Source organism: Shinella sp. GW821-FHT10F02 (assembly GCF_058809275.1).
Genome location: NZ_JBXASL010000002.1, coordinates 285,697 through 742,902, shown reverse-complemented (window position 1 = coordinate 742,902; position 457,206 = coordinate 285,697). Strand labels below are relative to the sequence as shown.

Here is a 457,206-nt window from a genome sequence, read left to right as displayed (position 1 = left end):
CGAGGATGTCGAGGAGACCGGCCTCGTCTGGTCGGATGGTGATGCCGACCGCCGCGCCTGGCCGGTCGCCGGCTCGCTCGTGCCACTTCCCTGGACCTCGCCGCCGCGCGGCGAACTGCGCCTGGCACTCTTCGAACTCCACGGGGCGCCGATGGCCTGCGACCCGCGCCATGCGCTCGCGCGCCAGGTCAATCTGCTTGAAGCCGATGGTTTCCATCCCGTTCTTGCCTACGAGCTGGAATTCTATCTGCTCGATCGCGAGCGTACCGCCGAGGGCCAATTCCAGCCGCTGCGCCTGCCGCTTTCCGGCGAGCGGCCGGATGGTATCCAGGTCTATGGCGTGACGGAACTCGACCGGCTGGAGCCCTTCATCGACGCCGTCTATCGCGGTGCCGAGGCACAGGGCCTGCCCGTCGAGACGATGATTTCCGAATATGCCCAGGGCCAGTTCGAGCTGACGCTGCGCCACGGCAATGCGCTGCGCGCCGCAGACGATATCGTCATGCTCAAGCGCCTGATCCGCGCCCTTGCCGTGCGACACGGCATGATGGCCTGCTTCATGGCAAAACCCTTCGCCGGCCGCGCCGGTTCCGGCATGCATGTGCATGCGAGCCTCGCCGATGCCGAGGGCACGAACCGCTTCGCCGACCAGGGCGAGGCGCTCTCGCCCCTGTTGAAACACGCCGTCGCCGGCCTGCTGGAGACGATGCAGGAATCCATGCTGGTCTTCGCCCCGCATTTCAATTCCTGGCGCCGCTTCGCGGCCCAAAGCTACGCGCCGACGACGCCCACCTGGGGCACCAACAACCGCAGCGTCGCCGTACGCATTCCCGCCGGCTCTCCCGCCGGCCGCCACCTCGAACAGCGCGCCGCCGGCATCGATTCCAACCCCTATCTGGTCGGCGCAACGGTGCTCGCCGGCATGCGCAAGGGCATTCTCGCAAAGTCCGATCCCGGCCCCGAGACGACCGCCTATGCCGAAACCGCCGGCGACGACCTGCCGCCGGACTGGCGCAGCGCCATCGAGACGGCGACCCGCTCCGTCTTCCTGAAGGAGGCGCTGGGCGAGCGCCTGCACCACGTCCTCCTCGCCCTCAAGCGCGCCGAATACCGCCGCTTCGCTGCGGAAGTGACGGCGCTCGAACGCACGCTCTATGGTGAAGTCATCTGATGAAAACCTTCTATACGGCAGACCATCACCTGCATCACAGCGGCATGGAGCTTTCCTTCGGCCGCATCGTCGAAACCTTCGAAAAGCCGGTGCGCGCCGAAATCGTGCTGCGGCGCGTAAACGAGGTCGGACTCGGCCCGGTCATCGAGCCGCCGTCCTACGAGCGTGCGGTGATCGAGCGCATCCACACGCTCGACTATCTCGATTTCCTCGAAACCGTCTTTGCCGAATGGCGCGCTGCCGGCCGGGACGGCGAGGTCTGGCCCTATAGCTGGCGCCATCGTTCCATGCCGATGATCGACGCCCCGCCCTCCGGCCTCGATGCCCGCCTCTCCTACTATTCCTTCGACATGGCCGGCTCGATCACCGAAACGACCTGGCAGGCCGCGAAACGGGCCGCGGATGCGGCGCTCGCCGGTGCTGACGCCGTGCTTTCCGGCGACCGCGCCGCCTTCTCGCTCTGCCGCCCGCCGGGCCACCATGCCGGCCGTGATTTCTTCGGCGGCTACTGCTACCTCAACAACGCCGCCATCGCCGCCCAGCATTTCCTCGACAACGGCCACGCCCGCGTCGCGATCTTCGATGTCGACTACCACCACGGCAACGGCACGCAGGAAATCTTCTACGACCGCGACGATGTGCTGCTCGCCAGCCTGCACGGCGACCCGGATTTCGAATTCCCCTTCCACCTCGGCTACGCCCGGGAACGCGGCGCCGGCAAAGGCGAAGGTTTCAACCTCAACTATCCCCTGCCCGCCGGCACCGCCTGGCCCGAATGGCAAGCAGCCTTCGAAGACGCCCACGAAAAGATCCGCGCCTACGCCCCAACCGTCCTCGTCATCTCGCTCGGCGTCGACACGTTCAAGGACGACCCGATCTCGAAGTTCAAGCTGGAAACCGCGCACTTCTCCACCATCGGCCGCCGCATCGCCGATTTCGCCTTGCCGACCCTCTTCGTCATGGAAGGCGGCTACGCCGTCGATGCGCTGGGCGTCAATGCGGTGAATGTGTTGCAGGGGTTCGAAGGCGGCTGAGGCTCAGAACGTTTCTAGCCATTCCCGCGCGCCGTGCTGCACAAAGAGCACTTCGACGCGGGTTTCGAGCACGCGATAGCCGACGATATAGGGTGTTCCGGGCACGACGAACTCTCGCGGGCCTTCGATTTCCCCGACTTGGCCGATGAAGGGGTTGTCGGATAACAGGCGCTGGGTGCGTGTATGGATGGTGGTCACGACCCTGACCGCCGCGGCGGGATTGCGCTCCGCGATATAGTCGCCAATGGCTTCAAGCTTGCGGAGATAGCGCCGGGTCCAGACGACCGCAGTCATCTGCGTTTATCGCGTCGCGTGTTTGTTGAGGACGAGCGCAATCTCGTCTTCGGTAGCGAAATTGCCGCGCTCCGCATCGTCCAGCCCGGCCTGGACACCCTCGACCCACTTTTCCTGCCAGGCAAGCGAGCGGCCATGCGCGAGCGCGTCCTCGATTATCTGGCTGCGGGTCAGCGAGGACCGGTTCGCCAAGGCATCGATGCGACGATCGAGATCTTTCGAGATGTCGTTACGCTTGTCCATGATCCCATTATCGCATGAACCACGCCGGCTCACAAATCCTTGTGCAGGTTGTTGCGCGACAGGTTCTTCACGTCCCGCTCGCCGCAGAGCGCCATGGTCACGTCGAGTTCCTTGCGGATGATTTCGAGCGTGCGGCGGACGCCGGCCTTGCCGCCGGCGCCGAGGCCGTAGAGGAAGGGGCGGCCGATATAGGTGCCTTTGGCGCCGTAGCAGAGCGCCTTCAAAACATCCTGGCCGGAGCGGATGCCGCCGTCGAGATGGACTTCCATCTTGTCGCCGACGGCGTCGACGATGCGCGGCAGCATGCTGATCGAGGAGGCGGCGCCATCGAGCTGGCGGCCGCCGTGGTTGGAGACGATGATGGCGTCAGCACCGCTGTCCAGCGACATACGGGCATCCTCCTCGTCCAGAATGCCCTTGAGAATCAGCTTGCCGCCCCAGCGGTCGCGGATCCACTCGATATCCTTCCAGGAGAGCTGCGGGTCGAACTGTTCCGAGGTCCAGGAGGACAGCGAAGAGAGGTCGCCGACACCCTTGGCGTGGCCGACGATATTGCCGAAGGTGTGGCGCTTGGTGCCGAGCATGTCGAGGCACCAGAAAGGCCGGGTCACCATCTGCCAGAGATGTTTCGGCGTGAAGCGCGGGGGCGCGGAGAGGCCGTTGCGCAGGTCCTTGTGGCGCTGGCCGAGGATTTGCAGGTCGAGCGTCAGCACCAGCGCCGAGCAGCCGGCCGCCTTGGCGCGGTCGATGAGGTTGAGGACGAAATCCCGGTCCTGCATGACGTAGAGCTGGAACCAGAAGGGCTTTGACGTGACGGACCGCACATCCTCGATCGAGCAGATGCTCATCGTCGACAGCGTGAAGGGCACGCCGAATTCTTCCGCGGCCTGCGCGGCGAGCATTTCGCCATCGGCGTGCTGCATGCCTGTGAAGCCGGTCGGTGCCAGCGCCACGGGCATGGAGACCTTCTCACCGATCATCTCGCTTGTCAGCGACCGGTTGGTCATGTCGACAAGCACGCGCTGGCGCAGCTTGATCTTGTGGAAGTCGTCCTCGTTGGCGCGGTAGGTGCCCTCGGTCCAGGCGCCGGAATCCGCATATTCGAAGAACATTTTTGGCACGCGGCGGCGCGCCTGGTTCTTGAGGTCTGCGATCGTCAGGGCCTGGTTCACGCTCATGCTGTCCGTCCTCGCACCGTCCGGCTGTTCCGGGATCACATCCTTTTACGAGGCGGCACACCTGCTCGCAACGGAAACGTTAGAGCGAAGTCGCACTCATATGAATGAGGTATTCACGCATAAATGATAGGGAAGTGCTGTCAATGCGGATTCAGCGCGATGGCGGCCGTCTGCCAGGAAAATCGCCCTCCCGATGGTGCGGGAGGGCGAAGGTCTTATGCCGTGGCGTAGAATTTCGCCATGTCGGGCAGACGCTTGACGCGGATGCTGGAGGCCTTGCCGGCGGTGCGGAAGGCTTCGAAACGCTCGCGGCAGACTTCCGTCATGCGGGCGGTCGCCGGCTTCAGGTAGGTGCGCGGGTCGAAATTGTCCGGCTTTTCCTTAAAATTCTTGCGGATCGTGCCGGTCATGGCGAGGCGAAGGTCGGTGTCGATATTGACCTTGCGCACGCCGAGCGGGATCGCCTTCTGGATTTCGGCAACGGGCACGCCCCAGGTCTGCTTCATCTCGCCGCCATAGGTGGTGAAGAGGTCCTGCAGGTCCTGCGGCACCGAGGAGGAGCCGTGCATGACGAGGTGCGTGTTCGGCAGCTTCCTGTTGATGTTGGCGATCGTCTCGATCGACAGGATGTCGCCGTCCGGTGCGCGGGTGAACTTGTAGGCGCCGTGGCTGGTGCCGATTGCGACCGCAAGCGCGTCGACGCCGGTTTTCGAGACGAAGTCGAGCGCCTGGTCCGGGTCGGTCAGCAGTTCCTCGCGGGTCAGCTTGCCCTCGAAGCCGTGGCCGTCTTCCTTCTCGCCGGCACCCGTTTCCAGGTTGCCGAGACAGCCGAGTTCGCCTTCGACCGAAACGCCGGCCGCATGCGCGATCTTCACCACTTCCGCCGTGACGTCGACATTGTATTCGTAGCTGGCGATCGACTTGCCATCGGCGAGCAGCGAACCGTCCATCATGACGGAGGTGAAGCCGTTGGTGATGGCCGAGATGCAGGTGGAGGGCTGGTCGCCGTGGTCGAGATGCAGGCAAACCGGGATATGCGGATATTCTTCGGCCGCACCGAGAATGAGGTGGCGCAGGAAGGCGTCGCCGGCATAGGCACGCGCACCGCGGCTCGCCTGCAGGATCACCGGGGAATCCGTCGCATCCGCCGCGCGCATGACTGCCTGGATATATTCCAGGTTGTTAACGTTGAATGCGGGCAGTGCGTAGTCGTTTTCCGCTGCGTGATCGAGCAATTGCCGCATGGTGATCAATGCCATTCCTGTCCTCCTTGGATGCAGTCTTCACGGGTCGGCGGCACTATTCACACATCGTCCACCATATGCAACAGGCCTCAAAGACGGCACTGTAAGCCAAATCGATTAAATGGCGCGCGTGGAATAAATTTCCCGTGGACATGGCAAAAATCCGACCCGCGGGTGCGGGCCGGATCCGGAAAATCCATCGGATTCAAATAAGTAGGACAATTGCCCGGCCGCTGGGCACATGCGGCCGGGAAAATCTCATTCCGCGTCGTCGGCTTCCGGCGGTGCCTGGAAGCTGCCCCGCTCGCCGCTGATGATCTCGCGCTTGCCGACATGGTTGGCGGGGCCGACAAGGCCTTCCTTCTCCATGCGCTCGACGAGGGAGGCGGCACGATTGTAGCCGACGGCGAGACGGCGCTGGATATAGGAGGTCGAGCACTTGCGGTCGCGCATGACGACCTTGATGGCCTTTTCGTAAAGGTCGTCGCCGTCTTCGGCACCCATGTCACTCTTGTCGAAGACCGCGCCGCCGTTGGCGGGCTTTTCGTCCTCGTCGTCCTCTTCCTCGGCGGTCACCGTTTCCAGATATTCCGGACGGCCCTGCGCCTTCAGGTGCAGCACGACCTTTTCGACTTCCTCGTCGGAGACGAAGGGGCCGTGCACGCGCGAAATACGCCCGCCGCCGGCCATATGCAGCATGTCGCCCTGGCCGAGCAGCTGTTCGGCACCCTGCTCGCCCAGAATGGTGCGGCTGTCGATCTTCGAGGTGACCTGGAAAGAGATGCGGGTCGGGAAGTTGGCCTTGATCGTGCCGGTGATGACGTCGACCGAAGGGCGCTGCGTCGCCATGATCAGGTGGATGCCGGCAGCACGCGCCATCTGGGCAAGCCGCTGGATTGCGCCTTCGATCTCCTTGCCGGCCACCATCATCAGGTCGGCCATCTCGTCGACGATAACGACGATATAGGGCATCGGATCGAGGGCGAGTTCCTGCTCCTCGTTGATCGCCTCGCCGGTGCCCTTGTCGAAGCCGGTCTGCACGCTGATGGTAATCGTCTCGCCCTTGTCGCGCGCGCCGGCCACACGGTTGTTGTAGCCGTCGATATTGCGCACGCCGAGGCGCGACATCTTGCGGTAGCGGTCCTCCATCTCGCGCACCGCCCATTTCAGCGCCATGACGGCCTTCTTGGGATCGGTAACGACGGGGGTCAAGAGATGCGGGATGCCGTCATAGATCGACAGTTCCAGCATCTTGGGATCGACCATGATCAGGCGGCACTCTTCCGGGCGGAACCGGTAGAGCAGCGACAGGATCATCGTGTTGATGGCGACGGACTTGCCCGAACCGGTGGTGCCGGCGACGAGCAGGTGCGGCATCTTGGCGAGTTCGGCGACCACCGGCTCGCCGCCGATCGTCTTGCCGAGGCAGATCGGCAGCTTGTAGCCGGATTTGGCAAAATCGGCCGAGTCGATCATCTCGCGGAAATAGACCGTCTCGCGGGTCTGGTTCGGCAGTTCGATGCCGATGACATTGCGGCCGGGCACCACGGCGACACGGGCCGACAGCGCCGACATGGAGCGGGCGATATCGTCAGCCAAGCCGATGACGCGGGAGGATTTCACGCCCGGCGCCGGCTCGAATTCATAGAGCGTGACGACGGGGCCGGGGCGGACATGGATGATCTCGCCGCGAACGCCGAAATCTTCCAGCACGCTTTCGAGAAGGCCGGCATTCTGCTCCAGCTGTTCCTGCGTCAGAACGAAACCGACGGTGCGCGGCGGCTCCTGCAGCAGTTCGCGCGGCGGGTATTCGTAGGCGTCGCCGGCCGGCGCCGCCAGGGTGACCTGGAACGGCTTGGCGCGCGAGAGCACCGACGACGGCATTTCGCGCACGGGCTCAACGACGGCGGCCGGGGTGATGACGACCGATGCGGGCTTGATCTCGGCTGCGGCCGGGACGATTTCCGCCACGGCTTCGATGACGGGCGTTTTGACCGGCTCGGCCTTCACCTCGGGAACGGCGACGACAACGGTCTCTGCGACCGGCTGTCGGGCTACGGCCGGGCGGCATTCGACGACCCGGAAGAGCGCGGTGATGGAATTCGGCTCATCCCGCTTTTTCGCCGGCACGGCCACAGGCACGGGCATGGCGACGGCGACTGGCGGCGCGGGTGTCGGCGCCGGCATGCGCACGACGGTGGCAGCCTTCCTTGCCGGCATTTCGGCCGCGTCCTCGTCGGGAACCAGCGTTTCCCAGAAAGCGTGGTCGGAGAGATGCGCGAACCGGCTGATCGCGGCGCGCACATCCGCCTTGGCGACCGGTTTTGCGACCGCGACGGGTGCCGGCAATGGGCTGGCGGGCTTGTAGACAACAGCGGCATCGGTGGGCGTGCCTGTGGTGCCGGCGGCAACGACGGCCTGGACCAGCGGCGGTACGGGCTCGGCCGGAGCGGCTGCCTGCTGTTCCTCGAAACGGCGGCGGCGATCGTCGAGCGCTTCGCGCAAACGCTGGAGCAGTTCCGATTGGGAGAGCTGCGCCGCTTCGGAAAGTTTCGTGGCCGGCGCGGCCTGTTCGACGACCGGCTCGGCCTGCTGCACCTCTTCGGCGGCCGCCTCTTCGATCTTGGCGGCTACCTTGTCCGGGGTGCGCGTGAAGCGGACATTCGGGGCCATGTAGAAGTGGCTTTCCCAACTTCCGTCGGCATATTGGCCGGGGTCGTAGCTTCTCAGCGCCGGCGAGCGGAATCGCGGGCGATAGTCCTCATCGTTGGCAACCGGCTCGTCTGCCGCATGCCACTCCTCAGCCTCCGGCACAAATTCCGGCAAGGCATTGTTTTCATGGGTGTAATACGGCGCTTGCGCGTCGCTTTCCCCTTCGGTCTCTAGGATGGGATAGAAGTTTGTTCTGGAAATACGCATGAACCTGCAAACTCGACGATCATTGCCGATAGGGATGCGTAGATGGTTAGGAAATGAAGGTTAACATTGTCTTTGGAACGGACGGAAATCGTCTTCACGATCTCGTTTCAATCCACTCGTGTGCCCTCCGCGCCGAAGAGGTGAAGCTTGTCCTGCGGCAGGCCGACGCGGACATTCGGCCCGGGATTGAGCATCGCCCGGTCGAGCGTAAAAATTTTCATCGGAATATCGTGGATGGTGACGTGCATGATGATGCCAAAGCCCGTCGGCTCGATGAGATCGACCTTCGCCTCCAGCGCACCGCCATCGGCGATCACTACATGTTCCGGGCGGATGCCGAGCGTCGCCACCGAGCCTGATTCGATGCCGGCCCGTTTTCCGAGCGGCAGCGTCGCGCCATTCGCCAGTTGCAACTCCGCGCCCTCGCCCGAAGTGACGTAGCGCCCCTCGAAAAAGTTCATGCCCGGCGAGCCGATGAAGCCGGCGACGAAGAGATTGGCCGGCCGGTCGTAGAGGTCGAGCGGCGTGCCGACCTGCTGAACCACGCCGGCATGCATGGCGACAATGCGGTCGGCGAGCGTCATCGCCTCGATCTGGTCGTGGGTGACGTAGATGGAGGTCGCGCGAAGGTCGCCGTGCAACTTCTTGATTTCCGCGCGCATCTGCTCGCGCAGGCGCGCATCGAGGTTGGACAGCGGTTCGTCGAAGAGAAAGGCCTTCGGCTGGCGCACGATGGCGCGGCCCATGGCGACGCGCTGGCGCTGGCCCCCGGAAAGCGCGCGCGGGCGGCGCTCCAGGAGCGGGTCGAGGCCGAGCTTCGACGCGGCATTGCCGACGGCACTTGCGATCTTCTCCTTGGTGGAGCGGCGCAGCCGCAGGCTGTAGCTCATGTTGTCGGCGACGCTCATATGCGGGTAGAGCGCGTAGGACTGGAACACCATGGCGATGTCGCGGTCCTTCGGCGCGAGGTCGTTCACCCGCTTGCCGTCGATGCGGATTTCGCCGGCAGTGACGTCCTCCAGGCCGGCGATCATGCGCAGGAGCGTCGATTTCCCGCAGCCGGAGGGGCCGACCAGCACGATGAATTCGCCGTCGCGAATGGTGAGGTCGACGCCGTGCAGGACGGGAAAGGTGCCGAAGCTCTTGCGGATGCCGTGGATGTCGATGGAAGCCATGAAAGACCCTTTCAGCCTTTGACCGCGCCGGCCGTCAGGCCCTGCACGAGGTAGCGCTGGATGAGGAGGAAGAAGAGGCAGGCCGGGATGAGCGCGAGAATGCCCGCCGCCATCATCTGCCCGAAATCGACGGAGAATTTCGAGACGAAGGTGAGCAATCCGACCGGGAAGGTCGCCGCGTCGTTGCCGGAGATCAGCATCAGCGCGAAGAGCAGCTCGCTCCAGGCGGCGGTGAAGACGAAGCCGAGTGTGGCGGCGATGCCGGGGAGCGTCAGCGGCAGGATGATCTGGCGGAAGGCGACGAACTGCGTCGCCCCGTCGATCATCGCCGCCTCCTCGAGGTCCTTCGGAATGCCGTCGAAGAAGGACTGCATGAGGAAGGTGGCGAAGGGCACGTTGAAGGCGGTGTAGACGATGACGAGGCCGGTCAGGCTGTTGGTGAGGCCGAGTGGCGAGAGCATCTTGAAGATCGGCGCGACCAGCATGACGAGCGGGAACATCTGCGTGATCAGCATCAGCGCGACGATCCAGTATTTTGCCCGGAAATTGAAGCGTGACAGGGCGTAGCCCGCAAGCGAGGCGAGGATGGTCACGGCGATAGCTGTGGAGCCCGCGACGATCAGGCTGTTTTTGAAGAAGGTCGGGAAGGCGCTGTGCGCGATGACGAATTCGTAATGCTCGAAGGTCGCGCGCGACGGCCACATGCGCACGCCCTCGCTGTAAAGCAGGTCGTTCGGCGTCACCGAGACCTTCAGCAGCCAGAACAGCGGGAAGAGCGCCACGACGATATAGGCGAGGATGGCGAGGCGATGCGCGACGGTGAGGAGAAGCTTGCTGGTGCGCATGGTGTCAGCCCTTGTTCAGCAGCGTCTGGCGCAGCAGCACGATCAGCATCGAATAGGCGAGCAGCAGCACGAGCAGCACCAGGGCTACGGCCGAGGCGTAACCGAAATCGAGCCGCTTGAAGGCCTGGGTGAAGATGTAGCTCGCGACGATCTGCGTGCGGTCCGCCGGCCCGCCGTTCGTCATGACGACGATGAGGTCGGCGAAATTGGAGATCCAGACGGTGCGCAGCAGGATGGTGATGGCGATGGTCGGCGCGAGGAACGGCAGCGTGATCGAGAGGAAACGCTGCACCGGCCCTGCCCCGTCGATGCTGGCGGCCTCATAGAGATCGCGCGGGATCGCCTGAAGTGCCGCGAGCAAGGTGATGGCGAAGAACGGAATGCCCCACCAGACATTGGCGACGATCGGCCCCCACATGGCGAGATGCGGATCGGACAGGATGTTGTTCGGCGCATCCATGATGCCGAGCGCATACATCCAGTGCGGCAGCGGCCCGATGACCGGGTTGAACAGCCAGGCCCAGTTGAGGCCGGCGAGAAAGCTCGGCACCGCCCAGGGCAGGAAGACCAGCGCCTGCGCAATCCCACGACCGGCAAAGGGCTTGTCGAGCAGCAGCGCGAGGATGAGGCCGAAGAGGAATTGCAGGAAAACCGAGGCGCCCGTCCACCACAGCGTGTTGCGCAGCGCGCGGAAAAAGGCCTGGTCCTCGCTCAACGCGCGAAAATGATCGAGCCCGATGAACCCGCCGGAAAGCGGGTTTAAAAGCTGGATATCGCGAAACGCGTAGGAAATGCCGAGCGCCAGCGGCACCAGCATGACGGTGATGATGAGGATCAGCGCAGGCGCACTGTAGAGATAGGGCTCCGACGCGTCGGCGATCCGCTTTTTAAGCGGTCGCACGGCTTGCGGATGGGCAGCAATGGTCATCGTCTCGCTTCCGTTCTCGGGTTGCGCGGCGTCTCATAAAGATGGTTCCAGGCGGAGCCTCGTATCTCCGCCCGGAGGTTCCCCGGCCTATTTCTTGGCGAGGAACTTCTGCTGTGCCTTGGTCAGGTAGTCCGCCCACTGGTTGGCGAGGTCTTCCGGCGTGATGTCGCCGAGAAGGGCTTCCTGCGAGGTTTTGATGACCAGCGAATCCTTGAAGAAGGCGAATTCTTCGAGATGCGTCGGCATCACGGTCGGTACGGCGTCCTTGTCCTCAAGCTCGGCGAACCAGCCCTTGAACTGCTCGCTCGCATAGAACGGGTCCTTTTCCGCCGAGGTGTGCACCGGCAGCGCGCCCGTGCGCTTGTTCCACTCGATATTGCCTTCCGGCCCTTCGAGCGTCTCGATCAGCTTCCAGGAGAGATCCTTGTTGGCGCTGGAGGAGAACATCGACCAGCCGGCGAAACCGATCGTCGGGAAGGTCTTGCCGTCCGGTCCCTTCGGCATGGTCATGATGCCGTAGTCTTCCGCCTTCATGCGTTCGGCAATAGCGATCAGCGCATCCGGGTCCTGGTCGAGGAAGGCGCAAGTGCCGGAATAGAAACCGGCGACGATCTCGTTAAAACCCCAGTTGACGCTGTCCTTCGGGGCGTAGCCGTTCTTGTAGAGGTCGACCACCCAGGTGAGGCCCTTGACCCAGCCTTCGCTGTTGAAGGTGGAGGTGCCGTCCTCGTTGAAGAACTTGTTGTCGCCGGCCATGGAGGCGCCGAACATCACCCAGCCGTTGAGGCCGCCGGGGCCGCCGCGCAGGCAATAGCCGTATTTGCCGGGCAGCGCCGACACCTTCTTCGAGGCTTCCGCGAATTCGTCCATCGTCTTCGGCGGTTCGGAGACGCCGGCCTCGGCGAGCAGCTTCTTGTTGTAGAACATGGCGCGTAGATAGAAGCCGTAGGGCAGCATATAGGCCGTGTCCTTGATGTCGCGGCCGAGTTCCAGCGCGCGGGGCGTCAGGCCGGCAGTGTGTTCCCACTTCGCGAGATAGGGCTCCAGGCTTTCAAGCATGCCGTTATTGGCATAGAGCGACAGCCAGGTGTCCGGCATTTCCATGACATCAGGCACTTCGCCGGCCGAGACCATGGTGGCGAATTTCTGGAAGGCCTCGCCCCAGGGCAGCGAGATGATCTCGACCTTGGTGCCGGGGTTCGTGGCCTCGAACTTTCGGACGATGGATTTCAGCGTTTCGGTACGCTCGGGGCTGGTGATCACCTCGACGAGCTTCAGCGTGGTATCGGCCAATGCGCTCGATGCCATCAGCGTTGTGATGAGAGCGGCAGTCAAAAGTCTCTTCATGGTCGTTCCCTCTTTTCTGGTTTGCTTCTGATGTTTGACGTCAGTTTGCGGATGCGGCTGTTATCGCCGCTTCCAGATCCCTCCACAGGGCCTCGGTTCCCTCCAGGCCGACATGGAGACGCACGGACCGCGCATCGATGCCGAAGGCATGCGCGGAATTCGGTTGGGCCTTCTGCTGCAACACCACCTCGCCCGGCACGATCAGGCTCTCATGACCGCCCCAGGAGACGCCGAGCTTGAAAAGCTGGAGGTGATCGGCAAAGGCGCGGATATCGATCCCTTCGCGGAAGGTGAACGAGAACAGGCCGGATGTGCCGGTGAGCCCCGGCGGCAGGCGGTTGGCGAGCGCCGGATGAAACACCTTGTCGACGATATCGAGCGCTTGCAGCCGGTTGGCGATGTCGAGCGCGGAGGCCTCGTGCGCCTTCATGCGGATCGGCAATGTGCGCAACCCGCGCACCAACAGCCAGGCATCGAAGGGCGAGAGTTTTCCGCCGAGATAGGGGTAGGCCTCCGAGCGGATACGGCCGATCAGCTCCTTGGAGCCTGCAACAATACCGGCGACGACATCGCTGTGCCCGCCGAGATATTTCGAGGCCGAATGCAGCACGAGATCGACGCCGAGCGTCAGCGGGCGCTGGAAGATCGGGCTCGCCCAGCTGTTGTCGATGACGCTGACGACACCGTGGCGCTTGGCGAGGGCTGCAAGCGCGCCGACATCATGCGCCTCCATCACCCAGCTCGTCGGGCTTTCGAGATAGAGCAGTTTTGCACCCGGCAAGGCCTTGGCAACCGCCTCCTCGTCGCGCCCGTCGACATAGGTCACCTCGACCTTCATGCGCTTCAGATGCGTGCCGAACAGGCGGAAGGCATCCGGGTAGCAATGGCGCACCGCGACGATGCGGTCGCCGGGCTCGACGAAGGTAAGCACGGTGGACGAAATCGACGCCATGCCGCTTGCAAAACCCAGCGCATCCTCGGCGCCTTCGAGCTTCGCCAGCATCTCCTCGAAGGCCCGCACCGTCGGGTTCAGGCCGCGCGTATAGATCGGGCGCACGATCTCGCCGCGATAGGCGGCCACCATCTCGTCATAACTTCCGAAGGTGAAGAGCGAGGTCTGCACGATCGGCGGCACCACGGCCTCGAAGGCGTTCGCCTCGTCATGGGCGACGATAAGAGAGGCAAAGTCGAACGGATCGGCTCCGTTGATCATCGGGACATGTCCTTGATGTCTTCCTCGACCACGGCGAGGATTTTCAGGGTTTCCGCCCGCGCAGCCTCGGGGTCTTCGGCGGCGATGGCGTTGAAGAGCGTGCGGTGGAAAGGAAAGGAGCGGCGGGCGAAATCCGGCCGGTTGAACGGCTTTTCCCAGAACCGCTCGAAGGCGCCGCGCATCTGTTCGAGAAGCTGCTTGAACAGCGGATTATGCGTGGCGTCGTAGATCGCGAGGTGGAAGGCCAAGTCTTCCGGACCGGACGTGCCCTTGGCGAGATGCACGCGCTCCATCTCGTCGAGTTTCTCCTCGATATTGACGAGATCCTCCGCCGTGCGCCGCCGTGCGGCGACCATGCCGGCCTCGCATTCGATGCCGCGGCGTACCTCCAGCGTCTGGAGCAGCACGTCGCGCAAGTGGATTGCATCGAAGGAAAGCGGCATATGCACGGTGGCGCTCGTCACCGGCTTCAAGAGATAGGTGCCGCTGCCCTTGCGGCTTTCCATCACGCCGAGCGCCTGAAAATGCCGGATCGCCTCGCGGATCGTCGAGCGGCCCACGGCAAGCGCGGCCATCAGCTCGCGCTCTGCCGGCAGCCGGTCGCCGGCCTGCAGGTTCGCGCGGTCGATATAGGACGCCACGGCCTCGGTCACCTGTCGCGCCCGGTCGATGGGCGGCAACGGCTCGATCTGCGGCCTGTCGCTCGGCTCGGTTGGCATGATGCCAATTCCCCTGTTCGTGTCAGCTTCTCAAATTGGTCTGACATCTTAGCATTATGCGGCGCGCTTGCTCTGTCAAGCGGCAATCAAGGGGATTAATTCGCGGGTCGCATGGGAACGACGGAGCGGCACCAGTCCTCCAGCACGCGTCGCATCGCCACCTCGAAGGGCTCGGCCTGCGTGAACGCCCACCAGGTATGGGCGCCCTGCCAGATGCAGGCCATCTGCCAGCCAAGGCGCTCCGCCTCCTGCGGCTCCGCGGAAAGGCGCCGCCCGAGCGCCTCGACGATCTGCCGCGCCCACCGTGCACCCCGCGCCCGCAGCACGGGATCGCGCACGTCCTCCCGAAGCAGCAGGAGCCCGTCGCTGGCGTTCTGGTCCGCAAGCTCCGGCGGCATCAGCCGCATCAGCAGATCGACGGCGCCGGCGACGGTCACGGGTAGCTCGGCATCCGCCGCGGTTGTATCCGCATCGAGGCGATCCCAGCTGCGCAGCAGGATCGACCGGACCAGGCTCTGCCGGTCGCCGTAGCGTTGCACCAAAGTCGCGGCCGCAAGCCCGCAGGCTCCGGCCGCCTTGGCGAAGGTCAGGTTGTCCGGGCCGATGGTGAGGATGAGCGACAGCAGCGCATCGAGCACCGCCTCGTCGGAAATGGTCTTGTTTCTTGTCATGATTCTTTTTATAAACGTATGTTCATTTATGTAAAGGAGGAGCGTTCGATGGCGAGAATTCTGGGTTACATTGCGGCAAGTCTCGACGGCTACATCGCGACGGAGGATGACGGGCTCGACTGGCTGTTCAAATATGACAGCGACAACCTCGGCGAACACGATTACCGCCTCTTCATCAAGCGCATCCGCACCGTCGTCATGGGCCGCGGCACCTATGATTTCATTGCGAAAGAATCCTCGCCCTGGGCCTATGCCGACCAGCGCGTCATCGTGGTCACGTCCAATCCTATCCCCGATCCCAAGGGCGCTCTGGAGGTCAGAGACGACGTTGACGCCCTCGTCGCCGAGCTTCGCGCGCTCGATGACGGCGACGTCTGGATGCTCGGCGGCGGGAAGTTGCAGATGGCGTTCCTGGAACGCGATGCGCTGGACGAAATCGAGATCTACATCATCCCGGAAATGCTGGGCGGCGGACGCCCGCTCTTTCCCGCCACGGGCTTTCGTTCCACCCCGACGCTGCTCAGCGCGAAGGCGCTGGGCCAGGGCGTGCGCCTGCACTACAAATGGCGGTGAGGCGACCCGGGCCGCGGTAACCCTCCAGGGTTATTGGCTTTGCCGCCGGTTTCCCCGACCCTTCGGGCCTGTCTTTTGAGGAGGGGAACATGACGCATACCATCAAGCTGGACCGCACCCTTGGCCTGTGGTCCGTGGTGCTGTTCGGTCTCGCCTATATGACGCCGATGATCGTCTTCGGGACGTTCGGGGCTCTCGCCTCGGCGAGCCAGGGCACCACGGCGATGGCTTATTTCATCGCCGCGCTGGCAATTTTCCTGACGGCGGCGAGCTACGGCATCATGGCGAAGGTCTATCCGGTCGCCGGATCCGCCTATACCTATGCCCGCAAGTCGCTGAATTCCGGGGCCGGCTTTCTCGTCGGCTGGGCCGTGCTGCTCGATTATTTCTTCCTGCCGATGGTCATCTGGCTGATCGGTGCGGCCTATCTGAGCTCGGCCTTTCCGGCGGTTCCGGCCTGGCTGTGGATCGTCGGCTTCATCGTGCTGACGACCGCCGTCAACGTCATCGGCATCGCCTTTGCCAACCGGGTGAACGTCGTGCTCATGCTGGTGCAGCTTGCGGTTCTGGTTGCCTTCGTGGCGCTCGCCGCCCGCTATGTCGCCGCCCTCAACGGCGCTTCCGGCCTCGTCTCGGTCCGGCCGTTCTTCGAGGCCGGCGTGCCGTTCAGCGCTTCCGTCGCGGGGGCCGCGATCGCGGCCTATTCGTTCCTCGGCTTCGATGCCGTCTCCACGCTGACGGAAGAGACCCGAGACCCGACCCGCACCATGCCGAAGGCGATCATGATCATCGCTGTCATCGGCGGCATCATCTTCACCGGTTCGGCCTATATCACCCAGCTCGCCCATCCCGGCGGCGAATTCGCCTCGGTCGATTCCGCCGCGTCGGAAATCGCCCTGATGATCGGCGGCGACCTGTTCGTCACGGTGTTCCTCGCCACGCTTGTGGTCGCACAGTTCACCTCCGGCCTGGCCGCGCAGGCGAGCGTCGGCCGCCTGCTCTTCGCCATGGGGCGCGACGGCGTGCTGCCGGCCAGCATCTTCGGCAAGCTGCATGAAAAATGGCGCACGCCCGTGTTGAACCTCGTCGTCGTCGGCATCGTCGGCCTGCTTGCGCTGACGCTCGACATCACCACCTCGACGTCCTTCATCAACTTCGGTGCCTTCCTCGCCTTCACCGCCGTCAACGTCTCGGTGATCGCGCTCTACCTGAAGGAAAATCCGATCGTCCGGCCGCTCGGCCCGCTTCTCGGGCTTGCCGTGCCCGCCGTTGGCGCGGTCTGCGACCTGTTCCTGCTGTGGAACCTCGATGGACACGCCAAGCTCCTGGGCGTCATCTGGCTGGCGATCGGCGTCTGCTACCTCGCCTATCTCACCCGGTTCTTCCAGGCCGCACCGCCCGAGGTGGAGTTCGTCGAATAGTCAGCGACGGCTCAAGAAGAGATGGAAGAGTTCCGCCTGGCTGGAAATGGTGAGTTTTGCATAGACCTGCCGGCGGTGCACTTTCACCGTATTGGGCGAAAGCCCGAGCGTCGCGGCGATGGAATAGGTCGAGTGACCCTTGAGGATGAGGGTCACGATCTCCAGCTCCCGTTTCGAAAGCAACGGATGGCTGATCGTCGCCGCGGCATTCGCCTCCCCGGCCTGCGGCTGGAACTGGGCATGCCAGTGTTTTTCGGCGAGCGCCCGAACCAAGGGCGCCGCACTCTCCAGCCGCGCGATGTCCCGCTTGGAAAAGAATGGCACCTTGCCCATGCGCGAGAGCGACAGCACCGCATCGACATGCTGAAGCTTCAGGATGAACCCGATCTCGTCGACGATCCCCGTCGCCTGGTAGTGGAACCGGTAATATTCCGTCTCGGTAAAACGGTCCGGCGCCAGCCGCCGCATCACCAGCACGGCCGGCTGCGGCGAATTGCGGACGGCATCGTAGAACGGGTCGAGAATATAGGCGCCGGCGAGGTAGTGCTCGACGATGGTGGTGCGGTCGCCGACGATGCGATCGTTATCGAGATCGAAGGCCTTGCCGTTCGCCGCATAGGCAAAGCCGTTCATCATCTCGAAGGACACGAAATGGCGCAGCGCGCGCTCCAGCGCCTCGGGGAAACCCGGCTCGCCGAGCGCCGATACCGCCTCGGCGATCCCCGCGTTCCACAGGTCGGCATGGTTTCCCGTCAGGCCCGCTTTCTTTACCAAGTCCAACCCCCGTTTGTCGAAACCAAGACCTAGCACGGAGTCCGCCGCCATGCAGACTGTTTCTCGCACCGCCTCGCAGGCCCATCCGCTCGATCTTCCGGCGACGGAAATCGCGGCCGGTATTCGCGCCGGTGCTTTTTCGGCGGAGGCCGTGGTGGCCGAATCCCTGCGGCGCGCGAAGATCGTCGATCAGTCGCTGAACGCCTTCACGCTCATTCGGGAAGAGGCCGCGCTGGCCTCGGCACGGGAGGCCGACCGGCAGGTCGCGTCCGGCGCCACGACGCCCGCCCTCATCGGCGTTCCCTTCGCCGCCAAGGATCTCACGCCCACCCGCGGCGACCTCACGACACTCGGATCGTGGACGCAGGAGGATTGGGTTCCCTCCGAGACAGCGCTGTGCATCGCCCGGCTCGAAGCCGCCGGCGCCATCCTCATCGGCAAGACGACGACACCAGAATTCGCCCATTCCAGTTTCACCGCCAGCCCGCGCTGGGGCATCACGCGCAATCCGTGGAATGCTTCGCGGACCTGCGGCGGCTCGTCGGGCGGCTCGGCGGTGGCGGTGGCGACGGGCGTAGTGCCCTTTGCCGAAGGCACCGACATGGGCGGCTCCGTGCGTATCCCCGCTGCCTTCTCCGGCATCGTGGGCTTCAAGCCGAGCCTCGGGCGCATCCCCATGACGATCCTGCCCAGCGTCTTCGACAATATCTCGCATTTCGGCCCGCTGGCGCGCACCATCGAGGATGCCGTCGCCTTCATGGCAGCCGCGTCCGGCCCCGACGACGCGGACATCGCCTCGCTGCCCCTGCCCTTCTCGCCGGAAAAGGCGCGCCGTGGTCATCTCGCAGGCCGCCGCTTCGCGCTGTCCCTCGACTTCGGCTATTACAGCGTGGAGGCACCGGTGCGGTCCGCCATTCTCGCGGCGGTCGATGAGATCCGCGACGCCGGCGCCATCGTCGAAACCGTGGATCTCGGTTGGTCGCGGGCCGTCAATGACGGCTGGTACGATCTGTGGTGCGTTTTCATGTCGGCGTTTTTCGCCGATACGCTCGAAGTATACCGCGAGCGCATGGACCCGCTCGTCGTCGAGCTGATCGAGCGTGGCCACACCATGGGCGCCACGCAATACAAGCGCGTGGAACTGCTGCGCACCGCGATGTGGAAGGACCTTTCCGCCATCCTCGCCCGCTACGACGCCTTGCTCTGCCCCACCTGTGCCGTGACCGCGCCCTGTGCCGAGGCGAACGACAACGACTATGTCGCCGATCTGCCGGACGGTCGCTTCCAGGGGCTGGATATGACCTGTCCGTTCAATCTCCTCCCGCAATGCCCTGCTTTGTCTGTACCGGTGGGCTTGGCCGAGGACGGCCTACCCGTCGGCCTCCAGATCGTCGGCCGGCGTTACGCCGACGAGGACGTCCTGTCGATCGGCGGCGCCATCGAGGGCACGCTTCGCGCAATCGGCCGTTCGGACGGCTGGCGCTGGTAGATTGCTGTCAAACGAAATGCAATCTATAGGCGATTTTCGGTTGTATGGCGGCGGTTGGCGTGTGAGTAACCGGGTAGCATTCCACTCGACCTATGCGCGAGTTGGCTCAACCTTTGTTCTGGGTGTGCTTTAATCGCGCTATAGATGTATCTTGTTCCCAGACGTTTGCAGTTTCTGAAAATATATCATATTTATCAGCGCCTTGTATCTGAATTCTTTAGTAAGTTTTGCAATCTCAGATTTTATAAAACTTAATTTAATATTTACCAATTAACCAAATATTTACGATCCGCTTAAATCTCATAGTAGCATGGTGTAAATCACTTCAACCGGAGGTGATGGTCCATGACAGATATCGACAAGAGTTTCCGCAATGGCCTTAATGTAGAAAATACACCTATTGGTAGAGTTGGGATGGAGCTTCCTTCTCTGCTGCCGTCCGGTGAATTCACTTCGGTCTTGCGGCCGAACCAGGTCGCTGCAGAGCCCTGGGAATCCTTGCCGGCCAACCCCAGCGCGCTGCTGGGAGGCCTCGTCATCGCGGCGATCGATCGCGCCCGCGCTGCCGACATGATGATCGCGGCGACGCGCCGCCGCCGTGGCGGCCGGCCCTTCTACTTCACTTCCGCGAATGGCGAAGTCATCGCCCGCACCTACAGGGACCGGAACATCGCCCTCCTCTTCCACACGGCGGACCAGATCCTCGCCGACGGCCAGCCCCTCGTCTTCGCCTCGCGATGGTTGTGCAAACACCCGCTGCCGGAGCGCGTGGCCACGACAGATCTCTTTCACGACGTGGCAATGCGCGCCGAAGCGGAGGGCGTGACGTTCTATCTGCTGGGCGCGACCGAGGAGGAGAATGGCAAGGCTGTCGCGGCGGCGCGCAAGCGCTATCCCGCGCTGCGCATCGTCGGCCATTGCCATGGTTATCTCACAGGTGCTGCGCTCGACAGCAAGATCGACGAAATCAACGCACTGGCGCCGGATATTCTCTGGATCGCCCTCGGCGTGCCCCGCGAGCAGATCGCGGTGCGGGATTTCGCCGCGCGGCTCGGCAATGTCGGCGTTATCAAGACCTCCGGCGGCCTGTTCGATCATCTCGCGGGAAAGACGATGCGGGCGCCGCTCTGGATGCAGAAGGCCGGTCTGGAATGGTGCTGGCGCATGCTGATGGAGCCGCGCCGCCTCTTCTGGCGCTACCTGACGACCAATCCGCAGGCCTTCTACGTGATCCTGAGATATTCCCGATAAGCGCTTTCGCGCAGATGCGTGCCGAAGGAAACACCGACGAGCAGCAGGCAGAAGCCGAGGGCGAGCGGCGAGAAGAAGGCTTCCTCCTGCAGCACGGCATTGGCCGAGATCGTGACGACCGCAACGAAGGCGAAGAGGAAATCCGGCTTGCCGGTGTCGAGAAGCCGCCGGCCGGCAGTGATGGCGAGCGCGGCGAGGAAGCCGAAGAAGACGAAGCTGCCGATCCCCATCTGGTAGAGCATCACGCCGACGGCGCTTTCGACGGGCACCGCCGCCGCACCCTCGCCCTGCGCGCGGTCCCAGTCGAGATTGACGCTGGTGCTCGACAGGTTGCCGCCGATGCCGAGCCCCTGCCCAAGCGGATTTGCCAGAAAATCCCGCACGCCGGCAATGAGCCCGAGCACATGGTAATCGCCGTGCCGGGCACCATAAGCTGTGGCGGCGGCCGTCCACACGGTTGCCAGCAGGACGACGACGGCAAGCGTCAGCCGGGCGCGCGACGGGCGGTAGAACAGCCGGCTCATGAGCGCTACGCAGAGCAGGAAGGCCGCTCCCTTCGAGCCGATGACGAGGAGGATCGGAAAAGCTGCCAGCGGCAGCAGCCAGCGCCCACGAAAAAGCAGCCAGGACGACAGCAGGCTCAGCGCATAGGCATAGCTGATCGGGTGGAAATTCGGCCCGCCATTGCGGAAGATGCGCGGCAGGGCGTCGCCGAAGAAGGCGGTGTTGAAGAAGGTTGCGGTCATCGTGTCTTCCAGCCCCCGCAGCACGAAGCCGGTTTCCCGCAGCGCCTTTTCCCACACGCCCGCCTCGATCTGCTCCTTCAGGCCGCGCTGGATATAGAGATCGCCGTGGAACAGGCCGAGGAAATCCATACGGAAGACCTGCTCCAGATAGCCATAGGCGACGGCGACGGTGCAGAGCCAGACCATCGGTATGCGCAGATCGACCCGGTAGAGGCTCGCGGCAAGAAGCGCGATGTGGAAACAGGCAAGCGGCGTGATGGTGTTGCGGAAATAGATCACCGCATCCTTCGGCCCGCCGCGCGCCGCACCCAGCACCAGATAGAAGCAGATGACGCCCGAAAGCGCGAAGCCGAACAACAGCCACGGCCGCAGCGTTGGAAGCCGGCGCACCCTCTGCTGGAACGCCGCCAGCACGAAAAGGCCGAACGCCGTCATTAGGATGACGAAATTAGCGCCGCGCAGCGCATCGAACGTGTTGTCATCCGGCACGAAGGGTGTGAACCAGGCGACGACGAGGTTTTGGAAAAGGAAGGCGCAGAGGATGACCGTTGGCATGCCGGCCGGGACGGTGATCGAGAGGATCGCCGTCAGAACGAAGGTCGCGGCAAAGCCGAACGGCGTCCATACGGCAAAGGCCCCAACCGCCACGACAATGGTGAGGAAGGCGAGGGAGAGGTGGAACAGGGCATCGTTTTCCCGCGCGGGAGGGATGGAGAAGGATGCGCCCGTCGCCTGCGCCATCCCCTCAGCCTCCCGCCCCGAACAGCGCATCGAGCATCGAACCGTCAAAGCCCTCGGTGCTCGCCCGGCTGTCGATGAAGCCAAAACCCTGGTCGAGCTCCCAATAGGCCCAGCCGATGCCGCTCGTTTCTGCCGCTCGGCGCACCGCGCGCACCCAGGCGATGCGGCTTGCGGCATCGACGCAGAAATCGAGCACGCCGAATTCGTTCAGCATCATCGGGCAGCGGGTCGCGGTGGACCAGCGTGCGGCCTTTTCGAATTCCGCGCCAATCGCCGCCGACGTCCAGTCCGTCGTCAATTGCTCTTCGACGAGACGCGCCGCCTCCTCATCGCCGGCAGCGCGGAGTTCCACGATCCGCGCCGCGACATGAGGCATGTCCCGCGTCGCCGGGAACGGCAGGCCGCGGATGCGCGCAAGCGGTGAGGCGCCCCAGCTCTGGCATTGATGGGTAAAGGCCATCGGCGCGTAGAAATGCACCGCCGCGATCTGCCGGTCGTCGGACAGCGGCGGCGTGCCGTCGAGTTGCCAGATGCCCTGGTCGGGTGCCGGACCCCAGACAATGGTGTGGTGCGGGCAGGCGGCGCGGACGATCCCGGCAAGCCGGTCGCGAAGGGAGAGCCATGCTGCGGACGCCATTGGCGGCTCGTTCAGAAGTTCGGGATAGACCCTATCGGCGGGCAAGTCGGCGATGACACTGCGCAAGGCCACCCACGCCTCCGACACCCGCACGCCGCCCGCTGCCGGATCGGTGCGCAGCGCGGCATGCAGGCCGGCGGACGGATGCAAATCGACAAGCACCGCAAATCCCGCGGCGAGAAGCGTCGTGATGCCCTGCGCGATGTGGCGCAGCGCCGTTGCGCCCGAGAGAGCGACGTCGCCATCGATCGGCAGACGGATGGTCTCGAAGCCGCTGCCGCGGAGTTTCTCCATCACCGCTTGTGCCGGAGCGAGCCCGTCCTCGCGGTCGAACCAGCCCGGCAGATTGACTCCGCGGCTGGGAACGGACCGCTCGTTAGCTACGGAAAATGACGAAAGACCAGTGGCAAGAAGCGATGCGCCGGCCAGCGACAACACGCGGCGACGCGACAGCCCGGGCGATCTCACTGCGCCGCCCCTTGCAGCGGCGCGGCGGCGTCGGCCGTCTCGGCCTCTTCGGCAGCGATGACCAGCGTGACGCTCCGGGCGATGCCATCGGCGGCAAAGCGCTGCCGCAACAGGCCAGCCGCTTCAGTCGCGTTCTCGTCGGCGGCGAGCGTGAAAAGCATCAGGTCCACCTGGGAGAAGAGCGCGGCGTCAAAATCCCGGTCGGCAAGCGGCGGGCCGAGCAGAAGAACGAAATCGAAGTCGCCGGCGAGATCCGCGTCGAGTGCGAAGGGGCCGGCGTCGCCCGCAAGCGCCTGCACGATGGTCGGCAGGCCGCTGGCGCCGTTGATGAACACGCCGGCATTCAACTCGCCGGCGCGCGGCTGGCCGTTGAATTCGACGACGAGCACGTTCTGGCCGGCCTGTTGCAGGCCGATGCCGATCATCGCGCCCGCAAGTTTTGCTTCAGGCGCGTTGCGCACGGTGGAGACCAGCAGGGTGTAGGGTGCAGGATGTTCGGTCAGCCGCGCGATGATGCGTCGCACGAGCTTCAGCGTGTTCTGCGAAAAAGCCTCGCCGCCACGCTGGAGAAAACGCCGGCGCATCGCGCGTATGCGCGCCGCAGCACCCGCCCCCGGCAGGCCGGGCAAAGCGTAGCGCCCGAGGCTCGCCGGCATCGCCTCGACACGGGGCGGGACCGTGCGGACAATCTCGTCGCTTTCCGCAGGTGCGGCATTGCCCGGCTGCGGGTCGGTCGAACCGCCCATCACCGCCAGGGCGCAGCCGGCAAGAAGCCCGAGCGCGGCGCTCACCGGCAGGAGCAGCAGCGGCGTCGGCCAGGTCGGCTGCACGGGGGGTGCCGCGACGCCGATCACCTTGGCCTCGGAAAGCTGGAGGCCGCGCATCTGCGCCGTCTCCTCCGCCCGTTTCAGGACGTCGTCGAGCACGGTGCGGGCGGCTTCTGCCCGTGCCTTCAACCGCCGTAGCTCGACTTCGGCCGAATCCGCCGCCTGCGATTTGCCGCGCAGCGCCGCAAGCTTGGCCTCCAGCGTGGCGACGGTTTCGGTGGAAAGCTGGTATTTCGCCTTCAGCTCGCGCGTGATGCGCTCCGCCTCCGTCGCCATCAGCGCGCTGGTGCGCGCGAGTTCGGAGCGCAGCCGGCGGATCGTTGGATGGCGCGACTGGTAGATCGCCTCGGCATTGGCAAGCTCCGCCGCGCGCTGGTTGTAGTCGGTACGCAGCCTGTCGATCGTGGTGGAGGAGACGATTTCCGGGCGCATCGCGAGGCCGGCGGCGGAGGCACCTGCCGCGGTCGCCTGGTCGTATTTTCCCTTCGCCTGGTCGGCGGTGGCGCGGGCGTCGATCACCTGCGTGGTGAGCTGGTCGATCTGCGATTGCAGCGTGCCGCCGGCCGCGGGATCGAGGATTTCGTGCCGCACCTTGAAATCGCCGACGGCGCGGTCCGCCGCGGAAACATTTGCCTGAAGCGCGGCGATCCTCCCGGCCAGCCGGGCGTTGACGTCGCTGTTGGCGTCCTCCCGGTCGCCGGCAAGGCCCGTCCGGTAACGCTCGACGATGGCATTGGCGATACGGGCCGCCTTCTCGGCCGCCTCGGATTTGAAGCTGACTTCGATGACATAGGTGAGCCCCGCCCGCTCCACCGAGACGCGCCGCTCGAACCGCCGGAAGATGACGTCCTTCTCAATTCCGCTCGCGCCCGTCAGGAAGGATAATAGACCGCCATTGGCAAATTCCGGGTCGCGCTCGATGCCCTCCTTTTCGAAGACGGCCATCAGCAGGTCGCGCGATTCGATCACGAAGACCTGGCTTGCCACCGCCGCGCTGTCCGCACCGATACCCGGCAGCACGGTCTCGAACTGGGTGGAGCGCGCGTCGCGCGGATCGATCAGCAGCGAGGCGGTCGCGGTATAGGTGGGCTTTGTCACGGCGAGATAGAGGAGCGCCAGCGCCAGTGCCGCGCCGATGCAGGCCAGCACCGTCAGCCGGCCGCGCCACAATCTCGCCCAGACGGCGCCGACGTCGAACAGCGGTGGAAAGGTGTTTTCGGTCGAATCCAGCGCTGCCATGCCTGCAGTCTCAGCCTCTTGCGCGTGCCCGATCAGGGCGTGTCGTCGGCGAAACTTCTAGCATAAGTGTTATTAACAATTATAAAAGTAACCATTGCGAGTGTTTTCGGTGGCGCCCCGCGGGGATTTCCGTTTATGTCGGGCAAATTCTCTCATTGGTAGCGGTATCTGGCAATGGTTCTCTTTCTGGTGGCGTCGTGAGCCTGGGCAGAAGACAGTCGATCGGCACGCTCGCCCGCAATGGCGCGGCGGCCGGCATCATCAAGCTTGCGAGCGCCGGCCTCACCTTCCTGCTCTTCATGGCGGCGGCGATGGTGACCGACGAGCGGCAGTTCGGCCTGTTCAGCACCGCCTATGCGAGCGCCAGCCTCGTCTCCTTCTTCTCGCTGGTCGGCCAGCACGCCGCCGTCATGCGCTTCTGGCCGCAATATGCCGGCAGCGGGGATCTTTCGTCGGCGAACGGGCTGATGGTCCAGGCCATCCTCGTCGCAGCGGCGGGGCTCGTCGCGGCAAGCCTCCTGATGCTCGCAGCCGCTTTCCTGCCTTTTGCGACCGTGCCGGAATGGCGGGAGCTGTGCCTAGCGACCACCGTGCTCGCCCTCGCGCTCGGCTGGTCGGAATTCACCTCCTGCGCCTTCCGGGCCAAGAACGCCCTCTTCAGCGGCCTGTTGCCCCGCGACATCTTCTGGCGGGTCGCGACCATTGCGGGCTTTGCTGCCGCAAGCCTTTTCTCGCCGGGTATCAGTGCCGTCGCGGCGACGAGCCTTGCCGCCGGACTGCTCCTTCTCTGCGTACTGCCGCAGACCGTCGTGCTCCTGCGCGACACGCTGCACGCACCACGCGGCGCCTTGAACGAAGCCCAGAAGATAGAGTTCAAGGCAGTAACACTCGGTCTCTGGGGCGTCACTGCCCTGCCGCCGGCGCTTGGCCAAGCCAGCACGCTGCTCGTCGCCGCGATTCTCGGGCCGGAGGCGGCGGGCGCGATCTTCGTCGCCGACCGCGTCATGCGGCTAGCGGTGCTGGCGCTCAACGGCATCAACCAGGCGCTCGCGCCGCAGATCTCCAGCGCCTTCCACGGCCATGACCGGCCGCATGTGCAGCGCATTGCCGGCCTTGCCGCGATCGGCGGTTTCGGCATCGCCCTCGCCATGCTTGCGGTCTTCGTGCTCTTCGGCAAGCCCATCCTCGCCGTCTTCGACCCCGCCTATGCGAGCGACACCATGCATGCCGCCCTTATCATCCTGGGTCTCGGCGCGCTCGTCGGCACGGCCTGCGGCCCGACGGAACTCGTCATGCAGCTGACCGGGCTGCAACGGGAACTGTTCCGCACCCTGGTCCTCGTCAACATGCTCGGCCTCAGTGCGACGGCCGGCCTGACCGTCGTTCTCGGGCCGATAGGCGCAGCACTCGGCATCGCGGGCACGATGACGGTCTGGTGCGTAACGGGTGCCACGACTACCCGCCGGCGGATCGGCATCGACCCGTCGATCCTCGGTTTCTTCGCGGGGCAGGATGCGACCGCGTTGCGCACCCTCCTGAGAGGCCGGCCATGAAGATCGTCCAGGTCCAGACACAGGCGGAGGCCGGCGGCGCGCAACGCATCTCCGACATGGTGGGCGAAGGGCTGCGCGCCCGCGGCCACGAGGTGCGCACCGTCTTCCTCTACCGCAAGACCGATGTCTACGACCGCAATCCGCACGCGGATTTCATCCTGGCCCGGCCGCCGAGAGGGCTGCTGGGACAGGTCCGCGCGGTGCTCGGGCTGTTCCGCTATCTGCGCCGGTTGCGGCCGGAGGCGGTGCTCTCCTACCAGCATTACGGCAATATTGCAGGAACGCTCGCGGCGCGGCTTTGCGGCGCGCGGGTGATCGTCGCCAACCAGAGCGGCGCGCCGCAGAAGCGCGGCGTGCGCGGTTTCCTGACCGGCATCGACAGGCTGATGGGCATGGTCGGCCTCTACCAGCTCAACGTCGTCAATTCGGCCTGGACGGAAGCGCAGTTCGACGGCTTTCCGCTGTCCTACCGCAAGCGTCTGCGGCGGATCGACCATGGCGTTCCCGCACCCGCGACGGTTTTCGACAAGGCGCAGGCGCGCGCCGCCTTCGGCCTGCCGGCGGAGGCCTTGATCGTGCTTTCCTCCGGAAGGCTTTCTCCCTCGAAGAATCAGGTCTCGCTCGTTCGCGCGCTGGCGCTCGTGCCGAACGTCCATCTCGCCATCGCCGGCACGGGGCCGGAGCGCGGGACCCTCGTCGCGCTGGCGGAAAACCTGCATGTGCGCGACCGCTTGCATCTTGTCGGCGAAGTGCCGCCGGGGCGCATCTACGAATTCCTCGCGGCCGGCGATGCCTATGCGTTTTCTTCGCTGACGGAAACGTTCGGGCTCGCCGCCGTCGAGGCCGCCATAGCGGGGCTGCCGATCGTTGCCAGCGACCTCGATGTGCTGCGAGAGGTGCTGACCACGCACGACGGCGCGGCCGCCGCATTGTTCGTCCAGCCGGATGCGGACGGCATTGCCGGGGGTATATCGGAACTCCTCGCTAAGTCGGCGCTTGCCGAAAGTCTCGCTACGGCCGGCCGAAAGCTCGGGGAGCAATATGCGCCGGTGACGATGTGTGCCGGCTACGAGGCGCTGCTCCTGCCCGATCGTTTTGGCACGGCTGCGATGCCATCGATCACCTCTAGCGGCCCCGAGCGGTTGAGCGTGTGAATGCGCGGATAGGGCCAGTCGCCCTCGGCAATTAGGGGCCGCGGTTCGCCGAGCCGGACCGTCTCGCCGTCGAGCGCCAGCAGTTCCGACAGTCCGAGCCCGCCGCCATAACCGAGCGTGCCGTCCTGAACCGGAAGTAGGAGGTGCCCTGCGGCGTCGCGATGGAAAGCGCCGCCCGGCCGTGCGCGGCGACGGTCGATCAGAATCGGGTTCAACGCATGCGGGCGCCAGGGGCCGAGCAGCGTCGGGGCCTGGAAGACGGCGAGCGTATCGGAGGTGCTGCCAAAGCCGTCGCGGCTGGTGGCGAAGAGCCACAAGGCCCCGTCGTGTTCCAGCAGGGTCGCATCGGAAATCTCGCCTTCCAGCAACACGGCCTCGGCGTGCCATCGGTCGGGAAAGTCGATGGCGCGGTAGATCGTCAGCCTGCCACTGGCGCTCGCCTCCGGCAGCATCCAGATCGCGCCGTCGCGTTCGAAGACCTGCGGATAGGAGAGATGGTGAGGCTCTTCCAGGACTACCCGCGGTGTTTGCGCGATGCCGTCATCGTCGAACGGCACGACGGAAATCACCGCCTTGCGGGCCGCCTGCACATAATCCTCGACGAAGAGATACGGCCTTCCTTGCCAATGGAAGGCGAAGGGGTCGGCGTAGAACCGGCCGGCGCTGTCGGGCAGGATTTTCCAGCCGGTGCCGAGCTTCCCATTTTCCGCCACGCCCGGTCCGTGGTGAAAGCGGTAGCCGACGCGCCAGTGGGCGTGGTGGAAGCGCATCCGCCGCAGGGCTTCCCGGCCGAGGCGCGGCAGGGCACGCGATAGATAGGGGGTGAGAAAGTGGGGCTCCTCTTCGTCAGAAGCACCGGCCTCTGCCAGAGGCGCAAGCCGGTCCGCGGCAAAGGCGCGCACGAGGGAAAGAAACAGCGTTACGGCGCGGGCCAGCACATCCTCGATGCCGAGCGATGTTGCCTCCCGGCGGTCAATCATCGGCAGGGCGCGGCCCACGACGGTGTGCCCGTCGAGCATCGCCTCGATAACCGGCAGTTCACCCGCCGCCACTTCTTGTGCCATCTTGAGGTCGAACGGCGATTGCCCGAACCGGATTGAAAGGGTTGGCACTGTCGATGAGGCGTCGTTGCCTGTGAGGTCGAGCCGCAAGGCGGGGCTTCTTTGACGGGCGCGAACCGGGATCGGTTCCGATGGCGCGGCAAGGCTTGTCCCCCGCCTGCGGAACAGCGCTCGCTCCAACGTGAGGATGGTGTTGACGGTGCGGGGCCACGCGCCCGTTGCCCGATCGTGCAAGATGGCGACGTCATGGCCGTCCGTTTCCAGCCGCTGGATCAGGATTTTCTGCCAGCCGCGCGGCGCGCGTGCAGGGATGACCACGTCGATGCTGAGCCGGGGTGCTGTCATGGACGTCACGAATTGAAGATGACGAATTCCGTAAAGGCCAGGTCCCCGGGAAAAGGCGGGTTCGGGCCTTTGTAATATTTCGGCCCGACCTCCGAAAAGTAACGCCCGACGAGCCCCGGCACGGGCGCATTGGCATCGACGATACAGAACAGCTGGCCCTTGCGCAGCAGATGGCGGCCGAGCGCGCCGGCGCATTGGCCAAGCGCCTCCGGCGAGCGGCAATAGATGACCTGGCTACAGGGAACGACGCCGCGCAGGACACGTCGCGACTTGAAGACGAACGGATAGGCCGTGCCGCCCAGCACGCAGATCAGCGCATCGCAGCCGAAATCCGCATGGTCCAGCAGGATGGTGCGCTCGCCCTCCGGCAGGAGGTCGAGTTCCAGGGTGTCGGGCCTTGCCACCACGACCCGCGCCGGCGCCTTTATCCGGCTCAGCACGGGCACGAAGGCCTGCTGGCCGTTGGCGAAGCGCTGGAACCGCAGCCCTTCCGTCACCTTCAGCGTCACCGGCGCGGGGGTGATGCTGAGAAAGGTCACCTCGCGGCGGCGCAGCGCTGACATGACCAGCTTGCCGGCATAGGCGCGAAAATCCTCGTCGACCGTCCAGCTCGACAGGTTGCAGCGGACGGCCTCGACGCCCGGATGGTGGAAGTAAAGCGTGAGCATGACGCCGACCACCCGCCCTTCGCTCACCAGCGCATAGCCGTAGCGCGGAAAATCGCCGACGGCGGGCCGCCGCGCCATGCGGGCAAGGGCCTCCTCCCAATGCTGCCGTGCACGTTCGGGAAACCCCCGGCCAAGGCAATCGATGACGCCGGGCCAGTCGGCCTCCTCAATCGGGCGGCAGACGAGACCTTCTGGCAGAGCACCCAGGACACCCATTTCGGCTCCAGTTCTAAATCTATGAGTGTGAATCAGTCATTATACACTTAAAGATAGAGAGCATGGATTGGCAATCCACTTTTGCGATCAGCGGAATAAGAACGATCGGCGCAATCTCGGTTTAGGCAGCCGCCAGGGCGGCTGCGACGGCTGCGGAATCGTAGGGTTTTTGCAGGAGGATCGCCGGGCGGTCGCCGGGAATGCTCGGCAGGCTGTTATGGCCGGTCGCGAAGACGACGCCGATGGCGGGATTTTCTTCGCGCGCAAGGACCGCCAGCTCCGTTCCGGGCATGGCCGGCAGGCCGATATCCGTCAGCAGGATATCGAAGGCGTGGGCCTTCAGCAGCGGCAGCGCCTCTTCCGCGGTCGTCGCCTCGACGATGTCGTGGCCGAGTTCCTGCAGCAGATCGGCGGCATTGAGCCGGATCAGGAAATCGTCCTCGACCAGCAGGATTTTCAGCGTCCTGGCCTTCATCGCCCCTTCCCCGGATTGGCCCTCCCCGGCCGAGCTTTCGGCATCCGCCTTCTTGCGGCCCGTCAGCGTCGCGCGCACCTTCCGCGCTAGCGCCTCCCGGCTATAGGGTTTCGACAAGAGTTCGACGCCAGCATCGAGCCGGCCTTCGTGCACGATCGAATTTTCCGTGTATCCGGAGGTGAAGAGCACCGCGAGGTTCGGCAGGCGTTCGCGCGCCTTGCGGGCGAGATCGGGGCTGCGCAGCGGCCCCGGCATGACGACATCGGTAAACAGCAAATCGATCGACACGCCGCTTTCGATGACCGTCAGGGCACTCGCCGCATCGCGCGCCTTCAGCACCGAATAGCCGAGGTCGCCCAGCATTTCGACGACGGTGGCGCGCACCTCGTCGTCATCCTCGGCGACAAGGATCGTCTCCGTGCCGCCGGTGACCGGGCCGTAGTCGATATCGGTGAGCCGGTCTTCCTCTTCCTTCGAGCGCGGCAGGTAGATGCGCACCGTCGTGCCCTCACCCGGCTCGCTGTAGATTTTCACATGCCCGCCCGACTGCTTGACGAAACCATAGACCATCGAAAGCCCGAGCCCGCTGCCCTTGCCGACCGGCTTGGTGGAAAAGAACGGCTCGAAGGCGCGTTCCAGCACCTCGGCGGTCATGCCCTCGCCGGTATCGGTGACGGCGAGCAGCACATATTGCCCGGGTTTGATATCCGGATGATGGCGGGCATAGGTGTCGTCGATATAGGCATTGCCCACCTCCACCGTCAGCTTGCCGATGCCGTTCATGGCGTCGCGCGCATTGATGGCGAGGTTGAGCACGGCGTTCTCGATCTGCGATGGATCGATATAGGTGTTCCACAGGCCGCTGGAGCGGATCGTCTCGACTTCGATCGCCTCGCCGATCGTGCGGCGCAGCAGGTCCTCCAGCGCGGAGATGAAACGGCCGATATTGATGACCTTCGGCTCCAGCGCCTGCCGGCGGCCGAAGGCGAGGAGCTGGTTGGCGAGCTTGGAACCGCGGCCGACGCCGGCGACGGCATTGGCGACGCGCTGTTCCGCCCTCGCATTGCCGGCAATGTCCTTGCTCAGCAGTTGAAGATTTCCCGATATGACCTGCAAAAGATTGTTGAAATCATGCGCGACGCCGCCGGTGAGCTGGCCGATCGCCTCCATCTTCTGCGCCTGGCGCAGCTGCTCCGAGGCGTCGGCCAGCGCGCGGGCCTGCTCCCGTTCCGCCGTCACGTCGCGCCCATAGGCAAAGGTCAGCCCCTCCTCGACGAAGATGCGCCAGGAGATCCAGCGCGCCGACCCGTCGAGATGGCGGAAGCGCACGTCGAGGTCCGGCGTGCGTCGGTCGCCCGTCAGGAACATTGCCGCATCGTCCGGCCAGACGAAGGTGCCGAGGCGCCGGCCGACGCTTTCGCGCGCCGGGAAACCCAGCACCGCCGACCAGGCCGGGTTCACCGAGCGGATCGTTCCGTCCTCTCCGGTCACCACCAGCAGGTCGCGCGCGTTGCGCCAGAGGCGGTTGACCTCTGCGGTGCGCTCGCCGACCTGGCGCTCCAGCGAGTTTGCCAATTGTTCGAGCTTCTGCTCGGCGCGGCGCCGTTCCACGGCGACGCGGGTTCGCGCGGCGACGTCGCGCACGAAATCCAGGTCGCCCGGCGCCCATTCGCGCGCTTCCTCATGGTTCAGGTAGAGCAGCGCGACGAGGCCGGAGGCCTCGGTGATCGGCATGTTGATGAAGGCCCGCGCCTTGATTGCCTTCAGGGCGTCTGCGGTCGTCTTCGTGCGGGGATCCGTCTCGGCATCCGTGACGACGACCGTTTCGCCGCGACGGAGGTCTTCGATATAGCTGCCATAGTCGCGGAATTTCAGCACGCCGGCGATCGTGTCGACGCCGGGCGCGTTCCAGTCGCGCTCAATGGTGATGGTTTCGCCGACGAGATCGATGGTGCCGTAGCCGGCGCGGCTGACATTGTGCACCTTCGCCAGCGTCTCGGCCGCCGCAAAGGCGATGTCGGCGGGCTCGGTCAATTCGCTGAACCGGTCGGCAAGCTCGATCAGCGCATTGCGCCGCATTTCCTCCGCGCGCACCTCGGTGACGTCGACATTGACGCCGATCATGCCCATGAATTCGCCGCCCGCGCCGAAACGCGGCTGGGCCTCCGTGTGCAGCAGCCGGTAACAGCCGAGCTTGCGGCGATAGCGCGCCTCCACGGAAAACGGCATCTGCCGCCGCATGGCGTCGCCCACCGTTTCCACGAGCGTTGGAAGGTCGTCGGGATGCACGGTTTCGTTCCAATCGAAGCCGGCGACATCTTCCGGTGCGACGCCCCAGAATTCCCGTTTCGCCGCATTTAAATAGAGGCATCTGCCGTTTTCGTCGCCCATCCACAGCATGACGGGCGCATTGTCCGCCGCCAGCCGGAACCGCGCCTCGCTCTCCCGCAACGCATCCTCGGCGCCCCGCTGCTCTGTGACGTCGTGGCCCTGCACGAAGACGCCGGTCGCCCGGCCGGCCTCGTCGAAGACCGGCTGGTAGATGAAATCGAGGTAGCGCTCGTCGGGCGCGCTGTCGTGGCGGCGGCGCAGCAGCACGCGCGAGCCCCTGCCGACATAGGGACGACGGGTGGAGAGCACCCGGTCGAGCAGGGCGACGAAACCCTGTTCCACGACCTCCGGCAGCGCCTCGCGGATGGGTTTTCCGAGGATGTCGCGGTGGTCGACGAGCTGGAGATAGGCATTGTTGGCGATCTCAAAGATGTGGTCCGGCCCGGCGAGCGTCGCCACGAAGCCGGGCGCCTGCTCGAACATCTGGCGCAGCCGCTCGCCCTCCGATTTCAGCCGCTCCTCCGCCTTCACCTTGGCGGTGGTCTCGACCACGATTGCGATGACGCCGGCTGGGCGGCCGTCCTCGCCGAGCACCGGCGAATAGTCGAGGTTCATCCACACCTGCTCCGGCTCGCCCCGGTGCCGGTAGAGCGTCAGGTCCTGGTCCTTGTAGGCGAGCGTGCCACCGGCAAGGCCTACCTTCATGACATTGTCGTTGAAGTCGGCAACCTCCGGCCAGCCTTCCCGCACTTTGCTGCCGAAGAGTTCCGGGTGCCGCCCGCCGGCAAACACCGAATAACCCTCGTTGTAAATCATGATGCCGTCTTCGCCCCACAGCAGCACCATGGGCACCGGCGAGCGCAGCATCAGGCTCACCGTCGTCTTGAGGCTCTGCGGCCATCCGCCGATGGGGCCGAGCGGCGTTGCGGACCAGTCGAAGGCGACGATCAGGCTTGCGGCATCGCCGCCTCCGCTCAGGAACGGATGCTGCCCATCATGTTGCGACGCCATTCATACCTCTTTCCCGATCGCCAGGTGGCAATCCTATTAGCGCAGCTTTCCCGCGAAAACCGCAATCGATCCCGTCCATCCAAACTTGTCCGGCCAAACATGTCCGGCTTGTCGATCGCGCCCGGGACCGCGACCAGAAATAGGGCGCCGCGGCACCACGTCAAATGCCGGCATCGGGCAAGTGCGCGCAATTTTGCGGCATGCGCGGAACATCGCGCGGACAAGCCGGTTGTTGTCCGGTCCGGCGCTCGCCGGAGCCCAATCAAGGAGAACATCGAAATGGCTGAGAAGACACTCAACGATCTGTTCTACGATACGCTGAAGGACATCTATTACGCCGAGCGGCAAATCGTGAAGGCGCTGCCGAAGATGGCCCGTGCCGCCCAGGCGCCGGCGCTGAAGAAGGCCTTCGAAAAGCACAAGGAAGAAACCGAAGGCCATATCGAGCGCCTGCAGCAGGTGTTCGAGGCGATCGGCAAGCGCGCGCAGGGCAAGACCTGCGAGGCGATCCAGGGCATCCTTTCCGAGGGTGAGGAAATCATCGAGGACTTCAAGGGCACGGCCGCCCTCGATGCCGGCCTGATTTCCTCCGCGCAGGCGGTCGAGCACTATGAGATCACCCGCTATGGCACGCTGAAGGCCTGGGCCGAACAGCTCGGCCACCGTGACGCGGCAAAACTGCTCGATGCGACGCTGAAGGAAGAATCGAAGACCGATGAAGCCTTGACAACGCTTGCAGAAAGCGCCGTCAACGCCGCCGCGCAGAAGAAGGTGGCATGATATGTGAATGGCCGGGCGCGGTTTCGCGCCCGACCTACCAGCCTCATACAAGCTTGCTGCGTAATGCTTTCTCCGGGAGAGATTCCGGAGATACAGGACATGGAGCAAGCGCGGTTCAGGATTGTCGGCGGAACGGATATGAACCCGCCCGATCGAACATTACCAACGGCCGAGGATGTGCTGCGGGAAGCGCGCCGTCGGCTTGCCGCCGGCGATAACGATCCTCACCGCCTGCGCGCGCTCGCAACGGGTCGCCCGGTTCCGAATACCACGCGCTACCGCATGATGCAGATTGAATTCGTCGCCAGCACACTTTCCGCGCTCCGGCCCATTCCGGCAGACTTCGCCGACGACCGCTACTGGCCCGGTGGCTAACGCAGCCAGATCGCGAGGTCGGAAGCCTTGCTTGCCCGGCGGCTCTTCAGCCCGAGTTTCTCCCAGGCGAATTTCTGGGCTGCGGCCTGCGCAGCTTCCTTGCTCGGATAGGTATCCGGCAGCACATAATCCTTGCCTTCGCAGGACAGCAGCGCTCTGCAACTCAAGACATCGAAATGCAACTGGATATTCGCGTGTTGTTCCATCTTGCCCTCCCTTTAAGACAAGGGGTGAAATGGCCTTGGCGTGCGGAAGTTCCCGACTACGCGCAATTGCTTCCTTGTTTTCGGCGTCTACAAGAATGGCAAGCTCGAACCGGCCGCCCGCTGACGGCGGATGAGGCGCGTCAGGCGCGATATGTGCGGCCGGAACTGGTGGCGGAGGTAGAATTTCGCGCCTGGACGGCTGACGGTCATCTGCGGCATGCTTCCTTCCGCGGTTTGAGGGAAGACAAGCCCGCAACGGAGGTCGTCGCCGAAGTGCCTAGATCGAAAACCACCCCGAAAGACGAAAAGCCACCGCGCCGCACCGTGCGCCTCACCCATCCGGACCGGGTCTACTGGCCCGACGAGGGCGTCACCAAGGAGGGGCTTGCGGATTATTACACCGAGGTCTGGCGCTATATCGCCCCGCATATCGTCGGCCGGCCGCTTGCGCTGCTGCGCGCGCCGAGCGGCATCGACGGCCAGACCTTCTTCCAGAAACACGCCTGGAAGGGCATCAACGCCAATATCGTCGAGGTGCAGGACCCGGCGGAGAAGGATGACGAGCCCTATGTCGCGATCAACGATCTCGACGGGCTGCTGGGCCTCGTGCAGTCGGCGACGCTGGAAATCCACCCCTGGGGCTCGACGCTTGCCGACTGGGAACGGCCGGACCGCATCATCATGGACCTCGACCCCGGCGACGGCGTCGACTGGCCCGCAATCATCGAGGCGGCCGAGGAGACCCGCAAGCGGCTGGAAGCGGCGGGGCTCAATGCCTTCGTCAAGACCTCCGGCGGCAAGGGCCTGCATGTCGTCGCGCCGCTGAAACCCTCCGCGCAATGGCCGGCGGTCAAGGCCTTCTGCAAGGGCATAGCCGATGCCATGGCGAAGGACAGCCCGGACAAATATGTCTCGACCATCACCAAGTCGAAGCGCAGCGGCAAGATCCTCATCGATTACCTGCGCAACCAGCGCGGCATGACGGCGGTCGCACCCTATTCCACCCGTGCCCGTCCCGGTGCCGCCGTGTCGATGCCACTCGCCTGGAACGAACTCAGCCCGGATATCGGCCCCGCCTATTTCACCGTCGAAAACACGCCGACGCGGCTGCAGGCGCTGGATGCTGATCCCTGGACGGAGTTCAAGGCGGCGGCAGAGCCGCTGAAGGCCGCAAAGGGCAAGGCGAAGGGCTGAGGGCTACTTGCCCTTGCCCTTCGCGGGCCTTGCGGTCGTTCTTCTTCGTGGCAATGGTGTCGAGGAGGTGGTCCTGCAACGGGTCGTCCGCCATTTTTGGGTATCAGGGCCTCGTGCGCTTTTTGATGAGCGTCTTGACCAGGGCCAGCGCCAGGATCAGGCGGTCCTTGTTGTCCATGGCGAGTGTCTCCGTTTGAACCCCTAATGCGGCATGGCGCCGTCGGTTCCCGGAACATTCGGTCGCGTGGGCAGTTTGGCGGTATAAAGACGCCGGAACACGGCGAATGAGGTCGAGATGACGAACCCGGAGATATATTTCTTTCCCGCCAGCGAGTGGGTGCCGAACCATCCATTCCTCCCGGTCTTGGTCTACAGGCAGGTTTTTACTGCCGCGGAGAGGGATCGCGCGCATGGCTTCGAACGCCGTTTTTCGGATGCCGGCTGGCAGGGTCTCTGGCGAAACGGCGTCTTCTCCTACCAACACTATCATGTCGGGGCGCATGAGGTGCTCGGCATCGCCGAAGGCAAGGCGGAACTGTTGATCGGCGGGCCTGACGGCGCGACGCTGGAGGTGCGCGCGGGCGATTGCCTGGTGCTTCCGGCCGGCACCGGTCACATGCGGATTTCCGCCAGCGACGATTTCCTCGTGGTCGGCGGCTATCCGCCGGGCCAGCACGCCGATATCGAGACGGAGGCGGCGACGCCGGGAGAGTTGAAGATCATCGCCACCCTGCCTGTTCCCTACAGCGATCCGCTCTATGGCGCCGCCGGGCCGCTCGTTTCCCTCTGGAAAGAGGCCTCGGGCAACCCGGACTAACCGAGGTCGATGAGGGCGATGCCGAGATCGGCGCGGTGTTTGCGCCGGAGATCGGCCGGCGTTTCCCGCAGCACGACTTCCAGCGTCGGTCGCACGTAGCCTTCCAGGAAATGACCGCCCTTCGTGCTGCCGTCGGAAAGGCCCAGCACGACATGCAGATGCGGGCTCGCCTTGCCGTCGTCGTCGATCGCGATATCGCCGAGCATGCTCAGCACCTCCGACTGAACCGCGACGGGGATCTTCTCGTAGCTCTTCGTCTCGAAATCGAAGAAGGCGATCGTCGCCGAACGGAAAGCGCCGATCGCGGTGATCGAAGCGGACGTGACGCCCTCTCTTTCTGCGAAGTCGACGATGCAGCGAAAGGCCTCGTCTCCCTCGTCGAGAACAAGAATGAAGGTGCGTTCGCCCGCGTCGCTGGCCAGAAGTTTGTGTTTCATCTTGATCTCCCTTTGCCGAAGGGGAAAGGCGCAAAGGGCCGCTTGTGTTCCGGATGATCAGGAGGCGGATGCCGCCCTCTGCTCGTGCGCGGTGGCGATGGTGGCGAGCGCGGAGCGGATGGCCGAGGGCGACGAGGCCTTGGCGAGCGCGCAGGTGGCCGTGGAAAGCGAACCGACGCGGATCGACTGCCCGCCACGCGCATTTGCCAGTGCGAACATGGATTCGTCCGTCAGGTCGTCGCCTATCGTGATGGGCAGGCGGCCGGCAAAGGCGGGCTCTTCGAGATAGGAGGCGACTGCGTCGCCCTTGTCGGCGCGGGCGGGACGGATTTCGAAGACCATCTTGCCCGGCTGCAGTACCCAGTCTGGCCCCGCCTCGTCCGCAAGGTGGCGCATCATCGTTTCGAGCGCGGTATCATAGGCGGGCGCTAGCCGGTAATGCGCTGCGACGGCTGCACCCTTGTCCTCGATCAGCACGCCCTCCATCCAGGTCGTCTGTTCGATGAGGCGCTGTTTCAGCGCGGTGAAGGCCGGGGTTTGCGTGACGATCGAGGTCTCGCCGTCAGCGGCCCGGAATTCCGCGCCGTGCAGGCCGGCGATGGGGAAGCGGAAGGGCGCAAAGAGCCCGTCCGCATAGGGCAGGCTGCGGCCCGTCACGAGCGCCAGCGCGCCGCGCAACCGGGCGGAAACGGCATCCAGGGTGCCGGGCAGCGACAGCGGCACCTGAATGGCATCCGGCGTCGTCGCGAGATCGATGAGGGTGCCGTCGATGTCGAGGAAGAGTGCCCAGCGGTCGGGCTCCTCGACCAGACGGCGGATGAGATGGCGGGTTGCGGCATCGGACGGCCGCAATTTTTCCTGTTCGCTCATCGACCAGCAAGTAGATCGCGATTGCCTCCCGGCAAGGGGACATGTTCTCGGTCCCGGCAGGAACAAGTTTTTCCCGGGCGCATTGTGGTCTCGCATCGAACAAAGGAACGGACATGGCCAAACAGAAATCGCGACCGGTCGAGGAGAACGAGGCGCCCGTCACCCATGGGGCGGAAGAGCTGCCGACGGTCACCGTCGCAAGCTACAATCTCGAACGGCGTGACAAGGACGGCTTCATCGGCGACCGGGCCAACAAGGGCGCCTTCCGCGACGCGATCAACGACTGGCGCAGGCGGGTTCGCGAAGGCGGCGACGATCCGCTCGGTGGCGTTCCGACCGACGATCTCTCGAAGAAGGAGGTCGATGCGCTGCTGAAGGATCCGGAATCGGAGGCGGCGGCCCTCGTGATGGCGGCGATCGGCGACTTTGCGAAGACGCTCGCGGACGTGCTTGCCCGTTACCTGAAGGAAGATTCCTGGAAGGACACTGAAACGATCGCCGTGGGTGGCGGTTTTCGTGACAGCAAGGTCGGCATGATGGCGATTGCCCGCGCCCAGATCCTGCTCAAGGCGGAAGGCCTGAAGGTGGCGCTCAAGCCCATCGCCCACCATCCGGACGAGGCCGGGCTCATCGGCGCGGTGCACCTCATTCCCTCCTGGATGCTGAAGGGACACGACGCGATCCTCGCCGTCGATATCGGCGGCACGAACATCCGCGCCGGCGTCGTCAAGCTCAACCTCGGCGAAAAGGCGGATTTCTCCAAGGCCAAGGTCTGGAAATCCGAGCTCTGGCGCCATGCCGACGATGAGCCCCGCCGCACCGCGACCATCGAATATCTCGTGCGGATGATCGAGGCGCTGATCGCCAAGGCCGAGAAGGCCAAGCTGGCGCTGGCGCCCGTCATCGGCATCGGCTGCCCCGGCATCATCGCGGCGGATGGATCGATTGCCCGCGGCGGGCAGAACCTGCCGGGCGGCAATTGGGAAAGCACGCATTTCAACCTGCCCGAGGCGCTGCGCACCGCCATTCCGCGCATCACCGACCAGCCGACCTTCGTCATCATGCACAATGATGCCGTCGTCCAGGGTCTTTCCGAGGTGCCGCGCATGAAGGACGTGAAAAGCTGGGCCGCGGTGACGATCGGCACCGGGCTTGGCAATGCCAGCTTCGTCAACAAGAAAAGCTAGCGCGCGAAGGCGAGCGGGCGGCCGGAGGATTGCTGGCGCACGACATCCATCGCGACGCCGAAGATGCGATCGAGTTCCGCCGGCGTCATGATGCTTTCCGGCGTGCCGATCGAGACCACCTCGCCGCCGCGTAAGGCGACGATGTCGTCGCAGTAGCGCGCGGCCATGTTGACGTCGTGCAGTACGGTGACGATGGTGACGTTCTTCTGCGTCGTCAGGTCGCGCACCAGCGAGAGGACCTCGATCTGGTGGGCGATGTCGAGAGCGGAAATCGGTTCGTCGAGCAGCATGCAGCGGGCGTCCTGCGCCACCAGCATGGCGATCCAGGCGCGTTGGCGCTCGCCACCGGAGAGGCTGTCGACCAGGCGGTCGGCGAGCGGGCTGAGATGGGTCAGTTCGATCGCCTCTTCTACCTTGCGGCGGTCCTCGGCAGAAAACCGGCCGAGCGCGCCGTGCCAGGGATAACGGCCGAGCGCCACCAGTTCCTTCACCAGCATGCCCGGCGCCAGCGGCAGGGACTGCGGCAGGTGGGCAAGACGGCGCGCCAGCGGGCGGCGGTCCCAGTTTTCGAGCGGCTGGCCCTCGAAGCGGATGCGGCCGGATGTCGGCGTGGCAAGCCGACCGAGAAGTTTCAGCAGTGTCGACTTGCCAGATCCGTTATGGCCGATCAGCGCGACCGAGCGGCCTTCGACGATTTCCAGCGAGATCGAGCTCAGCAGCGCCCGCCCCTCCAGTTCCATGCCGACATCGTGCAGAGAGAACACTGAGGCCGGAGCGGTGGAAGGTCTGGTTGCGTGTGCCGCCGATGCGCTCATGGAAAGCAGGTCCTCGCAAAATATGATTTCCGCTTTCATATTTTCGCGCGCGCGGCTCGGCAAGCGCCAAGTTGCGGGAAATGTCATGCGGCGCGCTGCTTGCGGACGAGATAGATGCCCGCGACGCTCATCACGGCCAGCGCATACCAGGTGAGCGCGTAGACGAGATGGCTATTGCGAAAGGCGACGACGGTGAGCCCGCCGACCGGCAGGCCGCCCGGATTGGGTGTCGCGTCTGCATCGATGAAGTAGGGCGCCACATTGCTCAGGCCTTTGGCGGCGGCGATGGCGGCGATATCGCGGGAGAACCACCGTTCGTTTGCCGGATCGTTGGCGCGCAGGAAACCGCCGCCGGGTTCGCTGAGGCGCAGCAGACCGGTCACCGTGACGGGGCCGGCGGCAAGCTCGCTTGCGACGCGCGCCGCGGGATCGCGCTTGTCGGCGGGCACGAAGCCGCGGTTGATGACGACGGTCGATTCATCCGGCAGGAGGAGCGGCGTCAGCACCCAGAAACCGGCGCCGCGCTCCGTCACGGCCTGCACCAGCACCGTCTTGTCGTGCTGGAAAAGGCCGGTGGCGGTAACGTGGCGGTACTCGTCCTTCTCCGGGTTGATCGCCGGCCATTCCGCCCCGGCCGGCGCCGGCACCGGGTCGGCGTGGACGCGGCTGTCGACGCGCGCGATGAGGTCGAGCTTCCAGAACAGCCGCTGCACCTGCCAGGTGCCGAGCGCCAGGAAGACGGCGACGAGGAGGAGCAGGAAGCCCGTGAGAAGCCATTTCGCGCGAGAGGAGGAGGCGCCCTCCCCTGCGGCTTGCGGGTCAGCGGTCATGGCGCCCTCGTCAGGGCATGTTCTTCATCATCTCGTGGGTCATCGGCATCATGTTCTGGTTGAGGTGATGCATGACCCAGAGGGAGCCGGCCAGCGCGATGCCGACGATGATCAGCGTGAAGATCAGCGCCATCATGGTCCAGCCGCCTTCCGAGCGCGGGTTCATGTGCAGGAAATAGACCATGTGCACGACGATCTGCACCACGCCGATGCCCATGACGATGACGGCGGTGAGCAGCTTGCTGTCCAGCACGCCGGCCATGACGAGCCAGAAGGGAATGGCCGTCAGGATCACCGACAGGATGAAGCCCGTCATGTAGCCCTTGAACGAGCCGTGGCCGGCATCGTGGCCATGGCTATGGGCGTGGTGGGTGTCAGCAGCGCTTTCGTGGTTCGGGCTCATCCGATCACTCCCAGGAGATAGACGAAGGAGAAGACGCCGATCCAGATGACGTCGAGGAAGTGCCAGAACATCGACAGGCACATCAGGCGGCGGCGGTTTTCCGGGATCAGCCCGTGCCTGCCGACCTGCACCATCAGCGTGATCAGCCAGATGATGCCGAAGGTGACATGCAGGCCGTGCGTTCCGACCAGCGTGAAGAAGGACGAGAGGAAGGCCGAGCGCGTCGGGCCGGCGCCCTCGTGGATCAGGTGGTAGAACTCGTAGAGTTCCAGCGCCAGGAAGATCGCGCCGAACACGCCGGTGATGCCGAGCCAGACCAGCGTCTCCATCTTGGCGTTGCGCTCCATCTGGAGCATGGCGAAGCCATAGGTGATGGACGAGAGCAGCAGCATCGCCGTGTTGATCGCGACGATGTTGAGGTCGAAGAGATCGGCCGGCGACGGGCCTGCCGCATAGTTGCGGCCGAGCACGCCGTGGGTGGCGAAGAGGACGGCGAAGATCAGGCAATCGCTCATCAGGTAGAGCCAGAAACCCAGCATGGTGCTGTTTTCCGGATGGTGGTCTTCCGTCAGGTAGAACTGCGGCTTTTCGTCGGTTTGCTGGACTTGGGTCGCGCTCATGGCTCAGGTCCGTTCTTGAAGCAGCTTGGAACGCGCGTCTTCGGTCGCCGCAACGGTTTCGGCGGGGATTAAGAAATCGCGATTGTAGTTGAACGTATGGGCGATCGACACCGCTATGATGCCGATAAAGGACAGCGCGACCAGCCACCACATGTACCAGATCATCGCGAAGGCGAGCACGACGCTGATGCCGGCGAGGATCACGCCCGTGCCGGTGTTCTTCGGCATGTGGATCGGCTTGAAGCCTTCGAGCGGACGCTCGTAGCCACGGCTCTTCATGTCGTACCAGCTGTCATGGTCGTGCACGACGGGCGTGAAGGCGAAGTTGTAGTCTGGCGGCGGCGAGGACGTCGACCATTCGAGCGTGCGGCCGTCCCACGGATCGCCAGAGATCACGCGCAGCTCGTCGCGCCGGAGGTAGCTCACCACCAGCTGGACGATAAAGGAGCCGATGCCGAGCGCGATCAGGCCGGCGCCGAAGGCGGCGATGATGAACCAGATCTGCAGCGACGGGTCCTCGAACTGGCTGACGCGGCGGGTAACGCCCATCAGGCCGAGCACGTAGAGCGGCATGAAGGCGAAGAAGAAGCCGATCTGCCAGAACCAGAAGGTCATCTTGCCCCAGAACGGATCGAGCTTGTAGCCGAAGGCCTTCGGCCACCAATAGACGAGGCCCGCCATCAGCCCGAACAAAACCCCGCCGATGATGACGTTGTGGAAGTGGGCGATCAGGAACAGCGAATTGTGCAGCACGAAATCGGCCGGCGGGATCGCCAGCATGACGCCGGTCATGCCGCCGATGACGAAGGTGATCATGAAGCCGACCGTCCACAGCATCGGCACCTCGTAGCGGATGCGGCCGCGATACATGGTGAAGAGCCAGTTGAACATCTTCGCTCCCGTCGGGATCGAGATGATCATCGTGGTGATACCGAAGAAGGCGTTGACCGAGGCGCCCGAGCCCATCGTGAAGAAGTGGTGCAGCCAGACGATGTAGGAGAGGATCATGATCACGCAGGTGGCGTAGACCATGGAGGCATAGCCGAACAGGCGCTTGCCGCAGAAGGTGGCGACCACCTCGGAGAAGATGCCGAAGGCCGGCAGCACGAGGATGTAGACCTCTGGATGGCCCCAGATCCAGATGAGGTTGATGTACATCATCGGATTGCCGCCGAGGTCGTTGGTGAAGAAGTTCGTGCCAACGTAACGGTCGAGCGACAGCAGGGCGAGCGTCGCGGTCAGGATCGGGAAGGTCGCGACGATCAGGATGTTGGTGCAGAGCGAGGTCCAGGTGAAGACCGGCATCTTCATGAAGGTCATGCCGGGGGCGCGCATCTTCACGATGGTCGCTATCAGGTTGATGCCAGAGAGCGTCGTCCCCACGCCCGCCACCTGCAAGCCCCAGATATAATAATCCACGCCGACGCCGGGACTGTAGTCCACGCCGGAGAGCGGCGGATAGGCGAGCCAGCCAGTGCGCGCGAATTCACCCACGAAGAGCGACATCATGACGATGATCGCGCCGCCGGTCGTCATCCAGAAGGAGAAGTTGTTGAGGAAGGGGAAGGAGACGTCGCGGGCGCCGATCTGGAGCGGCACGACATAGTTCATGAAGCCGGTGACGAAGGGCATCGCCACGAAGAAGATCATGATCACGCCATGCGCGGTGAAGATCTGGTCGTAGTGGTGCGGGTTGAGGTAACCCTCGTTGCCGTTGAAGGCGATCGCCTGCTGGATGCGCATCATGATCGCATCGGCAAAGCCGCGCAGAAGCATGACGATCGCCAGGATGATGTACATGATGCCGATCTTCTTGTGATCGACGCTGGTGAACCACTCGTGCCAGAGATAGCCCCAGAGCTTGAACTTCGTGATGAGGCCGAGGAGCGCGATGCCGCCGAGCGCCACGACCGCGAAGGTCACGACGAGGATGGGCTCGTGATAGGGGATCGCCTCCCAGGTAAGCCGTCCGAAGATGAATTGCGTGAGGCTGATGTCACCGAACATGGGTTGTCCAATATCTTTCGAATGCGAGCCCCAGGGCTCGTGAGGGCCGCTCGTGAGGTCTCTCAGCGCCCGCCGGAACCGGCGAGCGCGGTGAGGTCCCGTTACATCTTGTGCATGTCGTGGTTCATCGTGGCCGGCTCCTCCTGCCGCTCCTCGACGCCTTCTGCCGGCTCTTCGCTGCGCGCGGGATTGCCGGTTTCCGGGAAGGTGGCGCCGGGCGTCTCCTCTGACGCGTGGCGATTGTCGTGCTCCAGCTTCGCCCGGTTCTCATGGCTCTCGACGCCGGCGCCGCCCATCATGTCGATATGCATCATGTCCTTCATGCACATCTGGCCGGGGCGTGCGCACATGTTGAGCACGGCCTCGTAAAGCCCGTCCTCGACGTTGGCGTAGTAGCGGACCGGTTCCTTGATGCTCGGCTTTTCGAGCTTCAGGTAGGCGTCGCGGTTGAGCATCGTGCCGTTCTGCTTCACCCGGGCGACCCAGGCGTCGAAGCCCGCCTGGTCGACGCCATGGAACTTAAAGCGCATGTGCGAAAAACCGTCGCCGCTGTAGTTGGACGACAGGCCTTCATATTCGCCGGGCTTGTTGATGACGGCGTGCAGCCGGGTTTGCATGCCCGGCATGGTGTAGATCATGCCGGCGAGTGCCGGCACATAGAACGAGTTCATCACCGACGAGGCGGTGAGCTTGAAATTGATCGGCACGTCGACCGGGGCCGCCATCTCGTTGACCGTGGCGATGCCGTAGTCCGGGTAGAAGAACAGCCATTTCCAGTCGAGCGCCACGACCTCGACATTGATCGGCTTCACCTCTTCGGTTACGGGCCGCGCCGCATCGATCCGGTCGAGCGGGCGGTAGGGGTCGAGCTTGTGGGTGCTGACCCAGGTGATGGCGCCGAGCGCGATGATGATGGCGAGCGGCGCCGACCAGATGATGACTTCGAGGCCAGTCGAGTGGTGCCATTCCGGATCGTACTTGGCCGCCGTGTTCGACTGGCGGTAATGCCAGGCGAAATAGAGCGTCAGGCAGATGACGGGAATGATGATGATCAGCATCAGGAAGGTCGAGATGACGATCAGGTCCCGCTGCTGCGCCGCGATATCGCCGGAGGGCGACATGACGACCATGTTGCACCCCGAAAGCGTCGCGAGCATCAGCGTGAATAGGAGCGATCGTCTGGCTAAACTGAATGGCTTCGGCATTTCGGCCTCAACTTGTGTTCTGTCTAGTCGGCAATAGGCGGGTGCGGCCACGCTTGAAAATGAGGTCGTTCGTCGCAGCGCAGCATTCTGTCGCAGTAGGCTAGTGAAGTTGGGGCTTTCTGTCGATGCGCGTTTGTACTAGCCCAATAGAAATGTTTGTTGTCAATTGAGGCCGGCTCGCGGGCTTTCTTCGTCTTGTCCTTGATATCGGGCGCCGATTGGTCAACATTCTAACGACATGACGCAAATCCCCGTGGAGAAGTTCATGAGCTCGGCCAGCAACCCCACATCGTCCGGTCTCGAGCGAGACGCCCGCCGCATGCACGACGACGACAAGCCGCTGTCGCCGGGCAGCGTCGCCATCGGCGTGGTGATCGGCCGGACCTCGGAATTCTTCGACTTCTTCGTCTACGGCCTCGGCTCCATCCTCGTCTTCCCGAAGCTCATCTTCCCCTTCGCGCCCAATCCGGTCGCCGCGACCCTGATGTCCTTCGCGCTGTTTCCGCTGGCCTTTCTCTCGCGCCCGGTCGGCTCCTTCGTCTTCATGTGGATCGACCGCAATTATGGCCGCGGCACCAAGCTGACGGTCGCGCTGGTCATCCTCGGCGGCTCGACCGCGTCGATCGCCTTCCTGCCCGGCTACGAGACGCTCGGATATTGGGCCGTGGCGCTGCTGGCGCTGTTCCGCCTGGGCCAGGGTTTTGCGCTCGGGGGCGCGTGGGATGGCCTCGCTTCGCTGTTGAACCTCAGCGCGCCGCCGAATCGCCGCGGCTGGTATGCGATGATCCCGCAGCTCGGCGCGCCGATCGGCTTTGCGCTGGCGAGCATCCTCTTCGGCTACATGGTCTCCAGCCTCTCCGAGGCCGATTTCCTCGCCTGGGGCTGGCGTTATCCCTTCTTCGTCGCCTTCGCGATCAACGTCGTGGCGCTCTTCGCGCGTCTGCGCATCGTTGCCAGCAAGGAATTCGGCGCGGCGATGGAAGCGCAGGAACTGCAGGCCCGGCCGATCTTCGAGATGCTCAGCAAACACAGCATGGACGTGGTGCTCGGCGCCTTCGTGCCGCTCGCGAGCTTTGCGATGTTTCACCTCGTCACAATCTTCCCCCTGAGCTGGATCACGCTTTTCGGCGGTCAGTCGGCGGCGCAGTTCCTGTGGGTGCAGGTCGCGGGTGCGGCACTCGGCGCCGTCGGCATCGTGCTGTCCGGCTTCATCGCCGACCGCATCGGCCGGCGCAACGAGCTGATGCTCGGCGCCATCCTGATCGCGATCTTCAGCTTTTCCGCGCCGTTCCTGCTGGATGCCGGCGGCAAGGGCCAGGATGCCTATATCCTGATCGGCTTCTTCATCCTCGGCCTCACCTTCGGCCAGTCCTCCGGCGCCGTCTCCTCGCGCTTCACGCAATATTACCGTTACACCGGTGCGGCCCTCACGTCCGACCTCGCCTGGCTTCTCGGCGCCGGCTTCGCGCCGCTCGTGGCGCTCGGCCTCGCCAGCAGCTTCGGCATCATCTTCATCGGCGGCTACCTGATCTCCGGCGCGATCTGCACGATCGCGGCGCTCACGCTGACACGGGCACTCGACCAGCACTGAGGGGCTTGAGGGCTTCCGGCTGCTACTCGGCCGGTGCGGGCTGGTCGGCTTCGCTGGCGGGCTCGACCGGCGCTTCGGCCGGCACCTCCGGATTGCCCTCCGCCCGGTCGCGGTGGAGCGCCGCGCGAGCGAGCAGCATCAGCGTCACCGGCGTGGTGACCGTCACGAAGATGCCGATCAGGATTTCATGCACGACGAGCCGCGTGGAAAGCACGGTGAAGAAGATCATCGAGGCCATGACGATGCCGCCGGTGCCCCAACTCGTGCCGAGTGTGGGCGCATGGATGCGCTCGTAGAAGGTCGGCAGGCGGGTGAAGCCGATGGTGCCGATCAGCGTCAGGCCTGCGCCCACCACGAGGAAGAAGGAGACGGCGAGTGCGGCCCAGGCCGGCAGGTCGCCCGCATGTTCGATCGTGCTCATTCGACCACCTCCCCGCGCATCAGGAATTTGGCGAGCGCCACCGTGGCGACGAAGCCGAGCATGCCGATGACGAGCGACGCCTCGAAATAGATGACCTTGCCGGTGCGGATGCCGAAGACCATCAGCAGCAGCATCGAGTTGACATAAAGCGTGTCGAGCGCCAGCACGCGATCCTGCGCGCGCGGCCCCCGCGACATGCGGATCGCCGCGAGCGCCATGGCGAGCGCCAGCATGATTTGCGCGATGGTGACGGACCAGGCGAGGATCATGTGGCTCATTCGAAAATCTCCATCAGCAGCGCCTCGTAGCGCGTCTTGATCAGCACCCGCCATTCCTCCTCGTCGACGAGGTCTAGTACGTGGATCAGCACGGTCCTGTTCAAGGAATTGTATTCGAGCCAGGCCGTGCCCGGCGTGCTCGTCACCACCACGGCGAGCACGGCGAGCGCGGTCGGGTTCTCCAGGTCGAGCGGCACGGTCATGAAGCCGGACTTGTGGCTGCGCTTGCCGCCCGTCAGCAGGATGGAGGCGACGGCGATGTTCGAGCGCAGGATATCGTAGAGCACGATGCCGACGAGTTTGGGCAGCAGATACCATTTGTTCAGGCGCGGTTTAGCGGGCCGGAGCGATGCCATGCCCCAGGAGGCGAGCACGGCGACAATGCAGCCGAGGATGAAATGGCCGATCGTGAAGCCGTTGAGGGCCAGCCACATGAGGACGAGCGAGGCGCTGAGGAGCGGATAGGGCAGCATGTCAGAGCCCTCCCCCGCCATCCGGCCCGCTCGCCTCCGCCACCCCGGCGCGGCGCGCGTTGATGACGGCGTCGATATAGGTGGCCGGCTGCTGCAGGTTGCGCACCGTCTCCTCCATATAGGTCATCGCCGGGCCGGCCTTGATCGTCAGCGTCAGCGTCAGCGCGATGAGCAGCATGACCGGCGCCATTTCCATGACGAGCACGCGGGGCACGGTGCCTTCCATCGAGGCCCAGAAGGTGCGGATGCCGGCGCGGGTCATCGAAATGAGCGCCGCCAGCCCCGACAGGATCAGCAGGCCGACGATCCACCAGACGGAGGCAGAGATCGGCCCTTCCTGCGCGTTCATGCCGATCATGCCGGTGAGCATGGCGAATTTCGCGACGAAGCCGGAGAGCGGCGGCAGGCCGGACAGCAGGATGCCGCAGGCGGCAAAGCAGATGCCGAGCACGGCGATCGTTCCCGGCATGGTGATGCCGACCTCGACCTCCCGCTCCTCCTCGTCCGCGTCGCCATAGGCCTCCATGGTGACGGCGAGAACCGAGGCGCCGGCATCCTGCCCGCGTTCCACCAGTTCGATCAGCATGAAGAAAGCGCAGATCGTCATGGTCGAACTGACCATGTAGAACAGCGCGCCCGCCGTGACCTGCCCGTTGCTGAGGCCGAGCACCGCGAGCAGCGTGCCGGAGGAAACGAGCACGGAGTAACTCGCGAGCCGCCCGAGTGCCTGTGAGGCGAGCACGCCGATCGTGCCGAAGGCGATGGTCGCCATGCCGCCATAGAGCAGCACGTTGAGGCCGAGGCCGGCGGATTCGCCCTGCCCGAAGACCAGCAGCGACAGGCGCAGGATGACGTAGATGCCGACCTTGCTCATGATGGCGAAGATGCCGGCGACGGGCGCGGTCGCGGCGCTGTAGGCGCCGGGTAGCCAGAAGTTCAGCGGCCACATGCCGGCCTTGATGAGGAAGACGATGCCGAGGATGCCGGCACCCGCCTCCAGCAGCATGCGCCGCTCGCCCTCGATCTCGCCGATGCGCACCGCGAGATCCGCCATGTTGAGCGTGCCGGCCGAACCATAGATGGCGCTGACGCCGATCAGGAAGCAGAGCGCGGCCGCAAGATTGACCGCGATGTAGTGCATGCCAGCCTTGACGCGCATGGAACCGGAGCCGTGCATCAAGAGGCCGTAGGAGGCGGCGAGCATCACCTCGAAGAAGACGAAAAGATTGAACAGGTCGCCGGTGAGGAACGCGCCGTTGAGGCCCATCAGCAGGAGCTGGAACAGCGTGTGGAAATGCGCGCCGGCCGCATGCCAGCGGGCGAGGGCGAAAACCAGCGCCGGAATGGCGAGGATGGAGGTTAGCACCAGCATCAGCGCCGAGAGGCGATCGACCACCAGCACGATGCCGAAGGGGGCCGGCCAGTTGCCGAGCAGGTAGACGCCCTCGAAGCTGCCTTCGCCGTCGCCATTATTCGCCAGCCGGAACAGCGTGATGGCGACGGCGGCGAGCGCCAGGCACGAGACGACGCTGATCATCGCTTTGACGACACGCTCGCGCTCGTCAAAGAACAGGAGGGCCGCGCCCGCGATCAGCGGAATGAGGATCGGCGCGATGATGAGGTGTTGCTGCCAGCCGCTCATTTCGGCTGCTCCCTGCCGTCGACATGGTCGGTGCCAGTGAGGCCGCGGGCGGCGAGCAGGACGACGAGGAAGAGCGCCGTCGTGGCAAAGCCGATGACGATGGCGGTCAGCACCAGGGCGTGCGGCACCGGATCGGTAAGCGTAGAGATGTCGACGCCCTCGCCGAGCAGCGGCGCGGCATTGGACTTCACCCCGCCGACCCCGAAGATGAAGAGGTTGACGGCATAGGAAAGCAGCGACAGGCCGATGATGACCTGGTAGGTGCGGGGGCGCAGGATGAGCCAGACGCCCGAGCCGGTCATGACGCCGATGCCGATTGCGAGAACGAGTTCCATCAGGCTTCCTCCGCCTTTGAGGCGTCGAGATTGCGGACCCGATGCGTGCGTATGGATTGGTGGGCGAGCGCGATGAGGATGAGCACCGTCGCGCCGACGACGAGCGAGAAGACGCCGAGATCGAACAGCAGGGCGGTCGCCGCCGGCACCTTTCCGATGAACGCCACCTCGATATATTGCGAATGGGATGTCAGGAACGGATAGCCCAGGAACCAGGCGCCAATGCCGGTCGCGGCCGCCAGCAGCAGGCCGAAGCCCATCCAGCGCAGCGGCAGGATGCGCAGCCGGTCTTCCGCCCAGCGCACGCCGCCCGCCAGATATTGCAGCAGGAAGGCGATCGCCATGGTGATGCCGGCGGCAAAACCGCCGCCCGGCAGGTCATGGCCGCGCAGGAAGAGATAGACCGAGAAGGTGATGACGACCGGGAACATCCACTGCATGATGACCGAGGGCACGAGCAGGTAGTCACGCACCGTGTCGCCGGCCGAGCGCTCGGGCCGTTCCGCGTCATAGGCGTTCTGGATGCGCTGCTGCTCCGGCTTTTCGATGCTGTCGGCCGCCGGACGGAAACGACGTAAGAGCGCGAAGACCGTCAGCGCCACGATGGCGAGCACCGCGATCTCGCCCATCGTGTCGAAGCCGCGGAAATCGACGAGGATGACGTTGACCACGTTGCGCCCGCCGCCTTCCGTATAGGCCTTTTCGAGGAAATAGCTGGCGATCGCGTCCGGCACCGGCTGTTTCATGATGGCGTAGGAGAAGATGAACATGCCGAAGCCGCAGGAGATCGCCAGCAGAAAATCGCGGAAGCGGCGGCTGCGCGCGGCAAGCGACACGGAATTGTCGACCTTTTCCGAGCGCTTGGGCAGCCAGCGCAGGCCGAGCAGCAGCAGGACCGTCGTGACGATTTCGACGAGAAGCTGGGTGATGGCGAGGTCGGGCGCCGACAGCCAGACGAAGGTGATGCAGGTGGTGATCCCGGCGCCGCCGAGCAGGACGAGGGCCGCAAGCCGGTGATACTTCGCCTGGTAGGCGGCGGCGAGCGCGCAGAAGGCGCCGACGCACCAGACGGCGGCGAAGATCGGGTCGACATCGCCGAATTCCGGCGGTTTTGGCGTGAAGCCGGCGAGATAGAGCGGCACCACGCCGGCAAGCAGGCCGGCGGCCGCGACGAGGCGCAGCTGCGGCTGGAGATTGCGCGTGCCGAGGTGGCTTTCCAGCCAGCGCGCCCATTTCCACGACACCGTCACCAGCACGCGCTCGAAGATGCGCTGGCCGCCGAGATGGCGGAACAGCGGCGGACCGTCATCGCATTTGGCGAGATAGTCCTTCAGCACCGCATAGAGCGCGGCGCCGCCGATGAGCGCGATCATGCTCATGATCAGGGGCGTGTTGATGCCGTGCCAGACGGCGAGGCTGTAGTCCGGCGTGCGCTCGCCCAGCACGGAGACGACGGCGGAATGCAGGAACGGGCCGATCGACAGGCTCGGGATGATGCCGACGACGAGGCAGGCGAGCACCAAGAACTCGATCGGGAAGCGCATCCAGTGCGGCGGCTCGTGCGGCTTGGGCTTCGGCAGGTCGACGGGCGGCGGGCCGAAGAACACCATGTGGATGAAGCGCAGCGAATAGGCGACGGAGAAGGCGCCGGCCAACGTCGCGACATAGGGCAGGATGCGGTCGAGCACGGAATCGGCATGGGTTTCAACGGCTTCCGCGAAGAACATTTCCTTGGAGATGAAGCCGTTGAGGAGCGGCACGCCGGCCATCGCCGCACTCGCCACCATGGCGAGCGTGCCGGTGATCGGCAGGTATTTGAAGAGCCCGCTTAATCGCCTCATGTCGCGCGTGCCGGTCTCGTGGTCGATGATGCCGGCGGCCATGAAGAGCGAGGCCTTGAAGGTGGCATGGTTGACCATGTGGAAGATCGCGGCGACGGCGGCAAGCGGACTGCCGAGACTGAGCAGCGTCGTGATGAGGCCGAGATGGCTGATCGTCGAATAGGCGAGCAGGCCCTTCAGGTCCTGCTGGAACATGGCGAAATAGGCGCCGAGGATCAGCGTGCTGATGCCGGCGATGCCGAGCAGCATGAACCATTCATAGGTGCCCGACAGCGGCGGCCAGAAGCGCACCAGAAGGAAGACGCCCGCCTTCACCATGGTCGCGGAATGCAGGTACGCCGAGACCGGCGTCGGTGCGGCCATGGCATTCGGCAGCCAGAAATGGAACGGCACCTGCGCGCTCTTGGTCAGGGCGCCGATAAGGATCAGCACCAGCGCCGTCAGGTAGAGCGGATGCGCCTTGATCTTGTCGCCGGCGGCCAGCACCACGTCGAGATCGTAGCTTCCGGCGATATGGCCGAGCACGATGAGGCCGGCGAGCAGGCAGAAGCCGCCGATACCGGTGATCGTCAGCGCCATGCGCGCGCCGTCACGCGCGGCGGCATTGTGATGCCAGTAGCTGATCAGGAGGAAGGAGAAGATGCTGGTGAGCTCCCAGAACACCGAGAGCAGGATGATGTTGCCCGAGAGCACAATGCCGAGCATCGAGCCCATGAAGGCGAGCAGGAACGAGAAGAAGCGCGGGACCGGGTCCTCTTCCGACATGTAATACCGCGCATAGAGCACGACGAGGCAGCCGATGCCGGTGACGAGCATGGCGAAGAGCCAGGCGAAACCGTCCATGCGCAGCGTGACGTTCAGGCCGAGCTGCGGCAGCCATTGCAGATCGACGCGGACCTTGCCGCCGTCGCGCACCGCGGGGTAGAGCACGGCGGTCATGACGAAGCCGGCAAAGGCGACGACGCCCGCCATGCGCGCCGCCAGCACCCGCGAATCCGTCCGCAGCAGAATGGTCGCGGCGAGGCTTCCCGCGAAGGGAAGGCAGACCAGCAGGACCAGAATCATTTCACCTGTCATCGTTTTAAATCGATCGCTTTACGTCAGAGCTTCTCACGCCGGCATGCCGGCGACATCGGGAAGACCGCGCGCGATCGACGGGACGATCGAAGCGGTCGTCAGGCGAAATGGAACGGAGGGGCACGGGCCCCGCGCGTTTCGATGCGACCGCTGCCGCAGCGGCACTGAGGAACGATGGCGACAGCGACATCCGCGTCCGCCAGGCGCAAAACGCCTTGCGCCGGCGGACAGCCAATGCCGTCGCCGCCATCAAGCGGCGTGACCTTGCCGGCGACGGGGCGCTTGCGGCACTCCAGGTCGGCAAGTGCAGATGGATGACCAAAAGTCTTCTGCGTGCCGTAACGAAGCAGTTTCGAGCTGGCGCTGACGGCAGAAGGTGCGGACAGCGTGGATATCAACAGCAAAAGACAGGTGAACGTGGCGCAGAAAAGGCGGAAAGCCCGACGAACCGGTCGATGCTGTTGCCCTGTTGCTGCCAAACGCCCTGCCTCTCGATTTCGTCGTCCGCGTTGAATATTCTCTCATCCGGACAATACGTTGGCGGGATCGACACTGTCCACCCGCCAGCATGAAACTTTTCCAAAATTACGCCGATTTGCCGCAACCCGGGGCATGATTTTCCTTACTATGCGGGCTCAAGGCCAGGATGCCGCGGCCGGCTCGGCTTGATGCCCTGTCGCTTTCGGCGCATTCTAGCCTTGCGAATCGCATGAAGCAGACCTGCTCCAAGAAGGGCCTTACCCCGGAGCGTATGGTGCGCCGAATATCTGGACCTGCCGGTCGAATGCTCCCGGCCCTCCAGCGAGTTCCGTGTCCCGGCCCTGCCTGCACATCCTGCGCGGCACATCGGCGACATGGCGTCAGTCAACCCTTGAACGGGCAACTCTTGAACGGGGATTAGCGATGTCGGATGTGCGTTTGGAATGGATCAGCAAGCGAGCCTATGCGATCTGGGAAGAGGCTGGCCGGCCGCATGGCCAGGACGCCGAACATTGGGAGCAGGCCGCGCGCGAGCGCGACGAGTTCGAGCGCGTGGCGCTCGCCGAGGATCCCAAGCCGGCCAGTGCGAAAAAGCCGCTGATCGAGATCTCCAAAAAGGCGCAGACGAAAAAGTCCGAGGCCAAGCCGAAGAAGAAGGCGGATGCCGGCGCCGAAAAGCCGGTCGCCGCCAAGGCCGTCGCAAAAGCGAAATCGGCCAAGGGCGCGGCGAACAGCAAGCCGATCTGACTGGCTTCAGAGTGTCGCAAGGGTTCGGTTGGTGATGGCGCCCGCATAGGCGTCGCGCTGCGCGACCTTCTGCTCCAGCGCGGCGATGATGCTGTCGGCAAAATCGATGTCGTATAGATCGAACATCACGTTGAGGCCGCCCGGCGTGAAGACGTTGATCTCCAGAATCTTGTCGCCAACGATATCGAGGCCGACGAGGAACATGCCGTCCTCGACGAGTTTCGGCCGCACCATGTCCGCAATCGCAAGGATTTCCGGCGTGATCTCGACGGAGACCGCGGTGCCGGCCGCGTGGATGTTCGAGCGCACCTCGCCCTTCGCCGGCACCCGGCGGATCGCGGCATATTTGCCGTCCCGCTCCAATGGCCGGCCGTTCATCAGGAAGAGCCGGATGTCGCCTTCGGTCGCGGCGGGCAGGTAGTTCTGCGCGATGAGATAACCCTCGCCGCTGACGGCCTCAAAGATCTGGTTGAGGTTCGCCTCGTCGGGCGAGCCGATCTTGAAGACGTTCTTGCCGCCGGAGCCCTGGAGCGGCTTCATGATGACGCCCTCCTTGTGGCCGTCGATGAAGGCGCGGATTTCGTCGATGCTCTTGGAGATCAGCGTTTCTGGCCGCACGGCGCGCGGAAAACCCTGGAAATAGAGCTTGTTCTGCGCCAGCGACAGGCCGTCCGGATCGTTGACGACGATGGTGCCGCGCGCCGCCGCAAGCCGGCCGAACATCGCGCCGACATGGGCCGCCCAGGGCCGGTCATCGGCATCGAGCGACGGGTCGTTGCGCAGGAACAGCACGTCGACATCGCTTGTGTCCATCGTCTCGATGGTGGCGTCCTCGCCCTGAAGAGCCGCGTGAAAACTCTCCGCCTTCTTGTAGCGTTTTCCCGGCAGCACGCGGCCGCGCACCGACAGGCTGTCATCGGCCCTGAGCACGAAATCGCCCGGCGTCACGTAGCAGATCTCATGCCCGCGTCCGAGGGCGGCCATGGCGAGGCCGGTGGTGGTATAGGTCGGGGTTTCCCCCTCGATCGAATTGACGAAAAAGGCGATACGCATGGTTGCTCTCCTCAAGCTTCGAGCATTGTCAGGGGTGTCAGTCCGGCACGGGCGCGCTCCAGCCTTGCGCGCCCACGGTCGGTTTCGAGACAGAGTGGTCGCAGGATCGGCGCCTTCAGCAGGCCGCGGGCGCCAAGTTCCTCCATCACGCTGAAATGGCCTGCCGAAATCTTGCCCATCCAGAACGGATCGAGCGCGCCGCCGCCCTTCAGGTGGCTCAGCAGTGAGAGCAGCCCGCGCAGATAGATGGCGTCCTTGGCGAGCCCGCCGCCGCGGAAGACGCGCAGCAGCAGGCCAAAGGCGGTCTCGGCGTCGAAATCGTAATCCTGCGTCAGCGTGCGAAAGCTCTCGACGAAGGAGGCACCGACGAGCATCAGGTCACAACCGACGACGCGGGCGGCGAGCAGCCGCAGGCGCTCCGGCGTGAAGCCGCCGGCGAGGAATTCGGCGAAGACCGCCAGCCCCTCCTGCATGCCCTCGTAGCCCGAAAGGCCGGTGCGGAAGACGCGCAGGCCCTGCGCCGAGCCGTTGAAATAGGTGAGCAGGTGCACGCCGACCTCGTGGCTCAGCAGCGCATCGACGCGATGGCGCATCATGCGCGTGCGCCGGGAAATCAGCAGGCGGCGGCCGGAGACGAGCAGGCCGGCCGGCACGTCGTCGCGTAGTTCGATCGCCGCGTCGAAACCGTCATAATGCTGGTGATAGTGCATCATCATGGAGCGCGCCTTGCGCTCGACATAGAAGCAATCCACCACCTCGTCGTCATCGGCGAGCGCCGGCATGCGCTTGGCATGCCCCGTGCCGTCGAGAACCTCGGCAGCGGCCTTGCGTAGCGAGGGCTCGACGGGGCCGTAGAGCGCGCGGCCGAACTCGACGAAACGTGCCTTCTCCCGCTCGCCGATCAGCGTCAGTTGCAGGTCGAGTTCCTGCTGTTTTTCCCGGTAGATCTGGTGCAGGACGGGGTCTTCGAGCCGGTCGAGCGAAATGGAATAGAGGCGGCGCTTCTGCCCCTCCACCAGGAGGGGCAGCGGACGGTAGAGGAAACGCGGCGGCCTGTCGTAGTGGTTCGCCTTGAATTCCTGCCAGGCGGCGTTTGCGTTGATCGGCGTCACGGCAAGCAGGAAATCGAAGCTGGAGGCGACCTCGTCCATGCCGCGATCGGCCCTCTCGACCGCATCGATGAAGGCCTTGCGGCCGAAGGCCCGGTAGGTGGCGGGTTTCGGAAAACCGTCCGCCTCCAGAAAGGCCGCGAAGGCGCGCAGGCCCGCGTCGAGGAAATTGTCGACCAGGCGTTCGCGCAGGTCCGGATAGGTGGCGTCGGACCCCGTCACGCGGTAGATCGGCGCGAAGCGCAGGGTCAGAAGCGGCAGCTTGAGGTTCAGAAGCTCCGGCCGGGCGCAGGGATCGTCCTCCGCCGCGCAAAGCTCGACATGCGGCGTGCGGAAACGGGCCTCGAACGCCTCCACCGCCGTTTCGAATGCCTCCATCGCCCGCTTGGCCGCGGGTTGGCGCGTCGCCGAGAGCATGACCTCGAAGGGCTGGAGGAACGGCGCATCGTCGGACAGCAACCGGTCGCGCTGCAACTCGTCCACGTCGAGCAGCACGAAGGTGCCGAATTTCTTGCGCAGCGCCGCGGCAATCGGCGCAATGAGTTCTACAGCATCCTCGATGCGCGGTGTGACGAGGTAGGAGGCGTTCGCGGCGGCGATCTCGCGCGCCACGACATGCGTGTCCGGCTCGCCGACATGCAGGCAGATAAACGGCAGCGGCCGGTCGATATGCAGGCGCCCGCCTTCGAGGTCGCGGCGCACCGGCTTGCCGGCTTCCAGCGCTTCGATCACGTCCTGAACAAGCGTCTTTTCCTGCTTCTGGCGCGGCTTGCGCGCCGCCTTCGCTGGGCTCATGCGACCTCCCGCAGCGCCCGTTCGAGCACCGGCGCCGCCCCCGCGACGAGCGCTTGAAGGGATGCGAGCGCCTGCCAGTCCGGCGCGCCCGTCCACTCGTCCATGAAGACCTTTTTGAATTCGACGGCGATTGCGCAGCCGTTTTGCCGGAAACGCTCGTGGATGAAGCGCGTCTGTTCGCCACGCCCCTCGAAGGCGATGTTCTCGCGCACGTCCAGCCGGCGGCCGAGAAAATCGAAATCGGCGGCGAAGTTCATGAAGGCATCGACCACCGGCGCCCACCGGGACCGATCCATCGAGGAGGTGCCGATATTGATTTCCGGCGCATCGCTCGCTTCGGTCGGTGGCGCCGAAGGGCCGGCGCGGCGGTGGTTGTAGCTGTGCATGTCCAGCACGACGAAGCTGCCATGCTGCGCCTCCACGCCGCGAAGATAGTTTTCCAGCATGCCGTAATAGGCGTCATGCACGGCGAGGCTTTCTGCAAGCTCGGCCTCGGAAGGGGTCGTGCGCCACACCTTCAGGCCCCAAGCCTGTTCCGGCCGCAGGTAGATAGCGCCGTCGCGGGCGCGGTTGAGGTCGATCTCGAAGCGGGAGCGGTGGAAGACGATGCGATTGGCGAGGCCGCGGATGGTTTCGGCCGTGAACGGGTCTTCCTCGCGCAACCGCTCGTCGTCGTCGAGCGCCATATTCATGAGGAGGTTCTGGCGGACGGCGTGGCCATTGTGGATGGCGGTGCCGACGATCGGCGAAGCGCCGCGCTGCGTCGTCCACCAGGCATGCTCGTCTCCGCGGTCGATATCGTCCAACATTCGCCTCGCCCTACCCTGTTTCCGTCCGCAAGGAATGCCCGAGGAAGATGTTCGTTCCACCCGTTGCGGTACGATGGCCCCTTGGAGGCGGGCGCAAAGCACTCTATCTGAACGGCGACGCGTTTTTTTGAACGAGGATCCCTGTGCGCTCGCTCTACATGCTGGCCGGCCTGCTGATGACGGCGCTCGGCATTATCGGCGCTTTCCTGCCCCTGCTCCCGACGACACCCTTCCTGCTCGTCGCCGTCTGGTGTTTTTCGCGCTCCTCGCCGCGTCTGGAACAGTGGCTGCTGAACCACCGCACGCTCGGCCCGCCGCTCCAGAACTGGCGGCGCGAGGGCGCCATCTCCGCGCGTGCCAAAATCGTCTCCGTCTGCCTCATCATCGCGAGCTACGGCTTCTTCTACTACCGCACGCAGCCCTCGATGCTTCTCGCCGGAACGGTCGCGCTCATCCTGTCGGGAAGCGTGCTGTTCATCCTCACCCGTCCCCTGCCGAAAAGGAGCTGAAGAGATGGCTGCGAGCGAAAATCCGGTCATCGTCTGGTTCCGCAAGGATCTGCGCGTCGACGACAACGCCGCGCTGGCCGCCGCCGTGGAGACGGGGCGCCCCGTCGTCACCCTCTATATCCGCGAGCCGGAGAAAGCCGGAACAGGACCGCTCGGGGGGGCGCAGGAATGGTGGCTGCATCATTCGCTGGCCTCGCTCGGCAAGACGCTTCAGAAGCTCGGCTCACCGCTGGTGCTGCGCAGCGGTGCGGCGGATGCGGTGCTTGCCGAGCTGATCGAGGAGACCGGCGCCGACGCCGTCCACTGGAACCGCCGGCACGATCCCGCGGGCATCGCGATCGACACGGACATCAAGGCGGCGCTGAAAGGGCGTGGCATTGCCGCCAAAAGCTTCGCCGGACAATTGCTGCACGACCCGACGCGCCTGATGACCGGGGAGAAAAGGCCGTACCGCGTCTATACGCCATTCTGGAAGGCGCTGGAGCGAGAGGGGGAGCCGCACGAGCCGATCGACGCGCCGGAAAAACTGGCTTCTCTCCGCAAGACCCCTGCATCCGAGACGTTCGATGACTGGGACCTGCTGCCGAAGAAGCCGGATTGGGCGGCCGCATTCTCCGATGTCTGGACGCCGGGGGAAGAGGCGGCGCGCGAACGGCTGGAAAGCTTCGTCGACGGCGCGATCGACGGTTACAAGCAGGACCGCGACCATCCCGCCATCGACGCGACCTCGATGCTTTCGCCGCATCTGGCGCTGGGCGAAATCTCGCCCGCCCGGATCTGGCATGCCACGCGCGGCCTGAAGGCGCCGGCGGAGGATGTCGTGCATTTCCGCAAAGAACTCGCCTGGCGGGAATTCTGCTACCACCTGCATTTCCATTTCCCGCAGCTTGCGGAAAAAAACTGGAACGACCGTTTCGACGCCTTTCCCTGGGAAGCGGTCGGCAAGAACTTCAAGCTCTGGACCCGTGGCCAGACGGGTTATCCCATCGTCGATGCCGGCATGCGGCAGCTCTGGAAACATGGCTGGATGCACAACCGCGTGCGCATGATCACCGCTTCCTTCCTGATCAAACACCTGATGATCGACTGGCGGCGCGGGGAAGAATGGTTTCGCGATACGCTGGTGGATGCCGATGCAGCCTCGAATGCGGCGAACTGGCAATGGGTGGCGGGCTCGGGCGCGGATGCCTCGCCCTTCTTCCGCATCTTCAACCCGATCCTGCAAGGCGAGAAATTCGATGCGGACGGCAGCTATGTCCGCACCTTCGTGCCGGAACTGGAGAAGCTCGATGCGGCCTGGATACACAAGCCCTTCGATGCGCCGGAAAGTGCGCTGAAGAAGGCCGGCGTCGAGCTTGGGAAAACCTATCCGAAGCCGATCGTCGATCACGGCAAGGCGCGCGAACGCGCACTAGCCGCCTATAAAGCGCTGAAGGGCGACTGAATCAGTCTTCGCGCGCGAGTGCGGAGACCAGCAACGAGACGAAGGCCTCGCCCGCCTCTTCCAGCGCGCCGCTATTGTCGATGACGACGGTATCGGCGGCGACGACGATTTCCGGCACGGCACGGTCGAGCCGCTTTGCAATGCCCTCCACACTTTCCCGGCCACGCGCGGCAAGGCGGGCGGCGAGAATGTCCGGCCGCGCGGTGATCACCACGACCTTCAGCCGCGCGTAAGTATCAGCGAAAGCGGGCAAGGCCGAACGGCTGCCATTGGCGACGAGCGTGACACCGGTCGCCAGTGCATCGAGTGTTTCGCGGGGGATGCCGTAGGACAGGCCGTGCGCCTCCCAGGAGACGGCGAAGCCGCCTTCGGCCGCGCGTGTGCGAAACCCTTCCGCATCGATTGCCTCATGCGCCTCCCCGCCGGCGTCCGCCGGGCGGGTGATGACGCGGCGAACGAAGCGTACGCGGGCTTCATCGGCAAAATGCCGCGCGGCATAGGACATCACGCTGTCCTTGCCGGCACCGCTCGGGCCGACGACGACGACCATCGTGCCGGCCGCAACGGCTAATGGCTGGTGGACGGCGGCTTCGGCGTCGAGGCTCATGCCACGCGCCTGCCTTGGCGCCAGACGGAGCGCACGACCGGAACGCCGGAGGGACGGCGCACGCGCACGAGATCGGCGCGCAGGCCCTTGGCAATGGCGCCTCGATCATCGAGCCCGACGGTGCGGGCGGGCGTCGTCGAGACCATGTTGATGGCCTTCGGCAGGTCCATGCCCTCATCGGCGAGGATGAAGGGCGCGTGCATCAGGCTGAAGGGCACATAGTCGGAAGACAGCACGTCGAGCACGCCCATGTTTGCGAGGTCGCGGGCGGCGATGTTGCCGGAATGCGACTTGCCGCGCACGATGTTCGGCGCGCCCATCAGCACGCTCATGCCCGCGCCATGCGAGGCCTTCGCGGCTTCGACGCTGGTCGGGAATTCGGCAAGCCGGATGCCGTAGCCAATCGCCTCCTCGACATGCTCCAGTGTCGCATCGTCGTGGCTCGCGACCGAGATATTGCGGGCGGCGCAGGAGGCGGCGATCGCATCGCGGTGCGGCTTGGCATAGCGGGCGGAAAGGTCCTGCTGGCGCTTGCAGAAGGCGTCAAACTCGTCGTCCGTCAGGCCGCGCTTCTTCTTGTAGTAGAGGATATATTGCTCCAGCGTCTGGAACTGGCGCTGGCCGGGCGCGTGGTCCATCAGCGAGACGAGGCGGACGAGCGGATCGTCCTCGAATTCCTCGTAGTGTTCCAGCACATTGTCGGTCGAGACTTCGCAGCGCAGGTGAATGAGGTGTTCCGCCCGCAGGCGGTCCTCGTTCTGCGCCTCTGCGATGGCGTTGGCCATGGCACGCATCTCGCCCTTCTCGAAGCCGCCGTCCTCGTCCGAGCCCATGCGCAGGCAGTCGAAGACGGTGGTGATGCCGGAGGTCACGACCTGGGCGTCGTGCGACTGGATGGCGGCCGTCAGGCCCCAGCGCACGCCGGGGCGCGGCGAATAGTGGGCTTCCAGATGGTCGGTGTGCAGTTCGACGAGGCCGGGGATGAGGAAGTCGCCTTCCATGTCCTCGCTCTCAGTGGAGGAGCCTTCGGAGATGTCGGCGATCAGGCCATCGCGCAACACCAGCGTGCCGTCGAGGATCTTGTCCTCAAGCACGATACGGGCATTGGAGAGAACGGTTTCGCGGGTCATGTCAGGCGGTCTTTCTGTTGGCTGCGGCTGCGAGCGGGAAGAGCGAATGGACGGTGAAATCGGCGCCGCGCGACGGCTCCCGGAAGAGCGCCAGGCCGGCGATCGTCAGCGGGCGGCCGTGGAAATCGGCGAACTGATCGAGAAGCACGCTTTCGACGGCATCGCGGCGCTCGACTGGCACACGCCCCGTCAGCGTCATGTGGAAACGGAACTCGTCGAACACGTAGGGATATCCCCACTGCACGAGGTTCTGGCGTTCGGCGGCGGTGAGTTCGTCGGGCTTGCGGCGGGAAATATCCGCCGAGGTCAGCGGTGCGCGAAAACGCTCGAAACGGCGCACGACTTCGCCGGCAAAACTCTGCAACGCGTCGCACTGGTCGCCCGGCACGAGCGCGAAGAACGAGCCGAGCCGGCCGACGACGAGCTCCGGAATGTCGAACGGCTCGGTTTCTGAGACGAACCGGCCGATTTCGGCAATAAGCTCCGCTTCGCTGCGGCCCTCGGCAAGCGCAAAGGGCGCCTTCATCGTGGCGTGGAAACCATAGCGGCGCGGGTCTGCCGTGAGGCCCGAAAGCGTTGCCGCGTCGAACCCGCCCACGGCCGGCTGCTCCAGGGCTGCACCCGTGAACGCATTGCGTCCCAGCCAGCGCTGGGCGGAAAGGGTCAGCGGATCGCTTGCAGGCGGGGTGAAATAGAGGGCGTAACGCAAGGGCTCATTCCTATAAAATTCAAGTCATGCCGCCGGATCGGCGGCATCGGATCTTGTAGGGATTCGTGTGGCAGCATCATGCCGCCACGCCGATCAATGCGTGGGCTTGCCCATCAGGCGGGAACGCAGCGCATTCGATATGCCGTCGAAGACGAAAACCACCATGAGGATCAGCAGTACCATGTAGGCGACGTTCTCCCAGTCGGAATTCGTGCGCATCGCTTCCCAGAGCTTCAGGCCGATACCGCCGGCGCCGACGGCACCGATGATCGTGGCGGAACGGGTGTTCGATTCCCAGAAGTACAGCGCCTGCGAGGCGAAGAGCGGCATGACCTGCGGCAGCACGCCGAAGCGCTGCACGGCGACCGGTGCCGCGCCCACAGACTTCACGCCTTCGCGCTGCTTGTCGTCGATGTTTTCCAGCGCTTCGGAATAGAGTTTGCCGAGCGTGCCGGTGTCGGTGAAGAAGATCGCCGACATGCCGGCGAGCGGCCCGGGACCGAAGGCGCGGGTGAAGAACAGCGCCCAGATCAGCATGTCGACCGAGCGCAGGAAGTCGAACAGGCGCTTGGTGATCTGGTTGGAGAACCAGTTGCGCGTGATGTTGCGCGCCGCCAGGAACGCCAGCGGGAAGGCGAGCAGCATCGCAAACAGCGTGCCGACGAAGGCCATGACGATCGTCTGGAGCAGTTTTGTCCACACGTCGAGATGCTGCCATTCGGAATTGTAGAGGATATTGTCCCAGGCAAGCGACAGGTTCGACTGTTTCGGATCGATGCGCTCGCCCGAGGTGATCAGCGACGCCACGTCAGACGTCGACTTGCCGTGGAAGGGTGAGTTTGTGTCGAACAGGAAGTTCGCCCAGCCGAGGAAGCGCTTACGGATCGAGACATCGTCCGCCTCGATCTCCCCCCAGCCGGCAAAGCCGAAGGCCAATGTGATCTTCTGGCCGGGTGTCTTCTGCGTCGCCCAGGCCGGCAGCGTGCCTTCGGGCTTCACATCGGAACCGTCCACATCCACCACCAGCGTCTCGCCGGCATGCTGGACGGTCACGCGCTCCGGCACCACCTCGACGCTCGTCGTGGAATTGAGCGTGATCTTCGCGCGCTTGACCACTTCTTCCTCGCGCGTCGTCGCCGTTGCGAGGCCTTCGGCTGCGGCCGCCGCACCGCCGATGACGGCGCCCTCGCCCATGAAGCCCATGGAGGCGGGCTTCTTTTCCGTCGTGGTCGTGGCACCGGCAGCCGGCGTGGTGCGGGTCATTGTGCCAAGTTCGATTTCGACCCAGTCGGGCTTGGCATTCGGGCCGAGCGGCGAGAAGCGCGGATAGGTGAGCTTCATCGCGCCATCGGGATCGATCGCCACTTCCGGGCGCACCTCGTAGGAGACCCAGTCGGCGAGATAGGTGCCGGCAATGTTCCAGTTCGCGGTGCCGAGCACATGGCCGATCGCGAAGAACCACCAGCAATAGAGCGCGTAGAGCACGAAGCCGCCGGTGATGATGGCGATACGGAAACGCTGCCAGAACGAGCGGTGAAAGACGGCCGGGTGGCGTGCCGCGATCTCATCCATCTGTGCGGAATTGAGGGTCGTCATGGCGCACTCCTATTGAGCCAGCCGGAAGGCATGATCGCCGACCAGCTTGCGGCGCAGCCAGGCAGAAAACTGGTCGACGGCGATGATGGTGATGAGGAGAAGCAGCACGATGGCGAGCGTCTTCGCCTGATGGTTCTGGCCGATCGACAGGCGCAGCAGCTCGCCGATGCCGCCGCCGCCGACGGCGCCGATGATCGTCGAGGCGCGCACGTTGATCTCCAGGCGCAGCAGGAAGTAGCTCACGAAGTTCGGCAGCACCTGCGGCACGATGCCGAACCAGACACGCTCCACCCAGCTCGCACCCACGGCGCGAAGCCCCTCCTCCGCCTTCATGTCGGCATTCTCGACGACCTCGAAGAACAGCTTTCCGAGGGCACCGACCGTGTGGATCGACACGGCGATGACGGCGGGAAGCGGCCCGAGCGACAGGATGGCGAGGAAGAAGCCGGCGAGCACGACTTCCGGGAAGGCGCGCAGGATTTCCATGAAGCGGCGCACGAAACCACGCAGCAGGCGGTTGGCAACCAGATTCTTGGCGGCGAGGAAACAGAGCAGGAAGCCGAAGAACATGCCGATGATGGTGGAGAACAGCGCGATGTTCAGCGTTTCCAGCATCTTGTGGAAATATTCCGGCACATAGAGGCTCTCGGTGATGTAGAGCCGGCCTTCCGGATAATTGTACTTGAAGCTGCCATCGTCATAAGGCGACGGCAGGTCGAACAGCGCGCGGAAGACCTCAAAGCCATCGCGTGGAACCATGTCGCCGACGAAGTCGAAGAGATAGGGCAGCCGGTCGAAGAACTTGCCGGCATTCGTCTCGTTGGCGAACCACAGCGAGCCGGAGAGTGCCACCGCGAGGATGGCGAGGCCCAGCCAGGTATAGAGGCGGCGGCGCGCGTTCAGCTCCTGCCAGTGTCGCTCGATCAGAGCGCCCTTCTCGCTGAAGCCGTCGTGGAGCGTGTTCGTGGCCATGGTCTATCCCGGCTTGTTCAAAAACAGAGGCGCCGGCCGGGGTGCGGCCGGCGCCGATGTCAGTATGGCGATCAGCCGCCGATCGTTGCCTTGCGGGCGTCGATGATCGGCTTGTAGAAGTCGACGTTGACTTCCGTGAACGAGGTGAAGTCACCGCCCATGACGGCGGAGAAGCAGGCTGCGTCCTTCTTCGGCAGGTCGAGCATGAACTGCTTGAACTTCGCCTTGGTCTCGTCGGCCATCGCGCTGCGAACGACGATCGGGCCGTTCGGGATCAGCGGCGACTTCCAGATTTCGACTAGATCGTTCATGTCGAGAATGCCCTTCTCGACCATCTTGTAGAGGTTGCCGGAGGTGTAGCCGTCCTTGAACTCGCCAACGCCCGAACCGAAGGTCGTGCCGGCATCGAAGGTGCCCTTCAGCACTTCGAGGACGAGGTTTTCGTGACCGCCGCCGAAGCCGGTTTCAGCGAAATATTCCTTGACCGGGCCGCCGATGGCTTCCGGCAGCGTGACGAGCGGGATCAGGTAGCCGGAGGTGGAGTCCGGGTCGGCGAAGCCGAGCTTCTTGCCCTTCAGGTCTTCGAGCTTGGTGATGCCGGAATCCTTGCGGGCGACCATGATCGAGTGGTAGCCGGTCGAGCCGTCGGTCTGGACGGTCGTCAGGATCGGCTCGACAGCCTTCGGGTCGGCAAGGTAGATCTTGGCATAGCCGGAAGCGCCGAGTTCGGCGTAGTCGAGCGTGCCGCCGAGCAGGCCCTGGATGACGCCGTCATAGTCGGCAGCCGGGAAGAACGAGACCTTCTCGAAGCCGAGGTCGGCCTTCAGGTGATCGCCGAGGCACTGATAGTTGCGCAGGCGATCCGCTTCGTTCTCGCCGCCGATGATGCCGACGCGGAATTCCTTGAGGTCTTCAGCCTGTACGTGGCCGGCGAGCGCGATGAGCGCGACGGCGCCGAGAAGAACTTTCTTCAGCATGGTCTCTCTCCTGTTTGACCGGCTTTGCCGGCTGGAAGTTTATGACCCTTCACGCGGGTCCTTCGATCCTGGCGGGGAGCTTAAAGCCCGGCCAGTGCCAGCGGTGTCGGGCTGGCGGATTCCTTGATGTTGTCCTGTTTGGCGGGGTTGCGGATCGCCGTGGAGGTCATGCTCTCGTCGATTTCCGCGCCATCGGCGCCGGTGCCGTAGATCGTGCGCACTGCTTCACTGTCGAGCTCGCGCGCCGAGCCGTCGAAGACGACGCGGCCATGCGCCATGCCGATGATGCGCTCGCAATAGGCGCGCGCCGTGTCCAGCGTATGCAGGTTGGTGATGACCGTGATGCCCTCGCGCTCGTTGATGTCGCGCAGCGCGTCCATGACGATCTTGGCGTTGAGCGGATCGAGCGAGGCGATCGGCTCGTCGGCGAGCAGCATCTTCGGGTTCTGCATCAGCGCACGCGCAATCGCCACGCGCTGCTGCTGGCCGCCGGAGAGCGTGCCGGCCGGCTGGAGCGCCGTCTGCTCGATGCCGAGGCGTTCGAGCGCCGCAATCGCCATGATGCGCTCTTCACGGGTGAAGAGGTTGAGGATGCTGAGCGTGGTCGAGCGGTGGTTGAGGCGGCCGAGCAGCACATTGGTCAGCACGTCGAGACGCGGCACCAGGTTGAACTGCTGGAAGATCATCGCGCAGTCGCGCTGCCAGTTGCGCAGGCCGGAGCCGCGCAGCGACGAGACCTCGATATCGTTGAAATGGATCGAACCTTCGCTCGGATCGGCGAGGCGGTTGATCATGCGCAGCATGGTGGACTTGCCGGCGCCCGAGCGGCCGATGACGCCGACCATCTGGCCCTGCGGGATGTCGAAGGTCACATCGTCGACCGCAACGCGCTCGCCAAAACGGCGGGTGACATTCTTCAGTCGGAACATGGCGGATCCCTCTTTTTTCAGGCTAAGCCCAAAGTCGGGCAGTGTCGTTTTCGGGACTGGCTCTAAACGCTGTTGATGAAGCGGCGATGTCAGTTTCATGTCGGAAAAATTACAGTCCACAGGCCTGAAATTCCGGCTTCTGGCGCGCCGTCTCACCCGTCGTGACGGGTAAGAAACGCCTCTGCGTCAAGTTTGCGAAAATCGTCCAAAGCAGTGCGCAACCGGGCATGATCCCAGTCCCACCAGGCGAGTTTTTCCATGCGTTCGGCGATGCTTCGGGAGAAGCGTTCGCGGATCGGTTTCGCCGCCACGCCCCCGACGATCGTGTAGGGTTCGACGTCCTTTGTGACAACGGCGCCCGATCCTATGACAGCGCCGTTGCCGATTGTGACACCGGGCAGGACCGTCGATCCGTGGCCGATCCACACGTCATGGCCGATGGTGACGCGGTGTTCGCGCCGCCAGGCGAAAAAGTCCGGTTCGGGCTCGGCATCGGGCCAATAGTCGTTGGCCCGATAGGTGAAGTGGTGCAGCGTCGCGCGCCACATCGGGTGGTTCGTGGCGTTGATGCGCACCGACGAGGCGATGTTGGCGAACTTTCCGATTGTCGCGCACCAGACCGAACCGCCGTCCATGATGTAGGAATAGTCGCCGATTTCGGCCTCGCTGATGCGGCAGTTCTCGGCGATCTCCGTGTAGCGGCCGAGCGAGCTGTCGGAGACGGTAGCCGTCGGATGGATCAGCGGCGTTTCGGAAAGCTTCGTCATGCCGCAGCCTTTCGTGGCGAAAAAGCGGAGACGTCGACGATGCGGTCGGCGACTTTTTCGCGCACGTCCTCATCGTGGAAGATGCCAAGGAGCGCCACGCCGGCCGCCTTCTTCTCCTCGATCATGCCGACGACGACGGCGCGGTTCTTCGCGTCGAGCGAGGCGGTCGGCTCATCGAGCAGCAGGATACGATGATCGGTGATGAAGCCGCGCGCGATGTTGACGCGCTGCTGCTCGCCGCCGGAGAAGGTGGCGGGCGGCAACTGCCAGAGTTCGCGCGGCAGGTTGAGCCGCGCCAGCATCGCTTCCGCGGTGGCCTTTGCCTCGGCCGCATCGACACCGCGGGCGGTGAGCGGTTCGGCGACGACATCGACGGCGGCAACACGCGGCACGGTGCGCAGGAACTGGCTCACATAACCGAGTGTGGCGCGGCGAACCGACAGGATGGTGCGCGGATCGGCGGTCGCAAGATCGAGCAGGCGACCGCCGTGCTCGATCAGGATCTGGCCGCTATCGACGGCATAATTGCCATAGACCATCTTGAGCAGCGAGCTCTTGCCGATGCCGGACGGGCCGCCCAGCACGACGCATTCGCCTGATTTCACCGAGAAGTCGACATTCGACATGACAGGCAGGCGAAGACCATCGCGAAGATGCATGGTGAAGCTCTTCGCCACTTCTGAAACAACGAGGGGTGTGGGCATGGTTACACCTGAAGGATCGAGGAGACGAGGAGCTGGGTATAGGCTTCGCGCGGATCGTCGAGCACGCGGTCGGTCAGCCCCTGCTCGATGACGACGCCGTCCTTCATCACCATCATGCGGTGCGAGAGGAGGCGCGCCACGGCAAGGTCGTGCGTGACGATGATCGCTGACAAGCCCAGGTCCTGCACGAGGCCGCGCAGCAGGTCGAGCAGGCGTGCCTGCACCGAGACGTCGAGGCCGCCGGTCGGCTCGTCCATGAAGATGAGACGCGGCGAGGTGACGAGATTGCGGGCGATCTGCAGGCGCTGGCGCATGCCGCCGGAAAAGTCGCGCGGCTGGTCGTCGATGCGGTCGACACTGATCTCGACGCGGCCGAGCCAGTTGCCCGCCGTCTCGCGGATACTGCCATAGTGCCGCTCGCCGACGGCCATCAGCCGCTCGCCGACATTGGCGCCGGCCGAGACCGCCATGCGCAGGCCATCGGCCGGGTTCTGGTGCACGAAACCCCAGTCGGTGCGCATCAGGAAGCGGCGCTCCGCCTCGCTCATGCGGGAAAGTTCGCGCATTTCGCCATCGCGCATGCGGTACTCGACGGCGCCGGAGCTCGGCATCAGCCGGGTCGCGAGGCAATTGAGCAGCGTCGTCTTGCCGGAGCCGGATTCGCCGACCACCGCCAGCACTTCGCCGGGCCAGAGATCGAAGGAGACATTCTTGCAGCCGATGCGGGCACCGTAGAACTTTGAAATGTCACGGACTTTGAGCAGAGGGGCGTCAGTCATTCGGCGGCCTCCTTGTTATAGGCGAGATGGCCGCGGTGGCCATTGGCGCAACGTTCCTCGCAATGGTCGGTGTCGGAGCAGACGAACATGCGCCCGCCCTTGTCGTCGAGCACCACTTCGTCGAGGTAGACGTTCTCCGCGCCGCACAGCGCGCAGGGCTTGTCGAAGGTCTGGATCTCGAAGGGATGATCCTCGAAATCGAGGCTGACGACTTCGGTATAGGGCGGCACGGCGTAGATGCGCTTCTCGCGGCCGGCGCCAAAAAGCTGGAGCGCTTCCGAGCGGTGCATCTTCGGATTGTCGAATTTTGGCGTGGGCGACGGGTCCATCACGTAGCGCCCCTCGACCTTCACCGGATAGGCATAGGTCGTGGCGATATGGCCGTTCTTGGCGATGTCCTCGTAGAGCTTCACATGCATCAGCCCGTATTCTTCCAGCGCATGCATCTTGCGCGTCTCGGTCTCGCGCGGTTCGAGGAAGCGCAAGGGTTCCGGGATCGGCACTTGGTAGACCAGCGTCTGCCCTGCGGTGAGCTTCTCTTCCGGAATGCGGTGGCGCGTCTGGATGATCGTCGCCTCGCGGGTCTTCGTCGTCACCGCGACATTCGCCACCTTCTGGAAGAAGGCGCGGATGGAGACCGCGTTGGTCGTGTCGTCGGCGCCCTGGTCGATGACTTTCAGCACGTCCTTCGGCCCGAGGATCGCCGCCGTCACCTGCACGCCGCCGGTGCCCCACCCATAGGGCATTGGCATTTCGCGCGATGCGAAGGGCACCTGATAGCCGGGAATGGCGATCGCTTTGAGGATCGCGCGGCGGATCATGCGTTTCGTCTGTTCGTCGAGATAGGCGAAATTGTAGGTCGCAAGCGGGTTCATCTTGACGTATCCTTGCGATTGTCCGAGCAAAAAGAAGATTGGAGGGAAACGATGGTGACAGCCTTGCTGGCTTTGTTTGCCCTTGTTGCCATCATGGTCTGCGCAATAATCCTTCCGCTGTTTCGGAGGGAGCCATCAAGGCACGCCTCTGCCGAGAGCGGCGAAGGTGCCCTGCTCGGATCGGACGCGTTTGGGGGCATGGACCATTCGAACGGCCACGCAAGCGACGGGGGCGGCTCCCATTGAGGGGCCTGTGAAATACCCTTTCGGTTGTCGCTGATCATTCTGCGGCTTCCCTTATGACGGCGTCGGACTGCTCCTCGTATTCCCGCCGCATGCGGCGCACGAGATCGAGTTCCGCCTGGAAATCCACGTAATGCGGCAGCTTCAGGTGCTCGACGAAACCGGTCGCCTGCACGTTGTCCGAGTGCGAGATGACGAATTCCTCATCCTGCGCCGGTGCCATGATGTCCTCGCCGAATTCCTCCGCGCGAAGAGCCCGATCGACCAGCGACATGGCCATGGCCTTGCGCTCGCTTTGGCCGAAGACGAGGCCATAACCGCGGGTGAACTGCGGCGGGTTCTTTGCCGAGCCCTTGAACTGGTTGACCATCTGGCATTCGGTGACCTGGATGCGGCCGAGCGAGACGGAAAAGCCGAGCTCCGGCATGTCCAGCTCCACCTCGACCTCGCCGATGCGCACTTCCCCGACGAAGGGATGGGTGCGGGCATAACCGCGCTGGGTGGAATAACCGAGCGCCAGTAGAAAGCCCTCGTCACCACGGGCGAGCGCCTGCAAGCGCAGGTCGCGCGCCATCGGGAATTCCAGCGGCTCGCGCGTGAGATCCCCCGTGACGTGGCCCTCCGGCAGGTTGCCGTCGTCCTCGACGAGGCCTTCGCCGGCCAGAATGTCGGAGACGCGCATCACCGGCTCGCCGGGCTCGTCGCGTTCAAGGGCCGTATCGACCGGTTCGTCGCCGAGCAGCGACGGGTCGAGCAGGCGGTGCGTGTAGTCGAAGGTCGGCCCCAGAAGCTGGCCGCCCGGCAGGTCCTTGTAGGTCGCCGAAACGCGGCGCTCGACGAGCATCACGCCCGTCTCGACCGGCTTCGAATAGCCGAAGCGCGGCAGCGTCGTGCGATAGGCGCGCAGGATGAAGATCGCCTCGATCATGTCGCCTCGGGCCTGCCGGACGGCAAGGGCGGCCAGCGCACGGTCGTAGAGCGAGGCTTCCGCCATCACGCGATCGACGGCGAGGCCGAGCTGGGCGACGATCTGCTCGATGCCGATCGCCGGCAGCGAACGGTCACCGCGGCGGCGGTCGGCGAGAAGGCGGTGGGCGTTGGAGATGGCGGCTTCGCCACCCTTGACGGCAACATACATGGCTCAGGCCTCCTTCACGCGAAGAACGGTGGTGCGCGGCAGGCAGAGGATGCGGTCGCCGGCCACGAGGATCAGGTCCACGCCGCGCGGGAAATTCTGCCGGTTCTCCGACCAGAAATGCGGGAACATGTCCGGCAGACCGAGCGGTGCGATCTCCTGTTCCATGCGGATGCCAGGGCCGGTCAGCACCAGCGGACGGCCACCTTCGAAAGCTTCGATCTCGACGACGAGCGTCGTGGAGCGATCCGGATATTCCTGCGTGCCCTGCGCGAAGAGGCAGAGATTGGGCAGCATCGCGCCCTTTTCCACGAAGGCGAAGCGGGCGTTCTGGCGCTCTTCCGTCAGCGTCGCGCCGGCATTGAAGGCGAGCCAGCCGGGCAATGCCGAGGCGCTGAGCTTCGGCGTCAGCCAGACGGTGGTGTCGTGATCGCAGAGGGTGAGCGCGACGGCGCCGGCGGCGGCATTGAGCGGTGCCGGCGGCGTGACGGTCGCGGCAATATGGCCGATCGTGCCCGGGCGGGCCATGCAGTCCATCAGCGTGCGGAAGACGGCCTGCGCCTCGAACACCGGCTGCGCAAAACCGCCGGCAAAGGCGAGCGTATCGAGTGACATCAGTCCTCTCCCCGAACCATGGTGAAGAAATCGACGCGGGTGGCGGCCGTCTGGCGCGCCTTTTCGGCGTCCTCGTCGGCAATGCGCACCGCGATGGCATCGAGCAGCGTCTCGACATCCGCCTTGCGGGCCGGCTGCTGGAAGAGCGCATCGAAGGTGGCGGCAAGCCGCGCCTTGACGGGATCCGTACCGAGCGACTGGCCGTGGCCGACCGTGCCGTCTTCCAGCCGGATGCTGGCGCGGGTGACCGTCGCCTCGCCGAGATTGAACGGCGCGCCGCCACCGCCGATGCGGCCGCGCACCATGACGAGGCCGGTTTCCGGTCCGCGCACGGGCTGGGCCGCCGGCTTGTCGTCAATAGCGTCCCAGGCCGCCTGCAATTCCGCCCGGCTCGACTTCGCCAGCAGGCCCATCGCCCTCTGCCGCTCGCCGGCTGCGCCTTTCGCGACGCTTTCGGCAGATTTCTGTGTTGATGTCATTGTCATCTCTCCAAATGTCTATTAATCTAGACAACCGAACATCTAAGTCTTGTCTTATTGGGCGGGAATGACAAGGGTGTGACAGAGGGCATTCGCGGGGTCGAAAATGGTGGAACGACAATCGGGCGTGGCGCTTTGGCGCCAGATCGCGGATCGCATGCGGCTTGCGATCAACAATGGCGATTTCGACGAGACCGGCATGATGCCGCCGGAAGTGGTGCTGGCCGGCCGCTTCGGCGTGAACCGGCATACGGTGCGCAGCGCCATGGCAGCACTTGCGGAAGAAGGCATCGTGCGGCCGATCCAGGGCATCGGCACCCGCATCGAGCGGCGCGACCGCCTGCGTTTCCCGATTTCGCGGCGCACGCGGTTTTCGCAGGGCCTTGGCAACCAGGCGCGCGATCTCGAAGGCAAATTGCTGGATGCCGCGACGGAAGCGGCACCGGCCATCGTTACGGAAGCCCTGGGGCTGGCGGCGGGTTCACGCTGCGTGCGGCTGGAAATCGTAAGCAGTGCGGACAAGCGGCCGATCTCGCGCTCGACAAGCTATTTCCCGGCTGACCGCTTTGCCGGCATGGCGGAGGCCTATGAGAAGACCCGGTCGATCACCGCATCCTTCCGCGAACTCGGCCTTCCCGACTATGTGCGCCGCTCCACCGAAATATCCGCCATCCATGCCGAGGGCGACGACATGCGGCAGCTGAAACTGTCGCCCGGCGCCATCATCCTCGTGGCGGTGGCCACCAATACGGACCTCGACGGCACGCCCATCCAGTTTTCCCGCACGCGTTTTGCCGCCGACCGCGTTAAGCTGACGGTGGAGCCGGAACCCGAGGTCATTTCCGGCAGCAGAGGATGAAGCGGCGGTAAAGCAGCGTGCGCAGCTTGTTGCGCAGATCCGCGGTGCGGCGCTGCGCGGCCGCGATCGGCGCATGCGAGCCGACCGTCATGTCGCGAAAACCCGCCGCTTCCAGCATTGGCAGCACGCGGTCGACGCTGAGGCCGTCTCCAAAGGGAAGCCGTTCCATGATGCTGGCATGCCGGTCGCTCATCGCGCCGTCATAGTGGGGATCGGCGCCGGCAAACCTGTCGATGACCGCGATGGCGCGGCTTGCCAGCCGGCCGAGCCGGGTGGGGGCTGCCCAGTCGCCATCGAAGAACAGCAGCGTACCGCCGGGCTTCAGCATGCGGTGCCATTCGGCAAAGGCCTGTTGCGGCGTCGTCAGCGTCCAGACCAAGTGGCGGCAGACGATCGCGTCATAGCTTTCGTCCGGCTCCATCGGGTTTTCCGCATCGGCGAGCAGGAAACGCAGCTCCTTCGCGCCAGCGTGTTTGCGGCGTGCGACCTCCAGCATTGCTTCGGAAAAATCGAGCGCCGTCACCTCGTGGCCGAGCGACAGCAGCAGGCGCGTCACCTCCCCGGTGCCACAGGCCAGCTCCAGCACGCGGCGCGGCTGCGGGCCGAGCCGTTCGCGGATCGCTGCCGCCCAGGCGTCGAATTCCGGGCCTTCAGGAATGCGATGGCCGAAGGCGAGGTCGAAGGTCTCCGAGCGGCGCGACCAGTAGTCGCGAATGTCTTCCTTGAGGTGGCTGTTGGGGTAGGCTCCGTGCATCAATTCCCCTCGCCTGCGACGAGTTTCAGGCGCGGCGGCCGCGGATCGGGCCGGCGATAGCGGATGAAGCAGCCGCCGGCGCCGTCGCGCTCGACATCGACGGTCACGCCGAAGACGTCGTGCAGGCGCTGCGGCTCCAGCACCTTGGCGGGCGTGCCGAGGGCCACGATCCGGCCGCCCTGCATGACGGCGATGCGGTCGCAGAACATGGCGGCGTGGTTGAGGTCGTGCAGCGCCGCGACCACGGTGAGGTCCTGCTCGCGCACGAGCTGGAGCAGGCCGATCTGGTGGCCGATGTCGAGATGGTTGGTCGGCTCGTCGAGCAGCAGGATCGGCGATTGCTGGGCGAGTGCGCGGGCGATGTGCAGCCGCTGGCGCTCGCCGCCGGAGAGCGTGTGCCAGAGCCGCCCGGCGAAATGCGCCATGTCGACCTCCTCCAGCGCCCGATCGACGATCGCATCGTCGGCCTTCGACCATGGCGTCAGCGCACCGAGATGCGGCGTGCGGCCGAGCTCGACGGCCTGGCGCGCGGTGATGCGCTCGGTCGTCTCCGCCTGCTGTTCCACGAAGGCAATGCGCTGGGCGATCTCGCGCCGGCCATGCGCCTGCAAGGACCTGCCGCCCAGCAGGACCTCGCCGCGCTGCGGCTTGCGGATGCCGGCGATCAGCGCCATCAGGCTGGTCTTGCCGGAGCCGTTCGGGCCGATGATGCCTAAAAATTCGCCGGGGCGCACGTCGAGCGAGACATCCGACAGGATGGTCGTGCCGCCGGCCGACCAGAAGAGACCATTCGCCGAGAGCGTCATAGCGCCGATCTCCGCTGGCTGAGGATGAGGGCGAAGGCCGGTGCGCCGAACAGCGCCGTGATGACACCGATGGGGAGCACCTGGCCGGGAATGATGACGCGCGACAGCACGTCCGCCGCGATCATGAAGATGGCGCCGATCAGCGCGGAAGCCGGCAGCAGCAAGCCGTGGCGCACGCCAACGACCATGCGCGCGGCATGCGGAATGACGAGGCCGACGAAGCCGATCGAGCCGACGATGGAAACCATGGTCGCCGTCATCAGGGCGGAGATGGCGATCAGCACGATATAGACGCGGCGCACCGGGATGCCGAGCGAGGCGGCCGATTCCGTGCCGAAGGTGAAGGCATCGAGCGCACGGGCATGCCACAGGCAGACGAGGAGGCCCAGGATCGCCACCGGCAGCGCCAGCCAGACATCCGGCCAGCGCACGCCCGAGAGATTGCCGAGCAGCCAGAACATGATGCCGCGCGCTTGTTCGGCGCTTGCGGCCTTGGTGACGATGAAGGAGGTAAGCGCATTGAAGAGCTGCGAGCCGGCGATGCCGGCAAGGATGATCGCGCCGGTGCCCCGCCCTGCCCGCACGGCAAGCGCGCTGACAAGGCCGAAGGCGACGAGTGCGCCGAGGAATGCGCCGGCCGGCAGCGTCAACGCGCCGGCGCCGATGCCGAGGATAGCGACGGAGACCGCGCCGGTGGACGCCCCCGCCGAAATGCCGAGGATATAGGGATCGGCGAGCGCATTGCGCAGCAGCGATTGCAGGATGACGCCGCAGAGCGCCAGCGCCGAGCCGCAGCAGGCGGCGACCATCGCCCGGCTCAGCCGGTAGTTCCAGATGATGCCCTCGTCGATCGGCTCGATCGCATGCCCCGCCTGCCAGAGACGGTTCGCCACCGTCTTCGCGACGATATCGAGCGGTATCGCCGTCTCGCCGACAGCGGCGCCGACGCCGAGCGCGACGACCAGCAGAACGAGCGCCGCGAAAGCGGCGCCCGTGCGGAACAAGAGGGGGCGTTCCGCTATCACTTCGCCAGACCAGCCTTTTCAATAGCGTCGGCAAGCTGTTCGATGCCTTCGATCGTGCGGATCGTGGGGTTCATCGCCTGCGCGTCCATATCGAAGACATGGTTGTTCTTGACTGCCGGCATCAGGCTTGCCACCGGGTCCGTCTTCAGGAAGTCAAGCTTTGCCTCGAGGCTGTCGAGAGGATAGCGGCGGCGCTCCATCGAGCCGGCCACGATGATCGTCGGACCCGACTTGGCGATCGTTTCCCAGCCCACCATCGGCCACTCGTCATCGGTCTTGATGATGTTGTCGATGCCCAGTGCCGACATGATGTAGCCGGGTGCACCGTTCTTGCCGGCGACATAGGGATCGGAATCAGCCGCGCTTGAGAACCAGAACACGGCCGACAACTTGCCATCCGCAGCCGCGACCTTGGCGCGGGCGGCGTCCTCGCGCGCCTTCAGTTCGGCAACGACCTCTTCGCCCTTGTCCTGCACGTTGTAGATCTGTGCCAGTTCGCGCACTTCCTGATAGACGAGGTCCATCGTGAAGACCTGATGGCGCACGCCGTCGCTTGCGGCGCTGTTCTCCTTGCCGACGCAGTCGGACGGGGACGTGTAGACCGGAATGCCGAGCTCCTCGAACTGTTCGGGCTTGGCGACCACGCCTTCCGGGCCGATCTGCCATTGGAACTGGACCGTGACGATATCCGGCTTTTTGCCGAGCACGCTCTCGAAGCTCGGGTCATTGTCCGCAAGGCGGTCGATCTTGGCGTTGACCTCTTCATAGCCCTTCAGAACGGGGCCGACCCAGAGCGCGGTGCCGACCACGCGGTCGGCGAGACCGAGCATGTAGAGAATTTCGGTCGAGCTCTGGCCGACAGAAACGGTTTGCGTCGGCGCCTTCTGGAAGGTGACCGGACGGCCGCAATTCTGCAGCGTCAGCGGATACTGCGTCTCGGCAGCCGCGGCGGTGTAGGCTGAAAGTAGAAGCGCCGTAGAGCCGGCGACGAGCGAGAGCAGCGATGCGGACCGCGCGGCCGCAGAAAACAGGGTCATGTATTTCTCCCGGATGAATGAAAGCGTGCGGCCTCAGCCGACGCGCCGAAGGGGGCGGATCGATCGCGGGCGGGAGAAAACGAGGGAAGGTCTGCCGGGTGCGGCAGGCAGATTCGTCATGGCGTCTCCGTTCCGGGCATCCCCGCCCGTGACTTGGATTGTTGCTATGACGGCAGGTCTCCTGGCTCACGGATATCTGCTGCCTGTCTGCCTTCCCGCGGAAAACCGCAGTGGCATGACGCGAAAACGCGTCCGAGGACAGGCGGCAATCCGCCTACAGTTGCGGGGGCAGCCACGGAATGGGTCCCTGTTGGGTCGTCCGTACCGTGTTCCCTATTAATCCCCTGGGAGTCATCCTTCAGGGAACCGTCATCCCATCCTTAGTCCCCGGCAGTCGGCAGCGTCAAGGCGCTCAGCTCTCGAAATCCCCGAAGACGTCCTGAAGCCGGGTCAGCGTATCGACGCGCTCGCTTACCGCCTCGCCCATCACGACGATGATGTTGGAGAGCATCAGGTCCATGACGGCGGTCATGGTGGCCGCGCCATCCCAGAGCGGCCCGTGCGAGCCCGGCACGATGAGGCAGATGTCCGAGACCTCCGGCCCCCAGGGGCAGAATTCGTCGGTGAGCAGCACGACCTTGACGCCGGCGCGCCGTGCCTCCAGTGCCAGAGGCCGCGCCTTGGCGGCGAAACGGCGCACGTCGTGCAGGAAGAGTAGGCGGCCTTCGACGGAGCCGTCGAGCAGTTCGGAATAGGTGCCGTTCAGCCCGTCGACGAACTGCACGCGCGGCCGGGTATAGGAAAGCTGGCTTGCAAAATACTGCGCGATACCGCGCACGTTCTGGTAGGCGGCGACATAGATCTCGGTCGCGCCGACCAGCGCATCGATCGTCTGCTGCCATTCCGGCGCATTGGTGATCTCGTAGATCTGGCCGAGATTGTCGATCTGCTGCTGGATGAGGCCGGCGAGAAGTTTTCCTTCCTTGCGGTCCTGCTCCAGCCGGTCGACCTGGCCCTTGACCTGCCAGGCTGGGTTGGAGCTGCCGCGGCGCAATTCGCCCTTCAACTCGTCGAGTCCGTCGAAACCCATGCGGCGGAGATAGCGCCCGACGGTCATCGGCGAGAGTTCCAGCCGCTGGGCGATGGAGCGCGCCGTCTCGAAGGGCAGATCGGCGATGTTGCGCTCGATATAGTTGGCGATCAGCTTGTCGGATTTGGACCGCCGAAGGTCGTCGGACTGAACGAGCTTCAAAATGCGTTTCGACACGTCGCCCTCCCCCAAAAGACCGCCCGTCCGGAGACGGGCGGGATAGTCATGCCGTTACTGCGCCGTCTTGACCCGCGTCCAGACGCGGTCGAGCTGGCGAAGCGCCGGGCCGAGATCCTCGAAAATCTGGAGACGCGCCATGGTCTCGGCCGGCGGATTGATCTCCTTGCTATTCTTGATCTTTTCCGGGGTCAATTCCCGCGCCGGCACGTTGGCCGTGCCGTTGGTCTGCTGCGAGACGTTGAGCGCCGCGATCTCCGGCCGCGTGTAGAACTGGAGAAACTTGACGGCGTTCTCCTTGTTCGGCGCGCTCTTCAGCACGCAAACATCCTCCTGGTACATGGTCCCGCCTTCTTCCGGGATCACGTAGCCGAGATCCTTCTCGTCGGCAAAGACATCGACCATGGCGCCGACGAAGAAATGGCCGGCCGCGACATCGCCGGATTGCACCATGGGCCGCGTGTCGTAGGTGAAAGCGGCGACATAGGGTTTCATCTCGATGATCGTCTCCGCCGCCTGCTGCAATTCGGCCGGATCGGTCGAGTTGATCTTGTGGCCGTTCAGCATGAGGCCGACGGCGAGCACCTCGCGCATGTCGTCGAGCAGAGTGAATTTCAGGCCCTTGGCCTTCACCGTCTCGATGAGGTCCTTCCAGCCTGTGATGTCCTTGCCGAGGATCGTGCGGTTATAAAAAATCCCGACCGAACCCCAGGCATAGGGCAGGCAATATTCACCCTTAGGGTCGCTTTTCGCGCGCAGGAAGGCGGGGTCGATGTTCTTGAACCCCTCATAGGTGTTGATGTCGGTCTTTTCGAGCAGGTCCAGCTTGGCCATGATGTCGTGCATGTGCACGGACGGGAAGACGATGTCGTAGCCCGTCGCGCCGCCCTGGATTTTTGCCAGCATTTCCTCGTTGGAGGAGTAGGTCGAGAGGTTGACCTTGATCTGGGTCTCCTCCTCGAACTTCTTCAGAACCTCCGGATTGATGTATTCGCCCCAGTTGTAGATGTTGAGCTCAGTGGCATTCGCCACGCCCGCCATGGCCACGAGGGCGGCAAGCGAGAGAGCGGTCTGGCGCGTCCATGCGCGAAGGCCGGATGCGCCGGCATTGGAAATTTTGATCATCGATAGTCTCCTCTGGTGGTTGGCCCGTCGTGGCCCCGGCGCTTTCCTTTGCGCCGCCTGTTCCTGTCCCGGCTTCTTTCGGCCGTTGACTTGGATGAACAAATGGTATCCAGATATCGAAATCGCACAAGCGTTATTTTTATAACATAATGGGGAACGACGATGCGAGATTCCATAGTCCGCCTGGAGAAGGCGGCGAAGGCCTTTGCCACGCCCGAAGGCCAGACAGTGACGGCGCTGGATGCGATCGACCTCGATGTCAGCCGCAACGAATTCCTGACGCTGCTCGGCCCCTCCGGCTGCGGCAAGACCACGCTGCTGCAGGCGATCAGCGGTTTCGTCGAGCTTGATGCCGGGCGCATCCTGATCGACGGCGAGGACATGACGGACCGCCCGCCCTATCGCCGCCCGGTCAATACGGTGTTCCAAAATTACGCTCTCTTCCCGCATATGACCGTCGGCGAAAACACCGGCTATGCGCTGGAAGTCGCCGGTGTTGCGAAGGCGGAGCGGGCAAAACGCGTGGCTGATGCGCTGCGCATGGTCGGGCTCGAAGGCATGGAAGGCCGCAAGCCGCGCCAGCTTTCCGGCGGCCAGCAGCAGCGCGTGGCGCTCGCCCGCGCCATCATCGCCCGCCCGAAGCTGCTGCTGCTCGACGAACCGCTCTCCGCGCTCGACAAGAACCTGCGCCAGGCCATGCAAATCGAGCTGAAGACGCTCCAGCACGAACTCGGCATCTCCTTCATCTTCGTGACGCACGACCAGCAGGAGGCGCTGACCATGTCGGACCGGGTGGCTGTGCTGTCCGGCGGCCGCATCCAGCAGCTCGACTCACCGCGCGCTATCTACGACCAGCCGAAAAACAGTTTTGTCGCCACCTTCGTCGGCGCCAGTAACCTGTTCGAGGGCGAGGCCGTTGGCGGACATCTCCTGACGACGGACGGCCTCTCCCTTTCGCATGCCAAGGCGGAAACGACAGGTACGGCGACCGCCCTTATCCGCCCGGAACAATTCTTCCTCGCACAGCAGGGCGACAGCGCCCCAAGCCTCGACGTCGACCTCGAACAGATCGTCTTCGTCGGTTCCACCTTCGAACTGTTCGGCCGCACGGCGACCGGCCGGCGCGTCATCGCCGAAATCCCGGCGACACGCCGCAACCTCGTCGGCGAGATCGAGCAGTCGCGCCGCGCGCGCCTCGCCTATGATCCGGCCGCCGTGCACCTCATCCCGGCGGAGGCCGCCTGACATGTCGTCGATCGCCTTTCGTCGCCGCGCCCAGCTCGGCCTGCTTCTTGGCCCGGTCTCGCTGTTCCTTGCCGTCTTCTTCCTCGGCCCGCTCGCCATCATGATCGTGACGAGCTTTCTGGCGCCCGGCCTTTATGGCGGGGTGGAATGGACCTGGTATCCGCACAATTACGGCCGCATCCTCGGTTTCGCCGACCCGATGTTCGAGGATTTCGATCCCGTCTATATCGCGATCTTTTTGCGCTCACTGAAGATCGCCGCGCTCACCGTCGTCGCCACGCTCGTCGTCTGTTACCCGGCCGCCTTCTGCATCAGCCGGCTTTCCGAGCGCTGGAAGAACTTTTGCCTGTTCCTCATTACCCTGCCCTTCTTCACCAGCCTGATCGTGCGGCTATTCATCTGGGTGCTGATTCTGCGCCAGACCGGCCTCGTCAATGCGTTGCTGCTCAACACCGGCGTCATCGCCCGGCCGCTGGAGCTGATCTATACGGATGGCGCGATCATCCTCGGCATGGTCTATATCTTCATCCCCTTCATGTTCATGCCGGTCTATGCCAGCGTCGAAAAGCTCGACTGGACGCTGGTGCGCGCCTCGCTGGATCTCGGCGCCGGGCCGATCCGCACCTTCCTGCGCATCATCCTGCCGCTGACGGCGCCCGGCATTGCCGGCGGGGCGGTGATCGTCTTCATTCCGGCGCTCGGCAATTTCGTCGTGCCGGCCATTCTCGGCGGCGCCAAGGTGATGATGCTCGGCAATCTCATCGAGCAGCAGTTCCTCGCCGCGCGCAACTGGCCCTTCGGCTCGGCGCTCGCCATGATGGTGATGTGCGTGATGCTGGTGCTGCTCTTCGCCTATGTCATCGTTTCCGGCCGTCGCGGCATCGATGCCGCGACCGGGCGTTGAGGAGGCGACCATGAAGATCATCGCCTCCCTCGCCCGCGGCAGCCTCATCGGCTACACCGCACTTTTCTTCGCCTTCATCTACATCCCGCTGGTGCTGATCGCGGTCTATTCGTTCAATTCCAACCCGGTCAACATGATGACCTGGACCGGCTTCACCACCGAATGGTACGCCCAGGTCCTCGGCTTCAAGACGGCGGTTTCGGAAAGCGCGCTCTATATTGAATCGACCGACCAGCTCGTGCAGGCCGTCTGGAACAGCCTGATGATCGCCGCCTCCACCACGACCATCGCCACCGTGCTCGGCACGGCGATCGCCATCGCGCTCTACCGCTTCGATTTCTTCGGACGGCGCTTCTACCGCGTCGTCATGTTCATGCCGATGCTGATGCCGGATATCGTGCTCGGCATCGCGCTCCTGATCTTCTTCGTCAATGCCGGCGTCAACCTCGGCCTCACGACGATCGTCATCGGCCAGTGCACCTTCCTGATCTCCTACGTCTTCATCGTCGTCTCCGCCCGGCTGGCCGGCATGGACCGCACGCTGGAACATGCCTCCGCCGATCTCGGCGCGAACGAATGGACGACGTTTCGCAGGGTGGTGTTCCCGCAGCTCCTGCCCGGCATCGTCGGCGGGGCGTTGCTCGCCTTCATCATCTCGATGGACGACCTGGTCATCACCTATTTCATCGCCGGCGTCGACGTGACGACGCTGCCGATGTTCATCTTCGCCATGCTTCGGCGCGGCATCAAGCCGGAGATCAACGCCATCGCCGTGATGATGCTGACCTTCTCCTTCGTCGTCGCCTCGCTCGGCCTCTACCTTCGCTCCCGGCAGAAATGACCATGACCCAGACAAAACCCCGCGCCCGTGATCTCGGCCTGCCCTTTACCGGCCGCACCGGCCCCCTCAACGCCATTACGGATGTTGAGGGCATCGCCGTCGGCTTCCGCACCATTGTCGAGGAGACCCCGCGCCCCGGCCGCAAGCTCCCGGTGCGCACCGGCGTCACCGCCATCCTGCCGCATGCCGACAGCGAAACGCCGGTCCCCGTCTATGCCGGCGTGCACCGCTTCAACGGCAATGGCGAGATGACCGGCACGCACTGGATCGAGGACGGCGGCACCTTCTTGGGGCCGGTGATGATCACCAACACCCACGGCGTCGGCATCGCCCATCACGCGACCACCCGCTGGATGCTGGAGCGCTACGCCTCGACCTACGAGGTGGGCGATTTCCTCTGGCTGATGCCCGTCATTGCCGAAACCTATGACGGCGTACTCAGCGACATCAACGGCATGCCAGTGACGGAAGCGGACGTGCGTGCGGCGCTTGATGATTTGTCCCGCGGCCCCGTTTCGGAGGGCAATTGCGGCGGCGGCACAGGCATGATTACCTACGGCTTCAAGGGCGGCACGGGCACCGCGTCCCGCATCGTCACCGTCGGTGATCGGGATTACACGATCGGCACGCTGGTGCAGGCGAACCACGGCCAGCGCGACTGGTTGACGATCTGCGGCGTCCCCGTCGGTAAACACCTGCAGGACAACACGCCGCAAAGCCAGCTCAAGGAGCGCGGCTCCATCATCGTCGTCATCGCCACGGACCTACCCATGGCGCCGCACCAGTTGAAGCGCCTCGCCCGCCGCGCCGCGATCGGCATCGGCCGCAACGGCACGCCCGGCGGCAACAATTCCGGCGATATCTTCCTCGCCTTCTCGACCGCCAATCCACAGCAAATGGCACACAAGGCACCGGCGATGCTCAACCTCGACATGATCAACGACGAGCATCTCGACCTGGTCTATCTGGCGGCGGTGGAGAGTGTGGAAGAGGCGGTGGTCAACGCGATGCTGGCGGCGGAAGACAGCGGCGGCACGCCGCATGATCGTTTCCGCATCGACGCAATCAAGCATGACCAGCTCATCGCCGTCATGCGCCAAAACGGCCGGAACCTTTAGGCACCGGCCGCATCGCTATCAGTTGGCCGTCCCGTCCGGCGTAACGCTCTGGCTGTCACCGCCGGTGCCGGATTGTGAGATCGGGTCGCGTTCCGTCGGAACCGTCTCGCCACCCCCGGGAACGGTATTGTCGATCGTATCCTGCGTCGTCGTGCCGTTCGAGGTGGAGGATGTCTGTTCGGTGTCGACCGTCGGATCGACCCGCTCACCCCAGATCTCGACGCCGCCCCACACGAGGACGGCAAGCGCAAGGCTGATGCCGAGCACCTTCAGCATCGGCTTGCCGAGGCGGCCCTGGCGGGCTTCCTGCGCCGCATAGTTCTTGCGGGCGGGATCGTGGGTGCGGGTCAGCGGATCGCCGCGTTCGTCTTGCTGATGGGTCATGGCAGCACTCCCTGATTTTCGTGTCAGGGAAGGAACTTGCGGTGAAGACGAAAGTTCCCGCCGCCTCTATGCCTCCGCAGGGCCATCCAGCCCCAGCGCTTCAAGGAGCAGGCGCTGGCGCAGCAGCAGATGGGTCAGCGCGATCACGTCGCCCTTTGCCGGTTGGTGCGTCATGCCCTCGTCCACTGCCTCCACGATCGCCTCCAGCGTATCGGCGATTTCGCGCGATACGCCGTGCAGCTCGGCGAAACGCCGATCGGCGACGGCGGCTGCCAGCGTCAAGGTATTCACGCGCCCGATGCCGCGCGGCACCTTCGCGCCGGCATCGACATAGCCATCCGGCAAGCCGCCCTTGAGATTGCTGATCCGGCGGTAACGGATGGCATCGATGATCTGGTCGACCGCCTGGCAGGCGCCTGCGACACGGGAGGGATGGTCCGTATCGGCAGCCGCATGCGGCAGAAGTTCGAGTTTGCCGGGGTGGCGGCCGGCCAGCGTAAGATAGGGCAGCATCGGCCCGCTGAGCGCCCCGCTTTCCGCATCCTTGAAGAGATCGGCGTCGATCGCCGCATGGCGCACCTGCCCCGCCGCCAGCGCGCGGTCGAGCGCTCCGGCATCTACGACCTCGCCGCGATCGTAGTTGACGACCACCGCCCCGCGGTTCATCGCCGACAGCACGGCCTCGCTGACGATCCCGGCATTGGCATAGGCGCGCGTCACCGCATCGAGCCGGCCAAGGCCGACATGGACGGAGAGCACATCCGCCCCCTGCGCCGCCGCGGCCGGTGTCTCCGCGTGCTCGAAACCTTCCGCCTCGATCCATTGCCGATGTTTCGCCCGCGCATGCACGACGACATGCATGCCAAACGCGCGCGCGAGTTTGGCGACCTCGCGGCCGATATTGCCATAGCCGAGCACCGCCATCCGGCGGCCTTCCAGCTTGCCTGTTGGATAGGATTTGAGGTCGCGGCCGGTATCGAAATCACCGGCGACGACCCGTTGATGCAAGAGGTCGACCGGCAGGTCCGGCGTGACCTTGAGCACCGCTTTCATCACCATCTGCGCCGTTGCGCGGCTGTTGATGCCGGGCGTGTTCATCAGCGGTGCGACGCCGCCCTCGCCATCGCCGCCGCCCCAGGAGGCAGAGCCCATATTGCCGGTGCCGGCACCGATGCGCACGCCGCCGAGCGGGAACAGGGCCTGCATCGGAATGAAGGTCGCCGCGGCGATCAGCGCGTCATATTGGCCATGGGCGGTCTGCGCGAGGATGTCGTCCTTGGTGCTCAGGTCCGGCTGGTAGAAGAAATGGATGCCGGGCGGCAGGGCCCCGCCCGCATAGGGGCCATCATGGAACGTGCCGCCCTGCGCCTCGATATGGGCCTGCACTTCGCCGTGATCCGGCCGGCCGTTCGCATCGAAGCGAAGGCCGATCAGGTCGGCGACCAGGATTCGATAGGCGCGCTCGGGGTCGTCCAGCCGCGTCCGGTCTCCAAAAGCCGCGTGTCGATCCTGCATGGCGCCCCTCCCTGCTTGTCCCCCATTTTTCGTAGGCGAGTTTTCCCGGGTCGGCAAGCGCCAAGACAAAAGCGACATGCAAGGTCAAAACAACCATATTGCCCGCCCCGCGTGCCCCCGCCATAAAGAGGCGCACGAGAGGATTTCCCATGACAGACCGCGCCTTCACCGTCATCGAAAACCAGTGGATCACGCTTGCCGACGGCACGAGGCTCGCCGCTCGCATCTGGATGCCGGAGGGTGCGGAACAACATCCCGTGCCTGCCGTCTTCGAATTCCTGCCTTACAGGAAGCGCGATGGAACGAGCCCGCGCGATGAATCGACCTACCCGGTCTTCGCCGCCGCCGGCATTGCGGGCGTGCGGGTCGATATCCGCGGCTCGGGCGAATCCGACGGCGTCATCGATGGCGAATACACGCCGCTGGAATTGGCGAATGCCTGCGAACTCATCGCCTGGATCGCCGCGCAGCACTGGTCGAACGGCGCGGTCGGCATGATGGGCATCTCCTGGGGTGGCTTCAACTGCCTGCAAGTCGCGGCACTCAAGCCCCCGGCACTGAAGGCCGTCATTTCCATCGCCTCCACCGTCGACCGCTATAACGACGACATCCATTACAAGAACGGCACGCACCTTTCCGCCCAGCTCTCCTGGGCCGCCACCATGCTCGCCTACCAGTCGCGTTCGCCCGATCCGGAACTCGTCGGCGATCGCTGGAAGGCCATGTGGCTGGAGCGGCTGGAAAACGAGCCTTTCTTCCTGGAGGAATGGCTGCAACACCAGCGCCGCGATGCCTTCTGGAAACACGGCTCGATCGCAGAGGATTTTGCCGGCTTCCCCGTGCCCGCCCTCGTCATCGCCGGCTGGGCGGATGGCTATCGCAGCACGCCGCTGAAGGCCGTCGAAGGTCTTGGCGACAAGGCGAAGGCGCTCGTCGGCCCATGGGTGCACAAATATCCGCATTTCGCCTGGCCGAAGCCCCGCATGGATTTCCACGCCGAGGCGATCGCCTGGTGGAACCGCTGGCTGCGCGGCGAGGAGAACGGCGCGGAAAACACTCCGCAGGTGCGCGCCTATATCCAGGACGCCGCCCGCCCGTCGCTCCGCCGCGAAAACGACCCCGGTTTCTGGATCGCCAAGGATAGCTGGCAGACGCCGGACATGGCGACCTTCTACGTGGAGCAATACGGCACGCTTGCGCCCGGCATGCCGATTGCCGGCGCCGTCGGCCATGACCGCTTTCTGAAATCGCCGCTCGACACCGGTATCATGGCCGGCGAGTGGTTCACGCTGAAGCCGGATGCGGAAATGGCGCTCGACCAGCGTCTCGACGATGCCGGTTCGCTCGTCATCGAGACACCGCCGCTTGCGGAGCCCCAGGATTTCCTCGGCCAGCCGGTGCTGGAGCTCGACATCGCGACGGAGGCCGACATCGCCAATCTCTGCGCCCGCCTCGTCGATGTGCATCCGGACGGCACGGCGACGCGCGTCACCTTCGGCGTCGTGAACCTCGCGCATCGCGGCGGCAATGCCGCACCGGAGGCCATGCCACGCGGCGAAAAAACCCGCATCCGCCTCGTGCTCGATGCGATGGGCTATCGTTTCCGCGCCGGCCATCGCATCCGCCTGTCGCTCTCGACCGCCTACTGGCCGATGGTGCTGCCGCCGCCGACGGATGCCGGCGTCACGATCGACCTCGCCTCGCTTGGCCTTGCCCTGCCAAAGCTCGGCCCGCATCAAGTCATCACGCTTCCCGAGCCGGAAAATCCTGATCCGTTGCCGAAATATACCGAGCGTGCGCCCGGCGAAACGGCGCGCGGCGTGGAGCGCGACCTGACGAATGGCCTCACCGAATATTCGATCTACGAGGACACCGGCCTCTATGAGCATCCCGGCACGGGGCTTGCCACGCGGCAGGTGCGCGATGAACTCTGGTCGATCGCCGAAAACGATCCGCTCTCGATGACCGGCACGGCGGTCTGGACCTGTGACATGCAGCGCCCCGGCTGGTTCGTGCGAACGGTCTCGACCGCGACCATCGCCTGCACCGCGACGGACTGGCTGATCTCGGCAAGCGTGCGCGCCTTCGAGGGCGAGGCACAGGTTTTCGAGAAGACCTTCGAAAAGGCGATCCCGCGCGACTTCATGTGAACCGGTCAGTGAAAATCGCGGGATTTGACGCGGATTTCATCGATATGGCCGTAGCCGTCGACGAGATTTCGCGGTTTTACAAGTTTTGGCGCGCCACGCGGATCGTGTGGCGGGCTGCCGTGGTGGAATTCGTCGCCGCGTCCGTGCGGCAGCGGAAACGGCCCGTCGCGATGGCCGACGCTGGCGAGCATGCCGGAAAGGTCCGTCAGGTGCTGCGCGACGACATGCACCACCTCCCCTTCGCGCTGGATATAGCCCTTCACGCCGAGCATGGAGGCGCCCATCACGATCTTGCGATAAGCGATAAAAACCTTTCTCCAGACGACGAGGTTGGCAATGCCCGTCTCGTCTTCGAGCGTCACGAAGATGACGCCCTTGGCTGAACCCGGCCGTTGGCGCACGAGGATCACGCCGGCCGTCTCGACCCGGGTCCGGTCGCGCAGGTTCGTCGCGACATGGCAGGAGAGGATTTTCTGCCGTTGCAGATCTTCCCGCAGGAAGCTGACGGGATGGGCCCGCAGCGTCAGCCCGACATGACCATAGTCCTCGACGACCTCGTTGCCCGCCGTCATGGGACGAAGCGCAACGGCCGGCTCGTCCAGTTCCGCGATCACCGCCGCCTCCCGTTCAGCCGCCGCGACGAAGAGTGGAAGCGGTTCGTCGCGCAACGCACGGATGGCCCAGAGTGCCTCGCGCCGGGCTAGCCTCAGCGACGGCCGAAAGGCATCCGCCTCAGCCAGTTCGACCAACGTCGCCACCGGCAATTCGGCGCGCCGCCAAAGATCGTCTACCGAGACGAACGGCTCTTGCGATCGCTCGCCGAAGAAGCGGTCCAGCTTCTTGTCGTTCAACCCCTTGATCAACCTGAGGCCAAGCCGCACCGCAAAGCGGTCCTTGTCCTCCGTCGGCTCCAGCGTGCAATCCCATCGGCTCTCATTGACGCAGACCGGTCGCACTTCCACCCCGTGCTCCTGCGCATCGCGCACGATCTGCGCCGGCGCGTAGAAGCCCATGGGTTGCGAGTTGAGCAGCGCTGCGCAGAAAATGTCCGGGTGATGGCACTTCATCCACGCGGAGGCGTAGGCGATGATGGCGAAGCTGTAGGCGTGGCTTTCCGGAAAACCGTAGGAGCCAAAGCCTTCAAGCTGGCGGCACATGCGTTCGGCGAATTCCAGCGGATATTTATTCTTCGTCATGCCAGCGATCAGTTCCTGCCGAAACTTATCAACGCCACCGGTCTGTTTGAAAGTCGCCATTGCGCGACGCAACTGATCGGCACGGCCGGGCGAAAAGCCCGCGCCGACGATGGCGACTTGCATAGCCTGCTCTTGAAACAGCGGTACGCCGAGGGTCTTTTCGAGTACCTTTCTGAAGGCATCGTCCGGGTATTCAACCTTTTCCAACTTTTGCCGTCGCCGGAGATAAGGATGTACCATGTCACCTTGGATGGGACCGGGCCGTACAATCGCAACTTGAATTACAATGTCATAAAAGGTTTCTGGCTTTAGTCGCGGCAGCATCGACATCTGCGCACGACTTTCGATCTGGAAAGTGCCGAGCGTGTCCGCCTTAGAAATCATCGTATAGGTTTCCGCATCTTCTTGCGGAATGTTGGCGAGGGTATAGTGCTTTCGCTTATGTTCCTTCAGAAAGTCGAAAGCGCGCCGCATGCAAGTCAGCATACCGAGCGCCAGCACGTCGACTTTCATGAACTTTAGATATTCGATGTCGTCCTTGTCCCATTCGACAACCTGTCGGTCGTCCATGCTTGCCGGCTCGATCGGCACGAGGTCGTCCAGCCGGTCGCGAGTCAGCACAAACCCGCCGGGGTGTTGGGAAAGGTGACGAGGCATTCCGATGAGCTGTCGGGAAAGCTCCAGCAATAAGCGGAGACGCCGATCATCTATGTTCAAGCCGATCCCTTCGGCTTGTGATTTCGGTATATCGTTTGACCAGCCCCATGTCTGAGAGGACAGCGCTTTCAGTACGTCCTCCGGCATGCCCAATGCTCGTCCGACATCGCGCATCGCCGCACGGGAGCGGTATCGGATGACGGTCGCACAGAGGGCGGCGCGTTCCCGGGTATAGGCTTTATAAATCCACTGTATGACCTCTTCTCGACGCTCGTGTTCGAAGTCGACGTCGATATCGGGGGGCTCTCCCCGCTGCTCCGAAACGAAGCGTTCGAAAAGAAGCCCATTGCCCAATGGGTTCACGGCTGTGATCCCCAACACGTAGCAAACGGCACTGTTCGCTGCAGATCCCCTGCCTTGGCAAAGGATCGGTATCGGCAACGAGCGGGCATGACGGACAATGGCATTTACGGTTAGAAAATAAGGAGCGTACTCCATCTTCGCGATAAGGCGCAGTTCATGAAGGATTTTTTCCTTTACCTCTTCGGGTAGCCCTTCCGGATATTTTTCAACCGCTCCCTCCCACGTATATTTCTCCAACGCCTCTTGCGGTGTGAGATGGGCATATTCTTTCTCGTCGGGGTACTGATACTGCAACTCGTCCAGCGAGAAGGCGCACTTCTTGACGATCTCCAACGTCCGCTGAAGTGCCTCCGGGTAGCGGGGGAAGAGCCGGTGCATTTCTTCCGGGGGTTTCAGGTAGCGGTCGGCGTGGCGTTCGCGGAGGAAGCCGGCATTGTCGATGACGACGTTGTGGCGGATGCAGGTGACGATGTCCTGCAACATGCGCCGGCCGGGCTCGTGGTAAAGCACGTCATTGGTGACAACGGTGGGGACGCGGTGTTGCGTGGCGAGATTGGAGAGGTCGAAGAGCCGCAACTGGTCGTTCGGGCGGCGGCGGAGGGTCAGGGCCATGTAGCAGCGGTTGCCAAAAGCTTCGCGCAGGCGGCGGAGGTGGAAGGTGGTGGTCTCGTCGGCTTCGTCGGGTATCAGCACGGCGAGCAGGCCTTCGTTCCAGTCGACGACATCCGACCAGTCGAGATGACATTTTCCCTTGCCGGCCTTCTTCTTGCCGATGGTGAGCATGCGGCAGAGGCGGCCATAGGCGTCGCGGTCGGTCGGGTAGACGATGAGCGACATGCCGTCGACGAGGTCCAGCCTGCAACCGACGACGAGGCGCACGCCCGTCTCCTTTGCCGCCCGGTGCGCCTGCACGATGCCGGCGAGACTGTTGCGGTCGACGACAGCGAGGGCGTCGATACCGAGCGCCCGGGCGGTCAGGAAGAGTTCGTCGCTGCTGCTGGCCCCTCTCAGGAACGAGAAGTGCGACGTGACCTGGAGCTCTGCGTAGCGCGGCTTCATGCGAAAATTCCGTGCAGGAACCAGCGGCCGAGGCCGGCTGTCACCTGCTGTTCATCGCCCGAGCGGAAGAGCCAGAAGCGTTCGCCGGCGGCGTCCTCGACCTGGAAATAGTCGCGCACGGCGGCAAGTTCGGCGTCGCGTTTCCACCATTCGCCGAAGATGCGTTCGGGACCGTCGGCGCGTTTCACCAGCCGGCGCTTTCCGCGCCAGGTGAAGGAGGCGGGCGGGTGGTCGGGCAGGAGCGCCATGACTTCGATCGGCTCGGGCCGGGCCAGCAGGCGCGCCGGGCGCGGCCAGCGGTTCTGCCAGGTCGTGCCGACATCGGGTGAGAGCGGCGGAATGCGGCGGAAGGAGCGTTCCGGCACGTCGCTTTCGACGGGGGCGATGCGGTAGAGGCGGGCGGCCCCGATGCGGTTGGCGATCACGTCGACGAGACCGGCAATGTCGGCCTGCTCCTCCTCGATCAGCGAGGAGACCGCCTGTTGCAGGACGAGCGGTTCGGCAAGCGTGGCGGTCAGGTCCATGATCTCGATGCCGAAACCCGGATCGATCGTCTCGATGCGGTCCGAGAGGAGTCGGGTGAGACGCTCTTCATCGCGAACGGCGCGTGCCGTGCCGACGCGGATCGCCTGGAGCGAACTGTCGACGCGGTGGAAGAGGAGATCGAGCCGGCGGGCGCCGAGGCCGCGTTTTTCCAGCGCCTGGCAGAGATCGTGCACGAGGCCCTTCGTGTAGCGCGCGATGGTTTCGGGCGCGCCAATCGGCTCGCCGAACACTTTGCGGACCGTCACGACATCGGGATCGCGCAGCGGATCGACGGGCTCCGAAATCGTGCCTTGGATCTGATCGAGCCGGCGGCCAAGGAGCGGGCCGAAGCGCAGCACCAGCGGCGCGCGCGGCACGGCCAGCACATCGCCGATAGTGGCGAAGCCGAGCACGCGCAGGCCTGTCACGGTTTCCGGCGGTATCCGGAGCCCCAGGATCGGCAGCGGCGCCACGGTTTCGCCCACCGTGCCCGGCGCAATGACGCGCACGGGATCGGCAAGGAAACGGGCGGCGGCATGCGCGGCACCCCAGCTATCCGCCACCGCCGCGCGCGCAAAAATGCCGGAGGCCGCGAGGCGGTTGACGAGACCGGTCAGCATGCGCTCCTCGCCGCCATGCAGATGGTCGGCGCCGGTCGTGTCGATGACCAGGCCATCCGGCGGATCGGGCGCGACGATGGGCGCATAGTGCTGCAAGGCCCAGAGCGACAGGCGCTCCAGTGCCGCCGCATCCGCCGCGGGATCGGCCGGCATGGTCACGACCTCGGGCACCAGCGCATGGGCCTTGGTGAGCGGCATGCCGACGCGCAGGCCCGCCTGTTCGGCAGGCTTGCTCACGGCGGTCAGGATGCGGCGCGAGCCCTCCCGGCCGACGAGCACGAGCCGCTTGTCAGGCGGAGGTGCCGAGGCGCCAAGCGCCCGCCTCAGACGATCGATCGGCCAGCCGGGAAGAAAAAGCGATACGACCCTCGGCATCGGGTGCCTCCACGTCAAAGTCTGCCGCCTCGCCGGCCCGGCAGCGCACGAGTTGCAAAAGCCACTGCGCCCGGCCGATGCCGGGCACGGGAAGGGCGACGGACGGCCGGACGGCAACCCGCCAGCGCGTCACGGCGGCAGAGGGCTGCCCAAAGGCACTCTCCTCCGACCGGTGCTTGAAACGGCGCAGCGCAATGCCGAGCGTGCCGCCCGCCTCTGCCGCCAGTTGCAGGCGTCGCGAGGCGGTCAGAGACAGCCGCGCCACCTCCGCCACCACCGCACCCAGCCCGCCATGGCGCAGGCCCTCCTCGAAACAGAGGAGCAGGCTTTTTTCATCGCCCGCCTCCACATAAATCACGCGGCCGGGGGCGAGCCCCGCCTGGGCGAGCGCCGGCGCGAAGAGATCGGGCCGCGTCAGGACCCAGAGCACCTGCCCTTTCGTGCGCGCCGCGATGCCGGCGGCAAAGAGCATGGCGGCCGCGCCCTCGACCGCATCGTTCCCGCCGCCGCAGACTTCGTGCAGGCTGGCGAGCGCCAGCCCGCCGCCGGGCAACCGGTCGTCTATGTCAGGCACGCCGAAGGGCAGCACCGCCCGGTCGCGCGCGGCACGGCCATCGAACTGCCGGATGCGGTCGCGCAGATCGGCGACAACGGCATGGGCGGCGGAGGCGGACATCGGCGTTGCGGCTCCCGGGTTCGAGAAGGTTTGTTCTTTATTTGTTCTCAAAGCGCGCGAGAGTCAATCACTGAGTCGCAGGGGAAAGATCACAGTTTGAATCATCGGCTGGAACCAACGGGCGCGGCGGTCGTTCTTGCTTATGCCATTCCATCAAATCCAGGAGACATGTCCATGGCTGACGAAAAGAGCACCGGCAAGCGCACGCTTGGTGTCGTTGAAAGTGGCGATAGCATTTCGGAGGATGCCCGTGCGGCGGCTGCGGAAGCGACGGTCAGCGAACAGATCGAAGTGCTGAAGGCGGAAATCAGCCGGCTGAAGGAAACCGCGGGGCTGATCGCCGAAGGCACCGGCCAGCTTGCCGTCGCCAAGGCGGAATCGCTGCGCGAGGATATCCGCCAGACGATCCAGGCCAATCCGCTTGCGACCCTCGCAGGCGCCGCCTTTATCGGCTACCTCTTCGGCCTGCGGCACCGGTAAGAATAAGCGGAGGCAATGGTTTGCCTCCGTTTGTTGAAGCCCATGAAAAAGCCCGGCAGTGCCGGGCTTTTCCAGTTCAGAACCAGCGCTGCTGGCGCCGCGGCGGCTCGCTTTCGAGGGAGCCGAGCAGATAGCCGATGACGACACCGGCAAGGCCGGCCGTCAGCACCACGGTGGACAGTGCGGCCGGATGCTCGCGCGCGGCCTGGGCCACGGCAGCGCCTTCATTGCGCACATATTTCGTTGCCGAACGGACAGCGGGCCGGGCAGCCTCGACGGCATTGCCGGCGCGATCGCGGATCGTGTCATAGGCTTCGCTGCCCCGCTCGCCGAGGTCCTTCTGAAGCGCGGCGATTTCTGCGCGAAGAGCGGAAATCTGGGATTGAACGTCGTTGCTTGCCATTACGGTCTCCTTATCAGCAATGGAGACCGAACGGCTGGCGGGCGGCTTGGTTCCAAGCGGCCGGAAAAGTTGCCCGTCAGCTTGCCCCGCTCAGCCTGCCTGGCGGCGGCCGTCGCGGCGGATCTGCGAGGGCGTATCGCCAAAGGCGGCGCGGAAACGGCGGGTGAAGTGCGACAGGCTCTCGAAGCCGGTTTCGAGCGCGATCTCGATCAGCGGCTTGTTGGTGCGCACCACCATGTTGAGCGCGGCCGCCATGCGGATCTTCATGTAGATCGCGCTCGGCGAGGCGCCCATGTCGCTCTCGAACAGGCGTTCGAGCTGGCGGCGGGAAACGTTCGTCATGGTGGCGATGCTGTCGATCGACAGCAGGTCTTCGGTGTGCTGCTCCATCATCATGATGGCAAGGTGCACGCGGCGGTCGCGCGCTTCGAGGCCGAGCGGATTGCGCGGCTGGAGGTCGGTGGCGTCGCGGCGGTGGCGGATCTGCAGGATTTCCAGCGCATTGCGCTCCGCCGCCTCGCCGACATGGTGGCGCACGAGCGTCGCTGCGAGATCGGCGACGCTGCTGCCGCCGGCACAGGTGGCGACCTTGCCGTCGAAGCGGAAAATCTGCTCCGACGTCGCCTCGATATCGGGAAAGCGGCCGCGGAATTCGCGGTGGTGAAGCCAGCTCACGCAGGCCGTGTGCCCCTTCAGCAGGCCGGCCTCGGCGAGGATGAAGCTGCCGGTACACAGGCCGATCAGCCCGACGCCGGCATTGGCCGCCTTGCGCAGGTAGGCCAGGGCATAGCTGTCGATCGGCTCGTCGACCTTCAGAAGGCCGCCGACGACGGCGATATAGTCGAAACAGGAGGGATCGGCGAAGGGAGCGGTGGGGGCGACCTGGATGCCGCTCGACGAGGAGATGAAATTGCGCGTGCTGCTCAGCACGTCCCAGTCGCAATGGACGCGCCGGGAGCGGTCCTCGCTGTCGCTGGCAAGCCGCAGCGTATCCACGAACAGCGCGAAGGCGGAAAGCGTAAAGCTCTTCGACAGGATGAAGCCGACGCGCAACGCCTTGGGGCTTGCTGCCCCGCTCACATCCTTCGACGTCCGAACATCCACCGCCATCCAGATCTCCCAGAGCGTTTTTTGCCGGACACGATCGTCGCGGGCAAGGACGGCTCACGACACAGCCATAGCAGATTTCCCCCGCTGGCTCCATTCCTTGCACCGACCTTTGTTCGTTCCGACGCGGCCGCATTTGCCACCGCGGGGCGTCTGATGCAGGGTGGCCTGATCGACTTCGCCCCGGGAGGAACCGTGAGCACCGAACTCTTCGACCTGACGGGCAAACGCGCCCTCGTCACCGGCTCCTCGCAGGGCATCGGCCTTGCGCTCGCGCGGGGCCTTGCGGCGGCGGGCGCCGAGGTCATCCTCAACGGACGCGATGCGGCTAGGCTGGCGGCGGCCGCGGAAAACCTCGGGGCGAAACACATGCTCGCCTTCGACGCCACGGACCACGAGGCCGTGCGCGCGGCCGTCGATGGTTTCGAGGCGGAGGTCGGCGCCATCGACATCCTGGTCAACAATGCCGGCATGCAGCATCGTACGGCCCTGGAGGACTTTCCGGCGGATGCCTTCGAGCGGCTGTTGAAGGCCAATATCTCGACCGTCTTCAATGTCGGCCAGGCCGTCGCCCGGCACATGATCAAGCGCGGCGCGGGCAAGATCATCAACATCGCCAGCGTGCAAACAGCGCTCGCCCGCCCTGGTATCGCGCCCTACACGGCCACCAAGGGCGCCGTCGGCAACCTCACCAAGGGCATGGCGGCCGATTGGGCGAAATACGGCCTGCAATGCAACGCGATTGCGCCCGGCTATTTCGATACGCCGCTGAATGCCGCCCTCGTCGCCGATCCCGCCTTCTCCGACTGGCTGGAAAAACGCACGCCGGCCGGACGCTGGGGCAAGGTCGAGGAACTCGTCGGCGCCTGCATCTTCCTGTCCTCGAATGCCTCATCCTTCGTGAACGGGCACATCCTCTATGTCGACGGCGGCATCACGGCCTCGCTCTGAACAGCCTCTTAGCGCGCGAATTTCCGTGCGCCGGCGACGCAGAGCACGATGGCAAGCGTGGTGACGACCATCAGCGGGCTGACCTTTTCGTGCAGCAGGAAGGCGGCGAGCAGCAGGCCGAAGAAGGGTTGCAGCAACTGTAGCTGGCCGACCGCGGCGATGCCGCCGAGTGCCAGGCCGCGATACCAGAAGACGAAGCCGATCAGCATGCTGAACACCGAGACATAGGCGAGCCCGGCCCAGGCGCCGCCATCGATGCCGGCCCAGGTCTGCGGCAGCGAGACGAGCGCGATGACTGCCATCAGCGGCAGCGAGAGGATCAGCGCCCAGGAGATGACCTGCCAACCGCCGAGCGTGCGCGAGAGTTTCGCGCCTTCCGCATAACCGAGCCCGCAGACGACGACAGCGGCGACCATCAGCAGATCGCCGACGAGCGAGACCTCTGCGCCGGAATTGAGCGCGAAGCCGACCACCGTCGCGCTGCCGATGCCGGAAAACAGCCAGAACAGCGGTTTCGGCCGCTCCCCACCCCGCAGCACGCCGAAGATCGCGGTCGCAAGCGGCAGCAATCCTATGAAGACGATGGAATGGGCGGACGTGATATATTGCAGCGCCACCGCGGTCAGCATCGGGAAGCCGACGACGACGCCCAGCGCCACGATCGTCAGCGAGAACAGCGCGTCGCGCGAGGGTTTCGGCTGGCGCAGCGCGAAGAGAAGTGCTGCGCCCAACAGCCCGGCAATGACGGCGCGCGCCGAGGTCAGGAATAATGGCGAAAAATCCGACACGGCCAAACGGGTCGCCGGCAGCGAACCGCTGAAAATGATGACGCCGACGAGCCCGCTGCCCCAGCCTTCCATGGATGATTTCATGACACCTCGCATTCGCATCCTTCGTACATCCGTGGGGCTGGCGGAAACAGAAACGGAGCAGTACAATTCGAAAGAACTGTATGCGTTCAAGGACCAGTACAATGAAGGCAAGCTTTGCGAGGGACGCTGCGGCGGGAACCCGGATTTCCGAGGTCGTGGCGGCGATCGGCGGCCGGATCGCCAGCCGCGCCCTGGCGCCCGGCGATCGGCTTCCCTCGATCCGGCGTTTTGCGGCTTCCATGGGGGTTTCGCCGTCCACCGTTGTCGAAGCATATGATCGCCTCGCAGCGGAGGGGTTGATTCGGGCGCAGCGCGGGTCCGGGTTCTATGTCTCGAATGCCGGCCTGCATCCGCTGAAATTGGCGGAAGCGGAGACGCCGAAGGCGCGCGCGGTCGATCCCTTCTGGGTGTCGCGGCAATCGCTCGATGCGGATGCCACGGTGCTGAAACCCGGCTGCGGCTGGCTGCCTGCGGACTGGATGCCGGACGAGGCGCTGCGCCGCGCAATCCGCAGCCTTGCGCGCAGCGATGGCGATTTGCTTTCCTATTACGGCAGCACGCGCGGGTCTCAGGCGCTGCGCCGGCTGCTGCTCGGGCGGCTGGCGGAGGAAGGCATCGAGGCGGGGCCGGACCACCTGATGCTGACGAGTTCGGGCACGCAGGCGCTCGATCTGATCTGCCGCTTCCTCCTGCGCCCCGGCGATACGGTGCTCATCGACGACCCCTGTTACTTCAATTTCCAGGCTTTGCTGAAGGCGCATCAGGTGACGGTCGTCGGCGTGCCCTATACGCCGTCGGGGCCGGATGTCGCGGCCTTCGAGAAAGTGCTGAATGTCGTGCGGCCGCGGCTCTACATCACCAATTCGGCAATCCACAACCCGACCGGCGCCACCTTGTCGCCGCAGGTCGCCCATCGCCTGCTGAACGCCGCGGCGGGTAGCGAGACGATCTTCGTCGAGGATGACATCTTCGCCGATTTCGAGCCGGAGCCGTCGACGCGGCTTGCGGCCCTCGACGGGCTGGACCGTGTCATCCGCATCGGCAGTTTTTCCAAGACGCTCTCGGCCTCGGCGCGCTGCGGTTATATCGCGGCGCGGCCGGACTGGATCGAAGGGCTGGTGGACTTGCAGATCGCTACGAATTTCGGCGGCCCGAGCCCGATGTCCAGCGAGATCATCGCGCATATGCTGGCCGGCGGCGGCTATCGCAAACATATGGAGGAGTTGCGGCGCAAGCTCGTGCGCACCCGGCGCGAGACGGCGGACCGGCTGTCGCGGCTCGGCATCGAACCCTGGCTTTCGCCGCGCGGCGGCTTCTATCTTTGGTGCCGGCTGCCGGAGGGGGTGGATTCCGGCGAGGTGGCGCAGGCCGCCGTTGCCGAGGGCGTCGTGCTCGCCCCCGGCAATGTGTTCAGCGTTTCGCAGAATGCCACCGGCTTCATGCGCTTCAACGTCGCGCATATGCTGGAGCCGCGCGTTTATGACGTTCTCGCCGCCGTGCTGAGACGCTAGCGCCGCTTGGCCAGCATGGAGCGCGACAGCACGACGACAAGGCCGATGAGGACCGTCGCGGCGATGAAGAGGAAGGCGGCGGCGGCAATCGCCGGGCTGATATTCTCGCGAATGCTGGAGAACATCTGCCGGGCCAGCGTGCGCTGGTTGGGGCCGGCGACGAAGAGCGTCAGCACCACCTCGTCGAGCGACGTGGCGAAGGCGAGCACGGCGCCGGAGAGCACGCCAGGCATGGCGAGCGGCAGTGTCACCCGGCGGAAGACCGTGATGGGCGCGGCGCCGAGGCTCTGCGCGGCGAGTTCCACGCGCTCGTCGATGCCGGCCAGCGCCCCGGTGACGCTGACGATGACGAAGGGCACGGCGACGACGGTGTGGGCGATGATCACGCCGGCATAGCTGTTCGTCAGGCCGAAGCCGGCGAGCAGCACCTGCATGCCGACGCCGAGCACGACGGCGGGCACCACCATCGGCAGCAGGAAGAGCGTGCGCATCGAGCCGCGGAAAAAGATCAGCCGGTTGCGCAGGCCGAGCGAGGCGGCGGTGCCGAGCACAGTGGCGAGCAGCGTCGTGCCGGTGCCGATGATCAGGCTGTTGATGATCGCGCGGCGCCAGGCATCCGCCGTGAACAGTTCCTCGAACCAGCGCAGCGACCAGGATGGGATCGGATAGGTGAGAATGACGCTCGACGTGAAGGCGAGCGGCAGGATGGCGATGAGCGGGGCGACGAGGAAGAGGATCGTCAGCGTTGCGAAGGTGACTTTGGCGAATTTCATCGGCATGGCCTAGCGCCTCCCCGGTTCGTCGCTGGAGAGCCGCGCATAGACGCTGTAGAGCAGGAGCGTGGCGATGAGCAGCACGACGCCGAGCGCGCCGGCCATGCCCCAGTTCGCAGAGCCCGTAGCGTAGAAGGCGATGATCGACGAGATCATCTGGTCGCCCGGCCCGCCGATCAGCGCCGGCGTGATGTAGTAGCCGATCGCCGAGATGAAGACGAGCAGGCTGCCGGAGGCAACGCCCCGCAGGCTCAAGGGAAGCAGCACGCGCAGGAAGGCCCGCCAGGGTGGCGCGCCCAGCGACGCGGCGGCCGGCATCAGGTTCTTCGGGATGGTGATCAGAACGGAATAGATCGGCAGCACCATGAAGGGCAGCAGCACATGGGTCATGGCGATGATGACGCCGGTGCGGTTGAAGATCAGTGGCAGCGGCGCGTTTATCAGGCCAATCGCGCGCAAAAGATCGTTGATGAGGCCCTGTTCCTGCAACAGGATGAACCAGGCGGCGGTGCGCACCAGAAGCGAGGTCCAGAGCGGCAGCAGCACGGCGCCGAGCATCAGGTCGCGCTTCCAGCCGTCGAGCGAGGCCGCGATGATGGCATAGGGGAACCCGATACAGGCGCAGAAAAAGGTGACGAGGGCCGCGATCCAGAAGGTGCGCACGAGAATGACGCGGTTGACGGACTGGTCGGCCGGCAGGTGCTCGATATCGCCTGCGGCATTGCGGCCGAGATCGACTGCGGCGAGCAGGTTGCGGTCGGTCAGCGGCGACAGCGCATCGGCGATCGCCAGCCAGAATTCCGGCCTCTCCCAGCGCTTGTCTATGGAAACGAGGTCGACGGGCGGGTTTTCGACGTCGTCGAGCGCACTCGTCGTCTTCGACATCAGGGTGCGAAAGCCGGAGCGGGCGCTGTTGAGGCGGCGCACCATGTCGCCGAGCGCCTGGTCGTCATTGACGGCCTTCAGGTCCTGCATCAGCGCCGCCTGCATCGGCATGGTCGGCGGCGACTTGCGGTCCCAGTCCGGCAGCACCTGCGCGCTGCGGGGGAGCAGGCGCAGCACCGCTGGATCCGACACCGCCTGTGACATCATGCTGAACAGCGGCCAGACGAAGAAGCCGATGAGGAAGATCAGCAGCGGCGCCAGCAGGATCAGCGAGCGCCCGGTGCGCGACGAGCCCGCGCTCATTGCGCGATGACCCGGCAGTCGCCGGCCGAAAAGGCCGCATAGACCCGCGTCCCCGGCGCGAATTCGCGCGAGCGGCGGCCGAGCTTGGCGATCAGCGGATGGGCGGCGTTCTGCAATTGCACGCGAAGATGATCGCCCTGGTAGACGGAATCGGTGACTTCCGTTTCCAGGCAGTTGCGCTGGTCGCCGCGTGTCTCGCTGAGATCGACCCGTTCCGGCCGAATGGAGAGCAGGACCGGCTGGCCGGAGGCGACGCTGCCGGACACGGCCGAGACGATCTGCGCGCCGGAGGACAGCCGCACGGTCGCCTCCTGTCCCTGCACGCCCTCGACGACACCCTCGACCAGGTTGGTCTCGCCGATGAATTCCGCAACGAAACGCGTCGCCGGCTCGTCATAGACCTGCCGCGGCGTGCCGATCTGCTCGATCTTGCCCTTGTTGAAGACCGCCACCCGATCCGACATGGTGAGCGCCTCCGACTGGTCATGCGTGACGAAGACGATTGTCAGGCCGAGCCTGCGGTGCAGGTCGCGGATATCGAGCTGCATCTGTTCGCGCAACTGCTTGTCGAGCGCGCCGAGCGGCTCGTCCATCAGCACGACGCGCGGCTCGAAGACCAGCGCGCGCGACAGCGCCACGCGCTGCTGCTGGCCGCCCGAAAGCTGTGATGGCCGGCGATCGACGAAGGCCGACAGTTGCACCATATCCAGCGCTCGCGCCACGCGCTGGGCGATCTCGGCCTTGCCGAGCCCGCGCATCTGCAAGGGGAAGGCGACGTTTTCGCCGACCGACATATGCGGGAACAGAGCATAACTCTGGAAGACGACGCCCATGTCGCGCTTGTGCGTCGGCACATCGTTGATCGCCGTGCCGTCCAGCACGATGTTGCCGGACGTCGGCTGCTCGAAGCCCGCAAGCATCATCAGGAGCGTCGTCTTGCCGGAGCCGGACGGGCCGAGCAGGCTGACGAACTCGCCCTTGCCGATGCCGAGATCGAGGTTTTCGACCACGCAGAGCGGGCCGTAGAATTTGGTGATGCGGTCGAAGCGGATGAATTCGGCCACGAAAGACTCCATCGCTAGAGGCGAAGGATACGGCCCTCGGGAATCCGCGGGAACGCATCCGGCCAGACAGGAAGGGCGCCGGCGGCGCCCTTCGTCATGGATGTTCTTACTGGGCCAGCCAGGCGTTGAAGCGCTGGGTCAGCGTTTCGGCATTGTCGATCCAGAAATCGACGTTGAGCGCGATCGAGTCCGTCATGTTGGCGGGATCGGTCGGCAGGTCCTTGGCGAATTCTGCCGGAACCTTGGCAGCCGCGTCCTTGTTCGGCAGGCCGTAGGCGACGAATTCCGGCAGCTTCGCCTGATGCTCGGGCAGGCTCGCAAAGGCGATGAAGTCCTGCGCGGCGTCCTTGTTTTCAGCATCTTTCAGCACGACCCAGCTATCGACGGCGTAGATGCTGCCGGGGAAGACGACCTTGAAGTTCTTGCCTTCCGTGCGGTTGATGCCGGTGATGCGGCCGTTATAGGCCGACGTCATCGCCACTTCGCCGGAGGCGAGGAACTGCAGCGGCTGGGCGCCGGATTCCCACCAGACGATGTTCGCCTTCAGCTCGTCGAGCTTCTTGAAGGCACGCTCGACGCCTTCGTCGGTGCCGAGCACGTCGTAGAGTTCGTCCTTCGACACGCCATCGGCGAGCAGCGCGAATTCCAGCGTGTATTTCGGCCCCTTGCGCAGCGCGCGCTTGCCTGGGAATTTCTCGACGTTCCAGAAATCCGCCCAGGAGGCCGGGCCTTCCTTCAGCTTGTCGCCGTCATAGGCGATCGCCGTGGACCAGACGATGGCGCCGACGCCACAGTCGTTGACGGCGCTGTCGAGGAACTTGTCCTTGCCGCCCATCTTGTCCCAGTCGATCTTTTCATAGAGGCCGTCGGCACAACCGAGCGCCAGCTCTTCGGCCTCCACCTGCACGGCATCCCAGTTCGGCGCGCCGGCCTTGACCTTCGACTGGATGACGCCGATGCCGCCATCCCAGGCTTCGTCGAGCACCGGCTTGCCGGACTTTTCCGCGAAGGGCTTGAAGTAGATGTCGCGCTGCGCGTCCTGATAATTGCCGCCCCAGGAGACGACGGTCAGGTCGCGGGCGAAAGCCGGCAAGGCAAGGCTTGCAGACAGCAGGATCGCTGCGGCGGTAAGAACACCCGATTGAATCTTCGTTTTCATGACATTCCCCTTTTCTTCGTTTGTGAAGGAACCGGTGTGATGCCGGCCCCGATGACGAACTCCTGCGGACTGCTGGCACCACCCTCGCCTTTGGCGTATCGGCGGTTTTGCAGCCTCTCCGGCCGTCGCGCCCTTTCCCCGGGGCGTTTCCAGCCGATTGATGCATTCCGGTCCCTGCCGGTCAACGGGATTTTTCCCGCGATTGACAGGCGTCAGACGTGTTGCCCTCCGTTGATGTGGATTTCCGCGCCGTTGATGTAGGAGGACGGCTCGGTGCACAGGAAATAGATGGTCTCCGCGACTTCGCGCGGTTCGCCCAATCGCCCCATCGGCACTTCCGCCGCCACCAGCGCGTCCGTTCCGGGCGACAGGATCGAGGTTTCGATTTCACCCGGCGCGATGGCATTGGCCCGCACGCCGCGTTTGCCGAATTCATGCGCCATCTCGCGCGTCAGCGAGCCGAGGGCCGCCTTCGATGCCGCATAGGCGACACCTGCGAAGGGATGAACGCGCGTTCCGGCGATGGAGGTGACGTTGACGATCGAGCCCTTCGCCGCTTCGAGCTCCGGCATGAGGGCACGGGCGATCAGCGCCGTCGAGACGACATTGACATTCAGCACATGCGTCCAGACATCCGCGTCCGTGCCCATCACGCCGAGGCGGCTCTTTTCCGGCCCCTTCGGCGAAATGCCGGCATTGTTGACGAGCGCATGCAGCCGGCCGTTCGGCAGGCGCTCGCGCACGGTGGCGGCCAGCCGGTCGATCTGGCTGAGATCGGCAAGGTCGGCCTGGATATGGCTTTCGCGGGCCGACGGCCAGGCGCAGTCTTCGGAGAACGGCTGGCGGGAGACGGTGAGGATGCGCCAGCCCTTCGACTGGAACAGCTTGACCGTCGCGTGGCCGATACCGCGGCTCGCCCCGGTCAGCAGCATGGTGCGGCGTTCTTCGGTCATGCGCCCAGTCTCCTTTGATGCTTGATGCATCGTAATTGGCGGTTTTCGAAATGCAAGCCTTCTTTTTAAAGCGTCTTCAAGCCCGGCGAACCTTGCGCTCCGTGCCGCGCTCGATGCGTTCGAGGATCGGCTTGCCGCCGAGCAGGATGTCGTCGACGATCGCCATCGAGGCAGCGGCCGGGTCATGCCGTTTCAGCGCTTCGACGACCGGATAGTGATGATCGATCATCGCACGCCCGCCTTCTATATAGGCATCGGAAATGTTCGGTCCCATCTGCAACCACAGCCGCCGCAGGATGGTGTTCAGCACCGGAAGCCCGGCGATCTGCGGCAGCATGAAGTGAAAAGCCTGGTTGAGCTGCGTGCCTCTCAGCCGGTCTCCGGCCGCAATCGCCTGCTCGTTTTCAAGCAAAATGCCTTCCAAGGCCCTGATATCGGCGCTGGTCGCAACCTGCGCAGCCGTTTCTGCCGCAAGCCCCTCCAGCCGCACGCGAATCGCCCGGATTTCCCGGTAGCGGCTTTCGCTCATCTCGGGAATGCGGATGTCGCGCGGCGAGCGGAAGGTGATCGCCTCGTCATTGGCAAGGCGGAGGATGGCGTCGCGGATCGGGGTCACACTGGTGCCGAACTGTTCGGCCAGGTCGCGGATCTTCAGCCGGTCGCCGGGCTGGAACCGTCCCTGCATGAGGGCATCGCACAGCGCGCCATAAACGACGCTGTTGAGGTTCTCATGATCCAGTGTGGTGAATTCAGGCATGGAACTGGTCCGCAAAATCGACTAATAAGATACTTGATGCATCTTTTTCGGCGTGTTTCAAGGTGAACGTCGAGGAAATGCGGAAAACCGCGCCAACGGAGCCACTATGACGAAACCAGCGCCCGCCGCCAAGAAGGCCGATTCCATGTCGGCGACGTGGAGCCCGACGTCGCTCGCAGATGCCGAGGCCGCGGTGCTGCGGGTCTATGGCACGAGCGGCGCAATCAAGCGGCTTTCCAGCGAGCGGGACGAGACATTCCTCTTCACCCGCTCGGACGGGACGGATTTCATCCTGAAGATCGCCAATCCCGCCGAGGACCCGGCGGCGCTGGAATTCCAGGATGGCGCGCTGTTGCATCTCGCCCGTGCCGCACCCGCCGTACCCGTGCCGCGGCTGGTGCTGACGACGGATGGCGCACCGAGCCACACGCTTTCCACCGCAGACGGCCCGCGCATCATGCGCCTGCTCACCTTCCTCGGCGGCGAATTGCAGTATCGCACGCCCGCCACCGAGGCGCAGAGCCGCAATGTCGGCCGTGCGCTCGCCGAGCTGGGGCGGGGCCTGGAGGACTATGACGGCCGCCCGCCGGCGGGCAAGCTGATGTGGGATATCTCCCACACGCTCGATCTCGCCGCCGTCGTCGACCACGTCGCGCCGGAACGCCGGGCGCAGGCGGAAGCCGTGCTTGCCGAATTCGAGCGCGCGCTTCCCACCATTGTCGGGCTGCGGCGCCGCCAGATCATCCACAACGATTTCAATCCGCACAATATCCTGCTCGATCCGGCAGCCCCCACCACGGTCGTCGGCATCATCGATTTCGGCGACATGGTGCACGCGCCTCTCATCAACGATCTCGCCGTCGCGCTCTCCTATCATCTCGCCACGGAAAACTGGGCGGCGCGTATCGGGGCGTTCCTGGAAGGCTTCCTGTCCGCCCGCGCGCTGGAGCCCGCAGAGGTCGAGCTTCTGCCGCTCCTCACCCGGTCGCGGCTGGCGATGTCGATCATCATCGCCGAATGGCGCTCCGCACGGTTTCCGGAAAACCGCGACTACATCATGCGCAACCACGCCACCGCCTGGCGGGGCCTGCAAAACATATCCGATCTGACGCCGGCCGGGCTGAAGCAGCTCGTGCCCAATCTTTCTGAGGGCTGAATCATGTCGATGGTAAATGCGTTTTCGCGAGACGATTTCGAACGGCTGGACGAGACCGAGCGGGCATTGATCGCCCGCCGGGAAAAGGTGCTCGGCCCCGCCTACCGCCTGTTCTACGAAAAGCCGCTGCATCTGGTGCGCGGCGAAGGCGTCTTCCTCTATGATGCGGCCGGCGAAAAATACCTCGACGCCTATAACAATGTCGCCTCGCTCGGCCATTGCCATCCGCGCGTGGTGGAGGCGATCACCAAGCAGACCGCCGTGCTCAACACGCACACGCGCTACCTGCACGAAGGCATCATCGATTATGCCGAGACGCTGACCGCCACGTTCCCTGAAGCCCTCAGCCAGGCCATGTTCACCTGCACCGGCAGCGAGGCGAACGACCTTGCGGTGCGCATCGCCCGCCACGTCACCGGGGGCACCGGCATCATCGCGACGGAGCTTGCCTATCACGGCCTGACGAGCGCGGTCGCCGAATTCTCGCCCTCGCTCGGCGAATCCGTGACGCTCGGCCCGCATGTGCGCACCGTGCCCGCGCCGGACAGCTATCGCCATTCGCCGGAGGAGATGATGGAAAAGTTCGGCCGCGATGTTGCGGCGGCCATCGCCGACCTGAAGCGTCACGGCATCAAGCCGGCCATGCTGATCACCGACACGATCTTTTCGAGCGACGGCATCTTCGCCGGCCCGAAAGGCTTCCTGAAACCGGCGGTGGATGCGATCCATGCGGCCGGCGGCCTTTTCGTGGCAGATGAGGTGCAGCCCGGCTTCGGTCGCACGGGGGAAGCGATGTGGGGCTTCGAGCGACACGGCGTCGCGCCGGACATGGTGACGATCGGCAAGCCGATGGGCAATGGCTACCCGATGGCCGGCATCGTGCTGCGCCCGGAGGTCATAGCCGATTTCGGCCCGCGCGCACGCTACTTCAACACGTTCGGCGGCAACCCGATCGCTGCCGCCGCCGGCAAGGCCGTGCTCGATACGATCCGCATCGAAGGCCTGCAACAGAATGCGCTGGATGTCGGCCAATATTTGATGGATGGGCTCAGGAGCCTCTCCCATCCGGCGATTGGCGACGTGCGCGGCTCCGGCCTTTTCATCGGCGTCGAGATCGTCGCCGACCCGGCGGCGAAGCGCCCCGACGCGGCGCTGACCACCCGCATCGTCAACGGCCTGCGCGAGCGCCGCATCCTGATCAGCGCCTCCGGCCCCAACGCCAACGTGCTGAAGATCCGCCCGCCGCTGGTCTTCTCCCGCGAGAATGCCGACATGCTGGTGGATGCGCTGGGCGACGTGCTGAAGACATTCTGAACGGAAAAAAGCCGAGGCCGCGTTGGCAGCCTCGGCTTTCGATCGATGTCAAAAGGCTCAGACGAGCGCGGTGACTTGGATTTCGACCAGCAGTTCCGGGGCCGCGAGGCGGGCTTCCACCGTGGCGCGGACCGGCAGGTTGTCCTTGTCGATCCACTGGTCCCAGACTTCGTTCATCTGGCTGAAATGGGCGATGTCGCGCAGCCAGATATTGGCGCTGATCAGCTTGGCCTTGGACGAGCCGGCCTCGGCCAGCAGGCCGTCGATCGTCGCAAGGATGTCGCGGGTCTGGGCGACCGTGTCGGCGCCATCGCCGGTGACGCCGGCCGTGGTGACGATGCCGTTGACGACGACGGCTTGGCAGAAGCGCGCGCCGGGCTTGATACGCTTGATCATGAAAGGTCTCCCATTGTTGTGATCAGAGAATGGTCTTGCCGAAAGCCGACAGGATGAAATTGGCGCATTCCGCACCGATCGGCGATGGCAGCGCGGCATCAATGCCGGAAATGCTGAGCGAGCGCAACTTGCCGCTGAGCGCCGCCATCTCCATCGCCGAATGGGTCTCGCGCACCGTGATGCCGCCGATGCCGCCGCTCCATCCGGACATGTCGGTGGCCGTCGGCGAATAGCAGAGATGAAAGCCGCGCGTGCCGGCGCCCACCAGGGCGATCGCCTCGCGCATCGCCTGGCGCAGCCCCACGGCATCGATTTCCGCCATGGTGAAAACGCGCATGCGCGATGCCTTCAGCGCCGCAACCTCTTCCGGTGCGGCATTGCGCAGGCCGATCAGCACGATGTTTTCCGGCGCGACATGCGGCGGCAGGCGGGTGAGCATGCGGCGCAGCACGGCGTTTTCCGCCGGCGCCTCGACGCCCTCGTCCGGCATCATCGCGGCATCGGAATCGATCCAGATCATGCCCAGCGCATCGTGCCGGCGGCCTGCCTCCTCCACGAAACGAATGACATCGCGCCGTCGGGCGCAGACGGAGAGCGCCAGCGCATTTTCACCCGTGCCCTTTTCGAAGCCAAGCTGCTCGATGCGCTCGGAAATGTTCTGCACGACGACCAGCGCGCCGCCGATCGCGTCCGTCTCGATCGCGAAGGTCCTCGCCTCGCCCGCCTCCTGCACATCCCGCATCGGAACCTTCTCCACATATTCGGACGTCATCACCGTCAGCAGCGCGCCGTAATTCATGCGGAAGCTGACATTCTCGCCGACAGCCAAGGGCGGTTCGGCCTCGGTGAGATCGAGCACCAGATGGTCGCTGGAGGCGCCGAGCACGCGTACGCCCGGCCGCGTCGGGATCAGCCCCTCGGCAATCACATCCTCGCGGCCGATATTGGCGATGCCGCGCAGCCGATCGCCCTCGTCGATGAAGACCGGCACATTGCCGAAGGCGTCGATGCCGGAGAGGCCGATCGGCATGGAGGGTTTCGTCTTGACCTCCAGAAGCTCACCGGTCAGTTCGAACGCATCGCGGTCGAGCGCGTCCCAGGGATCGGTCAGGAACGTATCGCGCCCGCCCTGCAGGATCGCCTCGCCGATGCGCAGGTTGTTCACGCCGTTTGGCATGCCGCCGGCGAGCAACAGCGGCAGCGAGGAGGAATTGCCGCCGGACACCCAGTCGAGCGGGCGGCCGGTGATGCTTTCCACCTTATAGGCATGGGCGACGAGCTGGGTGAGGTTCTCCTGCGTCGGGATGATGGCGCCGAAACAGGTGAGGTTCGTGCCCACACCGGCGATGCGCACGCCCGGCAGCTCCAGCACCGCCTCGACGGTGGGGATGAGGTCGCTCGGCCAGATGCCCTCGCGCAGGTCGCCGAGATCGATCATCAGGATGACGTCGTGCACGCGGCCGAGCCGCTCGGCGACGCGCGAGATTTCGCGCATCAATTGCAGCTCGGATTGCAGGCTGATGTCGACCGTGCGCACCAGCTCTTCGACGCGCGTCAGTGGCGGGCTGCGCAAGAGCATGATCGGGCAGTCGATGCCGGCATCGCGCAGCCGGCGGATGTTCTCGAAGCGGGATTCGGCGATGCCGGCCACCCCGCCGCGCAGCATGGCGTGCGCCACCTGCGGCATGCCGCAGGTGCCCTTGGTGACGCCGAAGGGTGTGATGCCGGACTGGCGGCAGAGGTCCACGACGGTCCGGGCATTCTTTTCGATGCGGGCGAGGTCGATCGAGATTTGCGGGTCGGACATCGCATCAGTTCCTGTAGAGCAGGCCCGCCGTATCGATCTCCGGCTTGCGGCCGGAAACGAGATCGGCGACCAGTCTTCCCGAACCGCAGGCCATGGTCCAGCCGACATGGCCGTGGCCCGTATCGAGGAAGAGGTTTTCGTAGCGCGCACGCCCATGCACCGGAACGGAACCCGGCATCATCGGCCGGAGGCCGGACCAGAGCACAGCCTTTTTCTCATCGATCGCGCCGGGGAAGAGATCGTGCGCCGTCCTGAACATGTTCGCGAAATCGGACGGCTTGAACGTGCGGTCGTAGCCCGCGAATTCGGCGGTCGAGGCGAGGCGCAGGCGATTGCCGAGGCGGGAATATGCGATCAGCCGGTCCTCGTCGACGCCGCCCATCGTCGGCCCCTTGTCCTCGTCGATCGGCACGGTCGCGGTATAGCCCTTCACGGGATAGACCGGCACGTCCACGCCGATCTTGCGCGCCAGCAGCGAACTCTCCGGCCCGAGCGACAGCACCACGGCGTCGCAGGCGACCGGCCCCTTGTCGGTCAGAACGGCCTTGACCCGGTCGCCTTCGACATCGAGGCCGGTGACGGTCGTGCCGAAGCGGAAGTGGGTGCCGTAGCGCTGGCGCGCCTGCTCGGCAAGTTGGCGGGTGAAGAGGGACGAATCGCCGGTCTGATCCATCGGCGAATAGACGCCACCGGCAAGCTGGTGTTTCACCGCGGCAAGGCCGGGCTCCAGCGCCACCAGCCGCTCACGGTCGACCACCTCGATGGCGAGACCGCGGTCGGCGATGTAGCGCATGTGTTTGGCGCCGGCGTCCAGGCTCTGCTGTGAACGGTAGAAATAGAGGATGCCCTTGCGCCGGTCGTCGTAGGAGATGCCGGTTTCCTGCTGGAGCGCGTTGATGCATTCCCGGGCGTAGAAGGCGAGGCGGAGCTTGACCTCGGTATTGGCATTCGCGCGCGCTTGCGTGCACTGCATCAGGAAGCGAAGGCACCAGGAGAGGAAGTGCGGATCGAGGCTGAAGCGCACCTTGATGCCGAGATCGGAGCGGAACAGCGACTTGACGAAAGTGGTGAGGGCCGCGGGCGAGGCCCAGGCGGTGGAATCGCCCGGCGAGACGAGGCCGGCATTGCTCTGGCTCGTGCCGCGCGCCACGTCCTCGTGCCGTTCCAGTACGGTCACGTCATGGCCGTCCTTCGACAAATACCAGGCCGCGGCCGTGCCGACGACACCGCCCCCCAGAACCACTACTTTCACGTCTTCCCCCTCACCTTAACTGCTGACTGCGCCCTGCTTGAACGTCGGCGCAAAGCCGCCTGAATCCCCGTCGTTGAAGCGGATGATGCGCACCTCCTCCTCGAATTTTTCACAGGACTGCCGCCAGACCGACCCCGGCCAGACCAGCTCCACCGAGGCATCGAGCGGTCGGTAGAGCGCCGTATAGAGCGTGCCATAGCCGCGCCCGTAAGAGGTCTGGTAGACCGGCGGGCGGAGGAACCCCGCAAGCACGCGCTGCGTATCGGCAGCGCCGGCCAGCGATTTCTCCACCGCCGCCTCGCGCTCGACCGATCGGGTGGTTTCCGCATGGCGCGCCCATTCGACGCCGTGCTGGTGGTTGGTGCTGACGCGCCGTTCCACGACTTCGGTCGGGCGATCCGGATTGACATAGACGGTGGCGTGATGGCCCTCCCGGTCGATCACCGCGATCGAATAGGACATGTGCACGGGAATGCGCTGGAGCATGGCGACGGCCTCGGCCGTGGTGCTCGCAAATTCCAGCACGTAGCGCAGCACGACGGGGATGCCGAACCCCTGCCCCGCGGCGGTGCGCCCGCCGAAGGAAAGCGAGACCGCCAGCCCATCCTCGTTGATGCCGTCGAGTACGCCCCACAGGCAATCGACGACTGCCACCACCCGCTTGCCATTGAAGCGGGAGGCGAGCCAGGTGCCTTCGAGGAGACGCGGGCTGTAGTCGTAATTGCGGATGAGCGCGGGCTCGGCGCCCGTCAGGATCGCCTGCGAACAGCCGCCGACATAGAAGGGCGGGCACCACATGGAGAGGAAGCGCGCTTCCAGGTCCCCGTCGCCGGCCGTCGCGACGATCGCCTCGTAAGTCGGCAGCAGCTCCGGCATGTGCTTGCGCAGCGCCTTGAGGCTCATGAAATAGGTCGGGCGCGAGCGCACGCCGTCGCGCACGAACCAGCGGCTATAGGCATGCCAGTGGCGATCGAACACCCGCCGCCATTTGGGGCCGGGCCTATCTTCGTCTATGGCTTCGAACTGGAGGTCCATGGCGTCCTACAGGATCTTGAACGAGCCGGCTTCCGGCGCGTCGTCGCGCTGGATTTCCGTCAGCGGCTTGCTGGCATATAGGCGCTTGATGCCCTTGATCCAGTTGCTGGCGCGCTCGTTCAGCTCGAATTCGTCGTCCATCACCCGCCCGCGGGTGATCAGGATGCCGAGATCGGCGCCTTCGTAGCGATAATCACCAGGCCCGGTGATGCGCAGGAAGAAGGCCTCCTGCTCGCTCTCGATCGCCTGGCGGTGATAGTCGAACCGGTCATAGGAGACGCTGCCGTCCGGCGCCATGCGGTAGATGCCCGTCGCCGGCGCATGGGTGACGATGTCGACGAGGTCTTCCGTCGACTTGATCACCACCTGCGACCAGGAATCGATGAACTCCTTTCGCGCCCAGCGGTCGTTCAGTTCCTCGACGTCGATCTTGTAGTCGATGCCGGAAAATTCCATCAGGTGGAACAGGAAGAGCGGCGCATCGGCATAGGCAAAGGCGGCATGGTTGGTCATCGAGCTGGCGCCGCAGATGCGCGGGTTCAATTCGCCGAGATAGACCTCGTTGTCCTCGACATCGATCAGGAAATCGAGGTCGAAATAGCCGCGATAGCCTTCCTCGCGCAGCTGGTTGCCGAAGCGGTAGGCCATGTCGCGCGCCTTCGCCCGGATCTTTTCCGAAAAGGCACCCGGAAAAATCTCGTTGCCGCACCAGCCGCCCTTGTAGGGCGTCAGCGCCGGCTGGCCGACAACTTCGGTCAGAAGCGGGCCGACCAGCGTGCCGGAGCCCGTGGTGCAGGCCTCCATGGTCGCGCCGCGGCACTTGATGCGCTTCATGATCTTGACCTCGTCCTCCGCGGAAATCTCCGTGGCGTGGCGGTCGTAATCCTCTTCGCCGGCGATGAAGAAGGTCGTGTGGCCGCTGTCTCCGAAGGCCGTCTGCACGACGAGGTCGGTGCCGATGCCGGCCTTCCGGGCGGAAGACAGCAATTCCGCATAGGTGCGGGCGGGTGCCAGCGTGTTCGGCACGGATGGCACGCCGGCCTTGTTGCCGATGCGCACGGTTTCCATCTTGTTGTCGCAGCGCTGGCGCAGCTTCGCCCTGGGGAACCAGATCTCGATGCCGAGTTCCTCGCAGATTTCCTCGGTCGTCTCGTCGAACATCAGGAAGGTGGCGACCGCGCGGCCACCGCGCTTGGTAATGTAGTCGATCACTTCCTTGTGCTGCAGCAGGTAGTTGTTGATGTCCTCGATGCTCTCGAATTCGGCATGGGGGATTTCGGAGGGCACGAAGACGTTCGGGTGGCGGCCGTCGAAGCAGTCGATGTAACTCACGAACTTGAAGTTCCGCACCCACTCGTCGATGCCGATCAGGTTGAAGTTCGTCGCGGAGATGAAATAGATCGGGCGCTCGTTACGGTGCATGACGACGCGCAGGTCGGCAACATTGCGAATGGTTTCCATGATGTACCCCTCATTTTTCTTCGAGTGCTTCTTGCGCTTGTCGCGCTTCTTGCCGTTCTTCCGCTCTTTCTTCTTTTTCGACATGCCCCCCGGTCCGTCGTTGCAGGTTAGCGTTTCAAGCGCGACGTAATATGTTTGACCTCCAGATAGGACGACATGCCCCACGGCCCGAGTTCCCGCCCGATGCCGCTCGCCTTGAAGCCGCCCCACGACGTCTGGACGAAAATCGCCTGCGGGCTGTTGATCCAGACATGGCCCGCCTCGATGGCATTCGCCACGCGGTTCGCCTGCACCTCGTTTCCGCTCACCACGGTGGCGACGAGGCCGAAGTCGCAGTCGTTGGCGAGCGCGACGGCCTCTTCCTCCGTCTCGAAGGTACGGATGCAAAGCACCGGCCCGAAGATCTCCTCGCGCCAGAGGGCGCTGGTGGTGGGTACATCGCCGAAGATCGTTGGCTCGACAAACCAGCCGTGGCCGGGCGGCTTGCAGCCGCCGGTCAAAAGCGTCAGCCCCTCGGCCTTGCCGCGTTCGATATAGGCGAGCACCTTGTCGTGCTGCGCCTTCATGGTGATCGGGCCGATTGTCGTGCCCTCATCCAGCGGATCGCCGGGCTTCAGCGCCCTTGCGCCTGAGATCACGGCCTCGATCAGTTTTGGCGCGATGGATTTTTCCACCAGCAGGCGGGAGGTCGCCGAGCACATCTGGCCGGCATTGAAGAAGATGCCGCCGAGCACGCATTCCACCGCCTCGTCGAAATCCGCATTGGCGAAGACGACGATCGGCGATTTGCCGCCAAGTTCGAGGCTGACCGATTTGACACCCGGAGCCCCCGCCGCCATGACGCGCGCGCCGACCGCATTCGAGCCGGTGAAGGAGATTTTCGCGACGTCCGGATGGGTCGTCATCGGCGCGCCGACGCGGTCGCCGGTGCCGGTGACGATGTTGAGCACGCCGGGCGGCAGGCCGATCTCTTCCGCGATGGCGCCGAGTTCCAGTTCCACGACGGGCGTGATTTCGGACGGCTTCAGTACGACGGTGCAGCCGGCGGCGAGTGCGGGCGCCACCTTCCAAGAGGTCGTCACCAGCGGAAAATTCCACGGTACGATGAGGCTTGCGACCCCTGGCGGCTCCTGCCGCAACCGGGCATGGAAGCCGCCCTCGGGCAGTGCGACCCCAGCATCCTGCCGGTCCTGAAGGGCAGTCGCCTGCTCGGCATAATAGGCGAAGGAGGCCGCGGCATCGGCCATGTCGATGCGCGCCTCGCCGAGCGGCTTGCCATTGTTGCGCGAGGAAAGGTGGGCCAGCTCTTCGGCGCGGTCGCGCAGTTTTTCCGCGATGGCCGCAAGATAACGCGCGCGCTCCCGCCCGCCGCAATCGCGCCAGCTCGGAAATGCAACCTTGGCTGCGGCCACGGCCTTGGCCACATCCGCCGGGCCGCCGGCGGAAACCTCGTGATAGACCGTGCCGCGATAGGGATCGAAGACGGGGATGCGGCCGGGCTCTACCGGGTCCTGCCAGCGGCCGTCGATGAAGAGTTGGTGCCGCATCCGCCCCTCACGCTGTCAGGGCTGTGGCAAGCGCGGAGCCCGCCTGGATCTCGATGACCGTCGGCACCTTGCGCGTGGTGGATGCGGCGAGTTCGCTTTCGAGCTCCGCAATCGAGGCCGGGCGCGAGGCCTCGCAGCCGAGCGCCTTGGCGAGGCCGACGAAATCGGGGGTAAAAATATCGACGCCGATCTGCGGAATGTCGCGCTCGGCCATGAAGGCCTTGATCTCGCCGTAGCTGGTGTTGTTCCAGATGACGACGGCGGTCGCGATGCCCGCCTCGACGGCGCTTGCCAGTTCCTGCACCGAGAATTGCAGGCCGCCGTCGCCGATCAGGCAGACGGACGGGCGGTGCGGCGCGCCGAGTTTCGCGCCGAAGGCGGCGGGCAGGCCGTAGCCGAGCGTGCCGTAGCCGGTGGAGGAATTGAAGAAGGAGCGCACCTGCGGCGCCTGGTAGAACTGGTTGACCGCATAGACCGGTTCGGTCTGGTCGCCCGCCACGATCGCCTCCGGCAGCACGCTGGAGATGACCTTCATCAGCTTACCATGGGTACGGCAGGCAGGCCAAAGGCCGGCCTCGACCTTTTCCCGCACCGCTTTTGCGCGCGCCGCGCCCTCGCCGGTTGCCCGGCCTTCGCCAAGGGCGGCGTTGAGGCTTGCGGCGGCGAGTTTCGCGTCGGCGGTGATCGGCAGGTCGCAGCGCAGGCCCGAAACGAGCTGCGCCGGGTCGATATCGATGCGGATCAGCGGGCCGCCGAAGGCGAGCGGCTTCGGCTCGGGATACATTTCCGTCTCGCCGAATTCCGTGCCGATGGCGAGGATCGCATCGCTGGCGGCGAGTTCGTCGAGCAGCGGCTGCATGCTGAGATTGCCGTTCATGATCCGCGGATCGCCGGGCTTCAGGATGCCGCGGCCGTTGATGGTCATGAAGACCGGCGCGTCGAGTTTTTCCGCAATAGTGGCGATCTCCGCTGCGGCATCCGCAGCCCCGCCGCCGGCAACGATCATCGGCCGCTTGGCAGCCTTGAGGATCGCGGCGGCCTTGTCGATGCTCGCCGGATCGGCGGCAGCCCGGCCCGGCAGCGGCCAGGCGTCAGTCGAAAGCTGATCGGCGGAAGCGACGATCACATCGAGCGGGATTTCGATATGGACGGGGCGCGGGCGGGCGGAATTGAACACGGTGAAGGCGCGGGCCATCACCTCGGGAAGCTGCGCGGGATCGAGCAGGGTGTGGCTGAAGGCGGCAACGCCGGCCACCAGATTGCGCTGCGAGGGCAGTTCGTGCAGGCGGCCCTGCCCCATGGCGAGCTGGTCGCGCGAATTGACCGCCGAGATGACCAGCATCGGCACCGAATCCGCATAGGCCTGGCCCATGGCGGTGGCGATGTTCGTCATGCCGGGGCCGGTGACGATGAAGCAGACACCCGGCTTGCCGGTCACGCGGGCATAGCCGTCGGCCATGAAGCCGGCGCCCTGCTCGTGGCGGGGCGTAATATGCCGGATCTTCGTCGCCGGCAGGCCGCGATAGAGCTCGACCGTATGGACCCCCGGAATGCCGAAGATCAGCTCGACGCCGTAGGATTCGAGCAGCCGCACGAGATATTCGCCGGTGGTGAGATGGGTGTCTGCCATGATGTTATCGCCTCTTGACGCCCGGGAGGACGCAAAGCATTTCGAACAGGAGGTTCGCCGCCGTGATCGCCGTGTTGCCGGAGGGATCATAGGGCGGCGAGACCTCAACGAGGTCGCAGCCGACGAGGTTCAGACCCCAGCAGCCGCGGATGATTTCCAGTGCCTGGATCGTGTTGAGACCGGCGATCTCCGGCGTGCCGGTGCCGGGCGCAATCGACGGATCGAGGCTGTCGATATCGAAGGTAAGGTAGACCGGGCGGTCGCCCATCTGCGCGCGGACTTCCTCCATCAGCGGCGTCAGCGATTTGTGCCAGCACTCCTCCACCTGCACCACGCGAAAACCCTGCTCGCGCGGCCAGTCGAAATCGTCGGCGGCATAGCCGGTGCCGCGCACGCCGATCTGGATGCAGCGCTTGGTGTCGAGCACGCCGGCCTCCACCGCGCGGCGGAAGGGCGTGCCGTGGGCGATCGGCTCGCCGAACATGTGCTCGTTGATGTCGGCATGGGCATCGACATGGATGAGGCCGACGGGGCCGTATTTTTCGGCGATGGCGCGCAGGATCGGGTAGCTCAGCGTGTGGTCGCCGCCGAGCGTCAGCGGCTTGCAGCCATCCTTGATGATGTCGCGATAGGCGTCGGTGATGATGTCGACGCATTTCGGCAGGTTGAAGGTGTCGATCGCCACGTCGCCGATGTCGGCCACTTGCAGGCTGTCGAAGGGCGCGGCACGGGTCGCCATGTTGTAGGGGCGGATCATGCAGCTCTCGGTGCGGATCTGGCGCGGCCCGAAGCGCGTGCCCGGCCGGTTCGACGTGCCAATGTCCATCGGGATGCCGACGAAGCAGGCATCGAGCCCTTCGGTGGTCGGCTGCGTCGGCAGGCGCATCATGGTGGCGGGGCCGCCGAAGCGCGGCATTTCGTTGCCGCCAAGCGGCTGGTTGAAGGTTCTGGTCGTCATCTGTCCTCCTTCGGCGGGGGCCTCGTGTCTCTTCCTTGTCCCGCCTTGGCGTCAGTTTACGGGACTTGTCCGAGGGCCTGAAATACCCCTTTTCGATTATTCCTCGGCGCGCGGCAGGATCAGGCAGGGCACCGGCGCATTGTGCACGATCTTGCGGGCATTCGAACCGAGGAAGACGCGCAGGATCGGCCCGAGCTTGCTGGAACCGAGCACCAGAAGTTCGCCATCCTCCCAGGGGAGCGACTCGAATGCCGCCTTCCAGGTCGGCCCGTCGGCGATCTCGGCGGAAAGGTTTTCCGGCCGATCCTGCCCGGTGAGCAGTGCGACCTGCGCCGAGCGCGCCTGTTCGCGCAGCACGTTGGAGACGAACTGTTCCGCGTCGTAGCCGGCGCCCGTCGGGTACATCTGCTTGTCACGCACCACGAAGGTGACGAGCCGGAGCGGCACGCCGAAATCCCGCGCCAGCGCCACGCTGCGCGCGACCATGCCGGGCGAGGAAGCAGCGCCGGAAAAGGCGCCGCTCAGCCGGCTGACGCGGGTGTCCGGTCCCGCCGCATAACCGTGTGGTGCCACTGCGATCGGCAGATGAGCGGAGCGCAGCAGTTCTGTCGTCACGCCACCCTCGCCGAAACGGCCGAGCGGGGCCTCGCGGGCCGAGCCGAGCACGAGGCAATCAGCACCCGCCTCGGCGGCGGCGCGCATCAGGCCCTCGCGGGCGGACGAGGCGGAGACGGTCAGGAACTCCGCCGGAACGTCGGCGGGGAGCGAGGCTTTTGCCGCGGCCTGGGCTTGCGCCGTGTGTTGTTGCAGGAAGGCGCCGTATTCGCCGTCGACACGGGCCGGCGACGGGTGGCCCCAGGTATCCGGCGTGACGGTGCAGACCGTCAGCGTTGCCTTGCAGGAGCGGGCCAGCACCGCGCCGAGCGCAAGCGCCTCCTGCCCGCCCTGGTCGGCGGAAAAACCGACAAAGTACTTCATTCCGCCGCCTCGCCGATGCCATCCGGCTTTTCAAGCCGGGAGTTGCGGGCCGAATAGGTGAAGTAGACGAGTGCCGCGATCGCCACCCAGATGCCGGTGATGGCATAGACCATCGAGCTCAGTTTCAGGATGAGGTAGAGGCAGGCGAGGATGCTGAGCACCGGTAGCACGGGGCCGAAGGGCACACGGTAGCCGCGCGGCATGTCCGGCTGCGTATAGCGCAGGATCAGCACGCCGGCCGAGACCACGGTGAAGGCGGTGAGCGTGCCCATGCTCGTCAGGTCCCAGAGCAGGCCGGACGGCACGAAGGCGGCGATCAGCGAGACGAAGACCGCGACGATGATGGTGCAGGCGACCGGCGTCATGCTGCGCGGATCGACCCTGTGGAAGATCGACGGCAGCAACCCGTCGCGCGAGACTGCGAAGAGGATGCGCGACTGGCCGTAGAGCACGATGAGCGTGACCGAGAAGATCGAGATCACCGCGCCGGCGGCAAGCAGATTTGCCGGCCAGGCGGCACCCGTCAGGTTCTGCAGGATGGTGGCGAGGCCCGCTTCCTGCCCCTCGAAGGCGGTGGCCGGCTGCACGCCAAGGGCGGCCAGCGCCACCAGCACATAAAAGCCGGTGACGATGACGAGGGCCGAGATGATGGCGATCGGCAGGTTGCGCCGCGGATTGACCACTTCCTCACCCGCTGTCGAAACCGCATCGAGACCGACGAAGGTGAAGAAGATGGATGCCGCCGCGGCCTGGACGCCGTTGAAGCCGCTATCGTTGAAGAAGGGCGTGAAGTTCGCGCTGTTGAAGGCGCTGCCGGCGATGACGATGAAGAGAGCGAGCACCGCCAGCTTGACCATCACCATGATAGCGTTGGCGCGGGCCGATTCCTTGGCGCCGCGCAACAGCAGCACGCAGCAGAGCGCCACCAGGATGACGGCCGGCAGGTTGATGAGGCCGGAGCCTTCCGCGAAGAAGGCCATGGCGAAGGGATGGTCGCCGTCAACGACGGTGATCGGCCCCTTGGTCATCCAGCCCGGCAGCACGATGCCGGTGAGGTTGGCGAGAAGCTTCTCGACATATTCGGCCCAGCCGACCGCGACCGCTGCGGCCGAGATGCCGTATTCCAGCACCAGGCAGGCGGCGACGAAGAAGGCGACGCCCTCGCCGAGCGTGGCATAGGCGTAGGAATAGGAGGAGCCCGACACCGGGATCATCGAGCTCATCTCCGCATAGCAGAGGGCCGATAGGCCAGCCGCGACCGCCGCGATGATGAAGGACAGCACGACCGCGGGCCCGGCGACCGGCACCTGTTCGCTGAGCACGAAGAAGATACCAGTGCCGATCGTCGCGCCGACGCCGAACATGATCAGTTGGAACAGCGTGATCGAGCGGCCGAGATGGCCATGCCCGTCGCCTGCGCCCGACGTATCGGCCACCAGCCGGGCGACCGGCTTCTTGCGTGTGATTTGTTCCAGGATAGACGACGCCATCGTTCCCCCTCCGATGTCTCCCCAATGGCACAACTGTAGCGCCGGGGTCGGCAAAGGTGCTGCCGTATTTCTGTCGTCTTGCGACACTTGCTGCTGAGCGCGGTAGCCCTGGCGACAGTATTTGTCGTCAGTGCCGAGCGACGGATAAAGGCCCGAAAACCGCGCCGGGAGGTCGGCTTGACAGGGTTGGAACAAACGTATCCTTATGGTTTGAGGCTGTCGGGCCACGCTCATCGAGAAGAAGCATGGCTCGGTCCAGGCGGCAGGGGGCGAGTGAATGAAGGATGAAGACGGGTCGATCCGGCTCGATCAGATCGATCTGCGTATTCTGGCATGTCTTCAGGCCAATGCGCGCGTGACGAACCAGGAACTGGCCGATGCCGTGGGCCTTTCGCCGAGCCCTTGCTTGCAGCGCGTCAAGCGGCTCGAGAAGGCCGGTGTCATCAACAGCTACCATGCGAGCATCGACCTGGCGAAGGTCTGCCGGCATGTCGATGTCATCGCCGCGGTGACGCTGAACAGCCATGGGCTGGAGGATTTCCAGGTCTTCGAGAGCATGGTCGAGGATATGCGCTACGTGGTGGAATGCACCAAGGTCAGCGGCCCGATCGATTATCTCGTGCGCTTCGTCTGCCCCGACATCGCCTCCTACCAGATGCTGTCCGACGAGCTTTTGAAGCTCGGTCCGAAGATCGGCAACCTTTCGAGCTATATCGTGCTGAAGTCGAGCAAGCCCTACCGGGGCGTGGCCTTCGACGACCTCGTGTCGACGCCGCCGCGCGGCGTGCCCACGCGCTCCGCCACCCGCACGAGCAAATAATCCCACCGAGAACTGGATATCATGTCAGGCCCCCTTTCCGACCCAAGCGCAATGCCGGCCCCCACCGGCCGGCGGGACAATACCCGCTTCATGATCGCCGGCATCCAGATGGCGGTGCCGATCACCGGCCGCAACATACCGGCCATGACGATCCAGGTGGAAAAGACCATGGCGCTCTATCCGGGCACCGACATGATCGTCTTTTCCGAACTCGCCATGCACGGCCCGCTGCATGCCTGCGCGGCGGCGGACCCGCTTGCCGACGAGGCGGTCTTCCAGGCGCTGGCGGCCAAACACCGGGTCTGGATAATTCCCGGCACGTTCTTCGTTCAGCGCGAAGGCAAGACCTACAATCACGCCGTCGTCATCAATCCGCAGGGCGAGATCGTCGGGCGCTACGACAAGATGTTCCCCTTCATGCCCTTCGAGGCGGGCGTGACCGGCGGCAGCGAATTCCTGATTTTCGACGTGCCGGAGATCGGCCGCTTCGGCCTGTCGATCTGCTACGACATTTGGTTCCCTGAGACGACGCGCACGCTGACCTCGGCGGGTGTCGAAGTGCTCATCCACCCCGTGCTGACCGGCACGACGGACCGCCAGGCCGAACTCGCCATCGTGCAGGCGACGGCGGTGATGTTCTCCTGCTACATCGTCGACGTGAACGGCCTCGATGCCGGCGGCGTCGGCCGTTCGCTCGTCGCCGATCCCACCGGCACGGTCGTGCACCAGTGCGGCCAGGTCACGGAAATCTTCCCGATCACCATCGATCTCGGCCTGGTGCGCCAAGTGCGCGCGGAAGGCGCCAACGGCCTCGGCCAGGTGCTGAAATCCTTCCGCGACCGCAATGTCGCGCTGACAACCTACGAGAACGGCGCGGCATCCGCCTATCTCGACAGCCTCGGCCCGCTGGCCCCCATGCCGAAGCGCTGGTAGGCGCTTACGTCCAGGCGTAGCGCACGATGTGGAAGAAGACGGGAGCTGCGAAGACGAGGCTGTCGGCGCGGTCGAGCATGCCGCCGTGGCCCTCGATCATGTGGCCCCAGTCCTTCACGCCGCGGTCGCGTTTGATGGCAGAAGCGACGAGGCCACCGAAGAAGCCCATGATGCAGGCGAGACCCGCAAGCGCGCCCGCTTCGAGCGGCGAAAAGGGTGTCAGCCAGTAGAGGCCGGCGCCCAGCGCCGAGGCGCTCAGGATGCCGCCGATCAGGCCTTCCCAGGTTTTCGATGGCGAGACATTAGGCGCGATCTTGTGGCGTCCGAAGAGCTTTCCAAAAATGTATTGCAGCACGTCGCTGCCCTGGACGGTGGCGATCAGGAAGGCGATCAGGAGCAGGCCGCGGCCCTCGTTGCCGGGGATAGGCAGCGTCACCAGCGCGGGCACATGGCTGATGCAATAGACCGACAGCATGATGCCCCATTGCTGCTCGCTGACCCGTTCGAGGAAGCGGGACGTGTCGCCGCGAATGGCAGTCAGCGCGGGCATGGCGAGGAAGCAGTAGACCGGCACGAAGATCGAATAGAGCCCGTACCAGTCGATCCAGATCAGGTAATATTGCGCCGGGATGACGATCAGGAACATACCGAGCAGCGTCCAGCGGTCGGCATGGCGCGTGTTGGTGAGGGTGACGTATTCGCGAAGGGCCGCGAAGGAGACGAAGGCGAAGAGCAGGATAACGCCGCCAGTGCCGAACAGGAAGGCGACGCTGATGCCCGCCACCATGATCCACCAGGCTTTTATGCGGGCGTTGAGATTGTCGAGCGTCGCCGGCAGTGGCTTTTCGCTGCGGTAGGACAGGACACCGGCGACGAGGCTCGCCGTCACGAGCACGGCGACGAGGCCCAGGAAGAGGCGGGTGGTGTCGTCGCTCATCGGTGAACATCCTTTTGCGGCGCGAGCAGGAGAAGGGACTGGCGGGCGCGGTCGAGAAAGAGCTTGCGGTCCTCTCCCTCTTCCAAGGTGAGTGGCGCGCCAAAGACGACGCGGCAGAGCAGCGGCACCGGCAGCACGGCGCCTTTGGGCAAAACGCGCGACATGTTCTCGATCCAGCAAGGCACGAGTTCGACATCCGGGCGGGCGAGCGCGAGATTGTAGAGGCCGGAGCGGAAGCGCAGCAGCGGCTCCTCCGTCATGTTGCGCGTGCCCTCGGGAAAGAAGATCAGCGATTCGCCGGCTGCAAGCGCGTCGAGCATCACCTGCATCGGATCGGCCGTGCGCTCCACCCAGTTGCGCTCGACGAGGACCGTGCGCAGCAGTTTTTTCGCGATGACGCGACGGATGCGGCCGGCATTCCAATAGTCCGCTCCGGCGACGGCGGCGGTGCGGGCGCGCTCGCCGGGCGGCAGGCATGTCGAGACCAGGATGAAATCGCCATGACTTGCATGGTTGGCGAAATAGATGCGCTGCCGGCCGGTCGGCGCCGATCCGGCCCAGATCGGCCGCACGCCGGTGACGATGCGGGCAAGGCCGGCAAGGGCCGCACCGGACACGACCTGTAGGACGGAGGCGCCGGCACCGCTCAGCATAGGCAGGCTCCATCTGCCGCGTCGATGAGCAGGATGGCGTAGAGCACCACGGCGATGAGCAGCGATATGCGTTGCAGCCAGAGGAGCCGGCGGCAGCCTGCAAGGCGCGTGGCCAACGGTGCCGGCGCGCCGTCGCGGGCGCGAAGCCCCATGCGAGCTAGCACATCGTCGATGGCGGCGAGACCAACGGCCTCCCCGTCATGCGACCCGGCGAGCCGGAACAGGGCGGCATCGAACAGCAGGTGGACCGACAGGGCGAGCGGCATTAGGCAGAAGGCGAGCAGCAGCCACCAGGCGAGCGGCGCGGCAAAACCATGCGCACCGGCCGTCGGCGGGGCGATGGCGAGGATCAGCAGGGCTATCGACCCACCAATGAAACCATTGCGCCGCAGGCGGCGGGTCGCATCGGCCGTCAGCACGCTCCATTCCGTCATCGTGCCGCCTCTTCGATGACGCCATAGGTTTCGAGCGCGATATGCACGGGGCGCCCGGTGGCCTTGATCTGGGCGACGGCCGCGGCACCACCGGTCGCAAGGCCGGACCGGATCAGCCAGCAGGCCGCGACGACGACGCTGCGCTGGAAGCCGAGCGCGCAGCAGATGAGGACCGGGCCGTGCCGCCGGGTCTCTTCCACCGCAACGGCCGCTTCGCGGATGCGCGCGGCGGGGACGGGGAGCAGATCCAGCGTCGGGAAGGCATGCCAGGCGAGGCCGGGGGCCACGACGCCCGGCAGCTCCGCCGCCATGTCGATGACGGCGGCGTAGGTGGAAAGCTCGCTACGGTTCGGAACCCGGCCGAGGAAGACGCCGTCCGCGATCTCGACCGCCGCCGGAAGCCGCCGCGTCCACCACCGGACATTTGCGCGCGCGCCGAGCCGGTAGGGCAAGAGCAGCCAGCGGCTTGCAAGGCTGATGCGGCCATCCGCTCGCTTCTGGAAAACACCGACACTGGCGCCGGCATAACCGGCCGCGACGATGGCGAGTGCGAGCGACGGCCAGAGCAGCAGCAGGCCTGCCCCGAAATCCAGCGTCGCGAGCACGGTCAGGAGAAGGAAGGCCGCGGCGCCGGCGGCGTAGTAGGTCGCGAGGCGCCACGCCTTCGCATCCTCTGTCCGGCGGAAGCCGGCGAGTGGCGAAGGTTTGTCCGCGGGGAAAAGCCAGAGCGCGAAGAGGCCGAGCAGCGCGCCGGTCGGGATGTCGATGGCGTGGTGCTGCCAGGTTGTCAGCACGGAAGCGCCGATCAGCAGGCACCAGACATGCCACAGAGCGAGCACCTTGCCGCGCAGCCGCACGCGCCAGTGATCCCAGATGATGACGAGCAGCGCGATATGCAGCGACGGCGCCTGGTTGAACGGCTTGTCGAAGCCGCCGAGCACGTCGAACATGAAGCCGGGCAGCCCATGCGTCTCGGGCCGCACGAAGATCGCCTGCAAGGGGAAGGCGATGAAGCACAGGACGGCGACGACCTGCGCCGTCAGATACCGCCGGGCCAGCCGGCCGACCTCCGTTGGCGTGTCGTTGACGAAGAGCGACAGCGCATAGAAGGCGTTGATCGACCAATAGGGCAGGATCGTCCAGGCGATGAAGGGAATATGCTTTTCCCAGCTGAAGGCGAGGTTCGGCACGTCGGTCCTCTGCGACGCCAGCCAGTTCGCCGTGCCGTAAGTCAGGTAGAAGAACGGTGCCAGAAAGACGAGCCACAGGGCCGCAGCGCGGAAAACCGCGCGGCGGTCGACGGCTGGAACGGATGCGACGCCCTCCCCCATGCTCGCCTCAGACGCGCTCGGCCAGCGACACGGTGAAGATACCCCATTTGTCGATGCGCTGCTCGATCTTGCGGAAGCCGGCGGCAGCGACGAGCTGGTCCATCTCCTGCTGGGTGCGCCGGCGCATGATCCAGGCCTCGCCGCCGCGATGCGAGGTGAGCGCGCGGGCGATCATTTCGAGCTGCGGATGCCAGGGCTGGCCGGTATAGATCAGCAGCGATCCGGGCTCCAGCGCCCGCGCGAGGCCAGCAAGCGAAGCCTCGATCAGGGCATTGTCCGGGAAGAGTTCGTAGAGGCCGGAGACGATGGCGAGCGTCGGCCGCGGATCGGTGGCCGCCAGCCCCTCTCCGTCGAAGGCGTCCGCCCGATGGAAGGCGGCGACGTCCCGCAAGCCGCGCTCGGCAATCAGCGCCGTGCCCTTCTCCACGTTGATCGGCGAATAATCCTGCAGGCGGATGTTTTCCGGCTTGGCCTCGGATGCCGCCACCGCATCGAGCACGTAGCGCCCGTGGCCGGCGGCGATGTCGAGCACGCGCAACGGCTTACCCTCCGCCTTGAGCCGCGACAGTGCCGTGCCGATCAGCTCTTGCAGATGGACCTTGCGCTGGCGGATGCCGCGCCAGCCGATTGCATCGAGGAACTGCCGGTCGATCAGCCGGCCGCCCGGTCCGAGCCCGCGCGCCTCGTCCTCATAGACATAATCCAGCGTCGAGCCGGAATCGAAGCCGGTTTTCACGCCCGTCTCGATGCCCTTGGAGAAGAGGCCACCAAAGCGGATCGAGGCGCGCGTCATCGCCCAATAGAGCCCGCGCGCGGAGAAGAGAGAAAGCGGCGTCGCCAGCCGGTCGGCCTCGTCGCGGGTATAGCCGGAAAGATGCGCCTGCCGGATATCCGCCACCACCGGCGGCTCGGCAAAACGCGCGGTGAGGAAGGCGCGCACTTTCTCCAGCGCCTTGGCGCGGTCCTTTTCCCCGAGCGTGTCGTGGTAGAAGCCGGGCAGGACGTGGCGTTCCTTGATCGTGCTGCCGAGGTTTTCGAAGAACCGGTGCTGCGGCGCGTGGCGCACGACGAAGTCGCTGCCGGAGATGAGAAGCTGCGTCGGCACCGTGATGGCGCGCGCATCGGCGACCACGCGGTCTGCGGCCTCGTATAGCTCCAGCAGGATGTTGGAGGCGATGGGGCGGGTGATCAGCGAGTCGCTCTCGAATGAGGCGATGCGCGCAGGATCATGCGTCAGGAAACGCGCCTTGACGTAGGAATTGACGAAGAACGTGCCCTTGAGCTTCTGCCAGAGCGCGATGCCCTCCTTGGCGAAGGGCACGTAGAGCTTCACATCGAAGGCCGGCGAGGCGAGCACCAGCGCGCGGATATGCGGCGCATAGTCGTGCACCCAGGTGGACGCCAGCACGGCGCCGACACTCTGGGCGACGAGGGCGATCTGATGCGTCGCGAAGCCGCCGGTCTCGCTGATATGGCGCACGAAGCAGTCGAGATCGCGCACCGAATGGGCGAAGGAGGGTGAATAACCGCGTTCGCCGGGCGACCGGCCGTGGCCGCGGGCATCCCAGGCGTAGAAGGCGAAATCGTCGAGCCCGAGTTCCTCGACGAGATGCGCCACCCGGCCGCCATGCTCGTGGCCGCGGTGCAAAAGCACGATCGCGCCCTTCGCGGTGCCGGAACGGGCGGGCCAGGCGCGGTAGAAAAGCTCCACGCCATCATGGCTCGCAAACGCCGATTCAATCATTCTGTCCCTCTCCCATGCACAACTCACCCCACCTATACGGATGAGACGCCATGTTTGCAGTTGATTTCATGGCGTTGCGTCTGCATTTGTTGAGCGCAATCGAGCGGATTCGAGCTTTCATGTCGATCTATAAACTGAAATCGTCCTTCCAGAATATGCTTCGCCCGCTAGTCGGCCGGCTGGCAGCCATGGGCGTCACCGCCAACCAGGTGACTTTGATCGCCGCGGTCGTCTCGGTGGCGATCGGCGCACTCCTCGTCGTGAACCCCGCGCCCGCGCTCTTCGCGCTCGTGCCGGTCTGGATGTTCCTGCGCATGGCCTTCAATGCGGTGGACGGCATGCTGGCGCGCGAACACGGTCAAAAGAGCCCGCTCGGCGGTTATCTCAACGAGATTACCGATGTGGTTTCCGATGCCGTGCTCTACATCCCCTTCGCGCTGGTGGCGCCATTTTCCCTGCCATGGTTCATGGCCATCGTCTTTCTCGCGACGCTGACGGAATTTGCCGGCGTGCTCGGCGTCGCCCATGGCAACGGGCGCAGCTACGAGGGGCCGATGGGCAAGAGCGACCGGGCGCTGCTTTTTGGCGCGCTCGGGGCGCTCGTCGCGGGCTTCGGCACGCTGCCGCCCTGGACCTGGCATATCCAGCCGATGGCCTGCGTGCTGCTCGTCTGGACGGTCGTCAATCGCGTGCGGGCGGGCCTTACCGAGGCTTAGCGTCCGAACCGGCGCGGCGTCGGCCGGCCGGTCACCTGGTCCCAATGTTCGTCGGCGCGCCGCTCGAAGGTCGCCGCATCGCGGGCGTCGCTCTGGTAGAAGCTGCCGCGCGACACATCCGGCGCATAGGTTTGCTCGCTCCAGCCACGCCCGTCATCATGCGGAAAGGCGTAGCCGACATGGCCGAGGGCGGCCGCGCCCTTGTAATGCGCATCGCGCAGATGCATCGGCACGGACGACGGCGCTTCCTTCGCCACATGGGCGAGCGCCAACGAGATGCCGCGGCAGGCGGAGTTCGATTTTGGTGCCCGCGCGACGTGCAGTGCTGCATGGGCGAGGATGATCTGCGCTTCGGGATAACCGATCTTCTCCACGGCATGCAGCGCCGCGACGGCCGTCTGGAGCGCCGTGTTATCGGCAAGGCCGACATCCTCCGAGGCGTGGATCATGATGCGGCGGGCAATGTAGCGCGGGTCTTCGCCGCCATGGATCAGCCGCGCCAGCCAGTAGAGCGTCGCATCGGGATCGGAGCCGCGCATCGACTTCACGAAGGCCGAGACCACGTCGTAATGCGCGTCGCCCGACCGGTCATGGTTGACGGGTGCTGCCGCATAGGCCTCCTCGATCATCGCCTCGGTGATGACGACCGGCTTGCCCGGCGCGTGCCCGACCGCGAGGCTTTCCAGCACCGTCAGCGCCCGGCGCGCATCACCGCCGGAGCGCCCGGCTATACGGCGCAGCATGGCGGGCTCCAGCACAACCGGGATGCCGCGCTCCGCCAGATGGCTGAGGCCGCGGCGCACGACCTCTTCCATCTCCTCGATGGCGAGCGGCTCCAGCTTGAGGATGGTCGAGCGCGAGATGAGCGCCGGCGTCAGTGTGTGATAGGGGTTTCCGGTCGTGGCGCCGATGAAGTCGGCGACACCCTCCTCGCAGAGCGCCAGCAGATGGTCCTGCTGCGTCGCGCTGAAGCGGTGCACCTCGTCCGCGAAGAGCAGCGTCGGACGCATGCGCGCCTCGTCGGCGATCTTGCGGATGTCGGCGACGTTGTTGTGCGCGGCGTGCAGCGGCCGGAAACTCTTGCCCAGCATGTTGCCAATGGCGCGCGCGATCGACGTCTTGCCGAGGCCGGGCGGACCGTAGAGGATGATGCTGCCGAGCCGGCCGGCCGCGATGCGCCGCCGCAGCATCGATCCCTCGCCGATGATCTTCTCCTGCCCGATCACGTCGTCCAGCGTCGCCGGGCGCAATTCGGCCGCGAGCGGCATGGAGCCGGTGCGCGGTGCGGCGTCGAAAAGATCGGTCATGGGATCCCCGTCGAAAGGTTGTCCGTCGACCGGGCGCGAAAAAGCCCGCTCCGGCCGGATGACGTTCGTCTATCGGCCGGAGCGGGCAGGGTCAAATGCCACCTTCAATGCAGGCCGAAGAGGCGGAGCAATTCCTCGCGGTGGCGCACGAATTCCGGCGAACTGCGGTCGCGCGGGCGCGGCAGGTCGATCTCGATCAGCCGCGGCTCGGCGTTCTTCTCGCGCGGCAGGATGAGGATGCGGTCGGCAAGGTAGATCGCCTCTTCCAGGTCGTGGGTGACGAGGATGGTCGTCACGTCCTCGTCGCGCCAGATGCGGGTCAGTTCCTGCTGCATACTGATCTTCGTCATGGCGTCGAGCGCGCCGAGCGGCTCGTCGAGCAGCAGGATTTCCGGCTGGACGGCAAGTGCCCGGGCAATGCCGACGCGCTGCGCCATGCCGCCGGAAAGCTGGCGGGGATAGGCGTTCTCGAAGGATTGCAGCCCGACGAGCTGGACGTAACGCCGCGCGCGGCTTCTCGCCTCCTGCCGGCTCACGCCGCGGGTATCGAGGCCGAAGGCGACGTTTTCGAGCACGGTCAGCCAGGGCAGCAGGCGCGGCTCCTGAAAGATGACGGCCCGTTCCGACCCGACGCCCTTGACGGCCCGGCCATCGATCAGAACCTCGCCGCTATCGGCATCGTCGAGCCCGGCGAGGATGCGCAGCAGCGTCGTCTTGCCGGAGCCACTGGCGCCGACGATGGCGAGGCTTTCGCCGGAGCGGACCTGCAGGTTGACGTCGGCCAGAACCGGCAGCGGGCGGCCATCGAGGGTGAAGGATTTCGAGAGGTGACGGATCGTCACCTCTCCGCGGAGCGTTGCGGGCGCGAGGCTCATGGTCGCGCCTCAGTTCGTGGCTGTGTCAGGCGAATAGAGCACGTCCTTGGCTGCGAGCTGGCCTTCCTTCAGCTTGCCCTCGCGCACCAGCACGTCGATCCAGAACTGCACGTCCCGCTCGACCGGGAGACCGCCGGCGCGCACGCCGTAACCGCGGAAATATTGTGCGATGTCCGGGTTTTCACCGCGTTCCTTCAAGGCTTTTGCAAAGACCTGGCGGGTTTCTTCCGGGTGTTCGCGGGCATAGTCGAGCGCGCGGGCGGACTGTTCCACGAAGGTCTTTGCCGCTTCCGGATGCGCCTTGACGAAATCGCGGCTCAGCACGACGAAGCCGCCGGCGATCTCGCCGAGCACGTCCGTATCGTCGAAGATCGCGCGCAGGCCGCCGGTCTTCCGCGCTGCGCCCTCGAACGTCGTCTGCCAGTAGCCGAAGGCGGAAATGTCGACCTGGCCGGAACGCAGCACCTGTTCCAGCTGCGGACCTGGCACGACGACCTGGTTGGCGCCGTCCGTCGGCAGGCCGACCGAATGCAGCGCCTCGCGGATCGTGTAGTCGAGATGGGCGCCCAGCGTGTTGACGGCAATGCTCTTGCCGGCAATGTCCTTGATATCCTTGATCGGGCTGTCTTCCAGCACGTAGAAGATCGACTGGACCTCGTCATTGATGCCGTTCGACGGGTAGGCCGCGACGAAGTCGTTGCCGCTGATGATGGCGTTGAGCACGGCGGAGGTCGCCGCGCTGCCGATTTCCACGTCGCCGGAGGCGAGCGCGATCAGCGAGGCGGGGCCGCCGGCCGCATAACCGACATTCTCGATGGTGATGCCCGTTCCATCGAAATAGCCGAGTTCGGCGGCGAGTTCATGGGCGGTCAGGCCACCTTGGCTGGCGAGGTAGCGCAGGTTGACGTCTTCCGCCGAGGCGGCGCCGGCAAAGCCGAGAAGGAAGGCTGCGGAGAGGAAAAGCTTTCGCGAATGGAAGGTCATGGCGGTGTCCTTTGACAAAGAGGGTAAGGGATCAGGCGTTCGGCTGCGCCCAGCGGCAGAGCCTGCGCTGGAGGAGAACGAGCACCGCATTGGCAACGAGGCCGAGAAGCGCCAGCAGCAGGATCGCGGCAAACATCAGCGGGATCTGGAAATTGTACTGGGCGTTCATCACCTGAAAGCCGATGCCCTTGTTGGCACCGATCATCTCGGCGGCAATCAGCAGCAGCAGCGCCGTGGTGGCGGAGAGGCGCAGGCCCACGAAGATCGCCGGCACGGAAGCCGGCAGCACGACGCGGCGGAAGATCGTCAGGCGGCCGGCGCCATAAGTGCGGGCCATTTCGACGAGTTTTGTATCGACCTCCTTCACGCCGCCGATCGTCGCCAGCAGGATCGGGAAGAGCGTCGCCCAGAAGATGACGAAGACCTTTGAGGTTTCACCAAGGCCGAGCAGCAGGATGAAGACCGGGTAGAGTGCGAGCGCCGATGTCTGGCGGAAGAACTGCAGCAGCGGATCGAGCGCCTGTTCGACGATGCGCGCCTGGCCCATGACGAGGCCGAGCGGGATGCCGATCACCACGGCGGCGGCAAAGGCGATGCCGGAGCGCTGTAGGCTGATGGCGATATCATCGAGCAGCGCGCCGCTCGCAAGACTGTCCCACAAAGCGGAAAGAATGAGGTCGAGCGGCGGGAAGACGGAGGGGTTGACCCAGCCCTGCGTGCTCGCAATCTGCCAGAGCGCGAGGAAGCCCAGCACGATGCCGTAGCGGGCGAGGAGCGGCGACACGAACGCTTGCACCTGGCTGGCGAAACGCGGCGTGGCGCTGGGCCGCAGGCGAAAATCGGCGCCGAGCGTGGAGTTGACGTTTTCGTAGGACATCGACGCCTCCCTATTCGGCGGCCTGGGCGGCCGAACGGGCGCCGGCCCAGCGATTGACGGGGAACGGCAGGCCGAGGTTTTCGCGCAGCGTCGTGCCCTCGTATTCCGTGCGGAAGAGCCCGCGGCGCTGAAGCTCTGGGATGACCAGATCGACGAAATCATCGAGCGCGGTCGGCAGCCATGGCGGCAGGATGTTGAAGCCGTCGGCGGCCTCGTTCTCGAACCATTCCTGGAGCGTATCGACGATCGTCTCGGGCGTGCCGACGATCGTGTAGTGGCCACGGGCCGATGCGATCCACTGGTAGAGCTGGCGGATGGTGAAATTGTTCTCGTCGGCGATCTGGCGGATCAGCGCCTGGCGGCTCTTCATGCCTTCGGTCGGCGGTGCGGGCGGCAGCGGGCCGTCCAGATCGTAGCCACGGAGATCCAGCGTGCCCCCGGTCAGGCCATTGAGCAGGCCGACGCCGTCCTCCTCGACGATCAGCGCGGTTAGGCGATCGTATTTCTCGCGTGCCTCCTCCAGCGTGCGGCCGACGAAGGCGGAGACGCCGGGCATAATGAGGATATGGTCCGGGTTGCGGCCGAGGCCGCGGGCGCGCGCCTTGATGTCACGGTAGAATTCCTGCGCCGTCCCGATGTGCTGGTGGGCGGTGAAGATCACTTCCGCCGTGGCGGCGGCAAGCCCGCGGCCGTCATCCGATTGGCCGGCCTGTACGATGACCGGATGGCCCTGCGGCGAGCGGGCGATGTTGAGCGGTCCGCGCACCTGGAAATGCTCGCCGCGGTGCTCGCTCTCGTGCAGCTTCTCCTGGTCGTAGAAGACGCCGCTTTCCTTGTCGCGGAGGAACGCGTCGTCCTCGAAGCTGTCCCAGAGCTTCTTGACCACGTCGACATGCTCGGCGGCGCGGCGATAGCGCGCGGCGTGCGGAAGCTGGGTCTCGCGGTTGAAATTCTGCGCGGTCGGGTCGCCGGTCGTGGTGACGACGTTCCAGCCGGCGCGGCCGCCCGAGATCAGGTCCAGCGAGGCGAATTTGCGCGCCGTGTTGTAGGGCTCCTCGTAGGTCGTGGAGGCCGTGGCGATGAAGCCGAGGTTTTTGGTGAAGGGTGCTAGCGCGGAAAACAGCGTTACCGGCTCGAAGCCCGCGATGCGGGCATTGCCGCCTTCGCGGGCGCCGCCAAAGCCGATGGCGAGATTGTCGGCGAGGAAATAGGCGTCGAACAGGCCGCGTTCGGCGGTGAGCGCCAGCCGCTTGTGGAATTCGAAGCTGGTCGCCCCGTCGGCCGGCTGGTCGGGATGCCGCCAGGAGGCGACGTGCTGGCCGCCGCCGGGAAGAAATGCGCCAAGCCTGATCTTGCGTGTCATCTCGTTTCCTTTCGCTTCATCTCGAAGGGCCTTTTCAGGCCATAGGTTCGCGGTCCCGCCCGCGGCGGGTCATGGCAGTAGAGATTGCTGGTTTGGGTGGCCGGCTCAGCCCTTAGCGGGACACGGCATGATAGCGTCCGTCCTGGTAGAGCAGGGAATGGCCGTTGCCGATGCGGATCGCCAGCACCTTGCCGATGACGATGATATGGCTGTGCCGCTCGATGGCTTCTTCCACGACGCAGTCGATCGCCGCCACCGCATCGACGAGCAGCGGCGCGCCGCTGATGGCTGTGGTCCATTCGCCGCCGCGGTAGCGTTCGGCACCGCGCAGGCCGCCGCGGCCGGCGAACTGGTTGGCGAGCGCCTCGTGCTCGGCGCCGACGATGTTGATGCCTAGATGGCCGAAGCGTTCGACGACGGGCCAGGTGGAGGAGGAACGGTTGAGGGAGACGAGCATGCGGGCCGGCTCGACGGAAAGCGCCGTCGCCGAGGTGACGGTGGCGCCGGTGCGGGCCTCGCCCTCGCCCGCCGTGATGATGCTGACGCCGCCGCCCAGCGTGCGCAGCGCTGCCTTCAGGTGGTCGGCATCGGCCGGATGATCGATCACCGGCGTATCGCGTGTGGTGAAAAGAGTGTTTTCGGCATGCGCATTCATCGTGTCCGCTCCGCTTGAGACCCCGGATGTCCATAGGGATAACAAAGGTCAACGCGGCGGTGCAGGCACGGCTTTCTGAAATATACTAATTTTATAGAAAATATGAACGCGCTGAAACGCGCCGAGATATTGGCTTGCCCCGCGCCGAAGGCAAGCGCGCCGCCCGGTCGACGGCGCACCCTGCCACGCTCGGGGTTACCGGCGCCGGGCCGCGAGCGCCGTCACCTCCACCCGCATCTCCGGATCGGCGAGTGCCGCGACGCCGACGGCGCAGCGGACGGGATAGGGTTTCTTGAAATAGGCGCAGTAGACCTCGTTGAAGGCCGGGCGCTCCGCGATGTCCGTCAGATAGATCGTCAGGTGGATCACGTCGGCGAGGCTGCTGCCGGCCTTTTCCAACGAGCTTTTCAGGCTCTCCAGCGTGGCGATGCTCTGCGTGCGGATATCGCCCGTCTCCAGTGAGCCATCGGCGCGCAAGGGGATATGCGTGGTGGCGAGCAGGTTGCCGATGCCTGCGACATCGGAGGAAATTTCGTCCTCGTCTGTATCCTCGATGAAAAAGGGGGCGTCGTTTTCAGCCATGGGCGTTTCTCCTTCGATGCTTCTTGTCTAGCTCACCACACCGTTCCGCGCGCGGCGACGTCCTCCACGCGGGTGACGACGCCGTTGCGGTGGAAGACCATGCAGTCGAAAAGGTTGCTGACGACGCAGGTGTGGTTGGGCACGATATGCACCACGCTGCCGATGGCGGGAAAGGCCTTCCGGCAATCGCCGATGTCGACCACGGCATGTTCTTCCGAAAGCGAGACGATGCGCGCACCCTCGTAGCCTTCGATTTCGCCGAAATCGCTGAAGCCGAGCAGGTCGGAGGTCAGCGCCTTGGAGCCGGCATCGAGCACCGCCCGGTCTTCCGCCGGGCGCGAGACGATGGTGGCGAGGATATGCATGGCGAGGTCGCCGCGCGTGCAATGGCCGGCGCGCACCATGCTGCGGTCGTTGTAGACATAGGTTCCCGCGCGGTGCTCCGTGGCGGAGGGCACGAGATGGGCCTTCCAAAGGTCTGGCGAGCCGCCGCTGGAGCGCACCGGGCAGTCGATGCCCTTGGCGGTGAGCAGGGCCATGGTCCCGGCCATGAAGGCTTCCACCGCCGTTGCGCCACCCGGTGCCGGATAAGTGAGGATGCCGCCGAAGCGGAGAGCGGGGGCGGCTGCGATGCGCACCGCCAGTTCCGTCGCCGCCTCGGGCGTCTGCACGCCGCAGCGCCGGCCGCCCGTATCGCATTCGACAAGCACGGTCAGCGGTCGGGCGGCATCGAAGGCGCTGGCGAGGCCGTCGACGGTCGTCGCGCTGTCGGCCACCACGCTGAGGTGGGCCACTCGCTCGTGCAGGGCGCGCAGCCGCGCCAGCTTCGCCGCGCCGAGAATGTTGTAGGTGATCAGGATATCCTCGAAGCCGGCATCGGCGAAAACCTCCGCCTCGCTGATCTTCTGGCAATTGATGCCGACGGCGCCCGCCGCCCGCTGTGCCTCGGCCACCGCGACGATCTTGTGCGTCTTGATATGCGGGCGGAAGGCCTTGCCGTGCTCGTCGAAATAGGCCTGCGCGCGGCGGATGTTGGCGGCGAGCCGGTCTTCATCAATCACGGGCATGGGGGTGAAAACACGGTCGAGCGGCGTGCCGATGTCGGGCCAGGGAGACGTCATGGAAAAACCTTCCGGTCTTGGCGCCTGCGGCGCGTGTTGTTGCTCGGCTCCAGGGCGCGAGGCGGGTCAGGCCTTGCGCTCCTGGACGATGTTTCCGCCGTCCACCACGAGCACGGCGCCGTTGATATAGCTCGCCTTCGGCGAGGCGAGGAAGGCGACGGCCGCGGCGACCTCGTCCGGCCGGCCGGCGCGCCCGCAAGGGGTGGCCCGGGCGGCACGGCGCTCGTCCTCGGTCGAGGCGCCGGTCTCGATCCAGCCGGGCGCCACGGCATTAATTGTGACGCCCTGCGGGCCGGCTTCGAGCGCCAGCGCATGCGTCAGCCCCACCATCCCGGCCTTCGCGGCAGAATAGGCCGTCTCGCCCGGATTGGCGACATAGGGTCCGGTCACCGAGGCGACGTTGACGATCCGGCCGTAGCCATCGGCCAGCATGTCCGGCAGGTAGAGGCGGGTCGCGAGGAAGGTGGTCTTGAGGCTCACCGAGATGCCGCGATCCCAATCCCCCTCCTCCAGTTCGACGAAAGTTCGCTGGAGCGCCGGCTCCGAGACGCTGCCCATGCCGGCATTGTTGACGAGCACCCCGGCCGGCCCCGTCACCTGGCGGAGCTTTTCTACCTCGGCCTTCACCGTGAGGTCGCAGATATGGCCCGTCGCGGAAAAGCCTTCGCCGCGCAGCGCCTCCGCGCGGGCAAAAATGCGCTCGCTCGTCGCGACGAGATGCACGGCAAAGCCCTCTTGCGCCAGGCTCCGCGCGCAGGCGAAACCGATGCCGTCTTCGGCGCCCGCGCCCGTGATGATCGCCGTCCTGCGCTGCATCCGTCCCTCCTCAGTAACCGGCCGTCACGCCGAAATCGATGGACAGCGCCGCGCCGGTGATGGGGGCTGCGTCCGGCTCGCAGAGATAGGCGACCATGCGGGCGATCTCTTCCGGCCGTATGAAACGCGCCGCTGCCCCTTGCGGATAGTTGGAGAGCAGCTTCGCCTTGTAGCCGTCCGGATCGCCGCCGCCGTAACGCTCCGCCTGGAACTCGATCATCGGCGTTGCGACGTCGCCCGGGCAGACGGCATTGACGCGGATCTGGCGGGGCGCGAGTTCGAGCGCCAGGGCCTTGCTGAGCAGCACGAGCCCGCCCTTGGAGGCGCAGTAGATCGACGCGCCGTTGTTGCCGACGAGGCCGGCATCGGACGCGATGTTGACGATCGAGGCGCCGGGGCCAAGATGCGGAATGGCGGCCTGGATCAGGAAGAACGCGCCCTTGAGATTGACGTCCATGACGATGTCCCAATCGTCTTCCGTCATCGTCCCGGCCTCGCCTTCCCGCCAAACGCCTGCGGCGTTGACGACCACGTCGAGACGGCCCCGCCAGCCTAGCACCGCCTCGACGGCGGCGGCACAGGAGGCGATCTTGCGCATGTCGAGCGGCACGGGAAGCACGTCACGTCCCTCGGCGTGCAGCTTTTCCGCCGCTGCCGTCAGGCGTTCGCCGGCGAGGTCTGCGATGGCGACCGCATAGCCGGCGGCCGAAAGCCGCGCGGCGATCGCCGCTCCCATGCCGCCGGCCCCGCCGGCAATAAGCGCTGTTCGGGTCTGGTCGGTCATGCCTGCCTCTGCGTCAATGGAATGCCGAGCAAGATGAACGGGCCTGGATGATAGTCAACAGCAGAAGTCTAGAGTTGGTGCAGCACGAAGGGTTTTCCCTCGATCGTCTCCACGCGCATGGGGAAGCCGAAGACGGTTTCCAGCCTGTCCGGTGTCAGGATGGCGGACGGCGCGCCATCCGCGACGATGCGGCCCGCCTTCATGGCGATGATCCGGTCCGCATGCGCGCTCGCCTGGTTGATGTCGTGCAGCACGATGACGATGGTCTTGCCCTTCTCGTCGGCGACGGTGCGCAGCGAACGCATCAGCTCGCGGGCATAATACATGTCGAGATTGTTCAGGGGCTCGTCGAGCAGCAGGTAATCCGTCCCCTGCGCGAAAACCATGGCGACGAGGGCGCGTTGGCGCTGGCCACCGGAGAGCGTCTCGATGAAACGATCGGCCAGATCGGCGAGGTCGAATTGGGCGATGGCCGCGTCGATGATGGCATGGTCCGCCTCGGTCAGGCGCCCGCGGCCATGCGGGAAACGGCCGAAGCCGACCAATTCGCGCACCTTCAGGCGGCTTGCGACCGCCGTGTCCTGCCGCAGGATGGCGATCACCTTGGCGAGCTCCCGGCCGGGTGTCGTGTTGACCGGCAGGCCGTCGATCTCGATCGTGCCCGCCTGGAGTGGGTGCAGCCGGGCGATGAGCGAGAGCAGCGTGGATTTGCCGGCGCCGTTCGGGCCGATCAGCGCCACGACGCCGCCCTTCGGGATCGTCAGGGTGATATCGGTGAGGATCTGCGTCGCCCGGTGCTTGAAGGAGACGTTTTCGATGCGGATCATTTGCGGCTCCCGAGGACCAGCAGCAGGAGGAAGACGAGCCCGCCGACGAATTCGATGACGACGCCGAGCGCCGTCGCATTGCCGAGCGCATGCTGGAACAGCGTCTGCCCGCCGATGAGCACGATGATGCCGGCAAAGGCGGCGGCCGGCAGCAGCAGGCCATGGCGGCGGCTGTCGACGATGCGTTCGGCAAGGGCGGCGACCAGCAGGCCGAAGAAGGCGACCGGGCCGACCAGCGCGGTGGAGACGGCGACGAGGGCGGCGACGACGAGCAGCAGCCCGGTCACCGTTCCGGCCCAGCCGACGCCGAGGCCGGTCGCGGTATCCGGTCCGAGCGAGATCACGTCGAGCACATGGCGCGCACGCCAGGCGATGATGGCGGCGATGACGGTCACGATGGCGGCGAAGACCAGCAGGTCGGTGCGCACGGCATTGAAATTGGCAAAGCTTGCCGATTGCGCCACGGCGAATTCGTTGGGGTCGATGAGGCGGGCGAGCAGGGAATAGAGGCTGCGGAACAGCACGCCGAAGACGACGCCGGCGAGCAGCATCAGGCCCATGTCGAGGCGGCTTTTCAACATGGGCAGCAGCAGAGCGGCGGCGAGCGCCATCAGGAGAAGAACCTCCATGCCGAATTTAAGCTGCGGATCGAGCGCCACGTAACCGACGCCGCCGAGCAGGAAGACCATCAGCATCTGGCCGAAGAGGTAGAGCGCATCGAGCCCCATGATCGAGGGCGTCAGGATGCGGTTGCCGGTGACGGTCTGGAAGATCACCGTCGAAATGGCGATCGCCACGCCGACCTGCACAAGGGCCGCGAGCTTCAGCAGGCGCAGTTCCAGCACGAAGGCGATGTTGCCCCTGAGGCCGATCGCCAGGAACGCGACCGCGGCGAGAAGGGCCGCGGCGGCAAGGCCCAGAAGGCGACGCTCAGCCATACGCACGTCCCCGGAAGAGCAGCCAGAGGAAGACTGCGCCGCCGACCACGCCCATCACCGTGCCGACCGGGATTTCGTAAGGGTAGCGGATGAGGCGGCCGGCAATGTCGCAGGCGAGCACCAGCCCCGCACCCCCGGCCGCGACCCAGCCCAGCGTGCCGCGCACATTGTCGCCCATCAGCCGCGAGACGATGTTGGGCACGGCCAGCCCGACGAAGGGGATCATGCCGACGACGGTGACGGCGAGCGCCGTGATGACGGAGACGATGACGAGGCCGATCTGCATCATGCGGGCATAATCGATGCCGAGCCCGATGCTCGCCTCGCGGCCGAGCGCCATGATCGTCAGCCGGTCGGCGATGAGCCAGGCGACGGCGACCATCAGCGCCGCGATCCAGAGCAGTTCGTAGCGCCCGCGCAGCACGCCGGAAAAATCGCCATTGGTCCAGACGGAGAGGAATTGCAGGAGGTCGGCCTGCCAGGCGGCGAAGGTGACCGCGGCGCCGATGACGCCGCCATAGACGATGCCGAACAGCGGTACGAGATAGGGCTGCGCCGGCGGCAGGCGATGGGCAGTGGCGAGGAAGACCGACGTGCCGACAAGGGCCGCGCCGCTGGCGACGAGTGTTTTTTCCCAGAGGGCGGCGGCTGGGAAGAGAAGCGTGACGAGAAGGATGCCGAGCTCCGCGCTCTGGGCCGTGCCGGCGGTCGCCGGCTCGACGAAGCGGTTGCGCGACAACGTCTGCATGATCAGCCCGGCGATCGCCAGCCCGGCGCCGCAGAGCACGGCCGCGAGCGTGCGCGGCAGGCGGCTGACGACGAGAAGCTGGAGCGCTTCCGGATCGCTCAGCACCCTGTTCAGCGGCAAGGGGCTGACGCCTACGGCAAGGCTCAGCACAAAAAGCACCGCGAGCCCGAGGCCCGCGATCGTTCCGGTTCGAAGACGCGGTTTTGCGGCGGCAGCAGTCATGTCGTGGTTTGGGACGCATCCTGCCGCCGCCAGTCGAGCGGCTGAAGTTCTTCGCGGAAGGCGAAACGCAGGAGATGCGATTCGATGACGTGCTGCGTCTGGGCAAGGCCCTCCTCGTCCTCGGACGTCGCGACCAGGCGCAGGCCCTTTTCATCCGCATCGAGAATGCTGGTGCCGCAGGAGAACTGGCATTCTCCATGGGTTTCCGAATAGGAAACCGTGATTTTGTGCGCGAAATGTTTGCAGAGCTGCACCAGGTATTTCGAGCCGCTGGCGGTTTCCAGATAGGCGACGGATTCGAGCATGGCCTTCCCTTTCATCCCTGGACGGCGGCCGGAACCTGCGCCCCGCGCCGTCAAAAACATAACGTCTTTACTCATGTTTTCCCGGCGAGGGAAGCCGGCCATTTTTCATTGATATAAACTTGACTACGCAAATCAAGTTAAGCTATTTCTCATGCAGAAGCGGTCGCCGGCATGAGCACGGCCGATGGATTTTGAAAGGGTGGCAATGGCGGCGGCGCTTGGCGATGCCGAAGATCGTGGGTGTGTCGTGCGCCGGTCTCCGCGCCGCGGCGGCGTTTTGTTTTTCTGTAGAAGGATCGCGCCGTGACGGAGGGAGATGCCACCTCGCTGCTCTACGCGACCCACCGCCCTGCCCTCGTTCGCTATGCGACGCGCATCCTCGGCTCGCGCGAGGCGGCGGAGGATATTGTGCAGGACGCCTTCCTGCGATTCTCGCCGGCCAATGCCTATGGCGCCTCGGCCAGCCAGACGCTCGCCTATCTCTACCGCATCGTGCGCAACCTGTGCCTTGACCTCATTAAGCGGCGCAAGATCGAGATGCGGGAGCGTGACACGGAGCCGCCGTTCTGGTCCATGCCGCGCGCCATCGAGACGCCGGAGGAGACGGTGCTGCTATCCGACGAGGTGCGCATGATCACCGAGGTGCTCGACGGCTTTCCGCTCGATGTGCGCGTCGCGGTCGAAATGCACCGGTTCGGCGGCTACACGCTGGAGGAGGTCGCGGCCCATCTCGGCATCTCGGTCGCCACCGCCCACCGCCATGTGCGTGCCGCACTGGTAGAGATCACGCTCAAGCTCGGCAGCGCCTCGTGACGGGCAGGCGCCCGCCGTGAAAAAAAATCGCGCGCAAATCGTCCCTACGCAGCAATTCGATATTCGGCTAGAACCGTGCACGGCACGGAGCGCCGGGGCATAGGGTATATCTTGATTCAGGACGACAGCGAAAAGCGCCGCGCGGTGGAAGAGGCCATGGACTGGCTGCTGCGGCTGAAGGCCGACCCCGATTGTCCGCAAACCCTGCGCGAACACGGGGAATGGCTGGCGCGCACCGAGACCAACCGCTCCGCCTGGCGCGCCGCGCTCGCGACCTGGGAGGCGCTCGGCGAGGTGAAGCCGCGCCATGCAGACCTGTGGCCGGCCCGCCCGGCACCCGCCCTGCCTCGCCGCAGCCGGCGCATGTGGGCCACCGGCGCGGTGTTCGCGCTCGCCGCCGCCCTCCTGCTTGTGCTGGCCGCACCTGCCCTGATGATCTGGCTGCAGGCCGATTTCCGCACCGGCACGGGCGAAAGCCGGGTGGTGACGCTCGCCGATGGCAGCGCGGTCAACCTTTCCGCCGACAGCGCCATCGATGTCGACCTGACGCCGCAGGGACGCCATGTGCGCCTTCTCTCCGGCCAGGCCTTCTTCGACGTGGCGCATGACGGCAAGCGCCCCTTCACCGTCGATGCCGGCAATGCCAAGGTCGTCGTGCTCGGCACGGCCTTCGACGTCGCGCTCGACGATGCGGCGACGACGGTGCAGCTCGCCCGCGGCGTGGTCGGCATTTCCGGCGAGGGTGCGGCGCGCGGCGTTGCCGAAATGGCCCCGGGCGACATGGCGACCGTCGATGGCGAGACGGGCCTGATCACCCACGCCACCGTGCCGCTCGAAGAAATCGGCGCCTGGCGCAACGGCCTGCTCTTCGTCAACGACGTCACCGTCGACAGCGTCGTCGCAAGGCTGCGGCGCTATCATCCGGCCTGGATCAGCGTGCCGGACCGCGCGCTCGGCCGCCAGCGCGTCACCGGACTTTATGACTTGCGCGACCCGGACCGCGCGCTCGCCGCCCTCGTCCAGCCGCTTGGCGGCAAGGTGCGCTCGGTCTCCGCCTATGCCCGCATCGTCACGCGGTTCTGAACTTGTTTAAAACTTTTCGGGAAAAATCAGGAAAATTGCAGAGGGCGTGAAAAATATCCCCGAGGCGGTCGTCTCTGCACCGGGAATGCGCGCCTGGGGCAGCGCATCCCGAAGGATGACACCGGGGGTAAAATGCGTTTGCATAGCGATCGATCGAACACGACGCGCGCCAAGGGGCGTGTGCGCACCGTCTTCTTCACCAGGCTGATGGTTTCCACCGCGGCGGCACTTCTGTTCAGCCTGCCGCAGGCGGCCGTGCAGCCGGCGGCAGCCCAGGCGAAAACTGCCCGCATCGGCGCCATGGCCTTCGATATCCCGGCGCAGTCGCTGGCGGCCGCCCTCAACGCCTTCGGCCGGCAGTCCGGCCTCCAGGTGTCGCTTGCCGCCGCCACCTCGCGCGGCGTGACCTCGAAGGCGGTGAAGGGCACGTTCACGCCGAAGGAGGCGCTTGCAGCGCTTCTGCAAGGCACCGAGACGCAGCATTCGATCACCCCGGACGGCACGGCGATCGTCACGTCCAAGCATCTTTCGCCGCTCGTCACCGGTTCGGTCGAAAACGGCTCGACGACGCTCGACCGCATCACGGTGGAAGGCGAGCAGGTCGGCGAGGGTGACGTGAGCGAGCTCAACATCACCTCCGAGAATCTGGAGCGCAAGAACCCCGCCACGATCCAGGACGTGTTCCGCGAGGAGCCGAGCGTCAAGGTCGGCAGCTCGCTGCCCATGTCGCAGAAGGTCTATGTCAACGGCATCGAGGAAACCAACCTCGCCATCTCCATCGACGGCAGCCGCCAGAACAACAAGGTCTTCCACCACAATGCGACGACGCTGATCGACCCGACGCTCTTGAAGGCCGTCAGCGTCGATGAGGGCGTGGCCCCGGCCGATGCTGGCCCGGGTGCGCTTGCCGGCTCGATCGTTTACGAGACCAAGGATGTCGGCGATTTCCTCGACGGCAACGGCTATGGCGGCTTCGTCAATTCGAGCTTCAACACCAACGGCAACATCTTCACCACCGGCCTCTCGACCTTCGGCAAGCAGGACGGTTTCGAATATCTCGGTTATTTCAACATCGGCCGCGGCGAGGAATTTTCCGCCGGCAATGGCGACGAGGTGCTCGGCACGCGCACGCATTTCTTGAGCGGTATCGGCAAGGTCGCTTATGAATTCGAGAGCGGCGACCGCATCGAGATCAGCCATGAGGCGATCAAGGACGAGGCGCCGCGCCCGTTCCGCGCCAATATGGGCTCGACGACCGGCGCAAAGCCCTGGGAACCGCTGATCCGCGACTACCGGCTCGACCGCCAGAACACGGTCTTCACCTATACGGACGCCACGCCGGAAGGCTGGTGGGATCCGAAGCTGGTGCTCGCATATGGCGAAACGGACGTCGCCACCAAGGTCTATCTGAAGCCCGGCACCGTGCCGGAAACCTATGACGTCACCGGCACGACGGGCACGTTCAACGGCAAGTTCGAAAACCGCTTCCACACCGCCATCGGCACGGTGACCGCCGGCGTCGACTTCTACGACGACAAGGCGGAGCTCGACGACCTGTTCGAGCCGGCGACGGAAAAGGCGAAAAACCTCGGCGCCTATGTGCAGGCGCGCCTGGAGCCCTTCGAGCGCACACGGCTCTCCTTCGGCGGCCGTGCCGACCATCAGTGGTTCACCGGCACGGGCGGCCAGGAATTCAACAATTCCGGCCTCAGCGGCAACATTTCCGGCGAATACGACATCATTCCGGAATATCTGACCGCCAAGGCGGGCTATTCCCACGTATGGGCCGGCATTCCGCTTGCGGAAAACTTCATCATGAACCCGGCCTGGACCTATGATCCCGAGCCGAAGCCTACAACATCGGACAACTACACGGTCGGCCTCGTCGCCAAGTACAACGGCTTTACGCTCGAAGGCTCGGTGTTCCGCACCGAAATGGACAATGCGCGCGCCGCCCGCTACGCCTATGCCTATGCGGCGCGCCAGGTGGAATCCGAAGGCTTTTCGATCGGTGCGGGTTATGACTGGGCGGATGGCTATGTCCGCGTGAAATACGCCAATATCGACACGCTGATCGACGGCAAACCGGCCGATTCCGATACCGGCACCTATCTGACGACGCCGGTCGGCGAGATCATCACTGTCTCCGCCGCCCACACCTTCGCCGATTGGGGCCTCACCGTCGGCGGCGACGTGGAGCTTGCGCCGAAATACGACAAGGTTCCGGACGGCAGCCCCGCCTTCAAGGCCTATCAGGTCGTCAACAGCTTCGTCGAATACAAGCCGCCGACGCACCAGAACCTGACGCTGCGCGCCGAGGTGAAGAACATCTTCAACGAGACCTATTCCGACCGCGCCACCTACGGCCAGGAGTTCGGCGAGGTGACGCCGCTCTACCAGCCCGGACGCTCGTTCATCGTGAGCCTGCGCGCCACGTTCTGACGGATACGGTCCCGGCTCGCCGCCGGGACCGCCCTACCGGAGACCAAGATGAAGGCCTGCTTGAAATTTTTCGCGCTAACGGTTGCGCTTCTTGCCGCCGGCACTGCGCTTGCCGCCGAACTCGAAATCGGCACGGCAGCCGGACCGAAGACCGTGGAGACGCCGGTCGAGACCGTCGCTGTCTTCGATATCGCGGCGGTCGATACGCTGGACAAGCTCGGCGTCAAGCCGGCAGGCCTGCCATCCAATCTCTACCTCCAGGAGCTTTCCCATCTGAAGGATGGCGCGACTGTCGTCGGCGACATCTTCGAGCCGGACCTCGAAGCGCTGAGCGCGCTCGCGCCCGATCTCATCATCCTCGGCGGCCGCTCCTCGACGAAGGTAGACGCAACCACGCAGGTGGCCCCGACGATCGATATGACGATGGACGGCGACGACCTGCTGGAACAGGCGCGCGAGCGGCTTTCGACCTACGGCCGTCTTTTCGGCAAGGAAACCGAGGCGGAGGCCGCGGTCAAGGAACTGAACGCGACCGTCGAGAAAGCCCGCGCTGCGGTTGCCGGCAAGGGCAAGGCGCTCATCGTCATGACCAATGGACCGAAGGTCACGGCCTATGGCCCCGGCTCGCGGTTCGGCTGGCTGCACCGTTCGCTCGACTTGCCGGCGGCGATTTCCGATGTTCAGGCGGCGACGCATGGCGAGGCTGTATCGTTCGAGTTCATCCGCGAGGCGAACCCGGACTGGCTGATCGTGCTCGACCGCGCCGCCGCGATCGGCTCCAACGACCAGAATGCAAAAATCACGCTCGACAACGAACTCGTCGCGCAGACCGTTGCGTGGCAGAAGGGCCAGGTCGTCTACCTGCCCTCCGGCGATTTCTACATCGCCGCCGGCGGCGCACAGGCGATGATGCGTGTCTATGCCGCGATCACCGAGGCTTTTGCCGCCGCGAAATAGGCGGGGTCAGTTCAGGCGCTGCTCCGTTTCCGCGTCGAAGACGTGGAACAGGGCAGGGTCGGCGCTGAGCGCGATTTCGTCGCCCGGCTTGATTTTTGTCGAGGCCGGCAGGGTCGCGACGAGGCGCTGGCTGCCGATGGTGGCCGTGACGACAAGCTCCGGCCCGGTCAATTCCGCCACCTCGCAGCGTGCCGAAAGCGGTAAGCCCTGCCCGGACGTCCCGATCGCCTCCGGCCGGATGCCGAGCACCAGGCGGCGGCCCGGCGGAACGCTTTCGAGGCCCGGCACGGGCACGGCGATATCCGTGCCGTTGATCCGCACACCGCCCTTGTCCGCCGCTCCCGCCAGCAGGTTCATCGGCGGCGCGCCGACGAAGGTCGCGACATAAAGCGTTGCCGGACGGTTGTAGATGGTTTCCGGCGTGTCGAGCTGCTCGATCCGGCCGTTGCGCATCACAGCGATACGCGTGGCGAGCGTCATCGCCTCGATCTGGTCATGCGTCACGTAGACGACCGTCGTCTTCGTCAGCTGGTGCAGGCGCTTCAGCTCGGTGCGCATCTCCATACGCAACTTCGCGTCGAGGTTCGACAACGGCTCGTCGAACAGGAAGATCTTTGGATTGCGCACGAGCGCGCGGCCGATCGCGACACGCTGGCGCTGGCCGCCGGAAAGCTGGCCGGGCTTGCGGTCCAAGAGGTTCTCGATCTGCAGCAGCTTCGCCGTCTCCTGCACCGCTCGATCGCGCGTGGCCTTGTCCACCTTGCGCATTTCCAGGCCGAAACCGATGTTCCGGTGCACGGTCAGATTGGGATAGAGCGCATAGGACTGGAACACCATGGCGATGTCGCGGTCCTTCGGATGCACCCCGATGATCGAGCGCTCGTCGATGCGGATGTCGCCGCTGGTCGGCTCGGCGAGGCCGGCGATGATGTTGAGCAGCGTGGACTTGCCGCAGCCGGACGCCCCGAGCAGCACGAGGAACTCGCCGCTTTCGAGCGCGATGTCGATGCCCTTCAGCGTCTCGACGCTGCCGTAGCTCTTGCGGATGGCGCTGATTGTCAGGGTGCTCATGCCACGGCTTCCTGCAAGGTGGGGACGTAGGTTCTGGGATGGGTGGAAATGGCGCGCGAGGCGACGCTGATGCCGGCCGTGAGGCTCGCCTCCAGCCCCTCGCCCGCCGCAAAGGACGCGAGAAACGCGGCATTGAAGACATCGCCCGCGCCGATCGTGTCGACGACGGTGACGCGTGGCGCATCGGCACGGAAAATCGTGCCGTTCGCGTCGACGGCGATCGCGCCGTTCGGCCCGCATTTCACCACGACAATCGCATCCGCCGGCATGCCTTGCCGCAGCACCTGGCTCGCCTCTGCCGGATCTGAGACGCCCGCAAGGCTCGTCGTCTCCACCTCGTTGAACAGCGCGATCCGGCAGCGCGACAGCCATCTCCTTGCCGCCGCCTTATTCCGCTCGGTCCAGCCATCCAGCGGCCAGCCGGTGTCGAGCGCCACCGTGATGTCATGGCGATCCGCCCAGTCGAAGAAGCGGTCGTAATCCTCCACCAGCTTCTCCGTCAGGAACGAACCGCAGAGGAGCGCGATGCCGCCCTTGAGCCGCGGGCCGTCGAGCACGGCGAGAACATCCTCCAGGCTGAACAGCGGCAGGTGCCCGCGCGTCGTGAAGAAGGTGCGCTCGCCATCCGGATGGGTAATGCCGACGGACAGCGTCGTGCTGTCACCATGCACCGGCCAATGCCGCGCATGATCGCCAAACCCTTTCGCCAGCCAGGTGCCGAACTGGTCGGCGCCGATGCTGGCGGCGATCTCGAAGGGCGTGCCGAGCGCCATCCAGGCGAGCGCCGAATTGCCCGCCGAGCCGCCGACGCGCAGCTCGTCATGGTCGACGATGGTCTCCGTGCCCGGCTGCGGCCAGGGGGCGGCCGGCCCCATGATCAGGTCGACATTGACGTTTCCGACGACGGCAAGCGGTCTCACTCATTCACTCCGGGTAATCTTCGTCGAGCGCACCGGCGTGCCGGCATCTTCAACGCGCGCGGCGGCGAAGGCGATCATCAACCGCTGGGCGGTGGGCAGCATGGCGAAGACGGCGGCAAGGCCATTGAGGGCGGGGAAGCTGATCGTCGCAGCACCCGCGACCGGCGGCCGGCCGGAAGCGTCGAACAGCACCAGCTTCGCCCCCGCCTCGACCACCGAGGTCGCCATCGCCGTCACGAGATCCGCCGTCGCATCGTCGCCGCGGAAGAGGATGACGCCCATCTCCGGCGACAGCATCTCCATCGGCCCATGCCGCAGCTGGCCGCCCTCCAACGAGAAGCATGGCACGCGGGAAAGTTCAGTCAGGCCAAGTGCGATAGCCTCGGCGAGACCTTGCAAGTGCCGTCCCGATGTCACCACCGAGCGCACGTCGGAGAGCGTCGCAAGCGCCTCATCGATTGCCGGCTCCTGCGGGTTTTCCAATGCGCTGATCGCCTGTGCCGGGTCTTGGCCCAAAGCGGCGAGGATGGCGAGGTGCAGCGCAAAACTAACGGTCAGGCTGCGGGTCGCGGCAAAGGCCTGCTCTGTGCCGCCGGCGCCGACGAGGCAGGGTGCGGTGCGGGCGAGGAAAGAGCTGCCTTCCAGCGAAAACCCGAAGGTCTCTGCATTGCCGCCGGTCTCGTCGAACCAGCGCAGCACTTCGGCGCTTTCGCCGGATTGCGAGGTGATGAAGACCGTGCGGCCATCGAGCGACAGCGGCGCGCCGAGCTGTTCGGAGAGCGGCAGCGCGATCGCATCCACGCCAAGACGCCGGTAGAGCGGCTCGACGGCGCGGCCGACGGCGTGCGAACCGCCCATGCCGAGAAGCAGGAGTTTGCCGGTGCGCCTCAGGCTGGCGGCAGCCTTCTCCGCCACCTCGCGATTTTTGCGGAAAGAGGCGAGCGCATCGGCATGCTGCCGGGCCATTTCCCGGTCGATTGCCTGAAGGCCTTCCGGTCGTGTCGTCGTGTTCATCGTCATCCTTTCACACCACCGCTGGTGAGGCCCGAAATCAGGGCACGTTGCATGATGAGGCCGACCAGCACCGGCGGCAGTGCTGCCAGCACCCCGGCCGTGGCGATCAGCCCGTAGTCGGAAACCCGCCCGCCCGCGAGATCGGCTATAGCGACCGTCAGAGTCCGCGCGCGCTGGTCGGAGGTAAAGAGCAGCGCATAGAAGAATTCGTCCCAGCCGAGCAGGAAGGCGAAGAGCGCCGAGGTCGCGACTATGGGCATGGCGAGCGGCAGGGTGACGATGCGCAGCGTGGCAAAGAGGCTCGCCCCGTCGATCATCGCCGCCTGCTCGATTTCGTGCGGGATGCCGTCGAAGCCGGATTTCATCAGCCAGGTGGTAAAGGGCGCCAGGATGCTGAGATAGACGAGCGCCAGGCCAAACACCGAATTCAACAGCCCGAAGGTCGCGAGTGCCATGTAGAGTGGCACGGCAAGCGCCACCGGCGGCAGCATATAGGTGGCGATCACCAGCGACAGCGACCAGCCGATCGACGGCGTGCGCGACACGGCCCAGCCGGCCGGAACCGCGAGCACGATCGCGGCGACAGTCGCCATGCCGGCGACGAGGATGCTGTTGACGAGCGAGGCGACAAAGGCGGCACCGGCACTGTTCGGAATGGTCGAGAGCAGCGTGGCATAACGCGAAAAATCCATCTCGCTCGGCCACCACTTCAAGGGCCGCGCAACGAGATCGGCAGCGGGCGAAATGCTCATCACGAACAGCCAGAAAATCGGCGCAAGGATGACGGCGGCGAGCAGAAGGGCTGCGCCGTAGATGAGGATCGATGCGAGAAGGCTGCGGCGTTCCATCAGGTGGCGCTCCCCGCGGTGCGGCGCACGAGCATGCCGTAGCCGACCGCCAGCACCGTCACGATGAGCGTGACGACCAGCGCCAGCGAGGCACCCGAGCCGGCGCGCTGGAAGGAGAAGGCCTCCTGATAGACGAGGATCGACAGGGTGCGCGTCGAATTGGCCGGGCCGCCGCGCGTCATCACCCAGATGATGTCGAACACCTTGAAGGCCTCTATGGTGCGCAGCACCAGCGCCACCATCAGGGGGCCGGCGAGATAGGGCAGGATGACGAAGCGGAAGCGGTTGAAGGGACCCGCGCCATCGACGAGCGACGCGGCGGTGATATCACGCGGCACGGCCTGGAGGGCGGCGAGAGCGATGAGGGCAACGAGCGGAAAATTCTTCCAGCAATCGGCGACGATGAGCGCCGTCATGGCGGTGCCCGGCTCGCCGAGCCAGGAGCGATAGCTTTCGAGAAGGCCGATCTGCGTCAGCGCTGAATTCAGCGCGCCGTATTCCGGATTGTAGATCAGCCGCCACAGCGTCGCGTTGACGACGGTCGGCAGCGCCCATGGCAGGATCAGCAGGGCACGCAACACGGCGCGACCGTAGAATTGCTGATTCAGCAGGAGGGCGGCGAGAACGCCGATCACCATTTCCGCTGTTACGGAGACCACGGCAAACCAGGTGGTGGCGTAGAGCGCGCGCTGGAAATTGCTGCTCGACAGCATCTTCACATAATTGTCGATGCCGACGAAACTGCCGCCCGTGCCGACGAGCTTGGCATCGGTGAAGGACAGCCGGACCGTATCGATCATCGGCCAGCCAATCACGGCGATCATGATCACCAGAAGCGGCAGCATGAGCAGCCATGCCCGGGTCGTCATCCAGGTGCTGGACATAGCGTCCTCTTCATATCGTCTGGGTGGTCAGTGTGCGGGCGGCCGGAACCGCCCGCAAGTCCGGGTAATCAGAGGCCGCTGTTTTCCGCAGCCGATTTCAGGGCATCCTCAGGCGAGGCCTGATCGAGCAGGGCTTCCTGGATGGCCTGCTGGAGAGCCGTGGAAAGCTCCTGGTATTTTGGTGTGGTCGGGCGCGGATACATGGCGGCAAGCCCGAGCTTGGCGGCGGCGATCAGCTCTTCCTGGCCGGCGGTGACGGCCGGGTCCTCATAGGACGAGGCCCAGATCGGCAGGCTGAGCTTCGCATAGGCGTTCTGCGTCTCCTGCGAGGTCATGTGCACGATGTATTTCCAGGCTTCTTCCGGGCTCTTGCTCGTCGCGGTGATGCCGAGGCCCATCGAGCCGTTGACGGCCGAAACCTCGCTCTTGCCCTCGACGCCCGGTGCCGGCACGACGCCGACCTTGCCCTTGACCTTGCTGTCTTCGCCGCCATTGGCCATGTTGTACATGTAGGTCCAGTTGAGCGCGAAGGCCGCCTCGCCGTTCTGGAAGACGTTGCGCACGTCCTCTTCCAAAAACTCCTTGGAGTTCGGGTTGGTGAGGCCGGACTTGTAGCTGTCGACCATGTAGGTCAGCGCTTCGAGACCGCCGCCCTCGGTGAAGGCCGGCTTGCCGTCCTTCAGGAACGCGCCGCCATAGGCGCTGACCAGTGTCGTGTAATCGCAGATCGCGGCCTCGGCCTGCGACCAGCTCCAGGCGATCGGCGTGGCGAGCAGGCCTTTGTCCTTGATGACCTTCGCCTGTTCGCTGAGCTCGGCCCAGGTCTTCGGCGGCGCCTTGATGCCGGCCTTTTCGAGGATTTCCTTGTTGTAGAACAGGTATTTGGTGTCCAGGATCCAAGGCATGCCATAGGATTTGCCGTCATAGTCGACGGTCGTCCAGGCGCCCGGCAAGACACCCTTCTTCATGTCGTCGGTGATGCGGGAGGAGACGTCGACCAGCACGTTGTTCGTCGCATATTCGGCGGGCCAGATCACGTCGAACAGCACGACGTCGTAGCCGCTGCCGGACCCTTGCGCGAGCACGGCCTTGTCGTGCAGGCCTTCGTAGGGCACGAATTCCAGGTTCACCTTGATGTCCGGGTTCGCCTTGGTGAAGGCGTCGGTCATGGCGCGCACATCGGCTTCGCTATAGGCGGCCTGCGCCATGAAGAGTGCGTTGAGCGTCGTCTCCGCGAAGGCGTGCGGGGCGGAAACGGCCGCAATCAGCGCTGCACCGAGCAAGGTCTTCTTTATGGATTTCAACATGATTGCGTCCTCCTGTTTGTAAAGTCGTTTCGGCGCGGCACCCGGCCCCGCAGTTCCCTGAAACTCTCTGGTCTCTTATTAAGTCAAATGGCTTGACTTAAATGTTCTGTATTATTCAAATGGTGTCAAGAGGGAAGTGCCGATGAACGAACTGCGGACGATCCGGGCCAAGAGCGGGACCAATCAGGAAGGCACCAGCGCGCACAACCGGCGCGTCCTCATCGAGGCCATCCGCCTGAACGGGCCGCTTTCCCGCGCCGATCTCGCCCGCGCCACGCGGCTCACCAAGCAGACCGTCTCGAACCTCATCGAGAGCCTGGAGGCCGACGGTCTCGTCGCCTCGGAGGATGTGGTGCGCGGCGCGCGCGGCCAGCCTTCGACGCCCTATCGGCTGGTGCCCGAGGGGGCCTTCGCGCTCGGCGTGCAGATCGACCGGCACCTGACGCGCGTCGTCGCCGTGGACCTCCTGGGGCGCGAGGTTGCGCGGGCCATGGCGAACCTGCCGCCCGGCGGCCCTGCGGAAGGCAGTAAGCTTATCCTGCGCCTCATCGAGACCGTGCGCCAGGATCTTGCCGGCCGTATCCCGGAATCCGCGCATCGGCTTGCGGGGCTCGGCGTGGCGATGCCCGGTCCTTTCGGGCTGGAACCCTCCGATGACGATACCTGGATGATGGCGCAGTGGCAGGATTTCCCGCTGGTGGAAACGCTCGCCGCCGGCACGGGCCTTGCCACCAGCCTCCAGAACGACGCGAGCGCCTGCGCGACGGCGGAGCGAATGAACGGTTCGGCCGACGGGCTCGACCATGTCGTGTGCATCTATTTCGGCTACGGCATCGGCGCCGGCCTTATCCTCGGGGGCGAGCTCTATACCGGCAGCAACCGCAATGCCGGCGAGATCGGCATGGTGCTGTTTTCGCGCGGCGGGGTGCGGTCGCCGCTGGAACACCGCGCTTCGCTCGCCTCGCTCTTCCAGCATCTCGGCCTCGATTCGGCGACCACCGAGGCCTATGCCGAAGTCGAGCGGCTGACGCTGGCGGACGATCCGCGCGTGCTGGAGTGGCTGGCGGGCGCCGCCGCCGACATGCGCCATGCCGTGCACATGGTCGAGACGATTTTCGACCCCGAAACCGTCATCCTCTCCGGCAGCGCGCCCGAACCGCTGGCCAAACGGCTTTTCGCCGAAATGTTCCCGCTCATCCCGTCGAATGCCGACCGCCAGAACCGCGCGCTTCCGCGCCTGAAACTCGGCATGATCGGCCCCTGGGCCGTGGCCCTCGGCGCTGCCGCCGAGCCCATCCGCCGCGCCTTCGATCCGCTCTTCTCGGCAATTCTCAAGGAAGCCTCTTGATCTGCCCATTGCTTAGGCATTTTTTGCTCAAGGGGCGGGCAAAAGTGTACGGCGATGCAATTTATTTGCACAGGCGTACCGGAATCGCCGAATCAGACCTTCCCTGCGCTGGGGCAAGACCTTATCCGGATACCACTCGCGTAACCCGCGAGCTTCCCCGCGTCATTGGGAGCCAAACCGTGGCGCTCGCTGCCCCGCTTCGTGCGGGGCTTCTTTTTTTCCGGCACCCGGTCAGGCCGTCTGGAAGTTCCGCTTGTATGTCGACGCGATCAGGGTCGCGGCGGTGCTGGCGGCCGTCTCCTCGTCGCGCGCTTCGATGGCAACGAGGATTGCCTCATGCTGGGCCAGCGACTGTCCGAACCCGCCGGATGCCGCCATGGTCTTCGGAATGCTGATCGACAAGGCGGCCCGGATGACCGAGGCGACAGGCAGCAGGAAACGATTGTGCGCCGCCTGGAATATTTGGAGATGGAAGTCGATATCCGCCTCGATCGCCTCGTCGAGGCCGGCCCGTTCTTCCGCCATGCGCAGGTAGGCGGCGCGGATCTGCGCGTGTTCGCGCGCCGAGCCCCGCCGGGCCGCCAGCCGCGCGGCCAGCGGCTCGATCGAAAGGCGGATCTCGAAGAGTTCTTCCGCAAGCGCCTCCTGGTCGTCGGCGTCGCCTTGCCAGGAGAGCACGACCGGATCGAGCGTGTTCCAGTGCTCCGCCGCCCGCACGCGCGTACCCAGGCGGGGTTTCGCTTCGATAAAGCCCTTGGTCGAGAGGATTTTCAGCGCTTCGCGCAGCGTCGTGCGGCTGACGCCGAGGCCCGCCAGCATGTCGGCTTCCTTCGGCAGGGTGTCGCCGACCTTCAACTCGCCGAGCGTGATGCGCCGGCCGATATCACCGGCGATACGGGCCGGCAGGCCGCGATCCTCCCGAGCGATAACCTTCATGCGCGCCCTCTCCCCTGCTTTTATCCCTCGTTCATAGACCGTCGCCCCTATTCGGGAAAGCCACCCATCGTGGCCGCGTAACGCCGGGTCATGTCGAGGCCGACCGATGTCGGCCGCATCGCCGGCGCGCGGTCGTGGATTTCTATGCCCGCGCGCGCGCCGAACAGGCGCTTGCCGTAGCAGATGAGGTTCTCGATGCCCTGCATGGTGAAGACGACGCCCGGCAGCATGCGGCGGTATTCCTCCTCCGCGTGTTCGTCCCAGCCGTCGCAGAAGAATTCGTAGGCGCGCACGGCAACATCGATGGAATCGGGCGCCAGGATCAGGCCGCGGCAGCCGATGCGCAGGTTTTCCAGGAGCTCCAGCCCGGCGCGGCCGTTGAACACCGGCAGCCGCCCCTCCGTCACCTCGATGAGATGGGCGATGTCGACGACCGGCCCTTCTCCCTTCACCAGGCGGATATTCGGATGCTGGCGCACCAGTTCGCGGATGTCGGCGGCCGTCAGCCCGCGGCCCATCAAGGCCGGCGCATTCTGGATGGCGAGCGGCAGGTCGGTCCGCTCCGCGACGCGGCCGAAGAAACGGATATATTCGGCGGCGGAATAGGCGCCGACCATGGGCGGCTGTAGGATCAGCCAGTCGGCACCGGCGTCGGTGGCATGTCGCACCTGCCGCACCTGTTCCTCGATGGAGGCGCCGAAGATCGTCAACGCGACGGGCACGCGGCCGGCCGTATCCTCCACCACCCAGTCCATGACCGCCATGCGTTCGCGCTCATCCAGTTTGGCGGCTTCCGTTGCAAGGCCGAGCGCTGCCATCCCATGTACGCCGCTCGCGAGGCATATTTCCGTCTGCCGGCGCATCGCCGCCCGGTCGAGCTTCTCCTCGCTGTCGAAAAGCGCGTAGAGAATGGCATGAATGCCGTGAAGGTCTTCTACCCGAAAATCGTTCATCGACACCTCCTCAATGGCTTTCGCGGGGAACCGCGTGGCCGCGGCTGCCGACGAGGAAATCGAGGTCGGCGCCCGTATCCGCCTGCATGACGCGCTCGACATAAAGGCCCTGATAGCCGCCGGCCATCGCCGGCACCGGCGCTGTCCAGGCCGCCCGCCGCCGCGCGAGTTCGGCCTCGTCGACATCGAGATGAAGCCTGCGGCCGGCGACGTCGAGCTCGATCCAGTCGCCATCCTCGACCAGCGCCAGCGTGCCGCCGACGGCGGCTTCCGGTGCCGTGTGCAGGACCACGGTGCCGAAGGCCGTGCCGGACATGCGGGCATCGGAAATGCGCACCATGTCGCGCACGCCCTGCTTCAGCAGCTTCTGCGGCAGCGCCATGTTGCCGACCTCGGCCATGCCGGGATAGCCCTTCGGCCCGCAGTTCTTCAGCACCATGATCGATGTCTCGTCGATGTCGAGCGCCGGATCGTCGATGCGCGCCTTGTAGTGATCGATCGTCTCGAAGACGACGGCGCGGCCGCGGTGCTGCATCAGCGCCGGTGTCGCGGCGGAGGGTTTGATGATGGCGCCGCCGGGCGCGAGATTGCCGCGCAGCACGGCAATGCCGCCGCTTGCGGTCAATGCCTTGTCGCGCGGCAGAATGACGTCGTCATTGTAGTTCTCGACGCCTTCGATATTGGCGCCGACGCTTTGCCCAGTCACCGTCAGGGCGTCGAGATGCAGCAGGTCGGCGATCTCCTTCATGACGACGGGCAGACCGCCAGCATAACAGAAATCCTCCATCAGATAGGCACCCGACGGCATCAGGTTGAGGATCGTCGGCACGTCGCGGCCGAAATTGTCCCAGTCGTCGAGCGTCAGTTCGGTGCCGATCCGGCCGGCGATCGCCAGCAGATGCACGACGGCATTGGTCGAGCCGCCGATCGCGCCATTGATGCGGATGGCATTGGCAAAAGCCTCCCGCGTCAGGATCTGCGACAGGCGCAGGTCCTCGGCGACCATCTCCACGATCCGGCGCCCGGTGAGCCGCGCCAGTCGCGCCCGGTGGGCATCGACGGCCGGATAGGCGGCATTGCCGGGCAGCGCCAGGCCGAGGGCTTCCACCATCGAGGCCATGGTGGAGGCCGTGCCCATGGTCATGCAATGGCCGGGTGAACGCGACATGGCGCTTTCGGCGGCCTGGAAATCCTTCTGCGACATGACGCCGGCGCGTACATCCTCGGAGAATTTCCAGACATCGGTGCCGGAACCGATCGTGTGGCCCTTCAGGCGGCCGTTCAGCATCGGCCCGCCGGAAATGACGATGGACGGCAGATCGCAGGAGGCGGCGCCCATGACCAGCGACGGCGTGGTCTTGTCGCAGCCCGCCATCAACACGACGCCGTCCATCGGATTGCCGCGGATCGCCTCCTCGACATCCATCGAGGCGAGGTTGCGGAAGAGCATGGCGGTCGGGCGCAGGTTCGATTCGCCGCAGGAGAAGACCGGGAATTCCAGCGGCAGGCCGCCCGCCTCCAGCACGCCCGCCTTGATATGCTCGACCAGCCCGCGGAAATGTGCGTTGCAGGGCGTCAGTTCGGAGAAGGTGTTGCAGATGCCGATGACCGGCCGCCCGTCGAAGGCGTCGTCCGGCAGGCCGTTGTTCTTCATCCAACTCCGATGGATGAACGCATCCTTGTCCATTCCGCCGAACCAGTGCTGCGACCGCAATTTCCGGGACATGTCCCCTCCTCGTCTCAATGGCGTGCCGATTTTGTTATTCTCATATAATCGGAGTTATTATTGGTCAAGCAAGGAACGGGCAAAGAAAAACCTCCGGCGAAGGGTGCGCCGGAGGTTTGGGTGGTTTGAAAAAAGGTGGGTGTTCAGGGGTGATGCAGGACGCTCAGGCCGCCATCCACCGTCAGGCAGGTGGCGTTCATGAAGGGGCACTCGTCGGAAATCATGAAGAGGGCGGCCTTGGCGATCTCTTCCGGCGTCGCGATGCGGCCACCGGGATGCAGCTTCATCGTCGCCGCTTCCGCCGCGACGGGATCGGGAAAACTGTTCCAGTATTCTACGGCCTTCTGGGTGCGCACGTAGCCCGGCGCCAGCGCGTTCACGCGAACCCCCTGCCCGGCATATTCGAGGCCGAGCGCCTTGGTCATGCCGAGAAGCGCGTGTTTGGCGACGGGATAGGGAAATGTGTGCGGGATGATGGTGAAGGCATGCGTCGAGGCGATGTTGAGGATGACGCCGCCGCCGTCCTCGATCATGCCCGGCAGCACGGCCTTGCTGCAATTCCATGCGCCCTTGAGGTTGATGTCGAAGCAGCGCTGCCAGTCGGTATCGGAGAGCTTTAGAGGCTCGAAGAACACATTGACGCCGGCATTGTTGACGAGCGCGTTCGGCCGGCCGATCTCTTCGGTGGCCGTAGCGACTGCACGCTCGATGGCATCTGCGTCCGTTATGTCCGCCGAGGCATGAGCCACCCGTCCACCGGCAGCGCGAAGCCGTTCAGCTTCCACCGCAAGCAGGTCGCCATCGCGATCGATCAGGAAGAGGCTCGCGCCTTCGCAAAGAAAGGCCTCGGCAATGGCAAGGCCGATGCCCTGCGCTGCGCCCGTGACGACGACGCGTTTTCCCTCAAGACGTCCAGCCATATCCGCTCTCCTCACCACTCGGCTACACTGCCATCTTCATGGCGCCAGACGGGATTGCGCCAGCGATGGCCTTCCTTCGCCCGCTCGATGACATAGGCCTCGTCCACCTCAATGCCGAGGCCCGGCCCCTGCGGGATCGATACGAAGCCATCCGCATAGTGGAACACCTCCTTGTTGGAGATGTAGTCGAGGATGTCGTTGCCCTTGTTGTAATGAATGCCGAGGCTCTGTTCCTGGATGAAGGCATTGTAGGAGACCGCATCGACCTGCAGGCACGCCGCAAGTGCAATCGGCCCGAGCGGGCAATGCGGCGCCAGCGCCACGTCATAGGCCTCCGCCATCGCCGCGATCTTGCGGCATTCCGTGATGCCCCCGGCATGCGACAGGTCCGGTTGCAGGATATCGACATAGCCGTCCGAAAGGACTTGCTTGAAGTCCCAGCGCGAATAGAGCCGTTCGCCCAAGGCAATCGGCGTCGAGCAATGGTTGGCGATCTCCTTGAGGGCTTCCCGGTTTTCCGACAGCACCGGCTCCTCGATGAACATCAGCTTGAACTGTTCGAGTTCCTTCGCCAAGACCTTGGCCATCGGCCGGTGCACGCGGCCGTGGAAATCGACACCGATTCCGATAGAGGGGCCGACCGCCTCGCGGATCGTCGCGATGGTTTCCACCGCCTTCTCGACCTTGTCCCAGGTATCGACGATCTGCATCTCCTCGCAGCCGTTGAGCTTGATGGCTTTGAAGCCGCGGGCGACCACCTCGCGGGCATTGTTGGCGACGTCGGCGGGACGATCGCCGCCGATCCACGAATAGACCTTGATCTTGTCGCGCACCTGGCCGCCGAGCAGGGCATGGATCGGCTGACCATAGGCCTTGCCCTTGATGTCCCACAGCGCCTGGTCGATGCCGGCGAGCGCCGACATGTGCACGGCCCCGCCACGATAGAAACCGCCGCGATACATGACCTGCCAATGGTCTTCGATCAGCAACGGGTCCTTACCGATAAGGTAATCCGACAGCTCTTCCACAGCGGCCTGCACCGTCAGCGCGCGGCCTTCCACCACCGGCTCACCCCAGCCGATAATGCCCTCGTCCGTCTCCACCTTCAGGAACAGCCACCGCGGCGGCACGATATAGGTCGTCAGCTTCGTGATCTTCATCATGATACTCGTCTTGGAAGGGGAAAGGACGCGGTCATTCGCCGGCGGGCGGATGTTTCCGGATGGCGAGCGCCAGGTCGCGCGCGGCAAGGTCGAGCATGCGGTGCGAGCAGTCGCGCGCCGCCGCCTTGTCGCGCATGCGCAACGCCTCGACGAGCTGCTTGTGGATTTCGACGGCTTCGCCGCGTGCATCCACCGCCTCGTTGGAGGCATAGAGCGAGAACTCCAGCGCCGCGCGGATGATGCTCGCGAGCTGCATAAAGACCTGGTTGTGGCTGGCCTTCAGCAGGCCGGCATGGAAGGCGACGTCGGCCTCGGTGAAGCGTGCGACGTCGCCCTCGGCGTCGCGCATCTGTTCCCAAGCCCGCTCGATCTCGGCCACTTCCTGAACCGTCGCGCGTTCGGCGGCGAATTCGGCAGCGAAGGGTTCGATGGCACGGCGTGCGTCGAGCACGCATTTCAACAGGTCGAGTTCGAAGATGCGCGGCCCGATCCATTCCAGCACCTGCTGGTCGAGGATGTTCCACTCTTCCTTGGCGCAAACCACGGTGCCCACCCGCGAACGCCCGCGCACCAAACCCTTGGATTCGAGGATCTTCAGCGATTCGCGGATGACCGTGCGGCTGACGCCGTAGCGCAGGCACAGTTCGTTTTCCGTCGGCAGGAAGCCGCCGACCGGAAAGACGTCGGCGCAGATATCCGAGGCGATCGCCCGCGTAATGTTTTTCTGCACGCGCGGGCGGCGCACCGGCGCCTCGCCTTCGGGCGCGCTCACGCGTTCATCCTGTTCCTGCACAGCCATTCTCCACCCCATTCCGTCCGCGATGCATATCCCGTTTCCCGCCCGAAGGCGACGACCGGATTCGCGTCATCCCGACACTACTATCATACACTGATATTTAATTCATCATACAAACGCAATTGACGAATATGATGAAAGACATTACACCAAAGCCCACTGCAAGCGCAGTTAATTTGGGAGAGAGACAATGGGCTTTATCAAAGCAGCCATCCTGGCTGGCACCGTCGCCGTGTTCACCGCGACCTCCGCCTTCGCCGCCGACGTGAAGATCGGCTTCATCGTGAAGCAGCCGGAAGAGCCGTGGTTCCAGGACGAATGGAAGTTCGCCGACGAGGCCGCCAAGGAGAAGGGTTTCACCCTCGTCAAGATCGGCGCGGAAGACGGCGAGAAGGTTCAGTCGGCCATCGACAATCTCGGCGCACAGGGCGCGCAGGGCTTCATCGTCTGCACGCCGGACGTAAAGCTCGGCCCCGGCATCGTCGCCAAGGCGGCCGCCAACGACCTCAAGCTGATGACCGTCGACGACCGCCTGGTCAATGCCGATGGCAGCCCGATCGAGGACGTGCCGCATATGGGCATCTCGGCCACCAAGATCGGCGAGGCCGTCGGCCAGACCATCGTCGGGGAAATCAAGAAACGCGGCTGGGACATGAAGGACGTCGGCGCGATCCGCGTTTCCTACGACCAGCTGCCGACCGCCGTCGACCGCGTCGATGGCGCCCTCTCCGTGCTGAAGGCCGCCGGCTTCCCGGAAGCCAACATTTTTGACGCCCCGCAGGCGAAGACCGATACGGAAGCGGCGCTCAACGCCTCGACCGTCGTGCTCAACAAGAATGCCGGCATCAAGCACTGGGTCGCCGTCGGCCTTAATGACGAAGCCGTGCTCGGCGCGGTGCGCGCAACCGAAAGCGTAGGCATTGCCGCCGACAGCATGATCGGCGTGGGCATCGGCGGCGCGGATTCGGCGATCAACGAGTTCAAGAAGCCTTCTGCCACCGGCTTCTTCGGTACCGTGATCATCTCGCCGAAGCGTCACGGCTACGAGACCGCGCTCAACATGTATGAGTGGATCGCCAACGGCAAGGAGCCGGAAAAGCTGATCCTGACGGCCGGCCAGGTCGCGCTGCGCGACAATTACGAGACGGTTCGCAAGGACCTCGGCATCGAATAATCATCCTCCCAAGGTGATGTCATCCCGGCGGCGTGCTGCCGCCGGGCCTCTTTTCGGGGTGGAGAGATGCAGGACTTTCTTGAATTCAAGGCGATATCCAAGGGATATCCCGGCGTGCAGGCGCTCGCCGACGTTTCCTTCTCGGTGAAGAAGGGCGCGGTGCACGGCCTTATGGGCGAAAACGGCGCGGGCAAATCGACCCTCATCCGCGTGCTCTCGGGCGATCAATCCGCCGATACCGGCGAGATCCGGATCGACGGCCAGTTGCAGCACTACCGCTCGGTGCGTGATGCCTTCGATGCGGGCGTCATCGTCATCCACCAGGAACTCCAACTCGTGCCCGAGCTGACGGTTGCCGAAAACCTCTGGCTCGGCCGCTTTCCCGGCAAGGCCGGCGTGATCGACCGCTCGCGCCTCGTCGGCGTGGTGAAGGAGAAGCTCGCGGAAATCGGCATCGACATCGATCCGGCCGCCAAGGTGGCTTCTCTCTCGATCGGCGAACGCCAGATGGTCGAGATCGCCAAGGCCGTGATGGCCGATGCGCGCGTCATCGCGCTCGACGAGCCGACCTCCTCGCTCTCGTCCCGCGAAAGCGAAATCCTCTTCACGCTCATCGATCGCCTGCGGGCGCAGGGCAAGGTCATCCTTTACGTCTCCCACCGTCTCGACGAGATCTTTCGCCTCTGCGACAGCCTCACGGTGCTGCGCGACGGCAAGCTTGCAGCGCACCATCCAGAGATCGTCCAGATCACGCGCGAGCAGATCATCGCCGAAATGGTCGGCCGCGAGATTTCCAACATCTGGGGTTTTCGCCCGCGCGAGCGCGGTGCCGTGCGGCTGGAGGTTAAGGACCTTGCCGGCCGCAAGCTGCGCACGCCGATCAGCTTTTCCGTGCGCCAGGGTGAAATCCTCGGCTTCTTCGGCCTGATCGGCGCCGGACGCAGCGAGATGGCGCGTCTGGTCTATGGCGCCGACAGCCGCTCGCAGGGCACCGTCAGCGTCGATGGCGCTACCGTCACGCCTGACAGCCCGCCGCAGTCGATCCGCTCCGGCATCGTGCTCTGCCCGGAAGACCGCAAATTCGACGGCATTGTGCAGGGGCGCAATATCGAGGAGAACATGGCGATCTCCTCGCGCCGCCATTTTTCGCCCTTCGGCATCTTGCAGCCGAAGAAGGAGGCGGAGCTGGCCGACCGTTTCATCGCGAAACTGCGCGTGCGCACGCCCTCCCGGAAACAGGAGATCGTCAACCTCTCCGGCGGCAACCAGCAGAAGGTTATCCTCGGCCGCTGGCTGTCCGAGCAGGGCGTAAAGGTCCTCATCATCGACGAGCCGACGCGCGGCATCGATGTCGGCGCCAAGTCGGAAATCTACGAAATCCTCTATGAACTCGCCGGCCAGGGCATGGCGATCGTCGTCATCTCCAGCGAATTGCCGGAGGTGATGGGCATCACCGACCGCATCCTGGTCATGTGCCAGGGCCGGGTCGCCGCCGATATCGAGCGCGCCGATTTCGATGAGCGCCGCATCCTCGCCGCCGCCCTTCCCGATGTGGCGAATGCCAGCGAACTCCCCAACCAGCAGGTCCAGTCACGATGACGTCTCTGAAAAAACTCCTCCTCGGCGAACAGGGTCTGGTCGTCATCTTCGCCATTGCCTTCGCCATCGTGGCGCTGACGGTTCCGAACTTCCTGACCGAGCGCAACATGCTCGGCCTCTTACAATCGGTCGTCACCATTGGCATCGTCGCTTGCACGATGATGTTCTGCCTCGCGTCGCGCGATTTCGACCTCTCGGTCGGCTCCACCGTCGCCTTTTCCGGCATGGTGGCCGTCATGGCCTCGAACGCCTCGGGTTCGATCATCATCGGCCTCCTCGCAGCGCTGCTGTGCGGCGGCGCCGTCGGCCTCGTCAATGGGGTGGTGATCGCCCGCTTCCGCATCAACGCGTTGATCACGACGCTCGCCACGATGCAGATCGTGCGCGGCCTGGCGCTGATCGCGTCCGATGGCCGCGCCGTCGGCATCAACGATCCGGGTTTCTACCAGCTCGCTTTGTCAAAGTTCCTCGGCATCCCGACGCCGATCTGGGTGATGGCCGTGTTCTTCATCATCTTCGGCTTCGTGCTGAACCGCACGGTCTTCGGCAAGAACACGCTGGCGATCGGCGGCAATCCGGAAGCCTCGCGCCTGGCCGGCGTCAACGTCTCCAACATGCGCATCTGGATCTTCGCGCTTCAGGGTCTCGTCTGCGCTGTGGCCGGCGTACTGCTCGCCTCGCGCATCACCTCGGGCCAGCCGAATGCCGCGACCGGCCTTGAGCTCTCGGTCATCTCGGCCTGCGTGCTCGGCGGCGTGTCGCTGGCCGGCGGGCGGGCGGCGATGACGGGCGTCATCGTCGGTGTGCTCATCATGGGCATTGCCGAAAACGTCATGAACCTGCTCAACATCCAGGCCTTCTACCAATATGTCGTGCGCGGCCTGATCCTGCTGCTCGCCGTGCTGCTCGACAACCTGCGCTCGGCCGCTGCGGGACGGCGGACCTAGCCCGGAAGCGGAAAGCTGCCGGGAAAGGCCTCGCGCAGCAGCGTCATGGCTGTCTTTTGCAGAGCGTCGGAGCGGACCTGGTCGGGATTGAACGTGTCCCAGTACCAGGCGCCCTGCACGAGATAGTTGAGGCCTTCGGCGAGTGTCTCCGTATCGACGCCCGCATGGCCGCCCTCGCGGGCGACCTCAACTAGCAGCGCGCGGGTTTCGGCGAGGTAGGCGTGGTCGTTGGGCAGGCTGATCTGGCGGTCGAGCTGGAGGGTCTGCCGGTCGCTGCCGAACAGCACCCAGACGGAAACCCAGTCCGGATGCCGGCTGCGAAAATACCGCGCGCAATCCAGTGCCGCGACGATGCGCCCCGCCGCCGAAAGATCCGGCCGGCGCACGGTCTCCTGCCAGAGGTGGGCGAACTGGTCGTTGAGATATTCCAGCACAGCGCGAAAAAGCTTTTCCTTCGTGCCGAAATGGAAGACGACCAGCGCATTGGACGAGCCGATCTCGCCGGCAATGCGCTGCATGGTGACCGCGGCCATGCCATCCTCCGCGATCAGGCGGATGGTCGTGTCGATAATGCGCTGGGCGCTCGCCTGCCCGCGCAGGTGACGGCGATCGGCCTTGCCGGCCTTGGTGATCGGCGCATCGTCGGCGGGGGCGGCTTTGGGTGTCTTCACTGCAAGGGTCTCGGATTGCCGGACGGTCCGTCGCCTTATCGGACGACGGACAGCCTGGGTCAACGTTACAAGGCCGGACGGCTCGCCGCATCGCGATACCAGCCGCCCTGTGCTTCCTCGAAGGCGATCCCGGCGCGGAAAACGTCGGCGTCGCAATAGGTGCGGCCGACGATCTGGATGCCGGTCGGCACGCCGTTGCCGGCATGGCCCGTGGGCACGGACAGAACGGGGCAGCGGCTCATCATGTTGAAGGGCGTCGTCATCGCCCAGCCGAGCATGGGATGCACCACCTTGCCATTGATCTCGACCGTATCCTTGGACTGGTCGAAATCGGCCGGCACCGCGGGTAGCGCATTGGTCGGGCAGACGAGCACGTCATAGCGCTCCAGCAGCGGCCCCAGCGTCTGGTACATCTCGCCGATCACCTCCAGGGTTGCGACAAAATCCGTCGACCTGGAGACCCGGCCCCGTTCGGCGAACTGCCGCGCATAGGTCGTCATCTCGTCGCCATGCGCGTCGAGCAGTTTCGAGACGTAGCCTCCAAAGAGGTGTTGCAGGTAGCCGATGCCGGCATCGAGCACATTCTGCTTCCAGCCGAGGTCGGCCTCCTCGACCGTCGCGCCGAGCGAGCGGAAGACGTCGAGGGCGGCCAGCGTGTTCTTCTGCACATCCGGATCGACCTCGAAGAAACCGAGATCCATGGAAAAGGCGATCTTCCAGCCCTTGATGGGCTTGTATTCCAGCGGCAGGCGCAGTTTCGGCCGTAGCGTCGTGATATCGTGCGGGCTCGGGCCGCTCATCACGTTCTGCAGCAGGATCGCATCCTTGACCGTGCGGGCCATCGGGCCGGTGTGGCAGAAGAAATCCAGGTTGAACGGTGGGTCGTCCGGGTTGCGGCCATAGGGCGGCTTGTAGCCGACGACGCCGCAGGCGGCGGCCGGAATGCGGATCGAGCCGCCGATATCGGAGCCGGTCGCCAGCGAAGACGTGCCCGCCGCAAGTGAAGCCCCGGCACCGCCGGAAGAGCCGCCGCAGGTGAAATCCGGGTTCCAGGGATTGCGCGTGACGCCCCACAGCCGCGACCAGGTGGCGCCGGAGCAGCAGAATTCCGGGGTCGCCGTGCGCGCATGCACGATGCCGCCGGCCGCCAGGATGCGCGCATTCATCGTCGAAGTACGCGTGCTGACATGGTCCTTGTGGATCAGCGAGCCCATGGAGCTCGGCTTGCCCTCGATCTCGCTCTCGTCCTTGATGCCGACCGGCAGCCCCTCCAGCACGCCGGTGCGCGCACCCCGCGCATATTTCGCCTCCGCCTTGCGCGCGAGATCCATCGCTTCGTCGAAATGGGTATAGGTCAGCGCATTGATCGGCGCCTTCACCGCTTCCGCCCGGCGGATCGTTGCAGCCATCAGGTCGACGGGGGAAAGCTCGCGGCTCTTGAAGCGGCGGAGCGCTTCGTGGGCGGGCAGGTAGCAGAGATCGAGATCGCTCATGGGTCCTCCGGTGTGAAATCCTGTCGGCCGCGCGGCTCCTCTCCGTCAGTCGATTGCGCAAAATAGAAAACAAACTGAATACTTAGTCAAATAGTTTTTGCACGACGGTCGACCTTTCTCCAACCTCAAAATCCCGCGCAGGCGCCCCGGCCATGTCGGCCATATGAAACTTCAGAGAAAACAAGGACCCCACCCCGTTTTGGGCAATCCGGATATTGACTTTACTTGGCAGGTCGCATTCCATGAAGATCAGCTAAACCTGAGTGGGGCAGGGTCATGACCAAATTTGTTGCCGCAAAATGGACTTCACTCGCGGCCATGTTGTCAGCGTCTCTCTTCTTGAGCGGCTGCGAAACAACCGCTGGCAAGCCGACGGTCACCACCGTCAAGTGCAAACAAGGCCCCTGTAAAGTGGTGAAGAAGAAGACTGCCCGCGAAGTGGCAACGACGACCCGCGGCCGTAGCAATTATTGATCCTTTCTCTCGATCCGGCGCGAATCCGGCTATCGGCGCGGTCTTCCAGTGCCGGTAAACGATACGCTGCGGCTGTTCTACAGGCTGCCAGCGATATCCAGAATGCTTCTTTACTCGAGCTAGAGCGGGAAGACGGGCGGGACGTCATCCTGCCGACCAGCCGCAAGCTGATCGACCGCTTCGCGACGCTGGCCATCGCCGATTGCCTGACCGGCGGCAGTACTCATCGCAGGCGCGCGATCCGCGAAATCCTGAATGCCGCGGCGTTTCAGAGCTGGAATCCCGCCCATTTCCTCGACACTGCCGAAATGACGACGGGCGTGGCGCTCGGTCTTCTCTGGACCCGCCCCCTCCTCTCGCGCACCGAGCGCGACACGCTGGCGATGGCAATCGTCGAAAAAGGGCTTTCCCCCGGCCTTGCGGCAGCCGCGGCCGGTGCGCCCTGGATGACGGCGGAAAACAACTGGAACATCGTGTGCTGTGCCGGGATGATCGCCGGTGCAGCCGCGCTGGAGGGCGACGAGAAGGAAGTCCGAGACGCCGCACTCGGCTGCTTCGTGCCGGCAATCGACCACGGCTTGCGTGCTTTTGGGGCGGATGGCGGTTACACGGAAGGCCCGGACTATTGGGAATATGCCGTGCGCTACGCCGTGCTGGCCCAGGCATTCATGAAGGATCTAGGCATCGGCCCAGATGCACACCAATCACTCCTCAGCACCTGGCGCTACGGACGCGATCTCACCGGTCCGAGCGGCCGGGTGTTCAACTTTGGCGATGCAACGGAAGAGCCGCGCCGTTCGCCGGTGCTCGGCTGGCTCGCCAACCGCACGGGCGAGCCGGAAGCCATGGCCTGGCAGCATGCCGCTCCCGGAGACCCGCATCCCTTCGATCTTCTCTGGTGCGCGCCCGACATCGAGGCGACGACCACGGGCGACGGACCCGTTGCGTATGAACCGGCGGGCATCGCGGTGCTGCGCAAGGGCACCACCTGGCTGGCGCTCAAGGGCGGGCGCAACGATGTCAACCACGCCCATCTCGACCTCGGTACTTTCGTGCTGGAAATGGCAGGCCAGCGTTTTGCCGGCGAACTCGGCCGGGAAAACTATGCCCTGCCCGGCTATTTCGACCGGGAGCGGCGGTTCGGCTATTTTCGCACGCAGACCGCCGCCCATAACACGCTGCTGATCGATGGCGCAGAGCAATCGATCGACGCCTACGCAACTCTCCTCGGCACCGGACAAGAGGGCGAAAACCGCTTTGTGGCCTACCAGATTTTTGACGGGGAGCGGCGCTCGGTCTGGCGCCGGGGCGCCGCGCTGGCGGATGGCGGCGCAGTCTTCATCGTCGACGAACTGGAGGCGGGCGAAAGTCTGGCAACCTGGCAGGTCTATACTCAAGCCGTGGTCTCCCTTGATGGTCCCCGCGTCCAACTCGCCTTGGGGGATGTGATGGCGGAGGCAAAAATTCTGGAACCGGCAGGGCTCGTCTGGTCGTTTGAAAGGGCTCCTTCCCCCGCGGGAGAGAGCAGCAACGCCGCCTTCGGACGCTTGTTCTTTGACGTGCCGGCGTTAGTGGAGGCGCAATCCATAACCGTGAGCTTCGCCCTCACCGGTGAAGCCGGAACATGGAAACCAGCGGCGATCGCCCGCTGGCCGCTCAGCACCTGACCGCCGTCTCACCCCGCTATTTCCACCCGTATCGTGCAGACTTCGTTTGACTCCGCCAAATCCCGGCAATAGCCTTGATTCATCGGCGCTTTCCGGCCTGTCCGGGGATCGAGGAGGAGGCGGAATGGGGATTTTCGGCTGGTTGCCGCGGCGCGGCCCAAAGCCTGCAACACCGGAGGCCGAGCCGGAGCCGACCCTCGCAATCTATGCCTCCCAGCCCGCGCTCAGCGCCATCATCGTCACCCTTATCGGCGTCGATGCCGCGCAGGTCGACGAGATCATCGACGTGACGAACCAACGCTTCGGCAGCCGGCACAAGATCGTTTATCTCACCGACAGCCTCGACTTCATGCACTTCCGCAACCGCGGTGCGATCTTCGAATACCTGCCCTCGGCGCTCGAACAGAAGCTGCATGCCGCCGAGATTTCGTGGAATGCCTATCTCGCCAAGCGCTGGCAACTGCTCGTTTCGAAATGGCAGCCGGTGCATGTCGTCAGCTATGGGCAGAACATCGATGCCTTCCTCGCCGCCGCCCCGCGCATGACGGCCCGGAACGAGCGATGAGTGCAACGCTCGACATCCTCTTTGTCGCCGACGTGCGCTTCGAGGGAGGGACATCGACTGCGCTCGCCGTCGAGATCCGGGCGGCGGCTCGGGCGGGCCTCCGGACGGGGCTTCTTGCCATCAAAGGCCCCCTGCTCGGCCTGCCCTTTCCCATGCATCCCGATTTGCGAAAGCTGATCGACGACGGGCTGACGGAGCGCATCGACCCCGACATGCAGCTCACGGCCCGCCTGACGCTGATCCACCACCCGACGATCGTCGAAAACCGCCCGACGCGACGGCTGTCGATCACCACCGACAAGCTGCTGATCGTGCTGCACCACCCGATGTATGACGGCAACGGCCGCCGGCAATACGACCTGGACCGCGTCATCGCGCATGCCAGCGATGCCTTTGGCGCCGATGTGCATCTCGCCCCCGTCAGCGCCATCGTGCGCGACAGCCTGCCGCGCCTGCTGCCGCCCTATGCGCATATGCTGGAGGAGGATTGGGGCAACCTCATAGAACTCGACGACTGGCCGGCAAAACCGGTCCGCCCGCCCGCCTACCCCGTCGTGATCGGCCGCCATTCGCGCCCCGACCCCCTGAAATGGCCGACCGCGGAAGATGCGCTCCTCGCCTATCCGGCCGACGGCAGCCGTTTTCGCGTGCGGGCGCTCGGCGCCGATGCGTATCTTGCGGAAAAATATGGCACGCTTCCCACCAATTGGGAGCTGATCCCCTTCGCCTGGGATGGCGTTCCAGATTTCCTCGGCACGCTCGATTTCTACGTCTATTTCCACGATCCCGCCTGGTCGGAGGCTTTTGGACGCACGATCCTTGAAGCGTTGGCGACCGGCCTCGTCGTGATCCTTCCCCCGCATTTCGCGGTACTCTTCGCAAAAGCCGCCGTCTATGCGGAACCGGCCGAAGTCGAAAGCGTCATCGCGCGTTTCGTGGCCGATCCGGCGCTTTACCGGTCCCAATGCGAGCAGGCCCGCCGTTTCGTCGAAAACAATTACGATGCGGCGATCTATAGTGATCGCGTCGCGCGCATCATGGGTGCCGAAACAACATTCCCGGCTGCTGACGGGCTTTTTCCGCCCCTTCCGCAGCGCAACGTGCTTTTCGCCTCCAGCAACGGCATCGGCGTCGGCCATCTCACCCAGCAGCTGGCGATCGCCCAGCGCCTGCCACCGGATTTGACGCCGGTCTTCGCGACCATGTCCTATTCCATGAAGGCGGCCGTGCAGCACGGCTACCAGGCGCATTTCCTGCCGCATCACCGCATTCTCGAAGCAGACCCGGAGGACTGGAACACCTGCCTCGCCGAAGAACTGTTCGAGCTCGTCGCCCATCTGCGCCCGACGGTCTTCGCCTATGACGCGACGGCCGTCTTCGAGGGTGTGACGCGGGCGCTCGACATGTTTCCGGATATTTTCAAGATCTGGGTCCGCCGCCCGCTCTGGCAGGAATCACACCGCGTCTTCCTCGAATTCTCCGACAGTTTCGATGCCGTCATCGAGCCGGGCGAACTGGCGGAGACCTTTGACCATGGCCCGACGGCCGCCTGCCGCAAGGAGGTTTTCCTCGTGCCGCCGGTTCTGCATCTTGATCCGTCGGAGCGCATGTCGCGCGAAAGTGCGCGTGCCGCGCTCGGCATCCCCGATGGCATAACGGTCGTGGCATTCCAGCTCGGAGCGGGCGCCAATTTCGACGTCAAGGACCTGCGCGCAGCGCTTCTCGCCGAGGTGCTCAGGCGTCCCGATACGATCGCGCTGGAAATCCAGTCGCCGATCACGCCGAATGCCGCTGGCCTCGAAATTCTCGGCGAGCGGCATCGCACGGTCGAACTCTTCCCGAGCTTCCGCTTCAGCCGGGCCTTCGACGCGGCGATCTCGGCCGCGGGCTACAACACGTTCCACGAACAGGTGCTGGGCTCAATTCCAACGCTCTTCGTGCCCAACGAGGGCGACGAGATGGACCTTCAGGCAAACCGCGCCCGCTGGGCTGAACTCACAGGCCGCGGCTGGATGATGCGCCGCGACTACGATCTCGGTTTTGCCGCCCAGCATGTCGAGCGCCTGCTGGATCCGGTGGAACGCGCGGCCGTCATTCGCCGTTGTCAGTCGATCGTGTGGAAGAACGGCGCCGTGGACATCGCCCGCTACGTAGAGGATCACGCGCGCATGCTGCGCACCGATTGGGACATAACGAAGCTCGGCAGCATATGAGGATGTGGTGACCCCACCAGCCTGCAACATCTGTGGCAGTTCGGCCTTCGGGGATACCTATGGCAAGGCGGGCAGTGCCTTCATTCGCCGGAATGTGCGCTGCGAGGGCTGCGGCTCGCTGGAGCGCCACCGGCTGATCTTCGAAGTGCTGCGCATGCGCGGCCTGCTGTCTGGAAACCGCCGTGTCCTGCATCTGGCACCCGAAGAATGCCTCGCCACCATCCTGCGCAACCGCTTCGGCGGCAACTATCTCTGCGGCGATCTCGATCCGGGCCAGTTCTCGTTCCCCGTCACGCGCATCGACCTGTGCAGGGACCTCGACCGCTTCGCCCCCGGTTCCTTCGATATCGTGCTACACAATCATGTGCTGGAGCATGTGGCCTGCGATTACAAGGCAGTAGCTGCGCGCCTGGACGGCCTTCTGAAGCCCGGCGGCCTGCATATCTTCAGCGTGCCCTTCCTCGAAGGCGGCTTTCGCGAGGCGCTGGACGAGCGGACGGACGATTACCGCACCGACCATTTTGGCCAATGGGATCATATGCGGATCTTCTCGCCGGAGGATTTCTTACAGACCCTCGGATCGGCCCTGTCGGTGCCGGAAGATTACGACGCGACCCACCTCGTTCCGGCCGAACGGCTCCTCGCCATCAACGTGCCGGAAGACGCCTGGCGCGGCTTCAACAACAATTCCGTCTTACTGCTCGAAAAGCGGCAGCCGGAGGATGCAGTTGCTGCCTCCCCGGCCACGCACCTTGCAGCCTCCGCGCCCTCTCCCCATCGCCCGGATGCGGTGCTGTTCGTCTCGGCCAACGGCATCGGCCAGGGTCATCTCACGCGCCAGCTCGCGGTCGCCCGGCGCCTGAAGCACCGCCCGGCCGCCTTTCTGACGATGAGCTATAGCGCGGGGATCGTGCGTGACATGGGGTTTCCGGTGCATTTCGTTCCGCACCACGCGCTTTCGGGCGAGGAGCCTGGCGCCTGGAACGCGCGGCTCGCTGCGGAAATCGAGCTGCTGCTCGACGCCTACCACGTCACGACCCTGATCTACGACGTCAACTTTGTCTTCGACGGCATCATCGAGGTGCTGCGCAACAATGCGAAGCTCCAGGTGGTCTGGATCCGGCGCGCCATGTGGCCGAGCCACCATGCAAGCTACATCGGCGCCGGCGTGCATTTCCCCATCATCATCGAGCCGGATGATTATGCCGCAGCCCTCGATGCGGGGCCGACCACGACCGATCGCACGAAGACCACGCTCGTGCCGCCGATGTTGCTGATCGACCCCTCGGAGCGCCTGGAGCGTGGCGTCGCCCGTGAGGCGCTCGGCCTGCCGCAGGAGGGCTTCGTCGTCCTCGTCGATCTCTCTCGCTCCTCCAATCCGGATCTCACGCATCTGCATGGACGGCTGCTCGATGACCTGCTGGCGAGGCCGGACATCCACATCGTGGAGCTGAAATCGCCGCTCACCGGAAACGTCGCGCCACGCCACCCGACGCGCCACCGTCTGGTCACCCTCCATCCCGCCTATTCCCATAGCCGCGCCTTCGACGCCGCGATCGTGCGGGCGGGATACAACACCTTCCACGAGCACATTGCCGGCGGCATCCCCACCCTGTTCGTGCCGGACGAAAGCCCGGACATGGACCGCCAGGTCGATCGCGCCCGCTGGGCGCAAGAGCGTGGCGCCGCCTTGATGCACCGCCTCGGCGATGGCGAAGCCGGGCTTTCCGCCGCCATCGACAGATTGCTGTCGGCCGACGCGCGGGCCGCACTGACGGCCGCCTGCGCCGCCATCACCGGCGCACGCTGGCAAAACGGCGCAGACGTGCTCGCTGGCATGCTGGAAGGCCGCTTCGATAGCGGGGATATAGAATAATGCGCCGACGCATCCCGTCTTGCTCAATATCAGGCTGCGGGACTATGCTGTGATGGCTGGTCGGATTTTCATGGGATGCCGATGCACATGCAACGTTTCTTTCTGCTCCTCGCGTTCCTTCTCTGCACGGCGACGGCAACATTCGCCGCTAAGGAAAACCGTGTCGCGCTGGTGATCGGCAACGGCAAATACAGCGCGCTGCCGCATCTGCCCAATGCAGAGGGTGACGCGCGGCTGATGGAGAAGGCGCTTTCGGCGGCGGGCTTCAAGACCTTCCCGGTCATCGACGGTAACCGCCAGCAGATGGTTCGCGCGATGCGCAGTTTTGCAGATGCGCTGACGCCCGAGACCAATGCCGTGATCTATTATGCCGGTCACGGCATCCAGTTTGCCGACGAGAACTACCTGATCCCGACGGACAGCCAGCTCACGAGTTCGTCCGACCTGCCGCTCGAGGCTTTCAGCCTGAAGATGGTGACGGAGCAGATCGAACGGGTGCGGCCCCGCATCGCCGTCTTCATCGTGGATGCCTGCCGCAACAATCCGCTGGAGACCAACCGCTCGGCGGGTGCCGCGGCCAATGACGGTGCGACCCGCGGGCTTGCGCGCGCCACCGGCCCGCTCGGCACCTTCATCGCCTTTGCCACGGCGCCGGGCAAGGTCGCGACCGACGGCACGAAGGGCAACAGCCCGTTCACGAAGGCGCTGGCCGAGCTCATAACGGCGCCGGGCCTGCCGATCGAACAGGTCTTCAAGCGCGTGCGCGAACGGGTGGTCGACGAGACCGGCGGCGAGCAGGTGCCGTGGGACAATTCCTCGCTGACCAAGGATTTCTTCTTCACCGAAGCGCTGCCGGAAGAGCCGAAATTCTCGGCCGAAGCGACGCAGGATGCGGAGGCCTGGCAGGCCGCGGCGGACGAGGACAATGCCGCAAGCTACAAGTCCTATCTCGCCACCTTCCCGCAGGGGCTCTTCGCCGATATCGCCGAGATGCGGGTAGAGGTGCTGGAGGAGGCGAAGAAACCCAAGGAAGAGGAAGTCGCGGCCCTTGCCGTCGACCGCAGTATCAATGCCGCCGAAGACCTCCTGATGTGGAACGACATCCAGGCCGCAGGCACCGCGGAACAATATCGCATCTACCTCGAAAAATTCCCCGAGGGCGTCTTCGCCAAGCTCGCGCGCCTGCGGCTGGAGGACGCCACGAAAGGTTCCGACGAGACAGTGCCGGCGATCTCCGGTCGCGTCACGGCGAACTATGAGGAATTCTCGGAAAACCCGCTCTATCCGGAAATCACCGACTGCGACCGCGAGGCCGGCCATGTGCAGGAGATCGCCGACCCCGCCGTTGGCGTCTATTTCAAGCAGATCAAGCCGGAGACCGCCGTTCCCGCCTGCATGGCGGCGCTCAAACAATATCCGGACAGCTTTCGCATTCTCATGAACTACGGCCGGGCGATCGACGCCGCGGGCCGCCACGCCGAGGCGCGCGAAATCTATCGCACGGGTGCCGCTGCCGGCTTCCCGATTGCCTACCGCTCGCTCGGCGACGTCTATCGCGACGGCCGCGGCATCGAGAAGAACCTGAACGAGGCCCGTTACTGGTACGTGCTGGGGGCTGCGAAGAAGAACGTCTTCGCCGAGTTCAACCTCGCGCTCATCTACGAAAACGGCCTCGGCGTCAGCGCCGACCCGCAGAAGGCGGCCTATTGGCTCTGGCGGGCCGCAAAACAGGGTTTTGCCCCGGCGATGGAGAAGCTTTCGGCCTACTACCTCGACGGCAAGGCCGTGCCGAAGGATATCGCGCAGGCGGAAATCCTGCTGACCGGTGCCGCCGAGATGGGCCATATCTATGCCGAACTGCGGCTCGGCGACCTCTATATAGACGGCAGCGCCCTGAAGCAGAACCCGGCCGTAGGCGCGGAATGGATCCGCAAGGCTGCGCGTCAAGGCTATAACGAGGCGCAATTCCGGCTCGCCACGCTCTATCTCGATGGCATCGGCCTGAAGAAGGACCCCGCAGAGGCGCTCGCCTGGTTCACGTTGGCCAAGGCCAACGGCGTCGAACGGGCGCAGGAGAATGTGGCGACACTCAGCGAGAAACTCGGCAACAAGGCCGTCAAGAAAGCCGAAAAATTCGCTTCGGCCTTCCAGCCAATAGCCGTGAAATAAGCCGCTTTAGCGGATGATCACGCGGTCGCGGCCGGATTTCTTGGCGTCGTAGAGGGCGTTGTCCGCGCGGGAAATGACCGAGCCGACGCTTTCGCCGGTCTCGCATATCGCGCCGCCGGCACTGACCGAGACTTTGAAGGGTTCGAGGCCGACGGCGAAAAGATCTGCTCCGATTGCGCTGCGAATGTTCTCGGCCACCGCGTAGACGGTTTCCCGCGTGCCCGCGCCCAAAACCACGGCGAACTCCTCGCCGCCCATCCGGCCGAAACAATCGCCGGGATGCAGCACCTCGCGGCAGCGCCGGGTGAACTCGATGAGCACCAGATCGCCGACGCCGTGGCCGTATCTGTCGTTGATGGACTTGAAGTGATCGATGTCCAGCATCAGGAAGGCGATCGGCGTGCCGCGCCGCTGGCTGTCGGCGTGGATGCGATCGGCTTCCTCGAAGAAGCGCCGCCGGTTCATCGCGCCGGTCAGCGGATCGGTATCCGCCAGAACCTTCAGCTCCTCGGCATAGGCCCGCTCGCGCGTCACGTCGATATAGAGATTGACGTTGAAATTGCCGATGGTGCGATGGCGGAACTGGATGGTGCGCCGGGCGCCGCTGGCCGTCATGACGTCCAGGTCGAACGGCGTCATTTCGCGGTCCTCGGCGCGCGCCGCGGCGATCGACGTGTGCCACTGTGTGCGGGCGAATTCGCGATATTCGGGGTCCGGATAGGCAAGTCGCCACCAGTCCTCGATATTGGCGATGTCGTCCATCGTGTAGCCGAACAGCTCCTTGAAGGTCGAATTGGCGAACTGGATTTGGTCTTCGGAGCTGGCGATCTCGAAGCCGAACGGCAGCCAGTTGAGCAGCGAAATGACGTTCTCCTGCCAGCCGGCGAGCGTCACCGAGCCCTGCGGCGGCGCGTCGACGAAGCTGAAAAGGCGCAGGATCTCGTCTTCGACCGCAAGCTTGGTGACCTGCACCATGAGCGTGCGCTCCTGGCCCTGGACGAGTGCGCGGATGAGAAACGGCTCCCCCGGAACGCCGACGGGCGCCACGCTCCAGATCTGGCCGAGCATGAGTGCTGCTTCCGGGCCGACCAGCTCGTCGACCGGGCAGGCGCCGAACGGCTCCAGGCCGAGGCCGAAGAGGATCGCGGCATTGCGGTTGGCATAACGCACCGTCAGCGCCTGTTTCTCCATGAGAACCAGCGGCGCGCCGACGCAATCCATCCAGAAATCCACCTCCTGGCGTGATCGTGCACGAGCCGGATCGCCTATTGCCCCATCATGGGGCGAAAGGGCGTTCGTCTTGGCGGCTTCAGGCATGCTCATGCGCTCGATACTCGCTACGGATAAGGCGTGACCATCCAGGGTCCGAGGAGATTAGTGCGTCGGTGTAAGGATTTGGTTTACGCGGGGCATAAACCTCACGCCGTCATGGCAGCTCGATACAAATCGTCTATGGTTCACGAAAACCCCGTTCCAAAGGTACGTTGACCCGATGAGCCAGCAGACAGACGCCATCCTCGATCTCTGCCGCCCCCTGCCCCCGACGCGCACCGCGATCGTGCATCCGGTAAAACCGAACGTCCTGGAGGCGGCCGCCGAGGCGGTGCGGGAAAGCCTGATCGTGCCCGTGCTCGTCGGTCCTGCGGGGAAGATAGAAGCGGCGGCCGAGGAGGCTTCCGTCGATATTGCGGGCTGGGAGATCGTCGACACCGAGCACAGCCATGCCGCGGCCGCCAAGGCGGCGGAACTGGCGGCGAGCCACCATGTGGATGCGATCATGAAGGGCTCGCTGCACACGGACGAACTGCTCGGCGCGATCGTGCGGGCGGATGCGGGCCTGCGCACCGAGCGGCGGATCTCGCATTGTTACCTGATGGATATCGCGACCTATCCAAAACCCTTCATCATCACCGATGCCGCCGTCAACATCCTGCCGGAGCTTCCGGTGAAGGCCGATATCGTGCAGAACGCGGTCGATCTCTGGCGCATTGTCTTCGGCGATGGCCGCCCGCCGAAGGTCGCCGTTCTGGCCGCCGTCGAGACCGTCAATCCCAAGATGCAGGCCACGCTCGATGCCGCGGCGCTCTGCAAGATGGCGGACCGTCGGCAGATCACGGATTGCCTGATCGACGGGCCGCTCGCCTTCGACAATGCGATCAGCCGGCAGGCCGCCGAGGAGAAGGGCATCGTCTCGCCGGTGGCAGGTGACGCCGATATCCTCCTCGTCCCCGATATCGAGGCCGGCAACATGCTGGCGAAACAGCTGACCTTCCTGGGCGGTGCGGAGGCAGCCGGCATCGTGCTCGGCGCCCGTGTGCCGGTGATCCTGACGAGCCGCGCCGACAATGAGCGCACCCGCCTGCTTTCCGCGGCGCTCGCCGTGCTGATGGCCGAGGCGCGCAAAAAGGGCCTTCTCAAATGATCGATGTGCTGCTCGTGCTCAATACAGGCTCGTCGAGCCTGAAGTTCGAAGTGTTCGGCTATGACCGGCTCGACAAGCTCGCCAAGGGCAAGGTCACCGGCATCGGCAGCGCCGCGCGGCTGGAGGCGACGATCGAGGAGACGGGTGCTGCCATTGACCACCCGCTTTCCGCCCATGACCACGACACCGCGATGGGCGCCGTGATCGACCTGATCGATCGCTTCGACGACGGCTGGCGCATGGTAGCGACCGTCCACCGCATCGTGCACGGGGGTGCCGCCTTCGTCGATCCTGTCATCGTCACGCCTGACATCCTCGGCCGCCTGGAGGCGCTGGTGCCACTCGCGCCGCTCCACCAGCCATACAACCTTGCCGGCATTGCCGCCTCCGACAGGCTGGCCGACGCTCCGGACATCGCCTGTTTCGATACCGCCTTCCACGCCGGCCACGCGCCCCTTTTCAACACCTTCGCCATCGAGGAGGCGCTTCGGGACAAGGGCATCCGCCGCTACGGCTTTCACGGCATTTCCTATGAATGGATCGCCCGCGTGCTGGCGAACGATTACCCCGATCTCGCGAAGGGCAAGGTCGTCGTCGGCCATCTCGGCAATGGTGCCAGCCTCTGCGCGCTGGCAAACGGCAAAAGCGTCGATACGACCATGGGCATGACCGCGCTCGACGGCCTGCCGATGGGAAGCCGCAGCGGGGCGATCGATGCCGGCGCGATCACCTACATGCTGCGCGATCTCGCCATGCCGGTGGATGCGGTCGAGCGCGCGCTCTACGAACGCTCCGGCCTCAAGGGGCTTTCCGGCATCAGCAACGATGTGAAGACGCTTCTCGACAGCGACGACCCGTGCGCTGCCTTCGCGCTCGATTATCTTGCGCTGAAAGTGGCGCAATATGCGGCGATGATGGCGGTCTCGATGGGCGGCCTAGACGCTTTCGTCTTCACCGGCGGCATCGGCGAGAATGCCGCGCCGGTCCGCGATGCGATCCTGGCGCGCCTCGCCTTCCTGCCCCCCTTCAGGACACTGGTCATCCCGGCAAACGAGGAACGCATGATGGCGATCCACGGCAAGGCCTTGCTGGAAGCACGCACGGTCTGATCGACGTTATGTGACGGACGGCAGGTCCGCCGCCGGCACGCCATCGCGCACCACGATGCGACCGCGGCGGATGACGGTACGTTTTTGCGGCGTCAGCGCCACGGCTTCGGCGAGCGTGCGGGCCGGCACCAGCACGAGGTCGCCGAAGTCGCCGTCCGCGAAACCGTAGCCGGCAAGGCCGATTCCCTCGGCGCCGCCGAAGGTGCAGATGCGGGCGGTTTCAGTGAGGTCGGCATCGTTGGTCATGCCGTTGCGCTGTGCGAGATATTTTGCCCGCTCCAGCATGTCGCCATTGCCCCAGGGCTCCCAGGTGCCCTGGATGCCGTCCGAACCGGACGCGACGACGAGGCCGCATTGCCGCATCAGGCGCAGCGGCAGGGCGGGTGCGGCGGGACTGCCGACCGTCATCACGGCGATCCGCTCGGCGGCAAGCGTCTCGATCAGCGCGCGCTGGCGGGTCGGTTCCAGCATGCCGAGGCAATAGGCGTGGCTCACCATCACGCGGCCCTGCAAGGCGAGCGCGCGGGTGCGCTCGATGATGAGTTCCAGGCAGAAGGCGCCGAGGTCGCCGAGTTCGTGCAGGTGGATGTCGATGGGTTTTGCATAGCGGTCGGCGAGCGCGAAGATCGCATCGAGATGCCGCACCGGATCGCGTTCGATCGTGGCCGGATCGATGCCGCCGACGATATCGGCGCCGGCCCGCATCGCCGCATCCATCAGGTCAAGCGTGCCCGCGCGCGGCAGCATGCCGCTTTGCGGAAAGGCGACGACCTGCACGTCGACAAGATCGCGCAGCGCCTCGCGGGTTTCGAGAACGCCCTCGATATTGGCGAGGCCGATTTCGGTGTCGACGTCGACATGGCTGCGGATATGGAGAACGCCGTGTTGCAGCGTTTGGAGAATCTGGCGGGCGGATTGCCGGCGGGCATCGATGGCGAGTTCGCGCTTCGCCTTGCGGTCGGCGAGGATGCGCTCGTTGCGGGTCGGGCCGATGCGGTTTTCGAACCAGTCCATACCGATCAGCGTCTTGTCGAGATGGGTATGCGCCTCGACGAGCCCGGGCAGTGCGATATGGCCGGAGGCGTCGATCTCCTGCGCGGGACGGCCGCCGGCCGCGGTGAAACGGCCGTTGCGGATGACGAGGTCCACCGGATCGCCGCCCATGGGGCGGGCGTTGCGGATGAGAATATCTGCGGTCATGTCCGGTCCTCCCTCAGGCCAGCCCGGCGCGTTTCATCGCCAGCCGGAACGCCACTTCCGCGCGGTCGAGGATCGCGCCTTCGTCCTGATGCAGCAGCTTGCGCCCGCGCATCACCACGCGGCCGTCGACGATGGTCGTGTCGACATCCGCACCGTTGGCGAAGCGGGCGAGGCGCTGCACCGGATCGACCGGCGGCCAGAGATGCGGCTGGCGCATGTTGATCAGCAGGATATCGGCGCGTTTGCCGACCTCCAGCGAGCCGATCTCGTCCTCCATCGAAAGCGCGCGCGCGCCCTCGATCGTCGCCATTTCGAGCAGCTGGAGCGGCGGCAGCACGGTGTCGTCGCAGAAATGGCGGGCGTGGTAGCGGTGCGCCTGGAACATGTTGCGGAACATGTCGAAGGAGCGGTCGGGCGCCGCCGCATCGGTGCCGAGCGAGACGGTCACGCCGTCCGCCATCAGCTCCGGCGCCGGGCAGCGGGCGTAGACGGACATCAGCGCGCTCGGGTTGTGGGCCACTTTGGCGCCGGTGCGCTTCAGCACTTCCCGGTCGGCGTCGGTGAGATCGACGCAATGGGCGAGCAGCGAGCGGGCGTCGAAAAGGTCGAGGCGGGCGTCGTTTGCGGCAATCGAGCCGTCGCGATGGCCATCCTGCACCAGCAGCACGCCCTTTTCCCGCGCCAGCGCCCGGGCTTTGCGGCAAAGCGCGAAAACGGCTTCGTCTTCCAACTCCTGCGCGGTGAACACCGGCAGTGAGACTGCCAGCCGCAACCGGTCATTGCGGCCCGCCCAGGCATCGATCAGCGCCGCTGTGACCGCGAGTTGTGTATCGGTGGAAACGACAATCTCATTATACAATTTACCGTGGTAATTTCTGTATACACTCGCCGCTGACGGCCGGTTGGGGCCGATGGCGAGCACTTCGCGCACGCCCATTTCGGCGATGGCGGCAAGGTGGGCCTCGGCCGCCTCGGGGGCTTCGCTGCGCATGATATCCGGCCCACCGCCGAACAGTAGCGCGGCGGTGGTGGTGCCGCATTTGATGCGCTCGGCGGCGGAAAGCGCGGCCTCGGCCGCCCAGAAGCCCGGGTCTGTCGCCTCGGCGTAGATCCGGCCGGTCACCGTCATCCATTCTTCGGAATCGCCGCCCAACCCCTTGGTCAGCATGTGCCCGGCATGGGCGTGCGTGTCGATCAGCCCCGGCATCACCACCATGCCTACGGCATCGATGCGTTCGGCTTCCGGCGCGATGGCGGGCGCGTCAACGCCGATCGAGGCGATGCGGCCGTCTTCCACCAGCACATAACCGCGCTCCAGGACGCGCCGGCCGGCATCCATGGTGACGATCGCGCCATTCTCGATCAACAGGGTTTTGGTCATCGAATCTCTCTCCCAACAAGGATCGCATACACATTTTACAGATTATGTACGCAAAATCTAATTCTGCCATCTTGATATTGTGCGCGTATTATGTACAGTCATATTGAGAATTATCGTATGCAAATTTTTCGGGAACCTGCATACAAATTGGGAGAACCCTCGTGAAATCCACTGTAAAAGCCCTTCTGGCGGGGCTGGCCATCCTCGTGCCCCTCTCCGCCCCCGCCTTCGCCGAGACGCTGCGCTGGTCGGCCTCCGGCGACGTCATTTCCTATGATCCGAACGCCCAGGTCGACAGCTTTACCCAGAGCGTGCAGCACATGGTGTTCGACCCGCTCGTTCGCCGCAACAAGGAACTGGTGCTGGAGCCGGCGCTTGCCACCTCCTGGGAAATCATCGAGCCTACCCGCTGGCGCTTCAAGCTGCGCCAGGGCGTGAAGTTCCATGAAGGCCAGGCCTTCAATGCCGACGACGTGGTCGCGACGATAGAGCGCCAGATCGATCCCGGCGCGCGTAACCGCGAAAACCTCTCCGCCGTTACGGGCGTCGAGAAGGTGGACGACTATACGGTCGACCTCATCCTGCGCGGTCCCTATCCCCTGCTCCTCAACGACCTTGCCGCCATCTACATCATGAGCAAGCCGTGGATGGCGGAGCACGATGCATTGAAGCCGGGCAACACGGCGACCGGCGTCGTCACCTATGCCAGCAACCACGCCAACGGCACCGGCCCCTTCAAGCTGAAGAGCTACGAGCCGGATTCGCGCTCGATCTTCGAGGTGAACAAGGAGTGGTGGGACAAGCCGCAGCATAACCTGACCGAGGTCGAGTTCCGCCCGATCGCCTCCGACGCCACCCGCGTCGCCGCCCTCCTGTCCGGCGAAGTCGACATGGTCGTGCCGGTGCCGTTGCAGGATGTCGATCGCATCGCTTCCACCGAGGGCCTGAAGGTCGTCGAGAATCCGTCGCTGCGCACCATCATGCTGGCGCTGAACTTCAAGAAGGAGCTGCACGCCGCGCCGGGCGTCGCCAACCCGATGCTGAACGTCAAGGTGCGTCAGGCGCTTTGGCACGCCATCGACGTCAACACGATCCAGAAGCGCCTGATGCGTGGCAAGTCGCGTGTCGCCGCCATGCTCGTCGCCCCGGCCGTCACCGGCCACGACGATGCGATCGACGTGCCGCTGGACTACGATATCGACAAGGCCAAGGCCCTGCTGACCGAAGCAGGCTACCCGGATGGCTTCAAGACGGGCCTTTCCTGCTCGAACGACCGCTATATCGCCGACGAGCAGATCTGCCTCGCGATCTCCTCCATGTGGGCGAAGATCGGCGTGCAGGTGGATCTCAGTGTCGAGAGCAAGACGACCTATTTCCCGCGCATGGATAATGGCGAACTCGACGTCTACATGCTCGGCTGGGCGTCGCTTCCGCCGATGGACGGCTTCAGCGTGCTCCAGGCGCTGCTCGCCACCAATGACGGCACCTATGGCGGCTCGAACCCGAACGGCCTGTCCGACCCGCGCATCGATGCGCTCGCCCGCTCAGCGGCGGTCGAACTCGACGAAGCCAAGCGCGTCGACATGCTGAAGGAAGCCTTCCGCATCACCCATGACGAGGCGCTGTTTATCCCTCTGCATCAGCAGCCGGTCGCCTGGGCCATGAGCAACAAGGTCGATATCCCTCAGTTCCCGGATGAATATGTTCGTCCGTGGTTCGCGCAGGTCAAGCAGTAACGGGTTTCTCCCGAGACGCGATCCCGGCAGGCGAAAGCTTGCCGGGATCGCCTGGCAACCGGCCCGACCCCTCCTGAAGCCGCTGGCATGGAGGAAATAGAGCGAAACAGGCCGGTTTTTCGCTCACTTTGTTTCGACGCAGTTCCGGACACAAAACCGCGTTCCGCACTTTTGCTGGAACTGCTTCTGGGGCCTGATCGCTCGCAAGGACTATTCCGATGTTCAGACTTTTCTCGATGAGGCTGCTTCAGGCCATCCTCGTGATGATCGCCGTGACGGCCATCGCCTTCGTCATGTTCCGCTTCGTGGGCGATCCGATCTCCTCCATGGTGCGCGAGGGTGCCACCCAGGCGGAAAAGGATGCGCTGCGCATGTCGCTCGGCCTCGACAAACCGATCCTCACGCAGTTCTTCGATTTCGTCGGCCAGGTGCTGACCGGCGATCTCGGCACGAGTTTCCGCTACCAGCAGCCGGTGGTGAGCCTGCTGATGAGCCGCCTGCCCGCAACGCTGGAACTGGTGATCGTCGCCACCTTCCTGGCGCTCGCCATCGGCATTCCGCTCGGCGTGCTCTGCGCGCTGAAGCCGCATTCCTTCCTGTCGCGGCTCACCCAGGCGACGACGCTGGTCGGCATTTCCATGCCCACCTTCGTCACCGGCCTGCTGCTGATCCTGGTCTTCGCTGTAACGCTGCGCTGGCTGCCGTCCTCCGGGCGTGGCGATCTCGTCGATCTCGGCCTCTGGAAGACCGGCTTCCTGACGCTTTCGGGCCTGAAATCGCTGATCCTGCCGTCGATCACGCTGGCGCTGTTCCAGCTGACGCTGATCATGCGGCTGGTGCGCTCCGAGATGATCGACGTGCTGTCGTCGGATTACATCCGCTTCGCTTTCGCGCGCGGCCTGCCGCGCGCCTATATCTATGGGCGCCTCGCTCTGCGCAACGCGCTGATGCCGGTCGTCACCGTGACCGGCCTGCAGATCGGCCAGCTCATCGCCTTCGCCATCGTCACCGAAACGGTGTTCCAGTGGCCGGGCATGGGCCTGCTCTTCACCAATGCCGTCGGCTATCCCGACGTGCCGGTTCTGGCCGCCTACCTGCTCTTCGTCGGCTTCCTGTTCGTCATGATCAACATGATCGTCGACATTCTCTACACCTTCATCGATCCGCGCCTGAGGACACGATAATGGCCACGCAAACCCTGATGCGCCGGCTGCCGCCGGTTTCCGTGATGATCGCCGGCCTCGTGCTCGCCGTCATGCTCGTGCTCGTCATCTTCGCCCCGCTGATCGCGCCGATGGACCCGCGCGACGTCTCCTCCTATTCGCTGATCGACATGGAAATTCCGCCCGCCTTCATGGATGGCGGCGACCCGCGCTTCCTGCTCGGCACCGACAACCAGGGACGAGACCTCGTCTCGGTCATCCTGTTCGGCCTGCGCATTTCCGTCGTCATCGGCCTCGGCGCGGTGCTGTTTGCCGCAGCCCTCGGCGTGGTGCTCGGCCTCGTCGCCGGCTTCTTCGGCGGCTTCATCGACAGCATCGTCATGCGCATTGCCGACGTGCTGGTCAGCTTCCCGACCATCCTCGTCGCGCTGCTGATCAGCGGCATCGCCCGCGCCCAGCTCAGCGCCGAGACGATGCTCACCTGGGCGCCGCTGGTGCTGATCTTTTCCATCGCCGTCAACGAGTGGGTGCAATACGCCCGCACCGTGCGCGCCTCTACCATGGTGGAAGTCGCCCGCGATTACGTGCGCGCCGCCAAGGTCATCGGCCTTCCCGCCGGGCGCATCATGGGCCGGCACATCCTGCCGAACGTCATGAGTTCGGTTATGGTCATCGCCACGATCAACCTCGCCGGCGCGATCCTGACGGAGGCGACACTGTCCTTCCTCGGCGCCGGCATGCCGCCGACCTATCCCTCGCTCGGCACGCTGATCCGCATCGGCAACCAGTTCCTGTTCTCAGGCCTGTGGTGGATCGCCGTGATGCCGGCGGCGGTGCTGGTCATCCTCGTGCTCGCCGTCAATGTGATCGGCGACTATCTGCGCGATCGCTTCAACCCGAAACTGATGGCCCGCTGATATGCCCAACGAGACAATTGCCACGAAAACCCCTGTCCTCGACATCCAAAAACTCCGCGTCGAATATCCGCTGGCGAGCGGCGACACGCTCGTCGCCGTCAAGGATATCGACCTTCTCATCCGCCCCGGCGAGATCCACGCCCTCGTCGGCGAATCCGGCGCGGGCAAGACCACCGTCGGCAATGCGCTGATGGGCCTGTTGCAGGCCCCCGGCAAAATCGTCTCCGGCTCCATCGAGATCGCCGGCAAGCCGATCGACCTTCGCACCGGCCGCACCGAGGGCATCGTGCCCGGCCGCGATGTCGGCGCGATCTTCCAGGACCCGATGACGAGCCTCAATCCGCTCTTCACCGTGGAAAGCCAGCTGTGCGAGGGCATGCTCGCCCACCTGAAACTCTCCAGGGCCGAGGCAAAAGCCCGCGCGCTGGAGCTGATGAAGGCCGTCGGCATTCCCGAACCGGAACGCCGGCTCGGCTCCTATCCGCACCAGCTTTCCGGCGGCCAGCGCCAGCGTGTCGTCATCGCGACGGCGCTTGCCTGTAGCCCGCAGCTCATCGTCGCCGACGAGCCGACCACGGCGCTCGACGTCTCCGTGCAGGCGCAGATCCTCAAGCTGATCCGTGATCTTGCGGACCAGCGCGGCGTCGGCGTGCTGCTCGTCACGCACAATATGGGCGTCGTCGCCGAGATCGCTGACCGCGTCACCATCATGCAGAACGGCGCGGTGGTGGAAAGCGGCCTGGCGCGCGCGGTGCTGACCGCCCCGAAGGCCGCCTATGCCCGCACGCTGATCGCCGCCGTGCCGCCGATCGAACATCGGCTCGAACGCCTGCCGGTGCCGAGCGAGGAGACGCAGGTGACGCTGGACGCGCGCGCTTCCGTGCGCAGCAAGAGCACGAAGAGCGAGACGGGAAGCCGCGATGACGTGGTGCTTTCCGTGCGCGCGCTTGCGGTGGAATATGGCGGCCGCTCGCTGATCCCCGGCCGCAAGGCTTCGGTGTTCAAGGCGGTTAAGGGCGTGTCCTTCGATGTGCGCCGCGGCGAGATTTTCGGCCTCGTCGGCGAATCCGGCTGCGGCAAGACCACCGTCGCCAACACCATTGCCGGCCTCGTCACCCAGAGTTCCGGCACCATCGATTTCCAGGGCACGGCGCTCGGCGCAAAACGCGAGAAATCCGTGCGCAAATCGCTGCAGATGGTGTTCCAGGACCCCTATTCGGCGCTCAACCCGCGCCTGCGCATCAACTCGGCTATCGCCGAGCCGATCCTGTTCTACAAGCTCGCCTCCAATGCGGAGGAAGCTCGGCAGGACGCCAAGACGCTGCTGGAAGCGGTCGGATTGCCGGCGGATGCGGGCAGCCGCTTCTCGCACGCCTTTTCCGGCGGCCAGCGCCAACGCATCGCCATCGCCCGCGCGCTCGGGCCGCGCCCGTCGCTGCTGATCTGCGACGAGCCGACCTCGGCGCTCGACGTGTCGGTGCAGGCGCAACTCCTCAACCTCTTGAAGGACCTGCGCGATCTTGCCGGCCTCTCCATGCTGTTCATCAGCCATGACCTGGCCGTCATCCGCCAGATGTGCGACCGCATCGCGGTGATGAAATCGGGCGAGATCGTCGAACTGGCCGATACCGAGACGCTGTTCACCGCGCCGAAGCATGACTACACCAAGGAACTGCTGCGCCTCGCGCCCTCGCTCGACCGTATCCTGTCGCGGCAGGCCGCGGAATAAACCGGAGACTGCCATGGCCGACATCCTCATCAAGAACGGCACCGTCATCGCCATCGACCCGGAGCGCCGCATCATCGCCGATGGGGCGGTCGCCATCACCGGTGACCGCGTCGTCGCCGTCGGACCGACCGCCGAGGTGGAGGCCGTGCATCCGGCCGCGGAGGTCATCGATGCACGCGGCATGGCGATCATGCCGGGCTTCGTCGACGCCCACGCCCATGCCGGCCACGGGCTGATCAAGACGCTCGGTGGCGGCAAGAGTGATCCGTGGTATCAGGCTTGCCGGGGCGCCTACACGGTCGGCTCGACGCCGGACTTCTGGTATGCCGAGGCACGGCTTGCCGCGCTGGAGCGCCTGCGCTTCGGCGTCACCACCGGCGTCTCGCTGCTCGGCGGCGGCGATTCCGTCATGCGCACCGACGAGCCGGCCTATGGCGATGCCCATATGGAAGGCGTGCTCGGCATCGGCACCCGCTCCGTGGTCGCCGTCGGCACGACACGCCCGCCGCATCCGCTGACCTATGCCCGCTGGAAGGGCGAAACCCGCACCGACTATCCCGTCTCCTTCGAGCAGCAGTTCGCCACCTGCCGCGCGCTCGCCGACCGCTGGCACGGCAGCCATGACGGCCGCCTGCATCTCGCTCTGCTGACGCCGACGCTGCATCAGGGCTATCGAGAGGCTGCCGGTGCCGAAGAGGCCGTCGCCCAGTCGCGCACAGTCAAGCAATTCGCGGAGGACCGCGGCCTCATCTTCACGCAGGACGGTCACACCAAGGGCAGCGTACGCATCGCCAAAGAGGTCGGCATTCTCGGCCCGCGCACCCTGCTGTCGCATGCGACGGGCTTGGACGAGGAGGAAATCGCGATCTGCGCCGAGACGGGCACGACCATCGTGCACAATCCGAGCGCCGTCGCCGCCATTCTAGCGCGCTGCCCGGTGACGGAGCTGCTGGATGCCGGCGTCACCGTCGTCATCGGCTCGGACGCCACGGCGCCGGACCGCTCGGCCGATATGTTCCGCCACATGCAGCAATGCATGCACTACCACCGCACGCATTTCCACGATCCGAGCTGGCTTCCGCCGGGCAAGGCCTTGGAAATGTGCACGATCGACGCCGCCCGCGTGCTCGGCCTCGAATCCGAGATCGGCTCGCTGGAGCCGGGCAAGAAGGCGGACGTCATCCTCGTCGACCTGCGCCGGCCGCATCTCTACCCGGCTCACATGCCGGAATTCCGCGTCACCTATTTCGCCAACGGCAATGACGTGCACACCGTGCTTGTCGGCGGCAAGGTGCTGCTGCGCAACCGTGTCGCCATTCATGTTGATGAGGATGCCATGCTTGACGCCGCCCAGCGCGAAGCCGAGCTGATGATCGACCGGCTCGGCCTGCGCTATGCGCTGGAGACGCCGCGTATGTTCTGGGGCCACAGCCGCGATACGGACGTGCTCGACTAGGCGGTCACGGTTATCCGGGTTTCCACGGCCAGCGCCTCGTCTGGCGTCAGGATTTTCAAGCCGTGATCTTCGACGGTGCCTGGAAGGTTGAAGGCGTCGACGGGGTGCGTGACGGGCTCGAAGCAGAAGAAATTGGCATCCGCTGCCGGAGAGAAGACGACATATTGGCGTAGCGCCTGGCTCGCGGTGACGTCCGCGGCAAGGCCGCGCGCGGGCCACTCGATGCGGGCCTCGCCGTCCCAACCATCGAACCAGTTGTTGATCCAGCGCGCGGGCAAGGGTAGCGGCTGGTTGAAATCCATGTCTGGATGCGCGGCAATCGGCTCATACGCCTTCGGAAGATGGTCGGGCTGCTCCAGCCAGACGCCGCGGGCCGGTGCCGACAGCGTCGTATCCGCATCGCGCACGAACCACGGGTGGAAGCCCGCGCCGTATGGCAGGCGGATTTTTGCACGATTGGTCAGGCTCAACGCCATGACGAGGCTTGCACCTTCGAGCCGATAGTTCATCGTCGCATCATAGCGGAAAGGCCCCGGCCCGTCGGAGGAGAGGCTGAGCGTGATGGCATCCGCGCTCTGCGAGATTACATCCCAGTTCGCCGAGAAGCCGTTGCCGTGCAGCGGATATTTTTCCGCCTCCACGTTGCGCGGCAGAGCGTGAAAAGTCCCGTCGAACGAAAAACCACCACCAGAGACCCGCCCGGAAAAGGGTACGAGCAGGATGTTGGAAAGGGCGAAGGGATGCGCCGTCGCCGGATCGACCGTGCGGAAGATCGCTTGCCATCCGTCACTCTGCCGCACATCGAAGGCCGTCAGGCCGGCGCCGAGATCGGGGCGCACGACGATGCGGGCCGCGCCATTATTGAGTTCGATCGCAGTCATCACCAGCCGCCGTCGATTGCAATGTTCTGGCCGGATCATATCGGAGGTCGGCGAGACAAAGAAATGCACGTTCGGCGACGTCTACCAGCTGGATGCGGGCCTTTGCGACTGGTTTTCGAAGATTGCTCGGCGATGACCTGCGCTTCTGCCTCAGAGACCACCACGCCCTTCGAGGCGACATAGGCGCTTTTCGCCCACTCATCCCTTGTTAATGCGAACCTAACGGCGCCGAAATCCGCAAATAATTTTACAAATGACAGGCATGGATCATCTTTTGTCATTTTCGTGTATTGACATATGTCGACGTAAGGGTGTTATTTGTCAGTGCGCGATGGGAGTGTCGCGGGAATGCCGGGAGGGAAGCATGCAGCCGCTCTTGAAGGTGGAAGGGCTAAAGAAGTCGTTTGGTGGCGTTGCGGCCCTGCGCGACGGCCGTTTCCAGCTCGCAGCCGGCTCGGTCCATGCGCTTTGCGGCGGCAACGGCGCCGGCAAGTCGACATTCCTCTCGATCCTCATGGGCATTCACAAGCGCGACGGCGGCACCATCCTGCATCGCGGCAAGCCGGTCGAATTCGGCAGTCCCGCAGAGGCACTGCGCTCCGGCATCGCCATCATCGAGCAGGAGCTGAGCCCGGTTCCGCACATGACGGTGGCGGAAAACATCTATCTCGGCCGTGAACCCTCGGCCCGCTTCGGCGGCATCGATTTCAAGACGATGAACCGCAATGCGCAGGCGCTGCTGGACCGTCTCGAATTCAGCATTTCCGCACGCGAATATATGATGAACCTCTCGGTCGCGCAGATGCAGCTCGTCGAGATCGCCAAGGCGCTGAGCCATAAGGCGGACGTCATCTTCATGGACGAGCCGACCTCGGCGATCGGCGAGAAAGAAGCCCAGCATCTCTTTTCGGCAATCCAGCGCCTGAAGGCAGACGGCAAGGGCATCGTCTACGTGTCACACCGGCTGTCGGAAATCTTCCAGATCGCCGATAGCTACACGGTCTTCCGCGACGGCGGTTTCGTTGGGGCTGGAAACCTGGCCGATATCGACCGCCGCGGCCTCATCCGCATGATCGTCGGCCGCGAACTGGGTGAGGAATATATCAAGACGAACACGCCGACCGAGATCGCCGGCCTGGAAGTCGCCGGGCTATCGGCCCCCGGCAAGATCGAGGACATTTCATTCACCGCCCATAAGGGCGAGATCTTCGGCATCTACGGCCTGATGGGTTCCGGCCGCACGGAAATCTTCAATTGCCTGTTCGGCATGGACCGCCCGTCCGCCGGCGATATCCGCCTCGACGGCCGTGCCGTGACCATCCGCCAGCCGGCCGACGCCATGGCCGAGGGCATCGCCTTCGTCACCGAGGACCGCAAGGTCACCGGCCTCAACCTCATCGACAGCGTGCGCAACAATATCTGCCTCGCCAGCCTGCCGGACATGAGCCCGAGCTTCGTCATGCAGAAGAGCCGCGAACAGGCGGCGAGCGTCGAGATGATCGAGCGCTTCGCCATCAAGGCGGCGCGTGACACCATGCCGGTCTCCGGTCTTTCGGGCGGCAACCAGCAGAAGGTGGTGCTCGGAAAATGGTTCCTGCGCCAGCCGCGCGTGCTGCTCCTCGACGAACCGACCCGCGGCGTCGATGTCGGCGCCAAGCGCGAGATCTACCGCATCATCTGCGACTTCGCGGCCGCCGGCGGCACGGTCGTGATGATCTCCTCCGAAATCGACGAAATCCTGGGCATGTCCGACCGCATCCTCGTCATGCGGCAGGGGCGCTCCGCCGGCATTCATGACCGGCAGGACACGGATGCCCAATCGCTCGTGCACCTGTCGACCTGAAGAGAGCCCGACGACGCCGCACGCATTGAACCCGCATGGCAAGAGGTGACACCCGTGTCCAGCATTGAGAACAAGTCGTCCAGCTCCTGGCTGAATTCTGATCGCCGCCGGCTGATCCTGCAGGAATACGGCATCTTCCTCGCCTTCCTGCTGCTCGTCGGCATCCTAGCGCTTTCGAACGAGTTCTTCCTGACGCCGGGCAACATTTCCAACGTGCTGCTGCAAACGTCGATCAACGGCGTGCTCGCCATCGGCATGACCTTCGTGATCCTGACGCGCGGCATCGACCTGTCGGTCGGCTCGGTCGTGGCGCTGGCCGGCATGGTGAGCGCCAGCTTCGTCACCAGTTCGGCGACGGCCGGCATCGCCGGGGCGCCCTACCCGATGGTGGTGGCGCTGGCGGCTGGCATCCTCGTCGGCGTCTGCTGCGGCGCGCTGGTCGGCTTCATCGTCTCGCGCTTTTCCGTGCCCGCCTTCGTGGCGACGCTCGGCATGCTCTCGGCTGCCCGCGGCGCCACCCTCATCTATGGCGGCGGCAAGCCGGTGCCGGCGCTGTCGCCAGACTTCCGCTGGATCGGCACCGGCAACATCCTCGGCATTCCGATGCCGGTCATCCTGCTCGGCATCGTCTTCGCCGTCTCCTGGTGGGTGCTGACCCGCACGCGCTTCGGCCGCTACATCTACGCCGTTGGCGGCAACCCGCATGCCGCCAAGACCTCCGGCCTCAACGTCACGCGCATCCGCTTCCTCGTCTATGTCATCTCGGGCGCGCTGTCCGGACTTGCCGGCATGATCCTCTCGGCGCGCACCGGCTCCGCCCTGCCGCAGGCCGGCATCGCCTACGAGCTTGATGCCATCGCGGCGGTCGTCATCGGCGGCACCTCGCTTTCAGGCGGCGTCGGCCGCGTGACGGGCACGCTGATCGGCGCCCTCATCATCGGCGTCATGAACAACGGTCTCGATCTGATGGGCATCCAATCTTACTACCAGCAGGTCCTCAAGGGCGCCCTCATCGTCGGCGCCGTCATGCTCGACCAGAAGCGAAACCAGGGCGGCTAGCCCCACAAATACGGGCGTTCCGCGCCCGTCGTCGAAACGGTTTGCCAGACGGCAGCCGGAATCTCAAAGGAGGAGAATGTCATGAAGAAACTGATGATTGCCCTTGCGTCCGCGACGGTGCTTTTCGCCTCGTCCGCGATCGCCCAGGAAAAGCTGAAGATCGGCGCGGCGCCCTACGGCCTCAACGCGGAATTCATGCAGATCTGGTCCGCTGCGCTGGAAGAACACCCGGCCGTGAAAAGCGGCGAAGTGGAACTCACCGTCTTCGACGGCCGCTATGATGCGCTGGTCCAGCAGGAACAGTTCAACACGATGATCACCCAGAAGTTCAACGCGATCATCTTCGTGCCGATCGACATCGAAGCCGGCGCCACCGCCGTGCAGGCGGCCTCCGATGCCGGCATTCCGGTCGTCGGCTCCAACACCCGCGTGAACTCCGACCTGCTGGCCGCCTATGTCGGCTCCGACGACACGATCTCCGGCTATATGGAAGCCAAGGCCGTGCTCGACAAGATCGGCTGCAAGGGCAACGTGGTCATCATCGAAGGCCCGATCGGCCAGTCGGCGCAGATCTCGCGCCTCGAAGGCAACCAGAAGGCGCTCGCCGAATGCCCGGACGTGAAGGTGCTGGAACAGCAGACGGCCAACTGGTCGCGCGCTGAAGCCCAGACGCTGATGGAGAACTGGCTGACCTCCCATTCGGGCCAGATCAACGGCGTCATCGGCCAGAATGACGAGATGGCGCTCGGCGCGGTCGAGGCGATCAAGTCCGCCGGCCTGAAGACGAGCGATTTCGCCATTGCCGGCATCGATGGCATCACGGATGCGCTGACCGCCGTCAAGGAAGGCACGATCACCTCCATCCTGCAGGATGCCCGCGCCCAGGCGCAGGGCGCTCTCGACCTCGCGATCCTTCATGCCAAGAAGGGCGACTACAAGCCGCAATCCGACATCTGGGCGCAGTATCCGGACATGCCGTTCAACGACGGCAAGGACAAGGAGTACAATGTTCCGTGGACGCCGGTCACGGCCGACAATGTCGATAAGCTCCTGGAAATGCGCAAGTAACACATGATCTGCGGGGCGGCCTTGCCGCCCCGTTTCTCCTGAACACGAAGGCTGGACCGATGACCGATACCCCTCCCAAGATCGACCTCAACTTCCCGCTCGACGGCAAGGTCGCGCTCGTCACCGGCGGCGCCTCCGGCATCGGCGCGGCCATCGCCTCGGCTTTTGCGTCGAAGGGCGCCAAGGTTGCCGTGCTCGATATCAATGCCGACATCGCCAAGGCGAAGGCGGAAGAGCTTGGCGGCGCAGCGCGGCCTTTCGTCTGCGACGTGGCGGATGCCGCTTCCGTCCAGAAAGCCGTGGACGATGTGGTCGCGGCCTTCGGCGGCATCGACATCGCGGTCAACAGCGCCGGCATCGTGGCGCTTGCGCCTGCGGAAGACCTGACGCTCGCCCAGTGGGACAAGACGATCGACATCAATTTGAAGGGCAGCTTCCTTGTCACGCAGGCGGTCGGCCGCCGCATGATCGCGGCCGGCAAGGGCGGCAAGATCGTCAACCTCGCCTCGCAGGCGGGCTCCGTCGCGATTGAGGAACACGTTGCCTATTGCGCCTCGAAATTCGGCGTCATCGGCATGTCGAAGACGTTCGCCGCCGAGTGGGGCAAACACGGCATCACCGTCAACACCATTTCGCCCACCATCGTGCTGACCGAGCTCGGCAAGAAGGCCTGGGCCGGCGAGAAGGGCGAGGCCGCCAAGAAGCGCATCCCGACCGGCCGCTTCGCCTTCCCGGAAGAGATCGCCGCCGCCGCCGTGTTCCTGGCCTCGCCGGGCGCCGACATGATCAACGGCGCCGATCTCGTCATCGACGGCGGCTACACCATTCTGTGAGAGGACTTACCATGCAGCGTTTCATCAACGATCCGGATCTGGTGGTCGAGGATACGGTAAAGGGTTTCGTCAAGGCCCATTCGGATATCGTGCGGCTGGCGGAAAACCCGCGCGTCGTGGTCGCAAAGGACGCCCCGTTTGCCGGCAAGGTGGGCGTGGTGACGGGCGGCGGCTCGGGCCATGAGCCGGCCTTCATCGGCTATACCGGCAAGAACATGCTCGACGCGGTCGCTGTCGGCGAACTGTTCTCCTCGCCCACGGCCAAGAGCTTTCACGATGCCATCCGTGCGGCCGATGGCGGCAAGGGCGTCGTCGTGCTCTACGGCAACTATGCCGGCGACAACATGAATGTGAAGATGGCGACGAAACTCGCTGCGAAGGACGGCATCGAGATCGCGACTGTCGTCGCCAATGACGACGTCTGCTCCGCGCCGCTCACCGAGCGCGAAAAACGCCGCGGCGTGGCCGGCGAAATCTTCATGTGGAAGATGGGGGGCGCGAAGGCCGCGACGGGCGCCAGCCTTGAGGAGGTGCGCGCCACCGCCCAGAAGGCGATCGACAATTGCCGCTCGATCGGTGTCGGCCTCGGCCCCTGCACGCTGCCGGCCGTCGGCCACCCGAATTTCCAGATCGAGCCCGGCACGATGGAGGTCGGCATCGGTCATCATGGCGAACCGGGCGTGCGCGTCGAAAAGCTGAAGACGGCGGAAGAAGTTGCGAAGGACATGGTGAAGATCGTGCTCGACGATCATGACCTGCCTGCCGGCACCGAGGTCGCCGTGCTCGTCTCGGGCCTCGGCGCCACGCCGCTCAACGAGCTCTACATCCTGAATGACACGATCGAGAGCGAGATTTCCGCCCGCGGGCTGAAAATCCACAAGACCTGGATCGGCAACTACTTCACCTCGCTGGAAATGGTCGGCGCGACGCTGACCGTGATGGCGCTCGACGACGACCTGAAAACGCTGCTCGATGTCGAGACGCGTTGCACGATGATCCTGTGACGGGAGGACACCTCATGCAAACCTTCGACAATGCATCCTCCGGCGCCATCGTGCTGTCCATGGCCGAACGGATTGTGGAAAACCGCGCCTATCTCAGCGAGATCGACGGCAAGATCGGCGACGGCGACCACGGCGTGAACATGGCCAAGGGTTTCGGCATGGCAGCCGAGCGGCTGAAGGGCAAGGACGTGGCGCTTGCCGAATCGCTCGATACGCTCGGCACCGTGCTGATGACGGAAATCGGCGGCTCGATGGGTCCGCTCTATGGCGTGATGTTCACGGAATTCGCCGAGACGATCCAGGGCACAGAAAAGATCGATGCGGCGACCTACAGCAAGATGCTGCATGCCGGCCTCGCCGGCATCCAGGCGATCGGCTCCGCCAAGGTCGGCGACAAGACATTGATCGACACCTTCGTGCCGGCCATCGAGGCCTTCGACAAGGCCACGGCTGAGGGCAAATCTTTTGGCGAGGCGCTGGAGGCCCTGGTCGTAGCAGCGGAAACCGGCCGCGACTCGACGATAAATCTGGTTGCCAAGATCGGCCGCGCCAGCCGCCTCGGCGAGCGTTCGCTTGGCGTGCTCGATGCGGGGGCCACCTCCTGCGCGATCATCCTCAAGGAATTGTCCGACGGCGCGCGCGCGCGTCTCGCCTGAGCAAAGGATCCTCCCAGGATGCGCGGCCCGTTTCCTCCCGGGCGGGCCGCGCGCCGCCTTTTTTCGATTCCGGTTGCAAACCGGCGGCGTTGCTCTCATGTTCGCCGCCAAAAGGGGGACCGGCGAAACCGATGGCATTGAAGACTTCCTCGCCGCGCAAGGGCGGCATCGGCCGGGTGAACGGGCCGGAAGGCGTGGATTCGATCCCGCTGCGCTACGGCGATGACCCCTATGTCTGGGCCTGCTGGCTCTATTATGAAGACGGTATGACACAGGGCGAGATCGCCGAGGCGATGGGCGTGTCGCGCGCCACCGTCAACAGCTACCTCGCCGACGCCCGCGAAAAGGGCATCGTCAACATCTCCATCGAGCCCGCCCGCCTCGCCTCCCTCACCATCGCGCAGGAACTCAAGCGCCATTTCGGGCTTTCGGATTGCCTCGTCGTGCCGAACGACGACGATTCGCGCCCGCTGATCGGCAGGCTGGGAGCGGCCGGCGCGCAGGCGCTCGCGAAGATGATCAAGTCCGGCGACACGCTCGCCGTCGCCTGGGGTCGCACGATCCTGTCGGTCGGCGAACATCTGGAAATGGGTCCATTGCAGGACGTCACCGTCGTTCAGGCGACGGGCGGTACGACCGCCAGCTTCGCCTATACGCCGGAACTGACCACGGCGGCCGTTGCCCGCGCTATCGCGGCGCGCTGCGTCAACATCACCGCCCCCGCCGTCGTCGCCTCGGGCGAAATGCACCGCATGCTGCTCGCCGAACCGCTGATCCGCGAACAGTTCGACACGCTCGCGCGCGCCAACCGCATCGTCTTCGGCATCTCGTCGCTGCGTCCCAATTCGACGATCCACACGAGCGGCTTCTTCGAATCCGTGCCCTTGCAGCACTATCTCGCCAAGGGCGCAGCCGGCGTTCTCGCCGGGCGTTTCATCGACGAACGCGGCCGCCCCGTCGCCGGCCCCCTCGATGATCGTACGATCGGTATTTCGCTGGAAATGCTGCGCGGCATCGGCACCCGCGTTGCCGTCGCCGGCGGCTTCGACAAGGTACCGGCCCTGCTTGCCGCACTGCGTGGCGGTTACGTCAACGTGCTGGTGACGGACGCCGCGACCGGCGCCGGCATCCTGCGTGCCGATGGCGTGACGAGCCTCGACGGAAAACTCTCGCAGCGCCAGAAGAGCGTGCCGGTCGCCAACAGCTACCGCAGCCACGTCAAGAAATTCCTCAACAATCCCAATGATGTGGTCGAGGAAATGCTGGACGGCCTGATCGCCGCCCACAAGCCCTATCTCGAGCCGGTCGCCGGCTCGCGCCGCGCGCTCGTCGCCCGCGATGGCCCGCGGCCGGGCAAGGTCGGCCTCGTCATCGGCGGCGGCGCGGGCCACGAACCCTGTTTCGTCGGCTATGTCGGCAAGGGACTGGCGGACGCGGTGGCGATCGGCAATATCTTCTCCTCCCCGCCGCCCGACCCGATCGTCAAATGCGCGGTCGCGGCCTCCGGTGGCGCCGGCGTGCTCTTCGTCTACGGCAATTATGCCGGCGACGTGATGAATTTCGAGATGGCCGCGGAGCTTGCCGAGGAACAGGGCATCCCGATCCGCACGGTTCTGACGACGGACGACATCGCCTCCTCGCCGGTCGAGGACAAGGAGGGGCGCCGCGGCGTCGCCGGCAATTTCTTCGTCTTCAAGGTGGCGGGTGCGGCCTGCGACCGTGGTTTGACGCTCGACGAATGCGAGGCCGTCACCCGCAAGGCAAACGACCGCACCTTCACGGTGGGCGTCGCGCTCGAATCCTGCTCCATGCCGCAGACTCGGCGGCACAATTTTGAGATCGGCCCGGACGACATGGAGCTCGGCATGGGCATCCATGGCGAGCCCGGCGTCTCGCGCGAGCGCATCCGCACCGCCGACGAGATTGTCGATACGATCATGGACAACATCTTCAAGGAGATGAAAGCCGAGCCCGGCGACCGCGTGGCGGTGCTGGTCAATTCCTTCGGCGCCACGCCGCTGATGGAACTCTACATCCTGTTCCGCCGGGTGGAGCAGCGGTTGTCGGCCAAGAACATCACGATCGAGGCGAGCTGGGTGGGGCACTATTGTACCTCGCTCGACATGGTCGGCGCCTCCATCTCGATCCTGCATCTCGACCGGCAGCTCACCGACCTCATGCACCATCCATGCCGGTCGTCGATTCTAACCGTCAACACGCCCTGAAATGCCTTAGTGTGGAGGAAGACATGTCGGAAAGCGCGGCGCGGGCTCTCGCCAGGATGTTCGGGCGCATGGCCGAGGCGATCGAGGCGGAGAAGGATCATCTTTCCGAGCTGGACGGCGCGATCGGCGACGGCGACCACGGCATCACCATGTCGCTCGGCTTCAAGGCGGTGAACAAGGCGCTCGCCGCGCTCGATCTCGACGCGGCGAGCCCGTCCGAGGTGATGCAGACAGCCGCGACCGGTTTCCTCGACGCCGTCGGCGCCTCCACTGGCCCGCTCTACGCCACCGGTTTGCGCCGCGCCGCACAAGCGCTCGCCGGCCGCAAGGAGCTCGACCTTGCCGCCTGCCGTGACATGCTGGCCGCCTTCTCCGAGGGCATCCGCGATCGCGGCAAGGCACAGCGCGGCGACAAGACCATGCTCGACGTCTGGCTGCCCGCGGCGGAGGCCGCCGCGACCGCGGTCGCCGATGGCCGGTCGAAACAGGATTTCTGGAAAGCGGTGACGACGGCCGCCGACAATGGCGCGGCCGCGACCGCCACCATGGTCGCCACCAAGGGCCGCGCCGCCCGCGTGCGCGAGCGCTCGCTCGGCCATCTCGATCCCGGTGCCGCCTCCGCGGCCGCCCTCGTGCGGGCCATGGCGGAAACGCTGTAGGCGTAAAACTTGGGGCTTGACCTTCCCATGGGGGAAGGCGGCATCCTGCTGGCCACACATCAGGAGACGTTCCATGAGCAACAGCACCACCCTCGCCTTCACCGTGCCGGACATGACCTGCGGCCATTGCGCAAAGACCATCACCGGCGCTGTTATCGCCGCCTATCCGGCCGCCAAGGTCGATATCGACCTCGCCACGAAGCGCGTTTCGATCGAAAATGCCGGTGATCGGGCCGCTGTCGCCTCCGTTATCGCGGCAGAAGGCTATTCGCCGGCCTGAGCGGCAAAAAGCCGCTTGACCTTGACATGATGGGAAGGTGCACGATCTATCCGACACAGGATGAAAGGTGCACCATGCTCACCACCACACCGCCGGCAGACCGCCAGACCGTAAAACTTTCCATCTCCGACATGACCTGCGCGTCCTGCGTGCGCCGCGTCGAGAAGGCCATCGAAACGGTGCCGGGTGTCGCCGGCGCTGCCGTCAATCTCGCGACGGAAAAAGCCGATGTGACCTTCGACGGCGCGCCCGACGTAGCGGCCGTGGCGGAAGCGGTGCGCAAGGCTGGCTACGGCGTCACGGAAGAGGTCATCGAGTTCCCCGTCGAGGGCATGACCTGTGCCTCCTGCATCGGCCGGGTCGAAAAGGCGCTGAAAGCCGTGCCGGGCGTGATCGAGGCGACCGCCAACCTCGCGCAGGAGCGCGCCCGCGTCCGCCTCGTCAAGGGTGCGGCGAGTTTCGAGGATCTTTCCGCCGCGATCGAACGCACGGGCTACAAGGCCATCCGTGAGACCGCCGCGACACCCGCCGAGGACGACCGCCGCGCCGCGGAAGCGAACATCCTGCGGCGCGATCTGGTGATCGCCGCGCTGCTGACGGCGCCGCTCTTTGTGATGGAAATGGGCGCGCATGCCTTCCCGTCCTTCGGCCATTACATTCACGAGACGCTCGGCATGCAGACGAGCCGGATCATCCAGTTCGTGCTGGCGACGCTGGCGCTGGCTGGTCCCGGCCTGCGCTTCTTCCGCAAGGGCATTCCGGCGCTCGCGCGGCTGGCGCCGGACATGAACTCTCTCGTCGTCATCGGCACGCTCGCCGCCTGGAGTTTCTCCACCGTCGCGACCTTCGCGCCGGGCCTGCTTCCGGGCGGCACCGCGAACGTCTATTTCGAGGCCGCCGCCGTCATCGTCACGCTCATCCTCGCTGGGCGCTACCTGGAGGCGCGCGCCAAGGGGCGCACCGGCGAGGCGATCCGCCATCTTGCCGGCCTGCGCGCCAAATCCGCCCGCGTGCTGCGCGATGGCAAAGCGGAGGATGTGGCTCTCGAAAGCGTCGTGCCGGGCGATATCGTGCTGGTGCGCCCGGGCGAAAAAGTGCCGGTCGATGGCGAGGTGACGGAGGGCAGCTCGTACATCGACGAGTCGATGATCACGGGTGAGCCGATGCCCGTCGCGCGCCAGGCCGGCGACCTCGTCACCGGCGGCACGGTCAACACGACCGGCTCGCTCACCTTCCGCGCCACCCGCGTCGGCGCAGACACGGTGCTCTCGCAGATCATCCGCATGGTGGAGGACGCACAGGCGGCAAAGCTGCCGATCCAGGCGCTGGTCGACCGCGTCACGCAATGGTTCGTGCCGGCCGTCATCGCCGTCGCCCTCGTGACCTTCGGCCTCTGGCTGGTGTTCGGCCCGAGCCCGGCGCTCGCCCATGCCCTGGTCAATGCCGTTGCCGTGCTCATCATCGCCTGCCCGTGCGCGATGGGGCTTGCGACGCCCACCTCCATCATCACCGGCACGGGCCGTGCGGCGGAGCTTGGCGTGCTCTTTCGCCAGGGCACCGCGCTTCAGACGCTGGAAGGCACCGACATCGTCGCCGTCGACAAGACCGGCACGCTGACGCTCGGCCATCCGACGCTGACGGAGATCGTGCCGGCAGAAGGGTTTTCGCGCGACGAGGTGCTGGCGCTGGTCGCTGCGGCGGAAGTGCATTCCGAGCACCCGATCGCCGCCGCCATCCATGAAGCGGCGGTCGCGGAGGGCATCGACCTTCCGGCGGCAACCGGCTTCGTGGCGAGCTCCGGCCAGGGCATTTCGGCAGAGGTTTCCGGCCGCAGGGTGGAGGCGGGTTCGGTCGGCTTCATGCAGGCGCGCGGCCTCGATGTCTCGCCCTTCGCAAGCCACGCAAACCGGCTCGCCGCCGAGGGTGCCTCGCCGCTCTATGCCGCCATCGACGGCCGGCTGGCGGCGCTCTTTGCCGTCACTGATCCGGTGAAGCCGACGACCAAGGAAGCGATTGCCGCGCTGAAGGCGCTCGGGATTGAAGTGGCGATGATCACCGGCGACAACCGCCGGACCGCCGAAGCCGTGGCGCAAAAGCTCGGCATCGACCGGGTGCTGGCGGAAGTGCTGCCGGACGGCAAGGTCGCGGCGGTGCGCCAGCTTTCGGCCGGCGGCGCGAAGAAGGTCGCCTTCGTCGGCGACGGTATCAACGACGCTCCGGCGCTTGCTGCGGCCGATACCGGCATCGCCATCGGCACGGGCACGGATGTCGCCATCGAAAGCGCCGACGTGGTGCTGATGGCGGGCGACATGCGCGGTGTCGCCGTCGGCATCGCGCTGTCGCGGGCGACGATGCGCAACATCCGCCAGAACCTGTTCTGGGCCTTCGGCTACAATGTCGCGCTGGTCCCGGTCGCTGCCGGCCTGCTCTATCCCACCTTTGGCATCCAGCTTTCACCGGCGCTCGCAGCCGGCGCCATGGCGCTTTCCAGCGTGTTCGTGGTGTCGAACGCGCTGCGGCTCAAGCGTTTTCGTCTTACATTTCGCAAGGGAGACCAGGCATGAATATCGGCGAAGCGGCGGAGGCGACGGGCGTCTCCGCCAAGATGATCCGGCACTACGAATCGATCGGCCTCATTCGTGAGGCCGGCCGCACCGGCGCTGGCTATCGCACCTATGGGCCGAAGGATCTCTCGACGCTCTCCTTCATCCGCCGGGCGCGTGACCTCGGCTTTTCCATCGCCCAGATCCGCGACCTGCTGGCGCTCTGGCAGGACCGCGCGCGCGCCTCCGGCGACGTGAAGCGCATTGCGAACCAGCATGTCGACGAGATGAAGGAAAAGATGCGCCTGCTGCAGGAGATGGTGCACACGCTGGAACACCTTTCCGCCCATTGCCATGGCGACGACCGGCCGGACTGTCCGATCCTCGAACAGTTGGCGAGCGGCAAGGCCGAGGAGGCGTGCTGCTAGATCAGGCGGCGGCCGAAAGGTGCTCGTGCACCGCGAGCCATCGGCCGGCGGCATCACGCGAAAAAACGATGGTCTCTCGCTCGTTGTTCGTCATGGTTTCGCCACCCACCGAAACGTCGGTCTCCACGGCATGTGTGAAGATCGCCACGTCGCCGACGAGCCGGACTTTCCGGTCCGTGGAACGGCAGCCCAGCACGCGAAAGCCGTCGCGCGTCTCCCACAGCGCCCACTCCGCTTCATAGGCGGCGCGGTCGTCGAGCGTGCGGTCGAGATTGTAGAAGAGGAAGGTCGCTTCCGGCGCGAAGGCGGCAAAATAGGCCGCGCGGTCATGCCGGGCGAAGGCGCTCACCAGGGTATCGGCGGCGGTGAGGACGGCGGTTTCCATATCGGTCATGGCATTTACCTGCGGCTCAGACGATCTTGATGCTGCTGATGAGGGCGGCGATGGGCTCGTGCTGGGCGTTCACGCGCGCCTTCAGCTCTTCGAGCGGCATGGCATCGACCTTGCAGAACTCGATGAACATCATGTTGAGATTGTTGAAGAAAACCTCGCCCATCGCCTTGGCGTCGACGCCGGCCTGGATCACGCCGCGCGCCTTCAGCGTCTCGACGAGCTGGACAACCTGGGCGCAGAGCTGTCCGTCCAGCTCGGTATAGCGCCGCGACAGCGGCGTTTCCGGCTGCTGGATGGAGATCGCCATGGCGGTGCGCCACATCTCCTTGGAGAGGTAATAGAGCGAGTGGTCGTAATATTGGTCGATCAGCGTGCGCAGCGCTTCCGCCACGTTGAGCGGCGGATTGGCGACGATGCGGGCGCCGCCCTCCAGCACTTCCGTCACTTCCATCGCGACGGTGGCGACGAGGATGTCGCCCTTGTTCTGGTAGTAGTTGTAAAGCGTGCCAACGGAAACCTCCGCCATCTCGGCAATGTCCTCGATGCGGGCGCTGTCATACCCCTGCTCGCGGAACAGCGTGGTCGCGGCTTCAAGGATGCGACGGGTCTTGTCCGCCTTCTGTTTTGCACGCAATCCAGCCATGGAATCCTCCGTTGGAATCTCCTCAAAAATGAGATTGACTTAAAAAATGAATTCGTTCAATCTTTTTCTCAAGGCACCGGAATGAGTGCCATTCGCCTGGGCCAAAAGCCTTCAGCCAGAGGGAAAGATGATGACGAAAACCGTTTCAAGCGGGTTCTCCCGCCGCATGCTTCTTGCCACCGCAGCCGTGTTCGTTCTCGCTCCTGCCGGCGCGCAGGCGCAGGATGAGCTGAACGCGCTCGTCTGGTGCGACCACACCGATCCGGCGCTGGTCGAGCCCTTCGAAAAGGCCAACAACGTCAAGGTCAACCTCAAGGAATATGAGGGCACGGGTGCCGCGATCTCGATCATCGAGCAGTCCCGCCCCGGTGACTGGGACGTGCTGGTGATCGACGCCGTCGACGTGCCGCGCGCCATCGACATGGATATTCTGGGCGAAATGCCGGCCGACAAGCTGCCGCTCGGTGATCTCTTCCCAGAAGTGCGCATGGAAGAGACGACGACCAAGGACGGCAAGGTCTACGCCGTCACCGAAAAATTCGGCTACAACACCATTTCCTTCGACAAGACGAAGGTCGATCCGGCCGACATGGACGATCTTTCCGTCATCTGGTCGGACAAGTACAAGGGCCGCATCGCGCTCTATGATTATTACCTGCCGATGGTCGGCCTCACGGGTGTCGGCATCGGCAAGAAAACCGCCGACCTCAAGCAGGAAGACCTGCCGGCGATCAAGGAAAAGCTCTTCGAGATGAAGAAGGTCGCCCGCCAGGTGAGCGACGTCGTCGCCTCGCAGACGGCGCTAGCGACCGGTGAAGTGGACATCGTCGTCGGTGGCGGCGAGTGGCTGACGGCCGGTCTTTCCGGCGAAAAGCCGAACCTCGACTGGACGATCCCCAAGCAGGGCGCGCTGCGCTGGGCGCAGTCGATCGGCGTCTTCAAGGACTCCGAGAAGCAGGATCTGGCGCTGAAATTCGTGCAGTACATCGTCAGCCCCGAGGGCCAGGCGCGGCTTGCTACCTCGTCCTGCTACTGGGCGATGCCAGCCAATGCCAAGGCGGGCGGGCACCTCACCGACCCGCAGAAGGCGGCGCTGCGCTGGGACAAGCAACCGGACTACCTGAAGAATTCGCAGCTCTACCCGGTCGCCGACGCCGACATGGATGCGGCGATGCAGGATGTCTGGACTGAGATGTTGCAGCAGTAAGGTTCGGGGGATGCGTGGATCCTCGGGTCAAGCCCGAGGATGACAGTGGGGAGGGTGTGAGCCTGCCCCATCGAACGGCGCTGCATGCTTTGTCGTCGCTTTAGTCGCCAAACCTCTATTCTTCCGTCATCCTCGGGCTTGACCCGAGGATCCACGCCCCGAGCACTGACGAGGACCAACCCCCATGACCGCCACTGCCTATGAGCGCGCGGAGCGCCGCAAGGCCTGGGCTTTTGCCCTGCCGGCCCTGCTCTGGACGGGGTTCTTCTTCCTCGTGCCCTTCGCCTATATGGCGGCGATCAGTTTCTGGACGCGGCAGGGGCGCGAGATCGTCGCTACGTGGACGCTCGACAACTATGTCGCCTTCTTCGAGAAGGCGCATCTCTTCAAGGGGCTCGTCGTCTCGCTGGAGATCACCGCGGCCGTCACCGTCATCTCCATCCTGCTTGCCTATCCGCTCGCCTGGATCATCGCCGAGCGCGTGCCGAAGAAGTGGCAGCGTTTTGCCCTCATCATGGCGATCCTGCCCTTCTGGACGTCCTATGTCGTGCGCTCCTATTCCTGGCTGCTGGTGCTCTCCAAGGGCGGCGTCGTCAACCAGGCGCTGCTCTGGCTCGGCGTCATCGCCGAACCGCTGGAGCTATCCGCCAACCGCACCGGCACGATCATCGGCTTCGTGCACTTCTTCGTCATGCTGCTGACGCTGACGATCTACGCCAACCTCATTCAGCTTTCGCCGAACTACCGCCGTGCCGCGGCCGACCTCGGCGCGAACGCCTTCCAGACCTTCTGGCACGTCGTGCTGCCGCTGACGCTGCCCGGCATCATGGTCGGGGCGTTTCTCACCTTCGTGCTGTGCATCGGCGACTACATCACGCCGCAGATTCTCGGCGGCAACAACGAGCTGGTTCTGCCGCAGGTCATCATGCTGCAACTCGGAAGGCGGGCGGATTTCCCGATGGCGGCCGCGCTCTCGCTGGTTCTGATGGTCGTCGTGACCATCGCCTATATCGCCTGCGCCCGCTGGCTGAAGATGGAGAGGACGTAACATGCGCCACCTCACCACCGCCCTTGCCGCGCTCTATGCCGGCCTCATCTACCTCTTCATCTTCCTGCCGGTCGTCGTGCTGGTGCTCTTCTCCTTCCAGGATGGCACGCTGCCCGTGCCGCCGCTGAACGGGCTCACGCTGCGCTGGTACGAGGCGATCTTTTCCGACGGCAAGCTGATGGCCGCGCTCGGCAACTCGCTGATCGTCGCGGTTGCCTCCTCAGCGGTCGCTTGCGTGCTCGGCTTCCTCGCGGCCTATGCCTTCGCGCGCTACACGCTGCCCGCCTCCGGTCTCCTGCGCGGCCTCATCGTTGCACCGATGACGGTGAGCACGCTGATCATCGGCCTCGGCCTGCTCTCCGTGCTGAACCTTACCGGGCTCCGGCTCTCGCTCGTCACCGTCGGTATCGGCCATGTGGTGATCAACCTGCCGCTGTGCTTTGCGATCATCTATGCCTCGATGGGTGGGCATCAGGTGAATATCGAGCGGGCGGCGCGCGATCTCGGCGCGAAGGACTGGCAGGTCATGCTGCTGATCACCGCACCCATGCTGCTGCCGTCGATCCTCGCCGCCTTCTTCCTCTCCGTCACCTTCAGCTGGGACGAGTTCATCGTCGCCTTCCTGCTGTCGCGCTTCGACGTGACGCTGCCCGTCGAGATCTGGAGCATGCTGCGCTCCGGCCTCGACCCGAGGACCAACGCCATCGGCAGCGTCGTCTTCCTCGTCTCGGTCGCGTTCCTCGTCGTCATGGAACTCACCGTCTTCAGAAAGAAAGCCTCATGACCGCCGACGTTTCCATTCGCAACGCCACCAAGGTCTTCGGCGCCTTCCGGGCACTCGACGACGTGTCGCTCGATATCGCCGCCGGCGAGTTCATCGTGCTGCTCGGCCCGTCGGGCTGCGGCAAGACGACCCTGCTCTCTATCCTCGGCGGCTTTATCGAGCCGACTTCCGGCACGGTTTCGATCGGCGGGCGCGACATGACCCATGTCTCGCCGGCAAAGCGCCCGACCACCACCATGTTCCAGGACTACGCGCTCTTCCCGCATATGTGCCTGCGCGACAATGTCGGTTTCGGCCTGCGCATGCGCGGCATGGGCAAGGCGGAGCGCTACAAGAAGGCGTTCTCCCTGCTCGATCTAGTCGGGCTCAGGGCGTCCTCCGCCAAGAAGCCGCACGAGCTTTCCGGCGGCCAGCGGCAGCGCGTGGCGCTCGCCCGCGCGCTGGCGGTCGATCCGGACGTGCTGCTGCTCGACGAGCCGCTTGGCGCGCTCGACTTGAAACTGCGCCGCCAGATGCAGGATGAATTGAAGGCGATCCAGAAGCGTGTCGGCACCACCTTCGTGCATGTAACGCACGACCAGGAGGAGGCAATGGCGATTGCCGACCGCATCGTCGTGATGAACAAGGGCCGCATCGAGGATGTCGGCACGCCGGCCTCGATCTACATGCGTCCGCGCTCGCTGTTTTCCGCCGGCTTCATGGGCGAGGCGAATTTTTTGCCGGCAAAGGTGCGCGGCACGGCGGCAAACGAGGCGGAAGTGGAAACCGCCCTTGGCCGCGTTGCCCTGCCTGCCTCCGCCTTCGTGTCCGGCCTTCCGGCGGCGGGCCGCGATGTCACGCTCTGCATCCGCCCGGAGCATTTTCGGAGCGGGAACACGGATGTGCCGACCGTCTCGCTCGGCCGCGGCCGCATCACCGGCAGCGCCTTCTTCGGCACGCACCACCGCTGCCACGTCGCGGCCGAGGGCACGTCCTTGACCGCCCATCTTCCCCAGACCGACAATCCGCAAGTTGGTGCCGAGCTTGACCTTCGGCTAAAGGCGGATAGCATCGTCGTGCTTCAGGACGGAGCGGGAGTCGTAGAATAAATGCAGCGCATCCGCCCGGAGGATTGGTACAGCGTTCGTCGCCTCGACGACGATGTGACCTATATTTCCGAGCCTTACATCCAGGAATTCTACCGCTGCAACATCTGGCACATACGCGGGCGCGACCGCGACATGCTGGTGGATAGCGGCATGGGCGTCGTTTCGCTGCGCGAATGGGTGCCCGTCGTCACGGAGCGCGAGCTGATCGCGGTGGCGAGCCACACCCATTTCGACCATATCGGCTGCCATCACGAATTCGAGTGCCGCGCCGTGCATTCCGCCGAGGCGGATCTGCTCGCCAATCCGACGCGGGAAAACACGCTCGCCGACCCCTATGTTACCGACGACATCTTCGACGCGCTGCCGCCCGAACCCTATTGCTCGAAATGTTACGCGGTGAAGCGGGCGCCCGCGACGCGCATCCTTGAGGACGGCGACGTCATCGACCTCGGCGACCGGCAGTTCGAGGTCATCCACACGCCGGGACACTCCCCGGGGGGTATTGCGCTCCACGAAAAGGCAACCGAAATTCTCTTCTCGGGCGACATCGTCTACGATGGCCCGCTGATCGAGGACACCTACCATTCCGACTTGGGGGATTACATCGCCTCGATGGAACGGCTCCTGACCCTGCCCGTGCGGCTGGTGCATGGCGGCCATTTTCCAAGTTTCGGCGGAGACCGCTACCGCCAGCTCATCAAGGGCTGGCTTGATGAAAAACAGAAGTGACGGGAGAAAAACATGCTCGACAAGCGCAAATTCTACATCGACGGCCAGTGGGTCGATCCGCTGAAGCCCAACGACCTTTCGGTGATCAACCCGGCAACGGAAAAGCCGATTGCGGTCATCTCCATGGGCACCGCCGCCGATATCGACCGCGCCGTCGCTGCCGCCAAGAAGGCCTTTGCGACCTATAGCCAGACCAGCGCCGAAGAGCGCCTGGCGCTGCTCGAAAAGCTGCTCGACATCTACAAGCGCCGCTATGAGGAGATGGCCCGCACCATCACGCTCGAACTCGGCGCGCCGATCACCATGAGCACCGAGCAGCAGGCGGATGTCGGCGTCGGTCACCTCCAGGGCTTCATCGAAGGCCTGAAGCGCCTGAAGGGCCGCGAAGTGCTGCCGAACGGCGACGTCGTGCGCCGCGAGCCGATCGGCGTCTGCGGCCTCATCACGCCGTGGAACTGGCCGATAAACCAGATCGCGCTGAAGGTCGTCCCGGCGCTCGCGACCGGTAGCACCTGCGTGCTGAAGCCATCCGAGTTCACGCCGCTCAACGCCCTGCTCTATGCGGAAATGGTGCATGAGGCCGGCTTCCCTGCGGGCACGTTCAACCTCGTCAACGGCGATGGCCTCGAATGCGGTGCGGCGCTTTCCAAGCACAAGGACGTCGATATGATGTCCTTCACGGGCTCCACCCGCGCCGGCATCGCCGTCAGCAAGGATGCGGCCGAGACGGTCAAGCGTGTCACGCTGGAACTCGGCGGCAAGTCGCCGAACATCGTCTTCGCCGATGCGGATCTCGAAGACCGCGTCGCCGGCAGCGTGCGGGAATGCTTCAACAATTCCGGCCAGTCCTGCGACGCGCCGACCCGCATGCTCGTCGAACGTTCGGTCTATGACAAGGTGGTCGAGATCGCCGAGCGCACCGGCAAGGAAGCCAAGGTCGGCAACCCGGAAGAGGAAGGCGTCCACATCGGTCCGCTCGTCTCGCACATCCAGTTCGGCCGCGTGCAGGCGCTGATCGAGGCGGGTGTCGCGGAAGGCGCGCGCGTTCTGGTCGGCGGCCCCGGCAAGCCGGAGGGTTTCGAGACCGGCTATTTCGTCAAGCCGACGATCTTTGCCGACGTCAACAACGACATGCGCATCGCGCGTGAGGAAGTGTTCGGCCCGGTGCTCTCGATCATCCCCTTCGACACCGAAGAGGAAGCGATCGCGATTGCCAACGACACCGCTTACGGCCTTGCAGCCTACCTCCAAACCGGCAATCCGGACCGCGCCGAGCGCGTCGCCGCCCGGCTTCGCGCCGGCATGGTGCACATCAACGGCGGCCCGCACCGCTACGGCAGCCCCTTCGGCGGCTACAAGCAGTCCGGCAACGGCCGCGAGGGCGGCATCTTCGGCCTTGAGGATTTTCTTGAGGTGAAGACGGTTCACCGGCCGGATGCGGCTTGAGGCAGCCTGGCGACAACCCCTCCTCCGTCATGCTCGGGCTTGACCCGAGCATCCATGCCTCACCCGCGGCATGGGTCCTCGGCTCAAGGCCGAGGATGACGTGGAGAGGGGGCGAGGTTTGCTGAACAACATGGGCGGCGCTCGAAAGGGCGCCGTCATGGATGCAAAGTTTTCCGCTAAATTAGCGGCGCCCGTCTGGTTCAACCCGGTGCAGTCTGATAGCTCGCTGGCATCCTGATGCCCGGACCGCTGCCTTGTTCCCGATTGCCGTTTCCACCCATCGCCGCCTTGCGCTCGCAGCCCTTCTGATCGGGGGCGCGGCCATCGGCGGCTCGCCGATTTTCGTCCGCCTGTCGGAAGTGGGGCCGTTGGCAACGGCGTTCTGGCGGGTCTCTCTGGCGCTGCTGCCGTTCTTCCTGATATCGCGCGTTGCCAGGGAAGCGGATGAAGAGCCGGCCGGACTGCGCGACTATGTCGTGCTTCTGCTGCCCGGCATCTTCCTGGCCATCGATCTCGTCGCCTGGCACCTGTCGCTGCACATGACCTCCGTCGCCAATGCGACGCTGCTGGCCAATCTGGCACCCGTTTTCGTGACGCTCGGCTCCTGGCTGATTTTTCGCACGCGCATTACGCCGATCTTCCTGGCGGGGCTTGCGCTGGCACTGGTCGGCGTCATCGTGCTGAAGGGTGGGCCGGCGGCAATTGGCGGCGGGCAGCTTGCGGGCGATGCGACCGCCATCGTCGCCGCCATCTTCTATGCCTGCTACATGCTGGCGCTCGGCCATGTTCGCTCGCGTTTCTCGACGCTGCGCATCATGGTCTGGACGACGTTTTCGGCCGCCGTCTGCATGTTGCCGATCGCCTTCTTCTTCGAGGGCGGCATGTTGCCCATCACCCTCTTCGGCTGGGCGATGGTTGTCGGCCTCGCCTTCATCAGCCATGTCGGCGGCCAGGGTCTCGTGACCTATGCGCTCGCCTACCTGCCGACGGCCTTCTCGTCGCTGACCTTGCTCTTGCAGCCCGTGGTCGCCGCCATCCTCGCATGGATACTGCTTGCCGAACCGGTGGGCGTGATGCAGGCGGTGGGCGGCGTCATCGTGCTAGCCGGGATTCTGGTCGCCCGGCGGGGTTGAGGCCTGGGCTTCGGCCTGCTTTGCCTGCATGACCGCCCTTATGCCGGAAAAAAGGATCAGGCCGTTGATGGCGATCCCGAACAGGAAGCGGCCCGGCGCGAGGCCGAAGCTCAACGGTGCGTCTGGATTGTAGCCGAGGCTCGCAAGACCGCCCATATCGTTCATCAGCAGGCCGGAGGCCAGCCACCAGGCGCCGGCGACGATCATCACCCAGCCCCACACCTTGCCGTTCTTCATGCTGCACCTCCGTTGACATGGCCATGCTCCTGCGAAGAAGACGGCTGGATGCCGCGCAATATTCCGCCGGGCTGATCAGTGGTTGTGCCGCGGCGGCGCTCTGGCGATTTCGCGGAAATCGGCGGCCCCTTCGATGACCGCGCCGTCCGAAAGTTGCGTCACCGTCTTGCGGTAGAGCCGTTGCCACGGCGTCGCGTCCGCCGGCACCGGCGGAATGCCGTCGCCCTTGCGGCGTTCGATTTCCGACGTCTCCACCAGCATGTCGCACCGCCCGTTTTCGAGGTCGATGCGGATCACATCGCCGGTGCGAAGCCACGCAAGCCCGCCGCCGGCGGCACTTTCCGGCGAGGCGTTGAGGATCGACGGGCTGTCGGCGGTGCCGGACTGGCGCCCGTCGCCGATGGTCGGCAGGCTGGTGATGCCGCGTTTCAAGAGATGATCCGGCGGCTGCATGTTGACGACCTCCGCCGAGCCCGGCCAGCCGAGCGGCCCCGCACCGCGGATGACGAGGATGGTGCGCTCGTCGATGCCGAGCGCTGGATCGTTGATGCGCCTGTGGTAATCCTCCGAGCCATCGAAGACGACGGCCTTGCCCTCGAACGTGCCTTCCCGGCCCGGCTCGCTCAGATAACGCGCGCGAAACTCCGGCGAGATCACCGAGGTCTTCATGATGGCAAAATCGAACAGATTGCCCTTGAGAACGAGGAAGCCCGCCCGCTCCTTGAGCGGTTCGGCATAGGGCCGGATGACCTCGCGGTCGCTTGCCGCACGCCCTTCCAGATTTTCCGCAACAGTGCGCCCCGTCACGGTCGGACAGCCTCCATGAAGCTTTCCGGCATCCAGCAACTCGCTCATGATCGCTGGCACGCCGCCGGCGCGGTGAAAACGCTCGCCGAGGAAACGCCCGGCCGGCTGCACATCGGCGAGCAGCGGAATGTCGTAGCCGTGCACCTGCCAGTCCTCCGGCTTCAGCTCGACGCCTGCATGTTTCGCCATCGCCATCAGATGCGGCTGCGCGTTGGTCGAGCCGCCAATTGCCGAGTTCACGCGGATCGCATTGAGGAAGGCTTCGCGCGAGAGAATGTGCGAGGGGCGGATATCCTCCAGCACGAGCTCCACCGCACGACGGCCGGTGCGATAGGCCATCTGGCCGCGCTCGCGATAGGCGGCCGGGATGGCGGCGCAACCCGTCAGGGACATGCCGAGCGCTTCGGCCAGCGCATTCATCGTCGAGGCGGTGCCCATCGTGTTGCAATGGCCGATGGAGGGCGCGGAATCCATTGCCGCCTGCAAGAACTCCTCCTCATCCATCGTGCCGGCCGCAAGCTTGCGGCGCGAGCGCCAGATGACGGTGCCGGAGCCGGCGAGGTCGCCTTCGTGCCAGCCATCGAGCATCGGCCCGCCGGAGAGCACGATCGCCGGAATATCGACCGTCGAGGCCGCCATCAGAGCAGACGGCGTGGTCTTGTCGCAGCCGGTGGTCAGCACGACGCCGTCGAGCGGATAGCCGTAGAGAATCTCGACGAGGCCGAGATAGGCGAGGTTGCGGTCGAGCGCCGCGGTCGGCCGCTTGCAATTCTCGAAAATCGGATGCGTCGGGAATTCGATGGGGATGCCGCCGGCATCGCGGATACCGTCGCGCACCCGCTTGGCGAGGTCGACGTGATGGCGGTTGCACGGCGTCAGGTCGCTGCCGCTCTGCGCGATGCCGATCACCGGCTTGCCGGAGCGCAGTTCCTCCGGCGTGATGCCGTAGTTCATGAAGCGTTCGAGATAGATCGCCGCCATGTCGATATGGTCGCGGTTGTCGAACCAGTCCTGCGATCGCAGCCGGCACTTGCCTGTCTTTTCGTCCGTCATGAAATGACCCTTGTAAACAATATCCACCCGCACTGTTCCATCCCTCTCGTTCGGGATCAACAGATGCTTGATGCAGCTATCAAAATTGCTGACTGGATCGGCCCCGTGGAATGTGTCACAGCCCTCCCATCCCGAGATCCGAGTTTCCGCCATGACCGATATCACCGCTTCCTCGCCCGCCTCCGGCACTGCCCGCCTTGGCGTGATGCTGATGCTGCTCGGCATGGCCATGTTTTCGCTGAACGACGTGCTCGGCAAGTGGCTGGTGGCCACCTATTCCGTCAGCCAGCTCATGCTGATCCGCAGCGCCGCTGCAATGCTGGTGCTGACGCCCTTCCTGTGGCGCACGGGATGGCGGCAGCTCATCGATGTCGATCGCCCGAAACTGCATTTCCTGCGCTCTGCCCTCTATGCGTTCGAGGCATCCGCCTTCTACTTCGCCGTCGCCTACATGCCGCTCGCCGATGCGATGACCTACTGGCTTGCCGCGCCGATCTACGTGGCGGCGCTGTCGCCTCTTCTGCTGCGCGAAAAGGTCGGCTGGCGGCGCTGGACGGCGATCATCATCGGCTTCGTCGGCGTGGTCATCGCGCTGGAGCCGTCGAAGGACACGTTTACGCTGCCCGCCCTCATCGCGCTTGCCGGCAGCCTCGCCTTCAGCGTGGCCATGGTGCTCGGCCGGTCGCTGCGCGCCGCGCCGGATACCACGCTCGTCTTCTGGCAGATGGGGGCGGCGGTGATCTTCGCGGGTGTCTGGTGTCTCGCCGATCCGTCCGGCTGGGCGCCGGTCAGCGGCGCCGGTCTCGGTCTGCTGAGCCTGCTCGGCATCGTCGCGATGAGCGCGCACATGCTGGTCAACCGCTCGCTGAAGCTGGCGGATGCCGCAACCGTCGTGCCGCTGCAATATACGCTGCTGCTCTGGGCCGTCATTTTCGGGTGGATTTTCTTCGGTGATCTGCCCCGCCCCGCCATGCTGATCGGCGCCGGCTTCATCGTCGCCTCCGGCCTCTTCATCTTCTTCCGCGAGCAGCAGCTCAAGCGCCGCGCCCGCGGCTGAGGCCGTCAAAGCGGCAGTTCGGTCGTGTATTTCACGCTCTTCAGTGCGAAATGCGAGGACGAGTTCGCGACCGCCTCATGGGTCAGGATCGCCTGCATGAGAAGCTGCTCGTAATCCCGGACGTCCTTGACGACGACGCGGATCAGGTAATCCCATTCGCCGGACATGGAATAACATTCCAGCACCTCCTCGTGCGTCTGCACGAAGCGCTCGAAATCCCGCCGCGCGATGGGGTCATGCGACTTCATGCGCACCTGGCAGAAGACGTTGAGGCCGCGGCCGATGCGGTCCGGATCGAGCAGGCGAACGGTTGGCCCGAGAACGCCCGCCTCTTCCAGCGCCTTGATCCGCCGCCAGCAGGAGGCGCTGGAGGCGCCGACCTCCTCGGCGAGCGCCGCGTGGCTGATATCGCCACGCCGTTGCAGGACCTTCAGGATTCTCCTGTCGATGGCGTCAAGCTGAATGGGATTCATCGTAAAACCTAAAAATTAGATACGTACGTTTCATTTGTACCGCAAACTGCGCGCTGTTTGAAACGCTTTTTCGCCTGCCGCGTCCTACACTTTCCATCCATGCACATGCGGGAGGAAACCATGGCACAGGCCGCTCTCAAACCTATCGCCCGAAACGCGCCGGACGAAACCGTCGACTGGAAACGCATCACCTATCTGATGCACCTGTCGCGCGCGCTCGACGAGATGGAGGAAACCCGCCTCGTGCCGGAGAAGAAGGTGCTCTACCAGTTCTCCGCCCGCGGCCACGACATGGCGCAGATCATGCTCGGCAGCCACCTCACCGACCGGCATGACGCGACCTGCGGCTATTATCGCTCCCGGCCGCTGTTGCTCTCGCTCGGCGTCGATCCCGCCGATGCGCTGGGTTCCGCGATGGGCCGCGCCGGCGGCTATTCCGACGGGCGCGACATCGGCGTCGTCTTCAACTATCCGAATCTCGATGGCGCATCGGCGCTCCCCATGTGCGGCGGCGTCGGCGCGCAATATACGCCGACAGCCGGCTGGGCGCAGGCGGTCAAATATTATGCCGACGTGCTGGGCAAGGCGGAGTATCGCGAGAGCATCGCCGTGGTGCTCGGCGGCGATGGCTCGGTCGCCTCGAACGGGTTCTGGTCGGCACTCACCATCGCCACCACCCAGGCCCTGCCGATGCTCTTCTACATCGAGGACAACGGCTACGGCATTTCGGTCCCCTCGACCATCCAGACGCCCGGCGGCAACATCGCCGCCAATTTGTCCGGCTGGAAGAACCTGACGATCTTCGAGGGCGACGGCACCGATCCCGCGGCCGCCGCGCGCCTCACCGGTGATGCGGTGGAGCATGTGCGCCGTAGCCGCGGCCCTGTCCTGCTGCGCCTCACCGTGCCACGCCTGCAAGGCCACAGTTTCCAGGATACCCAGGCCTACAAGAACGAGGAGACCGTGCGCAGCGAATGGGCGCGCGATCCGCTGCCGCGCCTGAAAGACTATATCGTGCCCGCCGTGCTCAGTGAGGCGGAGTGGAACGCCGCGGATGAGGACGCACGGCAGACAGCCGAGGCGGCGCGCATCGCAGCCGAAGCCCGCCCGACGGCCGTGCCCGAGACGGTGACCCGGCACGTCTTCTTCGACGGCGAGGTGCAGGTGATGGGCGGGCAGATCCGCCACGGCTATACGGCGCCGGAGACGGTCGCCACGGCGCAGGCGGACGGCCAGCGCATCAACATGGTCACCGCCATCCGCCGCACGCTCGACCATGAACTGTCGATCAACGAGCGCGTCGTGCTGTTCGGCGAGGATATAGGTCCGAAGGGCGGCGTGCATGCCGTGACGCTGGGGCTTCAGGAAAAGTTCGGCAGCGAGCGGGTGTTCGATACCTCGCTTTCGGAAGAAGGCATCGTCGGCCGGGCCGTCGGCATGGCGCTTGCCGGCCTGATGCCCGTGCCGGAAATCCAGTTCCGCAAATATGCCGAACCCGCCACCGAGCAGATCAACGATTGCGGCACGATCCGCTGGCGCACCAACAACCGGTTTGCGGCCCCGATGGTGCTGCGCATGCCGGGCGGTTATTTCAAATGCGGCGACCCCTGGCACAGCCAGACGAACGAGGTCGCCTTCGTGCACCAGCCTGGCTGGAAGGTCGCGGTGCCGTCCAATGCGGCGGATGCCGTCGGCCTGCTGCGCACGAGTCTCCGCGGCAACGACCCAGTGATCTTCTTCGAGCACCGCGCCATGCTGGACCACGCCTGGGCACGCCGTCCCTATCCCGGCGACGACTTTTCCCTGCCCTTCGGCAAGGCGAACTTCACGCGCCGGGGCGACAGGATCACGCTCGTCACCTGGGGCGCGATGGTGCATCGCTGCGAGGAGGCCGCGGACGGCGTTTCGGCCGATGTCATCGACCTGCGCACCCTGATGCCCTGGGACCGGGAGGCGGTGCTCTCATCCGTGCGCCGCACCCGGCGCTGCCTCATCGTGCATGAGGATCTCGGCACGGCCGGTTTTGGCGCGGAAATCTCGGCCGTGGTGGCCGACGAGGCCTTCATGGACCTCGACGCGCCGGTCTCGCGCCTCACCATGCCGGACATACCGAGCCCGCACAATCCGGTGCTGCTCGACTGGGCGGTGCCTTCGGTCGGGAAAATCCGCGCCAAGATCGACGCGCTGCTGGAGTTTTGAGTATGGCCGATCTGATCGATGTTCTTGCCCCTGAGGAACAGGAAGGCACAAAGGCGGTCGTGCGCAACTGGCTGAAGGCGGTGGGCGAGACGGTGGCGCTCGACGATCCGCTCGTCGAGCTCGAAACCGACAAGGTGACCCAGGAAATCCCCGCGCCCATCACCGGCACCCTGCACGAAATCCTCATGCAGAGCGGCGAAAAGACGGAGCCCGGCGCGGTACTCGGCCGGATCAAGCTCGCGGGTTCTGCGGAGGCGCGCGTGGTGGCCGCACCCGCCGCCGCGAAGGAGGCCGCGCCGGTCGTGACGCAAGCGATGCACCATTCCCCGGCGGTGCGGCGCGCGGCCGAGGAATACGGCATCGACCCGGCAACGGTGACGGGTTCCGGCAAGGGCGGGCGCGTGACGCGTGCCGACATGGATGCCGCGCATGAGGCGGCCCTTGCCGCGCCGCCGCAACCTGCCAAGACACCGCCGCCCCGGGTGGAAAAGCCGAGCGGCGACCTGCGCTCACGCTCGATCAGACACTCGCCCATGCGGTTCGCCATCGCCGAGCATATGCAGATGTCCGTCTCCACGGCACCGCATGTCACCGCGGTGTTCGAGGCCGATTTCAGCGCCGTGATGCGCCATCGCGAGAAGAACAAGGCCGCGTTTGCCGCTTCCGGCGTCTCGCTCTCCTACACTGCCTATATCGTCGCGGGCTGCGTTGCCGCCATGAAGGTCGTGCCGGCGGTCAACAGCCGCTGGTTCGACGATCGCCTGGAGGTCTTCGAGGATGTGAACGTCGGCATCGGCACCGCACTGGGTGACGACGGCCTCGTCGTGCCCGTCATCCGCGAGGCGCAAAACCTCTCGCTTTCCGGCATCGCCGCGCGCCTGCAGGATCTCACGTCCCGCGCGCGGGCGAAAGCGCTGACGCCGGCCGACATGCGGGGCGGCACCTTCACCATTTCCAACCATGGCGTTTCCGGTTCGCTGGTCGCCACGCCGATCATCATCAACCAGCCGCAATCGGCGATCCTCGGCGTCGGCAAGCTGGAAAAGCGGGTCGTGGTGCGGGAGGTGGACGGCGTCGACACGATCCAGATCCGACCCATGGCCTATGTCTCGCTCACCATCGACCATCGCTCGCTCGACGGCCACCAGACCAACACCTGGCTGACCCGCTTCGTCGAAACGCTTGAAAGCTGGCCGCAATGACCGCTTCCCATGACTATGATCTGCTGGTGATCGGCGGCGGTCCCGGCGGCTATGCCTGTGCCATCCGCGCCGCGCAGCTCGGCCTGAAGACAGCCTGCATCGAGGAGCGCCCGACGCTTGGCGGCACCTGCCTCAATGTCGGCTGCATTCCCTCGAAGACCTTGCTGCACGCAACAAACCTGCTCGAAGCCGCCCGTGACGGCCACATGGCCGACTTCGGCATCGACACAGGCCCCGTCTCCGTCGATCTCGCCAAACTGATGCAGCGCAAGGACGCGACCGTCGCCTCGCTGACCAAGGGCATCGATTTCCTGTTTCGCAAGAATGGCGTGACCCGCCTTGCCGGCAGGGCGCGCCTTGCCGGACCGGGCCGCGTGGAGATCGCCGGGAAGACGATTGGCGCGAAATCCATCGTGATTGCTACGGGTTCGCAACCGGCAACGCTTGCCGGTGTGACGGTCGACAATGCTGCCGGCATCGTCGTCGACTCGACCGGCGCGCTGTCCCTCGCCCGCGTGCCGGAGCGGCTCGTCGTCATCGGTGGCGGCGTCATCGGCCTCGAACTCGGCTCCGTCTGGCGCCGTCTCGGCGCCAAGGTGACGGTCGTCGAATATGCCGAGCGCATCCTTCCCGGCATGGACGAGGATATCCGCACGGCGATGATGAAGCTCCTCACCCGCCAGGGCATGACGATCCTCGCCTCGATCGCCGTCACCGGCGTCGAGACAGGAAGCAGCGGCGCGACCCTCACCCTCCGCGCCGCCGATGGCGGCACGTCGGAACTGACGGCGGACGTCGTGCTCCTTGCCACCGGCCGCAAGCCGAATACCGGTGATCTCGGTTTGGAAACAGTTGGCATCACCCCCGATGACGGTGGTTTCGTACCGGTCGATCACCGCGGCTGGACGGGCGTCGAGGGCATTCATGCAATCGGTGACGTGACGCGCGGCCCCATGTTGGCGCACCGGGCGGAGGACGAGGGCATCGCGGTTGCCGAACGGCTCGCCGGCAAGCCCGGCATCGTCAACCACGCCATCATCCCGGCCGTGGTCTATACCGATCCGGAAATCGCCGCCGTCGGCAAGACGGAACAGGCGCTGAAGGCCGAGGGCGTCGCCTACCGCGCCTCGACCTTCCCGATGCTCGCCAACAGCCGCGCCAAGGCAAACGGCAATACCGAGGGTTTCGTGAAGCTGCTGGCGGAGGAGAAGACCGGCATCCTGCTCGGCGCCCATCTCATCGGCGAAGTGGCCGGCACGATGGTCGCGCAGATCGCGCAGGCGATGGAATTCGGCGCGACGGCGGAGGACATTGCCTATACCTGCCACGCCCACCCGACGCACAGCGAGGCCATCAAGGAAGCCGCCCTCGCCTTCACCGGCGCCGCCATCCATATCTGAAATCGGGTGGCCTTCCACCGGATTTGAAAGCAAGGATCGGAGTGTGGCGGCCGCAGCTTGGAGGCATGGTGACCGCGATCCCTTCAGGAAGGCGAAGACGATGACCCGATCTGCATCCACGCAACCCACGTTATCCGTGGCGGACGATCCGCGCTGGGCGCGCATCGTCGCCCGCGACAAGGAGGCCGATGGGCGTCTTTGGTATTCGGTCGCGACGACCGGCGTCTATTGCCGCCCCTCCTGCCCATCCCGCAGGGCCAATCCGCGCAACGTGATGCTGCACGATACGCTGGAAAGCGCGCGGGCGACCGGCTTCCGGCCATGTCAGCGCTGCAATCCCGAAGGGCCGTCGCTCGAAAGCGAGAATGCGGCGCTCGTCGCGCGCGCATGCCGCATCATCGAGGACAGCGAGGAGGAACCGGCCTTGGAGGCGCTGGCGGAGGCGGTCGGCCGCAGCGCCGGTTATTTTCACCGGATGTTCAAGGCCGCGACCGGATTGACGCCGAAGGCCTATGCCGCCGCCGACCGGGCGAAGAAGGTTCGTGAGGGCCTCGAAACCGGCAACAGCGTCACCGCGGCGATCTACGATGCCGGCTTCAATTCCAGCGGGCGTTTCTACGAGAAATCGACCGGCATGCTCGGCATGACGCCGACGCAATATCGCGCCGGCGGCGCCGATGAGGCGATCCGCTTTGCCGTCGGCCAGACGTCGCTCGGCGCGATCCTCGTCGCCTCCAGCACGAAGGGCGTCGCCTCCATCCTGCTTGGCGACGACCCGGATGCGCTGGTCCGCGATCTCCAGGATCGTTTTCCGAAAGCCCGCCTTGTCGGCGCCGACCAAGACTATGAATCGCTGGTCGCCCGCGTCGTCGGCTTCGTCGAAAATCCCGGGATCGGGCTGGAATTGCCGCTCGATGTGCGGGGCACGGCGTTCCAGCGCCGTGTCTGGCAGGCGCTGCCGGAAATCCCGGCCGGCGCACGAACCTCCTATTCCGAGATCGCGCGGCGCATCGGGTCGCCGACGGCGGTGCGCGCGGTGGCGGGCGCCTGCGCGGCGAATGCGCTTGCCATCGCCATTCCCTGCCATCGCGTGGTGCGCACCGACGGCGCGCTCTCCGGTTATGCCTGGGGTGTCGAGCGTAAACGGGCGTTGCTCGAACGGGAGGCGGCGCCGTCGATTTAAGGTTATGGTGGTGGTTCGTGTGAGCCAGGAAGACGCCATGCCACTGCAAAATCGTGTCACGCCCTTCGGCGAGATCGTCGCCCTCCCGCAACGCGGCCTGTTTACCGGCAATCGCGGCATCATCCACGATCCGGCGACCAAAACGCTTCTCACCAAGCGCTGGTCAAGCAAGGCCTGGCTGATCTGCGTCTGCGAATATAAAGGCCGCCGCCGCGCGGTGATGGGCGGGCGGAGCTGGACCGAACTGTTCTTCCTCGACGAGGCCATAGCCCTCGCCGCCGGCCATCGCCCCTGCTTCTTCTGCCGGCGGGAGGCGGCGGAGGGTTTTCGGGCCTCTTGGGCCGCCGCGCGGGGCGAAGCGCCGCCCCTGGCCGGCGTGATGGACGCCGTGCTCCATGCCGAGCGCGTCGCCCGCCGCCGCAAACGCATGCATCCGATCGCCGGGCCGTTGGCGGCACTGCCCGACGGGGCGGTCGTTGCGCGCGGAACGGAAGCGTTTACGCTTCGGGACGGCCTTGCCTATCGCTGGACGGTGGAAGGATATGCCGCACCGCAGCGCCTCGCCAGCGCTGACGGGCTGCTGACACCATCCTCAACCGTGGGGGCACTCAGTGCCGGCTACCGGCCTGTCTTCCATCCCGCGTTGGAAAATTGCGGGCCGGCTGCCATCGTGGATTGCGGATTGCCGGAAGTTGAAGCATAGTTCTAATTCAACTTCACCTATCGTGACAAAGGGCCGTGTCGCATGCCGGCTTACCCGCTTGGTCCCGAGCATTCCGCCGCCCGCTCGACGGGGCCAGCGTCCTTTGCCGGCGCGCCGCTTGAGGCGCCCAACCAGTTCCTGCCGAACCCGCGCATCGCCCTCCTGCCCCCACTGACCCGCAAGGCGAAGGCCGCCGAGGTCGCACTCGCCCGTGCGCTGATCGACGATATCACCATGGGCTTGTGCGCCATGCGCACCGTTTCCGTCGTCGCGCCCCATACCGCGAGCTGCCTGCGCAACGAGCCCGACTGGCTCGACCATCTGGAGCGCAACAAGGTCCAATATATCCTCGACGCGCGCAGCACGCCGGAAGGCCTGCTCCTCCAGCTCGTCTTCCTGCCCTCCGACACGATGATCTGGGCGGCGCGGTACGCGCTGCACGTCGCCGTCCTTCCGGATCAGCGCCGGGAAATCGCGCGGGCGGTCACGGTGCAGCTCGCGCAGGAGCTTGAGCGCAACGAGGTGTTCTACGCCGATTATGTGCGAAACGCCCGCGCCTACCACCTCTATCTCCGGGGGCTGGACCGGCTGAAGGCCGTGACGCTCGCAGACAGCCTCTGGGCGCGCGAGGCCTTTTTGCAGGCGCTGGAGGAGCACAAGGATTTCGCCCCGGCACTGAGCGGGCTGTCGCGCACGTTCACCATGGAGTGGCTGCTGCGCGGGCGCGACGACCAGGCGCTGTTGCAGGCGGCGGAAAATGCGGCATGCGAGGCCATCCGGCAGAACCCGCTTTCGCCGCTCGGCCATCGCGAGCGTGGCGTCGCGCGTCTGTACCAGGGCGGGGTCGAGGAGAGCGTTGAGGCGCTTTCGACATCCGTCAGCCTCGGCCCGCACTATGCGGATGCCATCTACAGTCTCGCGGACTCCCTCGTGCACGCCTCCCGCCCGCTGGAGGGGCTGGCGACCATCGAGCGGGCGCTCGCGCTCAATTTCATCCCGCCGGACACCTATCTCTGGAGTGCGGCCGGCGCCTGCTTCTTCCTCGAACGATACGAGGAGGCGATCGACTTCGTCCAGCGCATGAAGGTTTCCGCCCCTGCCGCGCGCCTTGCCGCTGCCGCCTGGGGCATGCTCGACAATGTGCAGGAGGCCGCCGCCGAGCGTCGGCGCGTGCTTCAGCTCAATCCGGATTTCGACCTGGAAACATGGCTCGCCGCCATCCCGATCAAGGAGCGGTGGCAGAAGGACATGTACCGGACCGGCCTGAAGAAAGCAGGTTTCTAGCACTGGGTCGTGCGAGAAAACAAAGAGATGGAGCCTTTTCGCGATCCCGCGAAAAGCTTCGGCAACCCGAGAGAAAGGAAAGCAATATGGCAAATACCGTTGTGATCGGCGTGGAAGGCGATGCGGCTCTCTACATGATCGACCTCGATGCGAAGACCGTCGAGCCCATCGAGGCGCTCGGCCAGGACGCCCTGTTGAAGGCGAATGCAATCCGCTCGACGGGTGCACCCGTCATCAACGGCATCAATTTCGCCGTGAAGGTCGCGCAGGCCCCGGCCCTTTCGGCCGGCCATTTCGACGGTCACTAAGACCGGCGCGATCGGCGAACGTCCGGTCAGGATCGACAGACACCGAGGCGATGGGAGGGTTTTACGACCCTCCCATCGCACGTTTCTGGAGCATCGGTTTCGCCGGAGATGACGGTTACGGGGAACCGTAGCCGGACATTGTCGTTTCTTCCGCATCCAAAAGAGGAGAACGACGATGCAGACCAAGCTCATTCTTGCCACGGCGGCGCTTCTGACCCTGTCGGCAACCGCCTATGCGCAGGATACCGTCATCATCCAGCAGACCGACCCTGTGACCACGGAATCGACGGTCGTCGTGCCGGGTGAAGTTCGCACCTACGTACTGGAACAGCAGGTTCCCTCCGCCGCCTATGAAGGTGACGTCCTGATCGGCCGGGTGATGCCCGACACAGTGGAAATCCACAGCGTCGATGGCCATTCCGACTATGGTTATACGGTCGTCAACGAACAGCGGGTGATCGTGGACCCGCAGACGCGCACCGTCATCCAGGTGCTGGAATAATTGGCAAAGCCCGGCGGTCTCCGCCGGGCTTTTCTTCGTATTTTCTCACAAGCTGTCGGAAAGCCGTCCATGCGATCGTCCTTGGCCTTGAAGGACAAGGGAGGCGCCCATGCAGGGGACGGATGACGAGCTGTTGATGTTCGAGAGGGACGGCCCGCCGCGGCTCCCGGCCTCCACCGCAGAAGGTTTTGTCGCGAATGACGGTGCGCGCATCTGGTATGCCGTCCATGGCGCTGGACCGGCCGTCATCCTGCTGCATGGCGGATTGGGAAATGCCGGAAACTGGGGCTACCAGGTGCCGGCGCTCGTGCAGTCCGGTCGCACGGTCGTCGTGATCGACAGCCGCGGCCATGGCCGCAGCACTCGAGATGCCGCGCCGTTCGGTTATGTCCGCATGGCGGATGACGTGCTGGCGGTGATGGATTATCTCGGCCTTGAAACGGCGAGCCTCGTCGGCTGGAGCGATGGCGCCTGCACGGCGCTCATCCTTGCCGACGAGCACCCGCAGCGCGTCTCCGGCGTGTTCTTCTTCGCCTGCAACATGGACCCGAGCGGTGCGCTTCCCTTCAAGCCGACACCGGTGGTCGACCGCTGCTTCAACCGCCACCGGCAGGATTACCAGGCGCTGTCAGCAACGCCGGGCGACTTCGAGACATTCGTGGCCGACGTATCGCGCATGATGGAAAGCGAGCCGAACTACAGCGCCGAGCAACTCGGCGGTATCAAAGTGCCGGTCTGCGTGGTGATCGGCGAGAACGACGAATTCATCCGGCGCGACCATGCGGACTATCTGGCCCGCACCATTCCCGGTGCCGAATTGGTGGTTCTCCCCGCCGTCAGCCATTTCGCGCCGTTGCAACGACCGGAGTTGTTCAACCGCGCGGTTCTCGATTTTCTTGACCGGTTCGACTGAGGCTGACCTCACACCTGGCTCTGGAGCCATTGCACGAATTTGCGCAGCGCCTTTTCGTTGCCGCGCCGTTCCAGATGGACAAGATACCAGCCGCCGGGCTGCATGACGTCGGAGGCGAGCGGGGCGACGAGGGTGCCGCTCGCGATATCGCTTTCCACCAGGAAGGCCGGCACGACGACGAGGCCCTGCCCGTTGATCGCCGCCTCGATGGCGAGCAGGTTGCTGTCGAAGAGCGGCGAGGATTTTTGCGAGTGGGCGGTGGCACCAACGCTCGTTGCCCAGGTCGCGGCGTCCTCGGTGGTGCCGCTGACGGCGAGGAACGAGAAATGGCGCAGGTCATCCGGCGCCTTGATCGCCTTGGCGATGGCGGGCGAACAGACGCCGACGAGCCGCTCGCGGCGCAGAAGCGTATAGGTCAGGTTCGGCCGGTTGGGCGTGCGGGTGTAGATGAAGCCGATATCGGCGCGGTCGGGGTTGAACTCCCAGTCGAGCAGGCTCGCATCGAGGCTGACGGCGACTTCGGGCGAGGCTTCCTTAAAGGTCTGCAGCCGCGGGATCAGCCAGCGCACGGCGACGGTGACATAGACCTGCACCGTTAGCGCGGCCGGCGTGTTGGTCTGGCGGATGAGATCCGTGGTGAGCGCGATCCGGTCGAGCGCGTCCTGCACGACGGGAAAGTAGATCGCGCCCGCCTCGCTGAGTTCGACGCGGCCGGGCAGCCGCAGGAAGAGCGGCGTGCCGAGATTGCGCTCCAGCGAGGCGACCTGATGGCTGATGGCGGATTGCGTGACGCGCAACTCTTCGGCGGCCGCCTTGAAGCTCAAGAGCCGGGCCGCCGCCTCGAAGGCCCTCAGCGTCGTCAGGGGCGGCAGGATTCGCCGGACCATTTTTCGCAATCCACATGAATTTTACTCATGTAGACGTTAATTCTAATCGTTTGCAAGGCGGGCGCCCCGTTTTCATACTCCCGCCATAATCCGAAAACGGGGAACCGAAATGAAACGAGATCTTCTGAGAACCACGGCGCTCGCCGTGGCCATGGCCGGCTGCGCGCTTTCGACGGCGGCCTTTGCCCAGCAAAGCTGCGTGCGCGTGCTCGGCTACGAATCCGACGGCGAAAAGCAGACGATGGACCCGGCCGCACTGATCGGCACCGACAGCGTTTACCACATCCGCGCGGTCTACGAGCCGCTCGTCGACCGCAGCAACACGATGCAGCCGGTGCCGGTGCTGGCCGAATCCTGGGAAGCCAATGCGGACGCGACGGAATGGACCTTTCATCTCCGCAAGGGCGTGAAGTTTCACGACGGCTCGGATTTCGATGCAAAGGACGTCGTCTACTCCTATCGCCGCCTGCTCGATCCGGCGATCTCGCCGGGTGGTTTTTCCACCCTCGCCTTCCTCGATGCAGACGGCATCACCGCCGTCGACGACCATACGGTGCGCTTCAAGGTGAAGCAGCCCGTCGTCGAGCTGCCTATGCTGATCGCCACCAAATATGCGCTGATGGTGCCCGAGGGTGCCAAGGCCGAGGAGCTGCGCGTCAAGGGCAACGGCACCGGCCCGTTCGTCCAGCAGACCTTCACCATCAACGGCGCCGTGCGCGTGATGGCGCGCAACCCGGCCTATTGGCGCGCCGGCCTGCCGAAGGCCGAGTGCCTGGAGATCACCACCAGCCTGGAGCCGACCTCCCGGCTTTCCGCGCTGTTGTCGGGCACGGTCGACCTGTCGCTGACGGTCGATCCGGCGAGCCTCATCACGCTCAAGGACAACCCCGCCGTCGAGCTTGCCGCGACGCCGGGCGCGACCTCGCTTTATGTTGCGGTGTGGACCGATACGCCGCCCTTCGACGACGTCAAGGTGCGCCAGGCGATGAAGCTGGTGATGGATCGCCAGAAGATCGTCGATACCGTGCTGCTCGGTTACGGCGAGGTCGGCGGCGATACGCCGATCCCGCTCTCCTCGCCGCTCGGCATCGGCACGCCGGCCCAGACGGCGGATGTCGAGAAGGCTACGGCGCTGCTGGCAGAGGCCGGCCACGCGGGTGGCATCGATTTCGATCTCTACACCTCGGATTCCTATCCCGGCATGATGCTGCTCGCCCAGGTCTATGCCCAGATGGCTGCTCCCGCCGGCATCCGCGTCAACGTCATCACCTCGCCGGCGGAAGGTTATTGGGACACGATCTGGCTGAAGAAACCGGCCGTCATCTCCTACACCAGTGCCCGCCCGCCGGCCGAAGCCCTGACGCTGTCGCTGAACAGCAAGTCGGAATGGAACGAAACGCACTGGAAACGCGACGATTTCGATGCGCTCGTCGTCAAGGCCGGCCAGACGGCGGACGAGACGGAGCGCAACGCCCTCTACCGCGATGCCCAGCGCATCGTCGCCGATGAAGGCGGCATGATCCTGCCGGTCTTCACCTCCGTCGTCGCGGGCCTGCGCAAGGGCTGCACCGGCTACCAGCCGAATGTCGACGTGAACCGCATCGACTATGCGAACCTGAGCTGCGGCGAGTAACCGCCCTTTTTACCCAAGCCCAAGACAACCGCATCCACGGGGCAATCCGCCCCGTGGAAGAGGATAGCTGCATGACCACTTCCGCCCTGACCACATTCCTCATCTGTTTCGCCGATGCGCTTGAGCAGGACACGCAGCCCGTCTCGCGCTCGCACGCCGCCCGGCTCCGCCGCCTTGCCGAGCGCCTGCCGCCCATTCGCGACGTCGCGCCGGGCCGCGTGCCGATCCAGACGGCTTGCGAGGCCGAACTCGCAGCGACCGAAACGCCGCTTGCCCGGGCGCTTGCCGCCCTCCTGCCGGCCGTCCACATTACCCGCAGCACCAGCTATCTCGCCAACCCGCCCAGCAGCGATTTCGGCGCGAATTACGGCTACGGCGTCATCTGCGGCCCGCAGGGTGGCCCGCCGACGCTAATCGAAGATCCCGATATCGCCTTCGGGTTGATGTTTCTGGGGCCGAAGACGCACTATCCATTGCATCACCACCCCGCCGACGAGCTCTATTATACGGTCACCGCCCCTTCCTTCTGGCGGGCGGGCACGGCGGACTGGACCCGCCGCGGGATCGATGAAATCATCCACCATCCGCCGTGGCTGCCGCATGCGACGCTTTCGGCCGAGCGGCCCCTGGTGCTGCTCTACATCTGGGAGGGCGACCTCAAGACCGATGCCGCCTTCATTCCAGACACCGTGACGGCGGATGCCGCCCTCGTTTCCGTGGGATTGGATGCGACATGAGCGTTTTTCGCCTGCTTGCCAGCAGAATCCTCTTCTCGGCGCTGACACTGCTCCTCGTCTCAGTCCTGATCTTCCTGATCCTGGAGGCGCTTCCCGGCGATGTCGCCACCCGTATCCTCGGCCGTGACGCGACCGCCAGGGCGCTGGAAGTGCTGCGCAGCCAGCTCCATCTCGATCAGCCGGCGTTGGTGCGCTATTTCCACTGGCTCGGGGACTTCCTGCGCGGCGATCTCGGCGTGTCAATCGCCACCGGCCGGCCGATCGCCGACGTGCTCGGCCCCCGCATCGTCAACACGCTGCTGCTTTCGCTCTTCGCCTTCGTCATCTACCTCGTGCTGGCACTCGTGCCGGCCATCATCCAGGCGACGAACCGCGGCAAGGCTGTCGACAACGTCATCTCGGTCATCACGCTTGTCCTGCTTTCGTTGCCGGACTTTCTGCTGGCGACGATGCTGCTCTTCCTGTTTGCCGTCGCCGTGCCGATCCTGCCGGCACTCGCGACGATCTCGGAGGCCAGCACCTGGCAGGAGACGCTGCGCGCCATGGTGCTGCCCGCCGTGACGCTCGCCATCATGATGGCGGTCTATGCCATCCGCGTGCTGCGCGACAGCCTGATCGAGGTGCTGCGCTCGGACTATGTGCGCCTTGCGGAATTGAAGGGCCTGCGCCCTCGTGCCGTGCTCTTCCGCCATGCCTTGCCGAACGCCATCGTGCCGGCGCTCAACGTCACGGCGCTGAACCTCGGCTTCCTCATCGGCGGTGTCGTCATCGTCGAGCGGGTGTTTTCCTATCCGGGCTTCGGCACGCTGCTGATCGATGCGCTGCAACTGCGCGATATCCCGCTGATCAAGGCGACCGTGATGATCAGCGCCGCCGTCTATGTCGCTGCCAATCTCGTGGCGGACGTTCTCGCCATCCTGCTGCAACCGCGCCTGAGGGCAAGCCGATGAGCACGATCACCTCTCCCCCCGCCAAGCGCCTTGCCCGGTTCGAAGCCGCCCGCTGGCGCGCCACGCCCGGTCCCTTCAAGGTCGGCGCGGTCATCCTTCTCGCCCACGCGTTCTTCGCCCTCATCGGGGTCTTCTGGACGCCCTATGGCTTTGCCGAAATGGGCGCGGGCCTGCCGCTTTCGGGTGCGTCCTGGCAACATCCGATGGGCCTCGACCAGATCGGCCGCGACGTCTTCAGCCGCTTCATGCACGGCGCGCATATCGTGCTGCTGCTCGCCTTCGCCGGCACCATTCTCGGCATGGTCGCGGGCACCGCGCTCGGTCTCCTCTCGGGTTACATCGGCGGCTGGTTCGACGAAATCACGCAGCGCATCGTCGAGGCAATGATCAGCATTCCCTTCCTGGCGCTCGCCCTGGTCATGATCATCGCCGCCGGCCCGGCGCTTGCCGGCGAGCCGGTGCTGATCGTCTTCGTCGTCGGCCTCGTCTATGCGCCGCGCATCGCCCGCATCGCGCGCGCTGCCGCCATGGAAATCGCGACACGGGAATATGTCGCCGTGGCGGAGCTGCGCGGCGAAGGCACTTGGTCCATCGTCTGGCGCGAAATCCTGCCGAATGCCGCCAATGTGCTGCTCGTCGAGTTCTCGCTGCGCCTCAGCTATGCGCCCATCCTCATCGGCGCGCTCGGCTTCCTTGGTTTCGGCATTCGCCCGCCGACGCCGGAATGGGGCCTGATGATCAGCGAGAACCGCAACCTGCTGATCGCCTCGCCGGTGACGGTGTTCGGCCCGGGCCTCGGCCTCGCCTCCCTCGTCATCGGCTTCAACCTGTTCACCGATGGCCTGTCGCGCATGCTTGGCCAGCGGGCCGCCGCGGGAGCGTAAAATGCAAAACCTCATCGAAGTCCGCAATCTCAACATCGCCTATGGCAGCCCCGCCGGCTGGACCAATGTCGTCCAAGGCGTCTCCTTCGAGATCGCGCGCGGCGAGGCCTTTGGGCTCGTCGGGGAATCCGGCTGCGGCAAGTCCACCGTCGCCTACCGCCTGCTCGGCTACGGCACCGTCAACAGCCTGGTGCAGACCGGCGAGGTGCTGTTCGACGGCACCGACCTGCTGAAACTCGACGCAAAATCGCTCGGACGAATGCGCGGCAAACGCATCGCGCTGGTGCCGCAGAATCCGACGACCTCGCTCAGCCCCGGCATGCGGGTCGGCTCGCAGATCCGCGAGATGATCGCCACCCACAAGGCCTTGCCGCCCGGCATGACCATGCAGGCCCGCATCGCCGAGCTTTTTGCGCTGGTCGGCCTACCGGATGTCGGCCATCGCTATCCGCACGAGCTTTCCGGCGGCCAGCAGCAGCGGGTGACGATCGCCATGGCGGTTGCCTGCAATCCCGACCTGCTGGTGCTGGACGAGCCGACGACGGGCCTCGACGTCACCACGCAACGCCAGATCATCCAGCTTCTCGGCGATCTCAGAAGCCGCATCGGCATGGCGATGCTCTACGTGACGCATGACTTAGCGCTGCTCGCCCAGATCGCCGACCGGGTGGGCGTCATGTATGCCGGCCAGCTCGTCGAGGTCGCGCCCTGCGATCAATTGCTGGCGGCACCGGCGCATCCCTATTCGCGCGGCCTCATCGCCTCGATCCCGACCGTCGACGGCACGGAACGGCAGGCGCGCGGCCTGCGCGGCGTGCTGCGCCGCGACCAGATGTCCACCGGCTGCAAATTCGAGCCGCGCTGCGATTTCGCGACCGCCGCCTGTCGCAGCACGCCGCAGGTGCTGGAGCCGGTCGCGGACGCCCGCACTGTCGCCTGCATGAAATGGCGGGAGGCGGCGGTGCCGGAGACACCGGCCGTCAAGCCGCGGCTCGACGAAAGGGCCACGGCAAAGCCGGAGCGCCTGCTCTCGATCGCCGACCTCGATCTCACCTATCGAAAGCCGGGCCTTTTCGACAAACTCCTCGGCCGCATCAGCCCGTCCGTGGTGCGCGATATCGATCTCGAATTGCGCGGCGGCGAAGTGGTGGCGCTCGTGGGCGAATCCGGTAGCGGCAAGTCGACCATTGCCCGCGCTATCAGCGGCCGCCTGCCGCCGCGCGCGGGTTTGATCAGCCTCGATGGCGGCCTGCTTGATCCGGCGCTGAAGAGCCGATCCGTCGAGCAGTTGCGGCAGATCCAATACATCTTCCAGAACCCCGACGCCTCGCTCAATCCCCGCCGCCGCATCCGGGCGATCCTCGAACGCCCGCTCGACCATTTCGGCATCAAGACCGATGAGAAAACGTTGGAGGCCGTGCTGGGGAATGTCGGCCTGCATGCCGGTTATCTCGAACGGTTCCCGGAGCAGCTTTCCGGCGGCGAGCGGCAGCGCATCGCCATTGCCCGCGCGCTGCTGGTCAATCCGAAACTTTTGATCTGCGACGAGATCCTGTCGGCGCTCGATGTCTCGGTGCAGGCGCGCATCGTCGAACTGCTGCGCTCCCTCAAGGAGAAACACGCCGTCGCGATGCTGTTCATCTCGCACGATCTCGCCGTCGTACAGCAGCTCGCCGACCGGGTGGCGGTGCTCTATCGCGGCGAATTGATGCAGCTGGCAGAGACCGAAACCCTGCTCGCCGCACCGCTGCATCCCTATACCGAGATGCTGCTGGAGGCGGCACCCGGCCTCAGCAAGGACCATTACGTCTCCCGCCCGGCGGCCATGCCGGGTTCAAAGCCGGTGCCGGGCATCGGCTGCCCGCTCGCCGGCCGCTGTCCCCGACAGGTCGGCAGCGTCTGCGCCGAGACGCGGCCGCCGGTGCAGGCCACCGGCAGCGGTTTCATCCGCTGCCACGTTCCGGTCGGAAAACTGGCGACCCGCGCGGTTCCGCCGGCGGAAAAACGGCCGGTCGCCGCTCTCTAGGCGATGCGGGACGCGACGAGCCGGCGCAGGCCCTCGACCTCGCCGTCTTCCAGCGCCCGCACCGCGCCTTTTTCCAGATCGCCGAGCGCGAGATTGCCGATCGAGACGCGCACGAGCCGCAGGCAGGCGATGTTCATCGCCTCCAGCATGCGGCGGATCTGGCGGTTGCGGCCTTCGTCGAGTTCGATTTCGAGCCAGGAATTCTTGTCGCCTTCGCGCAGCTTCCGCACGCTTTTCGCGCGCAGCAATTCGCCGTCATGGCGCACACCGGCCTGCAGGGCGTCGAGAAGCGCGTTGTCGGCAAGGCTGTCCATCTGGACGTGATAGGTCTTTGCGACATGGGTTTCGGGATCGAGCAGCGCCTGGGCGAATTCCGTGTCGTTGGTAAAAAGCAGCAGGCCTTCGCTCGCCTTGTCGAGGCGGCCGACAGGAGAAAGATGGGCGTGGTCGAGCTGTTTCAGGCAGTCGTAGACCGTTGGCCGGCCTTCCGGATCGTGCCTTGTGGTGACGAGGCCACGCGGCTTATTGAGCATCAGGTAGACCCGCTCTTCCGCCGCGACGGCCTTGCCATCCACGGCGATCACCGCGTTCGAAAGATCGACCCAGGTGGCCGGATCGGTGACCACGCGGCCGGCAAGCGCCACCCGTCCCGCCGCGATCAGCTCTTCGGCCTGCGTGCGTGAACAATAGCCGAGCTTGGAGAGCGCGCGTGGCAGCGTGACGCGCTTGCCGCCCGGCGCCGGCTCTACCTTTCGAGGAGCGGCCGGTTTCTGCCGCTTGCGAATGTCCTTCATGACGCCGTCCTTGAAACCTGCCATATGTCCCGGGATCGGTTGACCCGCCGGCCTTTCTGATTCTAAAGCACCGTCTTAGCAAATAAGTGAGAGTGCGTTGACCCAGGACGATATTACCCGCGAACTCGTGACGCTGCGCGATTACTGGCGTTATGCGATTTCCCGCTTCAACGCCGCCGACCTCAGCTTCGGCCACGGCACGACGACCGCTGGCGACGATGCCGCCTTCCTGCTGCTCGATTCGCTCGACCTGCCGATCGACGCGCTCGATCCCTTCCTCGATGCCCGCCTGCTTCCCTCGGAACGCAAGCTGCTCGCCGAGCGCATCGAGACGCGCGTGACGACCCGCAAACCCTCCGCCTACATCACCGGCCGCGCCTATATCCAGGGCGTGCGGTTCCTTGTCGATGAGCGGGTGATCGTACCGCGGTCGCATATCGGCGAGATCCTATTTAACGAATATGTGAATTCGCCGGGCTCGTCCTTCCTGCCCGACCCGATGGCGGTGACCAGCGCCGTCGACATCTGCACCGGCTCCGGCTGCCTGGCGGTGCTTGCCGCAAAGTTCTTCCCCTATGCCGCGGTCGATGCGGTGGATCTCTCCGCCGACGCGCTGGACGTGGCGCGGCTGAACCTCGCTGAACACGAGGTGGAGGATCAGGTCACCCTGCATGAAGGCGACCTCTTCGCGCCGCTTGCCGGCCGGAGATACGACCTGATCATCACCAACCCACCCTATGTCGACCACGCCGCGCTGGGCGCTTTCCCCGCCGAATTCCGCGCCGAACCGCAGATGGCGCATGACGGCGGCGAGGATGGGCTCGATCTCGTGCGCCAGATCCTGGCAACGGCAGGCGATCGCCTCAATCCCGGCGGCGGCATGATCTGCGAGATCGGTTCGGGCCGGGAAATCCTGGAGGAGGAATTCCCCCATCTGGAATTCCTCTGGCTGGAAACGGCGGAATCCCAGGATGCGGTGTTCTGGATTTCCGCCGAAGCGCTGGGCGTGGCGTGATCGCTACGCCTTGACCCGCAGGCTCTTCGGGTCATAGGCCGGGGAAAGCCAGGCCGTGACCGCGAAGCGCTCGCCGGCAAGCTCGACCTCGAAGCGGCCACTGGTCAAAAAGTCCTTGTCGACGCCGGACGGATGTTCGACGAGGGCAAGGGCCACGGCGCGGCCGAGCGTGTGGCCATAGGCGGCCGAGCGGACTTCGCCGACCGGTTTGCCATCCCGCAGCACCAGCTCGCCGCCCCACAGCATGGGCGACGGATCGTCCACGGTGAACTGCACGATGCGACGCGCCGGGATGCCCTTCGCCTTGGCTTCCACAAGCGCTTTCCGGCCGATGAAGCCGCTCGGCTTGTCGAGCGAGACCGCGAAGGCGAGACCCGCCTCGTAAGGGTTGATATCCGGCGTCAATTCCCGGCTCCAGGCGCGAAAACCCTTTTCCAGCCGCAGCGCTTCCAGCGCGTAATAGCCGCAATCCACGAGCCCGACGTCGCGGCCCGCCTCCTGCAAGGCCTCGTAGACGCCGACGGTGAATTCCGTCGGCACGATCAGCTCCCAGCCGAGTTCGCCGACATAGGTCATGCGGTTGGCATAGGCCGTGGCATAGCCGATATCGATCTCGCGGACCGTCGCGAAGGGGAAGGCCTCGTTCGAAAGGTCCGCGGAGGTGAGGCGTCTGAGAATGTCGCGCGAGCGCGGCCCCATCAGTGCCAGGACGGCATAGGCCGAGGTGACGTCGGTCAGCGTGACATGGGCGTCGGCGGGAATGTTCTTGCGGATCCAGTCCGCATCATGCACCGCCTGCGCGGAGCCGGTGACGAGGAGAAAGCGGTCTGCCGCAAGGCGCAGCACCGTAAGGTCGCTTTCATAGCCACCGCGTGCGTTCAAGAGGCCCGTATAGATCGACCGACCGATGGCGACGTCGATTTCGGCGGCGCAGATGCGGTTCAGCGCTGCGGCGGCATCGCGCCCCTGCACGAGGAGTTTCGCGAAGGAGGTCTGGTCGAAGAGGCCGGCGGCCTCGCGCGTCGCGGCCATCTCGCGCTTCACGGCCTCGTGCCAGTTCTGCCGGCCGAAGGCATAGTCCGTCACCGGCGTCTCGCCTTCGCCGGCAAACCAGTTGGCGCGTTCCCAGCCCATTTTCGAGCCGAAGCAGGCGCCCTTGGCGGCAAGCCGGTCGTAGAGCGGCGAGCGGCGGAAGGGGCGTGCGGTGTCGAGCTCCCGGTTCGGCCAGGGCATGGCATAGTGCAGGCCGAGCGTTTCCTTGACGCGGTCGTGCAGCCAGCGCGGATTGTTGTTGAAGCCGGCAAAACGGCGGATGTCGACCGGCCAGAGGTCCATGGTCGGCGCGCCGTTGACGATCCACTCCGCCAGCGCCCGGCCGGCGCCGCCGGCACTCGCAATGCCCATCGAGTTGAAGCCGGCGCCGACATAAAAGTTCTTAAGTTCCGGGGCTTCGCCGAGGATGAAGTTGTTGTCCGGGGTAAAACTTTCGGGGCCGTTGTAGAACTTCTTCACCTCGGAGGTCGCAAGCTGCGGCACGCGTTCCAGCGCGCTCTGCATGAGGATCTCGAATTGGTCCCAGTCATCCGGCAAGAGGGCGAATTCGAAATCGTCCGGAATGCCGGCCATGCCCCAGGGCTTGGCCTCCGGCTCGAAACCGCCCATGACGAGGCCGCCGACCTCTTCCTTGAAATAGATATAGCCGTCCGGATCGCGCATGACCGGCAGGTCCGGATGCACGCCCTCGATCTTGCCGGTGACGATATACATGTGCTCGGCTGAATGCAGCGGCACCGGGACGCCGCACATCTGGCCGACCTTGCGCGCCCACTGGCCGGCGCAATTGACGACGATCTCGGCGGCAATCGTGCCGCGGTCGGTCTCGACGCCGGTGACGACGCTGTTCCTGGTCGTGATGCCGGTCACCCGCACGCGCTCGAAGATGCGCACACCGCGGTTGCGCGCGCCTTTTGCGAGCGATTGCGTGAGGTCGGTGGGATTGGCCTTGCCATCGCCCGGCAACCAGACGGCGCCGGCGAGATCGTCGATCGCCATGACCGGCCAGAGGTCCTGCGCCTCCTTCGGCGAGATCACCTCGATGTCGACACCCTGCGCGCGGGCCGAGGCGGCGGTGCGCTTCAGCACGGTCATGCGGTCGGCCGTGCGGGCAACGGAAACGGAGCCGCAATTCTTCCAGCCGGTGGCGAGCCCGGTTTCGGCCTCCAGCTCGCTATAGAGCTGCGTGGAATATTTGATGAGGCTCGTCATGTTGGCGTGGCTGCGCAACTGGCCGACGAGACCGGCGGCATGCCAGGTGGTGCCGCCGCTGAGCTGCCCCTGTTCGAGCAGCACGACATCGCGCCAGCCGAGCTTGCTCAGATGATAGGCGACCGAACAGCCGATGATGCCGCCACCGACGATGACGACCTGTGCCTGCGTTGGAAAATCCTGTGCCATGTGACGACCTCCCGGAACCATGGAAGGCCGTACTGTAACAAGGCACCGGCAGATAACAAGACAAAAAGTTACAAAAGATTACATTATCTCACGTCGAGACGATCAGGCTCGGCCCCTTTCGCTCCAGCGCCTCGCAGATCGCCTCCGGTGGACGGCGGTCGACGATCACCCCGGCAGCCAGTTCGAAACGCGGAATGCGCAGCGGCGTGAGCCGACCGAACTTGGAGCTGTCGAGCACGAAATAGGCTTTTCCCGCCAGTGCTGCCATGCGCGAGCGCTGCTCGGCGCCGCTGCGCGTAAAGTCCGTCACCTCGCCATCCGGCGACAGGCCGCCGCCGCCGAGGAAGGCGACATCCACCCGGAAATGGCTGATCGCCTCCAGCGCATCGATGCCGACCGCGGCCTCCTCCACCGGGTCGATCTCGCCGCCGAGCATGTGTACGCGCACCAGCGGCTGGCGGCACATCAGCAGCGCGATGGACAGCGACGTGGTGCAGATTGTCAAGTTCTTGCGCTCGGTCAGCGCCTGCGCGACGGCGAGCGTCGTGGTGCCGGAATCGAGGAAGACCACCATGCCGTCGCGTACCAGATCGGCGGCGGCGCGGCCGATTGCCGCCTTGGCCCCGGCATTCTCTTCGCGCCGCTCCGTGAAAGCCGCCTCGGTCGGTTCGAACAGGGTGGCGCCGCCGTGCACGAGATCGAGCTGGCCGCGGTCCGCCAGGCGTTTGAGGTCGCGGCGGATCGTCTGCCGCGACACGTCGAAGAAGTCGGCAAGCGCGGTGATGCTGACCGTTCCATCCGCAGCGAGGCGGCGAAGAATCTCGCCATGGCGGCGGGGCGCGAGGGCGCGGGTGTTTTGAGACTCTGACATGGTCCTATCTGCGATCATTTTTGTCGCTTTGACAAGCAGGGCGGGAAAATCGGCGTTTCATGGCTGCTTAGTGCCTTTGGAGCGCAGGAAATTCAGCCGAAAGCGCTCCCTCTATGTCCAAACATGTTGCAAAATGTAATTATTATTTGCATTCTTCGCCCACACCGCATTGGGAGGAAAACGATGCAACAGGCCTATGCACAGACCGGCAGCTTCACCTTCTATCTGCTCGATGGTTTTGCGCTGCATGCCTTTTCCGCAGCGACCGAAGCGCTGCGCCTCGCCAATGAAGCAGCCGGCCGCGCGGTCTATGACTGGCGGATCGTCACCGCGGATGGCGGGCCGGTCCAATCGTGCTGTGGCACGCGCCTTGCGGCCGACGGTTCACTCGCCGAGGCGCGCGACCGTCTGCACCAGGCCGGGCATCCGCGCGTCGTCATCTGTGGCGGACGCGCCGTGCCGCCGTCCGACCGGGCACTCGAAGGCTGGCTGCGGCTCTGCCGGCGCTGCCGGGTTCCGCTCGCAGGCCTTGCCGGCGGGCTTTACAGCCTGGCGCGGGCCGGCGTGCTCGATGGGCGCCGTTCGGCCGTGCACTGGGAGCATTTTCCGGATTTCTCCGAACGGTTTGCCGCGGTCGATGCCCGCCAGACGGCGTTCGAGATCGACGGCGATCTCTTCACCTGTGCCGGCGGCAATGCGCCGTTCGACATGATGCTCGGCATCGTCGAGGCCGATCTGGGGCAGGATATCGCCAACCGCATCTGCGAAATGGCGCTGTGCGAGCGCGTGCGGCCGGCCGGCGAGCGCCAGCGGCTACCGCTCCAGGCCCGCCTCGGCATCGACAATGCAGTGCTGATCGCCGTCATTGAGCAGATGGAGGCGAACCTGTCCGAGCCGTTGAAGCTCGCGGAGATGTCGCCGGCAACCGGCCTCTCCCGCCGCAAGATGGAGCGCCTGTTCCGTCGCGAAATGGGGCGGTCGCCGGCGCGCTATTATCTCGATATGCGGCTGGAGCGGGCGCACCTGCTGCTGCAGAATTCGTCGCTGCCCGTCATCGAGATCGCCATGGCTTGCGGCTTTTCCACTGCCTCGCATTTCTCGCGCACCTATCGGGAGCATTATGGCTGCACGCCGCAGCAGACGCGGATGGCGGAAATGGAACGGCGCCGGCTCGACCGGCCGGAGCGACGCGTGGCGTGAATGGGAGGGCGCCGGGTGCGCTCTCGCACCCGGCGTGGGCCTTGGCTATCGCCAGGCCTGGGTGCGGGCCAGCAGGCCGCGCGCGATCAGCGCGTGGATGAACTTGGCGGCGACATTCGTGTAGAAGATCATCATGCCCATGGCCGCTGCCGGGGCGATATCGCCGGCATCGTCCATGTTGAGCACGGCGACGGAGGCGAGCTTCGTATCCGTGGCGTAGAGGAAGACGACCGCCGAGACCGTCGTCATCGCATTGACGAAGAGATAGATCGCGATGTTAAGGATCGCCGGCAGGCAGACGGGCACGGTGACCCGGAAGAACAGCCGGTGGAAGGGCTGCTTGAGGGAGGCTGCGACGGATTCGAATTCCGGATCCATCTGCTTCAGCGCGGTCAGCGCCGTCAGGTGTGCGACGGTGTAGAAGTGCGTGACCGTTGAGACGACGAGGATCGTCATCGTGCCGTAGATGGCGTTGAGCGGATTGGCCGGATTGTTGAAGAAGAAGATATAGGCAAGGCCCAGCACCATGCCCGGCACGGCCATCGGCATCATCGCCAGGAAATGGAAGATGCCGCGGCCGAGGCGGAAACCATCCGCCTTTTCCACCATATAGGCGCCGGCGAAGACGACGAGCGAGCCGAACAGCGCCGTCAGGAGGGCGAGCTGGATGGAATTGCCATAGGCCGCCCAGCCGCCGCCATCCATCAGGTCGAAGGCGAAATTCTTCGTCGTCAGCGTCAGGTCATAGGGCCAGAATTTCACCAGCGCCGCGATCTGGCACATGGCGATCATGCCGAGGATGAACAGGCTGACGAGGCAGGCGAAGGCAAAGCAGATCGCGTCCAGCCGGGCGTTGGGCTTCGGCGAATAGGGCACGGCGCGCGCCGAGAGCAGCGCCACCTGGCGCTTCTGCATGCGGCGATCGACGGCGAAGGCGAGGATTGCCGGAACGAGCAGGATAACGGAGACGACGGCCCCCATTTCGAAATTCTGCTGGCCGATTACCTGCTTGTAGATATCGACCGCGAGCATGCCATATTGCCCGCCGATCACCTTGGGCAGGCCGAAATCGGTGATGACCAGCGTGAAGACGACGAAGGCGGCCGAGACGAGGCCGTAGCGCGCGCCCGGCACGGTGACGGTGGTGAAGGTGCGCCATTTGCTGGCTTTCAGCGAGGCGGCGGCCTCGTAATGCCGTGCGTCGGCGACGGAGAGCGCGGTCAGGATGATCAGGAAGGCATGCGGCAGGGTGAAGAAGACCGAGCCGATGACGATGCCGATGGGACCATAGATGGAGTAGCCCATCAGCCAGTCCTTGAAGACACCCTGGTTGCCGAAGAGATAGACGAGCGCGATGCCCGGCAGCAGCGACGGCACGAGGATCGGGATCGTCAGGATGCCGCGGAACAGGCCTTTCAGCGGCATGCAGCTTCGCGTCAACCCATAGGCGAGCGCGAAGGCGATGGAGATCGTCACCACCGTGCTGATCGCCGCCATCAGCACCGAATTGTAGATGGAACGGGCAAGGGCCGGCGTCGAGAAATAGGTCTTGAAGTTTTCAAGGCCGAGGCTGCTTGCCGGCCGGAGCACGACGCGCCGGAACGTGCCGGAATCGTATTCCCGCCATTGCGTGCCCTTCTCCAGCGTGGAGCCCGCGAGGAAGGCCGTATCGGCGGTCGTGCCGCGGATGCGGTAATGGACGGAGCTGCGGAAGCTGAAATCCGGGAAGAATTTCGTGGCGGCGAGCCGGCCGTCGGAGCTGCTGTCGAGCTCCTCCTGCGTGACGGCGCCAAGCTGTTGGTTGAGCGCCTCCGCGGTGACGATCGGCCCCCAGTTGGCGCCCGTTTCGTCGCTCACCTGGAATTGGAAGGCCGTGAGATCGAAGCGGTAGGTCGATAGCGATTTCGATAGCATGACGGCGAGCGGCGCGCCAAGGGCGATGATCAGGTAGAGCCCGATGACGGCCATGAAGCCGAGCTTGATGCGGTCGTCGCGCGAGGATTCCTGCCGGACGCGCTTACCGGGCGGGGCGAAGTCGAGTGCAAGTGTCATCGTCACGCCCCCCTCGGAAAGAGCAGCAGGCGGTCTTGCGGGATCTCCACCTGGATGACGCCGCCCGTCTCGATCTGCAGCCGGCGCACCGCATTGACGGAGAAATCGGCGACAAGCGTGCGCTCGCCGAGCCGCGGTGCCGTCAGCCGCGTGCGCCAGAACATGCCGAGGAATTCCATCTCCCGCACTTCGGCATCGATGAGGTTCTGCGGCGTCGTCGGCCGGTCGACGGCATTGACGGCATGGGCATAGGCGCCATGCGGGATGATATCGACCGGGCGCACGACGGCTGTTGCGGTGTCACCCGTCGCGAAATCCTCCGTCAGACAGCAGAAGGCCGAATGGCCGATCTCGACCTGGCCATCGTGCAGGACCTTTGCGGGAAACTGGTTGGTCTCGCCGATAAAATCGGCAACGAACAGGGTTTTCGGATGGCGGTAGATTTCGGTCGGCGAGCCGACCTGCTCGATGACGCCGTGATTCATGACCACGATGCGGTCGGCCATGGCGAGCGCTTCTTCCTGGTCGTGCGTCACCATGATGGTCGTGACGCCGAGCTTGCGTTGCAGCGACTTGATCTCGTGGCGCAGGTGCACGCGCACCTTGGCATCGAGCGCCGAAAGGGGCTCGTCGAGCAACAGCAGGCCGGGGGAAATGGCGATGGCGCGGGCAAGCGCGATGCGCTGCTGCTGGCCGCCGGAAAGCTGGGCAGGATATTTTTTGCCATGCGCCGACAGGCCGACCGTTTCCAAGAGTTCCGCGACGCGCGCGGTGATCTCCGCCCGGGAGCGGCCGGTGTTTTCCAGGCCGAAGGCGATATTCTGCTCGATCGTCAGGTTCGGGAACAGCGCGTAGGACTGGAAGACGATGCCGTAATCGCGGCTGGAGGCCGGCAGGCTCGAAATGTTGCGGCCACCCTGCAGGATTTTCCCGTGGGACTGGAGGTCGAGGCCGGCAATGGCCCGGAGCAGGGTCGTCTTGCCGCAGCCGGAGGGGCCGAGGAAACAGACGAACTCGCCCTTGGCGATGCTGAGCGAAATGTCGCGTAGGGCTACGAAATCACCGTAGCTCTTCCAGAGATCGGAGATTTCCAGATAGGAAGCCGCCTCTCCGGGCGCGCGGTGAATGCTCGTGGGTGTCGGTTCGATCGACATGGCATGTCTCATCTGCAAGCTCCGCTGGCTGTCAGGCACGTTTCGAGAATGCGAAGGGCGGAGCGCTTGGCGCCCCGCCCTGCCGATCGATATCAGCTCTTCGGCTCCGACTTGGCGTCGTAGCGCTTCTGCCATTCCTTCAGGATGGTGGCGCGGTTGTTCGCGGCCCATTCGAAGTCGTTCTCGATCATCTTGGAGGCGATGTCGGACGGCAGGTGTTCGACCGCCTTGGCGACGCCCGGATAGGCGACAACGGCGTAACCGACATTGTACATCTCGTTGGCTTCCTTGGTGACGGACCAGTCGACCAGGGTCTTGGCGGCCTCGAGGTTCGCCGTGCCGGCGATGATCGCCGTCGCCTCGGCTTCCCAGCCCGAACCTTCGGACGGGAAGATGATGTCGATCGGCGCGCCGGCGCTTTTCGCCTTGGCGCCGGGGAACTCGAAGGACACGCCGATCACCGCTTCGCCAGCACCCGCCATCTTGCAGGGTTTCGAGCCGGAATGGGTATAGGCCGAGATGTTTTCGTGCAGCTTGTCCATGAAGGACCAGGCCTTCTCCTCGCCCCACATCTGCACCCAGCCCGAGACGTCGAGGAAGCCGGTGCCGGAGGAGGCCGGGTTCGGCATGACGATATGGCCCTTGTATTCCGGCTTCGTCAGGTCTTCCCAGCTCGTCGGCGCCTTGAGGCCAAGCTTTTCGCCCTCAACCGTATTGTAGCAGAGGGCCGCGACATAGGCGTCCATGCCGACCCAGCTCGGCGGGTTGTCCTTGTCGACGAATTTCTTGTCGAGCGCCTCGACGCCCTTCGGCGCATAGCCTTCCAGCATGCCCTCGGTCTTGAGGAGAAGCAGCGATGTCGCAGCCAGCCCCCAGACGACGTCGGCCTGCGGATTGTCCTTTTCGGCGAGCAGCTTCGCCGTCATGACGCCGGTGGAATCGCGCACCCAGTTGATCGTGATGTCGGGATGCGCCTTCTCGAAGGTCGCCTTGTAGCGGTCGAGATCGACGGCCTCGACGGCGGTGTAGACGGTGAGTTCGCTCTGGGCGAAGGCAATGGTCGGAAGCACGGCGGACATGGCGCCGGCAAGCAGAAAAAGCATGCGTCTGTTCATGATTGAAAATCTCCTCTGAAGGCCTGGAAAAACCGGGGAAGCGCGGCGGGTGATCTAGTTGTCGCCCTTTGATGATCGGCTTCGAGAGGCATTCTGCGCAGGGGTTTTCGGTAAGTAAAATTTATTATTCTTATCGTTCGGAAGGTAAAATCTATAGGTTTCGCGCGCGAAAACAGGCCTTTTCAGCAACGAAAAAAAGGGAGCCGCGCGAAGGCAGCTCCCAGAAAGGGTGATCCCGCAGGGGTTTGCCTAGATCACCAGGGCAGGGAAAACGTCTTGACGTTGGTAAAGCTCTTCATCGCCTCGATGACACCTTCCTTGTAGCCGTTTCCGGAATCCTTGATGCCGCCGAAGGGGGACATCTCGATGCGGTAGCCGGGCACTTCCCAGATGTTCACCGTGCCGACCTTGAGCCCCGCTATGTATTTCTGCATGCGGCGGAAATCGTTGGTGCAGACACCGGAGGAGAGGCCGAAGGCCGTGGAGTTGGAAAGCGCGATCAGCGCATCGTCGTCATCCGGCGCGCGGACGATCGGGATGATCGGCGCGAAGGTTTCCTCCATCACGAGTTCGCTCGAATGCGAGACGCGGTCGATGACGATCGGCGGCAGCAAGGCACCCTGCCGGCCCGGATTGTAGAGGATCTCCGCCCCCTCCTCCGCGGCCTTGTGCACGCGGCGCTCGAAGACTTCCGCGGCCTTGGCATGCACGACCGTGCCGAGATCCGTCGTGCGATCCATCGGATCGCCGAACCGGAGCTTCTTCGCCCGCTCCAGCGCCAATGGCACGAAACGATCGGCGACGCGCTCCTGGCAGAGGATGCGTTTGACGGCCGTGCAGCGCTGGCCGGAATTTTTCGTGGCCCCTGCGACAGCCAGGTCGGCGGCTCTGGCGAGATCGTCGTCCGACAGGTCGTTGAGGATGATCAGCGGGTCGTTGCCGCCGAGTTCGAGGATCTGGCGCTTGTAGTGGGCGTGCGCGGCGATCAGTTTTCCCACCGGCACGCTGCCGGTGAAGGTGATGAGGTCGAAATTCGGGTTGGTGATCATCTCCATGCCGATATCGCCCGGCCAGCCGGTGACGACGGAGAGCATTTCCGGCGGCAGGCCGGCCTCATAGAGAATATCCGCCAGCACCAGCGCCGTCATCGGCGTCAGTTCCGTCGGCTTCAGGACTACGCAATTGTTGGTGGCGATGGCCGGCGCCACCTTGTGCGCCACCATGTTGAGTGGGTGGTTGAAGGGGGTGATCGCCGAAATGGCGGTCAGCGGCTCGCGGGTGGTGAAGATCTTGCGCGCCTTGCCGTGCGGGGTGAGGTCGCAGGAGAAAATCTCGCCATCGTCGTGGATGCACATCTGCCCTGAGAGCGTGAAGACATCGAAGGCGCGGCCGACCTCGTAGAGCGAGTCCTGCTTGGAAATGCCGAGCTCCAGCGTGATGAGATCGGACACCTCCTCCTTGCGGGCGACCAGCAGGTCGGCCGCCTTGAGCAGGATGCGCTGGCGCTCATAGCGCGTCAGCTTCGGCTGGTAGGCGGCGGCGATCTCGAAGGCCTTGCGGGCATGCTCCGCATTGCCTGCCGGAACGGTGCCTATGACGGCATCGTTCCAGGGATAGTGCACCTCGACCACGCCCTCCGTGTCGACCTTCTTGCCGGCGATCCGCATCGGTTCGTGGCGGATCGCGAATGTCGTTTCGACCTTGGTCATCATCCGCTCCTTATTGCGCCGGCTGCGCGGCTGCGACGAGCGCGTAGTAGAAGGCATCGAAGTTGCGCAGCGTGCCGGCGGAAAGAAGCTCCGGCAGCGTGCGGTTGGCGATGAAGGGCACTTCCTGCTCGGTGAGGCCGCCATGGGAGCGCAGCGGCTCGTTGAGTGCGGCAAGATCATGCCGGTGCTCGCTGGTGCCGAGCGTCTTGTTCTCGGAGGAGACGAGCACAATGTCGCCGATGCGGTCGTCCGGCAGTTCGAAGCGCACGCAGGCTTCCGGGCGCGACAGCACGACGTCGATGCCCTCGATCGCCTTCAGCCGCTCGATGATCTCCTCCTTGTCCGTGCCTTCCGGCAGGTAGGCAGTGGCGAAGGAGCCGAGCGCGCCATGATGCACGACATAGGGATCGGTGATCGGCAGGATGACGCGGGCGGCATCCTTGCCGAGCCATTGGTCAAGCAGGTCCTGCACATAGATCACGTCCGGCGAGCCATCGGCCTTGTGCTTCGGCTTCATGCCATGGTCGGCGGTGACGATAATAGCGGCACCCAGCGCGTCGAGTTCGGTCAGGTACTTGTCGAACATCTCGTAGAAGGCATTCGCCTGCGGCACGCCGGGGGCATATTTGTGCTGCACATAGTCCGTCGTCGTCAGGTACATGACGTCCGGGCGGAATTCCTTGAGGAGCTTCACGCCGGCCGCAAAGACAAACTCGGAGAGTTCCGCGGAATAGACCTCCGGCACCGGCCGGCCGAGCCAGGCCGAAGCATTGTCGATGCCGTGTTCCGCCTTGGTCGTCGTGTCGGACTTTTCCGAGGAAAAGCAGATCGCCCTGCCCTCATCGAACTTCAGGCCATGGCCGAGCAGTGCCCGCAGCTTGTCCTTCGCCGTCACGACGGCGACCTTGGCGCCGGCATCGTAGAAGGCCTTGAAGACGGTCGGTGCGCGGAGGAACCGCGGGTCGTTCATCATCACTTCCTTGCCGGTCGCCGGCTCATAGAGATAGTTGCCGCAGATGCCGTGGATCGACGGCGGGCGGCCGGTGGCGATCGACAGGTTGTTCGGGTTGGTGAAGCTCGGGATGACGCTGAGCGCGGTACGCTCGGTTCCCGTCTTGCGGATGCGGGCGAGCGTCGGCATCAGGCCCGCCTTGATGGCCTCGTCGAGATAGGCCGGCTCGCAGCCGTCGAGGCAGATGGCGATGGCCGGAACATTCGGCCAGGGATAGGTGCGCCGGTTGGCGGTGACGGTGAGCTTGGACATCTGGTTCATCGGAAATTCCATCCTTATTCAGGCCGCGAGGCGGCTGCGTTCTTCAAGTGCAATGGCCGGGGGCGCGGCATTGTCGACGCCCATTTCGGCAAGGGAGGAGCGGGCGGCATCCACCACGCGGCGCATGACATGTTCGTCCATGCGGCCGATGCAGCCGACGCGGAAACTGTCGACGACCGTCAGCTTGCCGGGATAGATGATGAAGCCCTTGTCCTTCATCAGCGCGTAGAAGCGGTCGAAGGCGAAGGCCGGATGGGCCGGGCTGAAGAAGGTGACGATGATCGGCGACAGCCAGCGGTCGGCGAGCAGCGTCTCGAAGCCGGCCTCGCGCATGCCGGCTACCATGACATCGCGGTTGCGGGCATAGCGGGCGCCGCGGGCGGCAACGCCGCCTTCTTCGCGATGCAGGCGCAGCGCCTCCAGAAAGGCGGCGACCACATGGGTCGGCGGCGTGAAGCGCCACTGGCCGGTCTTGTTCATGTAGTCCCACTGGGCGTGGATATCGAGGCTCAGCGAATGGCTGCGGCCCTTGGCGGCTTCCAGCTCGTTCTTGCGGGCGATGACGAAGCCGAAGCCCGGCACGCCCTCGATGCACTTGTTGGCGGAGGAGACGATCGCCTCGTAGCGGAAGTCGGCGATGCCGGCGGGCACGGCGCCGAAGGCGCTCATCGAATCGACGATCAGCTTGCGGCCGCGGGAATAGACGGCGTCGGAGATTTCCTTGAGCGGGTTGAGGATGCCCGAGCTCGTCTCGCAATGCACGACGACGACATGGCTGATGGCCGGGTCGGCATCCAGCGCGGCAACGACTTCGGGGCCGCGCGGCGGCATGTAGTCGCCCTTGTCGATCGTCAGATGGTCGCGGCCGAGATAGGCGAGCGTCTGGGCGATGCGCTTGCCATAGGCGCCATTGCTCAGCACCAGCACCTTGCCGTCGCGGGGAACGAAGCTGCCGAGCATCGCCTCGACCGAAAATGAGCCGCTGCCCTGCATGGGTACGCAATCGAACTCGCCGGCCGTATCGCCGGCGATGTCAAGAAGCTGGCGGCGCAGGTCCGCCGTCATGGCGCGGAAATCGGCATCCCACGAGCCCCAGTCCCGCAGCATCGCTTCCTTGACCGAATAGGCTGTCGTCAACGGGCCGGGCGTCAGGAGATAGGGTTCGCCGAGCCTTGGCGTTTCCAGCGGCGCGATGGTTCTGTCAGAAGCGGTGTTTGGCATGGTCCGTCCTCGCATTGGCGTCTCTGGAGCGACAATGAGGCGGGCAGACATATATGTAAAATCGTTCTTTTGTATGAAAATATAGATTCAGCTTATGATGATGCAGGCGGCTAAAGCTGGATGCGCCTTTTGCCCTTTACATAAGAGGAATCGTTCGGTCTGATGATTGCATCACCTTGATCGATCGAAAGACGGCTCCATGCGCTATGTCCAGCTTCGCGCTTTCCATAACGTGGCCATCCACGGCGGCTTTTCGCGTGCGGCCGAAGCGCTCTTCCTCACCCAACCGGCCATTTCCGACCAGGTGCGCAAGCTGGAGGAGGAATACGACGTCCTGCTCTTCAACCGCAACAAGAAGCAGGTGACGCTCACCCAGGCCGGCCAGCAGCTTCTGGAAGTCACCCGCCGCATGTTCGACGTGGAGCAGCAGGCGCTCGATCTTTTGTCGGAATCGCGGGCGCTCCGGGCTGGCAAGCTGCGGATCGTCGCGGACGCCGCCCACCATCTGCTGCACATCCTCGCCGCCTTCCGCCGCGCCTATCCGACCGTGCAGGTCTCGATCGACGCCGGCAATACCGAGACGGTCATCACCAGCCTGCATGCCTATGAGGCGGATATCGGCGTTCTCGGCGAGATCCCGCAATCCAGCGACTTCGAGATCCTGAAGCTCAATTCGACGCCGATCATCGCCTTTGCCAGCCGCGATTATCCCCTCGCCGGCCAGACGGAGATCACGCTTGCCGAACTCGCCAAGCACCCCCTGGTCTTTCGCGAGCGGGGCTCCAAGACCCGTCAGAAGCTGGAAGCGATGGCGGCGCAATGTGGCGTCACGCTGACGCCGCTCATCGAGGCGGAGGGGCGCGAGGCGGTTCGCGAGATCGTCGCGGCAGGCGGCGGGGTCGGTTTTGTCTCTTCCGCCGAATTCGGCCAGGACAACCGGCTTGTCCCGATCCGCATCGATGCGCCGGAAATGCTGATGGACGAGGCGCTCATCTGCCTGCGCGAGCGCAGCAACGGCAAGCTCGTCAACGCCTTCTACGAAGTCGCCCGCAAGCTGGCGCAAACGGCGGGTTGAGGGCCCCACCAGCCGCGCAGTGCGGCTTCTCAAGAAAAAGCCGAGGGTTTTTCGCGAGGCGATCGCCGCTTTTTCGTGGTAGCGTTATGGCGGTTTCATCGATCGGGTGGCGTAAAATCAATCTATACAATCTCTATAGAATGTGATCTTTTTGCCCCGGTTAAGCCTGTGCGCCTGAAACGGCATCCGCAAGGAGAGACGACATGGGTATGATCTCGTCAGCACTCGACCGCCCAACGCGAACCGCCGCCGTCATCAGCACCGAGGACGAGGCGCTGACCGTCGTCGGCACGATTGCCGGCATTTTCAGTGCCGCCGCGGGCGGCACGCTGGCAACGGCGGAAGCCCGCCTGGACCTTCTGTCCCGTTCGGGCCTGTTCGGCATTTCCGTGCCGACGGAGTATGGCGGCATCGACGTTTCCAATACGGTGCTGGCGGATGTCTGCGCCGTGGCGTCGGCGCAATCCGCCACGCTGGGCGAGATCCTTGCCGCCCATTTCGTCGTGCTCGAAGAGCTTCGCAGCCACGGCACGGACGGCCAGCGCAGCGGGGTTTTCTCCGCTGCCCTTTCCGGCGCGCGGCTTGCCCGCGCCGTCCCGCGGCGCAATGGCGAGGAGGCCGAAACACTGCCGCTCGCCGCAAGCGGCCTTGCCTGGCGGCTCAGCGGTGAAGCGCTCTGTACGCCGTGCACCCGCCACGCCGACTGGCTGCTGGTGCCGACCCGCAACGACGGAGGCAAGGCCGCAAGCCTGCTGCTGCCGACGCGTATCGACGGCCTGCACTATGTCGCCAACAATTGCGAGCCGGCAAACGGCGCACCGCAATCGGCCGAACATGTGCTGTTCAAGGACGTGCTGGTCGATGGCGATGCCCTGCTGCATGCGCCCGGCGAGGTTGCGGTGCCGCATTCCCTCAGCCTGCTCTTGGGGGCCGCAAGGCAATTGGGCGCCGGCCAGCGGGCACTCGGCCGTGTGCTGGACAAGGCGGATGGCGATGTTTTCGAGGCCGGCCTGCTTTCCGCCCGCCTCGCCGCCGCGCAGGCCATGGTCGCCGAGGCGGGTCGCGCCATAGACGCGGCGCAGATCGGGATTGCCGACCAGCACAGGACGAACGCCTTCCTGGCCGCCACCGCGGCCCGTACCGTGGCGCAGGAAGCTGCCGATCATCTTCGAGCGGCAGGCGGCGGTGCGCAGCAGGAGGGCCTGCCGGCGAATCTCGTCGAGGCGCTCAGGCAAAGCGGCCGGCTGCGCCGCGAAGCACACCGCAACCCGCAGGATGAAGAAAACTAGGGTTTTTCGCCGGTTTGCGGGCGTGGCTTCAGCCGACCCGCTTTTCCAGCTCTTCGTCGTCGATCATCGCGGCAGCGCCCGGCACGGCGACGAACTGTTCGAGCGTCATAGTGTCGAGAATGGCGGCGATGGCGTCGCGCACGTCGGTCATGGCGCGGCGGACCTGACAGGTTTCCGGATCGGCACAATCCTCGCAAGCCTCATAGGCGGTGCGGCTTGCGCAGCGGATGGGCGCCAACGGTCCGTCGAGCACGCGGATGGCGTGGCCGATTCGGATTTCCGAGGCCGGATGGGAGAGCGAATAGCCGCCGCCTGGCCCTTTCTTGGAGCGCAGCATGCCGGCATTGCGCAGTTCCAAGAGAATCGTGTCGAGGAACTTTTTCGGAATGTTGTTTCGAAGCGCGATCTCGCTGACGAAAGCGGTTTGGCCCGGCGCCAGCCGTGCGAGGTCCACCAAGGCCTTCAGTCCGTATTTTCCCTTTTTCGTCAGCATTTCAGCCTGCTTTCCATCAGCATATGTGCATTACCCGGATATGCCCGGCAGCGCGGACGCGCACGCCGCGTCCCGCTGTTTCCATCCGTCGTCCTCGGGAAGATCGATCGGCTCACCTTTGACGGGTGATTCTGGCTCATTCTTGGCACCGGAGTGCGAAAAACATATAAAAACAATATAATTTATTTATGAGCATAACGCCATGGAAATTGGCATTCTCCGTCAACCCCTTATGCCGATTTTTGGCCCCGGCGTGCCCATTTCGCATCATTTTTCGCGACAATCGGTATTTCTTCTGCTCGCCATCAATTTTGCACCAGGCGCGCCGTTCCACCCGAACCGCAGAAAAACGCAAAACCAATTGCGGCAAGGCCGGCAAATTGAGGCAAATATTTCTCTACTAAATTTATGGAATGGATAGCCTGAATTACCGGCCCGCGGCAGACCGCGGCAACGGCAATTTGAGGAGAGGACCATGACCATCAACCGCAGAACCCTGCTTGCCGCGACCGCCGCCCTTGCCATGGCCGCGTCGTTCGGCACCGCCTTTGCGCAAGAGGTGACGCTCAACATCGGCTACCAGCCGATCGTCGAGCCGTCCCGCGTGCCCCAGGCCGACGGCACCTATGAGAAGGTGACCGGCGCCAAGATCAACTGGCAGAAATTCGACGGCGGCGCCGACGTGATCGCGGCGATCGCCTCCGGCTCGCTCGATATCGGCTATGTCGGCTCCTCGCCGCTGGCCGCCGCCTCCAGCCGCGAACTGCCGATCGAGCTGATCTACATCGTCGGCCTGATCAGCGAGGCGGAAGCGCTCGCCGTGAAGTCGATCGAGAAGCCGGAAGATCTCGTCGGCAAGAAGATCGCCACGCCCTTCGTCTCCACCGCCCATTACAGCCTGCTGACGGCGCTGAAGCACTGGAAGGTCGATCCGAAGTCGGTCGAGATCCTCAACCTGCGTCCGCCGGAAATCGCGGCCGCCTGGGAACGCGGCGATATCGACGGCGCCTATGTCTGGGATCCGGTTCTGGCGCAGCTCAAAAAGAGCGGCACGGTGCTTGCGACCTCGAAGGATGTCGCCGATTGGGGCGGCCCGACCTTCGACGCCTGGATCGTCAGCAAGAAGTTTGCCGAAGAGCATCCGGACGTCGTGACGGCCTTCGTGAAGGTGACGGGCGATGCGACCGCCGCCTATCGCGCCAATCCGGACGCCTGGAACGCCACCTCGCCGGAAGCCGAGAAGATCGCGCGGCTGACCGGCGCCAAGCAGGACGAGGTTCCCGCGCTCCTCAAGGGCTACGTCTTCCCGACGCTGGAAGAACAGGCCGGCGAGGCGCTGCTCGGTGGCGGCACGGTGAAGGCCGTGGCCGATACCTCCGCCTTCCTGCTGGAACAGGGCAAGATCCCGTCGGCGCTCTCCGACTACAAGCCTTACATCTCCACGCGCTGGGTCACGGACGCGACGAAGCTGTCCTACTGACCGGCGACAAATCCTGCGGCGGAGGTGGCCCGGCGGCGTGAAAGCGCTGCCGGGCCATCGCCGACAGATAGGCCAAGACACTCCCGGAGGTTCCATGAGCATCCTGACATTCCGCAACGTTTCGCTGCGTTATCCGCCAAGGGCGGGACGGGGCGGCGCCGCTGAAAAACTCGTCCTCGACGGCATCAACCTGCAGGTCGCCTCGGACGAGCTGGTCGCCATCATCGGGCGTTCCGGCTCCGGCAAGACGAGCCTGCTCAACCTCGCCGCCGGGTTTCTGGAACCGACCTCCGGCTCCATCACCGTCGACGGCGTGCCCATCAAGGGGCCGAATGCCGACCGAGCGGTGGTCTTCCAGGACGACGCGCTCTACCCTTGGCTCGACGCGCGCGACAACATCGCGCTTCCCTTCAAGCTCAAGGGCGTTCCGCTCGCCGAACGGCGCGAGAAGGCCCAGCAGCTTCTCGAACGCGTCGGGCTTGCGGATGCCGGCGACCGGCGCATCTGGGAGCTTTCCGGCGGCATGCGCCAGCGTGTGGGCATTGCCCGGGCGCTTGCCGCCGAGCCGCGCTTCCTGCTGCTCGACGAGCCGCTCGGCGCGCTCGATGCGCTGACCCGCACGCGCATGCAGGCCTTCCTGCTGCGCATCAAGGCGGAAAGCGGTGCTGGCGCGCTGCTCATCACCCATTCGATCGAGGAGGCGCTGCTGCTCGGTACGCGCGTCGTCGTGCTGTCGCCCAATCCGGGGCGCCTGACGGCGGAAATCGAGGCCGGCTTCAATGCGGAGGTGCTGAACGGTACGCCGGTCGCCACCGTCAAGGCCTCGCCGCTCTTCAAGCGTATGCATGCCGGGCTCAACGGCCTCATCCAGTCCACCACTGACGAGGAGTTGGCCGCATGACGCTCTCCACCGATATCGAAGCCCTGCCGCAGCCGGTCGAGACCACCACGGAGGACGCCCTCCCCCGTGCATCGCGCCCTGTCCCGATCGCCGTCATTTCGACCATCACCGTCGTTGCGATCATCGGGCTGTGGGGCCTGGCCTCCGCCTATGCGCTGGTCTCGCCCGTCTTCCTCCCCTCGCCGCGGCAGGTCGTCATCGCTCTCTATAACCTCGTCGTGACCGGCTTCGTCGATTCGACGCTGGCCGAGCATGTCGGCGCCAGCCTCTACCGCATTTTTGGCGCGCTCATTGCGTCGATCCTGATCGGCATTCCGGCCGGCATTGCCATCGGCACGAGCCGCGTCGGCCGCGGCATCCTCGATCCGATCGTCGAATTCCTGCGTCCGCTGCCGCCGCTCGCCTACCTGCCGCTCGTCATCATCTGGGTCGGCATCGGCGAGGCGTCGAAGATCACGGTGATCGCGCTTTCCATGCTGCCCTCGATCATCCTGTCGACCTCAGCGGGCGTGCGCGGGGTCTCGAAGGACCATGTCAACGCGGCTCGCTCGCTCGGCGCCAGCAAGCGGCAGGTGCTGACGGAAGTGGTGCTGCCGAGCGCCGTGCCGTCGATCCTCACCGGCATCCGCATCGCGCTCGGTGCGGGCTGGACGACGCTGGTCGCGGCGGAACTGGTGGCGGCGACGAGCGGCATCGGCTTCATGATCCAGTCGGCGGCGCAATTCCTCGTCACCGACATCGTGATTGCCGGCATCATCGTCATCGCGTTGATCGCCATCCTGCTGGAATTCATCGCGCGGCTGATCGAGCGCCGCCTGGTGCCCTGGGCCTCGCACCGCTGAAAGCGATGCCGGCGCTCAGTTGAGCGCCAGCCCCATGCTTGCGACGGCCGCCGTGAACAGGCGGCCGTCCTGCGTTGCGGCGAAGGGATCGCGCTCCGCCCGCGCCTTCAGAAGCTCCAGGAAATCGTAACCCGCTGTCCAGCGGCCGAAGCCGCTCGCGATGTTGATGTGGCCGGCATTGCCGATATCGACGAGATCGCTGCCCCAGGCCTTGGCGCTCTGGCGCAACCGGTCGACCGGCATATAGGGATCGTCCAGGCTGCCGACGACGAGCGAGGGAAACGGCAGGCGCTTTGCCGGCATGGCGCCGAACCGGACCACGCAAGGGTGCAGGGTTTCCGTCGTGTCGAGGTCGCAGGGGGCGACGAGCAGCGCGCCGCGGATGCGCGCGGCAAGCGGGCTTTCGGCGAACTGCGCCGCCAGCACGCAGCCGAGGCTGTGGCCGACGAGCCAGATGTCCTTGCCGATCATGTCGACCTGCCGTTCGAGCTGCACAAGCCAGCTCTGGCGGTCCGGGCAGTTCCAGTCGAACTGCTCGACGACCCGGCTTTCGGGATTGTCGCGCGCCCAGTGACGCTGCCAATGGTCGCTCGCGGACCCGTTGAGGCCCGGCAGGATCAGCGTGTCGACGGGGATATCGAGTGACGGCATGGCGGCGGCCTTCCTTCGCAAACCAGATCTGTCCGGAAGCATGCTCGACACAACGCGAAATGGTAAGGAAACCGCTGCTAAACTCTTCAAAATCCATAAAAATTCTTTGCATCATGGCGATGATGCGAAGCATCGGGCGGCAAGCGCGCCCGATGCCTTTTTGAGGTTTCTCAGCCGCGATGATCGAGGCGCGCGACGAGCCGGTCGCCGAGCCACTGGATGCCGCAGACGAGCACGATCAGCACCGCGACGACCGCCACCATGACCGTCGTTTCGAAGCGCTGGTAGCCATAGCGGATCGCGAGGTCGCCGAGACCGCCGGCACCGATCGCGCCCGCCATGGCGGAGGCGCCGATCAGCGTCACGAGCGTCACGGTGAAGCCCGCGACGATGCCCGGCAGCGCCTCGGGGATCAGCACCTCGCGCACGATCGTCCAGCGGTTGCCGCCCATGGCGCGCACGGCCTCGATCAGCCCGCGGTCGACCTCGCGCAGCGACACTTCGGCGATGCGTGCATAATAGGGTGTCGCAGCGATCGACAGCGGCACGATCGCTGCCCAGGTGCCGATCGACGTGCCGACGATGAGGCGCGTGACGGGGATGAGCGCCACGAGCAGGATGATGAAGGGCACGGAGCGGAAGCCGTTGACGATGGCGCCGAGCAGACGGTTGGTCCAGAGGTTTTCCGCAATCCCGCCGCGCGCGGTCGCCACCAGCGCCAGGCCGAGCGGCAGGCCGAAGGCAAGGGAGATGACGCCGGAGGCGGCCGTCATCACGACCGTTTCCCACAGCGAGCGGACGAGAAGCTCAAGCATGATCGGCGACATGGCCGAGGACCTCCACCTGTGCGCCGAGGCGCTCTGCAAACGAAACGAGGCGCGCGGCGGCATCTGCCGGCACCGCGATGAAGAAGCGGCCGACGGCCTGTTCCTGGATATGATCGACGCCGCCATGGACCAGGCGGTAGCCGCCCGGAAATTCGTCCGACAGCTTCTGGAACAGCGGACCGGTGGCGGCGGGGCCGGCAATGTCGAGGCTGAGAATGGCCTCGCCTGCGATATCGGCCGTGAGGCTTTGCGCGATATGGGCGGGCAGTTGCGGACGGATGCCGCTGAGCAGGCTCTTCGTCGTCTCCGCCTGCGGCCGTGAAAACACCTGCCAGACGGGGCCTTCCTCCACGATGCGGCCGGCATCGAGCACGGTGACGCGGTCGGCGATGTTTCGCACCACTTCCATCTCGTGGGTGATGAGGAGGATGGTGAGGCCGAGCTTGCGGTTGATGTCCTTGAGCAGCGCCAGGATCGAGCGCGTCGTTTCCGGGTCGAGCGCGGAGGTCGCCTCGTCGGAGAGCAGCAGCGCCGGGCTTGCCGCAAGCGCGCGGGCAATGCCGACGCGCTGCTTCTGGCCGCCGGAGAGTTCCGAGGGATAGGCCTTCGCCTTGCCGGTTAGGCCGACAAGGTCGAGCAGTTCGGCGGCCTGCGCGAGGCGTTTGGCCTTGGTCCAGCCCTCGATCTTCAAGGGCAGCGCGACATTGTCCTCCACCGTCTTGGCCGAGAGCAGGTTGAAATGCTGGAAGATCATGCCGATGCGGCGGCGCAGCGGCTGAAGCTCGGCCTCGCTGAGGCCGGTAATCTCGCGGCCCTCGATCTCGATCGTCCCGCTGTCCGGCCGTTCCAGGCCATTGAGGCAGCGGATCAGCGTCGACTTGCCGGCGCCGCTGCGGCCGATGATGCCGAGGATCTCGCCGCGGCGCACATCGAGCGAAATGCCGTCCAGCGCCGGCGTCGCGCCAAAACGGCGTCGGACGTCCGACAGGCGGATGACATCTTCTTCGCTGGCCGCATCCTGCGCCGGCTTGCCTGTCACATGTTTGTTCATGCGCGGTTCCCTTCCGGAAACGGAAAGACAGCCCGCGGCGGCTGAGCGCATCGCGGGCTGTCTCTGCTGGTTGTCGAATGCCTTAGTAGGCGCTGATGCCCGTGCCCTTGTAGACGCGGTCGAACTCGGCCTTCACGACGTCGTTCTGATAGGCCTCGACCAGCGGCTTGACCCAGGGCTCGTCCTTGGATTCCTCGCGAACGGCGATGAAGTTGCGGTACGGATTGTCGGCGACCGGCTCCTGCGCGATGCGGTTTTCCGGAGTGAGGCCGCTTTTCAGCGCCCAGTCGGTGTTGACGATCGCCGCATCCAGGTCATCGACCGAGCGGCCGACGATGCCGGCGTCGAGTTCCTTGATCTCAAGCTTCTTCGGGTTTTCCGAAATGTCGGCGATGGTGGCGAGAATGCCGGTGCCGTCCTTCAGCTTGATCAGGCCTTCGTTCTGCAGCACGCGCAGCGCCCGGCCCTCGTTCGACGGATCGTTCGGCACGCCGACGACGGCGCCATCCGGCAGTTCCGCGACCTTGGTGTGCTTCTTGGAATAGAGGCCGATCGGCCAGACCGCGGTATAGCCGACGGGCACGATCTTGTAGCTGTGCTGCTGGATCTGGTTTTCCAGATAGGGCAGGTGCTGGAAGGCGTTGGCGTCGATCTCGCCGCGGGCAAGCGCCTCGTTCGGCTGCGTATAGTCGTTGAAGACGACCGTTTCGATGGTCAGGCCCTTTTTGGCCGCCTCGGCAACGACGACGCGCCAGACATCCTCGTCCTCACCGGAAATGATGCCGACCTTCAGGTCCTTCTTGTCTTCGGCGAAGGCGGGCGCGGCGATAGAGAACGTGGAGACGGCGACGGCTGCCACCGCGAGCGCCGCAAGGGCGGAGCGGCGGGAGAAAAGCGCGCTTTCGAGGAGTTTCTTGCTGATTTTGGACATGCTGGCCTGCTTTCGCGATGGGGAGGATCGACTGCGAAACAACGTTGTTTCTACCCCTAAAATCGCAAATGCCGCTTTTGTGGACAACGAATGGCGGTTTATTGGGCAGGCCGTATGGGAACTTTCGCTCTCTGATATCGAAGCAAGGCGGAAAATATTTTCTACTGTTTTAGTGGAATACAGTGGAGGCGCCTGGAACGGCAATCCGGACCTCTCGGGAGAGGTCCGGATTACACTGCGGCGGGCTACGCGGGCGCGAACATTGCGCGCATGCGATCGCGATAATGGTCCTCGGAGGTCGACCAGCGCAGGGCGGCGAGCATCTTTGTGTCGGCACCGGCCGGATAGCGCAGCCGATTGCCTTCGTCGGTTGCGGCGGCATAGGCAGCTTCGGCGACTTCCGCCTCCGTGCAATAGGCCGTCGGATAGTCGGCCATCCGCGCGAATGCGGCCTGGGCGAAGGCGCCGTAATCCTCCGGGATCAGGCCCTGCATGCGCGGGCCGCCATTTGCGGTGAAACTGGTCGTCGGCGCATAGCCGGGTTCGACCAGTCGCATCCGGATGCCGAATTGCTCCAGTTCGTAGGAGAGCGATTCGGTAAAACCCTCGACGGCGAACTTGCTGGCGGCATAGGCCGCGACCAGCGGCATGACGCCGATCGTGACGCTGGAGGTGACGTTGATGATGACGCCATTGCCTTGCTTGCGCATCTGCGGAATCACTTCCCGGCACGCATTGAACACGCCGAACGTATTGGTTTCGAAAAGTTCGCGGATCGCGCTGTCCGGCGTCGCTTCTATCGCAGACGCCATGCCGATGCCGGCATTGTTGATCCACACGTCGATGGATCCGAAGGCCGCGACGGCTGCGTCGATCGCGGTACGGATCGTCTCGGGGCGGGTGATGTCGAGCGGGACGATCTTCAGCCGTTTGGCCGGGCCTTCGATAAGGCCGGCTTTCGGGGTGCGCATCGTGGCGACGACGTTCCATCCCCGTTCGAGGAAGAGTTCCGCGGTTGCCCTGCCGTAGCCGGACGAGGTTCCGGTGATCAAAACCGTGTTTGTCATCTGTATCTCCTGTCTGAATGATCCGATGATATCGGTTGGTGGGAGATGTTGAATAATTCAAAGTCCATTTTGCGTTACTGATCGTCCAGATGATATAGTCAACCAAACCCACGTTATGGATCGTGCAAAATGGATGCTTTCACCGATGTCGTGCAATTGCTGCGCCCGAAAACCGTGCTGATGGGCAGCATGGTGGCGCATGGCACATGGGGCGTGCAGGTGCCGCCGCAGCCGGGGCCGATGCTCTATTTCATCACGGCCGGCCAATGCTGGTTCCGAGCGGACGGCGGTGCTGCCCTCCAGGTCGGGGCGGGTGACTTCATTCTTTCGGCTAGGCCGGTGATGGATATATTCTCCAGCGCGCCCGGGCAGAAGACCGTGCTTTCCGATGATGGTTTCAAGGCGCGGCACATGGTCGACGGCGAGATTCATATCGGCGACGCGCGTCGGGGCGACGCGACGCGTGTCCTCGGCGGCGTCATCCTGTGCGATCCGACCAATGCGGATCTGCTGGCGGAGATGATGCCGCGGCTCGTACATGTCTCGGCCGAGGACGGTGTCGGCGCGCGGCTCGGCACGCTCGTCAGCCTCATCCGCGGCGAGGCGGCGCTGGCGGGACCGGGCAGCGATCTCATCCTGTCCCGGCTGATCGAGGTTCTGCTGATCGAGACGCTGCGGCGCGAGGCGGCGACGCTGCCGCATCCCGGCATGCTGCGCGGCCTCGCCGATCCGCAGCTCGCCCGGGCACTCGCCGATATTCACGCCGATGTTTCCCGGGACTGGACGATCGCCGAACTGGCGCAGAAGGCGGGCATGTCGCGCTCGGCCTTCGCGCGGCGCTTTTCCGAGGCCGTCGGGCTTGCGCCGGTCGAATATCTGCTGCGCTGGCGCATGGCGATCGCCAAGGATGCGCTGCGCCATCGCCAGGGAACGCTGGAGGAGATCGCCGAGCGGATCGGCTACCGCTCCGCCAGCGCCTTCAGCACGGCCTTCAGTCGCAAGGTCGGCTGCCCGCCGAGCGAGTTCGCGCGCAGCAGCGCGGTCTAGAAGGTCGGCGGGGTGTTGATCCATATCAGGACCGTCTCGCCGTCATGGCGGTTGCGCCAGGCGTGGCGGCGGCAGCTTTCGAAATAGAGACTGTCGCCGGGGCCGAGGTCGTGGAACTCGTGGCCGTCGAGCACCATCTCGATGCAACCGGAGAGAACGTGCACGAATTCCTCGCCCTCATGTTTATAGGCGCCGTCGCTGGAGGCGCCGGGGGCGAGCACGAAACGGTGGCAATCCATCATGTTGCGCCCGTCCGCCAGCACCTGCACGGTGACGCCCGGCGAGGTTTCCGGCCAGAACTTCCACTCCCCTGCCCGCACGACCGAGCGGTTGGCCTCTTCCTCTTCGCCGGAGAGTTTCGAGACCGTCGTGTCGTAATAGGCCGCGAGATCGTGCAGCACGCGGAACGTCACGCCCTGCGAGGTGCGTTCGAAGGTTGAGAGCACCGAGGTCGCAATGCCGATATCGCCGGCGACCTGCTCCAGCGTCTTGCCCGTGGCATGGCGCAGGCTGCGCAGCTTGCGGCCGACACCCTGCGGTGCGTCGCCTTCGGAAACCGTAGTTTCGCCGGCGGGTTCCTCCGCTTCCAGCGCCTCGCGAATGGCGGCGGGGTTCAGGCCGCGCTCGGTCCTGTACCAGGCGATGCGCTTCAGCCGGGCGACGTCGTCGCCGCTATATTGCCGGTGGCCGGTCTCCGAGCGCCCCGGCACGACGAGCCCCTGGGTTTCCCAAAGCCTGAGCGTGGACGCGGAAACGCCGGCAAGCCGCGCGGCCTCCGCCACCTTGTAGTGCACCGGTTCTTCCGAACCCATCGCGCCAATCCCTGATTCTGGTTATAGTTTCTTATAGCATTCCCGGCGGACAGCGCCCGACTTCGCGCCCCTGAAAATCCGTCGCATTCCCGTCTTAAAATGACCGTTGCATTCTTGCAGAAAAAATGTAGGAATTCCACTCAAGGCTTGCAGAAAAAATGCAAGTTATTAATTGAAGCCTCCAGACCCAGGATAGCGCCATGACCGCAACGCCCCTCACAGACCGCAAGAACGCCGCCATTTCGCGCGGTGTCGGCATGACCACGCAGATCTACGCTGACCGTGCGGAGAATGCGGAGATCTGGGACAAGGAAGGCAATCGCTATATCGATTTCGCCGCCGGCATCGCCGTCGTCAACACCGGCCACCGCCATCCGCGCGTCATCGAGGCCGTCAAGAACCAGCTCGACCGCTTCACCCACACCTGCCACCAGGTCGTGCCTTACGAAAACTACGTCGAGCTTGCCGAGCGTCTGAACGCCATCACCCCCGGCAACTTCGCCAAGAAGACGATCTTCGTCACCACCGGTGCCGAAGCCGTTGAAAATGCCGTGAAGATTGCCCGCGCCGCCACCGGCCGCCAAGCCGTCATCGCCTTTTCCGGCGGTTTCCACGGCCGTACCTTCATGGGCATGGCGCTGACCGGTAAGGTCGTGCCCTACAAGGTCGGCTTCGGCGCCATGCCGGCCGACGTCTTCCACGCGCCCTTCCCGGTCGAGATGCACGGCACGACCGTCGAGCAGTCGCTCGGCGTGCTGAAGAAGCTGTTTGCCGCCGACGTCGATCCGAACCGCGTTGCCGCGATCATCATCGAGCCGGTGCAGGGCGAAGGCGGCTTCTATCCGGTCCCGGTCGCCTTCATGAAGGCGCTGCGCGAGATCTGCGACCAGCACGGCATCCTCTTGATCGCCGACGAAGTGCAGACCGGCTTTGCGCGTACCGGCAAGCTCTTCGCCATGGAGCATTACGGTGTGGTGGCCGACATCACGACGATGGCCAAGGGCCTCGGCGGCGGCTTCCCGATCGCAGCCGTCACTGGCCGTGCGGAAATCATGGATGCACCCGGTCCGGGCGGCCTCGGCGGCACCTATGCCGGTAGCCCGATCGGCGTTGCAGCGGCCCATGCCGTGCTCGACGTCATCAAGGATGAGGACCTCTGCAATCGCGCCGAAAACCTCGGCGCCCGCCTGAAGCAGCGCCTCGCTTCCCTGCAGGACAAGGTTCCGGAAATCGTCGACATCCGCGGCCCGGGCTTCATGAATGCCGTTGAGTTCAACGACGTTTCGACCAAGCTTCCGAGCGCCGACTTCGCCAACAAGGTGCGCCTGAAAGCCCTCGAAAAGGGCCTGATCCTGCTCACCTGCGGCGTGCATGGCAACGTCATCCGCTTCCTGGCGCCGATCACCATCCAGGACGAGGTTTTTGCCGAAGCGCTCGACATCCTCGAAGCGGCAATGGTCGAAGCCCGCGCAGCCTGATCGGCGACGCTAAAAACTGAAAAACATCCTCCCAAGGAACACCCGGAGCACATGCTCCGGGTGAACGACCTTCCACGTCCGAAAGGAACGAAATCATGGCCTTCTACGATGCGCTCACGAAGCACCTGAAGTCGACCGACTTCCTGCGCGATGCAGGATATGTCAACGGCAACTGGATCGGCGGCAACGGCGCCGAGACCTTCGACGTCTTCAACCCTGCGACCGGCGAAAAACTCGCGACGCTGCCCGAAATGGGCGCGACCGAGACATCTGCGGCAATCGACGCCGCCTATAAGGCGCAGCAGGTCTGGGCCGCCCGTCCGGCCAAGGACCGCAGCGTGCTGCTGCGCAAATGGTTCGATCTGATCGTTGCCAATGCGGACGAGCTGGCCGCCATCCTGACTGCCGAAATGGGCAAGCCGCTGCCAGAAGCCAAGGGCGAAATCCTCTACGCCGCCTCCTATGTCGAATGGTATGCGGAAGAGGCCAAGCGCATCAACGGCGAGACGATCCCCGCACCTTCCATCGACAAGCGCATGCTGGTCATCAAGCAGCCGGTCGGCGTCGTCGGCACGATCACGCCTTGGAATTTCCCGGCCGCGATGATCGCCCGCAAGGTTGCCCCGGCGCTTGCCGTCGGCTGCACGGTCGTCTCCAAGCCCGCCGAGCAGACGCCACTTTCGGCAATTGCCCTTGCGGTGCTCGCCGAAAAGGCCGGCCTTCCGGCCGGTGTCTTCAACGTTATCCTCGGCACGGACGGCCCGGCGATCGGCAAGGAGCTTTGCTACAATCCGAAGGTCCGGAAAATCTCGTTCACTGGCTCGACGGAAGTCGGCCGCATCCTGATGCGCCAGTGCTCCGACCAGATCAAGAAGGTGAGCCTGGAACTCGGCGGCAACGCGCCCTTCATCGTCTTCGACGATGCGAACCTCGACGCCGCCGTCGAAGGCGCCATGGCCTCGAAGTACCGCAATGCCGGCCAGACCTGCGTCTGCGCCAACCGCATCTACGTGCAGTCGAACGTCTATGACGCTTTTGCCGAGAAGCTCGCGAAGAAGGTCGCCGAACTTTCCGTCGGCAACGGTTTTGACAAGGGCATCACGATCGGCCCGCTGATCGAGGAAGCCGCCATCGAGAAGGTCGAGGCGCATATCGCCGACGCCGTGTCGAAGGGCGCGACGGTGGTTGCCGGCGGCAAGCGCGTTGCGGGCAAGGGCACCTTCTTCGAGCCGACGGTCCTGAAGGGTGTTGCGCGTGGCATGACGGTCGCGCGGGAAGAAACCTTTGGCCCGGTCGCCCCTCTTTTCCGCTTCGACACGGTCGAGGATGTCATCGCCCAGGCGAACGACACCGAATTCGGCCTTGCCGCCTACTTCTTTGCCGGCGATCTGAAGAAGGTCTGGCAGGTGACGGAAGCGCTGGAATACGGCATGGTCGGCGTCAACACCGGCATCATCTCCTCCGAAGCCGCCCCCTTCGGGGGCATCAAGCAGTCCGGCCTCGGCCGCGAAGGCTCCGCGCATGGTGCTGACGACTATCTGGAGATGAAGTACGTCTGCATGGGCGACGTTGCCTGACATTCTTTGAATCGCCCCGCTTCGGCGGGGCGGCTCTCATGCGGTTTCGATATCCGTCTGCGAAAAGTCGTCGCCCTTGTAGAGCAGCGGGACGTTGAGGTGCCTTGCACAAGCATAGGCGAAACAGTCGCCGAAATTGAGCCCGGCCGGATGGCGGCCTTTGCCGTAGCGCTGGTAAGCCTCGACGGCGGCAGCGGTCGCTGCCGGCGAGATCGCGATGACCTCGATTTCAAGCGGTCGAATATAGGCTTCCACCTCACGCAAGGCAGCCTTCGGTTCGACGCCGGAAACGCGGCTGTAGGCGACAGAGGCCTCCCAAAGTGCCATTGGTGACGTCAGCCGCAAAACGGCGGTCGACAAGCGCTCGGAAAGCATACCGGCGTCACTCTCATTCGTCATCATGGCGACGAGAACTGAAGCGTCGACGAACATCAGTCTTCGTACAAGCTGTCGATGAAAGCTTTGTCAGCCGCAGGGCCGACACGCGGGTATTTCCTGTTCAGCTCGCGCGTCATCGCGATAGCCTTCTCCACCAGCGTCGGCTCGTTTTCAGCCCGCTCCAGCTCGTGCGTCAGCGCCTGGCGCACCGCCTCGGTCTTGCTGACCTTGCGCAGCGTGGACAGCTTTTCCGCAAGCCGGTCGACCTCCTGGTCCTTCACGTAGAGCGGCATGGTATATCCTTCCTCTTGTGAAGGTATATATAGCATCCGACCCCCGCAAATGAAAGCTCAGCCCAGCTTTGCCTTGTCCGGATGCGCCGCCTGGAAGGCCGGGAGGGCGCGGCAGTTGTCAGTGATGCGGCGCACTCTTTCAAGCGCGCTGATGTCGGCGCCCCAGCGTTCGGCGTTGTAGACTTGCGGCACGAGGCAGAAGTCGGCCATGGTGGGCGTATCGCCATGGCAGAAGGCACCGGTCGCCGGATTGTCGAGCAGGGTTTCGACGGCGGCGAGGCCTTCGCCGATGAATTTTTTCATCCAGTCGGCGCGCACCGCCTCCCCGTCCTCGATCAGCGTCATGAGATGGCCGACGACACCGGTGTTGCAGACGGCGTGGATTTCCATGGCGATGGCATAGGAAATCGCCCGCACCCGCTGCCGTCCAAGCGGATCGGCGGGCAGGAAACGCGCCTCGGGGCGCGTCTCCGAAAGATATTCGATGATTGACAGCGATTGCGTCAGCATGTGCCCATCGATCGCAAGCGCCGGCACGAGGCCCTGCGGATTGCGGGCGCGGTGCTCCGGCGAGCGCTGTTTCCCGTCGAGCAGATCGACGGATTCGCGCCGATAGGCGAGACCGAGGTTTTCGAGCGCGATGCGCACGCGGTAGCTCGCAGACGAGCGCCAGTAGTCGAAAAGCACGATCTCCCCGCTCATCGGTTCAATCCTTCTCGTAGGCTTTGACGGTCTGCTCGATCGCACCGAAGATCGAATGGCCGGCCTTGTCCTTCATCTCGATGCGCACGGTGTCGCCGAATTTCATGAAGGGCGTTTTGGGCGCGCCGGTGGCGATCGTCTCGATGGTCCGGATCTCGGCGATGCAGGAATAACCGGCGCCACCCTCCGCGACAGGCTTGCCCGGGCCGCCGTCGAGCTTGTTGGAGACGGTGCCGGAGCCGATGATCGAGCCCGCGACGAGCGGCCGGGTCCTCGCCGCATGGGCGACGAGCTGGCCGAAATCGAAGGTCATGTCGACGCCCGCATCGGCCTTGCCGAAGGCCTTGCCGTTGAGCGAAACGAGGAGCGGCAGGTGCAGTTTGCCGCCGTCCCAGGCCTCGCCCAGTTCATCCGGCGTCACGGCGACGGGAGAGAAGGCTGAAGAAGGTTTCGACTGGAAGAAACCGAACCCCTTGGAAAGCTCGGCCGGGATCAACCCGCGCAGCGACACGTCGTTGACGAGCATGACGAGGCGGATCGCCGCGCGCGCTTGCTCAATGCTCGCGCCCATCGGCACGTCGTCGACGATGACGGCGATCTCGCCTTCCATGTCGATGCCGAAGGTCTCGTCAGCCGCCAGGATCGGGTCGCGCGGGCCTAAAAAGCTGTCGGAGCCGCCCTGGTACATCAGCGGATCGGTCCAGAAGCTTTCCGGCATGTCGGCATTGCGGGCCTTGCGCACCAGCTCGACGTGGTTGACATAGGCCGAGCCGTCCGCCCACTGGTAGGCGCGCGGCAGCGGCGAGGCGGCGTCGTGCTCGTGGAAGCGGGTGGTCGGCTGCGCGCCGGTTTCCAGCCCCTCGGCGACCCGTTCCAGCCGCGGCGCGACATGCGCCCAGTCGTCCAGCGCGGCCTGCAGCGTGCGGGCGATGTGCCCGACTTCCGAGCAGAGCGTCAGGTCACGCGAGACGACGACCAGGCGGCCGTCGCGGGTGGAATCCTTCAGTGTCGCAAGCTTCATGCGTCTCTCTCCCGATCTTGTTTCCGGCCGCAAGGATGTGTCATCTTCCGGCCGCCTGTCTCCACCCTCGTGCGCCGCTTTGCGCGGCGCATCGTTTTTTCAAGGAAATCCCGCGTGAACCGCACGGTCCTGAATTCCCTGCTGCTCGCCGCCGGCTTCATCGGCGCGACGGCGCTTCTCCTTTATACGATGGGTCAACCGCTCATCTGCAAGTGCGGATATGTCAAACTGTGGCATGGCGTCGTCGTTTCCTCGGAAAACTCGCAACATCTGTCCGATTGGTACACGCCGAGCCACATCATCCACGGCATTCTGTTCTTCGGCCTCTTCACGCTGATCCTGCCCAAGGCCGGCATCAACCTGCGCCTGACGCTCTCCCTTGTGCTCGAATGCGCCTGGGAAATCCTCGAAAACACCGACATGATCATCAATCGCTATCGCGAGTCGACGATCTCGCTCGATTATTTCGGCGACAGCGTCATCAATTCGAGCGCCGATATTCTGGCGATGGTCGTCGGCTTCTTCCTGGCCTCGCGCCTGCCCGTCTGGGCAAGCATCGCGATCATCGTGGTTTTCGAGGGCGTGACCACTTATCTCATCCGCGACGGCCTGGCGCTGAACATCCTGATGCTCGTCTGGCCGCTCGAAGCGGTGAAGGCCTGGCAGGGGGGCTGAGCGGTCGATCACTTGATGCCCGGCGTGCCATCGAATTTGCGCTCCAGGCCGTCCCAGCATTCGAGATAATTGTCCTGCAGCGTGTCCAGCTCGGCGGCGAATTTGGTGAGCTGCTGCGGGTAGCGGGTCTCGAACATGAAGGCCATGGTGTGGTCAAGCTTGACGGGCTTCAGCTCGCTGTTCGACGCCTTGTCGAAGCCCGTCGCATCCGGTCCGTGCGGCAGCATCATGTTGTGCAGGCTCATGCCGCCGGGCACAAAGCCTTCCTCCTTTGCGTCGTACTGGCCATGGATCAAGCCCATGAATTCGCTCATGATATTGCGATGATACCAGGGCGGGCGGAAGGTGTGTTCGGCCACCAACCAGCGCGGCGGGAAGATGACGAAGTCGATATTCGCGGTGCCCGCCTCTTCCGTCGGCGCGGTGAGCACGGTGAAGATCGACGGGTCCGGGTGGTCGAACAAGATAGCGCCGACCGGGGAGTAGGTGCGCAGGTCGTATTTGAACGGCGCATAGTTGCCGTGCCAGGCGACGACGTCGAGCGGCGAATGGCCGATCTCGGTGACGTAGAACTTGCCGCACCATTTGACGTGGACCCGGCAGGGCGTCTCCTTGTCCTCGTAGGCGGCGACCGGCGTCTTGAAATCGCGCGGATTGGCAAGGCAGTTGGCGCCGATCGGGCCACGGTCCGGCAGGGTGAATTTCGCGCCGTAGTTCTCACAGACGTAACCGCGCCAGACATCGCCCTCGCCGAGGCGGGAGACCTTGAACATCATGCCGCGCGGGATGAGGCAGATTTCCAGCGGCTCGACATCCATGATGCCCATTTCGGTGAAGACGCGGATCGCGCCCAGTTGCGGCACGACGAGCAATTCGCCATCGGCATCGAAGAAATAGTCGTCCACCATGTCGGCGTTGAACGTATAGGCGTGCGCCGCCATGCCGACCTGCGTCAGCACATCGCCCGCCGTCGTCATCGTGCGCATGCCTTCGAGGAAGGTGAGCGTTTCCTTCGGCGCGGGCAGCGGGTTCCAGCGCAGTTGCCCGAGCGGCAGGGAATGATCGTCGAGGCAGGGCGCGCTCTTCCAGTGCGGGTAGCTGGCATTGGAGAAGCGGCGGGTGTGGCGCACGCTCGGGCGAATGCGGTAGAGCCAGGAGCGCTCGTTGGTGCCGCGCGGCGCGGTGAAGGGCGAGCCGGAAAGCTGCTCGGCATAGAGGCCGTAATTGCACTTCTGCGGGCTGTTCTGTCCTTGCGGCAGTGCGCCGGGCAGGGATTCCGTCTCGAAATCATTGCCGAAGCCGGGCATGTATTTCAAGCTGTTGGCGATCTCCGCGGCATGGTCCGGCATGGCTTGGCCTCCTCTTGCAAAGCACCCTTGTCGTCAGGTGGTTACAGATGTAACTGTCCATTTTGTAACCATCAAGGCGCCGCCCATGGACTTCCGGCTCGAAACCTTCCTGCCCTACCGCCTCAACCAGGCGGCGGAACTGGTCAGCCAGCGTTTTGCCGCGCAGTACCGCGCGCGATACCGCATGACCCGGCCGGAATGGCGGGCGCTCGCCGCGCTCGGCGCCTACGGCCGCATGACCGCGACGGAGATCGGCGCCAATTCCAGCATGCACAAGACGAAAGTGTCGCGTGCCGTCAGGGCGCTGGAGGAAAAGCGTTGGCTGAAGCGCAGCGAGGATGCCGCCGACCGCCGGATCGAGCATCTCGACCTGACACCGGCGGGCCGCCGCATCCATGGCGAAATGATCGCGCTGGCGCATGAATACGAGCAGGAACTGGCCCGGCTTCTTGGCGCAGACGGCCTGGAGCAACTTGAGGCAGGCCTCGCCACGATCGAAGCGGCGCTGGCGGTGCAACCGGCGCGGCGCGGGCCAAGCGACTGACGATCCATCACGCGGATGAATCGATCCGCCCGGATCGATTCAAAGCTTTCGTTGGACGGTGATTCGGGGTTTCGGCAGAATCCCGGACATGCCGAACACCACCCCTTCCCCCGCCTATCGCTTCCGCCGCATCGACGCGACGCGCAACATGGCGCGCTTCTACATGCTCTCACTGGAGCCGACGCTGTTCGGTGAGATCGCCGTGCTGCGCCACTGGGGCCGTATCGGCACGCGCGGCCGCCAGGTGTCGAGCCTGCATGCGACAACGGCCGAGGCCGAGACGGTACTCGCCCGGCAAATCGCTCGACGGCGGCGGCGCGGTTACACCGAGGCGTAGGAGTGCGGAAAAGGTTAATTTTCCGGAGTTTTCCCCAATCGAATCGGGGCATGCCGATAGGCGTGCGATGGTCAATACGCTAAAGTCTCATTCATGGACGTACCAGCGCCGGTCGAGCGCGGTGCGTTAACCATTATTGCCTTGCCCTCGATTCAGAATCGGTTCTAAATGCGGTTTAAACCCCAAGGTGGGCTTGAAATCGCATTTTGAGATTCTCGACATGAATATGGCCGCAATGTTCGGACAGGCAATTTCCGAGGTCGATCAGCTGATCATCGGGCAGGCGCACGAACTGTCAGACAAGCTGAAGCAGCATCGGCTGGAGATGTTTCCGCCTGTTGCCCAGAAGAGCCTGCGCCAGTTCCAACTGAGCGAGGCGGCGCATTTTCTCGGGGTCACCAGTGGCTACCTGCGCAATCTTTCGCTGGAATCCAAGGGGCCGCTGCCGCAGGTGACGCCTTCCGGCCGCCGTTCCTACTCGGCGGAGCAGTTGCAGGAAATGCGGGAATATCTGGAGCAGAACGGCCGCGGCGGCCAGCGTTACGTGCCGCGCCGGCGGGGCACCGACCATCTCCAGGTCATCGCCGTGGTGAACTTCAAGGGCGGCTCCGGCAAGACGACGACGACGGCCCATCTCGCCCAGCATCTGGCGCTTACCGGCCACCGGGTGCTCGCGGTCGATCTCGACCCGCAGGCGAGCCTTTCGGCGGTGCACGGTTTCCAGCCGGAATTCGACGTCAACGAGAACGAGACGCTCTACGGCGCCATCCGCTACGACGACCAGCGGCGACCGCTGAAAGAAATCATCCGCAAGACCAATTTCCCCGGCCTCGACATCGTGCCCGGCAATCTCGAACTCATGGAGTTCGAGCACGACACGCCGCGCGTTCTGGCGCAGGGCGACCGGAGCGATTACGGCCGGATCTTCTTTGCGCGGCTCGACGAGGCGCTCTCCTCCGTCGCCGACGATTACGACGTGGTGGTGATCGACTGCCCGCCGCAACTCGGCTTTTTGACGATGAGCGCGATCTGCGGTGCGACGGCGGTGCTCATCACCGTGCATCCGCAGATGCTCGACGTGATGTCGATGTGCCAGTTCCTGCAGATGCTGGGCGAGGTGCTGAACACGCTGAAAAGCGCTGGCGGCAACATGAACCTCGACTGGCTGCGGTATCTGGTTACCCGCTATGATCCGGCGGATGGCCCGCAGACACAGATGGTCGCCTTCATGCGCTCGCTGTTCAAGCAGCATGTTCTCACCAGTCCCATGGTGCGCAGCGTCGCCATTGCGGATGCCGCGCTCACCAACCAGACGCTCTATGAGGTCGACCGAAGCCAGTTCACGCGTGCCACCTATGACCGAGCGCTGGAATCCATGGAGGCGGTTAACGCGGAAATCGTCGAACTGATCCACAAGGCATGGGGGCGTTGATCATGGCGCGCAAGAACGTTCTTTCCAATCTGATGTCGCCGAGCGCAGAGAAGTTGACGCCGGTAAACCCCGTTCCCGACGAGCATCGCCATCATGTCACCTACAAGGGCATCGGCGCGCTTGGCGCCGTGACGCGCAGCATCGATGCGCTCGCCGCCAAGGCGGATGCCGCCAAAGAGATCGAGGCAAAGCTGACGGCCGGCGAAATCGTCATCGAGCTTGAGCCTGATGAAATCGAGGAATCCTTCATTTCCGACCGCCTCGCCCATTCGGACGAGCAATTCCAGGAACTGGTCGAGGCCATGCGCGTGCGCGGGCAGGATTCGCCGATCCTCGTGCGCCCGCATCCGGCAAAATCCGGCGTCTACCAGATCGCTTTCGGCCATCGCCGCGCGCGCGCCGCGCGCCTGCTCGGCCGCCCTGTTCGCGCGGTCGTCAAGGCGCTCACCGACCGGGACCACGTCATCGCACAGGGCCAGGAGAACAGCGCGCGCGCCGACCTCTCCTTCCTTGAGCGGGCGACCTTTGCCGGAGAGCTGGAAACGCGCGGCTTCGATCGCGAAACGATCATGGCAGCACTGAGCGCCGACAAGACGACCGTGTCAAAAATGCTGTCGGTGGTGAACCGCATCCCCAAGAGCGTGCGCAGCGCAATCGGCCCGGCGCTGAGCATCGGCCGCGACCGCTGGCATGAGCTCGCGACCCGTTTCGACGAGCCGTCCAACGAGGACAAGGCCGTGGAGTTTCTCGCCCGCGAGCGGGTGAAGAGCCGCCCACCGGAAGACCGCTTCAACCTTGTCAGCGGCCATCTTTCGAAGAAGGAGGCCGCGGGAACCGCCAAGCCGGCGCCGGCGGAATGGTCGCGCAAGGACGGTGCCGTCAGCGCCAGCATTAAGACGAACGGCCGCCAATACACGATTGCTCTGAAGGCCGCCGAAGCGCCCGCCTTCGGCGCCTACATCACCCAGAACCTGGACCGTCTCTACGAGGCGTTTCGGACTGAAAACAAACAGAAATCGGGAGATTGATCCGCAAAAGAAAAAGGCCCCCTCAACGTTACCGTCGTGGAAGCCCTTCTCATCGTTTAGCAGCCTGAGAATCGCACTTCCCCGAATCACAGTCAAGCCTTTTCGGCGCCGGTTTCGGTGATGGGGTCTCTTTTGCCTGTTGAAAGGTGGAGAGAGATGGAGACGGACGGCATAACGACGCCTTTCGGGCGGCGGGCTATGACGCTTGGCATGTTGGCAAGCCAGGCGGTAGCCAAGACGGTCTCGCCGGAGGCGAGCGTCGACAAGTGGAAGCTTTATCGCTGGCTTTGCGAGGCCCGGGTCAAACTCGGCATCAGCGACCGGGCGCTCTCGGTGCTCAACGCGCTGATGAGTTTTCACCCGAAGACCGAACTCAGCGGCAGCGACGGCCTGGTGGTGTTTCCTTCCAACACGCAGCTTTCGCTGCGTACGCACGGCATGGCCGAAACCACGCTGCGCCGCCATCTTGCAGCCCTGGTGGAAAGCGGCCTGCTCACGCGCCGCGACAGCCCGAACGGCAAGCGCTATGTGCGCCGCGACCAGCAGGGCACGATCGGCGAGGCCTTCGGCTTCTCGCTGGCCCCCTTGCTTGCCCGGGCAGGGGAAATCGAACAACTCGCCGCCGCAGTCACCGCAGAACGCGTTTTGCTGCAGCGCCTGCGCGAGCGGGTCACGCTCGTCCGACGTGATATCGCCAAGCTGATTGAGACGGCACTGGAAGACGGCCTTGCCGGCGACTGGATGCGCTATGAAGCCGAATACCGCCGCGAGGTCCAGGCCTTGCCGCGTTTGCGGACGCCCGAAAACCTGACACCGACGCTTGCCGCACTCGAAGCCTTGCGCTTGGAAATCCTCAAGTGCCTGGAACAGCAGATTATTTTACAAGAACCGGACGGCAATGGCAGCCATACTGAGCGGCACAAACAGAATTCAAAACCCGACTCTACTTCTGATCTTGAACCAAGCTTCGAAACGAAGCAGGGCGGCAAAGCTGAGGCCAGACCGGACCGTTCGACCCCGCGGCAGATGGAGCAGGACGAAAAACCGGATGCCCGGTATTCGCAATGGCCTGTCGATGTGCCGACGGCGGCCAAGGGGGCCTATCCCCAGCCGGCGAATGCTTCGGATCCGCAAAAACCCTATCCGCTGGGACTTGTGCTGCGGGCTTGCCCGGAAATGGTGGCTTTCGGTCCTGGCGGTGCGATTTCGAGTTGGCGTGACCTGATGACGGCGGCGGTGGTGGTGCGCTCGATGCTGGCAATCAGCCCCTCCGCCTATGAACAGGCCTGCGCGGTGCTCGGGCCGGAAAATGCCGCGACCGTGATCGGCTGCATCCTGGAGCGATCCGGCCATATCAACTCCGCCGGAGGCTATCTGCGCGACCTCACCCGCAGGGCGGAGCGTGGCGAATTTTCACTCGGGCCGATGCTGATGGCGCTGATGCGGACGAACGGCGTTCCGGCGAAGCAGGCGGGATGAGAGTCGCAGGTTGGCACAGCGAAATTCGCCGTGGAAACCGCACGTTAACCATGGGGCTCCTAATCATGGGGGGAAGATAAGGAAGCCCGAATCAATGCCCCCTCACGCCTCGGTCCAGCCGCGCCGCCGTTCCATTTCCGTCGAGACCGGACCGGTCGTCCCGTTTCCCGCCGAGCGCCGCACCGCCCATGTGCGCCGCTGTGCCGGAGAACTTGGCGGCTTGCATGGCGAGGATGCACGGCTTTACTGGCTGAAGGTCTGCCGGGAACTGGCGGAGGAATTGCGCAAGCTCGGATCGAACGAGAACCAGGCACGCGCCGCCGTTTTCGCGTTCCAGGATGAGGTCCAGCAGGAACTCATGCGCCAGCACGAACCGAACGATGTCTGATTTCAGATAAGGCCGGATGCGCTGCCGGCAAGACCAAGTGAAAAGACTACAAGGAAGGCGGCCGCGACCCTGTAGACCAGGCGCGGCGACAGAAGCGGCGCCCGCCCGACGAGGCTGCCCAGCACGAGAAAACTCGTGCCCGCACCCGCAACCAGCAGACTGAAAAGACCAAGCGCCGGCGCGATCTCCATCAGCGGGCCATGCGGCATGATGACGAGGCCGATGATCGGCGCTTTCGGATTGAGAACGGTCGTCAGGAAAACCTGGCCGATCGTGACGGGCGATGAGGCGTCCCGGTTCTCCTGGGTGGATGACAGGCGCCAAAGCCGGAACGCCAGAAACAGCACCCAGCAGGCGGCGGCCAGGCGAAGGGCAATTGCAAGCGCCGGGCGCCCATCCAGCAGCGCGGCCGCGATCGTCGCAAGTGGCACCACCACGGCGAGATAACCGGCGAGTTCTCCCAAAAGCAGCGGAAGGCTGGCGATGAAACCGCGCGCTGCCGCCCCGACCGTCAGCAAGGTGTTGGTCGGGCCGGGTGTCAGCAACAGCGCGAGGATGGCGAAGACGAAAAAGCTGTCCGGCATGATGACCCCGGGAACGGATGATTTGATCTCCCCTACCCTATGGCTTCCCCTCCCCGCAACCTTGATCTCCATCAAGTGGAAGACGCCCTTCCCCTTGCACGAGACTCCCGATAAGGATCGATCACGACAATCCGGATGGGGGACATGATGGCGGAGACGATTGCAGAAGATATCCGGCGGTTGGAAGAACAGGAACGGCTTCTGCGCTTCAGCCGGTTCAGCCCCGACGACGCCTGGGCGCTCGGCAATCGCGTGCGCGAAACGGCACTGGCTTTAGGCGCCGGCGTGGCGATCGATATTTCGTTGCGCGACCGCCCGCTCTTTCATTGCGCCCTGCCCGGCACGTCGACGGACAATGTCGAGTGGATCCGCCGCAAGCGCAACACCGTGTTGCGGCTCTGGCACTCCTCCTATCTCGTCGGGCGGCGGCTGGCACTGTCCGGCCGCGAGCAGCAGGAGGCGCACAATCTCAGCCTCACCGACTATGCCGTGCACGGCGGCGGTTTTCCGCTCTTCGTCGCCGATCTCGGCTGCGTCGGTGCGGTCACGGTTTCCGGCGTGCCGCAGCGCGTCGACCATGCGATCGTCACCGATGCGATTGCCGCATTCCTGAATGTCGACCTCGGCGAAAGCCGGCTGACCGACTAGCCCCCTCCCCTCTAGGAAAGAGGCAAGCGGCTGATTAGGATAGGCGGCGGCCAGCCGGCCGCGAGGAAGCGGAGAGGAGCCGTCGTTCCGTGAAGCTGCGTCATGCCCTGGCCTTCGCGATCCTGCCGGTCGTGGTCGTGCTCGCCATCCTGCAAGGGGGCACGCTGCTGACGCGCAGCTATATGGATGAAGCGTCGTCGCAGGCGGGGTCCGCTTTGCGTCTCGCCGTGGCTGCACTCGGTGGTCATCTCAGCCGCTACGAGCCCCTGCCCGCGCTGATCGCCGATCACGACGACATCGAGGCGCTGCTGCAAGCACCAAACGATCCGGCGCTGCGTCGTGTCGCAAACGAATATCTGAAGGAAATCAATGGCCTGCTGGAGTCCTCCGACATCTATGTGATGACGCCGGACGGCAATACGATTGCCGCCAGCAATTATGAGATGCCCGGCACCTTCGTCGGACAGAATTTCGATTACCGCCCCTACTTTCAGGACGCCATCGCGGGCCGGCAGGCGCGGTTCTATGCGTTGGGCACGACCTCGCTGAAACGTGGTTACTACTTTTCTTCTCCCGTGGATGTCGACGGCAGGATTCTCGGCGTCATCGTCTTCAAGGTCGATATCGATTCCATCGAGAGTTCCTGGCGCGGCGGTGAATACAAGATTTTCGTCGCGGATCCGGAAGGCATCATCTTCATGACGGGTAGCCCGGAATGGCTCTATTCCGGAATCCTGCCGCTCGACGCCGCGCGCCTTGCCCGCACCCAGGCCTCGCGACGTTATGCCGAGGCTGAGCTCAGGCCTCTGCCGGTTGCCGAGAGTGTTTACTACGGTCAACATCTGATGCGGATTGCCGGCGAGGGCACGACGCGGGAATATCTTCGTCTGTCGCATTACATGCCGGAAGCGGACTGGACGGTGAACGTGCTGCTCGACACGGCGTCGGTCCGAACCCAGGCGCGCACCGCACTCATCGCCATCCTGCTGTTCATCTGCCTCGCCACTCTTGGTCTTGCTGTCTTGTGGCAGCGCCGCGCGCGCATCGAAGAGCGGCTGCGCCTCCAAGAGGAGACGCGCAACGAGCTGGAACGTCGGGTTGACGAACGCACGGCGGACCTCGCCCGCGTCAACGAGCAGATCGAGCTGGAAATCGCCGAGCGGCGTTTGACCGAACAGGAACTGCGCAAGACCCAGGCCGATCTCATCCAGGCTGGAAAACTCGCGGGCCTCGGCCAGATGTCGGCGGCGCTTTCGCACGAATTCAACCAGCCGCTCGCCGCGGCAAAAACCTATGCGGATAGCGCCGCGCTGCTGATCGACCGCGGCCGCGTGCCGGAAGCGCAGGACAATGTGCGCCGCATCTCCAGCCTGATCGACCGCATGGCCTCGATAAGCCGGCACTTACGCAATTTTGCCCGCAAGCCGAACGAGAAACTTGGTCCCGTCCCCCTTCCCGACGTGATCGTCGACACGCTGGAAATCGTCGCGCCGAGACTGAAGGCAGCGGATGCGAGACTCGTGGTGCAGCTTAGCGAAGAGACGCTGATCGTGAAAGCCGGCCCGGTTCGCCTGCAACAGGTGCTGGTCAATATCATCAGCAACGCGGCCGATGCGGTGGAGGGGTTGGATGACCGGCGCATCGTACTGTCGGCATGTCGTGAAGAGGATCGGGTGATTGTCGAAGTACGGGACCACGGGCCGGGCGTGCCGGCGGCGATCGCCGAACGCATCTTCGATCCCTTCTTCACCACCAAGGGCGTGGGCAAGGGGCTTGGCTTGGGCCTTTCGATTTCCTATAATATTATCAAGGACTTCGGCGGAAACCTCTCCGTTGAAAACCATCCGGAAGGCGGCGCTGTTTTCCGCGTCGTGCTCGATATAGCGGCCTCCGTGCGGGCGGCGGCGGAATGACGGGGCCGCGCATTCTGCTGATCGACGACGAGGAGGAGATGCGGCGCTCCTCCGCGCAGGCGCTGGAATTGTTCGGCCTGGAGGTCGATACCTTTGCCAGTGCCGAACCGGTGCTCGAACTCATCGGCTTTGCCTTCGACGGTGTCGTGGTCAGCGATATCCGCATGCCGGGCATGGATGGCATGACGCTGCTTCAGCGCATTCGCGATGTGGATCCCGAAGTGCCGGTCATCTTGGTGACGGGCCATGCGGATGTGCAGCTTGCGGTAAGCGCCATGCGGGCGGGTGTCTATGATTTTCTCGAAAAACCGTTCACGGCGCAACACCTCGCCGGCATCATCCGCCGCGCCATGGACCGGCGGAGCCTGGTGCTGGAAAACCGTCGCCTGCGCGCCGTGGCCGGCAAGCGGGACGACATCGAGGCGCGCCTGCCTGGCCGCACCCAGGTCATGGTGGACCTGCGTTATAGACTGCGGGCAATCGGCGCGACGGACGCCGATACGCTGATCATCGGCGAAACGGGGGCCGGCAAGGAGGTGGTGGCGCGGGCGTTGCACGATATCAGCGCCCGGGCAAACCGCCCGTTCATCGCCATCAACTGCGCAGCGCTGCCGGAAAATCTCATCGAGAGCGAGCTTTTTGGCCATGAAGCCGGCGCGTTTCCGGGGGCGCTCCGGCCCCGTTACGGCAAATTCGAACATGGTCGCGGTGGCACGATCCTGCTCGATGAAATCGGCTCGATGCCCTTTGATCTGCAAGCAAAATTTCTACGCGTGCTGCAGGAGCGCGTCATCACCCGGCTCGGTTCCAACGAGCCCGTGCCGCTCGATGTGCGCTTCGTCGCGACCAGCAAGGTGGACCTGGAGGCGGAGGTCGCCGCCGGCCGTTTTCGCGCGGACCTGTTCTATCGGTTGAATGTCGCCACGCTGCATGTGCCGTCCTTGGCGCAGCGGCGGGCGGATATTCCCCTGCTCTTCCTTCAGCTCGTCCGAGAGGCCGCGGCGCGCTACGTCCGCAACGACGTCGAAGTTCCGCCGGAACTAATGACGGAAATTGCCGGCCGAAGCTGGCCCGGCAACGTGCGCGAGCTGCGCAATTCCGCCGATCGGCTGGTGCTCGGGCTCGATACTTCGCCGGAGGATGGTTCACCGGAGACCGGCCCGCAGCGGCTTGCGGACAAGGTGGCGGCCTATGAACGGGGGCTGATTGCCACTGCTTTGGCGGCTCATGGGGGCAGTCTCAAGCCGGTTTACGAGCAACTCGGCGTGTCGCGGAAGACGCTTTACGAGAAGATGCAGAAATACGGACTCGATAAAAACATCAGCGCGTCGGCCTTTCAGGACGATCTCTGATGCCTCAATGGGTGGATTTCCACCCATGGCTCGTCCGCTTTGTCCCCCATCCCACCCATCCGGCGCGGTTTACCGCCGTAAACTGGCCCGTAAATCCCCCTCGCCGCTTGCCGACCCGGCCTGCTGAGCCCCTTCTAGGCCATCCAGAACCGGCGCGGGAGGAGCCACGTCGGCTGGTCATTTCATCGGGAGGATTTGATGAAGACCTTGAAAACCCTGTTCGGCATCTCGGCCGCATTCGCCGTGTCGCTGCTTGCTACCTCTGCGCTTGGCCAGACCTATCCGGAACGCACCATCACCATGGTCGTACCCTTCGCTGCCGGCGGCCCGACCGATACGGTGACCCGCCTCGTCGCCGAAGCCATGTCGAAGGATCTCGGCCAGCAGATCGTTGTCGAGAACGTCGGCGGCGCCGGTGGCACGCTGGGTGCCGGCCGTGTGGCGAGCGCCGATGCGGATGGCTACACGCTGCTGCTCCACCATATCGGCATGGCGACCAGCGCGACCCTCTACCGCAAGCTCGCCTACGACACGCTGAACGCCTTCGAATATGTCGGCCTCGTTACGGACGTGCCGATGGCGATCGTCGCCCGCAAGGATCTGGAGCCGACCGATCTCAAGGGCCTGATCGAATATATGAAGGCCAACAAGGACACGGTGACGGTCGCCAATGCCGGCATCGGCGCGGCGTCCCATCTCTGCGGCATGATGCTGATGAGCGCCATGCAGACGCAGTTCGTCACGGTTCCCTACAAGGGCACCGGCCCGGCCATGACCGACCTGCTCGGCGGCCAGGTCGACGTGATGTGCGACCAGACCACCAACACGACGAAGCAGATCCAGGGCGGCACGATCAAGGCCTACGCCGTGACCTCACCGGCGCGCCTCTCCAACCTGCCGGATCTTCCGACGGCGGAAGAGGCCGGTCTTGCCGGTTTCCAGGTCGGCATCTGGCACGGCATCTACGCGCCGAAGGGCACGCCGGCTGAGGTGACCGAACGTCTCTCCAAGTCGCTGCAGGGCGCGCTGAAGGACCCGAACGTCATCGCCCGCTTCGCCGAACTGGGCACGGTTCCCTCCGCCGAAGCCGACGCGACGCCGGCCGCCCTCAAAGCGAAACTCGAAGGCGAAATCGCCCGCTGGAAGCCCGTGATCGAGGCTGCCGGCCAGTACGCCGACTGAGGTTCGCGCGGATCGGATCGTGACGGCGGTCAACGCCGTCACGATCCCTGACCGCCTGCGCGGCCCATTCCGGCCGCAGGATTAGGGGGATCCCATGAAACAATTCGAGTTCGACAGCACCAATGCGATATGCGGCCTGACCTTCATCGCACTTGGCGGCTTCTTTGTTTATCAATGCCTTAACCTTGAACTTGGCACGGCGTTTCGCATGGGGCCTGGCTATTTTCCGCTGGTTCTGGCGTCGATCCTGACGGTGCTCGGTGTCGTCGTGCTGGTGCAGGCGACGCGGGTCAAGGGCGAGCCGATGGGGCCGCTTGCGTTGCGCGGCATGCTCTTCATCCTGCCCGCGCCCGTCTTCTTCGGGCTCACAGTGCGCGGCCTCGGCTTCGTGCCGTCGCTGTTCTTCACCGCGCTTATTGCGGCTTTTGCCTCCAGCCGCATGACGCCGCTGATGGCGCTTCTGCTCGCTATCGCCATCACGGTGTTTTCCGTGGCGGTATTCAGCTATGCCCTCGGCCTGCCGTTCGAGCGGTTCGGCCCCTGGACCCGGCTGTAGGAGGCGACGATGGATCTTATCAGTAATCTCGCCCTCGGTTTCTCGACGGCCGCATCGCCGGAGAACCTGTTCTTCTGCCTCATCGGCGTCTTGCTCGGCACGCTGATCGGCGTGTTGCCCGGCATCGGCGCCACGGCGACCATCGCCATGCTGCTGCCCATCACCTTCCAGCTCGAGCCGGTCTCCTCGCTGATCATGCTCGCCGGCATCTACTACGGCGCGCAATATGGCGGCTCCACCACGGCCATCCTCATCAACATGCCGGGTGAATCCTCGTCCGCCGTGACGGCGATCGACGGTTATCAGATGGCCCGCAAGGGCAGGGCAGGGGCCGCCCTTTCTATCGCCGCGCTCGGCTCGTTCTTCGCCGGCACGGTCTCGACCTTCCTCGTCGCGGTGTTCGCCATCCCGTTGACTGCCGTCGCGCTGGAATTCGGCGCGGCTGAATATTTCTCTCTGATGGTCGTCGGCCTCGTCTCCTCGATCGCGCTGGCGCATGGCTCCATCGTCAAGGCGCTGGCCATGGTGGCGCTCGGGCTGCTTCTCGGCCTGGTGGGCACGGATATCTATACCGGCACGCCGCGCTTCACCCTGGGCATCCGGGAATATGCCGACGGGCTGAACTTTGTGGCGGTGGCGGTCGGTGTGTTCGGCATCGCCGAAATCCTGCGCAACCTCGAAGGCGAGAAGACGCGCACGGTGCTGATGGCGAAGGTCAGCGGCCTCTGGCCGACGAAGGACGACTTCAAGCGCATGGTGGGTCCGGTGCTGCGCGGCACGGCGATCGGTTCCGCGCTCGGCATCCTGCCGGGGGGAGGGGCGATCCTTGCGGCATTTGCGTCCTACACGGTCGAAAAACGCGTTTCCGATCACCCGGAAGAGTTCGGCCATGGCGCCATCGCCGGCGTCGCAGGACCGGAATCGGCCAACAATGCCGGCGCGCAGACCTCGTTCATCCCGCTGTTGACGCTCGGCATTCCGGCCAATCCGGTCATGGCGCTGATGGTGGGCGCGATGATCATCCAGGGCATCGTGCCCGGCCCGAACGTTGCGACGGAGCAGCCGACGCTGTTCTGGGGCATCATCGCCTCCATGTGGATCGGTAATCTGATGCTCGTGGTGCTGAACCTGCCGCTGATCGGCCTGTGGGTGAAGCTGCTGACGGTGCCCTACTACGTGCTCTTCCCGATCATCATGGCCTTCTGCTCGATCGGCGTCTACAGCGTGAACTCCAACGTCTTCGACCTCTATGCGGTCGCGATGTTCGGCCTTGGCGGCTACCTGCTGGTCAAGCTGCGCTGCGAGCCGGCGCCTTTGCTGCTCGGCTTCGTGCTCGGGCCGCTGCTGGAAGAGAACCTTCGCCGCGCCATGATCCTGTCGCGCGGTGACCCGACGACCTTCTTCACGCGCCCGATCAGCGCGGTCCTGCTGGCCATAGCGCTTGCGGTTCTCCTCGTCGTCTTCCTGCCGTCCGTCAAGGCCAAGCGTGAACAGGTTTTCCAAGAAGAAGACTAACTTAAGAAAAAACCTGCGGGGGAGGGAGGGGTGGCGCAAGCCGCCCCTCCTGCATTTTGGCGATATTGCAACGCCGCGAGATTCGGGTTACAAAACTTGACCAAAAACAGAAGGAATAGCCGGTAGGGAAGATGACGTTCCAGCCGCGCATGCAGAACAGGATCGAGGGCTTCTCCGTCGTCGGCGACCTTAGCCGCCGATATTGGAACGGCATCGTCGCCGATGTCTGGGACGTGGAATGCGCTGCCAATGCCGGTGGGTACTATGTTGGACGGGACCCGCGCCTCTTCATTCTGCTCGACAAGCGCGGTCCCGGCGAATCCCGCATCCGCCTGGCGCCCCGCGGCGAGGAGACCGTGGAGGACTGGCGGCATTGCCCGATCGCCTATATTCCCGCCGATTTCGAGCTCTGGGCGGATCTCGCGGACCACCAGTTCCTGCGCCATCTCGATCTGCATTTCGACGTGGAGACGATCAGCCGGCGGCTGGCGGAAGACCTCGATCCCGAACGGCTCGCCACGCCGCAGCTGTTCTTCTCCGACAGTCGCCTGCTCTCGCTGGCGCAGCTCATCGCCGCCGAATGCACCAATCCGCAGCCGCTGCACGACCTCTACGGCGACGGCCTGTCGCTGGCGCTGATCATTGACGTGATGAAGCTCGCCAAGGCGCCTAGCCGCAAGCGCAGCAAACTTGCCGGCTGGCAACTGCGCCGCGCGACCGATTTCATTGAAGAAAACTGCTTGCGCAATATCCGGCTGGAGGAGCTTGCGAGCCTCATCGGCCTGTCGCAATCCCATTTCAGCCATGCCTTCAAGGCCTCGACGGGTGTCGCCCCTCACCAATGGCAGGTGAATGCCCGGCTCAGGCGTGCCAAGCAGTTGCTTTTGAATGGTAATCAGCCACTGACGGAAATCGCCGCCGAAACAGGCTTCGCCGACCAGGCGCATTTCACTCGGGTTTTCCGGAAGAATTTCGGCACGACGCCGGCCCATTGGCAGAAGGCGCAGCTCGCCTGAGCGTGAGCCGCCGGGCGAATATTCATTATCCGGAAAATTGCCCAAGAACGTTCTATTTTCGGGGAATGTGACAAGCCCGACCATTAAAACTGAGTTAAGCACTCATCTTATCTTTGGAAGACCGTCCAGGCAGGCGGGCGGGTGAGTGGGGACGCGCAGATGATGATGAAGTCGAAGAACCAGCGGCGGTTGAGGCTGGCGCTTGCTTGCGGCACGGCGGCCATTGGCCTCCTGGCGCCACTTTCCACCTTCGCACAGGACGCGGAAGGCACGACGCGGCTGGAAGAGGTGCGGGTCGAGCAGGGCGACCCCAACGCGGTCGCCGATACGGGTGTCGAGCCCGTGCGCGGCGTCGTGGCGAAGACCACGCGCACCGGCAGCAAGGCGGCGACCGACCTCAACGAGATCCCGCAATCGGTCTCCGTCGTCGGCCGCGAGCAGATCGACGACCAGAGCCCGCAGAAGATCGACGAGGCCCTGCGCTACGTAGCGGGCGTGAATGCGTCCACCTACGGCACGGATTCCGACACGGACTGGCTCTTCATCCGCGGCTTCCAGGCCGAGCAGACCGGCGTCTTCCTCGACGGGCTTTCGCTTTTCCAGACCGGTTTCGGCACCTTTCTCGTCGATCCCTTCTTCCTGGAGCGCATCGAAGTCATCAAGGGGCCGAGTTCCGCGCTCTATGGCGGCGCCAATCCGGGCGGTTTCGTCAACTTCGTCAGCAAGCGTCCGACGGATGATCCGCTGCGCTATGTCGAGACAGGCATCAACAGCTTTGGCAACGGCTATCTCGGCCTCGATTTCAGCGACAAGCTCGGCAGTGACGATGCGCTGAAATACCGCCTGACCGGCAAGATTTCCGGCGGCGGCTGGGAGACGGACAAGTCGAACGATTTTCGTGGCACGATCGCGCCGAGCCTGACATGGCAGCCTGACGAAGATACAAGCCTCACAATTCTCAGCTCGTACCAGCATATCGACCTGACCCACACTAGCACGGGCTTCCTGCCGTATTTTGGCACCGTCAAGGATCAGCCGGGCGTCGGGCGCATCCCGACCGACCTGTTCTACGGCGATAAGAGCATCGATGAATATGATCGCCGGCAGGCCATGATCGGCTATGAGTTCGAGCATACCTTCGACAACAACTGGACGGTCCGTCAGAACCTGCGCTACGCCAGCGTCTCTCTCAAGGAAGACGCGCTGTACGCGAACGGATGGTCGCTGGCCGACCCGACGAAGCTCGCCCGTTACCGGTTCGCGCATGACACGGATGTCGGTATTTTCACGGTCGATAACCAGCTCGAAGGCGAGTTCGCGACTGGCGCGCTCGACCATAATCTTCTGCTTGGGCTGGACTACCGGCGCTATTCCATCGACCAGGCGCAGGCTGTCGGGTTCGGCGACCTGGACCTCGATCCGCTCAACCCCGTTTACGGCGTCGATCCTCCGGCGCTCGCAGCACCGTACCTGGATCAGGACCTGACACGCGACCAGCTCGGCCTCTACGCGCAGGACCAGATCAAGTTCGGCGGCGGGTGGATTGCGACGCTCAATGCCCGCTACGATTTCGTGAAGACCGAACTGGATGACAACATCAACGCGGCCAACTCCACGGAAAGCGACGAGGGCGAATTCACCTGGCGTGCAGCGCTCGCCTATGAGCTTGCAAATGGCCTGACGCCCTATGTCAGCTATTCGACTTCGTTCAACCCGACGACGACGACGGACAATGACGGCGACCTGCTGAAGTCGGAGACGGCAAAGCAGTGGGAAGTCGGCGTCAAGTATCAGCCGGACTTCATGGATGCCCTGATCACGGCGGCCTATTTCGATATCACGCGTGAAAACGTGCCGAGCACGATCACGGTCAATGGCATTCCGGAGACGGCGGCCATCGGCGAGGTGGAGGCCCGCGGCTTCGAAACCTCGATCCAGGCGAATGTCACGGATGGCCTGAAGATCATCGGTGCGCTGACCTATCTCGACCTGGAAGTCACCAAGGCGACGGGCGGCGCATTCGACGGCACGCCGGCCGGCAACACGCCGATCCAGGTTCCGGAACTCACGGCATCGCTCTGGGCGGACTATACCTTCCAGGACGATATGCTCCAGGGCGTCAGCGTTGCTGCGGGCGTGCGCCACATCGGCAAGTCCTGGGCGGACCGCGAGAACACGCTACGGGTACCCTCGGCCACGCTGGTCGATGCGGCCATCCGCTACGAGAAGGACAATTGGGGCGTCGCGCTGAACGTCTCCAACCTGCTCGACAAGGAATATGTCGCGACCTGCCAGGGCGCGAATTCCTGCGGCTATGGCGCGGGCCGCACGTTCATGCTGAAGGCAAGCACGTCGTTCTGATCCTGCCCGAAGGGCACAAGACAAAAAGCGCGTCAGGGGCTCCCTGGCGCGCTTTTATCGTTTTTGGCTTGTCGTGTAGCGTTCGAGCTCGAAAACGCGCCTAGCGCCAGCCCAGGGCCGGTGCGACGTGTTTCAGGATCGCCTCGATGACATGCGCGTTATATTCGACGCCCAGCTGGTTCGGCACGGTCAGGAGCAGCGTATCGGCTTCCCGGATCGCCTCGTCGGCCGCAAGCTGCTGGATCAGCTTTTCGGGCTCGTCGGCATAGGAGCGGCCGAAGATCGCCCGCGTCTGGTCGTCGATATAGCCGATCGAATCCGCCTCCTTGCCGCCGCGGCCGAAATAGGCCCGGTCACGGTCGTCCACGAGGGCGAAGATGCTGCGGCTCACCGAGACGCGCGGCGTGCGGGCGTGGCCTACTTCCTTCCAGGCTTCGCGATAGGCGCGGATCTGTGCCGCCTGCTGAACGTGGAACGGCTCGCCCGTCTCGTCGTTCTTCAGCGTCGAGCTTTGCAGGTTCATACCGAGTTTCGCCGCCCAGACGGCGGTGGCATTGGAGCTGGCACCCCACCAGATGCGCTCGCGCAGACCCTCGGAGTGGGGTTCGAGACGCAGCAGGCCGGGCGGGTTGGGGAACATCGGGCGCGGGTTCGGCTGTGCGAACCCTTCGCCCTTCAGCACGTCCAGGAACACCTCGGCATGGCGGCGGCCCATGTCGGCGTCGTTCATGCCTTCCTGCGGTTCGTAGCCGAAGTAGCGCCAGCCATCGATGACCTGCTCGGGCGAGCCGCGGCTGATGCCGAGCTGCAGGCGCCCTTGCGAAATGAGGTCGGCGGAGCCGGCGTCTTCCGCCATGTAGAGCGGGTTTTCGTAGCGCATGTCGATGACGGCCGTGCCGATCTCGATCTTGCTTGTGCGTGCGCCCACGGCGGCGAGCAGCGGGAAGGGCGAGGCGAGCTGGCGGGCAAAATGATGCACCCGGAAATAGGCGCCGTCGGCACCAAGCTCTTCAGCCGCGACGGCAAGGTCGATCGACTGGAGCAGCGTGTCGCCGGCCGAGCGGGTCTCGGATTGCGGGGAAGGGGTCCAATGTCCGAAGGACAGGAAACCGATTTTCTTCATGGATATGGGCCTCGACGCGGGAGCGTCCGTTGGAGAGGGTCTCACCGCCGAACATGGGATATCGAGGCAGGCTTGAAAAGGCGCGGAACAAGAACGCAGCGTTCACAGTTTGAACCCGTCCCGCGCCGGACCGCGTCAGACGCCCCTCGCGACCATCGTGTAGATCTTGCGGGTCCGCTCGTGGATCGTCCATTCGCCGCGCCAGCCGAGCGGCAGCACGAACATCTCGCCCGCCCCGATATCCCGGCTCGTGCCGTCGGCATTGTGCAGCGTCACCCGGCCCGCGAGCAGGTGGCAGATTTCCGCATTGTCGCTGCGGTCGGCGGTGAAGCGGCCGGGCGTGCATTCCCAGATGCCCGTTTCCATCTTGCCGTCCGCGCTTTCCCACAGGGGCAGGGTGGCCTCCTCCTGGTTACCTTCGATGGAGGTAGGCTTCGATGCGAAAGCGCCGATGTCGAGGGCGATGAGATCGCCGAAAGTCTCAAAACTGATCATGATCTATCCTTAAAGGGCTCAGTGGCCGGTGATGCCGTCGGCAAGGGCCGCGAGCTTGGAGGTCTTCGGCAGGCCGGCGAATTCACGTTCGTCGGCCATGCGGTAGAGCTGGTACATGGAATGCACACCGAGCCAGCGGAACGGCTCCGGCTCCCATTTGCGCACCGTGCGGTTGACCCAGGGCAGGCCCGTCAGCGCCGTCTCGCGGTTCAGCACGAGGTCGGTCAGCGTGCGGCCGGCGAGGTTGGAGGAGGAGACGCCGAGGCCGACATAACCGCCGGCCCAGCCGATACCGGTGGAGCGGTCGAAGCCCGCCGTCGTGCACCAGTCGCGCGGCACGCCGAGCACGCCGCACCAGGCATGGTCGATCTTCAACGATTTGGTCTGCGGCAGCAGGCGCGTCAGGATGCCGTGCAGCGCATCGATCGTCGCCTGCTGCGTCTGGCCGTTGACGTCGGTCTTCGAGCCGTAGCGATAGGGCACGCCGCGCCCGCCCATGGTGATGCGGCCCTCGCGGGTGCGCTGGGCATAGCAATAAGCATGCGCCGCATCGCCGAGCAGCTCGTGGCCGTCCCAGCCGATGTCCTTCCACAGCGCCTCCGGCACGGGTTCGGTGACGATCTGGGCGCTGTTCAGCGCGAGCCAGGTGCGCTCATAGCCCGGCAGGCCGGCGGAAAAGCCTTCCGTGGCGCGGATGATGGATTTGGCGCGCACCGTGCCGCGGTCGGTGTCGACGCGGCCCTTTTCGAACGAGGTGACGCTCGTTCCCTCGTAGATTGCCACACCGAGGCTTTCGACCACCTTGGCAAGGCCGCGCACCAGCTTTGCCGGCTGCACGCGGGCCATGTTGCGGTAGAGCACCGCGCCCTTGACGTCCGCGATGTTGATGCGCTTGGCGGCGTCTTCTGCCGAGAGCAATTGCAGGCGCTCCGGCGGCATCTGCCAGTCGAGGGCGAACTGGTATTCTTCACGCACCCGCGCAAGCTGCGCCGCATTTGTGGCGGCGACGAGCTTGTCGACCCGGATGAGGTCGGCATCGATACCCTCGGCCCTGGTGACGCGCTCGACCTCGTCGACCGTCCCCGCCATGGCGTTCTGCATGTCGACCACCGCGCCGCGGCTCGAGGTTTTTGCATATTTCTCCCGCGACCAGCTGAAACCGCCGGAGAGCCAGCCGCCATTGCGGCCGGAGCCGCCGAAACCGGCGAATTCGCGCTCCAGCACGACGATGTTCAGCGTGGGATCGGCCTTCTTCAGGTAGTAGGCGGTCCACAGGCCGGTATAGCCGGCGCCGATGATGCAGACATCGGCCTCGCGGTCGCCGGGCAGGGGAGGGCGCTTTTGCGGAATGCCGCCGATATCGGCATACCAGAAGGAAATGTTGCCGTTGGTCTTGACGTCCATGGGATGTGCTTTCGGTGGGTTCAGGTCAGCGTCACGTCGGCGCTGGCATCGTCGGGAAGGAGGGTGAGGTCGGCGGGCGTGAAGGTGACGTCCACCGGATCGCCGATCCTGAAATCGGCGCCGCCAAGGGGGCTGCGCACGACGGCGGTGGTGCCGTCGGTCAGCCGCACCTCGTATTTCGAGCCGGAGCCGAGATAGATCGCCTCCTCGACCGTGCCGGACAGGCGGTTTTCGCCGGTGACGGCGTCTGCGCCGGGGCGTTTCAGCGCCGTGCGCTCGGGTCGGAGCAGGATCACCGGTCGCGCATCGCCGGGCAGGCGACCGTGCGCCACGACCTTGTCTTTGCCAATGGTCATTACCGTGTTGCCGTCCACGGTCTCCGTCGGGCCGCGCAAAACGGTGGATTCGCCGACGAAACGGCCGACGAACAGCGTTGCCGGGTGGTCGTAGAGTTCGCGGCCCGTGCCGATCTGCTCGATGCGCCCTCCGTTGAACACGGCGATGCGGTCGGAGAGAACGAGCGCCTCCTCCTGGTCGTGCGTGACATAGACGAAGGTAGTGCCGAGTTCGCGGTGGATGCGCTTGATTTCGAGCTGGAGCCATTCGCGCAGCTTCTTGTCGAGCGCGCCGAGTGGTTCGTCCATCAAAAGCAGCGGCGGGTCGAAGACGAGGGCGCGGGCAAGCGCCACGCGCTGCTGCTGGCCGCCCGAAAGCTCGTTCGGGTAGCGATGAGCGAAATCGGTCATCTTCACCATGTCGAGTGCGCGTTTCACCCGGCGCTCACGGTCCTCGCCCTTGATACCGCGCAGCGTCAGCGGATAGGCGACGTTCTTGCCAACCGTCATGTGCGGAAACAGCGCGTAGTGCTGGAAGACGACGCCGATATTGCGCTTGTGCGAGGGCAGGCCGGTGACGCTCTTGCCGCCGATTTCCAGCGTGCCGGAGCTGATATCGGTAAAGCCGGCGATCAGGTTCAGCGTCGTCGTCTTACCCGAGCCGGAGGGGCCGAGCAGCGTCATGAACTCGCCGGGGCGGATGTGCAGGTCGATATCGTTGAGGGCCGTGAAGGCGCCGTAGCGCTTGGAGGCCTTGCGGATTTCGATCGCGGCGCCGGCGGAGCGTTGGGGTGCATTCATGGTCATGTCCTTCCGCGGCGCATGCCGAAGAGCAGGCCGGCAACGATGATGAGCGAGGTCGCGATGAAGAGCAGCGTGCCGACGGCGGCGACCGTCGGGTCGGCGTCGCGGGTGATCGAGGTGTAGATCTGCACCGGCAGGGTCTTCAGGTACGGGCTCGTGATGAACAGCGCGACGATGATCTCGTCGAACGAAGTGATGAAGGCGAAGAGCGCGCCGGAAAGGATGCCCGGCAGGATCAGCGGCAGCGTCACCGTGCGGAAGACGGTGAGCCGCCCGGCCCCGAGGCTCGATGCGGCGGTCTCCAGCCGGCGGTCGAAGACTTCGAGGCTCGCTTGTACGGCAATCAGCACGAAGGGGATGGCGAGCATGGTATGCGCCAGCACGAAGCCGACGACCGTGCCGACCAGATGTGCATCGAGATAGACCGCATAGATGCCGATCGCCAGCACCACGCCCGGCACGACCATTGGCGTGATCAGAAGCGCCCTGAGCAGCCCGCCGGTGCGCGCCGCGGCCCTGGTGACGCCGAAGGCGGCGAGCGTGCCCACCACGGTTGCGACGACGGCGACGATGAGCGCGATGATCAGCGAATTGGTGAAGCTCGTCGTCCAGTCGGGATTGCTGAAGAAGTTGGCGTACCATTGCCAGGAGAAGCCGACCGGCGGGAAGGCCAGCGACTTGTTGCCGTTGAACGACATCGGGATGACGACCAGCGTCGGCGCGAGCAGCAGCACGGCGACGAGCAGGCAGAACAGGCCGAGGAAAACGCGCGGGAAGGAGGGCATCGTCGTCAGGCCTCCCTGCGATTGCTGGTGTGTTTCTGGCGCATCAGCGGGGCGGCGATGGCGAGCAGCAGGAAGGTTGCGACCAGAAGCACGACACCCATGGCGCCGCCGCGGCCCCAGTTGAGCAGGCTCAGCACCTGGTTCTGCACCAATGACGACAGCATGGTGCTGCGCGGTCCGCCGAGCAGGGCCGGCGTGATGTAGAAGCCGAGCGACAGGATGAAGACGATGATCGCGCCGGCATAGACGCCGGGCAGCGACAGCGGCACGTAGATCTGCACGAAGGCGCGCCAGGGTTTCGCACCGAGGCTGCGGGCGGCCTGCAACAAGCGCGTATCGATGCCCCGCATCACCGAATAGATCGGCAGGATCATGAAGGGCAGCAGCACCTGCGTCATGCCGATGATGACGCCGGGCAGGGTGCGGATCAGCTTGACGGGAGGAAGACCAATGCCGCGCAGGAAAGAATTGATGACGCCGGAATCCTGCAGCAGGATGACCCAGGCGAGCGTGCGCACCACGCCGCTCAGCCAGAAGGGCACGAGCACGCAGAGGATGAGCGCCAGCCGCACGTTCCGGCCGACGATGGTCATGGCATAGGCATAAGGATAGGCGCAGATCAGCGAGGCGAGCGTCACCCAGGCGGCGACGACGAAGGTCCGTTGCAGCACGTTCCGGTTCACCGCGGACTGGAAGAACCAGACGTAATTGTCGATGCCGAGCGCCGGATCGGTGAAGCTGCGCACCACGACGATCGCCAGCGGATAGGCGAGCGCCACGAGCAGCACCAGCACGGCAGGTGCTGCCAGCCACACCGCGCCGCGCAGCTGAAAGCGCGACAGGAAGGTGGGTCGTTCGGAGCCGGTGTGCGCGCCTTGGTCGGGTATCGCTGTCAAGGAAACCTCCCGTGCTGGGGAAGCAAGTCCGGCATCACGCCGGACTTGCATTGGATCACGCTCTTAGTTGCCGGAAAGAAGGGCCGACCACTTTTCCGCGGCAAGATCGAAGTTCTTCACCCAGAACGGGATGTTCTGCTGGTAGCCTTGGCCGATGCGCTCGGGCGTCGAGGTGAGGAAGGCGGCGGTCACGTCGTCGACCTTCGGCTTGGCGTCGAGGTTGATCGGCGTGTAGGAAGTCTTTTCGGTGAGGATCGCCTGGGCGTTTGCGCCGAGATAGGCGTTGAGCAGCGCATAGGCGGCGTCCGTGTCCTTGACGCCGACCGGAATGGTCATCTGGTCCATCACGACCAGCCAATCCTGCCAGACGGGCGTATAGGCGGCGCCGTTCTTCACCGCGGTCATGGCGCGGCCGGTCCACATCATGACCATGTCGGCCTCGCCGGATTCGGCAAGCTGCTGCGATTCAGCACCGGTCTTCCAGTAGATCGTGTCGGGGCCGAGATCGCGCAGCTTCTGGATGCCCTTCTCGATATCGTCCGGCGTCATCGCCTTCGGGTCGCCGCCGGTTGCCTTGAAGGCCTGTTCGATCAGGCCGCCGGTCGGATCGCCGCTGCCGTCGATGGCGCGGATGCCCGGGAATTTCTCCGTATCGAAGAAATCGACCCAGTTCTTCGGCGGATTGTCCTTGTAGGTCTCGTTCTTGTACATCAGCACGACGCCGTAGTTCATCGCCGGAACCGAGCACTCGCCGACCTGGCCGGGCGGGATTTTCGAGACGTCGAGCTTGGAGAGGTCGAGCTTCTGGAACAGCGTGCCGCAATGCACGTAGGGCGGCAGGTCGGCGGTATCGACCACGTCCCAGGTGACGTTGCCGGCATCGACCTGCGCCTTCAGCTTGGCGATTTCCGTCGGGCCGTCATTCAGCAGCGTCACGCCGGATTTCGTGACGAAATCCTGAAGGGCGGCGACCTGGCCGTCCTGGTAGATGCCGCCGTAGGAGACGAAGGTCAGCGTCTTGCCCTTGAGCGAGCCTTCCTTCACTTCGCCGGCGACCGGCTTGTCCTGTGCGAACGCCGGCAACGCCAGGGCGCACGTCATCGTCAGGGCGAAAGCCCTCGCAAAATTCTTCATCGTCATTACTCCCAGTAGCGCTCGCGTGCGTTGTTCCTGCCGCGGTTACGAGCCCGGCCGTGGCAGGTATTTGTCGAGGTCATCCGCGACGCTGGTGGGCGGCGCGATCATCCAGAGGACTTCAGCCGTTTCCGTGCCGATATTGACGGTCTTGTGCGGAACCGAGGTCGGATATTCGATGCTGTCGCCGGCCGACAGCACATGGCGTTCGTCGCCGAGGGTGAGTTCCACCTCGCCCCGCAGCACGAAGAAAAGTTCATGCGAATCCCCATGGCTGTAGGGCTTTTCACCCGTCGAGCCGCCGGGGTCGAATTCGCCGATATAGACTTCCATATCGCGGATCGGGCGCCGCGACAGCAGCATCTTTCTGTAGCCCTCGGCCGGCGGCAGAGCGGGGCGCTCGTGCTTGCGCAGGACGCGGCCGACGGGCGGGGCGGTCTCTTCGAACAGGTCGGTCAGGCTGATGCCGAGCGCGCCGGCAATGCGCATCAGCGTGCTGATGTTGACGCCGCTCAGCCCCCGCTCCAGCTGGCTGAGGAAGCTCGCCGTCGTTCCCGTGGCGTCGCCCAGCGTGCGAAGCGACATGCGGCGGGAAGTGCGGAAAGTCTTCACCTTCTCGCCCACAGCAGCCTGATTCTTCGTCGCAACCGCGATGTCGTCCATGGCCTCACCCTTCACTTAACAGCGTATTAAGTGAAGGGCACTTTGGCAACTGCTAAAATCACCAGCCGGCTATTTTGTGTGTCCTACAGCGCCGCGCCGACCTTCAGCCCGTCATAAACCGCCTCTTCCGCCGTGCGCGGGGCAAGACAGTCGCCGATGAGGTGGATTTCGGGCACGAGGCCCGCCAGCTCGGCCTTGAGCGCGTCCACCGGCTCGTGCCCGAGACAGAGCACGAGCGTATCGATATTGTCGAAGACGATCGGCTGCTCGCTGACGGTGTGTTGCAGGTAGACGGTGCCGCCATCGCAGCCGTAGAGCCGGGCATAGGGCGTGATGCCGATGCCCTTCTTGTGCAGTTCAGCGGCGATGTTGTCGCGCACATAGAGCGGCAGCAGCTCGCCGGGATGGGTGCCGTTGACCGCGAGCTCGACGCTGCACCCGTCATTGACCAGCAATTCGGCAATGCCGGGGCCGATCCAGTCGCAGCGCCAGTCGGCGACGACGACGCGGCTGCCGGTCTTCACCTCGCGGCGCAACACCTGCCAGGCATCGACCACCTGCACGCTGTCGTCGGCGGGGATTTCCGGCAGATAGGGTCGTCCCCCGGTCGCGAGCACGACCACATCCGGCTTTTCGGCTTCGACAAGCGCCGCATCGACGCGCACGCCCTTGACCACGCGCACTTGCGCCAGTTCGAGCTCACGCGAAAGGTTGGTGATGATGCCGCCGAATTCCGCGCGGCGCGGCAATTGCTGGGCGAGCAGCGCCTGCCCGCCGAGCTGGCCGGCCGCCTCGTAGAGCGTGACCTGATGGCCCCGCGCGGCAGCGATTGCGGCGGCCTTCATGCCGCCCGGCCCGCCGCCGATCACCATGACCTTCTTCGGCCGTGCGGCGGGGATGAGCGTGCCGAATTTCAACTCGCGGCCCGTTTCCGGGTGCTGGATGCACGAGATCGGCACGCCGCGATGGAAATGGCCGATGCAGGCCTGGTTGCAGGCGATGCAGGCGCGGATGTCGTCGGTGCGGCCTTCCTCGGCTTTCACCGGCATGTCGGGATCGCAGATCAGCGCGCGCGTCATGCCGCAGACATCGGCGGCGCCCTCGGCCAGCAAGGCTTCCGCCTCGTGCGGCTGGTTGATGCGCCCCGCGACGAAGACGGGGACGTTCAGCGCGCGGCGGAAGCGGGCCGCATCGCTTGAGAGATAGGCGTTGCGATAGGCCATCGGCGGCACGATATGCACGGCGCCGCCAAGCGAGGCCGAGGTGCCGGCCGTGACGTTGACATAGTCGACGAGCGGTTCGAGCAGGCGACAGCTTTCCAGCGCCTCGTCGGAGGTGAGGCCGTTTTCATCCCGATCCCCGGCGCTGATGCGCAGGCCGACGACAAAATCCTCCGAAGTCGCCGCGCGGATCGCCTTCAGTGCCTCGGCAGCAAAGCGCAGCCGGTTTTCCAGCGGTCCACCATAGGCGTCCGTGCGCACGTTGACGCGCGGGTTCAGGAACTGCGCCGGCAGGTAGCCGTGGCTTGCCACCAACTCCACCCCGTCGAGGCCCGCGTCGTGCATGCGCCGTGCCGCCGCACCATAGCCGGCGACGATTTCATCGATCATCGCCTGGTCGAGTGCCCGCGGCATGACGCGAAAACGCTCGTTGGGCGTGACGGAGGGCGCATAGGCGACGGTCAGCAGCCCGTCGCCGCCTTCCATGATCTCCCGCCCGGGATGGAAAAGCTGCGAAAACAGCGCGGTGCCATGGGCATGGCAGGTCTCCGCCAGCCGTCGATAGCCGTCGATGCAATCGTCCTCCGTCGCCATCAGCATGTGCGAGGTATAACGCGCCGTCTCGTGCACGCCGGCAACCTGGGAGACGATGAGGCCGACGCCGCCCGCTGCCCGCGCCTCGTGATAGGCGATGAGCGCCTCGTTGACGAGGCCATTGGTCGGCAGCGTCGTATCGTGTCCGGTGGACATGATGCGGTTCTTCAGCCGCACGCCGCGGATCTGCAAGGGCTGGAAAAGGTTCGGAAAGGGGGAGGCCGTCATGCTCACGCGACACCTCCCGTCTTCCGACAGAGGCGCACGAAGCGCTTGAAAGGTTCGATCCCGGCCATCCAGTCCTCCCATCCTGAGCGAGCGAAACGAGACAGCTTCTATTTTATCTTCAGTAAAAAATCGACTGATTTTTTTACTACTGGCAAAATCTGTTGCCATTACCCGCATTCTGAACGACTTTGCCGGGGACACGAAGGATGAGATGATGGCAGACGAAAACGCTCCGGAACCCGTTGTAGATGCCGCAGCCGGCGAGGATCCGGTGCTCGGCGAGCGCATCCGCGGCCTGCGCAAGCGGCGCAGGATGACGCTTGCGCAGCTTGCAGACAGTGCGGGCCTTTCGACCGGCTATATCAGCCAGATCGAGCGCAACCTCGCCTATCCGTCCATCCCCGCACTGGTCGGCATTGCCCGCAGCCTGGGCGTGACGGTGCAATGGTTCTTCGGCGGCGCGGCGCCCGTGCCGCAGGCCGAACACGGTTATGTCATCCGTCGCGGCAATCGCCTGAGGATCCAGTACGACCACGGCATCGTCGACGAATTGCTGACACCGAAGATGAGTTTGCAGGTCGAGATGATCTACACGCGCCTGCCGCCAGGCACCGAGAGCGCGGAGAGCTACAGCCATGCGGGCGACGCGGTGGGCTTCGTGATGGCGGGCGAACTCGAAATCTGGATCGGCGAGCGGCATTTCCACCTGCGCGAAGGCGACAGCTTCTCCTATTCCGCCGGCGAACCGCACCGCTACCGCAATCCGGCAGAGCGTGAGGCCATCGTGCTCTGGGCAATCAGCCCGCCGAGTTTCTGAGGGCCTTTCAGAGGAAAAGGTGGACGATCAGGGACGTCAGGACGGCGTTCAGGCCCATGGCGATGCCGGAAAACAGCCCCGCGACAGGATCCACCGAATAGGCGCGCGCCGTGCCGATCCCGTGCGAGGCAAGTCCCACGGCAAACCCGCGGGCGCTAAAATCCTTGATGCGCATGGCGTTCATCATCGGTGTGACAACGATCGCGCCGCAGATGCCGGTGAGAACGACGACGGCCGCCGTCAGGGCCGGGTCTCCCTGCAAGCCGGAGGAGATCGCCATGGCGACGGCGGCCGTCGTGGATTTCGGCGCCATCGAGGCGACGACTTCGGGCGAAAAGCCGAACAGGTCGCTGAAGAACACCGTCGAGCCGACCGCCGTGAAGCTGCCGACGACGAGGGCGCTCAGCATGGGCACGAGATTGCTCTTCACCAGCGACAGCTTTTCGAAGAGCGGGATGCCGAGCGCCACGGTCGCCGGCCCCAGCAGGAAGTGGATGAACTGGGCGCCCTCGAAATAGGTGGCATAGTCGATGCCGGTCACGCAAAGCACGGTGGCGATCGCGGCGATCGAGATCATGATCGGGTTCAGGAGCGGATTGCCGGGGGCGAGCCCGGAAAGGCCGGTGGCGGCCAGCCAGACAACCAGCGTTCCGGCAAGCCACAGCAGGGGCGAGGTGGCGAGATAGACCCAGAGCCCGTCAGTCATTGGCATAACCTCCGGAGAGCCGCTTGACGAGGATGAAGACCCAAACGGTCACGGTCAGCGTGATGACGGTCGACAGCAGCACGATCGCCATCAGCGCGAAGCCGCGATCGCGGATGAGATCCAGATGCTGGATGATGCCGACGCCCGCCGGCACGAAGAGCACGCCGAGATTGGCGAGGATCGCCTTGGACGTGTCGATGGTGCGTTCGTGGGTCGGTTGCAGAAAAGTCGAGCCTTTTGTCAGCGTGAGCACGATGGCGGCCATCGCCATGCCGATGACGGGACCGGGCACGAAGCCGCCGAGGAAATAGGCGGTTACTTCGCCAACAAGCTGAAAAACAAGAAGAATCGTTATTCCGACGAGCATGTGCGCACTCCCGTGCCTGGCATTGTTTCGTAGGCGGCACGGGGCCGCTTTCTGGCAGGATTAAAGCCGTTCCGCCGTTAAATCCATGGCCATGCCCGGCCTGTTGCGCTTGCGCGGCGTCCTTTCCTCGACCGCGAAGACGAACATCGCGTCGCAGGCTGCACGATCTATTGACACCGGCAAATTTTCACAATTAATATTGCTGATAGTTGATGGCCGCAATTTTTGATCTGCGCTTGCGGCTCGCGGTGCCCGAGGAGGGGTGCCGCGAGAAGGATGCATGCCGCCATCAAACCGGGTTTCACGCATCGGGTAGGAGGATTTCGATGAACGATATTGCAACGGTGATCGACCTTGCGCAATTCCGGCGTCAGGTGGAGACCGAGACCACCATGGCAATGTGCCCGACGGCGATTGCCATCGAGAAGAACATTCCGATCTACGACGGCGGCTCTGTCAATGACGAAATTGGTCCGGAATGGGCGTCGATCATCGGCGAGGGGCCGGGCGTCTTCGTGGTGAAGCGTGCCTTCACCGATCCGGGCGCCATCGATGCGGCGAGTGAAGTGTTTCGCCAGATCATCGCCGACGAGCGCGCGGCCGGCACGGCTGCAGGCGACCACTTCGCCAAGGCCGGCGCCAATGACCGCATCTGGAACAGCCTGCAAAAGCTCTGCCTGCGCGATCCGGCCGTTTACGCCCGCTATATGGCCAATCCGGTGATCGACATCGCCTGCCGCGCCTGGCTCGGCCCGGGCTACCAGATCGCCACGCAGGTCAACCAGGTCCGCCCCGGCGGCAAGGCGCAGGCCCCGCACCGCGATTACCATCTCGGCTTCATGAAGCCGGAGCAGATGGCGGAATATCCGACCCACATCCACGCCACCGGCCCCACCCTCATCCTGCAAGGCGGTGTCGCCCATTGCGACATGCCCGTCGAGAGCGGCACGACGAAGCTGCTGCCGCATTCGCAGCGCTACCTGCCGGGATACCTCGCCGCCACGCGGCCGGAATTCCGGGATTATTTCGAGGAAAACTACGTCCAGCTCGCCCTGGAGAAGGGCGACGCGATCTTCTTCAGCCCCGCGCTGTTCCACGCCGCCGGCGAGAACCGGACGGCGGATGTCGTGCGCATGGTCAACCTCATCCAGACGGCATCGGCCTTCGCACGCCACATGGAAAACCTCGACCGCACCGCCATGGCCCGCGCCGTCTACCCGCATCTGGCGGCGCTTTCGCCGCAAGGCCGGCGCGCGGTGATCGCCGCGACCGCCGATGGCTACCCGTTCCCGACCAACCTCGACACCGATCCGCCGCTCGGCGGTCTTGCCCCGGAAAGCCAGCAGGAGCTGCTCGCCCGGGCCGTCGCGGAAGGCTGGGACCAGGCGAAACTGGACGCCGCCTTGTCTGCGCAGGGCGCCAAGCGCGCGGCCTGACAGTTACCCGCAACGGCTTCGGGCGGGGAGGAACAGGAAGCCAATTTCGGGAGGAAATCGTTCATGAAGAAAATTCTGCAATCGCTCGCCCTCGGCGCGCTGCTCGCCACGACGGCCTTTGCCGGTGTGGCCAATGCGGATGGCGAAAAGTTCGTCTGGATCAGCCATGGCCCGGATAGCGACAGCTGGTTCAACGTCATCAAGAACGCCATCAAGGTCACGAACGAGCAGATGGGCGTCGAGACCGAATATCGCAACCCGCCGACGGGCGACCTTGCCGACATGGCGCGCCTCGTGCAGCAGAGTTCCGCTGCCGGCGTCGACGGCATCATCGTCACGATCGCCGACTTCAACGTGCTCGAAGGGCCTATCAAGGACGCCATCGCCAAGGGCATTCCGGTCGTCACCGTCAATTCGGGCACGGTAGAGGAAAGCCAGAAGCTCGGCGCGCTGATGCATGTCGGCCAGCCGGAATATGAAGCGGGCCTCGGCGCCGGCAAGCGGGCGAAGGAAGCCGGTATCAAGAGCTTCCTCTGCGTCAACCACTACATCACCAACCCGGCCTCCGTGGAGCGGTGCCGCGGTTTTGCCGAAGGCATCGGCGTGGAACTCGGCAACCAGATGGTCGATTCCGGCATCGACCCGTCGGAAGTGCAGAACAAGGTGAAGGCCTATCTGACCGCCAATCCCGATACCGGCGCGATCCTGACGCTTGGCCCCAACTCGGCCGAACCGTCGATCCGGGCGGTCAAGGAAATGGGCCTCGACGGCGACCTCTATTTCGGCACGTTCGACCTCTCGGCCGAGATTTCCGCCGCCATCAAGGACGGCACGATCAACTTCGCGATCGACCAACAGCCGTTCCTGCAGGGCTCGATCCCGATCCAGGTGCTGACGAGCTATGTGCGCTACGGCGTGGCGCCGGCCAACTCCATCTTCACCGGCCCCGGCTTCGTGACGAAGGACAATATCGCGCTCGTCGAGTCGCTGGCGGGCCAGTACCGTTGATCTGACGGTTTTTTTGGCGCGCCGGGCGGCCTGCCCGTGCGCGCCAAAAGTCTTTTTCGAGGGAGGAGAATGCATTCATGACGGACGTCATTCCGGACGCGCTGAAGGACGAGCGCATCAAACCCGTCTCGCCGCTGCGGCGCGCGCTGATCCGGCCCGAGCTCGGCGGCATCTGCGGCACCATCCTGGTCTTTCTGCTGTTTGCCGTCATTGCCGGCGATAGCGGCATGTTCGCAGCCGAAGGCGTGATGAACTGGACGGTGGTTTCGGCCCAGTTCATGGTGATCGCGGTCGGCGCCTGTCTCCTGATGATCGCCGGCGAGTTCGATCTTTCGACCGGCTCGATGATCGGCTTTTCCGGGGTGATGATCGCCATTCTCTCGGTCCATATCGGCGTGCCGCTCTGGCTCGCCATCATTGCGACCTTCGTCTTCTGCATCCTGCTTGGCGGCGTGAACGGCTGGCTCGTCATCCGCACCGGCCTGCCATCCTTCATCGTGACGCTCGCCTTCCTCTATATCCTGCGCGGGCTGACCATCTGGGGCTCGATCTACTTCACCCGGCAGACCATCATCGGCGGCGTCGCGGAAAAGGCGGCGACCGACTGGCTCGCCCCGATCTTCGGCGGCAAGGTATTGGGCTGGCTCTTCACCTGGATGGGTGAGGCGGGCTGGATCGCCACCTTCAGCCGCGGCAACCGCGCCGGCCAGCCCGTCATCGACGGCATCCCGATGCTGGTCGTCTGGGCGATCGTTCTGGTGATCTTCGGCCATTGGCTGCTGACCCGAACCAAGTTCGGCAACTGGATCTTCGCCGCGGGCGGTGACGCGCTCGCCGCGCGTTACGTCGGCGTACCGGTCAATCGCGTCAAAATCCTGATGTTCATGTTCTCCGCCTTCTGCGCCTGCGTCTTCGCCACCTGCCAGGTGATGGAATTCGGTTCGGCGGCGGCCGACCGTGGTCTGCTGAAGGAATTCGAGGCGATCATCTGCGTGGTCATCGGCGGGGCACTGCTGACCGGCGGTTACGGCTCGGTCATCGGGGCGGCACTTGGCGCCATCATCTTCGGCGTGGTGCAGCAGGGTCTGTTCTTCGCCAATGCGGAAAGCTCGCTCTTCCGGGTGTTCCTCGGCCTCATTCTGCTCACGGCCGTGATCATGAACACCTACATCCGCCGCATCATCACGGGAGAACGCTGATGTCCGCCATCGTGGAGATGAGAAACATCACCAAGCACTTCGGCCATGTCATCGCGCTGGCCGGCGTCTCCTTCGATATCCGCGCCGGCGAATGCCATTGCCTGCTCGGCGACAACGGTGCGGGAAAATCGACCTTCATCAAGATCATGTCCGGCGTCTACAAGCCGAGCGGCGGCGAGGTGCTGGTGGAAGGCACGCCAACGCTGTTCCAGAGCCCGCGCGACGCCATGACGGCCGGCATCGCGACGGTCTACCAGGACCTCGCGATGATCCCGCTGATGAGCGTTAGCCGCAATTTCTGGATGGGGCGCGAGCCGGAGCGCGGCGTCTGGCCCTTCAGGACCTTCGACACGGCCAAGGCCGACGACATTACCGTCAAGGAAATGCGCAAGATGGGCATCAGCCTGCGGGGTCCCGACCAGGCGGTGGGCACGCTGTCCGGCGGCGAGCGCCAGACGGTGGCGATTGCGCGTGCGGTCTATTTCGGCGCCAAGGTGCTGATCCTCGACGAACCGACCTCGGCACTCGGCGTGCGCCAGACGGCGAACGTGCTGAGCACCATCGACCGCGTGCGCAAGCAGGGCATCGGCGTCGTCTTCATCACCCACAACGTCCGCCACGCGCTCGCCGTCGGCGACCGCTTCACCGTGCTGAACCGCGGCCAGACGCTGGGGACCGCCGAGCGCGGCACGGTGGACGCGGCGGCGCTTCAGGACATGATGGCCGGTGGGCAGGAGCTGGCGCTGCTGGAATCCTCGCTCGGCGGGACGATCTGAGAAAGGCGTGCCGGACAGACCATCCGGCGTGCTTCGCATCGCATGTGAGGGTCTGGTTTTTGGGATTGCGAGCCTTCCTACACTCCAACGTCATCCTCGGGCTTGACCCGAGGATCCACGCAGCACCCGCGGCATGGATGGTCGGGTCAAGCCCGGCCATGACGGAGGAAAGGGCGGAGTCCGGAGGTTCTCGCGCTCAGCAGACAACCTCGTAACCGGCGGCAGCCATCACGCGGAGGAGTTCCTTATGGCCGATCTTCGCCATGTCGAGCGGCGGATTGTAGGTGGGGTCCTGCTCCGCCTCGACGACGAACCAGCCCTCGTAGCCGTAGGAGGCGAGGCGCTTGACGATGGCCTCGAAATCGAGGCTGCCGTCGCCGGGGACCGTGAAGGCGCCCTTTATGACGGCGTCGAGGAAGCTCTCCCGCGTGCGGTCGAGCGCGTCGATCACCGGCAGGCGCACGTCCTTGGTGTGCACATGGCTGATGCGCGTGTGGTGCCTGTCGATGACGCGCAGCACGTCGCCGCCGGCGAAGGCCATGTGGCCGGCGTCGAAGAGCAGGGGCAGGCCCTCGCCGGAATGCTTCATCAGCAGGTCGAGCTCCTCCTCAGTCTCGATCGGGGCGGCCATGTGATGGTGGTAGGAGATCGGCATGCCCTGCTCGGCGCACCATTCGCCGAAGGCCGTCATCTTGCGGCCATAGGCCTTGATCTCGTCTTCGGAGAGCTTGCGCTTCGTGGCAAGCGGCGCCGTGCGGTCGCCCTGGATGGTGCCCGCCGTCTCGCCATAGACGATGCACGGCGCGCCGACGGCCTTGAACAGGGCCATTTGCGCTGCGATGCGGTCCTTCTCGGCCTCGATGTCGCCATCGAGCAGCAGTCCGGAGAACCAGCCGCCGCACACGCTCATGCCGTGCTGGTCGAGGATCGGACGCAGCGTTGCCGCGTCCATCGGGAAACGGCGGCCGGTCTCCATGCCGGTAAAACCCGCTTCGCGCGCTTCGGCAAGGCATCCTTCCAGCGAGATATCGCTGCTGATTTCCGGCAGGTCGTCGTTCCACCAGGCGATGGGCGCAATGCCGAGTTTGGCTTTCATGGTCGGGCTCCAGGTTCAAGGGAAGGTGTCTTTTAAAACAAATATTGACACTTTCATATTTTTGCAACGATAATTGCATTCAACAAACTGCGCATCATCCGAGGAAACACAGAGAATGAAAAAGAAGCTCCGTCTTGGCCTTATCGGGTCGGGTTTCATGGGCAAGACGCACGTCTTCGGCTTTGCCGCCGCCGAGCGGGTCTTCGATCTGCCCTATGACGTGGAGCTGGCAACGATTGCCGACGTGACCCTGGCGCAAGCGGAAGCCGCACGCGCCGCCTTCGGTTTCGCACGGGCCACGGATGACTGGCGCAGCCTGGTGGCGGATCCGGAGATCGACGTGATCGACATCACCGCGCCCAACGCCCTGCACAAGGAAATGGCGCTCGCAGCAATCGCCGCCGGCAAACACGTCTATTGCGAAAAGCCGCTCGCCCCGCTTGCAAGCGATGCGCGCGAGATGGCCGAGGCCGCGGAAAAGGCCGGCGTCAGGACACAGGTCGGCTTCAACTATCTCTGCAACCCGATGCTCAGCCTCGCGAGGGAGATGATCGCCGGCGGGGAACTGGGCGACATCCGCGGCTATCGCGGCCTCCATGCGGAGGACTACATGGCCGATGCGGCCGCCCCCTTCACCTTCCGGCACGATCCGGCCGGCGGCGGGGCGCTGGCGGATCTCGGCAGCCATGCGCTGGCGACGGCCGAGTTCCTCGTCGGCCCGATCACCAGGGTCATGGGCGATTGCGTGACGGTGATCGCGAGCCGCCCCGATGGCAAGGGCGGCGTGCGGGCCGTCGAGACGGACGATATCGGCCGCGCCTTCCTGCGCTTCGAAAACGGCGCGACGGGCTCGATCGAGGGTAATTGGGTCGCGACCGGCCGCAAGATGCAGCATGATTTCGAGGTATACGGCACCAAGGGCGCGCTCGCCTTCTCGCAGGAGCGCTTCAACGAACTCCACTTCTATTCGACGGGCGATGCCAAGGGCCGCCAGGGTTTCCGCCGCATCGAGGCGGGTCCGGACCATGTGCCCTACGGCCGCTTCTGCGTCGCGCCCGGCCACCAGCTCGGCTTCAACGACCTGAAGGCGATCGAGGTCGCCGGTTATCTCGACGCGATCGCCGGCCTCAGGCCCGAGCCGTTCAATTTCCGTGCCGGCCTGCGCATCCAGACTCTGGTGGAGACGATCCAGACATCGTCGCGCACCGGCGCCTGGCTTGCGGTTTGACGCGGATGGGAGGAGGAGCCATGAAAAGCATCGGAATTGGCGTCATCGGGGCGGGCGTGATGGGGGCCGAGCATGCGCGCATCCTCGCCAGCGATATTTCGGGCGCGCACCTGGTTGCGGTGGCGGATGCCGATCCGGCGCGTGCCGAGGCGGCCGCGCGCGGGGCGAGGGCGACGACGGATGCCGAGGCGCTGATCGCCGATCCCGCCGTCGAAGCCGTGCTCATCGCCTCGCCGGATGCGACGCATCACCGGCTCGTGCTGGCGGCGATCGCGGCGGGCAAGCCTGTCCTTTGCGAGAAGCCGCTGGCTACCAGCACCGCCGAATGCCTGGAAATCGTCGCCGCCGAGGCGCGATCCGGCCGGCGGCTGGTCCAGACCGGCTTCATGCGCCGCTTCGATCCCGCCTATCGCGAAATGAAGGCGGCGATCGACGACAACACGCTCGGTGCCGTGCGCATCCTGCATTGCCAGCATCGCAATGCGGAAGCACCTTCGTGGTTCACCGGCGCGATGGCCGTCACCAATTCTCTGGTGCACGAGATCGACGTCTGCCGCTGGCTGCTCTCGACGGAATACACCGCGGTCACCGTCATTCCCTGTCCGTCGCAAGAGAGCAACGACCCCGCCATGTTCATCTTCGAAACGGCGGCGGGCAGCCTCGTTTCCGTGGAACTCTTCATGAATGCCGACTACGGCTACCACGTCCACGCGGAAGCGGTCTGCGCGGGCGGCACGATCGGCATGGCGCATCCCGCGCTCACCCGCACACGGCGCAACGGCGCGGAGGAGGGGTCCTTCCCGGCAAACTGGGTGCCCCGCTTCCGCGATGCCTATCGCCTTCAGAATCAGGCCTGGATCGACGGTATCCGCAGCGGCACGCCGGCGGCGGATGGCTCGACGGCCTGGGACGGGCTCGTCGCCACCTGCCTTGCGGACCAGATTGTCATCGCGATGACGACGCGCGAGCGCACGCGGCTGACGCTGCCTGAAAGGCCTAGCTGACGGTGGATGGGAATGCGTAGTCGCACCAAAAGTTGCGGATAAATCTTGACTTGCAATAAAGATTGCTTCTTTTGTGAATGGAAATGCTGCTTGCGGATGCGGCCTTTTGCACCGCCGGCATGGAGGAGGTGACATGTACGGTTCCTACGGTTTGTTCATTGACGGCGCCTGGTCGGGGCCGGCGCGCGGGGCCTCGACGGAGATCACCGATCCCGGCAATGGCGAGGTTCTCGGCGTGGTGCCCGCCGCCGCCGTCGAGGATACGGAACGGGCGATCGCCGTTGCCGAACGCGCCTTCCGCAGCTGGAAGGCGACGCCCGCCTGGGCGCGTGCGGATGCACTGCACAAGGTCGCCGACGTCATGGCCGCGCGTGCTGCGGAAGCGGCTCGCCAGATCACGCTGGAAACCGGCAAACCGCTGGCGCAGGCCGGCCGCGAATGGGGCCTCGCCGTCGACCAGTTCCGCTGGTACGCCGAGGAAGCCCGCCGCATCTATGGTCGCATCGTCGAAAGTCGTGCGCCGGGCGGCCGGCTGGAGGTGTCGCACGAGCCGGTCGGCGTCGTCGCGGCCTTCACGGCGTGGAATTTCCCGGCGGCGCTGATCGCCCGCAAGGTCGCGCCCGCGCTTGCGGCCGGCTGTGCCGTCATCGTCCGGCCTTCGGTCGAGGTGCCGGGCGTGGCGATGATCCTGTTCGACTGCCTGCACGAGGCCGGCCCTCCCGCAGGTGTCGCCAATCTCCTGATCGGCCCGACCGGCAACACCTACAAGCCCATCATGGCCTCACCCCTCGTGCGCAAGGTTTCGCTGACGGGATCGACCCGCGTCGGCCAGCAGATGATCCGCGACAGCGCCGAGACGGTGAAGCGCGTCAGCATGGAGCTCGGCGGCAATGCGCCGATGATCGTTTTCGACGATGCCGATCTCGACCGGGCGCTCGACCTCGCGGTGCCGACGAAATACGCCAATGCCGGCCAGGTCTGCGTAACGCCGGATCGGTTCTACGTGCACGAGTCGCTGCATGAGCGCTTTGCAGACGGTTTCGCGGCGCGGGCAAAGGCGTTGAAGCTCGGCCATGGCCTCGACGAGGCGACGCAGATGGGATCTCTGATCAACGAGCGCCGCAGGCTGGCGATCGAAGAGATCATCGCTGACGCCAGCGACCGCGGCGGCAAGATCCTTGCGGGAGGCCGCCGCCCGACCGATATGAATGCCGGCTTCTTCTTCGAGCCGACCGTCATCACCGGCCTGCCGGATGACGCCAAGGCGATCGCCGAGGAGAATTTCGGCCCCATCGCCGCCATCACGCCTTTCTCAACGGCGGACGAGGTCTTCGAGCGGGCGAACGCCTCCGAGATGGGCCTTTCCGCCTATGTCTTCACCCGCGATGCCGGACGCGCCCGCGAGGCGGCGGCGCGGCTGGAGGCGGGCATGGTGGGCGTCAACAGCTTCGCGCTCGCGGCCGCCGAGGCGCCTTTCGGCGGCATCAAGGCGAGCGGCATGGGCCGCGAGGGTGGCACCGAAGGCATTCTGGATTATTCCAATGTCAAACTCGCGCAGATGACGGTTTGAGGAGAGAGCCATGATCAGGAACGGTGTCAAGCAGCGCTGGGCGGAGGGCAAGCCCGTCATCAACGGCTGGCTCTCCATCGGCAATTCCTTCAGCGCCGAAATCATGGCCGGTCAGGGCTACGATTCGCTCACCATCGACATGCAGCACGGTATCGTCGGTTATGACGGCACGGTGCCGATGTTGCAGGCGATGCGGGCAAGCGGCGTGACGCCGCTGGTCCGCGTGCCCTGGCTCGATCCCGCCGATATCATGAAGGCGCTCGATGCCGGCGCCTATGGCGTCATCTGCCCGATGATCAACACGCGCGCCGAGGCTGAACGGCTGGTCTCCTACGTGCGCTATCCGCCCGCGGGCGTGCGCAGCTTCGGGCCGAGCCGGGCGCTCTTCTCCGCCGGTCCGGGTTATGCCGCGGAGGCTGACGACGAGATCATCTGCCTCGCCATGATCGAGACCGCGCAGGCCTATGAGAACCTCGAAGACATTCTCGCCACCCCCGGCCTCGACGGCGTCTATATCGGCCCCGCGGACCTGACGCTCGGCCTCCAGGGCAAGCGCTATGCACCCGGCTTCGACCGCCGCGAGCCGGAGATGATCGAGGCGATCAAGCGGATCCTCCATGCGGCGCACAAGGCCGGCAAGCGTGCGGCCCTCCACAACGGCACGCCCGAATATGCGGCCGAGGCCGTCGGCTGGGGCTTCGATTTCGTCACCGTCTCCAACGACGTCCGCCTGCTCGCCGCCGCCGCCGATGCGAGCGTGCGAAAATTCCGCGAGCTCGTGCAGGAGGTCGCTCCCGAAAACAAGATCGATACGGGAGGCTATTGAATGCCGAGGATCCTGGTGGCCGGCAAGATCCATGCGGATGGGCTTGCGGTCCTGCGCTCCGCGCCGGGCGTGACGGTCGATTATGTCGAGGAGGTTTCCGCGGCGAGCTACCAGCCGTTCCTCGCCACCGCCGATGCGCTGCTCATCCGCACCCAGCCGCTGCCGGCGGAGTTCATCGCCGGCGCGCCGCAGCTCAAGATCGTCTCGCGCCACGGCGTCGGTTACGATTCCGTGGATGTCGAGGCGCTGAACGGCCGCGGCATACCGCTCGCCGTCGTGGGTGACGTGAATTCGCGCGCGGTGGCCGAACATGCCGCGATGCTCATGCTTTCCGCCGCCCGGCGCACCGTGCTCTTCGACCAGAAGATGCGTGCGGGCGACTGGAACTACCGCAACACCCTCGATGCCGACGAACTCGACGGGCGGACCCTGCTGGTCGTCGGTTTCGGGCGCATCGGCCGGAGACTGGCGCAGATCGCGATGGTGCTCGGCATGGCGGTGCTGGCCTATGACAAATTCCAGGACGCTGCCGAGATCGCGGCGGCGGGCGTTACGCCGGTCGCCGACCTGCGCGATGGCCTCCGGCAGGCCGACGTGGTGTCGCTGCATGTGCCGAAATCCGGCGCCGAGCCGCTGATCGGGGCGGCGGAACTGGCGGTGATGAAACGCTCCGCCATCCTGGTCAACACGGCGCGTGGCGGGCTGATCGACGAGGCAGCGCTGCTCGCCGCGCTCAACGAGGGGCGCCTGTCCGCGGCCGGTCTCGACGTGCTCGATTCCGAGCCGCCGGCGCGCGACGACCCGATGCTCGCCTGCGAGCGCGTGGTGCTTTCGCCGCACAATGCCGGGCTGACCGAAGCCTGCGGGCGGCGCATGGCGATCTCGGCGGCGACCAACATCCTCGATTTCTTCAAGGGCACGCTCGATCCGGCGCTCGTCGTCAACCGCGACGAGATCGCGGCGCATGCCCGTTCGAGCGTCGGCGCCTGACGCTTTTGAGTGCTGTTTCCCGGCTTCGGCCAAAACGTTGCAGACTTTTGATTTATGCAATACTGCACGGTTTCTGAAATGACACGAACTCTGGGGAGTGGAGGCTCAATGCCGCGGGTAAAACAGTCCGACCAGCCGCCACCGAAAACGGCGAATTACGAGACCTTCTTCAACATCGTCACGGAAGCCTATCCCAATCTCAGCGACCGGTTCCAGCAGGTCGCGCGTTTCATCACGCAGAACCCGAACGTCGTGGCCATGCAGTCGATCAATGCGATTGCCGAACAGTGCGGTGCGCATCCGTCCATCCTCGTGCGATTCGCGCAGAATTTCGGCTTTTCCGGCTTCAAGCAGCTCCAGTCGGTGTTCCAGAGCCGGTTGTCGACGGCGGCACCCGGCTATCGCGAACGCATCAGCGCGCTCGACGTCGATCTGGAAAAGACCAAGCGCAAGGGCAATCTCGGTTTCCTGCATGATCTCGTGGTGCGCGATATCGCGACCTTGCAGGAGCTGTTGAACACGACGACGGAGGAGAGCCTTTCGCAGGCCGCCCGCGCGCTGAAGAACGCCAACACGATCTTCATCGCCGGCCAGCTACGTTCCGAGCCGATCGCGAAATTCCTGCGCTACGTGCTCTCCATGCTGCAATGCCGCGTCATTCTGCTCGATCCGGCCGGCGGGCTTGCGCCCGAAATGGCGAAGGTGATGGGCAAGAAGGACGTGCTGGTCGCTATCGCCTTCCGGCACTATGCCAAGGAAGTGGTGACGATCGCCGATGTCGCGGCGGAAAACGGCACGCCGATCGTGGCGATCACCGACAGCCAGCTCTCGCCGCTCGCCAAGAATGCGACGGTGCTCTTCACGATTCCCGAAGACGAATATTCGTTCTCGCGCTCGCTCGCCGCACCCATGTGCCTGACACAGACGATTGCGGTGGCACTCGCCGCGCTACTTCAGGAAGACAAGAAGGGCTCGCCCGAGATCCCGACGGTCACGGGCAAGCAGCGGCGCAAGCATTGAGGTCAGCCGGTAATCTCGCCGACCTTCACGAAGCGGCCTTCCGCCTTGGAGCGAATGGCCGCCTCGGCCAGCACCAGCGCCTTCTCACCATCCTCGAAGGTGGCGTCCGGCGTGGTGTTTGAGGCGACGCAGGCGAGGAACGACTGGAGGCCGAGTTCGAAGGCTTCGACGTAGCGTTCGATGAAGAAATCGAGATAGGGCTCGCCCGCACCCGTCGTTGTGGCATTGAAGCGCTCGACATGGTGCGCGCGGCGGTTGCCGGAGATCAGCATACCCTTCGAGCCGAAAAGCTCGACGCGCTGGTCGTAGCCATAGGCGGCGGCGCGGGAATTGTTGATGTGGCAGAGCTTGCCGCTGGCGGTGCGCATGACGATCATCGTGGAATCGACGTCGCCGAATTCCGCAAGCGTCGGATCGACGAGCGTGCTGCCGGTGGCGAAAACCTCGACGGGCTCTTCGCTCAGCATGAAGCGGGCGAGGTCGAAGTCGTGGATGGTCATGTCGCGGAAGATGCCGCCGGAGACTCTTAGGTAGTCGCGCGATGCCAGACCGGGATCGCGCGAGGTGATGATGACCTGCTGGAGATCGCCGATCTCGCCGGCGCGGGTCGCATCGTGGGCGGCGCGGTGGCCGGGGTCGAAGCGGCGGTTGAAGCCGATCTGCACGGGCCGTTCGAAGCCCGCGATGGCCTTGCGGCAGGCGACGACGCGGTCGAGTGAAAGGTCGATCGGCTTCTCGCAGAAGATCGCCTTGCCGGCCTTGGCGGAAGCTTCGATGAGGTCCGCATGGGTCGCCGTCGAGGTCGCGATCAGCACGGCGTCGGCGAGCGCGATCGCCTCCTCGGCGCTGGCGGCGACGGTGCAGCCGTAGCGCTGGCCGATCTCTTCGGCGGCGGCGCCGACCGGGTCGTAGACGGCGGTGAGTTCGGCGCCTTCGGCGCGCACGATGGTGGCCGCGTGCATTTTGCCAATGCGGCCGCAGCCGAGCAGGGCTATTCTCGTCATCGGTTCCTCCCGGAAGATCGGAATGCAAAATTCGTTGCACTTTTGATATTCTCTCAATAATAATTCTGCAAGCCCGTTTTCGGGCCAGCGAGGATTTTGAGGGAGGTGACAATGGCAGAGGGTTCCGACAAGGCAGAATTCCCGTTGGCGGAGCGCCGCTTGCGGCTCGGTGTCGTCGGCGGCGGGCAGGGCAGTTTCATCGGAAAGGTGCATGCGCGCGGCGCGCGGCTCTCCAACCGCTGGGATGTGGTTGCCGGCGCGCTGTCGTCCCGGCCGCAGGTCGCAAAGGAATCCGGGCGCGCCTGGCTGCTCGCCGACGATCGCATCTATACCGACTACCGCGTGATGGCCGAGCGCGAGGCGGCGCGGCCGGATGGCATCGATGCCGTCGCGATCACCACGCCCAACAATTCCCACCATGCCATCGCGTGTGCCTTCATGGAAAAGGGCATCGATGTGATCAGCGACAAGCCGCTGACCACGACGCTCGACGATGCGCTCGATCTGGTGCGCCGGCAGAAGGAGACGGGCCTCGTCTTTGGCGTCACCTATGCCTATGCGGCCTCCGCCATGGTGCGCCAGGCCCGCCAGATGATCCGCGAGGGCGCGCTCGGCAAGTTGCAGCAGGTGCATGTCGAATATTTCCAGGAATGGGCGCTGACGCCGCCGAAGGATGCCGGCGCCGGCGCGCAATGGCGTGTCGATCCCGCGATCGTCGGCCCCACCTTCACGACCGGCGATATCGGCACCCATTGCCACCATCTCGGCGCCTTCGTCTGCGGCCGCCCGGTCACGGCGGTGCGCGCCGAATTCCACACGCTCGGGCCGCCGAAGGCGCTGGAGGACACCGCCTTCATGCATGTGCGCTACGAGGGTGATATTCCCGGCACGATCATGATCTCGCAGGTCGCGCCCGGCGCCCATTGCGGCCTGCGCATCCGCGCTTTCGGCGACAAGGCGAGCCTGGAATGGAACCAGGAAGAGCCGGAGCTCCTGCATTTCCGCCGTTTCGGCGAGCCGGCGCGCATTCTCACGCGCGGCGAGGGCGCCGGCATCGGCGTGCATGCGGCGCGTTTCGTGCACATGCCGCGCGGTCATCCCGAGGCGCTGAGCGATGCCTGGGGCAATCTCTACGAGGAATTCGCCATCGCCGTTGAGGCGCGCCGTCTTGGCCGGACCTTGCCGGAGGGCCTGCTGGAATATCCGACCGTGGAGGACGGTGCGCTCGGCGTGAAGTTCATCGAGGCGGCGCTGGCGTCCAGCCAGTCGGGCGGCGCCTGGGCGGATTGCACGCTGCGGTTCTGATCTGCAATAAGTATTGCAAAAAGTAATTATATGAAATAAAAGTTTCTCAATAGGAGCTGGCGCCGGAGGCCGGCTCAGGGAGGTTTACCATGTCCACCATCCGCCTGACCATGGCACAAGCCCTGGTGCGCTACCTCTGCAACCAGTTCACCGAGATCGACGGAAAACGCGAGCCGCTGTTTCCCGGCGTCTTCGCCATCTTCGGCCACGGCAATGTTACATGCCTTTCGGAAGCGCTGGAAGCGGTCAAGGACACGCTGCCGACCTGGCGCGGCCAGAACGAGCAGTCGATGGCGCTCGCCGCGATCGGCTTTGCCAAGGCGACGCGCCGCCGCCAGATCATGGTCGCGACCAGCTCCATCGGTCCCGGCGCGCTGAACATGGTGACGGCCGCCGGCGTGGCGCATACCAACCGCCTGCCGATCCTGCTTCTTGCTGGCGACAGTTTTGCCAACCGCCGGCCCGATCCGGTGATGCAGCAGGTCGAGCATTTCGGCAATCCGACGATCACCGTCAACGACGCCTTCAAGGCGGTGACGCGCTATTGGGACCGCATCGTCCATCCCGAACAGATCCTCTCCTCGCTGCCGCAGGCCGTCGCCGTCATGCTGGACCCGGCCGATTGCGGTCCGGCCTTCATCGGCTTGCCGCAGGATGTGCAGGAAATCGCCTGGGACTATCCGGAAAGCTTCTTCGCGCCGACCCTCCACAGGGTGCCGCGCCCGCGCCCCGATCGCGACAGCCTTGCGGAAGCCGTCCGCGTGCTGAAGGCGGCAAAACGGCCGCTGATCATCTCCGGCGGCGGCGTGCGCTATTCCGGTGCGGAAACGGCGCTCGCCGCCTTTGCCGAAAAACATGGTATCCCGCTCTGCGAAACCATTGCCGGCAAGGGCACGGTCACCCATGACCACCCGGCCCATGTCGGCCCAATCGGCATCGTCGGCTCCACCTCGGCCAATGCGCTTGCCGCGGAAGCCGACGTGGTGCTCGCCGTCGGCACGCGGCTCATGGATTTCACCACCGGCTCCTGGACGGCTTTTTCGCCGGACGCCCGCTTCGTCTCGATCAACGCCGCGCGCTGGGATGCCAAAAAGCACCGCGCCGTCGCCGTCGTCGGTGATGCACTGGAAACGGTAGGCGAGCTGGAAGCCGCCCTCGGCGACCACAAGGCCCATGCCGGCTGGACGGAAAAGGGCCGGCTGGAATTCGCAAAGTGGAACGATGCGCTCGACGGCTACCAGAAGCCCACGAATGCGCCCGTGCCGACCTACGCCCAGGTTGTCGGCATCGTCAATTCCAAGGCGAAGGACCGGGACCTTATCATCACGGCCGCCGGCGGCCTGCCGGGCGAGGTGATGAAGAACTGGCGCGTCAAGGCACCGAACACCTTCGATTGCGAGTTCGGCTTCTCCTGCATGGGCTACGAGATCGCCGCCGGCTGGGGCGCCGCCATGGCCGACCCCACCCGCACGCCCATCGTCATGATCGGCGACGGCACCTATATGATGATGAACTCGGACATCTACTCGACCGTGCTCTCCGGCCACAAGATGATCCTCATCGTCTGCGACAACGGCGGCTATGCGGTGATCAACCGCCTGCAGAACGCCAAGGGCACGCCGGGCTTCAACAATCTCATCAAGGATTGCCGCGTCAAGGAACCCTTCGCCGTCGACTTCGCCAAACATGCCGAGGCGATGGGCGCGCTGACGCGCCGCGTCGAAAGCCTCGCCGATCTCGGCGACGCCGTCGAATGGGCGCAGACCACCGATCGCACCACCGTCATCACCATCGTCTCCGACGCCTTCACCTGGACCCCGGGTGACGCCTGGTGGGATGTCGGCGTGCCGCAGGTGAGCGAAAGGGCGGAGGTCAACGCCGCGTCGAAGGACCAGTTGGAGGGCCGCAGGAAGCAGCGCGTCGGCGTCTGATCCTTGCCTTGGCCGGCGTCGGCGGCGCCGGCTTGAAGCGGACTTGCCGGTCCGTCGCGGCAAACATTACGAAAATATAATGATCACAAGGGCTTCTCCTTTGGCGGTTACGGTGCCACCTTTCTTTTAAAGGGACGGCAGAGGCATGGCCTCGACCTATGGGAAGCCGATGACCAAGACCGCACGACCGCAAAAGGACGACAAGCCCGCCGACGAGGGGGGCCGGACCAATGTGACCTTCATGCCCGGCGCGACCCCGCCCGCCCGGCGCAAGCGGCGCTCGCGCGCCTGGGTTTGGCTGCCGGTGATCGCAATCCTCGCCGGCGCCGGCTATTATGGCTGGACCCGTTATGCGCCGGCCGAGACGACGACCGCAGTCATCACGCAGCCCGTCGTGCGCGGCGATATCGAGAATGCGGTGACGGCGGTCGGCACGCTGGAGGCGGTGAAGTCCGTCGATGCAGGCGCGCAGGTTTCCGGCCAGCTCAAGGTGCTGCATGTCGAGATCGGCGACACGGTCACGAAGGATCAGCTCGTCGCCGAGATCGACCCCGCGACCATCGAGAACCGCATCGAGATCAATCGCGCCGAACTCGCCAATCTCCAGGCGCAGCTTCAGTCGCGCAAGGCGCAGCTCGTCTTCAAGCAGGCGAACATCACCCGCCAGCGCAACCTCATCGCCGGCAATGCCGTGGCCCAGCAGGCGCTCGATCAGGCCGTGGCCGATCTTGCGGCGGCGGAAGCCGACGTCAACGCCATCGACGCGCAAATCCGCAAGCAGCAGGCGACGCTGGCCGGCGACGAGGTCGATCTCGGCTATACCAAGATTTTTGCGCCTATGGCCGGCACCATCGTTGCCAATCCGGTGAAGGAAGGCCAGACGCTGAATGCCAGCCAGACCGCGCCGACCATCGTCACCATCGCCGATCTCTCGACCATGACGGTGCGCGCCGAAGTGTCCGAAGCCGATGTCAGCCGCCTGAAAGTGGGCATGGAGGCCTATTTCACCCTGCTCGGTCAGCCGGGAAAACGCTTTGCCGGCAAACTCCGCCAGATCCAGCCCTCGCCGACCGTCGAGAACAATGTCGTGCTCTACAACGCGCTGTTCGACGTGCCGAACCCGGAGGGCGAGCTGATGATCTCGATGAGCGCGCAGGTGTTCTTCGTGCAGGCGGCCGCCCGTGACGTGCTGGTCGTGCCGAGTGGTGCCATCAGCCTCAAGCGGAACGAGGCAGGCGGCAAGCCGGAAACCGAGGTGACGGTCGTCACCGCATCCGGCGCCACCGAGGTCCGCAAGGTGGAGACCGGCATCCGCAACCGTGTCAGCGTGGAGGTGAAGAGCGGGCTTGAAGAGGGCGACCGCGTCGTCATCGGCGCAGGCGCCGATAGCGGGCGCCCGGCCGGCGGCAACCGGGGGCAGCGCCGCGGCATGCGCATGCCGCCGATGTTCTGAGGGCGATGCCATGACCGCACTCCTCTCACTTCGGGACGTCACCAAAACGTTCTTCAACGACGGTTTTGCCGTGGAAGTCCTGCACGGCGTCACGCTCGACATCGACGCGGGGGAATTCGTCGCGATCATCGGCCAGTCCGGTTCCGGCAAGTCGACGCTGATGAACATCCTCGGCTGCCTCGACCAGCCGACCTCCGGCCACTACCGCATCGACGGCGAGCCGGTCTCGGATTTCGAGACCGACGAGCTTGCGGCGCTGCGCCGCCGGACCTTCGGCTTCGTCTTCCAGAGCTACAACCTCATCCCGACCGCGAGTGCGCGCGAAAATGTCGAGGTGCCGGCGATCTATGCCGGCCTCCCGGCGCGCGACCGGCAGGAGCGGGCGGAGGGGCTGCTTCAGTCGCTGCGCCTCGGCGATCGGCTCGACCATCGCCCGAACCAGCTTTCCGGCGGCCAGCAGCAGCGCGTCTCCATTGCCCGCGCGCTGATGAATGGCGGCCGCGTCATCCTCGCCGACGAGCCGACCGGCGCGCTCGACAGCCAGAGCGGCGAGGAGGTGATGGCGCTGCTGCGCAAGATGCACCAGGACGGCCATACGATCATCCTGATCACCCACTCGCGCGAAGTGGCTGAAGCTGCCGACCGGCTGATCGAGATCCGCGACGGCCGCATCGTTTCCGACCGCGCCCGCAAACCGCGGCCTTCGTCCGAGGCCGCCGCGGGCCTGCATGCGGCGGTGAAAGAGGGTTCCGCGGCAATCGCCGATATTTCCGAGGCGATCAAGATGGCGCTGCGGGCGCTGCACGCCAACCTGTTCCGCACGGTGCTGACCCTGCTCGGCATCGTCATCGGCGTCGGTTCCGTGGTGGCGATGCTGGCGATCGGCACGGGCGCGCAGAATTCCGTGCTCGACCGCATCTCCTCGATGGGCTCGGACCTGCTGCTGGTGCGGCCCAACATGGCGAATTTCCGGGGAACCGGCCAGCCGGTGACGCTCATCCCGTCCGATGCCGACGCGATCCTCACCGTGCCCAACGTCAGCTTTGCGGTGCCGGAAATGACGAGTTCGGTGACGCTGCGCTCCGGCAATATCGACTACCAGACGACGGCCAACGGCACGGTGCCGGACTTCCCGCGCGCCAAAAGCTGGTCGGTCGCTTCCGGCGAATTCATCAATGCCGACGACATGGACACCTATGCCCCCGTCGCCGTGCTCGGCCAGACGGTGGCGAAGACGCTGTTTCCCGATGGCGGCAATCCGCTCGGCCAATATGTGCTGGTCAACAAGATCCCCTTCCAGGTGATCGGCGTGATGAGCGAGATGGGCGCGAGTGCCGGCGGCAACGACCAGGACGACGTGATCCTCGTGCCGCTGTCGACCGGCAGCATGCGGCTCTTCGGCGAGCGCAACGTGCGCACCATCACCGTGCAGGTGGAGGATGCGGCTGCGATCGACCAGACGCAGGAGGCCGTGCAGGCGCTGCTTAACGAGCGCCACAAGGCCGAGGATACGCAGATCACCAACATGTCCTCGGTGCGCGAGGCCTTTACCGAGACCTCGAACACGATGAAGCTCTTCCTCGGCTCGGTCGCCGCGATCTCGCTGCTCGTCGGCGGCATCGGGGTGATGAACATCATGCTGGTGAGCGTGCGCGAGCGCACCCGCGAGATCGGCGTGCGCATGGCGACGGGCGCGCGGCGGCGCGATATCCTGCTGCAGTTCCTGATCGAGGCGCTTGTCGTCTCGGCGATCGGCGGGGCCATCGGCGTGGTGCTGGGGCTGTCGGTCGGCGGGCTGGCGCAGGCCTTCGGCATGCCGGTGAGCTTCACGATCGGCCCGGTCGTGCTCGCCTTCGCCTGCTCGTTCCTGACCGGGCTGGTCTTCGGCTACCTGCCCGCCCGCAACGCCTCGCACCTGCAACCGGCCGTGGCGCTCGGCGCCGATTGAGTGGCCCGACGAGATGGATTGTCGTCAAGCGCCTCCTGTGCGACCATGCGCGCGGGAGGATGGATGCATGGTGTCGACGCTGTCGCACATTCGTGAGATCGAACGCGTCGCAATGGGCGCGGTCAGCCCGCGTGATGCGCCCGTCATCCAGTCCTGGCTGCGCTGCCTGCACGATTACAAGCTCGATCCGACCGTCGCGCAGGAAGCCTATATCGTTCCGGAAGTGAAGCTGCGCGAGCATCGCGAGCAGGCGGAAGAGCTGATCCGCATCGGCCGCTCCGGCCTTGAAACCCTGTTCAACCAAATCGCGGAGCAGAACTACGTGCTGCTTCTGTCGGATGCGCGCGGCGTCACCGTTGATTTCATGGGCGATCCGACCTTCGACAACCAGTTGCGCCGGGCCGGGCTCTATCTCGGCTCCGAATGGTCGGAAAACCGCGCTGGCACCTGCGCCGTCGGGGCCTGCATCGTCTCGGGCGAACCCGTCATCATCCACCAGGACGATCATTTCGATACCAGCCATATCGGACTGACCTGTACTGCGGCCCCGGTCTTCGACACGCTGGGCGCCCTGACGGCCGTGCTCGACATATCGCAACTCCGCTCGCCGACCGCCAAGGCGAGCCAGCAACTGGCGCTGCATCTCGTCGCCTCGACCACGCGGCGCATCGAGCTTGCCAACCTGATGACGCGCACCCGCAACGACTGGGTGCTGCGCCTTGCCCGTTCGCCGGAATTCCTCGATGTCGATCCGGATGCGGCCATCGCGCTCGACGGCAGCGGTCGCATCACCGGCATGACCCATGGCGGTTTCGGCGCGCTCGCCCGCTCGATGAACATGCACGGCGTCGCAACGCGCGATTTTCTCGGCCAGCCGATTTCCGAGGTCTTCGACATGGATGTCGACGACCTGCCGCGTTTCATGCGCGGGCGGCCGAATGGCGAGCGGCTGCTGCGTGCCCGCAACGGCCTGGTGCTGTTCGCCAGCGCCATCGCGCCCGCCGTCAGCATCCGCGCGCCGGCGGTGCCGGAGCCGCGCCTGCCGCGGGCGCTGCGCGACTTGAGCAACGGCGATGCCGCGATGGAAAGGGTGCAGGCGCGTGCGGCAAAACTCGCGGCACGCGATATCCCCATTCTCATCCAGGGCGAAACCGGCAGCGGCAAGGAGTTCCTGGCCCGCGCGATCCATGACAGTTGCGGCGATCCCGGCAATTTCGTCGCCGTCAATTGCGCGGCGATCCCCGAACATCTCATCGAATCCGAACTCTTCGGCTACACGCCCGGCGCTTTCACCGGCGCCAGCCAGAAGGGAAAGCGCGGCCTCATCGAGGAGGCGAGCGGCGGCACGCTATTCCTCGACGAGATTGGCGACATGCCACTTGCCCTGCAAAGCCGGCTGCTGCGCGCGCTCTCGGAAAACGAGGTACAGCCGGTCGGCGCGCTGAAGGCGCGGGCGGTGCGCCTGCGGGTGCTCTCCGCCTCGCACCGCGATCTCGCCGAACTGGTGAAGGAAGGCCGCTTCCGCCAGGACCTCTATTATCGCCTCAATGCCGCGACGCTGACCTTGCCGTCGCTGCGCGACCGGCAGGATCTCGGCTGGCTGCTCGACCAGTTGCTTCGCCGCATCGAGAAGGAAAACGGCCAGACCTACCGCATCGACAAGGCGGCGCGGGCAGCGCTGCTGTCGCATGACTGGCCGGGCAATCTGCGCGAGCTTTCCAACGCCCTGCGCGTGGCGGCAGCCCTTGCGGAGGGCGATCTCATCGACCTCGATTGCCTGCCGGAGCATCTCTTTGCCGAACCGGCCGCACAGGATGACGACGAGTTGCGCCGCGCACTCAGCGACTGCGGCAACAACGTCTCCGCGCTCGCCCGCAAACTCGGCGTCAACCGCTCCACCATCCACCGCCGCCTGAAGCGCCTCAACTGACGCAACAGCCGCAACACCTGTTGCGCGCGACCTGTTGCATCGGCTTTGCCTGCCAAGCCGCTTCTTTCGTAAATCATTGAAAAAGCGAAAAGAACGAGCCGCTTGCCGTTCTGGCACGCCGCTTGCTGACCTCCTGTGCAAGAACAACAGGAGGAAAACCAATGAAGGCTTTGCGCTTTCACGCCGCCAAGGATCTGCGCATCGAGGAGGTCGATACGCCGCCCACGCCCGGTCCGGGCGAGGTGCTGGTCGAAAACAGGTTCTGCGGCATCTGCGGCACGGATCTGCACGAATATGCCTATGGACCGATCTTCGTGCCGAAGGAGCCGCATCCCTTCACGGGCGCGCATGGGCCGCAGATCCTCGGCCATGAATTCGGCGGTGTCGTCAAGGCGGTGGGTGAGGGGGTGGCCCATGTGAAGGCCGGAGACCGGGTGTCGATCCAGCCACTGATCATGCCGCGCAGCGGCGACTATTATGCCGATCGCGGCCTGTTTCACCTGAGTGGCAATCTCGCGCTTGCAGGTCTCTCCTGGCATTCCGGCGGCATGGCGCAGGCGGCACTTCTCAACGACTACAACGTCCAGCCCATTCCGGATGCATTGAGCGATCAGGAAGCCGCCCTGATCGAGCCGACGGCGGTTGCCGTCTATGCCTGCGATCGCGGCGGGGTGACGGCCGGCAACAGCGTGCTCGTCACCGGTGCCGGGCCGATTGGCATTCTCGTCGCCATGGCCGCGCGCGCCGCCGGTGCCTCGCAGCTCTTCCTCTCCGACCTCAACGATACCCGGCTGGCGCTGGCACGGGAGGCGCTCGGTGAGGTGCGCACGATCAATCCGAAGACGGAAAAGGTCGGCGATGTCATCCGCGCCGAGACGGAGGGCGGCGTCGGCTGCGACGTCGCCATCGAATGCGTCGGCAACGAACATGCGCTGAAGAATTGCGCCGATGCGGTGCGCAAGCAGGGCGTCGTCGTGCAGACCGGGCTTCACCCCGGCGAAAACCCGCTGAACTGGTTCGACGTCACCTTCAAGGACATCGATATCCGCGGCTCCTGGGCCTATCCGACCCACTATTGGCCCCGCGTCGCCCGCCTCATCGCCAGCGGCCAGATCCCGGCGAGCCGGATCGTCACCAAATATGTCTCGCTCAGCGAGGCCGTCACGGAAGGGTTCGACCAGTTGCTCGACCCCGCCGGCAAACACCTGAAAATCCTGATCGACCTGTCCCGATAGGCGATCCGTCTTGCGGGGCGGTTGAGGAGCCGTCCCGTTTTTGAAACTGAGCAGGAGGAGAAACTATGCTCGACAAGACCCCCACCACCCGCATCCAGGCGCTTCTCGATAGCTTTGGCGCGGCACTCGAAGCCGGCCGGATCGACGACGCCGTCAGCCTGTTTGCCGAGGAATGCTACTGGCGCGACCTCGTTGCCTTCACCTGGAACCTCAAGACCGTCGAGGGCCGAGACCAGGTGCGCGACATGCTGCAGGCCCAGCTTTCCACCGCCAAACCGTCGAACTGGCGCGTCGCTCCCGGCGAGGCGGCGACGGAAGCGGATGGCGTGCTCGAAAGCTGGATCACCTTCGAGACGGCGACCGGGCGCGGCTATGGCCTCGTGCGGTTCAAGGACGGCCTGATCTGGACGCTGCTGACGGCCCTATCCGAGCTGAAGGGCCACGAGGAGAAATCCGGCTTCACCCGCCCGCTCGGCGCCAAACACGGGCAGAATCTCGGCGCCAAGACCTGGAAGGAGGAGCGCGAGGACGAGGCCCGTACGCTCGGCTACGAGACGCAGCCCTATACCGTCATCATCGGCGGCGGGCAGGGCGGCATCGCGCTTGGCGCGCGACTGCGCCAGCTCGGCGTGCCCACCATCATCCTCGAAAAGAACGACCGGCCGGGCGACAGCTGGCGCAAGCGCTACAAGTCGCTCTGCCTGCACGATCCCGTCTGGTACGACCACCTGCCCTATATCGATTTCCCGAAAAACTGGCCGGTCTTCGCGCCTAAGGACAAGATCGGCGACTGGCTGGAATTCTACACCAAGGTCATGGAGCTGAACTACTGGACCCGTTCCACCGCCAAATCCGCCAAATGGGACGAGGCGGCGAAGGAATGGACGATCGTTGTCGATCGCGACGGCGAGGAGGTGGTGCTCCGGCCGAAGCAGCTGGTCTTCGCCACCGGCATGTCCGGCAAGGCGAACATCCCGGATTTCAAGGGCCGCGAGCGGTTCCAGGGCGAGCAGCACCATTCCTCGCAGCATCCGGGGCCGGATGGCTACAAGGGCAAGAAGGTCGTGGTGATCGGTTCGAACAATTCGGCCCATGACATCTGCGCCGCGCTCTACGAGGCGGGCGTCGATGTCACCATGATCCAGCGCTCGACGACGCATATCGTGCGCTCCGACACGCTGATGGATATCGGCCTGGGCTCGCTCTATTCCGAACAGGCGTTGGCCAACGGCGTCACGACGGCCAAGGCCGACCTGATCTTCGCCTCGCTGCCCTACCGGATCATGCACGAGTTCCAGATCCCGCTCTATGACAAGATGCGCGAGCGCGACGCCGACTTCTACGCGGCGCTGGAAAAGGCGGGCTTCCAGCTCGACTGGGGTTCGGACGGCTCCGGTCTCTTCATGAAGTACCTGCGCCGCGGCTCCGGCTACTACATCGATATCGGCGCCTCGCAGCTGATCATTGACGGCAGGGTAAAGCTCGCCGCCGGCCAGGTGGAGGAGATCACGGAGAATTCCATAAAACTCTCCGACGGCAAGGAAATCCCGGCCGACGTCATCGTCTATGCCACCGGCTACGGATCCATGAATGGCTGGGTGGCCGATCTCATCGACCAGCAGACGGCGGATGCGGTGGGCAAGGTCTGGGGCCTCGGCTCGGATACGCCGAAGGATCCGGGGCCGTGGGAAGGCGAGCAGCGCAACATGTGGAAGCCGACGCAGCAGGAAGCGCTGTGGTTCCACGGCGGCAACCTGCACCAGTCGCGGCACTATTCGCAATATCTGTCGCTGCAATTGAAGGCACGCATGGAAGGCATCCCGACGCCGGTCTATGCCCTCCAACCGGTGCATCACCGGAAGTAGGCCGGCAACGGCGGGCAGCGTTGGTCGCTGCCCGCCGATTTCTATAGGTTAGCCGAGAACCGACTTGATCGCGTCGGCGGCAGCCTTCACCACGACATCGGCTTCGTCCTTCGTCAGGCAAAGCGGCGGCGCGAAGCCGAGGATATCGCCCTGCGGCATGGCGCGGCCGATGACGCCGCGTTCCAGAAGGGCGGTGGAGACCTGCGGGCCGATCTTCTTCGAGGGATCGAAGAAGGCCCGGTCGTCCTTGTCCTCGACGAATTCGATCGCCGCCATCAAACCATCACCGCGCACTTCGCCGACATGCTTGTGGTCGCCGACGGCTTTCGCCAGCTCGCTGCGGAAATAGGCGCCGGTGGAGCCGGCATTCTCGACGAGGCCGAGTTCGTCGATCAGTTCGAGGTTCGCGACGCCGGCAGCGGCGCAGATCGGGTGCGAGGAATAGGTCCAGCCATGGCCGATGGCGCCAAGTTCGTCCGAGCCCTTGACCAGCACTTCCCACATCTTGTCCGAGACGATGGTGCCGGAAAGTGGCGCATAGGCGGAGGTGAGGCCCTTGGCGATGGTGATGAGGGCAGGCTTCATGCCGTAGTGGTCCGAGCCGAACATCGTGCCGAGGCGGCCGAAACCGGTGACGACCTCGTCGGCGACGAGCAGGATGTCGTACTTGTCGAGTACGGCCTGGATCTTCTGCCAATAGCCCTTCGGCGGCGGTACGATGCCGCCGGTGCCGAGGATCGGCTCGCCGATGAAGGCGGCGACCGTGTCCGGCCCTTCGGCAAGAATCATCTCCTCCAGCTTGTCGGCGCAATATTGCGAGAACTGCTCCTCGTCCATCGAGCGGTCCGGACGGCGGAAGAAGTAGGGGGCTTCCGTGTGCAGGATCGGCGCGCGCGGCAGGTCGAAGGCATTGTGGAAGAGCGCGAGGCCGGTCAGCGAGCCGGTCATGACGCCCGAGCCGTGATAACCGCGCCAGCGCGAGATGATCTTCTTCTTCTCAGGCCGGCCGAGGATGTTGTTGTAGTACCAGATCAGCTTGATGTTGGTTTCGTTGGCATCCGAGCCGGACAGGCCGAAATAGACGCGGCTCATGCCCTCCGGCGCGCGGTCGATGATCATCTTGGACAGCGTGATCGAGGCTTCCGTGCCGTGACCGACATAGGCGTGGTAATAGGCGAGGTTCTTCGCCTGCTCGGCGATCGCATCGGCGATCTTCTGGCGGCCGTAGCCGACATTGACGCAATAGAGGCCGGCGAAAGCATCGAGGCTCGTCTTGCCGTTGCTGTCCGTGATGTAGACGCCTTCGCCGCCCGCGATGACGCGCGTCGGTGTTTCGCCGCGGGCGTGCATGCCCATATGCGTCGAGGGGTGGAAGAAGTGATCGCGGTCCCAGGCGGTCAGTTCGTTGCGTTGGTCGAGCATGGTCTTTCCTTTCAAGCAGCCGTATCGATGCAGAGATATTTGAGTTCGGTGAAGGCCTCCATGCCGTGGCGCGAGCCCTCGCGGCCGAGGCCGGATTGTTTCCAGCCGCCGAAGGGGATCGGGCCGCCGGTGATCTTCACCCGGTTGACCGCCACCATGCCGTATTCCAGCGCACGGGCAAGCCGCATCTGGCGGGCGCCGTTTTCGGTGACGACATAGGCGACGAGCCCGTATTCGGTGTCGTTGGCGCGGGCGGTCACCTCCGCCTCGCTGTCGAAGGCGGTGACGGCGGCGACGGGGCCGAAGGTTTCTTCGCGCATGATCAGCGCATCGTCGGAAACGTCGGCCAGCAGTGTCGGCTCGTAGAACAGCGGACCGGCCTTGTGGCGCTTGCCGCCGGTCAGAAGCGTGGCGCTATGCTTCAGCGCATCGGCCACCTGTTCCTCCACCTTGGCGATGGCGCGCTCATGCATCAGCGGGCCGATCTCCGCGCCGGCTTCAAGCCCGGCGCCGACCTTCAGCGCCTCGATGCGCGCCTTGAAGGCCTTGGTGAAGGCGGCCAGCACGGGGCGCTCGACATAGATGCGGTTGGCGGCGAGGCAGTCCTGGCCGGAAGTGGCGAACTTGGCGTTGATCGCGATGTCGGCCGCCTTGTCGATATCGGCATCGGCGAAGACGATCAGCGGCGCATGGCCGCCGAGTTCCATCACGAGGCGCTTCATGGTCGGCGCACACTGGCCGGCGATGAGCTTGCCGATCTCCGTCGAGCCGGTGAAGCTCAGCGCCCGTACGCGGGCATCGGCATTCATGCGGCCGACGATTGTCGCCGCATCGCCCGTCACCACGTTGAAGACGCCGGCCGGAATGCCGGCCCGCTCGCCGAGTTCCGCAAGGGCGAGCGCCGAAAGCGGCGTCTCGCTGGAGGGATGCGCGACCACCGTGCAGCCGGCGGCGAGCGCCGCGGCGGCCTTGCGGGTGATCATCGCGCAGGGGAAATTCCACGGCGTCACGATGCCGACGACGCCGAGCGCCTCGCGGCGCACGATCATCTCTGCGCCGGGCAGGTGGCTGGTCACGCTCTCGGCATTGAGCCGTTTGCCTTCCTCGGCATACCACTCGATAAAGGAGGCGGCATAGTCGATCTCGCCGCGGGATTCGGCAAGCGGCTTGCCCTGTTCGAGCGTCATCAGCAGCGCGAGGTCTTCGCGCGCTTCGAGGATCAGCCCATGCCATTTGCGCAGAATGACGGCACGCTGCTGCGGCAGCAGGTCCCGCCAGGCGGGAAAGGCCTGCGCCGCGGCCGAAATGGCCTCCGTCGTCTGCTCGGCATCGAGCGAAGCGACCCAGGCGAGCGTCGCGGACGAGGCGGGGTCCGTCACGGCAAAACTGTTGCCCTCGCGGCCCGCCACCCAGCGGCCGCCGATGTAGGAGAGTTCACGCAGCAAATGAGGGTCGGCGAGGCGGGCAAGCGCGTCGTGGAAAGTCGTCCGGGCGAATACGGCGGTCATGGCGGCCTCCTCTGGCTTCAGTGGCCGGGAGTCTGCCAGAGGCGGGGCGACAGATTGTCTATTGCCGGGGTGGCAGGCAGAGACTTTGGCCAAATGGGTGACGTGCCGTAGACAATCTCTCTATTCGGGGGAGGGCAGCAGCGTCGTCAGCGGCAGCACGGTCTCCTCCTTCACCGTCTTGGTGACGATGTAGGTGAAATAGCGGTCGATGCCGAGTTCGCGGTCGAGCAGGCTGTCGACGAGGCGCTGGTAGGCATCGATGTCCGGCGCCATGATCTTCAGGATGTAATCCACACCGCCGCCGACCGACCAGCAGGCGACGATCTCCGGCGTCGTCGCCACCGCCCGCTCGAAACGGTCGAAATCCGCCTGCCGGTGGTTGGCCAGCGTCACCTCCATCATGACGCTCGCGACCGGCGCCAGCCGCCGCACCGCGACCCGCGCGTGATAGCCCGTCACGATGCCCGCCTTCTCCAGCTTGCGCAGACGCAGCCAGCAGGGCGTGGGCGAGAGGCCCGCCTTTTCCGCCAGCGCCAGCTTGGTGATGCGCCCGTTCTCCTGGATCGCCTCCAGGATGCGCAGGTCGATGGCGTCGAGTTTCATGCGGTCGCCCTCCGGGCGGGTATCATGTCAAAGCTGGGAAAAGACAATGGAAAGGCATTTTGGCGTTGTCAATTGAACTGAATTTGAGCACTGTTGAAATCATGACAAATTGGCGTCCCGATATATCCCAATTGCGCCGGCCGGCCTACCTCTCCCTTGCCGAGCAGATCGCCCGCGCCATCCAGGAAGGGCTGCTGCCGAACGGTACACGCCTTCTGCCACACCGCAAGCTCGCCGACGACCTCAAACTGTCGGTGCAGACCGTCAGCCGCGCCTATGACGAGCTGATCCGCCGTGGCCTGATCTCCGGCGAGATCGGCCGTGGTTCCTTCGTGCAGACAAGGCCGAAGGAGCCGGAGCCGCCTTACCTGCCCGAACGCCTCGGCGAGCTGGTGGATCTGTCGATCCTGAAACCCGTCTGCGAACAGCTCCACCTGGAGCGCATGCGCGAGGCCTTCGGCTGGCTGGCGGAAAACCTGCCGTCGAGCTCGGCGCTGTCTTTCCGGCCGAACATGGTGTTCCCACGCCATCGCGCCGTCGCTGCCGAGTGGCTCGCCCGCTGCGGCCTCGACATTTCGCCGCTCAACATCAGCCTCACCAACGGCGCGACCTCCGGCATGACCGTGGCGCTGATGAGCGTGGCTCCCCCCGGCGCGACCGTCGCGACAGAGGCGATCAGCCACCATACGCTGGTGCCGCTCTCCACCTATCTCGGCCTGCATCTGGAAGGCCTGCCGATCGACCATGACGGCATGATCCCAGAGGCGCTCGACGAGGCCTGCCGGAAAGGCGTGATCCGCGCCGTCTTCCTTCAGCCTTCCGTCATCAACCCGACCGCCACGCTGATGAGCGCCGAGCGCCGGCAGGCGCTGGCCGAGGTCGCGCGGCGCAACGATATCGCGATCATCGAGAACGACATTCTCGGCCCGCTGGTCGAGAACAGGGCGCCGCCGCTGGCGGCTTACGCGCCGGAGCGCACGCTCTACATCACCAGCTTCACCAAGATCACGGTGCCGGGCCTGCGCATCGGTTATCTCGCAGCCCCCGATCGCTATGTCGCCGCCGTCGCCAACCGGCACCTCGTCTCGAACTGGATGGCAACGCCCTCGATTGCCGAGATCGCAACGCGCTGGGTCAGCGACGGCACGGCGATGGAACTGGTCAACTGGCAGCGCCGGGCGCTGGCCACGCGCCACGCCATTGCCGAGGAAACCTTCGCGGGCCTACCCTATCGCTCGCATCCGCAAAGCCTGCATGTCTGGCTGCCGCTGCCGGAGGGGCACACGGAGGAGGGCTTCGTCTCGCAGGCGCGCCTGCGCGGTGTGGCCATCGCGCCCGGCTCCTCTTTCCGCACCGCCGATCAGGGCTGGCACCCGGCCGTGCGCATCTCGCTCGGCTCGACGACCGAACAGGAACTTCGCACGGGGCTCGGCATTCTAGCTTCATTGGCCAGTGGAAATCCGGAGGCGTTGCTGCTCGCGATTTGAGGCAAATGCCTGCCAAAGAGGCGGCGGGACAATAATTGTCATGATATTATTATTCGGATTGACATGATTTAGATCGCCGCGCATCGTTAGGCCATCACGTCTCAACAGGGAGAGACATGCATGGCTGCACCGATCATCCGCATCGACAACATCACGAAGCGCTACGGCCCGCTGACCGTGCTCGACGGGTTGTCGATGGAGGTGCTGCCGGGCGAAAAACTCGCGCTCATCGGCCCGTCCGGCTCCGGCAAGACGACGATCCTGCGCATCCTGATGACGCTGGAGACGATCAGCGGCGGCCATATCCAGGTCGACGGCGACCAGCTCTACCACATGCCGAAGAACGGTGGCCTCGCGCCGGCCGACGAGCGTCACCTGCATCGAATGCGCGAGAAGATCGGCATGGTCTTCCAGCACTTCAATCTCTTCCCGCACAAATGCGTGCTCGACAATGTCACGCTCGCGCCGATGCTGACCAAGGGCGTGGCGCGGGCGGCGGCCGAGAAGCGGGCGATGGAGCTTCTCGACATGGTGGGCCTTGCCGACAAGGCGAAGAACATGCCCGCCCAATTGTCCGGCGGACAGAAGCAGCGTGTCGCCATCGCCCGCGCCCTCGCGCTTTCGCCGAAGATCATGCTGTTCGACGAGGTCACCTCCGCGCTCGATCCCGAGCTTGTGGAGGAGGTGCTGAACGTCATGCGCAAGCTCGCCGCCGAGACCGACATGACCATGCTGCTCGTCACCCACGAAATGGGTTTTGCGCACGATTTCGCCGACCGCGTGCTCTTCTTCGATCGCGGCAAGATCGTCGAGGAAGGCAAGCCGGACGACATTTTTACCCATCCCAAGCAGGAACGCACGCAAAGCTTCCTGCGCAAGATCATCGCGGCAGGGCACCGCGTCTGAGGGCTCAGAAACCTCAAGAGAATTGCTCCAAGCAACAACCAGAGGAGTTCGGAACAATGAAGACCAGACATTTTTGGACCATGGCCGCGGGTGCCAGCGCACTGATGGCAATCGTCGCCGCAGCACCGGCCTCGGCCGATGACGGCAAGCTCGCGGAACTGAAGGAACAGGGTTTCGCCCGCGTCGCCATCGCCAACGAGCCGCCGTTCACCGCGGTCGCGGCCGACGGCAAGGTTTCGGGTGCAGCCCCCGATGTCGCCCGCGAGGTCTTCAAGCGCCTCGGCGTTGCGGACATCGTCGCGTCGATCTCGGAATACGGTGCGATGATCCCCGGCTTGCAGGCCGGCCGTCACGACGTTATCACCGCGGGCCTCTTCATGAAGCCGGAGCGTTGCGCGGCCGTCTCCTATTCGGAGCCAATCCTCTGCGACGCCGAAGCCTTCGCGCTGAAGAAGGGCAACCCGCTGGGCCTCAAGAGCTACAAGGACATCGCCGACAATCCGGATGCCAAGATCGGCGCGCCGGGCGGCGGCACGGAAGAAAAGCTGGCGCTCGAAGCCGGCGTTCCGCGCGATCGCGTCATCGTGGTGCCGGATGGCCAGAGCGGCCTGAAAATGCTGCAGGACGGCCGCATCGACGTCTATTCGCTGCCGGTGCTCTCCATCAACGACCTCGTTTCCAAGGCGAACGACCCGAATGTCGAGGTCGTGGCACCGGTCGAAGGCGCCCCGGTCTATTGCGACGGCGCTGCCTTCAAGAAGGGCGACGAGGCACTGCGCGATGCCTTCGACGTGGAGCTCGCCAAGCTGAAGGAATCGGGCGACTTCGCCAAGATCATCGAGCCCTACGGCTTCTCCGCCGCCGCCGCCATGTCGACGACGCGCGAAAAGCTCTGCGCGGCGCAGTAAAGCTCGGGTTGGTGAAACAGCCCCCTCATCCGGCCTGCCGGCCACCTTCTCCCCGACGGGGAGAAGGGATTTGCTGCACCGGACTGCTCAACAGTCAAGTGTGAAGAAACCGGTGGCCACACGTCCCTTCTCCCCAGCGGGGAGAAGGTGCCGGCAGGCGGATGAGGGGGATACCCCAATGAACGGAACGCAACGATCATGACCGACTGGTCCGGCTATATAGGGCTGATCCTGCAAGGCGCGCTCGTGACGCTTGAGCTCACCCTCATGGGCTCGGTGCTCGCCGTCATCATGGCGTTTGTCGCCGGGCTTGGCCGCGTCAGCCGCTTTATGGCGGTCCGGGCACTCGCCACCACCTATATCGAATTCTTCCGCGGCACCTCGATCTTCGTGCAGCTCTTCTGGGTCTATTTCGTGCTGCCCTTTGCCGGTGTCACGCTGTCGCCGCTCCAGGCCGGCGTGCTGGCGCTGGGGCTGAACGTTGGGGCCTACGGAGCGGAGGTCGTGCGCGGCGCCGTCAAGGCGATCGGGCGGGAGCAACGTGAGGCCTGTGTGGCGCTCAACCTGACGCGTGGGCAGGCGATGCGCCATGTCATCCTGCCGCAGGCGCTGCCGCTGATGCTGCCGACCTTCGGCAACAATGCGATCGAGCTTCTGAAGGGCACGGCCGTCGTCTCGCTGATCTCGCTCACCGACATGACCTTCCAGGCGCAGGTCGTGCGCGCCCAGACCGGCAGCACGCTGATCCCCTTCGCGGTGATCCTCGTGCTCTATTTCCTGATGGCGCTGGCGATTTCCACCGGCATGCGCTGGCTGGAGCGTCGCGTCACCCGCGGCCTCGATGGCGTGAGGACCTGACGATGGAATGGGATTGGAATTTCGTCTGGGAAATCATGCCGACCCTTCTGGAAGGGTTGAAGATCACCATTCTCGCCACCGTGCTGGGTGCTGCCGTCGCCGCCGCGGTCGGCCTCGTCTTCGCCATCCTGCGCATGACCGCGCCGAAGCCGATCGCGCGCACCACAAGCTTCATCGTCGAGTTCATCCGCGGCACGCCGCTGCTCGTGCAGCTCTATTTCATCTTCTACGTGCTGCCGGATATCGGCATCCGCCTGCCGGCGCTGCTGGCCGGCGTCATCGGGCTCGGCGTGCACTATGGCACCTATGCGGCCGAAGTCTACCGCGCCGGCATCGAGAATGTGCCGCGCGGCCAATGGGAGGCGGCGAAGGCGACGAACCTTTCCGCCCGCCAGACCTGGATCCACGTCATCCTGCCGCAGGCGCTTCCGCCGATGATCCCGGCGCTCGCCAACTACCTGATCGCCATGTTCAAGGAGACGCCGCTGCTCTCCGCCATCACCGTGCTGGAACTGATGAACCAGGCAAAGAGCGTCGCCAACAGCAGCTATCGCTATATCGAGCCGATGACGATGGTCGGCATCTTCTTCCTGATCATGAGCCTGATCTCCGTCGTCTTCCTGCGCTGGCTGGAAGAGCGTTACGCCCGGGTGGAGGAACGCTGATGCAGACCCTGGACCTGACACTCGCCTCCCGTGCGCCAAAGCTTGACGACCGCCCGCTCGAAAAGCGGATCGGCCTGATCATTCTTGCGACCGACCACACGACGGAAGTGGATTTCCAGCGCATGGTGGCAAATGAGCGGATCGGCGTCTATGTGACCCGCATCCCCTACGCCAATCCGGTGACGCCGGAGAACCTGCGTGCCATGCAGCCCTCGCTGACGGCGGGTGCGGCGCTGATCCTGCCGGACGAACCGCTTGACGTTGTGATGTATTCCTGCACCTCGGCCTCGGTCGTCATTGGCGATGCCGCGGTAAAGGCTGCGGTGAAGGCGGCCAAGCCGACGGCCGCCGTGGTGACGCCGACGGCCGCTGCGGTTTCCGGTCTGAAGGCCTTCGGTGCGAAGCGGATCTCTGTCCTGACGCCCTACACGATCGAAACCAGCAAGCCGATGGCGGACTATTTCATCGCGCTCGGTTTCGACATCGCCCGCTTCACCTGCCTCGGCCTGACGGACGATCGCGAGATGGCGCGGATTTCCCCCGCGGAGATCGTCGCCTTCGCGAAGGAGGCGACCGCGCCCGACTGCGATGCGCTCTTCATCTCCTGCACCGCCGTACGCGCGGCGGGTGTTGCGGCCGAAATCGAGGCCGCCATCGGCAAGCCGCTCGTGACCAGCAATCTCGCCACGGCCTGGGCCTGCCTGCGGCTGTGCGGCGACGACGCAGCTCGGCCGGAGCTCGGCCGGCTGATGACGCTCGCCTATCCGGGTCGGTAAGCCATGACAAACCTTCCCGTGACATTGGCCGATATCGAACAGGCTGCCCGGCGCATCGAGGGTCGCATCCTGCGCACGCCCTTCGTGCTGTCGGCATCGCTTTCCGAACGCTGCGGCGTGCCGGTGGGCCTGAAGCTCGAACACCACCAGACGACCGGTAGCTTCAAGTTGCGGGGCGCGACCAATGCGGTGCTTTCGCTTTCGCCGGAAGAGCGGGCGAGGGGCGTTGTTGCCGCCTCGACCGGCAATCACGGCCGCGCGCTTGCCCATGCGGCGAAGGCCGAAGGTTCGGTCGCGACGATCTGCATGTCCCGGCTCGTACCGGAAAACAAGGTGGCGGAAATCCGCCGGCTCGGCGCGAATGTGCGCATCGTCGGCCGGTCGCAGGATGAGGCGCAGGTCGAGGTGGACCGGCTGGTCGCCGAAGACGGCCTCGTCATGGTGCCGCCCTTCGATAATCCCGCTGTGGTGGCGGGGCAGGGGACGCTTGGCCTGGAGATCGTCGAGGCCATGCCGGATGTCGCCACCGTGCTCGTGCCGCTTTCGGGTGGTGGGCTTGCTGCGGGTGTGGCGGCAGCGGTGAAGGGGCGCTTGCCGAAGACGCGCGTCATCGGCCTCACCATGCAGCGCGGTGCGGCAATGAAGGCGAGCCTGGATGCCGGGCGGCCGGTGCAGGTCGAGGAGGTGGCAAGCCTTGCGGATTCGCTCGGCGGCGGTATCGGCCTCGACAATGCCGTGACCTTCCGCATGTGCCGCGATCTGCTCGACGGGGTGATCCTGCTGTCCGAAACCGAGATCGCGGCGGGCATGCGGCATGCCTATGCGGAAGAACGCGAGGTGATCGAGGGGGGCGCTGCGGTGGGCATCGCGGCGCTGCTTTCCGGCCGTCTCGGCAAGCTCGGCGGCCCCGTGGCCGTCATTCTTTCCGGCCGCAATGTCGATATGGGCCTGCACCAGCGGGTCATCAACGGCGAGGCCGATCCGTTTGCGGAGGACGCGGCGTGACGAAGATGAAGATACTGACCGAAGCGGACCTGCGCCGCATCGTGCCGCTCGACCTTGAGGCGATCGCCTGCGTGGAGGATGCGTTCCACGCGCTCGCCACCAAGGCTGTCGTCATGCCGCCGATCCTGCGGCTCGACATGCCGGAGCAGCGCGCGGAGGTGGACGTGAAGACCGCCTATGTGCCCGGCCTCGATGGTTTTGCCATAAAAATCAGCCCCGGCTTCTTCGACAACCCGGCGATCGGCCTGCCGAGCACCAATGGCCTGATGGTGCTGTTTTCGACGAAGACCGGCCTCGTGCAGGCGGTGCTGCTCGACAACGGCTACCTGACGGATGTGCGCACGGCCGCGGCGGGCGCCGTTGCGGCGCGATATCTTTCGCGCACCGATGCCTCGGTCGCCGCCATCTTCGGCGCCGGCATGCAGGCAAAGCTGCAACTGGAGGCGCTGAGCCTGGTGCGCCCGATCCGCGAAGCCCGGATCTGGGCGCGCGATACGGCAAAGGCCGAGGCGGTTGCGGCGGAGTTGACGCTGAAACTTGGTTTCCCCGTCCGTGCGGAAACCGATGGCCGGGCGGCGGTCGATGGGGCCTACATCATCGTCACCACCACGCCCTCCGAAACGCCGGTCCTCAAGGCCGAATGGCTGCAACCGGGCCAGCATATTACCGCCATGGGCTCCGATGCCGAGCACAAGAACGAGATCGAGCCGGCGGTCATAACGGGTGCCGCGCTCTATGTTGCCGACAGCCTGAAACAGACGCGCCGGCTCGGCGAGTTGCACCATGCCATCGAGGCGGGGCTTGTCACCGAAGGCACCACCTTCCCCGAACTCGGCGAGATCATCGCCGGGCGCAAACCGGGCCGCAGCGGCCCCGAGCAGATCACCGTGGCGGATCTCACCGGCACGGGCATCCAGGACACGGCCATCGCAACGCTTGCCGCCGCCCGCGCGGCTGCGGCGGGTGCGGGCACGACCTTCGACAGTTGAGACCGGCTTTTCGCCGGGTATAGAGGAAACACCGATGAAACAAGCGAACCTGAAGTTCTCACTTCCGGAGTATGAAGCACGTCTTCAAAAGACGCGGAAGGCCATGGAAGCCAAGGGCATCGACGTGCTGATCTGTAGCGATCCGTCGAACATGAACTGGCTGACGGGCTATGACGGCTGGTCCTTCTACGTGCACCAGTGCGTCGTCGTGCCGCCGACCGGCGAGCCGATCTGGTACGGCCGCGGCCAGGATGCCACCGGCGCGAAATTCACCGCCTATCTGAAGCACGAGAACATCATCGGCTATCCGGACCACTACGTGCAGTCCACCGAACGCCACCCGATGGATTACCTCTCTGCCAAGCTCACAGACCGCGGCCTCGACAAGCTGACCATCGGCGTCGAGATGGACAATTACTGGTTTTCCGCCGCCGCCTTCGCCTCGCTTACAAAACACCTGCCGAATGCCCGCTTTGTCGATGCGACTGCCCTCGTCAACTGGCAGCGCGCGGTGAAAAGCGAGAGGGAAATCAAATATATGCGCAACGCCGCGCGCATCGTTGAGGCCATGCACCAACGCATCTTCGACAAGATCGAGGTCGGCATGCGCAAATGCGATCTCGTCGCCGAGATCTACGATGCAGGCACGCGCGGCGTCGATGGCATCGGCGGCGATTATCCGGCGATCGTGCCGCTGCTGCCGTCCGGCGTCGAAGCCTCCGCGCCGCATCTCACCTGGGACGACCGGCCGATGAAATCCGGCGAGGGCACCTTCTTCGAGATCGCCGGCTGCTACCATCGTTACCATGTGCCGCTGTCGCGCACCGTCTTTCTCGGCAAGCCGACGCAGGCCTTCATCGATGCCGAGAAGGCGACGCTCGAAGGCATGGAGGCGGGGCTTGCGGTGGCAAAACCCGGCAATACCTGCGAGGACATCGCCAACGCCTTCTTCGGCGTGCTGAAGAAATACGGCATCGTGAAGGACAACCGCACGGGCTACGGCATCGGCGTCTCCTATCCGCCGGACTGGGGCGAGCGCACGATGAGCCTGCGCCCCGGCGACAAGAGCGAGCTCAAGCCCGGCATGACCTTCCATTTCATGACCGGCCTCTGGCTGGAGGATATGGGCTTCGAGACGACGGAAAGCATTTTGATCACCGAAACCGGTGTTGAGTGCCTGGCCAATGTGCCGCGCAAGCTTCTCGTGAAGGACTGAGCCATGCGTGTCTCTCCCATCAGCCCCACGGTCGATTTTTCGGCCGAGGGCGTGCAGCACGGCTTTTTGCGCTTGCCCTACAGCCGGGACGATTCCGCCTGGGGTTCGGTGATGATCCCGGTGACGGTGGTGAAGAACGGGGAGGGGCCGACGGCCCTTCTCACCGGCGGCAACCATGGCGACGAATATGAGGGACCGATCGCGCTCTTCGATCTCGCGCGTACGCTGAAGGCGGAGGATGTTTCCGGCCGCGTCATCATCGTTCCGGCGATGAACTATCCTGCCTTCCTCGCCGGCACGCGCACCTCGCCGATCGACAAGGGCAACATGAACCGCAGCTTTCCGGGCGCGCCGGATGGCACGGTCACGCCGAAGATCGCCGACTATTTCCAGCGCACGCTGCTGCCGCTCGCCGATATCGTGCTCGACTTCCATTCCGGCGGCAAGACGCTGGATTTCCTGCCTTTTTGCGCCGCGCATATCCTGCCCGACAAGGCGCAGGAGGCAAAAGCCTTCGACCTCGTCAGCGCCTTCGGCGCGCCCTGGTCGATGAAGATGCTAGAGATCGATGCGGTCGGCATGTACGACACGGCGGCCGAGGAGATGGGCAAGGTCTTCATCACCACCGAACTCGGTGGCGGCGGTACGGCGACGGCGAAGAGTGCAGGCATCGCCAAGGCGGGTGTCGCCAATGTGCTGAAGGCGGCCGGCATCCTGAAGGGTGCGGTCGACGCCACGGACACGACCTGGCTCGACATGCCGGACGGCAATTGTTTCTCATTTGCCGAGGACGGCGGGCTGATCGAGCCGCTTTACGATCTCGGCGAGCGGGTGAAGAATGGCGACGTCGTCGCTCGCATCTACCCCGTAGGCCGCACCGGCGTGGCGCCTCTGGAGGTGAAGGCGAAGATGGACGGTATCCTCGCCGCTCGCCATTTCCCCGGTCTCGTCAAATCCGGCGACTGCGTCAGCGTGCTGGCTGATATCGTCGACTGACGGCTACCAGCCGGCAAACTCTGCGAGCAGGCTTTCGTCTACGCGCCCCGCCGCGACGTCGGCGAGCGCCTGGTCGAGCATGGCAACACCCTCCTGCGCCTGGTTTTCGCTGAGCGTCAGGGGCGGGGTGAATTCCAGCACGTTGGAGCGGACCCCGACGTAGTAGAGCACGAGGCCGAGCTGGAAGGCGCGGTAGACGGTGAGCGCCGTCTGTCGCGCGGCCGGTTCGCGGGTTGCGCGGTCGGTGACGAGCTCGACGCCGAGCGCGAGGCCACGGCCGCGTACATTTCCGATGAGGGAATGGCGGGCGGCGAGGCGGTTGAGCGCTTCGCGCAGTACATTGCCGGTTCGCTCTGCGTTCTGCACCAGATGGTCGCGCTCGATCGTCTGCAACACGGCAAGCGCCGCGGCGGCGCAGACCGGGTTGCCGTGCACCGTTTGCAGCGAGAAGGCGACGGCGTGGTTCATGATCGCCTCCGGGCCGACCACCGCCGAGATCGGCAGGCCGCCGCCGAGCCCTTTGCCGAAGACCACGATATCCGGCTCGATGTCGGAATGCTCGAAGGCGTTGAAGCGGCCGCTGCGGCCGAGACCGACCTTCACCTCATCGGAGACGAGCAGGATGCCATGCTTGCGGCAGAGTGTTTCCACCGCCTTGAAGTAACTGTCCGGCGGCACCAGCATGCCGCCGTCCGACTGGATCGGCTCGATGAAGAAGGCGGCAACCTCTTGCGGCGGCACCTCCGTCGAAAAGAGCTTTTCGAGATGAGCGAGGGCGTCGTCCTTCGCGGCCTCGGGGCTGCCGGCCGCGTAGCTGTTCGGGTAGGGAACGAGCGTCAGGCCCTCGGCTCGCGTGCCCTGCTGCGCCGGATGGCCGGAGACGGCCATTGAGCCGACAGTGCCGCCGTGATAGGCACCGCTGAAGGCGAGGATGCGCGGCCGGCCGGTGGCGGCGACGACCATGCGGGCGACTGTCTCATTGGCATCCGAGCCGGAATGGCCGAACCAGACGCGGCCGCAGGCACGCTCGGGCACCAGCGAGAGCAGTTTTTCGGCGAGCAGCACGCAGGGCTCGTTGGCGGTCGAGAGGTAACTCGCGCCCGCCTGGTCGGAGAGCGCGCGGTTAACGGCTTCGCGGATGGCGGGGTGCGAATGGCCGAGGCTAGCCGCCCCCCAGGAGGCGGCGAAGTCGAGAAGCTGCCGCCCGTCGTCGCCCGTCAGATAGGCGCCGCTGCCGCCGACGACCGCCTGCGGAAAGAACCGCAGGTGCGCCATGGTGGAGACGGATCGGCTTTCGCGGGCATAGAGACCGGACATGGCGCGTTTCCTCGTTTATTTGAAGAAGGTGATGACCTCGTCGAGCTGGACGACATGGCAGTAGATCATGTTGATGATCTCCAGTTCCCGCTTGTGCAGTTCGTCCGTCGCCGCCGCACCGCAATCGTCGACGACGACCACGCCGAAGCTTTCGTCGGCGAGGCTGCGCACGGTGGAGGAGACGCACTGGTCGGTGAAGATGCCGCAGCAGATGACGTCCTTGATGCCCATATTGTGCAGGATCAGGCGCAGGTTCGTGCCGGTCAGCGCGCTGTCGGTCGTCTTGGTGATGACGATCTCGTCGGCGCGCGGCTCCAGTTCCGGCACGACCTGCCCTTCCGGCAGTTCCTTCGGCAGCAGCAGGTAGTTGAAACCCGGCTTTTTCTGGCTCAGCGACCGGTCGCGGCCGTCCGGCTTCTGGCAGGCGATGCGGGCGTAGATGACCTCCACCTTGCGCTTGCGGCATTCGTCGATCAGGCGTGCGGTGTTCGGGATCACCGTGCCGCGCATGCGATCGTAGAAGGGCTGCCAGCGGGCGGTTTCCTCCGGCGTGTCCTTCGGGTCGAGATAGGTGTTCTGGATGTCGATGACGAGGAGCGCGGTCGTTTCCGGATCGAGTATGATGTCGTCCGGCTCGTCCGCATTGGCGTAGTAGAAGGAACGGTAGGCGGTCTTCCAGGTCATGGGGCGGTTTCCTTCTTGCGGCGGGCGCGGGTGAGGATGTGGCCGATCTCGCGGTTCGGGAAGAGACCGCCGGGTTTCAGGATCATCACGGCGATCATGGCGAGCGCCAGCACGATTTCGGTAAGGCCGATGACCTGGCCGGCGCCGAAGGAGGTGGCGTTTAGCGCGCCCTCGGTGCTGCGCAGGCCCTCATAGGCGACGGTGATCAGCACCGTGCCGGCGACGGCGCCGGTGACGGTGTTGGCGCCGCCGATCACCAGCATGGTGATGATCAGGAACGTCTCCTTGAGGTAGAAGGCTTTTGGCGCAAAGGATGTGATGAAGTGGCCCCAGAGTGCGCCGCCGATGCCGGCGATGAAGGCGGCGAGGATGAAGGCGCGCCAGCGCAGGTGGGGGATATTGGCGCCAAGAGCTGCGGCTGCCACCTCGTCCTCACGCGATGCGCGCAAAAGCTTGCCGGTGCGCGATTCCTTGAAGAGCAGGGCGACGACGACGACGATGCCGGCGACGATGGCGGCGATCGGCATGTCCGTCGTCTTCGGCAGGCCGAAGAGCGTGCGCGGGCCGTTGGTGAAGGCGCTCCAGTTGTTCATGACCGTGTAGAGCACGACGAGCAGCGCGAAGGAGGTGATGACGGATGCCGCATCCGAAAGCCGCATCAAGGGGTAGGCGACGACGGCCGCCACCGCCGCCGCCAGCACGCCGGCTGCCAGCATGGCAAGCAGCGGCGAGACTTCAACGACCTTCATGAACTCATAGAGATCCGGCAGCGCCATGCCCTTCATCTGCGCCGGAATGGTGAGCACGGCGGAGGTGTAGGCGCCGAGCCCCATGAAGCCGATATGGGCGAAGGACAGCAGGCCGGAATTGCCCATGAAGGTCTGCAGGCCGACGACGAGCACCAGCGATATCAGCAGGTTGGTGGCGATGCGGTCGTAGAGGCGGATGCCGAGCAACTGGCTGCCGACACCGATGACGAGGATGACGGCGATGAGGATGAGCGCGGTGAGATAGGAATGTTTCATGGGTTCCGCTCCTCAGGTCCGCTGGCCGCTTGCCGGACCCTTGATGAGGCCCTGCGGGCGCCAGAGCAGGATCAGGATGACGAGGCTGAAGGTGAAGGCGTCGCGGAATTTCAGGAGATCCTGCGACAAGGTGTAGTTGAGCGTTGTATCGATCAGCGCCAGCAGGAAGCCGCCGACGACCGCGCCCGGTAGGCTGCGCATGCCGCCGATCACGGTGGCGATGAAGGCGACGAGCAGTGGTTCCAGCCCGACGCCCGGCACGACGGTGCCAATGCGGCCGATCCACAGGATGCCGACGACGCCGGCCAGGAAGCCGGAGAGTGCGAAGGCCGACGAGATGATGAGGTTCGCCGGCACGCCCAGCATGCGGGCCATGGTGAAGTTGGTCGCGGCCGCCCGCATGGCGATGCCGAGCGTCGTCTTGCGCATCAGGAAGGCGACGGCGGCGAGCAGCACGATGGAGGCGGCAATCGTGATGAGGTTGCGCACCGGGGTGATGGCGCCGCCGATCGTGACAGTCTGCGAGAAGATTTCCGGCAGCGGCACGTTGCGCGGGCGCGGCGAGATGAAGAGCAGGGCCGCGTTCTGCAACAGGTTAGAGAAGGCGAAGGAGGTGATCAGCACGGCGGTCACCGACTTGGCGCGCACCGGCCGGAAGGCGACGTAGTCGGTGAGGATACCGAAGACGATCGCCATGACAACGGCGAGCACCGCCATGATGATCCACGGCAGGCCAGAGCCGCTGGCGAGGAACATCGTGTAGCCGGCGACCATGATGAGTTCGCCATAGGCGAAATTCACCAGCCGCAGGATGCCGTAGACGATGACGAGGCCGAGCGCCATCAGCGCGTAAGCGCCGCCGAGGCTGAGCACATCGATGATGAACTGGATCGCGAAAGCCATGGGTCAGCCTCCCAGATAATGTGCGCTGAGATCGCTCGTCGCGCGGATCTCGTCGGCGGTGCCTGACGTGACGATCGCGCCGAGGCGCATGACATAGGCACGGTCGGCGACGGCGAGCGCCTGGTTCACGTTCTGCTCGACGAGCAGGATGGTGAGGCCGGATTTTTTCAGCGTCTCGATCATTTCGAAGATGCGCTCGACGATGGCCGGCGCAAGGCCGAGCGAGGGCTCATCGAGCAGCAGCACGGTGGGCCGCGACATCAGCGCGCGGGCGATGACCAGCATCTGCTGCTCGCCGCCGGACAGCGTGCCGGCTGGCTGTTGCGAGCGTTCGGCAAGGCGCGGGAACAGCGTATGCAGGCGGTCGAGGTTTTCCCGGTTGCCGGCCTGGTCGCGGCGGTGGATATAGGCGCCGAGCATGAGATTTTCGGCGACCGTCAGGTCCGGGAAGACGTCGCGGGTTTCCGGCACGGTGGCGAGGCCGGCGCGCACCACCTGTTCGGGGCTCGCCGACGTGATGTCCTTGCCTTCGAGCATAATGGAGCCGCCGGACGCCTTCAGCGCGCCGGCGATGCATTTGATGGTCGAGGATTTGCCCGCGCCGTTGGCGCCGAGCAGGCTCACCAGCTCGCCCTTGCCGACGGTGAAGCTGATGCCGCGCACCGCGCGGATCGTGCCGTAGTTGACGGAGAGGTCACGCACATCAAGCATGGACCGCTCCCTTGCCGAGATAGGCCTCGATGACGGCCGGGTGGCTGCGCACATGCGCGGCGTCGCCTTCCGCGATGGTGCGGCCGGTGGCAAGCACATGCAGCCGGTGGCAGAGGCGCATGATCAGCCCCATGTCGTGGTCGATGATGAGGAGGCCGAGGCCGCGTGTCTTCGGCAGCTCGGACAGCGTGTGCAGCAAGGTCTCGGTCTCCGCGTCGTTCATGCCGGCGGCCGGTTCGTCGAGCAGCAGGAAACGGGGCTCGGCGGCGAGTGCACGGGCGATTTCCACGCGGCGCTTGTCGCCATAGCTGAGGCTTTCGCCGAGCTCGTCGGCCTTGGCGGCAAGGCCGAGTTCGTTGAGCACTCCCTTTGCGCGCTCCGTGGCAACGGCAAGGGAGGCGCCCTTCGCGAGGGCTGCGGCCTCGACATTTTCCAGCACCGTCATCGTGTTGAACAGCCGCACGATCTGGAACGAGCGGCTGACGCCTTGCAGCGCGATCTCGCGCGGCGAGAGGCCGGAGAGCCTGGTGTCGCCGGCGGTGATCGTGCCGCCTGCTAGTTTCACCTGGCCGGTAATGGCATTGATGAGCGTCGTCTTGCCGGAGCCGTTTGGCCCGATGAGGCCGACGACCTCGCCGGTCGAGACGGAGAGGGACACATGGTCGAGGGCGCGAAGGCCGGTGAATTCCACCGACACGTCGTTTACCGCGAGGCGCGTTTCAGACATGGCTTTCCCGATAGTAATGGGCCGGCCACAAGGCCGGCCCGCAGGCAGGGGCGATCAGGGCTTCGGCAGGGATTCCGGCTTGCGCCATCCGACGAAGGTCGGCTTGCCGCCCTTGAGCTCGATGAGGGCCGCCGCCTTGTTCGGCACATGGCCTTCCTCGTTGGTGCCATAGTCGAGATCACCGGTGAGCAACTTGAACTGGCCGTCTTCCAGCGCCTTGGCAACGGCGGCACCATCGGTCGAGCCGGCCGCCTTGATCGCCTGGGCGATCATCATGATCGTGTCCCAGCCGGTCGAGACGAAGGAGGTGTCCGGGTCCTTGCCAAACATTTCCTTGTAGAGGCCGATGAACTTCTCCATTTCCGGATCCGCGCCTGCGCCCATCCAGGTATGCGTGACGAAATAGACGTCGTTGCCGAACTTTTCGCCGAGCGCCTGGTGCATGGCCGGGTCGTCATAGGCATCGCCGCCGAGGATCGGCGCATCGTAGCCGACTTCGCGCAGCGCCCGGATGATCACGCCGATATCCGTGCCGTAGGACGAGACGAAGATCACGTCCGGCTTCTTGCCGAGCGCCTGGAGACGCGCGAGCTGGGCGGAAAAGTTGTTGTCGCCGTTCGTGTAGGTGTCTTCGAGGATGACCTCGCCGCCATCCGCCTTGAACTGCTCGACGAAATATTTCGACAGCGACTTGGTATAGGCGATGAACTGGTCGGTGACGACATAGGCCGTCTTCCAGCCCTTTTCCTTGAAGGCGAAGTCGGCGGCCGTTGCGCCCATCGTGGTGTTCCACATGGAGAGCGTGAACTGCTTGTCGCCGAGCGACCAGGAGGAATAGAGCGGATCGGAGGCGCAGGTCGAGATGCCGACGAGGCCGGCGGACTGTGCCTCGCGGCTGGCCGGCGAACCGAAGTCGAAGTCGCAGGGTGCGACGATGACCTGGGCGCCCTTGTCGATCAATTCGACGGCGACATTGCCGACCGTCACCGGATCGGACTTGCCGTCGATGTTGATGAACTCGATCTGCTTGCCGAGCACGCCGCCATTGTCGTTCAGGAATTTGACGGCGACCTGCGCGCCGTTATAGCCGGGCGTGTCGAGCGGGGCCTGGATGCCCGTCATCGACAGCGCGCCGCCGATCACGATCTTGTCGTCGGCGGCAAGGGCCGCAGTAGAGGCCAGCGCGAAACTCGTCGCCGCCAGAAGCAGTCTGGAAGTCTTCATCATGGTCGTTCCCCTTTTGTGGTGCCTTTTCGGCAGTGAATGGATCGGCGGCCCGGCCTTTTTGTTTTGTTCTGCGGCCCGCCCTGGAATGCTCCTTGTGTCCGTCCCGTCGGTTCCGTGTGCGGGCTTACTGCCCGATTTCGTTCAGCAGCGCGTCGGTCGAGATCTGCCGGCAATAGCCCTTGATCGTGCGCAGCGAATTGTCGTGGCGCTCCTGCGAATAGGTGCCGCAGGCATCCGGCACGAGGGTCACGAGATAGTTGAGGTCGCAGGCGTCGCGCACGGCCGATTCCACGCACTGGTCGGTCAGCAGTCCACAAAGCACAAGTTGTTTGACGCCGAGATTGCGCAGCACATAGTCGATATGCGTGGAGACGAAGACGCTGGACGAGCTCTTCGGGAAGACGATCTCGTCCTCGAGCGGCGCCAGTTCGTCGATCACCTTGCCGTCGGAGGAGCCCTTCGGCACGTTGAAGCCGGTGATCTTGTAGTCGAGGCCGCGGTCGCGGCCGTCCGTGGTGAGGCTCTCGATCGTGGTGTGCAGCACCTCGATTCCGGCCTTGCGGAAGCCAGCGAGCAGGCGCTGCATGTTCGGGATCGCCACCTCGTGGATGCGCTTGAAATAATAGCCGTACTGGCCCGCAATATCCGCGTCGGAAACATCCTTGAACTCGCCGCCGTCGCGCCGCACGGAGAAATTCTGCACGTCGATGAAGAGGATGGCGGAGGCGGCCGGATCGAGCGGCACGTCGCGGGTGGTCAGATGGTCAGCGGCCATCGGTAGGTCCTTCAAGGGTTTCTGCTGCGAGAAGCAGGGGGCCGGCCAGCCGGTCGGCCCATTCCTGCTGCCCGCGGGCGTCGTTGATGAGGTCGTTGCGCACTTCGAGAAGCACATGCGGAATGCCGCGCCGCTCGCCGTGCACGGGGATCGTGTAATCGGAGATGTCGTCGACGTGATAGGGCGCGTTGAGCTTGACGGTGACGTCCGGATTGGCGGCGTGGAAGGTTTCCGCCAGCCGCTCGGCAAGGCGCGCATCGTGATTGTAAAGCAGGCCCAGTTCGAAATCCCGCACCGCGCCGGTGGCGCGCATCACCGGCGTGAAACTGTGCACCGAGACCAGGAGAAGCGGCTTGCCGCTCGCCTGCCTCTGGTCGAGGGCCACCGCGATCGCCTCGTGCAGCGGCTGGTGGATTTCAACGTAGCGGCGCTGGCGCTCCTTGTCGGTCACGTCGGCATTGACCGGTACCACCGTGCCGTCGCTGGTCGTAACGATGCAGTCCTTCGCCTCGAAAGGCCGGTTGCAGTCGATCACAAGACGGCTGTAGCGTTGCAGGATGAGCGCCGCATCGAGCCGTTCGGACAGCGCGCGGGCCACGCCTTCCGCACCGACGTCATAGGCGATGTGGCGGTCCATTTCGTCCGCCGCAATGCCGAGATCGCCAAGCGCTGCTGGAATCGCACGGCCGGCATGCTCGCAGGTGAGGAAAATCGCCGACCGTCCCGTGGAATTGATCCATTCCACGGGATCGGGGTCTCCCGCCTGCAGCAATCTCGTCGTGTCGCGGTCTGCGAACCTCAGCATGAAATGGGATCCGTCCTGCAGCCCGAGGCGCGGGCTTCTATGGCCAGCAGTCAAAGAAATTTTCCGATCATAGTCAATCGACTTTTTCCATTTGACTAATTTTTTTCAAGGCGTGAATATTCGTTTCAGCAAAGGGAACGAACGCCAATGAGCGATGGTAAGTCGTCGACGACGATCCGCACGAGAATCCGCGATGCCGCAGCGCAGCTGACCGCCAGCGAGCGCAAGATCGCCAATGCCATCCTTGCGGACTACCCGTTCACCGGGCTTGAAAGCATCCAGGAGCTGGCGGCGAAGACCGGGGTCAGCGCGCCCTCCATCACCCGCTTCGTCAGCAAGATTGGCTGCGGCGGCTTCCAGGACCTGCAACGCCAGCTCATCACCGAGCTGAAGGAAGGGCAGCGCTCGCCGCTCGACCTCAAATCCAGCCAAAAGCCGGTCGGCCATTCGGAATTCCTGTCGGAATATGTGGCACGCGTCTCGGCCGTCATGCAGGAAATGACGGCGACGGTGTCGCAGGCGCAGTTCGACATTCTCGCCGACCTGCTTGCCGATCCGTCGCGCAACATCTTCCTGCTCGGCGGGCGCGTCAGCGACAATGTCGCCTCGTTCCTGTCGATCCACCTGCGCCAGATCCGCAGCGGCATCTACCATATGGCCGACAACCCGGAAATGTGGCCGGAGCACGTATTGCGCATGCGCAAGAAGGACGTCGTGCTGCTGTTCGATTTCCGGCGCTACCAGCTCAGCCTCTCGCGCCTTGCCGAGACGATCGCGGAAAAACGCGGCGCGACGATCGTCGTCGTCACCGACAAGTGGATGTCGCCGGCCGCCCGCAGCGCCGATCATATCGTGGCGCTGCCGATCGATGCCGGCACGGCCTGGGATACGGTCGCCGCCGCCATGGCGCTCGTCGAGGCGCTGATCGTGCGCGTCTCCGAGGCCGATTGGGAGGCGACGCAGAAACGCATCAAGGATTGGGACGGCATCCGCTTTTCGATGCCGGGTTATGACCAGATCAACGGGGACGCAGATGAAACGTGAGGAAATGATGGTCGCCTGCTGCGGCGACCTTTCGGGCAAGGTGCGCGGCAAGGCCTTTCCGCTGGCGCAGATGGAAAAGCGCCTGAAACGCGGCGTCGGCTGGACGCCGACCAATGTGCAGATCACCTGCTTCGACAATATCGCCGAAAGCCCCTTCGGCTCGCTCGGCGACCTCGTGCTCATCCCCGACGCTGCGACGAGCGTCAGCATCGAGAGCGAGGAGGGGGCACCCAACGAAAACTTCGTCCTCGGCAACATCCGCTATACCGACGGCCGGCCGTGGGAATTCTGCACGCGCTCGATCCTCGAAGCCGCCCTTGAGCGGCTGGAGAGGGTGGCGGGCGTCACGCTCTACGGCGCCTTCGAGCACGAATTCCAGATCAAGCATCTCGTTTCCGAGGTCGGCAAGGCCTTCACGCTCGGCGGTTTCCAGGAGGAGCGGCATTTTTGCGAGGCGATCGTCGCCGCCATGCGCGCGGCGGGCGTGACGCCCGATACGATCCTCAAGGAATTCGGCGCCGGCCAGTTCGAGGTGACGATGGGGCCGCAGAAGGGCGTCACCGTCGCCGATCATTCACTGATCACCCGCGAACTCGTGCAGCTTGTCGCCCGCGAACTCGGCTACGACCCGACCTTCACGCCGATCCGCGATCCGGCCGGCGTCGGCAATGGCGTGCATGTGCATATCAGCATGCTGGATTCCGCCGGCAATCCCGTGACCCACGACCCGAACGGCAAACACGAGCTTTCCGACGTCGCGGGCAAATTCGTCGCAGGCATCCTGAAATATCTCGACTCGATCATCGCCATCACCGCGCCCAGCGTCGTGTCCTACCTGCGGCTTACCCCGCACCGCTGGAGTGCGGCCTTCAACAATCTCGGTTTCCGCGATCGCGAGGCATCGGTGCGGATCTGCCCGGTCTCGGACATCAGCGATATCGCGCGCGCCGCCCAGTTCAACTTCGAATTCCGCGCCGCCGACGGCGCCGCCAATCCGCACCTGGCGCTCGCCGCGATCGTCCATGCCGGCGTGCAGGGCATCGAGGAGGGGCTGGCGGTGCCGGAGGCGACGCAGGAGGACCTGTCGCTGCTGAATATCGAAGCGCTGGCCGCCCGCGGCTACGTGCGCCTGCCGCAGACGCTGGAAGCTGCACTCCAGCGTTTCCGGGGCAATGCGACGGTCTGCGGCTGGTTTCCGGAAGGGTTCGCCGACGTCTACGTCAAGCACAAGGAGGGCGAGATCGCCTATCTTGCCGGCAAGACGCAGGCCGAGATCTGCGCCGCCTACGAGGCCGCCTACTAGCACAGCGGGCGCGGGAACCACGCGAGGGTCCCCGCGTTTCTTACGGGTGACGTTTCACCTGAAAGGAGAAGTCCCATGGTCGCTGCAAGCGAAATCCGTGAACATATGGAAGTCCGGGCCGCCGATGGCGGTCACATCGGCACCGTCGACCATATGGAGGGCGAAAGCCGCATCAAGCTCACGAAGAGCGATTCGAAGGATGGCCGGCATCACCTGATCCCTCTCGACTGGGTCGATCATGTCGATGCGCATGTGCACTTGAACAAGGACGTCGAGGAAGTCGAGCGGCAGTGGTCGACGATGAACTGACGTGATTTGGAGCGGTCCGGCGGGTCTTCTGCCGGGCCGCGTTGCGTTCAGCGCGCCAGGACGACGTTGACGCCCGCGGCCTTCAGCGACGACGAGACGTCGCGCGGCGGGGCCTTGTCGGTGAAAAGGTCGGTCAGCGCGCTAAACTCGCACACCCGCACCAGCCCCTGCCGGCCGAATTTCGTGTGGTCGGTGACGACGATCGCGCGCTTTCCGCGCGACACCACGGCGCGCGCGAATTCCGCTTCCTCCAGATCGTAGTCCATCACACCGATCCCGGCATCGATCGCGCCTGTGGAAATCACCGCATGGCCGACGGTGAAATGGCTGATGAATTCGATCGCCGAGACGCCGAAGGCGGCCCCGTTGTCGCTGCGCAGCTCGCCGCCGGCCATGTAGACGCGGTTGTCGTTGACCGTCGAAAGCGTGCGGGCGATGTCGGAGGAGTTGGTGACCACGGTCAGCCGTCGGTGTCCCAGCAGCTCGCGGGCGAGATAGCTCGTCGTCGTGCCCGTATCCAGCATGATCGAATCACCGTCGCGGATCGTCGCGGCCATCGCGATGGCGATCGCCTTTTTCGCCTCGCTGTTTTCGCGCATGCGCTTTTCGAAGGGCGCTTCGCCCACCACGGAGGGCAGCGCGACCGCGCCGTGCATCTTCAGCACGGTGCCGTTGGTCGTCAGCGGCTTGATGTCCCGCCGCACGGTTTCCAGCGAAACCTCGAGTTTCTTTGCGAGATCGGCGATCGTCACCGTGCCGTCCTGCTGGAGCAGGCGGAGAATGTCGTTGTGGCGCTTGGAGTGGTTCATCGTCGTCGTGTCCGCATGCGTTCTCCTGCTTCATAATCCTAGACGGATCATCTGGCAAGAAAGCCGCAAAAGCAGGCATAAAGACATAAAAAGCCACAGTGCAGGATTGACAGGCGCTTTCATCCCGCGTGAGATTGGCGGCGTGCACGGGTCGACAGATACAAAAGTACGGGGAACGACCTCCTGCGCACGCAGAACAGCATCGACTTCAAAGTGCGACCGGGAGATCACGCATGTTTCAACCTATTCGCCTGTCAGGAATGCTTGCCGCGACGCTCTGCCTGTCCGCGGCCCTCACGATGGCGCCCGCAAGCGCCCAGGAATCCACCGATCCCATCAAGCTCACGCTGCATGACTGGACCGGCCAGCTCATCACCACGGAAATCATGGGCGAGGTGCTGAAGAAAGCCGGCTATTCCGTCGAATATGTCCAGGCCGACTATCTCGCGCAATTCGCGGGCCTGGAGACCGGCGACCTGCATGTCGCCATGGAAATGTGGGAAACCACCGGCCGCGACGCGATGGATGCCGCGACGGCCACCGGCAAGGTCGAGAATTTCGGCGAGACCGGCATGCAGGCCAAGGAAGAGTGGTGGTATCCGGAATACATGAAGGAGAAATGCCCCGGCCTGCCGAACTGGGAAGCGCTGAAGAGCGAAGCCTGCGCCGAGGCCTTCTCCATTCCGGAAACCGCGCCGAAAGGCCGGTATCTCGGCGGCCCTGTCACCTGGGGTGGTTTTGACGACGAACGCGTCGAGGCGCTGGACCTGCCCTTCGAGGTGATCCATGCCGGCACCGACGCCGCCCTCTTTGCCGAGCTCGAAAGCGCATACCAGCGCCAGGCGCCCATCCTGCTCTGGATCTACGCGCCGCACTGGGCGCCGGCCAAGTACAAGGGCGAATGGGTGGAGTTCCCGCCCTATTCGAAGGAGTGCTACACGGACCCGGCTGTCGGCGTGAACCCCGATGCCGCCTATGACTGCGGCAAGCCCTTCGGCCCGATCTGGAAGGTCGGCTGGTCGGGCGTCAAGGACAAGTGGCCGGGCGCCTACGCGGCCATCAAGGCGTTCAACATCAACAATGACGAGATGGGCGCGATGATCACGAAGGTGGACCTCGACGGCAAGAAGGTCTCGGAGGTGGTCGCCGAATGGATGGCGGCCAACGAGCCGCGCTGGTCCGGCTGGATCAAGAAGTAGAAGCGCCAGGCCCGGCTCCCGCCAGCAGGGGGCCGGGTCGTTTCCTTGAGCGTGCGGCCCCGGAAGGGCTGCGTTTCGATTACGCGACCGGAAGAACGATGGCTTCTCACGAACCGAAACTTGTCTGCCGCGGCGTCTGGAAGATTTTTGGCGCCGGCGGCAAATCCCTGATCGGCACGGCTTCGCGGCCGACGAGCGCGGACCTGCGCGCAGCCGGCGCCGTCGGCGCGGTGCGCGACGTCAATATCGAGGTTCGCGAGGGCGAGATCTTCGTCATCATGGGCCTGTCGGGCTCGGGCAAGTCGACGCTGGTGCGCTGCCTGTCGCGCCTCATCGAGCCGACCTCCGGCGACATCCTCTTCAACGGCGAGAACCTGCTGGCGGCCAGCGAAGCGCGGATGATCGAAATCCGCCGCCACCAGATGGGCATGGTGTTCCAGCATTTTGCGCTTCTGCCGCACCTGACGGTGCTGGCGAATGTCGCCTTTCCCCTGGAAATCCAGGGCATAGAGCGGGCGGCGCGCGAGGAGCGGGCGCGGCGCATGATCGACCTCGTCGGCCTCTCCGGCAAGGAGACTGCCTTTCCCCGCGAACTTTCCGGCGGCCAGCAGCAGCGCGTCGGCATTGCCCGCTCGCTGGCGGTGGAACCGGAACTCTGGTTCCTCGACGAGCCGTTTTCCGCGCTCGACCCGCTGATCCGCCGCGAAATGCAGGACGAATTCCTGCGCCTGCAATCCGTGCTGAAGAAGACCATCGTCTTCATCACCCATGATTTCGACGAGGCGATTCGCCTTGCCGACCGCATCGCCATCATGAAGGACGGCGAGATCGTGCAGGCCGGCACGCCGGAAGACCTCGTGCTGAACCCGGCCACGCCCTATGTGGCGGAGTTCACGCGCAGCGTTGCGCGGGCCAAGGTCGTCAAGGTGGCCTCCCTCATGCGGCCGCTCAACGGCGTGCTGCCGCCGGCCTCCATCCGGGCCGCTGCACCCATCGCAGAGGCGGCGCCGCTCTTTTCCGCTGGCAACGAGGCGCTGGCTGTGCTGGACGGCGCGGGAAAACCCGTCGGCCTGATCGACCGCACCGCGGTCGTCGACGTGATGATGCGGGGTTGACGGCATGAGCGCCTCCTTTCCCTTCCTCCAGCCCGTCTCCGAACCGATCCCGGAAAACCCCTCCATCGCAACGGCGCGGGCGCGCTGGCTGTGGCCGGCGGCGCTCGCGGTCTTCGTCCTCTTCTGGCAATTCGGCGATGGGCTGGCGAAATGGGCCTTCTCCTACCCGCGTGCCCTCGAAATCCCCGCCGCACGCTGGATCGGCAAGGCAACGAAATGGCTGCTGGACGAGGCGAGTTTCGGGCTCTTCACCTTCACGGACCTCACCCGGTTCGTTGCCGAAATCATCGACCTGCCCTACCGTGTGGCGCTCGGCCTGCTCTCGACCGGGCTGCTTTCCGGGCAGGGGTCGAGCGCGGTGCAGCAGGTGCCGCCGCTCTCCTGGCTCGCGGTGCTCGCTATCGTTGCGCTGATCGGCCATCACGCCGGGGGTGTCCGGCTGGCCGCCCTCGTCACCGCCTGCTTCGGCTTCCTCGTGCTTTTCGGCCAGTGGACGAGCGCCATGGTGACGCTCGCCTCCATCGTCGTCGCCGTGCCGATCGGCGTCTTGGTGGGCCTGCTGCTCGGCCTTGCCGCCTGGCGTTGGCCGCTCTTCGAGCGCGTGCTGGTGCCGGTGCTCGATCTGATGCAGACGATCCCGGTCTTCGCCTATCTCGTGCCCGTGCTCGTCTTTTTCGGCTTCGGCCCGACATCGGCGATCGTCGCGACGCTGATCTACGCCCTGCCGCCGATGGCGCGTGTGACCATCCTCGCCCTGCGCTCGGTGCCATCGGAAATCCGCGACCTCGGCAACATGGTCGGGTGCAGCCGGCGGCAGATGACGTGGAAGATCATGGTGCCATCCGCCAAGGACAGCCTGATGGTCGGCGTCAACCAGGTCATCATGCTCTCGCTCAACATGGTGATCATCGCCTCGATGATCGGCGCCGGCGGCCTCGGCTTCGACGTGCTCGCCGCCCTTCGCCGCCTCGATATCGGCGCCGGCCTCGAAGCGGGCCTAGCGATCGTCGCGCTCGCCGTGGCGCTCGACCGGTTGAGCCAGGCCTATGCGGAAAAAGCGGGAAAACCGGCGGCCGGCATCCCGGCAGCAAGCGGCTTCGTCTCCCGCTACCCCTATCTCGTCGCTGCACTGACGATCGTTTTCGTTACCTTCGTTGCGGGCCTCGCCGTGCCCGCGCTGCAATCCTTCCCCGAAGCCTGGCAGGTTTCCACCGGCACTTTCTGGTCCGAGGTCGTGCGCTGGATCAACATCAACTTCTTCGACGCGCTGGAGGCGATCCGCAACATCATCCTGCTGAACCTACTGGTGCCCCTGAAACGCCTGCTCGCCGACCTGCCCTGGGCTGGCGTCGTCGCGCTGCTGGCTTTGGCAGGATATACGCTGGGCGGGCTGCGCCTCGCCTTGCTGGTCGGCGTGTTGGCCTTCCTGATCGCGGCGACCGGCCAGTGGGAAAAGGCGACGGTCACCGTCTATCTCTGCGGCGTCTCGGTCGTCTTCGCCTGCCTGATCGGCGTGCCGCTCGGCATTCTTGCGGCCGAGCGCGACCGGCTCTGGCGCTGGCTGCAACTCGTCATCGATACGCTGCAGACGCTGCCCTCCTTCGTCTATCTCATGCCTGTTGTCATGCTGTTCCGCGTCGGCGACTTCACCGCGATGATCGCTGTCGTCGCCTATGCCGTCGTGCCGGCGATCCGCTACACGGTGCTGGGCCTCCACCGCGTCGATCCGCGCGTGGTAGAAGCCGGCCGCGCCATGGGCTGCACGCCGCGCCAGATTCTTACCAAGATCAAGCTGAAGCTGGCGCTGCCGGAGATCCTGCTCGGGCTCAACCAGACCATCATGTTCGCGCTCTCCATGCTGGTCATCACCGCGCTGGTCGGCACGCGCGACCTCGGGCAGGAGGTCTATATCGCGCTCACCAAGGCCGATACCGGCCGCGGCATCGTCGCCGGCCTCTCCATCGCCTTCATCGCCATCATCGCCGACCGGCTGATTTCCGCCGGCGCCAACCGCATCCGCGAGAGGGTGAGCTGATGGAGGGACATATCGAGATCAGCCGCGCCGTCGAGGACCGCATTCGCGCTCTGCCCTGCTGGACAGGCCGCATCGAGATCGCACCGCTGAAGGGCGGCATCAGCAACGAGAGTTATCTGGTTAGCGACGGGGCGGGGCGCCATGTCGTGCGCTTTGGTCGGGATTATCCCTTCCACCACGTTTTTCGCGAGCGGGAACTGATGACGGCGCGGGCTGCCCATGCCGCCGGCTTCGGCCCGCAGGTGCAATATGCCGAGCCGGGCCTCATGGTCTCGGCCTTTCTCGGCGCAAAAACCTTTGGCGCGGAAGACGTCGCCATCGAACGCCGGCGCGTGGCGGCGCTGCTGCGCCGCTTCCACACCGAGATGCCGGCGGAGATCAGTGGTGCCGCCTTCCTCTTCTGGCCCTTCCATGTGGTGCGCGACTATGCCCGTACCCTGAAGGCCGGCGGCAGCCGCATGAAGCCGCATCTGCCGGGCTACCTTGCGCTCGCCGAGGAGCTGGAGGCGGCGCAGGCACCGTTGCCGATCGTCTTCGGCCACAACGACCTCCTGCCGACGAACATTCTCGACGATGGCGACCGGCTCTGGCTGATCGACTTCGAATATGCCGGTTTCTCCACCGCCATGTTCGATCTGGCCGGCGCCACCTCCAATGCCGGACTTTCGCCGGAGGAGGCCGAGGATTTCCTCGATGCCTATTTCGGCGGCGCGCCGGACCCCGCGATCCGCCGCTCGCATGCCGCCATGCAATGCGCCTCGCTGTTGCGCGAGGCGATGTGGAGCATGGTCTCCGAACTGCATCTCACCGCGCCGGGCGCCGACTATGTCGGCTACACGGCGGACAATCTCGACCGCCTCGACAGGGCGCTTGACCACTACAGAACAAAATACGGGAAACACACCAAATGACCCTGCCATCCCATGCTGAGATCGTTGTCATCGGCGGCGGCATCATCGGCTGCTCGACGGCCTATCATCTCGCCCGCGACCACAAGGCGGATGTCATCCTTCTGGAGCAGGGCACGCTGACCTCCGGCTCCACCTGGCATGCCGCCGGCCTCGTCGGCCAGCTTCGCTCCTCCGCCTCCATTACCCGCGTGCTGAAATATTCCGTCGATCTCTACAAGGGCCTCGAAGCCGAGACGGGGCTTGCCACCGGCTGGAAGATGACGGGCTGCCTGCGCCTTGCCACCAACCAGGATCGCTGGACCGAGTTCCGCCGCCTTGCCACGACCGCGAAAAGTTTCGGCATGGACATGCACCTGCTGACGCCGCAGGAGGTGAAGACCATGTGGCCGCTGATGGAGGTTGGCGACCTCGTCGGCGCAAGCTGGCTGCCGACGGACGGGCAGGCGAGCCCGTCGGACATTACCCAGTCGCTCGCCCGGGGTGCCCGCATGCACGGCGCGAAGATCGTCGAGAACGTGCGCGTCACGGGTTTCGATATCGAGGACGGCCGCATCCGCCGCGTGCGCACCACGCTCGGCGATATTTCCTGCGAAAAGGTCGTCAATTGTGCCGGCCAATGGGCGCGGCAGGTGGGGGCCATGGCGGGCATCAACGTGCCGCTCCAGCCGGTCAAGCACCAATATATCATCACCGAAACGGTGCCGGGCCTTGCCACCGATGCCCCGACGATCCGCGATCCCGACCGCCGCACCTATTTCAAGGAGGAGGTCGGCGGGCTGGTGATGGGCGGCTACGAGCCGAACCCGCAGCCGTGGACCACCGGCGACGTGCCCGACGACTTCGCCTTCCGCCTCTTCGACGACGATTTCGACCATTTCGAGCAGCATATGGAGCAGGCCATCGCCCGCGTGCCGGCGCTGGAGAAGGTCGGCGTCAAGCAGATGATCAACGGGCCGGAGAGCTTTACGCCGGACGGCAACTTCATCCTCGGCGTCGCGCCGGAATGCAAGAACATGTTCGTCGGTGCCGGCTTCAACGCCTTCGGCATCGCGTCCGGCGGCGGCGCGGGCTGGGTGCTGGCGCAATGGGTCGTCGACGGCGAGGCGCCGCTCGATCTCTGGGTGGTCGACATCCGCCGCTTTTCCGGCATGCATCGCGATCGCCAATGGGTGCTCGACCGCACGCTGGAAGCCTATGGCAAACACTATACGATCGGCTTCCCGCATGAAGAATATGAAAGCGGCCGCCCGCGTGTCGTCTCGCCACTCTATGAGCGGCTGAAGGCGCATGGCGCGGTGTTCGGCTCGAAGCTCGGCTGGGAGCGGCCGAACTGGTTCGCGCCCAAGGGAGCCGAGCCGAAGGACATCTATTCGATGGGCCGGCAGAACTGGTTTTCCGCCGTCGGCGACGAGCATCGCCATGTGCGCGAGGCCGTCGGCATCTTCGACCAGTCCTCCTTCGCCAAATATGAGATGACGGGGCCGGATGCATTGAAGGCGCTTGACTGGATCTGCGCCAACGATGTCGGCAAGCCGGTCGGCCGGCTCACCTATACCCAGCTTCTCAACACCCGCGGCGGCATCGAGGCGGACCTGACGGTGGCGCGGCTTGCCGACGAGACATTCTACGTGGTCACCGGCACGGGTTTCCGCACCCATGACCTCGGCTGGATCGAGGACCATATCCCCGACGACCTCGACGTGACGCTGCGCGACGTCACCGAGGATTTTGGCACGCTCTCGCTGATGGGGCCGAAGGCACGCGATGTGCTCGCGGCCGTCACGGATGCCGACGTTTCCAATGCCGGTTTCCCCTTCGGCCATGTGCGGGAAATCGCGATCGCCGGCCATGTCGTACGCGCCTTGCGCGTCACCTATGTCGGCGAGCTCGGCTGGGAGCTGCATGTGCCGATCGACGCCATCGGCACCGTCTTCGACGCGCTGATGGCGGCGGGCGCTCCCTTCCATATCCGCCCGGTCGGCTACCGCGCGCTGGAATCGCTGCGCCTCGAGAAGGGCTATCGCGCCTGGGGTTCCGATATCACGCCGAACGATACGCCGCTCGATGCCGGCCTCGGCTGGGCCGTGAAGCTGCGCAAGAACACCGACTTCCTCGGCCGCCGCGCGCTGGAGGCCCTGCAGGGCGAAAAGCGCAAGAAGGCGCTCGCCGGCTTCACGGTCGACAACCCGGATGTGGTGCTCGTCGGCCGCGAGACGATCCTGCGCAACGGCGAGCCCGTCGGCTACCTCACCAGCGGCGGCTACGGCTATACGCTCGGCAAGAATGTCGGTTACGGCTATGTGCGCCGCGCCGAGGGCGTGGACGACGATTTCCTGACGGGCGGCGACTACGAACTCGTCGTCGCCATGGAACGCACGCCGGCAAAAATCCACCTCGAACCGCTCTACGATCCGGCAGCCGTGCGCGTCAAAGCCTGAGCGCACGGCCCGGGGAGGCCTACGGGCCTTTCTTGATCGTGGAATCTATAGTATAGGGGGGTATACTATAAGGCCGAAGGTGACGACGTGAGCCATACCATCCAGCAGAAGGACAAGCTGATCGCCCGTGTACGCCGCATCCGCGGCCAGCTCGATGGCATCGAGCGGGCGCTGGAGGGGGAGGCGGGCTGCGGGGAGATCATGCGCCAGCTCGCGTCCGTGCGTGGCGCGCTCGGTGGGCTGACGGCGGAGGTGATGGAGGATCATTTGCGCCACCACGTTATTGCCGCGGAAACCAAGGCGGACTGTCTTCAGGGCGGCGAAGAGCTGATCGGGGTCATCCGGACCTATCTGAAATAGCGCCGCCCACAACGAAAGGGGCAAACCATGGCCACGCATGACCATGTCTTTCTCGGTTCCGATCACAGCCGCAACGAACGCAAGGTCTGGCTCGTCATCTCGCTGACGGCAAGCATGATGGTGGCGGAAATCGTCGCCGGCACGCTCTACGGCTCGATGGCGCTGGTGGCGGATGGCTGGCACATGTCCACCCATGCCGGCGCCATGCTGATCGCGGCGCTGGCCTATGCCTATGCCCGCCGCCATGCGCGCGATCCGCGCTTCACCTTCGGCACCGGGAAACTCGGCGATCTCGCGGGCTTCGCCAGTGCGATCGTACTGGCGCTGATCGCGCTGCTCATCGGCTGGGAAAGTTTTGTGCGGCTCGCCAATCCGGTCGCGATCGGCTTCGAACAGGCGATCGCCGTCGCCGTCGCCGGGCTTGCCGTCAATCTCGTCAGCGCCTGGCTGCTGCGGGACGACCATACGCACCACCACCATGGCCACGATCATGACCATCACCATCATGAACACCACGCGCAGGACAACAATCTGCGCGCCGCCTATCTGCATGTGCTGGCCGATGCGCTGACCTCGATCCTCGCCATCGTCGCGCTGCTGCTCGGCCGCAGCTACGGCTGGCTCTGGGCCGATCCGCTGATGGGCATCGTCGGCGCGCTGGTCATCGTGCGCTGGTCGTGGAGCCTGATCCGCGAGACGGGCGGGGTGCTGATCGATGCGGCGCCGGAAGGGGCGGGGCTTGCCGACGAGATCCGCGCGACGCTGGAGCGTGGCGAGGAGCACATCACCGACCTGCATGTCTGGCAGGTCGGCCCCGGCCATCACGCCGCCATCGTCGCGCTTTCCTCGCCGCATCCCAAGGCGCCGTCCGACTACAAGGCGCGGCTTGCCCATCTCGGCGCGCTGTCGCACGTCACCGTCGAGGTCCAACCGGCCTAGTTCTGCCGCTCAGGCGTGGCGCAGCACTTTCAGCACCACGCCGCGGCTCGGCACGGTGCCGGTCTCGCCGGGCATGGAGACGTAGGGGACGGTTTCCTCCGCCCGCAGCAGAATGCCCTCCCGCTCCAGCGCGGCTAGCCGGTCGGCGAAGCCGTCGTTCCAGAGCGTGTTCTTCACCGTCAGCACGATGACGCCGCCCGGCTGCGTGATGCGCAGGAGTTCCGGCAGCCCTTCCACGCCGACATGGCCGGAGGTGAAGACGCCGGCCGAGACGACGCCGGCAAAATGCCGGTCCGGGAAGGGCAGGGGATTGCCCAGCGCCGCGCGATGCAGGGCGGCATAGACGTTCTTCGCCGCTGCCCGCGCCAGCATGCCTTCGGAAATGTCGAGGCCTTCGACATGGGGATAACCGAGGATCGACAGCCATTCTCCGATCAGCCCGGTGCCCGCACCCGCATCCAGCAGCGGTGCCGCGCCCCGCGGCAGGTGGCGCGCGATCAGGCCGAGGCAGATCGACGGGTGGCGATAGCCGGCGCTCGCCATGTCGGCGTCGTAGGTCTCGGCCCAGCGGTCGTAGAGGGCCGCCACCTCTTCCGTGCCGCTTGCATTGTAGACTGCGCCGAGTGCACCCTCATGATGTCCGTTTGCCATGGCCTTCCCTCGTGTTTTGATGATGATAGCGAAAGGGCGAAATCTGTGGAACCGTCATCATCGGCCAAAAGGAGGTGTTCATGAACGAAGAGCAGCAGGCGATGGAGGCGATTGCAGGAATCCCGCTCCTGGAACGCTACGACGGCCCTATCGAACGGCTCGGCGGCCTCACCAACCTCGTCTTTCGTGCCGGCGAATGGTGCCTGCGCGTGCCGGGCAAGGGCACGGAGGAATATATCGACCGCGGCAACGAGGCGATCGCTGCGAAGGAGGCCGCGCGCGTCGGCGTCGGCCCGGAGGTTTTTCACGCGGATGCGGTGACCGGGCTGATGGTCACCCGCTTCATTCCCGGCGCGACGACGATGACGCCCGAAGGCTTCAAGGCCGTTTCCGGCGCCCCGGCGCGGGCCGGCGAGGCCTTCCGGCGCCTGCACGACAGCGGCGCCGTCTTCCCGGCGCGTTTCGAGCTCTTCGCGATGATCGACGACTACCTCGCCGTGCTCTCCACCAAGGACGTCGCCCTGCCGGAGGGTTATCACGAAGGATTGCGCGAGGCCGAGGCCGTGCGCGCGGCGCTCGCCGCCCACGCGCTGCCCGTCGTCGCCTGCCATTGCGATCCGCTCTGCGAGAATTTTCTCGATACGGGGGAGCGCATGTGGATCGTCGACTGGGAATATTCCGGCATGAACGACCCGATGTGGGACCTCGGCGATCTCTCCGTCGAGGCGGAATTTACCGGCGCTCAGGAGGAGGAGATGATCCGCGCCTATTTCGGCGGCGAGCCGAAGCCTGCCGAACGCGGCCGCATCGTCATCTACAAGGCGATGTGCGACCTGCTCTGGACGCTCTGGGGCCTCATCCAGCTCGCCAACGGCAACCCGGCGGCCGATTTCCGCGCCTATGCGGACGGACGGTTTGCCCGCTGCCGCGCGCTGATGGCCGATCCGGTCTTTACGGCCTCCGTGGCCGCGGTCGCGAAGGGCTGAAAGATATTTCACCTCGTGGGCTTGATTTCAGGCTATAATCCTGAAATATATTTCATATCATGAATTATATTGACAGGAGCTGCGTCATGCGGTTACCTGCCCATACCGGACTTCGAGGAGGAAATCCGGATTTCAACGCGATCATCGGCGTCGTTTCGGCGCCAACGGGTTTTTGGGAGGGGTCTTTGCCCCGAGGAGGACACTTGCGCACTTTTCTGAGCACGACCGCGATGGCGGTCCTCGCAGCAACGCTTTTTGCCGGTTCCGCGGCGGCCGAGACGGAAAACCCGTTCCGCTGCAAGCCGGGCGAAAAATACGTCATGAACGTCATGGTCTCGGGCGTCGAATACTGGTTCCCGGTCTATGAAATGTTCAAGCAGGCCGGCCAGCAGCTCGGCTGCGAGACGGAATATACCGGCACGCCGGAATATGACGTCAACAAGCAGATCGCCACCTTCGACCAGGCGCTGGCGCAGAACCCGGCCGGTATTCTCGTACACCCGATGAACTCCGACCCGTTCATCGAGCCGATCAACCGCGCCATCGACCAGGGGACGGCGGTCGTCACCTTCGCCGCTGACTCGCCGCTCTCCAAGCGCGTTTCCTTCATCACCTCGGACAACACCCGCGAAGGCACCTATGCCGCCGACGCGATCGCCGAGAAGCTGGGCGGCAAGGGCGAATATGCGGTCCTCGAAAATCCGGGCCAGGACAACCACGACAAGCGCATCGCCGCCTTCATCGCCCGCATGGAAGAGAAGTGGCCGGACATGAAGCTGGTCGGCCGCGCCGCTTCCAACCAGGATCCGACCAAGGCCTATCAGGGCCTGTCGAGCCTCATACAGGCCAACCCGAACCTCGGCGCCGTCTTCATGCCGGAAGCCAACTCCGCTATCGGCGCGGCGCAGGCCAACAAGGAAGCGGGCGGCAAGGTCCTCGTCATGTGCGCGGACGTCAACGCCAACATCCTCGACATGATCAAGGCCGGCGAAGTCTTCGGCTCGATCAACCCGAACCAGGGCATGCAGGGCTATATGGGCTTCATGCTGCTGTGGCTCGCCAAGCATCCGGAACTCATCGACCCGATGAACGACGCCAAGCGCTCCGGCTTCAACCCGATGAGCATCCCGGTCGTCGACAATGGCCTGTCGATCGTGACCGCCGAAAATGCCGACGACTTTTATTGGGACAAGTACCTGAAGCGTCGCGGCACCAAGGGCATCGAGGAGTAAGCTCCTAAGCGAACGCCATCCGCGCCTCGCGGCGCGGATGGTCTCGAAAGGAGAGGGAGGAAGACGATGGCGGAGCCGGTGCTCACCATTCACGGCGTGACCAAGCATTTCGGGGCAGTGAAGGCGTTGACCGACGTCGATTTCACGCTCGAACGCGGCGAGGTCCATGCGCTCTGCGGCGAAAACGGCGCCGGCAAGTCGACGCTGATGAACATCATCGCCGGTGTGCTGCAGCCGACCGAAGGCGAAATCCGCGTCGACGGCAAGGCCGTGCGCATCGCCTCGCCCGCTGCCGCCCAGTCGCTCGGCATCGGCCTGGTACATCAGGAAATCGCGCTCTGCCCGGATGCGACGGTTGCCGAAAACATGTTCATGGCCGCGACCAACCGCCGCCGCACGCCCTTCATGAATTACCGCGCGCTGGAACGCGATGCGCAGGCTGTAATGAACCGGCTTGCCGCCATCGACGTTCGCCGCAAGGTCGCCGACCTGCCGATTTCCAGCCAACAGCTCGTCGAGATCGCCAAGGCGCTGACGCTCGACTGCCGCGTGCTGATCCTCGACGAACCGACCGCCGCCTTGACCGAAACCGAGGCGCAGCAGCTTTTCTCGATCATCCGCGACCTCAAGGCGAATGGCATCTCGATCATCTATATCAGCCACCGCATGGCCGAGATTTTCAGCCTCTGCGACCGCGTTACCGTGTTCCGCGATGGCCGTTATGTCTGCACCGACCGCATTGCCGACGTGACGCCGGACGACGTGGTGCGCCGCATGGTCGGGCGCGAGATCACGCAGCTCTATCCGGACAAGCTCGGCGCGGACGAGGCATCCGGCACCACCATCCTCGAAGTGGACCGCATCGGCGACGATGCGCGCTTCCGGGATGTCAGCTTCAAGCTGCGCAAGGGCGAAATCCTCGGTATCGGCGGCCTCATCGGCTCCGGCCGCACCGAAATCGCCGAGGGCATCTGCGGGCTTCGGCCGCGCACGGAAGGCACGGTGCGCCTGCATGGCGATACGCAGAAGATCAAATCCTATTCGGATGCCGTGAAAGCCGGCATCGTCTACCTGTCCGAGGACCGCAAGGGGTCCGGTGTCTTTCTCGAACTGTCCATCGCACAGAACATTTCCGTGCTGGACCTGAAGGCGCTGACCAATCCGGCTGGCCTGCTGAAACGCCGTGCGGAGACTGCACTGGCGGAGGATTTTGCCAGGCGGCTCGGGGTGCGCATGAGCGGCGTCGACGCGCCGGTCAAATCGCTGTCCGGCGGCAACCAGCAGAAGGTGGCGATCGCCAAGCAGCTTGCGGTGAAGCCGAAGGTCATCCTGATGGACGAACCGACGCGCGGCATCGATGTCGGCGCGAAAACGGAAATTCACCGCCTGCTGCGCGATCTTGCGCGCTCGGGCATCGGCATCATCGTCATCTCTTCGGAAATGCCGGAACTGCTCGGCCTTTGCGACCGGGTGCTTGTTGTCCGCGAAGGCCGCATCGCAGGCGAACTCGGCGCGGACGAGATGACGGAGGAGGCCGTGATCCGCCTGGCCTCGGGCATGGGCACGGCAAAGGCGGCGAACCATGCCGCGTGAGAAGAAACTGGGAGAGACGGGAATGGCAATCGACACGATGGCGGCAGGCGCGCCGAAGACATCGTCCTTCAAGCGCATCGGCACGATGCGCGAGGCCGGGCTGATCGCGATCATCCTCGCGCTCTGCGTGATCATGAGCTTCGCCTCGCCGCACTTCCTGACGCTCGGCAATTTCCGCGCCATGCTGATGAGCTTTTCCGTCGAAGGCATCGTTGTCGTCGGCATGACGATCCTTTTGATCGTCGGTGGCATCGATCTGGCGGTCGGCTCCGTCGTCTGCTTCGCGATGGTGCTGTCCGGCTCACTGTTCCTCGCCGGGCTCGACCCGTGGACGGCCTCTCTGGTCGGCATTCTGGCGAGCAGCGCCATCGGTGGCATCATGGGCTTCTTCGTGACGGTCGTCGGCCTCAACCACTTCATCACGTCGTTGGCAGCGATGGTGATCGTGCGCGGCCTCTGCCTCATCATCACCAAGGGCACGCCGCTGTCGCTCTTCACGCTGCCGGCCGGCTTCAAGGCGGTGGGGCAGGGCACGTTCTACGGCGTTCCCTATGTCATCCTGATCTTCGTCGCCGTCGTCGTGCTGTTCGATTTCCTGCTGCGCCGGGCGACCGCCTTCCGCAAGGTTTTCTACACCGGCAGCAACGAGAAGGCGGCGCTCTATTCCGGCATCAAGACCAACCAGGTGAAGTTCTGGGTGACGGTCCTGTGCTCGACGCTCGCCGGTGTTGCAGGCGTCATCTACATGTCCCGCTTCGGTGCCGCGACCCCCACCTTCGGCGCCGGCATGGAGCTCAACATCATCGCCGCGGCCGTCATCGGCGGGGCCTCGCTCAACGGCGGCTCGGGCACCATTCTCGGTGCTATCCTCGGCATCGCGCTGCTCTCGGTCGTTACTTCGTCGCTGATCCTGCTCAATGTCTCGGTCTACTGGCAGGACATGATCAAGGGCTGCATCCTGCTCGCCGCCGTTTCCATCGACCATTTCATGCACAAGCGGAAGGCCGCCTGACATGCCGATCGCCAAGCTGAAACCCAAGACCACGGCGCCACGCGAAGAGATCGTCATCGCCCGCCAGATGCACCAGGCGCTCGTGCTGCACTTCCTGGAAGGCCTGACGCAGGCGCAGATCGCCGACCAGCTCGGCCTCTCGCACGCCACCGTCAACCGCCTCATCAAGCGCGGCCGCCAGCTCGGCCTCGTGGAAATCAAGATCAAGTCGCCCGTCGAGCCTCTGGTCGACATGGAAGAACGGCTTCTGGCGCTGGGCGGCATCAGCCGCGCCGTCGTGGTGCCCACGGTCTCCGACAATCCGCAGACGGCGCTGCAAGCGGTCGGCGAAGCCGCGGCCCGGCTGCTGCTCGAAGAAATCGCCGATGGCGACACGATCTGCATTACCGGCGGCAAGGGCGTCAGCGCCGTCGTCGCCGGCCTCCAGGCGCCGCGCCGCTTCGATGTCGAGGTCATTCCCGGCACGGGCTGCGTGCAGGGCAAACACTATACCGACGTCAACCACGTCTCGACGATGATGGCCGATCGGCTCGGCGGGCGCTCCTACCAGATCCATGCGCCGCTCTTTGCCGACGATGCCGAGCAGCGGGAAATGCTGATCAACATGCGCTCCGTCGCCGACGTTTTTCAGCGGGCGCGCGAGGCGAAGGTGGCGGTGGTCGGCATCGGCTCGATCCTCACGGACGATTCGAGCTATTACGACCTGCACCCGTCCTCCAGCACCGACCGTGCCGCGATCGAGCGCTCGGGCGCAAGCTGCGAACTGCTCGCCCACCTGCTCGACGATCACGGCCGGGTCTGCGATTACAGCCTCAACCGCTCGCTGGTCTCGCTGACGCTCAAGGAATTCGCCTCGATCCCGACGAAGATCGGCGTCGCGAGCGGCCCCAACAAGGCCGGCCCGATCCTCAGCGTGCTGCGCGGCAACCATCTCGACACGCTCGTCACCGACGAGGCGACCGGCGCACGCATTCTCGACATGGCATCCCAGGAAGGATTTTCCGCATGAGCGGCGAACAATTGACCCGTGACATCGGACGCTCCGGCGTCAAGGCATCCGCCGTCGGCCTCGGCACTTGGGCGATCGGCGGCTGGATGTGGGGCGGCACGGACGAGGCGGAATCGATTGCCGCCATCCAGGCCTCGCTCGATGCCGGCGTGACCCTCATCGATACCGCGCCCGCCTATGGCCTCGGCCGCTCGGAAGAGATCGTCGGCAAGGCGCTTGTAGGCCGCCGCGACAAGGCGGTGATTGCCACGAAATGCGGGCTCGTTTGGCACACGCAGAAGGGCAATCACTTCTTTGATCAGGATGGCAAGCCGGTCCACCGTTATCTCGGCCGCGATGGGATCATCCACGAGGTCGAGGAAAGCCTGCGCCGTCTCGGCACGGACTATATCGACCTCTACATTACCCACTGGCAGGACCCGACGACGCCGATCGAGGAGACGGTCGCGGCGCTGGAAGAGTTGAAAAAGGCCGGAAAAATCCGCGCGATCGGCGCGAGCAACGTCAACCGGTCGGAACTCGAACAATATATTGCGACAGGGTCGCTCGATGCGATCCAGGAGCGGTTCAGCATGATCGATCGCGAGATCGAGGCGGACCTGCTGCCGCTCACTATTGCCAACGGCGTGTCCACGCTCAGCTATTCCTCGCTGGCGCTCGGCCTGCTGTCGGGCACGATCGGACCGGACCGGGTTTTTGCCGGCGACGATCAGCGCAAGGACAATCCGCGCTTTTCCGTCGCCAACCGCCAGAAGGCCAAGGGTTTTTCCGAGGCCATCCGGCCGGTCGCGGAACGCCACGGCGCCAGCATCGCGCAGGCGGTGATCGCCTGGACGCTGGCGCAGGAAGGCGTGACCTTCGCGCTCTGCGGCGCACGAAACCCGGCGCAGGCGATCGACAATGCGCGGGCCGGCACGCTCAGGCTTTCGAGTGACGATCTTGCGGCCATCAACGCCGCCATATCGGCGCAACTCGCCACCATGGACGGATAACGGGCTGCCATCATGAACCGTGCAGAGACAATGGACGGGCTTCGCCGGAGCCCGAAGGTGGACGTGTGCGTCCTCGGCGGCGGCATCAACGGGCTCAGCGTCTTCCGCGAGCTGGCGTTGCAGGGCGTCGACGTGCTCCTCGTCGAGAAGGACGACTATTGCTCCGGCGCCAGTGCCGCCCTCTCGCGCATGGTTCACGGTGGTCTGCGCTATCTGGAAAACGGCGAATTCAGCCTGGTGCAGGAATCGCTCGTCGAGCGTGACCGGCTGCTGCGCAACGCCCCCCACTATGTCGCGCCGCTGCCGACGACGGTGCCGATCTTCGATGTCTTTTCCGGTCTCGCCAACGGCATCGTACGTTTCCTCGGCCTCACCCGCCGCCCCAGCCGCCGCGGCGCCATCGCCATCAAGACAGGCCTCGGCATCTATGATTTCCTGACGCGCAAACGCGCGCTGATGCCGAAACACCAGTTCCGCGGCCGCAAGGCGACGCTGGAAAAATGGCCGGCGCTCAATCCGGCGATCCGCAATTCCGCGACCTATTACGACGCCTGGGTCAGCCATCCGGAGCGCATCGGCATCGAGCTTCTGCGCGATGGCCTCTCCGCTGGTTCGAATGCCAAGGCCCTGAACTATGCGACGGTCGAGCAGGCCGGCGCGGGCGAGTTTTTGCTGCGCGATGGCGTGTCCGGCGAGACGCTGTCCATCCAGCCAAGGCTGGTCATCAATGCGACCGGCGGCTGGATCGATATTGCGAACGGCACATTGTTCCCGGAGGCGGCGCGTCCCGCGCCGCTGGTGGGGGGTACGAAGGGCTCGCATCTGATCATCGACAATGCCGGCCTGCGCGACATGCTCGACGGGCACATGATCTACTACGAGAACGAGGATGGCCGTATCTGCATTCTCTTCCCCTATCTCGGCAAGGTGCTGGTCGGCTCGACGGATATCCGTGTTGACGATCCCGGCACGGTGCGCTGCGAGGCGGATGAGCGGGACTATATCCTGCAATCGCTCGCCTTCGTGCTGCCGGGCGTCAAAATCCGGCCGGAGGAGATCGTCTTCCAGTTCGCCGGCGTGCGCCCGCTGCCGGCGAGCAATGACAGCTTTACCGGCCGCATCCCGCGCGACCATTTCTGCACCGTGCTGGAAGGCCAGGACGGCGGGCCGCCGGTGCTCTGCATGATCGGCGGCAAGTGGACGACGTTCCGCTCGTTCGGCGAGATGGCGGCCGATATGGCGCTGGAGCGGCTCGGAAAGTCGCGCCGTGTCGATACCGCGGAGCGCACCATCGGCGGTGGCCGGGCGTTTCCGAAGGACGGCAGCGGCTGGGTTCGCGACCTCGCGGCCTCGACGGGCATTTCTACGGAACGCGCCGTTTTGCTGTTCGAGCGCTACGGCACGGATGCCGCCGATGTTGCCCGCTTTATCGCCACGGCGCCGGACCATGCTTTGCCGCATGGCGGCTACAGCGTCCGCGAACTGATCCATCTCATCCGCACCGAAGCGGTCGAGCATCTGGATGACCTGCTGACGCGCCGCACGACGCTTGCCATTACCGGCGAACTTTCGCTGGCCATGACCGAGGCCACCCTCGACGTGCTGGCCGCCGAAAAAGGCTGGTCCCCCCAGCGTGCCGCCGACGAGCGCAGCCGTTTTCTAACCCTCATGGGTGAGCGCCACGGCGTCACCGAAAAAAGCCTTTCCGCAAGGAACGAACAAAGGAGTGAATTATGCGAGACAACCGCAAGGTCCGGATGAACCGGCTGTTCGGCAACGGTCGTTGCCTGGATGTGGCGATCGATCACGGCGTGTGCAACGAGCCGTCCTTCCTCGACGGGCTGGAGAACGTGCCGGCCGTGGTGAAGGCGCTGGTCGATGCCGGGCCGGATGCCATCCAGATGAACTACGGCCAGGCCGACCTGTTGCAGGACATTCCCGGCAAGGACAAGCCGGCGCTCGTCATGCGCATCGACATGGGCAACCCCTATAACCGCATCCGCCACCGCGACATGTGGGCCGTGTTGCAGAACGAGGCCGAGCCGCTGATCGGCGCCTTGCAGATGGATGCCGCCTGCGTGGTGGTCAACCTGTTCATGCTGCCGGACGAGCCGGACCTCTTCCGCCAATGCGTGCAGAATATTTCGCGCGTGCGGGCGGATTGCGAGAAATACGGCATGCCGCTGATGATCGAGCCGCTCGTCATGCAGCCCGTCACGGAGCGTGGCGGCTACATGGTCGATGGCGATGCGGAAAAGATCGTGACCCTGACGCGGCTTGCCCGCGAGATGGGCGCCGACATCGTCAAGGCGGACCCGACGACCAATGCGGAGGATTTCCACCGCGTCGTGGAAGCCGCGCGCTGCCCGGTTCTGGTGCGCGGCGGCGGCAAGGAGGATCTTCGCGCCGTCTTCGACAAATCCGCGGCCTTGATGCGGCAGGGCGCAGTGGGCATGGTCTATGGGCGCAACATCTACCAGCATGCCAATCCGAGTGCGGTGGTGCGCGGGCTGATGGCGATCATCCACCAGGATGCGAGCGGCGAGGAAGCCTTCGCGCTGTACCAGCAGGCTTGATGGCCGCGAACCTTGGGAGGGGTTCAGAATGCAAAACTATCTGCTGGGGCTCGATGCCGGCAACACCATCATCAAGGCGGTGATTTTCGACCGCACGGGCCGGGAAGTGGCCTATGCGGGGGAGGAAGGCCATAGCCGCATGCCGAGCCCGGGGCATGTCGAGCGCGATCTCGGCGAGCTCTGGGCCAATGCCCGGCGCGTCATCCGCACCTGCCTCGACAAAGCGGGTATCGCGGCGAGCGACATCGCCGCGATCGGCTGCGCCGGCCACGGCAACGGGCTTTATGCGCTCGACCGGGCCGGCGAACCGCTCATCGGCATCCAGTCGCTCGATACGCGGGCGACCGGCCTCGTAGAGGAATGGGCCGCGCAAGGCGTCGGCGACCGGACCTATCCGCTCGCCCGCCAGCGCCCCTGGCCATCGCAGACGCCGACGCTGCTTGCCTGGCTGAAGCGCCATCGGCCGGAGCTTTTCCAGCGCATCGGCACGGTGTTCTTCTCCAAGGATTTCGTGGTCAACCGGCTGACGGGAAAGCGTGTCAGCGAGGTTTCGGACATGTCCGGCGCCGGGCTGCTCGATCTGGCAGGACGCCGCTATGACAGGGCGCTGATGGAGGCCTATGGCCTTGGCGACTGCATGGACCTGCTGCCGCCGCTCATCGAAAGCGCCGACATCGCCGGCACGGTGACGGAAGAGGTGGCGCGGGAAACCGGGCTTGCCGCCGGCACGCCGGTCATCGGCGGCCTGTTCGACGTCGTCGCCTCGGCGCTTGGGTCGGGCGTCTCGCGCACCGGCAGCGCCTCGATCATCGCCGGCACCTGGAGCATCAACCAGGTCATCATCGATGGCCCCGATCTCGACGGCCCGGTCTTCATGTCCTCGACCTTCGACCGCACCCGCTACATGGCGATGGAAAACAGCGCCACCTCGGCCGCCAATCTGGAATGGCTGGTGCGGGAATTCTTCGAGGGCGAACATGAGGAGGGTGTCTCGCCCTTCGATGCCTGCTGCGCCTTTGCGGCGGCGGTGGAGCCGGCGGCGGACGATCCGCTCTATCACCCCTATCTCTACGGCGCCCAGCAGGACGGCCATGCGCGGGCCGGCTTTTACGGCATTGCCGGCTGGCACACCAAGGGGCATCTCGTGCGCGCCCTGCTCGAAGGCGTCGCCTTCGGCCATCGCCACCATATCGAGACGATCCGCAAGGCGGGCGCCACCTTCGATGAAGCGGTGCTGTCGGGCGGCGGATCGCGCAGCAAGCTCTGGCCGCAGATCTTTGCGGACGTGCTCGGCGTGCCCGTAACGGTCGCTGTATCGCGCGAGACGGGGGCGCTCGGTGCGGCGATCGCGGCAGGCACGGGCGTCGGCCTCTTTGCCGATTTCACGGAAGGGGCGAATGCCATGGTGCGGGTCGAGCGGCATTACCGGCCGAACGGCGCGCTGGCCGCGCACTACAATCGCCGCTACACGCTCTACAAGGACATCACCGAGGCCATGACGCCGTTCTGGCGGCGACTTTCGGCGAGCGAGCCGAGGGCGACGGACGCCGCGGCTTGATCATTTCGGGCAAGGCCTCGGCGTTTTCATAGCCGGTGCCTTGCCTGTTCGATCTGTGCCAAATAACGCCCGATAGAATGCAATCTCAAGGTTGTATTAGCACTTTCATCACTCTCTTGTGCTCCAATCGTCTGTACCGAAGCGATGGCATGGAATGAACGTGGTGAGACGGGTACGGCCTTTGGACGGGACGACAGCGACCGCTAACGCCAGAGGGCGGCCATGAAGCGATCCCCCAGGAGCACGCTTCGCCTGATTTCCGTCGCCTGGCCCTTCGTGCTGATCGTGCTTCTGCAGACGGCGCTTGCGACATTCAGCCTTGAGGTCACCTCGTCGCTGCGCGCCTTCGTGACCGGCGAAAGCCTGTGGTCCAAGGGCCAGCACGACGCGCTCTATTACCTCAACCGCTATGCCGAATCCGGCAACCGCTCCTTCGTCGATCGTTACCACGAGGCGATGGCGATCCCGATGGGAGACCGCGCAGCGCGCCTGGCGCTGGAGGCGAGCCCGCCGGATATTGCGGCCGCATACCAGGGCTTCCTCGATGGCGCCAACCATCCCGATGACATACCGAGCGTCATCTGGCTTTTCCGTTATTTCCGCTGGCTACCCGTCATGGAGGCTTGCATTCGCGACTGGCGCACGGCCGAAGGTGTCCTGATGCAGTTGCTGCCGATCGGCGAGGCGGTCACGTCCCAGCACGTCAACGAGGTCGACCGCCGCGACATCACGCGCCAGCTTGACGAGATCAACGCGTTGGTGACGCCGCTCACCAAGCGCTTCTCCGATCGTCTCGGCGAGGGCACGCGCCAGGTGCAGACCGTGCTCCTCGTCAGCAATGTGGCGATGGCGCTGATCTTCATCCTGCTCACCGTCTGGCGGCTGAACAGCTTCCTTGCGCACCGGCGCAGGATCGAGGAGCAACTGTCCTTCAGCGCCAATCACGACGACCTTACCGGCCTGCCGAACCGGCGGCTCTTCGAGGACGAACTCGGCCGCATGCTGGACGGACCGCAGACCCGTCACGCGCTGATGTTCATCGATCTCGACCAGTTCAAGGCGGTAAATGACAATGGCGGCCATGCGGCGGGCGACGAACTGCTGCGCCGAGTGGCGCGCGATCTCGTCAAGGCGATCCGCGGCACGGACCTGCTCGCACGGCTCGGCGGCGACGAGTTCGGCATCGTGCTGCCGAATTGTTCGCCGGAAGACGCGCTGCGCATCGCCATGCGGCTTCGTGAAATCACCGAGGCGATCGACTTCGTCTGGAACGGGCACCGTTACTCGATCAGCGCCTCGGTTGGCGTGGTGCATCTCGCCGAGCGCAGCTACACGCTTCAGGAGGCGCTGCGCGCCGCCGATATCGCCTGCTACATGGCGAAGGAGAAGGGGCGCAACCGCGTGCATGTCTTCGAGACGACCGATGCGGCGCAGACCCAGTTCACCGCCAATCTGCACTGGGTGCAGCGCCTGCACCGCGCGCTGGAAGACGATAGCTTCCGGCTGTTCTCCCAGGCGATCGCGCCCGTCGGCGGGACAGGCGAGGCGGAAGAACATTGCGAAATCCTGCTTCGGCTGGAAGAGAACGGCAAGCTGCTGGCACCCGGTGCGTTTATTCCGGCGGCCGAACGTTTCGGCCTGATGCCGTCGCTCGATCGCTGGGTGGTGCGCAATGCGCTCGATATTATCGGCCGGCGCCGGGGTCCTATTTCGGGCACCTATTCCATCAATCTCAGCGGGCTGACGCTGAAGGACGATACCTTCCTGCCGTTCCTGCGCGATGCACTGCGCCGCAGCCGTGTGCCGGCCGACGTGCTGTGCTTCGAGATCACCGAGACGAGCGCCATCGAGAACCTCGACGAGGCCATCGCCTTCATGAACGCGATGCGCGCCATGGGCTGCCGTTTCGCGCTCGACGATTTCGGCGTGGGCATGTCGTCCTTGACCTATCTGAAGCGCCTGCCGGTCGATTACGTCAAGATCGACGGCAGCTTCGTGCGCGACATGCTGACGGACAAGGCGGACTGGATGACCGTCGAGATGATCAACCAGATCTCGCATCTCGCCGGGCGCAAGACCATCGCCGAATTCGTTGAAAATACGGAGATTTTCGCCGCGCTGCAAACCATCGGCGTGGACTATGCACAGGGCTATTCGATCGGTCGTCCGGAGCCTTTTCGCGCGGAGGCGACGGGTCTCGTCGTGCCGCTGCGCCGCGCCGACGTGGCCTAGGCGCAGCGCACTCGCTACGCCTGTTCCGAAGCCCGCTCCAGCGCCTTCAGCATGGTGCGTTCGGCGAGGTTGAGATAGGTCTCCATCTGTGCGGCCGCCTCATGCGGCTTGTTGGTCTCGACCAGCGTCGTGATGGCGTCGTTCATGTCGACGAAGGGGGAATGCAGGTGTTCCGGGTCATTCAGGAGCCCGAAGCACAGGCGCAGTTCGGCCGCGATGCGCTCGTAGAATTCGTTGAGCCGCACGCTGTCGGAGAGGTCGATGATGGCGGCGTGGAACTTCATGTTGGCGCTGCCGACGCCGATCCAGTTTGCCTGGTCGCGCTCCAGCCGCGCCATCGTCACGGCCTCGCGCATGACGCGGATGGCCGGGTGCTGCTGCCAGGCCTGGCGCAGCGCGCCGCATTCCAGCATGCGTCGCACGCGGTAGATGTCGATGATCGAGGCCATGCTGGGCACCGCGACGAAGACGCCGCGATTGGCCTCGTGGCGCAGCAATCCATCCTTGGTGAGCAGGCGGAAGGCTTCGCGCAGCGAGTTGCGCGAGACGTCGAAACGCTCGCTGAAGGCGGCCTCCGACAGGCGCTGGCCGGGCGCAAGCTCGCCCGAGATCAGCAGCGTGCGAATGCGCCGCGCCAGTCGATCCGCAAGCGGCAGGCCATCTCCGTCGTCCGTCATTCCACTCTCCCCGGCCCGATTCCGTTTCCCTCGGGCGCCCTCGTTCCCTGCTGCCAATAGCACGATTGGGAGGGCGATGGGGCCGAAAATCGTCGCCAATCGCGCGCTATGTGATTGGTAAAACGGCAGGAATAAGGAACGATACGACAAAATTGTTGAACAATATTGACATTTTTGTGTAGCAGCGCATGATGAAGCATACAGCCATAACCGCGAGGGGCGGGTGGCGCGACAGGGAGAGACCCCCATGCAGCAGAACGAGCTTGCGGCCAGCCATGCCGTGCCCGCGGCGCAGAACAAGGCGACCCAGCGCCGCGCCCTGCTATCCGCCATGTTCCTGATGTCGATGTCCGCCGTCGGGCCGGGCTTCATCACGCAGACGGCGACCTTCACCGTCAAACTCGGCGCGGCCTTCGCCTTCGCCATCCTCATCTCGATCCTGATCGACTTCGTCGTGCAGGCGAATATCTGGCGCATCGTCACGGTGACGCGCATGCGCGCGCCGGCCATTGCGAATGCGGCCATTCCGGGCTCGGGCTACCTGCTCGCGGTGCTCGTCATCATCGGCGGCCTGTTCTTCAACATCGGCAATATCGGCGGCGCCGGCCTCGGCTTCAACGCCATGATCGACCTCGACCCGAAGATCGGCGGCGCCATCGGGGCGCTCGCCGCGATCGGCATCTTCCTGTCGCGCCGCGCGGGCATCGCCATGGACCGCGTCGTCTTCGTCGCCGCCTTCGTCAAGCTGGCGCTCATCCTCTATGCGGCGATCGTCTCCGGCCCGCCGGTCGCAGACGCCTTCCGCCAGACCTTCCTGCCCGACACGATCGATTTCGCGACCATCACCACCATCGTCGGCGGCACGGTCGGCGGCTACATCACCTATGCCGGCGCGCATCGCCTGCTGGACAAGGGCACGGTCGGCGTCGAGAACATCGGCGCGGTCAACCGCGCTGCCTTCAGCGGCATCGCGATTACCGGCGTGCTGCGCTACATCCTCTTCCTCGCCATCCTCGGCGTCGTCGCAAGCGGCGTGGTGATCGACCTTTCCGGCCAGGCGGCCAACCCGGCGGGCCAGGCCTTCCATGCGGCCTCCGGCAATATTGGCTTCCGTCTGTTCGGCGCGGTCTTCCTTGCTTCGGCCATGACGAGCATCATCGGTGCCGCCTATACGTCCGTCTCCTTCCTCACGGCCTTCAAACCGGACATGACGGAGCGCCAGCGCAACCTCGCCACCGTCGCCTTCATCGCCTTCTCGCTCGTCTGCTACATGCTGATCACCACGCCGCCGGCCGCCATGCTGGTCTTCGTCGGCGGTCTCAACGGCCTCGTGCTGCCGATCGGCCTGTCGATCTTCATGTATGCCGCCTGGGCGCGGCCGGACCTGATGGGCGGCTACCAGTATCCGCGCTGGCTGCTCGTCCTCGGCGTCCTGACCTGTGCACTCACATGGTATATGGGCTACAAGTCCGCCGGCGCGATCTTCGGCCTGCTCGGCGCATAAGGGGAGGAACCTATGGTAGCGATCGATCTCAACAGCGATCTCGGCGAAAGCTATGGCGCCTGGCGCATGGGCGACGATGCCGCGATGCTTGCCGTCGTCTCCTCGGCCAACATCGCCTGCGGTTTCCACGCCGGCGACCCGGCCGGCATCTACCGCACCGTGAAGGCGGCGGCGGAAAACGGCGTCGTCATCGGCGCCCATGTCTCCTATCCGGACCGCGTCGGCTTCGGCCGGCGCGACCTGGATACGACCTCGGAAGAACTGATCGCTGACGTGATCTACCAGATCGGCGCGCTGAAGGGCGTGGCCGCGGCGGCCGGAGCGACCGTGCGCTACGTCAAGCCGCACGGCGCGCTCTACAACCGCATCGCCCATGACGCCAAGCAGGGCCAGGCGGTGATCGACGGCATCAAGGCGATCGATCCGTCGCTCGTCCTGATGGGCCTCGCCAATGCTCCGATCCTCGATCTCGCACGCCGCGCCGGCCTTGCCGTCGTCGCGGAAGCTTTCGCCGACCGGGCCTATACGCCGAAGGGCGAGCTCGTCTCCCGCCGCGAAGCCGGTGCCGTGCTGCACGACGCGCAAAAAATCGCCGACCGCATGGTACAGCTCGCCCGCGAGGGCACGCTGGAGGCAATCGACGGCAGCGTCATCCGCATCGAGGCGCAGTCGATCTGCGTGCATGGCGACAGCCCCGGCGCGGTCGCCATCGCGCAAGAAATCCGCCGACGCTTCGAGGCGGAAGGCGTCGCCATCCGCTCCTTCGCCGACAAGAGCTGAACTTGTGCTTGTTCGCCCATTCTTCTTGGGCGGAACAGTCCGATATCGGTCGATCACCCCACCTGCGTGAGGTTATGATGCGCTTTCTTCCCGTCAGCCTGACCACCGTCCTCGTCGAGCTCGCCGATCTCGACGAGACGCTCGCCCTTTTCGCCTCGCTTCAGGCGGAGCCCGTCGACGGCATCGCGGAAATGGTGCCCGCCGCCCGCACGCTGATGATCCGGTTCCAGCCGGAAAAGGTCTCTGCCGCGGAACTCGCGGCGCGCATCGGCACGCGTGACCTTTCGGCGAGGATGGCGCCCTCCGAGCACCTGGTCGAAATCCCGGTGCGTTATGACGGCGAAGACCTGGCCGACGTGGCGGAACTCACGGGCCTTAGCATCGAGGAGGTCATCCGCCGCCACACCGAAAGCGAGTTCACGGTCGCCTTCTGCGGCTTTGCGCCCGGCTTCGGCTATCTCGTCGGCGGCGACACCGCCTTGCATGTGCCGCGCCGCAAGAGCCCGCGCACCCGCATTCCCGCCGGCTCCGTGGCGATCGCCGGTGCCTTCAGTGGTGTCTACCCGCAGGCGAGCCCCGGCGGCTGGCAGATCATCGGCACAACGCCCGTCAAAATGTGGGACATCGACCGCGATCCGGGCGCGCTGTTCCAGCCCGGCTACCGCGTCCGCTTCTTCGACCTCGAAAAATCGGACAAGACGGTCAGCATTCCGCCATCGGCGCCGCGTGCGGCGCGCACTGTCGCGGCGGATGCGCCGCAGTTCACGGTGCTCGCAGCCCCCATGCCGGCGCTGTTCCAGGACCTCGGTCGCTTCGGCCAGACGGGGCAGGGCGTTTCCGCCTCCGGCGCGCTCGACCGCGGCGCCTTCAATGCCGCAAACCGCATCGTCGGCAATCCGGCAAACACGCCGGCCGTCGAAGTCACCCTCGGCGGCTTCTCCTTTGAGAGCAATGTTCGTGCGGTGATCGGCCTTGCCGGTTCGCCATGTCTTGTGACGGTGCGCGACGCTTCCGGCCGCGAAAGCCGGTTTGAGATCCACCAGCCGATCTCGCTGGAGCCGGGCGACGTCGTGACGATCGGCCATCCCCGCAAGGGCATGCGCGCCTATCTTGCTGTCCGCGGCGGCTTCGATGTCGCGCCGGTTCTCGGCAGTGCGGCGACCGACACGCTGGCGGTGGTCGGCCCCGAGCCGGTGACGGCCGGGACTGTGCTTGCGCTGAGAGACTGCAAGGACAGGCTGGCAAGCGTTTCGGCCGACGAAATCCCAGCCTTCGACCCGCCTTCGGCTGGCGATGTGGTGACGCTTGACGTGGTGCTTGGCCCGCGCACGGACTGGTTCACGCAGAAGGGCATCGAGACGCTGACGGCCCAGCTCTGGCAGGTGACGCCGCAATCGAGCCGCGTCGGCATTCGCCTTGCCGGTGAGACTCCGCTGGAGCGCAAGGACAGCGCCGAACTGCCGAGCGAGGGAACGGCGACGGGCGCGATCCAGGTGCCGCATAGCGGCCAGCCTGTGCTGTTCCTCGCCGATCATCCGCTGACCGGCGGTTATCCCGTCATCGGCGCGGTCGCTGGATATCATCTGGATCTCGCCGGCCAGATCCCCATCAACGCAAAAATCCGCTTCCGCCCGATCGGCCCCTTCGCCGATATCGCGAACCGCCAGGAGTAACGCCATGAAGAAAGTGCTGATTGCCAATCGTGGCGAAATCGCCGTGCGCATCCTGCGCGCATGCCGCGACCACGGCCTCCAGTCGGTGGCGGTCTATGCCGATCCGGACGCGGACGCGCTGTTCGTGCGCCTCGCAGACGAGGCCTACGGGCTCGGCGGCGTGCGCCCGGCGGAAACCTATCTCGACATCGAGAAGCTGATCGCCATCGCCAAGCGCGTCGGCGCCGATGCCGTGCATCCGGGCTACGGCTTCCTTTCCGAGCGGGCGGAATTCGCCAAGGCGGTGCAGGATGCCGGTCTCACCTGGATCGGGCCGGACCCGCATGTGATCGAGGCACTCGGCGACAAGGTCGAGGCGCGGCGCATCGCACAGAATGTCGGCGCCCCGCTGGTTGCCGGCAGCGATGGTCCGGTTTCCTCCGCGGCGGAGGTCATTGCGTTTGCGGAAGAACATGGCCTGCCGGTCGCCATCAAGGCCGCCTATGGCGGCGGCGGGCGCGGCATCAAGGTCGCCTGGAAGATGGAGGAGGTCGCCGACCTCTACGAATCCGCCGTGCGCGAGGCGACGGCCGCCTTCGGCCGCGGCGAATGTTTCCTCGAACGCTTCCTCGACCGGCCGCGCCATATCGAGGCGCAGGTGATCGCCGACAAACATGGCAATGTGCTGGTGCTCGGCACCCGCGACTGCTCGGCGCAGCGGCGCAACCAGAAACTCATCGAAGAGGCGCCCGCGCCCTTCCTGACACCGGAACAGCGCCGGAAGATCCACGACGCCGCCAAGGCGATCTGCGCTGCGGCCGGCTATTCCGGTGCCGGCACGGTCGAATTCCTGCTTGGCATCGACGGCACGATCTCCTTCCTGGAGGTCAATACCCGCCTCCAGGTCGAGCATCCGGTGACCGAAGAGACGACGGGCATCGACCTCGTCATCGAGCAGTTCCACATCGCCCAGGGCGAGCCGCTACGCGTGTTGGAAACGCCGACCCCGCGCGGCCATTCCATCGAGTTCCGCATCAATGCCGAGGATCCGGGCCGCGGCTTCCTGCCGACGCCGGGCACGATCACCGTCTTCGATCCGCCGTCCGGTCCGGGCGTGCGCGTCGACAGCGGCGTCGTCAGCGGTTCCAGCATCCCGGGCGTCTTCGATTCGCTGATGGCGAAGCTGATCGTCACCGGCGCGACGCGCGAAGAAGCGCTGCGCCGTGCCCGGCGTGCGCTGAAGGAATTCCGCATCGAGGGCGTGGCGACGGTGCTGCCGTTCCATCGCGCGGCGATCGACACTGCGGATTTCATCGGCACCGACGGTTTCAAGGTGCACACCCGCTGGATCGAGACCGATTTTGCTGCCATGCCGGACGCCATGGCGCGGCCGGAGCCGGCGGCAGATCCGTCGCTGATCCGCACCCATCTGGAAATCGACGGAAAACGTGTCGCGCTGGCGCTGCCGAGCCTGCTTCTCGCAGGCTTCGGGACAGCGGCTCAGGGCGCGGTCCCCGCCGGCATCAAGCCGGCCGAGGATGGCATCGCCGCCCCGGTCTCCGGCACGCTGCAGAGCTTCAAGATCGCCGATGGTGCCAGTGTTGCCGAAGGCGAGCTGGTGGCGGTGATGGAGGCGATGAAGATGGAAACGCAGGTTCTCGCCCCGAAGGCCGGAAAACTGCGCCTCCGCGTCAAGGAAGGCGATTACCTGCAAGCCGGCGACACGCTGATGGTGTTCGAAGGCTGATGTCCCTGGGCCTCCCGTCCCGGATCAATAATCCGGGGCGGTGCCGAAGACGAATTCGCAGGGCGTGTGCGCCATGTTGAAATACTGGTGGTCGAAGCCGGCGGGGATGTAGAAGCCGTCGCGCGGGTTGAGTTCGAACCAGGCCTGGCCCTCGGCATCCGGAATGTGGATGTTGAGCACCCCGGAGACGACATAGAGGCATTCGTCGCCCTTGTGACGCTCGATGCGCGTGCGCTTGCCGCCGAGCACCGTCGTCTTGCCGACGGTCAACTGGTCCGTCGCGCAGTAGAAGCCGGTATAGGCGCCCTGCGTTTCCGCATCGAGGCTCCACAGCATGTCGGCATCGCGTTTCGGGTGGATCGTGCGGGCCTCGCGCTGCGCCTCCGCCGCCATCGGCCAGCGGCCCAGAAAATCCTGCTGGATGTAGCGGTTTTCCGAAAGCAACGGCTTGGTGCGGGCATAGGGGCCGGAGGTGCCCTTGGCCGGCGGGGGAGCGAAGAATTCCAAGACACGCACCTGTTCCTCGCCGAGATTGAAGCCGTGGTGCCAGGTATCCTTGCGGAAGAACAGCGCCTCGCCCTGCTTGGCGATGCAGACTTCGCCGGTTTCTGGATTGGCGAGCCCAAGCGTGCCGCTGATCACGTAAAGCAGTTCGTCTGCGCCAAAAATCGTGCGGAAGGCGTCGGTGTGCTTGAAGCAGCCGCCCGGCTGCATGCCGAAGACGATCTGGTGGATGTTTTCCGTCGACGCATAGATCCAGTCGTCGACGAGGCCGGCATTCTCCTCGCCCCACAGATGGCGCGTGACGCCGGCATAGGGAATGTGGCTCGGCCGGTCGAAGACGGGACGGGGGGAAGGCTTGTAGCCCATGAAAAACTCCTTTGTTTCACGGCGATGAAGCAGGACGCGTGCGGGCGATCAGCCGCTCGATGACGGCCTGCTTCATGGCGGGGTCGAGATGCATGACGTTGAAGACCTCCGCCATCCACATGCCTTCGATGGCAAGGCGGATGATGGTTGCTTCCACTGGGTCAAGGCCGTCCTTTTCGACGGCCGCCTGGCAGCGGATGTTCTGCTGGTGGACGATTTCGAGCAGATCGGGAAAGTTCGACAGCGCCGCGGTGATGCTGGCGCCGAGGCGGTCGTACTGGTCGCCCGTGCTGGCGGCATCGCCCATGGTGGCGGCAACATAGGCGCGGGTATAGCGGCCGTGCGGCTCGGCGTCCGTGCCCTCAAGCCCGGCGAGGCCGGTCTCGAAGCGGTAGACGAAGCGCTCGACCATGGCGCGCACCAGCGCGTCCTTGCTGGCGAAGTGGTAGAGGATGCCGCCCTTGGAAAGCCCGGTCACCTCCGCCACCTTGTCGAAGGTGAGCGTCGAGACGCCGTCCTTGACGACGATCTCCTCGGCCGCGGTGAGGATGCGTTCGCGTGCGGTGCCACGTCTTGCCATGTCGATACCCATGCTGTTGCGATCTTCCCGCTATAGCTGCGAACTCTCGCGCAGGCGACCGACGATATCCGCCATCAGGGCGAGGTCCTGGCGGGAATCGTCGAGCGTCGTCTTCGGCGTCGTGCCGTTCACGAGATGATCGTGGAAGGCACGCAGCTCGATGGCGAAGGGGTCGGTGTAGTTCGGGCCGAAGACTCGCGTTTCGGTCTCGGTGTCGGTTGAATCCGTCACCTCCAGCGAGGTCGGCAGGTTGCGGATGTAAGGTGTGTCGTAGCCGAAGCTGAGGCGGCGGCGGTCGGCGTACACCTCGATGCGGGCATCGAAGCGCGCGACATTGTCGATCAGCGCCTCGTAGATCGCGGTGAAATGGCCATAGTCGAAGAGCGCCACGATCTGCTCGCCGTTCTGCTTGTGATGGGCGGCGATGACGCGCTGCGGCAGGCCGATCAGCTCGCGCATGGCAGAAAGGCTGTGCGAGGAGAGGCCCGTCAGCACCTGGTAGGCGCGCATCAGGCTGGGGGAGGCGTCCTTGCCGGCGACGTCGCGCAGCAATGCCTCCGTGTCCGATCGCGACTGGGCTAGGAAGCCCGCATCGAGATCGCGCGGGTAAAAAATGTTGCGGGTCTGGCGGATGAAAAAGGGGCCTTCGCAGATGAGGTCGCGGACGCGCACGTAACGCAGTTCTTCCTGCGGCGGCATCATCTCCTTGGCTTTCAGAAAGCTCGGCGAATAGCGCCGCATATAGGCGACGAAGACGAGGCGGCCGGATTCTTTCGCCAGCGGTGCGACGTCGTCGATCTCGCCGAGCGTCAGGCAGGCGGGCTTTTCGAGGAAGACATGTTTGCCGGCCTTCAGCGCCAGGTCGAGATAGTGGCGGTGCGTCTGGTCGGGCGTCAGGATGAAGACGGCGTCGATATCCGGCGAAGCGACCAACGCCTCGGCGCTGTCATAGGCGCGGGCGGTCGAATAGCGTTCGGCGCAATGGGCCGTCAGGCTCGGGGATACGTCGAAGACGCCTGCCACTTCGAACAGATGGCGGTGATCGGCAAGGATCGGCAGGTGCATCAACTGGCTCACCTCGCCAAGACCGATGAGACCGACACGAACGATACGCATGAAAAGAACCTTTCCTAACCCTTGACCGCCCCGGCCGTGAGGCCGGAGACGATGTATTTCTGGAAGAGCAATGCCAGCACGATCAGCGGCACCGTGACGATGGTCGAGGCGGCCATGATGGCGCCATAGGGGAACTCGTAGCGGCTGGAGCCGGAGATCAGCGCGATTGCGACCGGCACTGTGCGGTTCTCGTCCGTCAGGATGAAGGTCAGCGCGAACATGAACTCGTTCCACGAGGCGATGAAGGCGAGCAGGCCCGTCGACATCAGCGCCGGCCCCATCATCGGCAGGAAGATGCAGCGCACGATCCTGAGCGGCGAGCAGCCGTCCATGATGGCGGCCTCCTCGATCTGGCGCGGCAGGCTGCGCATGAAGGTCGTCAGCACCCAGATGTTGAAGGGCAGCGTGAAGATCATGTAGGCGAAGATCAGCGAGCCCAGCGTGTTGTAGAGCCCGAGCCAGCGGATCATCTCGAAGAGGCCGGAAAGCAGCGCGATCTGTGGGAACATCGAGACCGCGAGGAACAGGAACATGATCGGCGAACGGCCGCGGAAATCGATGCGGCCGAGCGCATAGGCGGCGGCGATCGCGAGCCCCAGCGACAGTGCCACGACGGAGGCGGCGACGATAAGCGAGTTCATCAGGCTGCGCAGGAAAACGCCGTCCGACAGGATCGCCTCGTAATTGTTGAACTTCAGGTCCGGCAGGAAGGTGACGTCGAAGATCGCCTGGCCGGATTTCAGCGAGGAGGCGATCATCCAGTAGAAGGGAAACAGCGTGTAGAGCGCGACCACGGTGAAGAGCGAGTAGATCGCGATGCGGTGGAGGCGTCTGTTGGCTCTGCTGCGCACCATGTCACACCCCCAGAAGCCGGCGGTTGAGCCGGAAGACGGTCACGTAGATCGCGGTGACGATCGCGATCATCAGGAAGATTGCGGCACTGGCCGCCGAGCCGACGCCCATGTCCTGGAAATTGACCAGAACCTCGCGGGCATAGATCGACACGGTTTTCGTGTCGTCGCTGTTCGAGGAGAGCACGAAACTCAGATCGAACATGCGTAGCGCATCGAGCAGGCGGAAGAGCACGGCGACGGCAATGCTGGGTGCCAGCAGCGGCAGGGTCAGCGCGGTGAACTGCCGCCATTCCGACACGCCGTCGATCGAGGCGGCCTCGTAGATGCTCCTCGGCAGCATCTGCAGCCCGGCGAGGATGAGCAGCACCATGAAGGGCGTGGTGATCCAGACGTCGACGGCGATGATGACCGGCATGACGAGGTCCGGATTGGCCGTCCAGGCGATGCCGTTGTCGATGAGGCCCATCAGCTTCAGCACATGGTTGAGAATGCCGAACTGGTCATGCAGCATCCACTGCCACATGCGCGCGCTGACGACGACCGGAATGGACCAGGGGATGAGGATGACGGCACGCATCAGGCCGCGGCCACCGATATGGGCGTTCAGCAGGAGCGCGATGGCGAGCCCGAGTACCGTCTCGATCGACACCGAGATGACGGTGAAAAACAGCGTGTTGCGGACAGACTGCCACCAGAGCGGATCCTCGAACAGGGTGAAGTAGTTCTCGAAGCCGATGTAGTCGTAGATGTCCGGCTCGGTGAGATAGGCATCGGTGAAGGAGAACAGGAACGTCCGCCCGAGCGGCCAGAGCGCCACCGCGAAGAGCACGACGAGGCTCGGCGCGAGGAACAGCCAGGCCGTTCGCGCCCGCATCGCATTGAGGCCGATGCGCATCGTCGCCATGTCAGGCCCTCCCCGGAAGAAGCGCGCGGTCGTCCTTGCCGAAGAGATGCGCGCGCTCGTGTTTCCAGCCGACGAGGGTCGTGGCGCCGGGCCGGATATCCGGCTTGCCCTGCGCCTTGACGACGATGGACCGGCCATTTCCCACATTGAGGTGGACGAGGGATTCGCCGCCGAGCGGCTCGACGAGCAGCACTTCGGCCTCCAGCGTCGCCTCGCCGCCGCCGAGCATCAGGTCTTCCGGCCGGATGCCGAGCGTGACGTCGCCGGCATAATCATGGGCTGCCAGCCGGTGGCGTCCGCCGGAAAGCGACAGCACGCTTTCCTCGCCCTCGCGAGCCAGCAGGCCCGGCAGAAAATTCATGCGCGGCGAGCCGATGAAGCTTGCGACGAAGCGGTTGGCCGGGCGCTCGTAGAGCTCCATCGGCGTGCCGATCTGGGCGATGAAACCATCCTTCAGCACGACGATGCGGTCGGCGAGCGTCATCGCCTCCATCTGGTCGTGTGTGACGTAGACGGTGGTGGCCTTCACCTCGCGGTGGATGCGGGCGATTTCCACGCGCATCTCCATGCGCAGGTCGGCGTCGAGATTGGACAGCGGTTCGTCGAAGAGGAAGAGTTTCTGCTGGCGCACAAGGGCGCGGCCGATGGCGACGCGCTGCTGCTGGCCGCCGGAAAGCTGCGCCGGCCGGCGCTCCAGCAGATGATCGATCTTCAGGAATTTTGCCGCCTTGGTGACGCGCTCGCGGATTTCGGCGGCCGGCAGCCGGGCGGTTTCCAGCGCGAAGCCGAGATTGCGCTCGACATTCATGTGCGGATAGAGCGCGTAGGACTGGAAGACCATGGCGATGTTGCGCTTGGCCGGCGGCGTCTCGTTCATACGGTTGCCGGCGATGCGCAACTCGCCGTCGGAGATTTCCTCCAGCCCGGCGATCATGCGCAAAAGCGTGGACTTGCCGCAGCCGGACGGCCCGACGAAGACGACGAACTCACCCTCGGCGATCGCGAGGTTGAGCTTGTCGATGATGGTCAGCGCGCCGAAACGTTTGACGACATTGATGAGATCTATACCGCTCATGACCGTTCCATCTTGAATGTCCTGTGGGCCAGCGCCGCCACACCGATGGCGCAGGCCGTGTCGCCGATGAGGCTCGCCACGATCGGCATATCCCGCGCGCCCTCGGCCCAGATGAACTGGCGCGTCAGCGCGGCGAGCCGCGGGGTCACTTCGGGATCGCTGCCGATGCCGCCGCCGAGCACGAGCACGGCGGGGTCCAGCGTGTTGATGAGCTGACCGAGATAGGAGGCGAGCGAGAGCAGCGCGTTCTCCACCATCTCCGCCGCCCGCGGATCGCGGGCCTCCGCCTCGAACAGCGAGAGCGCGGTCGCATCCGGCCGGCCGATGAGCGCGCCATAGCGCTCGCCGAGGGCCTTGCCGCCGGCGAAAAGCTCCAGATTGTGCCGCACCGCGCGGTCGCGCGCCGGGCCGTCGAAGGCGACGAGATCGCTGCCGGAAAAGTGGATGGCGAAGCCGCGCGCGCCTTCATAGGGCGCGCCACCGATCACCAGCGAATGGGAAAGGCCCGTGGAAATGGTGACGTAGACGAAGGGATCGACGCCGCGGCCGGCACCCATCCAGCCTTCCGCGAAGGCCGCGGCGCGCACGTCGCTGTCGATATGCAGGGCGCCGAAGCGGCCGAGGCGGGCGCGATAATCGAGGCCGCGCCAGTCGAAATTCCAGGCCGAAGCCGGCTCGCCGTCGCGCGTCACCAGTTCCGGCAGGCAGATGCCGAGTGCGGCGGCCTCCAGTGCCTCTCCGTCCGCGCGCTCCCGCATGGCGGCCGCGAGGTCGCAGACGAGGTCGAGCACCGCGCCGCCGCCGTTCTGGCAGGGTGTTGCCTCCGTGCGCTCGGCGACGACCGCGCCATCCGAGAGGCGCACGATGCAGGCCTTCGTCTTGGTGCCGCCGACGTCGATGCCGATTGCGTGCCGTGTCATGGTGCCGCTCCGGCCGCTGCGTCGGCGTGGAGTGCGGCGTTGCGACACTCGACGGCGATGGTCGCCGGCCAGTCCGGATCGTAGGCGGTTGCCGTCGAAAGCCGCCGGAAAGCTTCACGTTTTCCCTCGCCCCAGACGATCATCGCGACCGCCTTGGAGAGGTTTGCGATCGAGCCGGTGCCGATGGTGAGCCCGTGCGTCGGCACCTCGTCCAGTTCGCGAAAATCCGGAAAGGTCGCGAGATTGTCGCGCCGTGTCTGCTCTGCGAGCGTTACGATGCGCGAGCGGCTGTCGCGTGTTGAACCCGGCGGGTTGAAGGCGATGTGGCCATCGCCGGCGCCGGAGGCGAGCAGGAAGAGATCGATGCCGCCAAGGCCTGCGAGCTCGGCGTCATAGGCTTCCGGCTCGGCGAGGGAGGGCATGCGGAAGTTTGCTTCCGGCATGCGCAGCTCTACCGGCAGCGCCCGGTTGATCCGGCCCACGATTTCCCGCTCGCCAAAACCGTGGCAGGAATAGTGGGCGAAAGCGGGCGGCGGGGAGAGGCCCTCGGGGCCGGACAGCAGGTACTCGTCCATCATCGCGACGATCAGCCCGGAGCAATCGACCGGATTGGCCGCAAGCTGCCGCTCCAGAGCCTGATAGACCGGCATCGGGCTGCGGCCGCCCGGGCAGCCGAGCACATAGTGCCGGCGCACCGCATTGGCGGCGCGCAGTTCCGTGAGAATACGGGTGGCGAGATGTTCGCCGATCGCCTCGGGATTGTTATGGATCATAACCTTCATCGGCCGGCCTGCCCCTGAAGCAGAGAGGAGACGAAGCGGTAGTTCCGCGCGGCGATCGCCTCCGGCGTTTCGGGATGTTTCGGTGCAAGGTCCTGCTCGATGACCAGCGGGCCGTCGTAGCCGTGCGCCAGCAGGGTCGCCATGAAATCGGCGATGTCGACCACGCCGCGGTCGAGATCGGTCATGATGCCGTCCTCGAAGGCGCGGTCGCAATGAATGTTTTCCGCCAGCACCTTTTCCCGGAACGCCCCGTCGACATTCTTCAGATGGATGGAATTGATGCGCGCCTGGTGACGCAGGAAGAAGGCTTTCGGATCGGCCTTCCAATAGGCGTGGTGGCCGGTGTCCAGGCAGAGGCCGACCAGCGCCGGGTCCGTCTCGGCAAGCAGCCGCTCGATCTGGCTTTCATGCTCCACGCAGGTGCCGACATGGGGGTGAAAGCTGAATTGCAGGCCGTGCTCGCGGGCGATACCGGCGGAGAGCGTGGTCAGCTCGACGGCACTGCGCCAGCCGGCTTCATCGACGACGCCCATTCGGTCCTTGGGGTAGAATTCGGACTCGTCCATCAGGATGAAATGCGTGCCGCCGACGGCCGAAAGCAACGCGCAGATCTGGTGCGTCTTGTCCGCCAGCGCAGAGGCCGTATTGGCGTCCGCCAGCGTGTGGACATGGGCCGCCGCGACAACGGAAAGGCCGCGGCGGTCGAGTTCGTGCGAAAGCAATTTCGGGTCTGTCGAGAAATAGCCGTAGGGGCCAAGCTCGGTGTGGCGGTATCCGGCCGCCACGATGCGGTCGAGATAATCGGTCCAGCCGAGGTCGTTGCCGGTGGGCCAATAGACGCCCCAGCAGCACGGTGCGATCGCGATGTTCACTGTCATGTCCTCGATGGGGTGGCGCGGCTTACCAGCCGCGCTTCTTCAGCCGTTCCAGATCGCTGCTGACCTTGGTCAGCGCTTCTTCCGCGCCTTCCTTGCCGCTCAGCACGTTGTGCACGCCGTTGAAGATGCGCTGCGAGACGCGGTTGTAGGAGGCGCCCGTCACCTGCGAGGGGCGGGAGGCGCTTTCGGCATAGGCCTTTTCGGCAAACCGCAGCGCCGGATTGGCCTTCAGGATTTCCTCGTCCTGGTAGAGCGCTTTCAGCGTCGGGCTGTAGGCCTGCAGCGCGCGGCGCTTCTGCTCCTTGGCGCCCGTGAGGTAGCGTACGAGGCTCACCGCCGCGTCGGTATCCTCGGCATATTTGGAGACGCCGAGCAGGCCCGCACCGTAGCAGCCGCTCGACTTCTCGCCCTCGGCGCCGACCGGCAGCGCCATCACGCCGACCTTGCCGGCGAGCGCCGACCCTGCAGCCTGGCTGGTGCCCCAGACGTAACCCCAGTTGCGGTGGAAGACGGAATTGCCGGCCTCGAAGACGCCGCGCGAGCCTTCCTCGTCATAATTCAGCACGCCCTCCGGGCTGATGCCGCCGATCCACGACCGGGCAAGGTCGAGGGCTGCAACGGCCTTCGGATTGTTCGCGGTGATCGTGCCGTCCGGTGCGATGAAGGTGCCGCCGCCATAGGAGGCGACCCATTCCAGCGCGTCGCAGGTCAGGCCCTCATAGGCGCGGCCCTGCCAGACATAACCCCACATGTCCTTGGTTCCGGCGGCACGTTCCTGTTCCTGGATGGACTTGGCCGTCTCGGTCAATTCCGCCCAGGTCTTCGGTTCGGCCTTGCCGTATTTTTCGAGCAGGTCCTTGCGGTAGAACATCAGGCCGGCATCGACGAACCACGGCATGGCGAGCAGCTTGCCCTCGATGGTGCTGTCGGCGAGCGCGGAATCGAAATGCGCGGCAAGCTCTTCCGCCGGCACTTTCTCCTTGAGGTCGACGAGATGAGCGGCGAGCGCGCCGACCCAGATATTGTCGAGCGTCAGCACGTCGATGTCGCCGGACTTGCCGGCGAGAAGCTGCTGGTAAAGCGGCAGCGCCTCGCCCCAGTTCGCCGGCATCTTGTTGATCTTGACGGTGTTGCCGGTCTCCTTCGCCCAGGCCTCGGAGGCCGATTGGCAAAGTTCCAGTTCGGCGCCGGCCGAGCTGCAGAAGATCGATACTTCCGCCGCGCCCGCAGAACCGCCCCACAGGACGGCGCCAGCCAGCGCCGTCGTTCTCAGAAATCCATCCCAATGCACTGTGTTCTCCTCCCACACCGCGTTAAGTTCGCAAAATTACTATACCGTCTGGTCGGTAAAGTAAAGTGGGTGGAGTCGCCCTGTGGAAACCCGGCGCTCAGGCCGCGTCGTCCAGCCGGTGCCGCAGGCTCATGCCCACCATCACCATGCGCGCTGCATCCTCCGCCGCGCGGGAAAGCAGTTTTGGCGCGGACGATATGGCGTCTTCCAGCGAGCAGGGCCGGGTGAGGATCGAGGCGAAGGCATCGATGCCGTGTTCGAAATTGAGGCGCACGCCCTTGCCGATGGTTCCGGCGAGCGCGATGACGGGCACGCCGGCGCGTTTGGCGCGCTGCGCCACTTCGGCCGGCACCTTGCCGAAGGGCGTCTGGCCGTCGAGGCTGCCTTCCGCGGTGATGACGAGATCGGCCTCCGCGATGAACCGGTCGAGTTCCAGATATTGCATGACGATGTCGTAGCGCGGATGCAGTCGGCCGCCGACGAGGCCGAGCACCGCGGCACCAAGCCCGCCGGAGGCGCCGGCGCCGGGTGCGGCGCCGACATCGATGCCCGTCGTGCGCCGGATGGCGGCGGCATAGGTTTCCATGGCGGCGGCCAGGATCTCCACCTGTGCCGGCGTGGCACCCTTCTGCGGCCCGAAGATGCGCGCGACGCCGCGCTCACCCAGCAGCACATTGTGCCAGTTGACGGCGGCGTCGATGCGCACGCGGTCAAGGCGCGGGTCGCGGCCGCTGATATCGATGGCGGCGAGGCGGGCGAGCGCTGCGCCGCCGCGGGGCAGGAGGTCGCCCTCTTCATCGAGCAGCCGGATGCCGAGCGCTTCGGCCATGCCGGCGCCGCCATCGTTGATGCCGCTGTCGCCGCAGCCGAGCAGGATGCGGCGTGCACCGCGGTCGAGCGCCGCGCGCACCAGCTCGCCCACACCGTAGCTCGTCGTCAGGCAGGGATTACGCCGGTCGCGCGGGACGAGGCTGAGCCCGGCCGCGGCCGCCATCTCGATGACGGCTGTTGGCTCGCCGCAACCGCCGAGGAAGCCGAAATGCGCCTCGACCGGGTCATTGACGGGGCCGGTGACCGTCAGGTGGTGCAGCACGCCGCCGGTCGCCTTGACGAGCGCCTTGGTGAAACCCTCTCCGCCATCGACCATCGGCGCTTTCAAGACGATGGCGCCGGGAAAGGCGCGCTTGACGCCGCTTTCGATGCAATCCGCTGCCTGATCGGCCGAGAGGCTCTCCTTGAAACCGGAGGGGGCGACGAGAACCGTGAAAGACATGGGGATGTTCCTTTTACTATGACAATCATGTGACAGGGAAGGAACGGGACGGTGCGGCATCTATTCCGGCAGAATGAAAATAAATTTAGTCGGCTAAATAAAAAGGCCGCACATGGCGGCCTTTTCCGTTTCGGTGTGCGCGGTTCAGCGCAGGGGCAAGCCTTGCAGTGGCCAGACGAGCGTGGCGAAGACGATGAGCAGCACCACGAAGGGCGCGACCAGCACCATGGTGAGCCGCAACAGGTCGGCCTGACCGAAGGGCGGCGGGTCCATCGCGCCGAACAGGGCCACCGGCTTGGCGGAGACCATCAGCGTCTGGCAGAAGCCGCTCGCCAGCGTCACGACCATCACCAGATTGAGCGGATCGACGCCGAGGGCGGCGAGCGGCAGGGCGAGGGCCGGAATGAGCACAGTCGCCCGCGCCGTGCGCGAGGTGATGACGAGGTGGGAGAGCGTCGCGACGACGGCGGCAAAGCCAATGACCAGCGCGGGCCAGGCCGCGATGCTGCTGCCGGCGAGACCGACCACCCGCTCGGCCAGCACTTGCGCCGTGTCGGTCGCCAACAGCGCCTCGCCGATGACGAGCGTGCCGGCAAGGAACAGCAGCAGGTTCCATTCCACGCCCTTGAGGGCGGCCTTCAGCGGCAGGCCGGAGACCCGCTCGGTCGCCAGCAGCAGGGCTGCGGCGACGCCGATCAGCGGCATGCCGATGCCGTGCAGGGGCTGGGCCGCGAAGAGCAGGATCATCGCGCCGGTGATGGCGAGCACGGTCCATTGCTGGCGTGTCAGCGGGGTTGGCGTCTCGTCGGGGCTGCGTGCTGCGATCGTCATCGCCCGCTCCTCGCGGGTGAGGAATAGCCGCAGCAGCACGGCGCAGGCAAAGAGTGAGCACAGCAGCGAGAAGGGGCCGGCAAGCGCGATCCAGCCGAGGAAATCTGGGCTTTGGCCGCGCAGGCGCTCCATCATGCCGGCCGCGACGAGATGGGCGCCCGCACCGATCAGCGAGGCACCGGCCGAAAGCAGGATGACGGAGGGAAAGAGCAGTGCCAGCGCGCGGCTGACCCGCGTATTGCCGATCGCCGCCGCAAGGCCGAGATAGACCGGCGCCAGCATGGCGGCGCGCGCCGAGGTCGAGGGGATAATGAAGGCGGTGGCGAAGATCAGGAGCGTCAGCGCCCAGAACAGGCCCTGCACGGTGGCGAGCCGGGTAAGCAGCCGGCGAATGATCTGCTCGATCACGCCGACCTGCCGCAGCACGCCGGCCACGACGAAGGCCGCCAGCATCAGCCAGACGATATCGTTGCCAAGCGATCGGTAGAGCACATCCTCGTCGATCGCGCCGACGACCGGCAGGAGTGCTGCACCCGCCAGCGCCACGGGCGTATCCGGCAGGTCGAGGACGGTCCAGGCGGTGATCGTCGCCACGAAGACGGCGAGCGTGAGCCGCATGTTCAGGGTGAGACCGTCGATCGCGAGGAAGATCAGCATGGCGCTGAAGGCGAGCACGATCGCCGCGACGATCTGCTTGACGCGGGCGAGCGGCATGCTCGGCTCCAGCATCGGGGACGGTTCCCCACGCCGATCGGCGTGGGGTTCGGGAGGGGCGATTGCATAAAGGGCCACGATCGCCCTCCTTTCGGTCTTTCAGGCTGCGGCTCAATCGTCGTCGGACGACGAGTTCGACGAACCGTTCGAGTTCGAATTCGAGTTGCTGTTCGAATTGGAGTTCGAGTTGGAATTGCTGTTACTGTTGGAATTCGAATTCGAATTGGAGTTGGAATTCGAGTTGGAGTTCCGGTTCGAGTTGGAATTCCGCGAGGAATTCGACGAGCTGTTGGAGTTGCGGTTCGAGCTCCAGCTGCCACGACGGTCGTCGTCGCGGCCGTAGCGCGCCTGGCTCGCCTTGCTGGTGCGCGTCATCTTCTGCAGGAAGCGGTAAACCGGGTCGTCGGCGACGGCGGGCGCGGGCGCGGCGGCGCCGACCACCAGGAATGCGCTCAGGATTGCGATGACCTTCTTCATGGTGTTTCTCCTTTGAGTGACAGCCTCGTTGGCTGCGAGGGAGAAACGGCGGCGGGCAAATCTTATTCCCGATAAAAAAGAAATAATTTCAATGTGATAGCCTGTATCTGCGGCGCATGCGGCATCGCCGCCGCTGCGGGGCGCAGCGACGGCCAAGGCGATTTATCCGGCTCGGAACCTATCGCTGGGCGCGGGCGAACTTGCGATACCAGCCGTCGGCGGCGAGGGTCTTGCGCAGGATCGTCTTGCGCACGGTGCTCTCCGGCGCGCTTTCTGCACGAATGTCCGCGTCGAGATCGGAGGCATCGCGGCGGAAGGGGATGACCTGCACGATCGGCGTGCCGCGTTCCAGCATATGCAGGCCGTCCTCACCGATGGCGAAGAAGGGGAAGTGGATTTCTGACTGGTAGGTATCGGTATCGACCACGCCGGCGACGACCTCGAAGACGCCGTTCGGCCGGTTGAGCGGTGGCACGAACAGGCAGCTCCAGCCGGGCGGCGTGCGGATGGTCCAGTAATTGTGGAACTTGCAGGGCGGCAGCGGCTCGCGCGGATTGCCGGCGACCTGGTGGCTGGCATGGTTGCTGACCAGCGTGCGATCGAAATCCCAGCCGCAATCGACCGTCTTGCCGCCGTCGGAGATTTCCATGCGCACGCTCGCCGCAAGCCCGATCACCCAGCCCGCCGCCATGGCGTCGAGAAAGGGCATGCAACGCTTCACGGTGATGCCGCTGTTGGTGGGCGAGACCTGCGTCTCGTCGATAGCGGGTAATTTGCGGAACCAGTCGGGCAGCGCCGTCTTGGCGCGCACGGGGGCGGGGATCACGCCCTCGTCCTCCTTGCGGCAGAGAAAGGTCAACCGGGGCTGCGGTTTCTTCAGAAGGGCCAGGGCCATCGCTGTTCTCCTCATCAATCGATGCGAGAAGAACGGCGATGGACGAAACCTATTCCCGGTGCGCGCAAAAATTTTTGGCCGGGCGTCAGGTGACCCGGTAGAGTTGGACCGGCCGCTTCGGTGCGCGCTTGATGATGCCCTTGGCCTCAAGGTCGAGCTGCACGGCCTTCATCCACCAGCCCGCCTTCTGCCGCTCGGAGAAATCCGTCTCCGAGAGATGCGGCAGCAGCGCCTCCTGCGCCTGCGCCACCGTCATGCCCGGCGCGGTGTCCGGCAGGGCGGCAAGCAGCGCCGCGCGCATCGCCATATATTTCGTGCGGTCGAGCCGTTCGATGCGGCCCGGTGTGTTGATGTTTTCGACTTCTATCTTGTCAGACATCGATCGTCCCTCCGACAGCGATTTTCGGATTGCGGAAGCCCATGGCGATCCAGGCCGCCAGGAGCTTTCCATAGAAGGCGACCGTGTGGGTCTTGAGATTGGGAATGTCGGCTGGCAGGCCGGACCGGTCGGCGAGGTCGCTCGTCATGGTGCGCAGCTCCGCCTTGGGCCTCTCGGCTTCCGGCCAGAGATGCAGGTAGAGGCTCAGCCAGTGCGCGCCCTTCATCTCCAGGAACATGGGCGTGTTGCAGCAGGTGGCGACGACGCGGCGCGAGCCGGCGGTGGGGGAGAGGCGGAACTCCCTGAGGTTTTCCGTGCCCGACAGGATGCGGACCCGGTCCTTGCGGTATTCTGCCGCCGGTGTCGCATGGTAGCTGGTCAACGTGTTCTTCGCGCCGGGAAGGGTCGCGAGCCGGCCGGCGGCGGCCCGGCAACTGTTGCACAGGCATTCGGAAACCAGGATCGGGCTTCCCTGCACTTCAAGGCGCGTCTGGCCGCAGGCGCAGCCGATATGGGTTGTTCTGCGCATCTCAGTCATCCTCCGTGACGTTGAACAGGTATCGAATGTAGCGCTCCAGATGGTCGAGGCTTTCGCGGGCGAGCGCGGGGTCGTTGCCCGCCTTCGCCAGGATGAAGCCGCCCTGGAGAACGGCCTGCGTGTGGCGCGCCAGGCTCTCGGCCGTCCAGCCGCTCTCCGTGATGCCGCGCTCGCGCCGCGCCATCTCGATATCGGCCTCCAGCGTTGCCGTATGGCCGAACATGCTGCGCCCGCAGGCATCGCGAATGTCGGGCGCGCTCACAAAAACCTCCTGCGCCATCGTGCCGACGAGGCAGGTGAATTCCTGCAATTCGCCCGCGATGATCGCCTTGCGGAAGGCGACATAGGCGAGAACCCGCGCCAACGGCTCGCTCGGACCGTGATAGGGGGCGGCGGCGAAATAGGCCGACGTCGTCTCGTCCCAGAACTCCGCTGCCGCCACCCCGAGAGCCTCCTTGCTCCCGAAGTGATGGAAGAAAGCACCCTTGGTGACATCGGCGGCCTTGCACAGGTCCTCGATGGTGGTCGCGGCAAACCCCTTTTCGCGGATTATGTCGCGTGCCGCCTCTAAGAGACGGATCCGCGCATTGCCACGTTCGGGCGATTGTTTGGTCGGTCTGGACATATAGAAAACATACCATACGGTCGGTATGTGTCAAGCATGAATTGATATCAACCTATTTGTGCGTTTGAGCCGCAAGCAAACGGCGCTGAACCGGCCTTCCAAGGAAGCCGGTTCAGCGCGTTGTACCGAGTTTAGGGTGCGAGCGCCTTGCGCTCCTCTTCGGCGGAAAGCGGGGCGCCGGCCTGGATAGACGTCAGATAGGCGTCGATGGTCTCCTGCGAGGAGGCGGGCACGTAGCCTTCCACCTGCGGCGTCGTCAGCGCCAGCCGTGTCGCCCAGGCGCCGTTCTGGCGGCAGGCGACGGTCAGCGTGCTGCTCGCCTGCTGCTTCAGCTCGTATTCGCGGCAGAGTTCGCCGCGCTCGTCGCGGAACGAGGCTACGACATGCAGCACCGCGCCCGAAAGCGTCACGTCCTGGCCGGAAACATCGCGGTCGAGGGCGGCGGCGATCTCGGCGGCGGCATCCGACGCAGACGGCCCCATGCGGCCGAGCGTGAAACCGATGACACCTGTCACCACCGCCACGAGACTGGCCGCAACCGGCATGAGCCAGCGCCGCACCGTCGGCTGCGCCGCCTGCTGCGGTTTCGGGCGGAAAGAAACGACATTGTCGCGGAGCGCTTGCGCCTCTTCCGCCATTTTGCGCACAGAAGCCAGCAGCGCCTCCGGCACCGGCTCGTCGATCAGCGGTTTCAGCGCGTCGCCCACCAGCCGGCGGCTGTCGAGGAAGACGGCGAGCCGTTCGGCCAGCGCCTCGTCGGTCGCCAGCGCCTCTTCCAGCGCGAGGCTTCGCGCCTCGTCCAGCTCGCCATCGGCAAACGCCATCAATGTCTCGTCGTCGAAATCGTCTTTGTTCATGAAACGCCGCCTTTCGTATCGGGCGAACGTCTCTCGCCAAAACTTATTCCCGTCAGCTCCATCAGATTTTTTCGCGCGCGGGCGAGACGGCTCATCACGGTGCCGATCGGGATGGCGAGAACCTCGGCCGCATCGCGGTAGCTGAACTCCTCGACACAGACCAGCACCAGCACTTCGCGCTGCTCGTCCGGCAGCTTCTGGAGGGCGATGGTCACCTCGGCCAGATCCATGCGGGCATGGGCGGCGGCCTCGCCGGAGGGCACGGAGACGTCGCGCGCCTCGTCGATGTCGTCATGCGGGCCGGCGGTTTTCAGCCGGCGCAGGTGGTCGATCCACAGGTTGCGCAGGATGCGGAACATCCAGGCGTCGAAGCGGCTCTCCGGCGCAAAGCTGTCGGCGGCGAGGATGGCGCGCTCGCAGGCCGCCTGCACCAGATCGTCGGCGAGCTCCCGCGACCGGCAGAGCGAGATCGCGAAGCGTCTGAGGTTCGGCAGGAAGGCCACCAGCCGTTCCGGCACCGTCGGCATGTCATTCGTCATGCGATTTCTTTGGCACGCCATGGAATAAGCTGTCGAGTCAAACGTATGTCAGGATACCAGTCACCGATCCGCCCCACCGATCGACCATGGAGACCGACCATGCCGAGCCGCCTTGCAGCCCTCTCCGGACGCCTCTCCCTCCTCGTGGCCATGACCCTGGCCGGCACGGTGGCGCTGCCTGCACCGGAGCGCGGCTTTGCGCCCGGCTTCGCCGTGGTGCTCGCCGACGACGATGATGATGGCGGGGACGACGATGGTGGCGGCAGCAGCCGCGGCGGTCGCGGAGGCGAATGGCAGCCGAAAGCACGGGGCGACCTGCGCTCGCTGTTCCGCTGGCCATCGCGCGAGGTGCGGCGTGCGCCTGTGCGCCGTGCCGTGGTGGCGGTGCCGGACCAGGCGCCGAACGAAATCGTCGCGACCGGCCTCGACGACGACGCCATTGCCGGCCTGGCGCAGGACGGCTTCGTTGTGGACGACCGGGTCGAGATCGCGCTCATCGGCGGCGAAATGGTCCGCCTCATCGTTCCGCAGGGCATGACGCTCGATGCGGCGCGCGCCGCCGTCTCGGCCCGCAGCGCCTCGGCGACGGTGGATTTCAACCATTTCTACCAGCCGCAGGCCGGGGACAAAGCCGCCTGCGTGCGGGAAGGCTGCGCGTTGGTGCGCCACATGGTCGGCTGGCCGACCGGCGAGGCGGGAAGCGGTGTGGCCTGCCTGAAGCCGCAGCGCATCGGCCTCATCGACACGGCGATCAATGCCAAGCACACGGTTCTCGCCAATGCCCGCCTGGAGGTTCTCGACCTCGGCGATGGCGACGATGCACCCTCGGGCGAACAGCACGGCACGGCCGTGGCGGCCCTTTTGGTCGGCGCGCCGGGCAGCCGCGTGCCGGGGCTGTTGCCCGGCGCGGAACTTGTCGCCGTCGATGCTTTCCAGCGTTTCCGCAAATCCACCGACATCGCCAATGTCTACGATCTCGTGCGCGCGCTCGACCTGTTGATCGGGCGCGATATCAAGGTCGTCAACCTGAGTCTGACGGGGCCGGAAAACCAGATCCTAGAGCGTGCCGTCGAGGCCGCCGCCGACCGGGGAACGATCCTCGTCGCGGCAGCCGGCAATGACGGGCCGAACGCCAAGCCGGTCTACCCCGCCGCCTACGAGGACGTGATCGCCGTGACGGCGGTGGACAAGGCGCGCAACCCCTATCGCCGGGCGGTGCGTGGCGATCATATCGATATCGCCGCCCCCGGCGTTGGTGTGTGGACCGCGGCGTCGATCTCCGGCGCGCGACAGAAGAGCGGCACGTCCTTCGCCGCCCCCTTCGTGACGGCCGCCGTCTCCATCCTGCTTGCGGAAAAGCCCGGCCTCTCGCCGCAGGAGGTCGAGGCCGAGCTGATGAAATCCGCCGAGGATATCGGCAAGCCCGGCAAGGACGCCATCTACGGCTGGGGGCTTCTTAATGCGCGCACGCTTTGCGGCAGCGGCTGACGCTTAGGCTTCCTTGTTCCCGTCGCGTTGCACCACCACGCTCAGCAGGGCGAGAAGGCCCGATCCCACCATCAGGAAGAACGAGACGGCGTTCAGCACCGGCGTCGAGCCGACCTTCACCATGCGGTCGTACATGGTGATGGTGAGCGGCGCATCCGAGCCGACCAGCATCAGCGTCGTGTTGAAATTCTCGAAGGAGACGAGGAAGGCGACGACGAAGGCGGAGAACAGCGCGGGCATGAGGTAGGGCAACGTCACTGTCATCAGCACGCGCAGCCGCGTGGCACCGAGATTGAGCGCCGCTTCCTCCAGCGCGATGTCGAATTTCCGGAGCCGTGCGCCGATCACCAGCGAGGTGATCGTCGTGAGGAACGAGAACTGGCCGAGGATGACGAGGAAGATGCCGGGGCGCAGGAAGTCCCATTCGATGCCGAAAGTTTCTTCGAGGCCGTTGGCGATCATGCTGGCGAAGACGAGGATCGAGATGCCGAGGATGACACCGGGAATGACCAGCGGCACGATCATCATGATGTAGAAGATGTTCTTGCCGGGGAACTGCTTGCGCTCGAACAGGAAGGCGTTGCAGGTGCCGGCGGCGACCGCGAGCGCGGAGACGGCGACGCCGATGATCAGCGAATTCTGAAGGCCGCGCAGCAGGCGCCGGTCATGGAACATGCCGATCTTCGGCTCGGTGCTGCTGAAGAACCAGTCGAGCGTAAAACCGTTCCAGGGGAGTGCCGGAAACATCGAATCGTTGAAGGCGAACATGCCGGCGGCGAAGAGCGGTGCCGCCAGATAGACGAGGAACGCCAGCATATAGCAGCGATAGACCCACCGGAGGAAGGACGATTGGGGAGCCGCGACGTTCATGCTCAGTCCTTTGCGACGGTGGAGGCGAGGTTCTGGCCGGTCAGCCGCAGGCCGAGCCAGACGACGAACGAGGTGAAGACGAGCAGGAGCACGCCGAAGGTCGCGCCGGACTCCCAGTTGTAGCGCGTCACGAACTGCTCGTAGATCTGCTCGGTGAACCACATGCTGTTCTTGCCGCCGAGCAGGATCGGCGTGAGATAGCTGCCGGCCGTCAGCATGAAGACGATGATGCAGCCGGCGACGATGCCCGGCATCGCATAGGGCACGACGATGCGGCGGAAGACCGTGAGCCGGCTGCCGCCGAGATTGTAGCCGGCCTCGATCAGCGAATTGTCCATGCCGTCGAGCGTGGAGACGAGCGGCACGATCATGAAGAGCACGACCGTGTAGACGAGGCCCATCACCACGGTCGCGTCGTTATAGAGAAACTCCACCGGGCCGCTGATGAGGCCGATTTTTTGCAGGAAAGACGAGACGAGGCCGGTTTCGCGCAGGATGACGATCCAGCCGAAGGCGCGCACGAGGTCGCTCACCCAGAGCGGAATGAGGCACATCAGGAAGAGCGCGGCGCGTGAGCGGCGCTGCGCGATCTTGGCGATGTAATAGGCGACGGGAAAGCCGATAATGAGCGCCATGACCGTGACGAGGATCGACATCCAGGCGGTGCGCAGCAGCGTGTTCCAGTAGATCGGCTCGCTGACGAAGGCGGCGTAGTTGGCGAGCCCGAAGGTATATTCGCCCGGCCCCACCTTTTCCCTGAGCGAAATATAGCCGATGCCGAGCTGCGGCAGGATGATCAAAAGCACGATCCACAGCGCGAAGGGGGCGAAGAGCAGGATGAAGGAGAGTTTTCCGATGTCCGTGCGTGGCATCGCCGTTACCTCGACACGCTGAAGCAGCGGCCATGGCTGTGGCTCCAACCGATATCGACGGCCGCACCCGGCACGATGCGGCCACTGCCGTCCATTACAGCCTGGCCGACCTCAACGAGATTGCCGCCCTGGCTGCGCACGAGGATGCGGCTGCTGGCGCCATTGAAGAGCAGGCTTTCGACGGTGCCGGCGAGCCGGTTCTCGCTGCCCGCACCGACCGAAAGCACTTCGGGCCGCACGAACAGCTCGACCGCGCTGCCGGCCGCAATCCGGTCATCGCCGGCCTGCGCGATCGCCTCGCCGCCGCCATCGAGCGCCACGCGCACCTTGCCGTCCGAAACGGAAAGCGCGCGGCCCGGCCAGCGGTTGCTGTCGCCGACGAAGCCGGCGACGAAACCGGTCTTCGGATCGTTGTAGAGCTCCTGCGGCGAGCCGATCTGCTCGAACTGGCCGGCATTCATCACCGCCACATTGTCCGACATCAGCAGGGCTTCCGACTGGTCGTGGGTAATGTAGAGGAAGGTGGTCTCGAACTGGTGCTGAAGCTGCTTGAGCTCGATCTTCATGCGTTCGCGCAGCTTGAGATCCAGCGCGCCGAGCGGTTCGTCGAGCAGCAGCACGTCCGGCTCCAGCACCATGCAGCGGGCAATCGCGATGCGCTGCTTCTGGCCGCCGGAAAGCTGGGCGACCTGCTTCTCCTGCGTGCCTGGCAGGCCGACACGGTCGAGCACGGCGGCCACCTTGCGGGTGATATCGGCCTTGTTCTCGCCGCGGCAGCGCAGGCCATAGGCGATGTTCTCGCCGACATTCATCATCGGGAAGAGGGCGAGATGCTGGAAGACCATCTTGACGGGGCGTTTGTTCGGCGGGGTCGAGAGCACGGATTTGCCCTTGATGCGGATGTCGCCGCTCGTCGGCTCCTCGAAGCCGGCGATCATGCGCATCAGCGTGGTCTTGCCGCAGCCCGACGGCCCGAGAATGGAGAAGAACGAACCGCGCGGGACGTTGAAGGACACGCTGTTGACGGCGGTATAGGCCCCGAAGCGCTTGCTCAGGCTTTCGCATTGAAGGTCGTGCATGGAGTGCTCGCAAATCAGAGCCGCAGGGCGGCTTATTCTGAGGCCAGCCGGCCGAGGGAAGGCCCCCGACCGGCTGGCGTCAAGTCCTGGGAGGGATCAGTTCGACGTGGCGGCCTTGATGCGCTCGAGCGCCTTGCCTTCCATGTCTTCAAGCCCTGCCGGGATGTTGGCGAAGAATTTCAGGTTCGCCAGATCCTTTTCGTCGAAGGCGGCCTGCACGGCGGCCTTCTTGTCATCCGGAAGCAGGTCGATGCCGTTGCTGACGGCGGCGATCGCGCCGGTGGAGTCCGACATCAGCTTGACGATCTCGGGCTTCATGACGAAGTTGATCCACTTGTAGGCGGCGTCATCCGCCTCGCCCTTGCGCGGGATGACGAAAGTGTCGATCCAGGCGAGCGCGCCGGTTTCCGGCGGCACGTAGACCAGGTTCTTGTTCTGGCCGTAGAGCTTGAAGGCCGTCGAATCCCAGGCTTCCGAGACGACGACTTCGCCGGAGAGCAAGAGCGTCGACAGGTCGTCGCCGCCGTTCCAGTAGGTCTTGACGTTGTCCTTGCAGGAGATCAGCTTTTCCGTCACCTCGTCGAGCATCGTCTGGTAGGCCGCCTTGTCGCCGTAGAGCGCGAAGGGATCCTTGCCGAGCGCGAAGGCCGTACCGAGCAGGATGGTACGGCGCAGGCGCATGGAGGTGCGGCCCTTGTATTCCGGATTGCAGAGGTCGCCCCAGCCCTTGACGTCCGGCGCCTTGGAAACGTCTGCGACGATGCCCGAGGTGCCCCACTGGTGCGGCACGGCATAGAGCGCGCCGTCGATCGTCGCATTGGCCTTCACGCCTTCGAGAAGGTTCGGCGCAAGCGAAGCGGTGTCGATCTTCGACAGGTCGAGCGGCTTGTAGATGTTGTATTCCTGCTGGGCCGCGAAGATGCGGTCATGGCTCGGCTGGGCAAGGTCGTAGCCGGCGCCGCCGGTGGCGCGGAGCTTCGCGACCATTTCCTCGTTGTTGGAAAGCGTGACTTCAACGGTGATGTCGGGGTTCGCTTCCTCGAAGAGCTTGATGACGTTGTCAGGCGCGTAACCGCCCCAGGTGAGCAGGCGCAGGGTTTCGGCCTGGGCTGCGGTGCTTGCGACGAGCAGGGCAAGCGCCGTCGTCGCGGCGAGCGCGAATTTGGTTTTCATGCTGTTCTCCTCTTCCATTTGGCTGTTGAAAGTCGCCGTTTTTCCGGCGTTCTTTTCTGCTGAGGACCATCTCACTCCCGACGATGGCGCTCGATTCCCGATTTTTTAGCCGTTGGCATCAAAGAGTGAGATTGGCTTCCCCGAAAGGTCCATTATCTCCTTGCCGTAAGACCATTATGACGTTCAGCTTATCTTCGCCGCCAAGCTCTTGGTCCGCGTGTAGCTCTTGAGTGCCGCAAAGCCCTTTTCGCGGCCGAAACCCGACAGCTTGTTGCCGCCGAAAGGCACCTCGATGCCGCCGGCAAAATATTCGTTGATGAAGATCTGCCCGGCGTCGATATCGCGCGCCATGCGGTGGGCGCGACCGAAATCGCTTGTGTAGATGCCGGCGACGAGGCCGAAATCGGTGCCGTTGGCGATGGCGACCGCTTCCTCTTCACCGTCCACGACCTGCACGGAAAGCACCGGCCCGAAAATTTCTTCCTGGATCACCGGGTCGTCCGCCTTCACGGCATCGAGAATAGTCGGCTCGAAGAACCAGCCCGTGCCGCTTTCCTGATCCACTGCGCGACGGCCACCGGCGGCGACAGTGATGCCGCGCTCGCGTGCCCCGTCCACATAACCGGCGACCTTGTCGAGATGGGCGGCGGAACTCAGTGCTCCGACCTGTGGCCGGCGCAGGCCGTGGCCGATTTTCAGGGCGCCGGCACGCGCGGCGATGCGTTCCACGAGTTCCGCATGCACGTCGCGCTCGACGACGAGGCGCGAGCCGGCCGAGCAGATCTGCCCGGCATTCTCATAGATCGCACCGAGCACGCCTTCGACCGCGGCATCGAGGTCCGCATCGGCCATGACGATGACCGGCGACTTGCCGCCGAGTTCGAGCACGACGCTGGTGACGTTGACGGCAGCCGATTGCATGACCCGGATGCCCGTCGGCACGGAACCGGTGAAGGTAACGTGCCGAACATCCGGGTGCGACACCAGCGGTCCGCCGGCTTCAGCGCCGGTGCCGGTAACGACGTTGCACACGCCGGCGGGAAGACCGGCACGGTGGAGGATGTCTGCGAGCATCAGCGCCGTCAGCGGCGTCTGTTCCGCCGGCTTGGCGACCACGGTGCAGCCTGCGGCCAGCGCCGGCGCGATGCTGCGCGCGGCGGTCGACAGCGGATAGTTCCACGGGATGATATGGCCGGTGACGCCGACCGGTTCCTCGATCGAATAGCCGATATAGTCGGTGCCGAGCGGGAAAGTGTCGCCCTGGATCTTGTCGGCGGCACCCGCATAATATTCGAAGCAGCGTGCCGCACCCGCGACGTCGCCTTCCGCTTCCTGCAAGGCCTTGCCGCTGTCTAGGCTTTCCACCACGGCAAGCCGTGCGGCTTCCGCCCGGATGATCTGGGCGGCGCGGAAGAGGATTACGCCGCGGGCGCCCGCCTTGGTGCGTCCCCAGTCGCGCTGCGCCTTGCGGGCGGCGGCGACGGCGCGGTCCACGTCGCTTTCGTCACCGGCGGCAAAGGCATGGAAGACGCGGGCGGAGCCGGGGTCGAAGGTCTCCATCGTGCGGTTGCCCGCGGCAGCCACGAAGGCGCCGTCGATGAAATGGCCGGCGGGCAGGCCGGTGAGCGTGCCGGTCGAGAAATACTCGCTGACGAGGGTTTCGGTGCTCATGTCAGTTCGCCTCGCTTGCCTGGTAGCTCGACTTGGCGAGCCATTCCGGATCGATTTCCACGCCCCAGCCGGGTTCGTCCGTCACGGTCGCCTTGCCGTCGACGATGTCATAGGGCGACTTGCGGAACAGGCCGTCCTGCCAGGGATAATAGTCCTCGCCCTCGATCGAGAATTCGAGATATTTGCCGGCATTCGGAATGGCGCGCAGCAGGTGCATGGTGAAAAGCGTCACCATGGAGAGGTTGGCGGCATGCGGCGTGACCGGAATTCCGGCCGCTTCCGCCATGCGCACCACGCGCAGCGTGCGGCTGATGCCGCCGAGATAGCAGATGTCGGGCTGCACGACATCGACGGCCCGCATCTCGATCATGCGGCGCCAGGTCGGCAGGTCGCAATCCTGCTCGCCGCCCGTCACGTCCATATCGAGCGCCTCGGCCACTTCCCTGGTCTGTTCGAGCTCCCAATAGGGGCAGGGTTCCTCGTAATGCACGAGGCCGTTGTCCTGCATGATCTTCCCGACCTCGATGGCGCGGGCCGGCGAGTAGCAGGAGTTGGCATCGGCCAGCAGGCTGGCCCCTTCGCCGACGGCCCTGGCGATCGTCGGGATGATCTCTTCGGTGCGGCCCGGCCATTCGTCCTGGTTGCGGCCGCACTCCGCGCCGACGCGGAATTTGAAGGCATTGAACCCGTATTCGCCGCGCAGCCGCCTGAACCGCTCGGCCTCGTCGGCCGGCGTGATGTCGCGTTTCATCGAGGAGGCATAGGCGCGCAGCGGACCGGCGGAACCGCCGAGCAGGGCCGCCACCGGCTTGCCGGCCTGTTTGCCGCGCAGGTCCCAGATCGCGGTGTCGAGGCCGCACATGGCGCGGTAGAGATAGGAGCCCGGAAACTTGTGCTCGCGCTCGAAGATGCGGTCGAGATGGTCGTCCAGGTCGGTAATCTCGGCGCCCACCGTATAGGGCGCGACTTGGCGGTGCAGCACTTCGGAGGTGATGTCGGAATTGTAGGTCGAAACCTGGCCCCAGCCGGTCGCACGGGTCTCGTCGGTCACCCGGACGAAGCCGACATACCGGTTGCAGAAGGTCTCGATGCGCTTGATCTTCATGACGCTCTAACGTGTCCCTGGGCCAATCTGGCTGGCGGATGGCGTAATGTGGATGGCCACTTGACGCCGCGAATTGGTATGACAATCATCGCAAAGTCTTTGAGCGGTAAGGTCCACTTTGCTTTATGTAGCGGACCATTATTGCGGGCGGACGACAGGGCGGGAGTGGGACATGGTGAAGTATCCGGGCGGGGCGCTGCTGCCGTCGTTGCATTTCGACCGCACGTCCCGCACGCCGATCAGCACGCAGCTCTGCTCGGCGCTCCGGGAAATGATCCTGTCTGGTGAGCTTCCGCCCGGCGAGCGCCTGCCTTCCAGCCGGACGCTCGCGAAGGACCACGCGGTCTCGCGCACCACGGCGATCAGCGTTTACGAGCAGCTCGCGGCCGAAGGGCTGATCCGCTCCAGCATCGGCGCCGGCGCCTATGTCGCCGATACGCTTCGCGATGGCCGGCCCGTCGCGCCGCCGAAAAGCAGCCCGGAGGAGATCCGCAGCCCGCCGCGCCTCGCGCAGCTCAGCGCCGACGCCTCGGAGCACTATTTCCCCCGCCTGGCGCATCCGGAAAACCCGCGGCCCTTCATCACCGGCATCCCGGCCTTCGATGAATTCCCAATGGCGCTCTGGGCCAGCCTGGTGACGCGCTACTGGCGCCAGCCGCGCAACCTGCTGCTCGGCTATCCGCCGCCGGAAGGGCTGATGGAACTGCGCCGTGCGGTGGCGATGCATCTGCGCGCCAATCGCGGCATCACCTGCGAGCCCGAACAGGTCTTCATCTTCAACGGCGCGCAGGACGCCTTCAATCGCATCGGCAACACGCTGCTCGACCCCGGCGATACGGTCTGGATCGAGAATCCCGGCGCGATCGGCGCACGCAACAGCCTGATCTCATCGGGCGCGAAACTCTTGCCGCTCAGCATCGACGAGGAGGGCATCAACGTCGCCGAGGGGCTGGAGGTCGCCCCGGATTTCCGCCTCGCCTTCGTCACGCCCGCCCACCAGCATCCACTCGGCGTGACGATGAGCCTCCAGCGCCGTTTCGAGCTATTGCGCGCGGCGGAGCGGGCGGGGGCCTGGATCATCGAGGACGATTATGTCGGCGAGTTCCACTATGCCGGCCATCCGCCGCCGACGCTGAAAAGCGTCGATACGTCCGGCCGCGTCATCTATGTCGGCAGTTTTTCGAAAACGCTGTTCGCCGCCCTTCGCCTCGGCTACGTGGTGGCGCCGCCCGAGCTGGTCGATATCTTCTACCGGATCGCCGGGGCGACGTTGCAGGGCTCGGCCGCCAGCCTGCAATCGGTCGTCGCGAATTTCATCGAGTGCGGGCATTTTTCCAGCCATATCCGCCGCATGCGCCGCGTCTATGCCGAGCGGCTCCAGGCACTGCTCGACGGTGCTGAAAAACACCTTGGCGGCATGCTGGAGGTCGCGCCGACCGAAACGGGTTTTCACACGGTCGGGCGCCTCGCGCCGGATTTCGACGAACTCGCCGTCGCTCGCCGCGCCGCCGAGCGCAACGTGCTCGTCTCACCGATCAGCCGCTTTGCGATCACCCCGGTCAGCCAGCGCGGCCTGATCCTCGGCTTCAGCTCCGCCCCGCCGCGCATGATCGCAAGTGCTGCGGAAACCCTCGCGCTCACCCTGAAGGAGATGCGCAAGGAACAGGCGAAGGGCCGCGTGAGCGCCTAGCGGGCGGCGGCCAGGATGAGGTCTGCACCCTTTTCACCAACCATGATCGTCGGCGCGTTGATGTTGCCGGCGGTGATGCGCGGGAAGATCGAGGCATCGACGACACGCAGTCCATCGACGCCATGCACCCGCAGACGCGGATCGACCACCGATGTCGCCGGCTCCGGCCCCATGGCGCAGGTGCCGCAGGGATGGAACACCGACCCGGAGCGCTGGCGGATGTCCGCGACAAGATCCTCGTCGCTGGTGATGTCGGCGCCGGGCTTGATCTCGTGCTTGATGATCTCGCGCATCGGCCCGGTCCCGGCCAGCCGCCGCAGAAAATGCGCGGCTTCCAGCAGTTCCTGCACATCCTCGTCGGTCGAGAGATAGTTCGGCCGGATTTCCGGTGCGGCGAAGGGATCGGCGGAACGGATGGCGAGTGCGCCGCGGCTGGTCGGGTGGCAATTGGAGACACCAACGAGGAAGCCGGAGAACGGGTCCGGGCTCATCAGCGCGCGCCGGCCGGGGATCGCCCGCGTATAGCTGACGGGCGAGAAATAGAGCTGCATGTTCGGCCGCGTGCGTTCCGGGCTGGTGCGGAAGAAGCCGCCGCCCTGGTTGACGCTGAGCGATAGCGGCCCGCTCCTCGTCAGCACGTAACGAAGCCCCACCGCAAGCCGGCCCCACCAGGGCCGCAGCACATCGTTCAGCGTCGGACGCTGGCTCGCATAGAGGTGGTCGAAGCCGATATGGTCCTGCAGGTTGCGGCCCACCTGGTCGACCGCATGCACGACCTCGATGCCGTGGCGCTTGAGCATTGCCGGGTCGCCGATGCCGGAAAGCTGGAGGATCTGCGGCGTGTTGACGGCGCCGGCGGAGAGGATCACCTCGCGGCGCGCGCGGATCTGGCGAATTTCGTTGCCCCGCCGGTATTCGACGCCCTTCGCGCGGCGCCCGTCGAACAGCACATGCGTGACATGCGCAGCCTTGATCACATGCAGGTTTTCCCGGTCGCGGGCGGGCGACAGATAGGCCGTCGCGGTCGAGCAACGAAAACCGTTGCGCGTGGTGATCTGGTAGATGCCGATGCCTTCCTGCGTCGCGCCGTTGAAATCCGGATTGCGCGCCAGCCCCGCCTCGATGCCGCCGGCGAGGTAGTTTTCACAAAGCGGATGCACGACCTGTTCGATGTTGCTGACAGTCACCGGCCCGCCCGCACCGCGCCAGGAATCAGCGCCGGCGACATTGTCTTCCATGCGTTTGAAGACCGGCAGCACGTCGTCATAGCCCCAGCCCGGATTGCCGAGCGCCCGCCATCCGTCAAAATCCTGCGCCTGGCCGCGGATGAAGACCATGGCATTGATCGAACTCGACCCGCCGAGCACCTTTCCGCGCGGCCAGTAGCTCTGCCGGTCGGCGATGCCGGGGACCGGCTCGGTCAGGTACTTCCAGTTCAATGTGTTGTGGTAGAAGGCCTTGCCGTAGCCGATCGGCATGCGCACCCAGAAATTCAGATCGCTGCCGCCGGCCTCCAGCAGGGCCACGCGGTATGTGCCGTTTTCCGAAAGCCGGTTCGCCAGCACGCAGCCCGCCGATCCCGCGCCGACGATCACGTAGTCGAAGTCTTCCATGTCCCTGCCAGGTCTCCCGCCATGCGATGTCCAAGCCTATTGCTATATCGGAATTGGCCTTTGCGTCAGCGTCCATTGCGAAAGGTTCAGGATACCAGTCCGGGCGTGTAGGAAGCTTTTCTTGACATATAATGTCATGTTAAATTAAGCGCGTGCCGAGACGGTCGCGGACGGCCGTTCCATGTTCAAGGCGTTCTGGCGATGTCGCTGTCCTTCATTCCCGAATTTACGGCGCGGGGCGACCGGCCGGCCCTCGTTTTTCCCGGTCATCGCATCGTTACCTATGCGGAGCTCGCCCAGCGTATCGCGCGCCGCGCGGCGCTGTTCGGCAATGGCCGCCGGCTGGTGGCGATCGAGGCGGGCACCTGCGAACACGCCATCGTCTCCTATCTCGCAGCCCTTGCCGCCGGCCATGCCGTGGCCCTGCTGCCACCCGGCCAGCCGGCGCTCACCGAGCGCTTCTGCGAGGACTTCCGGCCTGAAACCGTCTGCCGCTTCGTCGGGGAGCGCTGGCGCACGGATGCGGACATCCACCTCGCACCCGAACCGCTCCACCCGGACCTCGCCCTGCTGCTCTCGACCTCGGGCTCCACGGGCGTCAGCAAGAGCGTCCGGCTCTCCGCCAACGCTTTGGAAGCGAACGCCCGGTCGATCGCCAGTTACCTGGAACTCTCTGAAGCCGACCGGGGCCTCCTGCTGCTGCCGCTGCATTATTCCTACGGGCTCTCGGTCCTGAACTCCCATCTCGCCGTCGGCGCCAGCCTTTTCGTGCCGCGCCATTCGGTGCTGGAGGAGGGTTTTGCCGAAGATCTCGCGGCGCACGGTGTCACCAATATTGCCGGCGTGCCCTTCAGCTACGACCTCTTCGAGCGCATAGGGCTGCGGGTGCACGCTCTCCCGGCGCTGCGCTTCATGACCGTCGCGGGCGGGCGGCTCTCGCCCGATCTCGTCACCCGCTATCGTCGGCACATGGACGATCGCGGTGGCCGGTTCTTCGTCATGTACGGCCAGACGGAAGCGACCGCCCGCATCGCCTATATACCGCCTGAACGTCTCGCCGGGCAGGAGGATTGCATCGGCGTCGCCATCCCGGGCGGCCGGCTCTCGCTGATCGGCGAGGACGGCGCGGAGATTGCCGGGGCGGGCGTTTCCGGCGAGCTGGTCTATTCCGGCCCGAACGTCATGATGGGCTACGCAACCGGCCGGGACGATCTTTCGCGCGGCGCGGAGATGGACGACCTCAGGACCGGCGACCTTGCCGAGCGCACCCACGACGGCGTCTTTCGCATCGTCGGGCGCCTCAAGCGGCTGTCGAAGATCGCCGGCCTTCGCATCGCCCATGACGCCGTCGAACAGGCACTCGCGCGCGATGGCCTGGACGTCGTCGTCACCGGCACAGACAGCCGGCTCACCGCCTTCTTCACCGGCGCAGCGCGGGAGGAGGAGGTCCGGGCGAAGCTCGCGGCCGCAAGCGGGCTGACGCTGCTGCATGTGGCGGCCCGGCGCATCCCCGCATTGCCGCGCACGGCCAATGGCAAGCTCGATTATGCCGCGCTCGCCGCCCTGCCGCCGCACGAGGACCCCGCATCCGGCGGCGTGCGCGAGGCCTTCCGGCGCGCCTTCTTCCCGAAAGTCATCACCGGCACGGACAGTTTCACCACCCTCGGCGGCGATTCGCTGCGCTTCGTCGAACTTTCGATCGGGCTGGAGCGCGCGCTGGGCGCCCTGCCGGAGGGCTGGGAGCGCATGACGGTCGAAGCGCTTGCCGCCCGCGAGCCGCAGAAGGCCGCCATGCCGCGCGTCGGCATCGACATCCCGCTCCGCGTCGCCGCCATCCTGCTGGTGGTGCTGCACCATGAGATGCTCTGGCCGATCCCCGGCGGGTCGGCGCTGATGCTGGTTCTGGTCGGCGTTTCCCTGGCGCGGTTCCAGCCCGGCAATTTCGCCAGCGGCGATTGGAAGGCGATGCTCAGGCCGCTGATGACAGTGCTGGTGCCCTATGCCGGCGTTCTGGCCGGCTATGCGGCGGCCTGGGGACAGGTGCCCTGGGCCTCGGTATTCCTCGTCGGCAATTTCGGCTTTGCCGACCCGGAAAGCCACACGATGCTGCCCTATCTCTACTGGTTCGTGGAGCTGTTCACGCAGATCCTGCTCATCTTCACCGGGCTCGCCTTCCTGCCGCGGGCGCGCGCCGCCGTGGCGCAAAATCCGTTCGCGGCGGGGCTTTGCGCGCTGGCCATCGCGCTCGCCGCGCGTTTCATCGCGCCGTTCTTCGTCGATATCGGCAACCGGCAGATTTTTACGCTCTACTGGAACCTGTATCTCGTCGCACTCGGCTGGTGCGCATTCCATGCGCCGGGGCCGCGCAGCAAGGCCTTGCTCGTCGGGCTGGCGGCGGTGCTGTTCTTCATCCTCGGTTTCGTCGATGGCGTGTGGATCGGCACCGCGATCAAGTATCTCATCGTCTTTGCCGGCTTCGTCGCGCTCGTCTATGTGCCGGCAGTGCCCATGCCGCGCTGGCTGTTCCTCCAGCTGATGCCGGTGGCGGCGGCTAGCTACCACATCTACCTGTTCCACCGGCTGGTGCCCGACGTGATGATGGTGCCGCTGCACGGCACCGGCATCGCGCCCGCTCTCTTCCACATCACGGCAATTGCCGGAGGGCTGGCGCTCGGCATGGCAGTCTGGTTCGTCCAGCGCACCGCCATCCGCCGGCTCGCCGCATGGCGCTTCGAGGCGCCCTCGGCCATCCTCACTGCGGCTGCAGCATTTCCTGCCGAAGCGAGGCCGCTTCAGCGGGATTGAGTACGAGCGAGGCGAAGGAGAGCACGCTTATGCGGTCGATCCTGTCGTGTTGGCGAGCCCGGCCGAAAGCCGGCGGCTTGCCCTGCCGGTCTTGGTCCTGACCAGAGTATTACCCGGACCGACAGTGGTCACTCATATCGCCCTTCAACGCGCCCGCAGGAATATGCGCATCTGAAATTTGTAACGGTACTTGACGATAAATTCACATATATATACGTTACAAATAGCGCTGGACGAAGAGAGCGCATTCGGAGGAGAATCATGAAAAACAGGACTTTGCTGACAGCTCTGTCAGCGATGACGCTTGGCCTTTGCCTGTCGACCGCCGCTGTCGCGAAGGACAGCTACCGCGTCGCCGTCATCCGCTGGGAGCCCAACGACATCTATTTCAACGGCGTGCAGCTCGGTCAGGAGATCGAGAAGACTCGCATCGAGGAAAAGGACGGCGTGACGATCGAATTCACGGTGTTCGGCGCCAATGACGTGAGCGCGCAGCGCAATGCGCTCGACGCGCAGATCGCCCGCGGCGTCGATGGTGTGCTTCTCGTTCCGTGGCGCGGTGAGGCGATGATCCGCACCGTCGAAGACCTGGCGGCGAAGAACATTCCGGTCGTCGTGTCGAATGCCTTCGTGCCGAAGTCCAAGTCGACCTTTGTCGCCTTCGACAACGAGACGGCCGGCCGCAAGGGCGGCGAGGCGATCGTCAACTGGCTCGACAAGAACCGGGGAGAGGCATGGCGCAAGCAGGAAGGCGTGATCATCGAGCTGCGCTGCATCATCACGGCCTCCTTCGATATCGGCCGCAGCGCCGGCTATCACTCGGCCTTCGACCCGATCGTCAAGGACAATCCGGGTATCAAGATCGAATCCCACGAAGCGGGCTGCGATGGCTCCAAGGCCCGCAAGGTCGTCGACGACATGATCTCGCGCTACGGCAAGGACAAGATCCTCGCGGTCGCCAGCATCGACGGCACGATGGGCATCGGCGGCGCCATTCCGGCCTTCTCCGCCCAGGGCATGCTGAAGAAATCCGACGACCCGGCACATATCCCGGTCGCGACCATCGACGGCACCCAGCCGGAGCTTGCCGCGGTGGAGAAGGGCGATCTCACCCACGTCTCGGTTCAGCCGGCGACGGGCGAGGGCATCGTTTCCATGCGCCTGCTCTACGACATGATGAAGAACGGCAAGCTGCTCGACAAGTCGGCGGCGGCCGGCACTTTCCCCATCGAGGGCGAGGAACTCTGGGCGCCGGTCGAGATCATGCCGTCCGACGCCTTCGATGGCGACTGGTACAAGATCCAGGCCTATTCGGTACCGGAAGACGTGCCCGCGAACGATGCGCGCAACTGGGCCAACCAGATGAAGGCCGCCAACTGATCAACCGGCGGCGGCGCTTTCTCCGCCGCCTTCTCCCTCGCCATGAGTACATCCATGACCCATTCCGCCGCCGCCACGCCGGCGACCGCGATGCCCTCCTACCGCCTCGCGGGCCTGACCAAGACCTATCCGGGCCTCACCGCCGTCGCGGATGTCGACCTTTCCGTGCGTCGCGGCGAGATCCACGGCATAATCGGCCGCAACGGTGCCGGAAAATCCGTGCTGATGAGCCTGATTTCCGGCGCGCAGCAGGCGACGTCCGGTGAGATCGAGATCGGCGGGCAGGCCGTCGCGATCGCTGATTACAATCCGGTGCGTGCCCGTGCGCTCGGCGTGTCGCTGGTGCCGCAGGAGCCGAAGTTCGCGCCGCGTCTGTCCGTCGCCGACAACATGTTCATGGGCCAGCCGCTGACCCGAAAGCTCGGCTTCCTGCGCCGTGCCGACATGCGCCGCAGGGCCGTCGAGGTGGCCGAAGCGGTCGGGCTGTCCATCGATCCCGAGGCGCTGATGATGACGCTGCCGATCGAGAGTCAGCAATTGCTGGCCTTCGGCAAGGCGCAGTTCATCGACGAAGCCAAGGTCATCCTGCTCGACGAAATCACCGCCTCGCTGTCGCGCGAGCGCAAGACCATGCTGCTTTCGCTGCTGCGCGATCTCGTGCGCCGCAACCCGGATCGCTCATACACGCTGATCTCGCACCACGTCTCCGAAATCATGGAGTTCTGCGATCGCGTTACGGTGATGCGCGACGCGCGCGCCGTCGCGACCCTCGACGTCGCCGGCACGACCGGCGCCGAGCTTGCCAACTGGATCGTCGGTGACATTCCCGTCATGAGCCTCGAAGGCCTGTCGCGCGCGGTGCCGCAGGACCAGTCACGTCCCATCGCCCGCATTGCCGGCCTCACCCGCCGCAACGTCTTCGAGGATGTCACGCTCTCGTTTGGCACCGGCGACGTCGTCGGCTTTGCCGGCCTCGACGGGTCCGGCAAGGACGAGGCGGCGGAAGCGCTGTTCGGCCTTGGCACGCTCGATGCCGGCACGTTCAAGATGGAGGGCAAGGCGCTGCATCTCACCTCGCCCGGCGAGGCGATGAACCACCGCATCGCGCTGCTCCCAAAACACCGCGAGCGCCAGGCCGTCATTCAGGGGCGGTCGATTGCCGAAAACACGCTGATCTCCAGCTACCGGCAGTTCTCCACCGCCCTCGGCCTCATCGACATCAGCCGTGCGCGCGACGTGACGGCCGGCAAGATCGCCGAGTTCAAGGTGAAGGCGCAGGGGCCGGAGGTCGGCATGAGCGGGCTTTCCGGCGGCAACAAGCAGAAGGTGCTGATCGCGCGCCTGACGCTGAACGCGCCGCGCCTGCTGATCCTCAACGAGCCGACGCGCGGCGTCGACCTCGCGACGAAACCCGAAATCCTCAAGGCGATCCGCACCGATCTCTCGCGCGACAGTGCCGTGATCATGCTGACGGAAAGCGAGGAGGAGATGATCACGGTCTGCGACCGCATCCATGTCTTCTTCCGCGGCCGCGTCATCGCCGTCCTCAAGCGTGGCGAGGAGAACTTTACCGTCTCCGCGCTCTACAAGACCATCCAAGGAGTTTGAACGATGTCCGCCAGCACAGTCCGGCTGTTCTCCCGTCTGATGGAGCGCCACCTCATCTGGGTGCTGCTCGCCGTTCTCGTCGCCGTCGGGCTCACCGTTCCGGGTTTTGCCTCCGCGCAGAACATCATGAACGTGCTGTGGGCCGCCGCACCGCTCGGCTGCATGGTGCTCGGCCTCTTCCTCGTGCTGCTCATCAAGGAGGTCGACCTGTCGCTGGAATCGACCTTCGCCTTCGCGCCGGCCGTCGCCATCGTGGCGATGACCGTCTGGGCGCCGGGCATCGTGCATCCCATTCTCGCGGTCATCCTGACGCCGGTCGTCGGCCTGCTGGTCGGCCTCGCCGCAGGCGCCTTTGCCGTGCATCTGCGCGTCAACGCCTTCCTCGTGACGCTCGCCACGCTGCTCGTCATGCGCGGCGCGGTCGTCTACCTGATTCCCGAGGGTGTCTATTACATGCCGGCGGAATATACCTATCTCGGCGAAGCGCGCTGGTTCGGCATTCCCGTGGCGATCTTCGTCTGGCTCATCCTCTACGGCATTGCCTATGTCTTCATGGAGCGCCACCGTATCGGCAAGGAGATTTACGCGATCGGCAACAACGAGGAAGCCGCCTTCCTTGCCGGCGTAAAGGTGCATCGCACCAAGATCCTGTGCTTTGGCATTGCCGGCCTCGCTGCCGCCATCGGCGGTCTTTTGGAAGTCGGCCGTCTGCAATCGGTCGTCGCCGATCTCGGCGAGGGCGATATCCTGATGGTCTTTGCTGGCACCATTCTCGGCGGCACCAGCCTCAATGGCGGAATCGGACGGCTTTCCGGCGTGTTCGGCGCGGTCATCGTCATCGCCATCATCGAGAACCTGATGAACCTGACCGGCATCGCCCCCTCCATCCGCCAGATGGTGTTCGGTTGCGTCCTGCTCGTCGCCATCTATCTTGCCAGCCTGCAGGACCGTTTCGCCCTGCGTGCAAACCGGACCTGACGGAGACGAACATGGCGCTGCTTCTGGGTATCGATAACGGCCTGACGGTCACCAAGGCCGTCATTTTCGAAGAGGGTGGCACGCCGATCGCGGTGGCGCGCCGGCGCGTTCCGCAATCCTTCCCCGCGCCGCGCCATGTCGAGCGCGACATGGGCGGCCTGTGGACGGCAACTGCCGAGGCGATCCGCGAGGCGATCGACAAAAGCGGCCGTCCGGCGGGCGATATCAAGGCTGTTGCGGCAACGGCGCATGGTGATGGCCTGTATTTGCTCGATCGTGAAAAACGCCCGCTCGGCCCCGGCATCCTTTCGCTCGACAGCCGCGCTGGTGCGATCGTCGAGGCCTGGGAAAAGGACGGCGCCGCGAAACGGGCGCTGGAGCTGACCGGCCAGACGGCGCATGCCTCCGCACCCTCGGCGCTGCTGGCGCATATCAAGCAGCACGAGCCGGAGCGCTATCGTGCCATCGGCCATGTCTTCACCTGCAAGGACTGGCTGCGCTTCTGCCTCACGGGCATCGTCGGCACGGACCTGACCGAGGCGAGCACCAGTTTCACCGATGTGCGCACGCAGGCCTATGATCCAGCAGCGCTGGAGGTTTTTGGGCTCGGTGACCTTTGGCCGACCTTGGCGCCGGTGTCGCGGCCAGACGAGATTGTTGGCAGGTTGACGCGGACAGCGGCGGAAGCGACGGGGCTCGTCGAGGGCACGCCCGTCGCTGCCGGCCTGCATGATGTGACGGCCTCCGCACTTGGCATCGGCGGCCATGCGCCGGGTGCGCTTGCGGTCGTTGCCGGCACCTACTCCATCAATGAGCTGGTCACCGAAACGCCGATGGTCGATCCGCGCTGGTTCTGCCGCAACGGCATCCGCAAGGGCTGGTGGAATTCCATGGCGATCTCGCCCGCCTCCACCGCCAACTACGACTGGTTCCTCGACAATTTCTGCCGCGATCTTTCGGAAAAAGCCGAACGCGAGGGCACCGACATCCACACGCTGCTGCGGCCGGAGCTTGAGCGCGCGCTGCAAAAGCCGTCGGATATCCTCTTCCATCCCTTCCTCTTCGGCTCGCCCTTCGGCAGCGGGGCGAGCGCCGGCTTCTTCGGCGTGCACGGCTGGCACGAGCGCGGCGACCTTCTGAAGGCCGTGCTGGAGGGCATCGTCTTCAACCACAAGCTCCATATCGACGATCTGCTCTCCGCGGTTCCGGTGAAGCGCATGCGCATAACTGGCGGTGGTGCGCGCAGTGCCATCCTGGCGCAGATGTTCGCCGATGCGACCGGGCTCGTTGTCGATGTTTCTTCCGCGGATGAGGCGGCTGCCTGGGGTGCGGCGCTCGTTGCGGGTGCCGCGGTCGGCCTCTATCCGAGCCCGGAGGAGGGGGCGGCCCAAACGACCCGCATCCTGCGCTCGCATGAGCCGGATCCGGTGCGGGGCGCTGAACTTGCCGAGCGCTACGATCTCTATAGACAGCTTGCGGATGCGATGGCGCCGCAGTGGCAGGCCATCGAGGATCTCGCAAAACGGTCAGGGGAGGCCCGCGGATGAAGGCGGACACACGGCGCGAAGAGATTGCCGATTACATCATGCGGGCCGGCCAGGCGCGCATGGAGGACCTCGTCGAACATTTCGGCGTCTCGCGCATGACCATCCACCGGCATATCGATGCGCTCGCCCAGCAGGGCGTGCTGCGTAAGCTGCACGGCATGGTCACCGTCCAGCCCTCTGGCCTCTATGAAAGCACGTTCCGTTACCGCGAAACGATCGGCAAGGCGGAGAAGGAAGCGCTTGCGCGCGCCGCCATGGCCTATGTCGAGGCGGGGCAGGCGGTGATGCTGGACGATTCCTCGACGGCCTGCGCGCTCGCCGACCTCTTGCCGGAAGCCCATCCGCTCACCGTCATCACCAACAGCTATGTCTCGGCCGGCAAGCTGATCGATGCGGACGAGGTGGAGCTGATCAGCCTCGGCGGCAAATATCACCGCAACTACAATGCCTATATCGGCATCACCTGCGAAAAGGCCGTGGCGAGCCTTCGGGCGAATGTCCTGTTCTGCTCGGCGTCCGCCATCGACGGCGTGACGGCCTTCATCCAGGACGCGCAGGTCACCAAGGTCAAGCAGGCGATGATGGCGTCTTCCAGCCGCAAAATCCTGCTCGTCGATTCCTCGAAATTCGGCAAGGTTGCGCTCAACGTGTTGGGCGACCTCACCGCCTTCGACGTCGTGCTGACGACGGACCGTGTCGGCGAGGACGACCGGGCACGGCTGAAACAGGCCGGCGTCAATCTTGAAATCGTGAAAGTGGGCAAGAGTACATGAATGCGACGGCAGCAGGCGCCTTTCCCGGCGGCATGGGCGAACGAATGGCGGCGATGGAAGCCCGTGGCGAGATCGATGTGCTGATCATCGGCGCGGGCGTGAACGGGGCGGGCCTCTTCCGCGACCTGACGGCCCAGGGGCTCGATTGCCTGCTCGTCGAGAAGAACGACTACGCCGCCGGCACGAGTGCGGCCCCCTCCCGCCTCATCCATGGCGGGCTCAAATATCTCGAAACGGGTGAATTCCGCCTCGTCGCGCAGTCGACGCTGGAGCGGAACCTGCTGCTCGCCAACGCGCCGCACTACGTCAAGCCGCTGCCGACCCTCATCCCGATCTTTTCGTGGACGAAGGGCATTGGCGCCGCGTTGCGCACTCTCTTCGGCTCGAAGAGCGCGCCGCGTAGCCGCGGCGCCCTGCTGATCAAGATCGGCCTGATGCTCTACGATTTTTACGGCGCCCGCCACCGCGTCATGCCCAAACACTCGACGGCCGGCCGCGCCGCATCGCTGCGCGACCTGCCGGCTTTGACGCCGGACATCGTGGCGACGGGCACCTATTACGACGCCACCGTCACCCATCCCGAGCGTCTCATCCTCGAACTCGTGCGCGATGGCCTTGCCGACAGCCCGCGCTCCGCGGCGCTCAACCATGTCCGGCTGGGGCGCGCGGCGGATGGCGCGCTTACTGTGCACAGCTTCACCGGCGAGGCAGCCGCGACCGTGCGGCCAAAGATCGTCGTCAACGCGGCCGGTCCCTGGATCGACGAGGTCAACGCCATCCTCGGTGAGCCCTCGCGCATGATCGGCGGCACCAAGGGCTCGCATATCCTGCTCGACCATCCCGATCTCCTGAAGGAGCTGAAGGGGCGGATGATCTATTTCGAGGCGGATGACGGGCGCATTTGCCTTGTGTTCGAATATCTCGGCCGCGCGCTCGCCGGTTCCACCGATATCAAGGCCGCCAATCCGGATACGGTGCGCTGCGAGGCCGACGAGGTGGACTACCTGCTCGAAAGCCTGCGCAAGCTTCTGCCGAAACTGCGTTTTACCCGCGACCAGATCGTCTATGTCTATAGCGGCATCCGCCCGCTGCCGGCCTCGGATGCGAAGGACCCCGGACTGATTACCCGCGACCACGCGACGCCGATCCTCGAACCGGCCGCGGGACGCCCCTTTCCGGTCTATTCGCTGGTCGGTGGCAAGTGGACGACCTTTCGCGGTTATGCGGAAGAGGTTGCGGACATGCTGCTCACGCGCCTCTCTAAAACGCGCAGGGTTTCCACCCGCGATCTCGCTATCGGTGGCGGGCGGGCCTATCCGAAGAACGATGCCGATCGCCGCGCCTGGATCGCAAAACTTGCGCGTGAAAGCAGTCTGCCGGAAGCCCGCGTGGAAGAACTGCTCGCGCATTACGGCACGGGCGCCAGCGCGGTCGCAGCCCATATCTCAGGTTTCCCGAGCGACGCGCCACTTCCCGATGCAGCGGACTACAGTACCGGCGAGGTGGACTATGTACTGCGCAACGAACAGGTCGGCTCGCTTGCCGATCTCGCCTTCCGCCGCACGACGCTCGCCGTGACGGGGCGGCTGACGGCCGGGCTGGTCGATGCCCTTGCCCGCCAGACGGCGGAGACGTTCTGCTGGGGCGAAGCCCGCCGCAACGAAGAAATCGCAGCCGTTCGCGAACGGCTGAAGACGTTCCATGGAGTGGACCTGAAATGACCCCCAAGACTTACGACGAGAAGATGGCGCGCATCCGCGCCGGCGCCTATCGGGTGGGCGATTTCATTCTCGTGGACGCCAAGGATGCCGACATTTCCGGCGGCATCCTGACGACGGGCCAGCGGCGTGGGCCAGAGGGCGCAACGGCCGGCAACCGTACGCGTCAGGAATTCCTGGCCGAGATGGAGACGCTTGTCGCGGAAAAGGCCGTCGATGTCATGCTCGCCTCGGCGGGCAATATCGAGCGGCTCGTCGAGCGTGGCGTTTTCGAGGGCAGTCCCGTGACGCCGGCCTTCCGTGCCAACGAGACGACCGATGTCTGGCTCAACATCCGTGGCGGCCGCTATCGCGAAACGCCTGCCCAGCCCTATCGCGGTGCCGACCTATCCCGCGCGCGGGCGGATCTCTGCCTGTTCTCCATGACCTTCAACAACGATGCTGCTTCAGATGTTGCGATGCTGGAGGCCTACCGGACCTTCCGGGCGGATGCGCGCGCTGCCGGCAAGCGGCACTTCCTCGAAGTGTTCAACCCGAATGCCGAGACCGGTTTCGGCGTGGCGGAGACCGGCGCCTTCGTCAACGACTGCATCGTGCGGGCGCTGGCAAGCCTGACGCGGGCCGAACGGCCGGAATTCCTGAAAATCGTCTATAACGGCCGCCGGGCGCTCGAAGAGCTGGTCGCCCATGACGACACGGTCGTGGTCGGCGTGATGGGCGGGGCGAGCGGCACGCATCGCGATGCGCTGGAAATGGTTGCCCGCGCGGAAGCGAGCGGTGCGCGCCTCGCCATTTTCGGGCGCAAGATCAACCTGGCCGAACACCAGCTGTCGCTGACGAAATGGATGAGGGCGGTCGCCGATCACGATGCGAAACCGGAGGAGGCGGTGCGGGGCTATCATGGCGACTTGCAGCGCCTGGGTCTCCGGCCGGACCGCGAACTCGGTGTCGACAATACGATCACCGATGCGGCCCTGCGGGAAGACGGAAACCTTTAAGCGGAGGCGGTCGGCGTTCCGGCCGCTTTGCCGGCGGTCGCTACCGGCGGCGGGACGATGCCGGCTGCCTGTTCGCAGACGTCGACATGTCGCGCGAGCGCCTGGTTCGACAGCACGGCGCTGATGGTGGTGATATCGCGCCCCTGATATTTGGGCATCTGCTGGACTGCCTTCAGTCTCTCCAGAAGTGCGAAACGGCTCATGATATCTCCTGCTCTGAATGGTGTGTGGTGGTCGGTGGAAGCCCTTTGAAGTGCTGGATCGGTCAGGATGGCCAGAAGGGTGGGGCGGCCGTCAGGCCGCCTTCTTGCCCGCGTCGAACGGGATTTCGATGTCGACGGCAAGGGTCGAGACCTGGGCGCCGCGTTCCATCTTGATGGTGACCTTCTCGTCGTCGACCTGCATGTGCTTCGAAATCGCCTTCAGGATTTCGTCGCGCAGTTTGTTGATCAGGTCCACGTCGCCGGTCGAGGCGCGCTCATGGGCGAGCAGCACCTGCAGCCGCTCGCGCGCGGCTGGCGCCGATTGGGGGCGGGAAAAGAAACGGAACAGATTCATGCCGCTTTCCTTCCGAAGATCTTGCCGAGGAAGCTGCGCTTGTCGCCCGGAATGGTGACCGGCAGGTTTTCGCCTTTCAGACGGCGCACCGCCTCGAAATAGGCAAGGGCGGGGGCGCAGCGGTTGTCGGCGAGGGTGACCGGGGCGCCGACATTGGAGGCGCGCAGCACGTCCGTGCTTTCCGGAATGATGCCGAGCAGCGGGATGGAGAGGATTTCCAGCACGTCGTCGACTTTCAGCATGTCGCCGCGCTCGGCGCGGGCGGCATCGTAGCGGGTCAGGAGCAGGTGTTTTTCCATGCGCTCGCCGTTTTCGGCCTTCAGCGTCTTGGAATCGAGCAGGCCGATGATGCGGTCGGAATCGCGCACGGACGAGACTTCCGGATTGGTGACGACGATCGCGACATCCGCATGGCGCATGGCGAGCGTGGCGCCGCGTTCGATGCCGGCGGGGCTGTCGCAGATCACCCAGTCGAAGGCGTTCTTCAGGGCGGCGATGACCTTCTCGACGCCTTCCGGCGTCAGGTTGTCCTTGTCGCGGGTCTGGGACGCGGGCAGCAGGTAGAGCGTCTCGACGCGCTTGTCGCGGATCAGCGCCTGGGTCAGCTTGGCTTCGCCCTGGATGACGTTGACGAGGTCATAGACCACGCGGCGTTCGGCACCCATGACGAGATCGAGATTGCGCAGGCCGACGTCGAAATCCACGACGACGACCTTGTCGCCACCTTGCGCCAGCGCGGCGCCGAGGGCCGCGGTCGACGTCGTCTTGCCGACGCCGCCCTTGCCCGATGTAACCACGATTACCTTGCCCATTGACCTCTCCAGTTATGTGAACACGTTTTCGGTTCAGCCGAGTGTTGCCGCCTTGATTGTCTCGCCTTCCAGCCAGATCTGCACCGCCTTGCCGCGCAGCTCCGGTTCCATGTCGTCCGCCGTCTTGTAAAAGCCGTCGATGGCGATCAGCTCCGCTTCGAGCTTGCGGCAGAAGATGCGCGCGGACCCGTTGCCCGTCGTGCCGGCCATCACCCGGCCGCGCAGCGGGCCGTAGATGTGGACCGAGCCGCCAGCGACGACTTCCGCGCCGGAGGCGACCGAGCCGATGATGGTGACGTCGCCTTCGGGGAAGAAGACGGACTGACCGGAGCGCACGGGCCGGGTCACGACGATCGACGGCGTCGCCATCGGCATGGCCTGGGCCGGTGCAACGCTGATCGGCGCTGCCGCGGCAGCCTTTGCGATCGGTTCGGACGTCTCCGCCTTGTCGGTGCCCGAGGCGATGTCCGTTGCCGGCGCCTCGATATCCGCCGTCGGGCGCCCGTCGGTCATCGCGGGCGGCATGTCGGCGCCGAGCATCGAGGAGCGTGCGCCCTCGATGCCCATGACCCGCACGTTGCGGGCATTGAGCTGGCTGACGAGTTCGCGAAGCTCCGCGCGGTCGATCTCCAGCCCCTCGACATCGAGCACCACCGGGCGGCGCAGGAAGAAGCCGGCGGAACGGGCAGCCAGGTCGTCGAGCCGCACCAGCCAGTCCTCGAAGGGAAGCTCCGGGGTCAAGGCGAGTGCGAGGAAGGAGCGCCCCTTGAGGCGGATCGGCCGTGGTTGAGTTAACACGTCAGTCATCTTGGTTAATTTTCGGTTGCTTTGGTGTAGCCGTGAAATGGTTAACAAACCATTAATTCGCAGGTCTAACTGGCGCGAGGCATGACGATGCGACCGTCCGCGCGAGATTGACGGCGCGGAACACGGTGGCTTCAGCTAATCTTTTGAAAATAAAATATTTTTGGCTTCGGATTTTTTGTCCGTGGCGCGCTCGAAACAGGCCGTCCGGCAGGGCGCGATGTCGCGATTCGAGCAGCGGGAGGGATGGCGGAATCGGGTCCGCCATCCGTGTGATTCTCTCGCCGCCGACAGGCCTGAACCCTTGGCGGCGGAGCGGTCAGATGAGGCCGTATTGCTGTGCCTTGTTGCGCAGGAACGGCAGGCCGTTGCCCATGACCTCCTCCATGTCGCGCGCGACGGGGCGCCAGACGGCGAGGCCATAGGCCACTTCGGCCGGCATGTTGATGAAGCTTTCCATGGCAAGCCCGCCCTTGAAGCCGATGGCGGCGAGCGCCGCGTAGATTTCGTCCCAGGGGATGTTGCCATAGCCCGGCGTGCCGCGGTCGCTTTCGGAAAGGTGGATGTATTTCAGGTGGTCGCGGGCGATGATGATGCCGTTGGCCGCACCCTTTTCCTCGATGTTCATGTGATAGGTGTCGAGATGGACGAAGACATTGTCCGCGCCGACGCGCTCCACCATGTCGACGGCCTGCTGGGCCGAGTTGATCAGGTGGTTCTCGTAGCGATTCACCGCCTCGACGCCGAGCTCGATGCCGTATTGCTTGGCGTGTTTCGCGGCCGCCTGGAGAACCCGTGCAATATTGTCGTATTCACCCTGCGTCGGCGGCACGCCGGTGCGCTCGCCGATGCCGCCGAAGATGACGCCGGAGAGCGCCTCGGCGCTCATTTCCGCGGTCTTCTCGATGGCGACCTTGAGGTGCTCGATTGCCGCATCCGGGCGGACGGAGGCCCAGGCGCGTTCCGGCAGGCCGAGCGAGCAGACGGCGCGCAGCTTGTGCTTCTGCAGGAGGTCGCGGGTGTGTTTGGTGTCGACCGCGGGCGCGTTGAGGAGCGCGATCTCGATGAAATCCATCTTGTAATGCACCGCGCCGGCAATCGCCTTTTCGGCGCCCGCGCGATCCCAGTTCATGGTCCACATGCTGGTATGAACGCCGAAACCTTCCATGGTCGTCTCTCCTATTTTGTAAGCTTGATGAACTTGGCCGAGGCCCAGCGCAGCACCATCACCACGATGAGCAGGATGCCCCAGACGGCGGTCGCCAGATGCTGGTTGGCGCCGAGCAGGTTGAGCCCCGAGGACAGAAGCTGCAGCACGACGAGCGCCACGAAGACGGGAAGCACGCGGCCGAAACCGCCGAACGGATTGATGCCGCCGAGGAAGCAGGCGAGCACGGTGATCAGCAGGTAGGATTCACCGTGGCCGATGCGCACCGAATTGAACCGCGCCAGCATGATGATGCCGGCAACCGCCGCAATCGCGCCCGAGAGCATGTAGACCAGCACCAGCACCTTGCGCGTGTTAATGCCGGAATAGCGGGCGGATTCGATGTTGGAGCCGATCATGTAGGTGGAGAAGCCGAGCTTGCTGCGCGACAGCAGGACATGGCACGCCAGCACGCAGGCGATCAGGATGAGCAGCGGCACGGGAATGCCCAGAAGGCTGCCATGGCCGATCGGCGCGATGAAGCCGGGAAAGCCGGAAATATCGCCGCCGCGCGTGAGAAATTCTCCGAGGCCACGGAGAAAAATCATCATCGAGAGCGAGACGAGGATGGGGTGGGCGCGGGTAAACGCGATGACGAGGCCCATGACGAGGCCGCTTGCCGCCCCCACGCCGAGCGCCAGGAGCGAGCCGAGCAGGAAGGCGCCCGGACCGGCATCGGCGCCGCCATTGGCCTGCAACACCCAGGCGAGCGTCAGGCCGGCCATGTTGGCGGTAAACGTGATCGCGAGGTTCAGGCCGCCGGTCAGGATCGGCAGCAGCATGGCGAGCGTCAGGATGCCGAGCTCGGGAAGCTGGAAGGCGACCGAGCCGAAGGTCGCGGCGGTGAAGAATTGCGGCGAGGCGAGGCCGAAGACGATGAGCACTACGGCAAGGGCCGCGAAGGGGCCGGCCATGTCGGCGCCGAAGATCGCGTTGAAGCGGTTGGCAAGCGCGTTCATCGGTCGTCTCCCTTTTTGGCGCGCATCGGCAGCAGGTTTTCCAGGCGGGCGCTCGACAGCGTAATAGCGACGAGGATGATGGCGCCGACGATCATCTTGAAGGCGAAGGGCGAGACGCCCATCAGGTTGAGGCCGTTCTGGGTAATGGAGACGAGCAGCACGCCGAGCACGCAGCCGAGCACCGTGCCCTTGCCGCCGCCAAGCCGCGCGCCGCCGAGCACGACGGCGGCGAGAACGTCGAGTTCGCGGCCATAGAGCGCGTTGGGCACGACCTCCTGCGCGTAATGCGCCTGCATCAGCCCGGCAATGCCCGCCATCATGCCGAGCCAGCCGAAGGCGATGAACTGCATCGCGCCGATATTGATGCCGAAGCGGCGCGCCCCCTCCGGATTGTCGCCGAAGGCGTAGAGCTGGCGGCCGGTCGTCGTGCGGGTGATGAAGAGCCAGGTGACGGCGACGCAGACGGCCATGACGACGACCGGCAGCGTGATTTCCGCCCAGCTCCCATCCGCCATCTCGCGCTCGTAGACGATGACGCGCGTCGTCAGCCAGTCCGGCAGGTTGTAGATCGACACGCCGCGCGTGAAGAACATCAGCAGGCCGAAATAGACGTTGAAGGTCGCGATCGTCGCGACGATCGAGATGATGCGGAAACGGTGGATCAGAAAGGCGTTGATGAGACCGAGCCCGATGCCGGTGCTTCCCGCAATGAGGAGGCCGGAGACCCAGCCGCCCCCGCCAATGCGTTCCAGCAGAAGCGCCGTCACATACTGCACGACCGAGGCGGCGACGGCGAAGGAGATGTCGATGCCGCCGGCGATGAGCACCACCAACAGGCCGACGGCGAAGATGATGTTGACGGCGCTGATATTGAGCAGGTCGAAGGCATTGCCGAGGGTGAAGAAACGTTCGGTCGTAAAGGACAGCACGATGCTGATCGCGATGATGACGGCGAAGAGCACGGCTTCGGTGGTGTGGGCGGCGACGAGCTTACGCATAGACGGCCGCCTCGATGTCCTTGAGGGTCGTCGCGCGCGGATCGTGCCAGCCGGCGATGCGGCCCTTTTCCATGTGGAGGACCCGGTCGGCGTTGAAATAGACCTCCGGCACCTCGTCCGAGATCAGGATGATCGCAAGCCCTGCCTCGGCGAGCCGCGCGACGATCTCGAAAATGCCGGCGCGCGCGCCGACATCGACGCCGACCGTCGGCGAATCGAGGATCAGCACCTTCGGATCGGTGGCGAGCCACTTGGCGATCGCCACACGCTGCTGGTTGCCGCCCGATAGCGTCGAGATCGCATCCTCCTGCTGGCCGATCTTGACGCCGAGATCGGCGATCCAGCGCGAAACGAGTGCGCGCTTCTTGGTCGGCGAGATCAACCGGCCGCTGAGAATGCGGTTGAGCGAGGCCATGACGAGGTTGTCGGCAATCGACTGCGGCTGGTTGAGGCCGAGCGCCAGGCGATCCTCCGAGAGATAGGCGACGCCTGCGGCGATCGCCTGCCGGTTGGAGGCGAAACGCACCGCCTTGCCCTCCAGCGTGATCGTGCCGGCGGCCGGCTGGCGCATGCCGAAGAGCGTCAGCGCAAGCTCGGTGCGGCCGGAGCCAAGCAGCCCGGTAATGCCGAGCGTTTCGCCGCGGCGCAGGTCGAAGGATATGTCGCTGAACTCACCCGGCCGGGAGAGGCCCTGCACGGATAGCACGACGGGGTTTTGGGAAATGTCATGGGCGCGCACGGACTGGTCGAAGGTGCGGCCGGTCATCAGCTCGGTGATCCGCGATTGCGTCATGCCCTCGACCGGATAGACGCCGACCAGCGCGCCGTCCCTGAGCACGGTAAGGCGCGAGGAGATTTCGAGCACTTCCGCAAGCCGATGGCTGACGAAGACGACGGCGACGCCGGAGGCCGAAAGCGTGTGCACGATGGCGAGCAGGTGATCGGTCTCCGACTGGGTCAGCGACGCCGTCGGCTCGTCCATGAAGACGATGCGCGCCTCGCCGACCAACGCGCGGGCGATCGCCACGATCTGGCGCTGGGCGATGGCAAAATCCTTGAGCGGCCGGTCGACGTCGAGCGTCACGCCGAGCCGGGCGAGCGCGTCCTCGGCTATCTTGCGGATCGCGGGATAGCGGACGAAGCGCGGGCGCGCGCCGGAGAGCGTCTGGAAGGCGATGTTTTCCGCGACGGTCATTTCGGGAAAGAGCGCGAGGTCCTGCCAGATCACCTGGATGCCGAGCGATTGCGCGATGCCGGGTGTCATGGACGGAACGGCCGCGCCGTCGAAGACGATCTCGGCGCCGGCGGCGGGCCGGTAGACGCCGGTGATGACCTTGATCAGCGTGCTCTTGCCGCTGCCGTTCTCGCCGGCGAGGCAATGGACTTCGCCGGGCATGACCTCGAAGGAGACGTTCTTCAGCGCCCGAACCCCGCCGAAGGTCATGTTGATGTTGCGAAGCGAAAGGATCGGTCGGGCGTCTTCGCCTGGGGCCGTTGTCTTGTCCATGCCTGCTGCCTGTTCCGTCGAGCGCCGTCAGGGGCGGAAGCCGCGCTTTTGCCGAGTGTCGGGCCGGCAGGAATAACCGGCCCGACACCCCGGGAGGGAGCCTCTTGTCAGAGGCCCATGGCGGCCAGGTCGTCGACCGTGTCCTTGTTGATGGGCAGAAGCTGGTCGACAATGATGTCGTTGCCGACCGGCTTGATCACACCGAGACCCGGAATGTCGTCGCCTTCCTTGACGCTTTCGCCCTTGATGAGGCGGTCGGCAAGCGTGACGAAGACTTCGCCGGCCTGTTTCGGGTTCCACATGAAGCCGCCGGAAATGGCGTCGGACTTGATAAGCTTCTGGCCCTGGCCGGGCGAGAACGGGCCGAGCACGAAGATCTCGCCGGTCTTGCGGCGTTCTTCAACGGCGCGGCCGGCGCCGATCGGGCCTTGGCTACCGAAAGCAAGGAAGCCCTTGAGGTTCGGGTGCGCCGCGATCAGGTCGAGCGCGGTGGAACGGCTCTTGTCGACGTCTTCGGCCACGCCGTAGCGCTCGCCGACCAGCGTCATTTCGGGATAGTTGGCCTTGATATAGGCGATGGCCGCATCCGCCCAGGCATTGTGCAGCGGCACGGTCAGCGAGCCGACGAAGACGGCATATTCGCCCTTGCCGCCCGTCTTTTCGGCGAGCAGCTTGCCATGGGCCTCGCCGAAGCCGGTGGACGAGGCGAGTTCGAAGTTCCAGTCGGCGCCCTTCTGCGAGGGCGATTCATGGGTAATGACCTTGATGCCGGCGGCCTGTGCCTTGGTGAGCACGGGTTCCAGCACCTTGGCGTCGTTCGGCACCACGCCGATGACCTTGACGCCCTGGGCGATCAGGTCCTCGATGGCGCGCACCTGGAGCGCCGGGTCGGCACTGGTGGGGCCGACCATGAAGGCGTCGACGCCGAGTTTCTGGCCCTGTTCCTTGATGCCGGCCTCCATCGCGTTGAACCACGGAATGCCGCCGATCTTGACGACGACGCCGATCTTCGGCGTGTCCTGCGCGAGCGCGGCCACCGCGCCGGCAAGCGAGAGCGATGCGGCAAAAGCCGCCACGATAAGCTTCCTCATGTCCACTCCTCCTCAATGGTCGCGTCTGCGAACGAATACGACCGGCCGGCTTTGCGGCAGGTTGTTTCTGGTTTCTCCACGGCGAGGGAACTCCCTTGCCTCCCGTCCCGCCTCCTCCGGCGAACCATCTTGCACAATCGATCTTTCTTTTTTGCACAATCGATGGTGCAATGAATATCCGTCAGGCTAGGACTTTCGTCAAGGGGGATTTCTTCCTAAGGGAATGAGGATAGAAGAGGCAGACATGACAGACACCGGAAAGAAGAAGGCGACGATCTACGATCTCTCGGTTCTCTCGGGCAGCTCACCTTCCACCGTCAGCGCGGTTCTCAACGGAAGCTGGCGAAAGCGGCGCATCAAGGAGGCGACCGCGACGCTCATCCAGGGTCTTGCCGTCGACCATGGCTATACCGCGAACCTCCAGGCGCGCGGCCTCCGCTCCTCCCGCTCCGGCCTCGTCGGCCTGCTCCTGCCGGTCTATGACAACCGCTATTTCTCCTCGATGGCGCAGTCCTTCGAGGCGGAGGTGAGGAGCCGCAGCCAGTGCCCGGTCGTCGTCAGCGCCTGCCGCGATCCGGAGGAGGAGCGCCAGGTGGTCGAGACGCTGATCTCCTATTCGATCGACGAACTTTTCATCGCCGGCGCCACCGATCCGGACGGCGTGCACGACGTCTGCGAGAAGGCGGGGCTGCGCCACGTCAATATCGACCTGCCCGGCACCAAGGCGCCGTCCGTCATCAGCGACAACTATGGTGGCGCGCGCATGCTGACGCAGGCGATCATCGAGCGGGCGCTGGCCGACGGCCCGGTGCCGCCGGAGGAGATCTACCTGTTCGGCGGCCGCGACGACCATGCCAGCCGCGAGCGTATCCGCGGTTTTCGCGACGTGAAGCGCGCGATGCTGGGCGGCGATCCCGATGCCTGCATCCGGCCGACAGGCTATTCACCGGGCATGACGGCGCGTGCTTTCGAGGCGTTCTACGCCGATCACGGCAAGCTGCCGCGCGGCTTCTTCGTCAATTCCTCGATCAACCTGGAAGGCCTGATGCGCTTTCTCGCGCAGCATCCGCACGAGACCTTCGCCGATATCGTCGTCGGTTGTTACGACTACGATCCGTTCGGGTCCTTCCTGCCGTTTCCGGTTTTCATGATCCGGCAGGACAGCGAGGCGATGATCACCAAGGGATTTGAAATCCTTGGCACCAGCCGCGCGCCGGCCGTCACCCATCTGGTGCCGCCGATGCTCGTGCCGCCGCGCACGGCGCTGACCGGCCCGCTCGATGCCCTGAAGGACATCGAGTAGGCGAGCTGGTCTCAGATTTCGAGATGATCTGGGCTTGCGGCTACACCCCGCCACCCTGCGGCAGCGCGTTGAGCTGCGCCGAGGTCATCGCGGCGAGCTGGCCGGGCGTAAAGGCGCTCGCCTGTTCGGTGCCTAGTCCGGCGAGCGTTGCCGTGCTCAATCCCGAAATGGCGTTCGAGCTCAGTGCGAGGATGTGCTCGGGCGTGAAGGAGCCGAGGTCGTCCGCACCCAAGGCCGCCGCCTGCGTTGCCGTCAGCGCACCGACCTGCGCGGTCGAGAGCGCGCCGATCTGCTGGGCGCTCAAGGCCGACATCTGCCCGTAGGTGAGAGCGGCGACCTGGCCGGTCGAAAGGGCGGTGATCGCATCGCTGGAAAGCGAGCCGATGGCCGCCGTGGACAAGCCCTTGATCGCGGCTGCGCTGATGGCGGACAGTTCGGCGGTCGAGATGGTCTGCATCTGCGCGGTGGTGAGGCCGCCGATACCCGGCACGGCGAGCGCACCGATCTGGGCGAGCGAGAAGGCTTCGACCTGATCCGTGCTGAGCGCTGCGACCTGGGCGCTGCTGAGACCGCCGACCTGGGCCGTCGTCAGCGCCGCGATCTCGGCTTCGGTGAGCGTCGCGAGATAGCTCGCCGGCACCCCCTTGATGGCGTCGGCGCCGATCGCCGCCAGCTTGGCCGGCGTGAAAGTGTCGAGCGCCTGTGTCGACAGGCCGGCAAGCGCAGCCGAGCCGAGCCATCCGATCTGGCCGGCGGACAGCGCCTCGACCTGTTCCAGGCTCATTCCGGCGGCCTGCGGCCCGGTGAGGCCGGCGATCCCGCCTGCACTCAGCGCAGCGACCTGCCCGGGGGTCAGCGCCACGATGTCTTCCACGTCGAGGGCTGCCACCTGCTTGGAGCCGAGGGCCGCGAGCTGCTGGTTGGTGAGCGCGCTCACCTGGCTGGAGCTGAGAGCCGTGACCTGGGCCGTGGTGAGCCCACTGATGCCGGTTGCACTCAGCGCCGCGATCTGGCTGGCCGAGAAGCCGGCGAGCACGGCCGGCGACAGGCCGGTGATGGCGGAGGCACCGATCGCTGCCATGTCGGCGGTCGAAAACAGCGCGATATCGCCCGCATCCAGCGCTGCGATCTGCCGCGAGCTGAGGGCTGCAACCTGTGCGCTGGTCAGCGCCTCGACCTGATCGGAGGTCAGCGCCGCCATCTGGTCGCTCGACAGGCCCGATATGCCCGTGGGGCTGAAAGCGGCGATCTGGCCGGTGGTGAGCGAGGCGAGCATGGCCGTCGTCAGGCCGGCAATGGCGCGTGAATTGATCGCGGCAAGGTCGCCCGGCGAGAACAGTTCCAGGTCGTCCGCGCCGAAGGCGGCGATCTGCGTCGAGCTCAGCGCGGCGATCTGCGTGCTGGTCAGGGCCTCGGCCTGAAGGGTCGAGAGGGCCGCGATCTGGGCGGTGCTGAGCGCGGCGATGCCGACGGTGCTCAGCGCGGCGATCTGCGCCGGTGACAGGACGGAAAGGTCGTTCGTTCCGAGCGCGCCGACCTGCGTGAAGCCGAAGGCGGCGAGCTGCGCCGTCGTCAACGCCTCAAGCTGGAAGGTGTTGAGCGCGTCGATCTGCACGCTGGTGAGACCGGCGGCATTCAGCGCGGCGATCTGGCCGGTGGCGAGGGCGGCGATCGTCGCCGTCGACAGGCCGGCGACGGCGCTGGAGGAGATGGCGGCGATCTCACCGGCCGTGAAGGTCTCCATCCGGTCGGGCGCGAAGGCGGCGATCTGCGTGGAGCTCAGCGCGGCGACCTGGGCGCTGGTCAGCGCCTCGGCCTGGAGGGTCGAAAGCGTGGCGATCTGGGTCGAGGTCAGGCCGGCGATGCCGGCGGGGCTCAACGCCGCGATTTGCGTCGGCGACAGGGCGGCGATGTCTTCCGTGTCGAGCGCCGCGATCTGCTTGGAGCCGAGGGCGGCGAGCTGGGCCGTGGTGAGGGCGCCGATCTGCTCGCTGGTGAGTGCCGTGATCTGGCTGCTCGTCATGCCGGAAAGGCCGGCCGGGCCAAGCGCGGCGATCTGGCCGGTGGTGAGCGAGGCGAGCATGGCCGTCGACAGGCCGGCCATGGCGCTTGAGCTGATGGCCGCCATGTCGGCGACGGAGAACGTGTCGAGGTCGTCCATGCCAAGCGCCGCGATCTGGCGCGAGGTGAGGGCTGCGACTTGGGTGCTGGTCAGGGCCTCGGCTTGGGCAGTGCTGAGCGCTGCGATCTGTTCCGTCGACATGCCGGCGATGGCGGCAGTGCTGAGTGCCGCAAGCTGGGCGGTGGACAGCGCCGCGATATATTCCGTGCCGAGAGATGCGATCTGGCGTGCGTCGAGCGCCTTGACCTGCGCGGGTGTCAGCGCATCGAGCTGCTGGCTGGTGAAGGCTGCGATCTGGCGCGGTGCCATGCCGCCGATGGCGGCCGTGCTGAGCGCTGCGACCTGCGCCGTGGAGAGGCCGGCGATCGTTTCGCTGGAAAGCCCCGTGATGGCGCCGGCACCGATGGCGGCGATCTCGCGGGTGGAGAAGGTGGCGATCTCGTCCGTGGCGAAGGCCGCAAGCTGCACGGCGCTCATCGCGCCGATCTGGGTGCTGGTCAGCGCCTCGGCCTGGGCGACGTTGAGGGCTGCGACCTGCCGTGCGGCCATGCCGCTGATACCGGCTGCACTCAATGCTGCGACCTGGGCTGCCGAAAGCGAGGCGATCGTATCGGTGGAGAGGCCCGAAATCGCCGACGAGCCGATGGCGGCGATGTCCTGCGTCGAGAAGGTGGCGATGTCATCCGGCCCGAAGGCGGCGAGCTGGGTGGCGCTCAGCGCGGCGATCTGGGCGCTGCCCAGCGCCTGCGCCTGCGCGGTGTTCAGCGCTTCAAGCTGCTGCACGCTCATCGCGCCGATGGCGGCGGTGCTGAGCGCTGCGATCTGCGCCGTCGTCAGCGAGGCGATCATCGCCGCCGACAGGCCCTTGATGGCGTTGGAGCTGATCGCCGCGATTTCCTTCGTCGTGAAGGTCGCGATGTCGTCGGTGCCGAGTTCCTTGATCTGCTCGGAGGTCAGCGTGCCGATCTGCGCGCTGTTGAGCGCTTCGGCCTGGGCCGTGGTGAGCAGGGCAAGCTGCTGGGAGTTGAAGCCCGCAATGCTGCCGGCATTGAGCGCGCCGATCTGAGCCGTCGACAGCACCGCCACCTTGTCCGTTCCCAGCGCTGCGATCTGCGACGAGTTGAGGGCCGCCATCTGCTTGGTGGTGAGATTGGCGATCTGCGCCGTGTTGAGCGCGGCGATCTGGCTGGAGGTCAGGCCGGAAACGCCAAGGGCGCTCAACGCGCCGAGCTGTGCCGAGGAGAGGGCGGCAAGGTCGGTGCTGCTCAGTGCGGCAACCTGGCCCGCATTGAGGGCGGCGATATGCGCGGTCGTCAGCGCGGCGATCTGGCCGGAGGACAGCGCGGCCACCTGGTCGGAGGCGAGACCGCTGATGGCGCCGGCGTTGAGGAATTCGATCTGCGCGGGCGAAAGCGCCGTGATGTCCTCCGCAAGCGCCTTCACCTGGGCTGCCGTCAAAGCCTTCACCTGGCCGCTGGAAAGCTGGCTGACCTGCTGCGAGGTGAGAGCCTCGACCTGGCCGGTCGTCATGCCGGCGACCGCGTTGGTGCTCAGGGCGGCGAGCTGGCTTGCCGAAAGGGCTGCGACGGTCAGCGTGCTGAGGCCGGCGATGGCGCGGTAGCTGAGCGCCGCGATCTGGGCGGTGGACAGCGCCTGGATGTCTTCCGCTTCGAGGGCTGCGACCTGTGCGGAGCCGAGGCCGGCGATCTGGAGGGTCGAGAACGCCGCGATCTGCGACGACGACAGGGCTTCGATCTGCGACGCGGTCATGCCGGACAGCGCGTTGCGGTCCAGCGCCGCGATCTGTGCGGTCGACAGTCCGGCGACCAGGCTCGCCTCCAGGCCGGCAATGGCCTTGGTGCTGATCGCCGCGATATCCGCGGTGGAGAAGGTCGCGATGTCGGCGGAATCGAGCGCGGCGAGCTGCGTGGAGCTGAGCGCCTTGACCTGAAGCGCCGTCAGCGCCTCGACCTGCGCGGTGCTCAGCGCATCGAGCTGGGCCGTGGTGAGGCCGGTGATGACGGCGGTGCTGAGCGAGGCGATCTGCAGCGTGCTGAGCGCTGCGAAGAAGTCGTCGCCCATGCTGGCGATCTGGCCCGGCGCGAGGCCGGCGATCTGGGTCGGCGACAGCGCGGCGATCTGGGCGCTCGTCAGTTCCCCGAAGGCGGCCGAGTTGATGCCCTGCATGGCCTTGGTGTTGATCGCCGCCATGTCGGCGGTGGAGAAGGTCGCGATGCCGTCCGCGCCGAGCGCCGTGATCTGCTTGGCGCTCAGCACGCGCACCTGCGTCGGCGTGAAGGCTTCGATCTGGTCAGGCGAAAGCGCTGCAAGCTGCGTGGCCGTGAGGCTGGCGATGACGGCGGTGCCGAGGGCGGCGATCTGTTCCGTCGTCAGCCCGGCGATGGCGTCGCTCTTGAGGCCGGTGATGGCCTTGCTGTTGATCGCGGCGAACTGGGCCGGCGTCAGTGCGGCCAGCGCATCGCTGTCGAGGGCGGAGAGCTGCGAGGCATTGAGCGCGCTGATCTGGCCCGGCGACAGTGCCTGCACCTGCTCGATGGTGAGGGCGCGCGACTGCGCTACGGTGAGGCCGGTGAGCGCGCCGCTGTTCATCGCGGCGATCTGGTCGGTCGTCAGCTCTGCCAGCGCATCCGTGCTGATGCCGGAAATGCCGCGATTGGTGAGCGCCGCCATGTCGGCGGTCGAGAAGGTGGCAAGCGCCTCCGGCGTCAGCGCCGCGAGCTGGAGGGCGTTGAGCGCCCGGACCTGCGTCGGCGACAGCGCCTCGACCTGGTCAGTATCAAAGGCTGCAAGCTGCGCCGGCTTGAGGGCGGCGATCTGCGCGGTGGTGAGGGCTGCGATCTGGGCGGTGGTGAGGTTGGCGAGCGCGTCGCTGCCAAGACCGCTCAGCGCATTGTTCTGGATCGCGGCGATGTCGGCGGCCGAAAATTCTTCCAGCGCATCGAGGGTGAACGCGCCGAGCTGGAGCGCGCTCAGCGCCTTGACCTGCGAGGGCGTCAGGGCCGCAGCCTGGGAGAAGCTGAGTTCCGCGATCTGCTGGGTGGTGAGGCCGGGAATGGCCTTGGCGCTGATGGCGGCGATATGGGCGGGCGACAGGCCGGCAATGGTGGCGGTGCTGAGGCCCGCGATGGCGCTTGCCGAAAGGGCGGCGATATCCGCCGTCGAGAAGGTCGCGATGTCGATGTCGTCGAGCGCGGAGAGTTGCGCGGCGGTGAGCGCCTTCACCTGGGTCGGCGAGAGGGCTTCGACCTGCTCGGTCGCGAAGGCATCGATCTGGTCGGTGGTCAGGCCGGAAATGGCCTTGCTGTTGATAGCGGCGATCTGTGCGGTGGTGAACGAGGTCACGCCCTCCGCGCCGAATGCCGCGATCTGCTTTCCGTCGAGCGTATTGATCTGGGCGCCGGTCAGCGCCGCAATCTGGTCGGGCCTGAGGCCGGCGATCGCGGCGGAGCCGAGACCCTTGATCGCCTTGTCGTTGATGGCGGCGATGGCGCCGCTCGACAGCGCCGCGACGTCGTCGGAGGAGAGGGCGGCGATCTGAGTGGCGTTCATCGCACGCACCTGCGCCGGCGACAGGACCTCGACCTGGTCGGTGGTGAAGGCTGCGACCTGCGCGGCCGTCAGGGCCTGGATGACGGTCGGGTTCAGCGCTACGACCTGCTCGGTCGAGAGCCCGGCGATTGCCGCGGTGGTGATGCCCGAGAGCGCCCGGTTGGAGATTGCGGCGATATCCTGCACCGAGAAGGTGGCAAGGCCGTCCGCGCCCATGGCGCCGAGCTGCAAGGCGTTGAAGGCGCGGACCTGTGCGGGCGAAAACGCCTCGATCTGGTCGACGTCCAGGGCGTTGATCTGCGTGGAGGTGAGGCCGGTGACCGCGCTGGTGCTCAGCGCCGGGATCTGCGTGCTGGAGAAGGCGGCGACGGCCGCCGTGCTGAGCGCCGCGATCTGCGCGGGCTTGAGCAGGGCCACCTGTGCTGTGGTGAGTTCGCGGATCTGGTCGGGCGTCAGCGCGCTTGCCTGCGCCGTCGTCAGGCCGGCAAGCGCAAGCGGGCTCAGCGCGCCGATCTGCGCATCGGAAAGGGCGGCGATGGTGGCGGCGCTCAGGCCTTGCACGGCCTTGTAGCTGATCGCGGCCATGTCCTCGGTCGAGAAGGTCTTGATGTCGTCCGGGCCGAGCGCCTGGAGCTGGGCGGCGCTCAGCATGCGGACCTGCGCGGCCGTCAGCGCCTCCGCCTGGTCCTCCGTCAGCGCGCCCATCTGTCGCGTGGTGAGCGCGCCGATCTGCGACGGCGTCAGGCTTTCCATGTCGGCCTTGCTCAGCATGCCGAGCTGGTCGAGCGTCAGGCCTATGATCGCGCTCTGCGAAATGGCGCTGAGCTGGCGAGAGCTCAGGGTATCTATATCCTCGGTTTCCAGCGCGGCGATCTGCGCGGAGGAAAAGGCGCCGAGCTGGCCCGTCGAGAGCGATGCCACATCCTCCGTCGACCAGCCCTTGATCGTCGTTGCCGAGAGCTGCTTGATCTGGGCGATGCTGTAGGAGGAAACGGTCGACGTCATGAGCAAATTCCTGGAAAAATGAAGACGAAAGAACTGTAAATCCGCGTTCTGGCAGATTGCCTGATACAGCGAGGAGCTTGCCTGAGCCTGAAGTTCGGAATCGTCGCCGCAGGCGCCTCGGGGCACCGCGTTTAAGCCCCGCAAAGGGCGGTCCGCCGAGGGCTGGCGGATCAAGGAAAATCAGGAGTGTGAAGGCGGTCGTTCAGCGAGCCGGGACGGTCCCGGCCCGCGGCCGAATCAGGCTTCGGTGGTGCGCAGGAGCGTGCGCAGGATGGCGACCATGCCGTTCAGCGGCCGGTCGTCGCGATAGACCGGGACGGCATCGCGGATCCGCGCGTAGAGCGCGGCGGTGCCGGCAGCCTTGCCGCTGGCATTCGGCTGCATGTCATAGGCCTGGACGGCGCTCATGACTTCGATCGCCAGCACGGTTTCGAGATTGGCGATGATTGCCAGCGCCTTGTCCGCGGCAGGCGTTGCGTGGGTGAGGATGTCTTCCTGCAAGGCTGAGGTGATGCCGCCATCAAGGCTTGCCGGCGCCGCAAGCCGCCGGTTTTCCGCGACGAGGCTTGCTGCCGTGTACTGGATGATCATGAAGCCGGAGGCGACGCCGCTGCCTTCCGCGAGGAAGGCGGGCAAGCCGCTCACCAGCGGATTGACCAGCCGGTCGATGCGGCGCTCGGAAATGGCCGCCAGTTCCGCCGCGGCAACCGCGAGGCCGTCCATGGCGAGCCCTAGCGCTGCGCCGATGGCATGGGCCTGCGAATGCACCTCGGGCGCCTCCGGCGAGCCGGTGACGACCGGGTTGTCCGTAACGCTTCCAAGTTCCCGGTTCACGACTTCGGCGATCTGAGCCACGCTGTCGCGAACCGCGCCATGCACCTGCGGCACGCCGCGAAGGCTGAGCGGATCCTGCGTGCGCGAGCCCGCCGATTGCGCGAGCAGCGGGCTGCCGGCAAGCAGGCGGCGCAGGTTTTCCCCGACGGTCTGGAGCCCCGGCGAGGTGCGTAGCGCGAGCGGTGCCGCGGCAAACGGGTCCGCCTGCGCGCCGAGATTCTCGTAGCTCATCGCAGCCGCCGCATCCGCCCAATCGAGCAGGTGCGTCGTGCGGACGAGGGCAAGGCTGGCGAGGCCTGTGGCGCAGGGCGTACCGTTGACGAGGCTGAGCCCTTCTTTGGCGCCAAGCACCAGGGCCGCGCGGCCGAGCCTGTCCAACGCCTGCCGGCCGGAGATCGTCTCGCCCTTGTGGCGTGCCTCGCCTTCGCCGATCAGCACGAGGCCGATGGCGGCGGCGTGGGTGAGGTAGCCGACCGAACCCTTGGACGGGATGAGCGGCAGAATATCGGCATTGAGCAGCGCCAGCAGCGTCTCGGCCGTCTCGACGCGCACGCCGGAATAGCCATGCGCAAAATTGGCGATCTGCGCGGCCATCACGGCGCGGGTTTCCTCGCGGCCGAGCGGTTCGCCAACGCCGCAGGCATGGCTGAACAGGATGTTGCGCGAGAGCGCCTGCTGTTGCGGGATGTCCACGATCACATCGCAGAGCGCGCCGACGCCGGTATTGATGCCGTAGCCGCGCACGCGCTTTTCGACGAGCGCATCGACCACGGCGCGCGCGGCGGCGATGCGTTGCCATGTGTTGTCCGACAGGGAGAGCGCCGCGCCCTTGGCGACGGCGGCGATCTCCTGCCAGGTCAGCGGACGATCGAGGACGATCGTATCAGGCATGCTGGACTTCTCCTGCGCCGGCGCGGCGCTGCACGAAGCGGGCGACATAGTCGTTTGCCGGGCTGTTCAAGATTTCACTCGGCGTGCCGACCTGCACCAGCTTGCCGTCCTTCAGGATCGCGATCTGCGCGCCGATGCGCAAGGCCTCGTCGAGATCGTGCGTGATGAAGACGATGGTCTTGTGCAGGTTCTTTTCCAGCTGGAGAAGCTGGTCCTGCATGTCGGCGCGGATCAGCGGGTCGAGCGCGGAAAACGCCTCGTCCATCAGGATGACGTCGGTATCCGCTGCCAGCGCTCGCGCAAGCCCGACGCGCTGCTTCATTCCGCCGGAAAGCTGGTGCGGGAACTTGTTCTCATAGCCCGCAAGGCCGACTGTCTCGATCCACTTCATGCCGATGGGCGCAGCATCCGCCTTGGTGAGCCCGCGCACGCGCTGGCCGTAGACGACGTTCTGCAAGACCGTGCGGTGCGGCATCAGCCCGAAGTTCTGGAACACCATGCTGACGCGGCGGTTGCGGAAGTCGCGCAGTTCCTTCGCCTTGAGGTCGAGCACGTTGCTGCCGTCGACGAGGATTTCGCCGCTGGTCGGCTCGATCAGGCGGTTGATGTGGCGCACCAGCGTCGACTTGCCGGAGCCCGAAAGCCCCATGATGACGAAGACGCGGCCGCCGGGAATGTCGAGGCTGACATTGTCGAGGCCGACGCTGCACCCGGTCTTGGCGAGGATGGCGCCCTTGTCGGCACCGTCCTTGGTCATCGCCAGCGCGGCCTTCCAGTTGCCGCCGAAGATCTTGGAAACGTTGCGGATTGCGATGTCAGTCATTGCCGCGTTCCTTCCGGCTGGATTGGCCAAAACCCTGCGTGATGCGATCCAGCACGATCGCGAGGATGACGATGCCGAGGCCGGCCTCCAGCCCCTTGCCGACGTCGAGCGTCTGGATGCCGTTCAGCACCTGTTCGCCAAGCCCGCGCGCGCCGATCATCGAGGCGACGACGACCATCGAGAGCGCCATCATGATCGTCTGGTTGAGGCCGGCCATGATGGTGGGGGTGGCGAGCGGAAGCTCGACGCCGAAGAGGATCTGCGGCGGGCTACCGCCGAAGGCGGTGGCGGCCTCCACCACTTCGCTGTCGACCTGGCGGATGCCGAGATCGGTCAGGCGGATCAGCGGCGGCACGGCATAGATGATGGTGGCGAGCACCGCCGGCACCTTGCCGAGGCCGAAAAGCATGATCGCCGGAATGAGATAGACGAAGCTCGGCATGGTCTGCATGACATCGAGCACCGGCAGCGTGATGCGCCGCATCAGCTCGCTTTTCGCCAGCCAGATGCCCATGGGAACGCCGATGGCGACGGAGATGAGGCTGGCGATCAGCATCAGCGCCAGCGTCTGCATCGTCAGGTCCCAAAGGCCGAGCGCGCCGACCGCAAACAGCATGACTGCGACGGTGACGACGAGCGAGATCTTTTTCGACGCGAACCAGGCGAGTGCCAGGAAGACGATGAAGACGGCCCACCAGGGCAGACCGCGCAGGATCCATTCGACGAAGAGGATTGCCTGGAGAAGCGTCTGCGAGATCGCCTTGAAGACGAACCCGTAGTTGACCACCAGCGACTGCACGAAGTCGTTGATCGGGCCTCGAATGGAAATATGGAAAGCTTCAGGAAACATCGATGAAATCCTCGCGCGCGCCGACCGCCGTCCCGGTGGTCAGCCCCTGTCCTGACGGGAAAAGGCTGCGCGCCGAAAGAGACGCGCAGCCCTGCGATTACTTGACGGCAGCTTCGATGCGCGCCTTGGCGTCGGCCGAAACCCAGCCGCCCCAGACGTCGGCCTTGGTCTGGAGGAAGTTCTTGGCGGCCGCGACCGCATCGACCTTCTGGTCCGTCATGTAGGCGAGGCTGGCATTGACCTCTTCCAGCGGGAAGGTCGCCTTTTCGAGGATTTCCATGATGTCCGGCGCTTCGCCCGCAAAGGTGCTGTTGACGCCATAGGCGACCTCGACGGACGGGAAGGCGCAGCCGGCGTCGCGCTTGCCGTCGGCGGTGGTCAGTTCCTTCCAGCAGGCGTCGTTGTATGCGGGCTCTTCGAGCTGGATGAGCTTGTACTTGCCCATGATCGCCGTCGGGCTCCAGTAGTAGAACAGCATCGGCTCGCCCTGGAGATAGGCGGCGGCAATGGCGGCGTCGAGCGCGGTGCCGGTGCCGGGGCGGAAGTTCACGTAGGTCTCGCCGAGCTTGTAGGCTTCGAGCTTGGCGGTGTTGACGCCCTCGCAGGTCCAGCCCGACGGGCAATTCAGGAAGCGGCCCTTGGTGGGCTCTTCCGGGTCGAGGAACAGTTCGACGATCTTCGGGTCGGAGAGCTGCTCGACGCTCTTCAGGTCCGGCGCCTTGGCCTCGATACCCTTTTCGGCATCGCCCTTCACCAGATATTCCGGCACGAACCAGCCTTCGGCAGCACCGACAAAGGTCTTGCCGACGGACTTCACCTGGCCGGCGGCAGCCGCCTTGTTCCAGACGTCGGAACGGCCGATCCACTCTTCAGCGAAGATCTGCACGTCGTTGTTGGCGGTCGCCTGTTCGAGCGTCACGGAATTGCCGGGGATCGAATCGACCTTGCAGTCGTAACCCTTCGACAGGATCTCCTTCATGACTTCGGTGATGAAGGCGCCGCTTTCCCAGTCGATGCCCGCGAAGGTGACGGTCTTGCCGTCGCTGCAATAGGAGGCCTGAGCCGTGCCGGCGGAGCCGGCAATGAGGGCTGCGGCGGCGAGAAGCGAATATTTCAGTTTGGAATTCAGCATTTCAGTTCCCCTTTTTGATGATGGTAACGATGAAAACCAGATTTTTCAGGCGGCCACCGGTGTGGCCTCAGGTCATGCGCAGCCTCCGCGACCTCAGGCCGCCTGTTCATTAAGTTCACTATACAACTTGTCTTGTAATGAATGTCATATCGCCCTGCAAGGTGCATCTTCGTCCGCGACATTGGATGTCGCATTAAGCGCCGGTGATGGATTGGTGCATTTATGGTTGGACTGGCGGACAAGGCCTGTTTTTCGGGCAGTCTGGCCTATTTTTCAGGCTTTTCTGGGCATCTCGGCTCGGAGAAAACACGTCGCGGAAAGTCCATTGGAATCCATCAATAAAAGGCCAAAGTTGTATATGTAACTTGATGAAGGCTAGTAGACAAGTGGATGGCGCTGGGTGAAAACTGTGCTTACTTTATCCGGCATATTTTGTAAGCAGGTACTGAGGTTTGAACGCGGGGAGCCACGGCAATGCTGAATGAAGACGCCGGACTGCTGGCGAAGGATGCGGGCGAGCGCGGCGCACCGATCTACGAGCGCATGAAGACGCAGATCCGGGCGAAGATCGAAACCGGCGAATGGCCGGTCAATCACCGCATTCCCTCGGAGAACGAGCTGGTGGACATGCTGGGCGTCAGCCGCATGACCGCGAACCGGGCGCTGCGCGAACTCGCCAACGAGGGCGTCATCACCCGCGTGCAGGGCAAGGGCTCGTTCGTCGCGCCGAAGAAGCGCAGCGCGCCGGCGCTCGGCGTGCGCAACATCGCCGATGAAATCCTGGAGCGCGGCTCGGTGCATCGCATCGAGCTTATCCTCGCCCAGAGCGAGACCTGCGGCCACGAACTGGCGGCTGCGCTGGAGCTCGACGTCGGCGCACAGTCCTTCCACTCGGTCATCGTGCACAATGAAGACGACGTGCCGATCCAGCTGGAAGACCGCTTCGTCAACCCCGCCATCGCGCCGGATTATCTGGAGCAGGATTTTTCCCACACCACGCCGAACGCCTTTTTGACGAGCATCGCGCCGATCGCCAAGACGGAGCAGTTCATCGAGGCGGTGCTGCCGCAGCCCTGGGAATGCAAGGTGCTGGCGATTGCCCGCTCGGAGCCCTGCATCCTCATCCGCCGCCGTACCTGGTCGCAGGACCGGGTGGTGACCACCGTACGGTTGCTCTATCCGGGTTCTCGCTATCGCCTCCAGAGCAATTTCTAGCGCTTATGAATAGAGCGCCGGCATGAGGCCGACGCAGGCCCGGAAGCGGTCCCAGGATTTGTGCTCCGGCTGCGTCCAGCCGGTTTCGGCGATGGCCGAAAGGCGCGGGAAGACGAGGCGGTCGAAGACCGCGCGGTCCAGCATCGGTTCGGACCAGATGCAGGCCTGCACGCCCCGCAGCTTCTCCTTCTGCGCAGCGCTCCAGCCGGCGATGGGATCGAAGGCATAGGTCGCTTCCGGCGTCGAGGCGCCGGCCCAGCTTGCGCCGGGTTCGTCCCAGTCGGGGCTGTGCGCCATGTCGAGGTAATAGGCCTGGCCGGGGCAGACGACCATGCTGTAGCCCTCGCCGGCAAGGGCGGCCGAAACCGCCACGTCCCGCCAGCCGCAGAGATAGGTGGTGTCCTTGTCGATGAGATTGCCATGCGCGGCCTCCTGCCAGCCGCCGGTAATGCAGCCCTCGGCGGCGAGGAATTTTTGCACACGCTCCAGGAAGAGCGCCTGGAGCACGGCAGCCCCGGACCCCTCGATGGCGTCGGCGCCGTGCGTGTTGGTGATCACATTGAGCCTTTTGGCATGGGCCTCGGCCATGGCATCGCCGCCGATCTCGCGGAGTTTTGCCAGCGCCTCCGGGGAGCCCGACCAGGCGCCGATCGGCACCTCGTCGGCGCCGATATGGATCGTGCGGAAAGGAAACAATTCTATCAGCTCCCTGAGGATCGTTTCCATCACTTCGTAGGTTTTTTCACGCGCCGGGTTGAGGCAATTGTCCGGAAAACCCTGGACGGAGAAATAGCTGCCCTTTTCCTGGGGGTCGCGCAGGTCCGGAATGGCCTGTTGCAAGGCATGGCAATGACCGGGCACGTCGATCTCCGGCACGATCTCGATGCCGATCTCCCGTCCGTAAGCGACGATCTCGCGGATGGCGGCCTTGGTGTAATAACCGCCGCTGCGCTCCGGCCCGGTGCCGAGCAAGGGCGGGATCGCAAGACCATGGCCGCGCCAGGCGCCGACTTCGGTAAGCGCAGGATAGGCATCGATTTCGACGCGCCAGGCTTCGTCGTCGGACAGGTGCCAGTGGAAGCGGTTGAGCTTGTTCCAGGCGAGGATGGCGAGCAGCCGCTTGATCTCCGCCGCGCCGTAGAACTGGCGGGCGACATCGAGATGCAGCCCGCGCCAGCCCACGGCCGGTGCGTCCGCGATCCGCCCGTCAGCAGGGAACGTGTAGGCCTGTGGAAAATGCCGCGCGCCGCGCCAGACCTGGCCGAGCGTCACGAGACCGTAGAACAGGCCGGTCTCGGTGGAGGCTGCAATCGTCACCGAGCCGAGCGAGAAGGTGACCTCGTAGGCTTCGGCGGCAAAGCCGTCCCTGCGATGGAGATGCACCGGCATGCCGCCCTCCTCGGCGGGTCGAACGACTCCCTCGACGGTGAAGAGCACCTCCACCAGTCGGGTGAAGGCTGCGGCGGCTGCCGTGGCCTCCGCGCCGTCCGGTAGAAGCGTCAGCCCCGGCGGCACGGCATTGCGGCCGGAGACCGCGACATGGTTGGGCCAAGGGATGACCGAAACCGGTGCCGGCGCGTTCGCGGGGACAGGGAAGGGCGCCACGCCGCGCTTCGGCGTAGCATTGCCACCCATGCGCTGCGTCGGCGAGGTGGCGAGCGTGAGCGTACTGCCGTCGTCGAAGGCGAGATAGGCGCCGCGCGCGCCGTCCGTCCAATGCTGGAGCGCGAAGCCCAGACCCTTGAGGGTGATGGTCCAGGTGGCGCCGGGCGCAAGCACGAAGCCTTCCGGCGGCAGGAGTTCCGTGAAGGTGGAGAGCGTCCTGCCCACCGTGCCGCCCTCGGCAACGGCCGTAGCGTCGACCTGGCAGGGGCCGCTGAAACACAGGCGGAAGCCGCGGATCGCGCTTGTGCCGAGGTTTTTGAGGCTCAGGCTGTAGGCCGTCGTTTCGGGAATCCAGACGGTCTCGAAGTCGAGTGTCGGCATGGGGTTTCCTAGACGTCGAGCATGCCGGCATAGACGCCGGGTGCGGAATTGGGAATGGCGGTGGCGCCGACCGTCTTCTCGTAGAAGGCCGAGGGGCCGACATCGCCGATGATGGCGTAGGCGTAGCCCATGGTCTTGAGGTCGAAGAGGCTTGCGAGCAGCAGCGCATGGCCGATGCCGAGGCCGCGCGCCGCCTCGTCGACGCCGGTTGGCCCGAAGAAGCCGCGGGCGATCGATTCGTGGCAGGCAAAGCCGACGAGCTTTTTCGCCCGCGTCGCGATGAAACAGGTGGGCGGCTGGCGGGTCAGCGCGACCGCGACCTCGCTCGACCAGCCCGTTTCGAACTTTTCCGCCACCCATTCGGTGACGAGCCGGGCTTCGGGTGCCAGCGGCCGGCGGATCGTCACGCCCGCTTCCGTCATGCGCGCGTCGAGCGCCGGATAGGGTTTCAGCAGCGAGAGATTGACGAGATAATCCACGATGGCCTCCTCCGGTTCGACTGGCGCGCGCCCGTCCGCCTGGCGGAATCTGGTAGTAAATCCACTCGATTTAATCAAACAGCCATTTGGAGGGGCGAGGGAGCGGCAGCAGGCCTCCCGCAAAAAGATTGCGCCGGGCGACCCTTATGGCACCAACAATAACTCCATGGGGCGGATTGCTTGGAAAATGGTATCTATAAAATCTATGTAATATCTAGATTATTATCCCCGTTGGCTTGCCAGGAGGATACCATGCCCAAGACCGAATCCAACCCCATCACGCTCGGAACCCGCGCACCGGACTTCGTCCTGCCGGATGCGGACGGCAATCTGTTCACCCTTGCCGAATTCAAGGACAGCCCCGCGCTGCTCGTCGCCTTCATCTCGAACCGCTGCCCCTTCGTCGTGCTGATCCGCGAAGCGCTCGCCGAATTTGCCCGCGAACATGCCGGCCAGGGCCTCGCCGTCGTGGCGATCAACAGCAATGACGGAGCGGCGCATCCCGAAGAAACGCTGGAGCGCGTCGGCGCCGAAGTGAAGACCTACGGCTACGGCTTCCCCTATCTCAAGGATGCCTCGCAGGGCGTCGCCAAGGCCTATGGCGCGGCCTGCACGCCGGATTTCTTCCTCTATGACCGCGAGCGCAAGCTCGCCTATCACGGCCAGTTCGACGATGCCCGCCCGGGCAACGGCAAGGACGTGACCGGTGCCGACCTGCGCGCGGCCGTCGCTGCCGTGCTGAAGGGCGAAGCCGCCGGTTCGGCCCAGACCCCGTCGATCGGCTGCAACATCAAGTGGACCGCCGGCAACGAACCCTCCTGGTTCTCCGCCGCCGCCTGAACAGGCATGCCCTGCCGGCCCGCAAGGGCCGGCACCGTCTTTCACCCCAAAAACCGGACCATCATGGCATCGCGTCGCAAGGAAGAGCCCACGCAGGACGGGCGCCGCATCGAAACGGACGTGCTCGTCGTCGGCGGCGGGCCATCTGCCGCCTGGGCGGCGCTGTCGGCGGCCGAAGCCGGCGCGCGTGTCGTGCTGGCGGACAAGGGCTATCACGGCACGAGCGGTGCAACGGCCCCCTCCAACACCGGCACTTGGTGCGTTCCTCCGGGCGAGGGTCGTGCGGCTTCCGTCGAGCAGCGCTTCAAGCGCACCGCGGGCCTCGCCGATCGCCGCTGGATGCTGCGCTCCGCCGACCGGGCCTATGAAAACCTGCAGAAACTCGTTGAATGGGGCTACCCCTTCCCGACCGAGGAGGACGGCAGTCTCTACATCGCCAATCTGCGCGGGCCGGACTACATGCGCTTCATGCGCCAGCGCGTGCAGAAGGCCGGCGTCACCATTCTCGACCATCATCCGATCCTGGAACTGCTCGGCGATGAAAACCATGTCGGCGGCGCCGCGGGATTGGTGCGTCGCAACGGCGCGAGCTTCGAGGTGTCCGCCGGTGCGGTCGTGCTTGCGACAGGCGGCTGTGCCTTCTTCGAACGCATCCTCGGCGGCACCGGCCTGACTGGCGACGGCTATCTCTTCGCCGCGGAAGCGGGCGCCGCGCTGTCCGGCATGGAATTCACCGGCAAATACACGCTTGCCCCGCACGGCTCGTCGCTCAACAAGGGCCTGCCCTTCCGCTGGGCCACGTTCTACCGCGCCGACGGCGAGGTGCTGCGCGATGCCAAGGGCGAGCCCGTGACGAACGGCATCGGCGGCGGCGAGCGGAGGGTGGCGGAAGCCATGCTGTCCGGCCCGGTCTATGCCCGGCTCGATCTCGCCGAACCCGCCATGCAGGACTGGCTGCGGCGCGGCCAGCCGAACTGTTTCCAGCCCTATGAGCGCATGGGCATCAACCCGTTCGAAGAACTCTTCCGCATCGACCTCAAATATGAGGGTACGGTGCGCGGCACCGGCGGCATCCGCATCGTCACGTCCGATTGCGGCACCGGCATTTCCGGCCTCTACGCTGCCGGTGACGCTGCCAGCCGTGAGAACGTGACCGGCGGCATCTCGGGCGGCGGCGCCGTCAATGCCTCCTGGGCCATTTCCAGCGGCTGGTGGGCCGGCCATGGCGCCGCTCAACACGCCCGCCGCCGGCAGGGCCGCGACAGCACGCGATTGCAGCCGCTCGGCACGACGGGCCTGCGCGGCAGCGCCGAGCGCGAGGATATCGACCTCGCCGCCGCGGCCCGCACCGCCCACGACCAGATCGCCCCGCTCGACAAGAGCTATTGGCGCACGGCGGAGACACTTGAGGCGAGCCGCGTCACGCTCGAAGACCTTTGGTCGAGCTTGAACCAGGCGCCGTCCACGACCGGCATCGAACGCCTGCGCTCCCGCGAGGTCGCCTCGGTCACCGCCAGCGCCCGCTGGACCGTCGCGGCGGCCTCGCTGCGCACCGAAAGCCGTGGCGTGCACCGCCGCCACGATTTTCCCGCCGAGAGCGACGCACAGGCAAACCGCATCATCGTCTCCGGCCTCGACCGGGTGACGGCGGTGCGTGAAGACCTTGCCCTCGAAACCGCGTTGGAGGGCTGAGCGATGATCGAAGTCATCTCCGCCGACCGCTGCATCCGCTGCGATATCTGCGAACGCATCTGCCCGGCTTTCGTCTTCGACCGCGACGAGACGGGCCTGCCCGTCATCGCCCGCCAGGACGACTGCCAGACCTGCTTCCTCTGCGAAATCTATTGCCCGACCGATGCCCTCTACGTCGCCGAACATGCGGATGGCCCGATCGGCATCACCGAGCCCGACGTCCTCGAACGCGACCTCTTCGGCGCCTATGCCCGCTCCCTTGGCTGGAGCCGCGGGCGCGCCGGAGGCGCACAGAACGACCCGACCCGCCACATCCGAGTGGCGCAGGTCTGAGAAGGAGACTTTGACCATGGAACGCATCGCCGTCAGCGCCGTCCGAAAATCCTTCAACCTGAAGCCCGGCCAGACCGTGACCGTCGACGGCGTCACCTCGAACCGCATCGCGGTGCTGGATGGCGTCGACCTCACCATCAACAGCGGCGAGTTCATCACGCTGGTCGGCCCCTCCGGCAGCGGCAAGTCGGTGCTGCTCGACGTGATCGCCGGGCTGACCGAGGCGACCTCCGGCATCGCCCGCATCGACGGCATCGAGGTATCGAAGCCGCATGCCCGCACGGCTTACGTCTTCCAGCAATATGCGCTGTTCCCGTGGCGCACGGCCTTGCAGAATGTCGAATATGCTCTGGAGGTGCGCGGTGTCGCCGCTGCCGAGCGGCGCGAGAAAGCGCTGCATTTCCTGCATCTCTTCGGCCTTCAAGGCTTTGAAGACCGTTTCCCCTCGCAGCTTTCCGGCGGCATGCAGCAGCGCGTGGCGATTGCCCGCGCGCTCTCCACCGATCCGCAGGTGCTGCTGATGGATGAGCCCTTTGCCGCGCTCGACGCCCAGACGCGCGACATCCTGCAAAGCGAGCTGCTGCGCATCTGGGAACAGATCAAGACGACCGTCGTCTTCGTCACACACTCCATCGACGAGGCGATCTATCTCGCCGACCGCGTCGTGGTGATGACGGCGCGCCCGGCGAGCGTCAAGGAGATCGTCGACATCGACCTGCCGCGCCCGCGCGATCTCGATATCCGCAACAGCCCGGACTTCAACGCCTATCGCGGCCGCGTCTGGGAAAGCCTGCGCGACGAAGTCGGCAAGGCCCAGCGCGACTGGGCCGTTGCTTCCACCTACGCCAACTGAGGGAGGATCGGATGAGCCTGATCGTCGACCGCAATCCGCCGCTTCGCAACACCTTTTCGCTGCGCCGCAAGCGCGCGCTGCCGAAGGCGCCGACGGCGCTTGGCGAAACCTTCTCCACCATCACACTCGGCCTGCCGGCGCTGATCGCCTTCGCGCTGCTCTGGGAGATCGCGCCGCGTGCCGGCTGGATCAATTCGCTGTTCTTCCCGCCGCTGAGCCAGGTGCTTTCGGTGCTGTGGGAGATGATCGTCTCCGGCCAGCTGGCCGACCATATCGGCATCAGCCTGCAACGGGCGGCGATCGGCTTTGCGCTGGCCGTCGTCGTCGCCGTGCCGCTCGGCTTTTTGATGGGGCGTTATACACTGTTCGAGAAGGCGTCGGATTTTCTCGTGCAGACGCTGCGCAACACCTCGCAATTCGCGCTGCTGCCGGTCTTCATCCTGCTGCTCGGCATCGGCGAAGCCTCGAAGATCGCCATCACCTTCTACGCCGCCGTGTTCTTCCTGCTGATCAACACGATCGTCGGCGTGAAGTCGGTCGATCCGCTGCTCGTCAAGGCGGCACGCTCCATGGGCACGTCGGACTGGGACCTCTTCAAGAAGGTGATCTTCCCATCCGCCATTCCCTCGATCGTCGCGGGTGCCCGGCTCGGCGTAAAAACCTCGCTCTTCTCGGTCATCGCGGCGGAGATGCTCGCTGCCCAGTCCGGCATCGGCTACCTCATCCAGCACTCCTCGCTGATGCTCGAAACCGACCGCATGTATGCCGGCATCCTGACGCTGACGATCATCGGCCTCCTGCTCAACTACCTGCTCGTTGCTGGTGAACGGCGCGCCACGCATTGGCGCGGCAGCGGCGAAAGCGGCCCGAACTGAGCCTTTTGAAACGCACCCATCCTTGAACCATCGATCTCGAAAGGATCAATCCATGACCCTTCATCCGCTTCGCCGAACCCTTCTGAAACTGGCGCTCGCGCTCTCCATCCTGCCGGTCGCTGGCCTTGCCCCCGCTGTCGCCGACGAGGCGAAGCCGGAGGTCATCCGCATCGGCTCCACCGCGCCGGGCCACCTGAAATTCATCCTCTACCGCAACAAGAAGCTCCTGGAGAACGAGTTCGCCAAGGACGGCATCAAGATCGAGCTGACCACCTTCGACGGTGGCTCGGCGGCGACCGTGGCACTCGGCTCCGGTGCCATCGACTTCACCTATATCGGCAACAACCCGTCGCTGCGCCTTGCTGCCACCGGCGCGGACGTGAAGCTCATCGGCCTTTCCAGCTGGAACCGCTCGAACGAGACGCAGATCGTCGTCAAGCCGGATTCGCCGATCCAGAAGATCGAGGACCTGAAGGGCAAGAAGGTCGCCTATCTCTCGGGCACGGTGCGCCATTCGACCTTCGCCAAGGCGCTGAAGGCAGCCGGCCTGTCGCTCACCGACGTCGAAAGCCTGAACCTCGGCATTGAAAGCTCCGGTCCGGCGCTGGTGCGCGGTGATGTCGATGCCATCGTCGAAAGCACCGGCCCGGTCCAGACGCTCGTCGAAAAGGGCGTGGCGCGCGTGATCTTCGATGCCGGCGTGTCGGGAAAGCCGGAATGGGCCGTGCCGCATCTCATCAGCGTCAATGGCGATTTCGCCCGCAAGTACCCCGATATCGTGACGCGCCTGCTGGCCGTCGATATCGCAACCGACCGCTGGGCCGACGCCAATCCGGAAGAGACGATCGCGATCTTCGTCAAGGAGACCGGCAGCAGTGACAAGGCCGTGCGCGCGACCTATCCGGACGGAAAGTTCTTCCAGAATCCGGAAATCAGCGAAGAGGCTGTGCGGGCGCTTCAGGGCGAGGAAACCTTCATGGCGGACGCCGAGCTTCTGAAGGGCAAGGTCGACTACACGACCTGGATCGACCGTTCGTTCTACGACGCGGCGCTCAAGAGGGTTGCCGCCAGCAACTGATAGCGTAGGTTTGGGCGTCGGCGTGTTCGCGCCGGCGCCCCTTTTTGTTGATTGTGATGTCCTCCATTCCCGCTTCGCCGATACCGCTTCACCGCACCCGCATCGTCCCGGCCGTCGTCGCCGTGGCGTTTTTCATGCAGATGCTCGACAGCACGATCATCGCGACGTCGCTGCCGGCGATGGCGCATGCCTTTTCCACGGATGTGGTGACGCTGAACATCGGCTTCACGGCCTATCTCCTGGCAATGGCGGTGTTCATTCCGCCCGCCGGCTGGCTCGCCGATCGTTTTGGCGCCCGCGCGGTGTTCCTTTCCGCCATCGTGCTCTTCACGCTGTCCTCCGTCGCGTGCGGCTTTTCCGGCTCGCTGGCAGAATTCACCGCGGCGCGGCTGTTCCAGGGCGCATCCGCCGCGCTGATGACGCCGGTCGGGCGCCAGCTCGTGCTGCGCGGCGCGCCGAAGGCGGAACTGGTGCGGGCGATCGCTACCATCACCTGGCCGGCTTTGATTGCCCCCGTCATTGGCCCGCTGATCGGCGCCTGGATCACCACCCACGCCGGCTGGGAGTGGAATTTCTTCATCAACCTGCCGCTCGGCTTTCTCGGCGTCGTGCTCGTCGCCTTCTTCGTGCCGCATGCACCGGGCGAGGGGCCGCGCCCCTTCGATCTGCCGGGCTTTCTCCTGACCGGCGGCGCGCTGGCGCTGACGCTGGCGGGGCTGGAGCTCTCCAGCGCCTCGACGGGTGGCGTCGGTGCGCTCACGATCCTCGCTGCGGGCCTCGTCGCCGGCACGCTCGCCATCCGCCATCTCAAGCGCGCGCCGCATGCCCTGCTCGACATGGCCGTGCTGAAGGTGCCGACCTTCGCCTTCGCGACGCTTTCAGCCGGCACGGCAGGGCGGCTCGCGGTCAATGCAACACCCTTCCTGCTGCCCTTGCTGTTCCAGGTCGGCCTTGGCTACGACGCGGTGGAGACAGGCTCGCTCGTGCTCGTCTATTTCCTCGGCAACCTCTTGATGAAGAGCGTTACGACCCCCGCACTCCGCCTCTTCGGCTTCCGCTCGCTGCTCGTCGTCAACGGCCTGGTCGCGGCGCTGACCATCGGTGCCTTCGCCTTCGTCGACGGCGGGACGCCACGCCTGCTGCTCTTCGGCCTGCTGATCGCCTGCGGCCTGTCGCGCTCGATGCAGTTCACCGCGCTGACGACCATCGCTTTTGCCGATGTGACCCCGGCACAGCGCAGTGCGGCAACGACGATCTCGGCCATGTTGCAGCAGCTGTCGCAGCTTCTCGGCGTTGCCGTCGCCGCCGTGGTCATCCGCCTCGCCTCCACCTTTTTCCCGGAGGCCGGCGGTGGCGGGATGCTGACGGATATCCGCGCCGCCTTCCTCTGCATCGCCGTGATCGGCTTCGTTTCGGCGCTGCGCTTCCTGGCGCTGCCGCGTGACGCCGGGGCGGAAGTCTCGGGCCACCGCCGCGGGTGAGGGGCGCGACCCGGATTTTTGACATGTTGCTAAGCGGCTCGCGAACGGACCAATATCCGCCGGTGAGATTCGCAACGGAAAGCGCGGCATGACCAAAATCGACGACAAACGGCTCGAAGCGGAGATCGACGCCCTTCCCGCCCGGTTCCAGGGGCCGGGTGGCGTTATCGGGGTGGTCAGCGAAGGGCAAGTCGTGGCGCGCCGCGCCTGGGGGTTTTCGAACCTCGACGAGCGGCATGCAATGACGCCCGACACGCGGCTGCCGATCTGCTCGATCTCCAAGCAGTTCACCTGCGCGGCCATGCTCGCCGTGTGCGGCGAGCCCGAGGCCCTGGATGCGCGTCTTCCCGCACACCTGCCGAACTTCGAAGACCCGCTTCCCACGGTGCGCGACCTCTGCAACAACCAGTCGGGACTGCGCGATTACTGGGCGCTCACCGTACTTCACGGCGGCAAGGCGGAGCAGACCTTTTCCCGCGCCGATGCGGGCCCGGTCCTCGCCAGCATGCGAACCGGGCATTTTGCACCCGGCACGCGCTATTCCTACAGCAATGGCAATTTCCGCATTCTTTCGGACATGCTGGAGGAGGTTTCGTCCGAGACGCTCGAAACCCTTTACGCCCGCCACATCTGGCAGCCGGCCGGCATGGCCGGCGCCGTGCTGACCGCCGACACCCGCCAGCCGGCGGATGGCGTCGTCGGCTACGAAGGCAACGACGCCTCCGGCTACCTGCCCGCGGATAACGGCATCTACTGGCGGGGCGATGCCGGCATTTCCGCCTCGCTCGACGACATGCTCGCCTATGAGCGCTGGATCGACGCCACGCGCGACGATCCCGCCAGCCTCTACCAGCGCATCGCCACGCCGCAGACCTTCCGCGATGGCAAGCCGGCCGCCTATGGTTTCGGCCTGCAGCATTCGCGCCTCGGCGATTTCGCCTTCACCAGCCACGGCGGCGCGCTCCGCGGCTTCCGCGCCCACCGCATGTGTTCGACCGAGGCCCGCCTCTCGGTCGTGGTGATGTTCAACCACCACGGCGATGCCCATGGCGCGGCGCACAGGCTCGCGCGCGCGGCACTCGGCCTGCCCCATCCCGTGTCACAGCCGCTGCGCGGGAACTGGGCGGGGCAGTGGATCAGCCAGGAAACCGGCCTGCTGGCACGGCTGGAGCCGGGCCGCGAGACCGTCTCCCTGCGGTTCGGCACGTCGGTCGAGGCCCTATCGGAAGCGCCGGACGGCAGCCTCGCCTCCGCGACTGTCAAGATTGCCCGCGCGGGCGAGGACCTGTTGATGGAGCGCCCGCACGAAAATCACGCCGAGCGGCTCTTGCCTGTCCCGACCGCTCCGCCGGTGGCGGACACCCGCCTCGCCGGCCGCTACCGCTCCTCTGAACTGGAGGCGGATATCGTCATCGAATGCCGCGACGGCGCCACCTATCTCTGGGCGGAGGGCTTTCTCGGCACAGGCCGCCCCGAGATCGTCTACCCCGCCGGCCCCGACCTCTGGATCGTCGTAACCCGCCGCTCGATGGACGCGCCGGCGCCCGGAGACTGGACGCTGCGCGTCACCCGCGATGCCGCGGGAAACGTCACCAGCCTGACGCTCGGCTGCTGGCTGGCGCGAGGCATTGATTATGTCAAACAGGCGTGATTTCGCCTAACGCTCTGCAAGGTGTAGCGGAAGCCTTGCACACCTCCTCCTTTAGCCAAGTGATGCTCGTCGTAAGCATCGGCGGCCGGGTGATCGGCGATGGAGAAACCCGGTCCCATGACCAGAAAGCTCCAGGTGCTCTATCTTGAACTTGAAGCGGCCGACATCAGTTTAGGACGAATCGGCGTTCATCACAGCCAGAGGATTGCGGCTGCGCGATCTCTTTTCCCGATGCCGCCTGCTGATGAGCACGCACGATCGTGCCGCCGATCATCAGATGCTGGTTGCCCCGATCGGCAGTCAGCGTCTCGAACACCCGCTCCCATATGCCGGCATGGCACCAGCGGCTGAAACGCTTATGCGCCTTCGTCCACTTGCCATACCGCTCCGGCAGATCGCGCCAATGTGCGCCCGAACGCAATACCCAGAGGAAACCATTAATAAGCAAGCGATTATCCGAGCCGGTCCGGCCGGGGTCGCCAGATTTTCCGGCCAAAAGCGACGCAATCTTCGCCCACTGAACATTGCTCAATTCATATCGCTTCGCCGCCATGCACAGGTCTCCGTGGTCCAACACGGCAACCTATGAATCACTCATCAAGCGATTTGGGAATCATGAATGTCGATTGGTCCTTGAGGATCGCCGTTGTCACTTCCAGTTGTGCTGCATTTCCTTAACGGCGATGTCGCCGTTCAGAACCATCGGCTCGTCGTCGAGGAAGAGCGAGCAATTGCGCATCGGGATGTCGAGATGGCAGGCGGTGTCGTTCGGCCCGCCGAGCTCGTTGTTCGGGCCAGTGGAGAACATGACGTTGCCGTAGAACGATCGGGCCTCCATTCCCATACCGCCCGGGAACTCGCCGGGCACCATGCGGTGCCACTTGGCGTTCTGGTTGAGGCCCCAGCCGACATGGCTCATGCCCATGCCGCGTGGGTCGTTGAAACCCGCCATGTAGGACTTGACGAGTTCGGCGTCTAGGCCGCCGCGGATGTCGGTGATCCAGCCGTTTTCGATCGTATAGATGATCGGGTCGCGCACGTAGATATTCTGCGGCAGTAGGATATCGCCCGGCGCAACGACGATTGTGCCGTCGACACCGTCGTCGTCACCGCCGGTGAAGACAAATCCGGACGGCCAGTGGTCCCAGCGTCCCGGTTCGTCCGTGCAGGCATATTCGGTGATGGCGGGATAGGTGTTGAGCTTGTAGGTAACGTCCGTGCCGTGCTCTGAGGTGATCCGCATCACCTTCGCCTTGGACAGGAGGCCGCCGGCGAATTCGACGCGCTCGCGCAGTTCCATCGTCGGCAGCATGCGGGCGAGAATTTCCGGCGGTTCGACGGCGGTAAGGATGCGCGTGCCGGAGGCCTGGATCGCCATCTGCTCCGGGCTGAAAAGCAGGAAGATGCAATCGATCAGCATGTCGGCGGCCTTCAGGGCCTCCACCGCGTCCGGCATGGCGGCCAGTCCGGTCTGGCCGACCGCCCATGCACCGGCCGGCGGCACAGGCGGCAGGCGCATGTGGTACATCTTGGCACCAAGACGCATGCCCGCCGCCATGAAGGCGTCGGCGTAATCGAGGCGCTCGTTGCCCTGGGTCAGGACGATGAGCTTTTCGCCCTCGTGGACGCCTGACATCTTCAACTGATGCAGGCAGATTTCCGTGAAGCTGAATTGATCCATGTTCGTTCCCTTTATTGCTTGAAGGCTTCGGTGCTTCGTACAGTTACGGACAGTCGGTCTTGACCCTGGCGATTTCTGCGATCGCTTCCTCCCTCGAAACGACGTCGCCGTACTTGCTGTCGATGTCGAAGAGGTTCGCATTGTGCGGATCGGGATGCCGGTCGCCGACGCAGTCGCGCACGACGATGGTGCGGAACCCGTATTGGACCGCATCGACCGCGCTCGCCCGGATGCAGCCACTGGTCGAGCAGCCCGCCAGGATGACCGTGTCGATGCCCTGCGCGTGAAGATGCGAGGCAAGGCTCGTGCCGAAGAAGGCGCTGGCATATTGCTTGACGATGACGAGTTCATTAGCGGCCGGCGGGACTTCGTCGCAGAATTCCGCCAGAACGTTGCCTTCGACCATGGCCTTCATGACGGGCGACTTCTTCACCCACATGCCTCCATCGGCGCAGTTTTCGGCGAGATAGAGGATACGCGTGTGGATGACGGGAACACCAGCGCGCCGGGCGGCGGCGATCAGCTCCGGTGTTCGAGCAACGGCCTCCACCACGCCCGGCGCATAGAGCGGGGCACCTTCGGTCGTGTAGGCCTTGAGGAAATCGATGACGAGAAGGGCCGGCCTTTGGCCGAAACCGATGCGGTTGCCCCAGACACCCTGATAGTTGGCTTCGGCGCTCTGCATGGCGCCTTCCTCAATAAGCGCCGGACAGGAGCGCGCCCGCACCGGGCGAGATGGCTTCCAGCCCGAGCGATTTCAGCATGCAATAGGTGGTTGCGGCGGCGGCGGTGATCACTGGCTTGCCTGTGAGGGCTTCGACTTTGGCGATGACCGGCAAAGACGGCATCTGCACGCAGGCGGACAGCACGATGACGTCGACATCGGAGAGATCTAGCGTCTGGACGATGGCCGGCAGGTTTTCCGGATCGTGGCGGGCAACATCGAGATTGTCGGGAATTTCCAGCGCCCTCCAGTCCACCACCTCGAAGCCTTCCTCGCGGATATAATTCACCACGAGTTCCGTCAGCGGCTTCATGTAGGGCGCGACGACGGCGATCTTCTTTGCCTTCATCACCTTCAATCCCTCGATCAGGGCGCCGGCACTGGTGACGACGGGGATGTCCGTCTCGTTTTCGCGGGTGCGCCCGGTCAGGCGTGCCTCGGACTGGCGATGATAACCAAGCCCCATGGCCATGATGGCAACCAGGCAGGCATAGCCCAGAACATCGACGCGGGCATCGGACAGCTCGATCGCGCAGCGATCGGATTCGGCATCCATGGCGGCCAGTTCTTCCTTGACCACCTTTTTCATCCGCATGCGGCTGGAGTGGAAGGTAAAGCGCTCTGGACGGATCATCTGGCGGGCCGTCAGCATCGCCGGAATTTCCGTTTCCATCGTCGTGTTGGAACTCGGCACGATCTGGCCGATACGATAGGTTTTTTGCACGGCAACACTCCTTGGAAGAATGAAAGCGACTCCCGAAGGCATCGCGACGGCAATGAAAATGGCGGGCCGGAGCCCGGCACGCAGTTATCTCGACAGGAAATCGCCGAGGGCTTCGAAGAAGCCGTCGAAGTCGTCCCAGGGGATCATGTGGCCCGCATTGGCGACACGGGTGATTTCGATTGCCGGATTGAGGCCACGGATTTCCGCTTCATCCTCGGCTGCAATCACGCCACCGCGTCCCGCCACCATGAGCATCGCCGGCTGTTCGATCTTCGCGAAATCCGGAAAGATATCGTCGCGGTGGAAATCCTCGAAGGCGGTGACGATGGCCGGCTCGTAGCAGGTGTGCAGCCACTCGGCACGAAGCCGCAGCTGGGCCTCGCTCCAGGTCGGGCAGAAGGCCTTCATGCCTTCCGCATCGATACCCTGCGCGGCAAGACGGACGGAATCGACGTACCAGGGCAGCTTGCTCGGATAGGGCCGGCGGCCGGGGCCGGAGACGGGGGGATCGATCAGCGCGAGACGGGCAAAGCCGGCCTTGCCCAACACCGCGGCGCGCATTGCGATGCGGGCCCCCATGGAGTGGCCGAGGAGCGCCGGGGCGGAAAGACCGAGCGCATCGGCGAAGCCGACGACGTCGGCGGCCATCGCGTCGAGGCCGTAGTCGAGGTCCGGCCCGGTGGCGGACAAACCGCGGCCGCGGACGTCGAGCACATAGACATCATGGCGCTCCGCCAGCCGCTCGGCGACGAATCCCCAGGTGATCGCCGGGCTGGTGATGCCCGGAATGAGGATGACTGCGGAGCCCTTGCCGCCGTAGCGCAGGTAGTGCTGGCGAATGCCGTTGGCAAAGACATTGGCGCCGTAAAGCAGGGCCGCGCTCATGCGACACTCTTGTCGCGGAGCGGCTGGGCGTAGATGTCGTAGCCATAGACCCAGGACGGGTCTTCCTGCGCGAGCAGGAATGTGTTGGCGTTCGAGACCGTCTGTACGCGCGTGGCGCGCTCGCGGCGGTTCGCCTCGTAGAGGGCGAAGGCCGTTGCATAGGCATTGGGGCCAACTTCCTGAAGGCAGCGCGCCAGCATAGCCGCATCCTCGATCGCCATGGCCGCCCCCTGCGCCATATGCGGCTTCATGGGGTGGCAGGCATCGCCGAGCAGGACCATGCGGCCCTGGCTCCACAGCGGCAGCGGGTTGCGATTGAACAACGGCCACTTGGTGACGTCGTCCGTGGCTTCGATCAGGGCCTGGATCACCGGATGATAGCCGGCGAAGGCATCGAACATTTCCTCGCGGCTGCTCTGGACGAAGGCGCCATCGAATTCCCAGGCGGCATGGGGCACGCCGGTGACGTAATAATATTCGTCACGACGGCTCGTGGTGTAGTACACCATCATATGCCGGTCCGGTCCCCACCACTTGACGCAGTCCTCGAATGTGAGGTCGAGCTTCTTCAGCTTTTCGGCCGAGATCATCGCGCGGTGGCCGACCCAACCGCTGTAGTTCGGGCGTTCGGCGCCGAGCAGGGTTTCACGGACACGGGAATTGATGCCGTCGGCACCGATGACGATCGCCGCGCGGGTCGACGTGCCGTCCTGGAATTCGAGATAGACGTCGGAGCCGTTGTCCTCAAGCCGCGTCAGCCGCTTGTTGAACTCGACCGTGCCGGGCGTCATCGTCTCCATCTGCAGCGCCGACAGATCGCCGCGGTGCACGGTGCAATAGGTCGCGCCGTAGCCTTCGAGCGGGATGCGGGAAAGGTACTCGCCGGTGATGCCGTCGCGGCTGAACCAGTGGCTCGGCGTGCTGCTGATATCGACCAGCTTCTGCTCCATGCCGATCCGCCGGAAGATCTTCAGCACGTTCGGCCCCATGTGGATGCCTGCGCCGAGGCGGGTGAAGCTTGGCGCCTGTTCGAAGACCTTCACGTCGAAGCCGGCATGCTGGAGCAATGCACCCGCCGCCGCGCCGCCAAGTCCGGCGCCGATGATTGCGATGGTCTGGTTCCCGCTCGGCATGGCTGTCTCTCCCGTAACGACCCTATGGCGGCCTTGATGGCCCGACCTTGGAGTGGAGTATCCAGCGTATACGCTTTAAATTGGGAAGACAAGACGATGGGATCGCCAAAAGATGAGATCCACGATTTTTGCTGAAATTTGAGGACAAATAGAGGATACAGGCAGCGAAAAAATGCGATTGCCAGAAGCGATATTAAGCGTATACACTCGTTAAGTTGGGAGCGAGCCCCGTCAGGGGTGACTGGTGTTCAAGGCGAACGGAGGGTGCATGTCGTTGATCGCCGATTGCCGCGACGGGAGTGAGATCGCTGGAGCATGCGATCTGGATATGTGCCTGTCGGTTGGGATGGCGATATGAAAACGAGCGTCGCGCCCTCGCCATTTTCGCTGCGGGTCAACGGCGGGAACGTTGTCGTGGTGGCCGATCCCCAGACGCCTTTGCTGTATATCCTGCGCAATGATCTGGAGCTCAACGGGCCGAAATACGGCTGCGGTCTCGGCGAGTGCGGTGCCTGCTCCATTCTTGTCGACGGGCGTGCGGTGCGCGCGTGCACGATCCCTTTGCGGGCGATTGCCGGGCGCGACATCACGACACTTGAAGGGCTCTGCACAGAGTATGGACTTCATCCCGTCCAGCAGGCGTTCATAGATGAATCCGGCGCGCAGTGCGGATATTGCCTCAACGGCATGATCATCACCACCGTCGCGCTGCTCGCGCGCAATCCGGATCCGCAGGAGGCCGATATTCGCGACGCGTTGCGCCATAATCTCTGCCGCTGCGGCACCCATGTCGAAATTCTCGCCGCCGTGCGCAAAGCTGTCGGTCTGTGCAAGGCGGCAGCGATCAAGTCGCCGACAGCCGGCGCACTTTCCGCCAATCCCGAGGTGCGCGCATGACGGCCGCCCATGATCTTCCGAAATCGAGCTATCTGGACACGCCGGACATGCTGGCCGTGCTTTCGTCGTCTGAGCCGGATGCCGAACTCTACATTGCGATCGACGGGCAGGGCGGGGTCACCGCCTTTAACGGGCATGTGGATCTGGGAACGGGCATCCGCACGTCCCTTGCCCAGATCGTTGCGGAAGAACTCGATGTGCCCTTTGAGAATGTGGTGATGGTGCTGGGCAGCACCTCCGCCGTGCCCAACCAAGGTGCGACGATCGCCAGCGAGACCATTCAGGTGACGGCAAAGCCGTTGCAGCGGGCGGCAGCGACCGCGCGACACTATTTCCTTAGGCGGGCGGCTGAAAAACTTGGCCTGCCGCTCGAAAACCTGGTGGTCGAAGAGGGGATCATCCGCGCGGTTACCGGGGAGAACGCCAGCATATCCTTTGGTGAGCTTGTCGAAGGACCGGGCGTGCAACTGGTCATCGATCCCCAAGCGCCTTTGAAACCGGTCGCGGACTATCGGATCATCGGATCTTCCCGGCCGCGCGTGGACATTCCCGCGAAGGCGACCGGCCGATGGACCTACGTGCACGATGTGCGCGTGCCCGGCATGCTGCATGGAAGGGTGGTGCGTCCGCCCTATGCCGGCTTCGATCACGGTTCGCATGTTGGAACGAGCCTGATTTCGGTCGATGAAGATTCGCTCGCGCATGTTCCGGGTCTTGTGGCGGTCGTCGTTATCGGCGATTTCGTCGGCGTCGTTGCGACCCGGGAGGAAAATGCTGCCGAGGCTGCAAAAAGCCTGAAGGTCGTCTGGCGTGAGCCACCGGACGTGGCCGACCTCAATTCTCCGGAAGAAGCGCTGCGCGCCAACCCTGCAACGCCGCGCAAGCTAATCGATCGCGGCAATGTCGATCTGGCGCGCGAGGGCGCGGCCGATGTCATGGACCGTACCTATATCTGGCCCTACCAGATGCACGGCTCGATCGGCCCGTCCTGCGCGGTCGCCGACTATCGCGACGGTCGCCTGACAGTCTGGTCCGGCACGCAGAACCCGTTTCCGATGCGAAAGGATCTCTCGATCCTTCTCGACATTCCGGAAGAGCATATCGTCGTGGAGAGGCTGGAGGCGGCCGGGTGTTATGGTCGCAATTGCGCCGATGACGTCACCGCCGATGCCGCGCTGTTGTCGCGCGCCGTCGGGCAGCCGGTGCGCGTACAGCTGACGCGCGAGCAGGAGCACGCCTGGGAGCCCAAAGGTGCGGCGCAGGTGATCGACGTGCGCGGCGGCCTCGATCTCGAAGGTGGCCCCGCCGCCTACGATTTCGAAACCCGGTATCCGTCCAACCTCGCGCCGACGCTTCCGCTGCTTCTGACGGGCAAGATCGCCCCGGTTCCCGAGGTCGTGCAGATGGGCGACCGGACGGCGATCCCGCCCTATGCCTATGGCAATCTTCGTGTCACCGTGCACGACATGCCGCCGATTGCCCGCGCGTCCTGGTTTCGGGGCGTTTCGGCCATGCCGAACACGTTCGCGCATGAATCCTATGTCGATGAACTCGCCTCGGCCGCCGGTGTCGATCCCATCGAATACCGGCTGCGATACCTGCAGGACCCACGGGCCATCGATCTCGTCCGGGCAACCGCCGAGCGCGCAAAATGGGTGCCGCACGCTGGCCCCGGCACGCTGGGCGGTGAAGGCGATCTGCTCTATGGGCGGGGCTTCGCTTATGCAGTGTATGTGCACGGCAAATTCCCCGGAACCGCGGCAGCCTGGGCAGCATGGGTCGCCGATGTGGCGGTCAACCGGAAGACCGGCGAGATCGCGGTGACGCGGGTCACCTGCGGCCAGGATTCCGGGCTGATGATCAATCCGGATGGCGTGCGCCACCAGATCCACGGCAATATCATCCAGTCCACCAGCCGGGTGCTGAAGGAGCAGGTCGGCTTTTCATCGACGGCGGTGACAAGCAAGGAATGGGGCGGCTATCCGCTCATCACCTTCCCCGAAGTGCCGGACATCGATGTCCTGATGATCCCTCGGCCGGACGAGCCGCCGCTCGGCGTCGGCGAGTCCGCCTCCGTTCCCAGTGCTGCGGCCATTGCCAATGCGGTGTTCGATGCAACGGGCATCCGCTTTCGCGAGTTGCCGCTCACGCCGGAGCGTGTTCTGGCCGCCCTCAACGGCAAGGACGCCACGGAGACGGTGCCGCCCGCTCGCAAGCGCCGCTGGTGGGCGGTCGGCCTGCCTGTCGTCGGCATCTTGAGCGCCGTCGCCGGCCTTGCAACGATGGCCTCTCCCTGGCGTCCGGCCATCAGCCCCATCGCGCGGCCGGACCCTAACCTCTACAGCGCGGCCACCATCGAGCGGGGGCGGCTTGCGGCCGCGGCCGGTGCCTGCAATGTCTGCCATGTCGGAGACGACGGACAGATGTTTGCCGGAGGGCGCCGGTTCGAGACGCCCTTTGGCGTGGTCTACGCAACGAACATCACGCCGGACCTGGAACACGGTATCGGCAACTGGTCCTATCCTGCCTTCGAGCGCGCCATGCGCCAGGGTATCAGCCGGGATGGTCATCATCTTTATCCGGCGCATCCTTACACGTCTTTTGCCGGTGCCGAGGAGGCCGATCTTCAGGCGCTCTATGCCTATATGACAACCCAGACGCCCGTTGCACGGAAGGCGCCGGAAACCAGGCTGGCCTTCCCCTATAATATGCGCGCGATGATGGCGGGCTGGAATGCGATGTTCCTGAAGGCGGCGCCTTTCCAGTATGACCAGACCAAGGGCGCCGTCTGGAATCGCGGCGCCTATCTCGTCGAAACGCTCGGTCACTGTTCCGCCTGCCACACGGAGCGCAATGGTCTGGGCGCTGAAAAATCCGGTAAGGCCCACCTTTCCGGCGGCTTTGCCGATGGCTGGGAGGCGCCCGCGCTGAATGCCCTTGCCAAGGGGCCGGTGATTTGGACTGAGACTGCCTTTTACGACTACCTGCGCAGCGGCCATGCCCGCGATCACGGCAGCGCTGCGGGTCCGATGGCCGATGTGGTCTCCGCATTGGCGCCGCTGCCGGACAGCGATATCCGCGCGATGGCCGCCTATCTTTCGGGGCTGAACGAAACGTCGTCCTCCCAAGCGACCGACGTCCAGACGCAATCTGCGATTTCGGCGAGCATTGCGGCATCCGAGCAGGCCGCCCTCGTGTCACCAAAAGGAGCACGTATTTTCGCAGGCGCATGTGCCTCCTGTCATGAAGGCAACACGATCCTCTCGCCGCTGACGCTCAACAGCAACCTGCACAGCGATGTGCCGGACAACGTCCTTCAGGTCCTGATGAATGGTGTCGAAGCACCGGCGATCCTGGCCGAAACGACAGGGCGCGAGATGCCTGAAATCATGTCGATGCCGGCGTTTCGCGGCGTGCTGGATCGCGGGCAGATGGAAGACCTGACGGCCTACCTGCGGGCACGCTTCGCTCCGGATAAATCGGCTTGGTCGAGCCTCGGTCCGGCGATCGACCGCATCGCGTCGATGGTGCATTGAACATGACGGCGCAGATCGAAGTAGGGACTATCGTGGACTTGGACAGCAAGGCACTTTTTCTTGATCCGCCCCATGCGTTTCGTCCGTCTGCCTACTGGTTCTGGCATTCGATACCGGACGAGGCGACCTGCCGTGCGCAACTGACCGATTTTCGCGATCAGGGTTTCGGCACGATCCTCGTTCAGGCACGCCTTGCCTTTCCGCGGGAACACTATCTGTCCGACGCTTATCTCGCTTCATACCGGCGCGCGGTCGAAATTGCCGGCGAGCTCGGCCTGAAGGTTGGCATCTACGACGACTATAACTGGATCAGCGGCCATGCCGGCGGCCGCACGGTCGAAGGCCGCGACGATCTGCGGGAGCGGCATCTTTTCTGGTGCACGACATCGCAGGCAAGCGGGAAGATCAGCGGCATCCATCCACCCTTCGTCAACAGCATGGGGCCGGACATCCTGGCCTGGCAATATGAGGGCGGCGATGTTCTCTGGTGTGACTGGTCGATCGAAGCAGCCCTGCTGCACCCATCCGGCCCGATGGGCGATGTCCTTGAGGCTGTCAATATCACGGGCCGGGTGCGGATCACGGATGCCGATGCGCAGTCCTGCGGCTTTGCCTTCGACGGTACCCTCGCGGCCGGAGAGGCCATTACGGTTTTTCTCAGCGCCCGTTCCGCGACCTCGCGCCTCATCAACTACCTTCTGCCTGAGGCCGCCGAACGCTTCATCGAGGTCGGTCTTGAACCCTACCGCCGCGCACTAGGCGGATTGATGCCCGATCCGCTGGGTTTCGTGTTCTACGACCAGCCGGCCGCGGGCTTCTATCGCTGGGATCAGCTAGCCGGCAATCTCGGCAACAGCCTTCTCTTCGATGAAGCGCTTGCAGTGGTCGTTACCGCTAAAACCGGTGCAGCTTTCCCGCATGCCCTGCTGTCCCTCTTGCGCGATGTCGGACCGCAGACGCGGAGATTACGGGCCAGGTTCCACGAGGCCTATTCGGGACTGATGAACGCCAGCTTCTTCGGCACCCTGCGCCGATGGGCGGATGATTACGGGATTGCGCTCACCGGGCATGAAATCCTGCCGCATGTCGGCTCCTGGTCGCTCAATGGCGGCTTTACCGGGATCGATCCCCGGGTCGCGCCCGCCACAGACTTCTTCGGCATCGACGGCTTTCGGCATGATACCGCGGTGGACGCCAACAATTTCGTGGCCCAGCTTGCGCCGAAGATCGGCGATTCCGTCGCCCGGGCCAATGGCCGCAGCCGCTGCACCGTCGAGACCTATGCAACGGCCACCCGCACGCCCGTTCGCGCCGCCGGCCAATGGGAACTGACGCTGGAAACCATGCGGGCACAAGCGATCCGGCTCTATTGCCTCGGCGCCCGACAGTTTCTCTGGCATGGGGTCTATCAGACGGACGGCAACGATGGAGACGTCACGCCCTTTGCCAATCCGCGCTTCGATTTCGGGCCAGGCATCAATTTCGAACCCTGGTGGCCCTATCATCATCTTTTTGCCGCGGAAACGGCACGGATATCCGCGTTCATAGAACCGGCCCGGCCGCATACGCGGGTCGCCATTCTTTACCCGCTGCACACCGCATGGGCCGAAGGCCCGCGCCATAGCCACGCGGCGCATCTGGGCGCGTGGTGCGAATATCTCCAGGCGCTCGGCTGCGAGTATATGGTGGTGAGCGAAAAGCAGCTTTCGGATGCCTCCATCGACGGTGCGAGGATCAGCATTTCGGGTCTCTTATTCGACGCCGTCGTGATGCCGTCGGTGACCGTGCTGGCGAGGACGGCGACGCTGCACACGCTCTCCGATTTCAAAACAGCCGGCGGGTTGCTGTGGCTGTCCGGCGACAGGTTGAAAGATCTCTGCGACGGCGCCTTTGCCGGCGATGCGCCAGCGGGAACGGCTTGTCTGCCGCATATTCCCCCCCCGTCGGATATTGCAGGGCTTGTCGCCACGCTGCCGCTTGCCGGGCCGCAGATCGCGATCCCTGCGGGACGCACGCTTTGGCGCTGGGTCGGACTGGACGGGGACGGCTGGTGGCGGATCGTCGTTTTCAACGATGGTCTTCAAGGCCTTGAGGTCGACATCGCGCTTGGCCAAGGCTTCGCATGCGAAGTCTGGCAGCCGGAAGACGGGACCATCGACCGACGCGGAACGTCCGGACGGCTGACCATCGTTCTTGAACCGCATGAGGTGCAGTGCCTTCGTCTGCACCCGGCGGATTCGCCCGGAACGGACCTGATTGTTGGCGACCCGGAACAGGCCGATCCGCGTGAAACCCTGACGCTTGAGGACGGCTGGTCGTTTTCGCCTGAAGGATCGCGCGCTTTCGCGCCGGTTTCCGTCAGCGAGGGCTGGGAGGTTCAGGGGCATTCCGCCTTTTCCGGCACAGGCCTATACCGTCGTTCGGTCACGATCAAAACCGATGGCGACTGGGTTCTCGATCTTGGCGAGGTCTATACGGCGGTGACGGTGCGTGTCGACGGGCAGGAGATCGGCCGGCGTGCGTGGCGGCCGTACCGGTTCGTGCTTGGCCATCTGGCGCAAGGGCGCCACGAGATCGAACTTGCCGTGTCCAATACGGCTGCAAACCGCTACTACGCGGGTACGCCCTATCAGGGTGACATGCTGGACAAAAGCGGGCTTGCGACCCCGCCACGCCTTATTCTGCTGACGAACAGACATTGAGTGGAACCCGAGACATGCTGCTACACACCACCGTACCCCTTAGCCGCGCCTGGAACAGCTGGTCGGATCGCCCTGCCGAAATGGTGTTTTTGCCGCTCGGTGTCCGGATCACGCCGGTGCTCTATTCCAGCAGGAGCCGCACGACGTCGGAAATCGCGCCGCGCCGCGAGCCGGTTCGCCTCGGCCGCCACAGCATCGATGGCTCCCATATTGATCTGGAGACCGATCATTCCGGCACGACCATCGGTTTTTCAACGACGAAACCGGACCCGTTCACCGTCTGCGGGCGCTGGGAAACGTTGAAGACCGGCGAATGGGGGCTGCGGTTCTGGGTCACGCTGGCTATATCGGCGGAAGGCGGGGAGAGTGTCACCTTCGATGCGGACAAGGGCGTTGCGCTCGTCAAGGTCGGCACGCGGTTTGTTGCCATCGCAACGGCCGATGCCCCGGTGCAGGTGACCGGCCACGAGACGATCGCGGCCCTGCGGGCGGATTTCGAGACGAACGGCTATTTCCATCTGGCGACGCGTAGCGAAGCCGCGCCGGTTCTGGCGCTCCGCTTCAATCTGGAGATGATGCGCCAGGGCGCTTATTGCGCCGCCGTCGCCGACAGCGCGGCGCTCGCAACTGCAAACGCCATTGCGGGTCTCGCCGCAAAGCGCGCCGCAGACCTGCCGCCGGCCCATCTCTCCGCCTACGAAGGCGCACTGGACGCCATGCGCGACGTCGTCGCCTGGAACACCGTCTGGGACGAAACCAACGCGCGGTCATATACCGCCGTGACACGCATCTGGAACCTTGGAAAATTCGCGGTCTGGTACAACGACCAGACGTTCGCAGCGCTTCTCGCCGGCGTGTTCGATGCCGATCTCGCTCGCGAAAACATGGCTGTGGCGCTGGCGGGCGCAACGCCGCAGGGCAATATCGCGTGTATCGTCACCTCCAACGACGCCTGGGTGGATCGCAGCCAACCGCCGCACGGCGCCCTCGTCGCTTGGCAGCTCTATCAGCGCAGCGGCGAAAGCTCGATCCTGCGGGCATCCTACCAGGCGCTGGCCCGCAACAATCGCTGGTGGCGGGCGCATCGCGATCCGGATTCGGCCGGCCTCGTCTCCTGCGGGACATCGGATGTCGGCGAGGGGCTCTACAAGGGCACCGCCTTTGCCGCCCGCAACGAGACCGGCATGGACAATTCGGCAACCCATGACGAGGCGGTCTATCAGCCGGAAACGCGCTCGCTGTCCACCTTCGACCTGGGGCTTAACTGCGCGCTGGCGCTGGATGCCGAGATGCTGGCCAGGATGGCATCGGTGCTCGGACATCATGAAGACGCCGCCGAATTTACAGTGGCGGCGGAGTGGATCCGCACGCTCATTTCGCAGGAGCTCTGGGACGACGAGCGCAAGATCTTCGCAAACCGGCAGCGCAAGGG

Annotated in this window: 408 protein-coding genes, 3 pseudogenes and 1 riboswitch (2 of these 412 cut by a window edge); of the genes and pseudogenes, 187 read left to right on the top strand and 224 right to left on the bottom strand. The window is 65.0% G+C overall.

Going from position 1 to position 457,206, the window contains the following annotated elements; genetic code table 11:
* Both AC1RWL_RS09305 and AC1RWL_RS09300 read left to right on the top strand, forming a co-directional pair.
* Positions 1-1,171, top strand: partial view of a glutamine synthetase family protein gene (locus AC1RWL_RS09305; RefSeq protein ID WP_493094384.1) — the 3' portion only. The gene continues 218 nt to the left of window position 1, outside the view; only the last 1,171 of its 1,389 coding nucleotides appear in the window; its start codon lies off the left edge, out of view; the stop codon is at positions 1,169-1,171.
* Entirely contained in the window at positions 1,171-2,205 is a 1,035-nt protein-coding gene (locus tag AC1RWL_RS09300; protein WP_493094383.1) for a histone deacetylase family protein, read from the top strand. Before AC1RWL_RS09305 ends, AC1RWL_RS09300 begins: the two co-directional genes overlap by 1 nt.
* A 3-nt stretch (positions 2,206-2,208) precedes the next feature.
* Here the strand turns inward: AC1RWL_RS09300 and AC1RWL_RS09295 are convergent, their stop codons facing one another.
* The 12 genes from AC1RWL_RS09295 to AC1RWL_RS09240 form a co-directional block, all read right to left on the bottom strand.
* A complete protein-coding gene (locus tag AC1RWL_RS09295; RefSeq protein WP_493094382.1) occupies positions 2,209-2,499 on the bottom strand; it encodes a type II toxin-antitoxin system RelE/ParE family toxin in 291 nt (96 codons plus the stop codon).
* 6 nt (positions 2,500-2,505) lie between these two features.
* Positions 2,506-2,742: a CopG family ribbon-helix-helix protein gene (locus AC1RWL_RS09290; RefSeq protein ID WP_493094381.1), complete on the bottom strand. Its 237-nt coding sequence runs from the start codon at positions 2,740-2,742 to the stop codon at positions 2,506-2,508.
* A gap of 29 nt (positions 2,743-2,771) precedes the next feature.
* On the bottom strand, positions 2,772-3,914 hold the full coding sequence (locus tag AC1RWL_RS09285) for an alpha-hydroxy acid oxidase (protein ID WP_493094478.1): 1,143 nt from the start codon (positions 3,912-3,914) through the stop codon (positions 2,772-2,774).
* Positions 3,915-4,135: 221 nt separating this feature from the next.
* Entirely contained in the window at positions 4,136-5,179 is a 1,044-nt protein-coding gene (gene fba / locus AC1RWL_RS09280; protein WP_256116796.1) for a class II fructose-bisphosphate aldolase, read from the bottom strand.
* A gap of 243 nt (positions 5,180-5,422) precedes the next feature.
* Positions 5,423-7,990, bottom strand: coding sequence for a DNA translocase FtsK (locus AC1RWL_RS09275; RefSeq protein ID WP_493094380.1), 2,568 nt, complete (start codon positions 7,988-7,990; stop codon positions 5,423-5,425).
* A gap of 200 nt (positions 7,991-8,190) precedes the next feature.
* Entirely contained in the window at positions 8,191-9,258 is a 1,068-nt protein-coding gene (locus AC1RWL_RS09270) for an ABC transporter ATP-binding protein (RefSeq protein WP_493094379.1), read from the bottom strand.
* 11 nt (positions 9,259-9,269) lie between these two features.
* Positions 9,270-10,103, bottom strand: coding sequence for a carbohydrate ABC transporter permease (locus AC1RWL_RS09265; RefSeq protein ID WP_256116799.1), 834 nt, complete (start codon positions 10,101-10,103; stop codon positions 9,270-9,272).
* A 4-nt stretch (positions 10,104-10,107) separates the two neighbouring features.
* Positions 10,108-11,031: a carbohydrate ABC transporter permease gene (locus AC1RWL_RS09260; RefSeq protein ID WP_493094378.1), complete on the bottom strand. Its 924-nt coding sequence runs from the start codon at positions 11,029-11,031 to the stop codon at positions 10,108-10,110.
* 87 nt (positions 11,032-11,118) lie between these two features.
* Entirely contained in the window at positions 11,119-12,378 is a 1,260-nt protein-coding gene (locus AC1RWL_RS09255; protein WP_493094377.1) for an ABC transporter substrate-binding protein, read from the bottom strand.
* Positions 12,379-12,418: 40 nt separating this feature from the next.
* Positions 12,419-13,591, bottom strand: a complete 1,173-nt coding sequence (locus AC1RWL_RS09250) for a PLP-dependent transferase (RefSeq protein WP_493094376.1) — start codon at positions 13,589-13,591, stop codon at positions 12,419-12,421.
* Positions 13,588-14,310 (bottom strand): FadR/GntR family transcriptional regulator, encoded by a 723-nt coding sequence (locus AC1RWL_RS09245; RefSeq protein ID WP_435266033.1) that lies wholly within the window; start codon positions 14,308-14,310, stop codon positions 13,588-13,590. The genes AC1RWL_RS09250 and AC1RWL_RS09245 overlap by 4 nt, the downstream gene beginning before the upstream one ends.
* Positions 14,311-14,405: 95 nt before the next feature.
* Positions 14,406-14,981, bottom strand: coding sequence for a TetR/AcrR family transcriptional regulator (locus tag AC1RWL_RS09240; protein WP_493094375.1), 576 nt, complete (start codon positions 14,979-14,981; stop codon positions 14,406-14,408).
* Positions 14,982-15,029: 48 nt separating this feature from the next.
* Between AC1RWL_RS09240 and AC1RWL_RS09235 the strand changes: the two genes are divergently transcribed.
* Both AC1RWL_RS09235 and AC1RWL_RS09230 read left to right on the top strand, forming a co-directional pair.
* The gene (locus AC1RWL_RS09235; protein ID WP_493094374.1) at positions 15,030-15,554 is read left to right on the top strand and encodes a dihydrofolate reductase family protein; all 525 of its coding nucleotides are present in this window, start codon (positions 15,030-15,032) and stop codon (positions 15,552-15,554) included.
* 89 nt (positions 15,555-15,643) lie between these two features.
* Positions 15,644-16,975 carry an APC family permease gene (locus AC1RWL_RS09230; protein WP_493094373.1) on the top strand — a complete coding sequence of 444 codons (1,332 nt, stop codon included), beginning with the start codon at positions 15,644-15,646 and terminating at the stop codon, positions 16,973-16,975.
* Here AC1RWL_RS09230 and AC1RWL_RS09225 read toward each other — a convergent pair whose 3' ends face one another.
* Positions 16,976-17,749 carry a helix-turn-helix transcriptional regulator gene (locus tag AC1RWL_RS09225; protein ID WP_493094372.1) on the bottom strand — a complete coding sequence of 258 codons (774 nt, stop codon included), beginning with the start codon at positions 17,747-17,749 and terminating at the stop codon, positions 16,976-16,978.
* A 49-nt stretch (positions 17,750-17,798) separates the two neighbouring features.
* Between AC1RWL_RS09225 and AC1RWL_RS09220 the strand changes: the two genes are divergently transcribed.
* Together AC1RWL_RS09220 and AC1RWL_RS09215 are read left to right on the top strand one after the other, a co-directional pair.
* A complete protein-coding gene (locus AC1RWL_RS09220) occupies positions 17,799-19,238 on the top strand; it encodes an amidase (RefSeq protein WP_493094371.1) in 1,440 nt (479 codons plus the stop codon).
* A 570-nt stretch (positions 19,239-19,808) separates the two neighbouring features.
* Positions 19,809-20,489: a WecB/TagA/CpsF family glycosyltransferase gene (locus AC1RWL_RS09215; RefSeq protein ID WP_493094477.1), complete on the top strand. Its 681-nt coding sequence runs from the start codon at positions 19,809-19,811 to the stop codon at positions 20,487-20,489.
* On the opposite strand, the gene AC1RWL_RS09210 is transcribed toward AC1RWL_RS09215, so the two are convergent.
* From AC1RWL_RS09210 to AC1RWL_RS09200, 3 genes are read right to left on the bottom strand one after another with little or no spacing between them, the layout of a single operon-like run.
* Complete coding sequence (locus tag AC1RWL_RS09210; protein ID WP_493094370.1) at positions 20,462-21,976, bottom strand: hypothetical protein; 1,515 nt, start codon at positions 21,974-21,976, stop codon at positions 20,462-20,464. The two genes, AC1RWL_RS09215 and AC1RWL_RS09210, sit on opposite strands and share 28 nt — an antisense overlap.
* A gap of 4 nt (positions 21,977-21,980) precedes the next feature.
* Positions 21,981-23,051, bottom strand: a complete 1,071-nt coding sequence (locus tag AC1RWL_RS09205; RefSeq protein ID WP_493094476.1) for a glycoside hydrolase family 5 protein — start codon at positions 23,049-23,051, stop codon at positions 21,981-21,983.
* A 26-nt stretch (positions 23,052-23,077) separates the two neighbouring features.
* Positions 23,078-25,147, bottom strand: coding sequence for a GumC family protein (locus tag AC1RWL_RS09200; protein WP_493094369.1), 2,070 nt, complete (start codon positions 25,145-25,147; stop codon positions 23,078-23,080).
* A gap of 197 nt (positions 25,148-25,344) precedes the next feature.
* On the opposite strand from AC1RWL_RS09200, the gene AC1RWL_RS09195 reads away from it, so the two are divergent.
* On the top strand, positions 25,345-26,700 hold the full coding sequence (locus AC1RWL_RS09195) for a lipopolysaccharide biosynthesis protein (RefSeq protein ID WP_493094368.1): 1,356 nt from the start codon (positions 25,345-25,347) through the stop codon (positions 26,698-26,700).
* Complete coding sequence (locus tag AC1RWL_RS09190) at positions 26,697-27,854, top strand: glycosyltransferase (protein WP_493094367.1); 1,158 nt, start codon at positions 26,697-26,699, stop codon at positions 27,852-27,854. The genes AC1RWL_RS09195 and AC1RWL_RS09190 overlap by 4 nt, the downstream gene beginning before the upstream one ends.
* Here the strand turns inward: AC1RWL_RS09190 and AC1RWL_RS09185 are convergent.
* The 3 genes from AC1RWL_RS09185 to AC1RWL_RS09175 form a co-directional block, all read right to left on the bottom strand.
* On the bottom strand, positions 27,767-29,260 hold the full coding sequence (locus AC1RWL_RS09185; protein WP_493094366.1) for a glucosamine inositolphosphorylceramide transferase family protein: 1,494 nt from the start codon (positions 29,258-29,260) through the stop codon (positions 27,767-27,769). The genes AC1RWL_RS09190 and AC1RWL_RS09185 overlap by 88 nt on opposite strands.
* 5 nt (positions 29,261-29,265) lie before the next feature.
* On the bottom strand, positions 29,266-30,144 hold the full coding sequence (locus tag AC1RWL_RS09180) for a hypothetical protein (protein ID WP_493094365.1): 879 nt from the start codon (positions 30,142-30,144) through the stop codon (positions 29,266-29,268).
* Positions 30,145-30,265: 121 nt separating this feature from the next.
* Entirely contained in the window at positions 30,266-33,961 is a 3,696-nt protein-coding gene (locus tag AC1RWL_RS09175; RefSeq protein ID WP_493094364.1) for a PAS domain S-box protein, read from the bottom strand.
* 279 nt (positions 33,962-34,240) lie between these two features.
* Here AC1RWL_RS09175 and AC1RWL_RS09170 point away from each other — a divergent pair, with 279 nt between their 5' ends.
* Both AC1RWL_RS09170 and AC1RWL_RS09165 read left to right on the top strand, forming a co-directional pair.
* Positions 34,241-34,741 carry a YciE/YciF ferroxidase family protein gene (locus tag AC1RWL_RS09170; protein WP_256116811.1) on the top strand — a complete coding sequence of 167 codons (501 nt, stop codon included), beginning with the start codon at positions 34,241-34,243 and terminating at the stop codon, positions 34,739-34,741.
* Between the two features lie 99 nt (positions 34,742-34,840).
* Complete coding sequence (locus tag AC1RWL_RS09165; protein WP_493094363.1) at positions 34,841-35,116, top strand: hypothetical protein; 276 nt, start codon at positions 34,841-34,843, stop codon at positions 35,114-35,116.
* Here AC1RWL_RS09165 and AC1RWL_RS09160 read toward each other — a convergent pair.
* Positions 35,113-35,322, bottom strand: a complete 210-nt coding sequence (locus tag AC1RWL_RS09160) for a hypothetical protein (RefSeq protein WP_256116816.1) — start codon at positions 35,320-35,322, stop codon at positions 35,113-35,115. The genes AC1RWL_RS09165 and AC1RWL_RS09160 overlap by 4 nt on opposite strands.
* A gap of 36 nt (positions 35,323-35,358) precedes the next feature.
* Between AC1RWL_RS09160 and ligD the strand changes: the two are divergent.
* Both ligD and AC1RWL_RS09150 read left to right on the top strand, forming a co-directional pair.
* Positions 35,359-36,516: pseudogene (gene ligD, locus AC1RWL_RS09155) on the top strand (DNA ligase D); the annotation flags it as partial.
* Positions 36,517-36,811: 295 nt separating this feature from the next.
* Positions 36,812-37,333 carry a cupin domain-containing protein gene (locus AC1RWL_RS09150; RefSeq protein ID WP_493094362.1) on the top strand — a complete coding sequence of 174 codons (522 nt, stop codon included), beginning with the start codon at positions 36,812-36,814 and terminating at the stop codon, positions 37,331-37,333.
* Here the strand turns inward: AC1RWL_RS09150 and AC1RWL_RS09145 are convergent.
* Together AC1RWL_RS09145 and otsB are read right to left on the bottom strand one after the other, a co-directional pair.
* Positions 37,330-37,770: a PPC domain-containing DNA-binding protein gene (locus tag AC1RWL_RS09145; RefSeq protein WP_493094361.1), complete on the bottom strand. Its 441-nt coding sequence runs from the start codon at positions 37,768-37,770 to the stop codon at positions 37,330-37,332. The two genes, AC1RWL_RS09150 and AC1RWL_RS09145, sit on opposite strands and share 4 nt — an antisense overlap.
* Before the next feature lie 57 nt (positions 37,771-37,827).
* Positions 37,828-38,640 (bottom strand): trehalose-phosphatase, encoded by an 813-nt coding sequence (gene otsB, locus AC1RWL_RS09140; RefSeq protein WP_493094360.1) that lies wholly within the window; start codon positions 38,638-38,640, stop codon positions 37,828-37,830.
* Between the two features lie 113 nt (positions 38,641-38,753).
* Between otsB and AC1RWL_RS09135 the strand changes: the two genes are divergently transcribed.
* Positions 38,754-39,827, top strand: coding sequence for an ROK family protein (locus AC1RWL_RS09135; RefSeq protein WP_493094359.1), 1,074 nt, complete (start codon positions 38,754-38,756; stop codon positions 39,825-39,827).
* Here the strand turns inward: AC1RWL_RS09135 and AC1RWL_RS09130 are convergent.
* From AC1RWL_RS09130 to cyoA, 6 genes are all read right to left on the bottom strand, one after another.
* On the bottom strand, positions 39,824-40,642 hold the full coding sequence (locus AC1RWL_RS09130; RefSeq protein ID WP_493158324.1) for an ATP-binding cassette domain-containing protein: 819 nt from the start codon (positions 40,640-40,642) through the stop codon (positions 39,824-39,826). The genes AC1RWL_RS09135 and AC1RWL_RS09130 overlap by 4 nt on opposite strands.
* 83 nt (positions 40,643-40,725) lie before the next feature.
* Entirely contained in the window at positions 40,726-41,472 is a 747-nt protein-coding gene (locus AC1RWL_RS09125; protein WP_493094357.1) for an SURF1 family protein, read from the bottom strand.
* A gap of 10 nt (positions 41,473-41,482) precedes the next feature.
* Positions 41,483-41,875 carry a cytochrome o ubiquinol oxidase subunit IV gene (gene cyoD / locus AC1RWL_RS09120; protein WP_256116834.1) on the bottom strand — a complete coding sequence of 131 codons (393 nt, stop codon included), beginning with the start codon at positions 41,873-41,875 and terminating at the stop codon, positions 41,483-41,485.
* Positions 41,872-42,495, bottom strand: a complete 624-nt coding sequence (gene cyoC, locus AC1RWL_RS09115) for a cytochrome o ubiquinol oxidase subunit III (protein WP_256116835.1) — start codon at positions 42,493-42,495, stop codon at positions 41,872-41,874. The genes cyoD and cyoC overlap by 4 nt, the downstream gene beginning before the upstream one ends.
* A 3-nt stretch (positions 42,496-42,498) precedes the next feature.
* A complete protein-coding gene (gene cyoB / locus AC1RWL_RS09110; protein WP_493094356.1) occupies positions 42,499-44,502 on the bottom strand; it encodes a cytochrome o ubiquinol oxidase subunit I in 2,004 nt (667 codons plus the stop codon).
* Between the two features lie 101 nt (positions 44,503-44,603).
* On the bottom strand, positions 44,604-45,659 hold the full coding sequence (cyoA, locus tag AC1RWL_RS09105; protein ID WP_493094475.1) for a ubiquinol oxidase subunit II: 1,056 nt from the start codon (positions 45,657-45,659) through the stop codon (positions 44,604-44,606).
* Positions 45,660-45,972: 313 nt separating this feature from the next.
* Here cyoA and AC1RWL_RS09100 point away from each other — a divergent pair, with 313 nt between their 5' ends.
* Positions 45,973-47,298 (top strand): MFS transporter, encoded by a 1,326-nt coding sequence (locus AC1RWL_RS09100; RefSeq protein WP_256116838.1) that lies wholly within the window; start codon positions 45,973-45,975, stop codon positions 47,296-47,298.
* Positions 47,299-47,320: 22 nt separating this feature from the next.
* Here AC1RWL_RS09100 and mnhG read toward each other — a convergent pair whose 3' ends face one another.
* The 7 genes from mnhG to AC1RWL_RS09065 all read right to left on the bottom strand — a co-directional run bounded on the left by mnhG (position 47,321) and on the right by AC1RWL_RS09065 (position 53,844).
* The gene (mnhG, locus tag AC1RWL_RS09095) at positions 47,321-47,719 is read right to left on the bottom strand and encodes a monovalent cation/H(+) antiporter subunit G (RefSeq protein ID WP_493094355.1); all 399 of its coding nucleotides are present in this window, start codon (positions 47,717-47,719) and stop codon (positions 47,321-47,323) included.
* A complete protein-coding gene (locus AC1RWL_RS09090) occupies positions 47,716-47,997 on the bottom strand; it encodes a K+/H+ antiporter subunit F (protein ID WP_256116839.1) in 282 nt (93 codons plus the stop codon). Before AC1RWL_RS09090 ends, mnhG begins: the two co-directional genes overlap by 4 nt.
* Positions 47,994-48,470 (bottom strand): Na+/H+ antiporter subunit E, encoded by a 477-nt coding sequence (locus AC1RWL_RS09085; RefSeq protein WP_493094354.1) that lies wholly within the window; start codon positions 48,468-48,470, stop codon positions 47,994-47,996. Before AC1RWL_RS09085 ends, AC1RWL_RS09090 begins: the two co-directional genes overlap by 4 nt.
* Before the next feature lies 1 nt (position 48,471).
* Positions 48,472-50,112, bottom strand: a complete 1,641-nt coding sequence (locus tag AC1RWL_RS09080; protein ID WP_493094353.1) for a monovalent cation/H+ antiporter subunit D — start codon at positions 50,110-50,112, stop codon at positions 48,472-48,474.
* Positions 50,109-50,447, bottom strand: coding sequence for a Na+/H+ antiporter subunit C (locus AC1RWL_RS09075; protein WP_435266005.1), 339 nt, complete (start codon positions 50,445-50,447; stop codon positions 50,109-50,111). The genes AC1RWL_RS09080 and AC1RWL_RS09075 overlap by 4 nt, the downstream gene beginning before the upstream one ends.
* Entirely contained in the window at positions 50,447-53,365 is a 2,919-nt protein-coding gene (locus tag AC1RWL_RS09070) for a monovalent cation/H+ antiporter subunit A (RefSeq protein WP_493158322.1), read from the bottom strand. Before AC1RWL_RS09070 ends, AC1RWL_RS09075 begins: the two co-directional genes overlap by 1 nt.
* Positions 53,366-53,463: 98 nt before the next feature.
* Positions 53,464-53,844, bottom strand: coding sequence for a hypothetical protein (locus AC1RWL_RS09065; RefSeq protein WP_493094351.1), 381 nt, complete (start codon positions 53,842-53,844; stop codon positions 53,464-53,466).
* Between the two features lie 424 nt (positions 53,845-54,268).
* Here AC1RWL_RS09065 and AC1RWL_RS09060 point away from each other — a divergent pair, with 424 nt between their 5' ends.
* Positions 54,269-54,592, top strand: coding sequence for a DUF2934 domain-containing protein (locus tag AC1RWL_RS09060; RefSeq protein WP_256116845.1), 324 nt, complete (start codon positions 54,269-54,271; stop codon positions 54,590-54,592).
* Positions 54,593-54,598: 6 nt separating this feature from the next.
* Here AC1RWL_RS09060 and AC1RWL_RS09055 read toward each other — a convergent pair whose 3' ends face one another.
* Genes AC1RWL_RS09055 through AC1RWL_RS09045 form a run of 3 tightly spaced genes read right to left on the bottom strand, consistent with a single transcriptional unit; the run spans position 54,599 to position 58,358 of the window.
* On the bottom strand, positions 54,599-55,645 hold the full coding sequence (locus tag AC1RWL_RS09055; RefSeq protein ID WP_493094350.1) for a glutathione synthase: 1,047 nt from the start codon (positions 55,643-55,645) through the stop codon (positions 54,599-54,601).
* Between the two features lie 11 nt (positions 55,646-55,656).
* Positions 55,657-57,549 carry a flavohemoglobin expression-modulating QEGLA motif protein gene (locus tag AC1RWL_RS09050; protein WP_493094349.1) on the bottom strand — a complete coding sequence of 631 codons (1,893 nt, stop codon included), beginning with the start codon at positions 57,547-57,549 and terminating at the stop codon, positions 55,657-55,659.
* Positions 57,546-58,358: an N-formylglutamate amidohydrolase gene (locus AC1RWL_RS09045; protein ID WP_493094348.1), complete on the bottom strand. Its 813-nt coding sequence runs from the start codon at positions 58,356-58,358 to the stop codon at positions 57,546-57,548. Before AC1RWL_RS09045 ends, AC1RWL_RS09050 begins: the two co-directional genes overlap by 4 nt.
* Before the next feature lie 143 nt (positions 58,359-58,501).
* Between AC1RWL_RS09045 and AC1RWL_RS09040 the strand changes: the two genes are divergently transcribed.
* Positions 58,502-58,867, top strand: coding sequence for a YbaN family protein (locus tag AC1RWL_RS09040; RefSeq protein WP_493094347.1), 366 nt, complete (start codon positions 58,502-58,504; stop codon positions 58,865-58,867).
* Positions 58,868-58,871: 4 nt separating this feature from the next.
* Positions 58,872-60,311 (top strand): cryptochrome/photolyase family protein, encoded by a 1,440-nt coding sequence (locus AC1RWL_RS09035; RefSeq protein ID WP_493094346.1) that lies wholly within the window; start codon positions 58,872-58,874, stop codon positions 60,309-60,311.
* A gap of 1 nt (position 60,312) precedes the next feature.
* Here AC1RWL_RS09035 and phnN read toward each other — a convergent pair whose 3' ends face one another.
* The 14 genes from phnN to phnG form a co-directional block, all read right to left on the bottom strand.
* Positions 60,313-60,918 (bottom strand): phosphonate metabolism protein/1,5-bisphosphokinase (PRPP-forming) PhnN, encoded by a 606-nt coding sequence (gene phnN, locus AC1RWL_RS09030; protein ID WP_493094345.1) that lies wholly within the window; start codon positions 60,916-60,918, stop codon positions 60,313-60,315.
* Positions 60,915-62,048 (bottom strand): alpha-D-ribose 1-methylphosphonate 5-triphosphate diphosphatase, encoded by a 1,134-nt coding sequence (locus tag AC1RWL_RS09025; protein ID WP_493094344.1) that lies wholly within the window; start codon positions 62,046-62,048, stop codon positions 60,915-60,917. Before AC1RWL_RS09025 ends, phnN begins: the two co-directional genes overlap by 4 nt.
* 1 nt (position 62,049) lies before the next feature.
* Positions 62,050-62,757, bottom strand: coding sequence for a DUF1045 domain-containing protein (locus AC1RWL_RS09020; protein WP_493094343.1), 708 nt, complete (start codon positions 62,755-62,757; stop codon positions 62,050-62,052).
* 93 nt (positions 62,758-62,850) lie between these two features.
* Complete coding sequence (phnE, locus tag AC1RWL_RS09015; protein WP_493094342.1) at positions 62,851-64,353, bottom strand: phosphonate ABC transporter, permease protein PhnE; 1,503 nt, start codon at positions 64,351-64,353, stop codon at positions 62,851-62,853.
* A 9-nt stretch (positions 64,354-64,362) separates the two neighbouring features.
* The gene (gene phnE / locus AC1RWL_RS09010) at positions 64,363-65,325 is read right to left on the bottom strand and encodes a phosphonate ABC transporter, permease protein PhnE (RefSeq protein WP_439617455.1); all 963 of its coding nucleotides are present in this window, start codon (positions 65,323-65,325) and stop codon (positions 64,363-64,365) included.
* Positions 65,326-65,396: 71 nt separating this feature from the next.
* Positions 65,397-66,302: a phosphonate ABC transporter substrate-binding protein gene (gene phnD / locus AC1RWL_RS09005; protein ID WP_435265992.1), complete on the bottom strand. Its 906-nt coding sequence runs from the start codon at positions 66,300-66,302 to the stop codon at positions 65,397-65,399.
* Between the two features lie 80 nt (positions 66,303-66,382).
* On the bottom strand, positions 66,383-67,231 hold the full coding sequence (gene phnC / locus AC1RWL_RS09000) for a phosphonate ABC transporter ATP-binding protein (protein WP_256116859.1): 849 nt from the start codon (positions 67,229-67,231) through the stop codon (positions 66,383-66,385).
* 152 nt (positions 67,232-67,383) lie between these two features.
* Positions 67,384-67,998: a DapH/DapD/GlmU-related protein gene (locus AC1RWL_RS08995; protein ID WP_493094341.1), complete on the bottom strand. Its 615-nt coding sequence runs from the start codon at positions 67,996-67,998 to the stop codon at positions 67,384-67,386.
* A complete protein-coding gene (gene phnL, locus AC1RWL_RS08990) occupies positions 67,995-68,702 on the bottom strand; it encodes a phosphonate C-P lyase system protein PhnL (protein WP_493094340.1) in 708 nt (235 codons plus the stop codon). The genes AC1RWL_RS08995 and phnL overlap by 4 nt, the downstream gene beginning before the upstream one ends.
* A gap of 2 nt (positions 68,703-68,704) precedes the next feature.
* Positions 68,705-69,481, bottom strand: a complete 777-nt coding sequence (gene phnK, locus AC1RWL_RS08985) for a phosphonate C-P lyase system protein PhnK (protein WP_493094339.1) — start codon at positions 69,479-69,481, stop codon at positions 68,705-68,707.
* On the bottom strand, positions 69,478-70,356 hold the full coding sequence (locus AC1RWL_RS08980; RefSeq protein WP_493094338.1) for an alpha-D-ribose 1-methylphosphonate 5-phosphate C-P-lyase PhnJ: 879 nt from the start codon (positions 70,354-70,356) through the stop codon (positions 69,478-69,480). Before AC1RWL_RS08980 ends, phnK begins: the two co-directional genes overlap by 4 nt.
* 280 nt (positions 70,357-70,636) lie before the next feature.
* Complete coding sequence (locus tag AC1RWL_RS08975) at positions 70,637-71,737, bottom strand: carbon-phosphorus lyase complex subunit (RefSeq protein WP_493094337.1); 1,101 nt, start codon at positions 71,735-71,737, stop codon at positions 70,637-70,639.
* Between the two features lie 3 nt (positions 71,738-71,740).
* A complete protein-coding gene (gene phnH / locus AC1RWL_RS08970; RefSeq protein WP_493094336.1) occupies positions 71,741-72,349 on the bottom strand; it encodes a phosphonate C-P lyase system protein PhnH in 609 nt (202 codons plus the stop codon).
* On the bottom strand, positions 72,349-72,834 hold the full coding sequence (gene phnG, locus AC1RWL_RS08965; RefSeq protein WP_493094335.1) for a phosphonate C-P lyase system protein PhnG: 486 nt from the start codon (positions 72,832-72,834) through the stop codon (positions 72,349-72,351). Before phnG ends, phnH begins: the two co-directional genes overlap by 1 nt.
* A gap of 100 nt (positions 72,835-72,934) precedes the next feature.
* On the opposite strand from phnG, the gene phnF reads away from it, so the two are divergent.
* Positions 72,935-73,687 carry a phosphonate metabolism transcriptional regulator PhnF gene (gene phnF, locus AC1RWL_RS08960; protein WP_493094334.1) on the top strand — a complete coding sequence of 251 codons (753 nt, stop codon included), beginning with the start codon at positions 72,935-72,937 and terminating at the stop codon, positions 73,685-73,687.
* Here the strand turns inward: phnF and AC1RWL_RS08955 are convergent.
* The 6 genes from AC1RWL_RS08955 to AC1RWL_RS08930 all read right to left on the bottom strand — a co-directional run bounded on the left by AC1RWL_RS08955 (position 73,665) and on the right by AC1RWL_RS08930 (position 79,701).
* A complete protein-coding gene (locus tag AC1RWL_RS08955; RefSeq protein ID WP_493094333.1) occupies positions 73,665-74,441 on the bottom strand; it encodes a class I SAM-dependent methyltransferase in 777 nt (258 codons plus the stop codon). The two genes, phnF and AC1RWL_RS08955, sit on opposite strands and share 23 nt — an antisense overlap.
* Positions 74,441-75,247: an ABC transporter ATP-binding protein gene (locus AC1RWL_RS08950; protein WP_493094332.1), complete on the bottom strand. Its 807-nt coding sequence runs from the start codon at positions 75,245-75,247 to the stop codon at positions 74,441-74,443. The genes AC1RWL_RS08955 and AC1RWL_RS08950 overlap by 1 nt, the downstream gene beginning before the upstream one ends.
* Entirely contained in the window at positions 75,244-76,251 is a 1,008-nt protein-coding gene (locus AC1RWL_RS08945) for a FecCD family ABC transporter permease (RefSeq protein WP_493094331.1), read from the bottom strand. Before AC1RWL_RS08945 ends, AC1RWL_RS08950 begins: the two co-directional genes overlap by 4 nt.
* Before the next feature lie 17 nt (positions 76,252-76,268).
* Positions 76,269-77,309: an ABC transporter substrate-binding protein gene (locus AC1RWL_RS08940; RefSeq protein WP_493094330.1), complete on the bottom strand. Its 1,041-nt coding sequence runs from the start codon at positions 77,307-77,309 to the stop codon at positions 76,269-76,271.
* Positions 77,310-77,463: 154 nt separating this feature from the next.
* A riboswitch (cobalamin riboswitch) is annotated at positions 77,464-77,695 on the bottom strand.
* 26 nt (positions 77,696-77,721) lie between these two features.
* Entirely contained in the window at positions 77,722-78,576 is an 855-nt protein-coding gene (locus tag AC1RWL_RS08935; RefSeq protein WP_256116882.1) for a MurR/RpiR family transcriptional regulator, read from the bottom strand.
* A 54-nt stretch (positions 78,577-78,630) separates the two neighbouring features.
* A complete protein-coding gene (locus tag AC1RWL_RS08930; protein WP_493094329.1) occupies positions 78,631-79,701 on the bottom strand; it encodes a polyamine ABC transporter substrate-binding protein in 1,071 nt (356 codons plus the stop codon).
* Positions 79,702-79,863: 162 nt separating this feature from the next.
* On the opposite strand from AC1RWL_RS08930, the gene AC1RWL_RS08925 reads away from it, so the two are divergent.
* Genes AC1RWL_RS08925 through AC1RWL_RS08910 form a run of 4 tightly spaced genes read left to right on the top strand, consistent with a single transcriptional unit; the run spans position 79,864 to position 83,809 of the window.
* The gene (locus AC1RWL_RS08925) at positions 79,864-80,946 is read left to right on the top strand and encodes an ABC transporter ATP-binding protein (protein ID WP_493094328.1); all 1,083 of its coding nucleotides are present in this window, start codon (positions 79,864-79,866) and stop codon (positions 80,944-80,946) included.
* A gap of 1 nt (position 80,947) precedes the next feature.
* Positions 80,948-81,850, top strand: a complete 903-nt coding sequence (locus AC1RWL_RS08920) for an ABC transporter permease (RefSeq protein ID WP_493094327.1) — start codon at positions 80,948-80,950, stop codon at positions 81,848-81,850.
* A gap of 10 nt (positions 81,851-81,860) precedes the next feature.
* Complete coding sequence (locus AC1RWL_RS08915) at positions 81,861-82,691, top strand: ABC transporter permease (RefSeq protein WP_493094326.1); 831 nt, start codon at positions 81,861-81,863, stop codon at positions 82,689-82,691.
* A gap of 2 nt (positions 82,692-82,693) precedes the next feature.
* A complete protein-coding gene (locus tag AC1RWL_RS08910) occupies positions 82,694-83,809 on the top strand; it encodes a DmpA family aminopeptidase (RefSeq protein ID WP_493094325.1) in 1,116 nt (371 codons plus the stop codon).
* Between the two features lie 18 nt (positions 83,810-83,827).
* Here the strand turns inward: AC1RWL_RS08910 and AC1RWL_RS08905 are convergent, their stop codons facing one another.
* Both AC1RWL_RS08905 and AC1RWL_RS08900 read right to left on the bottom strand, forming a co-directional pair.
* A complete protein-coding gene (locus AC1RWL_RS08905; protein WP_493094324.1) occupies positions 83,828-84,193 on the bottom strand; it encodes a hypothetical protein in 366 nt (121 codons plus the stop codon).
* Positions 84,194-84,259: 66 nt separating this feature from the next.
* Positions 84,260-85,672 (bottom strand): annotated as a pseudogene (locus AC1RWL_RS08900) (NAD(P)-dependent oxidoreductase); the annotation flags it as partial.
* Positions 85,673-85,857: 185 nt separating this feature from the next.
* Between AC1RWL_RS08900 and AC1RWL_RS08895 the strand changes: the two are divergent.
* Positions 85,858-87,858, top strand: coding sequence for a CocE/NonD family hydrolase (locus tag AC1RWL_RS08895; protein ID WP_493094322.1), 2,001 nt, complete (start codon positions 85,858-85,860; stop codon positions 87,856-87,858).
* Positions 87,859-87,863: 5 nt separating this feature from the next.
* On the opposite strand, the gene AC1RWL_RS08890 is transcribed toward AC1RWL_RS08895, so the two are convergent.
* Genes AC1RWL_RS08890 through AC1RWL_RS08880 form a run of 3 tightly spaced genes read right to left on the bottom strand, consistent with a single transcriptional unit; the run spans position 87,864 to position 93,329 of the window.
* Positions 87,864-91,133 carry an error-prone DNA polymerase gene (locus AC1RWL_RS08890; RefSeq protein WP_493094321.1) on the bottom strand — a complete coding sequence of 1,090 codons (3,270 nt, stop codon included), beginning with the start codon at positions 91,131-91,133 and terminating at the stop codon, positions 87,864-87,866.
* Entirely contained in the window at positions 91,130-92,653 is a 1,524-nt protein-coding gene (locus tag AC1RWL_RS08885) for a DUF6504 family protein (RefSeq protein WP_493094320.1), read from the bottom strand. The genes AC1RWL_RS08890 and AC1RWL_RS08885 overlap by 4 nt, the downstream gene beginning before the upstream one ends.
* Positions 92,568-93,329, bottom strand: coding sequence for an ImuA family protein (locus tag AC1RWL_RS08880; RefSeq protein WP_493094319.1), 762 nt, complete (start codon positions 93,327-93,329; stop codon positions 92,568-92,570). The genes AC1RWL_RS08885 and AC1RWL_RS08880 overlap by 86 nt, the downstream gene beginning before the upstream one ends.
* A gap of 174 nt (positions 93,330-93,503) precedes the next feature.
* Here AC1RWL_RS08880 and AC1RWL_RS08875 point away from each other — a divergent pair, with 174 nt between their 5' ends.
* The gene (locus tag AC1RWL_RS08875; protein ID WP_256116892.1) at positions 93,504-93,809 is read left to right on the top strand and encodes a hypothetical protein; all 306 of its coding nucleotides are present in this window, start codon (positions 93,504-93,506) and stop codon (positions 93,807-93,809) included.
* A gap of 76 nt (positions 93,810-93,885) precedes the next feature.
* Here AC1RWL_RS08875 and AC1RWL_RS08870 read toward each other — a convergent pair whose 3' ends face one another.
* The gene (locus tag AC1RWL_RS08870; RefSeq protein WP_256116893.1) at positions 93,886-94,212 is read right to left on the bottom strand and encodes a hypothetical protein; all 327 of its coding nucleotides are present in this window, start codon (positions 94,210-94,212) and stop codon (positions 93,886-93,888) included.
* A 90-nt stretch (positions 94,213-94,302) separates the two neighbouring features.
* The gene (locus AC1RWL_RS08865) at positions 94,303-95,322 is read right to left on the bottom strand and encodes a GlxA family transcriptional regulator (protein ID WP_256117001.1); all 1,020 of its coding nucleotides are present in this window, start codon (positions 95,320-95,322) and stop codon (positions 94,303-94,305) included.
* Between the two features lie 192 nt (positions 95,323-95,514).
* Between AC1RWL_RS08865 and AC1RWL_RS08860 the strand changes: the two genes are divergently transcribed.
* The gene (locus AC1RWL_RS08860; protein ID WP_493094318.1) at positions 95,515-96,270 is read left to right on the top strand and encodes an SDR family oxidoreductase; all 756 of its coding nucleotides are present in this window, start codon (positions 95,515-95,517) and stop codon (positions 96,268-96,270) included.
* Positions 96,271-96,278: 8 nt separating this feature from the next.
* Here the strand turns inward: AC1RWL_RS08860 and AC1RWL_RS08855 are convergent, their stop codons facing one another.
* Positions 96,279-97,142 carry a DMT family transporter gene (locus tag AC1RWL_RS08855; RefSeq protein WP_493094317.1) on the bottom strand — a complete coding sequence of 288 codons (864 nt, stop codon included), beginning with the start codon at positions 97,140-97,142 and terminating at the stop codon, positions 96,279-96,281.
* A 101-nt stretch (positions 97,143-97,243) separates the two neighbouring features.
* On the opposite strand from AC1RWL_RS08855, the gene AC1RWL_RS08850 reads away from it, so the two are divergent.
* Positions 97,244-98,653: an aminotransferase-like domain-containing protein gene (locus tag AC1RWL_RS08850; RefSeq protein WP_493094316.1), complete on the top strand. Its 1,410-nt coding sequence runs from the start codon at positions 97,244-97,246 to the stop codon at positions 98,651-98,653.
* On the opposite strand, the gene AC1RWL_RS08845 is transcribed toward AC1RWL_RS08850, so the two are convergent.
* The 6 genes from AC1RWL_RS08845 to AC1RWL_RS08820 form a co-directional block, all read right to left on the bottom strand.
* A complete protein-coding gene (locus AC1RWL_RS08845; RefSeq protein ID WP_493094315.1) occupies positions 98,650-99,432 on the bottom strand; it encodes an ABC transporter permease in 783 nt (260 codons plus the stop codon). The two genes, AC1RWL_RS08850 and AC1RWL_RS08845, sit on opposite strands and share 4 nt — an antisense overlap.
* Before the next feature lie 3 nt (positions 99,433-99,435).
* Complete coding sequence (locus AC1RWL_RS08840) at positions 99,436-100,614, bottom strand: ABC transporter permease (RefSeq protein WP_493094314.1); 1,179 nt, start codon at positions 100,612-100,614, stop codon at positions 99,436-99,438.
* Entirely contained in the window at positions 100,611-101,690 is a 1,080-nt protein-coding gene (locus AC1RWL_RS08835; protein ID WP_493094313.1) for an ABC transporter ATP-binding protein, read from the bottom strand. Before AC1RWL_RS08835 ends, AC1RWL_RS08840 begins: the two co-directional genes overlap by 4 nt.
* 94 nt (positions 101,691-101,784) lie before the next feature.
* Positions 101,785-102,837 (bottom strand): ABC transporter substrate-binding protein, encoded by a 1,053-nt coding sequence (locus tag AC1RWL_RS08830; RefSeq protein WP_493094312.1) that lies wholly within the window; start codon positions 102,835-102,837, stop codon positions 101,785-101,787.
* A 212-nt stretch (positions 102,838-103,049) separates the two neighbouring features.
* Positions 103,050-103,790: an SDR family NAD(P)-dependent oxidoreductase gene (locus AC1RWL_RS08825; protein WP_256116904.1), complete on the bottom strand. Its 741-nt coding sequence runs from the start codon at positions 103,788-103,790 to the stop codon at positions 103,050-103,052.
* 76 nt (positions 103,791-103,866) lie between these two features.
* Complete coding sequence (locus tag AC1RWL_RS08820; protein WP_493094311.1) at positions 103,867-104,547, bottom strand: GntR family transcriptional regulator; 681 nt, start codon at positions 104,545-104,547, stop codon at positions 103,867-103,869.
* Between the two features lie 106 nt (positions 104,548-104,653).
* Here AC1RWL_RS08820 and AC1RWL_RS08815 point away from each other — a divergent pair, with 106 nt between their 5' ends.
* Positions 104,654-105,703 carry a phosphotransferase gene (locus AC1RWL_RS08815; protein WP_493094310.1) on the top strand — a complete coding sequence of 350 codons (1,050 nt, stop codon included), beginning with the start codon at positions 104,654-104,656 and terminating at the stop codon, positions 105,701-105,703.
* Between the two features lie 3 nt (positions 105,704-105,706).
* Entirely contained in the window at positions 105,707-107,017 is a 1,311-nt protein-coding gene (locus tag AC1RWL_RS08810) for an aspartate aminotransferase family protein (RefSeq protein ID WP_493094309.1), read from the top strand.
* Positions 107,018-107,074: 57 nt separating this feature from the next.
* Here AC1RWL_RS08810 and AC1RWL_RS08805 read toward each other — a convergent pair whose 3' ends face one another.
* The 10 genes from AC1RWL_RS08805 to AC1RWL_RS08760 form a co-directional block, all read right to left on the bottom strand.
* The gene (locus tag AC1RWL_RS08805) at positions 107,075-107,413 is read right to left on the bottom strand and encodes a RidA family protein (RefSeq protein ID WP_493094308.1); all 339 of its coding nucleotides are present in this window, start codon (positions 107,411-107,413) and stop codon (positions 107,075-107,077) included.
* A gap of 22 nt (positions 107,414-107,435) precedes the next feature.
* The gene (locus AC1RWL_RS08800) at positions 107,436-109,220 is read right to left on the bottom strand and encodes an alanine racemase (RefSeq protein ID WP_493094307.1); all 1,785 of its coding nucleotides are present in this window, start codon (positions 109,218-109,220) and stop codon (positions 107,436-107,438) included.
* A 4-nt stretch (positions 109,221-109,224) separates the two neighbouring features.
* On the bottom strand, positions 109,225-110,472 hold the full coding sequence (locus tag AC1RWL_RS08795; RefSeq protein WP_493094306.1) for a D-amino acid dehydrogenase: 1,248 nt from the start codon (positions 110,470-110,472) through the stop codon (positions 109,225-109,227).
* A gap of 15 nt (positions 110,473-110,487) precedes the next feature.
* Positions 110,488-111,507 (bottom strand): C45 family autoproteolytic acyltransferase/hydrolase, encoded by a 1,020-nt coding sequence (locus AC1RWL_RS08790; RefSeq protein WP_493094305.1) that lies wholly within the window; start codon positions 111,505-111,507, stop codon positions 110,488-110,490.
* A 6-nt stretch (positions 111,508-111,513) separates the two neighbouring features.
* Positions 111,514-113,052, bottom strand: coding sequence for a biotin carboxylase (locus AC1RWL_RS08785; RefSeq protein WP_493094304.1), 1,539 nt, complete (start codon positions 113,050-113,052; stop codon positions 111,514-111,516).
* Between the two features lie 23 nt (positions 113,053-113,075).
* On the bottom strand, positions 113,076-114,515 hold the full coding sequence (locus tag AC1RWL_RS08780; RefSeq protein WP_493094303.1) for an aldehyde dehydrogenase family protein: 1,440 nt from the start codon (positions 114,513-114,515) through the stop codon (positions 113,076-113,078).
* A 7-nt stretch (positions 114,516-114,522) separates the two neighbouring features.
* Positions 114,523-116,145 (bottom strand): 5-guanidino-2-oxopentanoate decarboxylase, encoded by a 1,623-nt coding sequence (locus tag AC1RWL_RS08775; RefSeq protein WP_493094302.1) that lies wholly within the window; start codon positions 116,143-116,145, stop codon positions 114,523-114,525.
* A gap of 4 nt (positions 116,146-116,149) precedes the next feature.
* Positions 116,150-117,103: an agmatinase gene (gene speB, locus AC1RWL_RS08770; RefSeq protein ID WP_493094301.1), complete on the bottom strand. Its 954-nt coding sequence runs from the start codon at positions 117,101-117,103 to the stop codon at positions 116,150-116,152.
* Between the two features lie 96 nt (positions 117,104-117,199).
* On the bottom strand, positions 117,200-118,081 hold the full coding sequence (locus AC1RWL_RS08765; RefSeq protein WP_493094300.1) for a universal stress protein: 882 nt from the start codon (positions 118,079-118,081) through the stop codon (positions 117,200-117,202).
* Entirely contained in the window at positions 118,078-119,571 is a 1,494-nt protein-coding gene (locus AC1RWL_RS08760) for an APC family permease (protein ID WP_493094299.1), read from the bottom strand. The genes AC1RWL_RS08765 and AC1RWL_RS08760 overlap by 4 nt, the downstream gene beginning before the upstream one ends.
* A 277-nt stretch (positions 119,572-119,848) precedes the next feature.
* Here AC1RWL_RS08760 and AC1RWL_RS08755 point away from each other — a divergent pair, with 277 nt between their 5' ends.
* Positions 119,849-120,391, top strand: a complete 543-nt coding sequence (locus AC1RWL_RS08755) for an Lrp/AsnC family transcriptional regulator (RefSeq protein ID WP_493094298.1) — start codon at positions 119,849-119,851, stop codon at positions 120,389-120,391.
* Between the two features lie 51 nt (positions 120,392-120,442).
* Positions 120,443-121,324: a carbon-nitrogen hydrolase family protein gene (locus AC1RWL_RS08750; protein ID WP_493158319.1), complete on the top strand. Its 882-nt coding sequence runs from the start codon at positions 120,443-120,445 to the stop codon at positions 121,322-121,324.
* Between the two features lie 4 nt (positions 121,325-121,328).
* Here the strand turns inward: AC1RWL_RS08750 and AC1RWL_RS08745 are convergent, their stop codons facing one another.
* Genes AC1RWL_RS08745 through AC1RWL_RS08725 form a run of 5 tightly spaced genes read right to left on the bottom strand, consistent with a single transcriptional unit; the run spans position 121,329 to position 126,423 of the window.
* Positions 121,329-122,261: a phosphatidate cytidylyltransferase gene (locus AC1RWL_RS08745; RefSeq protein ID WP_439625080.1), complete on the bottom strand. Its 933-nt coding sequence runs from the start codon at positions 122,259-122,261 to the stop codon at positions 121,329-121,331.
* Complete coding sequence (locus AC1RWL_RS08740; protein ID WP_493094296.1) at positions 122,258-122,914, bottom strand: lysophospholipid acyltransferase family protein; 657 nt, start codon at positions 122,912-122,914, stop codon at positions 122,258-122,260. The genes AC1RWL_RS08745 and AC1RWL_RS08740 overlap by 4 nt, the downstream gene beginning before the upstream one ends.
* Complete coding sequence (locus AC1RWL_RS08735) at positions 122,908-123,348, bottom strand: hypothetical protein (protein WP_493094295.1); 441 nt, start codon at positions 123,346-123,348, stop codon at positions 122,908-122,910. Before AC1RWL_RS08735 ends, AC1RWL_RS08740 begins: the two co-directional genes overlap by 7 nt.
* Positions 123,345-124,679 carry a phosphatase PAP2/dual specificity phosphatase family protein gene (locus AC1RWL_RS08730; RefSeq protein ID WP_493094294.1) on the bottom strand — a complete coding sequence of 445 codons (1,335 nt, stop codon included), beginning with the start codon at positions 124,677-124,679 and terminating at the stop codon, positions 123,345-123,347. The genes AC1RWL_RS08735 and AC1RWL_RS08730 overlap by 4 nt, the downstream gene beginning before the upstream one ends.
* A gap of 7 nt (positions 124,680-124,686) precedes the next feature.
* A complete protein-coding gene (locus tag AC1RWL_RS08725; protein ID WP_493094293.1) occupies positions 124,687-126,423 on the bottom strand; it encodes a bifunctional alpha/beta hydrolase/class I SAM-dependent methyltransferase in 1,737 nt (578 codons plus the stop codon).
* A gap of 119 nt (positions 126,424-126,542) precedes the next feature.
* Here AC1RWL_RS08725 and AC1RWL_RS08720 point away from each other — a divergent pair, with 119 nt between their 5' ends.
* On the top strand, positions 126,543-127,139 hold the full coding sequence (locus AC1RWL_RS08720; RefSeq protein WP_435265950.1) for a CDP-alcohol phosphatidyltransferase family protein: 597 nt from the start codon (positions 126,543-126,545) through the stop codon (positions 127,137-127,139).
* On the opposite strand, the gene AC1RWL_RS08715 is transcribed toward AC1RWL_RS08720, so the two are convergent.
* The 14 genes from AC1RWL_RS08715 to AC1RWL_RS08650 form a co-directional block, all read right to left on the bottom strand.
* Positions 127,136-128,446, bottom strand: a complete 1,311-nt coding sequence (locus AC1RWL_RS08715; protein ID WP_493094292.1) for a replication-associated recombination protein A — start codon at positions 128,444-128,446, stop codon at positions 127,136-127,138. The two genes, AC1RWL_RS08720 and AC1RWL_RS08715, sit on opposite strands and share 4 nt — an antisense overlap.
* 104 nt (positions 128,447-128,550) lie before the next feature.
* On the bottom strand, positions 128,551-129,321 hold the full coding sequence (locus tag AC1RWL_RS08710) for an ABC transporter ATP-binding protein (protein ID WP_256116922.1): 771 nt from the start codon (positions 129,319-129,321) through the stop codon (positions 128,551-128,553).
* Positions 129,322-129,330: 9 nt separating this feature from the next.
* Positions 129,331-130,305 carry an ABC transporter substrate-binding protein gene (locus AC1RWL_RS08705; RefSeq protein ID WP_493094291.1) on the bottom strand — a complete coding sequence of 325 codons (975 nt, stop codon included), beginning with the start codon at positions 130,303-130,305 and terminating at the stop codon, positions 129,331-129,333.
* Positions 130,306-130,336: 31 nt separating this feature from the next.
* Positions 130,337-131,182 (bottom strand): ABC transporter permease, encoded by an 846-nt coding sequence (locus AC1RWL_RS08700; RefSeq protein ID WP_256116924.1) that lies wholly within the window; start codon positions 131,180-131,182, stop codon positions 130,337-130,339.
* Positions 131,183-131,192: 10 nt separating this feature from the next.
* A complete protein-coding gene (locus AC1RWL_RS08695) occupies positions 131,193-132,545 on the bottom strand; it encodes an LLM class flavin-dependent oxidoreductase (RefSeq protein ID WP_439617499.1) in 1,353 nt (450 codons plus the stop codon).
* 112 nt (positions 132,546-132,657) lie between these two features.
* The gene (locus AC1RWL_RS08690; RefSeq protein ID WP_493094290.1) at positions 132,658-133,200 is read right to left on the bottom strand and encodes a flavin reductase family protein; all 543 of its coding nucleotides are present in this window, start codon (positions 133,198-133,200) and stop codon (positions 132,658-132,660) included.
* 195 nt (positions 133,201-133,395) lie between these two features.
* The gene (locus AC1RWL_RS08685; RefSeq protein ID WP_493094289.1) at positions 133,396-133,782 is read right to left on the bottom strand and encodes a RidA family protein; all 387 of its coding nucleotides are present in this window, start codon (positions 133,780-133,782) and stop codon (positions 133,396-133,398) included.
* 32 nt (positions 133,783-133,814) lie between these two features.
* On the bottom strand, positions 133,815-134,903 hold the full coding sequence (locus AC1RWL_RS08680) for a D-TA family PLP-dependent enzyme (protein ID WP_493094288.1): 1,089 nt from the start codon (positions 134,901-134,903) through the stop codon (positions 133,815-133,817).
* Positions 134,904-134,969: 66 nt separating this feature from the next.
* Positions 134,970-135,719 carry an SDR family NAD(P)-dependent oxidoreductase gene (locus AC1RWL_RS08675; RefSeq protein ID WP_493094287.1) on the bottom strand — a complete coding sequence of 250 codons (750 nt, stop codon included), beginning with the start codon at positions 135,717-135,719 and terminating at the stop codon, positions 134,970-134,972.
* Between the two features lie 10 nt (positions 135,720-135,729).
* Positions 135,730-136,503, bottom strand: coding sequence for an SDR family NAD(P)-dependent oxidoreductase (locus AC1RWL_RS08670; RefSeq protein ID WP_493094286.1), 774 nt, complete (start codon positions 136,501-136,503; stop codon positions 135,730-135,732).
* A gap of 68 nt (positions 136,504-136,571) precedes the next feature.
* On the bottom strand, positions 136,572-137,330 hold the full coding sequence (locus AC1RWL_RS08665; protein WP_493094285.1) for an iron ABC transporter ATP-binding protein: 759 nt from the start codon (positions 137,328-137,330) through the stop codon (positions 136,572-136,574).
* Positions 137,327-138,268: an iron chelate uptake ABC transporter family permease subunit gene (locus tag AC1RWL_RS08660; RefSeq protein ID WP_493094284.1), complete on the bottom strand. Its 942-nt coding sequence runs from the start codon at positions 138,266-138,268 to the stop codon at positions 137,327-137,329. The genes AC1RWL_RS08665 and AC1RWL_RS08660 overlap by 4 nt, the downstream gene beginning before the upstream one ends.
* Positions 138,261-139,238: an ABC transporter permease gene (locus AC1RWL_RS08655; RefSeq protein ID WP_493094283.1), complete on the bottom strand. Its 978-nt coding sequence runs from the start codon at positions 139,236-139,238 to the stop codon at positions 138,261-138,263. Before AC1RWL_RS08655 ends, AC1RWL_RS08660 begins: the two co-directional genes overlap by 8 nt.
* Complete coding sequence (locus AC1RWL_RS08650; RefSeq protein ID WP_493094282.1) at positions 139,235-139,543, bottom strand: DUF2218 domain-containing protein; 309 nt, start codon at positions 139,541-139,543, stop codon at positions 139,235-139,237. Before AC1RWL_RS08650 ends, AC1RWL_RS08655 begins: the two co-directional genes overlap by 4 nt.
* Positions 139,544-139,846: 303 nt before the next feature.
* On the opposite strand from AC1RWL_RS08650, the gene AC1RWL_RS08645 reads away from it, so the two are divergent.
* The 4 genes from AC1RWL_RS08645 (at position 139,847) to AC1RWL_RS08630 (ending at position 144,838) form a co-directional block, all read left to right on the top strand.
* A complete protein-coding gene (locus AC1RWL_RS08645) occupies positions 139,847-140,356 on the top strand; it encodes an RNA polymerase sigma factor (RefSeq protein WP_256116943.1) in 510 nt (169 codons plus the stop codon).
* A gap of 111 nt (positions 140,357-140,467) precedes the next feature.
* Positions 140,468-141,439: a FecR family protein gene (locus AC1RWL_RS08640; RefSeq protein ID WP_493094281.1), complete on the top strand. Its 972-nt coding sequence runs from the start codon at positions 140,468-140,470 to the stop codon at positions 141,437-141,439.
* Positions 141,440-141,571: 132 nt separating this feature from the next.
* Positions 141,572-143,881: a TonB-dependent receptor gene (locus AC1RWL_RS08635; RefSeq protein WP_493094280.1), complete on the top strand. Its 2,310-nt coding sequence runs from the start codon at positions 141,572-141,574 to the stop codon at positions 143,879-143,881.
* A gap of 48 nt (positions 143,882-143,929) precedes the next feature.
* Positions 143,930-144,838 (top strand): siderophore ABC transporter substrate-binding protein, encoded by a 909-nt coding sequence (locus AC1RWL_RS08630; RefSeq protein ID WP_493094279.1) that lies wholly within the window; start codon positions 143,930-143,932, stop codon positions 144,836-144,838.
* Between the two features lie 6 nt (positions 144,839-144,844).
* Here AC1RWL_RS08630 and AC1RWL_RS08625 read toward each other — a convergent pair whose 3' ends face one another.
* The 6 genes from AC1RWL_RS08625 to AC1RWL_RS08600 form a co-directional block, all read right to left on the bottom strand.
* On the bottom strand, positions 144,845-145,909 hold the full coding sequence (locus AC1RWL_RS08625) for an ABC transporter ATP-binding protein (RefSeq protein WP_493094278.1): 1,065 nt from the start codon (positions 145,907-145,909) through the stop codon (positions 144,845-144,847).
* Positions 145,906-146,829: a PfkB family carbohydrate kinase gene (locus AC1RWL_RS08620; protein ID WP_493094277.1), complete on the bottom strand. Its 924-nt coding sequence runs from the start codon at positions 146,827-146,829 to the stop codon at positions 145,906-145,908. The genes AC1RWL_RS08625 and AC1RWL_RS08620 overlap by 4 nt, the downstream gene beginning before the upstream one ends.
* A complete protein-coding gene (locus tag AC1RWL_RS08615; RefSeq protein ID WP_493094276.1) occupies positions 146,830-147,849 on the bottom strand; it encodes an SIS domain-containing protein in 1,020 nt (339 codons plus the stop codon).
* Positions 147,846-148,691 carry a carbohydrate ABC transporter permease gene (locus AC1RWL_RS08610; RefSeq protein ID WP_493094275.1) on the bottom strand — a complete coding sequence of 282 codons (846 nt, stop codon included), beginning with the start codon at positions 148,689-148,691 and terminating at the stop codon, positions 147,846-147,848. The genes AC1RWL_RS08615 and AC1RWL_RS08610 overlap by 4 nt, the downstream gene beginning before the upstream one ends.
* Entirely contained in the window at positions 148,691-149,575 is an 885-nt protein-coding gene (locus AC1RWL_RS08605) for a carbohydrate ABC transporter permease (protein ID WP_493094274.1), read from the bottom strand. Before AC1RWL_RS08605 ends, AC1RWL_RS08610 begins: the two co-directional genes overlap by 1 nt.
* Positions 149,576-149,643: 68 nt before the next feature.
* Positions 149,644-150,882 carry an extracellular solute-binding protein gene (locus tag AC1RWL_RS08600; protein ID WP_439617517.1) on the bottom strand — a complete coding sequence of 413 codons (1,239 nt, stop codon included), beginning with the start codon at positions 150,880-150,882 and terminating at the stop codon, positions 149,644-149,646.
* Between the two features lie 142 nt (positions 150,883-151,024).
* Here AC1RWL_RS08600 and AC1RWL_RS08595 point away from each other — a divergent pair, with 142 nt between their 5' ends.
* On the top strand, positions 151,025-152,230 hold the full coding sequence (locus tag AC1RWL_RS08595) for an ROK family transcriptional regulator (RefSeq protein WP_493094273.1): 1,206 nt from the start codon (positions 151,025-151,027) through the stop codon (positions 152,228-152,230).
* A 231-nt stretch (positions 152,231-152,461) separates the two neighbouring features.
* Here the strand turns inward: AC1RWL_RS08595 and AC1RWL_RS08590 are convergent, their stop codons facing one another.
* The 6 genes from AC1RWL_RS08590 to AC1RWL_RS08565 all read right to left on the bottom strand — a co-directional run bounded on the left by AC1RWL_RS08590 (position 152,462) and on the right by AC1RWL_RS08565 (position 158,727).
* Positions 152,462-153,166, bottom strand: coding sequence for a FadR/GntR family transcriptional regulator (locus AC1RWL_RS08590; RefSeq protein WP_493094272.1), 705 nt, complete (start codon positions 153,164-153,166; stop codon positions 152,462-152,464).
* A gap of 47 nt (positions 153,167-153,213) precedes the next feature.
* Positions 153,214-154,119, bottom strand: a complete 906-nt coding sequence (locus tag AC1RWL_RS08585) for a dihydrodipicolinate synthase family protein (RefSeq protein ID WP_493094271.1) — start codon at positions 154,117-154,119, stop codon at positions 153,214-153,216.
* Positions 154,120-154,129: 10 nt separating this feature from the next.
* Positions 154,130-155,845, bottom strand: a complete 1,716-nt coding sequence (gene araD, locus AC1RWL_RS08580) for an L-arabinonate dehydratase (protein ID WP_493094270.1) — start codon at positions 155,843-155,845, stop codon at positions 154,130-154,132.
* A gap of 143 nt (positions 155,846-155,988) precedes the next feature.
* Positions 155,989-156,765 carry an SDR family oxidoreductase gene (locus AC1RWL_RS08575; RefSeq protein ID WP_493094269.1) on the bottom strand — a complete coding sequence of 259 codons (777 nt, stop codon included), beginning with the start codon at positions 156,763-156,765 and terminating at the stop codon, positions 155,989-155,991.
* An 11-nt stretch (positions 156,766-156,776) separates the two neighbouring features.
* Positions 156,777-157,925 carry a galactonate dehydratase gene (dgoD, locus tag AC1RWL_RS08570; RefSeq protein WP_493094474.1) on the bottom strand — a complete coding sequence of 383 codons (1,149 nt, stop codon included), beginning with the start codon at positions 157,923-157,925 and terminating at the stop codon, positions 156,777-156,779.
* Between the two features lie 34 nt (positions 157,926-157,959).
* Entirely contained in the window at positions 157,960-158,727 is a 768-nt protein-coding gene (locus AC1RWL_RS08565) for a FadR/GntR family transcriptional regulator (protein WP_439615900.1), read from the bottom strand.
* A 187-nt stretch (positions 158,728-158,914) separates the two neighbouring features.
* Between AC1RWL_RS08565 and AC1RWL_RS08560 the strand changes: the two genes are divergently transcribed.
* From AC1RWL_RS08560 to araH, 3 genes are all read left to right on the top strand, one after another.
* A complete protein-coding gene (locus AC1RWL_RS08560; protein WP_493094268.1) occupies positions 158,915-159,898 on the top strand; it encodes an arabinose ABC transporter substrate-binding protein in 984 nt (327 codons plus the stop codon).
* A 66-nt stretch (positions 159,899-159,964) separates the two neighbouring features.
* A complete protein-coding gene (gene araG, locus AC1RWL_RS08555; protein WP_493094267.1) occupies positions 159,965-161,497 on the top strand; it encodes an L-arabinose ABC transporter ATP-binding protein AraG in 1,533 nt (510 codons plus the stop codon).
* Positions 161,494-162,444 carry an L-arabinose ABC transporter permease AraH gene (araH, locus tag AC1RWL_RS08550; RefSeq protein WP_435265919.1) on the top strand — a complete coding sequence of 317 codons (951 nt, stop codon included), beginning with the start codon at positions 161,494-161,496 and terminating at the stop codon, positions 162,442-162,444. Before araG ends, araH begins: the two co-directional genes overlap by 4 nt.
* Here araH and AC1RWL_RS08545 read toward each other — a convergent pair.
* Together AC1RWL_RS08545 and AC1RWL_RS08540 are read right to left on the bottom strand one after the other, a co-directional pair.
* Complete coding sequence (locus AC1RWL_RS08545; RefSeq protein WP_493094266.1) at positions 162,441-163,115, bottom strand: TetR/AcrR family transcriptional regulator; 675 nt, start codon at positions 163,113-163,115, stop codon at positions 162,441-162,443. The two genes, araH and AC1RWL_RS08545, sit on opposite strands and share 4 nt — an antisense overlap.
* Positions 163,116-163,180: 65 nt before the next feature.
* Complete coding sequence (locus tag AC1RWL_RS08540; RefSeq protein WP_493094265.1) at positions 163,181-164,608, bottom strand: amidase; 1,428 nt, start codon at positions 164,606-164,608, stop codon at positions 163,181-163,183.
* Positions 164,609-164,884: 276 nt separating this feature from the next.
* Between AC1RWL_RS08540 and AC1RWL_RS08535 the strand changes: the two genes are divergently transcribed.
* From AC1RWL_RS08535 to AC1RWL_RS08510, 6 genes are all read left to right on the top strand, one after another.
* Positions 164,885-165,082: a hypothetical protein gene (locus AC1RWL_RS08535; RefSeq protein WP_435265916.1), complete on the top strand. Its 198-nt coding sequence runs from the start codon at positions 164,885-164,887 to the stop codon at positions 165,080-165,082.
* Positions 165,079-166,749, top strand: a complete 1,671-nt coding sequence (locus AC1RWL_RS08530) for a heparinase II/III domain-containing protein (RefSeq protein WP_493094264.1) — start codon at positions 165,079-165,081, stop codon at positions 166,747-166,749. Before AC1RWL_RS08535 ends, AC1RWL_RS08530 begins: the two co-directional genes overlap by 4 nt.
* A 124-nt stretch (positions 166,750-166,873) precedes the next feature.
* Entirely contained in the window at positions 166,874-167,314 is a 441-nt protein-coding gene (locus AC1RWL_RS08525) for a hypothetical protein (protein ID WP_439615894.1), read from the top strand.
* Positions 167,311-169,527 (top strand): glycosyltransferase, encoded by a 2,217-nt coding sequence (locus AC1RWL_RS08520; RefSeq protein ID WP_493094263.1) that lies wholly within the window; start codon positions 167,311-167,313, stop codon positions 169,525-169,527. The genes AC1RWL_RS08525 and AC1RWL_RS08520 overlap by 4 nt, the downstream gene beginning before the upstream one ends.
* A 7-nt stretch (positions 169,528-169,534) precedes the next feature.
* Complete coding sequence (locus AC1RWL_RS08515) at positions 169,535-171,403, top strand: methyltransferase domain-containing protein (RefSeq protein WP_493094262.1); 1,869 nt, start codon at positions 169,535-169,537, stop codon at positions 171,401-171,403.
* 87 nt (positions 171,404-171,490) lie between these two features.
* Positions 171,491-173,572, top strand: a complete 2,082-nt coding sequence (locus AC1RWL_RS08510) for a caspase family protein (RefSeq protein WP_493094261.1) — start codon at positions 171,491-171,493, stop codon at positions 173,570-173,572.
* Between the two features lie 6 nt (positions 173,573-173,578).
* Here AC1RWL_RS08510 and AC1RWL_RS08505 read toward each other — a convergent pair whose 3' ends face one another.
* Positions 173,579-174,895 (bottom strand): GGDEF domain-containing protein, encoded by a 1,317-nt coding sequence (locus AC1RWL_RS08505; protein WP_439615891.1) that lies wholly within the window; start codon positions 174,893-174,895, stop codon positions 173,579-173,581.
* A gap of 169 nt (positions 174,896-175,064) precedes the next feature.
* On the opposite strand from AC1RWL_RS08505, the gene AC1RWL_RS08500 reads away from it, so the two are divergent.
* Positions 175,065-175,994, top strand: a complete 930-nt coding sequence (locus AC1RWL_RS08500; RefSeq protein WP_493094260.1) for a bifunctional enoyl-CoA hydratase/phosphate acetyltransferase — start codon at positions 175,065-175,067, stop codon at positions 175,992-175,994.
* Positions 175,991-177,103, top strand: coding sequence for an acetate/propionate family kinase (locus tag AC1RWL_RS08495; RefSeq protein WP_493094259.1), 1,113 nt, complete (start codon positions 175,991-175,993; stop codon positions 177,101-177,103). The genes AC1RWL_RS08500 and AC1RWL_RS08495 overlap by 4 nt, the downstream gene beginning before the upstream one ends.
* Positions 177,104-177,109: 6 nt before the next feature.
* Here AC1RWL_RS08495 and AC1RWL_RS08490 read toward each other — a convergent pair whose 3' ends face one another.
* Together AC1RWL_RS08490 and AC1RWL_RS08485 are read right to left on the bottom strand one after the other, a co-directional pair.
* On the bottom strand, positions 177,110-178,303 hold the full coding sequence (locus tag AC1RWL_RS08490) for an amidohydrolase (protein ID WP_493094258.1): 1,194 nt from the start codon (positions 178,301-178,303) through the stop codon (positions 177,110-177,112).
* Between the two features lie 13 nt (positions 178,304-178,316).
* On the bottom strand, positions 178,317-179,684 hold the full coding sequence (locus AC1RWL_RS08485; protein ID WP_493094257.1) for an amidohydrolase family protein: 1,368 nt from the start codon (positions 179,682-179,684) through the stop codon (positions 178,317-178,319).
* A gap of 161 nt (positions 179,685-179,845) precedes the next feature.
* Here AC1RWL_RS08485 and AC1RWL_RS08480 point away from each other — a divergent pair, with 161 nt between their 5' ends.
* From AC1RWL_RS08480 to AC1RWL_RS08460, 5 genes are all read left to right on the top strand, one after another.
* Positions 179,846-181,420: an ABC transporter substrate-binding protein gene (locus AC1RWL_RS08480; RefSeq protein WP_493094256.1), complete on the top strand. Its 1,575-nt coding sequence runs from the start codon at positions 179,846-179,848 to the stop codon at positions 181,418-181,420.
* 218 nt (positions 181,421-181,638) lie between these two features.
* Entirely contained in the window at positions 181,639-182,604 is a 966-nt protein-coding gene (locus AC1RWL_RS08475) for an ABC transporter permease (protein WP_493094255.1), read from the top strand.
* Entirely contained in the window at positions 182,604-183,500 is an 897-nt protein-coding gene (locus AC1RWL_RS08470; protein ID WP_493094254.1) for an ABC transporter permease, read from the top strand. The genes AC1RWL_RS08475 and AC1RWL_RS08470 overlap by 1 nt, the downstream gene beginning before the upstream one ends.
* Before the next feature lies 1 nt (position 183,501).
* The gene (locus AC1RWL_RS08465; RefSeq protein WP_493094253.1) at positions 183,502-185,229 is read left to right on the top strand and encodes a dipeptide ABC transporter ATP-binding protein; all 1,728 of its coding nucleotides are present in this window, start codon (positions 183,502-183,504) and stop codon (positions 185,227-185,229) included.
* A gap of 13 nt (positions 185,230-185,242) precedes the next feature.
* Positions 185,243-186,685, top strand: a complete 1,443-nt coding sequence (locus AC1RWL_RS08460; protein WP_493094252.1) for an amidohydrolase family protein — start codon at positions 185,243-185,245, stop codon at positions 186,683-186,685.
* Here the strand turns inward: AC1RWL_RS08460 and AC1RWL_RS08455 are convergent.
* Positions 186,682-187,566 carry an aldose 1-epimerase gene (locus AC1RWL_RS08455; protein WP_493094251.1) on the bottom strand — a complete coding sequence of 295 codons (885 nt, stop codon included), beginning with the start codon at positions 187,564-187,566 and terminating at the stop codon, positions 186,682-186,684. The genes AC1RWL_RS08460 and AC1RWL_RS08455 overlap by 4 nt on opposite strands.
* Positions 187,567-187,930: 364 nt before the next feature.
* Between AC1RWL_RS08455 and AC1RWL_RS08450 the strand changes: the two genes are divergently transcribed.
* The 11 genes from AC1RWL_RS08450 to cueR all read left to right on the top strand — a co-directional run bounded on the left by AC1RWL_RS08450 (position 187,931) and on the right by cueR (position 200,164).
* Complete coding sequence (locus AC1RWL_RS08450; RefSeq protein WP_493094250.1) at positions 187,931-189,409, top strand: sugar ABC transporter ATP-binding protein; 1,479 nt, start codon at positions 187,931-187,933, stop codon at positions 189,407-189,409.
* A gap of 54 nt (positions 189,410-189,463) precedes the next feature.
* Entirely contained in the window at positions 189,464-190,468 is a 1,005-nt protein-coding gene (locus AC1RWL_RS08445; protein WP_439625185.1) for an ABC transporter permease, read from the top strand.
* Between the two features lie 81 nt (positions 190,469-190,549).
* Positions 190,550-191,536, top strand: coding sequence for a substrate-binding domain-containing protein (locus tag AC1RWL_RS08440; protein ID WP_493094249.1), 987 nt, complete (start codon positions 190,550-190,552; stop codon positions 191,534-191,536).
* Between the two features lie 59 nt (positions 191,537-191,595).
* Positions 191,596-192,369: an SDR family oxidoreductase gene (locus AC1RWL_RS08435; RefSeq protein WP_493094248.1), complete on the top strand. Its 774-nt coding sequence runs from the start codon at positions 191,596-191,598 to the stop codon at positions 192,367-192,369.
* 11 nt (positions 192,370-192,380) lie between these two features.
* The gene (locus AC1RWL_RS08430) at positions 192,381-193,373 is read left to right on the top strand and encodes a dihydroxyacetone kinase subunit DhaK (protein ID WP_493094247.1); all 993 of its coding nucleotides are present in this window, start codon (positions 192,381-192,383) and stop codon (positions 193,371-193,373) included.
* Positions 193,374-193,387: 14 nt separating this feature from the next.
* On the top strand, positions 193,388-194,029 hold the full coding sequence (dhaL, locus tag AC1RWL_RS08425) for a dihydroxyacetone kinase subunit DhaL (RefSeq protein ID WP_493094246.1): 642 nt from the start codon (positions 193,388-193,390) through the stop codon (positions 194,027-194,029).
* 131 nt (positions 194,030-194,160) lie between these two features.
* Complete coding sequence (locus AC1RWL_RS08420; RefSeq protein WP_439615877.1) at positions 194,161-196,254, top strand: bifunctional sugar-binding transcriptional regulator/dihydroxyacetone kinase subunit DhaK; 2,094 nt, start codon at positions 194,161-194,163, stop codon at positions 196,252-196,254.
* A 23-nt stretch (positions 196,255-196,277) separates the two neighbouring features.
* The gene (dhaL, locus tag AC1RWL_RS08415) at positions 196,278-196,913 is read left to right on the top strand and encodes a dihydroxyacetone kinase subunit DhaL (protein ID WP_493094245.1); all 636 of its coding nucleotides are present in this window, start codon (positions 196,278-196,280) and stop codon (positions 196,911-196,913) included.
* 73 nt (positions 196,914-196,986) lie between these two features.
* Positions 196,987-197,193 (top strand): heavy-metal-associated domain-containing protein, encoded by a 207-nt coding sequence (locus tag AC1RWL_RS08410; RefSeq protein WP_493094244.1) that lies wholly within the window; start codon positions 196,987-196,989, stop codon positions 197,191-197,193.
* Positions 197,194-197,267: 74 nt separating this feature from the next.
* Positions 197,268-199,757, top strand: a complete 2,490-nt coding sequence (locus tag AC1RWL_RS08405) for a heavy metal translocating P-type ATPase (RefSeq protein ID WP_493094243.1) — start codon at positions 197,268-197,270, stop codon at positions 199,755-199,757.
* The gene (gene cueR, locus AC1RWL_RS08400) at positions 199,754-200,164 is read left to right on the top strand and encodes a Cu(I)-responsive transcriptional regulator (protein WP_256116243.1); all 411 of its coding nucleotides are present in this window, start codon (positions 199,754-199,756) and stop codon (positions 200,162-200,164) included. The genes AC1RWL_RS08405 and cueR overlap by 4 nt, the downstream gene beginning before the upstream one ends.
* 1 nt (position 200,165) lies before the next feature.
* Here the strand turns inward: cueR and AC1RWL_RS08395 are convergent, their stop codons facing one another.
* Both AC1RWL_RS08395 and AC1RWL_RS08390 read right to left on the bottom strand, forming a co-directional pair.
* The gene (locus AC1RWL_RS08395) at positions 200,166-200,558 is read right to left on the bottom strand and encodes a YybH family protein (protein WP_493094242.1); all 393 of its coding nucleotides are present in this window, start codon (positions 200,556-200,558) and stop codon (positions 200,166-200,168) included.
* Between the two features lie 16 nt (positions 200,559-200,574).
* A complete protein-coding gene (locus tag AC1RWL_RS08390) occupies positions 200,575-201,201 on the bottom strand; it encodes a TetR/AcrR family transcriptional regulator (protein ID WP_439625207.1) in 627 nt (208 codons plus the stop codon).
* A gap of 166 nt (positions 201,202-201,367) precedes the next feature.
* Here AC1RWL_RS08390 and AC1RWL_RS08385 point away from each other — a divergent pair, with 166 nt between their 5' ends.
* From AC1RWL_RS08385 to AC1RWL_RS08355, 7 genes are all read left to right on the top strand, one after another.
* Positions 201,368-202,408: an ABC transporter substrate-binding protein gene (locus tag AC1RWL_RS08385; RefSeq protein WP_493158315.1), complete on the top strand. Its 1,041-nt coding sequence runs from the start codon at positions 201,368-201,370 to the stop codon at positions 202,406-202,408.
* 184 nt (positions 202,409-202,592) lie between these two features.
* On the top strand, positions 202,593-203,456 hold the full coding sequence (locus tag AC1RWL_RS08380; RefSeq protein ID WP_493094240.1) for an ABC transporter permease: 864 nt from the start codon (positions 202,593-202,595) through the stop codon (positions 203,454-203,456).
* 1 nt (position 203,457) lies between these two features.
* Positions 203,458-204,240 carry an ABC transporter permease gene (locus AC1RWL_RS08375; RefSeq protein WP_493094239.1) on the top strand — a complete coding sequence of 261 codons (783 nt, stop codon included), beginning with the start codon at positions 203,458-203,460 and terminating at the stop codon, positions 204,238-204,240.
* A complete protein-coding gene (locus AC1RWL_RS08370; RefSeq protein WP_493094238.1) occupies positions 204,237-205,328 on the top strand; it encodes an ABC transporter ATP-binding protein in 1,092 nt (363 codons plus the stop codon). The genes AC1RWL_RS08375 and AC1RWL_RS08370 overlap by 4 nt, the downstream gene beginning before the upstream one ends.
* On the top strand, positions 205,329-206,057 hold the full coding sequence (locus AC1RWL_RS08365; RefSeq protein WP_493094237.1) for an MBL fold metallo-hydrolase: 729 nt from the start codon (positions 205,329-205,331) through the stop codon (positions 206,055-206,057). It begins immediately after the preceding gene.
* 12 nt (positions 206,058-206,069) lie between these two features.
* Entirely contained in the window at positions 206,070-207,503 is a 1,434-nt protein-coding gene (locus AC1RWL_RS08360) for an aldehyde dehydrogenase family protein (RefSeq protein WP_493094236.1), read from the top strand.
* 254 nt (positions 207,504-207,757) lie between these two features.
* Positions 207,758-208,636 (top strand): DMT family transporter, encoded by an 879-nt coding sequence (locus tag AC1RWL_RS08355; protein ID WP_493094235.1) that lies wholly within the window; start codon positions 207,758-207,760, stop codon positions 208,634-208,636.
* Here the strand turns inward: AC1RWL_RS08355 and AC1RWL_RS08350 are convergent.
* Positions 208,604-208,873: a hypothetical protein gene (locus AC1RWL_RS08350; RefSeq protein WP_439625221.1), complete on the bottom strand. Its 270-nt coding sequence runs from the start codon at positions 208,871-208,873 to the stop codon at positions 208,604-208,606. The two genes, AC1RWL_RS08355 and AC1RWL_RS08350, sit on opposite strands and share 33 nt — an antisense overlap.
* 75 nt (positions 208,874-208,948) lie before the next feature.
* Complete coding sequence (locus AC1RWL_RS08345) at positions 208,949-210,733, bottom strand: IlvD/Edd family dehydratase (RefSeq protein WP_493094234.1); 1,785 nt, start codon at positions 210,731-210,733, stop codon at positions 208,949-208,951.
* A 151-nt stretch (positions 210,734-210,884) separates the two neighbouring features.
* Here AC1RWL_RS08345 and AC1RWL_RS08340 point away from each other — a divergent pair, with 151 nt between their 5' ends.
* On the top strand, positions 210,885-211,790 hold the full coding sequence (locus tag AC1RWL_RS08340; RefSeq protein ID WP_256116257.1) for a DMT family transporter: 906 nt from the start codon (positions 210,885-210,887) through the stop codon (positions 211,788-211,790).
* Positions 211,791-211,795: 5 nt separating this feature from the next.
* Here the strand turns inward: AC1RWL_RS08340 and AC1RWL_RS08335 are convergent, their stop codons facing one another.
* Positions 211,796-212,263, bottom strand: a complete 468-nt coding sequence (locus AC1RWL_RS08335; protein ID WP_493094233.1) for an Lrp/AsnC family transcriptional regulator — start codon at positions 212,261-212,263, stop codon at positions 211,796-211,798.
* A 120-nt stretch (positions 212,264-212,383) separates the two neighbouring features.
* Here AC1RWL_RS08335 and AC1RWL_RS08330 point away from each other — a divergent pair, with 120 nt between their 5' ends.
* The 9 genes from AC1RWL_RS08330 (at position 212,384) to AC1RWL_RS08290 (ending at position 221,957) form a co-directional block, all read left to right on the top strand.
* Complete coding sequence (locus tag AC1RWL_RS08330; RefSeq protein ID WP_493094232.1) at positions 212,384-214,462, top strand: alpha-ketoacid dehydrogenase subunit alpha/beta; 2,079 nt, start codon at positions 212,384-212,386, stop codon at positions 214,460-214,462.
* A gap of 2 nt (positions 214,463-214,464) precedes the next feature.
* Positions 214,465-215,664 (top strand): dihydrolipoamide acetyltransferase family protein, encoded by a 1,200-nt coding sequence (locus AC1RWL_RS08325; protein ID WP_493094231.1) that lies wholly within the window; start codon positions 214,465-214,467, stop codon positions 215,662-215,664.
* Positions 215,661-217,064 (top strand): dihydrolipoyl dehydrogenase, encoded by a 1,404-nt coding sequence (lpdA, locus tag AC1RWL_RS08320; RefSeq protein WP_493094230.1) that lies wholly within the window; start codon positions 215,661-215,663, stop codon positions 217,062-217,064. Before AC1RWL_RS08325 ends, lpdA begins: the two co-directional genes overlap by 4 nt.
* A gap of 100 nt (positions 217,065-217,164) precedes the next feature.
* Positions 217,165-218,247, top strand: coding sequence for a bifunctional DNA-binding transcriptional regulator/O6-methylguanine-DNA methyltransferase Ada (gene ada, locus AC1RWL_RS08315; protein WP_493094229.1), 1,083 nt, complete (start codon positions 217,165-217,167; stop codon positions 218,245-218,247).
* A 37-nt stretch (positions 218,248-218,284) separates the two neighbouring features.
* Positions 218,285-218,950 (top strand): hypothetical protein, encoded by a 666-nt coding sequence (locus tag AC1RWL_RS08310; RefSeq protein ID WP_493094228.1) that lies wholly within the window; start codon positions 218,285-218,287, stop codon positions 218,948-218,950.
* Between the two features lie 42 nt (positions 218,951-218,992).
* A complete protein-coding gene (locus AC1RWL_RS08305; RefSeq protein WP_256116265.1) occupies positions 218,993-220,234 on the top strand; it encodes a tetratricopeptide repeat protein in 1,242 nt (413 codons plus the stop codon).
* Between the two features lie 86 nt (positions 220,235-220,320).
* Complete coding sequence (locus AC1RWL_RS08300; protein WP_256116266.1) at positions 220,321-220,542, top strand: hypothetical protein; 222 nt, start codon at positions 220,321-220,323, stop codon at positions 220,540-220,542.
* A 175-nt stretch (positions 220,543-220,717) separates the two neighbouring features.
* Positions 220,718-221,044, top strand: a complete 327-nt coding sequence (locus tag AC1RWL_RS08295; protein WP_435265873.1) for a DUF1236 domain-containing protein — start codon at positions 220,718-220,720, stop codon at positions 221,042-221,044.
* Between the two features lie 109 nt (positions 221,045-221,153).
* Positions 221,154-221,957: an alpha/beta fold hydrolase gene (locus AC1RWL_RS08290; RefSeq protein ID WP_493094227.1), complete on the top strand. Its 804-nt coding sequence runs from the start codon at positions 221,154-221,156 to the stop codon at positions 221,955-221,957.
* Between the two features lie 8 nt (positions 221,958-221,965).
* On the opposite strand, the gene AC1RWL_RS08285 is transcribed toward AC1RWL_RS08290, so the two are convergent.
* On the bottom strand, positions 221,966-222,844 hold the full coding sequence (locus AC1RWL_RS08285) for a LysR substrate-binding domain-containing protein (RefSeq protein ID WP_493094226.1): 879 nt from the start codon (positions 222,842-222,844) through the stop codon (positions 221,966-221,968).
* Between the two features lie 109 nt (positions 222,845-222,953).
* Here AC1RWL_RS08285 and AC1RWL_RS08280 point away from each other — a divergent pair, with 109 nt between their 5' ends.
* The 5 genes from AC1RWL_RS08280 to AC1RWL_RS08260 all read left to right on the top strand — a co-directional run bounded on the left by AC1RWL_RS08280 (position 222,954) and on the right by AC1RWL_RS08260 (position 229,074).
* Positions 222,954-224,477, top strand: coding sequence for an ABC transporter substrate-binding protein (locus tag AC1RWL_RS08280; RefSeq protein WP_493094225.1), 1,524 nt, complete (start codon positions 222,954-222,956; stop codon positions 224,475-224,477).
* Positions 224,478-224,548: 71 nt separating this feature from the next.
* Positions 224,549-225,214 (top strand): dimethylsulfonioproprionate lyase family protein, encoded by a 666-nt coding sequence (locus tag AC1RWL_RS08275; protein ID WP_493094224.1) that lies wholly within the window; start codon positions 224,549-224,551, stop codon positions 225,212-225,214.
* Entirely contained in the window at positions 225,211-226,164 is a 954-nt protein-coding gene (locus AC1RWL_RS08270) for an ABC transporter permease (protein ID WP_493094223.1), read from the top strand. Before AC1RWL_RS08275 ends, AC1RWL_RS08270 begins: the two co-directional genes overlap by 4 nt.
* Positions 226,161-227,048, top strand: a complete 888-nt coding sequence (locus AC1RWL_RS08265) for an ABC transporter permease (protein ID WP_493094222.1) — start codon at positions 226,161-226,163, stop codon at positions 227,046-227,048. Before AC1RWL_RS08270 ends, AC1RWL_RS08265 begins: the two co-directional genes overlap by 4 nt.
* Position 227,049: 1 nt before the next feature.
* On the top strand, positions 227,050-229,074 hold the full coding sequence (locus AC1RWL_RS08260; RefSeq protein ID WP_493094221.1) for an ABC transporter ATP-binding protein: 2,025 nt from the start codon (positions 227,050-227,052) through the stop codon (positions 229,072-229,074).
* Here the strand turns inward: AC1RWL_RS08260 and AC1RWL_RS08255 are convergent.
* Positions 229,071-229,859: a pseudouridine synthase gene (locus AC1RWL_RS08255; RefSeq protein WP_493094473.1), complete on the bottom strand. Its 789-nt coding sequence runs from the start codon at positions 229,857-229,859 to the stop codon at positions 229,071-229,073. The genes AC1RWL_RS08260 and AC1RWL_RS08255 overlap by 4 nt on opposite strands.
* A 106-nt stretch (positions 229,860-229,965) precedes the next feature.
* On the opposite strand from AC1RWL_RS08255, the gene prmB reads away from it, so the two are divergent.
* Positions 229,966-230,883 (top strand): 50S ribosomal protein L3 N(5)-glutamine methyltransferase, encoded by a 918-nt coding sequence (gene prmB, locus AC1RWL_RS08250; RefSeq protein WP_493094220.1) that lies wholly within the window; start codon positions 229,966-229,968, stop codon positions 230,881-230,883.
* Positions 230,884-230,886: 3 nt separating this feature from the next.
* On the opposite strand, the gene AC1RWL_RS08245 is transcribed toward prmB, so the two are convergent.
* Positions 230,887-233,337 (bottom strand): GcvT family protein, encoded by a 2,451-nt coding sequence (locus tag AC1RWL_RS08245; RefSeq protein ID WP_493094219.1) that lies wholly within the window; start codon positions 233,335-233,337, stop codon positions 230,887-230,889.
* A gap of 88 nt (positions 233,338-233,425) precedes the next feature.
* Positions 233,426-234,208: a DeoR/GlpR family DNA-binding transcription regulator gene (locus tag AC1RWL_RS08240; protein WP_493094218.1), complete on the bottom strand. Its 783-nt coding sequence runs from the start codon at positions 234,206-234,208 to the stop codon at positions 233,426-233,428.
* Positions 234,209-234,391: 183 nt separating this feature from the next.
* On the opposite strand from AC1RWL_RS08240, the gene AC1RWL_RS08235 reads away from it, so the two are divergent.
* On the top strand, positions 234,392-235,408 hold the full coding sequence (locus tag AC1RWL_RS08235; protein WP_493094217.1) for a GlxA family transcriptional regulator: 1,017 nt from the start codon (positions 234,392-234,394) through the stop codon (positions 235,406-235,408).
* A gap of 45 nt (positions 235,409-235,453) precedes the next feature.
* On the opposite strand, the gene AC1RWL_RS08230 is transcribed toward AC1RWL_RS08235, so the two are convergent.
* From AC1RWL_RS08230 to AC1RWL_RS08205, 6 genes are all read right to left on the bottom strand, one after another.
* Complete coding sequence (locus AC1RWL_RS08230; RefSeq protein WP_493094472.1) at positions 235,454-237,460, bottom strand: putative 2-aminoethylphosphonate ABC transporter permease subunit; 2,007 nt, start codon at positions 237,458-237,460, stop codon at positions 235,454-235,456.
* Positions 237,461-237,462: 2 nt separating this feature from the next.
* Positions 237,463-238,626 carry a putative 2-aminoethylphosphonate ABC transporter ATP-binding protein gene (locus AC1RWL_RS08225; protein WP_493094216.1) on the bottom strand — a complete coding sequence of 388 codons (1,164 nt, stop codon included), beginning with the start codon at positions 238,624-238,626 and terminating at the stop codon, positions 237,463-237,465.
* Positions 238,627-238,706: 80 nt separating this feature from the next.
* The gene (locus AC1RWL_RS08220) at positions 238,707-239,717 is read right to left on the bottom strand and encodes a putative 2-aminoethylphosphonate ABC transporter substrate-binding protein (protein ID WP_439615914.1); all 1,011 of its coding nucleotides are present in this window, start codon (positions 239,715-239,717) and stop codon (positions 238,707-238,709) included.
* Between the two features lie 266 nt (positions 239,718-239,983).
* Positions 239,984-241,438 (bottom strand): phosphonoacetaldehyde dehydrogenase, encoded by a 1,455-nt coding sequence (gene phnY / locus AC1RWL_RS08215; protein ID WP_493094215.1) that lies wholly within the window; start codon positions 241,436-241,438, stop codon positions 239,984-239,986.
* A 10-nt stretch (positions 241,439-241,448) separates the two neighbouring features.
* Positions 241,449-242,711: a phosphonoacetate hydrolase gene (phnA, locus tag AC1RWL_RS08210; protein ID WP_493094214.1), complete on the bottom strand. Its 1,263-nt coding sequence runs from the start codon at positions 242,709-242,711 to the stop codon at positions 241,449-241,451.
* An 18-nt stretch (positions 242,712-242,729) separates the two neighbouring features.
* Positions 242,730-243,932, bottom strand: a complete 1,203-nt coding sequence (locus tag AC1RWL_RS08205; protein WP_493094213.1) for a 2-aminoethylphosphonate--pyruvate transaminase — start codon at positions 243,930-243,932, stop codon at positions 242,730-242,732.
* Between the two features lie 199 nt (positions 243,933-244,131).
* Between AC1RWL_RS08205 and AC1RWL_RS08200 the strand changes: the two genes are divergently transcribed.
* A complete protein-coding gene (locus tag AC1RWL_RS08200) occupies positions 244,132-245,007 on the top strand; it encodes a LysR substrate-binding domain-containing protein (RefSeq protein WP_493094212.1) in 876 nt (291 codons plus the stop codon).
* 203 nt (positions 245,008-245,210) lie between these two features.
* Positions 245,211-246,296 carry an acyl-CoA dehydrogenase family protein gene (locus AC1RWL_RS08195; protein WP_493094211.1) on the top strand — a complete coding sequence of 362 codons (1,086 nt, stop codon included), beginning with the start codon at positions 245,211-245,213 and terminating at the stop codon, positions 246,294-246,296.
* Between the two features lie 28 nt (positions 246,297-246,324).
* Here AC1RWL_RS08195 and AC1RWL_RS08190 read toward each other — a convergent pair whose 3' ends face one another.
* Positions 246,325-246,789: an RrF2 family transcriptional regulator gene (locus AC1RWL_RS08190; RefSeq protein ID WP_256116288.1), complete on the bottom strand. Its 465-nt coding sequence runs from the start codon at positions 246,787-246,789 to the stop codon at positions 246,325-246,327.
* A gap of 202 nt (positions 246,790-246,991) precedes the next feature.
* Between AC1RWL_RS08190 and AC1RWL_RS08185 the strand changes: the two genes are divergently transcribed.
* The 4 genes from AC1RWL_RS08185 to AC1RWL_RS08170 all read left to right on the top strand — a co-directional run bounded on the left by AC1RWL_RS08185 (position 246,992) and on the right by AC1RWL_RS08170 (position 250,012).
* The gene (locus AC1RWL_RS08185; protein WP_493094210.1) at positions 246,992-247,210 is read left to right on the top strand and encodes a hypothetical protein; all 219 of its coding nucleotides are present in this window, start codon (positions 246,992-246,994) and stop codon (positions 247,208-247,210) included.
* 54 nt (positions 247,211-247,264) lie between these two features.
* Positions 247,265-248,269, top strand: a complete 1,005-nt coding sequence (gene tauA, locus AC1RWL_RS08180) for a taurine ABC transporter substrate-binding protein (protein WP_439615841.1) — start codon at positions 247,265-247,267, stop codon at positions 248,267-248,269.
* A gap of 94 nt (positions 248,270-248,363) precedes the next feature.
* Positions 248,364-249,170 (top strand): taurine ABC transporter ATP-binding protein, encoded by an 807-nt coding sequence (locus AC1RWL_RS08175; RefSeq protein WP_256116290.1) that lies wholly within the window; start codon positions 248,364-248,366, stop codon positions 249,168-249,170.
* Complete coding sequence (locus tag AC1RWL_RS08170) at positions 249,167-250,012, top strand: ABC transporter permease subunit (protein ID WP_492647925.1); 846 nt, start codon at positions 249,167-249,169, stop codon at positions 250,010-250,012. The genes AC1RWL_RS08175 and AC1RWL_RS08170 overlap by 4 nt, the downstream gene beginning before the upstream one ends.
* A gap of 15 nt (positions 250,013-250,027) precedes the next feature.
* Here the strand turns inward: AC1RWL_RS08170 and AC1RWL_RS08165 are convergent, their stop codons facing one another.
* The 5 genes from AC1RWL_RS08165 to AC1RWL_RS08145 form a co-directional block, all read right to left on the bottom strand.
* A complete protein-coding gene (locus AC1RWL_RS08165; protein WP_493094209.1) occupies positions 250,028-250,663 on the bottom strand; it encodes an RBBP9/YdeN family alpha/beta hydrolase in 636 nt (211 codons plus the stop codon).
* Between the two features lie 170 nt (positions 250,664-250,833).
* On the bottom strand, positions 250,834-251,490 hold the full coding sequence (locus AC1RWL_RS08160) for a methionine ABC transporter permease (RefSeq protein ID WP_256116293.1): 657 nt from the start codon (positions 251,488-251,490) through the stop codon (positions 250,834-250,836).
* Positions 251,471-252,541, bottom strand: a complete 1,071-nt coding sequence (locus AC1RWL_RS08155; RefSeq protein WP_493094208.1) for a methionine ABC transporter ATP-binding protein — start codon at positions 252,539-252,541, stop codon at positions 251,471-251,473. Before AC1RWL_RS08155 ends, AC1RWL_RS08160 begins: the two co-directional genes overlap by 20 nt.
* Before the next feature lie 82 nt (positions 252,542-252,623).
* Entirely contained in the window at positions 252,624-253,472 is an 849-nt protein-coding gene (locus tag AC1RWL_RS08150; protein WP_493094207.1) for a MetQ/NlpA family ABC transporter substrate-binding protein, read from the bottom strand.
* A 245-nt stretch (positions 253,473-253,717) separates the two neighbouring features.
* A complete protein-coding gene (locus AC1RWL_RS08145) occupies positions 253,718-254,539 on the bottom strand; it encodes an SDR family oxidoreductase (protein WP_493094206.1) in 822 nt (273 codons plus the stop codon).
* Positions 254,540-254,668: 129 nt separating this feature from the next.
* Between AC1RWL_RS08145 and AC1RWL_RS08140 the strand changes: the two genes are divergently transcribed.
* Complete coding sequence (locus AC1RWL_RS08140; RefSeq protein WP_493094205.1) at positions 254,669-255,586, top strand: AraC family transcriptional regulator; 918 nt, start codon at positions 254,669-254,671, stop codon at positions 255,584-255,586.
* Here AC1RWL_RS08140 and AC1RWL_RS08135 read toward each other — a convergent pair.
* Positions 255,583-256,398 (bottom strand): MerR family transcriptional regulator, encoded by an 816-nt coding sequence (locus AC1RWL_RS08135; RefSeq protein WP_493094204.1) that lies wholly within the window; start codon positions 256,396-256,398, stop codon positions 255,583-255,585. The genes AC1RWL_RS08140 and AC1RWL_RS08135 overlap by 4 nt on opposite strands.
* Before the next feature lie 200 nt (positions 256,399-256,598).
* Here AC1RWL_RS08135 and AC1RWL_RS08130 point away from each other — a divergent pair, with 200 nt between their 5' ends.
* Positions 256,599-257,876 carry a 4-aminobutyrate--2-oxoglutarate transaminase gene (locus AC1RWL_RS08130; RefSeq protein WP_256116299.1) on the top strand — a complete coding sequence of 426 codons (1,278 nt, stop codon included), beginning with the start codon at positions 256,599-256,601 and terminating at the stop codon, positions 257,874-257,876.
* A gap of 95 nt (positions 257,877-257,971) precedes the next feature.
* Complete coding sequence (locus AC1RWL_RS08125) at positions 257,972-259,453, top strand: NAD-dependent succinate-semialdehyde dehydrogenase (protein ID WP_493094203.1); 1,482 nt, start codon at positions 257,972-257,974, stop codon at positions 259,451-259,453.
* Positions 259,454-259,489: 36 nt separating this feature from the next.
* Here AC1RWL_RS08125 and AC1RWL_RS08120 read toward each other — a convergent pair whose 3' ends face one another.
* Genes AC1RWL_RS08120 through AC1RWL_RS08105 form a run of 4 tightly spaced genes read right to left on the bottom strand, consistent with a single transcriptional unit; the run spans position 259,490 to position 261,847 of the window.
* Positions 259,490-259,885 (bottom strand): type II toxin-antitoxin system VapC family toxin, encoded by a 396-nt coding sequence (locus tag AC1RWL_RS08120; protein WP_493094202.1) that lies wholly within the window; start codon positions 259,883-259,885, stop codon positions 259,490-259,492.
* Entirely contained in the window at positions 259,885-260,124 is a 240-nt protein-coding gene (locus AC1RWL_RS08115) for a type II toxin-antitoxin system VapB family antitoxin (protein WP_493094201.1), read from the bottom strand. Before AC1RWL_RS08115 ends, AC1RWL_RS08120 begins: the two co-directional genes overlap by 1 nt.
* 57 nt (positions 260,125-260,181) lie before the next feature.
* Positions 260,182-260,826 carry a maleylacetoacetate isomerase gene (gene maiA, locus AC1RWL_RS08110; protein ID WP_493094200.1) on the bottom strand — a complete coding sequence of 215 codons (645 nt, stop codon included), beginning with the start codon at positions 260,824-260,826 and terminating at the stop codon, positions 260,182-260,184.
* 4 nt (positions 260,827-260,830) lie between these two features.
* Positions 260,831-261,847, bottom strand: a complete 1,017-nt coding sequence (locus AC1RWL_RS08105; RefSeq protein WP_493094199.1) for a fumarylacetoacetate hydrolase family protein — start codon at positions 261,845-261,847, stop codon at positions 260,831-260,833.
* A gap of 90 nt (positions 261,848-261,937) precedes the next feature.
* Here AC1RWL_RS08105 and AC1RWL_RS08100 point away from each other — a divergent pair, with 90 nt between their 5' ends.
* Positions 261,938-262,522, top strand: a complete 585-nt coding sequence (locus AC1RWL_RS08100) for a DUF2585 domain-containing protein (protein WP_493094471.1) — start codon at positions 261,938-261,940, stop codon at positions 262,520-262,522.
* Between the two features lie 8 nt (positions 262,523-262,530).
* Here AC1RWL_RS08100 and hmgA read toward each other — a convergent pair whose 3' ends face one another.
* A complete protein-coding gene (gene hmgA / locus AC1RWL_RS08095; RefSeq protein ID WP_493094198.1) occupies positions 262,531-263,871 on the bottom strand; it encodes a homogentisate 1,2-dioxygenase in 1,341 nt (446 codons plus the stop codon).
* A gap of 85 nt (positions 263,872-263,956) precedes the next feature.
* Here hmgA and AC1RWL_RS08090 point away from each other — a divergent pair, with 85 nt between their 5' ends.
* The 6 genes from AC1RWL_RS08090 to AC1RWL_RS08065 all read left to right on the top strand — a co-directional run bounded on the left by AC1RWL_RS08090 (position 263,957) and on the right by AC1RWL_RS08065 (position 269,079).
* Complete coding sequence (locus AC1RWL_RS08090) at positions 263,957-264,415, top strand: MarR family winged helix-turn-helix transcriptional regulator (protein WP_493094197.1); 459 nt, start codon at positions 263,957-263,959, stop codon at positions 264,413-264,415.
* Between the two features lie 88 nt (positions 264,416-264,503).
* A complete protein-coding gene (locus AC1RWL_RS08085; protein WP_493094196.1) occupies positions 264,504-264,752 on the top strand; it encodes a WGR domain-containing protein in 249 nt (82 codons plus the stop codon).
* Positions 264,753-264,987: 235 nt separating this feature from the next.
* Positions 264,988-266,184: a plasmid partitioning protein RepA gene (repA, locus tag AC1RWL_RS08080; protein ID WP_493158312.1), complete on the top strand. Its 1,197-nt coding sequence runs from the start codon at positions 264,988-264,990 to the stop codon at positions 266,182-266,184.
* A 2-nt stretch (positions 266,185-266,186) separates the two neighbouring features.
* On the top strand, positions 266,187-267,212 hold the full coding sequence (gene repB, locus AC1RWL_RS08075; RefSeq protein ID WP_493094195.1) for a plasmid partitioning protein RepB: 1,026 nt from the start codon (positions 266,187-266,189) through the stop codon (positions 267,210-267,212).
* Between the two features lie 156 nt (positions 267,213-267,368).
* Complete coding sequence (gene repC / locus AC1RWL_RS08070) at positions 267,369-268,691, top strand: plasmid replication protein RepC (RefSeq protein WP_493094194.1); 1,323 nt, start codon at positions 267,369-267,371, stop codon at positions 268,689-268,691.
* A gap of 94 nt (positions 268,692-268,785) precedes the next feature.
* Positions 268,786-269,079 carry a DUF6074 family protein gene (locus AC1RWL_RS08065; RefSeq protein WP_493094193.1) on the top strand — a complete coding sequence of 98 codons (294 nt, stop codon included), beginning with the start codon at positions 268,786-268,788 and terminating at the stop codon, positions 269,077-269,079.
* Positions 269,080-269,081: 2 nt separating this feature from the next.
* On the opposite strand, the gene AC1RWL_RS08060 is transcribed toward AC1RWL_RS08065, so the two are convergent.
* The gene (locus AC1RWL_RS08060; RefSeq protein WP_493094192.1) at positions 269,082-269,663 is read right to left on the bottom strand and encodes a LysE family translocator; all 582 of its coding nucleotides are present in this window, start codon (positions 269,661-269,663) and stop codon (positions 269,082-269,084) included.
* A gap of 147 nt (positions 269,664-269,810) precedes the next feature.
* Between AC1RWL_RS08060 and AC1RWL_RS08055 the strand changes: the two genes are divergently transcribed.
* The 8 genes from AC1RWL_RS08055 to AC1RWL_RS08020 all read left to right on the top strand — a co-directional run bounded on the left by AC1RWL_RS08055 (position 269,811) and on the right by AC1RWL_RS08020 (position 280,206).
* Entirely contained in the window at positions 269,811-270,311 is a 501-nt protein-coding gene (locus tag AC1RWL_RS08055; protein ID WP_256116316.1) for a heme-degrading domain-containing protein, read from the top strand.
* 89 nt (positions 270,312-270,400) lie between these two features.
* Entirely contained in the window at positions 270,401-272,224 is a 1,824-nt protein-coding gene (locus AC1RWL_RS08050; RefSeq protein ID WP_493094191.1) for a sensor histidine kinase, read from the top strand.
* Positions 272,221-273,576 carry a sigma-54-dependent transcriptional regulator gene (locus AC1RWL_RS08045; protein WP_493094190.1) on the top strand — a complete coding sequence of 452 codons (1,356 nt, stop codon included), beginning with the start codon at positions 272,221-272,223 and terminating at the stop codon, positions 273,574-273,576. The genes AC1RWL_RS08050 and AC1RWL_RS08045 overlap by 4 nt, the downstream gene beginning before the upstream one ends.
* Before the next feature lie 198 nt (positions 273,577-273,774).
* On the top strand, positions 273,775-274,758 hold the full coding sequence (locus AC1RWL_RS08040; RefSeq protein WP_256116318.1) for a tripartite tricarboxylate transporter substrate-binding protein: 984 nt from the start codon (positions 273,775-273,777) through the stop codon (positions 274,756-274,758).
* 94 nt (positions 274,759-274,852) lie between these two features.
* Positions 274,853-275,314, top strand: coding sequence for a tripartite tricarboxylate transporter TctB family protein (locus AC1RWL_RS08035; RefSeq protein ID WP_256116319.1), 462 nt, complete (start codon positions 274,853-274,855; stop codon positions 275,312-275,314).
* 9 nt (positions 275,315-275,323) lie between these two features.
* Entirely contained in the window at positions 275,324-276,829 is a 1,506-nt protein-coding gene (locus AC1RWL_RS08030; protein ID WP_256116320.1) for a tripartite tricarboxylate transporter permease, read from the top strand.
* A gap of 131 nt (positions 276,830-276,960) precedes the next feature.
* Positions 276,961-277,845 carry a helix-turn-helix domain-containing protein gene (locus AC1RWL_RS08025; protein ID WP_492647948.1) on the top strand — a complete coding sequence of 295 codons (885 nt, stop codon included), beginning with the start codon at positions 276,961-276,963 and terminating at the stop codon, positions 277,843-277,845.
* Positions 277,846-278,010: 165 nt separating this feature from the next.
* Positions 278,011-280,206: a TonB-dependent siderophore receptor gene (locus tag AC1RWL_RS08020; RefSeq protein ID WP_493094470.1), complete on the top strand. Its 2,196-nt coding sequence runs from the start codon at positions 278,011-278,013 to the stop codon at positions 280,204-280,206.
* A 100-nt stretch (positions 280,207-280,306) separates the two neighbouring features.
* Here the strand turns inward: AC1RWL_RS08020 and AC1RWL_RS08015 are convergent, their stop codons facing one another.
* The 9 genes from AC1RWL_RS08015 to AC1RWL_RS07975 all read right to left on the bottom strand — a co-directional run bounded on the left by AC1RWL_RS08015 (position 280,307) and on the right by AC1RWL_RS07975 (position 289,887).
* Positions 280,307-281,329 carry an LLM class flavin-dependent oxidoreductase gene (locus AC1RWL_RS08015; RefSeq protein WP_493094189.1) on the bottom strand — a complete coding sequence of 341 codons (1,023 nt, stop codon included), beginning with the start codon at positions 281,327-281,329 and terminating at the stop codon, positions 280,307-280,309.
* A 135-nt stretch (positions 281,330-281,464) separates the two neighbouring features.
* The gene (locus AC1RWL_RS08010; RefSeq protein WP_493094188.1) at positions 281,465-281,824 is read right to left on the bottom strand and encodes a cupin domain-containing protein; all 360 of its coding nucleotides are present in this window, start codon (positions 281,822-281,824) and stop codon (positions 281,465-281,467) included.
* Positions 281,825-281,842: 18 nt separating this feature from the next.
* Complete coding sequence (locus AC1RWL_RS08005) at positions 281,843-283,228, bottom strand: NAD(P)/FAD-dependent oxidoreductase (protein WP_493094187.1); 1,386 nt, start codon at positions 283,226-283,228, stop codon at positions 281,843-281,845.
* Positions 283,229-283,248: 20 nt separating this feature from the next.
* Positions 283,249-284,364 (bottom strand): ABC transporter ATP-binding protein, encoded by a 1,116-nt coding sequence (locus tag AC1RWL_RS08000; protein WP_493094186.1) that lies wholly within the window; start codon positions 284,362-284,364, stop codon positions 283,249-283,251.
* 2 nt (positions 284,365-284,366) lie between these two features.
* A complete protein-coding gene (locus AC1RWL_RS07995; RefSeq protein ID WP_256116327.1) occupies positions 284,367-285,152 on the bottom strand; it encodes an ABC transporter permease in 786 nt (261 codons plus the stop codon).
* Between the two features lie 5 nt (positions 285,153-285,157).
* Positions 285,158-285,979: an ABC transporter permease gene (locus AC1RWL_RS07990; RefSeq protein WP_493094469.1), complete on the bottom strand. Its 822-nt coding sequence runs from the start codon at positions 285,977-285,979 to the stop codon at positions 285,158-285,160.
* A gap of 132 nt (positions 285,980-286,111) precedes the next feature.
* Positions 286,112-287,188, bottom strand: coding sequence for an extracellular solute-binding protein (locus AC1RWL_RS07985; RefSeq protein WP_493094185.1), 1,077 nt, complete (start codon positions 287,186-287,188; stop codon positions 286,112-286,114).
* A gap of 39 nt (positions 287,189-287,227) precedes the next feature.
* Entirely contained in the window at positions 287,228-287,845 is a 618-nt protein-coding gene (locus AC1RWL_RS07980; protein ID WP_493094184.1) for a helix-turn-helix domain-containing protein, read from the bottom strand.
* Between the two features lie 83 nt (positions 287,846-287,928).
* Complete coding sequence (locus tag AC1RWL_RS07975; protein ID WP_493094468.1) at positions 287,929-289,887, bottom strand: oxidoreductase; 1,959 nt, start codon at positions 289,885-289,887, stop codon at positions 287,929-287,931.
* A 214-nt stretch (positions 289,888-290,101) separates the two neighbouring features.
* Here AC1RWL_RS07975 and AC1RWL_RS07970 point away from each other — a divergent pair, with 214 nt between their 5' ends.
* Positions 290,102-290,704: a helix-turn-helix domain-containing protein gene (locus tag AC1RWL_RS07970; protein WP_493094183.1), complete on the top strand. Its 603-nt coding sequence runs from the start codon at positions 290,102-290,104 to the stop codon at positions 290,702-290,704.
* A 7-nt stretch (positions 290,705-290,711) separates the two neighbouring features.
* On the opposite strand, the gene AC1RWL_RS07965 is transcribed toward AC1RWL_RS07970, so the two are convergent.
* Genes AC1RWL_RS07965 through AC1RWL_RS07955 form a run of 3 tightly spaced genes read right to left on the bottom strand, consistent with a single transcriptional unit; the run spans position 290,712 to position 292,086 of the window.
* On the bottom strand, positions 290,712-291,410 hold the full coding sequence (locus AC1RWL_RS07965) for an LrgB family protein (RefSeq protein WP_256116334.1): 699 nt from the start codon (positions 291,408-291,410) through the stop codon (positions 290,712-290,714).
* Complete coding sequence (locus AC1RWL_RS07960; protein WP_493094182.1) at positions 291,403-291,777, bottom strand: CidA/LrgA family protein; 375 nt, start codon at positions 291,775-291,777, stop codon at positions 291,403-291,405. Before AC1RWL_RS07960 ends, AC1RWL_RS07965 begins: the two co-directional genes overlap by 8 nt.
* 60 nt (positions 291,778-291,837) lie before the next feature.
* Positions 291,838-292,086, bottom strand: coding sequence for a hypothetical protein (locus AC1RWL_RS07955; protein ID WP_493158309.1), 249 nt, complete (start codon positions 292,084-292,086; stop codon positions 291,838-291,840).
* Between the two features lie 17 nt (positions 292,087-292,103).
* On the opposite strand from AC1RWL_RS07955, the gene AC1RWL_RS07950 reads away from it, so the two are divergent.
* The 4 genes from AC1RWL_RS07950 (at position 292,104) to AC1RWL_RS07935 (ending at position 296,196) form a co-directional block, all read left to right on the top strand.
* Complete coding sequence (locus AC1RWL_RS07950; RefSeq protein WP_493094181.1) at positions 292,104-293,213, top strand: phytanoyl-CoA dioxygenase family protein; 1,110 nt, start codon at positions 292,104-292,106, stop codon at positions 293,211-293,213.
* Positions 293,214-293,276: 63 nt separating this feature from the next.
* Complete coding sequence (locus tag AC1RWL_RS07945) at positions 293,277-294,221, top strand: sugar ABC transporter substrate-binding protein (RefSeq protein ID WP_435265818.1); 945 nt, start codon at positions 293,277-293,279, stop codon at positions 294,219-294,221.
* 77 nt (positions 294,222-294,298) lie between these two features.
* A complete protein-coding gene (locus tag AC1RWL_RS07940; RefSeq protein ID WP_493094180.1) occupies positions 294,299-295,420 on the top strand; it encodes an ABC transporter permease in 1,122 nt (373 codons plus the stop codon).
* Positions 295,420-296,196, top strand: a complete 777-nt coding sequence (locus AC1RWL_RS07935; RefSeq protein WP_493094179.1) for an ATP-binding cassette domain-containing protein — start codon at positions 295,420-295,422, stop codon at positions 296,194-296,196. Before AC1RWL_RS07940 ends, AC1RWL_RS07935 begins: the two co-directional genes overlap by 1 nt.
* Before the next feature lie 196 nt (positions 296,197-296,392).
* Here the strand turns inward: AC1RWL_RS07935 and iolE are convergent, their stop codons facing one another.
* On the bottom strand, positions 296,393-297,292 hold the full coding sequence (gene iolE / locus AC1RWL_RS07930; protein ID WP_493094178.1) for a myo-inosose-2 dehydratase: 900 nt from the start codon (positions 297,290-297,292) through the stop codon (positions 296,393-296,395).
* Positions 297,293-297,407: 115 nt separating this feature from the next.
* Here iolE and AC1RWL_RS07925 point away from each other — a divergent pair, with 115 nt between their 5' ends.
* The 6 genes from AC1RWL_RS07925 (at position 297,408) to AC1RWL_RS07900 (ending at position 303,930) form a co-directional block, all read left to right on the top strand.
* Positions 297,408-298,520: a Gfo/Idh/MocA family protein gene (locus tag AC1RWL_RS07925; RefSeq protein WP_493094177.1), complete on the top strand. Its 1,113-nt coding sequence runs from the start codon at positions 297,408-297,410 to the stop codon at positions 298,518-298,520.
* Positions 298,521-298,540: 20 nt separating this feature from the next.
* Complete coding sequence (locus AC1RWL_RS07920) at positions 298,541-299,524, top strand: Gfo/Idh/MocA family protein (protein WP_493094176.1); 984 nt, start codon at positions 298,541-298,543, stop codon at positions 299,522-299,524.
* 133 nt (positions 299,525-299,657) lie between these two features.
* Positions 299,658-301,094 (top strand): NAD-dependent succinate-semialdehyde dehydrogenase, encoded by a 1,437-nt coding sequence (locus AC1RWL_RS07915; RefSeq protein ID WP_493094175.1) that lies wholly within the window; start codon positions 299,658-299,660, stop codon positions 301,092-301,094.
* Between the two features lie 10 nt (positions 301,095-301,104).
* On the top strand, positions 301,105-301,920 hold the full coding sequence (locus AC1RWL_RS07910; RefSeq protein WP_493094174.1) for an HpcH/HpaI aldolase family protein: 816 nt from the start codon (positions 301,105-301,107) through the stop codon (positions 301,918-301,920).
* Positions 301,921-302,910, top strand: coding sequence for a hydroxyacid dehydrogenase (locus AC1RWL_RS07905; protein WP_493094173.1), 990 nt, complete (start codon positions 301,921-301,923; stop codon positions 302,908-302,910).
* 108 nt (positions 302,911-303,018) lie between these two features.
* Positions 303,019-303,930: a MurR/RpiR family transcriptional regulator gene (locus tag AC1RWL_RS07900; protein WP_256116346.1), complete on the top strand. Its 912-nt coding sequence runs from the start codon at positions 303,019-303,021 to the stop codon at positions 303,928-303,930.
* Between the two features lie 2 nt (positions 303,931-303,932).
* On the opposite strand, the gene iolG is transcribed toward AC1RWL_RS07900, so the two are convergent.
* Positions 303,933-304,934, bottom strand: a complete 1,002-nt coding sequence (gene iolG / locus AC1RWL_RS07895) for an inositol 2-dehydrogenase (RefSeq protein ID WP_493094172.1) — start codon at positions 304,932-304,934, stop codon at positions 303,933-303,935.
* Between the two features lie 111 nt (positions 304,935-305,045).
* Here iolG and AC1RWL_RS07890 point away from each other — a divergent pair, with 111 nt between their 5' ends.
* The 7 genes from AC1RWL_RS07890 (at position 305,046) to AC1RWL_RS07860 (ending at position 316,601) form a co-directional block, all read left to right on the top strand.
* Positions 305,046-306,239, top strand: a complete 1,194-nt coding sequence (locus tag AC1RWL_RS07890) for a Gfo/Idh/MocA family protein (protein ID WP_493094171.1) — start codon at positions 305,046-305,048, stop codon at positions 306,237-306,239.
* An 89-nt stretch (positions 306,240-306,328) separates the two neighbouring features.
* Positions 306,329-308,170: a 3D-(3,5/4)-trihydroxycyclohexane-1,2-dione acylhydrolase (decyclizing) gene (gene iolD / locus AC1RWL_RS07885; protein WP_493094170.1), complete on the top strand. Its 1,842-nt coding sequence runs from the start codon at positions 306,329-306,331 to the stop codon at positions 308,168-308,170.
* 169 nt (positions 308,171-308,339) lie between these two features.
* The gene (locus AC1RWL_RS07880) at positions 308,340-309,623 is read left to right on the top strand and encodes an efflux RND transporter periplasmic adaptor subunit (RefSeq protein ID WP_493094467.1); all 1,284 of its coding nucleotides are present in this window, start codon (positions 308,340-308,342) and stop codon (positions 309,621-309,623) included.
* A 10-nt stretch (positions 309,624-309,633) separates the two neighbouring features.
* Positions 309,634-311,571, top strand: a complete 1,938-nt coding sequence (locus AC1RWL_RS07875; RefSeq protein WP_493094169.1) for a MacB family efflux pump subunit — start codon at positions 309,634-309,636, stop codon at positions 311,569-311,571.
* Positions 311,572-311,638: 67 nt separating this feature from the next.
* A complete protein-coding gene (locus AC1RWL_RS07870; RefSeq protein WP_493094168.1) occupies positions 311,639-313,501 on the top strand; it encodes a sigma-54-dependent Fis family transcriptional regulator in 1,863 nt (620 codons plus the stop codon).
* Positions 313,502-313,662: 161 nt separating this feature from the next.
* Positions 313,663-314,736: a 2,3-butanediol dehydrogenase gene (locus AC1RWL_RS07865; protein ID WP_493094167.1), complete on the top strand. Its 1,074-nt coding sequence runs from the start codon at positions 313,663-313,665 to the stop codon at positions 314,734-314,736.
* A 65-nt stretch (positions 314,737-314,801) separates the two neighbouring features.
* Positions 314,802-316,601 (top strand): NAD(P)/FAD-dependent oxidoreductase, encoded by a 1,800-nt coding sequence (locus AC1RWL_RS07860; protein WP_493094166.1) that lies wholly within the window; start codon positions 314,802-314,804, stop codon positions 316,599-316,601.
* 48 nt (positions 316,602-316,649) lie between these two features.
* Here AC1RWL_RS07860 and AC1RWL_RS07855 read toward each other — a convergent pair whose 3' ends face one another.
* The 3 genes from AC1RWL_RS07855 to AC1RWL_RS07845 all read right to left on the bottom strand — a co-directional run bounded on the left by AC1RWL_RS07855 (position 316,650) and on the right by AC1RWL_RS07845 (position 320,134).
* Positions 316,650-318,023, bottom strand: coding sequence for an aspartate aminotransferase family protein (locus AC1RWL_RS07855; RefSeq protein WP_493094165.1), 1,374 nt, complete (start codon positions 318,021-318,023; stop codon positions 316,650-316,652).
* A gap of 11 nt (positions 318,024-318,034) precedes the next feature.
* Entirely contained in the window at positions 318,035-319,531 is a 1,497-nt protein-coding gene (locus tag AC1RWL_RS07850; RefSeq protein WP_493094164.1) for an NAD-dependent succinate-semialdehyde dehydrogenase, read from the bottom strand.
* Between the two features lie 120 nt (positions 319,532-319,651).
* Entirely contained in the window at positions 319,652-320,134 is a 483-nt protein-coding gene (locus tag AC1RWL_RS07845) for an Lrp/AsnC family transcriptional regulator (protein WP_327509195.1), read from the bottom strand.
* Between the two features lie 101 nt (positions 320,135-320,235).
* Between AC1RWL_RS07845 and ehuR the strand changes: the two genes are divergently transcribed.
* The 10 genes from ehuR (at position 320,236) to doeB (ending at position 329,940) form a co-directional block, all read left to right on the top strand.
* Positions 320,236-321,621 (top strand): MocR-like ectoine utilization transcription factor EhuR, encoded by a 1,386-nt coding sequence (ehuR, locus tag AC1RWL_RS07840; protein WP_493094163.1) that lies wholly within the window; start codon positions 320,236-320,238, stop codon positions 321,619-321,621.
* Between the two features lie 120 nt (positions 321,622-321,741).
* Entirely contained in the window at positions 321,742-322,527 is a 786-nt protein-coding gene (gene ehuA / locus AC1RWL_RS07835) for an ectoine/hydroxyectoine ABC transporter ATP-binding protein EhuA (protein ID WP_493094162.1), read from the top strand.
* A 56-nt stretch (positions 322,528-322,583) separates the two neighbouring features.
* Positions 322,584-323,435 (top strand): ectoine/hydroxyectoine ABC transporter substrate-binding protein EhuB, encoded by an 852-nt coding sequence (gene ehuB / locus AC1RWL_RS07830; protein WP_493094161.1) that lies wholly within the window; start codon positions 322,584-322,586, stop codon positions 323,433-323,435.
* A gap of 198 nt (positions 323,436-323,633) precedes the next feature.
* Positions 323,634-324,293, top strand: a complete 660-nt coding sequence (gene ehuC, locus AC1RWL_RS07825) for an ectoine/hydroxyectoine ABC transporter permease subunit EhuC (protein ID WP_256116387.1) — start codon at positions 323,634-323,636, stop codon at positions 324,291-324,293.
* Between the two features lie 2 nt (positions 324,294-324,295).
* Entirely contained in the window at positions 324,296-324,958 is a 663-nt protein-coding gene (gene ehuD / locus AC1RWL_RS07820) for an ectoine/hydroxyectoine ABC transporter permease subunit EhuD (RefSeq protein ID WP_493094160.1), read from the top strand.
* Entirely contained in the window at positions 324,958-325,734 is a 777-nt protein-coding gene (eutA, locus tag AC1RWL_RS07815) for an ectoine utilization protein EutA (RefSeq protein ID WP_493094159.1), read from the top strand. Before ehuD ends, eutA begins: the two co-directional genes overlap by 1 nt.
* Positions 325,735-325,737: 3 nt before the next feature.
* Positions 325,738-326,739, top strand: coding sequence for a hydroxyectoine utilization dehydratase EutB (gene eutB, locus AC1RWL_RS07810; protein ID WP_493094158.1), 1,002 nt, complete (start codon positions 325,738-325,740; stop codon positions 326,737-326,739).
* Positions 326,736-327,728, top strand: coding sequence for an ectoine utilization protein EutC (eutC, locus tag AC1RWL_RS07805; protein ID WP_493094157.1), 993 nt, complete (start codon positions 326,736-326,738; stop codon positions 327,726-327,728). The genes eutB and eutC overlap by 4 nt, the downstream gene beginning before the upstream one ends.
* Before the next feature lie 34 nt (positions 327,729-327,762).
* Entirely contained in the window at positions 327,763-328,944 is a 1,182-nt protein-coding gene (gene doeA, locus AC1RWL_RS07800; protein WP_493094156.1) for an ectoine hydrolase DoeA, read from the top strand.
* Positions 328,945-328,947: 3 nt separating this feature from the next.
* Entirely contained in the window at positions 328,948-329,940 is a 993-nt protein-coding gene (doeB, locus tag AC1RWL_RS07795; RefSeq protein WP_493094155.1) for a N(2)-acetyl-L-2,4-diaminobutanoate deacetylase DoeB, read from the top strand.
* A gap of 3 nt (positions 329,941-329,943) precedes the next feature.
* On the opposite strand, the gene AC1RWL_RS07790 is transcribed toward doeB, so the two are convergent.
* From AC1RWL_RS07790 to AC1RWL_RS07750, 9 genes are all read right to left on the bottom strand, one after another.
* A complete protein-coding gene (locus AC1RWL_RS07790) occupies positions 329,944-331,257 on the bottom strand; it encodes an aspartate aminotransferase family protein (RefSeq protein ID WP_493094154.1) in 1,314 nt (437 codons plus the stop codon).
* A gap of 15 nt (positions 331,258-331,272) precedes the next feature.
* Positions 331,273-331,941, bottom strand: coding sequence for a cysteine hydrolase family protein (locus tag AC1RWL_RS07785; RefSeq protein WP_493094153.1), 669 nt, complete (start codon positions 331,939-331,941; stop codon positions 331,273-331,275).
* Positions 331,938-332,966: a branched-chain amino acid ABC transporter permease gene (locus AC1RWL_RS07780; RefSeq protein WP_493094152.1), complete on the bottom strand. Its 1,029-nt coding sequence runs from the start codon at positions 332,964-332,966 to the stop codon at positions 331,938-331,940. Before AC1RWL_RS07780 ends, AC1RWL_RS07785 begins: the two co-directional genes overlap by 4 nt.
* A gap of 12 nt (positions 332,967-332,978) precedes the next feature.
* Positions 332,979-333,869 carry a branched-chain amino acid ABC transporter permease gene (locus AC1RWL_RS07775; protein WP_493094151.1) on the bottom strand — a complete coding sequence of 297 codons (891 nt, stop codon included), beginning with the start codon at positions 333,867-333,869 and terminating at the stop codon, positions 332,979-332,981.
* A 3-nt stretch (positions 333,870-333,872) separates the two neighbouring features.
* Positions 333,873-334,580 carry an ABC transporter ATP-binding protein gene (locus AC1RWL_RS07770; protein ID WP_493094150.1) on the bottom strand — a complete coding sequence of 236 codons (708 nt, stop codon included), beginning with the start codon at positions 334,578-334,580 and terminating at the stop codon, positions 333,873-333,875.
* Complete coding sequence (locus AC1RWL_RS07765; RefSeq protein ID WP_492648000.1) at positions 334,573-335,307, bottom strand: ABC transporter ATP-binding protein; 735 nt, start codon at positions 335,305-335,307, stop codon at positions 334,573-334,575. Before AC1RWL_RS07765 ends, AC1RWL_RS07770 begins: the two co-directional genes overlap by 8 nt.
* A 54-nt stretch (positions 335,308-335,361) precedes the next feature.
* A complete protein-coding gene (locus tag AC1RWL_RS07760) occupies positions 335,362-336,534 on the bottom strand; it encodes an ABC transporter substrate-binding protein (protein WP_256116402.1) in 1,173 nt (390 codons plus the stop codon).
* A gap of 124 nt (positions 336,535-336,658) precedes the next feature.
* Positions 336,659-337,309, bottom strand: coding sequence for a cysteine hydrolase family protein (locus AC1RWL_RS07755; protein WP_493094149.1), 651 nt, complete (start codon positions 337,307-337,309; stop codon positions 336,659-336,661).
* Entirely contained in the window at positions 337,299-338,114 is an 816-nt protein-coding gene (locus tag AC1RWL_RS07750) for an N-formylglutamate amidohydrolase (RefSeq protein ID WP_493094148.1), read from the bottom strand. Before AC1RWL_RS07750 ends, AC1RWL_RS07755 begins: the two co-directional genes overlap by 11 nt.
* Positions 338,115-338,261: 147 nt before the next feature.
* Between AC1RWL_RS07750 and AC1RWL_RS07745 the strand changes: the two genes are divergently transcribed.
* The 3 genes from AC1RWL_RS07745 to AC1RWL_RS07735 all read left to right on the top strand — a co-directional run bounded on the left by AC1RWL_RS07745 (position 338,262) and on the right by AC1RWL_RS07735 (position 340,770).
* Positions 338,262-339,158 carry a MurR/RpiR family transcriptional regulator gene (locus AC1RWL_RS07745; protein WP_256116407.1) on the top strand — a complete coding sequence of 299 codons (897 nt, stop codon included), beginning with the start codon at positions 338,262-338,264 and terminating at the stop codon, positions 339,156-339,158.
* Positions 339,148-340,461, top strand: a complete 1,314-nt coding sequence (locus AC1RWL_RS07740) for a type I glutamate--ammonia ligase (RefSeq protein WP_493094147.1) — start codon at positions 339,148-339,150, stop codon at positions 340,459-340,461. Before AC1RWL_RS07745 ends, AC1RWL_RS07740 begins: the two co-directional genes overlap by 11 nt.
* 75 nt (positions 340,462-340,536) lie before the next feature.
* A complete protein-coding gene (locus AC1RWL_RS07735; RefSeq protein WP_435265762.1) occupies positions 340,537-340,770 on the top strand; it encodes a DUF2171 domain-containing protein in 234 nt (77 codons plus the stop codon).
* Positions 340,771-340,817: 47 nt separating this feature from the next.
* Here the strand turns inward: AC1RWL_RS07735 and AC1RWL_RS07730 are convergent, their stop codons facing one another.
* Complete coding sequence (locus tag AC1RWL_RS07730) at positions 340,818-341,579, bottom strand: DeoR/GlpR family DNA-binding transcription regulator (RefSeq protein ID WP_435265761.1); 762 nt, start codon at positions 341,577-341,579, stop codon at positions 340,818-340,820.
* Positions 341,580-341,812: 233 nt separating this feature from the next.
* On the opposite strand from AC1RWL_RS07730, the gene AC1RWL_RS07725 reads away from it, so the two are divergent.
* The 7 genes from AC1RWL_RS07725 to dmeF all read left to right on the top strand — a co-directional run bounded on the left by AC1RWL_RS07725 (position 341,813) and on the right by dmeF (position 350,576).
* Complete coding sequence (locus tag AC1RWL_RS07725; RefSeq protein ID WP_493094146.1) at positions 341,813-342,778, top strand: ABC transporter substrate-binding protein; 966 nt, start codon at positions 341,813-341,815, stop codon at positions 342,776-342,778.
* 98 nt (positions 342,779-342,876) lie between these two features.
* Complete coding sequence (locus AC1RWL_RS07720; RefSeq protein ID WP_493094145.1) at positions 342,877-343,893, top strand: quaternary amine ABC transporter ATP-binding protein; 1,017 nt, start codon at positions 342,877-342,879, stop codon at positions 343,891-343,893.
* Positions 343,894-343,897: 4 nt separating this feature from the next.
* A complete protein-coding gene (locus AC1RWL_RS07715; RefSeq protein WP_493094144.1) occupies positions 343,898-345,928 on the top strand; it encodes an ABC transporter permease in 2,031 nt (676 codons plus the stop codon).
* Entirely contained in the window at positions 345,928-346,839 is a 912-nt protein-coding gene (locus AC1RWL_RS07710) for a choline/ethanolamine kinase family protein (RefSeq protein WP_493094143.1), read from the top strand. Before AC1RWL_RS07715 ends, AC1RWL_RS07710 begins: the two co-directional genes overlap by 1 nt.
* The gene (locus AC1RWL_RS07705) at positions 346,836-349,277 is read left to right on the top strand and encodes a GcvT family protein (protein ID WP_493094142.1); all 2,442 of its coding nucleotides are present in this window, start codon (positions 346,836-346,838) and stop codon (positions 349,275-349,277) included. Before AC1RWL_RS07710 ends, AC1RWL_RS07705 begins: the two co-directional genes overlap by 4 nt.
* Positions 349,278-349,364: 87 nt before the next feature.
* Entirely contained in the window at positions 349,365-349,637 is a 273-nt protein-coding gene (locus tag AC1RWL_RS07700; RefSeq protein ID WP_493094141.1) for a metal/formaldehyde-sensitive transcriptional repressor, read from the top strand.
* A gap of 27 nt (positions 349,638-349,664) precedes the next feature.
* Positions 349,665-350,576, top strand: coding sequence for a CDF family Co(II)/Ni(II) efflux transporter DmeF (gene dmeF, locus AC1RWL_RS07695; protein WP_493094140.1), 912 nt, complete (start codon positions 349,665-349,667; stop codon positions 350,574-350,576).
* 9 nt (positions 350,577-350,585) lie between these two features.
* Here the strand turns inward: dmeF and AC1RWL_RS07690 are convergent, their stop codons facing one another.
* Positions 350,586-351,227 carry a class I SAM-dependent DNA methyltransferase gene (locus AC1RWL_RS07690; RefSeq protein WP_493094139.1) on the bottom strand — a complete coding sequence of 214 codons (642 nt, stop codon included), beginning with the start codon at positions 351,225-351,227 and terminating at the stop codon, positions 350,586-350,588.
* 80 nt (positions 351,228-351,307) lie between these two features.
* On the opposite strand from AC1RWL_RS07690, the gene AC1RWL_RS07685 reads away from it, so the two are divergent.
* From AC1RWL_RS07685 to AC1RWL_RS07640, 10 genes are all read left to right on the top strand, one after another.
* Positions 351,308-352,213: a phosphotransferase gene (locus AC1RWL_RS07685; RefSeq protein ID WP_493094138.1), complete on the top strand. Its 906-nt coding sequence runs from the start codon at positions 351,308-351,310 to the stop codon at positions 352,211-352,213.
* A 203-nt stretch (positions 352,214-352,416) separates the two neighbouring features.
* Entirely contained in the window at positions 352,417-353,445 is a 1,029-nt protein-coding gene (locus AC1RWL_RS07680) for a substrate-binding domain-containing protein (RefSeq protein WP_256116423.1), read from the top strand.
* Positions 353,446-353,511: 66 nt separating this feature from the next.
* Positions 353,512-355,038, top strand: coding sequence for a sugar ABC transporter ATP-binding protein (locus tag AC1RWL_RS07675; RefSeq protein ID WP_493094137.1), 1,527 nt, complete (start codon positions 353,512-353,514; stop codon positions 355,036-355,038).
* A 22-nt stretch (positions 355,039-355,060) separates the two neighbouring features.
* Positions 355,061-356,050, top strand: a complete 990-nt coding sequence (locus AC1RWL_RS07670; protein ID WP_439615746.1) for an ABC transporter permease — start codon at positions 355,061-355,063, stop codon at positions 356,048-356,050.
* A 1-nt stretch (position 356,051) separates the two neighbouring features.
* Positions 356,052-357,059 (top strand): sugar-binding transcriptional regulator, encoded by a 1,008-nt coding sequence (locus tag AC1RWL_RS07665; protein ID WP_256116426.1) that lies wholly within the window; start codon positions 356,052-356,054, stop codon positions 357,057-357,059.
* A complete protein-coding gene (locus tag AC1RWL_RS07660) occupies positions 357,056-358,051 on the top strand; it encodes an aldo/keto reductase (RefSeq protein WP_493094136.1) in 996 nt (331 codons plus the stop codon). Before AC1RWL_RS07665 ends, AC1RWL_RS07660 begins: the two co-directional genes overlap by 4 nt.
* 12 nt (positions 358,052-358,063) lie before the next feature.
* Positions 358,064-359,812 carry a glycerol-3-phosphate dehydrogenase/oxidase gene (locus AC1RWL_RS07655; protein WP_493094135.1) on the top strand — a complete coding sequence of 583 codons (1,749 nt, stop codon included), beginning with the start codon at positions 358,064-358,066 and terminating at the stop codon, positions 359,810-359,812.
* Positions 359,785-360,627 carry a class I fructose-bisphosphate aldolase gene (locus AC1RWL_RS07650; RefSeq protein ID WP_493094134.1) on the top strand — a complete coding sequence of 281 codons (843 nt, stop codon included), beginning with the start codon at positions 359,785-359,787 and terminating at the stop codon, positions 360,625-360,627. Before AC1RWL_RS07655 ends, AC1RWL_RS07650 begins: the two co-directional genes overlap by 28 nt.
* Before the next feature lie 28 nt (positions 360,628-360,655).
* Positions 360,656-362,185 (top strand): FGGY-family carbohydrate kinase, encoded by a 1,530-nt coding sequence (locus AC1RWL_RS07645; RefSeq protein ID WP_493094133.1) that lies wholly within the window; start codon positions 360,656-360,658, stop codon positions 362,183-362,185.
* Between the two features lie 222 nt (positions 362,186-362,407).
* Positions 362,408-364,417 carry a putative bifunctional diguanylate cyclase/phosphodiesterase gene (locus AC1RWL_RS07640; RefSeq protein ID WP_493094132.1) on the top strand — a complete coding sequence of 670 codons (2,010 nt, stop codon included), beginning with the start codon at positions 362,408-362,410 and terminating at the stop codon, positions 364,415-364,417.
* A 14-nt stretch (positions 364,418-364,431) separates the two neighbouring features.
* On the opposite strand, the gene AC1RWL_RS07635 is transcribed toward AC1RWL_RS07640, so the two are convergent.
* Complete coding sequence (locus AC1RWL_RS07635) at positions 364,432-365,094, bottom strand: GntR family transcriptional regulator (RefSeq protein WP_439625432.1); 663 nt, start codon at positions 365,092-365,094, stop codon at positions 364,432-364,434.
* Between the two features lie 247 nt (positions 365,095-365,341).
* Between AC1RWL_RS07635 and AC1RWL_RS07630 the strand changes: the two genes are divergently transcribed.
* From AC1RWL_RS07630 to AC1RWL_RS07615, 4 genes are all read left to right on the top strand, one after another.
* A complete protein-coding gene (locus tag AC1RWL_RS07630; protein WP_439625434.1) occupies positions 365,342-366,598 on the top strand; it encodes an NRAMP family divalent metal transporter in 1,257 nt (418 codons plus the stop codon).
* A 12-nt stretch (positions 366,599-366,610) separates the two neighbouring features.
* Positions 366,611-367,378, top strand: a complete 768-nt coding sequence (locus tag AC1RWL_RS07625; protein ID WP_493094131.1) for a LamB/YcsF family protein — start codon at positions 366,611-366,613, stop codon at positions 367,376-367,378.
* Between the two features lie 77 nt (positions 367,379-367,455).
* Complete coding sequence (locus AC1RWL_RS07620; RefSeq protein WP_493094130.1) at positions 367,456-369,051, top strand: 5-oxoprolinase subunit B/C family protein; 1,596 nt, start codon at positions 367,456-367,458, stop codon at positions 369,049-369,051.
* Positions 369,052-369,055: 4 nt separating this feature from the next.
* Positions 369,056-370,777, top strand: a complete 1,722-nt coding sequence (locus AC1RWL_RS07615; RefSeq protein WP_493094129.1) for an acetyl/propionyl/methylcrotonyl-CoA carboxylase subunit alpha — start codon at positions 369,056-369,058, stop codon at positions 370,775-370,777.
* Positions 370,778-370,801: 24 nt separating this feature from the next.
* Here AC1RWL_RS07615 and AC1RWL_RS07610 read toward each other — a convergent pair whose 3' ends face one another.
* The 19 genes from AC1RWL_RS07610 to AC1RWL_RS07520 all read right to left on the bottom strand — a co-directional run bounded on the left by AC1RWL_RS07610 (position 370,802) and on the right by AC1RWL_RS07520 (position 387,175).
* A complete protein-coding gene (locus tag AC1RWL_RS07610; protein ID WP_439615735.1) occupies positions 370,802-371,647 on the bottom strand; it encodes a cupin domain-containing protein in 846 nt (281 codons plus the stop codon).
* Between the two features lie 16 nt (positions 371,648-371,663).
* Complete coding sequence (locus tag AC1RWL_RS07605) at positions 371,664-372,227, bottom strand: TetR/AcrR family transcriptional regulator (RefSeq protein ID WP_435265736.1); 564 nt, start codon at positions 372,225-372,227, stop codon at positions 371,664-371,666.
* A 30-nt stretch (positions 372,228-372,257) separates the two neighbouring features.
* Positions 372,258-373,343: a Gfo/Idh/MocA family protein gene (locus AC1RWL_RS07600; protein ID WP_493094128.1), complete on the bottom strand. Its 1,086-nt coding sequence runs from the start codon at positions 373,341-373,343 to the stop codon at positions 372,258-372,260.
* Between the two features lie 14 nt (positions 373,344-373,357).
* A complete protein-coding gene (locus AC1RWL_RS07595; protein ID WP_439625446.1) occupies positions 373,358-374,197 on the bottom strand; it encodes a carbohydrate ABC transporter permease in 840 nt (279 codons plus the stop codon).
* Position 374,198: 1 nt separating this feature from the next.
* On the bottom strand, positions 374,199-375,101 hold the full coding sequence (locus AC1RWL_RS07590) for a carbohydrate ABC transporter permease (RefSeq protein ID WP_493094127.1): 903 nt from the start codon (positions 375,099-375,101) through the stop codon (positions 374,199-374,201).
* A 1-nt stretch (position 375,102) separates the two neighbouring features.
* Positions 375,103-376,176, bottom strand: a complete 1,074-nt coding sequence (locus AC1RWL_RS07585) for an ABC transporter ATP-binding protein (protein ID WP_493094126.1) — start codon at positions 376,174-376,176, stop codon at positions 375,103-375,105.
* Complete coding sequence (locus AC1RWL_RS07580) at positions 376,173-377,096, bottom strand: ROK family protein (protein ID WP_493094125.1); 924 nt, start codon at positions 377,094-377,096, stop codon at positions 376,173-376,175. The genes AC1RWL_RS07585 and AC1RWL_RS07580 overlap by 4 nt, the downstream gene beginning before the upstream one ends.
* A complete protein-coding gene (locus tag AC1RWL_RS07575; protein ID WP_493094124.1) occupies positions 377,093-377,878 on the bottom strand; it encodes a 6-phosphogluconolactonase in 786 nt (261 codons plus the stop codon). The genes AC1RWL_RS07580 and AC1RWL_RS07575 overlap by 4 nt, the downstream gene beginning before the upstream one ends.
* A complete protein-coding gene (locus tag AC1RWL_RS07570) occupies positions 377,875-378,750 on the bottom strand; it encodes a sugar phosphate isomerase/epimerase family protein (protein WP_493094123.1) in 876 nt (291 codons plus the stop codon). The genes AC1RWL_RS07575 and AC1RWL_RS07570 overlap by 4 nt, the downstream gene beginning before the upstream one ends.
* Positions 378,751-378,778: 28 nt before the next feature.
* Positions 378,779-380,047, bottom strand: a complete 1,269-nt coding sequence (locus AC1RWL_RS07565; protein WP_493094122.1) for an ABC transporter substrate-binding protein — start codon at positions 380,045-380,047, stop codon at positions 378,779-378,781.
* A gap of 97 nt (positions 380,048-380,144) precedes the next feature.
* Positions 380,145-381,320, bottom strand: a complete 1,176-nt coding sequence (locus tag AC1RWL_RS07560) for a glycerate kinase family protein (RefSeq protein WP_493094121.1) — start codon at positions 381,318-381,320, stop codon at positions 380,145-380,147.
* A 144-nt stretch (positions 381,321-381,464) separates the two neighbouring features.
* A complete protein-coding gene (locus tag AC1RWL_RS07555) occupies positions 381,465-382,880 on the bottom strand; it encodes an SLC13 family permease (RefSeq protein ID WP_493094120.1) in 1,416 nt (471 codons plus the stop codon).
* A gap of 96 nt (positions 382,881-382,976) precedes the next feature.
* Positions 382,977-383,342, bottom strand: coding sequence for a hypothetical protein (locus AC1RWL_RS07550; RefSeq protein WP_493094119.1), 366 nt, complete (start codon positions 383,340-383,342; stop codon positions 382,977-382,979).
* A 178-nt stretch (positions 383,343-383,520) separates the two neighbouring features.
* Positions 383,521-384,237 carry a DUF6065 family protein gene (locus AC1RWL_RS07545; RefSeq protein ID WP_493094118.1) on the bottom strand — a complete coding sequence of 239 codons (717 nt, stop codon included), beginning with the start codon at positions 384,235-384,237 and terminating at the stop codon, positions 383,521-383,523.
* An 85-nt stretch (positions 384,238-384,322) separates the two neighbouring features.
* Complete coding sequence (locus AC1RWL_RS07540) at positions 384,323-384,616, bottom strand: DUF6958 family protein (protein WP_493094117.1); 294 nt, start codon at positions 384,614-384,616, stop codon at positions 384,323-384,325.
* Positions 384,609-385,145 (bottom strand): GFA family protein, encoded by a 537-nt coding sequence (locus AC1RWL_RS07535; protein ID WP_493094116.1) that lies wholly within the window; start codon positions 385,143-385,145, stop codon positions 384,609-384,611. Before AC1RWL_RS07535 ends, AC1RWL_RS07540 begins: the two co-directional genes overlap by 8 nt.
* 1 nt (position 385,146) lies before the next feature.
* On the bottom strand, positions 385,147-385,779 hold the full coding sequence (locus AC1RWL_RS07530; protein ID WP_493094115.1) for a TetR/AcrR family transcriptional regulator: 633 nt from the start codon (positions 385,777-385,779) through the stop codon (positions 385,147-385,149).
* 131 nt (positions 385,780-385,910) lie between these two features.
* Entirely contained in the window at positions 385,911-386,636 is a 726-nt protein-coding gene (locus AC1RWL_RS07525; protein ID WP_493094114.1) for an anti-sigma factor family protein, read from the bottom strand.
* Positions 386,633-387,175 (bottom strand): RNA polymerase sigma factor, encoded by a 543-nt coding sequence (locus tag AC1RWL_RS07520; RefSeq protein ID WP_064329375.1) that lies wholly within the window; start codon positions 387,173-387,175, stop codon positions 386,633-386,635. Before AC1RWL_RS07520 ends, AC1RWL_RS07525 begins: the two co-directional genes overlap by 4 nt.
* 99 nt (positions 387,176-387,274) lie before the next feature.
* Here AC1RWL_RS07520 and AC1RWL_RS07515 point away from each other — a divergent pair, with 99 nt between their 5' ends.
* Positions 387,275-388,663 carry a S8 family serine peptidase gene (locus AC1RWL_RS07515; RefSeq protein WP_493094113.1) on the top strand — a complete coding sequence of 463 codons (1,389 nt, stop codon included), beginning with the start codon at positions 387,275-387,277 and terminating at the stop codon, positions 388,661-388,663.
* Between the two features lie 3 nt (positions 388,664-388,666).
* Here the strand turns inward: AC1RWL_RS07515 and AC1RWL_RS07510 are convergent, their stop codons facing one another.
* The 6 genes from AC1RWL_RS07510 to AC1RWL_RS07485 form a co-directional block, all read right to left on the bottom strand.
* Positions 388,667-389,533, bottom strand: a complete 867-nt coding sequence (locus AC1RWL_RS07510) for an ABC transporter permease (RefSeq protein ID WP_493094112.1) — start codon at positions 389,531-389,533, stop codon at positions 388,667-388,669.
* Positions 389,534-389,535: 2 nt separating this feature from the next.
* Entirely contained in the window at positions 389,536-390,405 is an 870-nt protein-coding gene (locus AC1RWL_RS07505; RefSeq protein ID WP_256116460.1) for an ABC transporter permease, read from the bottom strand.
* Between the two features lie 5 nt (positions 390,406-390,410).
* Positions 390,411-391,484, bottom strand: coding sequence for an ABC transporter ATP-binding protein (locus tag AC1RWL_RS07500; RefSeq protein WP_493094111.1), 1,074 nt, complete (start codon positions 391,482-391,484; stop codon positions 390,411-390,413).
* A gap of 96 nt (positions 391,485-391,580) precedes the next feature.
* Positions 391,581-392,657: an extracellular solute-binding protein gene (locus AC1RWL_RS07495; protein ID WP_256116462.1), complete on the bottom strand. Its 1,077-nt coding sequence runs from the start codon at positions 392,655-392,657 to the stop codon at positions 391,581-391,583.
* A 183-nt stretch (positions 392,658-392,840) separates the two neighbouring features.
* Positions 392,841-394,328 carry an aldehyde dehydrogenase family protein gene (locus tag AC1RWL_RS07490; protein WP_493094110.1) on the bottom strand — a complete coding sequence of 496 codons (1,488 nt, stop codon included), beginning with the start codon at positions 394,326-394,328 and terminating at the stop codon, positions 392,841-392,843.
* A gap of 1 nt (position 394,329) precedes the next feature.
* Positions 394,330-395,433 (bottom strand): mandelate racemase/muconate lactonizing enzyme family protein, encoded by a 1,104-nt coding sequence (locus AC1RWL_RS07485; protein ID WP_493094109.1) that lies wholly within the window; start codon positions 395,431-395,433, stop codon positions 394,330-394,332.
* A 172-nt stretch (positions 395,434-395,605) separates the two neighbouring features.
* On the opposite strand from AC1RWL_RS07485, the gene pdxR reads away from it, so the two are divergent.
* Complete coding sequence (gene pdxR, locus AC1RWL_RS07480) at positions 395,606-397,123, top strand: MocR-like pyridoxine biosynthesis transcription factor PdxR (protein ID WP_493094108.1); 1,518 nt, start codon at positions 395,606-395,608, stop codon at positions 397,121-397,123.
* On the opposite strand, the gene AC1RWL_RS07475 is transcribed toward pdxR, so the two are convergent.
* Positions 397,120-398,736 carry a GMC family oxidoreductase gene (locus AC1RWL_RS07475; RefSeq protein ID WP_493094107.1) on the bottom strand — a complete coding sequence of 539 codons (1,617 nt, stop codon included), beginning with the start codon at positions 398,734-398,736 and terminating at the stop codon, positions 397,120-397,122. The two genes, pdxR and AC1RWL_RS07475, sit on opposite strands and share 4 nt — an antisense overlap.
* A 201-nt stretch (positions 398,737-398,937) precedes the next feature.
* Between AC1RWL_RS07475 and AC1RWL_RS07470 the strand changes: the two genes are divergently transcribed.
* The 8 genes from AC1RWL_RS07470 (at position 398,938) to AC1RWL_RS07435 (ending at position 410,543) form a co-directional block, all read left to right on the top strand.
* On the top strand, positions 398,938-401,541 hold the full coding sequence (locus tag AC1RWL_RS07470) for an AMP-binding protein (protein WP_493094106.1): 2,604 nt from the start codon (positions 398,938-398,940) through the stop codon (positions 401,539-401,541).
* 297 nt (positions 401,542-401,838) lie between these two features.
* On the top strand, positions 401,839-402,921 hold the full coding sequence (locus AC1RWL_RS07465; RefSeq protein WP_493158304.1) for a sugar ABC transporter substrate-binding protein: 1,083 nt from the start codon (positions 401,839-401,841) through the stop codon (positions 402,919-402,921).
* A 54-nt stretch (positions 402,922-402,975) separates the two neighbouring features.
* Positions 402,976-404,529 carry a sugar ABC transporter ATP-binding protein gene (locus AC1RWL_RS07460; protein WP_493094104.1) on the top strand — a complete coding sequence of 518 codons (1,554 nt, stop codon included), beginning with the start codon at positions 402,976-402,978 and terminating at the stop codon, positions 404,527-404,529.
* A 3-nt stretch (positions 404,530-404,532) separates the two neighbouring features.
* The gene (locus AC1RWL_RS07455; protein WP_493094103.1) at positions 404,533-405,507 is read left to right on the top strand and encodes an ABC transporter permease; all 975 of its coding nucleotides are present in this window, start codon (positions 404,533-404,535) and stop codon (positions 405,505-405,507) included.
* 11 nt (positions 405,508-405,518) lie between these two features.
* Positions 405,519-407,054, top strand: coding sequence for an FGGY-family carbohydrate kinase (locus AC1RWL_RS07450; protein ID WP_493094102.1), 1,536 nt, complete (start codon positions 405,519-405,521; stop codon positions 407,052-407,054).
* Positions 407,051-407,827: a DeoR/GlpR family DNA-binding transcription regulator gene (locus AC1RWL_RS07445; RefSeq protein ID WP_493094101.1), complete on the top strand. Its 777-nt coding sequence runs from the start codon at positions 407,051-407,053 to the stop codon at positions 407,825-407,827. The genes AC1RWL_RS07450 and AC1RWL_RS07445 overlap by 4 nt, the downstream gene beginning before the upstream one ends.
* Complete coding sequence (locus AC1RWL_RS07440; RefSeq protein ID WP_493094100.1) at positions 407,824-409,548, top strand: glycerol-3-phosphate dehydrogenase/oxidase; 1,725 nt, start codon at positions 407,824-407,826, stop codon at positions 409,546-409,548. Before AC1RWL_RS07445 ends, AC1RWL_RS07440 begins: the two co-directional genes overlap by 4 nt.
* A complete protein-coding gene (locus AC1RWL_RS07435; protein ID WP_493094099.1) occupies positions 409,545-410,543 on the top strand; it encodes a hypothetical protein in 999 nt (332 codons plus the stop codon). Before AC1RWL_RS07440 ends, AC1RWL_RS07435 begins: the two co-directional genes overlap by 4 nt.
* Here AC1RWL_RS07435 and AC1RWL_RS07430 read toward each other — a convergent pair.
* The 9 genes from AC1RWL_RS07430 to AC1RWL_RS07390 form a co-directional block, all read right to left on the bottom strand.
* On the bottom strand, positions 410,540-410,746 hold the full coding sequence (locus AC1RWL_RS07430) for a hypothetical protein (RefSeq protein ID WP_435265705.1): 207 nt from the start codon (positions 410,744-410,746) through the stop codon (positions 410,540-410,542). The genes AC1RWL_RS07435 and AC1RWL_RS07430 overlap by 4 nt on opposite strands.
* 91 nt (positions 410,747-410,837) lie before the next feature.
* Positions 410,838-411,101, bottom strand: coding sequence for a cell division topological specificity factor MinE (gene minE / locus AC1RWL_RS07425; RefSeq protein ID WP_256116479.1), 264 nt, complete (start codon positions 411,099-411,101; stop codon positions 410,838-410,840).
* A complete protein-coding gene (minD, locus tag AC1RWL_RS07420; RefSeq protein ID WP_256116480.1) occupies positions 411,098-411,913 on the bottom strand; it encodes a septum site-determining protein MinD in 816 nt (271 codons plus the stop codon). The genes minE and minD overlap by 4 nt, the downstream gene beginning before the upstream one ends.
* 33 nt (positions 411,914-411,946) lie before the next feature.
* Positions 411,947-412,720, bottom strand: coding sequence for a septum site-determining protein MinC (minC, locus tag AC1RWL_RS07415; RefSeq protein WP_493094098.1), 774 nt, complete (start codon positions 412,718-412,720; stop codon positions 411,947-411,949).
* Positions 412,721-413,036: 316 nt separating this feature from the next.
* Complete coding sequence (locus tag AC1RWL_RS07410; RefSeq protein WP_493094097.1) at positions 413,037-413,885, bottom strand: sugar phosphate isomerase/epimerase family protein; 849 nt, start codon at positions 413,883-413,885, stop codon at positions 413,037-413,039.
* An 11-nt stretch (positions 413,886-413,896) separates the two neighbouring features.
* A complete protein-coding gene (locus AC1RWL_RS07405; protein ID WP_493094096.1) occupies positions 413,897-414,883 on the bottom strand; it encodes an ABC transporter permease in 987 nt (328 codons plus the stop codon).
* Positions 414,880-415,881 (bottom strand): ABC transporter permease, encoded by a 1,002-nt coding sequence (locus AC1RWL_RS07400; RefSeq protein WP_493094095.1) that lies wholly within the window; start codon positions 415,879-415,881, stop codon positions 414,880-414,882. The genes AC1RWL_RS07405 and AC1RWL_RS07400 overlap by 4 nt, the downstream gene beginning before the upstream one ends.
* A complete protein-coding gene (locus AC1RWL_RS07395; RefSeq protein WP_493094094.1) occupies positions 415,874-417,388 on the bottom strand; it encodes a sugar ABC transporter ATP-binding protein in 1,515 nt (504 codons plus the stop codon). Before AC1RWL_RS07395 ends, AC1RWL_RS07400 begins: the two co-directional genes overlap by 8 nt.
* Positions 417,389-417,495: 107 nt before the next feature.
* Positions 417,496-418,479, bottom strand: coding sequence for a substrate-binding domain-containing protein (locus AC1RWL_RS07390; protein WP_256116487.1), 984 nt, complete (start codon positions 418,477-418,479; stop codon positions 417,496-417,498).
* 244 nt (positions 418,480-418,723) lie between these two features.
* On the opposite strand from AC1RWL_RS07390, the gene AC1RWL_RS07385 reads away from it, so the two are divergent.
* Positions 418,724-419,782, top strand: a complete 1,059-nt coding sequence (locus tag AC1RWL_RS07385; protein ID WP_493094093.1) for a LacI family DNA-binding transcriptional regulator — start codon at positions 418,724-418,726, stop codon at positions 419,780-419,782.
* 40 nt (positions 419,783-419,822) lie between these two features.
* Here AC1RWL_RS07385 and AC1RWL_RS07380 read toward each other — a convergent pair whose 3' ends face one another.
* The 5 genes from AC1RWL_RS07380 to AC1RWL_RS07360 all read right to left on the bottom strand — a co-directional run bounded on the left by AC1RWL_RS07380 (position 419,823) and on the right by AC1RWL_RS07360 (position 431,009).
* Positions 419,823-426,479 carry a beta strand repeat-containing protein gene (locus tag AC1RWL_RS07380; RefSeq protein WP_493094092.1) on the bottom strand — a complete coding sequence of 2,219 codons (6,657 nt, stop codon included), beginning with the start codon at positions 426,477-426,479 and terminating at the stop codon, positions 419,823-419,825.
* Positions 426,480-426,716: 237 nt separating this feature from the next.
* Complete coding sequence (locus tag AC1RWL_RS07375; protein WP_493094091.1) at positions 426,717-428,204, bottom strand: HAL/PAL/TAL family ammonia-lyase; 1,488 nt, start codon at positions 428,202-428,204, stop codon at positions 426,717-426,719.
* Complete coding sequence (locus AC1RWL_RS07370) at positions 428,197-429,027, bottom strand: quaternary amine ABC transporter ATP-binding protein (protein ID WP_256116493.1); 831 nt, start codon at positions 429,025-429,027, stop codon at positions 428,197-428,199. Before AC1RWL_RS07370 ends, AC1RWL_RS07375 begins: the two co-directional genes overlap by 8 nt.
* Positions 429,020-429,877, bottom strand: a complete 858-nt coding sequence (locus AC1RWL_RS07365) for an ABC transporter permease (protein ID WP_256116494.1) — start codon at positions 429,875-429,877, stop codon at positions 429,020-429,022. The genes AC1RWL_RS07370 and AC1RWL_RS07365 overlap by 8 nt, the downstream gene beginning before the upstream one ends.
* A 97-nt stretch (positions 429,878-429,974) precedes the next feature.
* Positions 429,975-431,009: an ABC transporter substrate-binding protein gene (locus AC1RWL_RS07360; protein ID WP_493094090.1), complete on the bottom strand. Its 1,035-nt coding sequence runs from the start codon at positions 431,007-431,009 to the stop codon at positions 429,975-429,977.
* Between the two features lie 474 nt (positions 431,010-431,483).
* Between AC1RWL_RS07360 and hutC the strand changes: the two genes are divergently transcribed.
* Positions 431,484-432,224, top strand: coding sequence for a histidine utilization transcriptional repressor HutC (hutC, locus tag AC1RWL_RS07355; RefSeq protein WP_256116496.1), 741 nt, complete (start codon positions 431,484-431,486; stop codon positions 432,222-432,224).
* A gap of 3 nt (positions 432,225-432,227) precedes the next feature.
* Here the strand turns inward: hutC and AC1RWL_RS07350 are convergent, their stop codons facing one another.
* Positions 432,228-434,210, bottom strand: a complete 1,983-nt coding sequence (locus AC1RWL_RS07350) for a beta-N-acetylhexosaminidase (protein ID WP_493094089.1) — start codon at positions 434,208-434,210, stop codon at positions 432,228-432,230.
* An 8-nt stretch (positions 434,211-434,218) separates the two neighbouring features.
* Positions 434,219-434,689, bottom strand: a complete 471-nt coding sequence (locus AC1RWL_RS07345) for a GNAT family N-acetyltransferase (protein WP_493094088.1) — start codon at positions 434,687-434,689, stop codon at positions 434,219-434,221.
* A 252-nt stretch (positions 434,690-434,941) separates the two neighbouring features.
* Between AC1RWL_RS07345 and AC1RWL_RS07340 the strand changes: the two genes are divergently transcribed.
* From AC1RWL_RS07340 to AC1RWL_RS07305, 8 genes are all read left to right on the top strand, one after another.
* Positions 434,942-435,529, top strand: coding sequence for a thioredoxin family protein (locus tag AC1RWL_RS07340; RefSeq protein ID WP_493094087.1), 588 nt, complete (start codon positions 434,942-434,944; stop codon positions 435,527-435,529).
* A 63-nt stretch (positions 435,530-435,592) separates the two neighbouring features.
* A complete protein-coding gene (locus tag AC1RWL_RS07335; protein WP_493094086.1) occupies positions 435,593-437,221 on the top strand; it encodes an FAD-dependent oxidoreductase in 1,629 nt (542 codons plus the stop codon).
* Between the two features lie 3 nt (positions 437,222-437,224).
* Positions 437,225-437,554: a 4Fe-4S binding protein gene (locus AC1RWL_RS07330; protein WP_435265694.1), complete on the top strand. Its 330-nt coding sequence runs from the start codon at positions 437,225-437,227 to the stop codon at positions 437,552-437,554.
* A gap of 16 nt (positions 437,555-437,570) precedes the next feature.
* On the top strand, positions 437,571-438,407 hold the full coding sequence (locus AC1RWL_RS07325; protein ID WP_256116503.1) for an ABC transporter ATP-binding protein: 837 nt from the start codon (positions 437,571-437,573) through the stop codon (positions 438,405-438,407).
* An 11-nt stretch (positions 438,408-438,418) separates the two neighbouring features.
* Positions 438,419-439,282, top strand: coding sequence for an ABC transporter permease (locus AC1RWL_RS07320; RefSeq protein WP_435265693.1), 864 nt, complete (start codon positions 438,419-438,421; stop codon positions 439,280-439,282).
* Positions 439,283-439,334: 52 nt separating this feature from the next.
* On the top strand, positions 439,335-440,360 hold the full coding sequence (locus AC1RWL_RS07315; protein ID WP_493094084.1) for an aliphatic sulfonate ABC transporter substrate-binding protein: 1,026 nt from the start codon (positions 439,335-439,337) through the stop codon (positions 440,358-440,360).
* Between the two features lie 56 nt (positions 440,361-440,416).
* The gene (locus AC1RWL_RS07310; protein ID WP_493094083.1) at positions 440,417-441,841 is read left to right on the top strand and encodes an MFS transporter; all 1,425 of its coding nucleotides are present in this window, start codon (positions 440,417-440,419) and stop codon (positions 441,839-441,841) included.
* Between the two features lie 88 nt (positions 441,842-441,929).
* A complete protein-coding gene (locus tag AC1RWL_RS07305) occupies positions 441,930-443,492 on the top strand; it encodes a D-aminopeptidase (RefSeq protein ID WP_493094082.1) in 1,563 nt (520 codons plus the stop codon).
* Between the two features lie 196 nt (positions 443,493-443,688).
* On the opposite strand, the pseudogene AC1RWL_RS07300 reads toward AC1RWL_RS07305, so the two are convergent.
* From AC1RWL_RS07300 to AC1RWL_RS07275, 6 genes and pseudogenes are all read right to left on the bottom strand, one after another.
* Positions 443,689-444,045: pseudogene (locus AC1RWL_RS07300) on the bottom strand (IS5 family transposase); the annotation flags it as partial.
* 96 nt (positions 444,046-444,141) lie between these two features.
* Positions 444,142-445,173 carry a 2,5-dihydroxypyridine 5,6-dioxygenase NicX family protein gene (locus AC1RWL_RS07295; RefSeq protein ID WP_493094081.1) on the bottom strand — a complete coding sequence of 344 codons (1,032 nt, stop codon included), beginning with the start codon at positions 445,171-445,173 and terminating at the stop codon, positions 444,142-444,144.
* Between the two features lie 43 nt (positions 445,174-445,216).
* On the bottom strand, positions 445,217-445,858 hold the full coding sequence (locus AC1RWL_RS07290) for an N-carbamoylsarcosine amidohydrolase (protein WP_493094080.1): 642 nt from the start codon (positions 445,856-445,858) through the stop codon (positions 445,217-445,219).
* 10 nt (positions 445,859-445,868) lie between these two features.
* Positions 445,869-446,621: a maleate cis-trans isomerase family protein gene (locus AC1RWL_RS07285; protein ID WP_493094079.1), complete on the bottom strand. Its 753-nt coding sequence runs from the start codon at positions 446,619-446,621 to the stop codon at positions 445,869-445,871.
* Between the two features lie 84 nt (positions 446,622-446,705).
* On the bottom strand, positions 446,706-447,506 hold the full coding sequence (locus tag AC1RWL_RS07280) for an alpha/beta fold hydrolase (RefSeq protein ID WP_493094078.1): 801 nt from the start codon (positions 447,504-447,506) through the stop codon (positions 446,706-446,708).
* Complete coding sequence (locus AC1RWL_RS07275) at positions 447,503-448,639, bottom strand: FAD-dependent monooxygenase (RefSeq protein WP_493094077.1); 1,137 nt, start codon at positions 448,637-448,639, stop codon at positions 447,503-447,505. The genes AC1RWL_RS07280 and AC1RWL_RS07275 overlap by 4 nt, the downstream gene beginning before the upstream one ends.
* Before the next feature lie 354 nt (positions 448,640-448,993).
* Between AC1RWL_RS07275 and AC1RWL_RS07270 the strand changes: the two genes are divergently transcribed.
* The 4 genes in view from AC1RWL_RS07270 to AC1RWL_RS07255 are tightly spaced (at most 14 nt apart) and all read left to right on the top strand, a layout consistent with a single transcriptional unit that may run on beyond the window.
* A complete protein-coding gene (locus AC1RWL_RS07270) occupies positions 448,994-449,536 on the top strand; it encodes a (2Fe-2S)-binding protein (protein WP_493094076.1) in 543 nt (180 codons plus the stop codon).
* Positions 449,533-453,072: a molybdopterin cofactor-binding domain-containing protein gene (locus AC1RWL_RS07265; RefSeq protein ID WP_493094075.1), complete on the top strand. Its 3,540-nt coding sequence runs from the start codon at positions 449,533-449,535 to the stop codon at positions 453,070-453,072. Before AC1RWL_RS07270 ends, AC1RWL_RS07265 begins: the two co-directional genes overlap by 4 nt.
* A 2-nt stretch (positions 453,073-453,074) precedes the next feature.
* A complete protein-coding gene (locus AC1RWL_RS07260) occupies positions 453,075-455,774 on the top strand; it encodes a carbohydrate-binding protein (RefSeq protein ID WP_493094074.1) in 2,700 nt (899 codons plus the stop codon).
* A 14-nt stretch (positions 455,775-455,788) separates the two neighbouring features.
* A protein-coding gene (locus tag AC1RWL_RS07255; protein WP_493094073.1) for an MGH1-like glycoside hydrolase domain-containing protein crosses the window boundary here: on the top strand, positions 455,789-457,206 show its 5' portion. 853 nt of this gene lie beyond the right edge of the window; the window shows 1,418 of its 2,271 coding nt (coding positions 1-1,418); the start codon lies at positions 455,789-455,791; the stop codon falls past the right edge of the window.

Coding starts and splice junctions, on each gene's coding strand:
- AC1RWL_RS09300 (WP_493094383.1), top strand. CDS start 1,171: ATGAAAACCTTCTATACGGCAGACCATCACCTGCATCACAGCGGCATG.
- AC1RWL_RS09295 (WP_493094382.1), bottom strand. CDS start 2,499: ATGACTGCGGTCGTCTGGACCCGGCGCTATCTCCGCAAGCTTGAAGCC.
- AC1RWL_RS09290 (WP_493094381.1), bottom strand. CDS start 2,742: ATGGACAAGCGTAACGACATCTCGAAAGATCTCGATCGTCGCATCGAT.
- fba (WP_256116796.1), bottom strand. CDS start 5,179: ATGGCATTGATCACCATGCGGCAATTGCTCGATCACGCAGCGGAAAAC.
- AC1RWL_RS09270 (WP_493094379.1), bottom strand. CDS start 9,258: ATGGCTTCCATCGACATCCACGGCATCCGCAAGAGCTTCGGCACCTTT.
- AC1RWL_RS09265 (WP_256116799.1), bottom strand. CDS start 10,103: ATGCGCACCAGCAAGCTTCTCCTCACCGTCGCGCATCGCCTCGCCATC.
- AC1RWL_RS09260 (WP_493094378.1), bottom strand. CDS start 11,031: ATGACCATTGCTGCCCATCCGCAAGCCGTGCGACCGCTTAAAAAGCGG.
- AC1RWL_RS09255 (WP_493094377.1), bottom strand. CDS start 12,378: ATGAAGAGACTTTTGACTGCCGCTCTCATCACAACGCTGATGGCATCG.
- AC1RWL_RS09250 (WP_493094376.1), bottom strand. CDS start 13,591: ATGATCAACGGAGCCGATCCGTTCGACTTTGCCTCTCTTATCGTCGCC.
- AC1RWL_RS09245 (WP_435266033.1), bottom strand. CDS start 14,310: ATGCCAACCGAGCCGAGCGACAGGCCGCAGATCGAGCCGTTGCCGCCC.
- AC1RWL_RS09240 (WP_493094375.1), bottom strand. CDS start 14,981: ATGACAAGAAACAAGACCATTTCCGACGAGGCGGTGCTCGATGCGCTG.
- AC1RWL_RS09235 (WP_493094374.1), top strand. CDS start 15,030: ATGGCGAGAATTCTGGGTTACATTGCGGCAAGTCTCGACGGCTACATC.
- AC1RWL_RS09230 (WP_493094373.1), top strand. CDS start 15,644: ATGACGCATACCATCAAGCTGGACCGCACCCTTGGCCTGTGGTCCGTG.
- AC1RWL_RS09220 (WP_493094371.1), top strand. CDS start 17,799: ATGCAGACTGTTTCTCGCACCGCCTCGCAGGCCCATCCGCTCGATCTT.
- AC1RWL_RS09215 (WP_493094477.1), top strand. CDS start 19,809: ATGATGATCGCGGCGACGCGCCGCCGCCGTGGCGGCCGGCCCTTCTAC.
- AC1RWL_RS09210 (WP_493094370.1), bottom strand. CDS start 21,976: ATGGCGCAGGCGACGGGCGCATCCTTCTCCATCCCTCCCGCGCGGGAA.
- AC1RWL_RS09200 (WP_493094369.1), bottom strand. CDS start 25,147: ATGGCAGCGCTGGATTCGACCGAAAACACCTTTCCACCGCTGTTCGAC.
- AC1RWL_RS09190 (WP_493094367.1), top strand. CDS start 26,697: ATGAAGATCGTCCAGGTCCAGACACAGGCGGAGGCCGGCGGCGCGCAA.
- AC1RWL_RS09185 (WP_493094366.1), bottom strand. CDS start 29,260: ATGACAGCACCCCGGCTCAGCATCGACGTGGTCATCCCTGCACGCGCG.
- AC1RWL_RS09180 (WP_493094365.1), bottom strand. CDS start 30,144: ATGGGTGTCCTGGGTGCTCTGCCAGAAGGTCTCGTCTGCCGCCCGATT.
- AC1RWL_RS09175 (WP_493094364.1), bottom strand. CDS start 33,961: ATGGCGTCGCAACATGATGGGCAGCATCCGTTCCTGAGCGGAGGCGGC.
- AC1RWL_RS09170 (WP_256116811.1), top strand. CDS start 34,241: ATGGCTGAGAAGACACTCAACGATCTGTTCTACGATACGCTGAAGGAC.
- AC1RWL_RS09165 (WP_493094363.1), top strand. CDS start 34,841: ATGGAGCAAGCGCGGTTCAGGATTGTCGGCGGAACGGATATGAACCCG.
- AC1RWL_RS09160 (WP_256116816.1), bottom strand. CDS start 35,322: ATGGAACAACACGCGAATATCCAGTTGCATTTCGATGTCTTGAGTTGC.
- AC1RWL_RS09150 (WP_493094362.1), top strand. CDS start 36,812: ATGACGAACCCGGAGATATATTTCTTTCCCGCCAGCGAGTGGGTGCCG.
- AC1RWL_RS09145 (WP_493094361.1), bottom strand. CDS start 37,770: ATGAAACACAAACTTCTGGCCAGCGACGCGGGCGAACGCACCTTCATT.
- otsB (WP_493094360.1), bottom strand. CDS start 38,640: ATGAGCGAACAGGAAAAATTGCGGCCGTCCGATGCCGCAACCCGCCAT.
- AC1RWL_RS09135 (WP_493094359.1), top strand. CDS start 38,754: ATGGCCAAACAGAAATCGCGACCGGTCGAGGAGAACGAGGCGCCCGTC.
- AC1RWL_RS09130 (WP_493158324.1), bottom strand. CDS start 40,642: ATGAGCGCATCGGCGGCACACGCAACCAGACCTTCCACCGCTCCGGCC.
- AC1RWL_RS09125 (WP_493094357.1), bottom strand. CDS start 41,472: ATGACCGCTGACCCGCAAGCCGCAGGGGAGGGCGCCTCCTCCTCTCGC.
- cyoD (WP_256116834.1), bottom strand. CDS start 41,875: ATGAGCCCGAACCACGAAAGCGCTGCTGACACCCACCACGCCCATAGC.
- cyoC (WP_256116835.1), bottom strand. CDS start 42,495: ATGAGCGCGACCCAAGTCCAGCAAACCGACGAAAAGCCGCAGTTCTAC.
- cyoB (WP_493094356.1), bottom strand. CDS start 44,502: ATGTTCGGTGACATCAGCCTCACGCAATTCATCTTCGGACGGCTTACC.
- cyoA (WP_493094475.1), bottom strand. CDS start 45,659: ATGCTCGCGACGCTTTCGGGGTGCAACATGGTCGTCATGTCGCCCTCC.
- AC1RWL_RS09100 (WP_256116838.1), top strand. CDS start 45,973: ATGAGCTCGGCCAGCAACCCCACATCGTCCGGTCTCGAGCGAGACGCC.
- mnhG (WP_493094355.1), bottom strand. CDS start 47,719: ATGAGCACGATCGAACATGCGGGCGACCTGCCGGCCTGGGCCGCACTC.
- AC1RWL_RS09090 (WP_256116839.1), bottom strand. CDS start 47,997: ATGAGCCACATGATCCTCGCCTGGTCCGTCACCATCGCGCAAATCATG.
- AC1RWL_RS09085 (WP_493094354.1), bottom strand. CDS start 48,470: ATGCTGCCCTATCCGCTCCTCAGCGCCTCGCTCGTCCTCATGTGGCTG.
- AC1RWL_RS09080 (WP_493094353.1), bottom strand. CDS start 50,112: ATGAGCGGCTGGCAGCAACACCTCATCATCGCGCCGATCCTCATTCCG.
- AC1RWL_RS09075 (WP_435266005.1), bottom strand. CDS start 50,447: ATGGAACTCGTTCTCGCAATCGGCATCGGCGTCATGACCGGCTCGGGC.
- AC1RWL_RS09070 (WP_493158322.1), bottom strand. CDS start 53,365: ATGACAGGTGAAATGATTCTGGTCCTGCTGGTCTGCCTTCCCTTCGCG.
- AC1RWL_RS09060 (WP_256116845.1), top strand. CDS start 54,269: ATGTCGGATGTGCGTTTGGAATGGATCAGCAAGCGAGCCTATGCGATC.
- AC1RWL_RS09055 (WP_493094350.1), bottom strand. CDS start 55,645: ATGCGTATCGCCTTTTTCGTCAATTCGATCGAGGGGGAAACCCCGACC.
- AC1RWL_RS09050 (WP_493094349.1), bottom strand. CDS start 57,549: ATGAGCCCAGCGAAGGCGGCGCGCAAGCCGCGCCAGAAGCAGGAAAAG.
- AC1RWL_RS09045 (WP_493094348.1), bottom strand. CDS start 58,358: ATGTTGGACGATATCGACCGCGGAGACGAGCATGCCTGGTGGACGACG.
- AC1RWL_RS09035 (WP_493094346.1), top strand. CDS start 58,872: ATGGCTGCGAGCGAAAATCCGGTCATCGTCTGGTTCCGCAAGGATCTG.
- phnN (WP_493094345.1), bottom strand. CDS start 60,918: ATGAGCCTCGACGCCGAAGCCGCCGTCCACCAGCCATTAGCCGTTGCG.
- AC1RWL_RS09025 (WP_493094344.1), bottom strand. CDS start 62,048: ATGACCCGCGAAACCGTTCTCTCCAATGCCCGTATCGTGCTTGAGGAC.
- phnE (WP_493094342.1), bottom strand. CDS start 64,353: ATGACGACCCTCAATTCCGCACAGATGGATGAGATCGCGGCACGCCAC.
- phnE (WP_439617455.1), bottom strand. CDS start 65,325: ATGGCCACGAACACGCTCCACGACGGCTTCAGCGAGAAGGGCGCTCTG.
- phnD (WP_435265992.1), bottom strand. CDS start 66,302: ATGCTGAAGAAAGTTCTTCTCGGCGCCGTCGCGCTCATCGCGCTCGCC.
- phnC (WP_256116859.1), bottom strand. CDS start 67,231: ATGTTCCGACTGAAGAATGTCACCCGCCGTTTTGGCGAGCGCGTTGCG.
- AC1RWL_RS08995 (WP_493094341.1), bottom strand. CDS start 67,998: ATGACGAAGCTTTCCGAAACGCCGCTGATCCATCCGACGGCTACCGTC.
- phnL (WP_493094340.1), bottom strand. CDS start 68,702: ATGCCCACACCCCTCGTTGTTTCAGAAGTGGCGAAGAGCTTCACCATG.
- phnK (WP_493094339.1), bottom strand. CDS start 69,481: ATGACTGACGCCCCTCTGCTCAAAGTCCGTGACATTTCAAAGTTCTAC.
- AC1RWL_RS08980 (WP_493094338.1), bottom strand. CDS start 70,356: ATGAACCCGCTTGCGACCTACAATTTCGCCTATCTCGACGAACAGACG.
- AC1RWL_RS08975 (WP_493094337.1), bottom strand. CDS start 71,737: ATGTATGTTGCCGTCAAGGGTGGCGAAGCCGCCATCTCCAACGCCCAC.
- phnH (WP_493094336.1), bottom strand. CDS start 72,349: ATGTCACTCGATACGCTCGCCTTTGCCGGCGGTTTTGCGCAGCCGGTG.
- phnG (WP_493094335.1), bottom strand. CDS start 72,834: ATGACAATGACATCAACACAGAAATCTGCCGAAAGCGTCGCGAAAGGC.
- phnF (WP_493094334.1), top strand. CDS start 72,935: ATGGTGGAACGACAATCGGGCGTGGCGCTTTGGCGCCAGATCGCGGAT.
- AC1RWL_RS08955 (WP_493094333.1), bottom strand. CDS start 74,441: ATGCACGGAGCCTACCCCAACAGCCACCTCAAGGAAGACATTCGCGAC.
- AC1RWL_RS08950 (WP_493094332.1), bottom strand. CDS start 75,247: ATGACGCTCTCGGCGAATGGTCTCTTCTGGTCGGCCGGCGGCACGACC.
- AC1RWL_RS08940 (WP_493094330.1), bottom strand. CDS start 77,309: ATGACCCTGTTTTCTGCGGCCGCGCGGTCCGCATCGCTGCTCTCGCTC.
- AC1RWL_RS08930 (WP_493094329.1), bottom strand. CDS start 79,701: ATGATCAAAATTTCCAATGCCGGCGCATCCGGCCTTCGCGCATGGACG.
- AC1RWL_RS08925 (WP_493094328.1), top strand. CDS start 79,864: ATGCGAGATTCCATAGTCCGCCTGGAGAAGGCGGCGAAGGCCTTTGCC.
- AC1RWL_RS08920 (WP_493094327.1), top strand. CDS start 80,948: ATGTCGTCGATCGCCTTTCGTCGCCGCGCCCAGCTCGGCCTGCTTCTT.
- AC1RWL_RS08915 (WP_493094326.1), top strand. CDS start 81,861: ATGAAGATCATCGCCTCCCTCGCCCGCGGCAGCCTCATCGGCTACACC.
- AC1RWL_RS08910 (WP_493094325.1), top strand. CDS start 82,694: ATGACCCAGACAAAACCCCGCGCCCGTGATCTCGGCCTGCCCTTTACC.
- AC1RWL_RS08905 (WP_493094324.1), bottom strand. CDS start 84,193: ATGACCCATCAGCAAGACGAACGCGGCGATCCGCTGACCCGCACCCAC.
- AC1RWL_RS08895 (WP_493094322.1), top strand. CDS start 85,858: ATGACAGACCGCGCCTTCACCGTCATCGAAAACCAGTGGATCACGCTT.
- AC1RWL_RS08890 (WP_493094321.1), bottom strand. CDS start 91,133: ATGAAGCCGCGCTACGCAGAGCTCCAGGTCACGTCGCACTTCTCGTTC.
- AC1RWL_RS08885 (WP_493094320.1), bottom strand. CDS start 92,653: ATGCCGAGGGTCGTATCGCTTTTTCTTCCCGGCTGGCCGATCGATCGT.
- AC1RWL_RS08880 (WP_493094319.1), bottom strand. CDS start 93,329: ATGTCCGCCTCCGCCGCCCATGCCGTTGTCGCCGATCTGCGCGACCGC.
- AC1RWL_RS08875 (WP_256116892.1), top strand. CDS start 93,504: ATGGCTGACGAAAAGAGCACCGGCAAGCGCACGCTTGGTGTCGTTGAA.
- AC1RWL_RS08870 (WP_256116893.1), bottom strand. CDS start 94,212: ATGGCAAGCAACGACGTTCAATCCCAGATTTCCGCTCTTCGCGCAGAA.
- AC1RWL_RS08865 (WP_256117001.1), bottom strand. CDS start 95,322: ATGGCGGTGGATGTTCGGACGTCGAAGGATGTGAGCGGGGCAGCAAGC.
- AC1RWL_RS08855 (WP_493094317.1), bottom strand. CDS start 97,142: ATGAAATCATCCATGGAAGGCTGGGGCAGCGGGCTCGTCGGCGTCATC.
- AC1RWL_RS08850 (WP_493094316.1), top strand. CDS start 97,244: ATGAAGGCAAGCTTTGCGAGGGACGCTGCGGCGGGAACCCGGATTTCC.
- AC1RWL_RS08845 (WP_493094315.1), bottom strand. CDS start 99,432: ATGCCGATGAAATTCGCCAAAGTCACCTTCGCAACGCTGACGATCCTC.
- AC1RWL_RS08840 (WP_493094314.1), bottom strand. CDS start 100,614: ATGAGCGCGGGCTCGTCGCGCACCGGGCGCTCGCTGATCCTGCTGGCG.
- AC1RWL_RS08835 (WP_493094313.1), bottom strand. CDS start 101,690: ATGGAGTCTTTCGTGGCCGAATTCATCCGCTTCGACCGCATCACCAAA.
- AC1RWL_RS08830 (WP_493094312.1), bottom strand. CDS start 102,837: ATGAAAACGAAGATTCAATCGGGTGTTCTTACCGCCGCAGCGATCCTG.
- AC1RWL_RS08825 (WP_256116904.1), bottom strand. CDS start 103,790: ATGACCGAAGAACGCCGCACCATGCTGCTGACCGGGGCGAGCCGCGGT.
- AC1RWL_RS08820 (WP_493094311.1), bottom strand. CDS start 104,547: ATGCCTGAATTCACCACACTGGATCATGAGAACCTCAACAGCGTCGTT.
- AC1RWL_RS08815 (WP_493094310.1), top strand. CDS start 104,654: ATGACGAAACCAGCGCCCGCCGCCAAGAAGGCCGATTCCATGTCGGCG.
- AC1RWL_RS08810 (WP_493094309.1), top strand. CDS start 105,707: ATGTCGATGGTAAATGCGTTTTCGCGAGACGATTTCGAACGGCTGGAC.
- AC1RWL_RS08805 (WP_493094308.1), bottom strand. CDS start 107,413: ATGATCAAGCGTATCAAGCCCGGCGCGCGCTTCTGCCAAGCCGTCGTC.
- AC1RWL_RS08800 (WP_493094307.1), bottom strand. CDS start 109,220: ATGTCCGACCCGCAAATCTCGATCGACCTCGCCCGCATCGAAAAGAAT.
- AC1RWL_RS08790 (WP_493094305.1), bottom strand. CDS start 111,507: ATGGACCTCCAGTTCGAAGCCATAGACGAAGATAGGCCCGGCCCCAAA.
- AC1RWL_RS08785 (WP_493094304.1), bottom strand. CDS start 113,052: ATGTCGAAAAAGAAGAAAGAGCGGAAGAACGGCAAGAAGCGCGACAAG.
- AC1RWL_RS08780 (WP_493094303.1), bottom strand. CDS start 114,515: ATGCGGCACCAACTCTTCATCGACGGCCGCTGGCAGGACCCGGTAGAG.
- AC1RWL_RS08775 (WP_493094302.1), bottom strand. CDS start 116,145: ATGGCAGACACCCATCTCACCACCGGCGAATATCTCGTGCGGCTGCTC.
- speB (WP_493094301.1), bottom strand. CDS start 117,103: ATGACGACCAGAACCTTCAACCAGCCGCTTGGCGGCAACGAAATGCCG.
- AC1RWL_RS08765 (WP_493094300.1), bottom strand. CDS start 118,081: ATGAAGTACTTTGTCGGTTTTTCCGCCGACCAGGGCGGGCAGGAGGCG.
- AC1RWL_RS08760 (WP_493094299.1), bottom strand. CDS start 119,571: ATGGCGTCGTCTATCCTGGAACAAATCACACGCAAGAAGCCGGTCGCC.
- AC1RWL_RS08755 (WP_493094298.1), top strand. CDS start 119,849: ATGAAGGATGAAGACGGGTCGATCCGGCTCGATCAGATCGATCTGCGT.
- AC1RWL_RS08750 (WP_493158319.1), top strand. CDS start 120,443: ATGCCGGCCCCCACCGGCCGGCGGGACAATACCCGCTTCATGATCGCC.
- AC1RWL_RS08745 (WP_439625080.1), bottom strand. CDS start 122,261: ATGAGCGACGACACCACCCGCCTCTTCCTGGGCCTCGTCGCCGTGCTC.
- AC1RWL_RS08740 (WP_493094296.1), bottom strand. CDS start 122,914: ATGCTGAGCGGTGCCGGCGCCTCCGTCCTACAGGTCGTGTCCGGTGCG.
- AC1RWL_RS08735 (WP_493094295.1), bottom strand. CDS start 123,348: ATGACGGAATGGAGCGTGCTGACGGCCGATGCGACCCGCCGCCTGCGG.
- AC1RWL_RS08730 (WP_493094294.1), bottom strand. CDS start 124,679: ATGGGGGAGGGCGTCGCATCCGTTCCAGCCGTCGACCGCCGCGCGGTT.
- AC1RWL_RS08725 (WP_493094293.1), bottom strand. CDS start 126,423: ATGATTGAATCGGCGTTTGCGAGCCATGATGGCGTGGAGCTTTTCTAC.
- AC1RWL_RS08720 (WP_435265950.1), top strand. CDS start 126,543: ATGTCGATCTATAAACTGAAATCGTCCTTCCAGAATATGCTTCGCCCG.
- AC1RWL_RS08715 (WP_493094292.1), bottom strand. CDS start 128,446: ATGACCGATCTTTTCGACGCCGCACCGCGCACCGGCTCCATGCCGCTC.
- AC1RWL_RS08710 (WP_256116922.1), bottom strand. CDS start 129,321: ATGAGCCTCGCGCCCGCAACGCTCCGCGGAGAGGTGACGATCCGTCAC.
- AC1RWL_RS08705 (WP_493094291.1), bottom strand. CDS start 130,305: ATGACCTTCCATTCGCGAAAGCTTTTCCTCTCCGCAGCCTTCCTTCTC.
- AC1RWL_RS08700 (WP_256116924.1), bottom strand. CDS start 131,182: ATGTCCTACGAAAACGTCAACTCCACGCTCGGCGCCGATTTTCGCCTG.
- AC1RWL_RS08695 (WP_439617499.1), bottom strand. CDS start 132,545: ATGACACGCAAGATCAGGCTTGGCGCATTTCTTCCCGGCGGCGGCCAG.
- AC1RWL_RS08690 (WP_493094290.1), bottom strand. CDS start 133,200: ATGAATGCGCATGCCGAAAACACTCTTTTCACCACACGCGATACGCCG.
- AC1RWL_RS08685 (WP_493094289.1), bottom strand. CDS start 133,782: ATGGCTGAAAACGACGCCCCCTTTTTCATCGAGGATACAGACGAGGAC.
- AC1RWL_RS08680 (WP_493094288.1), bottom strand. CDS start 134,903: ATGACGTCTCCCTGGCCCGACATCGGCACGCCGCTCGACCGTGTTTTC.
- AC1RWL_RS08675 (WP_493094287.1), bottom strand. CDS start 135,719: ATGCAGCGCAGGACGGCGATCATCACGGGCGCGGGCGCCGAAGACGGC.
- AC1RWL_RS08670 (WP_493094286.1), bottom strand. CDS start 136,503: ATGACCGACCAGACCCGAACAGCGCTTATTGCCGGCGGGGCCGGCGGC.
- AC1RWL_RS08665 (WP_493094285.1), bottom strand. CDS start 137,330: ATGATCCGCATCGAAAACGTCTCCTTCAAGCACCGGGCGACGCAGATC.
- AC1RWL_RS08660 (WP_493094284.1), bottom strand. CDS start 138,268: ATGGCTGAGCGTCGCCTTCTGGGCCTTGCCGCCGCGGCCCTTCTCGCC.
- AC1RWL_RS08655 (WP_493094283.1), bottom strand. CDS start 139,238: ATGACTGCTGCCGCCGCAAAACCGCGTCTTCGAACCGGAACGATCGCG.
- AC1RWL_RS08650 (WP_493094282.1), bottom strand. CDS start 139,543: ATGCTCGAATCCGTCGCCTATCTGGAAACCGCCAGCGGCTCGAAATAC.
- AC1RWL_RS08635 (WP_493094280.1), top strand. CDS start 141,572: ATGCGTTTGCATAGCGATCGATCGAACACGACGCGCGCCAAGGGGCGT.
- AC1RWL_RS08630 (WP_493094279.1), top strand. CDS start 143,930: ATGAAGGCCTGCTTGAAATTTTTCGCGCTAACGGTTGCGCTTCTTGCC.
- AC1RWL_RS08625 (WP_493094278.1), bottom strand. CDS start 145,909: ATGAGCACCCTGACAATCAGCGCCATCCGCAAGAGCTACGGCAGCGTC.
- AC1RWL_RS08615 (WP_493094276.1), bottom strand. CDS start 147,849: ATGACGATGAACACGACGACACGACCGGAAGGCCTTCAGGCAATCGAC.
- AC1RWL_RS08610 (WP_493094275.1), bottom strand. CDS start 148,691: ATGGAACGCCGCAGCCTTCTCGCATCGATCCTCATCTACGGCGCAGCC.
- AC1RWL_RS08605 (WP_493094274.1), bottom strand. CDS start 149,575: ATGTCCAGCACCTGGATGACGACCCGGGCATGGCTGCTCATGCTGCCG.
- AC1RWL_RS08600 (WP_439617517.1), bottom strand. CDS start 150,882: ATGTTGAAATCCATAAAGAAGACCTTGCTCGGTGCAGCGCTGATTGCG.
- AC1RWL_RS08595 (WP_493094273.1), top strand. CDS start 151,025: ATGAACGAACTGCGGACGATCCGGGCCAAGAGCGGGACCAATCAGGAA.
- AC1RWL_RS08590 (WP_493094272.1), bottom strand. CDS start 153,166: ATGAAGGTTATCGCTCGGGAGGATCGCGGCCTGCCGGCCCGTATCGCC.
- AC1RWL_RS08585 (WP_493094271.1), bottom strand. CDS start 154,119: ATGAACGATTTTCGGGTAGAAGACCTTCACGGCATTCATGCCATTCTC.
- araD (WP_493094270.1), bottom strand. CDS start 155,845: ATGTCCCGGAAATTGCGGTCGCAGCACTGGTTCGGCGGAATGGACAAG.
- AC1RWL_RS08575 (WP_493094269.1), bottom strand. CDS start 156,765: ATGGCTGGACGTCTTGAGGGAAAACGCGTCGTCGTCACGGGCGCAGCG.
- dgoD (WP_493094474.1), bottom strand. CDS start 157,925: ATGAAGATCACGAAGCTGACGACCTATATCGTGCCGCCGCGGTGGCTG.
- AC1RWL_RS08565 (WP_439615900.1), bottom strand. CDS start 158,727: ATGGCTGTGCAGGAACAGGATGAACGCGTGAGCGCGCCCGAAGGCGAG.
- AC1RWL_RS08560 (WP_493094268.1), top strand. CDS start 158,915: ATGGGCTTTATCAAAGCAGCCATCCTGGCTGGCACCGTCGCCGTGTTC.
- araG (WP_493094267.1), top strand. CDS start 159,965: ATGCAGGACTTTCTTGAATTCAAGGCGATATCCAAGGGATATCCCGGC.
- araH (WP_435265919.1), top strand. CDS start 161,494: ATGACGTCTCTGAAAAAACTCCTCCTCGGCGAACAGGGTCTGGTCGTC.
- AC1RWL_RS08540 (WP_493094265.1), bottom strand. CDS start 164,608: ATGAGCGATCTCGATCTCTGCTACCTGCCCGCCCACGAAGCGCTCCGC.
- AC1RWL_RS08535 (WP_435265916.1), top strand. CDS start 164,885: ATGACCAAATTTGTTGCCGCAAAATGGACTTCACTCGCGGCCATGTTG.
- AC1RWL_RS08525 (WP_439615894.1), top strand. CDS start 166,874: ATGGGGATTTTCGGCTGGTTGCCGCGGCGCGGCCCAAAGCCTGCAACA.
- AC1RWL_RS08520 (WP_493094263.1), top strand. CDS start 167,311: ATGAGTGCAACGCTCGACATCCTCTTTGTCGCCGACGTGCGCTTCGAG.
- AC1RWL_RS08510 (WP_493094261.1), top strand. CDS start 171,491: ATGCAACGTTTCTTTCTGCTCCTCGCGTTCCTTCTCTGCACGGCGACG.
- AC1RWL_RS08505 (WP_439615891.1), bottom strand. CDS start 174,895: ATGAGCATGCCTGAAGCCGCCAAGACGAACGCCCTTTCGCCCCATGAT.
- AC1RWL_RS08500 (WP_493094260.1), top strand. CDS start 175,065: ATGAGCCAGCAGACAGACGCCATCCTCGATCTCTGCCGCCCCCTGCCC.
- AC1RWL_RS08495 (WP_493094259.1), top strand. CDS start 175,991: ATGATCGATGTGCTGCTCGTGCTCAATACAGGCTCGTCGAGCCTGAAG.
- AC1RWL_RS08490 (WP_493094258.1), bottom strand. CDS start 178,303: ATGACCGCAGATATTCTCATCCGCAACGCCCGCCCCATGGGCGGCGAT.
- AC1RWL_RS08485 (WP_493094257.1), bottom strand. CDS start 179,684: ATGACCAAAACCCTGTTGATCGAGAATGGCGCGATCGTCACCATGGAT.
- AC1RWL_RS08475 (WP_493094255.1), top strand. CDS start 181,639: ATGTTCAGACTTTTCTCGATGAGGCTGCTTCAGGCCATCCTCGTGATG.
- AC1RWL_RS08470 (WP_493094254.1), top strand. CDS start 182,604: ATGGCCACGCAAACCCTGATGCGCCGGCTGCCGCCGGTTTCCGTGATG.
- AC1RWL_RS08465 (WP_493094253.1), top strand. CDS start 183,502: ATGCCCAACGAGACAATTGCCACGAAAACCCCTGTCCTCGACATCCAA.
- AC1RWL_RS08460 (WP_493094252.1), top strand. CDS start 185,243: ATGGCCGACATCCTCATCAAGAACGGCACCGTCATCGCCATCGACCCG.
- AC1RWL_RS08455 (WP_493094251.1), bottom strand. CDS start 187,566: ATGACTGCGATCGAACTCAATAATGGCGCGGCCCGCATCGTCGTGCGC.
- AC1RWL_RS08450 (WP_493094250.1), top strand. CDS start 187,931: ATGCAGCCGCTCTTGAAGGTGGAAGGGCTAAAGAAGTCGTTTGGTGGC.
- AC1RWL_RS08440 (WP_493094249.1), top strand. CDS start 190,550: ATGAAGAAACTGATGATTGCCCTTGCGTCCGCGACGGTGCTTTTCGCC.
- AC1RWL_RS08435 (WP_493094248.1), top strand. CDS start 191,596: ATGACCGATACCCCTCCCAAGATCGACCTCAACTTCCCGCTCGACGGC.
- AC1RWL_RS08430 (WP_493094247.1), top strand. CDS start 192,381: ATGCAGCGTTTCATCAACGATCCGGATCTGGTGGTCGAGGATACGGTA.
- dhaL (WP_493094246.1), top strand. CDS start 193,388: ATGCAAACCTTCGACAATGCATCCTCCGGCGCCATCGTGCTGTCCATG.
- AC1RWL_RS08420 (WP_439615877.1), top strand. CDS start 194,161: ATGGCATTGAAGACTTCCTCGCCGCGCAAGGGCGGCATCGGCCGGGTG.
- dhaL (WP_493094245.1), top strand. CDS start 196,278: ATGTCGGAAAGCGCGGCGCGGGCTCTCGCCAGGATGTTCGGGCGCATG.
- AC1RWL_RS08410 (WP_493094244.1), top strand. CDS start 196,987: ATGAGCAACAGCACCACCCTCGCCTTCACCGTGCCGGACATGACCTGC.
- AC1RWL_RS08405 (WP_493094243.1), top strand. CDS start 197,268: ATGCTCACCACCACACCGCCGGCAGACCGCCAGACCGTAAAACTTTCC.
- cueR (WP_256116243.1), top strand. CDS start 199,754: ATGAATATCGGCGAAGCGGCGGAGGCGACGGGCGTCTCCGCCAAGATG.
- AC1RWL_RS08395 (WP_493094242.1), bottom strand. CDS start 200,558: ATGACCGATATGGAAACCGCCGTCCTCACCGCCGCCGATACCCTGGTG.
- AC1RWL_RS08390 (WP_439625207.1), bottom strand. CDS start 201,201: ATGGCTGGATTGCGTGCAAAACAGAAGGCGGACAAGACCCGTCGCATC.
- AC1RWL_RS08385 (WP_493158315.1), top strand. CDS start 201,368: ATGCTTCTTGCCACCGCAGCCGTGTTCGTTCTCGCTCCTGCCGGCGCG.
- AC1RWL_RS08380 (WP_493094240.1), top strand. CDS start 202,593: ATGACCGCCACTGCCTATGAGCGCGCGGAGCGCCGCAAGGCCTGGGCT.
- AC1RWL_RS08375 (WP_493094239.1), top strand. CDS start 203,458: ATGCGCCACCTCACCACCGCCCTTGCCGCGCTCTATGCCGGCCTCATC.
- AC1RWL_RS08370 (WP_493094238.1), top strand. CDS start 204,237: ATGACCGCCGACGTTTCCATTCGCAACGCCACCAAGGTCTTCGGCGCC.
- AC1RWL_RS08365 (WP_493094237.1), top strand. CDS start 205,329: ATGCAGCGCATCCGCCCGGAGGATTGGTACAGCGTTCGTCGCCTCGAC.
- AC1RWL_RS08360 (WP_493094236.1), top strand. CDS start 206,070: ATGCTCGACAAGCGCAAATTCTACATCGACGGCCAGTGGGTCGATCCG.
- AC1RWL_RS08350 (WP_439625221.1), bottom strand. CDS start 208,873: ATGAAGAACGGCAAGGTGTGGGGCTGGGTGATGATCGTCGCCGGCGCC.
- AC1RWL_RS08345 (WP_493094234.1), bottom strand. CDS start 210,733: ATGACGGACGAAAAGACAGGCAAGTGCCGGCTGCGATCGCAGGACTGG.
- AC1RWL_RS08340 (WP_256116257.1), top strand. CDS start 210,885: ATGACCGATATCACCGCTTCCTCGCCCGCCTCCGGCACTGCCCGCCTT.
- AC1RWL_RS08335 (WP_493094233.1), bottom strand. CDS start 212,263: ATGAATCCCATTCAGCTTGACGCCATCGACAGGAGAATCCTGAAGGTC.
- AC1RWL_RS08330 (WP_493094232.1), top strand. CDS start 212,384: ATGGCACAGGCCGCTCTCAAACCTATCGCCCGAAACGCGCCGGACGAA.
- AC1RWL_RS08325 (WP_493094231.1), top strand. CDS start 214,465: ATGGCCGATCTGATCGATGTTCTTGCCCCTGAGGAACAGGAAGGCACA.
- lpdA (WP_493094230.1), top strand. CDS start 215,661: ATGACCGCTTCCCATGACTATGATCTGCTGGTGATCGGCGGCGGTCCC.
- ada (WP_493094229.1), top strand. CDS start 217,165: ATGACCCGATCTGCATCCACGCAACCCACGTTATCCGTGGCGGACGAT.
- AC1RWL_RS08310 (WP_493094228.1), top strand. CDS start 218,285: ATGCCACTGCAAAATCGTGTCACGCCCTTCGGCGAGATCGTCGCCCTC.
- AC1RWL_RS08305 (WP_256116265.1), top strand. CDS start 218,993: ATGCCGGCTTACCCGCTTGGTCCCGAGCATTCCGCCGCCCGCTCGACG.
- AC1RWL_RS08300 (WP_256116266.1), top strand. CDS start 220,321: ATGGCAAATACCGTTGTGATCGGCGTGGAAGGCGATGCGGCTCTCTAC.
- AC1RWL_RS08295 (WP_435265873.1), top strand. CDS start 220,718: ATGCAGACCAAGCTCATTCTTGCCACGGCGGCGCTTCTGACCCTGTCG.
- AC1RWL_RS08290 (WP_493094227.1), top strand. CDS start 221,154: ATGCAGGGGACGGATGACGAGCTGTTGATGTTCGAGAGGGACGGCCCG.
- AC1RWL_RS08285 (WP_493094226.1), bottom strand. CDS start 222,844: ATGGTCCGGCGAATCCTGCCGCCCCTGACGACGCTGAGGGCCTTCGAG.
- AC1RWL_RS08280 (WP_493094225.1), top strand. CDS start 222,954: ATGAAACGAGATCTTCTGAGAACCACGGCGCTCGCCGTGGCCATGGCC.
- AC1RWL_RS08275 (WP_493094224.1), top strand. CDS start 224,549: ATGACCACTTCCGCCCTGACCACATTCCTCATCTGTTTCGCCGATGCG.
- AC1RWL_RS08270 (WP_493094223.1), top strand. CDS start 225,211: ATGAGCGTTTTTCGCCTGCTTGCCAGCAGAATCCTCTTCTCGGCGCTG.
- AC1RWL_RS08265 (WP_493094222.1), top strand. CDS start 226,161: ATGAGCACGATCACCTCTCCCCCCGCCAAGCGCCTTGCCCGGTTCGAA.
- AC1RWL_RS08260 (WP_493094221.1), top strand. CDS start 227,050: ATGCAAAACCTCATCGAAGTCCGCAATCTCAACATCGCCTATGGCAGC.
- AC1RWL_RS08245 (WP_493094219.1), bottom strand. CDS start 233,337: ATGGCACAGGATTTTCCAACGCAGGCACAGGTCGTCATCGTCGGTGGC.
- AC1RWL_RS08240 (WP_493094218.1), bottom strand. CDS start 234,208: ATGTCAGAGTCTCAAAACACCCGCGCCCTCGCGCCCCGCCGCCATGGC.
- AC1RWL_RS08235 (WP_493094217.1), top strand. CDS start 234,392: ATGCAACAGGCCTATGCACAGACCGGCAGCTTCACCTTCTATCTGCTC.
- AC1RWL_RS08230 (WP_493094472.1), bottom strand. CDS start 237,460: ATGACACTTGCACTCGACTTCGCCCCGCCCGGTAAGCGCGTCCGGCAG.
- AC1RWL_RS08225 (WP_493094216.1), bottom strand. CDS start 238,626: ATGAGACATGCCATGTCGATCGAACCGACACCCACGAGCATTCACCGC.
- AC1RWL_RS08220 (WP_439615914.1), bottom strand. CDS start 239,717: ATGCTTTTTCTGCTTGCCGGCGCCATGTCCGCCGTGCTTCCGACCATT.
- phnY (WP_493094215.1), bottom strand. CDS start 241,438: ATGACCAAGGTCGAAACGACATTCGCGATCCGCCACGAACCGATGCGG.
- phnA (WP_493094214.1), bottom strand. CDS start 242,711: ATGAACCAGATGTCCAAGCTCACCGTCACCGCCAACCGGCGCACCTAT.
- AC1RWL_RS08205 (WP_493094213.1), bottom strand. CDS start 243,932: ATGCCAAACACCGCTTCTGACAGAACCATCGCGCCGCTGGAAACGCCA.
- AC1RWL_RS08200 (WP_493094212.1), top strand. CDS start 244,132: ATGCGCTATGTCCAGCTTCGCGCTTTCCATAACGTGGCCATCCACGGC.
- AC1RWL_RS08195 (WP_493094211.1), top strand. CDS start 245,211: ATGGGTATGATCTCGTCAGCACTCGACCGCCCAACGCGAACCGCCGCC.
- AC1RWL_RS08190 (WP_256116288.1), bottom strand. CDS start 246,789: ATGCTGACGAAAAAGGGAAAATACGGACTGAAGGCCTTGGTGGACCTC.
- AC1RWL_RS08185 (WP_493094210.1), top strand. CDS start 246,992: ATGGAAATTGGCATTCTCCGTCAACCCCTTATGCCGATTTTTGGCCCC.
- tauA (WP_439615841.1), top strand. CDS start 247,265: ATGACCATCAACCGCAGAACCCTGCTTGCCGCGACCGCCGCCCTTGCC.
- AC1RWL_RS08175 (WP_256116290.1), top strand. CDS start 248,364: ATGAGCATCCTGACATTCCGCAACGTTTCGCTGCGTTATCCGCCAAGG.
- AC1RWL_RS08170 (WP_492647925.1), top strand. CDS start 249,167: ATGACGCTCTCCACCGATATCGAAGCCCTGCCGCAGCCGGTCGAGACC.
- AC1RWL_RS08165 (WP_493094209.1), bottom strand. CDS start 250,663: ATGCCGTCACTCGATATCCCCGTCGACACGCTGATCCTGCCGGGCCTC.
- AC1RWL_RS08160 (WP_256116293.1), bottom strand. CDS start 251,490: ATGTCGCCGATCATGCTTGAGCTTCTCGTCCGCTCGCTGTGGGAAACG.
- AC1RWL_RS08155 (WP_493094208.1), bottom strand. CDS start 252,541: ATGAACAAACATGTGACAGGCAAGCCGGCGCAGGATGCGGCCAGCGAA.
- AC1RWL_RS08150 (WP_493094207.1), bottom strand. CDS start 253,472: ATGTCCAAAATCAGCAAGAAACTCCTCGAAAGCGCGCTTTTCTCCCGC.
- AC1RWL_RS08145 (WP_493094206.1), bottom strand. CDS start 254,539: ATGACAAACACGGTTTTGATCACCGGAACCTCGTCCGGCTACGGCAGG.
- AC1RWL_RS08140 (WP_493094205.1), top strand. CDS start 254,669: ATGGATGCTTTCACCGATGTCGTGCAATTGCTGCGCCCGAAAACCGTG.
- AC1RWL_RS08135 (WP_493094204.1), bottom strand. CDS start 256,398: ATGGGTTCGGAAGAACCGGTGCACTACAAGGTGGCGGAGGCCGCGCGG.
- AC1RWL_RS08130 (WP_256116299.1), top strand. CDS start 256,599: ATGACCGCAACGCCCCTCACAGACCGCAAGAACGCCGCCATTTCGCGC.
- AC1RWL_RS08125 (WP_493094203.1), top strand. CDS start 257,972: ATGGCCTTCTACGATGCGCTCACGAAGCACCTGAAGTCGACCGACTTC.
- AC1RWL_RS08120 (WP_493094202.1), bottom strand. CDS start 259,885: ATGTTCGTCGACGCTTCAGTTCTCGTCGCCATGATGACGAATGAGAGT.
- AC1RWL_RS08115 (WP_493094201.1), bottom strand. CDS start 260,124: ATGCCGCTCTACGTGAAGGACCAGGAGGTCGACCGGCTTGCGGAAAAG.
- maiA (WP_493094200.1), bottom strand. CDS start 260,826: ATGAGCGGGGAGATCGTGCTTTTCGACTACTGGCGCTCGTCTGCGAGC.
- AC1RWL_RS08105 (WP_493094199.1), bottom strand. CDS start 261,847: ATGAAGCTTGCGACACTGAAGGATTCCACCCGCGACGGCCGCCTGGTC.
- hmgA (WP_493094198.1), bottom strand. CDS start 263,871: ATGCCGGACCATGCCGCGGAGATCGCCAACAGCTTGAAATACATGCCC.
- AC1RWL_RS08090 (WP_493094197.1), top strand. CDS start 263,957: ATGGACTTCCGGCTCGAAACCTTCCTGCCCTACCGCCTCAACCAGGCG.
- AC1RWL_RS08085 (WP_493094196.1), top strand. CDS start 264,504: ATGCCGAACACCACCCCTTCCCCCGCCTATCGCTTCCGCCGCATCGAC.
- repA (WP_493158312.1), top strand. CDS start 264,988: ATGTTCGGACAGGCAATTTCCGAGGTCGATCAGCTGATCATCGGGCAG.
- repB (WP_493094195.1), top strand. CDS start 266,187: ATGGCGCGCAAGAACGTTCTTTCCAATCTGATGTCGCCGAGCGCAGAG.
- repC (WP_493094194.1), top strand. CDS start 267,369: ATGGAGACGGACGGCATAACGACGCCTTTCGGGCGGCGGGCTATGACG.
- AC1RWL_RS08065 (WP_493094193.1), top strand. CDS start 268,786: ATGCCCCCTCACGCCTCGGTCCAGCCGCGCCGCCGTTCCATTTCCGTC.
- AC1RWL_RS08060 (WP_493094192.1), bottom strand. CDS start 269,663: ATGCCGGACAGCTTTTTCGTCTTCGCCATCCTCGCGCTGTTGCTGACA.
- AC1RWL_RS08055 (WP_256116316.1), top strand. CDS start 269,811: ATGGCGGAGACGATTGCAGAAGATATCCGGCGGTTGGAAGAACAGGAA.
- AC1RWL_RS08045 (WP_493094190.1), top strand. CDS start 272,221: ATGACGGGGCCGCGCATTCTGCTGATCGACGACGAGGAGGAGATGCGG.
- AC1RWL_RS08040 (WP_256116318.1), top strand. CDS start 273,775: ATGAAGACCTTGAAAACCCTGTTCGGCATCTCGGCCGCATTCGCCGTG.
- AC1RWL_RS08035 (WP_256116319.1), top strand. CDS start 274,853: ATGAAACAATTCGAGTTCGACAGCACCAATGCGATATGCGGCCTGACC.
- AC1RWL_RS08030 (WP_256116320.1), top strand. CDS start 275,324: ATGGATCTTATCAGTAATCTCGCCCTCGGTTTCTCGACGGCCGCATCG.
- AC1RWL_RS08025 (WP_492647948.1), top strand. CDS start 276,961: ATGACGTTCCAGCCGCGCATGCAGAACAGGATCGAGGGCTTCTCCGTC.
- AC1RWL_RS08020 (WP_493094470.1), top strand. CDS start 278,011: ATGAAGTCGAAGAACCAGCGGCGGTTGAGGCTGGCGCTTGCTTGCGGC.
- AC1RWL_RS08015 (WP_493094189.1), bottom strand. CDS start 281,329: ATGAAGAAAATCGGTTTCCTGTCCTTCGGACATTGGACCCCTTCCCCG.
- AC1RWL_RS08010 (WP_493094188.1), bottom strand. CDS start 281,824: ATGATCAGTTTTGAGACTTTCGGCGATCTCATCGCCCTCGACATCGGC.
- AC1RWL_RS08005 (WP_493094187.1), bottom strand. CDS start 283,228: ATGGACGTCAAGACCAACGGCAACATTTCCTTCTGGTATGCCGATATC.
- AC1RWL_RS08000 (WP_493094186.1), bottom strand. CDS start 284,364: ATGAATGCACCCCAACGCTCCGCCGGCGCCGCGATCGAAATCCGCAAG.
- AC1RWL_RS07995 (WP_256116327.1), bottom strand. CDS start 285,152: ATGCCCTCCTTCCCGCGCGTTTTCCTCGGCCTGTTCTGCCTGCTCGTC.
- AC1RWL_RS07985 (WP_493094185.1), bottom strand. CDS start 287,188: ATGACGATGAAGAATTTTGCGAGGGCTTTCGCCCTGACGATGACGTGC.
- AC1RWL_RS07980 (WP_493094184.1), bottom strand. CDS start 287,845: ATGGACGACATCGCGGTTGCGACGAAGAATCAGGCTGCTGTGGGCGAG.
- AC1RWL_RS07975 (WP_493094468.1), bottom strand. CDS start 289,887: ATGACGGCCTCCCCCTTTCCGAACCTTTTCCAGCCCTTGCAGATCCGC.
- AC1RWL_RS07970 (WP_493094183.1), top strand. CDS start 290,102: ATGGCAGACGAAAACGCTCCGGAACCCGTTGTAGATGCCGCAGCCGGC.
- AC1RWL_RS07965 (WP_256116334.1), bottom strand. CDS start 291,410: ATGACTGACGGGCTCTGGGTCTATCTCGCCACCTCGCCCCTGCTGTGG.
- AC1RWL_RS07960 (WP_493094182.1), bottom strand. CDS start 291,777: ATGCTCGTCGGAATAACGATTCTTCTTGTTTTTCAGCTTGTTGGCGAA.
- AC1RWL_RS07955 (WP_493158309.1), bottom strand. CDS start 292,086: ATGCGTGAAACCCGGTTTGATGGCGGCATGCATCCTTCTCGCGGCACC.
- AC1RWL_RS07950 (WP_493094181.1), top strand. CDS start 292,104: ATGAACGATATTGCAACGGTGATCGACCTTGCGCAATTCCGGCGTCAG.
- AC1RWL_RS07945 (WP_435265818.1), top strand. CDS start 293,277: ATGAAGAAAATTCTGCAATCGCTCGCCCTCGGCGCGCTGCTCGCCACG.
- AC1RWL_RS07940 (WP_493094180.1), top strand. CDS start 294,299: ATGACGGACGTCATTCCGGACGCGCTGAAGGACGAGCGCATCAAACCC.
- AC1RWL_RS07935 (WP_493094179.1), top strand. CDS start 295,420: ATGTCCGCCATCGTGGAGATGAGAAACATCACCAAGCACTTCGGCCAT.
- iolE (WP_493094178.1), bottom strand. CDS start 297,292: ATGAAAGCCAAACTCGGCATTGCGCCCATCGCCTGGTGGAACGACGAC.
- AC1RWL_RS07925 (WP_493094177.1), top strand. CDS start 297,408: ATGAAAAAGAAGCTCCGTCTTGGCCTTATCGGGTCGGGTTTCATGGGC.
- AC1RWL_RS07920 (WP_493094176.1), top strand. CDS start 298,541: ATGAAAAGCATCGGAATTGGCGTCATCGGGGCGGGCGTGATGGGGGCC.
- AC1RWL_RS07915 (WP_493094175.1), top strand. CDS start 299,658: ATGTACGGTTCCTACGGTTTGTTCATTGACGGCGCCTGGTCGGGGCCG.
- AC1RWL_RS07910 (WP_493094174.1), top strand. CDS start 301,105: ATGATCAGGAACGGTGTCAAGCAGCGCTGGGCGGAGGGCAAGCCCGTC.
- AC1RWL_RS07905 (WP_493094173.1), top strand. CDS start 301,921: ATGCCGAGGATCCTGGTGGCCGGCAAGATCCATGCGGATGGGCTTGCG.
- AC1RWL_RS07900 (WP_256116346.1), top strand. CDS start 303,019: ATGCCGCGGGTAAAACAGTCCGACCAGCCGCCACCGAAAACGGCGAAT.
- iolG (WP_493094172.1), bottom strand. CDS start 304,934: ATGACGAGAATAGCCCTGCTCGGCTGCGGCCGCATTGGCAAAATGCAC.
- AC1RWL_RS07890 (WP_493094171.1), top strand. CDS start 305,046: ATGGCAGAGGGTTCCGACAAGGCAGAATTCCCGTTGGCGGAGCGCCGC.
- iolD (WP_493094170.1), top strand. CDS start 306,329: ATGTCCACCATCCGCCTGACCATGGCACAAGCCCTGGTGCGCTACCTC.
- AC1RWL_RS07880 (WP_493094467.1), top strand. CDS start 308,340: ATGACCAAGACCGCACGACCGCAAAAGGACGACAAGCCCGCCGACGAG.
- AC1RWL_RS07875 (WP_493094169.1), top strand. CDS start 309,634: ATGACCGCACTCCTCTCACTTCGGGACGTCACCAAAACGTTCTTCAAC.
- AC1RWL_RS07870 (WP_493094168.1), top strand. CDS start 311,639: ATGGTGTCGACGCTGTCGCACATTCGTGAGATCGAACGCGTCGCAATG.
- AC1RWL_RS07865 (WP_493094167.1), top strand. CDS start 313,663: ATGAAGGCTTTGCGCTTTCACGCCGCCAAGGATCTGCGCATCGAGGAG.
- AC1RWL_RS07860 (WP_493094166.1), top strand. CDS start 314,802: ATGCTCGACAAGACCCCCACCACCCGCATCCAGGCGCTTCTCGATAGC.
- AC1RWL_RS07855 (WP_493094165.1), bottom strand. CDS start 318,023: ATGCTCGACCAACGCAACGAACTGACCGCCTGGGACCGCGATCACTTC.
- AC1RWL_RS07850 (WP_493094164.1), bottom strand. CDS start 319,531: ATGACCGCCGTATTCGCCCGGACGACTTTCCACGACGCGCTTGCCCGC.
- AC1RWL_RS07845 (WP_327509195.1), bottom strand. CDS start 320,134: ATGAAACTCGACGCCATCGACCTGCGCATCCTGGAGGCGATCCAGGAG.
- ehuR (WP_493094163.1), top strand. CDS start 320,236: ATGACAAATTGGCGTCCCGATATATCCCAATTGCGCCGGCCGGCCTAC.
- ehuA (WP_493094162.1), top strand. CDS start 321,742: ATGGCTGCACCGATCATCCGCATCGACAACATCACGAAGCGCTACGGC.
- ehuB (WP_493094161.1), top strand. CDS start 322,584: ATGAAGACCAGACATTTTTGGACCATGGCCGCGGGTGCCAGCGCACTG.
- ehuC (WP_256116387.1), top strand. CDS start 323,634: ATGACCGACTGGTCCGGCTATATAGGGCTGATCCTGCAAGGCGCGCTC.
- ehuD (WP_493094160.1), top strand. CDS start 324,296: ATGGAATGGGATTGGAATTTCGTCTGGGAAATCATGCCGACCCTTCTG.
- eutA (WP_493094159.1), top strand. CDS start 324,958: ATGCAGACCCTGGACCTGACACTCGCCTCCCGTGCGCCAAAGCTTGAC.
- eutB (WP_493094158.1), top strand. CDS start 325,738: ATGACAAACCTTCCCGTGACATTGGCCGATATCGAACAGGCTGCCCGG.
- doeA (WP_493094156.1), top strand. CDS start 327,763: ATGAAACAAGCGAACCTGAAGTTCTCACTTCCGGAGTATGAAGCACGT.
- doeB (WP_493094155.1), top strand. CDS start 328,948: ATGCGTGTCTCTCCCATCAGCCCCACGGTCGATTTTTCGGCCGAGGGC.
- AC1RWL_RS07790 (WP_493094154.1), bottom strand. CDS start 331,257: ATGTCCGGTCTCTATGCCCGCGAAAGCCGATCCGTCTCCACCATGGCG.
- AC1RWL_RS07785 (WP_493094153.1), bottom strand. CDS start 331,941: ATGACCTGGAAGACCGCCTACCGTTCCTTCTACTACGCCAATGCGGAC.
- AC1RWL_RS07780 (WP_493094152.1), bottom strand. CDS start 332,966: ATGAAACATTCCTATCTCACCGCGCTCATCCTCATCGCCGTCATCCTC.
- AC1RWL_RS07775 (WP_493094151.1), bottom strand. CDS start 333,869: ATGGCTTTCGCGATCCAGTTCATCATCGATGTGCTCAGCCTCGGCGGC.
- AC1RWL_RS07770 (WP_493094150.1), bottom strand. CDS start 334,580: ATGCTTGATGTGCGTGACCTCTCCGTCAACTACGGCACGATCCGCGCG.
- AC1RWL_RS07765 (WP_492648000.1), bottom strand. CDS start 335,307: ATGTCTGAAACGCGCCTCGCGGTAAACGACGTGTCGGTGGAATTCACC.
- AC1RWL_RS07760 (WP_256116402.1), bottom strand. CDS start 336,534: ATGATGAAGACTTCCAGACTGCTTCTGGCGGCGACGAGTTTCGCGCTG.
- AC1RWL_RS07755 (WP_493094149.1), bottom strand. CDS start 337,309: ATGGCCGCTGACCATCTGACCACCCGCGACGTGCCGCTCGATCCGGCC.
- AC1RWL_RS07750 (WP_493094148.1), bottom strand. CDS start 338,114: ATGCTGAGGTTCGCAGACCGCGACACGACGAGATTGCTGCAGGCGGGA.
- AC1RWL_RS07745 (WP_256116407.1), top strand. CDS start 338,262: ATGAGCGATGGTAAGTCGTCGACGACGATCCGCACGAGAATCCGCGAT.
- AC1RWL_RS07740 (WP_493094147.1), top strand. CDS start 339,148: ATGAAACGTGAGGAAATGATGGTCGCCTGCTGCGGCGACCTTTCGGGC.
- AC1RWL_RS07735 (WP_435265762.1), top strand. CDS start 340,537: ATGGTCGCTGCAAGCGAAATCCGTGAACATATGGAAGTCCGGGCCGCC.
- AC1RWL_RS07730 (WP_435265761.1), bottom strand. CDS start 341,579: ATGAACCACTCCAAGCGCCACAACGACATTCTCCGCCTGCTCCAGCAG.
- AC1RWL_RS07725 (WP_493094146.1), top strand. CDS start 341,813: ATGTTTCAACCTATTCGCCTGTCAGGAATGCTTGCCGCGACGCTCTGC.
- AC1RWL_RS07720 (WP_493094145.1), top strand. CDS start 342,877: ATGGCTTCTCACGAACCGAAACTTGTCTGCCGCGGCGTCTGGAAGATT.
- AC1RWL_RS07715 (WP_493094144.1), top strand. CDS start 343,898: ATGAGCGCCTCCTTTCCCTTCCTCCAGCCCGTCTCCGAACCGATCCCG.
- AC1RWL_RS07710 (WP_493094143.1), top strand. CDS start 345,928: ATGGAGGGACATATCGAGATCAGCCGCGCCGTCGAGGACCGCATTCGC.
- AC1RWL_RS07705 (WP_493094142.1), top strand. CDS start 346,836: ATGACCCTGCCATCCCATGCTGAGATCGTTGTCATCGGCGGCGGCATC.
- dmeF (WP_493094140.1), top strand. CDS start 349,665: ATGGCCACGCATGACCATGTCTTTCTCGGTTCCGATCACAGCCGCAAC.
- AC1RWL_RS07690 (WP_493094139.1), bottom strand. CDS start 351,227: ATGGCAAACGGACATCATGAGGGTGCACTCGGCGCAGTCTACAATGCA.
- AC1RWL_RS07685 (WP_493094138.1), top strand. CDS start 351,308: ATGAACGAAGAGCAGCAGGCGATGGAGGCGATTGCAGGAATCCCGCTC.
- AC1RWL_RS07675 (WP_493094137.1), top strand. CDS start 353,512: ATGGCGGAGCCGGTGCTCACCATTCACGGCGTGACCAAGCATTTCGGG.
- AC1RWL_RS07670 (WP_439615746.1), top strand. CDS start 355,061: ATGGCAATCGACACGATGGCGGCAGGCGCGCCGAAGACATCGTCCTTC.
- AC1RWL_RS07665 (WP_256116426.1), top strand. CDS start 356,052: ATGCCGATCGCCAAGCTGAAACCCAAGACCACGGCGCCACGCGAAGAG.
- AC1RWL_RS07660 (WP_493094136.1), top strand. CDS start 357,056: ATGAGCGGCGAACAATTGACCCGTGACATCGGACGCTCCGGCGTCAAG.
- AC1RWL_RS07655 (WP_493094135.1), top strand. CDS start 358,064: ATGAACCGTGCAGAGACAATGGACGGGCTTCGCCGGAGCCCGAAGGTG.
- AC1RWL_RS07650 (WP_493094134.1), top strand. CDS start 359,785: ATGCGAGACAACCGCAAGGTCCGGATGAACCGGCTGTTCGGCAACGGT.
- AC1RWL_RS07645 (WP_493094133.1), top strand. CDS start 360,656: ATGCAAAACTATCTGCTGGGGCTCGATGCCGGCAACACCATCATCAAG.
- AC1RWL_RS07640 (WP_493094132.1), top strand. CDS start 362,408: ATGAAGCGATCCCCCAGGAGCACGCTTCGCCTGATTTCCGTCGCCTGG.
- AC1RWL_RS07635 (WP_439625432.1), bottom strand. CDS start 365,094: ATGACGGACGACGGAGATGGCCTGCCGCTTGCGGATCGACTGGCGCGG.
- AC1RWL_RS07630 (WP_439625434.1), top strand. CDS start 365,342: ATGCAGCAGAACGAGCTTGCGGCCAGCCATGCCGTGCCCGCGGCGCAG.
- AC1RWL_RS07625 (WP_493094131.1), top strand. CDS start 366,611: ATGGTAGCGATCGATCTCAACAGCGATCTCGGCGAAAGCTATGGCGCC.
- AC1RWL_RS07620 (WP_493094130.1), top strand. CDS start 367,456: ATGCGCTTTCTTCCCGTCAGCCTGACCACCGTCCTCGTCGAGCTCGCC.
- AC1RWL_RS07615 (WP_493094129.1), top strand. CDS start 369,056: ATGAAGAAAGTGCTGATTGCCAATCGTGGCGAAATCGCCGTGCGCATC.
- AC1RWL_RS07610 (WP_439615735.1), bottom strand. CDS start 371,647: ATGGGCTACAAGCCTTCCCCCCGTCCCGTCTTCGACCGGCCGAGCCAC.
- AC1RWL_RS07605 (WP_435265736.1), bottom strand. CDS start 372,227: ATGGCAAGACGTGGCACCGCACGCGAACGCATCCTCACCGCGGCCGAG.
- AC1RWL_RS07600 (WP_493094128.1), bottom strand. CDS start 373,343: ATGCGTATCGTTCGTGTCGGTCTCATCGGTCTTGGCGAGGTGAGCCAG.
- AC1RWL_RS07595 (WP_439625446.1), bottom strand. CDS start 374,197: ATGGTGCGCAGCAGAGCCAACAGACGCCTCCACCGCATCGCGATCTAC.
- AC1RWL_RS07590 (WP_493094127.1), bottom strand. CDS start 375,101: ATGGCGACGATGCGCATCGGCCTCAATGCGATGCGGGCGCGAACGGCC.
- AC1RWL_RS07585 (WP_493094126.1), bottom strand. CDS start 376,176: ATGAGCGGTATAGATCTCATCAATGTCGTCAAACGTTTCGGCGCGCTG.
- AC1RWL_RS07580 (WP_493094125.1), bottom strand. CDS start 377,096: ATGACACGGCACGCAATCGGCATCGACGTCGGCGGCACCAAGACGAAG.
- AC1RWL_RS07575 (WP_493094124.1), bottom strand. CDS start 377,878: ATGAAGGTTATGATCCATAACAATCCCGAGGCGATCGGCGAACATCTC.
- AC1RWL_RS07560 (WP_493094121.1), bottom strand. CDS start 381,320: ATGTCTTTCACGGTTCTCGTCGCCCCCTCCGGTTTCAAGGAGAGCCTC.
- AC1RWL_RS07555 (WP_493094120.1), bottom strand. CDS start 382,880: ATGCTGGAGCCGAGCATGCCGCTCGCCCGCGTCAAGCAGATCGTCGCG.
- AC1RWL_RS07550 (WP_493094119.1), bottom strand. CDS start 383,342: ATGAAGAAGGTCATCGCAATCCTGAGCGCATTCCTGGTGGTCGGCGCC.
- AC1RWL_RS07545 (WP_493094118.1), bottom strand. CDS start 384,237: ATGGCCCTGGCCCTTCTGAAGAAACCGCAGCCCCGGTTGACCTTTCTC.
- AC1RWL_RS07540 (WP_493094117.1), bottom strand. CDS start 384,616: ATGTCTGACAAGATAGAAGTCGAAAACATCAACACACCGGGCCGCATC.
- AC1RWL_RS07535 (WP_493094116.1), bottom strand. CDS start 385,145: ATGCGCAGAACAACCCATATCGGCTGCGCCTGCGGCCAGACGCGCCTT.
- AC1RWL_RS07530 (WP_493094115.1), bottom strand. CDS start 385,779: ATGTCCAGACCGACCAAACAATCGCCCGAACGTGGCAATGCGCGGATC.
- AC1RWL_RS07525 (WP_493094114.1), bottom strand. CDS start 386,636: ATGAACAAAGACGATTTCGACGACGAGACATTGATGGCGTTTGCCGAT.
- AC1RWL_RS07520 (WP_064329375.1), bottom strand. CDS start 387,175: ATGACGAATGACATGCCGACGGTGCCGGAACGGCTGGTGGCCTTCCTG.
- AC1RWL_RS07515 (WP_493094113.1), top strand. CDS start 387,275: ATGCCGAGCCGCCTTGCAGCCCTCTCCGGACGCCTCTCCCTCCTCGTG.
- AC1RWL_RS07510 (WP_493094112.1), bottom strand. CDS start 389,533: ATGAACGTCGCGGCTCCCCAATCGTCCTTCCTCCGGTGGGTCTATCGC.
- AC1RWL_RS07505 (WP_256116460.1), bottom strand. CDS start 390,405: ATGCCACGCACGGACATCGGAAAACTCTCCTTCATCCTGCTCTTCGCC.
- AC1RWL_RS07500 (WP_493094111.1), bottom strand. CDS start 391,484: ATGCACGACCTTCAATGCGAAAGCCTGAGCAAGCGCTTCGGGGCCTAT.
- AC1RWL_RS07495 (WP_256116462.1), bottom strand. CDS start 392,657: ATGAAAACCAAATTCGCGCTCGCCGCGACGACGGCGCTTGCCCTGCTC.
- AC1RWL_RS07490 (WP_493094110.1), bottom strand. CDS start 394,328: ATGAGCACCGAAACCCTCGTCAGCGAGTATTTCTCGACCGGCACGCTC.
- AC1RWL_RS07485 (WP_493094109.1), bottom strand. CDS start 395,433: ATGAAGATCAAGCGCATCGAGACCTTCTGCAACCGGTATGTCGGCTTC.
- pdxR (WP_493094108.1), top strand. CDS start 395,606: ATGGTGAAGTATCCGGGCGGGGCGCTGCTGCCGTCGTTGCATTTCGAC.
- AC1RWL_RS07475 (WP_493094107.1), bottom strand. CDS start 398,736: ATGGAAGACTTCGACTACGTGATCGTCGGCGCGGGATCGGCGGGCTGC.
- AC1RWL_RS07470 (WP_493094106.1), top strand. CDS start 398,938: ATGTCGCTGTCCTTCATTCCCGAATTTACGGCGCGGGGCGACCGGCCG.
- AC1RWL_RS07465 (WP_493158304.1), top strand. CDS start 401,839: ATGACGCTTGGCCTTTGCCTGTCGACCGCCGCTGTCGCGAAGGACAGC.
- AC1RWL_RS07460 (WP_493094104.1), top strand. CDS start 402,976: ATGACCCATTCCGCCGCCGCCACGCCGGCGACCGCGATGCCCTCCTAC.
- AC1RWL_RS07455 (WP_493094103.1), top strand. CDS start 404,533: ATGTCCGCCAGCACAGTCCGGCTGTTCTCCCGTCTGATGGAGCGCCAC.
- AC1RWL_RS07450 (WP_493094102.1), top strand. CDS start 405,519: ATGGCGCTGCTTCTGGGTATCGATAACGGCCTGACGGTCACCAAGGCC.
- AC1RWL_RS07445 (WP_493094101.1), top strand. CDS start 407,051: ATGAAGGCGGACACACGGCGCGAAGAGATTGCCGATTACATCATGCGG.
- AC1RWL_RS07440 (WP_493094100.1), top strand. CDS start 407,824: ATGAATGCGACGGCAGCAGGCGCCTTTCCCGGCGGCATGGGCGAACGA.
- AC1RWL_RS07435 (WP_493094099.1), top strand. CDS start 409,545: ATGACCCCCAAGACTTACGACGAGAAGATGGCGCGCATCCGCGCCGGC.
- AC1RWL_RS07430 (WP_435265705.1), bottom strand. CDS start 410,746: ATGAGCCGTTTCGCACTTCTGGAGAGACTGAAGGCAGTCCAGCAGATG.
- minE (WP_256116479.1), bottom strand. CDS start 411,101: ATGAATCTGTTCCGTTTCTTTTCCCGCCCCCAATCGGCGCCAGCCGCG.
- minD (WP_256116480.1), bottom strand. CDS start 411,913: ATGGGCAAGGTAATCGTGGTTACATCGGGCAAGGGCGGCGTCGGCAAG.
- minC (WP_493094098.1), bottom strand. CDS start 412,720: ATGACTGACGTGTTAACTCAACCACGGCCGATCCGCCTCAAGGGGCGC.
- AC1RWL_RS07410 (WP_493094097.1), bottom strand. CDS start 413,885: ATGGAAGGTTTCGGCGTTCATACCAGCATGTGGACCATGAACTGGGAT.
- AC1RWL_RS07405 (WP_493094096.1), bottom strand. CDS start 414,883: ATGAACGCGCTTGCCAACCGCTTCAACGCGATCTTCGGCGCCGACATG.
- AC1RWL_RS07400 (WP_493094095.1), bottom strand. CDS start 415,881: ATGCGTAAGCTCGTCGCCGCCCACACCACCGAAGCCGTGCTCTTCGCC.
- AC1RWL_RS07395 (WP_493094094.1), bottom strand. CDS start 417,388: ATGGACAAGACAACGGCCCCAGGCGAAGACGCCCGACCGATCCTTTCG.
- AC1RWL_RS07390 (WP_256116487.1), bottom strand. CDS start 418,479: ATGAGGAAGCTTATCGTGGCGGCTTTTGCCGCATCGCTCTCGCTTGCC.
- AC1RWL_RS07385 (WP_493094093.1), top strand. CDS start 418,724: ATGACAGACACCGGAAAGAAGAAGGCGACGATCTACGATCTCTCGGTT.
- AC1RWL_RS07380 (WP_493094092.1), bottom strand. CDS start 426,479: ATGACGTCGACCGTTTCCTCCTACAGCATCGCCCAGATCAAGCAGCTC.
- AC1RWL_RS07375 (WP_493094091.1), bottom strand. CDS start 428,204: ATGCCTGATACGATCGTCCTCGATCGTCCGCTGACCTGGCAGGAGATC.
- AC1RWL_RS07370 (WP_256116493.1), bottom strand. CDS start 429,027: ATGACTGACATCGCAATCCGCAACGTTTCCAAGATCTTCGGCGGCAAC.
- AC1RWL_RS07365 (WP_256116494.1), bottom strand. CDS start 429,877: ATGTTTCCTGAAGCTTTCCATATTTCCATTCGAGGCCCGATCAACGAC.
- AC1RWL_RS07360 (WP_493094090.1), bottom strand. CDS start 431,009: ATGCTGAATTCCAAACTGAAATATTCGCTTCTCGCCGCCGCAGCCCTC.
- hutC (WP_256116496.1), top strand. CDS start 431,484: ATGCTGAATGAAGACGCCGGACTGCTGGCGAAGGATGCGGGCGAGCGC.
- AC1RWL_RS07350 (WP_493094089.1), bottom strand. CDS start 434,210: ATGCCGACACTCGACTTCGAGACCGTCTGGATTCCCGAAACGACGGCC.
- AC1RWL_RS07340 (WP_493094087.1), top strand. CDS start 434,942: ATGCCCAAGACCGAATCCAACCCCATCACGCTCGGAACCCGCGCACCG.
- AC1RWL_RS07335 (WP_493094086.1), top strand. CDS start 435,593: ATGGCATCGCGTCGCAAGGAAGAGCCCACGCAGGACGGGCGCCGCATC.
- AC1RWL_RS07330 (WP_435265694.1), top strand. CDS start 437,225: ATGATCGAAGTCATCTCCGCCGACCGCTGCATCCGCTGCGATATCTGC.
- AC1RWL_RS07325 (WP_256116503.1), top strand. CDS start 437,571: ATGGAACGCATCGCCGTCAGCGCCGTCCGAAAATCCTTCAACCTGAAG.
- AC1RWL_RS07320 (WP_435265693.1), top strand. CDS start 438,419: ATGAGCCTGATCGTCGACCGCAATCCGCCGCTTCGCAACACCTTTTCG.
- AC1RWL_RS07315 (WP_493094084.1), top strand. CDS start 439,335: ATGACCCTTCATCCGCTTCGCCGAACCCTTCTGAAACTGGCGCTCGCG.
- AC1RWL_RS07310 (WP_493094083.1), top strand. CDS start 440,417: ATGTCCTCCATTCCCGCTTCGCCGATACCGCTTCACCGCACCCGCATC.
- AC1RWL_RS07305 (WP_493094082.1), top strand. CDS start 441,930: ATGACCAAAATCGACGACAAACGGCTCGAAGCGGAGATCGACGCCCTT.
- AC1RWL_RS07295 (WP_493094081.1), bottom strand. CDS start 445,173: ATGGATCAATTCAGCTTCACGGAAATCTGCCTGCATCAGTTGAAGATG.
- AC1RWL_RS07290 (WP_493094080.1), bottom strand. CDS start 445,858: ATGCAGAGCGCCGAAGCCAACTATCAGGGTGTCTGGGGCAACCGCATC.
- AC1RWL_RS07280 (WP_493094078.1), bottom strand. CDS start 447,506: ATGAGCGCGGCCCTGCTTTACGGCGCCAATGTCTTTGCCAACGGCATT.
- AC1RWL_RS07275 (WP_493094077.1), bottom strand. CDS start 448,639: ATGCCGAGCGGGAACCAGACCATCGCAATCATCGGCGCCGGACTTGGC.
- AC1RWL_RS07270 (WP_493094076.1), top strand. CDS start 448,994: ATGAAAACGAGCGTCGCGCCCTCGCCATTTTCGCTGCGGGTCAACGGC.
- AC1RWL_RS07265 (WP_493094075.1), top strand. CDS start 449,533: ATGACGGCCGCCCATGATCTTCCGAAATCGAGCTATCTGGACACGCCG.
- AC1RWL_RS07260 (WP_493094074.1), top strand. CDS start 453,075: ATGACGGCGCAGATCGAAGTAGGGACTATCGTGGACTTGGACAGCAAG.